We start from the raw sequence: 461,373 nt of genomic DNA, 5'->3' as shown, positions 1-461,373 counted from the left end.
AACGCCCTGACAAGCGTCCCGTCAGTGCTGCTGCTGTAGCCGGCGACCTAGATGTGATACTAGGTCAACTAACATCGGCCCAACAAGATACCACTGAACGCGAAATCACGATCACGACCGAAGATTTTCATGTACAGCGCCGACGTAAAAACAAAAGCCACAAATTCCTAGCCGGAATACTCTTGGCAGCCGGAACAATACTATTTGGCTTAGCCACCGCAGTTTTCCCACGGTTTTTCCAGCCGAGCAGCAAAGAGCCCCCGGCAAAATATATTGCGATTATTGAGCCAGACTTATCCAGTCTACATAACCGCGAGGAAAGGTTACTGGCCAGCAATCTCCTCAGCTCTATCAAGCAGGGGCTGTCCGATCAAGCAGCTTTACTGCTAGTCCCCTATTCGGAGTCACAACAGCTAAAAGACAAGCCCCTGCGTGAACAGGCGAAAGCGCTCAACGCACAACTACTACTGCAATTCGCCTTGAGCTGTGAAGCGACTCTGTGCGAAGCTTCATTCGCTTTAATAGAAACCGAAGATTTCGTCGAGACCTCCAACCGTAGCACCATGCTGGACCTAGATGCTCCCCTGGAGAGCCGTGCACGCATTTTTCAGCAAATGCAATACCTGCTACCCAACTATCCTATAGAAAACCAAGGAGCCCAGTTCACCTTAAGTCCAGCAGATTACCAACTTTATCTCGAGATATTTGAGCAGCGCAATAATGAAGCAGATGTTGCCAGTGCAATTACCAAGATAGAAAAGTTGCTAGAGAAGAACCCCTATTTCCCCCCTTACTATGAGTTGTTGGCAGATCTGCTAGTCACCCACCTCTATCACTCACGGAAAGTCAAAATACGGGGCAGGCTCAATGAGCTCCTCAAAAACATACCCGCAAAGATTTCCAACTCTCCATCTGTATTGGCTACCAAGATACGTATTGCCATTTATCTGGGAGATACTGAACGCACAGAGACCTTACTCGCAAAGTTAAAATTGCAATCGCCCGACCAAGCGCTCTACTACTTTCTGCGCGCGAAAGCTTACCAGCGGGGGGGGGATTACAAACGTGCTTTGGATGTCATTAACCATGCACTCGATATTCGTATCAGTCCCATTTATCTTCACCAAAAGGCATCAACCCTGATTTTAATGGGGCAAATGGAGAATGCCAAACTCCAACTTCTACACGCTATCCGCCTCAACAATCAATATAATGATGCTATTTCTCTACTCGCAACTATTGAGTTGGGCTCAGGCCACCCAAAGGAGTCTATCCGATTCCTTAGTGAGCTGGGCCTAAAACAGCTGGGAGATTGGGATACTTTCAATCTCTGCCTATCCTACTATATCGAAAAGCAGTTCGAGGACACCAAAAGCTGCCTCTATCATATCGCTGAACGCGTCCCAAACGCCCCTCATGTATATCTAATGCTCGCAGAAATTGCTCGCCTAGAAAATAGGCAAGCGAAATCATTGGAGCTTGCCCGACACGCTCTGAACCTGACACAGAATCAACAAGATTCGCTTGGCCTATTACTCCGGGCAAAGGCTTACTCAGAGCTGGGCCAGGCAGAACAAGCCATTGAAACACTATTGAAGATTGACGACACAGCCCCTAGCAATGGCTTGTTTGTAAATTACATCCATGCTCAGGTTTATATGGCAAGTGGTGAGATGCTCTCCGCCAAAGCCTACATACGAAAGACCTTGGAGCTAGGCGCAGCCCCAGTGTGGTTCACTACCGTTGGCTTTCAGTCTATTTGTACCATCGCCAGTTTTGATGATTTGCGTTCCAGTTATCCAGCGTTATGCACTGACAGAATTGGCACTTAAGTCACCAAAAGCAAATCAAACAGAATGGAATAACGTGAACCATTTCCCTTTACAAGGCGACAGATCCCTTCACGAAATTGTACTATCAGGTAAAATCCCCCATCCATCCGAGAAGAACTCAATACAATGGACGTAGTTGCGTTGGAAAAAACTGAGGAATATCAAGGCCGTTACAGGGTTGAGCGCACCCTGGGTGCTGGTGGTATGGGGGTTGTTTACTTAGCCGAAGATATCAAGCTTCGGCGAAAGGTAGCTATTAAGCGCCTCCGCTCTGACTTAAGTGGAAATTCTGCAGAGGCCCGTTTTCGCAGCGAAGCCGAACTTCTAGCCAGGTTGAACCATCCAAATATTGTGCGGCTTTATGACGTACTGGAGGAAACTAACGGGATCGCCCTTGTTATGGAGCTGGTTGAGGGTGTCACTCTTAAAGAATGGCTTCGCGAAAATAGCCCTACCCTGGCAGTAAAGCTCGACTTGTTGATGCAAATATGTCAGGGGCTAAGTAAAGCTCACTCCCTAGGTATTATTCATAGAGATCTTAAGCTCGAAAATATCCTTGTCACTAATGATGGCGTAGCAAAAATCACCGACTTTGGCATCGCCAAGGCGCTGGATTGTGACCAACAACTGACCAGAGAAGATCATATCGCTGGCAGCATACAGGCGATGTCCCCAGAGCAGGTTCAAGGTGCCCCTCTGGATGCTCGAAGTGACTTATTTAGCTTGGGCAGTATTGCCTACGAACTGCTTTGCAACAACAAGCCCTTTGAACGTGGAGACTTAAATGCGCTGGCATTTGCCCAACAAATTTGTAGCGCACCCCATATTCCTCCACAAACCTACTGGCCAGAAATACCTAAGCCACTTGTAGCACTACTCGATAGACTCTTAAGTAAGCGCCCCGAGCAACGCCCAGACTCTGCCCAGCAAGTTTTCGAAGCTCTTTCTTTAGTCCGCCATCATGGCATTGATGCTGACACCCAACAATACTCTGAAACAGTAACACAGTTGCTTATCAAACCGCGCAAGAAATATAACCGTCTGACTAAATGGTTAGCCGGCTTTGCTGTTCTAGCTACAGTTGTAACATGGGGCTGGAAAACTTACTCTAAGCTGCCCCCCAAATATATTGCAGTACTTCCTGTCGAATTTAGCGGAAAAACAACCGATCAAAACACGGACACTCTAGTCACCGCTATGGTACGCCAAGCTCTTATGAGCACCCCAAGCCACCTAAAGTCAAGCGCCTTAGTAAGCTATAACCCCCGAAAACAAGCCAGCCTAGATGACCAATTACAACGGCTGAAGGAAAAGGGGATTACTGATGCTTTAGCGGCACGTTTAGAGTGCATGCAATTGCGTTGCAACATTGAAATACAAGTTATTAACCCGTTAGACAAACAAGTCAAAAAGCAAATTTCTTTTATATTTCTTACAGGTCAACAGAGACAAGAGTCCCAATATTCAATACGGAATAGCGCCATAGATCTATTTCCAAGCAAATACCATAAAGAGTCGGTCGCCGATGTTAGAATGGCGCCTGAAGACTATACTCGGTATCTTTCTACAATTACGAAATTTGCGAGTACCGCTACCGAACCAGAAGATTTAGAAATAACAAAAGAGTTGATTGGCAAATATCCAAAAAACTCAAACCTATACTCCCTATATGCGAAAATAGCCACTAAACAATATTTGGCTAGCAACGATACCAGCCTACTTACATCGGCTCTTGGGATATTAGCCAGTGCAGAATCTACTGGGGCCGACAAAACTGCTCTTCTTGAAGCCCAACTTTATATTAAGTCCACAGGCATAGATAGAGCGGGATTTGAAGCGATATTAAATAAACTTCAGGCTAAAGGATACCCCTCTGCACACATACTTGCTCAATATGCCCGATTCTACTATTCCCAAGAAAATTATAAGCAAGGCCTCTATTATGCAGAGCAAGCCTCAACTCTAAACCCCTCCGCACTGAACTTATACTTGGTTGCAATAAACCAATTTCAAATCGCAAACTATGACGAAGCAAGAAAAACTTTAGGTATCCTTCTAGAAAAGCATCCAGATTTCTGGTCGGCTCATGCTGTTATTGGGGTAATTGAATTAGAACAAGGAAACCTGGAAATCGCCCAAAAGGCTTTCATTGCAATTCCAGAACAATTCCGAAGCTTAAGCGCCGAAGCCAATTTAGGGGTAGTTTATTTTCTGCAAGGGAAATATCAGGAAGCATTAGACAAATATAAAAAAGTGCTATCTATATCGCCGCAGAACTTAACTACGATATATCAAACTGCAGAAACCTATCAAATGCTGGGAAATAACCAGCTCGCAATAAATGAGTATGAAAAGATATTAAAGCTAACCTCAAATATTAAGGATGGAGATCAAAGCCTCAGAAAGTATCGAATCCGAGCAATAGCCCTGGCGAACCTTAACCAGCATGCTGAATCAATAGTAATACTTAACAAGCTGCTTAAAATGAACCAAGATGACACCGATATCACCTACAGTGCGGCCCTTATCTATGCCCTTTCCGAGGAATGGCGATCAGCAAGTTACTATATAGAAGAGCTAATTGAGCTAGGAATGGGGGCAGAGTGGTTTGCCTTACCGGCATTTAAAAAACTCTGCACCCAACCCCAAACCTCACAAAAAGTTATGTCGGCTATTTGCGACTAAAGCGGCTCATTAACCGGAAATGGGTCAACCTGCGCCTCTGGATCCCCAGAGACAAAGTGCGCACCGGTTTCCGCATCCACGCACATCCATAGGAAAGAGAAGTTATCGGGGATATCCTCTCTATCCCTAATTTTGATAATCAGTTTAGTGAATTCACCATCCACTTCTTTAGCGCGAGCACGGAACTGGTGACGAAAATCCGGGCTCAGGGCAATAAGACCATCTAACTTATGGTTCTGGCGATAGCGAACAAATTCCAACTCACGACCCGGTACTTGTGATAAATCCAGAGTCACCTCCAGAGTCAATACTGCACGCTTATGGATTTTGAAGTGCATATTGCCGAAGTGCTCTTCAGGGTTAACCGCATTAAACAGCGGCCAGTACTGAGGCTTACCATCTTCTTGCTCTTTAGGCTGAAGAACCAAATCCAGTTTTAACCCTTCTTTAGGCACCTTTACGTCAAGTACAGGTAGGTCAGCACAATTGACCATATTTCCATCCCTCTCTAAAAATTTGTTATATGGTATCACCAAAGGACATTTTATCTTGTTGTAAACTACGTCCTTGACCGCGTTATCATAACCGGTCTCAACTTTAAAAAAGCCAGTAGAACTGAAGTTACTGACCCGAAGCATCGACAGTTACAACAACACTATCATGAGCAAACTTCAGCATCCGTCCCCGGACAAGCATATCCAGTTGAATCGACCAAGGCTCTGCACCTGTCGATTCCAGCTTGACCGTTCAGCTTGCGCTGAATCCCTTTACTCTCTAACGCGCACAGGGCGATAGGAGAATTAAATCCATCCGAAATTTTATTGTGGGAGCTGCCCTTCCATGGCGAGGTAACTGTTCCCACAGCCACCTGTACTCCCTCAACTGGACGTCAATGTACAGACTTAAGGATTACAGGTCGATCACACCTCATTACAGGAACCACACACCAAATAATTAAAATAGACACACGGAGTCGTCGTACGCCAAAAATAACATTTGATAAACGCTTAATTTAAGCAGAACCAAGAGTGGAAGGATTATTCCTTTTCCACTATGGCGACACCGAGACCAGAATCAGGGCATATTTTTTAAAATAAATATTAAACTATTCTTGGAGCTTGTTGAAATCAATCGATGACCCCTTTCGCCAATTCAATCCAATTTGAATTGCGTCTCAGAACTTTATTGGGTGCTACACGGCAGGCTTGAAGACTGGAAAATATTGTATGGGTAATCGCTCTCAAAATGGAGTCCAAATTAAAAAAAAGCCGGCAGTAATAAAACTGCCGGCCCGAAATGATGGTCCCAACCATCGACGGTTACAACAACACTATCAAGAGCAAAATTTGGCATCCATGCCCGGACAAGCTCATCCAAGAGAATCGACTAAGACTCTACACCTGTCGATTCCAGCTTGACCGTTCAGCTTGCGCTGAATCCCTTTATTTCATCGCGCCACCTAAGGCTGCGAGGAAATTAAATCCTGTTTAAATGTTGTGGGGGCTGCCTTTCCATGGCCGGCAACCAATACCACAGCCACCTACCCCCTCAACTGGAAGCTACTGTACAGATTTCCAAATTACAGATCGATCACGCCAAAACACAGCAAATTACACACTAATTGCCCGCCAAGTGTTTTATGCGCCGCACAGGACTGTTAGAGTCGTCATATAACAAAAAGCATCACGTAGTGAGGACACAATGGAAGCGAACCTAGAAGATGTAAAAATTCTCTCTCCCCGCCGCAACAGCACCGAGGCAAAAAATATTGATGAACTGGCAAAAGAGCAATTGCAGCACTTTTGTATTGATAGTGAGTCAGCACATGGAAAACTGTTAGAACAGACCGCAACCCTGCTCTACCAGGCACAGGGCAATCTAAGCCAGCTGTGGAGCCAGGTAACGGACACACTCCAACGCTTAGACAAGTCTGACAAGATTGCCTATTTCAATGCCAAGCGATTTATGAGTTTCCAGCTGGCTAAATTATTGGACACCTTACAAAACCCATTGCGAGCTAGCTTTCAAAGCCTACAGGGGGACGACTTTAATATCACCACACGGGGTGGTTATCCCCTGTTCGATAATATTCCCGCTATTTTTTCTGCAACCCCGGTAATTGCCCGCACGGCAACTTACATTTATGCCTGCACCGAGTGGGTGGACGATGCTTTCCGTGGGCGCGAACCGAGCCACGATATTTATTCACGTTTACTCAACCCCACTTCCATTTCCCTGGCCAATGCTATTGTGGATTTGGAATGCGGACCTGAAGCCAGTGAGTATATGGCCTGGAATTTTAATTCCGGTATGGCTGCAATCGATGCACTCCTGTCAAATCAATTGCGCCACGGGGATATTTTAATTGTTTCCAGGAATATCTATGGCGGCACTCACCAGCTGTTACAGGATTTCTACGCCCGCAAAGATAAACTGTCTATCAATCTGGCCTGGTTTGATGGCACTACCGGTGAAGAGTTCGAAAAGCTACTGGCTGATACCCAGCATGCATACGCAGACGCAATCAGTGCCGGAGCAAAAATACACGTCTATATTGAGTCTCCATGCAATCCCCACGGGATCATGCTGGATGTACCGGCTATTTGTAAAACCGCTCACCGGGAAAATATCCTGGTAAGCCTGGATGCCACCCTGGCAACCCCTTTCCTATATCAGCCACTACGCCGCAAAGATAGGGAAGAGAGACCGGATTTTGTTGTTCACTCCTACACCAAGGATATCGGTGGCACCGGTGCCGCTACTGCCGGTGTGGTTATCGGCGAAAACCACCGCATGTTTATCCCAAAAGGCGACAGCGCAAAAGGCCTTAATTGGGATCAGTGCATGTTCTGGGATGTTTATTACATCAAGGGGGCTTTCCTGGATGCAGATAAGGCCTGGGAAGTGCATTGCGGTATGCGCACCCTGGAAATGCGCATGCTCACCAAGTGCATTAATACTTTGAGCCTCAGCCATTTCTTCGCCAGTCACAGCAAGATTCGTGTCAACAGCCATGCAGTGGAAACCCATCCCAATTCCGGGCTGCGAGAGTCACTGATGCGCTACCAGTTCCCCACACCATTATTCAGCATTGATATGGAAGCTGCGCAAATTCCCACCGAGGCCTTTAAAAGTTTCTTTGACGCGCTGGAGCCCGCTTTCGGGCAGATGGTGAGCTTGGGCCAGACAAATACCATGGTGCTCTGCCCTGCCCTGACATCTCACTCAGAGCTATCACCTGAAGCGATGGAAGCGGCGGGTATATTCCCAACCACCATCCGAATTTCTGTTGGGGATGAAAATATGGCGCAGATGGCCGCTCATGTGATCAACTGCGCGCGCCTGCATCTCGATCCAGTTAGCCCTGGTTTTAGCGAGGGCTTTATCGCTCCAGAAGAAGCCGACAAACTCTTCAGCCGCTTTTATCTCGAGTCGCACCAGAAAGTGATAGAGACACAGCCAAAAATTGTGGACTATCTCTAACCATCCAAAACAAATCCATCACCGGTAGATAGCGCCGGTGATGGGCGCTTGTTGCACTATCCTATATCCCGTAGTATCACGCTTCCTGTCCACAATTTAATCAATTCAAAATGCCGAAACTTTCCACGTGGCTCTTCGCCTGGATTCTGTGCTGCTTATCCACTGTTGCAATGGCGCAAGGCTATGAAAAGCTCTACAGTGATTATCGCGGCAGCCTCTATCAAATTCGACTTATCGAAAAATCCTCCAATTCAAAAGCCGGCCTGGGGTCAGGCTTTCAAATCTCCCCCGATGGATTGATCGCCACCAATTACCACGTAGTGGCTCAAGCGGTTAGCGAGCCGGACGAGTACTCCCTGGAATATCTTGCAGTTAATGGCACCCGGGGAAAATTAACTCTACTGGATATTGATGTGGTCAATGACCTGGCGCTGCTGCGCCAGGAGAAGCCCGGAGACGAATACCTGGAATTGGCGACAGACACCCCCAAAAAAGGGGAAACCATTGTCTCCCTGGGCAACCCATTGGACCTGGGCATGACCTTGATTCCCGGGACCTATAACGGTATTGCCGGCGGTAGCTTCTACGATCGTATTCACTTTGCCGGATCTATCAATCCGGGAATGAGCGGCGGGCCAGCGATCAATACCCAGGGGCAGGTAGTGGGCATTAATGTGGCAACTGCGGGCAACCAGGTTAGCTTCCTGGTGCCAGTGGATAAACTGTCGTCGCTTTTAAAGCATTATCGCGCCGAGGGCGGCACTCTCAACCTGAAGCAAGTAACTTATCAACAGCTTTTGGATAACCAGCAAAAAATTATCGACTCAATACTTAGGGCCGACTGGCAGCGTCGCGCCCTCGGTGAGGCCCAGGTTGTCGGTGAAATAATTCCAGCCATTAAATGCTGGGGAAACACCCAAGAGAGCGAAACCAATCCGATCAAGCGAATTGATAAAGGCTGCACCGGACAAGATGTTATTTTCCTGTCCGACGACTTCAACACCGGGCGGGTAGAGTACGAATTTTTCTGGCTGCAGGCCGAGGATCTTCTGCCCGCGCGCTTTTATGCCGAGTACGAAGGGCAGATGGACTCCTTTTACCCAGGCAATAGCGCTGGAGAAGAAGATGTAACCAATTTCCGCTGCCAGCAAGGATTTACCTCTCAGGAGCGCGGCAATGAAACCTCGGTATCGAAGCCGGATCGCAATCGCGAGCCCCTAATCGCGCGCACCAGCTACTGTGTCAGGCGCTACAAGGACTTCCCTGACCTCTACGATATTTTCTTCTTGAGCCTAAGTGTGGATCAGAAAAATCGCGCACTGGTCAGCCACTTTACCTTGTCCGGCTTTACCCAGGAGTCCGCCGACGCCTTTACCCAGAAGTTTACGAGCGAGATCCAATGGCCCTGATTATTGAAGAACTCAATCGCGCCCACCGGGTGCAGCTGCGCTACCGAATGGACGGGGATAAATTTACCCTGGGCCGCGCTTACGACAACGATGCAATTCTGGAGGACATCCATTCCGATGCCCACCATGCCGAAATCAAGCGGGGAGAGGACGGCCAGTACGTCTTACACGACCTCAATTCGATCAACGGCTGCCAGCTTTTGGGAAACCTGAAAGACAAGTTCGTTAAACCCGATACCATCGCTCAACACAGGATCTCCTCCGGTGACTTGCTGCAGTGTGGGAAGTCACGCTTCCGGGTTTTCCATACGGATGACCCGGTACCTGAAGCTACCCCTCTCCATTCACTAGAGAACCTGTTTTCCAGCTTGTCCCACCCCCTGGGAGCAATACTGCTGCTTTTGTGTTTTGGCTTCGCCAGCGTACTGATGAGCTACCTCGGTTACGCCCGAAACTATCAATGGACTATTGCCGTCAACATTCTTGCCACGGCCATAATTGGTATGGTGATTTACGCCGGAGTCTGGGCGTTTATCGGCAGGGTTGTCAGGCATGAAACGCACTTTTTCACCCATCTATCCATCGCCGCCATAGGTGCACTTACTTACACTTTTTGGGAATGGCTGAGGGGGCTAATAAATTTCAATTTTGCCATCGGCACTACTATTCAGGTCCTGGACTTCCTGGTACTCGCCATCATATTACCGGCAATGCTCTGGTCCGCCTGCTATTTGGCCACCAACCTCGCCAGAGGCTGGCGCTGGACAGTGGCACTGACACTGCCACTGGCATTCCTCGGCCTGGGCTTAGCTGAAAGCGTTAACAATATGGACGAATTCAGCGAGGTTCCGCCGATATCCACAGAGTTGAAATACGATAATATGCTGTTCCGCAACCCTGTTCCCATGCAGGAATTTATTGGAAATTCGGCCGACCTGTTTGATATCCCCATTAAGAAAAAAGAAACTAAAGAAGGCGCTGAAGGCTCCTCCAGCGACAATCAAAGTAGTACCGCAGAGGTAGAATCATGAGCAAGATTTATTGGAGCCCAGGGCTCGACCAGCTGGAACCCTATACCCCCGGGGAGCAGCCCAAGAGTGAAACCCTGATAAAGCTCAATACCAATGAGAACCCCTACCCTGCCTCTCCCGAAGCTTTAAAGCTCTTGGAGCAACACGACTTTGCCGATGCATTGCGCCGCTATCCCGACCCGGAGTCCTGTGAATTGCGCCGCGCTATTGCCGATAAGCACAATCTCTCTGCTGAGCAAGTATTTGTGGGCAATGGCTCCGATGAAGTGCTGGCTCTGAGTTTTTACAGTTTTTTCCGCCGCAGCGAGCCCCTGCTATTTCCGGATATCACCTACAGTTTCTACCCGGTTTATTGCCAGCTCTTCAATATCAAAAGCCGCACTGTTCCCCTGCACAGTGATTTCTCTATCCAGCTTGAGGACTATGCCGCTCCTGCAGCCGGTGTAATTATTCCCAACCCCAATGCACCCACGGGACGGTACCTGCCGCTAGAGCAGATTGAGCAGCTATTGCGCTCACAGCCTGAGAGAGTGGTGGTTATTGATGAGGCCTATATCGATTTTGGCGGCCAGAGCGCAGCAACACTCATCGATCGCTACCCCAACCTGTTGGTGATACACACACTGTCAAAGTCCTATGCCCTCGCAGGGCTTCGCCTCGGCTTTGCCATGGGGCAGAAGCACCTGATTGAAGGACTGCTAAGGGCCAAGAACTCCTTTAACTCCTACCCCATTGATGCCATTGCCCAGCGTGTGGCCACCGCAGCGATCCGCGATACCGCTTGGCACAGCGACAATTGCGGCAAGGTCATCGCCACCCGCGAGCGCTGTGAGCGGGCGCTTACAGACCTGGGGTTCGAAGTGATTCCCTCCCAAGCCAATTTCCTTCTGGCCAAACCACCGGAACCCGGCGCAGAAGCCCTGTATCTGGCACTGCGGGAGCGTAATATTCTCGTTCGTTACTTCAACAAGCCCCGGATCAGTGAGTACTTGCGTATCTCTATTGGCACCGATGAGGAAATGGAGCAGTTGATACGGAACTGCAAAGAGATACTTGCGTCACAGAGCTAGCACTCTGTCTGTCTATACTCGTCGGGCGCCACTTGAGGTGGCCCGACAACTGTGACTTATTGGTATCCAGGGACCTATGCACCCGAAAGCTCAAAATTCAGTATCCACTACCGAGGCCGTTAGCCCCTTTAAAGCGGGATTTTTACGGCAACTAACCCACACCCTGATTCTCGCCTCGGCCCTGGCGAGCGGCGCCGCAAGTGCCAACGACTGGGATAAGGTCGAAGGGCCCAGTGCACAGACACCATCGAGTATTGGCACCTACACCAATGGCTGCCTGAGTGGCGGGGAGACCCTGCCATTGAGGGGCGAGGGCTATCAGTTGGTGAGGACTGGCCGCGATCGACATTTTGCCCACCCCCAGACCATTAACTTCCTGAAGGAGTTTTCCCAGAGCGTAGCGCAGAAAGATCTGGGCAGAATCCAGATCGGTGACATGTCTATGGCCCGAGGGGGCCCTTTCGGCAGTGGTGGGCACAACAGCCACCAAACCGGCCTGGACGTAGACATCTGGTATTCCCAGGATCGGCGGGCGGCAGAGCGTCCCCTCACCCCGTGGGAGCGTGATAATATCTCTGCTGTTGCCTTGGCTGATGAGCGCAAACACCGCCTAATCCCTGAAAATTGGGACGACCGGGTTCCCAAAATCCTGCGCATGGCCGCAGAGGACCAGCGGGTCGAACGAATATTTGTACACCCGACCATCAAGCGCCACCTGTGTGAAATATCCGGCGAAGATAACGAGTGGCTGCGCAAAGTGCGTCCCTGGTGGGGGCACAATTACCATTTTCATGTGCGCCTGGCGTGCCCAGAGGGAAGCACCAACTGTAAGCCCCAGGCTCCGGTGACCACTGCAGCCTGTGGCAGTGACTTGGATTGGTGGTTTAGCGATGACTTCTATGCAATTCTCAATGGCACTAAACCCCAACCGAAACAGAAAAAGCCGAAACCAAAGACCTTGCCCCAACAGTGCGAACAGGTATTAACCGCACCTTCGGCAGGCACTACGACGGAATAATTTTATGATTAACACCTTGCTTATCTGCGGCGGTGGCGGCAGCGAGCACGACGTATCCCTCAGAACTGCTGATTTTATCGAGGACAAGTTGTCAGCAGCAGAGGACATCGCCCTATTGCGGGTGGAAATGGATAACAGTGGCTGCCTTACCGACAGCCAGGGCCGGGTTTACCATATCTTTTACGATCGTAAAATTCGCGATGAAGAGGGTAACTCCTGGGATGTGGACTACGTAATTCCTGCAATTCATGGCTACCCGGGAGAAACCGGCGATTTGCAGTCGCAACTGGATATGTTCGGCATCCCCTATTTTGGCTCTGCACCTGAGCCCAGCAAAATCTGCTTTAACAAAATTAAAACCAAGATGTGGCTCAGTGCCCTGGGTATTGAAAACACACCTTACGAGTTTTTGCACAGCACTGAAATCGAGGAATTACAAAAAGCTCACGATGCCCTGGAGAACTGGGGTGAGGTATTTGTAAAAGCCTCCAATCAGGGATCTTCCGTAGGTTGCTTTAAGGTCCATGACAAAGAGGAGTTAGAGGCCGCGATCGAGGACGCCTTTAAGCTCTCCCCTTATGTGCTGATAGAAAAAGCATTGAAAGCCAGAGAGCTGGAAGTTGCGGTTTACCACTACAACGATGATGTCGTCGCAACCCGCCCAGGGGAAGTACGCGCCCCAACAGATACTTTTTACACTTATAAGGAAAAGTATGCCGAAGGCAGTCGCGCGGTCACCTTTATCGAAGCTGCCGATCTTCACGAAGAACAGCTTCAATGGATAGCCGAAGTATCCCTGCGCACTTTTAAGGCCCTAAAGCTCAAGGATTTGTCCCGCATAGACTTTTTCCTGACAGAAACCGGCGAACTCTACCTCAATGAGGTCAATACCTTTCCCGGTATGACACCTAACTCCATGTTCCCAAAAATGATGGAAAACCACGGGCACAATTTCACCGAATACCTGGCCGGCCTGATCCGCTCTGCGGTATCTTCACCTAACGACAAGACATAATTAAAAGGGGCCTGTTGGCCCCTTTTCTTTTTTGCTCATTTCGATTCGACGGGCTAGTGCAACAACCACCCCTGTTGACGTCGCCGTGAAAACTGACCGCGCAGAAACTCCATCTGATCGCCGCGAATCCGCTCACTGTTAATCAAGGCTAGGTATTCGGCTGCATTGGGGCAGAAGGGCAAGGCCAACAACTCCATGTCGATATTTTCCAATAGTTGATTGCCCTTATGCTGGTTACAGCGCCTGCAGGCCGCGACCACATTTTCCCAGGAATCAACTCCGCCTTTGGAAACAGGAATAACATGGTCCCGTGTCAAATCCACACTTTTAAAGAAATTACCGCAATAAAGACAAGTATGGGAATCGCGAAAAAACAGTGCTCGATTTGTTAGAGGTGGGCGCCGGCGCGGACGGGCCATACGTGCACCGCCACAGGCGATAATAGCGGCCAGATCGAGGCTGGAACGATCGCCATTGCGATTAAAGCCTCCTCTTACCCGCTGGACAACACCTCCCAGCGACCATGTAACCAGCTCCCGCACGTACAGACAGGATGCCTCTTGCCAACTCAGCCATTCCAGCGGTTGTCCCGCCAGGTTTAAACGCAATATTCTCGCGTGCATAACCTCGCCTCCCCACAGTCGAATAGAACAAGGCAGCCCCGGAACTGTTTCCGTGTAGTCATAAAGATTATTATGAAAAATAAAAAAGAAGCTTTGGAGTGACAGCTCGAAGGGGCTGGATGACGATGACAGAGGCTGGCGCAATTCTCAGTGTAAGAAAACACTTCCACCTTCAACAGTAAAAACTTGCTCCCAGACCGTATGGAAAAGCCTGAAAGTTTTTTTACCAACGAAAATACAGATGCCCACAGGCGTAAATTTGCCTTGGGTGATACGGGCACTTCTGCTGGTAGATTACTGAATGCGCCACCCTCCGCCGGCTCATGGGTAATTTGGCCGGCCTATCAACATTAAAGCGGATAACTATTACAAATTCCAGACAGTGACATACCGCTGATGGAATAACAGCAAATTACAGAAGAAAGGTGTAAATTGTGGAAAGCGTTGCAGGCAGGTTAAAGCAGAATGTAAAACACCGCCCAGGCAATCCGGCCCGGGCGGTGCGTCTCACAGGATGGTGCCCATATCCCTAGGGCGAGCGGCGCAATCCATTTATCCATTGCCGCAGTAGTGCAGTCCCTTTCGCGTCCTTGCAAGTTAATTATGGACATCAAGGGAGAAAAAAGTAGGGGAAATCTGCTGAATTTTGTGTAAGAGATATCTCACAAACTGAGCTACCTGTTACAAAAGGGAGGGGAGACAGGAAATTAATCCCGTGTTAACTATAGGGGTAAATAGATAAGCGCGGCAACTATATACATCTTTATTTCAAGTTCAATCGATACCATGAAGAAAACGTTGAAATATACGCTAATATTTTTTATCGCCCTCGGCGCGGTGCTTTCTACCGCCTTAGCCACCTTTAAATCCAGCGTCAGTGTGCCTTGGCGCCAACTGGTCGGTGGTGTCAAAACAACAGAAAAAGAAGTGACAGGCCGGCTGACCGCAGCAGATGGATACTCGGTCCAGTTATTCGCAGGGGATGTTCCCGGCGCACGCTGGCTCACAGTGACCCGCAATGGAGACATCATCGTCTCCCAGCCCAAACATGGCAAAGTTTCACTTTTATTACAAGATAAAGACGGCGACGGCCGCAGTGACGGGCAAAAGACCCTTATTGATAATCTTCAACGGCCCCACGGATTATTGCTACACGACGGCTGGTTATATATTGCCGAAAGTGACGCAGTTGGACGGGTTCCCTTTGATCATTCCGATGGGCGACTCGCTGGGCGCTACCAGAGAATTATTGAAAATCTTGAGGACGATGGACACTGGACAAAAACTATTGATATGAGTCCCGAAGGATGGCTTTTTCTCAGCAGTGGTTCCAGCTGCAACGTTTGTATTGAAAAAGACCCTCGCCGCGCAACCATCATGAGAATGAAGCCAAATGGAGATGATTTTGAAATATACGCCACCGGCCTGCGTAATAGTGTGGGGTTCGATTGGTCTCCAAAAGATGGCGGACTTTACGCAACAGATAATGGCCGCGATTGGCTCGGCGACAACCTGCCGCCAGATGAGCTCAACCTGATTCGCAAAGACCAATTCTACGGATGGCCCTACGCCTACGGTGACCGGGTTCCCGATCCGGATCTTGGGGTGGATGCAAGCCCTGAAATCCAGCAAAAGATTGCTGACTCAATTCCTCCCGTGTACGAATTTCGCGCTCACAACGCGCCACTCGGGATTAAATTTTTGCGCAGTGTGGAACAGCCTAAGGAGTATCGCCATGCAGCGCTGGTCGCCCTGCACGGTTCGTGGAACCGCAGCGTGAAAGATGGCTATAAAGTTGTCTCCCTGCACTGGGGTGACGACGGGGAAATTCAACAGAGGGATTTCCTGTGGGGATTTCTCAGCAATGACCGCCAAACGGTTTACGGCCGCCCTGTCGCCATCGCCGAGGATAAACTGGGCAACATCTATATTTCCGATGACTACGCCGGTGCAGTTTATCGTGTGAGCCAAGGCCCCCCTCGCCAAGCTGTATTGACAACACAGCAGCCACAACTGCAAAAAACATCCACGGCCAACGCGCTTTCAATAGATGCCGAGGTGGTGCAACTGGGCGCGCAGCTCTATCAGTCTAACGATTGTGCCCACTGCCATCAGGCCCAGTTTCCCCTACGCAACCTGTCCGCTAAATACACAGCGCAGACCCTGGCTGACTACTTCGATGCCCCAACACCACCAATGCCTAACTACAACTTTACAGCGGTGCAGAAAAAAGCCCTGGCGCACTATCTTTTATCCCAGGAGTCGAGCCTCTAGGAATTGCACGCCTAAACGACACTGAGAAGAGGCTCCCGGATGAGGGGGCCATGGAATTGACCCCCGCAGCGCCAGCCGCTAAGGTTGCCCCGCAATTAAGAGGCGATGCTATGGCGGCAAAGAAAAAAACAGCAACTTTTGAAGAGAGTCTCGAGGCGTTGGAACAGCTGGTTGAGCGACTCGAAGGCGGAGATCTCCCATTGGAGGAGGCTCTCGCTGATTTCGAAAAGGGAGTGAAACTCACCCGGGAGTGCCAACAGAAGCTCGCCAAAGCCGAGCAGAAAGTGAAGCTGTTAATTGAAGAGAGTGGCAATATCCGCGAACTCCCCTTTGATGCCGACGACAACTCCGGGGACCCAGTTTAAGTGAGTTCCGCAAACCTGCCAGAGGAGCTGAAAGCCTTCCTACAGGCCTCCTCCACACGCGTTGAAAGCCGAATCCAGCAGGCGCTCAACACCCCGATCGACGGCTCAGAAAAGCTGTTCGAAGCAATGCGCTATGCCGCACTGGGCCCCGGCAAACGCCTGCGCCCCGCTCTCGTCTACGCTTGTGCCCAGGTTTTTCGGGGTGTCGATTTTGACCTGGCCTATTGCGATAGCACAGCGGCAGCCCTGGAGTGCATTCACGCCTACTCCCTGGTCCACGACGACCTGCCGGCAATGGATGACGACGACCTTCGTCGAGGTCGCCCCACCTGTCATATCGCCTATGACGAAGCCACAGCCATTCTCGCCGGCGACGCACTGCAAACCCAAGCTTTCGAGTTGCTCCTCGCTGAACCCCTCGCCCCTCAATTGCAGTTACAGCTTATGCGTGAGCTCGCCACTGCGGCGGGGGCCCGAGGTATGGTCGCCGGCCAGGCTATCGACCTGGACTCCGTTGACCAAACCCTGACCCTGGATCAGCTGGAGCCCATGCACCGCCTCAAGACCGGGGCTCTGATTTGTGCCAGCGCTCGTATGGGCGCACTGCTGGGCGGTGCCGGCGAGAGGGGGCTGGAGATTATTACCCGCTACGCCCAAGCTATTGGCTTGGCATTCCAGGTGCAGGACGATATTCTCGATATCACTGCTGAAACCGCAGTTCTGGGCAAAACCCAGGGCGCCGATGCCCTGCGCAACAAACCCACTTATGTCTCTCTGCTCGGCGTCGACGGCGCCCGGGACAAGCTGGCAAAACTGCACGCCCAGGCCTCCCAGGCACTGCAAAGTCTCGATGGCGATACCCTGCTACTGCAGCAGCTCGCAGACTATATCGTGCAGCGCGGACACTAAGTTACAGCCTTGCCTGTGGGGTTTGGGATGCAATATGCCCGCCACGGGCATACAATCCCCCTCAATATCACCATCTGTTGCAACTGATACATTTGATGCTCGAAGAAATTCCACGCACACGCCCGCAGACACCGCTTCTCGACTCGATCGACGACCCGGCGCAGCTGCGCGCCCTCGATGAACGCCAATTGCCGGAACTCGCCAGCCAATTGCGCGAGTACCTGCTGTATTGTGTCGGCCAGACCGGCGGGCACTTTGGTGCCGGTCTCGGTGTGGTGGAACTGACCATCGCCCTGCATTACATATTCAATACCCCGGAGGACCGGCTGGTTTGGGATGTGGGCCACCAGACCTACCCCCATAAAATCCTCACCGGTCGCCGCGAGCAGATGCTGTCCATGCGCCAGCAAGGGGGCCTGTCCGGCTTCCCCAAGCGCAGTGAGAGCCCCTACGATACCTTTGGAGTCGGCCACTCCAGCACTTCGATCAGCGCCGCCCTGGGTATGGCCCTGGGCTCCCCTGACGATCGCAAGGTAGTGGCGGTGATTGGCGATGGCGCCATGACGGCGGGAATGGCTTTCGAAGCCCTGAACCACGCCTCGCATACCGGCAAGGACATGTTGGTTGTTCTCAATGACAACAGTATGTCTATCTCAAAAAATGTCGGCGGCCTGGCTACCTATTTCGCCAAAATCCTAGCCAGCAAAACCTACCTGAATATGCGCGAGGGCAGCCGTAAGATACTGTCTGCCATCCCCAAAGCCTGGCAATTGGCGCGACGTACCGAAGAGCACGTCAAAGGCATGATCACGCCGGGCACCCTGTTCGAAGAACTGGGTTTTAACTACGTGGGTCCCCTGGATGGCCACAATATGCACGACCTGGTCCACACCCTGCGCAACTTGCGCAGCCAGCCGGGCCCGCAACTCCTGCATATTGCCACCACCAAGGGCAAAGGCTTCGGCCCTGCTGAAGAAGATCCGGTGGGCTACCACGCGCTGAACAAGCTGGAGCCGGAAGCCAAGGTGCAAGTAGCCGTACCCGGCAAGAAGAAACTGCCCAAGTACCAGGATATTTTTGGCCAGTGGCTGTGCGATGCCGCAGAACAGGACGAGCGCCTGGTCGCTATTACCCCGGCCATGTGTGAGGGCTCCGGTATGGTGGAGTTCTCCAAGCGCTTCCCAGACCGCTTCCACGACGTTGCCATTGCCGAACAGCACGCCGTCACTCTCGCTGCGGGCCTCGCCTGTGAAGAGCAAAAGCCGGTAGTTGCTATTTATTCGACATTTTTACAGCGCGGCTACGACCAAATGGTGCACGATGTGGCAATCCAAAACCTGGATGTCACTTTCGCCATCGACCGCGCCGGCCTGGTAGGGGAAGATGGCCCCACGCACGCGGGTAGTTTTGACCTCACATTTATGCGCTGCCTGCCCTACCTGGCTATCGCCGCGCCCAGTGACGAAAACGAATGCCGCCAGCTGCTCTATACCGCCTACAAACACAACGGCCCCACTGCTGTGCGCTATCCGCGCGGAACTGGTATGGGTACCGCCATCAACAAGGAAATGACAGAGCTGCCGATCGGCAAGGGGCGCCTGTTGCGCCAGGGCAGTGGTGTAGCCATCCTCAGCTTCGGAACCTTACTCGGCCCCGCTATGGCCGCTGCAGAGCAGCTGGGGGCCTCCGTAGCCGATATGCGCTGGGTAAAACCCCTGGACGAAGCACTGATCGATGAACTTGCCGAGAGTCACCAACTCTTAGTTACCATCGAAGAGAACACTATTGCTGGTGGTGCTGGCAGTGCCGTACTCGAATACCTCAATAGCACTGCGCGGTCGGTACCTGTGCTGCAACTGGGGCTACCCGATCAAATTATTGAGCACGGCAAGCACAAAGACCTGCTGGCGGCCATCGGCCTCAATGCTTCCGGTATTGAGGAACAGATTCGCAGGCGCTTGCAACTGATCAATCACCAGGAGTTTGGCAGTCGCACAGCGGCAGCCAACTGACCCAGCCCGCCTTTGGCAGCCAGCTAATGCGGCTGGCTGCTCTTCGAATGCCCGGCAATAAATTGCCGGCAGTGGTAACAAACCACCCATTGACTAAATCCGGCCACTATTTGGACCACACGCTTTCACTCGAGGGGACTATGTCGTTTATCAGAAAAGCCCTATTCACTTCCCTGGGACTTATTGCCAGCCTCAATACCTCGGCGATGGATCAGGATACCTTCCGCAAAGCATACAAGTCCCTTCCGGAGACCAGCGCCTCCGAGCGCCTCATCGCCTTACAGGATTTACGCTATCGCTGGATTATGGAGAGTTATCCCAGCCAGGCAACCTACGAGGGCTACCCCGGGCAAAATCATCGCTGGGTAGATAACTCCCTGAAATCTGTGGAACTCAGGCAGAAGCAGACCCGAATCCTATTGGGCGCTACACGCAATATCGACCAGAGCGACCTGCCAGCCGGGCAACAATTGGATTACCAGCTGCTTTACCAGGACTTATTGGGAGAAGTAAAAGGCTTCCAGTTTCCAGAGCACTTGCAACCAATTACCCATATGAGCGGTATTCAGCGCAATGTACCGGCTGTTATCAATAGCATGCCCAAGCGCACTGCAGCCGATTACGAAACAATAATCAGCCGTCTGGAAAGGTTGCCAATCCTGATTGAACAAACCCAGGGTCTGATGCGCCGGGGCCTGCGCAAAGGGGTCACACCACCACAAATTACCCTGCGCGACCTGCCGCGTCAGATACGCGCACTGGTACCTGCCGCGCCGGAGCACAGCCCATTGCTGACGGCATTTAATCAAATGCCTGAGGCCATCCCAGCAACTAAGCGGAAAAGCCTGCAGCAACGCGCCTATGCCATTTACAGCAAACAACTGGTACCGGCCTGGCAGGGTATGGCTGAATTTGTTGAGCGCAAATATATTCCCGAGGCCCAGGTGGATACCGCTTTAACCAGCCGCCCTGACGGTCTGCGCTGGTACGCCCATAAAGTGGAAGAGAGTACCACCACCGACCTCAGCCCCGAGGAGATCCACCGCATTGGGCTTGCGGAAGTGAAGCGAATTCGCGGGGAGATGGATGAAATTATCCAGAAGACGGGCTTCCAGGGAGACTTCAAAACATTCACCGAGTTTCTGCGTACCGACCCACGCTTTTACCACACCAGCCGGGAGGGGTTACTGAGGGATTATCGCGATATTGCCAAACGCATTGATGCAGAGCTGCCCGCCCTATTTGGCACCTTGCCACGCCTGCCCTATGGTGTGAAACCAATTCCCGGTTACTCAGAGCAGGCCCAAACTACTGCCTACTACCAACCGGGCTCCAATGAGGCTGGCCGTGCAGGTATTTTCTTTGCCAATACCTACAACTTGCCCAGCCGCCCGAAGTGGGAAATGGAGGCGCTCACAGTGCACGAGGCAATGCCAGGTCACCACCTGCAAATCGCCCTGGCACAAGAGCAAACTGATATTCACCCGCTGCGCCGTATGGCCCTCTACACCGCATTTGTGGAGGGTTGGGGCCTTTACTCAGAAAGTCTCGGTTACGACCTGGGCCTGTATAAAAACCCCTACAGCGAGTTCGGTGCACTCACTTACGATATGTGGCGTGCAGTGCGTTTGGTAGTGGATACCGGTATGCACCAGCTGGGCTGGAGTCGCGAGGAAGCAATCGAGTACTTTATGGAAAACAGCGCCAAGCCACTCCACGATGTGACCGTCGAGATCGACCGCTATCTGGTTTGGCCGGGCCAGGCCCTGGCCTACAAACTGGGGCAACTCAAAATTAAAGAGCTGCGTGCGGAAGCGGAGGAAACCCTGGACAGCAATTTTGATATTCGCAGTTTCCATGATGCTCTGTTGGGATCTGGAGCACTGCCACTGAATATTCTTGAAGAGCGTATGGACAACTGGCTGGAAAGCCAGGCCTCTGTATCTGTTCACATCGACATGCAGCAAGCTGAACAACCCGCCACCAGCTGACGATTTTTTGCGGCAGGAATTGCCTGCCCGCCTATTTATTCTCAGTTTTCACCTACCTTTTGCAATGGAACACTGATCCATTGCAAAAGGGTTTTCTACCGGTGAACAATCACTACGACCTCGCCGTAATTGGGGGTGGCAATGCCGCTCTGTGCGCAGCGATAACTGCTGCCGAACTTGGGGCCAAGGTGATTATCCTGGAAACTGCCCCCAAGCCCTATCGAGGCGGCAATTCCCGCCACACCAGGGATATACGCTGTATGCACCGAGGCCCCCTGGGTCCACTGGAAGGTGATTACAGTGAAGACGAGTACTATGAAGACCTGCTAAAGGTTACCGGGGGTAAAACCAATGAGCAGTTAGCTCGGCTGGTTATACGCTCATCAGAAAAAGCGCTTCCCTGGATGCAAAAGCACGGCGTTCATTTCCAGCCGCCTCTGTCCGGCACTCTATCCCTCACACGTACTAATGCCTTTTTCCTCGGCGGCGGTAAGTCCCTGGTTAACGCCTATTACCGAACTGCAGACAAATTAGGCATTGATGTGCTGTATCGGGCACACGTTAAGCACCTGCAGCTGAAAGGCAATCTTATTGCTCGTGTCGACTATGTTTACGAGGGACAGCAATACCAAATTGAACCCAGGTCAGTTGTAGCAGCCTCCGGCGGATTCGAAGCCAACCTTGAGTGGTTGGAAAAAGCCTGGGGCCCAGCTGCCGAAAATTTCCTGATACGCGGAACACCTTATAACCGGGGTGTGGTCTTGGAAGATTTACTGGAGCAAGGCGTGCAGTCCGTCGGAGATCCCACCCAGTGCCATGCAGTGGCAATTGACGGGCGAGCCCCGAAGTTTGATGGGGGCATAGTAACCCGCCTGGATTGTGTCCCCTTTTCCATCGTCGTTAACAAGGATGCCCAGCGCTTTTATGACGAGGGAGAAGATATTTGGCCCAAACGCTATGCCATCTGGGGCCGCCTTGTCGCACAACAGCCAGACCAGGTGGCTTTTGCAATTATCGACTCCAAGTCTTTAAAAATGTTTATGCCGTCAGCATTCCCTCCTACCGAGGCGAATACCTTGGAGGAACTCGCGGAAAAAACCGGTTTACCCTCTGAAAAACTGATCGATACCATAGCAACCTTCAATGCTGCTTGTGGCAGTAGTGACGCTTTTCACCCCACCGAGCTGGATAGTGTCGCCACTACCGGCCTGACACCAGAAAAAACTAATTGGGCCCGCCCCATCAGCGAGCCACCATTTTACTGCTATAGCTTACGCACCGGGGTTACCTTCACTTATCTGGCGCTTAAGATTGATGAGAATGCCCAGTGCAGCACTGCCACAGGGCCGGTAAAAAACTTGTGGGCTGCAGGGGAAACCATGGCCGGGTCAATCCTAAGTCAGGGATATCTGGCTGGGTTGGGTATGATGATCGGCACCGTTTTTGGGCGTATTGCTGGCAGGGAAGCCGCTAACTATGCAAATGGATAATTTGGAAGAGGCACGGCGGCAAGCAGAAATCTGTAATGCCTGTCGCTATTGCGAGGGCTACTGCGCCGTTTTTCCAGCACTTCAACTACACCGCTCTTTCTCAGAGGGAACCATCACCCAGTTGGCCAATCTCTGCCACAACTGCCGAGGTTGTTACTACGCCTGCCAGTATACCGATCCCCACGAATTCAATATCAATATTCCCCAAGTCATGGCCGAAGCGCGACAGAAAAGCTGGGAGACTTTTGCCTGGCCGGGAGGTATTGCCAGAATTTTCCAAAAACGCGGCAGTCTGATCGCCCTGGCTACTATCATCGGATTTGCCGTTATCTTTTATGTAATAAGAGCACTGAAACCCAGTGGTGGCGAGGGCTTCTACGCAGTTATTTCTCATGCCACTATGACCGCTATCTTTTTACCTGCTTTTCTGTATCCGCTGCTTAGCCTGGGGATAAGTTTGCGTCGCTACTGGAGAAAAGTCGGCGGGAAAAAAATTACCTGGGAGCACTTTAGGAGCGCATTAATTTCCGCAGGGAAATTAAAGAATTTATCCGGTGGCCACGGGGATGGATGTAACTTCGAAGAGGAAGACCGATTCAGCAACCAGCGAAGATACGCACACCAAGCTGTTCTATACGGCTTCTTATTGTGCTTTGCAGCTACCTGTTCGGGCACAGTAATGTACTACTTTTTAAATATGCCTGGTCCCTACCCGATTTTTTCTATACCCAAATTACTTGGCATCCCCGGTGGCTTACTCATATTAGTTGGGTGCAGCAAGCTCATCCGACTAAAACTCAAAGCTGATCCAGAACTGGGCTCGGCAAGGGTTTGGAGTGGGGAGATGGGGTTTGTTGGCCTGCTGTTATTTATCGCTCTCAGCGGTCTATTACTATTTGCCCTGGGGGGAACAGCTGCACTACCCCTACTATTGGATTTACACTTGGGTGCAGTTCTCGCTTTTTTTTTACTTACGCCCTACACCAAAATGGCTCATGGTTTTTATCGGATGGCAGCTTTGATTCGTGATGCTCAAATAAAACCTGAAAATTAAAAGCAAGCCCTTACTACATTACCAATCAAAATTAATTCCGAAGTAAATTGAGCGAGGCTCTCCGGGGAAATAGCGGCTACCACTAAAACTACTGTAATCCGCGCGCTCAGCGTAGGCTTTATCGGTAATATTCAGTATTCGAGTAGAAATTTCATATTGTTTCCACTGCCAGGCCAAATGGAGGTTCAGTAAGTCATGTCCTGGATACCGATGAGCATTTTGAGGATCTGTAAAATAGCTACCCTGATGTAACCATTCAAGCTCCGCTGATACCAAAGAATTCGGGGACCAGTGAAGTCGGTAGCTACCAAAGGTCTTTGGCGCAGAATCTACAAGCTTTCCATCCAGTTCTACACCTTGCAACTCCCTTTGATCTGCATAGCGATGTTCTGCATAGCTGGTACTCACCTCTAGCCGTAAGCTTTCAGTGAATTCATAATCGACAGCCAACTCAACTCCCCAGTGCCGCGTTTTGCCATTGGACTGGTTAAAATAGTCGGCATCACGAAATATTACATTCTCCTTTTTCATCGTATAAGCCACCCACTCATATGACAAAGAGTCACCTATTTTCCTCAGCCCTACTTCAAAGCTATTAATTTCCTCTGGATCCAGCTCTGCTACCATCTGCTCTCGCTGTAATCGATATAACTCTGTCGCTTGGGGCACACGATAACCCTGGGCAAGTTGGGTAAATAGTTGAAATTCACTATCTAACTGTAACAGAGCACCCAGTTTGGGGGAGATATTGCTAAATCCATCTTTTCGGTCACTCGGTCGGCTAAACCGGCAGCCGCCGAAGTCACAAGCCATTCCATTTTCATCGGTACGCCCGGAGAGCATGTTATTGTCGTAATTGTAACGTGCAGACTCAAACCTCACTCCGCCAGTAATTTCTAATTTATCACTAACCTGCCAGTTTACCGATGCGTAAGGAGCGAGATTCCAAGCCGTCACTTCGTAATCATAGTGCTTCCCCACAGGAATCGTCGCCTGAAGAAATTCAGATCCCTCGGTAGTACTCTCTTGCACCTCCAAGAGATATCCCTCGCTTAATTCAGTATCAATACCCGAAACCAGATTCAGTTTTTTATCCAGCTCAAGATAATAACCAGTTCTAATTCCAATACTTTCCTGACCATTTTCTTCCAAAGGCTGGCCCGGTAAATAATGTTGCAGAAAACGCATTTTGGTTTTTCGAAAATACGGCGACAACTGTATTTGGCTATCACGATTAATAGGTAAATCGATCAGGGAATACATCCTGATAGCATAGGCATCCCGAAATGCCTCTGGGTTGGGGTTTGTACGGCTCAATCGAGGATCTCGATAAGCGCTCTCTCCCTCAACGTAACCCGCAGTTTCCTGGTTCAGGTTTGTAGCTACCAAACGGGTTCGAACCCTGCTATCTCCGATGTGGCTAACATACTGAACACTGGCTTTTTGCTGATCCACACCGGAGTGATCTCTATAGCCACCATCGGTCGTCAGATACAAATCCGTACTTATTCCATCACCTTCAGTATTAAAACGATGATTCGCCGACACACCCACTCGGTAATAATCGTGAGGCCCCGTCTCAACATTGAGTAATCCACCCTCATCCTCAACAGGGTCACGGCTAATAATATTGATCAATCCATGCAGGGCATTTGATCCATATAGCGTACCAGCAGGCCCTCTTATGACTTCGATATGACGTGCTGTCTCACTAAAAGATTCAAATAACTCATTAATATTGCAAAAGCCATTTGCTCGCAGAGGAATACCATCCTCTGCTGTCAGAACTCCCCCACAAGCTCCCGCACCCGTCAGTACTGGGGAGCGCAGGGCAGGCAGATATTCCTGCCCATTTCCTCGAGCCAGATTTGCTCCGGGCACACTCGCCAAGCTTTGTTGGATATGGGTGTTACCCGCTTTCTTGAGCACATCATTATCGACAACAGAAATACTCTCTACCCGCTCCGCAATGCCCTGAGCATACCTGCCCGCTGTAACAACCAGGATCTCTATCTTTGTCTCATTACCATACGAAAAGTCAGAGAGGAAACATAACCAGACAGACACAAAAAATAATAAGGCTCCTTTTATTCCATGGATCATTTTCAACTTGGCCAAACTCCCTATAACTGATTTTATTTTTATCGTCGGATACTTCCCTTCAAACCTGATTATATCGGAAGTTGCAGCTGCTAAAGAAAAGTATGATCTGCCGCTTGGCCTGCCCCAAGCCTCATAAAAAGCGTTTCCTCCATTCTCAGCTATATCTTTTCTATTGACCCTCCAATATGTTTATCAACAAGCAAGCGTCACAAGCGGCGCTGAAGTTGAAATCCCCAAAGCTATTTTTAAAGGAATATCATGGCCTGGTTCTACTTAATACTCGCCGGACTATGCGAAATTGGTTGGGTGCTGGGACTGAAAATTTCACAGGGCAGTAACACCCGCCTTCTGGGTGTGGTTATGGCTGTGGTATTTATTGGGGTCAGTGGATTTCTTCTATGGCTGGCGCAGCGGGAGATACCTATTGGTACTTCCTATGCGGTCTGGACTGGAATTGGTGCCGCCGGAGCCTTTGCGGTAGGGGTGCTGTTCTTTGGAGACTCCACCAGCCTTGGACGCTACCTGGGAGTTTTGCTCATTATCTTAGGCGTTGTCACGTTAAAACTCTCTCATTAATTGAGAAGCACCCGGGAAAGTTCCCGGGCGCCAGTTCTATTAATCCTCTGAATATTTGTGTTTACGTGCCTGGTTTTGCACAGATCGATACATCTGGGATAGCGCTCTCTCCCCTGCCCGCTTCTGCGCGAGAGTTTGACCGTTACGGCTTAGTTCCTGTTGCAGTTTTTGCCAATTGCGCAAGCGCCGATCATCCAGCGAATCGCCCGTTATTGCCTCTTGTACCGCACAGCCTGGCTCTGACTGGTGCTGGCAGTCAGAAAAGCAACACTCTCTGGACAAGGCCTCGATATCAGAAAAAGTCTCCGCCACGCCATCTTCAACATGCACCAATCCTAGCTCCCGCATTCCAGGGCTATCGAGTAACAGCGCTCCCCAACTCAGGGAGTGAAGAGAGCGTTTCCGTGTAGTGTGACGTCCTTTACTATCGGCTTCGCGAATGGTCCCAGTCTCAGCCAGGGGTTCGCCATACAGCGCATTTAGCAAAGTGGATTTACCCACTCCAGAAGAACCTAACAGCGCGATAGTTTCCCCAGGTAAGCACCACTGGCGCAGCTGTGCCACGCTTTCTCGATCCAGGCTATTTACCATTGCAGCGGGTAATTCGCCGAATGGACGCAATGCCTGAAGAAAAGGGGCTGTATCTTCACACAGATCGGTCTTAGTCAGTATCAGGTGTGGGCTGCAACCAGACTCCCGAGCCAGAGCCAAATAGCGCTCAATACGTGAGAGGTTAAAGTCATCATTCAGAGACGAAACAATAAAAACACTATCGACATTGGCGGCGATCATCTGCACCTGATGCCCCCCAGGTGCCATGCGCTCAAACTGGCTGCTGCGGCTCAACAAACGCACGAAATATCCACTGCTCTTCTCTAACAACAGCCAATCCCCCACCGCGGGCAAATTAGCCACAAGACTCCCAGTTAGGGGAAGGGACACAGCCCCCTGCTCGCCGGCCAACTCCAGGCGACTGCGGTGTACAGCCATAACCCGCAGCGGCAAACACTGCTCGAGTTCTTCGAGCGTCAGCTGCTGTTGGAAAAAAGACTTCCAACCGAGTTTTTGCAGTGGAGAAGCTTCCCGCTCAATTTTGATAGATGGGGATTTAGTGCCGAATCTATTAACAGACCGGCGGGTAAAGTGAGATTTACTCAAGATTGAAACCCTCTGGGCGCAACAAAGCACCAAGCGACCGCACATACGCGGCCAACAGAGCTTTCTCAGGGAAAGCCCGACGTCTAGGAATCTATCGCCGGGCGTGGGCAGCTGGAGGCTGCTACTGGACCCGACGGAGGGTTGCAACAATCATCAATCATCCTCCGCAGTTATTGAGTTCTGGATTCCGCCATAGTACCTGGCGGGTTATGGGCAAATTAGCACTACCCGGGGATAGGAGCAAGGATAAAGCCGGGAAGCCTCTTAGTAATTGCCCCGCCACAAAAAGCAAAGCCGGCAAAAGCCGGCCTTCGAATCCGATTACAGCGAGTGCATCACCTTTCTCGACTCACCATAACCCGATCAGTTGAGTATAGATCCGGCTTTTTCTTTCGCCATCGCGTTTACTCGAAAAGCATCTTCTCCTGCGGGTGTTTCCACCAAGTGACGAATTTATAAAGGTTTTATGACACCCCCAACCACCTCCCCCAGACCTCCACCTCCTCGGGGTGGGAGGCCGTCAATGCGTGACTACGATTCAATACCAATTGAGAGAACCGCAACAAGTACAAAAAAAAAGGGAAGCGCTATGCCAACAACAAAATTTACAGGGCCCGGCACAAAGGCCGGGCTGATTCTGGGGGCAGTCTTCTGCTCCATCCAAATACCGGTGTGGGCATCTGACACACCAGACCCCACAGAGGTCAATATTCCCGGCAACCTACAAAGCCAACTGGGCTGCGATGGCGACTGGCAACCAGGTTGTGTCGCCACCCTGCTCAGCTATGACAGCGAAGACGACAAATGGCAAGGCAACTTTTGGATACCCGCCGGCAACTGGGAGTACAAAGCCGCTCTCAACAACAGCTGGGATGAAAATTATGGCTGGGGCGGCCAGCGGGACGGCGGTAATATTCCCCTTAGCCTGGATGAGGCCCGCGAAGTTAAATTTATCTACGACCACGAGAGTCACTGGATCACCGACAACCACAATAGCGTGGTCGCCACTGTAGCCGGCAACTTCCAATCCCTGCTGGGGTGCCCGGGAGACTGGCAACCCGGTTGCCTGCGCAGCTGGATGCAGGATGCCGATGGAGATGGCACCTACACCTTTATCACCTCAGCGCTTCCTGCCGGCTCCTATGAATTCAAGGTAGCCCTGCACGAAGGCTGGGAGGAGAGCTACGGCAACAATGGAGCCAACGTCAGCTTTACCGTGGCTGCCGATTACGATGAAATCTACTTTGCTTTTGACTCGAATAGTAAAGAAGTCACCGTCAGCAGTGATGGCTTCGCCAAGGGTGACCTGAGCAGCGATAAAGCTCACTGGGTGGATAGCAGCAGCTTTGCCTGGGATATCCAGGTGCAGGAAGGCACCAAGGTTAAATTGCACTACAGCAACACCGCCGAGCTAAAACTGGAGGACGGTGATATCCGTTCCGATGGCACCATCGATCTCACCCCTCTCGCCACCCTGCCCGACAGCGCCCAACAAAAATTCCCGCACCTGGCCAGTTTCAGTGCCTGGCAATTGCCGGGGCAGGCTTCCACTGGTGATCTGGTCACCCAGCAGCTGGCCCTCGCCGCTTACGATGCGGAGGGCACGTTACTGGATGCGACTGGTGTGCAGATGGCAGGCGCGCTCGATGATCGCTTCTACTACGACGGTGAACTCGGTGCCCGTGTCGGCGAGGAGAATATCCAGCTCGATCTTTGGGCTCCCACCGCACGGGCAGTAAAGCTGCACCTGTTTACAGACTCCAGCAGCGATAGCGCCGATCAGGTGGTATCCATGCTGCGCGATGAATCTACCGGGGTTTGGAGTGCCGATATCGACAAGCAGTGGGACCGCAGTTTTTATCTCTATGAGGTCGAGGTGTACTCCTACTTCAGCCGCCAGATTGAAACCAACCTGGTCACCGACCCCTATTCCCTGAGCCTCTCCATCAATAGTGGCAAAAGCCAGATCATTAACCTGAATGACCGGGACCTGAAGCCGCGCGGTTGGGATCGCCTGCGCAAGCCCAGGTTAACCCAGCCGGAAGATATCAGTGTCTACGAGCTGCACGTACGCGATTTCAGTATTGTGGATCAAACTGTCCCCGAAACAGAGCGCGGCACCTTCAAGGCTTTCACCCGCAAGCACAGCGACGGCATGCGCCACCTCAATAAATTGGCCCGCGCCGGCCTCACCCATATCCACCTGCTGCCGGCCTTTGACTTTGCCACAGTCAATGAGGATCGCACGCAGCAGCAGCAAACACCGGACCTCTCAGACTACGCGCCGGACAGCAGCGAGCAGCAGGCCCAGGTAGATGCGATTCGCGATACCGATGGCTTTAACTGGGGCTACGATCCATTGCACTACACGGTCCCCGAAGGCAGCTATAGCAGCGCTCCCGATGGACCTGCGCGCATTCGCGAATTCCGTCAAATGGTGCAAGGGTTATCTCACTCCGGCCTGCGACTGGTGATGGACGTGGTTTACAACCACACCAGCTCCTATGGCCAATACGACAACTCCGTACTCGATAAAATCGTCCCCGGCTATTACCACCGCCGCAATCTGGAGGGCGGAGTGGAGATGAGCAGCTGCTGCGCAAATACCGCCAGTGAGCACGCCATGATGGAAAAGCTGATGATCGATTCCCTGGTCACCTGGGCCCGGTCCTACAAGGTGGACAGCTTCCGTTTCGATCTGATGGGACATCACAGCCTCGACAATATCCTCAAGGCGCAAGCGGCACTGCAATCACTGACCCCGGCAGCCGATGGTGTCGATGGCAACGCTATCTATTTGTACGGTGAAGGCTGGAATTTTGGCGAGGTGGCTGACGATGCTCGCTTTGTACAGGCCCGCCAGGGCAATATGGCCGGCAGCGGTGTCGGCACCTTTAACGATCGCCTGCGCGATTCCGTGCGTGGCGGCAACCCCTTCGGAGGCTTTGAGGAGCAGGGCTTTGGTACCGGTCTGTTCACCGACAGCAACGGTAAGTTTGAGGGAGAAGATGAGCGTGCCACACTGCTAACCCTGGCAGATAAAGTCCGCGTTTCCCTCGCCGGCAACCTGGCGGATTATCCTTTTGAAGATGCCAACGGCAATATCATTACCGGCAGCGAGCTGGTCTATAACGGCCAGCCCACCGGCTATACCGCCGACCCGCAGGAATCCATTAATTATATTGCCGCCCACGACAACGAGACGCTGTTCGACGGAGTACAGATCAAAGCCAGCGACAGCGCCGACTTGGCTGAACGAGTGCGTATCCAGGCATTCAGTAATTCCCTGGTTCTGTTCGCCCAGGGAGTGCCGTTTATCCACGCAGGCCAGGATTTCCTGCGCTCAAAGTCGATGGATCGGGACAGTTACAACTCCGGTGACTGGTTTAATGCACTGGACTTCAGCCTCGCCACCGATAATTGGGGTGCGGGTTTACCTATCGCAGATAAAAACGAAGATAACTGGTCCCTGATGCAACCTTTACTGGCAAACCCGGAACTGGCTCCCGAGCGCCGACACCGCTTGTGGAGTTCTGCTCTATTCCGCGAGCAACTGGCGATTCGCAACAGCTCTCCCCTGTTCCGCTTGTCTGATGCAGAGTCCGTAGAGGCACACCTTAATTTCCTCAACACCGGACCCGACCAGATTCCTGGGCTGATTGTGATGGAGTTATCCGATTCCAGTGGCAGCATCGATCGCCGCTTTGAACGAATTGTGGTGCTGTTTAATGGCGATGACGAATCATTAGAATTTACCAGCGAAAACCTTATTGGTGAGTACCTATTCAAGCACCCACGTCAGCGCCGATCAGTAGACTCACGCCTGCACAAAGTAAAATTTGATAGGAGCAGCGGCACCTTTACTCTGCCCGGCCGAACTACCACAGTATTTGTGCAGCCACGCCGTAGATATTAATTCTTTATAAATTTTGAAAGGCCGGATTTTCCGGCCTTTTTTTCATTTTTTAGAAACTAATTTCCCGGCTCTCACCAAGTAATCAGCTCGCAATTGTCATATTCCGCAGATTGATTTAGCGTGTACCTAAATAATAAATAGGTGTACAAATCATGAAGCGTCTCCTTCTCTGCGGCATCGCAACTCTTCTCTCATCCGCGACACTGGCAAAAACTACTGTTATCCATGCAGGCACACTCCTCGCCGTTCCCGGTGAGAAACCTTTGCAAGAGCAAAGTGTAATTATCGAGGACGGCAAGATCAGTGCTGTCAGATCCGGTTATGTAAGCCCGGATAACGCTGAAGTCATTGATCTTAAGAATAGTTTCGTAATGCCGGGCTTAATGGATATGCACGTGCATTTACAAGGTGAGCTGGGCCCTAAAAATGATACCGAGGCTCTCAAGATGTCCATGCCGCTGACCCAGATGCGCTCGCAAATGTTTGCCATGCGAACCCTGGAGTCTGGTTTTACCACTGTGCGCGATGCTGGTAACAGTGGTGAAGAAATGTATGCGATGCGCGATGCGATCAATAAAGGTTGGGTAGATGGCCCGCGAATTGTTGCAGCCGGCAGGGTGGGAATAACTGGTGGCCACGCAGATATCAGCGGGGTCAGTCCAGAGCTAATGGAGCTGCATGATGACAAGACCAAAACTGTATGCGACGGCCCCTACGAGTGCCGACGCGCGACCCGCCATGCGATCAAATATGGTGCTGACTTTATCAAGATTACCTCTACCGGTGGTGTGCTCACCGATCGCGCTACCGGAACTGGTCAGCAGATGGAAATGGATGAGTTAAAAGAGGTGGTCCTTGCAGCCAAACGTATGGGCCGCAAGGTGGCCAGTCATGCGCATCAGGAAGAAGGCATTATCGCCGCACTGGAGGCTGGTGTAGACAGTATTGAGCACGGCACCTACGCAGGTCCCCGCGCCCATAAGTTATTTAAAGAAACCGGCGCTTATCTGGTTCCGACACTTCTCGCCGGCGATACTGTGGTACAGCTGGCAAAAAATACCGATGTCTTATCTGAGGCTCAGAAGGAAAAAGCCATTCGTGTTGGCACAGACATGCGCGGCAATTTCCGTAAAGCGGTCAATGCCGGAGTAAAAATTGCTTTCGGTACCGACTCAGGTGTATCCAAGCACGGCATCAATGCCCGCGAGGCGGTACTGATGAGTGAAGCCGGTATGGACAATATGGCCATCCTGCAATCCGCTACCGTTAACGCCGCCGACCTGATCGATATGAGCGATTCACTGGGCACCATTGAGTCCGGTAAGTACGCCGATATTATCGCCACCGATGGCTCGCCACTGGATAATATCGATGAACTTTTAGATGTGGATTTTGTGATGAAAGGGGGCAAGGTCTTTAAGAATTAAAAGCCTCTGAATAGTTTAATAGCGAAATTAAAATATTCGAACCCAGTTTTAATTAATTTCTACAAAATAAAAAAGGCCGGATAACTCCGGCCTTTTTTATTGGGGTGCTTAAAGAAAAGTGAAAGTTAGTTTTCCTCTTTTCCTTCTTCATCCTCATTTTCGATCAGGTGACCAAGTTTGCCTTTTTTAGTGGACAAATACTTGGCATTGTGGGGATTGCGCCCAGACTGGTGCGGCAGGCGCTCAGTCACATTGATGCCCAAGTCCTCCAGCGCTTTTACCTTACGCGGGTTATTGGTCATCAAGCGAATGGCATGAATACCCAGGTGTTCGATCATTGCTTTCAGAATTGAGTAATCCCGCATATCCGCGCCAAAGCCCAACTGCTCATTGGCTTCCACCGTATCCGCACCACAATCCTGCAAGTGGTAAGCGCGAATCTTATTTAACAGACCGATACCTCGGCCCTCCTGGCGGAGATAGAAAATAGCTCCACGCCCCTCCATCGCTATGCGATGCATCGCATGTTGTAGCTGGGCACCACAATCACAGCGCAGGGAGAAAAGTGCATCCCCGGTCAGGCACTCAGAATGAATACGGGCCAACAGAGGCTCTTCGGTATCGAAGTCACCCATGGTGAGTACCACGTGCTCTTTTCCGGTTTCCACTTCCTCGAAACCGTGCATCTCAAACATACCCCAAGAGGTGGGCAATTTTGAGGATTCCACAAAACGAATGGTCAACTTAATACCTCTTTAAATCAGTGTCGAGCGCGCAGTAGCAGCACGCCGCCCTGCTGTTCCATATCAACCCGACTGAGAAAACTATTGCCGAGAAGCACTACGCTGGGAAAATCATCGGAGTGTACAGTCGCATCAACATTGTGAAGCTTGATTCCGCCAATGGTTACACTGTTCAAGCTCACTTTGTAAGCCCTGGTAACCCCATTGGCAGTGGAAACCCGTATTTCTTGTGCAGTATCCAAATTCAAACCGAGACGGCGAGCGGTGGGATAATTGAAGGCAATGCTGGTAGCACCGGTATCCACCATCATCGGCACTCTCATACCATTAACCCAGGCATCCGTCATGTAATGACCCCGGCTATCAGCGGAAAGCCGTACTTCAGCTTTCGCCGCCTTGGCAAAACTTGTTGCTATAGGTGCATCCAAGGTCAGCTTTTGCTCCCGTCCAGACACACTAATCCGTGCATAACGAGTAGTCGCTTCCAACAGGGTGACACCCTCTGGGGATTTTTGTCCCGCCTTAAGAATTTTCTGGCGGCCATCAATTTCCAGCATGGCGCTATCGCCAAATAATCCCTTTAATTGAACCTGCTGTGCATTAGCACTCAGAGCAATCAAGAGACTTAAAAAAAATACAAAATAGCTGCGCATTGATCTTCCCTATCAATCTAAGCGCCCAGTACCCACGCCGTTAATTGCAGTACCAGGGACGCATAAACGGCGGCCAGTATATCGTCGAGCATAATCCCAACGCCACCTTGCACCTTGCGATCAGCCCAGCCAATGGGCGGGGGCTTGGCAATATCAAATATCCGGAAGAGGACAAAGCCGTATAGCGCCCAAGCCCAACCTGCAGGAGCCATAAACATGGTGAGCCAGTAGCCCACCATTTCATCCCAAACAATACCGCCGTGATCGTGAACTCCCATTTTCTTGGCAGCTGCACCACATAGATAGCAACCTACCACACCGGTGACAGACACAATGGCCAGATACCAGAATGGAGGCAAATCCTTCATCAACCACCAAAAAGGAATCGCTGCCAGGGTACCAAACGTACCCGGCGCTTTGGGTGCCAGCCCGGAGCCGAACCCAAATGCCAACAGTAAGGTGGGATCGCGCAACAGCTGGGAAAATGTCGGGTTGTTAATGCTCATATTATTGAATTCTCACAAAGGCACTATGGTCTACACAATGACTTAAAAGTGCCTATAGCCTGGCGATTGAGCAACCCAGGGATTGCCGTGATAGGAGCAACGTACCTGCGGCTCCCCCTCAACGAGTTTCCCTATGGGTGTAAAACCCAGTTGACGAACTTGCTCAACTGCGGCTGCCGGTGCGGTAAAACAAAGCTGGTAGTCATCCCCTCCACAGGCCGCCAGCTCTACGGCAGTATCAGCTGCCAATCGATTGGCTAGGGGGGCTATGGGCAGAGACTCCAGGTTTATTTCTGCTGCCACACCGCTCGCTTTGCAGATATGGCCCAGATCCCCCAGTAATCCGTCGGAAATATCCAACGCACTGGTAGCAATGCCTGCAATCGCGTTGGCAGTTTCTAATTGCGGCTCGGGAAAATAGAAAGCCTGCTCCGCTTCCCGCCGCACTGACTCAGTCACATTCCGCTCTGCCAAAACAACGGGCAGGGCTGCTGCGGCAGCGCCCAGTGGGCCGCTCACATAAATATTGTCGCCGACAGAAGCGCCATCCCGCCGGAGGGGCTTTTCGGTATGGCCGATCACCTGAATCGTAATGGACAAGGGGCCAGCGGTAGTGTCACCACCCACAAGGGAAACCCCAAACTTGCCAGCAGTTTCCAGCAGGCCACTGGCGAATTTCTCCAGCCAAACGGAGTCGCTATCGGGTAAGGTCAGGGCAAGGGTAAACCAGAGGGGGCGGGCATTCATTGCCGCCAGATCACTGATATTCACACGCAGTGCACGGCTCGCAACCATGAATGGGTCAGCACCTGCGGGGAAGTGACGGCCTGCTACCAGGGTGTCCATAGAAGTGGCCAGCTGCCCGCTGACAGGTGCTTGCAATAGCGCGCAGTCATCGCCAATCCCCAGGGCTACACCTTCGCCCTGGGGAGCGCGGGCGAAGTAATCGCGGATGATCTCAAACTCCCCCGGCGCTTTAGACATAATTGCTGGCTCAGCCCTTCTTGTCTGCGGCTACCTCTGCCGAGCGCAGGTCCGCAGCGGTCTTATCCAAAATGCCATTGATAAACTTGAAGGCATCGGTGGGACCAAATTTTTTCGCCAGGGCCACCGCCTCATTAATGACAACCTTGTAAGGCACATCGATACGGTTTTTCAGCTCGTAAGTGGCCATGCGCAACAGCGCGCGGGATACAGGGTCCAGGTCTTCCACTTTGCGATCCAGGTGCGACGTGTAAGCGCCCTCTACCTCATCGAGGTTTTTCGCTACGCCGTGGAAAATATCACGAAAATATTCCACGTCGGTTTTGCTCATATCATTATCGGCGTGAAACTCGGCCTCAATGGAATTAAGGCTGGCGCCGGCCATCTGCCACTGATAGAGCGCCTGCATGGCGTAGTGACGTGCCTTACGGCGGGCGGATGCAGTTACGGTCATTGTCTTTTCCGGTAGATACTTCACAGAATGGGCTGCACCGACACACCTTTTGTGCCGGCGCGCCGGCAATTAAATCTTGCCGAGTAGGGAAACCATTTCCAGGGCGGTTTCGGCAGCTTCACAACCTTTGTTGCCAGCCTTGGTGCCGGAGCGCTCGATAGCCTGCTCAATGGAGTCCACTGTCAGCACGCCAAAGGTGACGGGAATGCCAGTATTCATGGATACCTGAGCCAGGCCTTTGGTGCACTCGCCAGCCACATACTCAAAGTGCGGGGTGCCACCACGGATAACCGCACCCAGGGCAATAATGGCATCAAACTTTTTAGTCTCAGCCAGCTTCTGTGCCGCCAGGGGAAATTCGAATGCGCCCGGGGCGTAGTAGATAGTGATATCTTCATCCTTGATACCCTTGCGGCGCAGGGTGTCCAGTGCACCATCCTTTAGGCTTTCAACCACAAAGCTGTTCCAGCGGCTCACCAACAGTGCGTATTTGCCCGTACTGCCGACAAAGTCCCCTTCGATCACTTGAATATTGCTCATAATTTTCAATCCGTATTTCTTGTCCATCGCCGCCGCTATCAGGACAGTAGCGGCGCTTCAGTATTGTTACTCTTTTATTAGGGTTGCGGCGCCTCTACGTTCAGGTATTCCTCTACTTCGAGATCAAACCCGGAAATAGCACTGAACTTGAACGGTGCGCTCATCAGACGCATTTTGCGCACCTTGAGATCCCGCAGAATTTGCGAACCGGTACCTACCTGCTTGTACACCAGGTCCTGGCTAGGGCGCTGTTGCTTGCCGCTGATCAGCCAATCAATACTCTCTTCGATTTCTTCGGTGGTTTCGTTGTGGCAGATCAGTACCACAACACCCTTGCCCTCTTCTTCAATACGCTGCATCGCGCGACGGAAGGTCCACGGGGTGAATTTTTCATCGCCGCGCTGAATCGTAAGCACATCGCGCAGAGTATTTCCCACATGCACACGAACCAGGGTCGGCTCTTCTGGGGTGGGGTCGCCTTTAACAAAGGCAAAGTGGCGCTCGCGGCGGGCCTTATCGAGATAAGTGCGCAGCTTGAACTCACCGAACTCGGTGCGCACCTTGCGCTCATTAACGCACTCAACGGTTTTCTCATTCAGGGCGCGATAGGTAATCAGGTCGGCGATAGTGCCGATCTTCAGGTTGTGCTCTTTCGCGAACTTTTCCAGGTCCGGGCGGCGGGACATGGTGCCGTCTTCATTCATGATCTCAACAATCACCGCAGCCGCCTCAAAACCCGCCAGGCGGGCCAGGTCGCAACCGGCTTCGGTGTGGCCTGCGCGGCTTAATACACCGCCGGGCTGGGCCATAATGGGGAAGATATGGCCGGGCTGTACAATATCGCTGGGCTTGGCATTTCTGGCCACAGCGGCGCGAACCGTGCGCGCGCGATCGGCGGCGGAAATACCGGTGGTGACACCCTCTGCCGCCTCAATGGATACGGTGAAGTTGGTGCTGAACTGGGCTCCGTTGTCCCGCGACATCAGCGGCAGGTCCAACTGCTCACAGCGCTCTTTGGACATGGGCATACAAATCAGGCCACGGGCATGAGTGGCCATAAAGTTGATGTCTTCAGCGCGAATCTGCTCCGCAGCCATCACCAGGTCGCCCTCGTTCTCGCGATCTTCATCATCCATCAGGATTACCATTTTGCCCTGGCGGATATCGTCGATCAGTTCTTCAACCGTATTTAGTTCCATGGTTAACTCTGGATAAATTTATCAATTGCAAATAGAGCGGCTATCGCTGCTGTTTTCGCCGTGGTGCACGGCCCATCTTTAGCGCTTGTAAAACCCGTTCTGGGCCAAAAATTCGAGGGTCATGCCCCCACCACTAGGCTTGGCTGCCTCATCACCGAGGAGTAGCCGCTCCAAGTAGCGCGCAATCAGGTCCACTTCCAGGTTGACCCGAGTACCGGCGGTATAGCCGGCCATAATCGTTTCCTGCAACGTGTGTGGCACTATGGTGAGTTCAAACTCAGCCCCATCCACGGCATTGACCGTGAGGCTGGTGCCGTCGACGGTGATAGACCCTTTATGGGCAATATAGCGAGCCAGATTTTCCGGTGCGCGCAGGCGGAACCGCTCGGCGCGAGCCTCGGACTTGCGCCATACCACCTCGCCAATACCATCCACATGGCCGCTGACAATGTGTCCACCCAGGCGGGTCTGGGGTGTCAGTGCTTTTTCCAGATTGACCCGGTCGCCTTTTTTCCAGCGGCCCACCGTTGTCACATCCAGGGTTTCCGCAGAGACATCCGCCCAGTAACCATCACCGGGCAGGTCAACAACCGTGAGACAAACACCATTGGTGGCAATACTGTCCCCCAGTTGCACATCACCCAGATCCAGCTTACCGCTGCGCACACGCACACGCAGGTCGCCGCCCTGGGGTTTTAACTCTGCAATCTCGCCTAAGGCTTCAATAATTCCGGTAAACATCAGCGCTCGATATCGGTTGTTGCAGTAATGCGCCAGTCGTGACCAACTGCGCGCATATCGGTAATCGTAATCGGCAGCATCGAGCCCATACGCTCGATAGGCAGTTCAAACAGCGGTCGCCCGGTGCTACCCAGCAGTTTTGGCGCCATATAAACAATTATTTCGTCGACATGGCCCCGGTAGAGGAATTCACCAGAGAGGGTCGCACCGCTCTCTACCAAAACTTCATTGCACTGGCGTCGCGCCAACTCCTTGAGCAGGGCGAGCAGGTCTACGCGGCCCTCTTTGTCGTGGGGTAAAACCACGACTTCCGCACCCGTTTTCTCAATACGCTCGCGGCGCTCGGCCTCCGCGCGCTCTGTCGTGCACACCAATGTGGGGGCATCCCCCTGCAAAATAAAGGCTCTCGCTGGGGTGCGCAGCTGGCTGTCAACAATTACCCGCAGCGGCTGCACTTCGGCGGCTCGCTCTGCGGCCAGCATTTCCAGTGCCATTTCATCGGCGCGCACATTGAGATTGGGATTGTCGAAGCGCACCGTCTCAACCCCGGTAATCACTGCACAACTGCGAGCGCGCAGGCGCTGTACATCGGCGCGAGCCGCAGGGCCCGATACCCACTTTGATTCCCCACTGGCCATAGCGGTGCGCCCATCCAGGCTCATGGCGGATTTGCTTCGCACCAGGGGCAGTCCCAGGGTCATACGCTTGATAAAGCCGGGGTTTAGAGCGCGACACCTCTCTTCCAGGATGGGGCCTTCCACTTCGATCCCAGCATCGCGCAATATTTGCAATCCGGCACCGCTGACATTCGGATTCGGATCCTGCATTCCGTAAATAACCCGGGCCACGCCGGCCTTTACCAGCGCCTCGGCACAGGGACCTGTGCGGCCGGTATGGCTGCAGGGCTCAAGAGTGACATAAACCGTAGCCCCCTGAGCCAGGTCGCCGGCATCACTCAAGGCTTCGATCTCAGCGTGGGGTTCGCCGGCCCGCTTGTGCCAGCCTTCGCCGACAACATTGCCATCCCCGTCAGTAATCACACAGCCCACTCGCGGATTCGGCATAGTGGTGTAGAGACCGCGCTCTGCCAACTGAATAGCGCGGGCCATCAGTGCTTCCGCACTGTGTACAACAGTTTGACTCATTCTGTCTTCGATCCCTTACTGGTCAGTCGCTCAATCTCTTCTCTAAACTCGCTGACATCCTCAAAACGGCGATAGACAGAAGCAAAGCGCACATAGGCCACCTGGTCCAGCTCACGCAGCTGCTCCATCACCAATTCACCAATAGCACGCGCCGGCAACTCCCGTTCTCCGGTCGCCTGCAGGGCGTGTTTTATTTGAGATACCGCCGACTCCACCCGCTCAATACTCACCGGGCGCTTTTCCACAGCGCGCTGAATACCCGCGCGCAGCTTGTCTTCATTAAACGGCTCGCGCTGGCCGTTTTGCTTGATCACTCGCGGCAGCAGCAGCTCCGCAGTTTCAAATGTGGTAAACCTCTCGTGGCACTCCAGGCACTCGCGCCGGCGGCGTACTTGGTCGCCCTCAGCCACCAATCGGGAATCGACTACTTTTGTTTCTTCTGCGCTGCAGAACGGACAGTGCATGTGGGATTATCCCCGGAATGGAAAATGGGCCGCAGTTTACCACAGCCGTTGCACTGTGTGACCGCGGCACGCACAGCCACAGTGCATCGCAAATTCAACATGGACACATAAAAAAAGCGGCTCTATGAGCCGCTTTTTTGTCAGCAATGCTGATCAGCCTTTTTTATACACAGGAAACTCTGCGCAAATACCCAGAACCTTCTGCTTCACATCGGCGATAGTGGCTTCAACATCACCTTTCTCCAGTGCGTCCAGCACGTCGCAGATCCAGTGAGTGAGCTGTTGGGTTTCCTTTACACCAAAGCCGCGAGTGGTAATTGCCGGGGTACCAACACGCAGGCCGCTGGTAATGAAAGGAGAGCGCGGGTCGTTAGGTACCGCGTTCTTATTAACGGTGATGTTGGCATTACCCAGGGCTTCATCCGCATCTTTACCGGTGTACTCTTTACCAATCAGGTCAACCAGCATCAGGTGATCATCGGTCCCACCGGATACAATGTTGATACCGCGATCGAGGAAGGTCTCCGCCATTGCGCGGGCATTTTCCACAACCTTCTTCTGGTAGGCCTTGTATTCGGGGGTCATGGCCTCTTTGAAAGAAACCGCTTTCGCCGCGATCACATGCATCAGCGGGCCACCCTGGCCACCGGGGAATACGGCGGAGTTGAGCTTCTTCTCAATTTCTTCGTTGGCGCGCGCCAGGATGATACCGCCGCGCGGGCCGCGCAGGGTTTTGTGAGTAGTAGAAGTCACAACATCGGCGTGGGAGATTGGGGAGGGATACTCACCAGCGGCAACCAGACCTGCAATGTGAGCCATATCCACAAACAGGTAAGCACCCACTTTGTCAGCGATCTCGCGGAAACGCGCCCAATCCATCACTCGGCTATAGGCAGAGAAACCAGCCACGATCATCTTCGGCTTGTGCTCAAGCGCCAGGCGCTCAACTTCCTCGTAATCCACTTCGCCAGTTTCCGGGTTCAGACCGTACTGCACTGCATTGTAGATCTTGCCGGAAAAGTTAACGCGGGCACCGTGGGTAAGGTGGCCACCGTGGGCCAGACTCATGCCCAGTACAGTGTCACCTGGGGCGCAGAGCGCCTGGTAAACAGCCGCATTAGCCTGTGATCCTGAGTGCGGCTGCACATTGGCGTAGTCAGCACCAAACAGCTCCTTGGCGCGCTCAATGGCCAGGGTTTCCACTTTGTCCACGTACTCACAACCGCCGTAATAACGCTTGCCTGGATAGCCCTCGGCATACTTGTTAGTCAGGCTGCTGCCCTGAGCTTCCATTACCATTGGGCTGGTGTAGTTCTCAGAGGCGATTAACTCGATATGGTCTTCCTGACGAGAGTCTTCCTCCTGGATGGCTTCCCAAATTTCCGGGTCGTAAGAAGCTAAAGTGACAGATGAATCAAACATGGTGTTCCCTCGGTAAAGCGGGCTTGAGTAGAGGCTTGTAAAACTCGATACCACAGCGCCCAGACTTATGAGTAGGACCAAAGGCTCCCAGCGTGGGATGGCCCTACTGCTCAATGCATTCTGGGCATTTTAGAAAGGCGCGCATTGTACACCAAGGGCAGCATGAATGCGCAAATGCAGAGACGTGGCGGGACCAACCCGTCCACCTTGAAAAGACGGTCAGAATTTGTACACCACAGAGCCAGACCAGTAATTCACGTCGGACTCAATGATGGTGTAATCCAGTTCCAGGGTCGCCTCGTCGGTCAGTTTGAAACCAGCCCCGAGCCCGGCAGATGCCCCGTTATCCGAGTACTCTTTCTCCCAATTATCTATCTCCAACTCCTCATGGAGGTAGCCGATACGACCTTTCAGATAAATGTTGCCCGGGCTGCGGTAGGTGGCATAAACAGCTTGTGTTGCCAGGGAGTAGTTGTAATCGTACCAGTAGTAGTCGAACTCACCATCAATGACAGAGTCGGTGACTTCTGCCTCGAATCCCCAGCCAGAACCCCAGGTATAACCGGCTCGAATCCCCCCATTTAAAGGACTCTCCCCCCTGGCATCAACATCCAAAACACCGAAAACGCCACCGATATACGCACCCTGCCCATAAGCGGTAGCGGAACACAACAGAGCGGTAACTGCAGCCATTGCCTTGAGATTAAAGCCCACCATCTTCCCCTTAAATCTCGAAGTCTGATCAAAGGGCAGGGATTATAGGGGCACAATCAACTGGCACAAGTGTTCACTTAGACAGGTCAGTATGTAACCTGGGAGCTTTTAAAAAGAGGCGTCACCATTAGTCAAACTTAGGAAAGGGGCAATTAAAATCTCAAGCTAAACCCGCCTGACCAATAACTGACATCCTTCTCTAATACGGTGTACTCAAGCTCCAGATGATAAATTTCATTCAGGCTATAACCAATTCCAGCCCCTAAGCTGACACCCAAGTCATCACTACTTGCGCTGCCAACAGAAACGTCTTCATAGAGAAGGCCCAGGCGTCCTTTCAGGTACCAGTCCCCCTCTGTTCTGTAAGTCGCATAAGTAGCAAGAGTGCGTATGTCTACATCCACATTCCGACCATAAGCCTCAGTCTCACCACTTAATAGTGAACTGGTATATTCACCTTCCACCCCAAAACCCGAGGCCCGCACATAACCTGCTCGCAGTCCCAAATTCAGTGGATTATCGACCCCCTTGAAATCAAAATCTGTTATTCCGGCCACGCCCCCCCAGTAGGCGCCCTCGGCAATTGCGCCCGCTGAAACAACGAGTGCCAGCATACCTATACCAGCCTTAACTATTTTCATTAACACTCCCATCCTTTTGCATTAACTTTGTCGTGACACATAAATAGAGCGCTGCGGAATAATTCGATGACAACCTACGACTTCAGCACCAATAAATTTATTGAACAACGGGAAACATCGCAGCATGCTTAAATGTGCAACAACACGTCATTAGAAATTATTAAAATATGAAGGATCAGACACACCCTTATCTAGGTCCGACAGAAGAGCGTACTTGTGGAAAAAACTGAAGAAAGGGCTACTCGAAAATAGGTTTAATTTATCTTGTGGTCAAATACAACGAGGTACAGATAAGAGTTGACCCAAGGAATTCAGCGGCATGGTCAGCCTCATACCTATTGATAACCCCAGCCCTCCCCTGAGTAGGTAGCGGTAAATTCCACCTTGAGTCCCACTAAGTCCCCCTCACTTGATCCAAATCAACTTTGGATTGGTACATATGGCAACAATAGACCCATCGACAAATCGCGGAGGTCTGGGATGAATGCCATCTACCGACAACTGTGCTGTGACCATAAACATATGCAAGAGTTGCTCAACGCCTTTGAGCAATTACTCCTGGATCTTTTTGGCTGCGGCGACCGCGATCCAAACACCTTGTCATTGATCCTTGATGCTTTGGATTATTTATCGGCGTACCCGGATAGGTATCACCACCCAGTTGAGGACTTAATATTTTCCCGGCTGTTGACTAAGCCAGTACATGACAGGGAATCAATTTACGAAGCGCAAATGCAGCATGAAAATATAGCCGCAGCGACAAAACATATGTGCGCTTTATTTTACGCTATTGCCAATGATGCGACCGTTGAACGGAGAGTGCTGCAAGGAGCTTGCAACACCTACCTGAAGCTGCAACGCAAGCATATGGACTTAGAAAATAAATCTATTTTTCCACAGATCGAACAGTACCTAGGGACTACCGACTGGATTTATATTCAGAAACAGGTCAGTGAATTAAGCTGCAGATATTTCGACAGGGCAACCAGAAAAATTTACGAGTCCCTGCACGAAGATCTGACACAACATCAAATGCCCGCGCAGGCATTAGCTTAGGTCACCAAAACAGCAGGAGGAAATGTTAATGCAGTTTAAACGCCACGGCATATCCATTGGCATGGAACGCATAAATGATGAGTTTTTCCTTTACATAAAGGCAATTGGTGAGTTAACCCATGAGGATTATGAGCATATAACACCACTATTAGAATATGCTCTGGAAGGGGTAAAAAAACCTCAGGTTCAATTACTGATTGATCTCCGGGATTTCGAGGGCTGGGGGATGCACGCGATCTGGGATGAGTTCAAGCTGGCCTTAAAGCACGGCAATGAATTCTCGCATGTCGCTGTACTTGGGGATGAGGAGTGGCAGCAAATAGCCACAAAAGTCGGGAGCTGGTTTGTTAGCGGTGAAGTCCGCTATTTCAAACAGCAACAAGAGGCCATGGATTGGCTACAGGAAACAAGGAAGACGGGTATTGGTCACAAGGAATCTGAAAAGGAATTAGCTTTCTCCACACACTCCTGATAAGTAGTGGATTAAGGGGGCGTTTACGCCCCCCTTTTTTTGCCCGTAAATTACTCAGTTACTTATTTCTAAGTATTCACCTTCCTCTTTTTACTGTCCCAGGAAGGCGTTCCCAATATAAGATTACCTACGCTCAACTCGTTGCGGCAAAAAGAACAGTAAATATTCTCATAGTGTAAGTTGTTCCGATGCAGAATATTGAGCACATCAGCCAGGGTTGGACTCTTTTGATTGTGCCTATTTCGAATCGTCAAGAAGTTAGCTTCCATCTTTGTGGTGTACAAAGAAGCACCAACTTTTGCGTCATACAGAGACTTTTGAAAGGGATCATTTAAGTCATATTGCTGCAGTCTTGCCTGATTCCGAATAGCTTTCACATTGTGATTATGGGCTTCATCCACAACATTCTGAATCTGAGCGTAACTCTCACCATCATTAATAAATCGACGCGATAGGCGACCAAAAATCTGTCCGGCTGTACTGCCGTGGTACCCCTGAAATTTTTTTAACATATAGTTACGGCATATCTTACCCTTGCCAATATGCTCATGAACTTTTGCTTTCCCATCTACAACATCTTGTAGGCCAGGATCTTCCAACGTGTAACCGTGAGGTGCAAAGAAAAGCAGGTTGTCGCCACCGTGACCTTTATTATAAAAAACCTGCTTGGTTGCGGCACCGTGGGCAGAAATCACCAGGGACGGCGCATCCCCAACATTGGTACCTTCCGGTGCAAAAATTTTGACTAAATCCAATTCACGAACAGGCATATGACACCTATCTAACGTCGAGTACAGAAATAAGAGGGTCACCCCTCCAAACAAAACAACCGTACTAACAACCTACTATGACCAATCATCCATACTCAAGTTTTATTGCATGATTTTTGACATTAGTCACGAAGAGGAAAATTTTTTGGACTAAGTATTAGTCAAATGAGTGAGGTATGAAATAAATATGACAAAAATAAGGAGGAATTGAGGAAAAAAGTTTAGGCTCGGCAAGCTCAAAGAAGTGAGCCGTAACAAATTGGTAGATGGTGACCCATAATAAAAATGCATTCACATTTCTAGCTTAACGGACACCATCTTTTCTCTACTTAAGAATTGAATACGAAGTTAAAAGACACCGTTTAGGTGGTTGGTCGCTGCATTTTGCTGTCCCAGGATGGAGTTCCAATAAGGATATTGCTAAAACTCACTTCGCTTCGACAAAAAGAACAATAGATATTTTCATAGTGAAGATTATTTCTATGCAGAATGTTTAGAACATCCACTAAGGTGGGGTTATCCATTTTTACTCTATTGCGAATAGTCAATAAGTCCGCCGACATTACCGGCTTAACCCCTTTCTTAATATAAGGTTGATGCATGGGATTATTGGGATCCAGATTTCGCACCATCTCATTGTGCTCATGGGCATTATCTACAGCCTTTTGCACATCGGCATAGCTCTCACCTTTAATAAAATGGCGAGTAACGCGGCCTAGAATCTGACCGGTTGTTGACCCGTGATACCCCTGAAATTTGCTCAGGGTATAGTTATGACAAACCTTTCCCTTACCAACCCACTCATGATATTTGGCATTGCCACTCAAGACGCTACCAATACCCGGATCATTTAGAGAGTAACCATGGGGAGAAAAGAAAAAGAGGTTATCCCCTCCGTGTCCTTTGGGATAAAAAATTTGCTTGGTTGTTGCACCGTGAGCAGAAATTACCAGGTTGGGAGCATCTCCCACTTGTGTTCCTTCCGCTGCAAAAATCTTAACTAGATCAAATTCTCTGACAGGCATACTTCCCTTCCTCTCACTTCTTATTTTTTTGAGGCTTACTGACTAGCGCTCTGTGACAAAGGCTACTATGGCTTATTGGATATTTGCTAGAGGTGTGAAATACAAAAAATACCAGGCAAGAGAGCTACAAATATCCAGGCTATACAGCCAAACCCTCTTAAACAAAGGAGAAAAGAAAACACTTCCAAAATGGTGACACCAAATTAGAACCATCGTACCCTTTTAAGACGGCAGTATTCGCAGCTATTCTGGCTAAAATGACCCAGATACTGCCGAAATAGACAAGGAATAAAAATTAAAATTAGGAGGCTTTATGCGCCAGCGTGCTCAATAGCCGCTATAAAAAAGAAGCGTTAGGTTCCAGAAAATCAATTGGAAAAGTGAAAAACCTGTACGGCTATCAGTCGTAGCCACAATGGGTTCCAGCCAATTCACTCAACGCCAACAAGTCAAGGATTTCAACCATTCGACCACTAACATTCACCAGTCCATCTCGCTGAAAACGCGAAAATAAACGGCTCACCGTCTCCGCTGTTAACCCCAAGTAATTGGCGATGTCCGTTCTCGGCATAGAGAGTACAAATTCACGGGGGGAGTAACCACGACATGCATAGCGACTGGAAATATTAATCAACAATGCCGCTAAGCGAGCATCAGCAGCACGCTTTCCCAGCAACATTAAGATTTCATTTTCCTGCCGCAACTCTTCGGAAAAAATGCTATAGATTTGCTGCTGCAGTGCTGGAACTTCCTGAGCTAAGGTTTCCAGTTGGTCAAATGGCAACAAGCACACACTGCTATCTTCCAGTGCCTCCGCATAACTGGGGTGAACCCGACTACTATAAGCATCGAGCCCCAACAGCTCACCAGGAAGGGCGAAATGTGTTACCTGGATATTCCCATCTGCACCAATGACTACTGTTTTGACACTTCCAGAGCGAATCGCATAGAGATTTTGGAAAGGGTCACCTGCTCGATACAAGGTTTCACCCGCTTTAATTACCTTTTTCTTGCGGGTAACACGTTCAAGCCGGTCAATATCCGCCTGCACCAGCCCTGCAGGCAAGCACAAACGCCTGACTGAACAGTTACTACAACTTACGGCCTGCGCTGACTTGGTCATAGCTAGGCAACCAAATTCTTTTACTGACAGTAATACTATTGCCGGCCATGAATCAACTTTTTGACTCTTTCATAACCGGCTTGTCCTGGTAAATACACTCCATAATACTAAGCAACACACATGGTAGTTAGTAACTTGCCCTATGTGCTAAATTCGTAAAGTTAAAAGATTAAAACTCAGGTAAAAAGCTTTCGATTACCATTCGTTGCTGTTTTTTGCCATCCTGATCCAAGCCGCTCTTAAAATTGCAAAGTTTATTGGCCCACTTGGATGTTCTGACCCGAATAGGTGGCTCCTCAGCCTGTACCACTTGTAAAACCACGTCGGCTACTTGGTCAGATGTCTGGTATATCTCAGCTGTCTGCTCTGGGCTTCGCGACCTCATACCACCAATATACTGATTGAAGACCCCCTGGTATTCATCTTCGGGATACCCCTGGCTCCGCTCCAACTGCGAAAGCACATTATTGGCAAACTCTGAGTGGATACCACCGGGCTCGACAGCGGTAAAATTAATATTAAAGGCAGGGGTTATATAACTTGCCAGGGCCTCTGTATAACCCTCAACAGCAAACTTTGCCGCACAATACAGCTCATTGAACGGCTGCCCAACTAGCCCACCCACTGACGAAATATTGATAACGTGTCCACTACGAGCTTCGCGCATATGGGGTAAAACTGCTTTAGTGCAGCGAACTACACCGAGGTAGTTCACATCCGTCACCCAACGTATCTCTTCTTCGCTGGCGTGTTCAGTGGTCTTTACAAAACCAGCGCCAGCATTGTTGATCAATAAATCGATACGCCCAGCATCCCGGATAATGGTATCTACGCAGTTCTGAATACTGTCAGAATCTGTTACATCCAATTCCATCACTTCGAGAGCCGCCCCCTGAGGAGCCGCATTTATCAGCTGGTCGGCCTTGGAGAGATCTCTCATGGTGGCAAAGACCCTAAACCCCTGCTTGGCCATTTGCAGCGCCAGACTCTGCCCCAGCCCTGTGGAAGTCCCGGTAATCAAGGCAACCTTACTCATTGCTCTCTCCTCAGTATCCGTTAATCAATCTCAAGATGTAAACTACTCAGTGCAGTATACACATGAATAGCAGTAAGTAAACCGGTCGGTGTATTTTCTGGCAATGAATCTGGCTGCAGCTAAACAATAGGGCTGGCGAGTCAGAATAAGCCGCAAAATAAGCTCCGCCAGCTTTATTCTCAGAGGGTGTAACCTGATACCATTAGCGCCCTTTTATAGCCCAGACAGTTTCTGTGAGTCGGAATGTTGGATAGCCTCCGGCGCATTCACGTTCACAGGTAGTCCCGCAACAAGGTATTTCTATGTCCATTGCCGATTTGAACTTTTTGAAAGCACTGCCAAAAGCCGAGCTTCATCTCCATATCGAGGGTTCACTGGAACCGGAGCTAATGTTCGAGTTGAGCAAGCGCAACAATATTGAAATTCCCTTTTCCAGTATTGAGGAAATTAAAGCAGCCTATAAATTTCATAATTTACAGTCCTTCCTCGATATTTATTATCAAGGCGCTTCGGTCCTGATCCATGAGCAGGATTTTTATGATCTGACCATGGCTTATCTCAAGCGCTGTCGTGAAGACAATGTTGTCCACACAGAGATCTTCTTTGACCCCCAAACCCATACAGAGAGGGGCATTGATATCGGTGTGGTTATCAAGGGCATTAACAGCGCTCTTGATGATGCAAGAAATGAGTGGGGAATAAGTAGTCACCTTATTTTGTGCTTCTTACGCCACCTGAGTGAAGAGGAAGCAATTGCCACCTTGGAAGCGGCAAAACCATACCTCAACTTAATAAAAGGTGTTGGGCTGGACTCTTCTGAGCTGGGTCATCCACCCAGCAAATTTGAAAACGTTTTTGCTATGGCCAAAGAGCTAGGGCTTGAGAGAGTTGCCCACGCTGGTGAAGAGGGGCCTGCCGATTATATCGTAGAGGCTCTCGATCTTCTGGACGTGAGCCGTATCGACCATGGGGTTCGCTGCGTTGAGGACGAAGCACTAATTGAGCGCCTGAAAGCGGAAAATATCCCCCTGACCGTTTGCCCGCTCTCCAATACCGCACTCTGTGTCTACGACAATATGGACCAACACCCCATTTTGTCACTCCTCGAGCGCGGCCTGTGTGTCACTGTTAATGCAGATGATCCCGCTTACTTTGGCGGTTACGTTAATAAAAATTATCTGGCCCTTAGCGAAAGTCTGGGCATGACTAAAGAGCAGGCGAAAAAATTGGCCCTGAATAGTTTTAAAGCGAGCTACATTTCAGAGGCAGATAAAGAAAAGTGGGCGGAGGCAATATCAGCAATCGAAACGGTTGCTGAAGTTTAGTGGATTGGTTAGTGTCCTGACTGACCATAAAGCCAGGACACTATTTCAAAATTCAGTCTTCATCATATCCGCAGTGAGTACCCGCTAGCTCACTGAGCTCAATTAAATTAATAATCTCAACTGATCGGCCACTCACCTTAATTAATTTTTCTCGCTGAAAACGCGAGAAAAGCCGGCTGACAGTTTCCGCTGTCAAACCCAAATAATTGGCGATATCAGTGCGCGGCATCGATAAAACAAACGCACTGTGAGAGTATCCACGGCGAGCGTAGCGGCTGGAAATATTAATCAGAAGAGCCGCCAAACGAGTATCGGCAGAGCGCTTGCCCAACAACATTAAAATATCGTTTTCCTGGCGCAACTCTTCAGAAAAAATGCTGTAAATCTGCTGCTGCAGGGCTGTCACCTGCTGGGCCAAAATTTCCAGTTGAGTAAAAGGCAGCAGGCAAACACTGCTGTCTTCCAATGCTTCCGCATAACTCGGATGTACCCGAGTACTGTAGGCATCCAAACCGAGCAGTTCCCCAGGTAAAGCGAAGTGGGTGACCTGGGTGTCACCATCTGCAGCAATCACCACAGTTTTAAAACTGCCTGAGCGTATTGCATAGAGATTGGCAAATGGATCGCCAGCTCGGTAAAGGGTCTCCCCCGCTTTAATTATTTTCTTTCGACGCGTGATATGCTCTAGCCGATCAATATCAGACTGACACAAACCAGCTGGCAAGCACAAACGCCTGACTGAACAGTTGCCGCAACTAACAGCTGTAGAGGAATCCATCATACTAAACCGGTCGGTAAACTAATTTGCCGCAATTGTAACGGCTGTCGAGCCGTTAGTCTCCTGCCGGTAGCTATAGAACACGTGAATATTTCGCATCTGTTTCTTGACTGTGCAAATACATATCAAATGCAGCGGCAACATTTCTCACGAACCAGCGGCCTTCCTCGGTAACAATAATATTTTCGTTATTCTGATAAATTAGACCATCGTCAAACATAGGCTGTAAGCGCGCTAATTCCTCAGAGAAATACTCCTCAAAGGAAGCACCTATACGCTGTTCAACAAGGTTTTTATCCAGGCGCAAACGACACATTAATTCACTAATAATCCACTGGCGCAAACGATCTTCATCATCCATTAACCAGCCGCGGCAGGCTGCAGATTTCCCTTCTCCAATCGCCTGAGTATATTCTTTTAAGCGATGTAAATTTTGCCAGTAGCCATCGCGACTGTAGCTGATCGCCGATGCCCCCAGACCGACCAAAGCATCTGCCGGCATTAGGGTGTAACCCTGGAAATTGCGCTGCAGCATACCGGCATGGGCTGCCTTAGCCAGTTCATCCCCAGGACGGGCAAAGTGATCCATCCCCAAAAATTCATACCCCGCCTTACCCAGGTGCTCTACAGCCGCCAGCTGCATCGCCACTTTTTCTGCGGCAGAAGGGATTAAATCCGTATCAATCAGGCGCTGGGCCTTAAATCGGTGTGGCAGGTGTGCATAGTGATAAAGAGCGATGCGGTCCGGTTGCAGCTCCAGCACTTTATCCAAAGTGCGGTGCAGGCTGCTCAGCCCCTGCTTGGGTAGTCCGTAAATCAGGTCGTAGGAAATGGACTCAAACCCGCGCTCACGCGCCGCTACGGTCAACTCCGTGACTTGGTCGGCACTGCAGATACGATTGATTGAACGCTGAACTTCGATATCGAAATCCTGCACCCCCAGGCTCAAGCGGTTAAAGCCCAGTTCTCGCAGGGTATCCAGGGTCTCTAACTCAAGGGTACGTGGATCGGCCTCAATACTGTATTCAACCCCGTCGCCAGGGCGCAAATCAAAAACTTCAGCCAGCCCTCCCATTAAGCGACGCATATCACTATCACTCAAGAATGTCGGCGTACCACCGCCCAAGTGCAATTGGGTAACGGGGACATCAGCCACCTTATCCCGGTACCACTGGGCTTCCTGCAGCAAGTGATCCAGATAACTGGAAGCCAGTCCATACTGGTGAGTGATTACTTTATTACAAGCGCAGAAGTAACAGAGAGAACGGCAAAAAGGAATATGAACATAAAGGGACAAGCTGCGAATATCCTGCAGTGCTGCCCAGGGCTCAATTCCATTTAATGTGTGAAAACGATCGGCGGTAGGATACGAGGTGTAGCGCGGGCAGGGTCCGCTATAACGGGATAAGAGTTCTTCAGACAACCCTCCCACGGGGCTTTTAATCTCTTGCTTCATATTCATTCACACCTCGTTCGGTAGTTTGCTTGGAAATCCGACACAAACAAAAAAGCAGCCACCGGGTCTTCGACCAGAAAACCACAGTGACTGCTCTACCCCAGACCTATTTATTGCTACCTTTTAGAAGCGGTAGCCCAGACCAGCCATGTAAACCAGCGGATCAATATCCACATTGGCAGTCACTTCACCCAGGCCAGGTACTTTGACTTTGGCGTCGGTCTCGATGTCCATCCAGAACACAGACATATTGAACAGCCAGCGTTGATCGGCACCGAAGGTAAAATCGATACCGGCTTCTGCTGCCAGGCCAAATGAATTGTCCAGGGACAGTTCTGCATCACCGGTGGCGCCAAGGCCTTCGAAAGCGCTATCGGCGGTGCTGCTGATTTCTTCATCAAAGAAAGCGGTGTAGTTCACACCCAGGCCAACATACGGCTGAATGTTGGACTGTGGCTCCATCGGATACCATTGAACCAACAGAGTCGGCGGCAAGTGCTTGGTTTCCCCCAGGTTGAAACTGCCCAGGCCCTCGCCAACAACTTCGATATCGTGGCTGAACGGCGTTGCGGCAACCAGTTCCAAACCCCAATGATCGCGGAACATGTAGACGCCGGTCAGGCCCAGTGCGGAACCGTTATCCACATCAACACCAGTTTGGTCGATGCCGGTTCCATTCAAGGAAAGTACGCTGGAATTAGCATCGGGTGCTACAGTGGCCATGCCACCGCGCAGAATTAAACTGCCTTGTTCATAGGCCAGTGCGGGTGCAGAAAGTACGGCGGTCAAAGCGGCTGTCGCACAAGCAGTTATACGATTCATTAACTTCTCCATAAAGCGATTAGGCATTTTTCCCGACTCAGGAAGGGCCCCCCTCCAGGCACAATCACAAGTCGCGGACAGGTTACTCGCTGGCTGCCTGAGGCTGCTTGATCCAAATCAAGCTGCCGAATTACCTGGAAAAAAATCCATTGGAATGTGCAGCAGCAAGATAATTGCGCTGTTTAAGGGAGACCCGTTTCTGGGAAGGGGCGGGGAAGATAGCGGCTCAGAAAGTCCGAGGGAACCGAGTACTCAACTGTATTTGATACGATCTTGCCAAATTGAGAACTACCGCAAATTTTTTCTTTAGATGACAAAGTTAAGGGCAAACAAACCAGGCCAAAACTGCACCACTGCCGACATTGCCAGACTGTGGTGCAAGGCCTTTAAACAGGCGCTAAGTAAGGCTGCCCGCTGGGCGCCGGAACATATTCTGAATACTGGAGAAATCCAGTTGCTGGTTTTCCTCACTAGCGCCATGCAGTTGGAAAAGATTTTTCGCCAGGGCTCCCATCGGAGTAGAGGATGCACTGGTTGAGGCGGCATCCATAGCCAGTCCCAGGTCCTTGAGCATCAATGCCACACTGAAACCGCCGGCATAACCCTTTGCCGAAGGCACGCTCTCCATAGTGCCCGGGTAGGGATTGTAGTTAGCCAGGGACCAATTATTACCCGAACTTTCCCGCATAATATCGCTCAGTACCTTGGCATCCAGGCCCTTATCCACTCCCAACTGTAAAGCTTCTGCGGTACCGGTCATATGGATCGCGAGCAGCAGATTGTTGCAAATCTTTGCCACCTGCCCGGCACCGGCAGCACCGGCGAGGAATATCTTGCTGCCCATCACCTGCAGCGGGGCCCGCGCTGCATCGAATGCCGCTTCATCCCCGCCGCACATAAAGCAAAGCGTCCCCGCCTGTGCCGCAGCTGTACCACCGGATACCGGAGCATCTATCGCTCTCAACCCACGCTCCCCGGCAGCCTGGCTGACCAGGCAGGCATCCTCTGCGGAGATAGTCGAACAGTCGATAATCAGGGTATCGGCCGGGAGTTGCTGCAACAGCCCAGTCTCTCCCAGGTAGAGCCCTTTCACCGCGTCGCCACTGGGCAACATGGAAATTACGATATCCGCGCCCTCAACAGCCTGTTGGGCACTGTCACAGGGCAGGCAGCCGTCTCGCTGTGCCTGTTCCAGAGCAACAGGGCTCAAATCAAATGCCGCTACGGTATAGCCGGCCTTCGCCAAGTTGGCAGCCATGGGGCCACCCATGTTACCTAAACCAAAAAAGGCTATCTTTTCCATAAAAGCCACTCCCTATTTTGTTGTTGGTATCCCTGGCGACTAACAGCCCGGGACGCTCGGTAAATACGATATCTACAGGTCGGCCAGCGGGTGCTCACCGCCCCAGGGGTCCTCAAAGCAGCTTTCCACCTGCGCAAGTGTAATCTGTTCCAAGCTGTCAGGTTGCCACTGGGGTTCGCGGTCTTTATCAATCAACAGCGCGCGCACCCCTTCCTTAAAGTGGCCACTAGCACAGAGGTTTACCGCGAGTGCCAACTCCATGCGGTAGATATCCGCCAGGGACAGGTGTCGAGCCCGCTGTAATTGCTCCCACACAATCCAGGGTGTCAGCGGAGAGCCACCTGCCAAAGTGGCAGCTGCCCGCTGCAACCACTTATCCACACCCTGGTATGCACTGATGGCAGCACAAACCTCTGGCAAGGTGGCAAAATCGGTAAGTTGCTGGATTTGGTCATAATGCTCACGCAGAGCAGACTCAGGCCGCTCCAGAAGGGGCAGCTCCTGGGATTTAAGGCAATTGCTAATTAACTGGTGATTGGCTTCCAGGTTTTCACCGAAACTGAGCTCCGCTAACGCAGACAAGACTGATTCCCGCTGATCCTGGCCTATCATGCGGTCCGCCATACCGGTAAACAGGGCATCGGCACCATTAAACTGCGCACCGGTCAGCCCCAGGAAAAGCCCGAGGCGCCCGGGCATACGATTCAGGAACCAGCTGCCCCCCACATCGGGAAACAAACCAATCGTAATCTCCGGCATTGCCATGCGAGTGGTTTCGGTCACAATCCGGTGGCTGGCTCCCGCCATAATGCCGATACCGCCTCCCATCACGAAGCCACCGCCCCACACCACGACGGGCTTGGCGTAAGTGTGAATCTGGTAGTCCAGGCGATATTCGCGGGAGAAGAAGTCGGTGGTGAATCCGTAGTCCGGTGTCTCACCATAAGCGGCGGACTCCCGATACAGCGCCACCACATCGCCGCCGGCGCACAGCGCCTTGTCGCCACTGCCATCGATCCAGACTGCCGCGACTTCAGTGTCTTCAGCCCAGCGGTCCAACTGGGCCGACAACAGATCGATCATGGATGAATTTAAGGCATTGAGAGCCTTGGGGAGGTTTAGTGTCGCGATCGCCAGGGCGCCGCGCCGGGAAAACAACACCGGGGAATCCTGATCCATTTTTATTCGTCTTATTGCTCTTGTACTAGATAGTGTCGCAGTTAAACACAGATCACATTTGACGTCAGCCACACGCGAGTACAGCGGGCTACCTAAGAGATGCCCGGTTGCACTTTTTACGCAAACTGATAAGTTGCGCGCAAAATCTGACCGATTCCAACACCCATTACGGAACCCCAAATGGCCGAATACGTATACACCATGAACCGGGTGGGCAAAGTAGTGCCCCCCAAGCGCGAGATCCTCAAGGACATCTCCCTCTCCTTCTTCCCCGGCGCCAAGATCGGCGTACTCGGTCTAAACGGCGCAGGTAAATCCACCCTGCTGCGCATTATGGCTGGGGTCGACCAGGACTTTAACGGCGAAGCCCGCGCAATGCCCGGCATCAAGGTCGGCTACCTGCCCCAGGAACCGCAACTCGATGCCAGCAAGACCGTGCGCGGCAACGTAGAGGACGGTGTACGCGAAGCCATCGACGCCCTTGCCGGCCTGGAACAGGTCTACGCCGATTACGCCGAGCCCGACGCAGACTTCGATGCCCTGGCCAAGAAACAGCAACAGTTCGAAGACATTATCCAGGCCTGGGACGCCCACAACCTGGAGCACCGCCTGGAAGTTGCCGCAGACGCCCTGCGCCTGCCGCCCTGGGATGCGGACGTAAATAATCTGTCCGGCGGTGAAAAACGCCGTGTGGCCCTTTGCCGCCTGCTGCTGTCCCGCCCGGATATGCTGCTTCTCGACGAACCCACCAACCACCTGGATGCGGAATCCGTATTCTGGCTGGAGCGCTTCCTGCACGATTTCACCGGCACTGTGGTTGCCATCACCCACGATCGCTACTTCCTCGACAATGTTGCCGGCTGGATTCTGGAACTGGACCGCGGCCACGGCATCCCCTGGGAAGGCAACTACACCACCTGGCTGGAACAGAAAGAAAAACGCCTGGAGCAAGAGCAGCGCGGCGAACAGGCTCGCGCCAAAGCCATGCAAAAGGAACTCGAGTGGGCCCGCCAAAACCCCAAGGGCCGTCAGTCCAAGAACAAGGCCCGTTTGTCCCGCCTGGAAGAAATGCAGTCCCAGGACTTCCAGGCCCGCAATGAGACCAACGAAATCTACATTCCGCCCGGCGAGCGCCTCGGCGACAATGTGATTGAGTTTAAAGGTGTGAGCAAAGGCTTCGGCGAGCGCCTGCTGATCGACAACCTGTCTTTCCGCGTACCCAAGGGCGCAATTGTAGGTATCGTCGGCGGTAACGGTGCCGGTAAGTCCACCCTGTTCCGTATGATCAGCGGCACCGAGCAACCGGACTCTGGTGAAATCAAGATCGGTGAAACCGTCAAGGTCGCCTACGTTGAACAGGGCCGTGAGAACCTGGACGACAGCAAGACCGTCTGGGAGGCCATTTCAGACGGCCACGATATGCTCAAGATCAACAACTACGAAGTGGGCTCACGCAACTATGTAGGCCGCTTTAACTTCAAGGGCAGTGACCAGCAGAAGCGCGTAGGTGAGCCTCTCCGGCGGTGAACGCGGACGCCTGCACCTGGCCTATACCCTCAAGCAGGGCGCCAACGTACTGTTGCTGGACGAACCCTCCAACGACCTGGATATCGAAACCCTGCGCGCCCTGGAAGAAGCCCTGCTCAACTTCCCCGGCTGTGCCCTGGTAATCTCGCACGATCGCTGGTTCCTGGACCGCGTTGCCACCCATATCCTCGCCTATGAGGGTGAGAGTGAAGCGGTCTTCTTTGAAGGTAACTACACCGAGTACCACGAAGACTTTGTGCAGCGTAAAGGTGAGGATGCAACACCCCATCGCATGCATTATAAGAAGCTTAAGACTTGATTTTGATAATAAAAAAGCCCGCATTATGCGGGCTTTTTTATTAGATTCGAGGTACATAATACCTCTCCTTCCATAGGTTACTTAAGTAAAATCCCCAAAAATAAACTTAGCGCTCTAGGGGTGGGCAATCACCATCAGGGTATCTGCATTTTTCTGCGCACAGGCTACCGCCATCTGCAGGTTCTCCGGATCGAGTGCCGCAAAACTCTCATCCAACACCACTAACTCAGCATTTTGTAAAAGCGCACGGGCGATAAATAAACGGCTCATCTCGCCATGAGACAACCTCCACCCCATCTCGCCAACCGTTTGTAAAATCCCCGCCGGCATTTTTTTCAATAGCGGGGTCAGCCCCAGCTCATCACAAATTGCATAAGCCTTGCGCAGGCTCTCCTGGTGAGGTGGCCACTGGTCTCCCATTAATAAATTAAAAAGAAATGAATCTCCCAGCACATGATTTTCATGAAACTGGGGAGCTGATGCGACCATCCTGCGCCAAGGCTCAGCACCAATACTCGCCCGGTCGTAGCCATTAAGTAGTAATAAACCTTCATCCGGCCGCTGAATACCGGTGAGAATATTCGCTAAAGTAGATTTACCTGAACCAGAAGCGCCCTGTAGTAAAAGCCGATCGCCAGGATAAATACTGAGATTGCAACCCGCCAACACCGCTTGATCTTTTCCTTTGTAAGTAAAGCCAATATCGCGTAAATAACACAGTGGTTGCGAGGAACTTTGCTGGCCCGACGGCGTAACCATTGCCGACCCCACGCTTCCCTTTACAATGCACTCTTCCAAGAAAAATAATTCACGTACTTTTTCCCAGGAAATTGCTGCATTCAAAGCACTGGTAAAGCCACTCATACACTTCAAGACCGCGCGATACCCCAACAACATACCTCCAAAGGCAATCGCGAGCTGGGTACTACTAATACTGTTAGCGATAAATATTGGAGCCAACCCCACTACCCCAAGAAGTAACCAGAGGCGCGGCAAAAAAGCCTGCAAACGCGCCATGGTGTTATCCATGTGAGAGGAAATCTCCAGGTAGTTATTTAACTCACTGTCTTCGCCCCGGTGCCAGTCGCCAGGTGCCTGCTGCGCGAGGCGGGTGCGGTGGCCGATCATTTTCTCAATCAAACGGTGGGTCATTGAAAGGCGCTGTGACGTCCACTCTTTGCGGCCGTAGTACTGTGCCCGCCCCAGGAAAAACGCAACCGCTAAAAATAGGGGCAAAATTGCTGCGTAGATAAGGCCACCAGCTCCCATCAGTAAAATTGAGGCTGCAATTAACAGTTCTACAACGCCGAGCAATAATAAAAAGGCACCCTGTAACGCACTGGCTTCTATATTCTCCGCATCGTAAACCCTGCCCAATACCTGACCCGACCCCATATGGCGAATACGACTGGGAATAACGCGCAGCGCGCTGGCAAGCAATCGCTGCTTCAGGAGTGCACCGGTCTCAACGGAGACCACACCTCGCAGCCGGGCTGTGAGCAGGGATAGGGGAACCTGAGTCACCAATAACAATACCCAGGCAGATAGCCAGCCAGTATCAATATGGCCCTCGAGCACAGCCCTACCTATCACCCACCAGCTACACAGAAAAATAGCCATCTGGGCACTGTGACAGGCAAGCATGGCGGCAGAGCGCCAATACAACCCGCGCTGGCGAAGTTGTAGGCGGAAAGACCGGTGAGAGGATTGACGCAACAACCAGAAATCATCCAGGCGTACGCCGGCAAGGTTTTCCCGCAGCAGGGCGGTCATGGCTTTCTTGCGCCGACGCCCTTGAATGTGTGCACTATCCAGCAACTGTTCGATACGCTCGCGCTGGGGCCCTTCAAGCTCGCGAGCCAGCTGCTGAATAACCAGCTCTAGGCAAACTTTCTCCAGGTGCAGTGCCGGTGTGAGCAGCTGTAACTTATGCCCCCTGCCACCACACAGTGCGATAAAATATTCCCCCTCGGGAAAGCGAACCCGCAACAGCGCCGGGGCGGCTCCCAACAGCATGATTTCCAGCTCTGGGTAGCTACAACTCACCTGCTCCACTTGCAAGTCCAAAGCTTCAGCACCTGCCTGCAACCTGGCATTCAACTCCAGGGTGCTTCCAAGGGATTTGTGCTCCGCTACTTCAGGCTCCAAGCCGCTGTATTTTGCCAACGCTTGTAAGGCGGCCTCCAGCTGCGACACTGGCCAGCAATAGGGCATTAATTCTTTACTGCTCACTGGCAACCTCCGTAAACCGGGAGGCCGGTGTCGCCCCAGGAACTCCTTGTACTTCTGTCAATTGACCGCTGGCCATGCGCAAGTGACGCCAACTGCTACTCTGCCAACACTCTTGCCAGAGACTGCTTTCAGCTGCCAGTAGCTGCGCATAGCGCGTGTCGCCCTGGGCTTGAAGCTCACTGGGCTTACCATCTTCAATAATGCAACCCTCGTCCACGACCAAAACACGAGGAAAGTCCCGGGTTTCACTGATATCGTGGGTAATACAGATCAGGGTGACCCCCTGCCAAACCTCCCGCACCCGGTTCATCAGGCGCTGCCGCTGTTGGCGATCAAGCCCCCTGAACGGTTCATCCAGAATCACACAAGCAGTTTCCTCGCGGCCAAGTGCGCGCCCCAGACGTACGCGCTGCCCTTCACCACCACTGACCAGGGCACCACTTTCGCCTAGCGGGCTTTGCAGCCCCTCCGGTAGCGCTGCTACCAGCTTGAGCAAATCCGCTTGCTGTAAAATGGGGTAAAGGGGAGCTCCGGGCTTATTGCCGTAACTCAAGTTTTCCAGAAGGCTGCTATTCCACAGCTGAATTGCGGGATCAACCCAGGCACAGTGAAGGCGAAAACGATGCAGTAATTCTCCCTTCAACTCTCTACCATTGAGCATCACACGGCCACTGGCGGGTTTGTGCCACCCCAGCAATAATCCGGCAAGGCTCGACTTGCCAGCGCCGGATGCTCCGACCACAGCAATTTGCTCACCGGGGTTAATTTCCAGATTTACCCTGTCGAGAATAGTGCGACCGCTGGTATTAACGGTGACATTCTCAAACTTGATACCCACCGGTTTTGCCGGGGAAAATTCCACACTATCAGCGGAATTTTTATCTGTGTCTGTTTCAGTGACTGCTTGCAGCGGTTCGAGGGCTCTCAGTAAAAAATTCCGTTGCCGTGGATAACTTCGCATCAGTCCCGCAATTTCTTCACCCAGCGGCGGCAATGCCAATACCCAATAAATCAATAAAAGCAGATCGGGACTTGCCCCTCGTGCATTAACACAATAAATCACCAATACACTACTGAGGGTACAATTAATCAACAGCTGTACCGCCTGGCTATTGAGCTGAAAACTCAGTGATGAGTATCCAGCCCTTATCCATTCAGTGAGCAGGTTTTCATGCTCACGCCGTACAGACTCACCGGCGCCGTGCGTACGGATTGGAATAACTCCCAGCAGCGCATCCATATAGAAGCGAGCCAGGGCTCCCGCATGAGTTTGTACTCTCATACTGTAATCAGTGAGTACTGGATGGAACATCAAGGGTACAGCAACTTGCAATACCGACATGACTAGCACCAAAGGAGCGGCAGCTGGAGCAAGCCAGATTATTCCGAGTGCAGTAGCGAACAGGGAGAAAATTTTAAAAATGAGACTCGTTCCGAGAACAGGCAAACCTCTCAAGGCGGCAATGCGGTGTGAGCGTTCGGCTGTATCAGAGGTGGGACGGCTCTGAAAGAAATGATCAGGTATTTTGGGTAGGGCCGCTAAAAACCTTATGCGGAAACGATTTTCCAAACGGCGCCCGACCACCATTTGGACTTTTGCTGCGGGAAACTGCAATAGCATTAATGTGATCATAAAGATCAACAGCAATGCAATCGTGCCTGCTCGCTGTATCTCTGTGGCTAACTCGCTGTGGATATCAATCAGGCCACGGAAAAGCAAGGCTTCGAACATCAGCCCCAATACCGCTCCGAGCATAGCAATAAATATAGTGAGTGGCGCAATCAATCCATCTTCGCGCATCAACCCCCAGAGCTGCCTGAGAGGTTGAACCGGTGGCTCTCGCAAAGCCCTGGATAGCGCTTCCGATTTCGGTTTAACTTCACTGACATCGCGGACCCTTTTTACGCTCACGATCACCGCACCACTAAATGCCAGCTGCTCTGGCGACAGTTCAATTGTCTCTGCCGGCTCACTTCCACGGGGACGGGACGGCCTAGCGCACCAGTAACTCTCTGGCACTAGAGAAAATGCTTGGCTGGTATCTGTAGAAAACTCAACAAACAGCCGCTGCAACATACCACTGACTTCAGTTCCTCGCTTTATCGCCCCAGACGTAACTAATGAGGTGAGCATTCGAACGGATGCATCGAGAAATGCCAGCGACAGCCAACTCTTATCTTTTAGCCCTTTGTCACAGAGCGTGGTGGCCACAGTATCGCCAACCTTTAAGTGTGCAATACGCTCTTTAAGCGGGGCAATAAAGTCATCACCACCTGCCCAGGTTCTCCAGCCCTGAGGAGACACCCGTAGGATGTGGACATGCAACTCATCCAAAAAACGACGTGCGCTAGGCCAACGCCTACCACTGGCGGGATCCATCACCTGCACAATACCGCGATGATTTTTCCAGGCCACGACAAAATGAGTGTTACCGTTTGGTAGCCGTACCACAACCAATCCTGGCAAGTAGCCGGTGGAGTTCAATAAGAGATGATCCACGGGAACCACCATCTGGGCAGCTTCTAGCCCAAGCTCTACCGCAATCTTTTCCAGGGTATTTATCGAGGTTCCATCTACATCAGTCTGGCAGGCATCGCGCAAATGGCCGTAGTGTGTATTTACACCAAAACCTTCGAGCAAACACTTCAGGGAAGCCGGACCACAGTCCATATTAGAGGTCTGAACTACCTCTGGAACTAACCAGCGTCTTTTGCTTTCCACTGTTACGCTCCCTCTTCCACGGTCTCTGCGGGAGCTTTGGCCGAGAGTATCTCACCTGTCCTTTGTAGAAGCAGTTGGTATGGTGTTTTCTTGCCTGTGGCAATTTCTACCCTGGCCGGTAAATCATGCAGTAATGGGAGATGGGGCGGTGCTTCACCTTGTAGGGATAGCTGTACAAGAACTTTGCCTTGCTGGACGGCACTAGCGACCCGTTCTACTCGGGCCTCCAATTGCCCATAACGGGCCCAGGAAAATCCATCCAGCTTTACTTGGGCCTTCTGCCCAGGCTGAATATGCCCCAAAGCTAATGCGGGTGGGAAAAATGCCTGTATAGAAATAACACCTTCTGCTTGAATCGTTGCAACTTGCTGCCCGGCAACCAACACTTCGCCTTCCCGTATTTTTGCCAGCGAAGCCAACACCCCGGTAATTGGGGCACGCAGGTTCTGTTCGCTCACAGCAAGGTGGCTTTGCTGAATACGGGTATCAACTTCTGCAATCTTTCCATCAATACCTTGATGCCGCTGCTTTAAAGCGCTCACTTCAAGTTGATATTCACTTATTAGCTGTGCTCGACGATCCTCCAAAGCGCGAATATCCGCCTGCACTTTCAGGGTTGCCATCGCCATTTGTTGGTACGTCCGTTTTGCGGCAAGGTAATCCAACTCTGAACTCTGCTGTTTTTGTAACAGCCGTTCATAACGATCGGCAACATCCGCTTGAATTTTCTGATTACTGACTTGAAGGTGGTACTGTTGCTCCAACAGCTTCAATTGATCACTGAGAGCCTTCTCATCTTCACCAAATTTTTTATCCAGCAGCTCTCGTTCCCTTTGAACTGATTCAAGTTGATCGCGCAAGCTGCCAGATATCTTGCTGTCTCCCTGTAGGCTCAAATCAAGTACGGACGTATCAAGACGAATGAGTACATCGTCCTGCTCTAAACTATCACCAAGCTCTGCCTCAATTTGAACAACACGTCCAACGCGCTGGGTACTTACATGAACAGTATTGTGCTCCTGCTCCAACCTAGCGTCTTCACTCACGCTATATGTTGTAATTTCTACTGTAAAAAACCATATAGCCCAAACGGCCAGAAGCAGGACACCGAGAGTAGTAGCTACAACCAAGGCACGGATAGAATCTGAAATAATAGCGCGGGTAGTGTTAAAAAAAGGCGTTGACAATATGAGAAACCTATAAATGGTTATCGCATTGAACAGGAGTAAAATTTAACTCTATTCATTCGATTTTTTTGTATTTCTCTTCTGAAAATACAGGACATACAAATTTAGATTTCTCAGGTAATGGAGTCAATTAGAATCTACACCTACCTGACTCTAACATAGTGGTTCATAACTCCCACCTAAACTTAGGTTATGATTCATATGGTGATTTTTAACCCCAGCACCAGAGCAGTCCAGATGAAGTCTTTCGACCAAAAATCATTGACAAGTAAATAGCAATCTATACTTGAGGCGCGTCTTTACTTTATTAATTCATATCCACCCAACACTGTAAGTAAGCGCAAACTAACTATACGCGTAGTGATTAGCTCATTGATAGTTATTCCCGCCACTAAAACCTTGATACAAAGCGAAGTATTTGTCGGGATATAAGAATTTCACATTTTTTACATATTTAAGCTAAGCAGTCACCATACTATATAAACATGGGCTAACTTTTTGATAAAAAACCCCAAGAATGAAGCACAAGAGTTAAAATTAACAATGTAAATTCAGCTTACTATAAATACACACTCAAGACCTACTTAATACTTTATATTACTTCCAAAATGTCAAAAACAACACACATGATAGAGCTCAATCCCAAAAGGTGGCGCAAAAATCTTTACTAGAAATTTCTATAGAAGAGCAGCAAGTCGGGTCAATGTAAATCCACGGACGGCACTATCAAAAACCCGAAAGAAAAACCACTCATAACTTTTATTCTACAACAAAAACTTATCACCACCACCTTAAACTACACAATTAAAATGGATTAAGGGAGTTATCTGATTGAATAAATCTCCAACAAAACTACCACTTACGAGTTAAGTAATGCACCTATACTTCGGAGATTCTACTAGCAGCAAGCTTTTTTATCGAATTGAAACTTGGCTTCTCCGACCTATTTTTTAACAGGAACTATTATTGAGATTTATTCTCAATAAATTATTAGTGAAGTCAAAGTCGATAAAGGCAGGCTTCAATTATGAGTCAAACATCAACAATCATATTGAAATATAAGCTTTATCATCAAAAAATTATTACGACCTTTCACTGTCAGACAAAATCTGAAAAGTATAGGGGAGCAAGCTCAATTAGATTGATTCTAGTATTTAAAAAATTACCAAATAGAAATTTTTCTATAGCAAAAATAAAGAGGCACCAATCGACATCATTTTCCGACTGGCGCCTGCAACCCCAAACTATCCTATAGAAAGAAGTCCACGTGATAAGAGTCATGTAGGAATAATGGAAATTCATCAATGAACTCTTGCAAAAATAGATGCGTCAAACAAATAGAATGAGTAACAACTATCCAACTATAATGGAATAAAATCGACTGGTAGTCAGGGTTGCCCCCAAGGAAAGCAATGCCTAAAGTGCAAGCACAAAAACCTACAAGATTATTTGAAGTTTTTCAACAAAAAAATATTGAAATTATCCTCAAATCTATTGAGATCAATCTGCACAAAAAAACACTCTAAACAACCTAACTTTGGGGGTTAAGAAAAAGATTACTTAATCTTCATCCCATGGCAGCTCTACTTGTGCCTCAGGCCCAGCTTTAATATCAGTTTCAGTGTACATAGCGCACCTTCCTTTCAGTTAGTTCGTATAGTTTGCCAGATAGAAACCTCTATCCAGCAAACTAAAGCTTAACTCGATTATGCCCCAACATGCCAATATTGACTGGTAATTATGGGTGAGTGATCACAACAAAAATCTTTGTCTACCGCTAGAAACACCCACATACATGCATTAAACCTCTGAACTGAGCGAAAACTATCTTAGCCCAGTAGGCTCATCACTTCAGGACTATCTATCCTAACTACAGCCTACTAGTTCTCTTGTAATGTAATATTCATCCTACACCGATCGACATTTGTAAAATACTTATCGATATTTTTAACTGAATTGATGAAACCTCAACTAACTTAATGCTACTCATAAACTCTTAGTGCGATTTTCATTAAGCCAGCCCTTAATAAAATCAAGTTAGACTGAATTTTCACACCATTAACGAAACTATCGTACCAGTTCGTCCGGGGTAAACCGAGCCTAAATACCCTAAGAATATTCAGAGTTCTTACTAAGGAACCTCTGAATAATTCCAAGCCAATATTGGTAATATTCACCTACCCATCAAGACTACGATGAATTATGCACCAAGTCACCTTTGCCGAAGCAGAATATAAGCTAAAGCGCCGTATAACTCGCCGAGAGAAGTTTCTTTCTCAAATGGAAGCCCTCATCCCATGGCAGCGACTAGAAGCTCAGATCACTCCTTGCTATCCACAAGGCAAACGTGGCCGACAGCCATATCCATTGAGTGTCATGCTCCGTATTCATTGCATGCAGCTATTTTATAATCTCAGTGATCCCGCTATGGAGGATGCACTGTATGAAATTGAATCCATGCGTAGTTTTGCTGGATTGACTTTGAGCGGCCCAATTCCCGATGAAACAACGATTCTTAACTTTCGCCACTTACTGGAGCTCAATCAGCTAGGTGCAGCTCTTTTTGATGAAATCAACAAGCATCTTGCTGAGAATGGCATGGTACTGCGTGAAGGTACGATTGTAGATGCCACTATTATCTCTGCGCCAACTTCAACCAAGAATAAAAAGAAAAAACGTGATCCAGAAATGCATCAAACAAAGAAAGGCAATCAGTGGCATTTTGGAATGAAAATGCATATCGGGGTTGATGATGTGCTCGGAGTAATACATAGCATAGATACAACAGCAGCGAATTCGCATGATGTCACAACTACAGAGCGAGTTCTCCACGGGGAGGAGAAAAGAATCTGGGGAGACTCTGGGTACATTGGTGCGGAGAAACGTGAAGAGTTGAAAGAGCGGGAGGCGGATTGGTATATAGCAATGAAGCCGAGCAAGCTAAAAACTCTTCCAGGGCGTGATGCACTTCGTAAAGCGGAAAAGATCAAGGCGCAGATAAGAGCGAAGGTCGAGCACCCCTTCCGCTACATCAAACGGGTATTTGGTTATGACAAGGTCCGCTATCGGGGACTGGTAAAAAATACTGAGAGGCTGTGCTTACTGGCAGGCTTTACCAACTTAATAATAGGGAGAAAATACTTGGCTGCCTAGGGGTGGTTCGCCTGAAATCCACCTATTGAGGGTTTCAGATGAAAAATTAGTGGACTATTACGCGCAAATTACGCGTTTGTGCGTAATAAAGTGAATTTTTCAAGCAGCTCAGCTTAATTCTGGAAAAATGCTTCGTTGATCAGAGGGTCCCTAACGTGATTTAACTTCCACAGCCCCCTCGAAAAGACAAAATATTAGGATCAAAAATTAACAAGCTCAGCAAAAAAAAGTTAAAAACTCGGCCAGATTAAAACAATAAATATTGACACGACCTTAGTATAACCAAGCCCACTCTCAACATTGGATTAATGAGATATTGCCAATCTCACTGCAGGAAATTCAATCCATTCAAATTATGGCTATTTATAAACTTCTGTGCCTCTAGCCTCAACTACATGTGCTCGCCAACCCACCCTTAGTTGGTACCAATGTTTCATTATGTAAAATATACCCACGTGGACTTACCGCCCCTACAATCATCTATAAAGAAGTACTATTCAAATTTTATTGACTTATACCGCAAAGCTAAACCTCCAGAAAAATAATGCTTCCGATACTAAAGGTGAATATCTAGATAAATCAGTTGGCTTCCCACCGGAAGAGAACATTAGTAGCTTGACATCGTATTTAACTATATTCCCCCCCAATGAAGCCAACTCACTCGATAAAAATTTACATCCCCTATCATCGCCAAATAATCATTAGAATCAAAAAATTTACCCGCCAATTTTATTTTTCCTTTTTGTCTATCCAATATAAAGATCCAACTACTTGGACAATTCCCTTCCAACACATAAAGACAGTTAATCAGCTTGACCCAAACCTTCAAACTCAGAAAATAGGTACTATTAATTACAAAAAGTTATAATCACGCAGGACAACCTTAAAAAAAACACAATCTTCTGCTATTATCTTTGCACAGTTCAACATATGACAACCTAAGGGATATTTAAGACCCCTCTTACACACCAGCCCCTTTACAAAGTAATCTGAAGACTATTGATATAGCTATTAACGTTTCCAATAGGAATTTCCTTATGGTTAGTTGCAAGATTTTTTTGAGTTCACTAAAGCTAGCTCCGGATTCAGCCTCTAAGCTATTCCAAGATCTAATCATTAAGGAGTTAGATACAGAAGAAGACCCTAATGTAGAAATCATTAACACCCTCCAAATAACACCAGGCGAGTGCCATATTGAAGTATCCTGTTTAAAGAAACCAGATCGAACGCACCAAAAACTTCAAGCTTTGGCCATTCAACTTGACGAAAGCGCAAGACAATATTTTCAGATTGAAGACCCTATCCGGGTAAGAGTTATTCAGATCGAAGAAGATTCAGTATATGGGGTCAATTAGCCTTCCATTTAATAGGAATCGTTAGCTCAAGTTACCTCTACTGTTATATTTATTAAAGTTAAGGCCGCCACAATGGCGGCCCATTAAAGTTGAAATCAAAAACGTACGCTGGCGCCTAGCCTAAAATATCTGGGCGTTTGATAGTATTGGTTCAATCCCCAGTCAGGGTCAGATAACCCGGGGCTAATCTCTGCAAATTCGTCAACTTCTGTTTCAGCGTCTGCATTTAATAAATTAAAGACATCAGCCCTTAACTCGACATCAGCCAAACCAATTTCAGTATTATAAATTAACGATAAGTCAATCTGATTCACCCAGCTCGTCCGGCCACGACTACCGCGCTCAGTTCGCACTAAATTACCATCTGGATCAGTCAAATAGTAGGTATCGCCATAGTAGGGAGTGCCATCTGGGTGCCCTTTGCCAAAGGAGTTTATCGGTCTTCCTGATTGCAAAAGGAAATTGGCGCCTAATAGTAAGTTTTCCATTATCTGATAGCTTCCATATATCTTAAACTTATGGGTGCGATCATTAGGGAGAAAGCCATTGGCACCGTCCATAATTTCAGGGAAATCAAAGTCTTGAGTAATCCCCGCATCATCCTGACCATTATCAGATTTAACGTACCCCTCTGTATTACCTTTACTTTCAGACCACACGTAACTGGCTGTTAGACCCCAAACGCCGTCAAAGGCTTTATCAACGGAAAACTCTAGCTCTTTGTAGGTTCGTTTAGCTTCTGGATACCCGAGCAATTCAGCAGAGAAAGTTGTCATCTCCAACTCACCGGTACCATACCTATCATAAGGAATTGTTACATCACTTCCAGGGTTAGCGAGAACATAACCATGAGCATCCCCAGTATGAGCATAGCCTAATGCGTCAACCGCATGGTTAATACTGATATCGTCAATATGTGACTTTAGATCACGATAGGTAGCTTTAACACCCACACTCCAACTTTCATTGAGAACCTTTTCATAGCCCAGAATATATTCATCCTGATACATAGCCTTCAAATCCCGATCAGATAATTGTCGGCTATCGGGAACTTCTCCGCTAGAGTTAATCTGAACAGGACCTATTTCTTCAGTTGTAGGTATCCCTTCTGCATCAATATCTGTGGGGACATAAGTTACTGGATCATAGCTTCCATTAAAAATGAAGTAACGCTCCAAGCCCAATTCTCCTCCAGATAAACGCACGTTAGTATTAGCAGCAACAGGCATATGGTACCTACCCCAATTACCAAAAACGCGCGTCTCTCCATCGCCACTAGGGTCCCAAGAAAAACTGAGACGAGGAGCCCATTGATCATCAATTTCTATAAATACATCACCCTCACCGTTGTAATTGGAGAAAATCTCACTCCTAAGCCCAGCACTGACGGTTAAGTTATCAGTGATATCCCACGTATCCTCGATATAAAAAGCCTCAGACTCAACTTTAAAGGATCCTGAAACATCGCTTACTCGATACCGCACCAAGTGAACCGTGCTACCATCGCCATTCACATCGGGAACAATACCTCCATTAGAAAGCTTGGAGTCAGGAAGGGCAGATATATAGCGGTAATAGACCCCTTTTCCATCCCTTAATCCGGTGCCCGCATAGGTCTCAGCAGAAGAGGAAGAATTATCTTCACGATCATATCCGAAGCGGACAGTATGATCTCCAAGCACCCACTCAAAATCTATTCGACTTGCTTCGCGCTCATCACCACCGGTTTGAATTCTGGAGTTTGTATTACAGCCTGGATAATAAGACGAATTTCCTGATAGCGCCCCATCACTAGCATCAATAATAAAAGGGCATTCAACATCGGTGGTTCCAATTGTTGTTAACTCATATTCGTTTTGTCCATATAACAAAGACATACTGAAATTATCAGTTAGTTGACCATCGTAGCGCAACAACCAGTTCTCTCCTCCTCGATAATCACTGATCGTGCCTTTATAATCAAGCTTGTCCATGTTGTAGTAGTCATAGTTTGACTGTTTATTTTCTCGAGTCCGCTCATCGGAAAAATGAACATAACTTAAGATGTGATCATCGGTCACATTCCAAGTTAAGTTAACTCCCCAAAAGTCATCAGCCACTTCCCTATTATTAAAGGTATCTGGGGCCTGGAGAGTGTTAAACTCTTCAACAGTTTCCTGTTGTTCATAGAGCGCATAGAAAAATAATTTGTCCGGTACAATCGGACCACTTATATAGTAGTCCGTAGTATATCTAGACTGTTCATTCTCCGAATTGAGGTCATAGAGCGTTCCATCTGTGGATAATGTATCCGGGCTTGTTTCCCTTAATGATCCAGGCTCAAAGTAAGTAACTACACCATATTTAAAATCATTGGTTCCACGCTTTGTAACAGCATTTAAAACGCCACCTAAAGATCGCCCAAACTCTGCACTATATCCACCAGTTTTGATTTGAAACTGATCATAAAACTCAAAGGGTACAGAAGAACCACCTAAGCCATTGCGAAAATTGGTAACATTCAAGCCATCAATATAGTAAGCATTTTCACCGACAGAGGCTCCGCCAAATGATATAAGATCTTTATCCTCTCTGAATGTGTTATCCCCCAATACAGTTCCCGGAGCAAGCAAGGCAACAGATTCTATATTTCTTCCTACAGGCAACATCTCAATATCCTCTAAACTGATATTGAGAGCAGACTCAGCTGTTCCTGTACGTATTTGTGGTAAGGCCTCAGCTACAACCAGAACCTCTTCCATATCGCCTTGGCTCAAAGGGATACTTAATTTACCTGTGCTACCGATAGACACTAGTACTGATTCGATTACTGCCGGTTGGTACCCTGACTTCTGCGCGGTTATTTTATAAACTCCACTGGGTAACTTGACCTTGAAATCCCCATCGTCACCAGTTGAGATGGTCCTTTTGAAGCCATTTTCTTCATTTTCAATAAGAATGGTTACGTTAGGAATCTCACTACCATCTGCTCCAATAAGCCTTCCATCAATTCCCCCGTTTACATTTCCAGCCGCAAGCACATTAATGCTAGCTACTGACAAGCCAATGGCACTGGCCAATACTGCCCTTTTAAATAAACTCATAAACCTATCCTTTTGCTTATAGAAATATTTATAGATTTTTTTAGATTAAAAAACTGTGTTAATTATTAATCCATCCTCCCTGAGCGAGCTGCGAACACCCAAGACCTCCATTTAAATCAACTAGAATACATACACGCCCCCAGAAAAATGAAACTGGCACAAGCATGTTATTTAATTGAATACCCGCCCTAAACAAGAACCTTTAAATGAACAACCCCATATTAAACACCCACTACTTTTTAAAACAACCTTAAAAGTTCATATTATCGACATATAAATCTAGAGATAGTGACAAACATAAACATGAGCGCAAAAATAACTGCCAGTTACCGGAAAAAATTATATTTTGTCAGTTAAATCGTTATATTCAAATAAAATTAAAAAATACAACCTATAAGAAATTTATATGCCCTTTAAGACATATAGAACAAAGGTGAATAACGGTGCAATTTGATGCATGTATGAGAGTAAACCCCACTTATAAGTGGGGTTTCAAAAGGTCAGACACTGTTGGAATCAGAAATAGAAAATAGCTATATGGAGGTTTTCAATTTTCTTTAATGGGGAAAATTTACTGCCGTAAAAACTCCAACATCCATCTGGCAACTGCATTTTCATGGATATCGTTCTTAAGAGACTCCAGCCCTTTATCAACCACAGCTTCACCAAAAGCCTGCCTCCGAAGCTCCATTAAGCTATTTGAGTAGGGCTTAGTAAATTCCGGGTGCGCCTGGAAGCTAAGCATATGATCATCCACCTGCACCATTGCCATTGGGCAGAACTCACTGGAAGCCAGTACTCGCCCACCAAGCGGCAGCTGATCCACCTGATCCTGATGCGTTACTAAGAGACTAAAGTTGGGCGCGGGTTCAGACATCCAACTAGGCGTCTCCTGCATTTCGTAGGTGTGCACCCCCAGCCCCCAGCCCTTATCCGACTTACGGGCCCGGCCTCCCAGTGCCTGGGCAATTAACTGGTGACCAAAGCAAATACCAATGGTCGGCTTTTTCTCACCATGTAACTTGCGTACAAAATCCATTAAGGGCGCAATCCAGGGTTTGTCGTCATAAACGCCTGTCTTGCTACCGGTAATCAGATAAGCATCTACTTCATCTATATGATCGGGATACTGGCCGTGCTGGACTTCGTAGGTGTTAAACTCCAAATTGGAGTCCTGGTCGCGCAACAAGTCGGCAAACATCTCCGGGTACTCCCCAAATTCGCCGACAAGCTCTTTGCGCACATCATCGGTTTTTAAAATTCCAATCTTCATTATTTTCACCGCTGAATTGACTACGTAGTATTGGGATTATGGCATATCCAGTCATCAGAGACCGCAATCAGAAAGATTTGCCCCACTGTAACAAGCGCCATAACAGCACATCTTTCATCATAGATCTTTTACCTATCCGGGTCGCCTGATAGCTCTTTGGCCCGCCGCCTAGGAGCAACATTTCTCTCTGGGCATTCTTAGCTGAAGTAGTTTTGTGTATGATCTCGGCTTTAGCACATTTTTCAGCCAACCCTTCGGCTACAAGGCGGCCCAGAGGCAATTAGGGTCGCTTGCAGTAACGACTGAGGACCAACAATGACCACAACAACCTCCCCGAGTGATCGGCAGGATAGTCCCCCAGGGCGCAAGACAGCCTTTATCCGCTTCTTAGATGCAGTGGAATGGCTCGGCAACCTTCTCCCCCACCCAATCACACTGTTCGCGCTATTCGCCGTTAGCGTGATAGTCATTAGTGGTATCGCTTCTTACTTTGGCCTGTCTGTCCCCGACCCCCGCCCGGTTGGCGCTGCTGGCCGAGCGCCAGATGGTGTCATTGAGGTCTTCAACCTTATGAGTGGCGATGGACTCAGGATGATCGTTACCAGTCTGGTTAAGAATTTCACCGGATTTGCTCCGCTGGGGACAGTTTTGGTGGCCCTATTGGGGGTTGCGATTGCCGAGCACTCCGGCCTGTTAAGTGCCGCTGTTCGCGGTCTGGTACTCCAGGCCTCCAAACGCACAGTCACTGTCATAGTGGTTTTTGCCGGCATCATCTCTAATACCGCCTCTGAATTGGGCTACGTGGTACTGATCCCATTAGCCGCAATGATTTTCCACTCTCTCGGTCGACACCCTATCGCTGGCCTGGCCGCCGCGTTTGCCGGTGTCTCTGGCGGCTACAGTGCTAACTTGCTGCTGGGAACGGTGGACCCGCTGCTATCGGGGATCACAGAATCAGCAGCCCATATGATCGACCCGACCTACTCCGTGGGCCCGGAAGTAAACTGGTTCTTTATGATTGTCAGTACCTTCCTGATTACCGGAGTTGGTAGCTGGGTGACCATGAAGATCGTAGAACCCAAGCTGGGTAAATATGATCCCAGTGAAGCATCTGTCGACCTGACTCAAGACAAAGTTGGCACCCTGACCGACGCCGAGAAGCGCGGCCTTAAGTACGCAGGTTTGGCTGTTTTGGGCGTATCTGCAGTACTCGCTTTGACGGTGGTGCCTGAGTGGGGCGTTTTACGTAACCCCGAGACAGGCTTGGTCGCGGGCTCTCCGTTCCTTAAGGGTATCGTCTCACTGATCCTGGTGTTCTTCGCTATCCCGGGATTTGTTTACGGTAAGGTTGTCGGCACCATGAAGAATGACCGAGATGTCATTGATGCCATGGCCAAGAGCATGAACAGTATGGGGATGTACATTGTCCTGGTGTTCTTTGCTGCACAGTTTGTCGCCTTCTTTAAGATCACCAACCTGGGCACCATTTTTGCCGTTTTAGGTGCTGATGCGCTACAAAGCATCGGCCTCACTGGACCACTACTGTTCCTGTTCTTCATCATGATGTGTGGCTTTGTGAACTTGATGTTGGGCAGTGCCTCTGCTCAGTGGGCGGTGACAGCTCCCATCTTTGTACCCATGCTGATGCTGCTGGGCTACGCCCCCGAAGTAATCCAGGCGGCCTACCGTATCGGTGACTCTGTGACCAACGTTATCACGCCGATGATGAGTTACTTTGGCCTGATCATTACTTTTGCTGCGCGCTATAAGAAAGACTTGGGCATGGGTACATTGATCGCCACTATGATTCCCTATTCCATCTTCTTCTTTATCGGATGGACAGCCCTGTTCTTCATCTGGGTTTTTGCCCTGGGACTGCCCGTCGGCCCCGGTGCAGCTACTTACTATGGTGGCTAATCCACTGATTAATCAGTAATCCTAGAGCCCGCTTATGCGGGCTTTTTTGTCTCCCCAAAATGACCATACCTTTGAAATGGTCATTTATATCCGCTGGTAACTACCCAAAAAGTGTTAAAGCGTTCCTGAAATCACCAGTCATTCAAGATAGCTTTAGGCAAGGGTAAAAAAGTGGATAAATTAAGAAAAAATTATTATTCCCAGATATGGAGTCACCATAAAACAAAAAAATTTTTTTGCTGTCATAAGGGAATAAAGTTTCAATGTATTAACTTTAATTGGTATTTTTTTTCATTAGGTGACATTTTGATTGTAAGCAAAAGCCAAAAGCCCTTCGAATCCACAAAAAAAAACAAGTAATATAGGCCTTGAAATAATACTTAGCGGAGACTGATAGGCGGATTACGCCAGTTTCGGCTGCCTTGTTTTAATCTCATATATTATTTTCTCAGGATGAGTCGTGTGCACTTTGTGGTAGTTAGTGCAGTAACAGTTATCCATAGCGCACAATACATATCAGGAATTCGAAATAAAACAGGCATTCGCCAATATGACGGTTTTGCAAATCCGTCAGACAATGCCCAGGAATGTGTAATCCTGGAATTTGCATTTATTTGTAGATTCCTAAAATTATCGGGCGCGCCTATCAGTTGAATATTTTCGCTCAAATAGAAGTTGCGACCCGGCACGCCTAATAATTAAATCAGGCTGGGTTCTTGGAAGGATTTGGAAGAAATTGACCCAACAAATAAGAGCTAAGCTGTTAACCGGCTTTTATGACCAAGTATCCCAGCTAAACGGCTGCCCGGAAACACTGCTTAATAGCGCCGGTATTAACCCCGAGCAGGTTGAAAAACTCGAGGGGTATCTCCCGTTGAGTAAAGTGACTGACCTTGTTGAAAAGGCCGCACGACAACTCAATTGCGCGGATTTCGGATTGAGACTGGCAAAAAGCCAGGGGGCTGCCGCCCTCAGTTCTCTTGGAGCAGCAGTATTGCAGTCGTTGACCCTCGGGGAATTCCTCAATGCTGCCGTAAAGCAATTCGCCGCCCCTCCTTATAACCTGCGAGTTGAATTGGAAGTTAAAGGGCTCCAAACGTTTATAACTTTTCATTGTTTAAATGATTTAGAAAGTTATATACCTTCGGACTCTCCATTACCTCTCGAGCTATTCCGGGAATTTCTCCTTGGGGTTTCTGTTGTCGCACTACAAATATTATGTGGTGAAAAGTTCAATCTGGAGGCGGTTCATTTAAAGTCCAAACAGCCGCTCCACGACCAATATGAAAACTTTTTTGGTACAGATGTACAGTTTTCACAAAATAGCGACACCTTGATTCTAAGTAGCGGCCAGTTGGCCCAACCGACCGAGAAGTGCAACCCGGTTTTAAGGCCTCTATTAAAGTCTTATATCGACAAAGTACTGGAACAAGGTGAATCAAACCTGATTCACCAGGTAGAACAGCTGATCTATTGCCTGATGCCGCTAAAGCGCTGCAGTCTGCAGGAAGTCGCCAATCAGCTGGGCATGCACAAGCGCACACTGCAGCGCAGGTTGCGAGATCGGGAATTGGTGTTTGAGGATATTCTCGACCGTATTCGCCGCGAACGCGCAGAACATTACCTCAGTAGAAAGTTGCCACCTATGGCCCAGATTTCCAATATGCTGGGGTATCGGGAGCAGAGTTCATTTAACCGGGCCTGCGACCGCTGGTTTGGTACCACTCCAATGAAAGTTCGCCGCAGGTTGTTGAGTGAAGCTGCGGCGAAAGCTGCACTGGAAACTGAAAGTTAAAGTCCCTTCAGAAAAATACAGAATCAGTCGTGACACAAGCCAGATTTTAGCTTGTGTCACGACTGATTAAATACCCAGCCTTTCCTACTTACTCATCCCCCTAATTCCCACCTCCACCACTGATCAATTAGAGCCTGTCAGCTCTCTGGATCATTAGTCGCAAAGTGAGCTCTCCAGCCCCACACTTCTTTACAAGTTATCCACATTACTTACTCATTCCTCGACTATTTTCGATGGCAGTCCCAGGCCAATTCGAGAAGCCAGCCCTTCGCTGAGCGGTAATCGCCATTTCCCGAGTCTATAGTTTCGGGCGACAGCAATAACCTCTGTCAAAACCCAATGAGCAAAGTTGAGGCTCCAGGGACTCCCCTCAAAGTGCCTACGACAGGAGAACACGATGAAAAAAATATTTATCCCAGTAGCAGCCCTCTTACTGGCCACAAATGTATCTGCACAGCCGCGCCAGCCTCCGCAGGAAGCGATTGATGCCTGCAGCAGCTTGGCTGAAGGAGACGCCTGCACTGTCGAGACACCCAGAGGCACATTGGAGGGCACCTGCCGTATGCCCCCGCAGATTGAGCAGCTGGTCTGTGTACCTGCCGGCGGCAAGGGTAAAGGCGGCCCTCGCCCCATGGAAGATGAAGAACAGTAACTCCCAATAAATCGCAACCGGCCAGCGGTACTGTAAATCTTGAGATGTCATTATGAAGAAGTGGTTATTTGTGGGGCTTTGCAGTATTGCGCCTCTCTCGCTGGCTCACGTACCCGATAGCGCCCTGGAGGCTTGTCGAAACCTGTCCAGTGGCGCCAGCTGCTCAATGGAACTGCCCAATGGCCGAGTCAGTGGTCGCTGCCGCAACCACCCCCAATCACATGGCCTAGCTTGTGTTCCCGAGCGCAAACCGACTGCGCGCTCTACAGGAGGGGGCGCCACTGGTGGACGCCACACCGCTCGCAAACACACAGTGGTGCAATCCGATGGTCTGCAGCACACTGTTCCCGCTACCGAAGCGCCGATTACCTTTAGTGAAGTGAGTATCAGTATCCAGGGACCCTGGCGCGTTATTGAGGCCAACGGTATTTCCGAGCACAAGACTGGTACCTTCCCCAATCGCGGCAATCCCCATGAAATCGAGGTGCAGCGCTATCGTTTCCGAGTTCCGGCTATCCCCCAAGTTGCCGCTCAACCTACACCGGTTCCGTTGCAGAATTTTGGTATCGGACTGAACGGAGTGCCTTTCGACCCCAGTGCTGCGGAATGGTACCTGGGCAATCGTGGACGCTGGCGCTACGAAGCCCTATCCGGCGCGATTCAGCTGGGTGTAGACGATAACTACGCCCATGTTCAGCCCAATGGTGCCTATCACTATCACGGAATTCCCACCGGTTTATTACAGCGCCTGGGGGTATCTAAGGAAAGGCATTCGCCGCTGATTGGCTGGGCTGCCGATGGATTCCCCATTTATGCCCTGTACGGCTATGCCGATGGTTGGGAACCGAAATCCGGGATTGCGGCAATGACTTCAAGCTATCAGGTGAAACCCGGGAAACGCCCCAAGGGCAGTAGAGAACCCGGTGGTTACTACGATGGTACCTTTGTGGATGATTACCACTATGTGGCTGGCTCCGGCACATTGGATGAGTGCAACGGCAGAATGGTAAGCACCCCGGAATTCCCCAAGGGCACCTATGCCTATTTTCTAACAGAGGACTGGCCCATTATCCCACGCTGTTACAAGGGCACTCCGTCAGAGGATTTTCGTCGGGGCCCCGGTAACAACCAGCGCAAGGGAGCTACTAGGCGCCCCTAGCGCAGGAGGCTCTGAAAACTCACTTTCCCAGAGGAATACCACAAGGTATTCCTCTGTCAAAACAGCCGCCCCCGACTGGAGTGTCAGCTCATATCAATTACCGCCAGCGCTTCCGCCAGGGTTTTGACCGAGTGCATTTCCATTCCCTCGATATCGTTCTTAAGACGGTTGGCTGCAGGCACAATGGCTTTGCGGAAACCGTGTTTGGCCGCCTCGCGCAAACGCTCCTGGCCCGAAGGCACTGGGCGAATCTCGCCTGACAGCCCAACTTCCCCGAATACCACCAGATCCCGGGGCAGGACACGGTTGCGGAAACTGGAGACTACCGCCAATAACAGTGTCAGGTCGGCGCTGGTTTCCATCACCTTTACCCCGCCGACCACATTGATAAAGACATCCTGGTCCCCCACCAAGACACCACCGTGGCGATGCAACACAGCGAGCAGCATGTTCAAGCGGTTCTGGTCGAGGCCCACCGCTACCCGGCGGGGGTTGCCGAGACTGCTATCGTCCACCAGGGCTTGCAACTCCACTAACAGCGGCCGGGTGCCCTCCCACACCGAAGTCACCACAGAACCGGCTGCGATCTCCTCGGCCCTTTGCAGGAAAATGGCTGAGGGATTGGATACCTCTTTCAGGCCCTGCTCTGTCATGGCAAACACGCCGAGTTCATTAACGGCCCCAAAGCGATTTTTATGGGCCCGCAGTGTGCGGAAGCGGGAGTCGTGGGTGCCTTCGAGGAGAATGGAGCAGTCGATAATATGTTCCAGCACCTTGGGGCCCGCGAGACTGCCATCTTTGGTGACATGCCCCACCAGAATCAGCGCCGTGCCGGTCTGCTTGGCAAAGCGGGTCAGGTAGGCCGCACTCTCGCGCACCTGTGCCACAGAGCCGGGGGCCGATTGCACATCGCTCATGTGCATCACCTGGATCGAGTCCACTACCATAACCCGAGGATTCACTTCCTTGGCTGCCAGGCAAATACGCTCCACATCGGTTTCACTGAGCAGTTGTAGAGAATCCGTAGGCAGCCCCAAGCGCTTAGCGCGCATAGCAACCTGCTGGAGAGATTCCTCGCCGGTGATATAAAGCGCCGGCATTGAAGTGGCAAGATGGCACAGGGTCTGGAGTAAAACAGTGGATTTACCCGCACCGGGATGGCCACCGATCAATACAACGGAACCCGGAACCAGCCCGCCGCCCAATACCCGATCCAGTTCCGAGGCCGTAGTGGGAATACGCGGCAATTCACTGAGGTCGATTTCCGATAATTTTTGCACTTTGCCGGCACCAGCGGAGCCGGCGTAGCCACTTTGTGCATCGGTAAAATTCGCGGCGCGGCTGTCCTTGTGATCCGGTCCCAGGCGTACTTCCGATAGGCTATTCCAAGTGCCACAAGCACTACACTGCCCTGCCCATTTGGTGTAGTCAGCGCCGCATTCATTACACACGTAGGCAGTTTTACGTTTTGTGGCCAAAGCACTCTCCCGAAAAGTCACAGAATTGATCGGCGCACAGTTTACCCCTTATCCGGCCGAGGCGGGTGGTGCTCAGCGGTCAAAAATGACTCTCCTACACGGATCCCTTCTATTGGCATCTTCTCCTTCTAATTGGTCTATCTGCGCGATTGATCTAGATCAATTCACCCAGCCCCCTCCGAGATAACATCCGCCGCTGCCTCTACCCACTAATGGGGAGGCGCTGAACAACACTGACTAACCATCGAACAGGAAGTAAGTATGTCGTCTATTACTCTTCGCGGCGCGATTCTGGCGCTCGCCATGGCCTCGACCTCCGCCCTGGCTGCGGATCACGAAGTTAAGATGCTGAACCAGGGCAAGGACGGCATGATGACTTTTGAACCGGCATTTCTCGCGGTAGCGCCGGGCGATTCTGTCACCTTCCTGCCCACTGATGCGGCCCACAACACTCACTCAGTTTTGTCCCCTGCCGAGGGCGCTACCTGGAATGGCAGCATGGGAGAAAAGGTGACTGTCACTTTGAACCAGGAAGGTGTCTACGTATACCAGTGCGACCCACATCTGCCGCTGGGTATGGTTGGGGTAATTCAGGTAGGTAAGGCAACCAACTTGGAAGAAGCCAAGAAGCATGCCGAAGGCATGAATGCCGGTATTGCTATGAATAAGGAGAGGCTCACTCAATACCTCGGCCAAGTCCAATAAGAGGAGTCGCGGCGTGGACATCCTATTTGAAAAAGGTCACCACCTGGTTGCGCGGTTCGGCGATTTGGTTAAAGAGCAGAATGGCAGCGATGGGGTACAGGCCAATCAATTTGTTATTCGCCGCGGCACCAAAGGGGCGCTTATCGATCCCGGCGGCGATCTGACTTACACACACCTCACCATTGAGCTCAGCCGCCATTTGAACCTGAGCGAACTGGACCTGATCCTGGCCTCGCATCAGGATCCGGATATTATCGCCTCGCTGCCGCGCTGGATGCTGCATTCACGCTGTAAGGTAGCGGTGTCGAAACTGTGGTCGCGGTTTTTGCCACACCTGGTTTCCGGCTTTGTCGCCTCGCGTGCCGGTGCTGAGCGCTGGCAGGAACGCATCATGCCTCTGGACGATAAGGGAGAAATTATCCCCTTCAGCGACAGTGAGATCTGGGCGCTGCCAGCGCACTTTATGCACTCCTGTGGCAACTTCAGTTTTTATGATCCGGTCAGCCGCATATTATTTTCCGGCGATATCGGTGCCTCACTCGGTGGAGAAGAGGGCGAAGTCAAAGATTTCGATGAACATCTGCCGTCGATGGAAGGGTTCCACCGCCGCTATATGGGCGGGAACTGGACCTGTCGTCTCTGGGCTAAGATGATTCGGGAACTCAACCCCGCAATGATTGTGCCCCAGCACGGCGGTTACTTTGCCTCCGACGATATCAAAGAGCGTTTCCTGGGCTGGCTCGAGCGCCTCGAATGTGGACCGGACCTGTTGCGACACCAGGACTTCCGCCTACCCCTGGGCCGCTCTTAACCCGCCATCCCGCAATCGGGAAAGTTGCACCGGCAGAGGCCAGCCCATACACTGCGGGCTGGCTTGTTTTCTGAATACCGCCATGCACACCGGGATCTTTCGCCTATTTTTGCTCACACTGTTACTGGCCTTCGGCGGCCAAGCAGTTGCGTCATCCTGTGCGGAAACACACGAATCCCCAGCGGCACCCATCGCTGCAGAAGAAAAAGCCCACTGCGACGGGGCAACCCTTGAGAACTGCAGCGACAGCCATCCCTCCAGTTGCACTGCTGAATGCAGCTGCTGTGCAGGGCCAGGCACCAGTTCTGCGGTAAACACTCAATATAAAATCCTTGTATACAACCGCAATCTACTTGTAACTGCCTACCGGGAATTTAATTCCTCTCCAGATCCGGAAATGGCACTGCGCCCCCCCATATTCCGCACTTAACGGGCCCCGTATGCCTAGGCATACGCGCACTCCCCAGTTTTACTCCAAATATTTTTTATAAATACTCGCACGCCTGTGTGCGTCCTAAATCTCATCATCGGAGTTCATATGAACCGTTCAATTTTGATCGCTATTGCTGCGCTACTCACAACCCTGGCATTAAGTGCCTGTGCCGAATCTCCAGACCCCAAAAAGGAATCTGTGAGCCTGACCACTTACAAATCCGCCACCTGCGGCTGCTGCAAAATTTGGGTTGAGCATGCCCAACAAAGTGGCTTTGACGTCGTAGCAAAGGATGTCGAAGACCTTAACGGCGTGAAAAAGCAGCACCATATCTCTCCGCGCTACCAATCCTGCCACACCACAGTGTCAGAACAGGGCTATGTTTTTGAAGGGCATGTACCGGCAAAGCTGATACAGCATTTCTTGCAGAACCCACCGCAAAATGCCATTGGTCTCGCAGTGCCAGGTATGCCCCTGGGCAGCCCCGGTATGGAAGTGGGCGACCGTTTTACGCCCTATCAGGTAATGCTGCTTAACAAAGACGGCAGCAGCGAAATTTACGCCGAAATCAATACGGCACAGGAGCAGTTTTAAAAGGGACATCGATGACAGAGAGCTTCCGCACCGACGCCGTATCGAGGCGTACTTTCGTCACAGGTCTCGGAGCGGGAGCCCTGCTGCTGGGGTTACCCTACAGTTCGCACCCAAACTCGCCAACAGCTTCGACAGCAACCCTGCGCGGTAACCACTTTGATTTATCCATCGGGTACCGCCAGGTAAATCTTACCGGGCGCGAACGACAAGCCCTTACCATTAATGGCAGTCTACCGGGCCCCATTTTGCGCTGGCGGGAAGGGGAAACTGTTACCCTGAATGTCCATAACCAATTACCCGACAAATCCTCCCTACACTGGCACGGTGTTAGGGTACCCAGCGATATGGACGGCGAACCGGGGTTGAGCTTTAGCGGCATTCAACCTGGGCAAACATTTCGCTACCGATTCCCTGTGCGCCAAAGTGGTACTTATTGGTATCACAGCCAATCCGGGTTTCAACAACAGCGGGGGCTTTTGGGGGCAATAGTCATTGATCCGATATCTCCAGAACCATTTTCTTACGAGCGGGATTATGTTGTTGTCCTATCCGATTGGAGCGATGAATCTCCCCAAACTATTTATACCCATCTAAAAAAAGACCCGGACTACTACAACCGGCAACAGCGCACGGCTACAGATTTATGGCGTGAGGTGCGCACAAAAGGTGTCGCACAAACCTGGCGGGACCGGCATCAATGGAACTGGAAACAGCTTTCCGACCGCAGTATCTCCCAGGTCACAGGCGAGACTTACACCTACCTGATTAACGGGCATACACCCGATACCAATTGGACTGCATTATTTAAACCTGGTGAGAGGGTTCGCCTGCGATTAATTAACGCAGCTTCGATGACCTTATTCGACCTGCGTATCCCCGGCCTGAAAATGAAGGTGGTGGCGGCCGATGGACAAAATGTCGAGCCCGTTAGCGTCGATGAAATTCGTATTGGCAGCGGCGAAACCTATGACGTAATTGTCGAGCCAGAGAGTGAACAGGCCTACAGTATATTTGCGCAGTCCATGGACCGCAGTGGCTATGCGCGAGGCACACTGACAAGTGATATACGTCTGAGCGCAGAGATTCCCGCGATGGATCACCGCCCAGTGCTCACTCGGCAAGATCTGGGACTAGGGAGAAAAACCGAAGAGACAGACACACACTTTAAAACAACCCAGACTGCTCACACCGAAAAACATTCCGATTTGCCCGATGCAACTGAGGGGGGATGGTTTTACGGAAACCTCGCTGCAGCGGGGCTCGGTAGTAATAGCCCTATCATTCACCAGCCAAGTGAATCCGGATTCAGGGTGGATCACCGCGCGCTGACGCCAGCAAACGGCATCTCTGACCCCGGTGTAGGACTCAGAAACCATAAACATCGCTATAACCGCCGTGTACTGACTTACAGCGACTTGCGCAGCAATAAGCCTACCCAGGATCAGCGAGAGCCACAGCGGGAATTACAGTTACACCTGACCGGTAATTATGAGCGCAATCTCTGGTCAATAAATGGTGAAAAGTTTCGCGATGCCAGCCCATTATTATTTCGGCACCAGGAGCGCCTGCGCATTACCCTGGTCAATGACACCACGCTTCCCCAACCCATGCACTTACACGGTTTTTGGAGTGAGCTGGAAACCGGCGACGGAGAGTATTTACCTCGCAAGCACACGGTGATCGCACAACCCGGATCAAGCATCAGTTACTTGGTCAGCGTCGACACCTATGGCCGCTGGGCTCTACACAGCCAAATGCTTTACCAGAGGCCCGGTATGTATCGGGAGGTGCGCATTGTTTAAGAATGTTGCAGGGATAGCAGCAATACTATGGATACTTGCTGCCCAGGCCAGCTATGGGCAGGCAGAACCTCAGCATCAGCACCACAGCTACCAGTCCTCTGGCGAGGATAACAAAGAAGAACCCATGGCTGAAGTCAGCCTCGACTATGTGGAACTGCGAGGTGATAACGGCGGAGAAATCGAGGGAGACTTCAGTTATGGCGGAGAGCAAAATAAGTTTGTTGCCGAAGTTGACTACGAGCGAAGTAGTGGGGAAATCGAAAAAAATGAACTCTGGGCGCTCTATAGCCGGGCAATTTCGGCAAACTGGAATTTTCTAATTGGAATTCGCCACGATTTTAATCTGGAGACTACCAGCCGGAATTGGGCTGCTGTGGGTATTACAGGAGAGTCTCCCTACAAATTCGAAATGGATGCAGTATTTTTCTATGGAGAACATGGCAGTACTGCATTTCGCCTGGAAGGCGAGTATGAAATAAAGTTAGCGCAGGACTGGAACCTGGTCCCACGTATCGAGCTGAACTTTTTTGGGCAGAACGATGAGGCCCGAGGTAGCGGCTCCGGCTTATCGGAAGCGGAAGTCGGCTTTCGGCTCATGTATGAAGTAACCAGGAAATTCTCACCCTATATCGGCGTCCACTATGAACGGGAAGTGGGCAATGCCGCTGATTTCGCCCGTGAAGAAGGCGAGGATGTGGACTCAACCGTATGGGTACTGGGGTTTAGAGCTTGGTTTTGAAAAAATCCAACTTTTTATATCTATACAAGTTGTACCACTTCGCATCAGCTGTAACCAACTTTACCGCCTCCTCAATCTGTCATAGCATCTAATAGATCTTAATCGCCTTTTAAAAAATATTTAAATTCAGCAAGGATGCCGGTGATATGATTTTCCCCCGAATACTGTTAATCGCAGTTTCCCTACTGTGTGTGGGCCTATCAGCAAAAGCTGAAAGCCCACAGAGCCATTCTTCTGTTAACACGACCAAACACCTGAGTTATGGCGATGAAATTCTTTTCTCATCCAGAATCCTGAGTCGTGAGTCGTGAAATACCAATCAACATATATTTACCGCAATCGTTCCATCAAGCATCAGAGCAGCATAGATACCCGGTTATCTTTATTAATGGCACTCACGGCAAAGAATTTTTCCACGCCTTAACCGGGGTAGTAAAGCATCTAAGTAGCGTAGAACGTATGCCGGAAAGTATTGTAATCAGCCTTAATGATGGTGGTGATGAACCGGAAACCTACCTACATGGAATGTGGAAGCATACCACTGAGGAGAAGTTTAGCGCCCAGGGAAACCCTGAGACCTATAGTAAATTTCTAACTGAAGAACTATTCCCATATTTAGAAAGCAATTACCGCGCACTCAACAATAGAATGATTATTGGTGTCTCAACTAGCAGTATCTTTCCTCTCTACGCCCTAACTAACAAACCTGGATTGTTTCAGTCTTACTTCTTTTTATCTGCAGCTGACATATTTGGTATGGGGCCCACTTCAGAGAGTACTTTTATTAATGAAATAACCACAAGTATGCAGATCCCATCAAATAAGATCAGTGCTTTTTATTTCGCCATGGCCGACAGTGACATGCTTAAAGATAAGCGCTATGATAAAATCTTAAGTCAAATTAACACCAAACTTTCCCCTTACACAAAAGAGAATCTCAAACTAAAAATAGAAATTATTAACAATGAAAACCATTACGGTGCCTTTATAAAAGCGGCGTTATCGGCTATTGAACTTAATTATCCCCACGAAGAATGGTCCGCAAATTATCGAGAATTGATATCCCAGCCTGGTGACGCCTTACAAAATATCGATCATTTCTATCAATCACTCTCACAGAAAAATGGCTTTCCTATTTTACCCAGGGCTACACGTTGGAGAAATGTTAACAAATTAAGCCACATTACCAATTTGTTGCTAAAGGATGGTCGCATCCAAGAAGCCATCAATGTCGCAAGGCGATGGGTGGAATATCGGCCAAATTCTATTGACGCCCACCAAAGTTTGGCCCTGGCGTTACAACAGAATGGCGAAATCTCAGAGGCTTCTGATGTTTTGAAGAAAGCACTAGAAATTTCTCGAAACCAGGATAAAAGTAAAACGTCGGCGATAAATCGGCAATTAACTGAACTCAATCTCAATTAGCATACAGTTAAATTTTTATTCACTAAAAATTAAAAATATAGTTATCACACTAATTTTCTTTTCCCCGTTAGCATTCACCTCACAGGAAAATCCAAAATAGTGGGACAGGATAAGTTATTACAAAACTCTCCGAACAGAAATCGGGACTCTTAGACTTGATGTATATTTAAAACCTGAGTTTTCGAATACTACAAAAACCGTCAAAAACCTTGTTTTTGTCCTAAATAACACACCAATTGAAATACCAAAAGACGTTATAGACAACTTCAAAGGAATAGTTCCCGGAAGCTTCACTTTATCTACCAGCTATTATAGTGATGTAACTGGAACCCCTGACACAGTAGTCACTGCTGCTTTTAATTACGGATTTCCAAGCTGCGTTAGAGAAGGACGTATATCTGTTAAGAGTACAGGTTATCTTTTACATATGATCACAGAGGACGATAATTGCTCTTCAGAACCTTAGGCCAAGGGCGCTTAGTAAGGTGGAAAACTAAAAAACGAGCTGGCATTTACCTCCAGCTCGCCTACAGAAAATATACCAACACCTAAATCTGGCACACAGCTACTAATAACAATTTCACAGAACCGCTCTACTCACTCACCAGGCGTAATTACGTAGCCACCTCATCTTTCCACCAGGCCTTTGTTGTGGTGGGAGATTGCAAGCGAACAGCCTCTCCAATGATAGGCGTCACCAAAGTGACACCCTGATCTTTGGCTGCCGTCTGTGCGCGCTCCAGAGGTTCATACCAATCGTGTAGGGCAAGATCAAAAGTACTGTTGTGGATAGGTAACATTGCTCGCCCTCTGAGATCGAGATGTGCCTGTACACTCTCTTCGGGCATCATATGAACCGAACTCCAAAGCTTGTTGTAAGCACCCGTTTCCATCAGTGTCAGGTCGAACGGACCAAATCGCTCACCAATTTCACGAAAGCCACTAAAATAGCCACTGTCACCGCTAAAGAATATACGGCCCTCGCGCCCTTCAATTACCCAGCTGGCCCACAGTGTTGAGTCTTTATCCGTTAGTCCACGCCCGGAAAAATGTTGAGCCGGAGTCGCGGTAAAGTGCAAACTGCCCAGGGCAAACGATTCCCACCAGGCCAACTCCTCAATTTTTTCGGCCGGAATTCCCCAGTTACGCAAACGACTCCCCACCCCGGTAGGAACGATAAATTGCTCTACTTTATCCTTGAGTGCGCGAATACTATTTTTGTCTAAATGATCGTAGTGGTCATGGCTGATAACGACCGCTTTAATCGAAGGCAAGTCTCGAATCTCTATGGGCAAAGGATGAAAGCGCTTTGGACCCATCCACTGAACCGGGGATGCCCGCTTGCTAAATACCGGATCTGTCAAAACATACTGATCATCCATTCGAATCAGTACCGTGGAGTGCCCAAGACGATATACGGCACTCTCAGCAACTGGGGCTGCCAGCTCTGCGGCGGGAATCTGTCGCAATGGAATGGGATTGACCGGTACGGGGGCAGCGCGATCTGCCTTGATGTAGGCACCAATCATCTCAATCATACCGCCACTACTGACTTTGTAGTCCGTATCACTGTTGCGGAACTTCTCGGGTTGATTTGCACAGCTACCAAAGAGACCTACCGACATAACAATCACTCCTGCCAGAATCCACCAGCGCTTCTTCATTTCACTTACCATGTAAACTATACAGTGCAGTGTATAAACTAACTATATAAAAGTAAACTATATAGTGTAAAATTTGCGTAAGAAGTAACTCGCCGGCAATGGAATCCCCCGGCCCAGATTTCACAGAGATACCCATGACTGAAAAGAAACCAACCAGAAGTGAGCTGAAACGCCAAGCTATTATTGATGCCGCCAAGCAGGCTTTTCAGGAGCTGGGAGTGCAGGGCACGAGTATGGACGAGCTGGCAGCCCGAGCACAGGTATCAAAACGCACCGTGTACAACCACTTCTCCAGTAAAGAAGCCCTGGTTATGTATTTGATCGGTGAACTCTGGCAGCAGGCTACCCAGCCCTCCGGTTGTGACTACAACCCGGATAGTGATATGCAGTCACAACTCCGTACACTGTTAGAGCAGGAAATAAAAACGATCTGCAACCCGCAGTATATTGAGCTTAACCGCATGGCCTTCGACTACTTCTTCCATCAGCCGGAAGCACTACAGAAGGAAATGGAAAAATATAAGGCCCATGAAACCGGGGTGCAGCGCTGGATCAAATCTGCCGTAGCTGATGGGCGACTAAAGTCTCTCGACATAGAGGTCGCCAGTGGGCAGATTCATAACTTAATTAAAGGCGGTTGCTACTGGCCCCAGTTACTCCAACTTTCCGGTCCACCGAGCTCCGTTGAGCAAGAGGCGCTGGCTGAGCGCACTGCTGCGATGTTTTTAAGTTATTACCAGGCTTGAATCGCTGCCCTAAGAGGCCATTTTTCACCTACTAATTTACCAACAAAAAAGGCTCCAAAAGGGGCCTTTTTTATTTTATCGGGAATAAATTACAGTCTTTCCCAAAGTATCTCCCAGTTCCCACCAACACCTGGCTCGAACTGTATTGCACCTCTTTTTACTTCCTTACAGTAGTGGGAGTAAGCAGAGTCCTTACACTCGTAGACATTACCGTCACGACCCAGGACTTTGGTGCCCGCAGCATAGTTTCTATGACCTCTAGGGAAGACATAATCATAATCCTGATCACTTGAGGATTGATCATCATCATTGGAGCTATCATCATCTCCATTCGAAGTATCATCGTCTCCATTGGAGGTGTCGTCATCGCCGCTGGAGCTATCGTCGTCGCCGCTCGAGGAGTCATCATCACCATTGGAAGTATCGTCATCCCCATTCGAGGAGTCATCATCACCAGAGGTGTCTTCAACCAGGTAGAAGTTCAGAGTGTTTTGATCAACCATGTTGCCATCGCGGTCTTTTACCACCACTACAACCATATGGTGCCCTGCTACAGTCTCTGAGAGAGTCAAGCTAGTACTGGCAGTATCACCATCATCAATGTTATTGCTATAGCTTGCTAGAGTATCACCGCCATGATTTACCACTGTAACCTCAACGCTGACATCTCCCGTAGCACTGAGAGCCAAGTCTAGAGAAATAGCACCGCCTGTAATTGTGTATTCACTTTCAAGACCACTTACCGTTACTTCATAGTTGGGCTCTTCTTCGCTCAACTCGTAACCGATCTCGACATTTTCCAGGCCACTGCCATCTTTTAGATAAATGCGGTTGATACCGTACAGAGGCTCAAAGCTGTTATCACCATCGAAATCACCGGCGCGGATATCGGTCTGCTCTGCATTAATCAACTCAGCCAAATCGTGTGACCAGTTTTCAGCGATGCCCTGCTCTTCGGAGGCAATTTCCAAAACAGTGCTGTAAGATGAGTTTTCACCTGAGCCATCAAATACGCGGGTATATACTTTATCGCCAACGTTCAAGTCCTGCGTCGGGTTGATGGTACCCGCAGCGCTCCATTCGGTATTAGTGACATTATCGCCATCGAATTCTACATCGATAACATTGTAGAAAGCGTTAACCGTATCACCCACATCCCAAACAGCCAGAATTACATGATAGCCCTCGCGATCCGGCACCTGACACTCATGAGTTGTATTTACATCTGGCTGTTCATAATTGCCATCTATCTCACAGAATGGGTCGAGATCAAATTGATCGCGAGTCAAGACTGAATTCGGATTCCAATCTTCTTTAGTAATATAGTATTTCCAATCACGAGTTACATGATTTGCGGTGAAGTACCATTTGAAGGTTTGCCAACCGGAGCTAATATAATTTTTTACCCAGCGATCAGATGTCTGTTCATTAAGCTCAGACCAGGCACTGCTTCCTCCACTGGCAATTTGCCCATCGGCAGGGCCGCTATCGGGAAAGCCTTCAGGACCTTCAATACTCTGTGGTTCCCACTGAACTGCACCGCAATTCAAGTTCATTTCACCGGTATCTAATGCGTATTTACACAGGGTACCACGCGCAGAAGCTACACCACCGTCAGCGGCCTCAACATAACCATGACTGAAAGCATTAGAACTGGCACCGGCTAATACCACTGCCATTAATGTGCGATTGACTATCGGTTGTTTAAATACGGATGCTAATTTTTTCTTACGTAGAATCATATCTCTGCCCATTTATTACTTTGCGCTCAACTTCCTTCCCCAGCTGAACACAAGTTTTTACTTTTAGAGGATGTAAATCCTGCAACGCTAGCGACAGAGTTATGGACCACCACTAATTGGCACGGTTCCTGTTATTTTTATAATTTAAACAAACAACTTTTAGCGTGTCACCGAAAGATAAGTCTAATTTTTAATAAATACCACCCCATTAAAAGTTCCATATAAACACAAAAATAAAAACATAAATAATGACAAAATAATTTCTTACAAAATAGAAAAATGACGACCCAAAACAAAAAATAAGACCACAATTCCGGGCAATTACTGCAACATAAAATCAGCAAAAGCGAAATTTAGTGGTATTTTATTCCAGCAAGGGCAGCCAGGTATAAATCCGAATATACCGCTTATAAAAATATAAAAACAAAATATGGAAGAACTATGAATTTCACACTTAAATCCTCCCAGAAATCAATATGAAACCCTAACTAACTCCACCTATCGCTTACCGGCAAAAAACACGGTGCACCCACGACAAAATTGAAATAGAAAAAACCTAGAACACAACGGCCAATACTTCTTCTATAACTAATCGGGTAGAGGGTTTTCCAATGAAAATTAAAAATATTAGTTTTTTAAAGCTTTCACCTCACTGAATTCACGCCGGCCAGATATCCCTGAGCCCACAGAAAATGCCACCTTTCGATAGCTTACAAATAGTATCCCCAATGAATCAAAACCGATATTTTGGGGCCTCAGAACAACTCTTTGACCCCATCAGCTTTAAGATTTAATCATGGAGTTTCTAAAGCCCAAGATTAATATCAGATTTGCGATAAACCACAGGTCTTTAATAATAAAAATACCGCTGGAGCTAAGTTGCCAGGTAGCTACCCAACTGCCCGGGTAGGAGTAGAGGAAGGTCTGGGTTGTTATAAATACTGCGGCACAAAGCAATAGTCCCGGCCAAAACAGCTGCCGGATATAAATACCCAAGGCGAGGATAGCCAGCGCAATCAAGTCATATATACCGATAAGATTTGAGGCCACCTGCACGCTAAATACACTGTATAACCACGACATCAGTGGCGAAGTGCTTACCAGGCCTTCAATCCCCTCAGCCTCAAGCGCTGTGAATTTCATCCCACCAATCCAGAGTAATACCAAGCCGACAGGGAAATAATTGAGCCATATCAACTTTAGTGGACTCAACGAATCCCGATACAACCAGGTAATACCCAAGGTTAACAGGGCAAAGTACTTAATTATCCCCTGTCCTGAGCCAATTGCAGGAAAGCCGCCCAGGGAGTCGATCCAATGGCCGCTGCCAAGAAGACTCAGTAGGGGCACTAGCGATATTAAAATCAGAAGGATTGCCAGGGGCTTAACAACCCGCTCAAAGCGAAGGGCGAGTGCCCCCAAAATAGCGGCGACTGAAAAAATAATAGCGGTCAGTAAACGTATAGAGGAAAGCACCTCCTCATTAGTGACACCGTAGAATTCAAATACGCGCTTGATACCACCCCATTGGCCGGAAAAAAGCGCCACCGCAATAAGCGCAAAGGCGATGGCCACCAGGGCGAAGGGAAGTTTTCGAAGAAGGAATGACATTTGTTGACGACCTCTTAACAAATTAGAGCTTAGTCACCAGCCTGACCAGAGCCCCTCTCTCCATACAGGTGAAAGGCGGCTCTGGGGTATTGGTTAAATCTATGTCGTCTTGGCCCGGGGAATTATTACACCCCCATAGAGAATCACATTTACTGTTACTCCAGTATCAATGTGCCCCGATACATTTGCATCTGGCAGTTGAACGGGTATTCACCCGGCTCGGCTTTTGGTATTTCCACCAAGGTGTCCTGGTTCAGGGCAAGCTGAGCGCTGACTTCCAAGTCTGGAAACAATACCCACTCGGAGCAGGGACTTGGGTCCTCCCGGTGAAAATGCAAAGTCGCTGTGCGACCGGCGGGCAGGCGGATAAGATCCGGTTCGTAAACTCCATCCTTAACCAGAATCTGTAAATTATCCTTGCTCGGCGTCGCCTTACTGGCACTTCTTTTTGGCCCCAACCAAAACCACCAGATAACAGCCAGAATCATCAGCACACCGACGATATTTACGAGAACTTCAGCCATTTAGCGAGCCTCCGATGGTTTAAAGAAGCGCAGGCGGTTGGCATTACTGACCACCGTCAGGGAGGAAAGCGCCATAGCACCACCGGCAACAATGGGGCTCAGTAACATACCCGTAATCGGGTAGAGGACACCGGCGGCGATGGGAATACCCAGAGTGTTATAAATAAAAGCTCCAAACAAGTTTTGCTTGATGTTGTGCAAAGTGGCCCGGGACAACTCCACGGCATTGGCGACCCCGTGCAGGGAGGAACGCATCAGGGTGACATCGGCGCTCTCAATAGCAACATCGGTACCGGCACCTATCGCAAAGCCCACATCGGCCCGCGCCAGGGCCGGGGCATCGTTAATCCCGTCACCCACCATACCCACTCGCTCGCCTTTTTTTTGCAATTCAGCGACGATCCCCTCTTTATCTTCCGGCAATAGTTCTGCGTGAACTCGATCGATGCCCAGTTGCCGGGCAACCGCTTCAGCACTGCCGTGATTGTCCCCGGTAAGCATTTCAATGCGTAAACCCAGTTTGCTCAGTCGCTCGATTGCAGCTTGCGCATCAGCGCGAATCGGATCGGCTACGGCAATAATCCCCCGCAACTTGCCGTCCACGGCGGCGTACATCACCGTGCGCCCCGCCGCAGCCAACGTGGCTGCCCGCTCATTCCAGACATCCAGGGAAATGGCTTCCTTTTGCATTAACTTGGTATTCCCCAACAGCACGTGACTGCCACCGATATCACCACTCACACCGTGAGCTGTGATGGCTTCAAAGTTGGCTGGAGACTGCAATTCAAGGTTTTTATCGTGAGCTGCCGTCACTATGGCTTCAGCCAAGGGGTGCTCTGAGCCCTGCTCCAGGCTCGCCATTAAACGCAGCAGTTCATCACTGTCGCCATCACTATCGATATCTGTCAGACGCGGAGAACCCTCGGTGAGAGTCCCGGTTTTATCCACAACCAGGACATCCAGAGTGCAGGATTGTTGCAGGGCCTTGCCGTTGCGCACCAATACACCGTACTCGGCACCTTTGCCGACCCCCACCATAACCGACATGGGAGTAGCCAAACCCAAGGCACAAGGACAGGCGATAATCAGCACCGAAGTCAGTACTACTAACATATGGGCAACCCGAGGATCGGGGCCCAAGTTGAACCAAACCAGTGCGGCCACCAGGGAAATAATCATCACCACTGGCACAAAGATGCCGGAAATCTTGTCCGCCAAGCGCGCGATAGGTACCCGGGAGCTCTGGGCATTCTTTACCATCTCGATAATCTGCGCGAGGCGGGTGTCGGAACCCACTTTATCTGCGCGAAACAACAGGCTGCCATTTTTATTCAGGGTGCCGGCGGCGAGGCTGTCACCCTCCGCCTTTTTCACCGGCACTGGTTCCCCGGTGAGCATGGATTCATCTACCAGGCTGCGCCCTTCAAGCACAGTACCATCCACCGGAATTTTCTCGCCGGGGCGGACGCGCAGCTGGTCTCCCTGCTGCACCTGCTCGATAGGCAGATCCACCTCTCGGCCGTCTCTCAATACCCGCGCGGATGTATCCTGGAGCTCCAACAGCTTCTCCACTGCGGCACTGGTGCGCCCGCGAGCCCGAATTTCCAGTGCCTGGCCGAGGCTGATCAGGCCAATAATCATGGCACTGGCCTCAAAATACACATGTCGTGCCGCTTCCGGTAAGAGATGGGGGACCAATACTACAAGCATGGAGAAGAGCCAGGCCGTTCCCGTGCCCAGGGCCACCAGCGTATCCATAGTGGCATTGTGGTGGCGCAGTGCCTTCCAGGCACCGCTGAAGAAGTTACCGCCACAGAAGACCAGCACTGCCAGGGTAATCAGCCCCATAGCACCCCAGGCCAGCTGCTCCGCAGGGGTATTCACCGATACCTTGTCAGTGATCAGCCCCCAAGCCATCATTGGCACGCCCACGCCCAGAGCAAATGCCGAGCGCCACAACTGCTGGCGGTAGTGCCGCTGTGTCTGCTCCCGCTGTTCCGCGCGCTGCTCTCGTTCACTACTTCGCAGGAGTTCAGCGCCGTAGCCCGCGCCTCGGACGGCTTCGATACAGGATTCAGCCTCCGCCGGGCCGTATACCGACAGGATTTTATCGGACAGGTTTACCCGGGCATCAGTCACCCCGGCTACAGCCTTAACCGCAGTCTCAATTTTGTTGATACAACCGGCACAATTGACTCCACTCAAACGGAACACCGTTGGCGCAGATTGTTGCTCCTTCGTCATCTTGCTCTCCCGCAACACCAATTACAGCGACAAAGTTACAACCTTACCGCTAGGGGAAGGCAACAGTTGGCAGCGCACCGTCTGCCGAAATTTCGCAGTCAATTCATCCTTCAGCTTAGTGGTTGGCACCAGGGGCAGGAAAAGGCTGAGGATTCGCCAATGATCGCGCATGCGATGCGACGGAATGTTATTATCGCGCCATGACACATCCCCTGCTCCCCGAAAGACCCCTGAGTATCTCTCCTTCTCTAGCTGCCACTGTCGGCCTGGAGGAAGCTGTGCTGCTCACTGCACTTGGCGACCTGGCTCCATTCCTTCCCCTGGAGCCCTACGGAGGCCGGGATTGGTATACCGCCGAGGGGGAGCAGCTATATCTGCTGCTGCCCTTCTGGCAGGCAGCGGATATCCAACGGGTAGCCACCAGCTTGCGCAACCAGGGTGCCCTTCTGCTGGGGGCGGCACCATTCGGCAGTAGCGAGATTCTGAAGTTCGCCCTGCCCGGTGAATACAAGCGCCCGATGGCAACACCCCCTACCCCATCCAACCGCAATGCCAACACCATTGCCCCCAGTTGGCAGCCGGATAGTGAAACCATGGCGCGTATCGCCCAGCTGGGTATTCCCGAGCACTTTGTAAGGGAGCAACTGCCGGAGTTTGTCACTTACTGGCGCGAGCGCGCCGAGCCCCGCCACTCCTTTGGCTCCCTGTTCCTGCGCCAGGTTAAAAGCAAGTGGGAGGCTTTTCGCGCAACGGCTCAGCGCAAGCAGCCACTGCCCAACGGCTGGCAACCCAGCGATGAGACCCTGCGCAAGCTGGCGGACGAGGGAGTCCCCAGCACTTTTGTCAGCCGCGGCCTACAGCGCTTTCTCGATTACCACCGCTCCAGTGGCAAGCAGTCCATTTCCTGGGATTTGGAATTCAATGACTGGATCATGGAAGACTGGGAGAAGCAGGACACGCCATTTATCGAAAAACGCAAGCCCACTGCTATGTCCCGCGACTGGCAGCCCAGCGAGCACACCTGGGAGCAGTTGCAGCGCCTGGCCATCAATCCGCGCTTTGCCGCCGAATTGCTACCGGAATTTATTTATAAATGGACCGAGCGCGGTGGCCACAGTGCCCGCTGGGGTGAACTGTTTATCGAGTATGCGCGGGAAGAGTGGGCCTATTACTGCCAGGGTATTGAGAAAAACCCGGTGGCCAAACCTATCTCCCGCAACTGGCAGCCCAGTGGTGACTGCCTGAGTCATTTGATGAACCAATGCGAGATAGATCGCGACTTTGCTCTATCCCTGGTTCCGGAATTTATTATTTACTGGCGCGGTCAAAATGCCGCACGTAAAAGCTGGGACGCCGTATTTGTGCGTCACGCGCGCCACCAGTGGGCGGAGCGCAACAAACTGGCAATAGGAAACTCTTATGGCAATCCACAAGACTCCCACAACAACACCAACCAGCGCACCCGCGACCGGTCAATCGGCGACATACTCACAGACACAAACTGGTAGTGAACAGGGCCAGGAACTGCTGAACGAAAAGAAGCGCGCAATCAATGAAGTATTTGCGCTGTTTAAACTGAATTATCACAACCAGTTCAGCGCAGCGTTTCCAGACACTGAAACCCTTCACCACGCTAAGCGCCTCTGGCTGGAGGCCCTGCTTGCTTTCGCTCCCCAGGATATTATGCAGGGTGCCAAGCGAGCGATCCTGCAAAGCGAGTACCTGCCAACCGTACATAAAATGCTGCAGCTGTGCGCCGCTGGGGAGAATGGTTTACCGGAAGCTCGCGCCGCCTATCGCGAGGCCTGCAATGCCCCCAGCCCCAAAACCAATTACAACTGGAGCCACTTAGCGATCTACCACGCGGGGCGGGAATCCAACTGGTTTTTTCTTGCCAATAACCCCGAGTCTATCGCCTACCCGGTCTTTGCCGAGCACTATCGAAAAATATGTGAACGAGTCCTGGGGGGAGAAAAGCTAACCGCTCCAGAGCAATTAAAGCTGGAGGAAAACCCCGGCTCACCACTTTCCAAGGAAGAAAATTCGAAAAGACTCTCGGAGATGCGGGCAAAGCTTGGCATTTAGAAATTAACAGCCAACTGCTTACTCTGACTTTGAATACAGGGCCTGATACCTAAAGGCCCTCACGCCAATGACTTGTTAAGTAAAAGCCCTGATCTAGCTTTACTGTGCTTTAAATAAAAATAAACAAAGCACAGGACAGATCATGAATAATTTTAAGACCACCTTAAAAATAAGCTTTTTTTCCAGCCTTATATTCACTTTCGCTACAAATACCAGCGCTGACTTTGCCAACAGGAAATATATTGGGGCTACCCTCGGTGAAACCTCTTATCCTCAATTTTGCTCATCTGCAAACCCCCGGATAAAATCACAGATTCCTCAAGGATCCACAGACGGACGCTTTCATTGCAATAGTAGCGGCAGTACGATTAAGTTTTATGGCGGCTTGCGCTGGAACAGATACCTCGCCCTTGAAATCAGCTATCTAAAACCTTCAGCTGCGCAAAGCAGCTTTTATACCAATAATGAAAATGGAGAGTATGCAAAGGCTGCATACCAGGTTGAAACACATTTATTGACCGCCTTTTTATTGGGTTTTTATCCTGTTAACTCCAATATAAATATGTTTGCCAGAGTCGGGGCTGGAGCTTGGAGAGGGAAATTATCAGAGCAACAATCCGCTCAATTTTATCTCCCCCAGCAATTATCCAATGGACAATTCACGGCACAACTTCAGACGTTCGATAAAGACAAGTCCCAAAACCACAAAGGCCCTCACTGGGGAGTTGGGGTCGGTATGAATTATGTCTATAGGAATCACTGGATTTGGAGACTGGAGTGGGAGAAACTGGAGCCCACTGGAGTAGACTTCAATGCAGAAACACTATCACTGGGTTTAGGGCGGCTTTTTTGAACTTTGTTAATTGACACCTATAACTTTATACTAATTAGATAGAGTTCCCGCAAACTATTACTGGGAACTCTACCTTTAGGCGACAAATCCAGTTAATAGAGTAGGTCCTACCTTCGACCAATCTAAAAGACGTTATTATTTTGGTGGTTGCCTTAATAAAATTTCACTCTAAAATCAGCTTCAGCGGTCCCCCATATAAGCTAAACAAGGTCAAGCCATGAACCGCTTTAGCCCCCTATTCATTATTTTTCTACTTTCCTTACCAGCCCTTGCTTGCGCCGATTTCTACTCACACAAATATGCTGGTATTTCTTTCGGTAACCAGCATGCCAATAACTTGTGTAGCGAAGCAGAAAAGCGAGTTCAACAAATTAGCGCCAGCTTAGATCAAGTGGATCTCAGTCGGTGTGATGATAAAAATAACGCCTGGAAACTATTTGCAGGAATTCGATGGACACCTTACCTGGCAATTGAAGCCAGCTATCAAAATTTCAATAAGTACCAGCTGAATACCCATATCTCATATGGGGATGGTGAATATTTAAACTATTTCTCTGATTTTGATAGCCAGCTTTTCAATATATTTTCCCTGGCGTATCTTCCCCTGGGAGAGTCATTTAGCTTATTTGGGAAACTTGGCACCGGCATCTGGTACGCGGAAACCAATGAGATTCATAAGGGTGAAGTTTTTATCCTATACCAGCTTGAAGATGGAAGTTTAATAGAACAATTAACTCCAGTCAGAGGTGAATTAACCGATAGCAGCAATGGATTCCACTGGGCTTATGGTGCTGGTATTAACTATAGCTATAGGGGTAAGTGGAGCCTACGGATAGAGTGGGAACAGTTTTCAAAAATTGGGGGCGATACGTTTCTGGATGAAATAGATAGTGAAGCTATCACTATGGGGTGGAGTATGCATTTTTAATGATAAACCCCTGTTAAATACTGATAGAACTCCTCTCTATAAGCAGCCATTAACTAATACATTCTAAAATGAACAACAAAAAGAATAAAATACTGAATAAAAAAGATCTGGAGGAATACCAAGAAGACTATCGAGCGAAAATAGATTATGAAAACACGCTAAAAGAAACCAAAAAAACTCATTCAATTATATACATTACAATAGTTTCTATACTATTAATTTACTCAATCTTCGTTTCGAGAAGCTCTAGGCAGCCAGACAATTTTCAATGGACCATTCTTATAGTGTTTGTGCTGTTAATATTCGGAACAAAAAAACAACTAGAGCAAGAAAAACTTGAAAACCCACCTATTTGCACCGACTGTAAGAAAAATATGGAGCCCTATGAGTTTCGATCTAGAAGTAAATCACTAGATGTTAATGGTATCGCCTACCTATGTAGGGACTGTAAGTCGAAAATAATTGATACTGAGCCATCACATTCTGGATAATTCACATAGCCAAACGGCCTATCTTTCCGATCCAATCAGATATCTATAAAATCAATAGCCAAGCTTCACAAGATTAGACAAAACTGTATCAATAAGTATTATGTCAAGATTTCTCAAGGCATCAGCCTTACTATTTTTTCTCTTTATTCTTTGGATTATCTATCTAGCCAATACCGGATCGAATAGTATATTTTTTGACCTTGTCCGTGCTATGCCCTATGGCGATAAACTAGGCCATATCGCCTTGTTTGGTACTTTTGGCCTTATCCTGATACCTGCCACCCGCGCCACTTATTTTAAGCTCGGCTTTATTAGAATTTACTATGGTGCTATCGCAGTGCTTGGCTTTGCCCTGATTGAAGAGATAAGCCAGGCATTTGTTCGCTCAAGGACTTTTGACTTACTTGATCTGGCCGCCGATATCGTTGGAGTGATACTTGCAAGCTCTCTGGTTTACCTGGTTCAGAGAGCCCGCAATATTAACAATTTAAGCCAGCCGGAAAACCCCGATACCGCTAGTGAGACAACAGACGATTGATATCCCTCCAATCAACCAATTTAAAATTCTGGGCTGCGCTGGGCATTCGGTTGCGCCCATCCTGAACAACTAACAAACCTTGAGGATATTCCGCACCCAAAGCTGAACTGGTAACGGCCAAACCATCGGTCTCCGAACTGCCATCCACACCTAACTGGGGGTTCATACCAACCCGAAAATGGGTAATAAATTCATTCCCACTACGGCTGAATAGTGCATAGCTATCATTACCTTGACTGGATATCACTAGATAGCCCTTGTCGCCATCCTGATAAAGTGCCAATCCCTCTATATCTGCCACCAGCTTTTCACCATCCACTTCTGCCACCAACTCTGGAGAGGCCTCTGATAAGGACTTTAGGTCCAGCCGCCAAATCCCCCGGTCCTCCTCAGCAAAAAACAGGGTTCCGAACTGGTCATCCACAACACAGCCTTCAACCTGTCCATAGTCATCAAACTGGATACCCTGCTCAATCTCAAACTCATTGGAGGACTCAGAGACATTGATTTTGAGCTGATGCAAGCTGGCCTCCTTGTCAGAAACCCAGGCATAAAGCCCACTATCGTCCTGTTGCAGGCACAAGCCATAGGGATCATGAAGCCCTATACCCCGGTATCCAAGATACCCCACCTCGCCCGTTATACTGATAGAAAATAGATCCAAACCGGGATTAGTACGATTAGAGGCAACGGCAATCGCATCGATATCGGGGTGGGAAATTTTACGGATATCAACATTATTAACCCTGCCTACCGGAAAGTGCTGTTTTAAGCCGCCTGATAGATGATAGATATTGAGCCCCTTTTTTTTATCTGTAGCAAAAATCAGGCTGTTTGCCGGCGAATGAGGGTTCACCCAAATGGCGGGATCATCGGCAGCATCCCCATAAGAGTGAACGGGGTCAGTTTGTCCCCTGGCGGCAATAGTGGGAATAATCTCAAGCGGATTATCTGTAACTCTGGTCAGTTTGGTATTTATCGGGAAATAGGTTATTTCACTCTGCTTATCATTTAACACGGCCAACCTATCACCAAAAACTGCTATAGAGGCAGGACTTTCTGCAGGCAATGTCCAAGAGTGGTCGGGCATACCACTTCCTGACAAGTCGAAAGCCTGTACTCCCTGTTCCACAGCAATCCAGATTTGGTCCTGCTGATAACCCAATCGCAAGCTGCCGAAATCATCACCGAGCCGTTTCGCCGAGATTAAAAGCTCACGCTCCTCATCTCGCTCTGCATCGGCATTCAATGCCAATATCCCTACAGGCGGCTGTGATACCAGTAATCGCCCCCGACGGTTATCCACGCTACAACTATTAACCTCCTCCCCCAAATATATTGGGCGGATCTCGGTAAAGTCCCAGTGCCCACCGCTGGGAGAAAGCAGGTACTCAAACCCCAGTCCGTCCTCTCCAATGGCAAACAGGTGATCTCTTCCTGCTTGTAGTGAAAAACAGAGTGCGCTCACAGGCTTAGCATTCTCAAGCTTTCCTAAAAGTTGAAGCCGCAAATCATCGTTTAGATCAGTAAATAATTGATATAGATGTAATTGCGCTTCCTGCTCTTCGTAAGCCGCCACCAGGTAGCTACCATCTTCCTTTGGCTGAATTGCAAGTGCCTCTACTCTGGCATCATTTTGAACTTGTATTTTTGCGGACTCATCTACAAGCACCAGCCCCTTATATTTACTAGATAGCAACAAGTATTGCTGCTCAGGGAAACCGACCAACTGAATCTGTTCAGCTATCACACCCTTTAAAGAGATGATATTTTGCGAAGATAATCTTTGACTATCCTTTTCAAGATCACATCCGAGTAATATAAGGCAGGACAAAACACCCACTATTGAAAAACGCATAATAAAACCTGCTTACGATTTACCGGTAACTGACAGAAAATATTATTTTTATAAAAAACTAAGCCCCACAATATTGCAGGGGCTTTATCAGGATAAGAATTTACACTAATCCAAAAATTCCAGTGAAAATTCTAGAAAGTGCTATAGCTCAGCCCAATCGCATAAGTCGGACCGTATTCTTCGTACTGACCATTAAACCCAGACGTGTGAACATAGTAAGGCTCATCCGTGAGGTTAACCCCAGTAAAAGTAAGTTGAAGGCCATTATCAAAGCGGTAGCGGGCCGACAAATCCAATTGCAAATGGTCTTCTTCGTAGCGGTCATTGACCTCATTTTCAAGGTCTACTTCCAGCAGGCGTTCACTGCGGAAAGCTGCTGACAGGCGCATACTAAAGGCATCGCGTTCATAGCCTACAATAAAGTTGCCGACAAAATCCGCCTGGGAAGGCATAGATATTTTGTCACTGCGATCACTGCTATTGAGACCCAGATCAGCTTCTGAATCGGTTAATGTTGCATTAGCCCTGAGTAAGAACCCATTTTCAAAACCTTGGGTCCAGGCCAGTTCGGCACCGCTGATACGGGCGTTGTCTCCGTTAATCGGTTGCCATACTTCAGCATCATCAACCGCTAAATTCCCTACAAAACGGGTAAAATCGGTATTACTGGAAACCTCAGACATAACAATAAAGTTATCGATACTCTTATGGAAAAGTCCCACAGAGAACATACCCAGGTCGTCCGCATAGTATTCGGCAGATAGGTCGATATTGCGGGATTCATAGGGGTCTAATTCTGGATTTCCAGCTTCAACCTCCAGTTCCCCATCATCGTATTCAATTTTGGCCGGAGAGGGGTTCAAATAGCCAAATGATGGACGCGATAAGGACTCCGAATAAGCTGCACGGAGAACAACATTATCGTTGTAATCAAACTTGTAATTAATACTGGGGAAGAAATTGTCGTAGTCCCGCTCGTAGTTAACCTCAGTGGCATAAACCCCTTCTGAAATTAAATCGGCACCCGGCAGGGGCTCTTCCGACTCTGCCACATTCACACCTTCAGCAGTAAATTCGGTGCGCTCATAGCGAACCCCAAAAACCAGCTGGGAGCGGTCTAACTCAATAGAATTCATCACATACAAGGCCGTGATGTCTTCATTCATTGCGTAGTCACGGGCGGATGCCAAAGCGGTCTCTGTCTCATCTATAGTAAAATCAGACAGATTAGCATTGATAAAACTATTAAGGCTTCCAACATTAACCCCGGGTCCAAATGCATCCAGGCCGTAGTCGATACTATTGCGAGAAAAATCCGCCAGAGTGTAATCCCCATCAAACTCTTCATATACAGTCGCATTCAAGTCGCCAGTCTTTTCTCGCTGACGCTCATGTAATCCGAATTTAACTACTGAAGGATTGCCAGCCCAATCAATTTCTCTACTGATATCAATACGGAAGCTGATTTCTTCATCTTCAGTAAAGTTATCTTCAATGACCAACTCATCGAGTTGATAACTGGCCGGGTCCAATACTGCTTCAACATCCTCACTTCCCACCGCCATACGGGGAGTATCACCAGCTTCAACATACCCCAAACGCAGGGAGTCCAAGACAAAATCGGTATCTCGTCGATTGGGTTCAGATTCCTCTGCATGGGAATATCCCAAGGCATAGGACAATCCCCATTGCTCAAAACTATGCTCTCCGCCAAATACCGCAGAAATAATTTCCTGTTCTTCCAGGCGGTCCTTCAGGGACTTCTCTAGCGCTGCCTCTTCCCACTCTGCCGAGTTGGCCGAAATAGTCTCCGGCTCATCGCGTTCATCATCGAGCTTCCAGGAATTGCGCTGGCGGATTTCCTGATCAGAAAAATCGGAGTACAAGCTGTGGAGATAGATGCTTGAGTCACTGCCCAGGTCCAGGTCGAAGTTGGCAGCAAGACCTGTGCGCTCCCGGGTAATACTGTAATCGCGATGTTCTATTTCGGTCGCGCCCTTAGCTACAGAGCCATCTTCAGCGGTCAGTTCTTCCCAGCTACCGTCAGTCTCAATATTATCTGAGCCAAACTCCCGCTTTTGGTGACTTAGGGCCAATGCCACCCCGAGACGGCGCTCTCCATCAAGTTCAAAAATATTGGTCATGGTGGCAGCCACTTTGGGGCTGTACTCTTCCTGAAGCTCGCTGTAGCTATTCTCTACGCTGAACTTGTAGCGATTGCTGTCATAATCCAGGGCATTCAGACTTTTAATCTCAATGGCACCGCCAATAGAGTCTGCGCTCATATCCGGCGTAAGAGTTTTAAATACCTCCAAACTCGCCAGTAAGTCCGATGGAATAACATCCAGGGCTACCGCCCGGGTGTTTGTTTCCGGTGCTGGCAGGCTCACGCCGTTAATTGTCGCCGCATTCAAATTTGGGTCTATACCCCGCACCCCAACGAAACGCCCCTCCCCCTGATCTCTCGCAATAAATACACCGGGCATCCGCTGTAACGCTTCTGTGACATTGGCATCGGGGAGTTCACCAATCGCATCAGATGTTTGCACCGCTACGACTTTATTGGCATCGCGCTGCCGATCCAAATCGCTGCGCGCATTACTTGCCTGGGCGGTAACCGTCACCGTTTCCATTACCTGCTCATTTTCTGCCACAGCATTTGCACTAATGATGGCAGTCGCCAGAGCCGCCAATGGCATTCCCAGTAACCGCAAGCCTGAAGTTCTGTATTTCATTGCGTCCCACTCCCACATTACCGGTGGTTAATTGAATTGGACGCAGACTAGAAGGCCGCTATGAACTTTACGTGACATTTTTTTTAAGCTTGTCATCACATAGTCAATTAGTACTGCGACGATAGATGTAAGCCCTGCTATTTACACAGATATCCATCGCCTTAAAAAGAACCATCAAGGCAATTAACAGTAAAAAGCGTCATATACTGAAGCCAAATATGGAGCAGTCATGAACGAAAGTCCCAAAAACCCAGCACGCAGATCTCTATTTAAAGTCCTGGGTGGTGTAACCGCCTCTGGTGCTGTAAGCAGCTTACTACCCGGCTGTAGTGGGAGTGAAAATCCCACACGCAACTCCCTCACCTTTAAAGAAATCCCCCATAGACTGGATTACCAACACCATCTACCAGAGGGTTATAAATCCACGGTTCTATTGAGGTGGGGAGATCCCTTAAATAGAGAGGGAACACCTTTTCAGCCTGAAGAACTTAGCGCCAGCGGCCAGGAACAGCGATTCGGTTACAACAACGATTTTATTGCTTTTATGCCCTTGGCAGTGGGGACCAGTTCTACCCAGGGGTACCTGCATATACAAAGCAAAAATAGTGATCGCGGGCTTTTATGTGTCAACCACGAATACACCCAACCCCATCTAATGTTCCCCGGTTATAACGACGAATACAGTGCCACCAGAGGAGTGAGTGCCGAGCATGTGGCCATTGAACAGGCCGCCTGCGGACACTCCATCGTGGAAATTCGAAGAAGTAAACAGGGCTGGAAAGTAGTAGCTGACAGTCCCTATAACCGGCGGATAACTTCTACGACGCCAATGGAAATCACTGGCCCCGCCGCAGGCGACGAACGTTTAAAGACCCGCCAAGATCCCAGCGGAACCCAGGTCCTCGGCACCATAGGTAACTGTGCAGGAGGAAAAACTCCATGGGGAACCGTATTAATTGCCGAAGAGGGGTTTGGCGGCGCTTTTCAGGGAGACCCAAAAAAGCTCGAAGATTCCCGGGAGATCGAAAACCATCAACTTTTTGGTATAAAACCAGAAAATCGCAACTGGGGTGACCACGACCGTCGATTTGATATTCAGGTAGAACCCAAAGAGCCCAACCGATTCGGCTGGATGGTGGAGTTTGACCCCTATAACCCCCAATCAAAACCGCGCAAGCTGACCAGTTTGGGGCGTTTTGAGCACGAAGGCTTTACCCTGGTCTGTAAACCGGGACAACCGATCGTTGCTTACGGCGGCGATGATGATGAACATCAATTTGTCTATCGCTATGTATCCCAAGATAACTATCAGCCCGAAGATCCCGATACAAACCGAAAGCTACTCGTTAATGGCACGCTCTATGCCGCGCGCTTTGCCGACGATGGCGGTGGCGAATGGCTGCCGCTGATATATGGCCAGGGCCCACTGACCGCAGAGAATGGTTTTCGCAATCAAGCAGATGTAATGATTGATGCGCGCCGCGCAGCCGCGCTACTGGGAGCCACGCCAATGGATCGGCCGGAGGACGTGGAGACTAACCCCCACAATGATTGCACCTATGTAATGCTGACCAAAAACAAGAAGCGCAGCGATACCGATGCCGCCAACCCCCGCGCCCGCAATACTGCCGGCCATGTATTGGAAATAGCGCCCCCCGGGAAGAAGGGAAACCGCGACCACACAAGCGCACAATTTCAGTGGCAGCAATTTCTACTTGGCGGAAATCCCAATGCTGAAAACCCCGCTGAAAGGGGCGCCTATGGACAGCAGTCCCCTTACGATATCTCTGAGCACGGCTGGTTTGCCAATCCCGATAACGTCGCTTTCGACCCCAGGGGGAATATGTGGATTGCTACTGATGGCTGTGAGCGCTTTGGGTTCCACGATGGACTTTGGGCAATGGCTACTGAAGGGCCTTTGCGAGCGGCACCCAAGCATTTTTTTGGCTGCCCCCAAGGGGCTGAAGTATGCGGGCCGGAATTTACTCCCGATGGAAAAACCCTGTTTATTGCCGTGCAACATCCGGCCGATTCGCGCAACTCCACTTATGACCAACCCCTGCACCGTTGGCCAGATAATAATCCCCAGTTACCGCCTCGGCCATCAGTACTGGCCATTTACCGTGAGGACGACCAAATAGTCGGTAGCTAGGCAATTGATATGACAAACCAGGGACCCTGCTAAAATTTTAATCTAAAGCAGTTTTTGGCCTCTCACCCCGCCTATAGGCAGGCTGTCAGAGGCCTATAAGCCGAGGTCCCTATGATATCGAGGTGTGCAACCCTTATACGCCGCCTTACCGCTGTGCTGGCAATCGCCAGTTTTATCCTTGCGGCCACACCGGGAACTGCCCAGGTACCAGAAAATCCTGTAAATCTCCGGGGCAGCGGCGCCAGTTTCCCCTACCCAATCTATGTCGAGTGGTTTCGGCAGTTCACCCATCGGGAAAACAATATATTTATTTTCTACGAGATGAGCAGTAGCGGTGACGGCATCAGGGACTTCCTCGGTCATACAGTTGATTTTGCCGCCTCAGATGCCGCTATTGAGATCGATGAGTTACGCAACCTGAAAGGCGGTGGCGTGGTACTACCGGTTACTGCTGGGGAAGTCGTACTGGTGTTTAACCTTCCCGGGATCGACAAGCTAAAACTGTCCAGGGAAGCTTATGTGGGGATTTTCCTGGGAGAAATAACCCACTGGGATGACCCCAAGATCGCAGCCGCAAACCCCGATATCAAGTTGCCCAGAGATGAGATTACCGTTGTCACCCGCTCTGAAAGTTCGGGGACCTCGTATATCTTTTCTGGACATATGAGTAGCGTGAGCCAGGATTTCCGCGAAAAAATTGGTTTGGACAGAACACCCAGTTGGCCAAAGTTGCCCAGATTTAAAAGAGCACCGGGCAATCAAGGCGTAGCCGCTAAGGTTCGCAAGAAAGTCGGGGCCATTGGCTATGTCGAACACGGGTTTGCCCAACTGGTAAACCTGCCTGTGGCTTTACTGGAAAACCACGCGGGAAATTATATTGCCGCAGGCCCCAAGAGCGGAGCAGAGGCTCTTTCAGAGATTGAATTTCCAAAAGCATCATTACCAATTAGTGGAGCTCCCAACCTAATCGCCTGGATCTGGGACCCCAAAGGAGAAACCGCCTATCCCATTACCAGCTTTTCCTGGCTGTTACTCTACGCAGACCAGGATGACCAAAAAGCACAAGCACTGCGGCAAATGCTCGTCTTTATGTTGAGCAACGCATCCCAAAGCCAGGCCGGAAGCTTGGGCCTGGTGCCCCTTCCGGAGAATATACGTCAAAAAGTACTCAATGCAGTTACCTACGTACGCTAATTTACGTAGCTTCAGCGCACTCCACAATACGATTACGTCCAGCGCGTTTGGCCTGATACAACGCAGAGTCTGCTCGTCGCATTAGCTCCAGGATATCTTCTCGCCCCTGCAGACGGGCGATGCCAATACTTGCGGTAAACTGAGCTTGCCCAACTGCACTTTTAATCACGATTTTAGCGATATCCCGGTGTATACGATTGGCAACCTTCATAGCTCCTTCGACATTGGAGCTGAGTACTAGCGCGAATTCCTCCCCACCAATACGCCCGAAGATATCCACATCCCGTACGTGTTGGGAAATTACTCGGGCAGTCGCACAGAGTGCCTGATCGCCGATTAAGTGGCCATGAATATCATTAACAGATTTAAAATTGTCGATATCCAGCATTAATACACACAATGGCATTTGGTTATTAATTGCCACAACCACTAGATTACTGGCCTCTTCAAAAAAGCAGCGGCGATTAAAAATACCTGTTAGCGGGTCTGTGCGCGCCTCCTCTTCAGCCTTGGCTTTAGCGTACTCCAATTCCTGTGTGCGAAGTTTTACCTGTTGCTCCAGCTCGGTTCTCGAAGCTTCCAGGTGTAGTAGATACCTTTTTTCTGCAGTCTCTTTTTGTTGCCGTAAACGTTTTACCAGTAATCCAATAGCTATCATTATTGCCAACATCTCAACAAAAGAGGCAACCGGGGGCCAATAATAATTAATTGGATTGTGCACCACATAACCGAGATCCCTCATCGCCTGTACCAAAAGCCCCAACACCAAAACGCCCCAGGCTAAAGCAAAAACGGCCGCAGAAGTATCCCCTTGTCGCCAACGTACCAATGCGACAACAACAACGCCAGGATAGAAAAACAGAGCGAGCATCATGGAAATGTGCCCCAGAGCCTCCCACTGCAGTACAACGCAAATAACCAGGAATAACCCGTTGAATAGAATTAATTTTAAAAAGTAATCCAGTCTTGGGGTGTACTTTGCCGTTTCAAGAAAGTATCGGGCAAAAAGAATTCCGGTTAGGATCGCCACAGCACTACTAATCGATTGGTAGCGCCAATCAAATTGCTCTTGAAGCAAATATTGGTGGGTATATCCCAGTAAAGATCCCCACACCCAAATTTTCGTTACGGAATATAACGAGTATAGATACAGGATATTCTTACGCGCAGTAATAGCGCCAATCAGCGCAAGAATGGCCATCAAAAAATAACCACCAAAAAGAAATGACGTTAAAATGGCCTCAGCCTTACTCCTCTCTTCAAGTTGTTCAGGTCGCCAAATGCGCATACTGGGAAAGGCAACACCTAAAACTCCAACATCAAATTTAACCATCATTTCCTTTGATGCGAAGGGGGGGATTTCCAATGGGAAAGCAAAGCGATGATGCTTGATTTTTCGACTGGAAAAAGGCTGATTCGCAGACAGGCTTGCCAGCTCCGTATAAGGTTGACTGCCGCCCTGAACCCTAGAAAAGGCCGCCAGCCCATCGAGCTGGTTATCCACATATTCAATTGAGACATAAACTGTTTCACTACTGGAGTTTTTTAATATGAAGTGAGACCAGAAGGCTCCAGATTTAAGTCCGGTAGATCCGGCAGTTCCCAGGGGAAGAAAAAGCTTATTTTTGTAAGCTTTTTCAGCTTCAACAATGTTTCCAAATCCCGCTGGATCATGCCAAATTGCATTTAAGCCACTCGGTTTACTTCCTCCCTCCAACGAGGTGACATCCACAACCGTATGGGGGTAACTGGGCATAGAAAGAAGTATGACAAACATCAGCACTGCACAACAAACCAAACGGTAGTGCCATTTAGGGCCACCCTTTTGAGTCCACAGTTCAAATTCACCAATTGTTTTTTTCATTATTACTATGTAGATGCGCAACAATTTCCGTCTTCACAAAGACCAATTCAGTCATAATGGATACTGGCTTCCAAAGTGAATTGATGATGTTTGTTGTATTTCAGAGACATAGCTTCCATACAAGAAAGTCATCAATTCATACTTACATAAAATAGCTATGTATGAATTCTACAAGTCTGCACCTGTACAAAAAACACCCTAGCAAGGACTTTAAATTATCAGGTACAACTTTTTTCTACTCCCCCTATTTGGCAGTTTCACCCTTCATTTATCAAGCGCTTAAGTAATGTGTTTTATGCCTTTTAGCTTGAAATAAGGGTACACAGGCTGTTACGCCGTCTTACACCTTGGGGCTAAGCCTTAAAGTCTGGTATTAATTAGGAGAGACAAAGAATACAAAATCTTAAATACGCCAAAGAGAAAATTCCTGTTGACGATTACATTTGACTACCCACATCAAATTTAAATATTGTCCCTAGAACGCTAAATTTAGAAATTGTTGCTGATCCGGGGATCTCATCGTTGTTTACCATTCAGTACATACGGAAAATATGCCACTCTTAGATATTAAGGGGCCTCTAAAGAACAGCTGAATACAATTGGGCTTATCTCACAACACAAGCATTGAACCCTCCCTTAGACCAAACAATGAACCAATAGTCACTCCTGAAGCAGGTTTCTGATACAAGGAGCCCGGTGAAGTTCAGTGCAACTGGAGGGCTATCAAAAGCTAGCCTTACCAAACTAGACGCCACGATGTCGTCTACAATATCTAGGACCATCTCTTGATCTTCTTCCTGAGTAGAGCAGTTATTCCTCCTCAGGTATTTAGCGGCGGGTTGCTTATCAGTCAGCATGCTCCCAGGGTCTAAAAGTTGTTGCTCTACTACTTATGTCAAAGCCTGTTAAACCGTATTGGAGATACTTATGTTTAATAATGTTGGCTGGATTGTGGAGGCGAAAATAAAAAACGGACAGCAGCAGGCCTTTAAGTCAATTGTTGATGAAATGGTAGAGATTATCTCACAGCAAGAAATGGGGACACTGAATTATCAGTACTATATTTCTGATAGTGGAGAAATTATTGTCTACGAGCATTTCAAAGATGTAAGTGCCGCGCATAAACATGTGGATACCTGGGAGAATTATTCAGAGCGCTGGCTCAAGACGGCAGAACCCACTCGCGTCATCTATTTAGGCGATCTTCCCAAAGATCTTCAGGCACGCCATGCAGGCCTAACCCCCCAGCAGTATCACACCTATGCAGGATTCGAGCGCAGCCATTAATAAACTGAATATAAAAATTGTACTAAGGAGCCTCTGAATAACTCCGTAATGCCTCTGCGGGTCTTGAAGGCTGCAGGTGTTAGGCGCAACTCGCCGTGAATGGCCGTAAGCCCTTTGCAAGAGCGGCAACGCAGCAGCTGTGGCCTTCAAGGCCCGCCCTTCGGGGCTTGCAGAGCGATTCACACTCCGCGTTGCGACTTCTTGAAAGGTCTAGACATTCCTGCGAAGCCGCGCCTTGATTGAGAACCGCTCTGCATGCCAGAGGTATCACGGAGTTATTCAGAGGCTCCCTAATTCTTATGATGATAGTATTGTAATTAGGGGACCGAATTTTAATTCTTTGCTTTCCAAACGGTTAGTTTTAGCAATAAATTATAAATACTATCCCTATAAATCTAAGCCATGTCATAAAGCGCTTTTATCACTAGTACCAAGCCACACAAGAACATTACCAATAGAGTGTATTTCCTAAACTTTTTAAAGCTGACCTGATTCAATCTCCTTTTCGCGAGGGTTACACCAATAATCCCCCCAAGCCCAGCCGCCACACCATAGAATGCCAACTCTAGGGATACCGCCGAGAATGTAATATAAGTTCCCAGCTTTACAAGCTGCATTAACAGCCCATTAAAGGCCTTAGTGGCTATCAGGGATTCTTTCTCGAGGCCATAATTCAGCAAGAAAGGGTTCTTAAGCGGACCCATTGCCCCAATAAGACCGGAAGCAAAAGCGGTCACCAATCCCAAAGGTAAAAAATAGGGAAGTGACATGGGAAAAGATCTTTCCCTATGGCCAAAGCGATACTGAAGTATCGTGGACATTAAAAAAAGCCCAACCACTATTTGTATCCACTCTGGGGACATCTGTGTATAGGAATATGCACCTAGCAATGCCCCGACTAAGCTTCCCGGGGTAAGCCAGCGTACTACCCGCCAATCAATATAGGACCAAAAAATCAGGGCCCGGTAGGGCGAAGCCAGGCACTTGGCAATGGTTACCGTTGGTGCAACCAGGTGTGGGCCAACGATAAAGCTAATCACTGGAACAAGGAGCAGTGCCCCGCCCCCGGCCGCAAGCGTGCTGATATACCAAATCAAGACGCCAAAAATCAGCAGCAATAGCTCTATCATTTTACCGCTTCAGAAGTCACAAAAATCACAGTGAATAAAGTAGAAATTCAGGCTTGGGCGCAATTCCAACACTAACCGGCAATCCAATACTCTCTTCACTAGAAGAAACGCAGCCTTAGCTCAACCAGTACAAAACCAAATGCCAGTAGCTAAATTGAAAAGAACTGCTGAATCCCGACAAGTACATTGGTTGTTGCTACGGAGGCCAGGATCAGCCCCATAACGCGACTTACGATACTGGCCCCGGCATCACCAATAAATCGATATATCCAGTTGGCAGTTAGCAGCAGCAATATCACTATCGCCAACACCGCTATCATGGCAGATGCTGTACTCAGCTGATGAACCACATCAAATCGATGGTTATCTGTGAGTACCACAGCTGCGAGCATGGCTCCGGGTGAGGCAATGGAGGGCACCGCAAGAGGGAAAATCGCTGTCTCATGCCCCTCACGGATGATTTCTATCTCCTGCTCTGGCTTGCTCTCACCAAATATCATGGTTAAGGCAAACAGGAACAGGACGACGCCTCCAGCTACCTGAAACGCAGAAAGGGGCACGCCAATCGCCTCGAGGAAGAATTGCCCTGCGACCAAAAAGAACAACAAGATCCCGGTGGCAACGAGTACTGCCAGCCAAGCTATCCTGCGCTTTTGCCACTCTGCATGTCGTGAAGTGACTGCGATAAACACTGGCAGAGTACCCACCGGGTCAATCACAGCAAAGAAAAAGACAAAGCTACTGATCCAATCGTTCAATTGGGACTCCGACGTGCCATGCTACTATCCGCTTAATTAGAGCCCCAGGCAGTATGGGCAGGACCGGAGCGAGGTGTGCTTAGGGGGTCCAACGCCGTTATCTACGGTAACTGCTGGCGCAAGCGTAACTTGTAACTTAGAAAAAAAGTCTAGTGCATGACGAATCACTCACCGACCGCCCGACGCATCGCTAAAACCATCCTCAATGGTTTTGACGCCTATTTCGCAGACTATCAGAACATCACTTTGGGCGCCAAGGCCCGTTTTGAAACCGCCTCCTGGCAAGCGGCACATGAGGCCAATAAAGCCCGGATCGATCTTTACAAAACCAAGGTCACCCAAGTGGTGGACCTGGTCCATTCGGTAACCAGCAAGGACACCAGCCAGCTGGAGCTGTGGCGTGATGCCCGCGCCACTTATGCACAGCTGATTGCCAATCACAGCAATTATGAGATCGCCGAGACCTTTTTTAACTCGGTATTTTGCAGCCAGTTTCATCACACCAACATTCACGACAGCAATATCTTCGTCAAGCCGTCCCGAGCACCGGAAGACAAACCGCTACGGGATTACAGCATCTATATCAGTTACAGCGGCCGCCACGGCCTCGAGTGTATGGTCGAAGATATTCTCAAGGATTTCAGCTTCTCCACGCCCTGGGAAAATATGGAGCGCGACATTGCCCATATCTGCGAATCCCTGCGCAGTGCACCTCTGGCCAATGTGGACAACGAGAAACACTTGCGGGTGGACATGCTGGAGTCGGTTTTCTACCGTAACAAAGCGGCCTATCTGGTGGGGCGCATAATCCTGAACGGCGAAGTTATCCCCATGATCCTGCCCTGCCTAAACAACGGGCGCGGCGGTATTTTTGTGGACACCCTTATCTACAATAACGACTCCGCCAGTATTATTTTCAGTTTTACCCGTTCCTACTTTATGGTGGATGCGCCAATCCCCTCTCGCTTTGTGCGCTTCCTGTCCACTATTATGCCGCTCAAGGAGAAGTCTGAGCTTTACAACTCTATCGGCTTCCACAAACACGGTAAGACCGAGTTCTACCGCCATATCCTCGCCCATATGAAGGTCAGTAACGACAAGTTTGTTATTGCACCGGGCATTAAAGGGATGGTGATGAGTGTATTCACATTGCCCTCCTACCCTGTAGTATTTAAAGTCATTAAAGATGAGTTCGACCAGCCGAAAACTGTCACCGAGAAGATCGTAAAGGAAAAGTACAAGTTCGTATCCCGCTCTGACCGTGTCGGCCGTATGGCTGACACCCAGGAGTACTCTTACTTTATTTTCTATCGCAATCGCTTCAGTGAAGAATTGATCAAAGAACTGCAGGAAGTGGCGCCATCAAAACTGATCATTGATGAGAAGCGGGTCATCATCAAACACCTGTATGTAGAGCGGCGTATGGAACCGCTTAACCTCTACCTGCAACACGCCAATGAAGAGCAAACCAAGGAGGCCATGGAAGAGTATGGCAATGCCATCAAACAGCTGGCAGCCGCAAATATCTTCCCCGGTGACATGTTGCTGAAAAACTTTGGGGTTACCCGTCACGGGCGGGTAGTATTCTACGATTACGATGAACTCTGCCCATTGACGGAATGTAACTTCCGCAAGATTCCCGAAGCTCATACCTCTGAGCAGGAGCTGGCCGACAAGCCCTGGTATACCGTCGCAGAAGCCGACGTCTTCCCAGAAGAATTCCGCCTGTTCTTCTCTGGCAATCCCACCGCGCGCGCTGCATTCGAAAAGCTGCACGGCGATTTATACAACTATCGCTTCTGGAAACTCTTACAAGATCGTATTCGCGCCGGACATGTGGAGAGTGCTTTCCCCTATCGACGCAAGTGGCGTTTCCCGCGCCGCTCCCATAACCGTGCACAACAAAAGTAGACGACCAATCTATGACTATATTGGTAGGAGGACTTTTTCAAGGGAGCGGATAATCCGTGCATATTTTTCGCTGGGCTCTAGTTGCCGCAACTTATACCCTGCTGACGACCAGCGGTTGCGGCTATTTCCCCAGCGAGATGTCCATCCCCGGCAAGCTCCCTCCAGCAAAACGCCCACCACCTTACGCACGAATCACAGGAAAACCCCATGTGGTCAGCTGTGCAACCCCCGCCCGGGGGTTTCCAACCCTGTCCTTTGATGAGGTCTTTACTTTTACTGAAAACCCACGCCAACCCTTCGTAGAGTCATATGGCCTTCCCCAACAGTTCGATGTAATCGGCTATGTATGGGGCAGTGAGAGGTGTACACCAGCGGCCTTCTGTAACTATGGAGACTATTACCAGCTGCTGGGACGCGGACCCAGAGGCGACTTTGCAACTTGGATTTCCACCCCGCAATATCCCCGTATTACAATTCAATCCCCCTGCGGCCAGCGACTGAAGGTGGGCCAGGGGTATCGCTTTTCATTTAGTGATGGACAACTGGTGGGATTTAGCCCCAACTAAAGAAAAGAGTTGCCACTAGTGTGAGTAGACCGTATTTGAAACATAACGTGGATATACTCACTTAAGCCTGTAAAGCTTCTATGCTCCATACACTCTTGAGCCCCACACTGCTTTACTTCTGTCCTTTTTAGTACCTCTGGGAATGCTTCTTCAAGTAGCGATAAATAGCGTCCTGGGCCCGACAGCCCCTATTCCCCTCATTAGCCAATCTGGTATTGGTTTGACCGGCATCAATTAAGCGGGCCTTCTGATTATCATGCCACTGTAATTCCATGATCTTCTTAATGGTTCGGAGGTGTCGAGAATTGGTTACCGGATAAGTGACTTCGATCCGTTGATCCAGACAGCGGTTTTTCAGGTTCGCAGAGGACATCCACATCAGTTCATCACCACCATTATGAAACACATAAATCCTTGCGTGCTCCAGAAACTTATCCACCAAACTGATCACCTTAATGTTGTCGGATAATCCAGGGGTGTCGCATACCAAAGAGCACTCACCGCGAACGAGTAATCGAATCTCTACTCCCGCAGCGCTCGCCCGATAAAGGTGGGCAATCAGTTTACTGTCTATCAGGCTGTTGCACTTAAAGAATATGCCAGCTTTACGCCCAGCAAGGGCCGCCTCTATTTCCCGGTCTATGGCCTGCTCAAAGGAACTTCTCAATGAGAAAGGAGAAACGATTATATGCTTGAAAACCTGTTTTGTATTGGGGAATCGCATAAATTCAAACAAGTTATAGATGTCGCGCCCAACTCCCTGATCATTAGTTAATACACTGAAATCACAGTAGACACGGGCAGTACTCTCGTTAAAATTCCCTGTTCCCAACTGGGTATAAAAACAATTCTTTCCCTGCTCACGGCGAACTACAGAAATTAACTTCGCATGAACCTCCATTTCAGGAACGCCGTAAACAACCAATACTCCTGCTTCTATTAATTTACGGGACCAATAAATATTGGCTTTTTCATCAAAACTCGCCCGCAATTCAACAACCGCAATTACTTTTTTATTATTTCTAGCCGCATTAATTAACGCCGCGATTACCCTTGAGTTTTTCGCCATTCGATACAAGGTAATACGTATCTCTTTTACCAGCGGGTCAATAGAGGCCGAAGCAAGGAAATTTGTTATTGCCCAAAAATCATGGTACGGATAACAGAACAATCCATCATCGTCTTGCAATTGGTCAAAAATATTTTCACTGGTGGATAAAGCCAAGAGCGGTGCCGGCCTCCTATACCGACAACTTTTGGAGTCTGGAGCAAAGCCCATAAGATCTTTGGAGTTGTGATAACGCCCACCAGGGGTATAACTATCCCTGGACCCCATCTTCAGCTTTTTCTTAATCAGCTCCAACAGTGTATTAGGCATTTCCATGTCGTAAGCAAGACGTACCGGCTCTGCACGCTTACGCTGTTTGAGCGACCGTTCAACACGTTCGAGAATATCCCGGTTGACGTACTCCCCCAGTTCAATATCTGCATCCCGACTTATCTTGAACATATATGCCTTGGCAGAAAGAATAGGCAGGACATTGCGGAAGACTTCTTCCAGGCACACTCGAATAATATTATCCAGAACGATGTAAACTTTCTCTTTCCTGCCTTGGCGCGATGGGATTTCCAGGAAGCGGGGAAGAATAGCAGTGGGAATCTCCATAACTGCATATCTGTTTGGCTCCCCTTTTAAATTCAGAGTGATAGCGAAATAGATATTGTTGTCACTCAGCAATGGCATTGCTGATCTGCCATCGATAAAAAAAGGCTCTAACTCCGGTAAAACCAGGCTATGGAAATAATTTTTTACAAATCCCAACTGATGGCTATTTAAGCTATCTTCTCGAACAAGATAAATACTATGTTTTTTCAATCCCGATAACACTTTGACATAAGCTTCGGCATAGCGCTTTTCAAGTGTCAAAATACGATCGTTAATAGTTTTCAATAGCTGGGAAAAGTGCTCCCTCTGCCCCACACCAGAATCAATACTCGCCAACCTCCGTACACCAGCCACCTTAATGCGGAAAAACTCATCCATATTCTGGGAGAAAATTCCGAGAAAGTGTACCCGTTCGATAGCTGGGACTGTTTCATCCTCGGCTTCCTGTAGTACTCGCTCATTAAAAGATAGCCAGCTTAATTCGCTGGGAAATAGAGGAATATCATTCAGCATAGATAGAGCACTTCACCAACGCTTCTACTATTGGTCACCAAAATACAGATACCAGCCTCCCCAAATCCGCCCTACTGGTACAGAGCTTAAAATCTGGCTAACTATAAAATAATAGAACAAGGTGACAGCGTATTTTTGGATTAACTCCTTGTGATATCGGCTATAAAACCAACAGTAGAGTTTCTATCTTCGTAGCGGGATCAATAAGTAGAGGAAAGATGAACTCTATCAAGAGTGAAGCCTAAATTGGGTAGAATAATGATGTTAGCAGTGCAAATGGTATTTGTGACCCCACAGACAAACTGAAGGGTCACCTTTTAATCTAGGAAAGGTCTGCAGCCCATTACTGACGATCTATACTACTCCGCCTCGCGCTGCTTTAAAAAGCGATAGATGGCATCCTGGGATCGACAACCTTTTCGTCCCTCATTAGCTAACTTGGAATTTGTTTGCTTAGCATCAATCAGCCGCGCCTTCTGATTATCACTCCACTGCAATTCCATAATTTTGCGAACTGTAGCCTGGTGCTCCGGATTCATAAGCGGGAAAGTGACTTCAACTCGCTGATCTAGGTTTCGTTTCATCAGGTCCGCCGAAGACAACCACATCAGCTCATCACCACCATTGTGAAAAATATAGACTCTGGCATGCTCCAGGTACTTATCTACCAAACTGATAATACGAATATTGTCTGATACGCCCGTAGTTTCACAAACCAATGCACACATCCCACGAACGATAATACGAATTTTTACACCTGCGGCACTGGCACGATACAGCTGCTCAATAATCTGACTATCCACAAGGTTATTACACTTGAAAAATAGCGCCGCTTCCTTCCCTGCCTGGGCGGCATCAATTTCACGATCTATCGCCGCAGTAATCGCATCCCGATAGAAAAATGGTGAAGTGATAATACGTTTAAAAGAAGGACGCTTACGCGGTGCCTGCATAAACTCAAATACATTGTAAACATCCCTACCCAGTTCCTGGTTGTTGGTCAATAAGCTAAAATCACAATAGACCTTCGCTGTATTCTCATTAAAGTTGCCGGTGCCTAGATGGCTGTAGAAACGATCTTTGCCATCCTCGCGGCGAAGCACAGAAATTAACTTGCAATGTACTTTGAGATTGGGCATGCCATACACTACATTCACCCCGGCATCGCTCAACTCATGGGACCAATGGATATTGGCCTTTTCATCAAAGCGCGCCCGCAACTCCACCACCGCAGTCACTTTTTTGTTATTGCGAACCGCATTAACCAGAGCCGCAACTACACGGGAGTTCTTTGCTACCCGGTAGAGATTAATCCGAATTTCTTTAACTTGGGGGTCTAGTGCGGCAGAGGCCAGGAAATTGACAATCGCATGGAAGTCATAATAGGGATAATAATAAAGCCGATCCCCTGTGCACAGCTGTGAAAATACACTTTCATTTTTCGGTAAGGCTGGCAGTGGTGTGAGGCGCTTATAGCGAAGTCGGGCGGATTCTCCCGGGAATTTCATCAGATCTTTGGAGTTGTGATAACGCCCACCGGGGGTATAGGTATCATAACGACCCATTTTCAGTTTCTTCTTCACCAACTCCAGTAGAGCCTCAGGCATATCGCCATCGTAGGCCATACGCACCGGATCTGCGCGCTTTCTCTTTTTTAGTGAGCGCTCCATTCGATCGAGAATATTCTGGGTTACCTCTTCACTTAACTCCAACTCAGCATCGCGACTGATCTTAAAGGTATAGGCGCTGGCTTTAGCGATAGGCACCACATGGCGAAATATTTCTTTAAGGCATCCTCGGATAATATTATCGAGAACGATGTAGACTTTCTCCCGCTTCCCCTCCCGTGGAGGAATCTCCACAAAGCGGGGAAGTGTATCCGTAGGAATCTCCATTGCCACATACCGCTCGGTACCATCATCCAATTCAAGTGCTATCGCAAAATAGATACTGGTTTCATTAATCAATGGCATAGGCTTGCGCCCGTCGATAAAGAATGGCTCCAACTCCGGAAGCACTTCCCGGTGAAAGTAACTTTCTACAAACTGGCGCTGGTTATCGCTAAGCGAAGTCTCCCTAACCACATGGATATCATGCTTTGCCAGATCCTTTAAAGCTTTGTTATAGGCCTTTGCATACCGCAACTGTAACCTCAACACTCGATTATTAATCGATTGCAATAGATTACTGTAGTATTCCTTCTTTTCTCCGCCAACGGAAAAGGCTGCTAAACGACGTACCGCTGCAACATGCACACGGAAAAACTCATCCAGGTTATTAGAGAAGATTCCCAAAAAATGTACGCGCTCAATAACAGGCACACTTTCATCTTCCACCTCCTGTAAAACACGCTCGTTAAATGAAAGCCAGCTCAACTCTTTGGGAAATAGAGGCACATCGTTAGACATTGCAAAACCATAAAACGCACCCAGTATCTGACGGCAGTTTAAAAATCCAGATTATTCTGGAAGCAGCCTTAACACCGGGCTGAGGGTCAAGATTAAGTAAAGAAATATGCCACTGAAATGTGGCTGTGAGCAAGCGCCTATAGCAATATAACGATCTAGTATGGCTTCACAGTTTTCTGCCACACTGTTTCAGTCCATAAATTGGCACAAATAAATAAAAAATATCTTTTATTTATAAAAGATATTTAATAATTTTGTAACACTTTTATAGGTGGCGCCTTTTTGGTGCGCTGTAAATTGACTGCACCCACTATTGGACTGAAAAGTGGCAAAATGAATAATAGAGCGTCCGACTCCATACATTAGCGCTTTCAACGGGATATTGATGCAAGCTCCAAACGAACGCTATGCCGCCCTAGATTTGGGCTCAAACAGTTTCCATCTGCTCCTGGCGGAATTTCGTGATCAGCGCATGGTACGCCTGCACACAGACAGAGCAATGGTGCGCCTGGCCGAGGGGCTGGATATTAACCACCACTTGGACCCGGCGGTAACCGAACGGGCCCTGGCTGCTCTGCAACGCTTTCAACCAGTGATGGATAAACTGCCCCTCGACCATGTGCGTGTCGTGGGTACAAATACTCTGCGTATGGCTGCGGCCAATGCCGATGGCTTTTTGGAAGAAGTGGAATCAATACTCGGAGTGCCGGTGGAAATTATCAGCGGTATCGAGGAGGCCCGCCTGATCTTCACCGGGGTTCTCGCCGCCGCCAATGGCCCCCCTCGCTTGCGCTGCATTATTGATATTGGCGGTGGCTCTACGGAGCTGGTTCGCGGTGGTGATACTCCACAGCAACTGGAAAGCCTGGATATAGGCTGTGTTTCCTACAGTAAACGTTTCTTCGCCGATGGCCTGATCAGCCGCAACACCGTAAACCACTTCCAGCGCGCTCGGCGAGCAGCGCGGGCCGAATTGCAGGAGCTACAGCATATTGCCGAAGGCGCGGAAGTTACCGGTTGCTCCGGGACTATCAAAGCGGTTGCCAGGATTTGCAATGTTGGTGAAGTAAAGGCGATCAAGCGCGGGGATATCGATCAGCTTGCGCACCGGGTTTCCTCCGCCAAACATATCTCGGACCTGGATTTACCCTACCTGGATGAAGAGCGTCGGCCGGTATTCGCTGCCGGCTTAGCGATACTGCATGCAATATTCTGCGAACTCGACATTATGCGTATGGAAGTCTCACCCTATGCAATCCGCGAGGGCATAGTGCACGACTTGGCCGGGCGCTTGCACGGCGGGGATCGACGTGCAGATACGATTGCCGCTATGGTAGAGCGCTGGCAGGTAGATACCAACCAGGCTAAACGTGTCAGTTCCACCTCACTCAAGCTCCTGCAGCAGTTGCGCCCCCAATACCCACCAGAAGGCAAGGTGCGACTGCATTGGGCTATCCAGTTGCACGAAACCGGCCTGGCCCTAACTCACAGTAGCTTCCGCAAGCTGGGGGCCTATATGGTTAAACACGCCGATATGGCCGGATTTGCCAAAAGTGAACAGGAGCACCTGGCCTATCTGGTGCACAACCAACGGGGAAGAATCAAACCGCCACGAGAGCACTATGGCTTCCACCCCAGCCCAGACCTTCTGTTATGCCTGCGCCTCGGATGTATTATTCACAGGGACCGCACCGAACGCAGCCTGGATGGCTTAAAGCTATATGACCAGGGAGACGCCTATCACCTGGAAGCCGATCAACAGTGGCTGGAGGATAGCCCGGCAATTGCAGAATTGTTGGAGCAGGAAGAGCAACACTGGCGCTCGCAAAATCGGCCCCTACAGATAACGGCGATATAAGAGCCAGGGGCCCTTGTGAGCCACTCTGGACACTGGCGTTTTACTCGAATATTCACCCTACAATCAAAAGCTATGAAACTGAGCGAAGTCACTCTCGAACACCACTATGCGGATATGGGGGAAGCCTTTGGCACCCCCATAGCACCCACTCCTTTCCGCCACCCCAAGGTAATCGATACCAACCCTTCAGTGCTGCAACTATTGGGAATAGATCCCAACGAGAAATCTGACCCCGCCTGGGCCGAGCTGGGCTGTGGCGCCCGCCTGTTTAAGGGAAGCCGCCCATTTGCGATGAAATACACCGGTCACCAGTTCGGGGTCTACAACCCGGACCTGGGGGATGGGCGAGCACTGCTGTTGGGTGAAATCGAGAGTGAAGGCCGGCGCTGGGAACTGCATCTAAAGGGTGCAGGAAAAACGCCCTACTCCCGCTTTGGCGATGGCCGCGCAGTATTGCGCTCCACCATACGGGAGTACCTCGCCAGTGAGGCACTCTACGGCCTCGGTATTCCCAGCACCCGGGCACTGTGCATTGTTGGAAGCGACGAACCAGTCACCCGAGAGAAAATCGAAACCGGGGCCATGCTGATCCGAGTGGCGGAGAGCCACGTGCGTTTCGGTCACTTTGAATACCTGTTTTACACCAAGCAACTGGAGGCCCTGCAGGAGTTGATCGGGGTTATTTGCCGACGCTTTATACCGGGTACAGAGGGTATGGCAGTGGGAGACCAAGCTGAAGCACTGCTGCGCTTTACCACCCGGCGCAGTGCAGAGCTAGTGGCAGCCTGGCAGTCCGTAGGCTTTGCCCACGGCGTGCTCAACACCGACAACATGTCGATTATTGGCGACACCTTTGACTACGGGCCCTACGCCTTCCTGGACGACTACGACCACACTTTTATCTGCAATCACTCCGACCACACCGGCCGTTACGCCTTTGAGCAACAGCCTGGAGTCGTACTGTGGAACCTGAATGCTCTCGCCCATGCACTGTCGGCCTTTGTCGGTGTAGACGCCCTACGCGAATGCCTGGAGCAATTCCAGCCGGTGGTAAGCGAGGCCTATGCGCAACGTATGCGGGCCAAACTGGGCCTGGAAAAAGAAGAAGATGGCGACCAGGCCCTCTGCTCGGAACTGCTGAAGTTGCTACAACACGGCCAGGCCGACTACAGCCTGTTTTTCCGCGCCCTGGCCCACTACCGGGGGGAGCGTCCGGCTAGCGCTTTGCACGAGTTACTCAAACCCTCTCACCACAGCGCCCTGGATCAATGGCTGGAGCACTACGATCGCCGCCTCACCCGGGAGACAAATAACTCCCGGGAGCGCAATCTAGCCATGCTGTCGGTTAACCCGAAATACATTCTGCGCAACTATTTGGCACAGAAGGTCATCGAGGCTGCTGAAGATGGCGACTATCATCCTTTGCGGACTCTGCGCCAGTTACTGCAATCCCCTTTCGCCGAGCACCCGGAGCGAGAAGTCTGGGCCAGTGCACCGCCAGAATCCGGCATGCGTATCCCCTTGAGCTGTTCCTCTTAAAGGTGCCTTTGGGTAACTCACAAAGGTCCCGAAATTGGGACAAATAGAGAGAAAAGGCAGGGATATGTGGCCAAATGCTACTTTTTGACTGTTAGATTTTACCTGATGACGACTAGCCCACTGCCCTCGCAGGTGACTTGATGTAATATCTGGGTCACCCTACTTTACATAGGAAAATAAGTGATGATTAGAAACCTGCTTCTGGCCACCTTTGGCCTGCTGTTCGCCCTGCAGGCCAGTGCTGCAGATATCCTGGGCAACTGGCGCACTATCGATGACGAGACTGGAGAGACAAAGTCCATCGTCAACATCTATGAAAAGGATGGGAAGTATTACGGCAAGGTAGTGGATCTTCTGATGAAGCCTAACGACACCGTTTGCGACAAGTGCCCAGGCGACCTGAAAGGTAAGCCCATTGTCGGCATGGATGTCATTAGCGGGCTGGAAAAGAAAGGGAAAAAATACGAGGACGGGGAAATTCTCGACCCGGTAAAAGGCAAGGTTTACGACCTAAAAGTCTGGCTGGAGGATGACAACAGCCTTAAGCTGCGCGGCTACCTGGGCTTCCTCTACCGCACCCAAACTTGGCACCGAGTTCAATAAGCAACTAGGTGCAGTTCTCGGGCCCGAGTTCTATCGGGCCCAGAACCCTCTCTCTCAAACCCAGTTAAAGCACCACCCTGCCGCTTTCACCGCTCGTTGCACGAGCCGACACCACTTTATCGTCTTCACTGGTATCAATTCGTACCTTGGCGCTCATACCTGCGCGCAGAGGCGGAGAATCCTTGAGAGGGTATAGACGCAATCGCACCGGCACCCGCTGCACTACTTTCTCCCACTTGCCACTGGCATTCTGCGGCGGTGTGGAAGCAAACTCACTGCCACTGGCGGGACTCATACTGTCCACCTGAGCCTGCCACTCAAAATCCGGGTAGGCATCCAGGGTCACTTCCGCTTGCTGACCCGTGCGCACACGACCCAGCTCGGTCTCTTTCAGGTTGGCCTCCACCCAAAGGCCAGTGGAGCCAATCATTTGCAGCAGGTTAATGCCCAGAGTGGCCATCTCCCCCACCTTGGGTACGGTATTGGCGATAGTGCCATCCACGGGAGCAATAATGCGCGTGCGCGATAACTGGTAGCGGGCGGTATCCAGTTGCGCTTGAGCCACTTTTAAATCTGCCTGCTCTTCCAGGGCAATGCTCGGGTCGCCCCCCAATTCAGCGCGCAAGCTGGAGAGCTTCTCAGCATTAATGGTGATCTGGGCACGAGCGCGCTCCAGCTGCTGGCGGGCGCTGTCCAGCTCCGCCTCGGAAAACGCCACCTTGCTCAGTTTTTCATTGCGCTCCAATTGGCGGCGGTAAAAGTCCGCATCTTTCCGTGCCTGCTGCAACGCAGCATCTGCTTCAGCATATTCCGAACGACGAGCGAGCAATTCGTTGCGCACTTGGGCCAGGCGCGCTTCCGCCTCAGTCACCGCCAGTTCAAAGGCCGTGCGGTCGATCTGAATCAATAATTGCCCTTTCTCCACGACCTGGTTGGCACTCACCAGCACCTGGGTGACAACACCACTAACCTCGGGCGCCAGGGAGATCTTGTCCGCTTTCACGTAAGCGTTCTCTGTCTCGACAATATCGCTGCCGCGCAACAGGTTCCATCCCCCTATCAGGACGGCCAGTACCAGGAAAAAGGAGAGTGCGAACTCTCGTTGTCCGGCGCGGTCTAGCTTAATGGACAGCTTTTCAGTCACATTCAATCTCTTCACGTGTCAAATTCTTGCGCAACCGCAATAGCAGCGACTGCAATTGATCCACCTCTGTGGCGGAAAAGCCCGCAAGTGCCTCACTGCGGGTCTGCTGGGCTACACCGCCCAGTAACTCGAGGGCCGGCATTGCCTGCTCCGTCAGATAAATACGGAAACAGCGCCGGTCCTCGGGATCGGGCCTCCGCTCCACCAGTCCCTCCTGCTGGAGGTTATCCAGCTGGCGCGCCAGACTGATCGGCGCTAGGTCCAGGCGCTCGGCCAACTCTGCCTGCTTGAGGCCCTCCTCGCGCAATAGATGCCAAAGCACCTGCCAGCGGGATCCACTCAGCCCGTGGTCCTTGGCTCTGCGGTCGAAGTTTCGCCGCAGTAGCCGTGCTGCACTGTGTAGTTCAAAACTCATTTCAGTAACGGCATCTTCCCTGGACATATCTGCTCTCCCTGTCTAAGGCCGCTCATTATAAGCCTGCTTATTATTTCATCAATGTGTGAGTTATCAATATCCCAAAACCCCATTAAAAAAGGCGGTCACTAGGACCGCCCTTTCGACCTGCATCCGGGATGGGTCTATTTCTCCAGAACCTCGATCTTATCGACCTTCTGGAAGCCCCGGGGCAGCTTGTTGCCGCGCCGGCCACGCTCGCCGCGATAGTGATCCATCTCCGAGATCTTGATCTTGGTATGGCGCTTACCGGCGTGAACGACCAGTTGGTCCCTGCCCTTCAATACAGCAACACCGATGACCACCTCTTCGCGGGCCGCAGCGCGGGCTGAAGTGATATTGATAATTTTATTGCCCTTGCCTTTGGACAATTCCGGCAATTCAGTCACCGGGAACACCAACATGCGCCCCTCGGTGGTCACCGCTGCCAGCAGAACATCATCGAGGCTCTCCAGCAATTGAGGGGAAAGCACCTGGGATCCCTTGGGCAGGGTCAGCATGGCTTTACCTGCCTTATTGCGCGACTGCAAATCAGAGAGCTTGGCGATAAAGCCATAGCCCGCATCGGAAGCCAGTAACACTCGCTGCTCATCAGGGCCCATCAACAAGCCCTCAAAGGTGGCACCGGAGGGGGGGTTGATACGCCCGCTGAGGGGTTCGCCCTGCCCCCGTGCTGAAGGCAAAGTATGGGAGGCAATGGAGTAACTGCGACCGGTGCTATCGAGTAATAACGCGGGCTGGTTACTCTTGCCCCGCGCGGCAAAACCGAGACTGTCCCCCGCCTTATAACTGAGCGCTGCCGCATCAATTTCATGGCCCTTGGCCGCGCGAATCCAACCTTTTTCAGAAACGATAACGGTGATGGGATCTGAAGACAGCAGCTCAGATTCACTAAACGCCTTGGCCTCTTCACGAGCCACAATTGGGGAACGGCGATCGTCGCCAAACTCTTTGGCTGCGGCCAGAAGCTCTTTCTTGATCAAGGTCTTGAGGCGACGCTCGCTATTCAGGGTCTTGGTGAGGGTATCTCGCTCTTTTTCCAGCTCCGCCTGCTCGCCGCGAATCTTCATCTCTTCGAGGCGTGCCAACTGGCGCAGCTTGGTATCGAGAATGTAGTCCGCTTGGATATCCGTGAGCTCAAAGCGATCCATCAGCTCCTGCTTGGGCTCGTCACAGGTACGGATAATTTCGATCACTTCATCAATATTGAGGAAGGCAACCAGCAAACCTGCCAACAGGTGCAGGCGCTTCTCAACTTTATCCAGACGGAACTGCAGACGACGGCGGGTGGTAGTGGCGCGGAAAGTCAGCCACTCCCGCAGGATTTTATCGAGGGACTTCACCTGCGGGCGCCCGTCGATACCGATCATATTCATATTGACGCGGTAGTTGCGCTCAAGATCGGTAGTGGCAAACAGGTGATTCATCACCGATTCCATATCCACCCGATTGGACTTCGGCACAATTACCAGGCGGGTGGGGTTTTCGTGATCCGACTCATCGCGCAGGTCGCTCACCATGGGCAGCTTCTTCGCCTGCATCTGCTGGGCGATCTGCTCCAGTATCTTGGCACCGCTCACCTGATGGGGCAGCGCGGTAATGACAATATCACCGTCTTCCTTGCTCCACAGGGCGCGCATCTTGATAGAACCGCGACCGGAGGTGTAAATCTTACGGATATCATCCCGCGGCGTAATAATCTCTGCCTCAGTGGGCATATCCGGGCCAAGAATATGCTCACACAGCTCTTCTACCGTGGCCTTGGGATTTTCCAGCAGCTCTACAGTCGCGTTGACCACTTCGCGCAAGTTATGCGGGGGAATATCCGTAGCCATACCCACGGCAATACCGGTGGTACCGTTCAATAGAATATTGGGCACCCGCGCAGGCAGAACGCAGGGCTCATCCATGGTGCCGTCAAAGTTGGGCTGCCAGTCCACAGTGCCCTGACCCAGCTCCGACAGCAGCACTTCCGAATATTTCCCCATGCGCGACTCGGTGTAACGCATCGCGGCAAAGGACTTGGGATCATCCGGCGAGCCCCAGTTGCCCTGGCCATCAATCAGGGGGTAGCGATAACTAAACGGCTGCGCCATCAGTACCATCGCCTCGTACACCGCGCTATCGCCGTGGGGGTGGTACTTACCGATCACATCACCAACGGTGCGCGCGGACTTCTTATACTTGGCAGTATTCTTCAGGCCCAGCTCACTCATGGCGTACACGATACGCCGCTGTACAGGCTTAAGGCCGTCACCGATATTCGGCAGGGCGCGGTCCAGGATCACATACATGGAGTAATCCAGGTACGCCTTTTCGGTGTACTCCTTTAACGGCAGGCGCTCTGTGGCCTCATAAACAGAGGTGTCGGTCATACAGCACTCGTTATTTTGTTCGGAAGGGGCGGATTATGGCGGACTGAGGCGGGAGGTTCAAAGGGAGCTGACGGTAAAGGGCTATATCATTGGCTCGATTCGAAATTTGTCGCCTGTGTTTGGCCCATATGAGCCAGTTAGAGAGCATCATATAGAGCCAAAGGCTGCCATGCAGCCCAACGGGTATCTTTATCGCCAGGGACCATTTTGCAGAACATTAACATCAGACGATAAAACAGAACCACGATGATTTACTCAAGAAGAAGCTTTAAATAACGGATTACTTCCAGCGAAGCCCTGCTGTAAACCACTTGATTACAGTAAGAATTAGTTGACCCAACAGCTTAAGTGTCTCAATTTATATTAGCTATTACCTTTAATAATCATTTACATTCTGTTCAAAATATGTCTTGAAGAAATCTCTTTTCATAACCTCTTTGCCAAAATATTTTTCTGACTCAGCCAAGGCTCCATCCATAGGCATTCCATTTTCTACATGCATCAGGAAACTCCTCAAAAAAATCTGTGTATCAATACTTCTAAAAAAGATATCTTCATCTCTATCATTTACTATTTTTTTAAAATCTGAGTAAGATTCAATTTTAGAAAGTAAATCTTCAGCCAATGTATAAGCCAATTGTGCTACCTCACCATCAAATGAGCATCCAATACGATACTTTGCATCTATAAGCTCATCTGAATACAAGCCGACTTCAATTAGCTTTGGATAATCCGGGTTATATCGGCCCTGAGGAAAGCAAAGCCACTTATCATATATTGGGGAAATCACTTTATGATCTATACAAGCGTAATAACCCCAATTCCAACTCCTACTATTACGAATAATTCTTAAATATTTTGTAAGATGTAGAGTTGAACCTAAAGGAATTTCTTTATACTTAAACTGCTTCATTGCTGGCCGCCCCTACACAAAAAACTCAAACAATTAAAATTGGGAACTAAATTAAAAAAAGGGATTGCGGCAATTGCGCAATCCCCCTTTCATATTTACGTACCCTCAAAGAAATAGGACTTTTACAGAGGGGTCGTACAGGTAGAGTAATTGCGAGACCTGAGACGATGCGCAAAAATCAGCTCGATATCCTTGATTGCTTCAACATCTACCAGTGGACCGTAAATATCTTCTAATAAGAAGGATAAACGCCAGCCTGTTGCCGCAACACTGCGCTCTTTGAATAAATCCGTAACTGTATTGATAGAGCCTGCTCCAGATCCAAATACATCCAAAGCTGCACTCATAGATACACGATAGCTATTGTTAACAGCGGCCAGCTGGGAAAGCCCTGCAGTATCCCAGAATAATGCACTGTAAGTATTGAACTCTCCCTCAACACCAGCAGCGCCGTCATCCCTGGTTATTTCATAACCAGGGAACCGGTCCCGCACAACACTGGCACCGCCATAAGTGAGGTATGCAGGCGTTTGTGATTCACCACTGATGCTATACAGGGTGGGGATATTGAGGCCTATTGTTTCAATCTTATCCATATAGGACCCACCAACAAGTAAACAGCTCGATCCACCCTCCTCAAGGAACATCGGACCAGTAAAGAAGTTACTACCAACCGGTTCTTTCACTGTGCTGAACTCGATTGTTACCCAGGTGTCTGACCCGAAAGTGCGCGCCAGTAATTTCAGCTGCTCTTGGAAAGCCTCCCGGGCACTTAAGCGGGGACCACTTTGTTGATTTGGATCTGGGTGCAGGTAGGTTTGCGCAATACCATTAACATTATCGATGTAACCAAATACCTCTTCTTTTATCGAAAAGGTATCAGTTAATTGGTCCAAAGCGGCTGTACCAGGCCAATCAAAATCCATCATGATACCGTAAAGATCCCACATATCCTCAGCATTACGCAGATGGAATACAGACTCTTTACTAATATCTAAATTGCGAATAACAAATGGTCTTTGCCATTTGTACTCAAGGGCCTCAGCAGTATAAAGAAGCCATTTTTGTGCTTGATCGAAATCGTTGGCCGCTTTCAAGACCTCTTTTGGGACTCGACGTGAATGAATCAGGTCCGCAAAATAGCGCTGAGCTAATTCTGGAGCATCATTGATTATATCTGCAACCATGCGATTAGCTTGATTCAGAATCATAGGTAGACGCTTGGATTCCTGCACCAATGTCGCCTCACTTTGTGCAAGTTCCAGAACAATGGCATTTACTTCAAACCATAGGCTTTCCAATCTATAACGACTACCAGCTTCTAAAATTTTACCGCTGCTATCGTAGAGTTTTACACGGTGCTCAGCTGCCAGGGCAGTATTCGCATCCTCTAGCAAAATAAAATCACCCAAAGCATCAATGGTGCTGTTAAGCGTATTCACATGATCTGCGAAGTCACTAACAGCATCCCAGCTACCATCCATATAATCCTGGGCGGCTGTAGACAAAGATTCAAACAATACGGTACGAGATTCGAGCGCTTCTTGCTTCTCGCGAAGGCGGCTCATTTGAAGACCAAGCGAGTCCTGTTGCGAACGATAATCCAGAACTATTTGCTCAAAGCCATCTTCAACACCGGCATCCAGTGCTAAGCGCTCCACTTCCAATTGGATTGTTTCCAAACGGTTATTTAGTCGCTGAAGGCTTAGCTTCATTGAAGCTTGGATATTCGCTACATTTCGCGACCAAGAGGCTACTTCACTGCTTTTCCGGGTATCATCAGTTACATACACACAGCTCTTTTCATAGCAGTTATCGATAAATGTGGCACCCAACAGGCTATATATACGATTAGATAATAGTTGGTGGCGCCCTGAATAGGCCTCTGTTAATGCCTGGGCATTATGGAGGTAGTTATCATAATCCAACTTGGCAGTAGCAAGACTACTGTCCGCCTGCACAATAAAACCTGTGTCTTCCCCATCGAGGAACTCACTCAATATATTGAAAGAATCAAAATGTGTATCGCTGCTAAAGCCATGTGGCACAGCCAACTTCGACATACCGAGGAAGTTGGTATCACCGGTAAGCCAGGACATAGCATTTTTCAACTGATTAAGTTGAAAATGCCACTGCTCTACCGCCTGAGGTAAACCGGAATGCGGAGAGACTTCAGTAAAATCAGTGCCGGAGAATAGAGTGCGTAGCTCAGCTTCCTTGGCTACCAGAGTATTCTGCAGAGATAAAATCTCATCGATCATTTGAGTAGACAAGGAAGAGTTAAGTTGGTCTGACTCTATCAATAAACCTGCCTGCTGTACTTTTACAGCCGCGAGATTACCCATTAACTGGTACAGCAAGGTGATATCTTTGTACTCGCCGGGCAGAACACCGGCTGGGGCGACATCGTTTTGGGTATTTGTTACGGAATCATAATATCGAGGGCTGACTTGCCCCCGAGAACTGGTCAATTGCTGCAGATAAGTGGGCGTATTCTCTACAAGGGCCACATACTCAACGAAAGCACTATTGAGCAGGGTAAAGGCATTCCCGACATGCTCAATTTCAATAGCAGCCAGCTCTCCATTCAAACGACTGGACAGCGCCTTATCCAGAGCAATATTGGCGTGAACAATTTCTGCGACCGCTCGATCGTAATAAAGATCCAGCAACGACTGTTGCAGGTCTAAATTCGTGGGGTATAACTCTAACTGTTCATAAATCAGAGTTTCAGCAACAGAAATACGTGCACGCTCCGGATCGCCATATAAATCAGAAAACTCTTTGGGAGAAACACTACTAAGATAGCTATTAATAACCTCTTCAGATTTAGCATCCAAGCTATACATTAAATCTAAATAACGGAATGCTGCATTATCGCGAGAATAAACCCCACCTTGCGGATCCTCTGCCTCAGCACTTACTGAATCAGCTTCGTTATAATAAAGCTGCTTACGAATAGCATCTACTAGCAGCTGACTTTCTACTTGAGTACCAATTCCAGTCGAAAACTCCAGTGCATTAGCTCCATCTAGTTTTGATGCAACTATCAATTCACTGCCAGACAACTTATCTGTGACTCCAGATTCGCCTCTAGCAGGAGAGTGCAACGACAGCCCAGCAACTAGTGCCAGTCCCATAACTGCTGTCGATTTCGACGAGTATTTCATTTATTCCCTTCCTATATTCTTATAATTTATCCCTTTAACCTGCTACATCTATCCACATACGATCATCGCAATACAACAATACAACAATACAACAATACAACAATACAACAGGATAAAATTCGCACGCCTTCTAACATGGCAATTACTTTAATTCAACAACAAAAATTTTCCAACAACCCGCATTACCACCAAATTTATTAATTAAATAAATTCGCATATAGCAGGGGCAGATATACATGTTAAATATATTTACAGAAGGGCTCGCGTATAGCCCGAGAAACATCATTAAGAAAAATGCAAAATCTATAACTTATATCGCACAACCCACAAACTTAATTTAATGCTCAACAACTCACCACATAAGAATCTATATTATCCTGACTATAAACATGATTTTCATAAAGTCCATAATGGATAGTCTTAGAACATAAAATTTTCGATTCAGCTATGTTGAACAACTCAAAGTAGTGCCTATAAGAAATAATCATATTTTGGTCACAACTATATAGGAAAACATCAGAAAAATAATTAATTTTCTCAACATGGTTCCTTGTTAAGCAAGAAATACAATTTCTTATATTGATATTTTTTAAACGATAGAACCAAATGAAGGTTTCTTATCCACGCAAAAATTATAAACATTCAATAGAGCTATAAATACTTCACTCAGAGCACCAATGCGGAGATAATTATTGGTATCCAATATCTATAAGGCTATCCATGCCGGACCTTAAAATCAAAGATCTTTCTATCGGCACCTTACAGGGCGCAAGTTTTACCCTGGAACCCGGCCTAATTACCTGCATATCTGGACCATCTGGTTCAGGCAAAAGCCGATTGCTTAGAGCCATAGCAGATCTGGAATCTCACAAAGGTGATATATTCCTGGATGGTAAATCTCAAAATTCTTACCCAGCACACAAATGGAGAAGCCAAGTGATGTTGGTTCCCGCGCAGACTGCCTGGTGGGAAGAAACTGTCGGCGATCACTTCGCAACCCCCATGAATGATGCACTTAAACTTCTCGGCTTTCCTGAGGGCGCAGTAAAGTGGCAAGTCAATCGACTGTCTTCGGGAGAAAAACAGCGCTTGGCTCTTATTCGCGCAATATCCTACAAACCCCAAGCGCTTCTTCTAGATGAGCCTACGGCCAATCTAGACGCCAGATCTGCCCAGGAGGTAGAGCAATGGCTGACAGGGCTCATTGAGGAGCACAAGCTGCCTACGATTTGGGTAGCTCATAGCCAGGAGCAGATTCGAAGGGTAGCTCACCGCCACCTGGCCATTGTTGATAATCAACTGAAAGAACAGGAGATCCATCGATGAGTGTAATCAACCTATCCTGGTGGCAGTTGTCTTTGGCTGCGGGGTTGGTACTGGCTCTAGCTGTATGCACTCATGTAGCACGACTACAACTAAGTAGATCGTTAATTGTTGCCGCTCTACGCACGGCTATTCAGCTCACCCTGGTAGGACTGGTACTGGAAACCCTTTTTGCAGTTGGCACCCTACTTTGGGTGGGACTACTGGCCTTGGCAATGCTGCTATTTGCCGGGCAGCAAGTGGCAGCCCGACAAAAGTATCGTCTGCTCGGTGGCTGGAGCTTTGCCGTAGGCACCTTATCAATGCTGGTATCCGCTTTCAGTATCACCATATTAAGTTTGGCCGTACTGATTGGCCCTACTCCCTGGTACCAACCCCAGTATTCCATTCCACTTTTAGGTATGTTGCTGGGTAATACAATGACTGGTGTTGCCCTAAGCCTGGACCGTCTAACAGAAAGTATGCACCGCTCCAGGGATATTATTGAGAATCGCTTGATGCTGGGGCATACCTGGCAACAAGCCAGCTTGGAGTTTCGGCGGGATGCGATGCGTGCAGGATTGATGCCGACAATTAATTCCATGGCTGCCGCTGGGATAGTATTTTTGCCGGGAATGATGACAGGGCAGATTCTCTCAGGCACCTCCCCTACAATTGCCGTCAAATATCAAATCCTGATTCTTTTTGCGATTGCATCAGGCACCGGTTTCGGCACTTTTCTCGCCGTTGCCCTGGCCTCAAGGCAGCTCTTTGATAAGCGGGAGCGCCTGCGCACTGATCGCCTGATTAAAAATGTCTAAAGTCTGTGGAGAGATGATTCGATCGAAGGAGGGAGCGCTGGACACCTGAAAACCAGCGCTCTATTAACCTTTAACGGCCAAAGAATAAGATAGCCCCGGCGATAATCAGACCTACCAACAAGGCCCATACACCCCGCAGCATCAGCGATCGGGCATATTCCGCCTCTTTGTAACGCAATGCATAGGGAATGCCGGTAATCGGCCCGAGGACGATCGTTACAATCCCCCAAACCCAGCGCTTGTTACCCAAGGCCGTCAACGCAGCCATCAGGCCACCAAACCAGCATAAAGTTACGCCAATTACAATTACCACCAACGCCAGGATGGACCACCATTGGTTGGCCAGGAAAATTTCTACAATTTGGGTTTCAGTCATGGAATTTAGCCAGTCCGTATTACCTTCCGATTACATCTTAATGCTCTCGGCACCTTAAAAGATTAGGTGCTTCCAGAACGAGACATCCGGATACCAACGCAAAGATGCTAAAAGAGCCGCCGCAGTGAGCGAAACCCATACTGATGACCCTTTTGGTACCCATCTAAGCTGAAATCACCATTGAGGGAAGCGGCGATACAGCCCTAGGACGCTATAGTAACCCTAAAGTGAATCCCGGGCGTATATTCCGTCTTGACTAAAAGATACCCATAGAGATAGCAAGCACTCACTATCATGAGTACTCAGTAACTATCTCCAGCCCCGTGATCTTCTGGGTATCGTTGGCAAATTCGTAGTAATCCGGCTTTTCATCGATAAAGATTTGATGGGTCATTGTTGTCTCGGCCGGAAGATCAAAGATCCCCGCAGGTACTGAGTACTGGGAAGTTTCCTTTAAGCGATAAAAGAGGTGCGAACCGCACTTTGAACAAAAACCCCGTTCAGCCCAAATTGATGAATCAAATACACTGACATGTTCCTCACCGGTAATCTCAACACTGGTTTGACAATCCACCGCCAGCAGAGGACCACCGCCCCATTTTTTGCACATACCGCAGTGACAAACCCCCAAATTTGAAGAGGGTAAAGATGCGCTAATTGTCACTGAACCACAGAGGCAACTTCCGTGTACTTGAGTCATTTTTTTACCTAAGTATTTCTTACTTCAGAAAATCAATATCAAAATCGGGAGTGGAATCTACCATAGAAAACTAATCAGCCATTGATTAAAATCAGTAATATCGTAAGCTTCATATCGCAATGTGAAATAGTGCACAAACCTCCCAAGAAATAATCACTCCGCAATAAACAGCCAATAAACAATAAATCACTGCTTATTCAGCTCACCACACTAAACTCATCCTAACATTTAAAAAGTTAATGAAAGTCCTAAGATTTTTTCAAGCCAGCCAAATATGTGCACCTTATCAAGCAACATTAGCGCTTATTTACTGGGATTCAGGCCAACTTCTATATTCGCCGAGAGAACCCACTCAGTAACCAGACAATACTTGAATTATTTTAAATAAACTCTAATTCGAAAATTCCACCCTTGGATCACCAAAATCCTTACCAATATAGTCAGGTGCGCAAGGGATTAATTCTGAAGCTTCTATTCCCGCATCAATCAAATACTTTTCGACATTTCGGCTGCGCTCCATTGCCAAATTTTCAAGCTCCTCACGAAGTTCCAGAGACGGGTTTCGGTAAAAAGCAACCTGGGCTCTTCCGCTTCTACTCATACCTGCCATAGAATAGGGGTACAGAGCTTGCCAGTCCCGAGCATTAGAGATGCCGCATACTCCTGGCCGTGCGTCAGGGTTTTTATGTAAAACAATGACCATACGCTGTAGTTGTGTCAGTGCTAAATTAGTTAATTTTGCACTTCCAGGCTCAAAGTCAATAGACGCAAATGATTTCGCCCTGAAACGCCCCCAGGCATAACGTGCTAACAAATAAACGCCATAGGGAGTTAAATAGCTTATCAAGGCATCTATAATTGCCTTTTGTAGCAACTCACTAAATACAAAACTAAAGGAGAACTTGGGGTCGCGAATATTGCCGCTAACAGGCATGCCAAACTTGATATCCCCCCGCCCGTCTTTCAGTAACCATAGAGCAATATTCAAGGGAATCAGCGTGGACTTCACCGGTAGCTGATCATCTTTCCGCACCCGGCGAACTTTTAGTTTTTCCAGTCGTATATCGGCAAAGCCATCGAGTTCATTTTCAAATACCCGAATATTAACTACCGCATCTCCCTGCCCCTGAAGGATTTTGTAACCCAACAACTTGGCCATATAAGGCGTAGCAGGTATCAAATTTACGCTGGTGAGATACCCGGTAAGATCAGCATTCCACTTTTTATCTCCCAAGTAATCTACAGTTCCCCCTATCTGAACTTCACCAAATCCGCCAGGCCTTCCATTAACAACAATCACCGCAGGGGGGTGTTCGGCCAAGTTACTTAAATCACTGAGATTAAAGTTGATATCCCGGACCGGTAAGCGGGCCCTGAATTCATCTTGATAGTCTACCCAACTAAAAGTGCCGTGTTTTAGGTAGAGGTCACCGAGATGATAAAGTAGCGGCGGGCTGCCCTCCTCCCTGAAAGCAAACGTGTCAATGCCACCAAAGCCTCGCAACTCATTAATTTTTCGGGCCACCGGAAACTTCCCCGATAAATCCCTTAAGAGAATAAATCGAGGGCGCAAAAAGTCGATAAAACCAACAGTGAGTGTTTTCTTAGGGCGGTAGTAGCTCAAACCTTCAACCCACAGGGACTTAAAATCAGCCATCCATCTATGGCGATCAAAATCCAAACTATCCGGGTTTCTCTCAAAAAAATGAAAGTGAATTGCCTCACCACTGGCAAAGCGCCACTCGGTATCGGTAAAGAGCAAATGCGACAAGGTTATGCTTTCACCGTGCACTAACTCTTCCCCAGAAGGTGAAAGCAAAGTGATGCCATTGACCCTTACAACAGCAAGTTCTGCCCCCTGACCACGGCGGTAGTTTCCCTCCAGCATTAAACTCGAGAAGCTGAAGCAATGATCTCCCTGATCCAGATAACCACTGGGAAAACATCCTGCAATTTCCTTAAACTGTAAATCCTTGAAATCAACCCCCTGCCGACTGATATTTAAGTGCCCGGCCCCCATACCGGATACAGATAAAAGTTTAAGTGGCAATTCCTGTGGAAAATTTTGCTCATGCAACTGTACATTACTTATTTTTATCCCAGAAAGGATAAGCTGCCTTCCGCCAGTGCCATTAATACCTTCTGCCTTGCCAATACTAAAGGCCCCAAATTCATAACAGGGCGCTATCTTTTCGTCTTTTAATAGTCCCCCTGGCATACATCCCCTCGCACCAGAGGCTTTCGCCAAAGATTCCCCTTGCAAGGAGATATTATCAATTTCAAATTTTGGTATTTTCAGTGGCCCCAAATTTTTCCTGGGTATTGATAGCCCAACCAATTCTACAGAACCTTGAACTGACCAGGGGTGTGACAATTTGATTTTCTGTAATCCCGGCATTGATAATTTGTCAACCCCAAAACAATGGTGGGAGTCACCTGCCCTGGCCCGACTCAGCTTATCGTCAGTTACTGCAAGCCCCGAATCCCGCGTACACACCCGGATATTCTGCAAGCTTAGATTCGACACCGAGAACTCTGCACCGCTATCCCAGATAAATCGACTCCAACCCAAGCTCTGCACACCGGCTTCTAAATAGCCGCTACCCTTTTGCCAAAACGCGATAGGCTTACTCTTTAATGGTCCTAAATCCAAGCGGGGGGCGCCGGAATCTATACCCAATTTTACCCAGGAATCACCAAAGCTTATTTGTGGGGTCTCAATGCAATCGGCAAGCCCCATATCTTCATTATTTTCAGAAGAATAAGACCTCAACCCACAAAGCAGAACATCATCGACATTCAGCCCATAAAAATCGAGTGTATTGGAGGAAAAAGACGTTCTCTTCGTGAATACTCGCCCCAGTTGCAACATGGGTACAGTTTCGAAGTCCTCCTTAAATTCCACTTCTTCGATCGACCAACCGCTTTGCCCTAGCGAATGGATGTCTTGCCCAAATACACAGGTCGGTATCGATTTATACTTCTCCGCTAGCCAGGGGAGACACAAGGTTACTCTGTCAGCAGCAACATCCTTCAATGCAATTTTCGACTGGGTAGGTTTTTCCCGGGACCATAGCAACTCTAGCTTTGGTACAAGTACACCTCCAATGCCAAAAACATTCGCGCCAGACAGGTTTTTCAGCTGCACGGATTGAATTGCTGAGTCATCCATATTGGCAATTAGATTGCGTTGGCTAAAATAAACGAAGGAGTAATCTCCCAGTGAAAGGCGCTCAACATCTACACAGTGAATATTTAGTGAACTCACTTGCCTACCGTCGGGAAAGCAGCCACTCAACTGCTCAGCATTTGCACCGGGCAAAGCGATATAAGATTCAGAGTCTGGTGTACGTCTATGCCTTAGCCTGGCAAGGGGTAGCTCTATCTTTTTTAAGTCAAATAATTTCCTACCTCCCTTTGTCTTCGCTTCAGCACTAACCACGGAGATTTTTTTTACAGAGAGATCTATCCCCTGCTGCCAAGATATAAAGAGTGGCTCCCTTTGCTCTAAAGAGCGGATATCAAAGCAAACTGGCAGATTTTCGTGGTTTTTATTGGCGCGATAAAATAACCTTTTCCAACCTTCAGTGAGACAGCCAGCCAGTTTCTTCAAAACAAGGTTTTTTATTTCCAGGTTTGGGTTTTCTATGGTGGCCAGCCCTAAGTCGTCAGGATTTTTATCCGCATCAATATTTTGTTGATCCAGTCTTCCTTTTTCGGTGCCGTAATTATCATCACCAACTCCTTGAGGAATACCCGGTAACTGACTGGTCGCCACCCAAGGATTATTTGTAACCTCTCTTTTAAAGAAGCTATCGCCACTTTCAAACTGCTGTATCACTAAGCCATTTCCTGCACCAGCGGAATCATTTAGAAGTAATCGGTGAAGGCGCAGTTTTCCCAAAATGGCATAGCCATCTTCACCTCCCTGCCAGGCAAAATGTCCCTGCCCTGAAAAGCTGTTCAAACGTGCGCACAAAGGCTGCCAATCCGAAGGGAGAAAGTCCTGCGGCAAACACCCTGATAGTGACTGGATAAAAAAGTCCTGAGCAGATAGCGGGCCGTTACGACCTATTGTATCAATGGCCCGCCAGCGTAGGTCCTGTAGTTTAGCTCTGGGACGACCTCTGGCACCTATTGAAAATTGAGCCAATTGCAGAGGACCGCTGGAAAGCCCCCAATCAATATTGTGTTCAGCGGAACCGAACTGAAAGGCAAACTCCTCTGTACTTTTGAGACCAACCATAGAGACACAGTGATCGGGTTTCTGCCACAGACCACCCGGTACACACCCATTGGCTGTTTCAATCGCGAGGTGGGCAAAAGATAATATTCGCGTTTTGGCATAAAACTGAAGAGGACCAAATACGCCATTATTAGCCCTGATGGGATGGCTGGTAGATCGAGCCATATCCAAGAGGTAGCCCCGATTAATTGAACTGGCCCCTGTATTTATTTTTAAGCGATCGTTCCAGTCGAAAACCGTTTTTTCCGGCAGGTCTAAATTAGCCGCTCGCAGGCACAGGTGGGAATTGGCGTTACGCAGATGTCGTGGACACCAATCAAATGCCTGTGCAAAGCCTCGCCTCCATCCCAAGCGCTTTTTCGGGCGCTCAAAATTAAACTCACTAATGCTAATAACCCCGGCCCGCCAATCCTGCCAAAGGCGATCACTGTGCCTCAGTACAACACTCTCACCATTGAGCTGCCGCCACTGGGCACGAGCTTTGCGGCCAAACCCGAATTTCATATCACCTGCTGCGGCAAGCCGGCGGGCGGAGGCGCAATGTCCAATCAGGCTTTGCAGCCCTGCTATTGCATCGGCCCAACGCTGTGGCGGGCATCCTATAAAGTATTCCGCAGTAAACTTGTTAAGATCTGTATTGAGGCTCGGCCAGGAAAAATTGACCTGAGTTCCTTCCAAACTGCCTATCACCGTGTTGTATCGTGATTTACCTCCCTCCCAGGCCAATAAATCACCGACCTGTAAATCCCCAATAGCAATATCTACGTTCAGGGGAACATCACCTTTGCGCCATAATGCCAGCGTGAATTTATCGGTTTGGAGCTTGCCGATGGCTGCACAGGTAGCTTGGTTCCAAATAGGCTTGTGCAGGTAGCAAAGTTCACTATCCCGTATCTGGGCGCGACCGATAAGCAGCCTGAAATCGCGATCCTGCCGCGCTCCACCTCCAAGATTCCAACCACCCACCTCCCACTCCCGGTACAGTTCACCCGGGTAAGATTGCAAGTCCATATAGGCACCGCTCACCGATGCCTTGGGTAAATGAGCTCGCCCCCATAACAATTGCCACCAGCTGTAATCGAGCATTACCTCATGAGCGGAGAATCCCCGCCCTTCGCGATTCTCAGCTTTTACATCAATCGCTATAACACTTAGATTCAGCAGCGATACGCGCAAGTGATCCACATGGAATTCAAGGCCTCGCTCCTCCATCCAGTCGCCAGCTTTTACCCGCACCCAGTTTGCTGCCCACCAGTGAAGAACTTCCACCAGCAATAGCCCAGCTAGCAGCCACCAGATTAAGCGACGGAAAAAGGCACTCTGAGAAGCGGGCTCTGGGGGCATTAGAATTAAGCGCCAGAAAATGAATTTTGTGCAGATTACAACTGCAATTAGGCCCATACAGTAAAGACCAGCACCTGGGGATTTTTTTGCCTTGGCGCTGCTATTCGCGATAATAAGCAGCTGCGTCGTCCATTCGCTCGCAGTCAAATGCGAACTGTCTACTATTTATCCAGGGGTGTATTTGCGCGGCGCGGAAGTTTGGGAAGCCAGTATCCTTACCGCCTCTCATTTTTTCTGTTACCCAGCCAGTGAGTAGACATGCAGGAGCATCCAAACTACCAGGACATCCTTTTGGTCGGCGGCGGCCATAGCCATGCTATTGTGCTGCAAATGTGGGCCATGAACCCTCTGCCAGGCGCGCGTCTGACCCTGGTCTCTCCCCAAGTGCAAACCGCCTACTCCGGTATGTTGCCCGGAATGGTTGCAGGCCATTACTCCCTGGAAGACACTCATATAGATCTTGCCAGACTCTGCCGGGCCGCTGGTGCCCGCTTTATACAGGCCTGTGCACACGAAATTGACATCGATAATCGCACCGTATCCCTATTGGGTAGACCTCCCATAGAGTACGACCTGCTCTCTTTGGATGTCGGCGCGACTCCCGCCCGCGAGTTACCGGGCTCCGAATTGGCAATCCCGGTAAAACCTATCGGGCATTTCTACCGTTTCTGGCAAAAGCTGCAAAAACAGGTTGGTGAAAACACCTCACCTTTCCGCTTGGGAGTTGTCGGCGGCGGTGCCGGAGGTTGCGAGCTGTCGATGGCAATGGCGCACGCTCTACAAGATGCCGTTAAGAAAAAGCAGGTAGAGGTTCACCTGATTCATGGTGCCGCCGCAATTCCCCAGGGCTATCCAATCAGAGCGCGCAAATTAATCTCAAAGGAGATGCAAGAGCTAGGGGTTCAGTTACACCATAACTGGACCGTTAATGAAATTACCGAACAGGGTGTCGTTAATGGGAGTGGTGACTGCCTGCCCCTCGATCAGGTAATACTCACCACCAATGCCTGTGCTCCCCCCTGGCTGGCCAACTCGGGCCTGTCCCTCGATGACAAAGGCTTTGTGGTGGTGGATCAAACACTCCGCGCCCAGGGGCGGGAAGACGTTTTTGCAGCTGGTGATGTGGCCAGTTTCGCTCCAGAACCTCTACCCAAGGCTGGGGTTTACGCCGTTCGCCAGGGGCCTGTTCTATTTCACAATCTGCGCGCCTCCCTGACCGGACGCCGCTTAAAACAATACCGGCCACAAAAAGATTTTCTCAGCCTGCTCTCCTGTGGTGGCAAGCGGGCTGTGGCAGTTCGAAATGGCTTCGCCGCTGCAAGCGGTCTGATGTGGCGATGGAAAGACTCTATCGACCGCACATTTATGCGACGCTTCAGTGAGCTGCCAATGGACATGGCTGATCACACTGCCAAAACCAAAGACATCGTCGACCAGCGCTCAGGCTCGTCTCTATCTCCTATGCGCTGTAATGGCTGTGGCGCAAAAGTTGGAGCCGACATCCTGCGCCGCACGCTGGCGACCCTTCCGGATCAGCATTCGGAATACCTGTTAAAGGGCGTCGGTGATGATGCCGCAGTTATGGACCTGCCGGCTAATCATTTATTAGTGCAGAGCTCCGACCAACTGCGTGCACCTGTAGATGATCCGTGGATATTTGGTCGCCTGGCGGCTCTGCACGCCCTATCCGACCTATTTGCTATGAATGCTCGACCCGCCACTGCACAAATCCTTGCAACCCTGCCTACGGCTGCAGAGGAAATTACCCGGCGAGACCTACAGCAGTTGCTCGCGGGAGCCATCCACGAGCTGAACCGGCACCACTGTGCCCTATCTGGAGGGCATACCGCCGAAGGTTCTGAAATGCTAATGGGCCTAACCGTCAATGGATTTTCCGAGCGGGAGCAACTCCTGGAAAAAACGGGGGCCCGCGGGGGAGACTGCTTGATCCTGAGCAAGCCATTGGGAGTAGGTACTATCCTGGCAGCAGAGGGCGCGGGTGAGGCTAAAGGCCTATGGTTGCAGCAGGCGCTGGAAACCATGTTGCATAGCAATGCCGACGCCGCAGAGATATTTGCCCGCCACAACGCCAATGCGCTGACAGATGTCACCGGCTTTGGCCTGCTAGGCCACCTATTGGAAATGCTCGGCCCTGAAGGGTTAAGCGCGACACTGATCGCTGAGAATCTACCACTAATCTCCGGCGCCGCCACTTGTATCGAGCGCGGATGGCTATCCAGCCTGCAACCGCAAAATGCCAATGCCTACGCCTTTGTGGAAAACCCCCAGGAGTGGCAGCGGTTACCCCAGTGGTCGCTGATTACCGATCCACAGACTTGCGGGGGACTCCTCGCTGCTGTTCCTATTGAGCAAGCCGAAGCCTGCGTGGGCGCACTGCTAGAGCGCGGTTACACCCAGGCGTCAATTATCGGTGTAGTGACGGACTCACAGAATCCAGAAGTGAGCGTACACTTGCGCAAGTCAGCAGACTGGCGAGCGCTAATTTCACAGGACAACGAGACTGTACCAGGCCAGGTTTAAGGATTTTGCGAAACCGGAACAACAACCGGTTATGAGCTTTGTATGATTTCTATTGAGAGAGGCCTTCACCGACTCTGTTAACTTGTCATCTGTCTTTCAGCGCGACATACTGGCGCTAGAAAAAACATCGGTGACATATTTCCCGATACCAAAAAAGGTCTTCACAGATTGGGGAGTCGGCTTTTAGCAATCGACAGGAAGACCCCTATGAAAAAGATCGTCATTATTGGCGGCGGTGCCAGCGGCCTGCATTTGGCTACACGGCTCGGTCAATATTTTTCTTTTACCCCTTTCTTTAAGCGCCGCCGCAAGTCCCCCGCTGCACAAGTTACTCTGGTTGATCGAAATCGCACCCACCTGTGGAAACCACTGCTACACCAGGTTGCCTCCGGCGCATTGGATGCCAATATGGATGCACTGAATTATCAGGTGCATGCCCGCATTCACGGCTATGAATTTCAGTTGGGTAGCCTGCAGTCCCTGGATCGTGAACGACAAGTAGTCGGGCTCGGACCTGTTAATGATGAGGACGGTAGCGAGTTAGTACCCGCACGGGAATTGGAATACGATTATTTAGTACTGTGTATCGGCGGGCACAGTAACGACTTTCATATCCCCGGCGTCAGAGAAAACTGCTTTTTCCTGGATAGCAGCAACGAAGCACAAAAATTTCACCAAAACCTTCTCAATCGTTTCCTGCGGCTGGAGACACATGTTGATGATAAGTTAAAAGTGGCAATCGTTGGCGGCGGTGCAACCGGTGTAGAACTCTCTGCTGAATTGGTGGATGCCGTAAAACAAGTCGGCAACTATGGACGCATTCGTCCCAATGCGATGGAAATCACCTTGATAGAAGGGGGTGAGCACCTACTCCCAGCACTACCAAAACGAATTGGAAATAATGCTGAACGCGAACTGGCCAAGATGGGGGTTAATATCCTTACCGGCCACCATATTGCTTCAGCAAACGAACGTGGACTTACCACCTCCTGTGGCAGGGAACTCCCTGCCGCAATCCGAGTGTGGGCTGCCGGCGTCAAAGCTCCGGGATTCCTCACCCAGCTGGATGGTCTCAGTACCAACCGACTCAATCAAATCGAAGTGGAAACTACCTTACAGACCCAAACTGACGCAAAGATATTTGCCATGGGGGACTGCGCCAGTTGCATTGACGGCAATCACCAGCGAGTGCCTCCGCGCGCCCAGGCAGCACAGCAAATGGCTACCCTGGTTGGCGACAATATTATTGCCCTATTTGAAGATAGACCTTTGCACCATTTTTATTATCGCGATCGAGGCTCTCTGGTATCCCTCAGTCAATACACTGCCGTTGGCAACCTGATGGGGGCGCTGGTTAAAGGCAGTCTTACCGTAGAAGGGCGCCTTGCTGGCCTTGCCTATCGCTCACTCTACCGTATGCACTTGGCGGCAATCCACGGCTGGCCGAGAGCTATGCTGCTCTACCTAATCGGACAGGCGAACCGGTTTGTGAAGCCGAAGCTCAAGATGCACTAAAGGATCAATCCCATGAAGCTAAGGGAAAAATAGAAAGTTAGTGCAAAATTAACTAATAGTGCTACCAATAAACCCTGCACATGGAAGTGCCAGGGCGGTAACATTATGAGTCAGGCCAGCCCATCAATTAAGACCTCTGAGCTGAATGCGAGCTCCTCTGAAAATCCAAGCAAAGCCCTTGTGTGAAAATATAAAATGAAAAAACAGTATCAAAAAATCGTTGTACTTACCGGCGCAGGAATTTCAGCTGAATCTGGCATAGGTACTTTTCGCGGCGCCGATGGCCTGTGGGAAAACCATCGCCTGGAAGATGTCGCAACGCCAGAGGCATTTGATCGCAATCCGGCACTGGTACATAGATTTTACAATGAACGCCGCCAGCAACTGCTATCTGCAGATATCCATCCCAACCCTGCCCATCTCGCCCTGGCCGAACTGGAACAGAAATTCCAAGGGGATTACTTACTGGTTACTCAAAATATTGACAACCTGCATGAGCGCGCGGGCAGTGAGCAGCTAATTCATATGCACGGAGAGCTACTAAAAGCACGATGCCGTAGGAGCGGAAAACTATATCCGCTCAATTCGGATCTTTCGATAGCTGATACCTGTAGTTGCTGTCAGCAGGCGGGAAACCTTCGCCCCCATGTGGTCTGGTTTGGAGAAATGCCTCTGGAAATGGAAACTATCTATCAGGCGTTGTCCGATTGCGACCTATTTATCAGCATTGGCACATCTGGAAACGTCTACCCAGCAGCGGGATTTGTCGAATGTGCCAATCAGGCTGGAGCTCACACCATAGAGTTGAACCTGGAGCGCAGTAGTGTCGGCGATGCCTTCAAAGAACACCGCCACGGACTGGCGTCACAGGTAGTCGATAGTTTTATAAAAGAAATTATTAATTAAGGTGACTCTGAAACTGCATTTTCTGTCTGCGAGGATTTCATCGGGCCATAGCGCTGTATCAAAGTGGTTACTCCCTCATTATCACGCACAAGGATATAGAGTCGGTCAAACTCACTGGCCTCTCGAATGGGTCGCCCTTTTTCACCGCCGAGCAATTCCGCCAGTTTTGGAGTGGTATTGCTGTGCCCAACCACTAAAATTCGATTTCCCGCCTGCTGCAAAGAGTTAGCAAATTCTTTTAAATCTCTGGGGTTATAAATTTCCACTTCAAGCCCCAGCTCTTTTGACAGAGGCTCAACCGTTTCCCGGGTGCGGTTGTAGTCAGTGCTATAGATAGCATCTATACCCACTCCCCCAAGAATATAGGCGAGTTGCCGTGCACGCTGCTGGCCCGCCTCAGTCAAATGAGGGTCGCGACCCACCCCAGGCCCTTTCTCTTTTTCTGCATGGCGTATTAAGTAAATAACCTGAGACTCAGAAGAGTCGGCTAAAACCCAATTTGAAGCCCCAACCAGAACAAAAAGTGTACAGAAAATAAACAACTTAAGTCTTGAAAGCACAGTATAAACTCCCAGGTAAATAACGGGACAGACATATGCTGAATATAATAAGGTAAGTAAAGAGAGGATGCGGTGAAAATGCCAAATAATGCGATGAATTAAAATCGAACGATTTTTGAAAAAATATTTGATGCCGGATATCCGGCATCAAATTAGTGGTCATCCAGAATTAGATTTTCCACTCTTTTACGGTGTCCAGACCGTACTCATCAATCCACTGGCTCAGGGCCTTAGGATTACGCTTTTTCTTTTCAACAGTAGCGCCGGTATACGGGTTGCGATAGTGACCAGTTTCCAGCTTGGGCTCTGCTGCCTTTGCTGCCGGTGCTGCACGACGGCCGCGACGGGGGCTGTCACCTTCCTTCTTGAGGTGACGAGCAACGCGAGCCTTCAGGGTTTGTACGTAGTCTGCAGGATCTTCATCACCCAGCTGTGCTACCAGCCACTCAACGATTTGCTGGCCACGGGCAACGAAGAACTCCTCTTCATCCATGTGGTATTCAGCAGCAAGGTTTACCAGTGCTTTATCATAGGCAATTACGCCATCTTTCTTGCGTTCAGCCTGAGCCATTTGCTCTTGTAACTCTTCGATTCTTGCCTGATGTTCGGCGATTTGTTGTTCAAGTTGTTCGTATTCCTGAAACATTCAATAAACCTCAACGACGGTTATTAAAAAACACAGAGATATATCTGTGGCGCTGGGCGACACAGATTGTTATTTCGGATATACCGTGTAAAAAATCAACAAACACCGTGGCTGGCCAATGGCAAGCAATTTAGTGATGTTTAGTCCGGCATATTATGAATTGCCCGATATACATGAGTAGATACCACTACACATCGTGTAGTTCTGGTGTTAGGTATATTCGGCAAATACATTATTAAAAACTAGCCGATTTCAGCTCGGTTCGGCAAACACTCCGAATCACTGATTATATTTTTCGACTGAGGTCGCGAATAATAATCTTTCACCGGCAAATATCAACCATTTGTGTCCCTACCTTTGAATATAATAGGAATAATTCAAAATAAGGGCTAAAAAGTGTAACAAAGGCGGCCATATCTGCAATCTTAAAAGGATATCCCTAGGGAGCGCAATTAGCTATATTGTAGCTGCAGTCGTCAATTGCAAATTAGTCGCTGTGTAACGGTAATCGAGCATATTGCCAAATACAATTGGATACCCAGATCATACTATGTCCACTCACAATAATATCCACCATATACCGACTTTGGCCGCTCTGATGACGCCATTTCCCTACCATATCGATATCAATGCCACGGTAGAGGATGCTCTGGCAATGATGGAGGAGCACAAAGTACGCCACCTGCCGGTAACACGTGCGGGCGACTTGGAGACGGTCATTTCCCGAGGGGATATCGAAAGAGCCAATGCACCGGGACACCGTTTAGAAGAGCAGCAACTTTATGTACATGACCTATGTGCCAGACGTCCCTTTATTGCAGATATCCACGACCCGTTAGATAAAATTCTCTTAGCTATGGCAGATACCAGTATTGGTTCGGTACTGGTTATGCGGGAAGGCGAGCTGGTTGGAATTGTAACTGTGACTGATATTTTGCGCTTTTGTAGCAAGTTTATGGCGGAGTTGGCCCAGCCGGTAGACGATTCTATTGCTTGAACTCACTGCGATTACAGGGGCCAAACCCAAAGCAACATGGGGATACTCACAACGAGTACCAACAATTCTAGTGGCAGCCCCATTTTCCAGTAATCACCAAATTCAAACCCTCCCGGCCCCAGAATTAGGGTGTTATTTTGGTGCCCAACCGGTGTTAGAAATGCGCAAGAGGCTCCAATTGCGACAGCCATCAGGAAGCTATCTGGATTCACCGCCAGTTGTTCTGCAGTACTCATGGCAATTGAACACATCACTGCCGCAGTGGCGACATTATTCATAAAATCAGACAGCGTCATGGTAACCACCAGGATCAGCCCCAGGGCCAAAACAGCACTGCCCTGAGCCAGGACATCCAACAAAACCTGAGCGACCAAGTCTGCAGCTCCCGTTGACTCCATCACATCAGCAACAGCAATCAAAGTCCCCAATAGCACGACGACGGACCCGTCGATAGAGTCATAAACATTTCGCAACGGCACTATCTTCAACGCCATAAAAGCCAATACACAAGTGGCGAACGAGATTGCTGCCGGCAATAAGCCGAACGCTGCACCAGCGACACCAAGTACCATAGCCAATAGGGCAATGGCCGCCTTCTCCTTGTTGGGGATACTAATATCCCTTGAGGCCAAAGGCACACAGCCCTTTTCCCTAGCAAAGCTGTTTAGGTTTTCATCGGCCCCCATCATTAACAGAGCATCACCGGCCAGTAATGGTGTCGAACGCAACCGGCGCACCGAGCGGCGCCCCTGACGTGAGAGTGCTAGCAAGTGAATCTGGTATCTCGCTGCGAGGCGTGAAAACCTCATAGGGCGTCCCACTAAAGGGGAGTCTGGCATAACAACCAACTCCCGCAGCTGCATTTCGGTACGATCCGCCAGTGCTTTTATTGGGGGCTTATTCTGAGAATCACTCTCGATATTATTGCTGCCCGATTGTCGAGCCTTACCCGATGAATCTGCCCCAAGGGCTCCCACTGTTTTCAAACTGAGATTGGACAAGCAGGTGGCAAGGCTCTCCGGCTCCGCCTCAATGACCAAAATGTCACCACTATTTACTTTATGCCAGGGAGTCGCGGGAGAGACCCTGGCATCATTGTGTACGACACCCACAACTTGGGCATCTTCTGTTCCCAGCATCTTGGAAATTTCACGTAGATTCTTACCGGCAGCTACACTTTTTTCCTCAACAAGTGCTTCTGTTAAATATGTGCCAGTTTCAAAGGAGGAGGCCCCCGTTCGGTTGCGTGCAGGCACCAAGCGCCACCCAACAAATGCAATAAACAAAACACCGGCTATCGCAACTGCCAGACCCACCGGGGTGAAATCAAACATACCGTAGCTACCGGCGCCAGAATCCGCCCGAAAACCGGAAACGACCAAGTTTGGCGGTGTACCTATCAGTGTGGTCATTCCCCCCAGAATCGTTGCAAAAGACAGGGGCATTAAAACCCTCCCCAGTGCCACTTTCTGTTTCTCGGCCATATCCACAGCCACGGGCATTAATAAAGCCAACGCGCCGACATTATTCATAAAGCTAGATAAAAACGCGCCGAGCCCAATGAGTAACAATATGGATACTGAGATACTCCCGCTTTTGCGGACAACTCGTTGTGCAAGTGCATCCATTGCGCCGGTATTTTGTAAACCGCGACTCAGGATTAACACACAAGCTACAGTCACGACCGCTGGATGGCCAAAACCAATAAATGCATTTTCCGGGGGAATCAGACCGGTAAAGACACAAGTCAATAAGGCTGCTATAGCAACCATATCGTGGCGCCACCGCCCCCATATAAACAGGATTATAGTGACACTTAAAATAATCAGGATTAGTAACTGGTCAACAGTCATGGAGAAAGATATCCCTGAATATAAAAGCTGCTCAGATTTCTGTTCAGCTATCTATTCAGGGTATACCCGGGAAACTACATGGAGCGCACTTCTACGCCATAACCCCAGCTACATTAGGGGTACAAAATTCAGGAGAAAGTAACTGCCCGCTCTTCCAATGGATAAAACTGAGTACCTACTTTAATACAAACCCTGGCAGTACTGCAGGAGAACCAACCTCTATATCCAGTGACCTGAATATTTCTATAGGTGCCAACCATCGCCTGGCGCAAGCGTTGAGCCCAAGGTCTTAACTTTTCTCCATCGTAGCCGGAACCACAGGCACAAACATGTAAATTAACGAAATTAGCAGGAAGCCCCTCTTTAACCAAGGTATCTGCTAGCTGTCGAGGCGTGTAGGTTTTCCACTCTCCTCCTTGCCAGTTAGGCATGCCGTTTACATATACTTTTTTCTGCTTGTTGTTACTCGTGGAGCGCTCAGCACCAATAAATTGTCCATCCCCGGCACCCGTGCCATGGGTTACGATGTAAAGGGTATCGGCAGGGTTCAGCTTACTCAAACATTGGTTCACCCATCGATACATGGCTTTTCCAAAACCGGAGGTTACTTTATTGGCCAGGATTTGATTCACCGGTATGCCCCAGGCTTTCGCCAACCCCTCCGCATATTCCTGCATTTCATCACTATTTATCGGGATATAGATATATTTTTTAGCCACGTTTTTATCCTCTATACATGCAGGAGCAACCCGCCCATTATGTAATCCAAATGCTTCCAGGATTTTTAAATCAGCTGCAATAATTCAGGGAAGCTAAGATTTACCTTCTGTGACCTGGAATCGCATTAGGTTCAAAAAGTAAATGTAAACACTGAGCTATCGAGCAATAAATTAAAAAAGTATTCTCTCATACTGAGCATTAATTTCCGGTGTAAATATCAAACTGTCATCTAACGCTAAGCACATCATATATTGCATATACAAGTAGCTTCTTCAGTTGCCATAGGCCTGGAAAGAAAATGGAGATACAATCAAATACCACCTATTTTCTAAATAAGCAGGAGTGCTACCTTGCGGACCGATACTGCGAATTACACGGACATCTTCCTGAATGATATTCCGCTGATGGACGTACGCGCCCCAGTTGAGTTTGTTCGCGGCGCTTTCCCTTCCGCAAGAAACCACCCCCTGCTTGACAATCACCAACGTGAACTGATCGGGACTGAGTACAAGAACAAAGGCCAGCAAGCAGCAATTGACCTTGGCTGGCGTTTAGCAACAGATGAAGTGCGAAGCTTATGTCTTTCACAATGGAGCGCATTTGTACGTAAACACCCCCAAGGTTACCTCTACTGTTTCCGAGGCGGTTTGCGCTCCCGAATGACACAAAAACTGCTACGCTCGAATAATATTGAATACCCGATAGTAGAGGGTGGCTATAAAACCATGCGGCAGTTCCTGTTAAACAAGCTGGAAAAGCATTGTACCCAGCTGCCCTTTATCGTTGTTGCTGGTCACACCGGCAGTGGCAAAACAGAATTAATCCAGGCTGCGCGGCGGTATATCGACCTTGAGGGGATCGCAAAACATCGAGGTTCTAGCTTTGGACGCACCAGTAGTAGCCAACCTTCACAAATCGATTTTGAAAATCAGATCAGTATCGACCTGCTGAAGCTTTCTCAGCAGACAGGTGCTATTGCGATTGAAGATGAAAGCCGTCTAATTGGACGCTGCGCACTTCCTCCAGTATTGCAAACCGCCATGAAGGCCGCTCCCAGGGTTCTTATCGAGGAGCCACTGGAAACACGGGCACAGCGCATTGTGCAAGATTATGTTCATGAGGGCTTAGAGCGCTTTAAAAGCAGTGAAAAATCAGCAGCTGAATCTTTGGGGGAAGAATTACATCTCAATCTCAATAAAATCAGTAAACGCCTAGGAGGGCTGCGCTACAAGCAGCTCAACGAAGCCTTAGCTTCAGCTAACCAAGAATTACTGAGAACGAATAATAGTGATGTGTACATCCCTATCGTGGTGTCACTGTTGCGGGAATACTATGACGGCAGCTACGACCATCTTATGAAGAAATCGGAACAGAAAATTCTGTATCGAGGCAACTACAACGAAGTACAACAGTGGTTGAAGGAGTCCAACCACTCACTGCAAAAACCAGAATAACAATCCTCAGCTTTTGTGAGCGAGGCGATTTAATTTAAATCTCCGCATTAAAAACCAGTCCCTAAAACTGCGCGGCAGCCAGCGGGCCATCCAGGGCAACAGGCTGCTGCGATTGCCAATACGGACTAAGGGGCGCGCACGCTTGCGCAGCAGCTCACGCACCAGCTTTTTGGCCAGTGTGCTTGCCAATGTAGCATTCTGTTGGGACTCCTGGGCACGGGCCCTAACCGCCTCTTCCTGCCGTTTATACAGGGAGTCCGGCGGTAAAAGACCGCGCAGGGATGTCTCAGCGTGGCGACCAAATTCCGATGCGATCGCACCGGGTTGCACCGTCATTACCCGAATACCAAAGGGTTTTAGTTCAAGTCGCAAAACATCAGAAATAGAGTGTAGGGCCGCTTTAGAAGCACAATAGGCACCGGAGAAAGGTGTGGGCAATACCCCGGAAACCGAGCCAATATTACACACAATTCCGCCCTGCTCCGAACGCATTAAAGGTACACAGGCTCTAATCAAAGCTAGAGGGGCAAATACATTGGTTCGGAACTGCTTTTCGAGTGCTCGCGTGTCCAGTTCCAGCAACGGCCCCATCTGACCGTAACCGGCGTTATTGACCAAAATATCGAGCCGCCCGTATGCCGCTTTTACTGCGTGAACCACTCGATTGATATCCGCCTGGGAATTCACATCCAAGGCCTCTGTAGCAATTCCCAGGTCCGCCAGCTCTTGTAAACTTTCCGGGCGGCGCGCCGTGGCAATCACTATGGTTCCCCGGCGATGTAGCGCCAAAGCCAGTTCCCGCCCAATACCGCTTGAGCAGCCGGTAATTAAAGCCACTCGATCCGGAACTACATAACCCCGCCCAATTTGCGCAAGGCTTTCCGCAGCAAAACTTCGATTGGGGGAACGAAATCTGGAAATGGGCGGCTTATCCACAGGAACTGCTCCGTTTAATGGTCCTATCTCTCAATGGGCGTTTGCAGGTACTCAATCAATCCGAAAACATTGCCATAGGGGTCGAGAAAGCTCGCCATCAGCACACGTCCAGAAACTTCCTCTACATCCGTGTGCTGCCGCACCCCCATAGTACCGAGTCGCTCAATCTGCACGGCCAAATCCAAAACCTGCCAGTAAGCAACTACACCATCGGCCCGACTGATCGCGCTGCGCGCATCGGCATTTAATCCGAGCTCGCAATCACCAATACTAAATGCCGCATAGCTATCGCTTTCATAGCCGGGTTTCTGTTCGAGTACCTGCGTATACCAGGCCACAGCCTCGGTAATGTTGGCAACTCCGTAGACTGTTTTGCGCAAGCCAAGAATCTGCCCCATTTGAGACACCCCGTTGAGTAATTTTTATCCACTGGGTGGGGCACTATGGCGCAGTTTATTGCAGCTCTTGCTCCAACTGCTCCAGCAGGTCCAGGGGTTCCATCTCAACCCCTTCCAGTTCGGCATTCCAGTTTATCCCCACCAATAAGACATCTTCATGCATGCCGGTGAGCCAGTCATCCATAAATTCTTCCAGGTCAATTGCCACTGCCTCATAGTCAGCCCAGTCTCCTTCGCAGTGGTCTTGTGCAAATTCTCTTTGCGACCAAAAGGGCATAACCTCGGTATCGGCCCGCTTTTCAGACTCACAAAGTGCAAAGCCCTCCTCACCCTGCAGGGCCCAGACGCAGCCCTGGCCTACAGCTTCAGGCAAAAAGCGCGCGCAATTATCTTCAAAATTATCGGTTAGGGTTTCGCTTTGCATAACAACTTCGCTTAAACGGTTTTACCGCAGTTTACGTTAGTTTTCCCGGCCTCAATAGGCCCTAAATTCTGTCGAATACTGCCATCGACTCAACATGATCGGTATGGGGAAACATATCCATGACACCCGCCTTACTCAACCGGTACCCCAACTTCACCAATTCACCGGCATCCCGAGCCAGGGTGGCCGGGTTACAGGAGACGTAGACGATCCTACTGGCAGAAAATCGCGCCAACCCGCGCACAGCCTCCAAAGCGCCGTCTCTCGGTGGGTCCAACAGGATTTTATCGAAACCTGCTTCAGCCCAAGGCGCACCTGCCATTTTTTCGTTCAGGTCGGCAGAATAAAAGTGCACATTTTGTAATTGGTTCAAAGCGGCATTGTCCCCACCTCGTTGAGTTAAAGCGCCGACACCTTCGACTCCGATCACTTCCGCTGCACGACGCGCCAATGGCAGGGTAAAATTCCCCAATCCACAAAATAAATCCAATACACGCTCGGAGGGTTGCGGATCGAGTAACTCAACGGCTCGACTCACCATCTGCCGATTTATCGCAAAATTAACCTGCACAAAATCCTGCGGTTTAAACCTCAGCGTCAGGTCAAATTCCGGCAACTGATAACTGAGATAAGCAGCTCCTTCTGTCGGCCAGATTCTCTCCAGTGAAGCATCACCCTCACCTTGTATATACAGGTGTATACCAGTACTTTTAGCAAATGTTAACCAGAGCGCCAAGTCCTTATCTGACAGAGGCTTTAAATGGCGGAGCACCAGAGCTGTCACATCATCTCCAACCGCCACTTCCATATGAGAAAAGTTTGCCCGGCCTTCACTTTCGCCAACAAGTTTTTTTAGCGACCCTAAATGTTCGGCAATTTTTGTATGCAGTACCGGGCACTCATCAATATCTACCAAATCATTGCTGTGCTTTTTTCGAAAACCAAAAAGCAACTCACCACCCTGGGATTTTTTCAATTTGCGAATGCCGATACGGGCCTTGCGCCGATAACCATAGGGATCAGCGGTTAACGGCGGCAGTATTTCTTCAGGTTCAATTCCACCAAAGCGCGACAACTGATCCAAAAGAATTTTTTGCTTTTCAGTAATTTGTGCCGATGGCTCCAGGTGCTGAACCGAACAGCCTCCACATGAATCCACATAGGCGCACTGCGGCGCGCACCGATCCGCTGAAGCCGATAGGATTTCCTCAACAATTCCCTCATCAAAACGGCCGCGCCGTGCGGTATAGCGGAATTTAACCTGCTCTCCCGGTAAGGCACTATCAATAAACACCGTTTTGCCACCCACCCGGGCAATACCGCGCATATCGTGACTAAATTTTTCTATTGTCGCTTCAGCGCGGCTCGGCAAGTTTTTTTTAACCGGCTTGCGGCCAGTAATAAAACGGGGCTTCTTACTCATAATTAATTGGGAGAATTCAGTACAACTAAAGAATAGAAAAAAGTTACAGGGTCAGGCGGTGACCGTTATCGCGCAACCAGCGGCGCAACTCTTTAAATCTGGGGCACACACTTTGGACTAAATCCCAGAAAGCGCGGCTGTGGTTATGGTGTTGCAAATGGCAGACCTCGTGAGCCACCAAGTAATCCACCACCGGCTCAGGAGCGAGACAAACAAGCCAGTTAAACTGCAGCTCACCGCGGATACTACAGTGACCCCACTTGCTTTTGGTGCGACGAACTTTTACTGATGAAATACTTAACCCCAGCTGCTCGGCCAACACATGGGATTTTTGCGTTAACAATGCCAATGCTTCCCGCTGGTAAAGGCGTTGTAAAGCAGTTTGCAGTTGCGTGTCATCGGGCTGGCGATAGCGGGTATAAAGCCCGATAGCACCATCGCCAATACCGGCACTTTTACTGCTTGTCGCACGCTGTAAGGGAAGCTGCTGTCCCAGCCAGGGAAAACTCTCACCAAAAGCGTACTGATATTGCGGTACCTGCGCGGCGCGCCGGTCGGCTGCGAGTAACTGCGCTCTCACCCACTGGATATTTTCCTGCAGGAATTCATGCCCATAACGGGCTGCGCAACGCTGTGGAATTCGCACTTCCACACCACCGGAAGACAGTACCAGCCCCAGACGCTTGCGCCGGCTCGAACGCACCAAGCGATAGGGAATATCTTCAAAAATAAAATCCTGGGCCTGTTTCAAGCGGGATCTCCACACGCAACCCAAGAGATAATACTAGGCACCATGAGCTACAACAGCCATGGTAATGCGAGAAATACAGCTGAGTTTCCCATTGGGTGCATAGATCAGAATTTCCCACACCTGGCTGCTACGCCCAATATGCACGGGTTTTGCACGACCGCGAACCTCTCCCTCGGGGACAGGGCGTAGGTGATTGGCATTAACTTCCTGACCGACACAATAAAATTTATCGGTATCCACTAATAGGTTGGCACCTATGGAACCCAGCGTCTCCGACAATACGACATTTGCACCACCATGCAAAATACCGAAGGGCTGGCGAGTGCGGTGATCTACGGGCAAGGTCCCTTCCAGGTAATCATCGCCAATTTCCGTAATTTCCATTCCCAGGTAGCCGGGCATGCACTGGGATATTCCCTGGTTCAGTTCTTCCAGTGAAGGATCTAAATGCCAAATTGCCATTACAATAAATCTCTTGTGCGTGTAATACCGGGGCATTGACCCGGATTTCTTTACTTACATTCAGGACCAATAAATTTTTCTACTTACCAATAAAATAATCTGGCAGAAAAAAATCCGGGGGGATAATAGCCGGGCGTTAAATGAGTGGGGCCAAACAAGCCATAACGAAACAACTCCATATCCAACATCCGCAGCTCCCAGCGAAGGCGGCTCCGCTGCAAGTACAATGCCTGGGCCTGAGCTTCACTATCAGTGTTCCGATAGGCGTAATGCAGGGAGAGCAACTCGCGCTCTAAATTATCCCGACGCCACAAAAGGCGCTGGTAATGCTGCTCTATACGGTATTCGGCGAGACCGCGCTCGTAATTCTGTAAAAACAAATCAGCAGTAGGGCCAGTGCAAACCCCTTGGTAATTCCGTCCCCTACGCCCCTGGTGATAGCCATTTTCTGCAGTGCAGTAAGTCTCTACACCCTCTTCATGGCCCTGCAGCCATGCATCGCTATCCACATGCATGTCATAGCTATCACACTCTTGGGCAATATCGTACACCAGCGACTGTGAGCGACCGCGAGCGCCGTCTTGCAGGCCCCGCTCATACCAGAGCCCCGCGCGGCACTCCTCTTCGGAAATTACTGCGCAGCCGCTTAACCCCAGTACCAGCAAGGCGAGAAAAAGACGTATTTTTCCTGCAAACATAAAATGGGACTCCCGGCGCTGTACTTCCCGCCTGTTATTGGAATCCAGGTATCACTTAACCAAAGCGCTTGTCGGCGACAAAAGGATTGGTTTGGCGCTCCTGGCCAAAAGTGGACATGGGGCCATGCCCCGGTACAAATTGAACCTCATCACCCAGCGGCCATAGACGCTCTTTGATAGAGCGAATCAGGGTATCGTGGTCTCCCTGGGGGAAATCCGTACGCCCGATCGAACCGGCAAACAAAACATCTCCCACCAGAGCCAACTGGCTGGGGCGGTGGAAGAAAATCACATGGCCGGGAGTATGGCCCGGGCAGTGGTGCACCTCCAGTTCCTGATCCCCTACAGTAACCGTATCTCCCTGCTCCAACCAGCGGTCTGGAGTAAATACTTCGACAGCGGGGAAACCAAACATCTGCGCCTGCATGGGCAACTGCTGAATCCAGAAATCATCGCCTTTATGCGGCCCCTCTATCGGCAGCTGGAGCTGCTTGGACAACGCCGCAGTGCCCCCTACATGGTCCAGGTGGCCGTGGGTCAGCAGGATTTTCTCCAGCTTGAGACCGCGCTCCTCCACCGCCGCCAGAATCTTATCGAGATCGCCACCGGGGTCGACAACAGCCGCGCGCTTACTGTCTTCACACCACAGCAACGAGCAGTTTTGCTGGAAAGGAGTAACCGGAACCAGGTGATATTGCAGCGACATAAGAAAGCGGCCCTTCATCTTTTACAGGAGACTGTTGAGGTAATTGGGGATTATACCGCGAGAGCCTGCTGAGAGGGTTGTGGATGCCGATGAGCGGGCTTATTCACAGTCTTGAGCAGGGAGCGCACATCCTCTATCAGCTGCTCAACAACTATCGGGTTCCGCCAGTAATCCTCAGGGGGCGAGGGAAAAACCACTGGACTCAAGGCGCCGTGATCGCTGAGTGAACAAGTCTCATAGTCACGGCACACCGCCTGGTTATAGGAAGGGCTCAGGGGTTTAAGGGGCCAGCCAAACAGGTCATTGGGGTGATAAAAATTCTTCCAGCGAAAATTGTATCCCCGGGAATTGGAGGTGACCGCCTGAATTTGCTCCCGGGGTCGATCGGCGCACCAGAGGGGCATTGTCGGTCCCAGAGTGTACCAATGGCTCAGGGTCTTGAGGCGCAAAAACCTCTCACGCGCGGACCCTTTGTGAACGCCTGCGGGACCACCATCACGCCAAACACCGCAACTGACATTGGGGCGCTGGGCATCCCAGAGGTAATTAGATAGGTTGATACAACCCACCGAATGGCTGACCAATATCACCGGGGCCCGCTCATCAACCTGATCAGCGGCCTTGGCCAGCGCCGCATAGATCTCGCGCTGGGTCTTTTCGTAGTTGCTATCCCGGCGATCCACATTGCCGGACTGCGCCGCCGTCTGCGACATCCCCAGGAGTAAATATTTTCGTGCACGCAGGAAGTCCAGCTCGCGTTTCTGCATACTCTCAAAGGTGCGTTCGATGTTACTCTGGAAGTGCTCCAGGCCGGGTAATTCAGCGCAGTAGAGACGCGACCACTCCTCCCCAAGCTCGGTTTCCAATGCCGAAAACAGTGGCTTTGCAAACGTGTTATCCACAGCCCCCATACCCGCAGCAGCAAGGATTACGATATCCGCCATGGCTTCCTCTTCTTATTATTCTATCGGCGCCTTCGCAGCGCTCGGCTTTTTTAATTGAATGAACATTGATGAAAACCCGCACAAGGGGCATTCTCACTGCCAAAGAAAAATCGAAAAAATACTGAAAGTGGCGCGTGGGGAAGCTGCACAATAATGCATCCCTTTACGAGCCGGTGTGGATACATCACAGTAAATATTAACTAACGTACCCACTAGTGAGCCGCAGAAACTGCATTGCGACGGGTTGAGATGACCGATTTAACCCGAATAGTAATATACTGCCCAAAGCTAAACCGGCGCCACTCCAATTTGCCACCCAAGAGGCGGAATCACCAGAAAGCTGGCCTATTACAGTGCTGTAACAATACCCGGGTCCTGGTGCATAATAGTGGCTGTACAAAAATCAAACATTTATAACAATCCCTCCCGCAGCGATGCTTTTAACTTCCAAATACAGCCTGCCGGATTGCCCCGAGCACGCCCTATCGCGCCCGCGCCTGCTGTCGGTTCTGAACCAATGCCACAGCGATCAACTGCTGTTGGTGACGGCTCCTGCGGGATACGGCAAGACCACGCTGGTTACCTCCTGGGCCTCACAGCAAGACAACCCGGTGGCCTGGTATACGCTGGATGCCAGCGATAATGAACCGAGCCAATTCTGCCGCTACCTAGTGGAAAGTGTGCACAGGGCGACCGGCAATGGTGTCCCCCAGACTCACCAGTTATTGTCCGCGCCCCAGCGCCCGGACCCCTCAACCCTGGTAAGCCACCTGCTGTCGGAACTGCGAGGCCTGCCCAGCGAACTGCGCATCGTGCTGGATGACTACCACCAGATCGACAACCAGCAGGTGCACGACACTACCCGCTTTTTGTTGCGCCACGCCCCCGCCGGTGTCGGTATTGTTCTCACCAGTCGCAGCCAACCGCCTTTGGGCCTGGCCACCCTGCGGGTTCAAGGGCGATTACTGGAATTGGGCAGTAATGAGCTGGCCCTCAACATTGAGGAAATCGCCACCCTGCTCAAACAGCGCCTGCCGTTTAATCTCGACGGCGACCGCGCAGCCCAACTGCATCACCTCAGTGAGGGCTGGCCTCCCGCCGTACAGCTATTCACTTTATCGGTGCGCGACAGCAACGAAGTGGATCGCTATCTGGCAGAGCTGGAGCAGGGCCACAGTCATATTCTCGATTACCTGGCTGAGGAAGTGCTGGAACGGCTGGAACCCCAACTGCGCCAGCTCCTTTCCTGCACATCCATCCTCACCCGGGTGAATGCCCAACTGGCGGAGCGCCTTACCGGTCGGCAAGATGGTCAGCAGTTGCTGGAAGAGGCCGCGCGTCGCGGGTTATTCCTGCAGGCGCAAGATTCAAGCCGCCAGTGGTTCCGCTTCCACCCGGTCTTCGCCCGCTTCCTGCAGCGGCAAATTAATGACCGCGAACACTTACTGCAACTGCACAGCACTGCCTGTGATACCTGGCAAGAATTAGACCAGCCAGTGGAGGCCCTGCGCCACGCCCTGGCCGGCGGCGACCGCGAGCGGTTAAAACAACTTCTCAACGATCGAGGAGAACAGCTTCTGCGCGCGGGGCAGTCACGCCTGCTGCGGGACTGCCTCGACTGGCTCGGTGACGAAGCCCTGCAACACAGCGCCCGCTTTACTCTCCTGTCCGCCAAAATGGCACGGGAGAATTTTGAATACGACCTGTGCGAGAAAAACCTGGCGGCCTCCGAGAGCTGGCTGCAGCGGGAGGACCCCGCACAGTGGCGCGACTTTGAGGGCGCCTTTGCCACCATGCGCGCCCAGGTGGCCATTGCCCGTGGGCAGACTCTGCAAGCCAAGGAGTATGCCGAAGAAGCCCTGGCCCTACTCCGCGCAGACCAGCTGGGCGAGAGAATCTCCGCTCTGCTGGTCACCGGTGAAACCAGCTTCTGCCTGGGTGCCCTGCAAGAGGCCAATCGCTATATGCAGGAAGTTGAAGCCCTGGCGATCGCCGAGCGGGATATTCCCAGTGCCGCCTGGGCCATTTGCCAACAGACAGAGATCGCCTTTGCCCAGGGCCTGCTGAAGAAAGCGTCCACGCTGCAGGAAAAGGTGCAGACCCTGGTGCAGAAAAATCACCTGTCCACACTGCCCATCTCGGAATTTGTGTGCCGGCTGCGCGGCCAGCTGCAATGGGAGTCCGGCGATCTGGAAGGTGCCGAGCAATCCGCTCGCCGAGGTATGCAAATCAACCGCCGGGTCGGCGAGCACTGGCTGCTGCCGGAGTACACCCTGCTGTTAAAAATCGCCCAGGCCCGAGGAGAGAAAGAGGAGTCCCTGGAGTGGCTGGAGCGTATCGAGCGGCTGCTCACAGACGGGCGCTACCACCGGGACTGGATCGCCAACGCCGATGCCACCCGCATCCGCACCTGGCGCGCCCTGGGCAATCAGCAGGCCATCGCAAGCTGGTTGGAACAAGCAACGCCTGTCGCCGACAGGCCCAGCAATCACTTTGAGCAGTGCCACGGGCGCAACCATGTGCGTGCGATGATTGAGCTGCACCACTGGTCCGATGCCAATCGCCTATTGAGCCGCCTGAAACAAGTCGCCAACGAGTGCGGCCTGGAAACAGATCGCCTGCGTAACCGGGTGCTGGAATCTCACTTGCTGTGGCTACGCGAGCAATACCCCCAATCTGTGGAGGCTATTAGTGAAGCCCTGCTTCTCTCCCACGAACGGGATTTTCGCGCCAGTTTCCTGCAAATCGGCAAACCTTTAATCGTTATCCTGAAAGCCGCCCTGGAAAATGGCCTGGGAGATGCGGAATCCAGCAAAGCCCAACAACTGATCAAAGCGGCACAACAGCAGCCAGAGCTGGACGGTGGTATTCGCATCGAACTGGATGACACCATTATCCGCGAGATACTGGCCAGCGATGCCGTGCCGGACTTCCTTCGCCACTCCCCTCTCACCCCAAGGGAATGGCAGGTACTCAATGCGATTCATTCGGGGCTGTCGAACGAGAAAATCGCCCGTCACTTTAAGGTGGCACCGAGCACCATCAAGACCCATATTCGCAGCCTCTACCAAAAGCTGGACGTCAAGGATCGCCAGGAGGCCATCGCCCTGGCCGAGCAAATGCTTCGCTCGGTCCAGGACAAGCCCTAAACCGTCCTGCTCCAGCGGCACAGGGACGTGCCCACTATGCTCCTCATCCCCCGCCCGCCGATACCAAGCCACCCCAGGCCGGTCACCCTTTACCCCCCTCTCCCCCCTAGCCGGGGAGGAGGAAGCCCGCCAATGACTGCTCCATACTCACCCTATCCTTTAAAGGTGGACTATCTCCACATTTCAAATAATGAAACAAGGCAGTAATCCATGAGCGGCAACAGCTATGAGTGGTGGCGCAATAGCGTTATTTATCAGATTTACCCACGCAGCTTCTGCGACGCCAACGGAGATGGCATCGGTGATATTCCCGGAATTACGCAAAAACTGGATTATGTAAAATCCCTCGGCGTAGACGCCATCTGGATCTCACCCTTTTTTAAATCGCCGATGGTGGATTTTGGCTATGACGTTGCCGACTACCGCGATGTAGACCCTATTTTTGGCAACCTGGAAGATTTCAACCGGATGATCGAAGCGGCCCACGAGCGCGGCCTGAAAGTGATTATCGACCAAATCCTCAGCCACACCTCGGACCAGCACCCCTGGTTCCAGGAGAGCCGCGCCAACCGCGACAACCCCAAAGCGGACTGGTATGTCTGGGTTGACCCCCAAGAAGATGGCACCCCTCCCAACAATTGGGTCTCCGTATTCGGAGGAGGCTCCTGGCGCTGGTGTACCCGCCGCCGCCAGTACTATTTGGCCAACTTCCTCAAAGAACAGCCGGACCTGAATGTGCACAACCCGGAAGTCCAGGAGCAGTTGCTCGCCGATATGAAGTTCTGGCTCGATCGGGGTGTAGATGGTTTCCGACTGGATGCGGTCAACTTTATTTTCCATCAGCAGGCCCTGGCCAATAACCCGGCGCGCCCGCTCAAGCTCGACGAGAAAGGCCTGCCGCCAGTCAATCACTACGACTACCAGTGGCACCAGAATGATAAATCCCAGCCGGAAAACCTGGTGTTTCTCCAGCGGGTAAGACAGTTAATGGATCAATATCCCGGCACTGTGACCGTAGGTGAAGTTGGCGACGACAACACCCACAAGATCATGGCTGAGTACACCACGGAAAAACGCCTGCACATGGCTTATTCCTTCGATCTATTGACCGAGGATTGCAGTGCGGGCTTCCTGCGCGAAACCCTGGAAAAAAACCGCGACGTAATCGAGAAGGGCTGGCCCTGCTGGTCGATCAGCAATCACGATGTACCCCGCTCAATAACCCGCTGGAACAAAGGCTTTAACGACGATCAAGCCGATGCCAGAGCCCCGCTGTTCCTGCTGATGCAATTGGCACTGCGCGGCAGTGTCTGCCTCTATCAAGGGGAAGAACTGGGCCTGCCGGAAGCGGAAATTGCCTATGAAGATCTAGTGGACCCCTACGGCATTAATTTGTGGCCGGAATTCAAAGGCCGCGACGGCTGCCGTACACCGATGCCCTGGACCAATACCAGCGAAGACAACGCTGGCTTTTCTACAGCAAAACCTTGGCTACCCGTCTCTGGGGAACACCAGCAACGGGCGGTAGAGGTTCAGCAGGACGCCCAGAGCTCAATGCTCAACCGCTTCCGCGCACTGATCGAATGGCACCGGGAGCTACCCCAATCGTTGGCGGCAGCAGAGCAGGAAGTGATCGACACCGGCAATGATTTGTTTGCTTTTGTAAGGCGCAGCGACAGCGAAGAAATGCTGGTTGTTCTCAACCTTGGGCAAAGCAGTGGCACCCTGAAATTACCTGCCGAGTTCTCCGGTGCACACAATATTACCCCGGCACTGTTTGCTGGCAATGCGGAAGGAAATAGCTTAGAGCTAGCTGCCGCAGATGCCTGTGTGCTACTGCGTAAAAAAGCCTGATTGATTAGCAATATTTAAAAGATGCCCAGCTCATATTCGAGCCTGGGCATCGAGTAAGAATTACAGTCTCTCTGCAACGTCTCTTCCTTTCGACGTCTGCTTTCCCGCCGGCACAATGCCGGCTTTTTTCTGTTTAACTCCAGCACTTCATCATCTATAGCCTGCAATATAAAAAACCAGATAAAGATATCCGGTGTGAATCCCCTCTCAAGGTAAGTCTTCGCTATTGGAAATAACCAAATGCAAAGCCAAAATCATCAACTAATGAAAAATACCAACCCATCGAGTTAAGGATCCTTCAATCTCAATTTAAAGCACTACCATTGGAGGGTCACGTCATATGATTTTTCAAATAAAAAATTGAAAAATTCTGAACGTTTATATAAAACCGATAATAGGACTTGTATTTTAGCTATTTAGAAATGGGACAGTCCTTCCTTGAAGTACAAGGTGAGAGAGGCTTCTCGCAACCTTCCCACCCTATCAGTGAGGCTATTTTCCTTAACAAAATACATGAATTGCTTCTCCCAATGAGTATTAGTTTACCTCTCCTTCCTAAAACAACCGTACTTAATTTCAAATATGCTACCAGTAGACTCCCGTGAAGCATTCAGTCTTACTTGGTACTCAACCGCGAATATCTTCCATAACATTGCTCTTCAAACTGTCTTATATACAGCATTTCATATCTTGTTCTACTTTCATTATCAGAATTCAAGAGAAGCTTCTCCTATTTCTGGATAGAGCGAGCTAAGTCATTGACTTTAAAGGGGGTGACACTATTGTCACGAGCAAGAAAAGCAGGTAGATATATAGTCGCTGTTATATATCTACCTGTTGAGGATTTCGTCAGAGCCTCTAACCTACTGATATTGTTATATTTTTTGGTTAATCTTGGATGACTGCAACAGAAATATATAGAATGGTGATATAAAGACGCTTCTTTTGAATTAACTGTTAGGCGTCCAAGAGGATTGAGTCCCTAATGGAAATTAGCGATATTAGAAAAACGTTTGAAGAGTTCGTTGGTACAGAAAGATATTTGAACTTTTTGGCTACTATCTGTTGCTCCAACAAAGAAAATAGTCGCCTTAAATTCAAACAAGAACTTGAATGGGAAAAATTCGTTAGTGAGTATGGGCTAGGCTACAAAACATACCAAGAAATATGGTCGTTGTTTCAATACTGCCATTTGCATCAAGTAGAGCTTGAGCAGGATCATGCTGAAATCATCTATGGTACAAGAAGATCTCCTACAGAAGCTGAGCGAAGAACTATTAATGAAAACTACCCTTATGCTAATGTTGTGGCTTATGGGCCTTGCTGGGTTGAAGATGCAAAGACAAAAGAGGTTCTTTACTGCAGCAAGTGCAGAGAAATCTATGGTAGCTAAGATAGGTTGTTCGCCTAACAAGCGGCTGCATTTCGTTCCGGCCTTCGACCTCCACCGGACTCGCTGCGCTCGCCGATGAGCCGGGCGTTAGCACTCAATATGAAACGAGCATTACTTATTATTACTTCATTCCTTTGTTCCTGTGATTCAGGCGTGGAATGGAAAGATAGGCCGTATGAGGTTATATGGATTGATACGGGTGACAATCGAACGCTTAATCACGAGATAAGTGAAAATGCCTCAATCGGTCGAGTTGAAGCTGAAGTTATAGCTGTCGGAATTAACGAGAAGTATGTAGTAGCAAAACAAAAACCAATTGGCGGTGGCTCTATTTCATATTTCTACATAGACCGGGCAAAAGATGATAAATACTTAAATTGGGATGAAATTACTCAAGGGCCATTCTCGGAGGCTAGGTTTTTGCAACTGAAAACTGAATTGGGCCTTCCAGAGTTTAGCAAGGAGTTCTAGTGAAAAGTGCTAGCAAGGCAATTAAAAATCGCCCACAAAAAACGTGGACTGGACTCGCTAACGCTCGCCTTTTATTGCGGCGTTAGCAATACGCGTTGACGGGCGTTTCTTTGCAATAGGTAGCATGAAAAGAATTGATAAAATAAAAAGTTATTGTTGTATCGGCCTCTTCTATGCAGTGGAAGAGGCGGAAGGTGGTGACGAAGTTAAAGTTAAATACACTCGTTCATTTAGGGGGGAGTCCGTTTGGTATGTTGAAGTTCCGGATGGGTCAATTGGTGGAAATCTAATTTCGTATTGCCCATGGTGTGGTACTAAGCTCCCTAAAACACCATATCTAGTGCAAGGTTCCGAAGCTTGAGTGCTATCAAATTGCTAACAAGTGACTATGGTTACTCGTCAAGTTTTTAAGCCATACTTTCATCCCAGTAGGTGTTGTTTTTCACCATTGTATTCAGGATCGTAATCTGCTTTCTCATGCAGGCAACCAGAGCAACCTTTTTAGGTTTGCCAGCGTCGACTAATCGCTTATACATGGGCTTTAGTTTGGGATGATGTTGTATGGCCGACATGATGGAAACAAAAAGAACCGTGCGTACGCGATGCCTTCCACCTCGAATATATCGTTTGCCCTGGAAGTTGCCGCTATCACGGTTCATCGGGGCGATACCGACAAGTGCAGCGATTTCTTTACGGTTCAATTGTCCTAGCTCAGGAAGTTCACTCATTAACGTATAGGCCAATACATTTCCGACCCCTTTGGCACTCAACAATAGGTCACGCCTTTGCCGCCACTCGGACACACTGTTAACCAGTTTTTCCAGTTGCTTGTCGATACCTTGTAACTCTTTCTTGATGGTGTTTAGAATGGTCTGGATAGGTTTGTGTACTGATTTCGGCATCCTCTGAAGCCGATTCTTTTGCATTGTACTCATCTCTAAACACTGACTTCTTACAGCCAGTAAGTCACTGATCGCCCTAAGCTTTTCTGGTTTTAGCACCGACAGCCCTGGCTTCATGGCCTCACCAAAATGTGCAATATCCATTGCATCTAGCTTGTCAGTTTTGGCGAGGCGCCCTGCAGATTTAGCGAAGCTCCTTATCTGCGAAGGATTGCAAACAACAATAGGTAATCCGGCTTTGTCGGCGGCGCAAACAAACTCTAACTCGAGCCTTCCCGTAGACTCTATTAATACTCTTTGAGGTTTAAGAGGTTGTAGTTGTTTAATGGCATCTTTAATGCCATTTTTATCATTGGCAACACTAAAGAACTGGCCAGTAGGTCTCACATAAATATCGAGTTGTTTACTGCTGGTATCGATACCGACATTGATCTCTTGAGGTTCCATAAGATAAGCTATCTCCGCCTTGCTATTCGGGCTCGAGGCCCACATGACTATCCGAGTTATGCCTAGTGAGTGCTTATCACGTTCATACTTGTTATCGGTCTTTTACGAACCAGCCAAGCAGCGAACTGTGATAAACAAGGCCTTCGGTGGCCGCCGAAGGTGGGTCTCAATTTACCCGTTAACGAAAAGGATTTTCAACATCAGAATCGGGCAAGAACAACCATACAAAGCCAAGCACGGCCGCCAGCAAAGCTGGCTGGACCTACATTCCGCTGCTTCGCAGCTCCATTTCGGCCCGTGTTAGTGGCGTTATATTTCAAGGAGAGAAGTTTGGACCTTAAAGAATTTGTTTCAGAAACACTTGTTTCCATTGTTGATGGGGTAAGGGCTGCCCAAGAGCGATCTAGAGAGCTTGGTGCATCTGTGAATCCTGGCGGCCTCATGAGAAATAAAGACTCTGTGAGTGAAAACTCCATATGGGACAACCGAAATAATAACTACGCTCAATCAGTTGCCTTTGACATCGCAATAACCGCTGAAGACTCTGCAAAAGGTGGCGCTAAAGTAAAAGTTCTTTCGGGAATTTTCGGTGGTGATATTGGTGGAGAAAAAGGCTCGAAAAATATACTGGCAAGCAGAGTGCAATTTTCAGTACCAGTGCTTTTCCCTACTGAGGATGTTCTAGATGAGGGGGCTCGAACAGTTCAGAAACCTCAAGCCCAGATCCCAAATCCAATCAAGCCCATCAAATGAAATATAACAATCGCAGGCAGGATGCTACGGCCTAAGCTGCGCTTTGGCCGTAGCATCCTGCGGGCGTTATGAGTAATCATGGATAGAAAGTACAACCTAGATATTGCTGGCGAAATTAGATTTGGCCCACAGTATTTCGAGTTAGAAATTCAGGGAGTTAAAATCCCCAAATACTTCTATGGCTTTAATCGAGCCGAACTCGAAGGTGGCCGATATTTGGCAATCGAAGAGTGGCTTACAACGGATTATCAGAAAGGTCCAATTACTAGAGTTGCAATATTTGACTTGGAAAATGGTCTGGTCAGTAGGCTCAAAACCGTAGAAAAGGGTTTCGTTTCTAGCTTTAAATTAGCAAATGGAGTCTTCTCTTACCGAAAAGAGTTTCATGCCAAAGGTAACGTTGTTGAGTCCGTGCTTGATTGGTCCTCTATAAATAATTGGGAACTGACAAACTCATAACAAGCGGCTGCATCGGACAAATTCCGCTGTCATCTTTTGTGCAAAATACGCACAAAAGCCGCCAACAAAAATTTGCTCGGTGAGCCGGGCGTTATGAGTCAAAGGAACACTAGACCATGGAGCTAGGAAAAATATATAAGGGTGTCTCCGTTGATGAGCTCCACGTCGTACGTGACGGTGATTCTTTTCTAGTTTCATTCGATTTTGTTGCTTCTGGAGAAGCCATCAGTACCAAACTATCGGGTGTTCGCGATTCAGAGGATCTGTGTGAGATATTAAGAGCTGATAGATTGTGGGTGGAAAAAATGGAAGAAACCCAAGTTGAGTTTGGAGTATATAAACTGGGTGTATCTCATGAATATTACACAGAAATTTTCTTCGATGCTCTATCGTAGCCAAGCTCATAACAAACAGCAGCACGATAGCCCGGCAAAAAGCACCGGGCTGGACGGCCTACACGCCGCTTCGCTCTGTTTCGGCCGCCCGTGTGCTGGGCGTTATGTGTAAATCATGAATACTGAACTTCGAAAAATCATCTCCGACTTCAAAGAAAAAGTTGAAGAGGCCAATGAGCTACTAAAGAGGTATCTTGAGATTGATGAACCTCATAATTGGGGGCCGCCTATTGAGCAGGTTGGCATGCTTGGAGGGAAGCATAAGTACTTTTTTCACGGTATTGGCTGTAAAGTTCATATCAGTAAAAAAGACACTGTTGACTTCGACTATGGAGCCAATGGTCGTATTGATGGTTTCGATGAGTGGAGACTATGTGGCTTCGTTCGTACTCGTAGCAAGCAATATCCCAATGTAAAAGAAAGTGATATTAAACAATGGTTTCAAGAGGCTATTGAAGCCAAAGAAATAAAGAAAGCGGATCCGAGAGAATATGGCAATTTGTACTATCTCGTGCAAAACACATAACAAAGCAAGGCAAAATCGCCCTGCGGGCTGGACGCGCTAACGCGCGCCTTTGCTTGCGGCGTTATGACTAAGACTTACCCACGTTTAGTAGACACCCTGTATAGTTAGGTTTAGGCCTAACACGGAGGTGTATCATGGGTAAGAAAAGAACTCAGGCGTATACGGAGGAGTTCCGCAGAGAAGCAGTTAAGAGAGCGGAAAAGCCTGGAGCAACAACGGCTTCTGTGGCGCGAGAGCTAGGCGTCAGCGCACAGCAGATCTACAACTGGCGTCGTCAATTTAATCGACTGTCTGATAAGCAGTTCAATAGTTTAGACGGTGTCGACTATTCCAAACAGGAAAGCGCTGAAGTTCGCAAACTCAAGAAGGAGCTGCATGAAGCTCGTCAGGAGGTTGAGTTTCTAAAAAAGGCAGCTGCGTACTTTGCGAACCACCAAGAGTAAAGTACGCATTGATACAAGAGCATGTAGGGTCATTCCCGGTTAGCTTGATGTGTCGGTGTTTAGAAGTCTCAAGATCGGGTTATTATCGATGGCGGGGGCGATTGCCATCTGCTCGCACGATTAGAGAGATACGAACAATCGAGAAAATCCGAGAGACGTTTGCTGAGTTTAAAGGTCGTTATGGCGCGCCTAGAATTGCTTGCGAGCTTCAAGAGTTAGGTGAGCCATGCTCGCGGAACTACGTCGCTAAGCTTATGCAACAGGAACATATTAAAGCGAGAAACGGCAAAGGCTTTCGATATAGTCAGCCCGTGGAGGGGAGCATTAACGTCTCCGCCAACTTACTTAAGCGTTGCTTTGATGTGGATCGACCAAATTGCCGCTGGACCAGTGACATTACGTATATCTGGGTTCTGGATAGGTGGCTATACCTCGCGGTAGTTATGGATCTGTACTCTCGACGTATTGTAGGTTGGGCATTCGACTCGCAGATGACCGATGAATTGACACGTCGAGCATTGAAAATGGCCCTAGAGCGACGACCAATAAAGCCTGGACTGCTAGTTCACTCTGACAGGGGTGTGCAATATCGATCGCAGAAATACCAGGATCTCTTGTCCGAAAGCAAGTGCAAGCCGAGCATGAGTCGCCAGGCTAACTGTTGGGATAATGCGGCAATGGAATCATTCTTTAGCAGGCTAAAAGTCGAGCTGGTCTATGCCAGAACATTCGAAAGCGAAGAGCAAGCAAAATCTGAGGTGTTTGAATACATTGAGATTTTCTACAATAGGGTTCGTAGGCACTCTGCATTGGGCTATGTAAGTCCAGCAGAGTATGAGCGAAAATACGTATAGTTAGAGTGTCTACTTTTTGTGGGCAAGACCAGACTACAGGAAGCTTCGGTGATACCTAAAGAGCTAGATGATAAAACTGAAGGAACGATTGTCGAAAGGCAGAGTACGTTTGTACGTTTTGTTACAGCTGAATCCCACCAATATAAGATCAATTACATTCGAAAGAAGGAATTTCTATTCGACGAGCTTGTCTTTCGGGGAGTTTACGTAGTTTGTAGTCATCCTCTTCTAACGCATTATGAAGAAGACACTCTAGATATTTACGTGTCTTCAAGGGCAGAAAATGCTTCCGCATTAGCCAATGAGTTCTCGGATATGACAAGAAAAGAATATTATGGGTGGCTTACATTAGATGAATGTTTCAATTCACAATGTGATATCGTCTCTATATTAGATGACGGTTATGGTCTTCTGTATTCTGGGCCTAGTGGTCTTGGCAGAAAGGTAATTTCAAGGCTAAAAGAGTGTGGTATTTCCTTTTCCTCTCAATCACGAAAGCTAAAGTCCGCTGAAATTCCTAAAGTCTTGATTATGGGTGCCAATATTGTACTGGCGGAGGATTTTCGCGTTGAGAGAGAAAGGTCATAACAAAGGGTTGCAGTCGACGCCCAAAGCTCCGCACCTTTTTATGCAAGGTCGCTTCGCTCCCATTCTTGCACAAACGGCGCTGCGCTTCGGGCGAGCCTGCACCAAGCGTTATAAATCCGAATGAATAAAATTTCTGCAGCCGAGTTAGAAAGAATTGATAGTAAAGAGTGCCACAATGGCGCTCCGTTTACTGGTATTGCAGAAGCATTTTATGAAGATGGCACTCGATACTATAGGTATCAGTATGAAAATGGAGTGCAGCATGGCGAAACGATTAAATGGCATTCGGATGGCTCTTTTAGCCATATGTTAATAATGGCAAATGGAGAAACAGTAAAAATAGTTTTTCCTCATGAGCTAACTAAAGAAGAAATTGATAATTTATAACAAACCAAGGCAAAATCGCCCTTCGGGCTGGACGCGCTAAAGCGCGCCTTTGCTTGGGGCGTTATGTTTAAGACTTGCCCACGTTTAGTAGACACCCTGTATAGTTAGGTTTAGGCCTAACACGGAGGTGTATCATGGGTAAGAAAAGAACTCAGGCGTATACGGAGGAGTTCCGTAGAGAAGCGGTTAAGAGAGCGGAAAAGCCTGGAGCAACAACGGCTTCTGTGGCGCGAGTGCTAGGCGTCAGCGCACAGCAGATCTATAACTGGCGTCGTCAATTTAATCGACTGTCTGACAAGCAGTTCAATAGTTCAGACGGCGTCGACTATTCCAAACAAGAAAGCGCTGAAGTTCGCAAGCTCAAGAAGGAGCTGCATGAAGCTCGTCAGGAGGTTGAGTTTCTAATAAAGGCAGCTGTAGGTTCAACCTGTCAAGGCAACACCCTGTTTAATAACCTGCTTTGGTGTCGCAAAGTTCAGAGTTTTTCTTGGCCTGCTATTAAGCTCGTTAGCAACTTGATTGAGTTTCCTCTGAGTATGCTGTGCCAAGCATGTCCTTTTTGGGAAGTACTGACGGATTAAGCTGTTGGTATTTTCATTCGTTCCCCTTTGCCAGGGGCTCTGAGGATCGCAGAAGAAGACAGGAACACCCGTCTTTTCTGTAAATTCAGCGTGCTTCGCCAGTTCCATTCCTCGGTCCCACGTCAGTGATTGGCAAAGCTCTTTTGGAAGTTTTTTAAACTTAGCAACAAGCGCCTGGTTCACAGAAGCTGCATCTTTCCCTTTCAACTTAAGAATGATCGTATACCGCGATTTTCGATCAACAAGCGTGGCAATATGAGTGTTGTTTGAACCTGACACCAAGTCACCCTCCCAATGACCTAAAACACATCGTTCTTGTATCTCCTGAGGACGCTCCCTTATCGATGTACCGTTGACGATGTTGATAGTACCGCGCTCGCCTTTACGTGAATGTTGTTTGCTGTGACGAAGACTGTGAGACCGTCGCAAATGCTTTACTAGCTTATGATGAAGCGCTGAACGCACACGGAAGTAAAGTGTTTTATAGATAGTCTCTGCTGATATCTTCATTGATTCATCAGCCTGATATGTCTTCCGTAACCAACCCGATATTTGCTCTGGTGACCAGTTCAACTCCAATTTTTCCAAAACAAGCTTCTTTAGCCTCGGGTTTTGCTCTAGCAAATACGGCTTGGGGCGCCTTGCCATCCGCTTTGCACGGTTGTTTGCGTCTACTGCTTTATAGTATCGTCGCCCCCGATTTCTCTGAATCTCGCGCGAGATTGTGGATGGGTTCCGTTTCAAGGAGCGAGCGATTGCTCGAATACTTTGTTTTGCAGAAAGACCTGCACGTATTTCCTCGCGTTCGGCTAATGTGAGGTGTTGAGGAGATGGCTTTCTGGGTATTGGTTTAATTCCGCCAGTATCTCTCAAAACAGTAAAAATGGTTCCAGGCTTAGAATCTATGGCATTGGCAATTTCACTAAAGCCAATGCCCTTTTTCCAAGCATCGAAAATCCACTCTTTTTCTTCTGCTGTAAATATACGCTTCATTCAATGATCCCCCGATAGGCCATATTCCTACAGGGGTGTTGCACTGATCAATTAAATCTACAGCTGCGTACTTTGCGAACCATCAAGAGTAAAGTACGCGCTGATACAAGAGCATGTAGGGTCATTCCCGGTTAGCTTGATGTGTCGGTATTTAGAAGTCTCAAGATTGGGTTATTATCGATGGCGGGGGCGATTGCCATCTGCTCGCACGATTAGAAAGATACGAACAATCGAGAAAATCCGAGAGACGTTTGTTGAGTTTAAAGGTCGTTATGGCGCGCCTAGAATTGCTTGCGAGCTTCAAGAGTTAGGTGAGCCATGCTCGCGGAATTACGTCGCTAAGCTTATGTAACAGGAGCATATTAAAGCGAGAAACGGCAAAGGCTTTCGATATAGTCAGCCCGTAGAGGGGAGCATTAACGTCTCCGCCAACTTACTTAAGCGTTGCTTTGATATGGATCAACCAAATTGCCGCTGGACCAGTGACATTACGTATATCTGGGTTCTGGAGAGGTGGATATACCTCGCGGTAGTTATGGATTTGTACTATCGACGTATTGTAGGTTGGGCATTTGACTCGCAGATGACCGATGAATTGACACGTCGAGCGCTGAAAATGGCCCTAGAGCAACGACCAATAAAGCCTGGACTGCTAGTTCACTCTGACAGAGGTGTGCAATATCGATCGCAGAAATACCAGGATCTCTTGTCCGACAGCAAGTGCAAGCCGAGTATGAGTCGCCAGGCTAACTGTTGGGATAATGCGGCAATGGAATCATTCTTTAGCAGGCTAAAAGTCGAGCTGGTCTATGCCGGAACATTCGAAAGCGAAGAGCAAGCAAAATCTGAGGTGTTTGAATACATTGAGATTTTCTACAATAGGGTTCGTAGGCACTCTGCATTGGGCTATGAAAGTCCAGCAGAGTATGAGCGAAAATACGTATAGTTAGAGTGTCTGCTTTTTGTGGGCAAGACCAGTTTCACCGAAATTTAGATAATGCCAGTAATATTTGATTTAAAGGAATCTAAGTCACCATGGGCATCTTCAGTTAACGAAGTTCTTGAGGCGGATTGGCCAGAGTATATTGAATCCAATGGGGTTGTAGGTTCTCGTCAGTGGTGGCAGAGCTATGAAGCTGGTACTATACCCCATAAAAAAAAGAGCAGTGTTGTCACTTTTGTCGGCGAGAGAATCGACCAGTTTAACGAACAATACGATGCTGTAGAAATTGATCTTGATGGTTCGCTAATAGAGTATGATCGCTGCGGCTACTGGGATAGTGAAGCCGTCGCTGTAGGTACTAGGCTGGCGATTGAAACATTCGAGATTTGCGTAAAACAAAAATACGGTCCAACTACTTTTATATTTGAGCGGTTAGTTGAAACAATCAAAATATAATAAGGCGCTGTTGTCGCAGCCTTCGGCTGCTGGGACGGCCGAAACCTTCGCCCACTGCGTGGTCCGCCCCAAAGCTTGGCGTTAAGTGTCCTATGAAATGTAAGCACTGCGAATCAGAAATAGAATTACAATCTGCCATAGATAGTGCGGAGTTTTCCTGGCCTCTCCGCCAAATGGTTTGGTGCTTGTGTAGTAAATGTGGCAACGGCAATCATGTTCGCTTTGAAAGAGGCATTGCACAAGTAGTTAGCTTGTCAGGCTCCCCTGGTTACGAGTATGAAGTGCTTTCATCAACTAATGAGCCAACTATTGAGGTTCGTGCTGACCAAGAATATTTGCACGTGTGGCTGCAAGGTAAGCACCATGAGGTGCAAGCACGTGCGTAAAACACTTAACAAGGGCCGGCACCTCACCGCCTCTGGCGGCTGGACTCGCCACTGCGTGGCTCGCCTGTGCGGCCAGCGTTAAGGCTCCCTATGAGATTGCGAGGAAATTGGGATATTGATCGTGTTCCAACTAAAAAGGAGCGTATATTTACAATCGTAGTTTCCCTCATTATCTGCACATTTACTGGAACAGTATCTTACTTCGGGATGCTTATGTTCCTTAATGGAGAAGCTTCATTTTTAAGCTACTCGTTTTTCTATGTAACTTTCCTTCTATCCCTTTGGGCGTTGATTCGTGCATGTGTAAGTCGCGCGTCGAAACCTAGTGGGGTTGCAATTATGACTATTGGCTCATTCCTATTCTTAATTGGTGTAGCACTTCTATTTATCCCTTATGGCAATGCTTTTCAAGCATATTTTGTTTTTGTAGGGCTCTTCGGCGGTACCACCACCTTCCTTCAAGGGTTGCGTAAGCTAAATGTGCCTTAACAAAGTTATCAAGCATCGCCCGCGAGCGAGCTGGACCTCCACTCCGTTGCTTCGTTTATGGTTTAACGCTACGCTACCGCAAACAAACCAACGGCGTTATGGTGCAAGGAGCATGAAGTGAAGGAAGTCTTCCCAATCATTTTTGGAGTGTTATTTTGTTCGGTATTTGTTTGGTTCTTCCTCTGCTACCGACTATTTAAAATATTAGAAACCAGGCACCCTGATAAATATGCCTCGATGGGAAAGCCAAGCCTCATCATGAACAATTCTATTTCTAGCAATATTTCGTTTATGAAGTTTCTCTTCAAAAGAGAGTGGCGAGACCTTGGAGATTCGGGTTTGGCTACGCTAGGAAAGTCTATGTTGGTTTTCTTTGCTGTTTACATGATGGGTTTTCTAACCTTATTTTTTGTGGTGCCTCTAGGTTATGCACCATAACAAGGCGCTCAAGCGGGACAAAGTGCTGCGCACTTCGCCCCTTAGCTGAGCGTTAACTATTGTAAGAGACAAATGTGATATCTGATAAATTCGATAGAATTGAAAATCCAGACTGGGAGCCTGATGCTCTTGTGCAGGTATGTCTTTCCGGTAAAGATATTATCGTAAAGAATGGATACCAACCTCATTACAGGGTTAAAGTCGACTACCTCACGACTACAATTCATTGGTTTATTGATGCGGGGATTGCGGAACCTAACAGGCACACTCTAGCATTTGTTAAATTTATCACGCCAGAGGCATACCCAAATTGCCTAGAGACTGGTGCTAATCTGGAGGTTCTAGAAGGCTCAAGAGCAGTTGGCCATGCTGAGATACAGGAAATATATAATGAGCAATTACGTAAAGGCAGCTAACAATCACAGGCACGTTGCTACGGCCCTTCGGTCCTACGCGGGACGGCCTACGCTGCGCTCCAGCCGCCCGTGCTGTGGTCGTTACATGTCTATGAAGTTATTACTATTTATTATTTTTCTAGCTTTTACGCAGATAGCACTTGGTTCTGTAAGGTGTTCAGATCCCATTCATGGAAGTAAAGAAACTCTACACTCATGGGAGTTATATGGAGGCCTTGGCCATAAGTTCTATGCCGTAAGCCAATACAAGGGCTTTAAAATAAAGGAAGTGGTTATTTTCCTTGATGCAGGCAATAAAAATCCTGGTGCTTCGATCCCGATGAAATTCACTCTTCAAGGAGGGAAGGCTGAAGGAGAGTCTGATATCTCTGGAAACTGGAAAAGTGTTGAAATTGTTGCTTATTATGGGGAAGGAATCTGTGATCCCAAAATTGCAGTCAGTATCAGTATGTAACAAGTGACTATGGTTACTCGTCAAGTTTTTAAGCCATACTTTCATCCCAATAGGTGTTATTTTTCACCATCGCATTCAGGATGCGTAATCTGCTTTCTCATGCAGACAATCAGAGCAACCTTTTTAGGTTTACCAGCGTCGACTAATCGCTTATACATCGGCTTTAATTTGGGATGATGCTGAATGAATGCCATGATGACGACAAACAAAACCGTTCGTACACGATGCCTTCCTCCTCGAATATATCTCTTTCCCTGGAAGCTGCCGCTATCACGGTTCATCGGAGCGATACCGGAAAGTGCAGCGATTTCTTTACGGTTCAATTTTCCTAGTTCGGGAAGTTCACTCATCAGCGTATAAGCCAATACATTTCCAACTCCTTTAGCACTCAACAATAGGTCGCGCCTTTGCCGCCACTCAGACACACTGTTAACCAGTTTATCCAGTTGCTTGTCGATACCTTGTAACTCTTTCTTGATGGTGTTTAGAATGGCCTGTATAGGTTTGTGCACTGATTTCGGCATTCTCTGAAGCCGATTCTTTTGCTTTGCACTCATTTCTAAACACTGACTTCTTGCCGCCAGTAAGTCACTGATATCCCAGAGTTTTTCTGGCTTTAGCGCCGATAGTCTTGGCTTCATTGTCTCACCAAAATGTGCAATATCCATGCACCTAGCCTGTCAGTTTTGGCGAGGCGCCCTGCGGATTTAGCGAAGCTTCTTATCTGTGAAGGGTTGCAAACAACAACAGGTAATCCTGCTTTGTCAGCGGCGCAAACAAACTCTAATTCGAGTCTTCCTATAGACTCTATTAATACTCTTTGAGGTTTAAGAGGTTGTAGTTGTTTAATGGCATCTTTAATGCCATTTTTATCATTGGCAACACTAAAGAACTGGCCAGTAGGTCTCACATAAATATCGAGTTGTTTACTGCTGGTATCGATACCGACATTGATCTCTTGAGGTTCCATAAGATAAGCTATCTCCGCCTTGCTATTCGGGCTCGAGGCCCACATGACTATCCGAGTTATGCCTAGTGAGTGCTTATCACGTTCATACTTGTTATCGGTCTTTTACGAACCAGCCAAGCAGCGAACTGTGATAAACAAGGCCTTCGGTGGCCGCCGAAGGTGGGTCTCAATTTACCCGTTAACGAAAAGGATTTTCAACATCAGAATCGGGCAAGAACAACCATACAAGCACAAGCAGTTTGCTACAGACCTTCGGGCCTCCGCGGGACGCCCAACGCCATGCACGTTTTGCGCAGGTCGCTGCGCTCGCAGTTTCGCACAAAGCGTGCATAGCATTGGTCGCCCCTATTGCGGGCGTTATGCATCAGTAATAAGTAAATTTCTACTCTGGTTTATTTTAGTTTTATGCTCGGCGACAGCTGCTGCTCAAGAGCCGGCCGAAGAAATAGAGCCTATCTATCCTATGTCGCCAGTTTGTAGAGATCTTTCAGGGGTTGTGAAAGTAGCCTTTGAAATTGATGAGCATGGAGTACCTCATAAAATAAATGTGATAGAGGCAGAAACGGAAATATTCAATCGTGCTGCCATAAAAACATTAATGAAATATAGGTTCAAAGAGGGTACTTTCGTGGTAGGTAGCACTTACAATAAGATCCTTGAGTTCAAGCCAAAACAAACGTGCCACCGCAATGCATAACAAACGCAAGCAAGATGCTACGGCCCTTAGGGCCTCCACGGGACGCCCAATGAGAACAATCGTACTTTTTATGGTTTTATTTTCGCCATTAGCAGTGGGTACTGACTTGGAGCACCCCAAATGGTATCCGCATAAGAACTATTATGCATCGGATAAAGTCATCAAGGCCTTCGATATCGCTCAGGAGTATTTTGTAGAAAATGTAACTAGCGTCAGCCAACCTATCGATTATGAGTTTCATGCTTATGAAACAGATGGTGGCTATGTAGTTTCAATCATCATGCTTTATCGTGAAAAAAGTGGTGGGCATAGTGTGGCGATGGATGGCGAGCACTGTATTTATCTAAATAAACAATACACAATAAAAAGGTCAAGGCAATGCATAGCAGCGGGTCCAAATCCACTCGCTCAGTAATGCCTAACAAGGCGGTCAATGGCGCCTGCGGCTGGACCTCCTTACGCTACGCTCCAGTCGGCCCATTACCTTGACGTTAGGCACATAATGAGTATACGTTTAAAAAGTGGCCGTTATTGGGATCCTAGTGTTGATCCATTTTCTTATCAGGGTGCTACTGACAATAATAGAGAGCAGATAGTAGGAAGTGATATTTTAGGTTGTATTGGCTGTGGTGAAATATATCCACCATCTGAAATTACCAGATGGTGGGATGATGGAGCTACTGCCTGTTGTCCGCGCTGCGGAATGACAGGCGTTGTAGTTGGTTCGGAATCTGGTCTGGCTATCGATATTGAGATGCTAGAAATAGCTGGGGCACACCTTGTTCACTAGCTTGTACCAAATGCCTAACAAGCGCATGTTACTGGACTGGTTTTACATGTCTATGAAGTTATTGCTATTTATTATTTTTCTAACTTTTACGCAGATAGCGCTTGGTTCTGTAAGGTGTCCAGATCCCATTCATGGAAGTAAAGAAACTCTACATTCATGGAAGTTATATGGAGGCCTTGGCCATAAGTTCTATGCCGTAAGCCAATACAAGGGCTTTAAAATAAAGGAAGTGATTATTTTCCTTGATGCAGGCAATAAAAATCCTGGTGCTTCGATCCCGATGAAATTCACTGTTCAAGGAGGCAAGGCTGAAGGGGAGTTTGATATCTCTGGAAACTGGGAAAGTGTTGAAATTGTTGCTTATTATGGGGAAGGAATCTGTGATCCCAAAATTGCAGTCAGTATCAGTATGTAACAAGCCTCAACAATCGCTCCCGTTGGTTGCTGGGACTACGCTTATTTGTCTGCCCCTGTACGGGGCGTTATGCACAGTCAGGCGATTAGAATGAACCCTGAAATGAGTTTCGATGAGGCCGCAAGTAAAACCATAAATAGCGGCTTACTATCCGAGGAAGAGATTAAGACCCTGCAATCATCTCTAGCAGAAATGAGAAATCTCGCAGATAAAAAGCCTTTCACAAAGACCGATGAGCGGAAGCTATCAGAGCTTAGGTATACCTTTGACGATCTAGCAGTTAAGGGGATGCCAGAATTTGAATACCTAAGACCTCAACCTAAATCGGTATTCACTAAGGTTTACCCGGTCATTTTTGGCGTTTTAGTTGTCATTATTTACATCTATTTTACAGGACAAAGTGCATAATAAACGCATTAAAGCCGACCCATTACACGCTTGCTGAGGCGGCACAAGGCCGAAAAAGACTAGCAAGCGTCTAATGGGCGCCTTATGTGGGCGTTCAAAGGAGATGAACATGCAATCTGTAACTAGAGGAATATTTTTCATATTGGTATTTATTCTCTTTATCTTTGGAGTAATAGACGTTGCAGAGCAAATCAAAGCAGGAGAAGAAGTCAGGTGGCGAGTACCTATAATTTTCTTAGGATTTGGTGCCGGTATACCACTCGTTCTATTCTCGTTTCCTGAAATGTTTAGTACCGAAAATGATGCTTATGCAGGCAAAGAGTCCGGTGAGTGTTCATCAGACGATTGTGGCGGCGATGGCGGTAGTGACTAAACAATGCGCTAAATACTTAACAAGTGTTGGTACACCGACAAAATTGGCGCTGCGCCTCAATTTTGCTTATGCTACGGGCGTTATCTTTCTAGGAGGTTCTGTGGCTTAGAAATGCCAAAACTGTAGTACAGAGATCGAAGAATCCAGCTTTGAAGTTTGCTGGAACTGCGGCTGTGAGAGAGGGCAAGCAAAGCCACCTAAATCGAAGACCCAGGCCCTTAAATGCCTTCGCTGTGATTCGGCGATGCTAGAGCTAGGTTCCAAAGAGTTTCACGAGGGCACTCGATGGGGCGCAATTGGAAATCTCGGGGAGTTGTTTGTAGATAAACAAGTGCTCGATATGTTTGCTTGTGAATCCTGCGGCAAAGTTGAGTTCTTCTTACCCAGCGCAGGAGAAAGATAACAAGGCACTGTAGGCGGATTTCAGCCAGCCCGGCTCTGCTCGTGCCTCGCAATTTTAGCCGGGCAGTCTGCTCCCGCTAAGTGGAGCGTTATATTTTTTATTCAGTCTTTATTTTTTATCAACAAAGGGAAATTGTTCATGAAAGAAGGAGTTGAAAAAATTAAAAGTGAGATCAGTTCAAAAATTTTATTCTGGAATAATATAAAAAGCCGTAGATTTAAAGCCGGTTTAATCGTAATATTTATTGGCATAATTTGCTTAAAATTTTATACAACCATTTTCACCTTTGACTGGCTCGCCAACTTAATCAAATCGTTATAGACTAGCTTGTAAATATAACAAGTAAATCAATATGACACCTACGGCATACATTGTTTTGGCGTTAGCTGTACGAAACTATGAGACTATTTATAACCCTATCTACATCTACATTGCTTGTTGCAGGCTGTATTCCCGGAATACACACTGCAATGTGTATTGACTCAAAGATTCCACGTCCGATCTATCAGGATGAAGGGGTTCATTCAATCGAATTTAAATACTCCGATCAGCCCAAAATTGAAAGAAATATTCAATGCGAGTCATACTTTGATGCGCAGTGTAGTACAAGGGGAAATTATAGAACTTGGAGAGAGGTAGGAAGGGATAGCCAATACCAGGAGCATACTATTCAGGTTCAAGACTCGAAATTGGGCAAGGTTGAAATTCCACTTCCCCTTTGTAACGAGCTTGTAAAGCGAGAGAAAGTCAAACCTCCGCAGAACATTAGAATCAATGGTGAAACATATTTTCACCTATCTTCAGCTAATGGTCTTCATACATATAAACCATCAGGCTTTGGTGTCACTGAGTCGCAACATGTTATGTTATCGTACACATTAGCCATAAAGTATGTGCCATCAACCAAATAGCTAACAAAGCGGTCAACGAACGCCAGCAAGCTGCCCGTTATCTTGGCGTTACTTACGGAGGAACTCTTGAAAAAACAATCTTATTTTTATTCATTATATTTGTCACAAGCAATACCATCGCCCAGGAAGACGATTATTACTTAAGAATATCTTATGGCAGCGTTGACACTGATATTGAAGCCCAAGAAGTTATAGATAGTTATAATTTTTCACTATCAGATTCAGAAGGCTGGAGCTTTTCTGCCGGTTACCGGATCAATAGATACCTCGCTTTGGAAGGTGGATTTAGCGATTTAGCGATTTAGCGATTTAGGGGAATCTAGTGGAATGTACCACTTTCCAAGCACAGATACTAACTTTAGCATTACAGAAAACCTCAGCTCAGAGATTAAGTTAAAAACACTAGGCTTATCTATTTCTACTGATACGAAAAAGGCATTATATACAGGGCTTCGATTTGGATATCAGCGCTGGGATGTTAAATATAAATTCAAAGGGGAGTATTTGGAGTACCTTGCGGCCCCAACTGTTATTGGTGCTCCAGGTAGTGGGGGACCTGTTGAATACTCAGAATCAAGTAAATGGCGTAACGATGGTTACGATTGGTACTATGGGATATCAGCAGGTTGGAATTATCAGAGTTGGGCAATAAGCCTGGAACACACAATCTATAAGATGGATAACGAAACCCCTTCTTTCGCTGCATTAGCCCTTAGCTACAATTTCTGAATCATCGGTTTGCAGATTCAAAGGCGGCCTCATGGAGGGCCGCGCCGTTATTAAAATAGTATCAGACCCTTGATACATCTCTATCTAGATCAATTCTCACGGATAGACCAAGTGGTATGATAACAACTCTAGAAAAATTAGGCGCTACGTGACAATCTAAGTGTTCACCGTCATCGCTATGAGTCCTCACTTAACGTCCAGTAGCTCAAGCAGCAGAGATTGGTGCATGGTATCATTGGTTTAATGTTTCTCTTAAGAGGTAGGTATTTAGCAAATTAATGCTATTCATCTCAGCACTAGGGTTTCATCGGGCCGTCACTACTTCGCAGATCCGGTCATAAAAAATATTATTAATCATGAAAATCGGTAAATTCAAAGACTTTCATTCCCAACTTATATTCTCTATAGGGGTCGGATTTATTTACCCAGCGGTTCTTTCATTACTTCTTGGACTCTCTTCCTACATCGACTTATTTAATTCGTTAATAATCGATGGAAAGTTGTATGATCCACGTGTTCCCAGGCACCTAGAGATCTTAATGAATCATCAATTCCCTATGGGTTTAAATTTCTCAGAATGGAGCAAGATTCTTGACTTAACTGCCTTTTTAAGTTGCGTTTTAATTGCTTCATTGTTGACATATACACTTAACTGCAAAATGAATATGAGGAACTGGTGTCTATCTCTTATTTATTCGCTCGCTATTGTCTTCGTAGTAACTTTTTATTATCTACCTATCGTGACGGTTTGGATTCTTGCGCTAAATCAAATATCTACCATGATAGCTATACTTGTTGTCCCATTTCTGGTTTCAGTCATATCTCGATGGATCTTTTTAACAAACGCAGGTACGCAGGACTAAATGTCCGTTGCGCTTCAATTTAGTCCATACCGCGGGCGTTATACCCAAGACCTATTCACGTTTAGTAGGTACCCTATATAGTTATAAAATCCACTATAAGCTAACGAGAACTAAGGAATATCCGGAAAGCACCCTCATGTAGTCTATACCTTAGGCCTGTTGGCCAAGGGCTACAGCACGGATTGCTATTCGAAACCCCGTAGAAAAATCGCGACGTTATCAATATAGGCTGCCCCTGCAGCTTAATCAGTTGTCACGGATATATCCCTTTCAATAGCCCGCAGGAATAATGGTTTTTCACGCCAGCTTAATGCCGGCTATTTTACCTTTAACTCTACACCTTCAAATTTCTCTTACCACCGTCACCAATGTCCACATAGCGAATGGCGCAAACTGCTAGATTGAGTTATCTAGTGCTGGAACAGACTCCACAGGTAAACCTTTGTCATTGGGAAACCCAAAGTGCAAGGTCAAGAATCATCGCCAAATAATCAAAACAACAGCGACCAGCAATCGCTGGATTTGCAGAACGCTGATATTGATGCAGTTTACACTGAACTAAACACATCACCCGCCGGCCTCACCAAAAATGAAGCCAGCGCCCGCCTGCAAAAATATGGTCCCAATGCCATTCAGGAGAAGGAGCAAAGCGCACTCACTAAGTTTTTGCGATTTTTCTGGGGCCCCATTCCCTGGATGATTGAAGCGGCCGCATTGCTCTCTGCATTAATTGGCCACTGGCCCGATTTCGCCATCATTATGGCCCTGCTGTTGTACAACGCGATTGCCGGGTTTTGGCAGGAACACAAAGCTGCCAATGCGCTGGCAGCACTGAAGGCCAGTATGGCGCCCAAAGCCAATGTGTTAAGGGATGGGGAGTATCAATCCATCGATGCCGCGATGGTGGTCCCAGGGGATATAGTGCGAATCAAGCTAGGGCAAGTCGTGCCCGCTGACGTGCGCTTTACTGAAGGGAAGTCCATCAGTATTGATCAAGCCGCCCTTACCGGAGAATCTCTACCCGTCAGTAAGAGCATCGGTGATATTGGCTATTCCAGCAGTATCGCCAAACGGGGGGAGATGACCGCTGTTGTCATCGGTACCGGGCACAATACATTCTTTGGGCGCACCGCCCAACTTGTTGCCGGCGCAGGGCAAAATGCCTCACATTCGCAGAAAGCCGTCACCCATATCGGTGACTTCCTCATCGTGCTGTGTTTGGTGTTGGCCGTTATTCTGGTAGGCACAGAGCTATACCGCGATATCGTGGTCGCCGAAACATGGCACTGGTCAGATATCATCAATATTCTTCGCACTGTACTGGTGTTGCTGATCGCATCGATTCCCGTTGCCATGCCTTCGGTCATCACTGTGACCAATGCTCTCGGTGCCCTGGCGCTATCCCGAAAAAAAGCGATCGTCTCGCGGCTGGAGTCCATCGAAGAGTTGGCTGGTGTTGATATCCTCTGCTCAGATAAAACTGGCACCCTCACCAAGAACCAATTGTGCCTCGAAGAACCTACCTTATTCAGTGCGGAAAACAACGGCCAGTTGATCCTTGCCGCCGCTATCGCATCTGAAGCAGGCGCCAGTGATCCAATTGATCAAGCAATTTTTACCGGCCTGAAAAATAAGGAAGAACTGAAGAAATATAAGGTTGATGAATTCACTCCCTTTGATCCGGTGAGCAAACGCACTGAAGTCAAGGTACAGAATCAGGATGGGCAAACCCTATATTTCAGCAAAGGGGCCCCCCAGGCTATTGTCGACTTATGTAGCTTGAGTGGTGCCGAGGCCGACAAAGCCACTGCTTGTGTGCAACAACAGGCCTCCAGGGGGCTACGCTCCCTGGGTGTTGCGCAGAAGGCAAACGGCTCACCGTGGCAATTCCTGGGTATTCTGTCTCTTGAAGACCCACCTCGGGATGACTCCAAAGACACTATTCAGCGCGCACGGGAACACGGGCTTCAAGTAAAAATGATTACGGGCGACGATGTGGCTATCGGCAAGGAAATCGCCACTCAAGTCGGTATTGGAACAAATATTTTCGCTGCCAGTAGTGTGTTTACAAAGTCCCAGGATATGGACCACCTGCCATCTACTATCGTCGATACCGTTGAGCGTGCAGATGGATTTGGGCGAGTGTTTCCCGAACATAAATATGCCATTGTGAAAGCATTGCAGGGCAGGGGTCACCAGGTTGCCATGACTGGTGATGGTGTGAACGATGCGCCGGCCCTTAAGCAAGCTGACTGTGGTATCGCCGTTAGCGGAGCTACCGACGCCGCACGCGCGGCTGCAGCCATTATCCTGACCTCTCCCGGACTATCTACCATCGTCGATGCCATCGATGAAGCCCGAAAAATATTTGAACGCATTATTAACTACGTACTTTTCCGGGTATCCATGACTCTAGATATTATGGTGGTGGTTGTCTTTGCTACCATAATGTTCGGCTTCTCGCCCCTAACCCCGGTTATGATCGTACTAGTGGCTCTTCTTGATGACATCCCCATTATGACCATTGCCTACGATAATACTCTGCTTCCCAAGGAACCTGTGCATTGGCAAATGCGAGACCTATTACTGGGCTCCAGCATTATCGGCCTTTTTTCTATTGCTCAAACAATGGGTATTCTCTTTATTGGAATGGAATGGCTCAATAACACCAACTGGCAATCCTGGATCGCATTAAATAAAGAGCAAATTCAAACTATCGTATTTTTACAGATCGTAGCGGGTGGACATCTACTGTTATTCGTTGTGCGCTCTCGTACAGCTTTCTTTTCCAAACCACTACCCGCATTCCCTCTGTTTATCGCAATTGTTGGTACCCAAGCATTTACCGTACTGATGTGCGGATTCGGCTGGCTGGTACCGGCAATACCCTGGACCATAATCGGTCTGGTATGGCTATACATGATTATCTGGATGTTTTTCCTGGACCTGGTCAAGAAACTTCTTTATCGAAGATTAAGTGATATCTGAGCCATCTACAAAAGCCTAAAAAAGGTAGGCAGTCGAACTATGAATTGTTTCGAAGATTTCAGGGTAAAGCCTGACAGCAAGATAAAGCTCTCCGAAATAGATCCGGGCTTCAAACATTGTTACGAAAGTCGTGAAGAGGCACTCCCAGATACCCAGCGTATAGATGAGCAGATACGTTCATTCACTTACAAGCTTTACGCTGAGCGTAAAACATCTCTACTTATCTGCTTGCAGGGAATAGATGCCTCGGGGAAAGATGGCACCATCAAGCATGTATTAGGCGCAACAAATCCACAAATGTGTAGAGCGATTTCCTTTAAGGAACCTTCAAAAGAAGAGAGCGAGCATGATTTCTTATGGCGATATCACAAAGTAACCCCTGCGCGAGGGCATATATCAATCTTTAACCGCTCTCAGTATGAGGGCGTACTGATTGAACGAGTGCATAGCCTGGTTCCAATGGAGATTTGGAGTGAACGCTATGAACAAATTAACAACTTTGAAAAATTACTCTCTGAAAGCAACACAATAATACTGAAATTTTTCCTTTATATCAGCCAGGATGAGCAGTTAGAGAGATTCAAGCAGCGTATTGACGATCCCGCCAAACAGTGGAAAATCAGCGAAAGTGATTATACTGAGGCAAAATATTGGGATGAGTATATCTGTGCTTTTGAAGATATGCTAAATCAATGCAGCACCAAATCCGCACCCTGGTTTGTTATCCCCGCAAACCACAAATGGTTCCGGGACTTGGCTGTAGCTTCAATTATTTCTGAAGCATTAAAGAAATTAAACCCCCAGTTTCCTGCCCCCACTGTTAACCTGGAAGAGATAAAAACCAAGTATCATCAACTTAAGAATTCGCAATAAACTAAAACCCTAAAAAGCAAGGGAGATGATAAATTTATTTACCATCTCCCTTAGCTATAGTTTCAATCTAGTCAAGTCAATCTAGAAAGCACTAGTGCGACTTAAATACCAACACCCTATTGTTCCTTGAGTCAGTAATAAACAGATTATCTTTATAACCAAAGATTCCTGTTGGAGAACCTAAAGTAGACGCACTGGGTAGTTCATCGGTATCATTAACTCCATTTTGGTTAGAATCATTATAAGCAGATTTCACAAAATCACTTTGCCCCAAGACAGAATCCGCAGCAGCATAATTTTCTTCAGGCCACTGATTCCAAATTAACACTCGGTTATTCTCCGTATCAGTTACGAATAGCTGAATTCCATTTGACCAAATTCCAAACCATGGATAACGTAAATCTTTCTCCGTTGCATCATCCGGCCATTCCTCAGCACCAAAATTTTCCTGCCCGAGTACAACATCTGCCGCAACATAGTTTTCTGTGGGGAATTCATTCCAGAGCAAAATTCGATTGTTTTCAGAGTCTAAAATTGCAAGCTTATCTCCATCACTCCAAACTGCACTAGGGTAAGCAAGAGTTTGAGCTGTTGGCCCCCCACTATTACCATCCAAACTGGTATTAGCAGAGCAGCTCTCCATTGTAGGCTGACCAATAACTAAGCTTGCAATTGTATTATCTTCTGTAGGAATACTATTCCAAACCAACGCGCGAGAGTTAACTTCATCTACCGCTATAATTTTCCCGTCAACTAAAATGGCAGATACTGGTGTATTAAAGCTATTACACCCATCGTCTCCCTCGCCCCATGGTCCTAAAACCACTTCAGGGGCTGCCGCCCCCTCCATAGGGATTTGATTATAAAGCGAAATCCGTCTTTCCCCCTTTATCTGAGAAACAACTAACTTACCGTCATTAATACTAGCTTGAACTGGCCATTGAAGCGTCTTTCTATCATTAGATGAATCGGAGCTATCCAGGCTATCGACACCTAGAGCAAAATCAGCAGAAGCCCCGTTCGAGGAAGGTATTTCATTAAAGACCAAGACACGATTGTTTTCTCGATCCGTTATAAATAGTTTTCCATCAGAACTAACGGCAGGACTACCAATAGGAAAGTCTCCAATATTTTTAGCACTTAGCCCTGCGTCTATATCTGAAAAATTATCCTGGCCAATCACCACTGACGCCGGAGCAAAGTTCTCGAAATACATCGGCACAGTAAAACTACTATTTACTGTAGGAATGGGATTTCCTACTAAATCCATTACATCTACATTGATTGTGCGTTTCTGCCCGGCGATCCAGTATTCTTTTGGAGTAATAGTTAGCGTATCATTTTCAACGGCGGTAGCAGACCAAACAACCTTATAGTCATCTTCAAGTAAGATCCCACCTAATTGAAGACTATCTATATCCATAGTCTCAGAAAATTGCACTTCGAAAGAATCATTCTTTTCCAAGCGAATATTCTGCGGAAGTATACTATTTACAGTAGGGGCAATGCTCTCAACTTGATACTTGACAGCAATCTCCGTCATTTGATTACCAGCGCCGTCCTGGGCATTGATTACTAGGGATAGCTCTTCCCCTTCCCCCCAAACATCGTTCGGCCTCAATTCAAGTGAATCTTCACTAACTTGGTATAGTTCCCCAAATTCCTGCATAGAACCAGACAGTGAGATATCACCTAGCTCTACAGGTTCATCAAAATTCAGTAACACCCTGTCACCTTCTTCGATAGTACTGCCACCTGCAGGAATAAGGGTTAAAGTTGGTGCAGTAATATCACCTGTCTCTTCAGGAGATTTGCCTCCACTTGATCCTCCGTTACAACCGTATAGTGATGAGACAATAGCAAGGCAGAGAGTTGCTTTTAAAAACTGAACTTTCATTTCTTCCCCAAGAAAATATTTACTTATCAACACAGGAACATGCTAATTTATTTCTCACGAAGAAATGACACGTGAACAAGCAATTTATATCGATTGTCAGAAGTAACGCGTTTTATGGCGGAAATTGGCGCAAAACCTTAAGTAAATATTTCTAATTAGTACCAGTGCCTCACAACCATATTTGGCTTTTGGTGAAAGGATTTCTCCCAGAGTGAAAAGGAATTAATTTCAGCTCACTGATGTCAATCTAAGCGTGATCAACTCAAGACAATTGTTAGCGCTTGATTTCGCCACTATTAAAATGAGAGCAGCATTATCTACTACAGATCTATCACTTCAAATAACAGATCTAGAGTTTGCCTTACCGACAGAGAAGATATTTTAAATTACATTTATCACTGCCAAGCAAGAAAGGAAGCTATTTTTCATACACAACGTGTCTCTTACACACTGACTTTTCCCGAAACCTGAGCTATAAAAGAAAGATCTGTAGAATAGAAGTATATGGGGGATAACCACTTAATAACCTAGTCTCTGATCTGGCTATAGAAATCTGGAAGTTCTATATGATTTTTTCGGTCAGTGTTAATTGAGATAATACTAAAAGAAAAAACCAGGCAGCATACACTACCTGGCAGAGAAGGATTTGACTTGGTATCAAACGATCAGACCAAATTAAAGCTGTGCAATTTAAGCAAAGCATCGAAAATTTTAACAGGCCTCTACGGTATATGGAGATAAGCACAGGCTGACCTGCCAGTCAGAAAACTATCTACCCTTATAATTAAATCCACTAAGTAGTCTGTGGACTTTAGATCCGACTTACATTTATAGATAAAGAACCCTCGATAGGAGTTCACAACTCAATGTTTAAAGATTTATATCTTAAAAAATAACTGCCTCACAGAAAGAAAACTGCCAACCATATAGTGGCTTCATCTTTAGCTGTCTCCACCACCCGATGCCTCTGATTTGCCCTAATCAACAAGTTATCCCCCTTCCCCAGGTGGTGCCTCTCACCATTTTCCATTTCTATAACACCATAACCGGAAAGTACTAACACCCACTCATGCTCATCTTGATCATACCACCCTGTTTCAGGCGAGGACTGCCCGTAAGATATAATCCGCTCAACCCTGCAGCTTTTCCCCTCCAGCAAACTCTCAAAATGCTCCCTAGAGTGATCACCTGGTAGTTGAGTGAAAAAATTACCCATAAGTCTCCCCTAACATTAAATCGGTATGAAGAAATTCATAAAAATACAACTATACTAGGACTAACGGGCTCCACAATTGGGATTAATATAGAAAAAATACGCCAAATGAAATCAAAATGAGCCCGAGACCAGAAAATAGAATATTTTTTGCTAAACCATCAACATTGGCTCTTTGACGCCCCAAAAACACAAATCTCACATGAAATACAAAATAAATCATTCGAAACAAATATGAGCACCTATTAAACAATAATAGATACCAGATCACGATCTATAAAATACAAAGAACATATAATGACTATATATTTACATTCAGGGCTACATAAAACCGGCACTACAGCAATACAATGTTACGCCTATAAATATAGAAAGCTATTAAGAAGTAAAGGTATTTTATATCCCATTATTCATCGAAATTTAATTAGCATAGATAAGGGTCACCATCTTTTTGCACACTCATTTTCCGATCACCCTGAGAGCCCGCCTATATCAAGAGGAAAATTGCTAGCATATGATTGGAAGTCAAAGTCGAAGAAAAATAACCTTGATCTATTAATTAGCGCAGAGCCTATTTGTCGACATACTTACAAAACAAAAGATTGCTCCTGGATTGAGGCTCGGCACCATTATTTAGAACTACTCTCCAATACAATACCCCCAGAGCAAACCAAAATCATCTTAACCTTGCGCAGACAAGATAATTTTGCCCAGTCTCTCTACAAAGAACATATTATGAAAGGAGTATCTCCACTAGCGAAACTGTCATTCAAAGAGTTCCTATCAAAGATAGAGGGTAGAAACCTGAATTTTTATAAAAATATAGCAGCATTCAAAAATTTTTTTCCCGATATCAAAATAATTATTTACGAACAGTTATGTAATGGAGATCTACCAGTTAATTTTTTTCGCACTTTAGGAATCTCTGGCCTACCAAACTCAAACAAAATTATAAGGGAGAGCCTTTCAAATGAAGAGGCCGCTTTAAAGCAGATATTAAACCAGCAAATACACTCAAAATCTGAAAACGCAAAACTATTAAAATGGATAAAATCTAGCAATACACAAAACATAATCAAGCGAACACTACCAAGATCACCACACCTATGGAACTCTGATGAAGATAGAGCTAATTTTTTAGATCGATATTCACAGGAAAATAAAAAAATAAATGATGAGTTCCTCGAAGGAGGTGAAGAACTTTTTCCATCAAATCATACACTTCCCCCAAAAAAGCCTAACATTATCACGCTAAAACCATATTTAATTAAAACACTTCAAGCCCTTTCTAGTGATATTCAACAGTTACTGGGGGAATACCGCTTTAGAAAAATAATCAATGCTATAGAGCACTGATTGCCAAATCTGCTTAGAAGCCCTTTAATGAAAATCGCCAGCAACAAAGTATGCTACTGGCGCCTAACTATTTAGAGGATCTAAAGTGATGAATCACTTACCACTGATATGTCATTCCAAGAAAAACGCTCAGCACGATATACACTCGTATCATTGACTTTCATCTCCCAAACCGTCTCTGCAGTCTGATCGCCGACGACTTCAACAATATATGCATCTCTATTGTTGCCGGTACTAGCACTGGATGGACCGCCCGCGCAAAGTAGAATATTCCCACCAGGAAGTTCATCTACATCCCCTAAAGAATTGGTGTACTTTGGTGCAACGTACTCCCAAGTTTGCACTGCCACCATTTCCTCTGTGTTCAAAGAGAATTTCACTGCGCGGCTATTATAGATCTCACCACTGTATTCGGACTCATTCCTATTATCGTAAATCAGAATGTCTCCGTCTGACGCAAGCATAGCTGCATGCTGAGAAGCCATCCAGGTGCCAGCTTGCAATGAAAATAATTTCTCAAGAAATCCCTCGGAAGCATCCAAATCCCTACCCATAATCCAGTTTACTTCGCCACTATTATGATCAATATTGACCACCCAGCTTTGAGAGCGACTTGACAGTAAAATCGAATTATCATAAGAAATATAGTGTAATGAGTTAGAGTGAGTCCAATCCAGCGCACCATTGCTCGCTTCTCGACTGGCTAACTCACCGGGGAAACGCTGAGTATCGAGATGATCGAATGCAGACCATTCCCATACAGTATTGCCCTGCCCATCCACTTCAAGAATCGCATCTCCTTTTATCAATTGACCATCAATTGTTTCATAGGCGTTTGTTAATACCAGTAGGTTTCCATTTTCAAGAAGAATTGCATCGTGGTGATAGGCTGGCAGCTCAAATGATTGCAGCGTTTCACCAGCAAAGGAGATAATCCTTGCTTCCTGATCCAACAGCAACATTAAATTACCATCCTGTAAATTGCGCACTACCGGTGCTCCGGTGAGAGGAATGTCTCCGTGGAGGTACCAAACAACCTCACCCTCTTCATCGAATCCCCAAAAGGTATTATCCCTGTCACCTGAAGGTGCAAAAATAGTTACACCTCCTTCGCTTTGCTCTGTAAATGTAGTTACCTCAACTGGGGGAGCGCCTTCAGGTAACGAACCAGTCTTGAAAGAAATAGTCGAGCTCTGCACAACGTCTCCACTTTCCAGCATTGCCAGTGCAGTAAAACGGTAAGTGGTATCGGACCTTAAACCTACTAGGGTCATATCATGCTCTGTGCCCCAATCGGTATAATTTGTTCGCCGACGGTCAGTTACTGCCGAATTGATCCTGATCGCCACTCGCGATTCACTGCTAGTCGATACTTGTGCATTAACCATTAAACTATTTAGTGGATGCATCGAAAGGGTTAATTCTACTTCGTCATCCAAAGCAAGCAGAGCTTCATTCGCTTGCTCTACCTCAACACTCACGCCCGGATTGCTGTAAAGCATTACAAAAAATACTAGAAAAGATATGGGTAACGTCGATCTTCCAGTCATAGCCAAATCCTATTTAATAAATAATAAAAATAATCATCTCTACCCTGGTATTTCATTTTCAGGGGAGCTTCCAATAATCAGCTATCACATAACGCAAAAAGAGTGGATTCGTTTACTTGGTTTTCAAACCAGAAAGAAATATTTTGAGCGATCCCGAAAAGAAAATTTCTTTATTAAATTTTCTAATGCGCAAAGGCCTGCACAACAAATATGAGAAATGGGATAAATGTGGATAACGGTATAGTTGCGACACTTACTAAGATGAAATAAATAACAATAACTTTTGAAAGCTATTTCTATTATTCTGGTGTGATTCAAGAACGCTGGAAATTGACTTGCAAGTTACGGTAGATAACTCATAAAACCTTAGCAACTAAGACAAAATTCCTCAAAATCACTAACAACTAGAAGAGCATCCTCTAAGAGAACCTCAGTATATTCCTTTTTGTTGTCACCAGCCCTTAAGACCCACCTTACCATCCCTTGGACTTGTAGTGGTTCATACCGCCGCAGTACCAACCCGCAGCCGAGGCCGAGTATACGGTTATCTGCTTTGGGGAAATCACCAGCTATGGACTTGTCCCTGTAGAAGGGCAGAAATACTTGCCCTAAGACAAACTGTAGCTGGATTCAAAATCCACGGTTGTTTACACGGCCCACTGGTAGTAGAGAGGTGTGTAATGCATAGCCGATCTTCGCTGCAAAATCATCAATCCATTTCCACGAAACAGAAGGGATCTCTACGCAAAAAATCATCATTCGCCGCTGCCGTAGTGATTGTGGGATCAGCAATTCTTGCCCCACTAACCTATGCCGTGGATTATTCCAATTCCCGCTATAACTCACGATACAGCGCTCAACATGGACATGGAAACTACGGAGCACACTCCAGGTATAGCAGGGACTACCGAGCAAATTCACGGCATAGCAGGAATTACAGATCGCACTCAAGGCACAACCGGGACTACAGAGCACACCCCCGATACAACAGAAATTACAGGGCGCATTCCCGTTACAATAGGAATTATCGGGCTCACTCCAGATACGGAACACATTCCAGATACGCGGCGAATCCACGGCATAGCCGCCATATGTGGTTTAAATCCAATATTCAGGGAACACCGCGTATTGTGATCGACCTCAGTGATCAAATGGCATACTTCTATAAGGGCGGGCGCCTGGCCGGTATGTCCCCGGTATCTACCGGCAAACCCGGACACCGCACACCTACCGGTAACTTCCGTATTTCACAGAAGAAATACAGCCATCGATCAAATCTGTACGGTCACTACATCAGCCCACGGGGCTATGTAATGCGCAGCAATGTGGATGTGCGCCGCCACCGCAAACCTGCAGGTTCTCGATTCCGCGGGGCATCTATGGATTACATGATGCGTATCAATGGCCCCGTTACCATGCATGCTGGTCACGTCCCGGGATATCCCGCCTCTCATGGCTGTATTCGTATCCCCTGGCATATGGCTAAGATTTTTTATGCCCACGCCAAGGTTGGTACCAAAGTGTCCGTGGTGCCTTGAATTGGAAGTAACAGGTAAATTTTTACCAACCATAAAAAAGGCGGACTATTTAGTCCGCCTTTTTTAATTAGGAAGCCTCGGCCTCTTTTCTCTTTGTTAAATCCATACGGGTAAAATAATCGTGAGCCGCTCGATTAACATGCCTCGCCAGTAATAAAGTAGACACCATTGTTGGAATCGCCATTACTGCATACATCCCGATGATGATGCTGTTTACGGCACTTAAAGAAGCCACCGCACCCAATATAATCAGGACCATGTAGAGTCCGGTATAAAGACCCTGCCAGCGGCCACCGAAAAGAAAAACATAGCATTTCATGCCGTAATACCAGCAGGTAACGATAGTGCTGAAAGCCAGCGGAAGGACCATTAGCAGTAGCAAAATTGAGCCGAACTGCCCAAACACCTGAGAAAATGCCTGTGCAGTCAGGGTAACGCCAGCAATATCCCCTTCCTGCTGCCAAGCGCCAGTCAGTAGTATCACCAGGGCAGTACAAGTGCAGATAACCAGTGTGTCTACAATGGGGCCCAGCATGGCAACCACGCCTTCTCGAACTGGCTCACGGGTTTTAGCTGCACCATGGGCCAAAGACTCTGTGCCTATACCCGCCTCATTAGAAAATGCGCCCCGGCTCACCCCTACTGTGATGACCGAACCCAGAGTACCTCCAGCAATAGCTTGACCGCTGAAAGCATCCGAGAAAATTAGCGCAAATGCTGCCGGTACCTGCTCCCAGAAGCTGGCAATTACCACAAGGGTCATGCCCAGATAAAATAGCACCATGCCCGGCACTACTCTTGCGGAGAATTTACCGATACGCTGGATACGACCGGCTATAACATAGGCCGATGCAACAGCAATTAATAAGCCAATAACAAAATCAAAAGTGAATGAACCTCCGGGCGCTACCCAACCCAAGGGCTCAGCAAAAGACTCGCGCAATAGCTGCGTGGTTTGATTGGACTGAAACACCGGCAACATACCGCAGAGTCCCGCCACGGCAAACAGTACTGCGAGCGGCATCCAGCGTCGGCCCAACCCCTCGCGAATAACATACATGGGACCACCTTGCAGTTCCCCGGAGGCATCGCGACCGCGAAACATCACCGCCAGCGTTGCTGTATAGAACTTGGTAGCCACCCCCACCAGGGCGGTTACCCACATCCAGAAAATCGCCCCAGGTCCACCAATCGTAATTGCGATGGCAACCCCGGAAATATTGCCCAACCCTAGGGTTCCCGACAGCGCTGTGGAGAGTGCTTGGCTGTGATTCACTTGGCCAGGGTCATTGGGGTCATCGTATCGACCACTTAAAAGCCCAATACTGTGCCCAAGATGGCGATAGGGACGGCCACGAGAATAGATTAATAGCGCGAGGCCTCCACCAACGAGTAGCACTAATAAGGGGGGACCCCAGACAAAACTGGCAAAAGCCTCTAATGCCTGATCAATAGCAGGGAATATCGACATAATTTAATTCATTTCCGGTGAGATCCGCCCAGTCTAGGTACGCTCACACCAGACTGTCAAAATGCCTCCATAAAACTACGCAGCCCCAGAAATGCGAAAAATTTGGGAAAACCTGGAATCCCGGCAATAAAAAAGCCCCAAAGAGGGGCTTTTCTAACGATCTTTTACAACTTCTTATCAAGCTGTAGTAGTTGCCTTTAATGCGGGCTCGGGTTCTGAACTCTCCCTCACAAGCGCCACCGATATAGCGCCAAGCAACATACACACCCCCGCCAATACAATGATGTAAATTGCCTGGTTTTCGAAAACTGTTTTCAATATCAAGCCAGCTACCAGGGCGGAAACAATCTGTGGTGCGGCGATAGTGAAATTAAAAATCCCCATATAAACACCGGTCTTATCCGCCGGCAGCGAGTCGGAGAGGATCGCATAGGGCATCGCCAGAATAGCGGCCCAGGCAATGCCCACACCCACCATCGGTAGCAATAATCCCAGGGCGCCACTGGGTACGGAAACTTCTGTAATCAACAGATTCACCTGTGTGGGATCACCCCCCTGGAAGAACAGGAAGCTGATGTATCCCAAACCGCCCAGTGCCAGCGATAGGGAGTAAGTGAGCTTACGCCCCAGCACCTGAGACAAACGGGCCAGGACAATGGAGAAGATCGCTGCGAACAGGGAGTAAGCAGCAAAAATAATTCCTACCCAGTCACCGGCAGCACCCTTGGCAGCAGCGATATGTGCGGGAATTTCTTGGACACTTTCCAGATAGGCGGGATCAAACCACTTGGCTTCCACTCCCCAAACGTGCTGAGTGATCGCAGGCGTGGTGTAAACCCACATAATAAACAGGGCAAACCAGGAGAAGAATTGCACCAGGGCCAGCTGGCGCATGGTGCGCGGCATTTTAATTAGCAGCTGGAAAAAACCGATCAAGCGCTTTGCCAGTGGGGCTTTTTGCTGTCTCTCCCGCTCAAGTTGCGCGGAGTCGAGACCTTTATAGGCGTTGTACTGCTCCGGCGGATACTCCTTGGTGCGCAGCACAGTCCACAACACACTACCCAGCAGCACTGTGGCTCCGATATAGAAAGCCCATATAACGGAGGGCGCCACCTCTCCCGCACGGGCAGTATTTTCCAGACCAATCACATTAGTCAGGATGAATGGCAACATGGAGCCGAAGATGGCGCCAATGTTAATCAGCAAAGACTGTATCGAGTAACCCAGGGTGCGCTGCTCTGATGGCACCATGTCGGATACCAGAGCGCGGAAAGGCTGCATGGTCACGTTAAAGGCCGCGTCCATCAGGGCCAACATAACGCCGCCAAAGATAATGGGGGCCACTATCGCCACCACAATCCCGGCATTGGGCATAAACGCCATCCCCAGGGCTGCGGCGATGGCTCCAAAAAGAATAAAGGGGTTGCGGCGACCAAAGCGACTCCAGGTCCGGTCCGAAGCTGAACCCACGATCGGCTGTACAATAAGCCCCATGAGCGGCGCCACTATCCAGAACAGGGACAGGGAGTGAAGGTCCGCCCCCAGATCAGACAAGATTCTACTGGCATTGGCATTTTGCAGGGAAAAGCCAAATTGCACCCCGAGAAAACCGAGACTGACATTCCACACCTGCCAAAAGGGCAAGCGCGGTTGCTGGGCTTGCGGCGCAACGGCGCTGCTTGCTGATTGGGTCATAGAGGTCACCGCATCACTAGTTATGCTTATTCTGCCATTCTCACACGCACTCCCGGAGCATCCATCCTCCCCCATAGGGGGGGATGCGGGCCAGATCCTTCGCTTTAGGATAAACTCAGGCCCATGCGTATACGCCGGGCCAACACGAAACTGTGAATCCTAATCAAGCAACTGAAGTCCCGCGCGATGATCCTAAAATTCCCACTCCTGCGCTTGGTGTGCCTCGCAGCTACACTCTGCCTGAGCGCTCAATCCCTGGCCGCTGAACAGCGCAACTACCGCGATCACACCATGAGCGAAGACTCACTAACTGTACAGACGAGTGAGGGCGAGGTCACCCTCTCCCCGGTTGGTCCGTCAGCGCTATCGGTGCACTATCGCCGCGAAGGCCTGAAGCAGTTGCCCTCATTCGCGTTAGCCACCAATTCTGCCGGCCGATCCGAGACGACGCTGGAGCAACAAGGGGACAAGCTCGTTTACCGCACTGGCTCGCTTACTGCGGTCATCCACAAGTCTCCCTTCCGAATCGAGTACTTGCGCGGTAGCGAACAAATCCTGAGTGAAGAGAGTGGTTTCTTTGCCACCGAGACGATACGCGGATTCCGTTTCGCACTGTCGCCAGAGGAAAAACTGCTGGGCGGCGGAGAGCGGGTTATGGGGATGGACCGTCGCGGTCAACGCCTGCCTCTGTATAACCGTGCCCATTACGGATACACCACCGAATCCAACCAGATGTATTTTTCCCTGCCAGCAGTACTGTCCAGCAACAAATACATTCTGCTGTTCGACAACTCTGCCACCGGCACCCTGGATCTGGGCGCAAACGAAGAAGATATCCTGCAATTTGAAGCCGTCGCCGGGCGCACCGCTTACATCGTGGTAGCCGGTGAGACTTATCCACACTTGCTGGAAAATTATGTATCTACCACTGGCAAACAGCCCCTGCCACCCCGTTGGGCCCTGGGTAACTTCGCCTCCCGCTTTGGCTATCACAGCGAAGCTGAAGTCCGCGCAACCGTGGATAAGTTTGCCGAAGAAGATTTCCCCCTGGACGCCCTGGTGTTAGACCTCTACTGGTTTGGCCCAGATATCAAAGGTCATATGGGCAATCTTGCCTGGGACAAGGAAGCCTTTCCCGAACCAGAAAAGATGATGGCCGACCTTAAAAAACGCGGCATCAATACCATCCTGGTGACCGAGCCTTTTGTCCTCTCCACCTCCGAACGCTGGCAGGAAGCCGTGGCAAATAATGCCCTGGCCAAAAACCTGGCCGGAGAACCCAAACGTTTTGATTTCTACTTCGGCAATACCGGCCTGATCGACGTCTTCTCCGAAGATGGCCGCGACTGGTTCTGGAATATTTACGACGGATTATTGGAACAGGGCGTAGCCGGCTGGTGGGGCGACTTGGGTGAACCGGAAGTTCACCCCTCCGATACCGTTCACGCAATCGGTATGGCCGATGAAATCCACAACGCCTTCGGCCACGCCTGGGCGCAATTACTGCACGAACGCCAAACGGCAAAGCACCCTGAACGCCGCCCCTTTATTATGATGCGCGCCGGTTTTGCCGGCTCTCAACGCTACGGCATGATCCCCTGGACCGGCGACGTCGCTCGGGAATGGGGTGGCTTACAGCCCCAGGTGGAATTGGCTTTGAGTATGGGCTTACTGGGCTTTGGCTACACCCATTCAGACCTGGGTGGCTTTGCCGGCGGTGAGAAATTTGACCGCGAACTCTACATCCGCTGGTTACAGTACGGCGTATTCCAACCAGTTTATCGCCCGCACGCCCAGGAGCATATTGCTTCTGAACCGGTTTTCCACGATCGCCGCACCCGCGATATCCTGCGCGAGTATGTAAAACTGCGCTATCGCCTGCTGCCCTACAACTACACCCTCGCCTTCGAAAACAGCCAGACCGGTATGCCACTGATGCGCCCACTGTTTTTCGAAAACGAAAGTGATCTGTCCCTACTGGACTACAAGGATGCCTACCTGTGGGGTCAGGATTTCCTCGTTGCCCCAGTCGTGGAAGAAGATGTGGATGAGGTCGCGGTAAAACTGCCCGGCGGCACCTGGTTCGATTACTGGACTGATGAACAATATTCTGGCGATCAGGCCCAGGTAGAAGTAGACCTAAAAACTATTCCTGTGCTGGTGCGGGCCGGCGCCATTATTCCCACCATTGACGATGTCCACAGCAGTCGTGATTACTCCAGTAAAAACCTGACCCTGGACTACTACGCGCACCCATCAGCAGCAGAGTCCGAGCGCTATGTTTATGAAGATGATGGCGCTACTGCGCAGGCTTTTGAAAAAGGCAAATACGAGAAGCTGCATTTCTCAGCTGAAAACAAACAGCAGGGTTTAACCTTCGCCTTTAATCGAGAAGGAGACGGTTATACCGGTATGCCGGAATCCCGCAAGGTCAATTTAAAGATCCACAACTGGCAACAAGTGCCTGCGCAGCTCGATATTAGCGGCGAATCCCTGCCTATTTTCGACAGTGAAAAAGACTTTTCTCAGGCATCCCGTGGGACCTGGTACAACAAGCGCAAGCAGCAACTGCTGGTTAAATTTGACTGGCACAAAGAACCGCTGGATTTAGTGCTCAAAAATCAATAATTCAGCAAACCGCTGTTCACTGACAAAAAAATTTAAAGTCATCAGGAAACAATGAAGAAGTTACATTCCCTGTTTATTGCCAAACTCCTTTCGGCTTCCCTACTGGGCGCTGCTCTATTTGGCACTGCCGGCTGCAGCCAGGAGAGCAGCCCGGAAGAAATACAGCCCGCTGAAAAAGTTGCGGAGAAAAAAGCCGTTATCTACCAAGTGCTACCGCGCTTATTTGGCAACACTAACAGTACCAACAAACCCTGGGGCACACTCGAAGAGAATGGTGTGGGCAAGTTCTCCGACTTTACCCCAAAAGCACTGAATGAAATCCACGCGCTGGGTGCCACCCATATCTGGTACACCGGCGCCCTGCACCACGCGCTCGTTGGCGACTATACGGAATACGGTATCAGTAACGATGATCCAGATGTGGTCAAAGGCCGCGCCGGCTCTCCCTATGCCATCAAGGATTACTACAGCGTAAACCCAGACCTGGCCAATAACCCAGCAGAGCGATTACAGGAATTCCGCGCACTGGTGGAACGCAGCCACGCGGCCGGCCTGAAAGTAATTATCGATATAGTGCCTAACCATGTAGCCCGCGCCTATCATTCTCTCGATAAACCCCAAGGCGTGCAGGATTTTGGAGCTGGCGACAACACCCAGGTCACCTACGCCCGCAACAACAATTTCTACTATGTGGTGGGCGAAGACTTCCGCGTGCCCGTTGCAGAAGACAGTTATCAGCCACTCAATGGCGAAGCCAATGATCTTGTCGATGGGCAGTTTGTAGAGAGTCCAGCTAAATGGACCGGTAATGGCGCGCGCAGTGCACAACCTGCCATGCACGACTGGTATGAAACCGTCAAAATTAATTTTGGCGTTCGCCCCGATAACAGCAAGAACTTTTCTGAGCTACCCCAGGAATATGCCGAGCGTGACTACCGGGCCCACGCCCAGTTTTGGGCAGACAAGAAAGTCCCAGACACCTGGGAAAAATTCCGCGATATCGCCCACTACTGGCTGGACTTTGGCGTGGACGGATTCCGCTATGATATGGCCGGTATGGTGCCGGTAGAATTCTGGAGCTACCTGAATTCCTCCATCAAAATGCGCAACCCCAACACACTGTTACTTGCCGAAATCTATACTCCAGAGCGCTATCGGGATTATCTGCATCTGGGCAAAATGGATTATCTCTACGATAAAGTCGGTACTTACGACGCTATTCGTGCGGTCATGGAGAACAAGGGCAGCGCAGATAAAATCGCAGAGGTACAGGCAAGCCTGGTAGATATTTCCTCTCATATGTTGCGCTTTATGGAGAACCACGACGAGCAGCGTATTGCCAGCGCACAATTTTCTGGCAACCCAGAGGCAGGCAAACCTGCAATGCTGGTGTCTGCCACGCTCTCTCCAGCCCCTACCTTGGTTTACTTTGGCCAGGAGTTAGGAGAACCCGCCAACAAAGATACCGGCTTCGGCAAAGCCAGCCGCACCACCATTTTCGACTACTGGTCAGTACCCAGTGTGCGCCGCTGGAACAATGAGGGCGCTTTTGACACTGCACTGCTGACAAAAGAAGAAAAAGAGCTGCGCAGCTTCTACCAGCGCCTGCTTAATTTCTCCAAACAGAGCCCGGCCTTACTTGGCGATTACCTGGACTTGCACAGCTACAACCGCAAGCAAAACTCTGGCTATGGGGAAAAACAATTTTCCTTTGCCCGCTGGAGCGAACATGAAAAATTGTTGGTAATCGCCAACTTCGATAACAGGGCAGTGGAGTTTAATTTTCAGTTGCCTACAGCACTTCTAGAGGCCTGGAAACTACAACCGGGCAGCTACCTGGCTGAAAGCCAGATATCCAATAAGGTGGCAAACCTTATCTTGGAAAAAGACCAAGCCTCCACAAAGATCCAGTTGGCACCCTACGAAAGCCATATCTTTGCAATATCCACTGTTCCCCAGAAATAGCCACTCAGCCCTGGAGGGGACTACTCCCCTCCAAGAACGCTTAAGCACAGCAATTTATACCCACCCTACCCCCTTTCTCACAACATAATCCCGACAATCCCTAACCATACTCATCAGGTAACTCGCTTGACATAAACACTACTCCATGTATATTGTTCACAATTATATTGTGCACAACTTAAATAAAAGCCGAAATTGATATGCAAGGGGACATTATGAACCGACAACATAGCCGCTATTTTTCACCACTAAACCTAATTTTGGCTGCACTTTTAGCATCAGTAGCACTTCCTACAATGGCTGAAACTAACAAGGCTGAACAGAGCGAAGCACCTATCCAGGTAACAGACGAGACTTTTAACTGCATCCGAGATATGACCAAGGTGCGGGGGTTTTATGTGGATAATTTACTGGGAGATCTGGATGGGACTCTAAAGGTCGCAAACTCCAGCACTGGAGGTGTTTATCCTCCCGGATCAGTGGTCCAGTTAGTCCCCGGGGAAGTGATGGTCAAACACCAAAAAGGCTTTAACCCCGCCACTAAAGATTGGGAGTTTTTTGAACTGGATGTTTCTGAAGAAGGTAGCAAAATCCGTAAGCGAGGTTTTGTTGATGTAGTTAACCGTTTTGGAGGTAACTGCTTTGCCTGCCATATCCAGGCCAAACCGCAATGGGATTTAATTTGCGAGACCGGACACGGCTGTGAACCCATACCATTAACAAAAGAAATACTGGCCTTGCTGCAAAAAACCGATCCTCGTTGTGAATCGAACCCAAAGTTAAATCAAGAAGAGATTGCAAAATTGCAGGCGCTACAACAAGCTCTGCTGGCTAAGGATAAAGTGAGCAAGTAATTTATCCATAAAATTCATTTAGTAAAACTTAAAATTTAAACAAGAAAAGAGTAAGCAACCTAAGGTCACAACTTGCTTATTCAATATTATTGAAAAATAATTCAAACCATTAACGTGAATTAGAAAGAACTCTTACCAACAAAGCTACCCAACCAACTGGTTAGTAGCTTTTTAAAAATTATACACTTAAAGACCATACTATTAATCCTATCGGCCAATATCCCTCCGTAGATTTAAACGACACAGCCTTATCAGAATACTCACAAAGCGATCGTACCAACATTTACAAATAAGTAAAAATTATTAAAAAATGTGATAAACCCCGCAAATACCTAGTTGCCTTCCATATGATTTATATTTTTACCTATCCATAATAGAGAGAATTAACACCAAAAAAATTGGTACCCATTTACCACCTATTAATAGGTGAAAAAATCTAAAATTGGCACCTACATATGGAGAGTGATGTGTCTATTTCTTACTATAAGAGTATAGTGAATAACCTTTGCATTATACTAATTTCATTGATACTAGTTGCCTGCGGAGGCGGGGGCTCCTCCAGCGATGACTCAAGCACCGAAACTCCTTCTAGTGGCGATCCAGGTCAAGGGGGCACTAACAATAATACTCTCCCAGTTATTAATAATTTATCCATCACACCAGACCAAGCCTATAATGACAGCACTTTATCTGTTCTACTGGATGTCTCAGACGAAGACGGAGATCTGCTAGAAGTTACATATACCTGGAAAAACAATGATCAAGTGATCAATGAAGTAACAGAACCTTATCTAGCCCCATCCTATTTTAATCATGGCGATTCAATCAGTGTAGAAGTAGCCATCACAGACGGTGAAGACTCTGTATCACAAAGCACATCTATTACAATTCAAAATAGAGCCCCCATTATTGAGAGCCTAAGCTTTCTAAACTTACCTATATTTACCACTACCGATATCGAAGCCACTATCGATATTTCAAACGTAGATAATGACCCCCTAACAATTGAGTATCATTGGACTGTAAATCAAGAGTTAGTTTCCGATGTCATAACTAATATTTTGCCCTCCAATCATTTTTTGAAAGGAGATGAAGTGGCTGTAAAAGCAGTCGTTTCAGATGGAGATTTAACCGTTGAGGTAACGACTAGCACTCATATCCAGGATACACTACCAGTAATGTCTGTCATTAACATGCCAGACACTGTTCAGTATGGTGAACCTGTAGGATTCCAGGTAGTAGTAGAAGATCCAGATAACGATCCCTATCACCTAGAGTTTCTAGCCCGCCCAAATGGTATGAAGATTGATGAAGATGATAATATCAGTTGGACACCGACTGGACCAATGTTCGAAAAAGAGATGGATATCCAATGGGAGCTTTCACTGTTACAAGAGGACTACTCACATAGCGAAGGTAGGATGATAAAAGTTTTGGATGAAGAGCGAAAAGTGCCTTTATCAAATGGATATATTGAAACTACGTTTGACTCTCCAGATTTAGCTGTTGGAGACATTGATGGAGACGGAATCAAGGAGATTGTGGCTACCAATGGTCGACGTAGATTATTTGCACTAGGCTCTGACGGTGATGAATATGCTATTAAGTGGGAGCACCCCTATGCATTAGTTGAGGGCGAAGGCCCCACCTATCATGATTACAACGATTTATATTACTCCTGCCTAACCCTCATAGATCTCAACGATGATGGAAGGGAAGAGATCCTAGCAGGATTGCAAGGACACGCTATATGGTCGCATGATACGACAGGTATATTTTTATTCGATGATAACTTAAGACCCAAAAGAGTAGCTACTCTCACAGGCAACGAAGTTCAACAAATTTATGTGACAGATCTAGATAACGACCAGACTCTAGAAATTATTGCCCTTGTTGATTTATACAATTCTTTTCGAGGGGAAGAGCCAGATGACTTTAAAGATCAAATGCAACTGGTTATCTTAAGTACTGATGACTACTCAGTGGAATGGCAATCCGAAATTCTTCAATTAGGTGCAACATTTACTGTCGGAAATCTCGATAGCGATAGTGAACTAGAGATTGTACTTGGCGGAGGTTACGTATTTGACTATATCAATGGTAGTTATACTTTAAGCTGGCATTATGAAGAAGGATTTACATCAAATAATGATAGTGCAAGTCTTGATATCGCAGATATCGACATGGATGGAATCGGTGAAATCATCGGCACTCATCCAACTTCCAAAGTTTTGACTTTTTACAATGCAAACACTCAAGAAATTAAACTTGAGAATGAAATTAAACATAGTAATTTTGTAACTTTTCTTTCTCCTGAGGACGCAACACCAAGAATCCTCGTAAGAGAGACCTCTCCTATAAAGCTACAACTCTACTCATTTGACATAGACTCACAAAAATTGATCCCTAAGTGGATTTCATCACCTTCGGTCTTTAGTGAGAATATGAGAGTAGGCAATCTGGATGATGATCCAGAACTGGAATTTTACTTTACCAATAGAAACGACGTTATAATTTACTCAAACTCTTCAGATGATGGTGAGCTAGAAATAGAGTGGCAACCTAAACAACATACAACAAATTTGAAAGACACACTTGTTGATGTGAAATCTACACTTACAAACACTTCCAGCTTGTACGCCTTAGGTCTAGCAACAATTTCCTCGGGCAACTCGCATTTAATGGCCTTTAATCCTGTTACGAATAGCTTTTCTTTTAGCCCCACAATACCGGGGATTAAAAATGAGACAACAGCTGCTGTTTTATTAGACCTTCAAAAAGATAACACTAATGAAATTGCTTTTGTAACCGGAAAAACCCCAGGCCTTTACGATATTTTTTCAGAGTCTATTATTTGGTCTGGCAACCCTATAAATGAAGAAATAGTTTCCCTCACCACTGGCCAACTCGGCAATGATAGAAAAACCAGCATGATTGCAACTACTAAAGATAATGGCATATATGCTTATGACATTGATAACTACGAATTACTCTGGAGCCATAATACTGGTGGCGGTGTCGATATAAAACTAATTGACACAAAAAACACAGAACAATTCAATGTAGTCGCGGCTGACAATGAAAACATCAGGCTGCTAACCAGCGATGATAATTACCAATCATTTTCAACAAAGTTCAACATTTTCAATGATATCCCTGAAGGTCAAGAAACACCCATTTATGAATTCTCAAAGAATTCCCAAATAAACATAGCTGATTTAGATGGAGATTCTGTGGATGAAATTATTGTTTTAATAAAAAGAGTTTACAAGTCATGGCTTATGGTGCTAGACGGCAACCTAAAGTTCGAGAATCTAATTTATCTAGGAGAGCATGATGTTCGCTCTTTTGTAGTGCAAAATTACGGCACCCAACATCGAAATATACTATTCAGTTCTGAAAATGATGGCCGGCGCTATATTATAGAAATTGATCCATGGACCGGAAAAGTAATTTCGACCTCACCTGAGCTAGGCCCCAGAATGGTTCATGATAGTTTACGCTTTATCGACAGCAACAATGATGGACAATATGAATTAGGCTGGTTGACGGAAGAAGGATCGGTAACTATAACGCGGTAGAATGCAATTGCTAAACTAATAAAATTCTATACATTTCAAAAGCCAAGCAGATCATAATTCAGGTCTGCTTGATTTCAGAACGAGCTACATAATTAATAGATGGTTGAATCATTTACCCACACTTTGCAATTCATGCTTATAGAAGCGCAGATATCAAGCCCTAGTTTAAGTCAGCGTCGGTGTCCTTATCACAATAGTTTAATCTCAGTCATAACCCACTTCAGATTTAAACTTATACTGATATTAACCGCTAACCTCAATCCATCAATCCTTAGTGCTGCCGTCACAAACTCAAGAATATCATTCCGCCAACTATACTTCCGGGCAGCTTCAATATTTATAGAATTACACATCTAAATGAGACAGCTAATAATAAATAAGACTGATGAATTTAACGATTTAGAAAAGCACAGAACAATTATTAAAAAGCAACACTTAGGTAAAAATCAGTCACTTAACTTATCCAGATTACGCTCAGATTAGTTTAATTCACTACGCAAATATATAAGGCAAACGTACCAATAAACATCACCCAAAATTAAACTCATTAATAAAGTGTGATAAGTCCCACAATTATCCAATCAACACGCATATAAATTAAATTGTTATCTGTTCATAATGTGTACTTCCAAGCCCATCAGAACCGGAACTAAAATACCAATTCTTTATCAGCTCAAAGAACTAAACTTGACACTTACATATGGAGAGTGATGTGTGTATTTTTCATGATAAACTTATTACTAACACCGTAGGCATCATGCTAATTTCTTCCATACTTACCGCATGTGGAGGCGGAGGATCATCCAGTAGTGATTCAAATAGTGGAGGATCGGGACAAGGCGGTGGAGCTAGTAATGCACCTCCGGTTATAAACAGTTTATCTATCACTCCAAACCCAGCCTATAACGATAGTGTTCTGTCTGTTCAACTTGACGCCTCAGACGAAGACGGAGATCAACTGGAAGTTACATATACCTGGAAAAATAACAATCAAACTATCAGTGAAGTAACAGAATCTAAACTAGCTGCATCCCATTTTAATCACGGGGATACAATTAGTATAGAAGCTTATATCACTGACGGTGAAGATTCTGTTTCGCAAACTACTTCCATCATTATTCAAAATAGAGCCCCCATAATTGAAAGTTTAAGTTTCTCAGACTTACCTGCTTTCACGAATACTGATATTGAAGCCATAATCAGTATTTCAGATATAGATAACGACCCCTTAAATATTGAATATTATTGGACTGTCAACAATGAGGAAGTTTCTGATATCACAACTAATCTTTTATCCTCTACTCATTTCTTGAAGAATGATGAAGTAGCAGTAAAAGTGATTGTTTCGGATGGAGAGCTTACAAGTGAAGCAACGACTAGTACGGAGATTCAAGATACACTACCTGTAATGTCTATTGTCAATATGCCGGACGTTGTCCAGTATGGAATTCCAACAGCCTTTCAGGTGATAGTAGAGGACCTCGATAACGATCCCTATAACTTAGAGTTTCTAGCTCGTCCAAATGGCATGGAAATTGATGAAGAGGGTAATGTTGATTGGACGCCTACTGGGCCGATGTTTGATACAGAAATGGACGTTCATTGGGAAATTTCATTGTCACAAAATGATTACATTCACAATGAAAGTAGAACATTAAAAGTCGTAGATGAAGAACGAAAAATACCTTTATCAAATGGTTATATTATAACTACGGCCAGACCACAGCATGTGGCAATTGGAGACATTGATGGCGATGGAGTCAAGGAAATTGTAGCTACTAATAGTAAACGTAGATTGTTTGCCTTTGGCTATAATGGGAGCGAATATTCCATTAAGTGGGAGCACCCCTATGTTTTAATTAATGGTGAAAGCACTAACTCAGAAGAAGATGATAATAATTTATATATATCTAGCCTAACCCTTGCAGACATGAATAACGACGGGAAAGATGATCTTTTTGCTGGCCTTATTGGAGACAATTATACCGCCCATGATACGACAGGGCTATTTCTATTTGATGATAACTTAAAACCAAAAAGAGTAGCTACTCTCACAGGTAATGGAGTAGAACAAATATTCGTTACAGATATAGATAACGATCAGGATCTAGAAGTTATTGTCCTAATCAGAATGTACAATGTAATGAAAGATAAAATGCAACTGGTTATTCTTAACACTGATAACTATTCGGTAGAATGGAAATCTGAAATTCTCGAGTTAGGCCAAATATTTGCTGTTGGTAATCTAGATAGTGACAGCGAGTTAGAAATTGTACTTGGCGGCGGTTATGTGTTTGACTACATCGATGGCAATTATGCTTTAAGCTGGCGCTATGAAGATGGATTTACAGATGCTGATAAGGACAATCCAAATCTTGATATTGTAGATATCAACATGGATGGGATCGGTGAAATAATCAGCGTCCACCCAACCTCAGGTTTCTTAACTCTTTTCGACGCCAATACTCAGACAATTAAAATTGAAAATGAAGTCAATTCTTATTACTTCACGACTTTTTTATCTCCAGATGATGCAACTCCAAGGATTCTTGCAACGGAGAATAGTGCTAGTAGACCGCAACTCTATTCTTTTGATATGGATTCCAATAAACTTATCCCTAACTGGACTTCATCGCCCTCAGTTTGGGGGGACAATATGAGAGTGGCCAATCTGGACAATGATCCGGAACTAGAATATTTCTTTAACAATCGCCATGAATTAAAAATCTATTCAAATCTATCTGGTGACGATAATTTAGAACTAGAGTGGGAAATTGGAATTAATCCCAGATTCCTCGAAGATGAACTTGTTGATATACAATCAATATCCGCAGATAACCCTGAAATATCTTCTTTAAGTTTAGGGATGATCCCTTGGGAAAACTCTCACATAATGTCTTTAAACCCCAAAACAAATATTATCACTTTTAGCGCTGCAATACCGGAGATTGAAAATGAAACAACAGCAGGTATTACGCTAGACCTTCAAAAGGACAACACTAAAGAAATTGCTTTTGTTAATGAGAAAACCCCCGGGCTTTATGACATTTTTTCGGAATCTATTATTTGGTCCGGCAGCCCCATGAGTGAAAAAATAGTTGCTCTCACAGCAGGCAAGCTTGGTAGCAATGAAAATACCAGTATGATAGCAACCACTAAAGACGCTCATATCTACGCTTACGATATGGAAAACTACGAATTACTCTGGAATCATGAGTCTGGTGGTGGTGTCGATATAAAGCTATTTGATGCTAGCAACAATGGGTATTTAGACATTGTAGTGGCTGATGAGGAAATTCTCAGCCTCCTCACTAGCGATGATGATTACCAATCAATTTCTGCACAGTTCAATATTTTTACTGACATTCCTGAAAATCAAACTCCCTCCCTTAGTGAATATGCAGGTATTACTAAAATAAGCACAGGGGATTTAGATGGAGATTTCATCGATGAAATTTTTGCCGTAATATCATATAGATCCGAGACATGGATTATGTTACTCAATAATAAACTGGAGTTTATGAGACTAACTTATCTAGACGGATATGAAGTTCGTTCTATTGCCGTACAAAATTACGGTGTTTCACACCGAAATATAATTCTGAATATCGAAAAAAACGAGAGGCATCATATTGTCGAAATGGACCCATGGACCGGAAAAATCATTTCCACATCACCGGAACTAGGCCCTATGATGATCGAAAATAGCTTAAGATTTGTCGATAGCAACAATGATGGTATTTATGAGTTAGGCTGGCTCACTGAAGAGGGCTCGATAAATATCACACGATAGAATTCTACTTCTTAATTAACCAGCCTCCACACTTTAAATACTACAAGCCAAGCAGGTCGTAATTCCAACTTGCTTGGCTCCAGAAGCTATAAAGTGATCAGTGTGTACATCATAGTTTGATCATTCACCTGCACCTTGTAGCTTCCGCTTACAGAAGTGTAGATATCAGATCCACCCTGCTCCAAGTCGCCATCGGAGTCGTTATTGCCATAGTTTTCACTCCAGTCAGCATTAACATCAAACTTGAAACGCTGCTGAGATTGACCATCAAAATTTACCTGGATTTCCCAGGTATTGTCGGCAACTAATTCCATAGCCTCAGCACCCCAACTATTTGGTGTGCCACGGAAATAAAGTGAGGAAAAGTTGGATGCGTAACTACCGCAGTCTGCACAGGTCAGGCTGTAGCTCAGGGTTTCATCATTTACCTCAACAATATAGGTACCTGATACATCGGTGTAGATATCATCCCCACCCTCCTCCAGAGAGCCGTCCGCATTGTTATCCCCGTAGTTTTCAGCCCAGTCACTGCTGACATCAAACTTAAAGCGCTGGTTACTGCTGCCATCAAACACTACAGTGGCACGCCAGGTATTGTCTGCAACCAGGGTCATCGCCTGGGTGCTCCAGCTATTGGGCGTACCGCGGAAATTTAATGCCGTAAAGTTTTGAGCATAACCAGCATTGGGATCAGTCACGGTAATGGTTGCCGTAACACTATCGGTCAGGCCATCATTGTCAGTAACAGTGACTGTCTCGGTATAAGTGCCCGCACTGGCGAAGCTCAAAGTCGTCGAGGAAGAACTACCACCACTGCTCCAGCTATAGGAAATCACACTACCGTCGCTATCAGTAGAGCTGCTGGCATCCAGGGTGACACTCTGATTGACTTCTACTGTGCTGGATACTGGAGTCACAGTTGCAGTGGGTGCCTGCTGGGAAGAGACCTCGGTGATCGAATAGGCCAGAGTCTCATCATTTACTTCAATGAGGTAGTTACCGGTTACAGAGGTATAAATATCTTCTCCGGTTTGATCCAACGTGCCATCAGCACCATCGTCACCGTAATTTTCGGCCCAGTCACCATAGATATCCAACTTAAAGCGTTGGTCTGCCTGGCCATCAAAATTAACCACCAATTGCCAGGTATTATCTGCTACCAATTCAAAAGCTGTTGCTTCCCAATTATTAGCTGTGCCACGGAAATAAAGGCTGGGGAAACCCGTCCCAGAACATTCTTCACCACAGGAACCAGATAGCTGCCCACCGTGAATGGCAGCAGCGGAATAAGCTGCAACATTGAAGGTGGCATAGCCATTGCTGCCTACGGAAATAACATCGCCACTGCACTCATCATCTCCCGCCAGGACATTGCAGTAGTCCCCTGCAGGAAGGCCTGTATACAGTGTCTGGCTGAAAGAATTACCCTCATTATTGATAACGACATAGCCTTTATCACCGCGTCCAAAGGCAATCTGGTTATCTCCGTTATCCCACCAATTTTCCATACTGGTGCCATCGGTATAGTTACGGAAACCCACCATATTGGCAATATTGCCCCATCGGTGTTGGCAGACCCACTCATCATTTTCACAACTATCGGGACCATTACTCGGTGGCCCGGCATTTTCATCGGTAAATTCGTAACCAGACATCACTTTGGGATAGCCGTAAGGGTGTGCCAACATAAATACATTAGCCAAATTGTATTTCGCCCCGTCCTTATAAGTAAGGTTGCCCCCACCACCATGACCGCGCTCACGATCATGATTATCAATAAAAGTAACGGCCTCGCCAGAGTTAAGCAGCCCCCAACTTTCACCGAGACTGGAGAGATTCTTTATCTGTCCATTAAAATTACTGGCCACATCAGTGCCATACTTAAATTCAGTCACATGGCCCAGGAAAGTGTAATTGTACGGCTGGATCTCAGAAGCTTCGCCAGCTGCGCCGATTACCTCAGAAAAAATCCACGGATTGCCGGCCTTGCTCATTATTCCGTACATGTCGCTGGGGGACATATGTTTAACACCATCCACACGGAAGCCATCAACACCCATACCCTGCAATTTATTCAGATAATCCGCTATTGTTTGCTGAACATAGTCATTGCCTGTGTTTAGGTCTGGCATGCCTTCCAATCTGCAATTCCAAACAGTATTAGCATCACCATAGCCGTCAATTGTACAGTTATCATGATAATCCCATGAGGAAAATTCCGGATGGTTAGCCTCGGACCAATCAGTTCCTCCCCAACCTGTGCCACTCCCGTCCCAGACTGCAGTATGGTTGATCACTGCATCCGCATAAACTTTAACCCCTGCCGCATGACAGCGATTAATCATATCCTGCAACTCTCCCTCAGTACCACTACGGCTAGTGAGGTTGGTATAGGTTACCGGTTGGTAGCGCGCCCACCAGGTATGGTAAGAAATGTGCTCTTGGGGAGGAGAGATCTGTACTGCGTCAAAACCTTTTGGACCCAGGAAATTCTCACACTCATTGGCAATATCATTCCAGCTCCATTCGAACATATGCACAAAGGCTGTGCCTGCACTGGCATGGGTGCTGGATATGGCTCCGAGTACGATACTCGCACCTCCCAGAAGTCCTTTTAACGGAAATTGTTTTTTCATTTTAGCTTTCCTTTTTCTCTCATCTGTAGCCGTTATTTTTTTGTATAAGGAGAACCCCAGGGGCAGTTGCCCACCAATGATTAATGGCTCTCCATTTCTACATAAGTAGGGTCAACCTATAAGCACGCCTTTTCCCAGGCGCTTGCAAATACTTGGATTGCATTCGCCCCACAGTAGGAGCTAGAAATATTCTCCTCAGGCGACACAACCAATAGACATTCGCTCAAGAAAAGAATTTGTAAGAAGCACCGCAAGCGGCGAAGAAAAGTTTAGGCTTATCATCACAGGTGACCATTTATTATTTTTTGCAATTCAAGCCGGACATTTAGGAACCAAACTAACAGTATCTAAACTTTTGGATTGCTATACCCGACCAATTGATCACTCATCCTGAGATATCCACAGACCACCAAAGGCATCAATAAACCGGTAATATGTGAACAAATACCGAACAACAGCGGTAATATGCACCTCCTGTGCTACTGCAACCCCAAAATCACAACTTTCGGGCTTTTGGAAGGCTAATAATCAGTGCTTGAGAGCACATCCTCCCTGTAGGGGGCGTAGTAGAAATTTGTGCTTGAAATATTGATCTTCGGCATGACTTAGTTTGAAAGGCTAAAAATTAAGCAATGTAGAACTGCTTAAATAAGAGGAAGTGCTTAGTGGCCATTAAATTTCATCACTAAGTCCGACAAACTAATTTATAAAATTACTAGTAAGAATAGTAGACGAGCCAACTCCCTCAGACACTGTAGATAAGCCTATAGACGCTATACACCCAGCAACAAAATACACAAGGTAAAACTATAGTAGCTTTGTGAAAAGCTATTTATTAAACCAACGAAGAAGTTATCCCTTACTACTTTATTAGTAACAATATCTACCTTGTGTAAAATGAAGTTTATAAAAATTTGGAATAATTTAAAGAATGGGACAATTTTATTGTTAGCGCAGGGGCACTCTTGTAATAACCTCAACGGATAGGAGAGATTTACGTCAGTAACTACTGCCATAACTGTACGGAACCATTATATAGATGAGTAGTATGGTACCGACTAAAGAATCAGAGAAAATCAAGTTAATCCCAAAATCCTGCGATGTATACAAAAGATGTAATACAGATTCTAACGCTTCAAAAATGTATGGGGCCCTTTAGGTGGAGAAAAGGTTTGAGCTAAATAAAAAACCAATCTTGGGTATCATCGTTTATAAGTAGAGTCTAGGCAAGGCCTGACAAGAAACTGAAATATCTACTCAACGTTTATATTTCCTAAAAAGTAACATGGCCTCAGTACCATCGGTAAAGCTAGTAACGAGAATATACCTCGCTACCCAGTCATCTTCACTTCTATAACAGCAAGCTCAGACATACATCTGAGAATCTTGATCTACCTCAATACCCCCACCCCCAACTTCGCCATTATGCGCAACAAAATTATTCGATGAGATAGGCGCCAAATTCGACAAATGGGACAGTCAGGTACTCGGGCTGACCACCCCATCATGGTAGATTAGACCTCTTGGTCAACTGCAGGTCGCACTGGCCAGTAACACGCTTAGTTGAGGAGAAAAAATGGAGCAGCAAAGCACCGTATTCGTTGTAGTGGACCCTAACGATGAGAAGCATGTAGCTCTGGAGCGAGCCCTGATCACTTCACGTGGACGCAATCCTCAGCCGCGACTGGCTGTATTCGTCGCAGTTGATGGTGAAGCGGTGGATACCCGTGCAGTTAACGACCACCTATTTCGCGATGAATCGTGGTTCCGTGAACAAATTCGTGAACCCATCTCAGAAGCTGGTCTTTCCTGTGAGATCACTGTTTGCTGGTCCAGCGATTGGCAGGCGGCCATCGTACAGGAATCAAAGCGTTGCAACGCAGAAATGATCTACCTACCAGTACACGCGAAGAACAGCCGTCGCTTTACCTTCGCCGAGTCCAAGTGGCGAGTCCTGAAAACAGCGCGCTGCCCAGTGGTATTGATTCGCCCCGGCGCCAAGGACGAGCGCAAAGTAGTGTTGGCTACCGTTAACTACCAGGCAAAAACCCTCGAGCAGCGCGAGCTCAATCGCCAGATCAGCGAACGCGCGACCTATATCGCAGGTCATTACGGAGCAGAGCTACACCTCGTAAATGCTTTCCTGGATTCCATGCTCTACCCAGATCGCGGTGCTTTGGCCAAGCTTGCCGATAAAACCGGTGTCCCCACCCATCGTATTCACGTAAAGCGCGGCTATACCAGTGATGTTGTTGAGGAAGTGGCCCGTGAGATCGATGCAGACCTGGTCGTGATGGGAACCATGAATCAGTACGGCGAGACCGGTTCATTCCTGCGTGGCAATACTGCCGAGCGTGTAATTGGCCAGTTAGACGTTGATGTGATGGTATGTAACCAATTCACCACAACAACAATGAACAACGATTAAGTCATCCCATTTTCAAGGATGCTGAAAGCCCCAGCAGTGCTATCTGCAGGGGCTTTCTTTTTTGGATTTACTGCAATTTAGCCGATAGCAGTAGCAAAGTTCCCTCAGTATCAAAAGTCACCCGACCATCCTCAACTTTGGCTCGCTTGCCCGAGTAGTAATCGGTCAGTTCGATACCATCGGCAAACACACCTTCAACTGATACGCTCTTTTCACCCGCAGGCAGTTCCATCGCCACAACTACTGGCTGCTCACCAGATAAGGTACGGGAGAATGTATAAGGCTTATCCGCCAGCTTCTGGTGTACACCAGCGCCAACTGCCGGGTGCGATCGACGAAACTGCCCAAGCTTCTGCCAATGAGCCAGCAATGCACGGGTTTCCGGCTTTTCCAAGTCATCCCAGTTCATATTGGTGCGCATAGAGGCGTCGCCGAATGCGCGATCATCAATCATGGGGCGCGCCAGTTCATCACCGTAATATATCTGCACTGCACCGGGCGCCAACATCAGTTTACTTGCGGCACTCAGTGTGTGCTGACGCTCGCGGTCAAATGAGTGATGGTCATCGTGGGAACCTAGATAATTTAGGACACCGAACCCTTTTAGTTCACCACTATTCAAGGCGGAAGAATAGCTGGAGAAAATATCGTCCGCTGGCTTGCCCGCAACCTGGGCAAAATCGAAGTTAATCAGACTGTCAAAACCATACTGATAAAAGTCCACTTTCCGGTCGCTATAATCGTAAGAGCGACCAACACTGGGACCAAAGTTGTTAACGCCGAAATGGTAAACCTCACCCACCATAAAGAAATTGCGATCGTCCAATTTCTTCTTCGGGTTCTCAGCCTTCCACTCCGCCAGGGCTATATCCGCTTCGTTTTTCAGTATTGCCCAGGCTTGTGGCTCTACGTGTTTGACGGTGTCCACACGAAAACCATCGACACCGTATTCACGCACCCAGTCGGTTAACCACTTGATCAGGTAATATTTGGGGGCGCGGGGATAGCCAGTGCGCTCGAAAAAGGCATCCAGTTCACGCTGCTCTTGCTGCAGGCGGCCTTCTTTTTTCCACTTTGCCACCAGTTGCGGCGGCAACTCGACATCTTTCTCGCTCTCCGTGAGGATATCCGTCAGGTTCGCGTGAATTGCACACTCAACATTGCCGGCATAGTCAGACCAGTCGCATTGCTGGCTATTGCGCAGCCAACTCGAGGGCCATCTGGAATCCTGTTCAGTGACTGGCCCGGTGTGATTGAGAATTACATCCAGCAATACGCGAATCCCCTGGCTGTGAGCTACCTCAATCAATTCTGCCAGTTCTGCTTCGGTGCCAAAGTTAGCATCTACGGCAGTCCAGTCCTTAGGCCAGTAGCCATGGAAAGCGTAGGTGCGTTTATCGGACTCATTGTAGCCATGGATGTTCTCAATCACCGGGGCCATCCAGATAGCATCGACTCCGAGATCATTAAAATACCCCGCTTCAATTTTCTCGATAACGCCGCGCAGATCCCCTCCCTCAAAGCCACGCAGGTATGCCGCATCGTCTTTGCGGCCGTAGGGGAAGTCATTGCTGCTATCGCCGTTATTAAAACGGTCCGGCAACATAAAATAGACCGTCGCATTGCGCCAAAAAGGATCTACCGGCTCTGCAGCCACGGCAGCTTGTACACCACCCAGCATCAGGCCAATCAATAAGCTGGTGAATTTTCCCATTGTTCTCTCTTTTATTCGCCGCCCAGAATTATTCAGAAGCTCCCCAGGCCACTCTAATAGGCCCAGTAAATCAAACATCCTCCCGCGCGGGGGCGTAGGCACTGCGCAGGGTTCAAGACCGGCAATAAGGTTGTGCAATTACCCCATAGTAAAACTATTTTGCGAGCGGCGCTTTTGCAGAGTAATGTAAAACCAGCAGATCGCGAGAAACCGCAGCGCTTTGTCGTGGTCCAAGCGTCACATTCTGTTAGCAGTCAAAGGAGGCAGGGAATGTCGGAACAACAATCTAGGCAAGGGTGGATCATCGGCATTATTGTGGTGGTCGTTGTCGCTGCAGCAGCCTATTGGCTCTGGACCGGCGAGGAAAAGAAAAAAGAAATTCCCACCATCGGTGTTGTCGAAGAACCCCAAACTGCTCCCGAGCCAGAAGCCCTGGCACAACCTGAGAGCCAGGAACCAGCCCAACCGCCCGAGGAGCCGGTCATCGAAGAGGAGCCCGGCAGAGAGCCACCTCCCCCCCTGAACGAGAGCGATAAGGCCGCATATGACGAATTAATGTCCTTGGCACCCGACGGCGCCTTGTCCCGCTGGCTGGTACCTGATGAAGTAATACGTAAATGGGTAGCCGCTGCCAACGCAGCATCCCGTGGTGAGTTGATTCACAAGCATCGCCCGCTGAAAACCATTCGCGGCCCCATCACCGTTACCGGGTCATCCGCTGAAGGCTACCAGCTGTCCCCGGAGAACTATCGCCGTTACGACCAACCAGTACGATTGTTCGCACTGGCTAACACTGATGCAATCATCACCTTGTATCAATACTGGTACCCCCGTTTAGCTCAGGCCTACGGCGAGCTGGGGATTCGCAACAAGTCATTCCACCAGGTGGTGATTGGAGCAATCGACAATGTACTGGCAGCGCCAGATGTTGAAGGCCCTATTCAATTGATACGCCCGTCGGTGTATTACAAATTTGCCGATCCAAAACTGGAAAAACTCCCTGGAATACAAAAGCTGATGATCCGCATGGGCCCCGACAATGCAGCCCGAGTTAAGGAAAAGCTGAAAGAGATAAAGGCTAAGCTCGAAGAAATGCCCGTTCAGGAGCAAACCCAATAAGCAGATCTCAGGTCACTCAGCTTACAAGCTGGGTGGCCTCCCACCTTCAAGATTCGGTTGTTTTTTAACCATTTCATCGCCTGGACACAACAAACCCTGCCTTCATCAATTTGAACCTCCGAAAAACTTATTCAAAACGCCAGCGGTCATAGCCATTCGATACTCAGCCCATAGCCATTGGGGTATATTACCGGCTGTTCACTTAACGATCCCAACACCAAGCGGTAACGGAGCGCCGCTGCCAAACGGCAACAGGCACTGCCCTATAGGGAAAGATCCAGGGTTCAACAGAAGCGAATCAATCGTAGGGTGCCCCGCGTGCCTCTTCTGCTTACTCCCCACCCAAGATCTATTCTGTCTCCGCCGGTATAGGCTGTAGATAACAATCGAGGCTCATTTTGAAATATCGTTCCTTCGGCCAAATTCTGGCTGTGACTCTCTTATTTGCTGTGTCGCTGGCCCAGGCTACCCCTGAAATTAACATAGCCCCAACACCCACTTGGGTGGATGCCGTCGATCTCTCGAGTAGTGTCACTGCACCCGAAGGCAGTGTTAGGTATCACCTGAGCAACTCCCAGATATCCCATACGAACGAACAACACCAATACTATTTTCAGTTGGTGATGGAGCCCCTCAATCAGCAGGGGGTTAAACAGGTATCGGAACTGAACATTAGTTTTTACCCCGCGTTCCAGCAGCTGGTCGTTCACGAAATTACCGTCACCCGCAATGATCAAGTGATTGATCGCCTGGACAAACAGGACTTCAAGTTATTCCAGTCTGAGCAGGAGCTGTCCAGCAAACTCTACTCTGAAATGTGGAATGCGCTTTACATTCTTGAGGATATCCGACCCGGTGACAAAATCTCCTACGCTTATACACTCGAGGGAAGCAATCCTATTTTTGAACGCGGGGATTTTGGTACTTTCTACCTGTCATGGCCGGATGCCATCGACAGGCGCCATGTAAAAATTACCAGTGACAACAAGCTCAACTACCGTTTTAACAATGAAAAAGTACCGGTGAACGTTACCCGCAATAACGGCACTTACCAGTACACGCTGGACCTGAAGCAGGTGTCTCCGATACTTCAGGAGGGGGAATACCCTCACTGGCATGACCCATTCAACTACATCCAATATTCAGGCTATAACAGCTGGGCTGAAGTGAACGACTGGGCAATGACACTCTACGATATTGACCTTTCCCTGCCAAAGGAACTCACCCGGCAATTGGATCAATGGCGTGTAGAGGAAGGCCTTGAGGGAGCGGTCAGCAAGGCTATTACCTACGTTCAGGAGGATATTCGCTACTTTGGGATCGAGTTTGGAATCAACTCACACCAACCGCGAACGCCGAGAGAGACTTTGGATAAGCGCTATGGCGACTGTAAAGACAAGGCCATATTAATAACCGCCATGTTGTCTCACCTGGGGGTTAACTCTTACCCCGCTTTGGTGTCTTCAGGACGCGGGCGTGACCTTGCCAATGATATCCCCTCTCCCAGTTCGTTTGATCATGTAATCAGCGTCATTGAACTCAATGGACAAGATTATTGGGTTGACGGCACCGCTTCCGGACAGGGCTCTAATATCAAGAGTAAAGGCTTCTTTGATTATGAATTGGCACTCCCCATTCGAAAGGGAACCCGAGCATTAAAACAAGTAACCACGATTTATCCCGCCAATGGCACTCTGCAACTGGATGTCACCGAAAATTTTGAAATCAATGCCAGTGCCAATACCGCAGGGCTAACTGTTGAGTCCACCTACAGCGCTCTCAAAGCGGAGCAGATGCGTCAATTTTTCCAGTCAGCGGACTCTGAATACATAAAGAGTAATTACGCAAACTTTATGGCAACTTACTACCCCGGTATTGAAATCACATCCAATATCAAGCACCAGGACAATCGGGGTGAAAATATACTTCAGGTATCGGAGCTATATGAGATCAGTGATTTTGCCGAGTTGAACTCTGCCCGGAAGATTTTCTCACTGTATGGCTCCAGTATCGCCTCTTATATTACCAGCCCCCAGAAGCGTATTCGCCAGAGCCCATTAGCGCTGGCACATCCTGTGGATATCAACCACAAAGCAGTAGCCAAAATTACTGGAGAGGTTTTGTGGAGAGAGGAATCCCAGGATCTACAGATAGACAATCCCTGGTTCACCTTCTCCAGAACCTCCGATCATATTGGCAATAACATCTCGGTGAACTACGCCTTTAAATCCAAAGCGGACCATGTCCGCAATACGGATATTGCCGAGTATATGGAGCAACTCGATAAACTGGATGAAGCACTTCAATATCAGTTCTGGGCCAAGGGCGATAATTCGAATACTCAGGAAACCAGCAAGGCAATGAAAAACCTGGTTAAGTCACTGATCAGGAAGTAAATAATGAAAAAATTCCTTTTTGCCCCCGTTATTTACTTACTGGCCTCTTGTGCGGCCCACACTTCCATCGAACCCGGCGATAGTGAAATAAGGCTGCTAACCGAACAAATTGCTAGCGCTCCAGATACAGTTGCTTATGAGGATTTCTGGGTTGCCTATCTTGAATCTCAGCAACCCCTGAATAATATCGCGGCCAGAGAGCGCTACCAGGCGGAGCTATCCGCGATTGAATCTGGGGATAAGTCTTGTGAAGCCGTGGACTGGAAGGCCGTAACAAACAACAACATCCTGTCACTGACGCCCCATCTCAGCGCTGCAGAATGCTATGAGTCTGTGGGACAGTTAGAAGCCGCCAACTACCATAAAAACCTGTTTGAATTTATTGCTACTGGTATCCTCTCCGGACGCAGTGGTGAGTATAGCTACAGTGCCTTTGAGGTCGGGAGCTGGGCAGATGCAGAAGACCTGCTCACCATATCCGGCTATGAAATTATTGATAGCTATTTTGAATTTGCAAATAGTCGCAATGCTATATACCGCGTATATAACGTAAAGGAAGTAGGCGGCTATCAGGTATCGAAAATCTACTTCGATAATGCCCGCTTTCTACACCGACTGCTCGCGATCAGGTATCCATTTGCCGGCACATCAGATCAGCTCTATACAGATGTGATCCAGGTACTAACCTCTACAGATTATGCCGCTCGACACGCCGAAGGCATTGTATTTCATGCGGAGGGGCAGTATCCACAGGCTGAACAGGCTTATCTAGACGCTATTATTATGGGATCCATTTCCGCCAATATCAGTTTAGGGCGGCTGTGTCTCAGTGGCAAAACTGAAAAATTCGCAGTTAACGAGTGCGCACAATTATTTGTTGCTGCTGCGGACTTGGGGCTCGAAGAGGCAAAGGTTTACCTAGCCTATATAGCCTTTATGGGCCTGGGAATTGATCCGGACAAAGAATTAGCAACTTCACTACTCTCCAGTGCCGAACAACACTTGAAGAAAGGCCAGGCGGAGTATGAACTCTACTCCCTTTTTGCGTCAGAGGAATTTAACTCAGCTAATGAATCCGGTGCTACACAATTCTTGCAAGCCAGCGCTAATAAAGGTTACCCCGTAGCCCACTTTACCCAGGCTATTGGTTACCTTGAACAGAATGATTACTATCAATTTGAACAGCTTATTCAAAAAGCTTCCGGTAACGGCTTTTCCCCAGCCCAGTTTTTTTATGCCAGCTACCTGCTGGAGAAGAAAAAAGAAACTAGTAAAGGCATGGCGCTTCTCAATGAGGCTGCAATTGCAGGAAACCCCGCCGCACTCTTTGAGAGAGGGCGTATCACACAACTAGGCGCCCATGGCCAACCGGTTAATATCAATCAATCTATCAGGGACTATCAAGCTGCGGCATATCGCAATCATCTTCCTGCACAATTAAAAATGGGGATCCTGCATTCCAAGAATATTATTGCAAATGCCAACGCCGATATTGCCTATGCCTGGTATTTATTGTGTGGACGGGCCGGCCACCTGGAGTGTATTACCAATATGGGTTACTCCGCGGAATATGGCTATGGAGTAGAAAAAAATTCGGCTCATGCAGCAGAGCTCTACAAGCTTGCTGCAGCGGAAGGGTCAGTCAATGCCACAGCCAGACTGGGTGAACTCTACTTAACTGGTAACGGGGTAGAAGAAAACTTAAGGCAAGCAATCTACTATTACACTCAAGCAGCGGAGGGTGGACTGGCTACCGCCATGAATAAGCTGGGACTTATATATCTGAGTTCTGATAATGGCGCTATCAAAGATTATTCTAAAGCTCTGTATTGGTTCGAACAGGCATCGAGCAAAAATTCAAAGTATGGATACTATAACCAAGCCCGTATGTATGAACAGGGACTCGGTGTGGAGGCCAATCTGGATGAAGCGCTATCCCTCTACGAGAAGGCATCCCAAAGAGGTCATGGTTTGGCCTCACTTAAAATAGCTGAAGCTTACAGCCTAGGAGAGTCCGTCGATAAAAACCTTGACCAAGTACTTCACTATTTGAAATTAGCTACCGAACAAAGTGATGATCGGCAATTAAAGCAGATGCTGAAACGCTGTAGCGACACAAAAGATTGCAATATCTCACACCTAAAACAATTTCTAAGTGAGCTATCTACAGAATAAAAACAGTTAAGTGGTCAACTATCTACACCGAATAGTTGACCACCTTCAACTTGCCACGTATTTAAAAGAAGATAATTCGTCTCATGAGAGACATATCGTGAGCCCTCGTTATTAGCTCGAATATCGACATCCATATCCCATTTGACCCTAAGTATATTATATTTTTTCTTCCCATTTTTTGTGCTTTTTGCCAACAAGTTCCTGGATTTCAATTTCGCAATCTGAGAAATCTCAAATTCCTCATAAAATTTAACTCTACTATTTATTTTAAAAATACAGGCTTCCTCTAGGGACGATCCATAGCGTCATTTCTTGTTTAAAGAAAAGTCCTACTTCAAAAGCAAGTCAGCCATCACAGAATATGACTGACAGCTCTTTATACTCCGCGCCAATTATATTTGGTTTAACCGATCTATCGAGGCGATATGACCTATTCACTGAAGTTACTCTCAGCTATCAGTTTATCTGTATTTCTTACTGCTTGCGGTGGGGGCGGAAGCTCCGATGACAACGAACCTGACGGCACTCCAGTAAGCAGCGATAGCGATTCAGGGGCAAACTCTGACGGCGATGATGATGGCAATACTAGCTCTGATGATGACAGCTCCAGCTCTGATGATGATGACAGTTCAGATTCGGATGACGACGACGGCGATAACTCCCCTAGCATAAGCGGTGACAGCGGCAGCGTCAGTGAAGATGTCGAGACAACGGTTTCAGGGCAACTAGTCGATAACTCAAACAGCAATCAAACCTTTGAATCCGGAAATTTTCAAGGGACTTACGGAGAGCTTGAAATATCCAGCGATGGCAGCTGGACCTATACCTTGGACAGTGAACTATCCGATCCAATTACTGGCTCAGAATTAGTGACCGACGCATTTAATATTGGTATCGGCTCCAGTGATTCAGAAGCCACTATATCCATTTCCATAACCGGTTACGACGATGCCTACACGTTCAACCCCGCCAGCCCACTGGCCACTTTGATTGTTGAAGGTAAGGAATTTTCTTCGGGAACATTCCTTTTGGAGGATGTCGATGGCAATACTCCGGAGTTTGTCGAGGAAACTCTTAACGGATCCTACGGCGATTTCAAGTTATACAGCAACGGAGATTGGGAATACAGCCTGAATGATTTTGCAGACAGTTTAAAAAATGGTGAAACGACAGAAGATACCATTTCATTCCAACTTAGCGATGGCACTACTCAATCGATTACCTTCTCTGTCGTCACTTTAGAGCCTGATGAAAGCAGTATCGTATTCATTTTCATGAACTTCTCTGATGCTGTACCTACAGATACCACTGATATCTCTGATATTGCAGATATGGTCTTTAACGATGAAGACTCTCTCGATAATACCTACCTAAAGAATTCATTGGGACAACTAAAATTCCTGCGCCATCGCATCAGCGACAGCTCCCTGGAGCATTACTGCTATGGAGAAAGTAGCAATGAAGACAGCTCCATTGACTGTATCATTTACAACATCCCAGATAACCAAGACGGTGGCACTTTAAGTGTCGACGATGCGGCAGCCCGCTCCAGCCAGGGAGGAGAATATACAGACGGAGGATACACTTGGCGTGACAGTGCAACAGAATGGGCGGAAACCAATTTAGTTGATAACAATAACAACCCTATCAACCTAAGCGACTGGCGCCACCGTGTTTACATCTACCCACCAAAGGCCAAGAGTGCTGAGCTGGTTGGGGCTGGTGTCGCCTCTGTTGGTGGTAAGTGGAGCATCGTTACCGCTTATACAGACCAGATAATAATGGGCCATGAACTTGGCCACAATATTGGACTCAGCCACGCAGGCAATGACGACAACAATGATGGCGATACCATTGATAGTGGCGAAAGCGAGTATGGAACAGATGGAAGCTTCATGGGGAACGCCTGGACTTCGCGCTTATTTGGCAGTGGTCACCGAGAGTACATGGGCTGGTATGATTTATTCCCCGAATATACCCAAACGGTAGCTCAGACCGCCGGCAGCGCAGAAGAGGTGGAGATTGAGGCTATTGAGCTGACTGCGGGAGAGCTCTCAGGAAATCTGCCCCAGCAGTTGAAAGTTGAAAGTGCGGGTAGTCAGAATGGAAAAGACTACTACTACGTGAACTACCATGTAGGCCATGACATACTGAACCCATCGTCTCATATGGAAAATTCAGTATCTGTTCATTATCTCGATAATAGACTATTTAACCATGTAGCAGAACTCAAGGAGCCAGGAGACAGCTTTACCGACTCAAATATTGGCTTAACCATTGAGTTTCAATCTATGGCCTCAGACAAACAGTCGGCCACTATCTTAGTCAGTTACAGTGATTAGACTATAAATCCGTTACCGTAGGATAAATACTATGAAAAAGTTCATTCTAATAGCGTTTGCATTGAGCTTCTCCCTGTTTGTACAAGCAGAGGAGATTGTAACTGGCACCTTGGAAGAAATTATCTCTGAAGATTTTGAAACAGGAAAATCCGAGCGTAAGTTTTCCCTGAAAGATGAGCAGACTGGCCGCTACTTTTTCCTGGATGCCGATGAGGCCAAGCTCAAAGGTATGAAATCTGGAGATCGAGTTAAAATTCGTGGTGAGCGTGGAGAAAAGCACATACTACGTATAAAAGAGTCAGAGAAAATAGAAGTAAAGGATAGCGAATAGTCATTTATTAATTAAAAACGATTCACCTCCCTATCTGATTGAAGTGGAATAGTGCTCAGAGATAACCCGAGCACTATTCCAGATTTTCTTCTACCCCACCCTTAATTGATTTAACTGATCCATGTGCGGCATAAAGTTCAGAGCACAGCGGCGGTTAAAATCCTTGATTTCTTCCAGTTTATATTTATGTGCAAACTCATTACCTGGACGCAACTGTTCCTGCCCCGGGTAAATCCCCTTGCCAGTCAACAGGCAATTCCAGGATACATTCGGGAAATAGACATCCAGCTTTTGATCCAGTAGTTCATCAGTAATATTCTTGCCTGCCATCCAGGACATCAAGATTGAACGCAGGGAGGGAGATATCTTTTCATTAGTGCCATTGGCAGCCCAATAATCCGTATCTGTTCTCGAACTAATACGGTAGTGACAGACGATATAGTCCCGCACTGCATCAAAACGAGCGCTGATACGATTATTAAAATCATCCCTATACTTATCTGTATGATCACCTTTGTTATAGGCCTCTATAAAGCGCACAACAGTCTCCTGAACCATATCAAGCGCCGTTGCCTCCAAAGGCTCAATAAAGCCTTGGGAGAGCCCCACCGCCAGGCAGTTCTTGGCCCAGTGTTGGGCAACCCGCCCCACCTTGAACTTTAATCTACGCGCCTCGACATCACTGTCCAACAACCCCAAGTAAGCGCGAAATTCCGTTTCTGCTTTGTCATCGTCGACAAAGCTAGAGCTATAAACATAGCCGTTGCCATTGCGATTAGTCAGTGGGATTTTCCAGGCCCAGCCATATTTCATCGCAGTAGAAATAGTATGCGGTGCATACTCTTTCTCCTGATCTGTAGCAAATACAACCGCAGAATCGTTAAACAGACTCTCAGCGCTACTAATAAAAGGAACCTTCAGGGATTGTTGTATAAGACTTCCACGAAAGCCGGAACTATCCACATACAGATCCGCTTTAAGAACCTCACCATCAGTAGTTTTCAGGTGATCAATATTCCCCTGTGCATCGAGCATGGCGCCAGCCACTGTCGCCACCTTATAGCGAACGCCTTTCTGTTCTGCAACACGACGCAGGAACTGGCCCAATAAACCAGAATCAAAATGGTAGCCATAGGCAATTTCAAAAGGGAAGTTTTCCGGCGCGACTGGAGATAATTTTTGCCGAATCATCTCAGTGGCCAGAAAGAAGTGGTCCGGGTGCCCCTCCAAGTCAACGCCTTTCCTGCGCAGGTAACTATTATGAAAAAATGCCGGAATAGTAAATTGGTCCGGCTGGCCGACAAAGGGATGAACATACTCGGTAAAGCCCGGTTTGACCGACCAATCCTTAAAGGTAATACCGACCTTGTAAGTAGCGTTACAAGCAGGCATCCACTCCGATTCGCTAACTCCTATAGTCTCCATAAAACCCTTTAGTGGCGGAGTTGATCCCTCCCCCACACCGATAATCCCAATATCCGGTGATTCCACTAGGGTGATTTCAAACCCTTTATTCTGCCAATGGGTCGCCATCAGATTGGCGGTTATCCAGCCAGCGGTACCCCCGCCAAGAATAATTATTTTTTTGCGTTGATTGCTCATGGCGACCCTCAAAAATTCGGCACCGCACTTATTGTCGGGCCCTTTAATATTTAAAAAAAACCGCCCGGCAAGCGTAGCTCAGCGGGCGGTCTTTTATCACATCTTCGGTTTACACCGAAAGAACCAGTGATACTTAGTAGCTATAGTTCAAGCCGAGGTAAAACTGACGCCCAAACTCAGTGTATTCACCGAGGATGCCATCTACGCCATAAGATTTCACATCAGCTTCATTCGTCAAGTTATTACCGGATAAAACAACATCAATACCATTATCAAAGGCATAGGATATTTGTGCATCCACAGTTGTATATTCACGAGCCGGAACTACTGTAGAGCTACCAGGGATTGGCATTACTTCTGTAAATTCGTCTCTATAGCGCACATTTACATGACTGCTGAAGTTCCCAACATCCCAAAATACTGTAGTACTCCAGACGTTCTCAGACAGGCCTGGCAAAGGCATTGTCTCGCCAGCGAGATTACCACCGGTAACCTCAGTCTCACTTTCTGTGTAAGAATAACTAGCGGTCATACCTAGCCCAGATAGAATTCCTGGGAGCTGATCAAAGGTTTTGGTACCAGCCAGCTCAATGCCGCGAATATATCCCCCCTTATCATTATTCACGTAGGTTTCAAATGCACCAGCTTCAAAGCCTTCCGGAACATCGATACCTAAAGATTCAAACAAGGCTGTACGCTCAGACTGGCTGTCGAGGTAAATATACTGCTTCTCGATCAGGCTCTCGATATCTTTCCAGAAGATTGCTGCAGTAACCGCGCCACCATCTTCAAAGTAGTGTTCATAAGCTAAGTCAAATTGATTCGCACGGAAGGGATCGAGGTAGGGAGATCCTTTGGTCCAAACATTATAATCATTCTCTCCCGCTGAGTTCCAAGAACCTGCACCGCCCTTTAGCTGACCAACCGGTGGGCGCCCCATAACTTTTGCAGCAGCGAAGCGAATGTAATCTTGTTCTGATAACTCAAAGTTTAAATTTAATGAAGGCAAGGTATCAGTATATTCAGGGCCATACTCGACATGGCCATAGTCGGTGCTAGTCACACCCAGATCATCAGTAATCGCGGTACCAAGGCCATCACCAATTTTTTGGATACCCTTTGATTTAACGTCTGTTTCGACAACACGCACTCCAAAGTTACCGGTTACGGGTATACTTCCCAATTGGGTATCAATATTCGCCATCGCATAGTAGGCGAACACTTCTTCAGTTACTGCACCGGACTCAATGTAAGTCCAATCCTTACCATTACTGAAAGTTTTTACACCGTGGTAGTTACCAGCACCAAAAATGCTTGACGCAAGACCATCCATGTCAGTGATAACGAAATGATCGGGAGCACCGTCAACGGATTGAACTTTTACGAAACCATCCAGCTCCTGTGGCATACATTCAATTTCTGAAAGGTTGTCTTCACAGTAACCGTTATACTGCCCATCGCGGCTACCATACAGGAAGGTTCCACGGTCAGAATCAAAAGTTCTCTCAGAGTAACGAAGACCAGCTTCAATAGAGGCGATCGCTCCCCATTCCAAGTCAAATTGGTAGTCCAGTTTGAAGGCTTCAACCTCGTCAGTGTACTCGTGAGGATACTCCTCATATCGAGAAAGACGCATAGTATCCAGGTCAGTAAAATCTACCCCGGCAAAAGCAGCTGAAGGTATACCATCACCTTTCATTGAGTAAGCAAAGCTTTGATTTGCCGCTTCCTGCCAAGTCTCCAGTTCACCGCTACCGTCATACCCCAAGTCATACGCATGCATGGACACAATCTGGTCCTTGCGAGTCTTGGTGCCTTCGCTGTATGAATAATCGAAAGTTAAAGTATGCTGATCAGCAAAACTCCACTCCAAATTTAAGCCAATACTGTCACTGTCTGCCTGGGTGGATTGATCTTCAGAGCGCGCTTCAAACCAAGGACCAACAGTTGTATCGGTGACAGTTGCCGTGCCTGAGGTTGCAACTCCCCCATCTACCATTCCATTAAGGGTGTAGCCATCGGTCTTTTCTAAGTTGCCAACAGTAATACCGTGGCGAGTATCAATCCGCTCAAATTCAGACTTGAAATAGTCAAGCTGAGCCTTGAAGTTATCTGTAGGCTGGAATACAACACTCGCCAGATAGCCATCGCGAGTATCTGTACCTGTTCCAGCCTGCCATTGGTAGGCTCGAGGAACATTTACTTCCTCTTCATCTTCCGTAGTTCCAGTGAAATATCCGAGCTGATCGTCAGCACCTGCACGAGCTTTGGTAAAGTTGTTCGGCTGCTCAAGGTGGGAATAACCCAGGGCGACGCCCACCTTGTCATCCATAAATTTACCCATGTACGACAGCGTGACACGCTCACCGAACTCGTCGGCACCGACGTCGTCTGCTGCGTCGTTAAACGACATGCGTACATTGGCATTAAAGTTGTGTTCTTTCTCGGCGTCGAGAGGATTGGCTGTTTTCAGCTCTACAGAACCCGCTACACCACCTTCAATATGAGAGGCTTTCGGAGTCTTGTAGACCGCCGCCTGATTAATCAGCTCAGCTGGGTACTGGTCAAAAGATATCCAGCGAGTACTTTCGGTATAACCACTGGTAGAGGCCTGCTCACGACCATTCAGAGTGGTCTGCAGGAAGTCGCCGTTCATACCGCGGATATTTAGCTGTGAGGACTGACCGTTGGATCGCACGGTGGTTACGCCGGGCAGACGGCCCAGGGCATCGGCGATTGATTGGTCGGGAAGAGATGACAGCGCGCCCGCATCTATCACATCGGCCACAACATCGGCGGCGCGCTTGGCTTCAACGGAGTCCAAAACGCTGGTGCGAATACCGGTAACTGTTACTTCTTCCAGTGTTTCCTGCTCCTGAGCATAGGCCCCAACCGAGGTGGACACGGAGGCCGCGATGGCAGCAGATAGCAAAGTGGGTCTGAGCGCCCCTTTACCTTTATTGGATAGACTCATCATCTTCTCCCTGGACTTATCGTTATGTTGAGACCCTGCATCCTAGGGCGGCCCCTAATCCATAACATCCTCCCCCGAGGGGGGAGGAGACGGGAAAAAGTGTGAGATCAATCACAGGTGTAATTTAATACACGTTTGTCAGGCCATAACCCAACAAAAGTAGCGGGCAATTACCCCTCAAGCTGTACTGCAGCGCCAATCAGAGCCTGATAACCCGCATTCAACGCGTATACCGGAACGGCCTCCATCCATTGAGCGACACGCCCTTTCGTCAGGAAACGCTGCTCAAACTCGCTCTCAGGTAGCAGTTCAGCGATCCTGGGCAGTATACCACCCCCCAAAAATACCCCGCCACGGGCGCCCATATACAAGGCCGCATCCCCGGCCGCACTGCCGAGGAAATTGAGGAAATCTATCAGAGCTTCACGGCACAGCGGATCTGAACCTTCAAGGCCTCGGGCACTGATATCGGGGGGCGTCAGGTCCTCAGCGATCTCTCCGTTCAGCTCGCAAACTGCGCGATAGAGATTAACCAACCCATTGCCCGACAAAACCCATTCGTTGAAAACGGGTAACTGGGTTTTCATCAGGATTTGCAGCAACTGCAATTCACGCTCAGTGGAGACTGTCAGGTTGGCATGCCCGCCCTCTCCCGCCAGCACATGGTATCGGCCATCGGCTTCAGCCAGTCCGGCAACACCGAGGCCGGTTCCGGGACCGAGCACCGCCATAGGGGCACCTGCCTGCCGGGGAGTATCGCGCAGTACCTGGTAATCTGATTCGGCCAGACGGGGCAGAGACTGAGCCAAGGCGGCAAAATCATTAATCAGCTCTAGGTGGGGAAAGCTAAACTCTTGCGCCAGCTCCCCGGCGTCAATAGTCCAGCCCAGATTGGTCATATAAACCTTTCCACCTGTTGGAGTCATCTCCAGCGGACCGGCTGCTGCAATACACGCCTTTTCCGGGCGCGGCTGGTTTAACCCATCAAGCCAGTGCTGTAGTGCTGCATCAAATCCCTCGAAGCGTTGGCAATCAACGACTTTGAGTTCTTCCAGCTGGTAACCCTCTGCTACAGGCTTGGCGATGGCAAATCGGGCGTTGGTCCCACCGATATCCGCTACGATACTCGTCATAGTTATCCTTCTAACTTCCCCCTAAAAAAGGCGATATAACTTAAGGCGTCAGACAAAATATTGCCAGCCCCAAAGCTTACTACAGAGGACAACTCACCCTATAAAGAAACCGCATGACCCCATGCATGACCCAGATAAGCTCGGTAAACCTCGCAACAGAAAACCAAACTGCAACTTTCAGTCACTTTATTTTAGCGATCAGCGGGGGGGATATTTTTCACGCTATCGGTAAACGAGCAGATTTCATCTTTACTAAATCGAGTATTGACTCGCTTCTGTGAGGCCGGTTGATAGCTAATACCCACACCGCTACGCCGTGCAACCTGGGGCCGAATGGGGCGGGGGCAAAAATTACCGCCACAGTTAGGGCAGACGTTACTGAGAAATGTCTCGACGCAGGGCTGGCAGAAAGTACATTCGTAAGTACATATCATCGCCTCTTCCGAGTTTGGCGGTAGATCTTTATCGCAATTCTCACAGTTCGGCCTTAACTCCAGCATCCCAGTTCCCTCCTTGTTCGCTAAATAATTTTTTGAAGTTTATTAGTCTTAATTTCTCGCTCAACCTCCCTACACAAAGGAAGTTATCCCAACAGAAAATAACTACATAAAACCTGTATAAGCTTTATATATGGAAGATTAAATAGCTTTTTATATTAACGACTTACTCTATCCAATAGTGGTATTAAAATGACAGTAAATCGACAAATTCCGACATGCTCAACTGTTACAAAATCAACATTGCAAAATGCTTATCCAAGCCATCAAATTGATGACTATCTCTTGATAAGATAACCACATTAATTAATTTCTAAGAAAGGAAAACCAACTTAGACACTTCCCTCAGATTCCACAACCAGAATGCGAGCCTCACCAACAGGATGAGCTACATGTTCCGTGCCCTCAGAAGCGTGGAATATATCACCAGGTTCAAGAAGTTCCGATTCGGTTCTACCTGCCACTTTGTAAAACATTTCTACATGACCATCGAGAACAGCGAAGACTTCCTGGCCATCATTGATATGCCAAATATAAGGTTTATTAGTCCAATGCAGTTTAGTGGTAATCCCGTTCATATTTGCGATAAGTTGCGATTCCCAGGGCTTACTACCGGTAAAATCTCTGCTACGCACTATTTTCATAATGTTTATTCCAATATCGCTTTATAAAATTTCCGGAACCATCATTTAGAGAGTCGGTAACTATAAGGCGGATTCTTCAGGCGCAGGTGAAGTCATGACACCATTTTCATCAGCCTTTTTTTCTGCCAGCTCATCAACTCGCCTCACCCCAAAAGTCACCGTTGGTGGAATTCCCATCCCCAGATCGATGTCCGCAACACGATAATTGCATCCCCTGGCTTTGAGAATGGCATTCACCTTCTCCTGCTTCTCAACCGCTTTGATAACGGTATTGGCTATTACTTCATCACTGCTAAAAGCGGTTACGGACTCATTGACCCTTTCACCGAGTTCCTTGGCTTTATCAAAAATACCCATAATTTCCTATTCCTTCTTTATTCATTCGCGGCCGAAATCATAAGTTAAATATCTATTTTTAGGAACCACAAGCAGGTAGCCCTGACTCCACCTCGGGGCAACAACAATCAAAGGTTAAGACGAGCTGGTCACTTACAGCAGAGGCTTTGAGTAACCAGTTAAAAGGGGCCCATTAGTCAGCACCAGGCCTTTGTACAAAATAAGCTGACCACCTATTCATGAAGCGGCAAATCCGCTGGATTATTCATGCCAAAACCTATTTACCCCTATAATTTCGAGACTCTCCCCCTCTCGTCTTGCCCACCCCAGATTGATGTGTCACTATCATTTTTTTGAGGTTTGGTAACGATAAATGAGTGGGCGCAAGCAGTTCGATGAGTCACAAGTACTAGACAAGGCCATGCGCGTTTTCTGGGAAAAAGGCTACAAAGCAACTTCCTTGTCGGATCTTGAATCGGCCATGGGACTGAATAAATCCAGTATCTACAACACCTTCCAAAGCAAGGAAGGGTTGTATGGCCGCTGTCTGGAACATTTCCACACCCAATACGCCTGCGATGCTATGGATACCTTGAATCACCCGGACTTCCGCACAGCCATGGGCGGCTTCCTGGAAATGCTTCAGTCTGGTATGGAGAGCTCTGAAACTCCTGAAGGCTGTATCGCTACTATGGCAGCAATGGAGGTGGGTGCCAGTGAAGGATTTCTCGCTGATCTGGTAGCAAAGGGTACCAATGATATGCTGAACCGGATCGAAACCCGTATGCAGAAGGCTATTGACGATGGCCAATTGCAAGCCGGTGTCGATTGTGCCGCCCTCGCCGCGATGGTTATGGCGGTAAGCCGAGGCGTAGTGGCCCTGAATAAAGGCACGGGCAGTACCATAGCAGGCAAAAACAGTTACCAACAGCTATCCACAATTCTGGACCAGTATACACTTCCCTAAAAAAAGCCCACCCCAAAACTTCTTGCCTCTTTGGGGTGGGAATGGGGGTATTCCTGTGAGAATTAACTTTTAAAAATAGCGACGTAATTCCAACTGAAAATAGTCGTCGTTGCGCAAATTGTAGGTAGGGTCTTCTTCATCGGCATTACCGAAAAAACGCGCCTCTGCTTCTATTAACCAGCGGTCATTTAGTCGGTGGGTCAGTTCCAGATTGGAAAAACGACTACCGTTATCCAAATCGGTACTTACGGCAAATAAAAGCTCCGTATCCTGGGTATTATTTAGGGCGTATCGCGCACCTATCGCAATGTCATTTTGACTGGCCGTAGACCAAGGTCCGGTACGATCATCAAATTGATACTCCATTAATACCCCAAGATCTGAGACCGTTTCGCCAATACCATAAAATGTATATTCGAAACCGCCGACAGCTGCTGTCTGTCGATCTTCACCGCGAGGTTTAAATGAAATAGCTTCAAACTTCCACAACCAATCTCCACGGGTAGTTTGGATGTCCACACCCGTCTGATCGATCTGTGCATAGTAAGGCGCAAGCAAGCCATCTTCCGTAAGCAATAATAATGGATCCCGATTAGTGCCGGAAAAATGGCTGAGGCCCAGGTCCCAATCTCCAAGCACATGGCTGTAACGCAAGGCCCAATCTATGTGCTTCTCCTCCCGGTCAGATTGATAGACCGCAGCATCCTCATCCACCGGCAGCGGAGTACGCAATCGCCCTTCCCGGCCAGCAAACTGACGCTCGCGAAAACCCAGTAAACCGTACACCTCCAGTGTTCCCCAATCACGCTCCATCAGGAGGTTAATCATGGGTTGGCCAAGCTTGTCTTCACCATCGATATTTTCCAGTGCATCATCCTGGTTAATCACATCCACCAAGTGCACGGTTTCAGTAACTCCCCAAAATACTTTGCGCACCCCGGCGTAAAGCTCGAAACTATCGTAAGCTTTCCACCAGTAAAGCTCACCGAGATCCGCGTGATTGCGATCGCTATCCTCACTGTCCCAGCGCCCAAAGACACTGGCCACAACACGCTGGTTTCCATCGTCAAAATCCCGGTAGTACTCGAGATTTAAAGACGCAGAAAGACCAGCATCACTTTGTGCTGAATCCAAAGGGTCTGCGGTGAATGCGCGGGCCTCCAGGCCCGCATAACCGCTCAACTCATTTGCTCCAGCCATATGACTCAACGCCGCCAGTAGTGGCAACAAAGTGAGTATTTTTCGGTTAGCCATGGGCGCAATCCCTATTTCGCCCTGGAGAGACTATTTTTGGTGAAGTCGCGATCGGTAAAACCATTGCCAAATACCCAGTCGCCGTACAACAACTCCGTGGATTTACCAGTCTGGTGATTAACCATTTCCATTTTATTGGCTCGCCAGTATTGATCGCCGTACTGGTTGTAGTCGGAAATCGTGAGGGTCTTCATCAGGTCCCCTTTTCGGTCATAATAGTCGGTTCTCCATGCGCGGTACTCCTCTGTATCAACCCAAAGGTGTTGAATGGAATAACCGGATTTAGGATCAACCGGGTCCAACTCCAGAACAAAGTGATCGCGGCCATCGAAAGACTCGTTGCGCAAATATTTATAGGTGTATTTCTCCACCTCCTGTGAGGCGATATCTTCATAGGAGAATTCACTACCCATAAATGGTCCAGACTTGTTACTGGAGGAAATACGCTTTACTCGCTTTAAAGCAGGCAAATAGAGCCACTGGTCATCGGAGCCCACTTTATGAGTAAAGGACAAAAATGCTGTGCCCTTTACATCCCGAGGGTTGTCAAAAATCACCAGGGATTTATCTCCGTCATTTTCCTGCTCCAGAGTTTTGGTGCGCATAGCCCGCACACTCTCCTCACCATATTTATTGCGCAGGGTCATTGTAAGGCTGTTGCTGAGATCGCCGAATCCCAAGTCGCGGCGGTCCGCCTCCTTGGCAATTTCCAGACCTTTTTCTGCGGCCAGATCCAGTTCACTGGCAGAAACAGAGAAAGCTGCCAGAGCCAGGGCACCTGCTAGGGCCCGTGTCAAAAACTGTTTTTTAGAGCGGCTGGGTTGCATAGTTTTGCTCCTTATTTTCAATAGGGGTAATAGCGGGGTCGTACGCCTTGGCATCGAGCTTCATCAAGAGAATCGGAAGAAGTAGGAAATCCGCCAGCAAGGCCATCAAAATGCAAATTGCAGTCAGAAGTGCCATGGAAGAATTCATACCGAAGGAGGACTGGGCCAACACCATAAATCCGGCAATCAGAATGACTGAGGTCACAACTATCGCTACACCCACTGAAGAGAAGGCGTAACGCAGTCCGTCCTCCACGTTATAGCCTGCACGGCGCTGGCGCAGGTATTTACTGAGGAAGTGCACTGTGTCATCTACCACAATACCCAGTGCCATACCGGTCACCATAGTGACAGCCACATTGACTTCAGCTACCAGTGCACCCCAGAGGCCAAATGCCAGGCCGGCCGGCAACAAGTTGGGAATTAAGCTTAAGAAACCGAGTTTGACACTGCGCAGGGCAATACCAATCAGTGCAGAAATTAACACCAACGCAACCAGAGTGCCCACCAACATGCCCTCCATATTGCGCTCGGCAATATTGGCAAACATGATCGCCGGACCTACACCATAGGCAGTTACACCAATGTTTTTCTCCAGCCAATTACTGCCGGCATCAGCTACCGCTTTGAGTTCTTTCGACTTGAGATTATCGAGAGTTACAATAATCTGCGTTGACGACTTAGCCACATTCAGCTGATTATTTAAATCCAAGCCATAGGGGAGAGACAGCTCGTACAGTAATAAATACTGGGCTGCCAATTCCTGGTCTTCGGGCAACCTGTAGTAGGACGAATCGTCAGCATGCAGATTTTTGTTCAAGCGCTTGAAAGTATCGCCAATGGTATTGACATGGCGCACCCCGGGCTGGGCCTGCATCCACTCAGTGAAACGCTCCAGATTGGCAAGAAATTCCGGATTGCTGACACCATTGTTGTCACCGGATTCGATCGAGTAAATCAGCTGGTAAATACCAGAGAGGTTATCATTGATATAATCTGAATCGGTTCGGAACTCCACAGATTCATCAAAGTAACCAACAAAGTCATCATTAATCTCATTGTTTGGAATCATTGCCAGTAATCCCAACGAGACAATGACTCCCACGAGTAATATCGGGCGCTGACGGCGAATCACAAAATCTCCCAGAGTATCCATGGAGCGTCCAATTTTGGACTCACTGGCGCGACTCTTGGCTGGAAGTATCGCCATCAATGCAGGCAGTAAGGTAACCGATAAGAAGAAAGCCACCATCACACCCATCGCGGTAATATTACCCAGATCGTGGAAAGGAGGCGCATCGGAAAAGTTCATCGACAGGAAGCCAATGGCGGTAGTGATCGAAGTTAAGAACACAGGCCCCATGTTGAGCTGCAAGCTCTCTTTAATTGCATCGTGCTTGCTGAGTCCACGGCGCATTGCAGCAAACAGGCTCACCAATATATGTATCGAATCCGCCACTGCGAGAGTCATAATAATGGTGGGCGCAGAAGCGGAGGGCGGTGTCAATTTAACACCTATAAAACCGGCCAAACCCATTCCTGCGGCCATGGAGAAGACGATAACCAACAGCGCTGCAAAAGTCGCACTGAAGCTCCGCACCAACAAAAATACAACTGCAATAATCACAAGGTACATGAGCGGAACTAAGGTGCTCATATCTGACTGAGAGGCTTCAAAAAATGCATTACTCAGTAAAATAATACCGGTCGCATAAACCTCTACATCGTATTTTGCCTCAATCTCTTCCATCAATGCCTGTGCAGCTTCAGCCGCTTCAGGGGTTTCATGCATGGATTTTTGTGGAAGCTGGAAGGTGATATTTATCCCTGTAACGGAGCCATCACTATTTACCAGGCGCTCCTTCAAAGTGGGATCTGCCAGCGCTACAGCCTTGATAGAAGCCAAGGTTTCTGCATCTAAACTGCTGGCATTTTCCACCAAGTCCTGTACCAGGAGGTCATCTTCCTCGGCAATGGTGTGCTGGAAGTTAGTAATTGAATCCACCCGCAGCGCATAGGGTAACAACCAGGATTTCTCGGTCATCTCCTCTACGGCTGCCAGGGCATCATTGGAAAAGGCATTGCCATCTTTTGGCACTACCGCAAACAGAATATTGTCATTCTTGGTGTAAGTGCGCTGAATTTGCTCATAAGCTTGTAGTTGAGGATTAGCTTCACTAAAGAATGCCCGGTAATCATTGTTGAAACCCAGGAATCTTGCTCCGCTTACCGCAAAGAAGGCTAACAGTAGTGCGCCAATGGCTACCAGCCATCGATATCGAATAAGCCAATCCGCATAACGGCTGACCCAATTCGAAGGTAATTGGGGGGATGACATGAAATCAGCTCCTTCAAACAACTTGATAGAAAAATAATTAATCAACAACCTAAGCAAATGGGTATTTACTTACGGTCACAGCATCTCGTAATAGCCAATATAAGATCAGCTACAAAATTTGATAAAAAGGCACACTAATGCCATCAGCCAAACCGTAAATATGGCCGAGACATCAATAAAAAGTTATCGCTTTTGGCGCTATAAGAACCACTTCTTTGTAATTAATGGTAGCGAACTATCAGGCAAAGCTTACCTTTCCCCAACACAGGGGCGACCACGAGAGAGCCACCGAGTAAAGAGAATACCTAATTTACAGTGTTGTAAATCTAACAATAAATATAATAATTATTTATATATGCCTGAGACATACAGATATATTAGTAACCTGCCTATTATTGTCACTATAAATTAACCCGTTAATTATCCTCTAAGAAATAATTAGAGGGCTCGACAAGTTAAACATCTCTAATTGTTTCCAATCATTACTTTAATCACGTATTAAGGCCCAAAGTGATTGGTCAGCAATACCAATAGCCTTGGACCCCGTAGCTACTTCTGGGCATTCTATTGTGCCCACTAAAACAGCAGTAAAACAGCTTGCCCAACCTATGACCAATTAGTATCACTTTCTATGTCACCCAGTCTCGTGAAAACCTTGAGAGCTTCCTGCAGCCCTCCTTGTTCTGTGGTTATAGCTCTTTCCACAATCTATACAGAACATCTTGAACCGTTCGGTTCATCATGTCAACAACGGAAACTGAAAATATATAAAGGCAAGCCAGCTCGAGGGAGTCGGTTACGCAAAATCTGGGGTAGAATCGGTCGACGATAATGAGAATGAAGGAATTGTGCTGTGAAAAAACTGCTCCTGCCCATCGCAATCGGTGCATCGTTGCTGGCTACTCATGCCTTTGCAAGCGATCCTAAGCCTCAGCAATTGCTGGAAAACACTGAGTCCAAAGTGATTGAGTGGCGCCGCCACCTGCACCAGAACCCAGAACTGGGCAATCGCGAATTTGAAACAGCCAAATATATTGAAAAACACTTACGTGCACTGGGCCTTGAAGTTGAAACAGGTATCGCCCATACCGGCCTTGTGGGCTTTTTGAGAGGCGGCAAACCGGGACCAACTGTGGCCTTGCGCGCGGACATGGACGCTCTGCCAGTCACCGAGAGAACCGATGTGCCCTTCGCTTCCAAAGCGAGAACCACTTACCAAGGTAAAGATGTTGGCGTTATGCATGCCTGTGGCCACGATACCCATGTGGCCATGCTGATGGGCACTGCCGAGGTCCTGGCAGGCCTTCGCGATGAGCTGGCTGGAAACGTCTTGTTTATATTCCAGCCCGCAGAAGAAGGCGCACCGGACAATGAAGAAGGTGGCGCAGAGTTGATGCTCAAAGAAGGGATCTTCAAGAAGTACAAGCCGGATGTGGCCTTTGGCCAGCATGTCACTTCATCACTACCCACCGGCGTCATCGGCTATCGCTCGGGCCCGCTTATGGCCGCTGCCGATGAATTCCGTATTACCATCAATGGCCGCCAAACCCATGGCTCACGCCCCTGGGGTGGAGTGGACCCTATTGTCGCCGCCGCACAAGTCGTAATGGGCACCCAAGCCATTGTCAGCCGCCAGATCGACATCACCAAAGAGCCCGCAGTCGTTTCTTTCGGACGTATTGACGGTGGTGTCCGCAACAATATCATTCCCGATAGTGTCTATCTGAATGGCACCATCCGTAATTTTGATATGGATAACCGTGCAGAAATTTTCAAACGCTTAAAAACCACTGCGGAGTTAATTGCTGAAAGCTCCGGTGCCAGCGCAGATGTGGAGATTCTGGAAGGCTATCCGGTAACGATAAATAATGCAGAGCTGACAGAAATGGCCCTGCCTATTCTGAGATCTGCTGTCGGCGACAAGAATGTTGTAGAAGTACCCAAAATCACGGGGGCAGAAGATTTCTCCTACTACGCCAATGAGGTCCCTGGCTTTTTCTACTTCCTGGGGGTAACTCCTAGAGATCAGGATGCCAGCCAAGCTCCAAGCAATCACTCACCGCTTTTCTATGTGGATGAGGGCGCTTTGCGCAAGGGTACTGAAGCGCTGACCCTGTTAACTTTGGATTATATGGCGAACTATAAAAAACAGTAATTGTAAAAAGAGCCTCATTTTGAGGCTCTTTTTTAGATGCTTGTTACTCTTAAAACTCGATATTAAAGATTACAACACCTTCGCAGGTGAATACCTTATTATCGGCATTAAGAGTCCAGCAAAATACTAGGCACTTTCAGATTGCCCTCTAGTAGTAGGACGCCGTCTCGGAGCTCGTTGTGGCTTCTGTCCATCACTGCGACCAGCCTCAGCACCGCGCCCTTTACCTTTACCGTTATCGCCCGCGCGCTTGGCTGGAGCACCTTTACCCGCAGAGGCGTTACCACTGCGGCCGCTAGAATTTCCACGCCCCTCAGGCTTACCGCGTCCATTGCCGCGGTTGCCCCGACGCTCCTCGCTATTGCCGCGCGCTTCACGCCGCCCTTCACTCTTCTGTGAGTTACCCGCTGGGCGCTTGCTGGAGCCGGGCTTTTGCAACCCACCCCGCTTTGGATTTCCAGATGCGGGCACCTGGTGGTCTGGCTCAAACTCTTCGATTTCCTCGCGCGGAATTGGCTTGCCGATCAAGCGCTCAATATCGCGAAGCTGCTTAATCTCATCAGCGCTAACAAGAGATACCGCTTGTCCCTGAGCGCCCGCACGCCCTGTGCGGCCAATACGGTGGACATAGTCCTCAGGTACATTGGGCAAATCAAAATTTACTACCTGGGGCAGTTGGTCAATGTCGATGCCTCGGGCCGCGATATCAGTCGCCACAAGAATCTGAACCTTGCCAGCCTTAAAGTCCGCCAGGGCACGAGTTCGTGCATTTTGACTTTTATTACCATGAATGGCTGCTGCCAGGATGCCGTCACCTTCGAGCTGCTTCACCAGCCTGTTGGCACCATGTTTAGTTCGACTAAAGACCAAGGCTTGGTGCCAGTTATTCTCCCTAATCAAATGACTAAGCAGTTTCGTTTTTCGAGCCTTATCCACAGGATGGAGTTTCTGTCGCACCGATTTAGTAGTGGAGTTGCGTGGACTGACATCAATTTCCAGCGGGTCTTTTACCAAGCCTTTCGCCAGCTGACGAATATCTGGTGAAAAAGTTGCGGAGAATAGAAGGTTCTGACGCTTAGCCGGTAAAATCCTCAATACTCGTTTGATATCGTGAATGAAGCCCATATCCAGCATGCGGTCTGCTTCATCAAGTACCAGGGCTTCTAAGCGATCGAAGCGAATTGCCCCTTGATTGTGCAGATCCAGCAAGCGCCCAGGGGTAGCTACCAAAATATCCGCTCCGCCTCGCAGACGAGAAATCTGGGGGTTGATCTTCACACCACCAAACACCACCGCATGGCGCATAGGCAGGTACTGGCTGTACCCCTGCACATTATCGAAAACCTGAGCCGCCAATTCACGGGTTGGAGTGAGCACCAGTGCGCGTACTTGCCCTTTTCTAGCGCGCTCCCCCTGGCTAAGACGATGCAACAGCGGCAAAGTGAAGCCAGCCGTCTTACCGGTACCAGTTTGGGCTGCGGCCATAATATCGCTGCCCTTCATTACCGCTGGAATAGCTTGTGCCTGGATTGGCGTAGGCGCAGTGTATCCCTGCTCTGCAACGGCACGGGCAATCTCCTGGGCAAGGCCCAGATCTTCAAACAACATAAAAAAACCTCGAACTGCGCCGCAGGCGCAATCAAACACACTCACTCCCCCTGAGGGAATGAAGAGAGAAATCGGAGTCGACATCGGGAGCCTGTATTGCTCCCAGCGTGTACAGCCGTCTAATCGCCAGTCCTCGTAACCGGCGCGCGGCATTCAGTAGAAATTTCCTGGAAGAATTTTTGAAAAGTTCCGGAGGGGCTACCGGCGGATCACCGGCCTACAAATGACGCAGCTGAGAAAAATCAGCGGCGGTACTATACCACACAAAGGCTGACTGTATAGTTTCACCCAGCCAAACTCCTTTCCTTTATAGGTTTATACAGAGCAGTTGTTGGGGAGGTCGTCTTCAGGACCGTAACATAGTTTCACGTTCGCAGCGCGAGCGTCTATCTTTGAGGTACCCCATCCCGTTGCGAACTTGTAAAACAAAGCTGCTCAAAGCAGCCAGGATAGGAACCGTTATGTCACCCAACAACAGTGTGAATACTGAACACCAAGTTGAGCTGATCACCCTCGGCAATGGACGCAAAGTCTCAATACGCCCCATCTGTCGCAGTGATGGCCAGCTTGAGAAAGAACTAATTGAACAGTTGTCTCCAGAAACTCGCCGCGATCGCTTTATTGGCGGAAGCTGTAAAGCCAGCCAAAAGCTATTGGAGTTACTCACAGATAACGACCACCATGTACATGAAGCTTTTATTGCACTCTGCAGTAGTGACAGAGCACAAAGAGCTGTTGCTATAGCACACTACGCACTTGACGTTGACGGACGCGCTTGTGAGTGTGCCGTTGTGGTGAGCGATGACTGGCAGGGGTTAGGTTTGGGACGCTTAATGTTAAAGCGACTCATCAACTGCGCTCAGGATCAGGGGCTTGAACGAATCTATTCGATTGAGTCAGCACAAAATAGACGAGTGGACAGTTTCGCAAAATCCATGGGCTTTACCTGTAAAGCCGATGCCAAAGACTATACCCTGCTCACCTATACACTAGAATTGAAAACTAATCTTGAGACTAATGGCTTTAGTCACAAAGAGGAAGTTTCCCGAATAAATTTGGAGTAAGTGAGTAATTTAGGAATTTAAGTCCATATTTATATTTATTTATCTATATGAAGCAGGTGCCCTTGGTACTTGCTTCACCTATTTTCTACTTAACTGTACATCGTTTTCCTAATACAGCCTTGGCGACCTCAAATTTCTTACAGTTATTGGTCTTTTATAATACGACCTCAAGAAAAGTTGGATCACCACCGTCCGCCAAATTTCCATATACTTATTTTGTATTTATACGCTCCACAGCAGGGAATCGCTCACTTGCCCATTCATGGCAGATATCTGCCAAGTATTGGGCTAAATCTTTCTCACTAATTCCCGAAGGTATTGATATCCCGGCACTGCGACGCTTACCTTCATTGCCCTGATAGAATGTGGCCCAGCTATTCGACTGCCTTTCGATCAAGACTTCTCTACCAAAAACATTGAATTTAAGCTTTTTCATAAAGAACTATGTACAACTAAAATGCCTCAAAGCTTTGCAATTGCTCACACAAATTTCAAAAACCTATTTTCTTTGCATGGATACAATACGCTCTCCATCAGATACAATAAAGTATTTGCAGGTGTTAATTTAACTCCTGCAAATCCAATAAGTTCTTCTTTTATACCACTCTTCTTTAGTCAAAAAAATCATCACACGCCAATGGCCCACTAAATTCGAGTAAGGCCTGAGGCATTTGAACTTGCTCCTTCAACTGTCCAAATTGATACAGATAGAAGTTGACATCTGCCTGCATGGATTTCATATAACTCTGCTCACCACCAAAAATAATTACAGAGGGAAACTCCAGTGGATAAAAGCTGGCAATTTCTGCCTTTGCTTCGACAACTAACTTGTATGAAATTTTGTTAAGTTCAACTTGTAGATAACCAGAACAAGCATCTGCTTCCCGCTTAACAGAGAAACCATTAAAAGCCGGTAAAAAAATCAGGTCATACTCTTCAGAAACATATCGCCCCGCCCACATTTCAATCTCTGAGTCACCCAGTTTAGCTCCGGTAATCATATAGTAGAGGTCATCTGTTAGCCCCATTGAATAGATCATACCGGCACTGGATTCTTTGTCATACCAGCCCTTATCCAATTGCGCATAGCCAGCACCGGCTAGAGACATAGAACCATCAAAATAACTGTAATTGACTGGGGTACCGACCGTATATAGGAACCACTTTCCTCCTACCCCAGGTATCTCAGGAATAAATCCAAAAGGGGTTTGACCGGGGTTTAACCCATGCCAGTAATGGTGGTGTTCACCAGCCCACTCCATATTAAACAGGAAATCTGGGTGTAAGATCTGTACACCCTGCTCATCGGCCACAACTACTCCCGGGACTTCATAATAGAACTCATCAATACCTTCAGGGTGCTTCAAAATCACTTCATCAAAAAAGAGATCATACTTCGTGGTAGCTCCGGTCTCTGAAGAAAAAGCTAAATGGATATAGGCTTTAGGCTTGGCAACTGCAAAGTCAGGTGCAATATAGGTTTGTAAGCTAACTTTGAAATATCCCACATCGGGAATTGCAATGTTATAGAACCATTGCTCAGCCCAGGTTTCATCAGAGCTAGGCTCATGTGCACTTAAGTCACTTAGAGTGGTAGCACCAACAAATATGGGAGATATCATTAATCCGATTACAATCAGTATTCTTTTTATCATAAAATACATTGAATAATCCTCTTTTATTCTTCACTAGTTACATTACGACAACAACGTTTAAGCTGGACATTAATCCAAAGCCGAATTGCCAGCCACAAGATACTAGCCGTACAGTGCAAAATTATTTTTTCATTTCTTATGGATATTAATTATTTGCGATCTATTCTACAAAGATAATCAAATACATTTATTTTAATTTTTTGGTCAATCAACCTTCCACTCAATAAAAGTGGATAGTCATAAAAGCAGCGTGATATTCCTCTTTAATCGCGAATAAACACCTAAACTGTTGGATAAAATTCCCTCCTCTCGGCGCTTTAATTAACATGAATAAGAATATTCCTTCCAAGTTGCCAATATTGATTGGTGGTGAGTGGATTCAGTCCAAAAGTACTGAGCGGCTGGATGTAACCAACCCCGCTACCGGCGATGTTATTACACAGGCACCATTGTCTACCCCGACTGAACTGGAAAATGCAGTAATTTCCGCCAAAGAAACATTTGACCAATGGCGAAATACGCCGGTTACCGCAAGGGCACGGATTATGTTGAGGTATCAGGCGCTTCTGAAAGAAAATCAGGAGCTGCTGGCTGAAATCCTCAGCGAGGAAACAGGTAAAACTTTTGAGGATGCCAAAGGGGACGTCTGGCGCGGTATTGAGGTTGTTGAGCATGCAGCCAATATCGCTTCACTAATGATGGGTGAAACCGTAGAGAATGTTGCCAACACCATCGACTGTTACTCCTATCTACAACCTATTGGAGTTTGTGCGGGGATCACACCATTTAATTTCCCCGCAATGATTCCACTGTGGATGTTTCCAATGGCGATTGCCTGTGGGAATACTTTTATTCTGAAACCTTCTGAACAGGACCCTGTCACGCCTTGCAAACTGGCCGAATTATTTGCTGAAGCTGGGGCTCCTGCAGGTGTTTTACAGGTAGTACATGGCGGCAGGGAACAGGTGGATTTTCTTCTAACGCATCCCGGCATTCAGGCCATTTCATTCGTTGGTTCAGTCCCCGTGGGGCGGCATATTTACCAGACGGGTACCCAGCACCTAAAACGAGTTCAAGCTTTTGCCGGTGCCAAAAACCATATGGTCGTGATGCCCGATGCCAATAAGGCTGCGGCTATTAATAATATTGTTGGATCATCCATCGGAGCTGCCGGGCAACGCTGCATGGCGATTTCCGTCGCTGTACTTGTTGGGGAGACACAACAATGGGTAGACGACATTAAAGACGCTATGTCAGCTATCAAGCCCGGTCATTGGAAGGATACGCAAGCGGGCTTCGGTCCACTAATATCACCCGCTGCTCGTGCGAGGGTGCTTGGGTATATTGCCCAGGGCAAAAAGGAAGGCGCCCGCTGTGTATTAGATGGCTCTGAAATTACTGTCGAAGGGTTTCCCAATGGGAACTGGGTTGGTCCCACCCTATTTGCCGATGTTACCTCGGACATGTCGATCTATACCGACGAGATTTTTGGTCCCGTGCTTTGCCTGGTAAATGTCGACTCCCTGGAAGAAGCAATCCAATTAATCAATAACTGCCCCTATGGCAATGGCACCTCAATATTTACCGCTAGTGGCGCCGCCGCACGTAAGTTCCAACACGAAATATTAGTGGGGCAAGTCGGTATTAATGTGCCTATTCCAGTGCCATTACCTTTCTTTAGCTTTACCGGCTGGCGAGCGTCTTTTTATGGCGATCAACACGCTTATGGAAAACAAGCTGTACGGTTTTATACCGAAACCAAAACTGTTACGGCACGCTGGTTTGACAGTGATATAGAGCATGCAGAGCACACCAACTTAACCATACAGCTCAAATAATGTTAACCGGAGAGCAGCATGACTAAAACAGTCGCATTTTTAGGGTTGGGCCATATGGGACTTCCTATGGCCACCAACCTGGTCAAGGCGGGCTTTGAAGTTAAAGGGTTTGACCCGGTCACTGAAATACTGGATACCGCTGTAGAAAGCGGTATCAAAAAGTGTTCCTCTCCCCAAGAGTCCGTCGAGGAAGCAGATTTTGTGGTAAGCATGCTGCCTAATAGCGCGGCGGTTGAGTGCCTGTATATTGATACCGACAAACTACTCGACAGTATTTCTCGCGACTGTTTGATTATCGATTGCTCCACTATTTCTTCCAACAGTTCTAAGCGCCTTATTCGTGAAGCCAGAATCAAAGGCCTGCAAGCCATTGAAGCCCCAGTATCCGGGGGAGTGGCGGGTGCTAGCAAAGGAACTCTAAGTTTTATGTGTGGGGGAGAGGCCGGTGATGTCGACAGGGCCCGGGAAGTTCTAGAGCCAATGGGTAGCAATATTTTCTATGCCGGAGCAGCGGGATCTGGCCAAACAGCAAAGATTTGTAACAATATGCTGCTGGCTATTCATATGATTGGTACCGCTGAAGCCCTACAAATGGGGGTAGATAATGGACTCGACCCCAATGTGCTCTCCGACATTATGTTAAAGAGTTCAGGAGCCAACTGGTCCCTACAAAATTACAATCCCTATCCCGGAGTAATGCCCGAAGTTCCAGCGAGTAAAAACTATAGCGGTGGTTTTATGGTAAGACTTATGTGTAAGGACCTGGGATTGGCTCAGGAAGCCGCCACTCAGAGTAAGAGCTATACGCCTCTCGGCTCAATGGCGCGCAATCTCTATGGAATTCTCAATTTGCGCGGAGGTAGTGATTTGGACTTCTCATCTATTCAAAAGCTATTTCAAGAAGTGGATTAGCCGCGTAGCAGGCTGGGTATCCACAACCCCAGCCGCAGCTCCACTTCTCTCCAGCACCAGTTACTGGCTATGGTTGCATGACTTTACCGAGAATTCGGATTTCACGCACTTGATCCCACTCTATAGCAAAGTAGAACTTTTGTTTGCGTCCAGCATTACTGGGAATCGTGAGTTCTTCAGGGTTTCCTTTGCCCCTAAACAAGTTGGTTGCATAGCCATCCTGGTCAATAAGGATCACTGCCTCGGAGCTATCCAGGTCGATTAACCGCACGGGGAAGTCATTTTGATTTTTAAAACCAACTTCAACATAGCAACCACTCTCTGCATGGGCGGTCACTGCGATGACGTCGGTTTCCAGATACTTATTGAGATCTTCCAGCGTATTGATAAGTACAGCACCATCAGTACTCTGCCCTGTTTTACGTCCATCAACCACACCTTCACTGGCACCATCCATCAGGTTTTTACCAAAGCTGACGATGTTAGACATCACTGATTTTGCCGTTTCCGCTACGCCACTCTCTTGCTCATCTGTATTTTGCTGTGCAAACGCAGAGGAACATAAAATCAGGCCGGCAATTAAAATCGTTCTTCGCACTGATATCTCCATATCCTTTACTATCCATTCCAGCCTAAGCCAGCTCCAGTTAGCTGGCTTAAGTTGGGAATATTAGCAAAAGAAATATTGCTTGGAAAAACGATTAGTGTTTGCGCGGTACAAAATCAGAATTACTGTCCCTGCCCTGTTGCTGCAATTTGAACCTCTCGAATATTTACATGCTGGGGCTGGGAGTACATGAACATTGCTGTGCGAGCAATATCCTCTGCATTAATTGCACCACCAATGGATTCTTTCCATTGTTGATAGGCCTCAATAATTTCTGCTGAGGTAGTGTGGCTTAGCAGCTCTGTTTCCACCGCGCCGGGGCATATGGTCATTACACGTACCCCGGTAGGCGCCACTTCCTCGCGCACGGTTTCACCAATAGCAGAGACAGCATATTTGGTACCACAGTACGCAGCATGATTGATAAATGTTTTTACTCCAGCAATAGAACTGATATTGATAATGGTCCCGGAATGGCGAGTTTTCATATCCTCCAAAACTGCCTGCATACCGTTAAGCAAGGCCAATACATTCACATCGAACATTTTCCGCCACTCATCGGGGTTCTGGGTTTCAATATTGCCCAGTAACATTTTGCCGGCATTGTTAATCAGACAGTCAACCGGACCAAACTGAGTCTCAGCCTCACGAATTGCCTCGCGCAAGGCTGCCATATCAGTCACATCCACTTTCCTGCAAAGAGTATTTGGCAGATTTAAAGCTTCCAGTTTGTCCACACGCCTTGCCAACAATAATAGAGGATGCCCGGCAGCAGACATATGTTGGGCAATGGCAGCACCAATACCTGAACTGGCTCCAGTAATAACAACGAGTGGTTTGGACATGGGCTCTCTCTCCTTCAATGAGTTATCCCGGCGGATAGTTTTGTTTAAGTAGACCCAGTATAGGAATTCCGACTAATATGATTAGCCCAACCAATCGGAAAACATTGTTTGGTTTTTATGAACAATATCTCATGGCGCGCTATTCGTGCATTTATTCAGGTCGCCGATGCCGGAAGCTTCACCGCTGCAGCGCGGGACAGCGGCTTTTCCAAGGCCAATTTGAGCCAACTGGTCACAGAGCTGGAAACAACCCTGGATATACAGCTTCTCTACCGCACGACAAGACAACTGCGTCTTACCGAGATTGGTGAGGGTTACTATTTGCGTTGCAAGCAAGCGATGCAGCAGTTGGATTCAGCCGCCGAGTGGGCCAGTGAATCAAAGGGAGGACTGGAGGGAAACATCCGCATCAACGCTGTTGGTGGCGTTATCGGGGAGAGCTTGATTGCTCCACTGGTGATCAAGTTTCAGCAGGCCAATCCAGGAGTTAGAGTTCATCTGGACTTTTCCAGCACCCGAGTAGACTTGATTCAAGACCAGTACGATTTGGTTATTCGTATGGGTAGTTTGCCGGACTCCTCACTGATCGTGCGTAAACTTCACACTATCAAAACCCGATACGTTGCCAGCCCAAAGTTCCTTCAAGAATATGGGCCAATAGAAAAACCTGCTGACTTAGTATCTGTACCGCTAATTTCTGGCAGTGTGGATCAATGGCTGCTGACACGAGGTAAGAACCAACAGGTTTTGCAAGTTGAAAATAGCACTAAATTGATTAGCGGAAGGGTAATGCACCGCGCTGCAATTGAGGGACTTGGAATTACTCGGCTGGCAGATATCTATGTCCAGGCAGATATTTCCAGTGGACGCCTGGTTGAAATTCTGCCCGGCTGGTCTGAGTCTACCGAGCTCTCCATGGTATGCCCGCCCCTACGCCACCAATTATTAAGGGTGCGCAATTTGATGCAGTGGCTAAAGGAGGGTTTTGCGGATATTTATTTACAGGCTTTAGCCGTTAGCCCTATTGAATAATAGTATCTCAAATAGACATGAACAATTTGTCTATGTGACTAGCTTTTTCTGATTACAGTCAAAGTTCACCTTCTGATTTTTTTATTGCCTGTAATTCCACCGGTGACAAGGCCTTGTAGCCACGCAAATAGGGCCAGCCATACCCCCAGCGAAATGGGGTGGGTAAAAAAGGCGTACCGCCAACCCGAACTCCAAGTAACATCATTAGTGCAACTTCTTCTTCCCCGGTTCCAGCTACACAGACTTCCAGATCTTTATCCGCCTGCTCCCGTTCATCGTATGTGCCCCCTTTCCAGTAGGCATAATCATGGGCAATACAGCAGTCGAGCCACAACTCCTGTTGATCAAAAGTTCCATCGGGAAATGCGCTACAACCATCAGTAGTAAATGGTTCTATTTCCTGCGCAAAGGCTTCCAAACTCAATAAGGAAATGAACAATAACCAGCGGCACATCAGTTCTACTCACACACTCGAAAAAAGTAAATCGGCTCGAACACTGGAATATAACCCCACCTCTTCGATAAACCACTAAAAATTGAGTTTGAGCCCACTTGCCATTAGTGTCTATTGGACACATAATATTTCAAGACCTATTATTCAAGCCCTGGAGAGACCGGGGTTTATTCACAGCAAGGAGCTTGCTGCTATGGCCCAGCACTACGATTTTGCCGTTTTCATCGGTCGATTCCAGCCATTCCATTCCGGACATCTAAAAGTAGTCCAGTGCGGATTAGCTCAGGCCCAGCACCTGATTATCCTGATTGGCTCCGCCAACCAGCCCCGCAATCCTCGCAACCCCTGGACTCATCGCGAGCGGGAACAATTTATCAGGAAAAGCTTAAGCCAGAGTGACAACAAGCGCCTGACCTGCCTACCTTTAATGGATGTGCCTTACAATGATGAACTGTGGGTACGCAATGTACAAAACTCAGTTAACGGCATAGTGACTGCTCATCACAGCATTCCCCACAAGCCACCCCAAATTGCATTAATCGGGCACCAGAAAGACCAGAGCGGTTTTTACCTCAACCTCTTCCCCCAGTGGGAATCCCTTGGGGTGGAGAATCACAACGAAATCAGTGCAACCCCCTTTAGGGAGGCACTATTTACCGACAGCGCCGATAGCTTGTTGAATTCACTCGGCCAGGAAATGCAATTGCCAGAGGGCACTGTTGGCGCTTTAAGAGAGTTTGTGGAGACCAACCCAGCCTACGGCGAGATGCGCGAAGAAATGGCATTTATCCAGCGCTACAGATCCTCCTGGGCCACCGCTCCCTATCCGCCAACTCACGTTACTGTCGATGCTGTAGTGGTCCAATCTGGCCATATCCTGCTGATAGAGCGACGAGCTTTTCCCGGGCGGGGTTTATGGGCGCTGCCCGGTGGTTTTGTCGACCCTGGTGAGCGACTGATCGATGCTTGCCTGCGAGAATTGCGAGAGGAAACACGCCTTAAAGTCCCGACACCAGTGTTGAAAGGATCTATACGCCGGCAGGATGTATTCGATGAACCCTATCGCTCGGCTCGTGGAAGGACCATCACGCACGCCTATTACATAGAACTGGCTCCCAGCCAACAGCTTCCCAAGGTAAAGGGCGGTGACGACGCTCGCCATGCCCGCTGGGTTCCCCTCGCTGATCTGGACCCTCAGCAGCTATTTGAAGACCACTATTTCATCATTCAATCCCTGATTGGCGGCGCCTAAAGCTGGTAGGAGGTGGCCAATTGCCACCTCTTGCACATTCAACAACTCGCATTACCCCACCAATACCCAAAAAAAAACACGCCGACACTTGACAGTTTAGTATCCAAAAGACACTATTAGCTCCATTAGTGTCCTTTAGACAATAATTAGCAAGACCCGCACTGGAGAGACCGGTGCTAACAACTACTCACGGAGGATTTCCGCGATGAACCAGTACAACCCAATCCTGAATGTCGACAGCTATAAAACCAGCCACTACCTTCAGTACCCAGAGGGAACCCAGTATGTCAGCAGCTATATCGAGAGCCGGGGCGGCCAGTTCAAAGAGGCTGTTTTCTTTGGCCTACAGGCATTTATCAAGCAGTACCTGACTACGCCGATCAACGCAGAGCACATCGAAGAGGCAGAGGAGCTCTGTCTGGCCCATGGCCTGCCATTTAATCGCAAGGGATGGGAATACGTTCTCCAGGAGCATCAGGGTTACCTGCCCATTGAGATTCAAGCAGTTCCCGAGGGCAGCGTTATCCCGACTAGGAATGTCTTAGCCCAAGTAGTCAATACAGACCCTAAGTGCTTCTGGCTAACCAGCTATATCGAAACCGCCCTGCTGCGCGCAATTTGGTACCCCACCACAGTTGCCACCCAAAGCCGGGAAGCCAAAAAGGTCATTCAACGATATTTACTGGAAACTGCTGAGGGTCTCGACTCACTGCCCTTCAAGCTACATGACTTTGGCGCACGCGGCGCTAGCAGCGAAGAGACTGCTGCGATTGGGGGCCTGGCCCATCTGGTAAATTTCCAAGGCACAGATACCATTGCCGCCGTACTCGCCGGCCGCCGCTACTACGCAGCCCCAATGGCCGGATTTTCAATACCCGCCGCAGAGCACAGCACCATGACCAGTTGGGGGCGCGAGCAGGAAGCTAAAGCCTATGAAAATATGCTGACGCAATTCAGCGGTGACAATCGTCTGGTCGCCGTAGTGAGTGACAGCTACGATCTTTGGAGTGCTATCGAGAATATTTGGGGCGGTGAATTAAAAGAGAGGGTAGAAAATAATGGCGGCACCCTGGTAATTCGCCCGGATAGTGGCGATCCCGTTGATATAGTCACTCAGACTATTGAGCGCTTGATGAGAATATTCGGAGCGACCATTAATAGTAAAGGTTTCCGAGTACTTCCTGACTTTATTCGGGTGATCCAGGGTGACGGGATTTCTCTACACACCATTGAGGGTATCCTCAGCGCAATGAAGGCCAGAAAACAGAGCGCTGAAAATATTAGCTTCGGTATGGGAGGTGAGCTTTTACAAAAAGTTAACCGAGATACCATGAGATTCGCCATGAAAGCCAGTGCGGTTCGAGTCGATGGCCTATGGCGGGATGTTTACAAAGACCCCGCCACCGATAGCGGTAAGCGCTCCAAGAGAGGGCGCTTGGCATTAATAAATCATCCCGGCGGAACGCCCTACACTATTCATGAGCAAGATATTGGTAGCCGTAATAATCTGCTGGAAACCGTCTACCGCAACGGGAAATTACTTATAGAACAAGACCTGGAAACTATTCGGAAACGGGCAGTTATTGTTGAGGGTAGAGATATATTGGCTGTTGCCAGTTAATATTAACTAATCAGTAATCTTTTAGGGAGCGTTGATGTTATTGGAAATTGCAGTTGGAGATGCCTACGGAGCCGGATTTGAGTTTTGTAGCCGTGAGATTATTAACAATAACAATCATGCTAACGGGTATATCTCTCATCCCCTTGGCATCAAACCCGGTTGTTATACCGACGATACTCAGATGAGCTTGGCTATTGCTGAGCTCCTTCTTGAGAATTCGAATCCCCAAGAGTCGGACTTTGCACAAGCTTTTATCCACGCTTATAAGCGTGATCCTCGCCTTGGATATGCATCAGGCTTTCAAAGCCTTCTCGATAGCTGTGAAACTGGAAAGGATCTAACTCGCAAGATAAGGCCTCACAGCAAACGTAACGGTGCAGCAATGCGCTCAGTACCCCTTGGGCTTATTCCCGATATTGATCAACTACTAACAGTGGCTAAATGCCAAGCTAGCGTTACGCACAATACCGAAGAGGGGATCTTATCTGCTCAAGCAGTTGCCCTAATGGCACATCTATTAATCTACCAAAAATCAACTCTAATTGAGTTGCCCAAGCTTATTGAGAAAAAGCTCAACCTAAAATTAATAGGAAGCTGGTCTGGCAAGGTCAACTGTGATGCCTTAGAAACCTTGGCTGCGGTAAATATAGCACTACAAAGTAATCGAGACTTCCTTGGACTATTGAAGACCTGTATAGATTTTGGTGGTGATACTGATAGTGTCGCCGCAATTGCCTGCGGGCTTGCAGCACTTACCAGAGAGTACGATTTGGAACTTCCTTTCAGTTTACTCTCTGGCCTGGAAAATAGTACTTATGGATACCAATACTTGATTGAGCTAGATAAAAAATTAGTTAACAATTTTTTATCTTAAGAAGCGAAACTATTTTTCAGTTAAAGCTCTAAATTTCTTATAAATTTATGATCAGCGGAGCTTTCACTCAAACGATAGAGCGCTGCAGGCCGACCTTTTTCAGAACGTTTTTCACCAGTATCTACTAACAAATTTGCCTGCTCAATTCGCCTGCGAAATGATTTTTTCTGTATTGGTTTACCAATTATTGCCTCATGTACATGCTGCAACTCTGGCAAGGTAAAAGTTTCCGGTAATGCAAATGCAGGCACAATAGTATAGAGCGCTTTTTGAACCAAACGCTCATGGGCACGACTAATAATTTCCTGATGATCAAAAGCCAGAGATAATTGAGATATCTGAGAGTAAGGCAACCAGTCCACACTCGATACGGTATCGATTGCACTTGCACAGCGCTGGTGGGCAATCAAGGCAGTATAGGCAACCGATATCGACCATCCGCGCTTGTCTCGGCTAGATCCACCAAAGGTATAAAGCTGCTCTAAATAGGGCGGTATAACTGATGTCTTTTCTTTTAGCTTTCGGTTAACCGCCGCCTCCAGACTATTATCTTCGGTTTCAGAGACAAATCCTCCAGGCAAAGCCCACTTTCCTTTCTCTGGGTGAGCCGAGCGCTTAACCAATAACACCTTGAGAAAGCCTTCGTGATAGGTAAATAGAACTGCATCCACAGTAACTAAAGGAGCGTCAAAGTTACGCTTCTCATAGCGAGCTATATAGTCTTTTTCATTCATAGGGAGAGACAAGTATCATTTAGACACTTAGTGTAACTCGAAGGTATTGGTGGGATAAAGTTATTTACTTTCAGATAATTCTGAGCCGTCAATTTCCTCTTGTAGCTTTTCCAAGTCGTCCAGAATTCTCAGGAATTTCTGTCCAAATTCTGTAACGTTATATTCCACACGGGGAGGAATCTCTGCATAGCTGATCCGCTCCAGTATCCCGAACTCCATATTTCTACGTAAACATTCATTCAGGACCTTGGTAGTCAAACCCTCAACGCTGCGAACCATTTCCCCCGGTCGATTTACCCCTCTAGCCAGAAGCTGATAGACAGTAAGGGACCATTTACAGCCATAGATAGTCTCAACCATTCTGGCACTTCTCTTGGGCGGGCGCTTTCGCGTGAGCATATTTTTCTCTGATTTCATCAATACTTACCAAAAAGTAACTAGTACACCATTTTGTGCTTACTTTTCAACCTGTCCGGTTATTTTCTAAACTCCACTCACGTAATGAGCATATCTCAGTGAGGAAATAATATGAGTGACTCCACTAAAAGACCAGATTCTGCTGAACAAAAAGAAGTTGCCTTAATCGTTGGTGGTTCCAGTGGTATGGGGCTCGCCATTGCAAACCTGCTGGTGAAACAGGGAATTCACACAGTTATTATTGGCAATAATCTCAACAAACTTGAAAGAGCCCACAACGAATTAACTCAGATGGGCTCTGCAGAAGCACTTCAGGCAGACCTCTATCAACAGGCTGATATCAGCAATATTATCGAATATATAAAATCCAGCAATCATCATTTTAAATACCTGGTAAACGCCGCTGGATATTTTAATCCTACTGCATTTCTTGAACATACTCGGGAAGACTACGACACTTATCTCGACCTCAACCGTGCCACCTTCTTTATTAGCCAGGCCGTAACAAGAAACATGGTAGACAACGGCGGAGGGAGTGTAGTGAATATTGGCTCCATGTGGGCCAAGCAATCCGTAAAGGCGACACCCTCCTCTGCCTATTCAATGGCCAAAGCCGGTTTACATTCGCTCACCCAACATATGGCGATGGAGCTGGCCGATCACAATATTCGGGTTAATGCAGTATCCCCTGCGGTGGTTAAGACGCCTATTTATGAATCCTTTATCGATCCAGGGGAAATAGACCAAGTACTTGCCTCCTTCGATAGCTTTCACCCTATTGGCAGAGTTGGTACCCCCAAGGACATCGCTGATGTCGTAGACTTTCTTTTAAGCGACAAAGCAAGTTGGGTAACTGGAGCCATTTGGGACGCTGATGGCGGGGTAATTGCTGGGAGAAACTAGAATACCAAAAAGCCCGGATAGAAGTATTTTATTCGGGCTCAATTTCGAGAAATTCCTGCACTGCAACTCCTGCTAAAGAAATTTTATTTTAATATCCAGAGTAAACCATCAAAACCGCCTAGAGTTGACAATTAACTTCTAGCACATCACCAATCGTTTATGTATTAATATACTACTAACGGTAAGAAATTTAATAGCATCAACGACATTCTGGTCTGCCTGCGAGTGCCCCTCATCTTTTTCAAAAAATCTAATGAGCTTTTTTTGATCTAGAAATGGCATATCTAGAGTCTCACGGCTATGGACAATATCCTTCATATACTCATGAAGTTTCTTGTTTTTCTTATCTGTAAGAGGCGGAGTCCATAGCGGTTGTTTTTGCTTCTTGTAGGCCCTGTCTGTTAACACCGACTTCATAGCCTCTCGCAATACATATTTCTCAGTTAATCCTCGAATTTTATATTTTTCTGGCAATACTGATAGATAGTCTACTAAGTGGTGGTCAAGAAATGGTTGGCGACCTTCAATCGAGTGAGCCATTTCTGTTCTATCACCCATCATTGTTAAGACAAAATGAGGAAACATAGACTTAGTAAAGGTATACAAGCTTTTAGATAAAACAGGTCTATTTTTTAATACAGACATGCCACCTAAATTTTCCATGAGAGTATCTGCAATCTGATTATTCTTTATATAATCAGCATAATCTTTACAAAATAATGGAAATATTTTTATACCCATATCCATAAAACTCTGCATCCAATTTGGAAAGAAGTCAAGGGCAGACTTCACTACCCTTGACTGATGCAGTCTCGCAGAGGACATAAAAACTCCATCAGAAACAGGGTCACCAATCTCCAAATCCTGTAGAATTAATTCTTTTTCTTCCTGGGGAAGATCTTCTAAGTAATTCTCGATAAAGTCTTGCCTAAACCAACCGTAACCAGCAAAAACCTCATCAGCCCCATCCCCAGTTATTACGACTTTATACCCTCGATCTCGGACAGCCCGACTAAGCACATATTTAGTAATAGCGTTCCCATTGAAGAACATTTTTTCACCGATGTAGGCCGTTTCTTCAAAACAGGAAACCAATATATCGCCATTAATTTCAACTGGATGATAATTACTCCCCGCATATTCGGTCATGGACCTGGCATCGGATGATTCATCATAAGTCGGGTGGTCAAAAGACAAGGTGAATGCATCTATCGGCTTGTCAAGCATGCTCTGAGCAATTCCTAAAACAGAGGATGCATCTAATCCTCCACTCAAGTAGCAAGCAACTGGTACATCAGCTTTGAGTCTTAACCTAATCGCCTCAGTAAACCTTTGTCGCACTTCGCTTATAACTTCTTCTTCTCTAAACTGAGTCTTTCTTTGCTCAACAATAGTAGGGAAATAGAGATCCCAATAAAGATGGGTCGAAAATTGTAAGTCATCCAAATAGGCAATACCGTAATGACCAGGAGGCAATTCAAAAATATTACTAAATGAGCTAGATGCAGGAGCATGCAAGAAACTAATTTCCTGCCAGTAAGTATGCGGGTTCCACTCTACCGGCAAGCCAAGGGCTTTTAAGGCCTTAACCTCTGATGAAAAACTCAAACATCCATCTGCCCAGTAATAAAAAAGAGGTTTTATTCCAAACCTGTCTCGAGCAGAAAATATTAGTTTCTTCCCTCTATCGTAAAGTACGAAAGAAAACTCTCCTCGAAGATAGTCCAGGCAATAAACACCATACTCTTGATATAGAGCAATCAGAATTTCACTATCCGACTGCATGAGAAAACTATATCCTCGTCGAATAAGATCATTTTTTATTTTCACATAATAATAAAACTCACCATTAACAATACAAATTATTTCCCCGTCACTGCTCAACAGAGGCTGCTGACCACCCTCTAAGTCAATAATACTGAGCCTTTTATGCGCCAGCCAGGCTCGGCCATCTCCTGATGACCAGAATCCCTCACCGTCTGGTCCTCGATGGGAAAGGGTCTGTAGTGCACGAGAGATCTGTTCCCGGTTATACTTAACAGCGTTAGAGAATACCCCTAGCAGCCCACACATTTGACTGCCTCCCCAGTATCGATAAAAGGATTGTCTCAGGTTAGCAAAAAGGAACTTCGCGCCATTCTCACGAAAAAGAGGACAAATGACTCTGCATTAAGGAATTGTATTAAATAAAGATATGAGGTTGATATTCAGGGCCGAATTTACACTTCACTAGACGAGCTTGACCAGCTGAACTAACAAGTTCATTTGGATTTACATAGCCATAAAACACTGGAGCCATATATTCAGATCGAAGCTCCCATACCCTTTCAAAATGGGTCGCCGATAAATATACAGTGCATTCTTGAGTTCCAGATTGTTAAATTCAGAATTTTCACTTTACATAGAAACCGGACCTTTAAACACTCTAGAAACAAATTTAAACATTTTCGCGGGAATATTCATAGAATATTCCTCACATCCGAACTCCAACATTTAACTTAATGTACCCCATCAAACTTATGGCATATATATTACAGCGAGCAAGTGTATTTTTACTTTCCTTGCTTTTCGGTTTATCTGGCATCAAACCAAAAATAAGCTTCTATGGAAACTTTTAAAAACTCGCAAAACTATTGAGCAGAGTAGCTCTCTTGTAGATACCCTACTACCAGAACTTGGTTACAAGCTCAGACTTCAAGAGAGCTATAAATTTAAAAAATCGTATTTTCTTTCACTATCCAGCTAAGCTTTAGCTAGAACTCTAGATATATTGCTGCTCTAGGAAAATCTTTTGATTTACCTGAGCAGCCTAAAATCTATGCTTAGAATAAAGATCTCTCAAATTTACATTGTACGTATTCCGCTCGATTTAGATTGACGATAAAAATACCATTTAAACTCAAGCAACTAAATTTATACGTAAATACAAATTATACAGCCCAATTAATAAATATAGACCGCCCCTGAATTTTCAGCTTCATTGCTCTCAGGGTTTGCGAACAAACCGCTATCCGCTCCATCTTCAGTGTTCGCCCCTACTGCTAAACTAGCTCCATCTCCACTTAGCGCAACAGAGCCACCAAAATGGTCTCTCGAGTCTGTGTTGCTCGCTTTAATATAAGCTTCACTAGACCAGTCTACGCCATTAAATATATAGGTATAAACTGCTCCTGCTCTAGTTGAAGATTCGTCTGTACTATCTCCGAACAATCCTTGGCTATAGCTTTTCTCTCCCCATGCTCCCACGGCGATAGAACTGCCATCATCACTCAGGTTTACCGCCTCTCCAAAATAAGCCGATACATGAGGATTGGAAGCTTTCAAATTGGCAGTTTGCTCCCAAGCGTTTTCTTTTCGAGAAAAAATGTAGACAGCGCCACTGTTAGATTCACTTTGTAATGGGGCGCCAACTGCTAGTGTTTGCCCATTACCACTTAAATTGAGCGCAAGTCCAAACCAATCATCAGCGACAGGATTACTAGCCGATATCTTGCTATCTTCCACCCAGAATTCACCATCCAACTGGTATAGATAAACGGAACCTGCCCCTGCATTGTCAGCATAAGCCCCAACTGCGAATGAAGCCCCGGCATCATCAAGGCTTATCGAAGAACCAAAACCTAACCCCTCAGAACTATCAGCAGCCTTAATGTAGGCATACTGTGACCAACTTCCCTCCTCATTACGGAACACATATACCGCTCCAGAATCTTCAATAGAATCGCCATCAAGACCACCGTCTTCACTGGGTGCGGTTACTGCTAAAGTAGAACCATTCCCACTAAGGCTAAGGGCATAGCCAAATAGGTCATTATTTCCTTGATTGTCTGCTTGAAGTCGGGCGCTATGGACCCAACCTTCATTACTTCGGGAAAAAATATGAACAGCGCCCGCAGAAAAATTATCATTTTCCCCGTTCTCCTTGAATGCCCCTACTGCAAGCGTATAACCATCATCGCTAAGACTCAATGCAGTTCCAAACTCTGCAGCTTCTTGAGGATCTGGAGACTTAAGATAGGCTTGCTGTGTCCATTCGCCATCTTCCCGACTAAAAATATAAACTGCACCTGAATCAGGTGTCAGGTTATCCTCTTGGTCACCACCGCTATCTTCGCGAGGAGCACCTACTGCAAGCAGGTTGCCATCATCGCTAATTGCTAGATCCCAACCAAACTGATCGTCAGCATCCGTATTACTGGGTTTAAAATAACCGATACTGCCTATCACATCCTGATCAATTGCTATTGCATCAGAATCGATACATCTCTGATCATCGCAGGTTTGCAATAAGTATTGGGCATTAAGCTTTTTGAATAAAGGCACCACTAATTCAATGCGCTCTTCTTTTGGCGCAATGGGATTTCCAATAGGTTCAAACCCAGAGTGCCCATCAGCATTTTCGAATAACTGATAATAAGTTGCCCCAGAAACATCGCTCCAGCGAAAGGTTAGCGTTTTAGGTTTTTCATAATGGACCGCCATCGTAGCAGCTGTAAGCTCGCCACCTGTGTCTGGATCATCTCCCCCGCTCGAAGATCCACTACAACCTGAAAGATATGCACTGAACATCAAGATTGCTAGGTTAATATTAAATTTCACTATATGCTTTCCTTATAGGTCATCGTATCATTTTTCAAAACTCTCTTATCATTAGCTCTTAATTAGATATAATTTTTATTGCCAACACGAAAATACAGACTATTCTCGCATCGTCTTAGCACTAAAATATCTCCAACAAGAACCACTGCGAGAAGTAAAATTAGAATAAACTTCGAATATACTCGTAAATAAACAACCCCTTTTATAGATTTAGGTTTGATTCTCTTTTAGAGCCTTGACAGGATTAAAGGCTCAGACTGTTTTATTAATTTTCCAGTTAATACTTAGAAATTCACTTCTTGAACTCACAATAGCTAATATGAAATTTAAGGCTGAAATAACCAGTATGAAAAAACATATAAAGCAAACACTCAGGCGAGCAGACATTATTATATATTTTTTATATATTCAGCAGCCGGCAGTAATAACCACTAAACAAGGTGCAAAAAACTTATCAACGTCTACACAATTTATCTTTTATCATTAGGTTTGCGCCAATTATCCTGCACACCAAATGGGGCAACCGACCAATACAAAATCAATAGCAACACCTATAAACATAAGTTATTAATTTAACCTATAAACTATCACCCTTCACATTACAGCCGAGACTTTATAAGGCACTCATAATGAAACTGCTATCTAAACATTCTGATACTTTTAAGCAGCCTACAAGATTCAACTGACAGAGTGAACTTTTTTTAATAAATATATTTTTACCCTCCAAATTAGAACAATAGGCCCAACTAAAAGTCTTTAATGGCTAGACATCTGTCCGAACTTGAGGGTACGTTTTCATAAAGAAATGTGACTAAAAATTTCTTAGCAAACAAAAATACGAATAGCTTTTAGAAATTTCAAACCAGATATCCCACATGATTACACAAAATAAATCGATGAAGAGATGACAGCTTAACAATTTTCGGGCGTCAAAATTAAGAAGTGTGAGTTTCTGTCCATTTAGATAATAGAGTAATACTTTTATCGTATCTCATAATTTTTATACATGAAAGCAGTTTAAAAATGTGTGGCAGTCATTTCTTGCAAAAAAAATCTGTGAGTATTCCAATATTTATTTGGAGCTCAAGCTATTAGATACTCAACTACTCTTCCAGCTCGCTCTGCACGTATTTTTCGAATCCACAGCCTCATCCTGGGTTTACTAACTCCCATGGCCTCGCAATATTCATTCATTATATATTTTTGGTTGACTATCGGTTGTACAAGCTCCTGTTGGCACTTGGAGAGAGAAAACACCTCTTTCACAACTTGATCTTATTGAGTGTAATGCTACCAGCAGCCAAATTTAATATGACTACTCCTATTACAACAGCTAGATAAATTACTGCCCTATTAAGGCATGATTTAATATTAACCTTTGGAATCACTCCTATTACTAATTGAATTTGGTAAAACCAAATCTACTGGCTTTCTTGAATTAACATAATCACGGAATTCAGGAGCCACATATTCAGAACGCAACTCCCATATCCTTTTAAAAGGTGCCATTGATAAGTATGCTGTATATTGACGAGTCATTGAGTCCCAAATAGTAAAATCCAACCTGTTTGCCTTATATTGGAAATAGGCCTCTTCCCAGATTTTAAAAAAACGATATACAAAACCAATGATCCTCAAAGTATCGGCACTCGACAAAGAATCAAAATCCTTCATCGCCTTCGCAAAGATGTCTGCCATTGGTCCGTCACAAATTGCTGCCACAGCTTCTCGATGAGCAATGGATATCTCATGCATAGACGCAATCTTCGATTCTTTATTCTGAACTCTTATTAAAGCGGCAAGATAGACTAAAGATGCGACAACCGCAAAGGCACCAACAAGCTCACCAACGGCACTTAATGTATCCCACAACATACTCAAAATTTAATCTCGTCAAGCAGGAATTAATTATATAACTTTTGATGCTGTCGCTTTAGACTTTCAAAATACCCAACACTGCTAGCCTTACTGTTGAGACATTATATAGGCACTTGTCACATAGTGCTTATTTCATCTTTAAAAAATTTAGACTATAGGTAATTAGAAAATGACAAAATAGTAAACCCAATAGAATGGATTGATTTGTGCACTTCTTTTTTATCGAAAATATCACATAGATGCTAAGGCTATATATTTTCGTATCAATGAAATTGTCTGTTTTAAATAAGTATAATGCTAAAACAAGAAATTTAAACTAAAGGAATTAAATAATATCCAGCTGAATTAGCATCCATTAAGTTGAATAACTGATACAATTTCTGAAAGAGAGATAGAGGCCCTCAAAAAGAAGAGCGCTCCATATTAATCATATGCACTGATCTGTTGCCTTAGTACACTAAGGCAACACCAGTATCTATGTTAGAAAGCTAAGAGCTTAACCCACTTCGGCCAGATTTCCTTTACTTTCCAGCCATTGCTTGCGGTCGCCAGCGCGCTTCTTAGCCAGGAGCATATCCAAAAGCTGATTGCTATCATCGCCTGAATCGATATAAAGCTGTACCAGACGACGAGTATTGGGGTCCATCGTAGTTTCACGCAATTGCATAGGATTCATTTCTCCCAATCCCTTAAATCGGGTTACCTGAATCTTGCCCTTTTTCTTTTCCGCACTGATACGATCGAGAATGCCCTGTTTCTCAGATTCATCCAGTGCATAGTAAACGTCTTTACCGATATCAATTCGGAACAGTGGTGGCATTGCCACATAGACATGACCGTTAGTGACCAACGGCCGGAAATGACGCAAGAAAAGCGCGCATAACAGCGTGGCAATGTGCAGGCCGTCCGAGTCGGCATCGGCGAGGATACAGATTTTGTTGTAACGCAAGCCTTCCAGGTTATCGCTGCCCGGGTCCACGCCGAGGGCTACAGCAATATCATGTACCTCCTGGCTAGCGAGAATTTCCCCTGAGTCAACTTCCCACGTATTCAGGATTTTACCGCGCAAGGGCATGATAGCCTGGAACTCCCGGTCTCGCGCCTGCTTGGCGGAGCCACCGGCTGAATCTCCCTCCACCAGAAAGAGTTCGGAGCGCGTGGTATCTCCACTGGAGCAGTCTGCCAGTTTGCCTGGCAAGGCCGGTCCCTGAGTAACTTTTTTACGTGCAACTTTTTTCGCGGAGCGCATGCGCTTCTGTGCATTGCCAATACACAGTTCCGCCAGTTTATCGCCCTCTTCCGTATGCTGATTCAGCCACAAACTAAATGCATCTTTAGCGACACCGGAAATAAATGCGGTCGCTTCACGGGAGGAAAGTCTTTCTTTTGTCTGGCCCGAGAATTGGGGATCAGCCAGTTTGGCAGAGAGAACGTAAGAACACTGGCTCCAAATATCTTCTGGTCCCAATTTAATTCCGCGCGGTAGCAGATTGCGGATTTCACAGTATTCGCGCATTGCTTCCAGCAGGCCAGCCCGCAAACCATTGACATGGGTACCGCCCTGGGCGGTGGGAATCAAGTTTACGTAGGACTCAGCGGTGACCTCTCCGCCCTCTGGCAACCATTGAACCGCCCAGTCTGCCGCCTCAGTAGTAGCTGCAAAACTGCCTACAAATGGCTCTGCTGGCAGTACTTCCCAACCCTGATTTGCAGCGGCCAAATAGTCCTTGAGGCCATCTTCGTAATACCACTCATCGGACTCGCCATCCTGCTCATTGATAAACGTAACCGTGAGACCCGGGCAGAGCACCGCCTTGGCACGCAGAAGGTGTCGCAGGCGCACCACTGAAAATTTGGCGGAATCAAAATATTGGGGATCTGGTAAGAAGCGAACACTGGTGCCTGTTGTGCGCTTGCCGCACTCACCTACTACTTCCAGGTCGGAGGCCTTTTCACCATCCTTAAAGCCAATGCGATGAACCTTGCCATCTCGCTGGATAGTAACCTCCAGCACTTTTGAGAGGGCGTTAACCACCGAAACACCGACGCCGTGAAGGCCACCGGAGAATTGGTAATTATCATTGGAAAACTTACCGCCGGCATGCAGAGTGGAGAGGATAACCTCTACACCGGGCCGTCCCTGCTCGGGGTGGATATCGACAGGCATACCACGGCCGTTGTCGCTGACAGAAAGCGAGTGGTCCTTGTGTAACACCACTTCAATTTTCTTGGCATGTCCGGCGAGAGCTTCGTCGACACTGTTGTCGATTACCTCCTGAGCCAGGTGATTTGGGCGTGTGGTATCGGTATACATCCCGGGGCGCTTACGCACCGGATCTAGTCCCGTGAGTACCTCAATATCTTCGGCGGAATAATTAGCCATAATTCTTATTGATTACTGCTCGTTAAATAGAAATTCGGTGATAGGGTCGCAATAGCGTGCGAACTCCTGAAAACTATGATCGCCACCGTCTTCAATGGTCTGGCGTTGCCCTTGGTAGAAATCCTGCGCATCGCGATAATCCAGAACTTCATCCCCGCGCTGGGCGAGTAACCAGTAGCGACTCTGCAACGGCTTCTCCAATTCAGCCTGTACCCGCTGCATGGCATCTACATCAACCAGGGTAAGACGGAATTCCTCTTCTTCACCGCTATAGGGTTTTAAAACCTTCCCCACATAGGCTGGAATAAAGCGCGCGGGGCGCACTGCGGGATTTATCAGTACAGCGGGCAATCGGAAGCGCTCACCAAGGTAAGTGCACCAAAAGCCCCCCATAGAACTCCCCACCAATCCAATGGGTCCCCTATCGGGCTGCCTAAGGAGATCCTCCACAAGAGCCACCAACGATTTCTGCGCCTCCTCTGTATAGGGAGGCATCTGCGGTGCACAGAAGGTAACATGCGGGCATTGGGCCTGGAGCCGTTCCCGCATCAACTGGCATTTGAAGGACTGTGGTGATGAAAGGAAGCCGTGCAGATATATCAGCACCGGCCTTCCCTGAAGATCATTAGTTTGCATAGGCGGTGATTATAGCGCCCATATCGTCAATCGGGGGCGCTATGTAACCAGAAGCCTTAAACCGTATGGGAATCACAGCAATGTGCGATTCAAACTGGCAAAGGCCCGCCTCATATCTACACGCATATCAGACCAGAAAGTAACACTGGTAAAACGCTCCATGCGCCCACCCGGGCCATAGGCACCAAAGTTCTCACCGATATCGCGGCGATCCCGGAAGCGCATCACAGCATTGCCCTCCCGATCATAAAGGGTTCCAACCAGTACGCCATAGGCACTCTGCTCGGTGTAGACTCGCCAGGTCCAGGGAGAGGGGTCCAGCGGCGCAGCTACCGAAAATTTCTCCAGGGATAGGGACAATGTGTAATCTGCCTCTTCCTGCTCCTCTGCTACCACGCTGTTACGGGGTTCGAGAAACTTCTCTGCAAACGTTTTGACCAGCAGTGCATTCATCTGCTGCAGGTCCCTATCATCCAGCTCGTAATCTTTCTCTCTGTAGCGGGTACGCGGCAACGAAGAAAAGCGCTTGGTGTAATCAATTTGCACAGGGGCAATAAACACTTTGGAGCCGCTCATATCAAAAGCAAAAGCCGCGGCAACTTCATCCAGCGAGCTGGATCTGGGAACCAAACCTTGGCTATCCTCCTGTTCAGCTAACTTTGAGTCCCCCACCTTACTGGGATTATGAGCACAGGCACCGACTAATAACGCCAAGCCAATGAGCGGTAAAACAAATATTCTGTTCATTATTATTCCTCACTTCCCGATGTTATCCACTTAGCGGACGGAGTAGCTGCAAAATACGCATGAAATGAGGGGCAGTAGCGCAAATAAAACCCCAGTACCTATTAGCGTATTTTATCAACTGTCAAATACTACTATTGATTCTGGTATGCCCCATTAAACAAATATCATCAATGATCATAAGTCTGGGGAAATTTCATTGTACGGTCAGAAGACAAAAAAGATAATGGTAAGTTCGTAAAGGGAGGCTTTACAAATAAAGGCGAGCTAGAAACTCTTAAATAACACGATAGAAATCCCATAAAGTGGGACTTCAAAAAAGCAGGCACTTCTCAAGGAGAAGTGACTCAGTAGCCGGAAGATGCAAAATCAACAGAGTATTTTGAAACCTCAACCCGTTCGACCCCGGTTTTATAGCTACCGTCATCATATAAATCAAACCAACGATATCCCGGCATCTCGTCGTCTACAGCAAAAGGCCCACTACCCGGAGTAAATTGTACAGATGTGGAAGGTGTCGCATGTAAGCCGACCCGACCCTCATGATTATCAAACTGCTGATGTACATGGCCCCACACGAGCGCTTTGACTTGGGGCGCTTTGGATACCATTTGCAAGAGTTGCTCACGTCCATCGCGCAGCATATGGCCATCAATCCACTTACTACCCACCTGTACCGGCTGGTGGTGCATCATGATCATTACCGGGTGTTCCCGGGTTTCCCAAAGCAGCAGCTGCAAACGCTCAAGCTGAGCTTCGCTGAGACCGCCGCATATCTGGTTTTCAACACTGGTATCGAGAAGCAAGAGGCGCCAATTTCCTAGGGCAACCACTTCTGTACAGCGTTGTGGGGCCAGCTGTTTCATACGAGAGCTTAAGTCGTGATTCCCCGGTAGCCAATACCAAGGCTTCTGCACCCTGCGCATTTTCTGAAGAAACCGGCGGTAAGAGGCCTCGGCCCCATTCGCGCTAATATCTCCTGTCGCCACCAGCAGTTGCGCTGCCTGCTGCCTGGAAACGATTGCGGACAGTACCTCATCCAAAGTATGACCGGTATCCAAACCCAGTAATTGATAATCCGGCCGGCTGCCGATGTGTGGGTCTGTTATTTGGATCAGACGATATGAATTGGTCTTATCGGACCTGCTAGGCTCATTGTGCTCGCGAATCACTTGCTCACCTTGTAATCACATCCATGTGTTCTACCGCAGAATTAAATTTTTCGGCCATCCAGCACTAATTGAAATTCTGCGCGACCATTTGCAAGACAGTACTCAAGCCACTCACCGAGAAAACGGTTGGCCTGAGGCCTCTCATCTGCGCGCTGCATACGGGAATTTGGGTAAGCGATATCCACTCCTTTACCACCTACCGGTCCACAGCCATTAACTGCTATCACCTCTGCCATCCGCGCATCGTGATAGAGACGAGCGGTCAGGTTGGGAGATGCCAGCCAGTGGCTTTCACTGAGATTTACCTCTGCGTCCAGTGACACTTCTGTGGTGTACCTGGATCTCGCTACCACTCTCAGCTTTAAGCTGCCACCAGGGATTTGATAGCACCATTGCTCTCTCTCTGAAAGCTCAGGCAGCAGCCTCAGTAGACGTAGGTAGTTAGCGTCGCAGTCGGCATGATAAGACGGTAAATCGACGCGATATACTGCTTTACCGTTGCCATTTGGCGACATTTTCATCTGCCTGCGCTGGCGCGCACCTACCTCACGTACTAGAGCCATTATCAACACTCCAATTCATTTGCCGCCGTGACTTACATCTCAGTTTACCTTTTATGCGGGTAAAGTAGCGCAAAGAGCTGTGACCGCTCAGGCGGGTGGCGTCATATGAGTAAACTGCTTCCGATTTAACTCTAGCCACTGCACCGAAATCAGTGTGGTGGCATTGTCTATCGGGTTTTCTCCCGGGCCGTAATTCCCCCGCATCGCATCTACGACGTTCTGCCTCGGGAATACCCGCAAACGGATATCCTCATTTTCCTCAGCCAAGCCGAATACGCCCTCGGCCTGCTCCAAATCTACCAGGGCACAATACAGATGTATCCGCTCCGAGCTGCCCCCTGGGCTGGGGATATAACTGTGGATAAAATGCAGGGCGTCCACAGTACATCCAGACTCTTCCAACACCTCTCTGCGCGCTACATCCTCCAGACTCTCCCCTTTCTCCACCATACCGGCTACCACTTCAAGACACCAAGGCCCTGCTGGGCGCCCCAGGGCACCAGTGCGGAATTGCTCGGTAAGTGCCAACAGGTCCCTGACAGGATCGTAAAGTAAGACTCCAACGGCCTCTCCGCGCTGAAACAGTTCCCGCTCTATTTCATTGCTCCAACCCCCGCGAAACAAGCGGTGGCGCAATCGCAGGCGCACCATAGTGAAAAATCCCTTAAACACGGTTTCCCTGGAAATTATGTCTACCGAATCAGCGGTGAACTCCGGGTTTAAATCAGTTCGACTGTTATCTTGTGGCATGGTTCGTCTTTCCCTAGGTTTCGGTTTTGCCGCGCTGCTTCCGCGACAAGACCGGGGTACCAGCTGTTATACTCTGCGCCCACCGTACCAGCCGCTGACTGCAGAGGCTATCCGGGTTTCCGTGTTGAATTTCGAGAGTACACAACATGAGAGTGCTGAATATCGCCTATCAGCAGCTACGGCGCTATGGCAAGACAAGGGTTAGCTGGGCACAAAAGCTCACCTTCGGCCTGATTAAAAATGACCACTACACCCAAGTGTTCAGCGACCGCGATATCGCCGCATTTGAGGCACCCTTTGGTATTCGCGACCTGGGTGTAAAAAAGGCGAACCGACGCTTGATGGAAACTGTCGAGGCCTTTGAGCCAGACCTGATCATCGCAGGCCACTGCGATATGATCACTAACGACACCCTGAAGGCCATTAAGCAACGCCTGCCCAATTGCTTTATCGCTCACTGCAATAATGATCCCCTCTTTGTTCCCAGCAATGTCGAGCGAATCAAATACCGCGCAGAAGTCGCCGATGCAGTTTTTGTATCCACCGGGCGAAGAGAACTGAAAATATTTGAGGGCTTTGGTGCTCGTGTTTATCACATGCCGAACCCAGTTGAACCCTCGATTGAAAACCTCAATAACGCTGAACGCACAGATTTAGCCATCGACCTGCTTTTCTGCAGTAACAGCAATAATTTCACCAAGCGTCTGCAAATGGTTAAAAACCTGAAAGATGCCTTGGGGGATTCGCTGAACTTTAAAACCTATGGCAGCTTCGGCGAGGCTCCCGTTTGGGGCCGCGACTACGACCACGCTCTATCTCAAACCAAAATGGGACTGAATTTCAATCGCCAAGATACCCATTACTGGTACTCCTCAGCACGCATGGCGCAGTTGGCGGGCAACGGTATTTTGCAGTTCACCAGTGATAAATTACATTTTGACGACTTGTTGCCTGCTGAGAGCGTCGTTTATTTCTCCGATGAGCAGGACCTATTAGAAAAAATCCGCGAATTTAACGGTGACGATGCCAAGCGACGCGCCTGGGCCGCACGGGCCAGGGAGTTTTTCCACAATGAAATGAACTCGAAGCTCTACGCTCAGTACATTGTCGAAGCCACAAGCTTACAGCCTTTTAGCCACGACTATGCTTGGGCTCAAGATATCAATCTGGATGGCACACTCAGGTAGTGTTACGCCCACTCTATTCGATCAGATGCAATAGATTATGAGTAATAACCCAATTCGAGTCGCACAGATACTCGCCGGTGCTGAGCACGGTGGTGCTGAGAATTTCTTTGTGCGTCTCGTCAGTGGATTAAATCCCCGCAGCGAAATTACAGAAAAAGCGTTTATTCGCAACCACGATCACCGGGTACAGGCACTGCGTAGCAACAGTGTTGAAACTGAAGGTTTTAAATTTGGTGGCAAGCTGGATTTTCTCGGCCGAAAAAAATACCGAGATGCCCTGAACCAATGGCAACCGGATATCGTGATGACTTGGATGGGACGTGCCACTTCAATCACCCCCAACTCTGAAAAATACCGATTGGTAAGCCGCCTAGGGCACTATTACAACCTGAAGTATTACCGTCACGCAGATTATTGGATCGGCATCAGCAAAGGTATCTGCCAGCATTTAAGGGACGGAGGCATCCCCAAGGATAAGATTTTCCATATCCCCAATTTTGCCGATGAGACACCAGTTAATCCGCTGCCTAGAAATAGCTTCAATACTTCGGAAGACCGGCCCCTGATACTGGCTGCAGGCCGCCTACATATCAATAAAGGGTTCGACACCCTCCTGCATTCACTCACCCAGGTACCCAACGCCACTCTGTGGCTTGCAGGTAGTGGCCCTGAGGAGAGCAAGTTGAAATCCCTGTGCCACCGACTCGGCCTGGAAGAGCGGGTTCGCTTCCTCGGTTGGCGCAATGATGTCACCACCCTGATGCGCACTGCGGATATGTTCGTGTGCCCTTCTCGACATGAGGGCCTGGGCTCTATTGTGATGGAGTCCTGGGCCCATCGCTGCCCTATAGTAGCGACAGACTCTCAGGGCCCTGGAGAAGTGATTACCAATGGCAAAACCGGTCTGATTACCCCTATCGATAATGCCGATGAACTGGCCAAAGCCATGAAGTCCGTTATCGAGTCGCCGGAATTGCGCCAAAGCCTGATCGAAAATGCGGCCGAGGAGTACGCAACGACTTATGCGAAACAGGTTATCGTCGACTCCTATATCGATCTATACGAAAACCTGATGAAGAAAGGGCGCTAGCGGTGAATGGCAGCCACCGAATACCCGGTGGCTGCTAAATCGTATTTTTCGTTTCGTGCCAAATCGTACTTATTGATAGGCCGGGGGCAAATCCCGCAAAAGAGCGCTAACCCCATTGGCGATCAGTCGTTGACGCTGCTCAATACTATCGGGGCGTGTTAACAATTCGCTGGCTCTCCCCCCCCAAATCACAGCCCCGCCCGGGCGCCCAATACCCACACTCATAATCACCAAGGGGGCATCTGTCAGGGGCGGTAGTTCCACCACATCCTGTGGCGCATTGCTATCAAACTGTTTGTCCCAGCTGGGATCCCGGGTATCACCGGAGAAAAACTCATCGACTACCGCAACCTGGTAATCCACCACCATATCCGCATCCTGGTCCTGGGAGACTTGGCGATATCCTCGTTGCTGTAACTCTGCGGCAACGGTATCCCGCATTTCTTCATCCAACTCCACCAGCTGGGCAGAGGCATCTTCTGAGCCACTCAACGGCGCTACCCCCCATTTATACGTGGCAAAGGCAACCGGTGGCTCCCCGGTAGCGGCTTTTTCAACCTGTATCTCCTGGCAACCCGCCAATGCCAAGATACTCAGCAAGCCTGTTAATAAATAGCGCATAAAAACTCCTACATTTCCGTACTTATTTTACTGGTTCGACCGTGCCGTACAGTTCTATCTTAGGACTCCAGGTATACCACTTGGGTTCAGCTTTCGGGTAAAGAGGGAAATGGCTGCCCGACTCCACTTCAAATCCCATAAAAGGGGCTTCTGGCGTGGCAAATGCGATCCCCCCCTGCAACAGGGCCTGAGCCGATTCCGTGTTGATATTAAGCCCACTTTTCAGACCGAAATTCACATCGACGCCACTGGCATTCCAAAACACCGTATGCTCTCGCACCAGGGGCTGGTATTGGGGTTCGATATGAACATAGATATACACTCGATCAGCATACTCCCCCAAGGAAAAACCTGTAACCTCTCCCACTTTTACCTGGCGATAATAAACCGGACTCCCTGCTACCAGAGATCCTCGCCTCGCAGCATCCAGGATAATTCCCAGCCCGGGGCGGGTAAAAGTTTCTGCAAGATCCTCTTCCGGTGCCTGTTCCAAAGCGTAAAACTTTGTCTGAGGATCACCTAAGCCGGGCTCAAGCGCCAGGTATCGCCCTGTAATCAGGGTATCCAAATGGGCGATCTTATCGATGCTAATTTGCGGGGAAACCACCCATATACGAGTACCCTCCCGAGCAAACTGCTCTCCACGGTGATAAAGCTTGGCCCTGGCCCACACCTCGCCCAAAGAGCGATCGAGTCTCAGGCGAGTAATCTCTCCAACTTGTACCCCGCGGTAGCGCAACGGTGCTCCAACTCTCAGCCCCTCGGCACTGACAAGGCTGACTTGAATTTGTATTCCCCCCTCCATAGCCGCTTCCCGACTGCTGAAAAGAGGGAACTGGTCTCCATTTTTTGCCTGCCCGCCTTTTCCAAGGTCTTCTCGGCGTATGCCAAAGGCGATACCGCCGCGCAGAAGTGACATCAGCGAATCTGCCTCCACTTCCACCCCCTCGGTCAAGCTTGCTGTAGCCCGCAATCCGCTCACATTCCAGAACCGAACGCCTTCCTGCACAAAGTGGGCATAGCGGGGCTCTATCACCACATAAACTTCTACCCCCTCGCCATCCCTACGCAATTCCATTCCCTGAACTTTTCCTACCTCTATACGGCGAAAGTAAACCGGCGCGCCCCGCTGCAAAGACCCGGGATTGCGTGAAGTGAGGCGTAAATGCAGCCCCGGCACACGGGGATCCATCGGTGGCGCAGAGGTTCGCGCAGTGAAATTGCGCTGGGAGCGCTGTCCTTTGCGCAAGTCTACTTCTATACGATTACCTTGGATTAAATCGTTTAACCCGCCAGTAAAATCGAAGGTTGGGGGGGCTAGCCAAAAACGGGTATTTTCGGTGAGCAATTCATCCGTTGTAGGATCCATCAGAACTTTGACTTCCATACCATTCAAACGGCGGTTTGCCTTGGTCCCACTGACTTCCCCTACCTGGATGCCCTGATAGTAAACCTTCGTAGAATCCGGAGTAACATTCACCCCCTGATCGAAATTTAATGTCACTGGAATTCCCGCATCTGCTGCGGCAAAATTTTTATATAACTCAAACTCACTACCATTTACAGCGAGTGGAGACTGACGTTGATTTTCCGGGGTATAAAAACTTACGCCCCCGGCAAAAAGTGCTGCCAGGGATTCTAAATTGACACTGATACCGCTAATACCGCCTTCAATAGAGATCCCTGAACTATTCCAAAAGCGGCTGCCCCGATGAACCAGATAGGCATATTCCCGACGAATAAATAATTCGATACTGACTTCAGTTCCGTTTCGATCCAAACGGTAATCCGCTACCTGACCAACTCGCAGCTGACGATAATATACTGGCGATCCACGACTTAAAGAGCCCAAACGACGGGACTGCAAAACAACACGCAAGCCATCCCCACGGATAAATGCAGGAGGCTGATCCAGCGCAACAAAGTTGCGTTTGCGCTTACCACTACCTGATTCAACGGCAATATAATTGCCAGAAAGTAGTGTTTCCAAGCCGCTAATACCGGTAATAGATAACTCGGGTTTTACTACCCAAAACTCAGTGCCCTCTACCAATAAATATTCTGCACTGCGATTTAAACTAACTTCGGCCAGAACGCCATCGGCTCCATTCAGCTCTTTCGCATTAGGTACAAGGCGCACATCCTGGACCATACCAATATCGACCCCGGAATATTTGACCACCGTTTTTCCTTTTACCAGGCCATCGCCAGAATGAAATAAAATAGTGGCTTTAACGTCTCCCTCTGACAAATCCTGATAGAGCAACCAGAGAGCAATCAGCCCCGCGATCAAAGGTAAAATCCACACTAGGGGTAACCCCCTGCTTGCGCGCACTACTCCCCGCTGAGCGCCTCCATCCAAGCGAGACGCATCACTCGTATCCTGCGGGGGCAGCTCATCAGCCATTTTCTGCGGCGCTCCTATGAGCCGTTTCTGACTCTACTGCAGACTCATATAAATCTCCGTCATAGGCATCCCAAATTAAACGGGAATCGAAAGTTCGTGCCGCCAACATGGTTACCACTACCACAGAGGCAAAAGCTGTCGCACCAGCTCCAGCAGTTACCTGGGAAATAAATCCCATATCCACTAGCGACACCAAAATTGAAATCATAAATAAGTCTAAGAGTGACCAGCGCCCGATGCCGGAAACTACTCGATATATTTTCATGGACTGAATGGGGTCGAAGGACAGGCGCAACTGAATTTGGATCAGGAGCAATCCCAATCCCAGTAGCTTCATCACAGGAACTGCAATACTGGCAACAAAGACAATTAAAGCTATTCCCCACATTCCCGAGTTATAGAGTTGCATGACCCCGCTAATGATGGTGCTGGGGTCACCGGCACCTAAATAAACTACTGTCATTATCGGTAACACATTGGCAGGTAAAAGCAATAAAGTGCCAGTAATCGTCAGAGCCCAAGTTAACATCAAGCTTCCTTCGATTCTGCTGTGTACTCTCGCTCCACAGCGCGGACATCGGCAACGACCATTTTGGGGAAGAATAATTAATTGATGACAGCACAGGCAGCTGGTTAAGCCTTTTTTTAAACCTTTATTTGGTACGCTATTCACAAGCTTGTCCCTTAAGCGCACGACGCTGTGCTAAGCGGTGCCAAATTGCTGTTTGGTCAAAACTCAGGGAAGAGAGATTTGCCAGTAGCATCATGGCACCAAAACAGTACAGCCCCGGTTCTACCTCCATCTTGCCCAAATCCCGTAATTTAATCAGGGCCACCAAAATTCCGAGCATATAGACATCGAGCATGCCCCACTCTTTTAAGTGCTGGTAAAAACGAACAGCATTGGATACCGGCCGGTCAAGCCAGGCCCAAGCACTGCCCCAACAAATAAATAACAACAGGGCAAATTTACCTACCGGAGCCAGAACGCTACAGAAAAGCACCAGCGCCGAGAGCCAAATAAACCCCGCCTTGAAAAGAGAGTAAACGCCATTAAGCAAGGTACTTTCTGCACCAAATGAGAACAGGGAAAAGTCGAGCAATGGCAAGCTGACAGAGGGAATAAACAGTAATAGGCCGGTTAGACTGAGAGCCAGTGTGTAGTAAATACTATGATTGCCATTGCGATGCAAAGTACAGCGACATCGTGGGCAAATTAACTTTTGTCCCGGAGGCGCCAAGCCGCCGGTTAAAAGTAGATCGCATTCGTGACAGACCCTCTGCCAATCGGCCAGCGCCGCGCTGCGCTCCTCATTCATGGACAGTCAGTCCTTGCCTTATTCTGCACAATTTTTGCCGCATCCAAATGCTTATGAGGCGCGTCTATTGAAATATAGGCCCTCAACCTTATTCAATGGGCCAGTGTTATTGCCAAAAAGTTACCAATAAACGCACATAGGTGTCGGTTTAACGAAGATATAGCAAAAAGCCGAAAGCCGTCTCGACGGTCGGTTTGACCCCGGGTAAACTCTCGCGACTGCTATTGGGGAGACTGGCAATATTAGTAATAATCGCAAGCTGGAGCCCTCCATATCCCCACTACATGACACCAGCTCCAAATAACTTGCAAAAGCTTGAAGACCGTACCCTCCACAGGAAGTCGAAACAGATGAAAAGAAGTAACCGCACAGAGCCGCAAGGCCGCAAGTTGCGTCCGCTGAAAAAACTAATCGCCGCTACGCTGCTGGGCCTGGGCGCCATGCAGGCGCAAGCCGACACCCTGTGGGATATCTATACACAGGCCCTGGAGAATGATCCTCAATTAGCAGCTGATCGCGCTGCTTACCACGCGGATATCGAGGCTAAGTACCAGTTTCGTGCATTCCTGCTTCCTCAGGTAAATGCTACCTTCGAAGCCGCTAGGACTCACTCTGATAGGAGCCAAAATTCTGCTCAGTTACTGGATTTGACTGATAATGACGACGACAGTGATGTCGAACTAGTGGACTTTAGAAGCCAAACTAGCAATTCCTTACAGGAAAGAACCTATAGTGCCAACCTGACCCAGGCTATTTTTGACGCACCAGCCTGGTTCGATTATCAACAGGGCAAGAGATTAACAGAGCAGGCGACAGCAGAATTCAGTGCTAACCAGCAAGAAATGATGATTCGTGTCGCCACCGCCTACTTTGACGTATTACGTGCTTACGACGTGCTAGAGGCAGCTGCTGCCGAAGAACAAGCCCTAGCTAAACAGCTGGAACAGACGCAACAACGCTTTGAAGTCGGTCTAACAGCAATTACTGATGTCTACGACTCCCAGGCTGCCTATGACAGTTCCGTTGCCCGGCGTTTAACAGCTCAAGACAACCTCCTCAGTAACTTTGATGCCCTATCAGTATTGACCGGAGGCTACCATGATCAAGTAGCTCCTCTGGTAGATGATTTCCAGGTAGCTCCGCCAGTGCCTTCAGATCGCGCCGATTGGGTTGAGTTTGCCCTCGCCAACAATTTTGTCCTTAAAGCTGCACGACTTGGCGCCGATGCCGCCCGCTATAACGCGCGAGCGGAAGCCAGTGAACACCTACCCACCGTCACTGGCTCGCTTTCTTATAATAAACTCACTCAAGATGGTAACGAGAAAAATAGATTCAGCGACATAACGGGCAGCCAATTTGTACGTTACCCGCAAGATATTGACCAATGGGGAACAAGTGCAGGGGTAACTGTAAACGTGCCCATTTTTACTGGTGGCCTTCTCAGTGCCAACCGTCGCCAGGCTAGAAACCAAGCCTTCCAGGCCCAGGACCTTAGTGTTCTTGCAGAGAGAGATACTATACAAACCACGCGCACCCTGCACCGCGCTGTTGTCACCGATGTATCGAGAGTAGCAGCACGTGAGCAAGCCGTCGTTTCTGCCAAGAGTGCATTGGATGCGACTCAGGCGGGATACGAAGTAGGCACCCGAAATATTGTAGATGTGCTCCTGGCTCAGCGGACCCTGTTCGATTCACAAACTGACTACGCCAACTCACTGTACGACTACATTCTAAATTCACTGAGCTTGAAGCAAGCTGCAGGACTCTTATCCCCTAAAGATCTTCAGGATCTGGATATGATGCTGAATCCTGCAAATAATGTCTCTCGGGTAGAGGAAACTGGCGGTACCAGCCTTCCAGCACCTTCGAAGTAACTGCGTATACGCATCTACCAGAGAGCAGGATTTTTATTCTCTCTCTGGTCTTCATTCTGTGTAGCCAGCCGCTCCACCTCGCCCAGTAAGCGCTGCAAAGCACCACTATTTTCTGAAGCTACTTTTTTCCCTCTCTGACCGGCGGCTTTTCTTTGCCCCACATCTTCCAGCCAAGCCTGAACTTGTGAAGCCATCGATTCACTGTCTTCGACTACAACCATGGCTCCAGCCTCCTGCAACAAACTGGATACAGTGGCGAAGTTATGCAGGTGGGGACCGGAAATAACTGGCACACCCCAGGCAGCGGGTTCAATCATGTTGTGGCCACCAACAGAAACCAAGCTACCTCCCACAAAAGCAATATCACTGGCTCCATAGAAACGCAGTAACTCCCCCATGGTGTCTCCCAGGATAACCTCATCACTAGCTTTAATGGCTGTGCCTTCACTCCTTCGAACCAGGGCAAAGCCACGCTCCCGACACAGGCGGGCAACACCATCAAAACGCTGTGGATGCCTGGGCACCAACACGAGTAAAAGATCTTTAATCTCTCTCTTCAAAATAGAGAAGGCATCCAAGATCACCTCATCCTCACCCACATGGGTACTAGCCGCCAGCCATATAGGCCTGGAAGACTCCCCCCGCCACTGGTGCGCCAGCGCCTGGGCTTCACTGGCCAGTCCCATATCAATACTGAGGTCAAACTTGATATTGCCGTTGGCTACTGCTCTCTCCGCTGGTAATCCCAGATCGATAAACCGCTGCATATCCGCAGGGTATTGCGCAACAACACGATCCAGGTTGTTTAACATTGTTCGACTCAAAGAGGGAAAACGCCCGTAACCTCGTGCAGATTTTTCACTGAGCCGTGCATTGGCCAATAAAATTGGGATCTTCCTGCTCGAGCAGAGCTTGAGTAGGTTGGGCCAAAGCTCAGTCTCTATAATCACCAATGCACTCGGGCTAAGCGCATTGAGAAATGGCACCAGGCATTCAGGGAGGTCATAGGGAAGGTAGTAGTGAAGTAAGCGGCCACCAAGAATTGGCTGCAAGGCTTCTTGTACGCGCTCGGATCCGGTTGGAGTTGTAGTCGTTACCAACCACTGCCAGTCTGTATGTAGCGCAGCCAATTTAGAGATCACTGGTACGGCGGCTAGGGTCTCTCCTACAGATACAGAATGGACCCAGATTAACGGTGCCCGGCTGTGCCTTTTTGGAACCTGACCCAGACGCTCTCTTAAACGCAACCGATAGGCCGGCTGGCTACGCCCTCTCCACCAGAGACGCAAAAGGACAACAGGTAAAAACAGGCGGAAGAGCCAGGAATAAAATATTTGCATGAAGCAGGGATCACCTAAAGATCAATATTGCCACCAAAGAAAGTGCAATAATGACGGTTATCTCTTCCAGGTAAAACACCCCCGTAAGGAAGGCCTCAGGCCATTAGTGATCGACCACCCGGTAAAACTCAGAGCGCACCCCAAAAACACCACAAGCCATGCCGGCTGAACGGCAAGCGCGGAGCCAAGGCCCAGAACCCAAGCGCTTTCCACCGAAAATCAACCCTAAAATACAGCCTATGCTGGAGATCAACAGCTGTCCCAGAGCTGATACAAAGATGCTGGTATGACCGCGACCTTTGGCAAGTTTATGCTTTGCCAGAGTGATACCAGCGGAGAATTTTCTACGCGACAACCAACGCATATTGGCGCGACTCTCTGGTACAGCCTCGTAAACCCTCGCCTCCAGGCAGTAAACAATCTTTCCGCCCTTGGCCTTAAACTCTGTGAAAAAAATCACATCTGTACCGGCACCTAGAGGGTCCTGCTCATTAAACCTCAGGCCTAGCGAGCGGATACTGCTCATCGGTATTAATACATTGCTGGTCGCACAGTAGTTGAGCTGTTCTCCAGTCTTTCGTTTCTGCCGATAAAAAATACGTGAGTAATAGGCAGGCACAGAATCCGGCCAACGCCGAACAACACTGCCACAAACCACGCTACTGCCCCCCAGCTTTTGTGAGTAATCATATAGCTGGATTAACCAATCGGGCTCTACCCACTCATCATCATCAATGAAAACTAGGTAGTCAGCTCCCATATTATCCAGTTCATCGATACAGCGATTACGTGCACAAGGGATTCCCCGCCGCTCTTCAACAGCACAGTTGAGAGGAAAGGGAAAACTTCCCGACAACTCCCCCACAACTTCCCTACCAGCCTGAGTGTCCGAATCGTTATCGACGACCAGTGCAGCCACATTTAAGCCCGTGGGTAGCTGTAGCTTGGCCAGGCTTTGCAGAGAACTGCGAAGCCGCTCCGGTCGCTGATAAGTACAAATACAGATCACTAACAAGGGGTGCAATGTAAACTCCAGATTACGGCCAAGGACAAATCGGATATAAGCTATCTGAGCTGGGTTAAAAAAGAATCAGCCTATACCCTTAAGAATGACCTGTCTATAATACCACTTTTGCCAAACGCTTTATCAGGGCATCTATGCTCCATATTATATGCTTGTGCCCGACCTTCCTTGCTAAAACGCAACCCATTAGTCAAGTTAATTCAAAAAACTATTCTTATAAGCCCTGGTATATCTCCCCATGAAAATTATGCAGCTTTTGCCCGCCCTGAACTCTGGGGGGGTTGAGAGGGGGACCGTTGATCTTGCCCGCTACCTGGTAGCAGGTGGTCATCAGTCAATCGTTGTTTCCAGTGGGGGGAGCATGGTCGAGCAACTAAAAGCTGAAGGCTCTGCCCATATTGAACTTCCAATCCATAAGAAGTCTCTCTTTAGCCTGTTACAGGTCAGACCACTTCGAAAGGTTATCTCTCGTGAGAAACCTGACATCATCCATGTGCGTTCCAGGGTTCCGGCTTGGCTAGCCTATCTTGCCTGGCGAAATCTTGACCCAACTGAGCGCCCCCGCCTTGTAAGCACTGCTCATGGCCTTTACTCCATAAATCGATATAGTGCGATTATGGCGAAAACCGAACAGGTAATCGCAATATCAGAGTGTGTGAATAGCTACTTACTGGAGAATTATGCAAACGATCTAAAGCGTCCCCCACAAATCGTTTACCGGGGTGTAGATACAGATGAGTTCAATCTCGATGTCCAGCCATCGGAGTCCTGGTACCAAAAAGTACACCAGGATTTCCCCCAGCTTGCCGGCAAGCGCTGGCTCCTCTTACCCGGCCGGCTGACCCGCTGGAAGGGACAAGAAGACTTTATCGATCTAATCCATCAACTAGTCGAAAACCGTTCTGATGTTCACGGCATCATTCTCGGCGGAGCGGAGAAGAACAAGCAGCACTACGCCGATGAATTGGAACAAAAAATTTGCTCAATGAAGCTTGAGAACCACCTTACTCTAGTTGGTCATCGTAGTGATATACGCCACTGGTATAGTGCGTCCAGTTTGGTGTATAACCTATCACGTCGACCCGAGCCATTTGGCAGAACCGTTATAGAGTCCGCTGCGATTGGCACACCTATTATTGGTTATAACATTGGGGGACCGGCAGAGTCGCTTAATGCCTGTTTTCCTCAAGGGCTAGTTGATATCAATGATCCAGAAGCCTTATTCACGCGTACTCAGGAATTGCTCGACAGCCCTGGGCAAAAGCCTCATTTATCTACCGATTTCACATTGGGAAGGCAGGCCGAACACACTATTGAAATCTACAAGAGCCTACTCACAGAGCGTACCGGAGCGAACCCGCGTGATTAATTTGAGCCAGAGCGAGCCGTTTGCCAGCGGAGGCAATCGCTTTTGCTACCGACACCCGGAGCGGTCTGAACTCTGTGTCAAGGTGATGCGACCCGGCCGAACAGCGGAGCTATTGGGGCGAGCTCCCCTGGTACAAAACCTGGCGAGGGGAATCATATTTTGATGACAATCTTCGCGAACAGGAAGGTTATAGCCAGCGGGCCATTGCAACTAATCGAGATGGGCTTTGGCAACATCTGCCTCGATGGTTTGGGATACAGGAGACCAGCTTAGGCCCCGCTGCCGTCACTGATATGATTCTTGACGCTGATGGCAATCCGGCACCTACTCTTCGCCAATACCTAAACAAATATGGACTCAATACCGAGGTGCGCGAATCTTTACAGCACTTTTCTGAGTGGCTGCTTGAGTATGAAGTACTCACCAAAAATCTGATTGCCCACAATCTGGTCCTGCGAAAAGAGCAGGGGAAACTACAAACTTACCTGATTGATGGGCTGGGTTGTTCCTCTTTCCTGCCTCTGCCAAAAATTTCTAGCTACTTTGCGAAACGCTATATCCATCGCCGTATCGAGCGCATGTGGCTGAGAGTCGAGTGGGAAATTTCCGATAAGGAAACCCCCTGGCGAAAATATGAAGCTGAGGGACTCAAGCGCTAACGGCTTGGCAACCCTGATCGACGCAACAATGCTTGAGCACACAATAGGTATTGATCCAGGGGGTCACGCTGGCCTCCTGCCTTCACCTCAAGCTTTTCACTAACCAAACCTTGATCCAAAAGTCGTAATACCGCTGAACGCACCTTATTAGACTTGCTGCGACTCGGAACCCGAATTACACCGACCTGGGCCCGACTTTGTAACGACTCGAATAGCATAGAGATACTGTCCTCAGTGACCCAGATTGTCTCCGCTTCCGACAACTGCTTCTGAAGCCAGCCCGCCGGACAAGAGCGCCAGTCAACCAACTCAACACTGCTTTTCTCCAGCTGCTCCATGGTACCCGCCGGTGTTCTCCGACTGTCAGAGATACACCAACTCAAGGGTTGGGCCAATAATTTCTCAACTTGCTCCCGGATTGAGAGGGTATCCCAACTGTAATGCTTGCTGGGTCCACCCAATAAAATAAGCCCCCTTCCAGGCTGCAGTACATCGCTCTCAAGCGGTTCAGTCAATGCGCCCTGGCTCACAATCACATTAGGTAGAGGGGGCGGACGGTCGTGTTCGGGTACGACCGCAAAATCAAACCAGCTGTAGGGTAACAAAGGGCGGTTAATTGCCACCGCGCGACCACCAAACCGGCAACGGGCAGACAGCATGGGAAGTCGGCTGCGGCGACCTGTGCCGATCAAAAAGTCGGGGGCTGGCAACTCTTCCAGCTCCTCTCCCGTTTTCAGGAGAATACGGCTGGCTGTATATTCTGGTGATATATCAAAAACCTGCACCTCCCCGATATAACTCCTGCGCACCCCTTCAATCAGAGCTACACTCTGCTTTTCATGAGCCCGGTTGCCATCTAAAAAACGCCAAATAATAAGTTGCAAGATAGGACCCTAAACTACTGAAACACCGGAATACAAGGCAGTGTACCTAGCGCATTCCAGTGGAGCTACTGTAACAAGGCTATGGGAGCCCCAAAACATCCAGTATACTCCTTCCAGGGAGCTCCAAAGGGTGCCCCCGGTGAATCCATGCCTCTCAGGAGACCCCGTTAAAGCGCTCAGCCAAACAGGCATCCGCTACTACTTTGTGTAAAGCCCCACAATTATCACTAAAAAGCAAAATTAGAGCGTTCATGGACAACAGACTTTTATATAGTACTCACCTATACAGCCTATTTCCGCGCATCTAAATACAAAATTTTCTGAATGGCCGACAGTTGCACCTATGCCTGAACTTGGAAGTACTCTAAACAAGCTTTCCCAGCCCGTTTATCGCCAGCAAAGCTCACTGTGGATTTCAGGTCTGCTCAAATGGGCCTTTCTTGGGTTATATATACTGGTATGTGGCTACTATGTTTCCCCCAAAGTATCGGGAGTACAAACCAGCTTCTACCTAACTTTAGTGCCCACAGCCCTTCTACTGCTGGCGTGGCGAAAGAGCTATCACTTCCTGATTTCCTGGCAGTTCCTAACCTTTTGCAGCCTGCCTATCATTCTAGCGCTTTCAACACTGTGGGCCTCTCCGGATACCGCAGATGTTTATAGGCAATCTGATTACTACTGGAAATTGGTATTATACCTAGCTCTATTTTACTGCGCTGTTTTCTTCCTGTTGGAGCAGTACGGCGACAACATCCTCCATAAGCTATTACTCTCGCTTATTGTGATTGGACTGCTATCCGGTATTGCCTCGCTAATTGCTTATTCCCTTGATGGCGGTCTCCAGGATCTCCGCCGGATTGGCGGTATATCTCTTGAGGGCAATATTGATAAAACAGGAATGCTATTTGGTTTCCACGCTCTTTTTTGTTGCTATGGTCTCTACCAAAAGCCCCGTATTTGGCGCTGGTTATCAGGAGCAGGCTTACTCACCTCCTGTATCTACATAGTTTTGTCACAAACCAAAGTCCCAATTGTTATGGCGGGCTTTTCAATTTTCTTGGTTGTATTCGGCAACCTTTCGCGCCTGCTGAAAATTTTAGTTGTTGTGGCTATCGTCTGTGTTTTGCCATTGACCTATTTTGCCTTGTATGGTGACTTGCCCCTCCTACACCGGGGTAGCGCTTACTCTATACGTCTGACACTCTGGCAAAAAGCCTTTGAGGAGTTCCTGCAAGCCCCACTATTTGGCCAGGGATTAGTGCATAAGAAATTTATTGCACTAAACAGGATGGTGCCCCATCCACACAATTTTCTTCTGGATATCGCGCGTTTTAGCGGGCTATTGGGGCTGGCAGCCTGTGTCTGGCAAGGGCTTGCAACTCTGTGGACCGTGAGATCCAAAGAAAGACTTTTGAGTTGGATTCCTGGTTTGTATTTCACTTGGTTCCTGTTCGGTGTACTGGCAATGCTGATATACGCCCAGCAACCTTTGGCTAAGCCCAATTATATTTGGTTCTTTTACTGGATCCCCCTGGCTATCCTGCTGGCGCGAAGCAGCATTGAAGACCGGGGTTTGAGTCAATATAAAACTATCCGGGAAAGTAACCCTCAAAAACAGTAACCGCTGAGAGATAGAGTCACACTGATGAATGTAACCGTATTTGGCACCGGCTATGTGGGCCTGGTGCAAGCAGCAGTCTTAGCTGAAGCTGGCAATAAAGTAGTTTGTATCGATATAGACGCGGACAAGATCAACCGCCTCAAGCAGGGTATTATCCCTATTTATGAGCCAGGCCTGGAGCCTATGGTGAAGAACAGTATCACCACTGGCAATCTATCTTTTTCAACTGATGCGGCCTTTGGTGTAGAACACGGTGAGCTGATTTTTATCGCCGTGGGCACTCCTCCAGATGAGGACGGCTCAGCAGACCTTCGACATGTGTTGACTGTTGCAAGAACCATTGCCAAGCACATGGAGTGCAAGAAATACATCATCAACAAATCCACAGTACCTGTGGGTACGGCCGACAAAGTACGAGCTGCTGTTGAGGAAGAATTGACCGAGCGGGATAAGTCCGACATGCCATTCGATGTTATTTCCAACCCTGAATTCCTCAAGGAAGGTTCGGCACTGAATGACTGTATGCGGCCAGACCGAATTATTATCGGCACCTCCGAAGCAGAATCAGAACAGAAGCTTCGCCACCTCTATGCGCCATTCAACCGCAATCACGAAAAGATCCTCGTGATGGACGTTAAAAGTGCGGAACTCACCAAGTATGCCGCCAACTGTATGCTGGCAACCAAGATCAGCTTTATGAATGAAATGGCAAATATTGCCGATAAAGTGGGCGCTGATATTGAGGCAGTTCGGGCAGGCATAGGTTCAGATCCGCGAGTTGGTTACCAGTTTATCTACGCAGGTATCGGCTACGGTGGCTCCTGTTTTCCTAAAGATGTGAAAGCCCTGATTTCCTCGGCACAACAGCTGGGCATTGCTGCAGATATTCTCGCCGCAGTGGAATCCCGCAACGAGCGCCAGAAACACTATCTCGCCGAAAAAATACAACGTCATTTTAACGGAGATATTCAGGGCAAAACTTTTGCGCTCTGGGGCCTGTCATTCAAACCGAATACAGATGATATGCGCGAAGCCCCAAGCCGTGTGCTGTTAGCTCGATTGTGGGAGCAGGGTGCGAAGGTGCGGGCATTTGACCCTGAGGCCATGGAGGAGTGTCAGCGAATTTTTGGCGATCGCGAAGACCTGACCCTTTGCGACTCCAAGACAGAGGCTTTACAGGGTGCCGACGCCCTGATTGTCGCGACCGAATGGCAACAGTTCAAATCTCTTGATATCGATGAAGTAAGCAGCGCTCTCAGTGCCCCGGTTGTGTTTGACGGACGCAACCAGTACGAACCAGAGGAAATGCGCGAGGCAGGCTTTGATTATTACTGCGTAGGGCGCCCGGACACCACCAGCTCTTACTAAGTAAACCTTACTTAAAATAAAAACCCGGCATCTGCCGGGTTTTTATTTTCCGTCATGCTATTCGCATTTTTACTTCCGCCTGGCCCGCCACATCACTGAGCCAGCCCCGATGCGCGGCACTACGCCCATGTACCACATCAAAATAAAGGTTTTGCAAACGCCCTGTGATAGGGCCGCGACGACCACTGCCGATAGAACGCCCATCCAATTCACTAATGGGCAATACTTCCGCCGCTGTGCCAGTAAAAAACGCTTCGTCAGCGATATAGACTTCATCCCGAGTGATACGCTTCTCTAGCACCCTATAGCCGCACTCCCGTGCCAGTTCAATAACTGTATCTCGGGTAATTCCATCCAGGCACGACGTCAGCTCCGGGGTATAAATAGTCCCATCGCGAACAATGAAGACATTTTCTCCACTACCCTCAGCAACATAACCCTCGGGGTCCAGTAATAGCGCCTCCTCGCAACCATTGCGCACTGCCTCCTGTAACGCCAGCATCGAGTTTATATAGTTACCATTGGCTTTCGCCTTACACATGCTGATATTCACATGGTGTCGGGTATATGAGGAGGTATTCACCTTAATCCCCTGTTCCAGTGCCTCGGGGCTCATGTAGCTGGGCCACTCCCAGGAAGCGACAATCACATGGGTTGAAAGATTTTCTGCGCGCAACCCCATTCCCTCTGACCCGTAAAATACCATTGGTCTCAAGTAAGCTTGGCGCAAGTTATTTTCGCGCACCACAAGCCGCTGAGCTTCATTCAGCTCATCAGTGCTATAGGGCATTGGGATATTCATTATTTTTGCAGAGCGAAACAACCGACGGGTGTGCTCTTGCAAACGAAAGATACTGGTGCCGTTACCGGTTTCATAAGCCCGTACGCCTTCAAACACCCCCATTCCATAGTGCAGGGTATGAGTGAGGACATGCACCCGGGCATCGCGCCAGGGAACCAATTCACCATCAAACCAGATAACGCCGTCGCGGTCGGCAAAAGACATGGGTAACTCCTACAAATCCTGAAAAACAGTTTAATCGGGCAACAGGAAGAAACCCGGTATTAACCGAGTAATTGCTGCCAGTTTGTTTGAACGGTCTTTCTTTCCGCTGTGAATTGGTCATCGCTCACAATCCCTGGCAGTTGTTGTAGTGCCAGGCGATGACCTTCAGATCGGTAGGCTTTGTAGGCGTCGATCAGATGTCCGGCTTGTTGGGCCGGCATCAGGCCTGCGTCAATTAGACTTTCGAGAATGCGAATATTATCGGTATACCGCACGATCGGGGGCGAAGTTTCTGCCCAGGCCAGAGCAGCATATTGAACCATAAATTCAATATCGACAATACCGCCCTCACCGTGCTTTAGATCAAACTTTTTATCGTTGCTCTTATCGAGGTGCGCACGCATTTTATTGCGCATTTCCACCACCTCATTACGCAATTTATCGCTCTTTCGCGACTGGCAAAGCAATTTCGTACGCAACTGTTGAAACGACTCACTCAGGCGGACACTACCGGCGACAGATCGAGCTCTCACCAGCGCCTGATGCTCCCAAGTCCAGGCACTCTCCCTCTGGTATTTTTCAAAGGCAGCCAATGACGTCACCAAGAGTCCTGAATTACCCGAAGGGCGCAGTCTTGTGTCTACCTCATAAAGAGGCCCGCTCAATGTACGGGTTTGCAATATGTGGATAAGTCGCTGTGCCAATCGGGTAAAAAAGCTCAGGTTATCAATACTGGTTTTACCGTCAGTAACCTGCATCGCATCAGCATCGTGCACAAAAACAATATCCAAGTCAGAACCGTGGCCAAGCTCCAATCCCCCCAGTTTTCCATAGGCGATAATGGCAAAGTGCATATCCTCTGCCGAGGCCCCCGCAGGCATGCCGTATTTATCAACCATCTGTGCCCAGGCGAGTTGCAATGACTGCTGCAATATCGCCTCTGCCAACCAGGTAAGGGAATCACTGACTTTCATCAAAGGCAGGGCACCATTCACCTCTTGTGCCGCAATGCGCAGGCTTTGACTCTGCTTAAAATATCGCAGCGCCTCCATTTGCAATTCCAGATCTTCAGGATCAATCCGCAACAACTCGAGACGCAGCTCATTAGCAATATCTGCCGCAGTAGAGGGTGCCAGTAACCTGCGGGAATCCAGCAACTCATCCAGCAGAATTGGGTGGCGCGCAAGTTGCTCAGCAATCCATGGACTGGCACTACAGAGGCGCACCAGCTGATTGAGCACGGGGGGATTTTCATTAATCAGGACGAGATAGGCACTACGACGCAGTACTGAGCGCACTAAAGGTAAAACACGGGTTAGCACTAACAAGGGATCAGCCTGTAACCCTGCTGCGGCCAGTAGTGTAGGCATAAATTGGTCCAGGCGCGCACGGGAAGAAGCAGGTAGTGCCGCAACCATTGTTGACTGGCACAGCTCCTTTAAGTGCTCGAGTGCCTGCGGTGGAGGAAGAAACCCTGCACTTTCCAAAATCTGCAAATTCTCTTCATTCGCAGTTTCATCGGCGCAACTTGCCCAGAGTCCCTGCCACTCTTCAGCCACACTGGGGGCAGCCATTTCCTCTGGTGGAGCGATTACAGTATCGAACTCCCGCTCAACTAAGGAACGAACATCGACCAGCTCACTCTCCAATTGCTCCCAATTATCGCGGCCCAGGGCAAATGCCAATTTTTCCCTTTCTTCCTCCTCAGCTGGGAGCGCCTGTGTCTGCTGATCCCGGTAAGCTTGCAGTGCGTGTTCGACTCTCCGCAGCAGCAAATAACAACTGGTCAGTTCACTGGCCACTCCTGGTTCAACATGGCCATCACTTTCCAAAAGGGGCAGTAGCTTGAGCAAGCTGCGCTCGCGCAGCGCGGGTTCGCGCCCTCCGCGAATTAACTGGAATGCCTGGGCAATAAATTCCAACTCGCGTATGCCGCCCCGTCCAAGTTTGATATTGTCCGTTAAACCACGAGCGCGCACTTGCCGCTGTATCAGGGCTTTCATTTCACGCAAAGCATCAATAGCACTGAAATCGATATAGCGGCGATAAGTAAATGGGCGCAACAACTCCATCAGCTCTTCAGCAAACTCCTCCCTGCCAGCAACAGGGCGAGCTTTGACCATGGCGTAGCGCTCCCATTCACGCCCTTGAGTTTGGTAATAGTCCTCCAGAGCAGCGAAATGGCTTACCAGGGGACCACTGTCACCGTAGGGACGCAAACGCATATCTACACGAAAAACAAAACCATCCGCATTGATTCCATCCAACGATTTAATCAAGCGCTGGCCGAGTTTTTGGAAAAACTGCTGATTTTCTATACTCTTTTCGCCATCGGTATAACCGGGCTCAGGGTAGGCAAAAATCAGGTCAATATCCGATGAGAGATTGAGTTCCCGGGCTCCCAATTTGCCCATCCCCAACACCACCATCGACTGACTATCGCCAGCTCTACTACGAGGCTGCCCATAGCGATCCATTAACTTTTCATGGTGCCATTGCATCGCCGTGCGAATGGATAGCTCTGCCAATTCACTGAGGCGCAGACATGCCTGGGGAATATCCCACTGTCCGGCAAAATCGCGAAATATGACCTCAGTCGTTACCCTGTTGCGCAATAAGCGCAATTGAAGGTCTAACTCCTCATCACTTTCTATGGTCGGCAGGGAGAGTCCAAGATCTTGTTTAAGCAACAAATCCCGTAAAAGCTCTGGGCGGCGACAGCACTGTTGATAAAAAAATTCTGAACCAATTAAGCTCCGAGCCACTCCTTGCGCAAGCAATGGCTCTGCCAGCAAGCTCTCCACCTCAACAACAAGCGCGGCCTCCGCCAGTTCACACCAGTCATGCCAAAGTGACTGAAGTTGAGCGCGGATGGGTTTTGGGCACTGAATGTTGTCAAACATGAGGGTCGATCCTTGGTGCGAATATCAGCGGGCAATTCTGCCTAGCTATCGGCATTCCGATAGCTAGCGATGGTATCGGATAATGATGAGTGGCCGAGCAAGCCCGCCCCTCGCGTCACTTCACTGGCCTCTACATCTTCAAACAGTTATCTCAGAGAGGCCACCCAAGCTAGAAAGCGATATCCGGCGGTGGGGCCACCCTCAATACCTCTGCCACAGTGGTCAAACCCGCCGCTACTTTTTTCGCGCCGGAAAGCCTCAGGCTATTCATACCTTCGCGCATCGCCTGGCGCCGCAGTTGCTGTAGATCACAATCGGAGGTGACAATAGCTTGTACCGACTCGCTAAATGGCAGGATTTCATAAATTCCCTGACGCCCACGATAGCCCGTATTACGACACTCCAGGCAACCTTCCGGCCGGTAGACTTTCTCCGGCAGCGGCGCTCTCCAGGGTTTCACCAGAGACTGCCAATCGGCCTCTTCAATTTTGTCCTCCTGCTTGCAACTGGGACACAGTGTTCGTACCAAACGCTGGGCCATCACCCCGAGAATGGTGGACTTCAATAAATAATGCGGCAAGCCCAAGTCCAATAAGCGGGTAACCGCTGTTGGAGCGTCATTGGTATGCAGGGTTGAGATAACCAGGTGGCCTGTCAGTGCCGCTTGAACCGCCATCTGAGCGGTTTCCAGGTCACGAATCTCACCAACCATGATGATATCGGGGTCCTGACGCATCAGGGTTCTGATACCTGCAGCAAAATCAAAGCCAATAGCATGGTGAACCTGGGTTTGGTTAAAGCTCTCTTCCACCATTTCGATAGGATCTTCAACCGTGGAAACATTCACTGCACTGGTGGCCAACTGCTTAAGGCCAGTATACAAAGTGGTGGTTTTACCCGAACCGGTAGGGCCGGTGACCAGTACGATACCATTGGGTCGTGACAGCATCGCCTGCCAGCGAGCCAAGTCATCACCACCCAGTCCCAGATCGGAATAAGATCGCGCGAGAACCTCTGGATCGAAGATCCGCATTACCAGTTTCTCGCCAAAGGCTGTGGGAAGAGTGGAGAGGCGCAACTCCACTTCGCTGCCATCAGGCCTTTTTGTCTTGATGCGGCCATCCTGAGGCTTGCGTTTCTCCGCCACATTCATGCGTCCGAGGATTTTCAGGCGGCTGGTAACCGCAGCATTTACCTGGTCTGGAAGCTCGTGAATCGGGTGCAATACGCCATCGATACGAAAGCGAATACGTCCCACTTCCCGGCGCGGTTCAATATGGATATCACTGGCACGCTGATCAAAGGCGTGCTGCAACAACCAATCGACGATATTGACGATGTGTTGATCGTTAGCTTCAGGGTCCTTTAAGGCGCCCAACTCCAGCAACTGTTCAAAATTATTTGCCGCTGAGGTTCCCTGAAGGCCGCTTGCACCAGAGATTGAATTGGAAAGGGAGTAAAACTCGACGCAGTGTCGTTTGATATCGGCCGGATCAGCCACCACACGGCGTACTCTGCGGCCAGTGGTATGTTCCAGCTGCTCCTCCCAACCATGGTTAAACGGTTGAGCTGTCGCCACCAGAAGTTCTTCGGTACTCGCCTCAACACAGAGAATTTGGTGTCGCTTGGCAAATTGGAAGCTCATCACCTCGGTGACAGCGCTCACATTAACCTTCAGAGGATCAATATGATACAAGGGGTGGGAGGAGCTCTCCGCTAACCAGGCGCTAAGGATTTCACTATTGAGCAGACTACCCGGTTGCTTGCGGTTGGCCAGGTCACAACTGGCGATATAGCTGAGCGGGTGCATCTGGGCCTGCTCTGCTGTCCGCGGGGTCCCGACAATACGGTTGGCATCCTCTCGGCTAACAAAGCCCTGCCCCACCAAATCTTCCAGTAATCCGCGCAGTTCCAGTATGCGGTCTGCAACTCTGCTCTCTGCCATTGGTAACCCCTTTATTCTCATATGGCGACGTTGCATTGTAGCCCTATCATCAAGCTGTGAAAGTGCGCTGTTAACGCACTGTTACGAAGTTGCCCCGATTGGGGTACCATGCCGCCGTTTTCGCATTCTGAGCAATGGAGCTAACCATGGCCCTGTCGAATATTGCCAACTTATTTGGCCGCTCTCCGATTAAGCCAATCGAGAAGCATATGGCTACGGCCCACGAGGCATCGGCTGACCTGATCCCCTTCTTTGAAGCACTGATCAAAGGTGACCTCAAAGAGGCAGAACAGATCCAACTGCGCATCTCCGCCTCGGAGAACCGCGCTGACGATATCAAGAGAGACCTGCGCCTGCATCTGCCGGACAGCCTGTTTATGCCAGTGTCCAGGACCGACTTGCTGGAATTGCTGCATGCCCAGGATGAGGTAGCCAACACTGCCCAGGATATCGCTGGTCTGGCTGTAGGCAGGAAGATGCAGATTCCCGCACCTCTCCAATCCTTGATGACCACCTTTGTGGAGAGCGCTGTCGCCACCTCTGCACAAGCACTGCGCGCGATCAACGAACTGGACGAGTTGCTGGAAAGCGGCTTTGCCGGGCGCGAGGTGGATATCGCCAAACGCATGACCGAAGAGCTGGATGAACTGGAGCGCAAGTCAGACAAGCTTGAAGTCGAAATTCGCGCGTCGCTGTTTGCTATTGAGAAAGACTTACCTCCGGTGGACGTTATGTTCCTCTACCGGGTTATTGAATGGATCGGTGAACTCGCCGATCGCGCCCACAGCGTGGGCAACCGATTGCAGTTGTTGTTAGCACGTTAGGGGGTTTGGCGTGGAAATTATTAGTCAATACGGCCATATATTATTGATTTTGGCCTGTGTGGCAGGCTTCTTTATGGCCTGGGGCGTCGGTGCCAACGACGTAGCCAACGCCATGGGTACCTCCGTAGGTTCCCGTGCACTGACTATCAAGCAGGCGATTGTTATCGCCATGATCTTTGAATTTGCCGGCGCCTATTTGGCAGGCGGAGAGGTTACCGCAACCATCCGCAAAGGCATTATCGATTCTGAAGTCTTCGCCGCCCAACCGCAGCTGTTGGTATACGGTATGCTTTCGGCACTGCTGGCGGCGGGCACCTGGCTGCTGGTAGCCAGTATTCTCGGCTGGCCAGTATCCACCACCCACTCTATTGTCGGCGCAATAGTCGGCTTCTCTGCGGTAGGTATATCCCCAGATGCAGTGGCCTGGGGTAAAGTGGGCAGCATCGTGGCTAGCTGGGTGGTCTCCCCGGTTCTCGCGGGCACCCTGTCTTTCCTGTTATTCCGCAGTGTCCAGCGCCTGATCCTAGACACGGAAGACCCCTTCAACAATGCCAAGCGCTACATCCCCTTCTACATGTTTGCAGTGGGCTGGATGATTGCCATGGTGACCCTTACCAAGGGCCTCAAGCACGTTCTTAAAGATGCCAATATCCAGCTCAGCTTTATCCAGGATGCCGGTATCGCCGCCCTGGTGGGGCTTGCTGTCGCCGGTATCGGGGTCACCATGCTCAAGCGCGTCCAGCGCGACCCAGCAGCTGAAGCTGAAAACCGTTTCGCCAACGTCGAGCGCGTATTTGCGATCCTGATGGTCTTCACCGCCTGTGCCATGGCCTTCGCTCACGGCTCCAACGATGTCGCCAACGCCGTTGGTCCTCTGGCTGCCGTAGTTAACACCATCCAGAGCGGTGCTATCACCGTTAAATCCACTATGCCTTCCTGGATATTGCTGCTCGGCGGTATCGGTATCGTGGTGGGCCTGGCGACATACGGCTTTAAGGTAATGGCCACTATCGGTAAGAAAATCACCGAGCTGACACCGAGCCGTGGCTTCGCTGCCGAGCTGGGTGCGGCCTCCACCGTCGTACTGGCTTCTGGTACCGGCCTGCCAATCTCCACGACTCACACTCTGGTGGGCGCGGTATTGGGTGTTGGCCTGGCGCGGGGTATTGGCGCCCTGAACCTGCGTATGATCACCACTATCGCCGCATCTTGGGTGGTCACCCTCCCAGCGGGTGCAGGTATTGCGATCCTGTTCTTCTACTTCTTCAAGGGCCTGTTCGGCTAAAGCTGCAGTAGCATTGAGCAATAAAAAGGGGGCCTAGGCCCCCTTTTTTGTTCCTCTCACTCATACCAATCTCAACTAAGCTGTGCCAATAGCTGAACAGACATCTGGCGCACACCAACTTCGCCTTCCCCTCACTTCATTCGTGTAAATCACATGACTACTTGCAACTGGACAGTGGGAACCTACCTGGCACAGAGATTAAAAGACGCCGGTATAAAGCACTACTTCGCCTTACCTGGCGATTACAACTTAGTGCTACTGGATCAATTGCTACTCCACCCAGACCTAAAAATGATCAGTTGTTGTAACGAGCTGAACGCAGGCTACGCCGCCGACGGCTATGCACGAGCTACAGGTGGGCCCTCAGCGGCTGTGGTCACTTTTTCTGTAGGCGGCCTGAGCATGATCAATGCGGTAGCTGGTGCCTTTGCGGAAGATCTCCCTTTGATCGCTATCTCAGGAGGGCCAAATACTAACTCTGAGGCTGAGTGGGAATATTTACACCACACTTTAGGCAAGGTCGATTACAGCTATCAGAGCGAAATTTATTCACGGGTCACAGCCGAGACTGTAATTATCCACCACCCATCCCTCGCTCCTGCGGCAATAGACAGAGCAATTGATACTGCGATGCTACGGCGTAAGCCGGTCTATATCGAAATTGCAGCCAATATTGCCAGCGCTCCTACGTCAGCTCCTATCCCCCGGGGATTTGCTCGGAGTGCCACGAGCGACCCGGACTCACTCGCTGCTGCGGTAGATCATATTGCCGCATTCCTCAATACTGCCGAGCGGCCAGTGTTGATTGCCGGGGGAAAAGTACGTGCAGCCTCTGCTGAGGAATCCCTGCGGGAACTAGCTGCGAGCAGCCGCTACGGTGTAGCCTGTATGGCCGATGCCAAGGGACTGCTTTCAGAGACTCACGACAATTTTATGGGTATGTACTGGGGACCAGTCAGTACACCGGGGTGCAGTGAAATTGTTGATACCGCCGATGCACTGCTCTTTGCCGGCCCAATATTTACCGATTACACCACTACCGGGCACCAACTATGCTTCGACAAAAGCAAGACCGTTATTGCATTACCAGCATCTGTACAACTGGGAGATACTTGTTACAGCAATGTCCATATGAATGACTTATTGGAAGCCCTGGTCAATAAGCTCAATCCTAATAACGGTGCAGTAAAAGCCTACCGCCGGGTCAGTAGTCCAAAGCATATCCCACAACCAGGCAAGCGAGGCGATGCTTTAACGATTCGACAACTGTTTGCCCGAATTCAAAAAGTGCTTGAAAGCGATACCGCCCTGCTAGTGGAAACCGGGGACTCCTGGTTTAACGGTATGGAACTATCGCTACCAGATGGAGCCCGCTTCGAAATACAAATGCAATATGGGAGTATCGGCTGGTCTGTAGGAGCAACTCTCGGTTATAGCTTGGGTATGGGAAAAGGGCGCATGATAGCCTGTATTGGGGATGGGTCTTTCCAACTGACCGCCCAGGAAATCTCCACAATGATCCGCTACAACGTTAATCCAATTATTTTTTTGATAAATAACGGTGGCTACACCATTGAAGTAGAAATTCACGATGGACCCTACAACAATATTAAAAACTGGGAGTACGCGCAGTTAGTCGAGGTTTTCAGTGCAGGAGAGGGTCCCGCCTGGGGTTGTAAAGTCACCACTGAGGGGGGGCTGGATAAAGCAATAAAAGATGCCCTAAAGCACGATGGACTTTGCCTGATAGAAGTAATTATCGATCGCAATGATTGCAACGTAAATTTGCTTAGATGGGGAAACCAGGTAGCTAGGAACAATAGCCGCCCAAGCCGCAGTGTTTAATTATTCCCTCACCTTGCTTGAAAAACCAAGCTAACTCTAAAAATAGATTTGGAACTCCAAATCCATATCTATTTATTACAAGCAACAGTAGTATTCGGAGTCATAACTTGGGCCTGCCCCACCAATTTACTGCTGCCTGCGAATTTATCCAGATGCCATTACTGTTGTTTGTCACTCTTCTGTGGGCCTTTTCCTTCAGTTTGATAGGCGCCTACCTGGCCGGACAGGTGGATAGCTATTTTTCCGCAATGACACGGGTGCTCCTTGCCACAGCGGTATTTCTACCCATGCTAAAATGGAAGGGTTGCCCTCCCCGTACCGCAATACGTTTAATTGTGATCGGTGCGGTACAATTGGGACTGATGTACTTGTTTTACTACCAGTCATTTTTACTGCTCAGTGTCCCCGAAGTATTGTTATTTACTATTTTCACTCCCCTGTATATCACCGCCCTTGAGGACTTCCTTAACAGGCACTTTTCTGTCTGGAACCTCACTATCGCAGCCATAGCCGTATTGGGAGCCGCCACTATTCGCTGGGGCTCTCCCAGTAACGACTTTTGGATTGGGTTTGCAGTCGTCCAGGGTGCCAACCTATGTTTTGCCGTGGGGCAGGTGGCATACAAGCGCCTGATGTCCAGAGAGCAAGGCCTCCTCCCGAGACAAACCTTCGCTTGGTTTTTTGTCGGCGCCAGCTTGATCACTGTTATTGCCTGGCTCCTATTCGGAGAACCGCAGTACCCACAGGGCTCACAGCAATGGGGTGTTCTACTCTGGTTGGGATTGGTGGCATCAGGTCTGGGATACTTTTTGTGGAACAAGGGTGCTACGCAGGTCTCTACTGGTACCCTGGCCGCAATGAATAATGCACTGATTCCCGTTGGCTTGTTGGTAAATCTGTTAATCTGGAATCGGGATGCCGATCTAACCCGTCTCGCCCTTGGGGGAGGACTGATCGGAGCCGCTGTTATCTTGAATGAATGGCGCAACAAGAGTAGGGAAAGTCACCATGGCGAGTATCGCAGTACCTGACCTGAAGACCCAATTACATCAACTGATTGCCTGCCCCAGTGTCAGTGCAACCGATCCTTCCCTGGATATGGGTAACCGCCCGGTGGTTGAGCTACTGGGTGAATGGTTGGAAGGACTTGGTTTCAATGTAGAGATAATGCCTTTAAAGGGCTCTCCCAATAAAGCCAATATGATTGCTACTCTCGGCGGTAAAAGTGGTGATAAAGGCGGGCTCGTTCTATCCGGACATACTGATACAGTCCCCTTTGACGCGGGGCGCTGGCAATCGGACCCCTTTAAGGTTTTAGAGCGCGACAACCGCTTATACGGTCTCGGCACCAGTGATATGAAGGGTTTTTTCCCTCTGGTTATCGAGGCTGTGCAGACTTTTCTCGACAAGCCTTTACAAAAACCATTGATTGTTTTGGCAACAGCCGATGAAGAAACAAGTATGAGTGGTGCCCGCGCCCTGGTGCAGGCTGGCAAACCCCAAGCGCGCTACGCGGTAATTGGTGAGCCCAGCGGGCTTCGCCCGATACGTATGCACAAGGGGGTTATGATGGAAGCAGTGCGTATTACCGGGCAATCCGGCCACTCATCGGATCCAAGCTTGGGAGCCAACGCTCTTGAGGCCATGCATAAAGTTATCGGTGAACTATTAACACTGCGAAAAGAGTGGCAGCAAAAATACAACAACCCCGGATTCGCCGTTCCAGTACCCACGATGAACTTAGGATGTATCCATGGGGGTGACAATCCCAATCGGATCTGCGGCCATACAGAACTCCAGTTTGATATTCGTCCGTTGCCAGGAATGCAACTTACTGACCTACGGGAAGAACTAAACAAACGTATCCTTACCATTCCACAAGACAATAAAATTCAGGTGGAAGTGGCCTCTTTATTCCCCGGCACTGCGCCCTTTGAACAGGATGCCCATTCAGAGTTAGTAAAAGTTGCAGAACAACTTTGTGGCCATCCCGCTGAAAGTGTTGCCTTTGGTACTGAAGCGCCCTACTTGAAGAGTTTGAATATTGACACTATCGTGCTCGGCCCCGGCGATATTGACCAAGCTCATCAGCCGGATGAATTTCTCGCCCTGGATCGTATCAACCCTATGGTCAATATTCTGCGCGACTTGATTGGCCGCTTTTGCCTTTAATCTACCTGCGACAGCCTCCGGGGTTAAAACACCACAAGACTTGCACACGGTAAGAATTAGTGAGCGACGATAACGCCTCCCTGAACTGGTTTCGCCACGCGGCACCTTACATCAACGACCTGCGCGGTCGCACTTTAGTAATTGGTATCCCCGGCGACGCTTTAGAGCACGCCAATTTCCGCAATCTAGTACACGATATGGCGCTGCTTGCCAGCCTTGGGGTTCGCTTGGTTGTTGTGCACGGCGCGCGGGAACAAATTAATCGAGCCCTGGATGAGCGCGGCATAGAAAATCGGTTTCACGAGAACCAGCGTATTACCAATCGAGAGACATTGGAGATTGTTAAGTCCGTCGTGGGTAAACTGCGCTTCGATATTGAAGCTGCTTTTTCCCAAGGACTGCCAGACTCACCGATGGCGCGTTCGGCCCTCAAGGTGGTCTCAGGCAATTTTGTTACCGCCCGCCCCAGTGGCGTGCTCGATGGCGTGGACCTGGGCTGGACCGGCACCGTGCGACGTATGGACACCAGCACTCTGGAGCAAAACCTGGATCAGGGTTCCCTGGTACTCCTTTCTCCCCTGGGCACATCCCTGACCGGGGAGCTTTTCAATATCAATTACCTGGATCTGGCCGCTGAGGCTTCCAGGGTATTGCGCGCCGAGAAACTAGTGCTATTCCGCGAACCTGAGCAACTCCAAGTGGACGGAAATTCGGTACACGAATTGAGTATTTTGCAGGCAGAGCAAGTTTTACCCAAGGTGCAAAGCGCAACCCTGCGCTGCGCCATTCGAGCCTGTAATGCAGGGATCGCCCGTACGCATCTACTTAGCTTTTGTAAAAACGGCGCCTTAATTCAGGAGCTGTTCCGCCGTGAAGGGGCCGGTACCATGATTTACCGAGACAGCTACGAAGTTGTGCGCAGAGCGCGAATTACCGATGTGGGCGGCATTCTTGGGCTGATCCGCCCGTTAGAGAAAGATGGCGTTTTGGTACGGCGCTCCCGTGAGAAGCTCGAGGCGGAAATTGAACACTTCACGCTTGTTGAAGTGGATGGTACTCCAGTCGCCTGCGCTGCTCTGTATCCCATTAAGGATGACAAGGGCACTACCACAGCAGCCGAAGTCGCTTGCCTTGCCAGCCACCCGGAATTTCGCGGTGGCGGGCGTGGTGCCAAGCTCATGCGCCACCTTGAGAGACAGGCGCAAACAGTCCAGGTTGATGAACTCTACGTCCTCACCACCCAGACAGAGCACTGGTTTATCGAACAGGGCTTTGAGCAAGTCGGTATCAGTGAGCTGCCTACCGCGCGAAAGTCCCTGTACAACATTCAGCGCAATTCGAGAATCCTGCGTAAACGCCTGGGGAAAAGTCAGTCCACTTAGTCATAGAAATTTGAAACATCTATCCTTATTACTCCTTTGATGGGTAGTTTGGGCGCAAAAACATCCCAGGAAAGTCCGTTTTTTGCTAAGCTGGCGCATTCATTGTTGCCAGCTGGAATCTGTGACTATGCCCCAATACCGCTCCCGCACCTCTACCGCCGGTCGCAATATGGCCGGAGCCCGCGCCTTGTGGCGTGCCACCGGTATGACGGACGAGGACTTCCATAAGCCAATCATTGCCATCGCAAACTCCTTTACCCAGTTTGTCCCCGGACACGTACACCTAAAGGATATGGGTCAGCTTGTCGCAAGGGAGATTGAACGCGCCGGCGGCGTGGCCAAGGAGTTCAATACGATCGCTGTGGATGACGGTATCGCAATGGGTCACGACGGCATGCTCTATAGCCTGCCCAGCCGCGAAATTATCGCTGACTCAGTGGAGTACATGGTCAATGCCCACTGTGCCGACGCCCTCGTTTGTATCTCCAACTGTGACAAGATCACACCGGGAATGATGATGGCAGCCATGCGCCTGAACATTCCAGTTATCTTTGTCTCCGGTGGCCCGATGGAGGCCGGCAAAACCAAACTGGCTGACCGCAAGCTCGACTTAGTAGATGCTATGGTGATCGCCGCTACAGATACGGCCTCCGACGAGGAAGTTGCTGAGTATGAGCGCTCTGCCTGCCCGACCTGTGGCTCCTGCTCAGGTATGTTTACAGCGAACTCCATGAACTGCCTGACCGAGGCCCTGGGGCTTTCACTCCCGGGTAACGGCACCATGCTAGCGACTCACGCCGACCGCAAGGAGCTATTCCTCCGCGCTGGCCGCGAGATCGTAACCCTGACCAAACGCTACTATGAGCAGGATGACGAAACTGCCCTGCCGCGCAACATCGCCAACCGTACAGCCTTCCGCAATGCCATGGCACTCGATATCGCCATGGGAGGCTCCACTAATACCATCCTGCACCTGCTGGCAACCGCTCAGGAAGGTGAGATTGACTTCACCCTGGAAGATATCGACAGCCTCTCCCGTGAGGTTCCACAGCTGTGCAAAGTTGCCCCCAATACCGAGAAATACCATATAGAAGATGTACACCGCGCTGGTGGTGTAATGGCTATCCTTGGGGAGTTGGAGGCCGCAGGTCTTATCGACTCCTCGCTGCCAACCGCCTACGGTGGTTCGCTCGCCGATGCCCTTGCGCGCTGGGATATTTGCCGCACGGACGACCAATCTGTACTGGAATTCTATCGCGCGGGCCCCGCAGGCATTCCCACCCAAACAGCTTTCAGCCAGGAATGCCGCTGGTCCACTTTAGATGCAGACCGCCAGCGTGGCTGTATCCGTTCTCCTGAGTACGCCTACTCCTCTGAGGGAGGGCTCGCCGTTCTCTTTGGCAACCTGGCCCCCAATGGCTGTGTAGTGAAGACTTCCGGCGTCGATGAGTCGCTGTGGAAGTTCGAAGGCCCCGCCCATGTAGTAGAAAGCCAGGAAGAGGCGGTTTCCAATATCCTCGAAGGGAAGGTCAGTAAAGGGGAGGCTGTTATCGTTCGCTATGAGGGTCCTAAAGGTGGACCTGGAATGCAAGAGATGCTTTACCCCACCAGTTATTTAAAGTCCAAAGGACTCGGTGAGCACTGCGCATTGATTACCGATGGCCGCTTCTCAGGAGGAACTTCAGGCCTCTCAATTGGACATGTTTCACCGGAGGCGGCGTCTGGAGGTAACATCGCTCTCGTGCGCAATGGCGATCTAATACGTATTAATATTCCAGCGAGGAAAATTGAAATCGCTATTGAGGAAAGTGAACTCGATAAGCGGCGCCAAGAAATGGAAGAAAACCCCAATGGATGGAAGCCCATCGAAAAGCGCCCTCGTAAAGTCAGCAAAGCACTGAAAGCCTATGCCATGCTTGCCACAAGTGCAGATCGCGGGGCGGTGAGGGAAATTGACTGATTAAAACTGTTCTAAACAAAACGGCCCCAAAGGGCCGTTTTTTTATTCCGCTATTTTGTAACTGATTCGATTGCGTACCCCGTAGCGTTCCACTGGTTGGCCAGCTTCCATTTGAGGCCGATACTTAAATCTTTCTGCCGCAGCTATCGCAGAACGATCGAATACACGGGTTGGGTTACCATTAGAGTCATAACCACCAACAACACGGGCATCTCGCACTGCCCCTGTTTTTGTCACTGTAAACTCTACAACAACATATCCTTCAATTCCCCTGCGCAAAGCGGCACTAGGATATCGTGGTGCAGCTTTGTACACAGGCAAAGGATCTTGCGATACCTTCATCCCAGTTTCAGAGACTGGTGTTGGAGAGCCTATTTGAATATTCAGCTTAACCGGCAAGACCTCAGTCTGCTCAACTCGCATATTCGGCTGTTCAATGACTGTTTGTGGTGGTGTAGGTGCCTCATAATTTTCGGTAACAATCACCTTTTTCGGCATATGTACCGATTTAATCTGTGGCAACAACTCAACTGCTGGCTCTTCAATATCAGTTGCCACCAGCTGACTCATCAAAAAGAGCAGCCCCACTGTTGTCACGGCAGCATATCCCAGGCCCTTCACGTAGCCTGCAAGTAAATGCTGGGGGAAAAACACGGGGTTGGGAATTGACTGACAAGCTCTATCCATAACACCTCTCCTATTATTTTTAGGGTGCAATAAGCGGCATTCTTGTGCCGAAAATGGAAAAGCTGATCAGCTGACTTAATCATTAGTCAATTTACAAAAAAATGCAAATAGTCTGTTAATACAGGTTATCTCAAAATTTTGCATTGCCGTGAGAAGAGAAAGAAGCATAAAAAAAGCCGCACATTACTGCGCGGCTTTTTTGAAACTTAAAAAGTTAATTAGCTTTAAATTGCCAACTGCTTCTCACGTTTCTGTTCACCTTCGATAAAGGTAATCCACTGCCTAGCCATTTTCTCAGATCTCTCACTTTTCAGTGCAAGCTTGAAGCTCTTCAAAGCTGAGTCATAGCGCTTCAGGTTGGCATTGGCCATACCCATAACAATTTGCAGTTGATCAATACGCTTAACACCGCCTTTGGCCATGGCTTTTTTGCCCATAGCGATGGCTTTTTCGTTCTGATCCAAATCTAAGTAGATACCAGCCAGGCGCGAGTAAATCTCACCTTTATCAGAAAGCTGGGCTGCTGCTTCCAGCTGCGGGATAGCTTTCTGAAGTTCTTGTGCCATCTGGTAGGCCTGAGCTAGGGTTTCCAGGTTTTTAGCTGTACGTGGGATCTTCTTCTCTTGAATACCCTTAGCTATCACCTTGGCCCCTTTATAAGGCATTTCATGCCCCATAAAGAGATAACCCATATTCAAAAGGTCTCTATCCTTTTCCAAAGCACCGGCAAGGTAAGCTGCTTCCATCATATGCAGCTGGTCCTTGTCACGCTTCAACTCGCCATACATCGCCGCCAGTGTTTTGTAGTACACAGGCTTTGGATAGTACTGCACCAGTTTTTCCAAGACACCGGCTACATTTTTGTAGTCGCTTCGCTCGAAATAAACATATTGCTGCAATCCATACCATGCTTCTTTAGGTGTCTTACCCTCTTTTTCATACATGGATACCGCTATATTGATATCCGAGAGAGCCTTAGCCTGGTTGCCAACCTGGTTATAAGCCTGGGCACGTAAAGCGTAGGAATCAGCAGTAATACGATCGGAGACCTTAAACCATTGGTTCAGGTAGTTAATCGCCTGCTTGTAATCCTCAGTGACAAAATAGAGCTGAGCCAGTGTAAATAAAGTTCCTACTTCCAAGGCAACCGGCAGGTTTTTTTCACCCTGGTCTAGCACCTTTTTAAAATAGGGAATCGCCTCTTTGTAACGCTCAGTGCTGTAGTAAACAACACCGAAGAAGTTATACATCTGGGCAACTTCATAACCGTTGAAGCGCTTCTTAGCCTCATCCATTTCTTTCAGCGCTACAAGTGCAGCCGGCCAATCCTCCGCATCAGCAGCTTCCTGGGCTTTCTCCAGCTTCTTATACGCAGCTTCACGCATTGCCGGAACTTTACGAGTCTTTTGCTTGCTCGGCTTTTTCTGTTCCTGCGCTTGTACAGAAGCGAAAGGAGCAGACACTCCTACCGCGTCGAGCACGGTAACGCTGACCGTCGGTGCCAGAACCAAGGGTAGCGCTACTGACGTGCGCAGAGCGAACTTGGACAAACCTTTAGTGATGGTCGTCAACTTCATAGTGCTTCCCCCTTTTAGTCCTTAGCCATGTTAAAGCTGATCTTAGTTCTAACATTAGGAACTTCGGTCGGCTTGCCATCGACTACCCGCGGCTTGTACTTGTACTTCAACGCGGACTTCAAAGCTGCGCGATTGAAAACAGTTGTGGGTTTACCCTTCAGCGTAAACGCCTCAATCACTATCGGATCACGTACAGAGCCATTAGTCGTTACGGTGTATTCAACGATTACATAGCCTTCTATACCACGCTGCTGAGCGCGACGAGGATATTGCGGTTGTACTTTAACGATCGGCAGGTAATCACCCTCGCCAAAACTGAAGCCAGACAGCTTAACATCACCACCCGCTTTGGGAGCAGCAATACTGATGTTGCCATCAATATTCGGTTCCTCGAAGTCAGGCTCCGGCATCTCCGGCGGCGGAGTGTCTGGCTCGTCTGGTTTTACCGGCTTGGCGGTGTCGTACTGTGTTTCAATCTTTGTATCAGGCATCACCACATCGGCAACTTTGAAAGTTTCCTTTTCCTCAGGAGCTTTCATGTTTGCTGCAATCAGCTGATGCATGGTGAAGATGAGGCCAAAGGTCGTGGCTACCGCCAATGTACCTGCCCCAAGAAGTCTTACCGGATTCATAGCTGTTAACTCTTCTCTGTAGCGACGGAAACTTTCTTGATACCAATCTTCCTGGCTGCTTCTGCAATCAGGGCAATCTTCTCAATGCTTGCTCCCTTATCGGGCTGAATTACCAACCACCCTTTCGGGTTTTCCGAGTAGAGACGCTCCAGGACAATTCTTACCTGGCGCTCATCAACCTTCTCTTTAGCAATCCAAACCTCGTCACTGTCGTTGATCGCTACCAGGATAGAGGCGGCCTTGAGTTCAGCGGTTGTCGCTTCCGGCTTCTCAACATCAGCACCTGGCTCCTTAATAAAGGTCGCGGTGACGATAAAGAAGATCAGCATGATAAACACCACGTCCAGCATAGGCGTGAGGTCAATTGCGCCGGCTTCTTCTTCTGCCGTATTTTGTCTTTTGCTCATAGCAACTCTCTTAGCGAACTTTTCCAGCGGGGACTCAGGGAGCCCCCGGCAAAAGTATCTGGCTTGGCTAAACCTTCACAGCAAATAAACGAAGTTATTCGCTGGTGTATGCTTAGTGATCCATTGTCAGATGATCTTCCAGCAGCTGGGTTTCACGCTCAGCTTTACGGGCTAGATAAGTGTTGGCAAATACGCCTGACAGGGCCGCAACCATACCCGCCATTGTTGGGATAGTTGCCATGGATACACCACTGGCCATCTGCTTGGCGTCACCACCACCTGTAATCGCGAGAACATCGAACACGTTGATCATGCCCCAAACCGTACCCAACAGCCCAAACAAAGGGGCCAGGGCGACACAAGCTTGGATCATGTCCATATTGTCCTGAATTTTCTCGGATACCCGGGAAATCATTGCATAACGGATCTGGTGCGAAGCCCAGGATTTGCGCTCACCGCGCCCCTCCCATTGATCTACCGCACCTTGAACGTCACTTTTCAACCCTTTGTTAAAGTAGAAAACACGTTCAAAAATCAGCGTCCACATAAAGAAGGTCAGGCCGGCGATCAGGAACAGTACTGGCCCGCCCGACGCCATAAAGGCGTTGACGGCGGCCCATGCGTCGATTAATGCGTGCATGTTGCCGCCTCCTCTTATTTGCGCTCGGCGTTTTCTGCCACGATACCGGCGCTCTGCTCTTCAAGAATATGCAGAACACGCTTGGCACGGGCATTTACAATGGTGTGCATCAATACTGTCGGAATAGCAACACACAGGCCGAGAACGGTGGTGATCAGGGCTGAGGAAATACCGCCGGCCATTGCCTTGGGATCGCCCGCACCAAAGATAGTGATCGCCTGGAAGGTTACGATCATACCGGTAACAGTACCCAGCAGACCTAGCAGAGGAGCAACCATCGCGATGATCTTCAGCAGGTTGAGGCCGGATTCGATTGCCGGACGCTCTTTCAGTACTGCTTCTTCCATCTTCAGCTCGAGAGTTTCGCCGTCTACACCTTTGTTCTCTTCCGCAACAGCCAGTACACGACCCAGTGGGTTATTGGTGTTCGGAGTAGAGGAACGCAGCTGAGCATTTACTTTAGCACCGACGCCAGTCAGAACGATCAGACGGAAGATAGCCAGCAGCATCGCGAAAACACCAACAGCAGTGATGATGTAACCCACGATGTCACCCTGGTGCCAACGCTCTACGATGTCCGGGCTGTTGATCATAGCTTTCAGGTAGGAGCCACCGGTAGGACCAGTCGGGTCTACACCGAAGGCACTGAAACCACCGGTAGAGGTTTGCAGAGCTTCAGCCATGCCCTGGAACTTGGCGTCCGGCTGACGGATCAGCTCAGCCATTTTGTAGGCATTGTTCATTTCCAGGTATTTACCATTGGAAACCAGGTTGAAGTTACCTACGCGAACCACTTCCTGATCAACCTGTTCACCATTTGGCTTGATCACGGTTGCGTTAAACTTAACGATTTTGCCGGATTCAACAGTTTCACGCTGAATTTCAAACCACAGACGCTCGATTTCCTCGATAGTCGGCAGTTTGGTAGCAGTATTCATCTTGGCCAGAAGACCGTCGATGAACTCTGTACGACCGGGGTATTGGGCAGAAACCAGAGAGGAGCCAATGTTGGCGCGCAGGTCAGCTGCGGTAGAAGACATATGACCGAACAGCTCTTTCAGCGAGCCCATACGCTCATCCAGCTGTTGACGTTTCTGGTCTACAGCCACTTCCTGCTCCTGGTATTTCTTTTCCAGTTCAGCAGAGCGCTTTTCTTCAGCGGTACGAGTGTTTTTAGCTTGATTCAGCAGAGCATTCTGGTTGGCCTTCTGGCGGCGGAACTCAGCTTCACGCTGCTTGTGTTCTTTGGACTCGGCAACTTTGGATTGCTGAACCATTTTCAGCAGGTCATCCAGAGAAGAGGCCTTCTCCTGTGCAACTGCGGAGAAACTGATCAGGCCAGCTGCTGCCGCCACTAAAATGCGTTTGGCGAAAGAGGTTTTCATTGCGCTGCCTCCGGAGCCGGGATCGGCATGGTCATGATGTCGATGGTGGCCTGCTTTTTGGCAATTTTCAGACCGTTCATGAGAGCGCGGCGGTATTCACCAGCATCGATCTCAACCCACGCTTTTTGCGCTTTGTCGTAAGCGAGGGAAATTTCAGCATCTGTAGTTTGAGCCAACAGGGCGATACGGCCGATTTGCAGAACGCTCACTTCACGCTCCTGGCCGGCAACAGTCAGGGTATCGCGGTAAGAGTCGATCTTACGAGCATATTCCGCTTCAAAGTTGTACAGCTCCAGTACCTGACGGAATTTTTCCGCAACACTGACATCGGAACGATCCATGGTGCTCTTAACACCGTTGAGGTTCGCGATACGCTCTTCGAGCTTGAACGGAGCGTCCAGCTCAATAAACTGTTCCAGGCCATCCAGCATACGCAGGATCAGCGGCTGAATCTGACGCTCGATAACAGTAACGTTGGCAATAGACTCGTCCAGATCGTTGATAACTTCGAGCTGGTTGGCCAGCTGCTTTTCCAGCTGACGGTTGTATACGCGCAGACCATCGATTTCTTTATTAACCACCTTGAAGTCCTGCAGCAGGCTGCTAGTTTCGTCGGCAATCTTGTCGATGCGCTTTTGCGATGCCTGGGCCGCAGTGGTTTTCTGCTGGCCGACGGCGAGTACGTTATCGAGAGTATCCGCAGTGGCTACGCTGCCGTAGAGCGCGCCAGCAGACAGCGCAGTGGTCAGCGCCACAGCCATGAATCGCTTGGTTTTCATTAGACCCCCCAGTGGGTTCAATATTTCACAACATGGTCGCGATGAGATAGCTGCCACAACGCGGTGTCCTTTTGTTTTAAAAACATTGGTTAGAAGACAGCTAAGAGCCGCACATTGTAAACAGCCGATTTGATTATTCAAATGCCGATTGCCAGCATCGGCCCGCTTGGGTAGCAAAGTAACACTTGGGTAACATTCCCGGGTTACTTGCACACATTAGCGGCGACTTTCCTTGTGTAGGCTGTTGGAGAATTTAACAGATCGATCAACTTTTGATCAAATTGTTTTTATTTAAATCTGTCATATTGGACTAATGAGTAGTTGTACTCATTCCTGTCCGAGGCCGGGTAACACTCTCGTGCCGATTCGACCCAAGAGTCATCCATGTCGGGAAAGTATGCATCCCCGTCGATATTTGCGTCAACTTCGGTGACATATAAGCGGGCAGCCAGTGGCAGTGCCTGGCGGTAAATTTGTGCTCCACCAATGACCATCACCTCGCTTGCCCCACTGTCTTTAGCGCTTTCTTGAGCCAGACTCAAGGCTTTATCCAGAGACTGGACCACCTCAACGCCATCTGCAACCCAGTCAGCATTACGCGTAATGACAATATTTACGCGCCCCGGAAGTGGGCGACCAATAGACTCAAAGGTCTTTCGTCCCATTACTACTGGCTTTCCCATAGTCGTCCGCTTAAAAAACTGCAGATCGCCGGAGATACGCCAGGGGAGCTCATTGTCCTTGCCGATAGCACCATTGCGGGCAACCGCCGCAATCAAAGCAATTGAAACCGTCATTACCGCTCCTTAAACCGCTACAGGTGCCGGAATATGTGGATAGGCCTCGTAACCTTTGAGTTCAAAGTCCTCGAAACGGAAAGAAAACAGATCTTTCACATCTGGATTCAAGTGCATTTGTGGCAGAGGCAGAGGGTCGCGCTGCAATTGCAGTTCGACCTGCTCCATATGGTTGGAGTAGAGGTGAGCATCACCAAAGGTGTGGATAAAATCGCCGGGCTTCAAACCGCATACCTGTGCCAGCATAAGGGTCAACAGGCTGTATGAGGCGATATTAAAAGGCACCCCCAGGAAAATATCTGCGCTTCGCTGGTACAGCTGACAGGACAACTTGCCGTCAGCGACATAAAACTGGAACAGGGCGTGGCAGGGAGCCAGGGCCATGCGCCCTTCACGGGCATTATCAACAGGTGAAACACCTTCATCTGGCAGATCCGCAGGGTTCCAGGCGCTAACCATCAGGCGCCGGGAGTCCGGGCGGGTTTTCAACTGATGTACCAACTGCTCAATCTGGTCGATCTGGCGGCCATCCGAAGTGGGCCAGGAGCGCCATTGATGGCCATATACAGGGCCCAGATCACCGTCCTCTGTCGCCCACTCATCCCAAATCCGCACCTTATTGTCCTGGAGGTAGCGGATATTGGTATCCCCCTGCAAAAACCACAGAAGTTCGTGAATAATCGAGCGCAAATGGCACTTTTTAGTGGTGATCAGCGGAAAACCCTCCGCCAAATTAAAGCGCATTTGATAGCCAAACACACTGAGAGTACCAGTGCCGGTGCGGTCACCTTTAACGGTGCCGTTATCGCGCACATGGCGCATTAGATCGAGATACTGCTTCATCTACTGCTATGCTCCGCCTTTAACTCGGGAAGACCCTGCTTTCTTACCTTTCTGCTCAGTTCTCCCCTCGGGAAGCGGCTGAGTTTTATAACTCCACACCAGCAATGCGATGCCGGCAATAATCATCGGCAGGCTCAAAAGCTGCCCACGTGTCATCCATCCAAATAAATCAAAACCAATATGCCCATCGGGCTCCCGGACAAATTCCACCAGGAAGCGGAATACACCGTAGAGCGTCACGAACATACCACCCACCGCGAGTCGAGGGCGCGGCTTACTGGAGAACCACCAGAGCAGCGCAAAGAGAACCAGCCCCTCAAGGAAGGCTTGATACAGCTGGGATGGGTGCCGGACCAGAAGGTCCGGGTCCTTTGGAAAGACCATGCCCCAAGGGCCTTCAGTTTCACGCCCCCAAAGCTCCTGGCCAATAAAATTACCGATCCGCCCAAGCCCAAGACCTATGGGCACCAGGGGAGCAACGAAATCAATTAGAGCCGGGAAGGTTGTACCAATTTTGCGTGCGTAGAGTGCCGTGGCCAACATTACCCCTATCAGCCCGCCGTGGAAGCTCATCCCTCCTTCCCACAGCCGGATCAGTGATATCGGGTCTTCGAGCAACTGGGGGAAGTTATAAAAGAACATGTACCCCAAGCGGCCACCGATAACGACACCAATGGCACAGTAGAGAATCAAGTCCTCAACTTCGGATTTAATAACCGGTGACCAGGGTTTGGCACTTCGGCGCAATGCCAACCACCAGGCCGCGACAAAGCCAGCCAAGTACATCAGCCCATACCAGTGCACTTTTAAGGGGCCTATTGCAAAGGCTACCGGGTCAATTTCGGGATAGGTCAGCATGGGGGAATCGCGATTGCTAATAAAGGGCGTATTATGGTCGTAAAGCCCCCCGCTGTGGAAGGGCAGCTTGCCCCTAGGGAAGATCCCCATGTGTCTACTACTATTCGCCTATCAATGCCACCCGAAATACCCTCTGCTGTTGATCGCCAATCGGGATGAGTTCTATCAAAGGCCAACCGCAGCAGCGGAGCACTGGCCCGGGACCGGGCTAATTGCGGGTAGAGACCTTGAAGCTCAGGGAACCTGGGCCGGCGTATCCCCCGGCCGGGTCGCGGCTGTAACCAATATCCGGGAGCCTGGAACACCGGAACCTGTAGGAGCGCTTTCCCGCGGAGAAATACCGCAGAAATTCCTCAGCCAACAAATTAGCCCTAAGCATTTCATACACTACCTGGAATCCCAGCAATATCGAGGCTTTAACGCCCTGCTGTTTGATATTCAGAATCAAAACACTCTCTTCTGTGCCGGGAACCGGCACAAGCCATTTACTTTTGAACCGGGCATTCACGGTATCTCCAACGGAGCGCCGGACGAGCCCTGGCCAAAGGTGGAAAGGGGCAAAGCGGGGCTGGCAGAAATAATACCTGCGGCCGACCAACTGGTAACAATCGAGAGCTTTGTGGAGCCAGCACTGGCACTACTCAAAGATCGCACCCCCGCGCCGGACCAACAACTCCCTCATACCGGGCTACCACTGAAGATTGAGCGGGCACTCTCTCCGATATTCATTCAAATTGATGCCGATAGCTCGGCGACAGAACCAATGCTTCGCAATGGAGGCTACGGTACCCGCGCGAGTACCGTGATCACCATCGACCAGAGGGGGTGTGGCCAACTTTGGGAGCAGACTTTTATACAGGGCAATGAAAATGGACCCCTGCGCTACTTCACTACCCAGTCGCCCAATTAAGCAGGCTCAATACTAATGGCAGAGAAATTGTGCATAATTTTTTGTGCAAGCCTCTGCACCATATTCAAATAAGCCCCAGTAAACACGCCCCTTTTTCACCCACGAGCGAAAAATTTGACGCAAAACTCATCATTCGCAAATCCTTACTCTAAAAAGAATGAAGCGCCAAGCAAATTTTGCATTTATTGCCATACTTACTTTCACAGACTGAAGTTGGTTGAGTTTCGCGCAAGCAGGACACCGACATCAGTCTTAATAAAAGGAAGTCGCGCGGGACGCATGACACGTGCGAGTCACCGATAATATCCCTGAGTATCTGGATGGGCTCGCCACAGGTTGGGAAGGTATGAACGATCTGGCGCCCGGCATTTTCCAAAATATCGCACCGGGCCCCCGCAGAATCGCTGAGGTACCATGTCGTATTTCAACCCCGAGCATCGTAGACGCAAATCTGTACTTCCACTGCTGACACTGGGTAGCCTCTGTGTCTTCATTCTTTATTATGCTTTCGCAGCAAACCAGAAAACCGTACCCGTTTTACCGGAGAACGCTGTTCGCCCTCATTTAGTGCACTGGCTGGAGGAAAACCCCGATGCCTGGCCAGCCCAGGACCCCATTTTTAACCCCGCCGCTGTGCGCAAGATCTACCAGCGCACGGATTACCGCTTGCTTTGGTTCGATAACTACAGCCTAAGTGATAGTGCCAATGACCTGCTGAAACAACTCACAGCTGCCAGCTCCGGCAATCCGAGCAGCATGGTCGACTACCGCTACCACCTGGGATACTTCGATCGCACCTTGCGCGATACGCCTCAACGTCTGCAGATGGCTGCAGTATTGGATATCTTACTGACCGATGCCTTTGTGTCCTACGCGCAAGATACCCAGCTGGACAGGCTAAAGCCCAAAACCCGCCCGCGTCGGGGTGTCACACCGGTTCTGCGGGATAGTGAAGGTTTCCGCTTGGTTGCTACCAGCACCGCTCAACAGCAGGCTTCCAGTGAACCCAGCGGGCGCAAGTACTTCCGCGGATATGATCGCGCAGCCAATCTCGGCAGCAATGTACGCAGCCGCTATTACTCGCGGGAATACAATGCGGATACTTCCGGCAATTACTCAGGACGCAATTATTCCGGTAGCGCTCGCACCTATGAGCGCAGTCGAAACCGTTCCTACCGGGACAACAATAGTGGCGCGGGTTCTGGCAGTCGCGTTTATTACAACCAGGGGCGGTCAAATACTGCCGCCCCGCCGGTGAGGTCTGAAAACAGTGAGGGGCCTTACTACGAGGAAAACCGGCCCTATGGCAACGATGTAAGAGCGCTGCGCGGTGAGCTGCAACGGCTGCGCAAGATTTCTTCCAGCGGTCGCTGGCGTCCGATCCCGGCAGGTCCCGCCATGACCATGGGTGCACGCCATCCACATGTAGGCCTCCTGCGCAACCTGCTCTCCCTATACGGTGATTACCAGTCTTACTACAGCTACGGCGGCACTGATCGCAATCGCTTCGATCGGGGCCTTCACCAAGCGGTGGTGCGCTTCCAGAAGCGTCACGGCCTGAGGGCAGATGGTATTGTCGGTCGCTCAACTCGCAAGCGCCTGAACTTATCCCCTGCTGCACGCGCCCGCATTGTGGAAATGAATATCAAGCGCCGCGAAGAGTTGCCGGAACAATTGGGTAGCCGCTTTATCCAGGTCAATATTCCTGCGTACCGTCTCAAGTACGTGGAAAACGACCAGGTCAAACTGGCGATGAATGTGGTCGTCGGTAAGAAAAAACACGCAACGCCTGAAATAACCACCCGCGTCAGCAAGGTAGTCTTTAACCCCACTTGGACAGTACCGCGCAGTATCCTGGTAAATGAGATACTCCCCAAAGCTCGTAAAAACCCTGCGGGTATGGAAAAAATGGGATACCGGGTGATTAGCGGTAGGGGTGAAAAACTGCCCCTGACTCCGCAAAACCTATCTGCTGCAGGTGCGGGTTCCTACCTTATGCGCCAAATGGGCGGTGAGGAAAACATATTGGGACGTGTCAAATTTGAAATCCCCAATATTCACGACGTGTACCTGCACGATACGCGCGCGCGCAAACTTTTTTCCCTGACCTCACGGGGCTATAGCCATGGCTGCATCCGCCTGGAAAAACCCCGCCACTTGGCCGAAGCGCTGCTTCGTCCCCAAGGGGATTGGGATCAATGGCGTATCGATCAATTGACCACAGGAGAGGAAACCACGGAAGTGGATATGTCCCAACTGGTAAAGGTTTATATCACCTACTGGACTGCCTGGGTCGATGGCCAGGGCAACCTGAACTTCCGCCCGGATATTTATGGCAAAGATGGACTGACCGATAATCAATTTTAAAAGAAACCGGGGCGGCTATACGTCGCCCCGGTTATAACCAGGGAATTATTGAGCGTGTTATTCCATTAATTATCCTTTCTTAAGCAGCACCATTGCTGAAAATTATTTAAAGACTATCAGTCACAAGTTATCAATGTGAGCACAGTGATAAATCTCACTGATTTCTCAGTGCTTGCAGGGGTGACTTATGGGTGCTGCCAACAATTCACTTTGCGCTTTTTTGCCACGCAACCAACTAACCTCCCTCAGGGCGAGTGCCGCTGCGATTGCCGTAGCAATATCGCTGGGCATTCACTCACCACAAATACTCGCCGAAGCTAAAGATACCGTCGAACCTGACTTGATCGGCAGTCGCGATCCTTTTTTACCTCAGGGCAGGCAATTTTCCCTACTCAGCGAAGCGTTAGCACGCTATCAAACCCTGGCACAAGGTAACTACTGGAAACCGCTCAGTGCTGGACAACCTATCGCACCGGGCAGTCGCAGTCCCCGGGTTGCGCAATTGAGAAGCCTGCTAATGCTCTATGGTGATCACCACCCCGAAGAGTACGGAGCAGATACTTCTAAAGCAGATGTCTACGACAAAAAACTGCAGCAGGCCGTTAAACGGTTTCAGAAACGTCACGGATTAAAGCAAACGGCACTTGTTGATGAGGGAACCCGGAGTCGACTCAATACCCCGCCAGCTAAAGTTGCCAAAATTCTGGCAGCAAATATTGAACGCTGGAAACAACTCCCCAAGGATTTAGGGCCTCGCTATATCATCGTGAATGTCCCGGAATTTAATTTGCGCCTAATTGAAGGCGATAAAGAGCAGTTCCGTATGCGTGTGGTTGTGGGAAAACCAAAACACAAAACACCACAAATCGCTACCCGTATGACGCGACTGGAATTTAATCCTGTATGGCGTGTCCCGCCCAGTATTGCGCTGCGGGAACTTTTACCCAAGGGCAGTTCCGCCCTTAGGGCAAAAGGTTATCGCCTGATGAATCATCGGGGCAGATCGGTGCCTTTTACTCGTGGAAATGTAGCCGCAGTGCGTCGAGGACAAGTTTCACTGCAACAAAAAGGCGGGCCGGGAAATGCTTTGGGAAGAGTGAAATTTGTTATCCCCAATCGGCAGGCCATTTTTCTACACGACACAAATAGCAAGCATTTATTTAAAAAATCACAAAGAGCCTTTAGCCACGGTTGTATTCGTCTGGAAAAACCATTGCAGTTTGCTCGCATGATGTTAGCTCAGCAAAACAAGTGGAGTGATGCTCGCATCAATCGCGCGCTGGGAAGTGGTCGCACCCATGGCGTTGCCCTTAAAAATCCCCTACCGGTTTATATCGCTTACTGGACTGCCTGGATCGATGAAAATGGGCAGCTTCAGTTTCGGCCGGATATCTATAACCGGGATCAGTAATAGGAGGTAACAGAGTGAAGCGGATTGAGAGCTACAGGGACTACTGAGTTATCAGTATGGCAAATGGCCCATTCCAGCTCGGCATCGCCGCACTGATAAGCCTCGTAATTGCCTCGGCCAGCCCTTTGAATGCTTCATTCACTGGGCGGACCGATATCATTATTGAGCCAATCAGTTCGACCCAGCAATTACGCGATACCGCTCAGGCCTACCGAGTGTTAGCGAAAAACTGGCGACCGATTACCCAGGGAAAAACTTTACAGCCCGGAGACAAAGGCCCTCGTGTCCTACAACTACGTAATTTACTGGCAATGTATAAGGATTATCACGGTCAGCCCGGGCCGCTTTCCGCTCCGCAAAAAGACCCCCGAAGATTTGACAGTGCGCTCCAAGCTGCAGTGGAGCGCTTTCAGGAACGCCACGGATTGAAAGTTACCGGTATCGCCGATGAAGACACACTTGCAGCCTTGGCTATATCGCCAATGGAACGCGCTAAGCAAATGGAATTGAATGCATCCCGATGGGAGAAACTAAAGCTCCCGGAGGATGATCGCTACGTAATCGTTAATGTGCCCGATTATCGCTTACAGCTTATCGAAGATGGTTCAGTTGCTCTCGATATGAAAACCGTCGTAGGAAAAAGCAGCACGCGCACACCGGATATGCGCACGCGAATAACCAATATTGTTTTCAGCCCAACCTGGACTGTCCCCCGAAGTATTCTTGTCACCGAGCTTTTGCCCAAGGCACGACACAACCCAACAGCCATGCACAAGCGAGGTTATCGAGTAGTGCAATATCGCAGCGGTAAATCGTCCCCTATTACAGAGGAGACTATTGCCAAGGCAGCCGGTGGGCACGCTACTTTGAGGCAATTAAGTGGCCCTGAGAATACTCTGGGAAAAGTGAAATTTGTTATCCCCAATAAGCAGGCTATTTTTCTCCATGACACCCAAGCTCAAAGCCTGTTTAAACTTCGCCACCGGGCATTAAGTCACGGATGCGTAAGGCTACAAGCACCAGAAGAATTAGCGTACTTTCTTCTCCGTGACCAGGGTTGGGATAGAACTCGGGTAGCACAGGCAGCGAATGGGCATGATGCTCTGAATGTAAAGGTTAAGGGGTCACCCCGTATTTACATTGTTTATATGACAGCATGGATAGATAGGGATGGGCGCCCCCAATTCCGCCCTGATATTTATCATCGTGACAAAGAGCTGCCTTATCCAAATTAGGGAGCTTATCGGCAAGTGAAAAATACTAAGTATCGATAAAGGACTTTGCCTGTTCTCATTTTCGCTGGCAGCGCTCTATAACGCTAAAGTTCTCCAAACAATAGAACTTGAAAGACACCGGTCAAAATAACCACCTAAGCAAGTTTGATTTAATTTTCAAAGCACTACTCACACTTCTATTTAAACCCTGGCTTTGGTTTGGAAACTACATCCTTGTCATCACAAAATTAGAGCTTTGCCATATTCACAACCGTGGTAGCAATACTGGCCGGATCTAATTTTTCCAGGTTTCTTTTTATCGACCGCTGCTAATGGCAGGCTCCAGGAAGTCGAGATCAATACGCCCCCCAAATATAGGGCGGTCCAGAGTCTGCCAGATAACCTAAACAGCTGTATGTCCGGAGAAATACTACGCTGGCAGCACTCAATCTACATGTATATACATGTACATACAAATTTTGTCTTCTATATATCTAGGTTGTCCTCTGTATATAGATGGGTAAACCAGCCACTAATAAAGAAGGCTATCGAGCTCATGACCGAAGAGGTGATCGGATATCTCCCAAGTACACTGACGAAACCGCCCGATAAAACTTATAAGTCGCAGAAAAATAATTTTTTAGTGATTAGCGTGCAATGACAACGCTGTCTCCAACCTATTCAGCACTATCGACTGATCAGCAATAAAAATTCCGGTTTCGAATAGCAGAAAAGAAAAAATATACCACCCAGGCCATCTAATTATTTCTGAATTAGCAGCTTCAGGTTTGTAACAACTGGTTATTTTTTGTACATTTTCCGCCGTACCCGGTTGCGCCAACTAAGGCAAACCGACGAGAGATTTAACGACGAGGCGGAATTATGAAGAATCCATCCAGACGTCGATTCCTGGCAGTGACCTGCGCAACTGCGGCGGCCGTCAGCGCCGGACCGACTTTCGCAAAAGTAGGTAGCTCCCGCACCCTGAAAATGCGCAACCTGCACACCGGGGAGAAGCTGGAGGCCGCCTACTGGACTAACGGAGATTACAGCAGCGGAGGCCTGAAGCAGTTCAACAAATTGCTTCGTGACCACCGCGCCAACGAAGTGACCCGAATGGACCCCAAGCTTCTAGATATCGTCTACAAGCTGAAGGAGAAGTTCAATTACAACGGCACCATTGAGATTATCTCTGGATACCGTTCACCTAAAACCAATGCCAAGCTGCGTGCAGCTGGCCGAGGCGTAGCGAAACGCAGTTACCACACACGTGGTATGGCCTTGGATATCCGTATGCCGGGTGTGTCCCTGTCGAAGTTGCGCCAGGCAGCACTCAACCTGAAAGCGGGCGGTGTCGGATACTACCCGAAGAGTAACTTCGTACACGTGGATACTGGCCCTGTACGTCGCTGGTAATCCCCACCCAACAGATACAAAAAACCCGGCAGTCGCCGGGTTTTTTGTTATGCCTGTGAGAGCAAGATTTATTCACCATCAACCGGCAAGCTAACCGGCATCACATCCTGATCGGATACTGGCACTTGGGTAGTACCTGCCATCAACCCGGCGATACGTTCCAGAAGTTTGCGTGCCTGCGCCAATTGGGTCAGCTCCGCCAGCTCAATCGGGTCTTCCATTTGCAACAACAAGCTCTCGAAATCCACAAAAGCCTGCTCTAAAGCCGTCACCTGATGTCGATCCAGCAACAGCTCCGCTAAGCCGCCCCCACCAGTGGGAATCCAGTTTGACTGGAGAGTTGCCATAATTGCCAATATCGCCTGCTTTGAATCGGCAGCGCGGCTACTTTCCACATCGCTCTCGGAACTCTCCGGCAACCTGCGCAACAGCTGCTCATCAATCACCCGGGTGTGCGATGCACGGATTTGCTGCAATCGGGCAACCGGTCCAAGGGATAAATAGGGCCGTGACAGGCTGTTGGCTGCCGTCGGCCAACGGCGGGCCAAGCCTGCCATATCTTCTTCCACACCTTTAACGATCAAGCGGGTTAGTTCACGGCGCCGATTGACGGCCAGGGCCTCGGGTTTTTCCCCATCGGACTTAGCCAAAAACTGCTCCGCAACCCGCTCGCTGGTGGGTCCCCAGAGCATGATTTCCAGGGCGTGAAAACCGGTGCTGGCCTCTTCATGTGCCGTCAGGCGGTGCTGCTTGCGCAGGTTCGTTAAAGTCAGATCAATGGCGGTATCGTTAACGATACCGCTCTCAGAATAACCCGGCACTGTATCCAGGTAGCCCGCCTGGGCCGGCCAACTATCTACTGATAACAGTAATTTTCTACCCTGGCTGCGCAACTCTCCCGAAGAAAAAGCCAACTGGATATAAGGCAGTGCAGCAGCAAATTCCCTGTGGGCATCCAGCCAGGCAAGCCTGGCATTTTCCAGCTTATTTTCATTCGGCTGAGCCAGGAGACCATCCACTTCACGCTGCAACGTTTCAACAGCGGCATGGGCGTGGATAACCTGGGCCTCACCCGCCTGCCAAATTGCCAGGGATAATTCGGTCGCAGCCTTTTCATTCACAGGTTGCGGCGCAATACTTTGTTGCGATACCTGCTGCGGTTTTTCTACCGCTTTTTGTTCACAGGCAGAAAGTCCGGCCAGGGCCCCGATTAAAACAGCCAGGGCCCGGTACTGGATAATAGATCCGTTCACTCAATTCCCCATCTTGTGCATTTCACAAATACTGGCAAGCACCTACTCACTCTCTTCCCGCAAACTGATCACCGGCCAGCCGCGAGCCTCAGCTTCTGCGCGCAGGCGATCATCCGGGTCCACCGCAATTGGGTGCTCAACTTCGCCCAGTAAGGGCAGATCATTGATGGAGTCACTGTAGAACCACTTTTCACTGTTGGCGTATTCCGGGTTGTGGGCCAGCCATTGGCGCAACCGGACAACTTTTCCCCCCTGGTAACAGGGTTCACCAACGACCTTTCCGGTGAACCGCCCCTCATCCTCCTCTGGCTCAGTGGCCAGCAGGGTATCGACACCGAGGCGCGAGGCAATAGGCTCAACCACAAAGCGATTGGTCGCAGTGATAATCATGATGTGGTGGCCTTTGCGGCGGTGCTCGCCGATCAGCTCCTGGGCCCGAGGCAGCCACAATTCACTGATAACTTCCTGCATAAACTCGCTTTGCAAGTTATCCAATTGACCACGGGAAAGCTGAGCCAGGGGCTCCAAGGCAAATTCCAGGTAGGCAAAAATATCCAATTCACCGCGCTGGTAATCTTGATAAAAGCGATCGTTAGCCGAGCGGTAACGGGTCCCGTCGACATGTTCACGCTCCACCAGAAATTCGCCCCAGGCATGATCGCTATCACCACCTATCAGCGTGTTATCCAGATCAAAGATTGCCAAGTGCACCGTCGACTCTCCCATAACTATAGGTTCCCCATAAGCATTTGACCGCCAGGAAGCCGGAAACGTCCCCTGCGCGGCCGCTAATTTTACCTTGCGCCGCACGACAGCACACGGACTGCGTCACTGAATTGCTGTAAACCCCCCGCTGTGGAACAATGCAGAACAAGTAAGTGCAGCGCACGGCCGCACACAACAGTATTGAGGATGGTATTTTGGGCGACGGCAAGCCGGCACAGGCCGGACGAAAGAACCGCCGTAAGCCCGCCAAGCATTCGAATCGCAATGATAAAGCCCCGGCCGGTAACAAGAACCGGGGCACGAGTGGCGAGAGCAGCAGCAATATCGATGCCGAGGGGTTCCGCCCCAATGTCGGTATTATCGTGCTCAACGCCCGCGGTCAGGCACTGTGGGCGCGGCGGGTAGGTGGCAAGGACGCCTGGCAATTTCCCCAGGGTGGTATTAATCCGGGCGAAACCCCTGAACAGGCGCTATATAGGGAACTGTACGAGGAAGTAGGCCTTACTCGCGATCAAGTCAGTATGATTGCCTGTACCCGAGGCTGGCTGCGCTATCGCCTGCCTCAAAGGCTGATTCGACGTCGCTCCGAACCACTGTGCATCGGGCAAAAGCAAAAGTGGTACCTGCTGAGGCTCGAGGCAGAAGAGGCCTCTATCAGCTTCGACAATGGTTACAAACCCGAATTCGACCACTGGCGCTGGGTAAGCTACTGGCACCCACTGAGTAAAGTGGTGACCTTTAAGCGTGAAGTATACCGGCGTGCACTGACCGAGCTGGCCCCACAACAAATACAGCTGGAGAGACGCTGGCTGCGCGGACAGGACAGCTGACCGCACAGGGTAGTTAGCAGCGTATCTTCACAAAATGGCCCCGATCAGCATCGAAATTCTACTTTCCGGGGCCATCGAATTTCTCCGTTGATTGGCGAGGACAGGCCATTGCTCGGATCTCTGCGCAGTATCGTTCAGGAAGTAAATGCCGCCCGGAACCTCACCGCGGTGCTGGAAATCATTGTGCATCGCGTGCGGGAAATCATGCACACCCGCGTCTGCTCCGTATATCTGCGCGACAAGCAACACGGCAACTATGTCCTGATGGCCACCGATGGCCTCAACCCCAAAGCGGTTGGCCAGGTCCACCTGGCCCCCGGCGAGGGACTGGTGGGCAATGTAGTTACCCGTGAAGAACCGATTAACCTGGAAAGAGCCGAAGCCCACCCCGCCTTCCAATATTTCCCCTCTACTGGAGAAGAGCGCTTCAGCGCCTTTCTCGGCACACCGATTATTCACCACCGCGCCGTACTGGGTGTCCTGGTTGTGCAGCAAGAGGAGAAACGCCGATTCGACGAATGGGAAGAAGCTTTCCTGGTTACACTCTCGGCGCAGCTCGCCGGCGTTATCGCCCACGCCGAGGCTACCGGTCTTCTGGCCTGTATTGGCAAGCAACAACGGGAAACTCACTTCTCTGGCATTGCCGCGTCCCCCGGTGTGGCTATCGGGCGGGTACATATTGTCACCCCGCATGCGAATCTCGGCACAGTGCCCTACTCCGAATGCGAGGATGTGGACACTGAACTGGCCCTGTTTCAACAGGCCCTGACTGCCGCCCAAGAGGAAATTCGCGAAGTCGGTGAGCGCCTGAAGAGCGACCTCAGCCCCGAGGAACGGGCGCTATTCGATGCCTACATCAGCATGTTGGATGACAGCTCCCTCGCCGTCGAAGTGTGCGATCGCATCCAACAGCAGCTCAGTGCCCAGCGGGCCTGGGCCGAAGTTATGTTGGAACATGTGCGGCGCTTTGAAGCCATGTCCGACTCCTACTTTCGCGATAGGGCCGCCGATGTTCGCGACCTGGGCGCCCGAGTGCTGATGCACCTGCGACAACAGCAACAGAGCGACCGGGACTTCCCCGATAACACCATCCTGATCGGCGAAGAGCTAACCGCAGCAGTATTGGCAGAAGTGCCCAGGGAAAAGCTGATCGGAGCCGTATCCGTTAAAGGCTCCTCCAACAGCCATGTAGCTATTATTGCCCGAGCCATGGGCCTGCCCGCTGTAATGGGAGTCCAGGACCTACCTTACGAAACCATCGACGGTGTCGATATGGTGGTGGATGGCTACCGGGGCGATTTGCATATCCACCCCGGCGCAGAACTCAAGCGCCGCTACGACGATATTGTTGCAGAAGAGCAGCAACTGGCCCGCAACCTGGACCACCTGGCTCAACTCCCGGCAATCACCTCCGATGGCCATCGCATCCGCCTGATGGTAAATACCGGGCTGATGGCCGATGTTGTTCGCTCCCTGGAGCGCGGCGCTGAAGGAGTAGGACTTTTCCGCACCGAAGTGCCTTTCCTATTGCGAGACCGCTTCCCCTCCGAGGAAGAGCAGCGGGAAATTTACCGGGAGCAACTGGAAGCCTTTGCCCCCCTACCCGTCACCATGCGCACCTTGGATATCGGCGGCGATAAAGCACTGGCCTATTTCCCGATCGAGGAAACCAATCCCTTTCTGGGGTGGCGCGGTATTCGCGTAACTCTTGACCACCCGGAAATATTCCTGGCGCAAGTACGCGCCATGATGAAAGCCAGCCTGGGGCTAAATAACCTGCGGATTATGCTCCCCATGATCAGCGGCCTGAACGAGCTCGAAGCCGCGCGCAAACTGGTGGAAAGAGCCTACCGGGAGCTGCTTGAGGAAGGTTACGAAATCGTTATGCCCCCACTCGGGGTAATGGTAGAGGTGCCCTCTGCCGTCTACCAAGTGCGAGAACTCGCCGTGCATGCAGACTTTATATCAGTGGGCAGTAATGACCTCACCCAATATCTCCTGGCGGTGGATCGCAATAACAGCCGCGTAGCCAATATTTACCACGCCCTGCACCCAGCGGTACTGCGCGCTTTGCAGGAAATCGTAACGGCAGCCCATGCCGTTGGCACCAAGGTGGGGATTTGCGGAGAACTAGCAGGAGAACCTAGCGGTGCATTGTTATTAGTAGCCATGGGCTACGATATGCTATCGATGAACGCCACTAACTTACCGCGAATAAAAGCTACACTGCGCGCCGTTAGCCGAGCTGATATTGAGCAGCTCCTACAACAGGTTTTGCAGATGAATAGCCCTGAGCAAATTGAAAGTACCGTGAAGGGGTTTCTTAATGAGGCAGGGTTGAAGGTCTCTTTGCAGCCGTAAATGATGAGGTATTTAAATCAAAATTTAACCGATTTTATAAAGCTTGAGTTCAATATCTAACAACCAAACCGTTAGTCCCTCGCAACAGCAAGATATTTGCCCAAGCGACTAATGAAGAGCTATGGACCCTCTGATCAACGAAGCATTTTTCTAAAATTAAGCTGAACTGCTTGAAAAATTCACTTTATTACGCTCAAGCGCGTAATTTTCGCGTAATAGTCCGCTAATTTTTCATCTGAAACCCTAAATAGGCGGGTTTCAGGCGAACCACCCCTAGGTGGCCAAATATTTTCTCCCTATTAGTAAGTTGGTAAAGCCTGCTATCAAGCACAGCCGCTCAGTATTTTTTAACAGTCCCCGATAGCGGACCTTGTCATAACCAAATACCCGTTTAATGTAGCGAAAGGGGTGTTCAACCTTCGCTCTTATCTGTGCCTTGATCTTTTCCGCCTTACGGAGTGCATCACGCCCTGGAAGAGTTTTTAGCTTGCTCGGCTTCATTGCTATGTACCAATCCACCTCCCGCTCCTTCAACTCTTCACGCTTCTCCGCACCAATGTACCCAGAGTCACCCCAGACTCTTCCTTCCTCCCCATGGAGGACTCGCTCTGTGGCTGTGACATCATGCGAATTGGCTGCTGTTGTATCTACGCTATGTATTACTCCGAGCACATCATCAACCCCGATATGCATCTTCATTCCAAAGTGCCACTGATTGCCTTTCTTTGTTTGATGCATTTATGGATCACGTTCTTTCTTTTTATTCTTAGTTGAAGTTGGCGCAGAGATAATAGTGGCATCTACAATCGTGCCTTCACGCAGTACCATGCCATTCTCAGCAAGATGCTTGTTGATTTCATCAAAAAGAGCTGCACCTAGCTGATTGAGCTCCAGTAAGTGGCGAAAGTTAAGAATCGTTGTTTCATCGGGAATTGGGCTACTCAAAGTCAATCCAGCAAAACTACGCATGGATTCAATTTCATACAGTGCATCCTCCATAGCGGGATCACTGAGATTGTAAAATAGCTGCATGCAATGAATACGGAGCATGACACTCAATGGATATGGCTGTCGGCCACGTTTGCCTTGTGGATAGCAAGGAGTGATCTGAGCTTCTAGTCGCTGCCATGGGATAAGGGCTTCCATTTGAGAAAGAAACTTCTCTCGGCGAGTTATACGGCGCTTTAGCTTATATTCTGCTTCGGCAAAGGTGACTTGGTGCATGATTCATCGTAGTCTTGATGGGTAGGTGAATATTACCAAATTGGCTCAGAATTATTCAGAGGTTCCCTATATCACTCAACATTATTCTGCCCCACTAAATAGCTTCTCAATGTTTCCTAATCCTTAAGCTGCTTTTCAGAAATGGCGATCTCACTTTATTTTTAAGTGTGTCAATGGAATAGCAGAATATCCCCCACCAAAAGAAAAAAACAAATAACTACTAAATACGCGTTATACTCAATTAGTACACTCAAACCAAAAAAATACCTAACCCTTCACAACACTCAATCCTGAAGCCTTGGCCTCATCACACTTCTAAATTTCCGATAACCCTGGCAAGTTAGTGAGTGCCAGCTCAGGTAATTATGATCATTTTGACCGTTATTTTTGAGCTTCACACAGAATGTGTAAAAATACTATACAAATCAGTCAGTTATAAGTTGAGTTAAAAACCGGGATAGTAGTCAAAGTGATCATTTTTGTAGTTTGCACTTTAGTAGCAATTACATCTAACCCTATGATTTTAATTTAAAATTTCCATTACAGCGGGAAAATTGATTCCGAAATAGTAATCATGATAAAAGTGGTCGGAATGATTACTATATAAATGTTGTACAAACCCGCTGCGCGGGAGTGGTGCCACTTTTAAATTATAAGAGGCATTTTAGAAAATGCATAACCGGGTATTGCAAAATATATTTTCTGCGTACAGTGGTTATTTATCTAAAACTGCGCAACCACTAAAAAATTTAAAGGCTATCTCCTCGATACAAGAATGCCGTACAAAATCGATGGGAAGCAGTTATTATCGTTGTAAGCACAACCATGTCACTGAACAGCATCATTCTTGTAGGCATAGAAGTTGCCCCCTCTGCTCAGGCAGAAAACAGCTCCAGTGGGTTGATCAGCAGCGTCGTAAATTATTTGATACAGATCATTTTCATGTGGTCTTTACTATACCTCATGAGTATCTGCCGATATGGCAATACAACGAGGAGAAGCTTACAGATATACTCTTTTTGTCGAGTAAAGAAACGCTATTTGAATTGATGGCAAGTAAGGACTATCACGGCGTAACCCCCGGGATGCTTATGGCTCTGCATACTTGGGGAAGACAGTTAACTTTACATCCACATATACACTGCCTGATCACCGCTGGCGGTTTGACTTTAAGAGAAAACTGGAAAGAAACAGGTGAGTATTTATTACCTGTGCGAGTGGTTAAGAGTTTTTATAGGGGAAAGTTTCAAGCGCTGTTACTAGAGCAGTATCGTGCTGGGCTAATCAAGCTGCCTCCCAGTTGGCCCATTGGCCAGTTTGATATTCTCTTTAAAGCTTGCTATCGCAAAGAATGGTCAGTTCGTATTCAGGATCGATATGAGCATGGACAAGGCGTTCTGCTGTATTTTTCACGATATATCAAAGGTGGCCCGCTGAAGCCAAAGCAGATATTAAACGTGGATCATAAGGGGCTGGAATTTCGTTATTTTGATCACCGTGACCAGCGACGCAAGCGACTAAGATTAAAGCCTGAAGAGTTCTTAAGACGTGTCTTGCAGCACATACCTCCAATAGGAAAACACATGGTACGGAGTTATGGATTATATGCTGGGTGCAATAAGAAAAAGCACGATCTATGTAGTAATCAAGTGGGTTTAATGAAAGATCAACGACTCCCAGCTGGATTGCAAATCCAAGATCTGGTGGTAGAGTGTGGGCAGTGCCATGAATCTACAAAGTTGACTGGCAGAGTGTGGTCTAAGGCGAAAAAAGGAATTTCCTTTATAAAGGGGGCGGCTCGGCAAGATAGTGCCGGCGGGAATGTACAACATGGCGATGAACCAGACACTGCAGGAATGGGCCTCTTTAGTTCGGCCTAAATTCAATGCCAGATCATTTTTTTTACCGCCTGCAGTGCAGGTTATCTAAGCGTTAAATACCATGAGAAATCCATATGTTAATCCAATACCTATGAATCCGATCACTCCAGAAGAGTGTAAGATTGTTGAGGTTATGCGAGAGCAAACTCTAGATACTGTTATGAGTATCTGGACTAAAGAGAGTTACCCGTTCGATGAAGAGGATGAAAAATTTGAGTGCACAGCAGACTTTGTGGTGCACACGAGTGAACTCATAAATGGCCTGTGCGTCGGTACAAAAATATACATTGTGTGGTATACCTCCAAAAAAGTTAAAATAGAGCTTTATGGCAGCAGCATTTAACCATTACAAGCAGGCTGCTACGGGCCTTTGGCCCTTCGCGGGACGGCCTACGCTATACTCCGGCCGCCCCTGTTGTAGTCGTTAAGCCTCTATGAATATTGAACACTATAAAGAGTTCAGAGAATTCGAAGAAAAGGGATTGAAGAAGCAAGCTTCAAAATCAGTTCGTGCTTTTATTTCTTCATTTCAAAGCAGCAAAGAGATTGAAGAGTGGGTGTGGGAGTATTTGCCAAAGTTAGAGACAAACAGGCACTCAAGAATACGGCACGAAATATTCCATGAGCTGGTGTTTCCAATCCTTAGTGACGGCTATGCAAAAGGAGATTTAGCGAGCACACTCTGGCTAGGCAAGCTCTCACAAAATATATATCAATCAAAAACTGCTCATGAGGCACTTGATTGGGTAACTGAATTAGACCTTTACAATAAGTGCCATGAAATTGACCCAGAAAATGATGAGGCTAGGTTATTGCTGCTTCAATCGATCGTGTCATGGCTTGAATATGCTGAGCACGAATGGCCAAGCGGCATACTTTATGGCAATGACGGTGCCACAATCGAACAGTGTGACGAAATCAGCTCAGAAGTTCAGAGGGTTCTTTCCCTTGATAAAGAGTTTAAATGTAGTGAGTTCCTCAAACAATTTAACAAGAAACTTAGCCAGTACCGGGCAAGGCTTAACAAGTAAAGGCACGGGACGCCAAAACCGCCGCTTCGCTATGGTTTTGCCGCCCGTGCTTTAGGCGTTAAGAGGCAAATTTGAGACTGATTAAATATAGTGCAACCTGGTACTTAATTGGAGCATTTGGTTGGTATTTATCTGGTGTTGCTATTAGTCTTTTCCAGCATTCAGAAAGCCACTTTGAAAGTATGGCCTTATTTTTTAGCCCCATTGCAGTGCCATTCACTTTGTATGATTATTTAGGTCGTTCACAAAGTAAGTTGGAGGGAAGTGTAGTTGTTATGGGGTTATCTTATACACTAATTCTAATATTGTTATTTTTGTTGTGGCATCGCAATAAAAATGCCTCTTAACCAGGCCAAGCAGGATTGCCCAGCTGACAGCTGGGCTGGACGGCCTACACTTTGCTTCGGCCGCCCCTGTTGGCAACGTTAGTGTTCCAAGCTCTCCAAAGGAATGTGATATGCAAAAAGTCCCATATGGAAACTCAAATCTTGTAGTTACGCTTTATTTTGTAATGAAGATGCTTCCCATGATTATCTCCGGAATGTGCATATATCTGGGCTACAAACTGTTTGTCTTAGGTGTCACCGGTGAAGCGAGTCTCAGCGTGCAAAGCGATACTATAAGTGGACAGCTGATAAATGCCGCACCAGGCCTGTTTTTTGCAGTCGGAGGAATCGTTGCACTAATAGTCAGCATTGTAAGAGGCGTACAAATAAGCTTCGACAATAATGGCGGCCATGTTGTCCGGGTTAGCAATATCGCCCACGGGTAAAACACTAACAATCGCAAGCAGTATGCTACGGCCCTTCGGGCCTCCGCGGGACGTTATGAGTATCAGGGATATGAAAAGAGTAACGTGGATTGATCCTAGGGATAAACCGGGCCTGCTCCATGCAGTTATGGAGCAATGCGCAGGAGCCTCCCTTATTTCATTTGAGGGCTCATTGGAGCATTTGTCATTTTATAAATGGCCGAATGCTTCCTATCAAGAAACGCCAGTGCTTAAACGACAAACTATATCCCCAAAACTAGATTTCGTGATTCTCCCCTTAGATGAAGAAAGTTCCAAAGGCATGTGGAAAGAACTAGCAGAAAAGGATCATCTGGTTAGAGAAGGCATCATTCATGTGCAGATAGCTATAGAGGGTGAGCTAGTATTTGGTGGTTATGATAATTTCGATAAAGAGTGCACTGTTGCATATAAAGGCTTGAGCGAAGGTTTTCTCCAAGACCTTAAAGAGCGAGGCATAATTCGTGGCTATGAACACAAAGACTCATAACAAGTGACTATGGTTACTCGTCAAGTTTTTAAGCCATACTTTCATCCCAGTAGGTGTTGTTTTTCACCATTGTATTCAGGATCGTAATCTGCTTTCTCATGCAGGCAACCAGAGCAACCTTTTTAGGTTTGCCAGCGTCGACTAATCGCTTATACATGGGCTTTAGTTTGGGATGATGTTGTATGGCCGACATGATGGAAACAAAAAGAACCGTGCGTACGCGATGCCTTCCACCTCGAATATATCGTTTGCCCTGGAAGTTGCCGCTATCACGGTTCATCGGGGCGATACCGACAAGTGCAGCGATTTCTTTACGGTTCAATTGTCCTAGCTCAGGAAGTTCACTCATTAACGTATAGGCCAATACATTTCCGACCCCTTTGGCACTCAACAATAGGTCACGCCTTTGCCGCCACTCGGACACACTGTTAACCAGTTTTTCCAGTTGCTTGTCGATACCTTGTAACTCTTTCTTGATGGTGTTTAGAATGGTCTGGATAGGTTTGTGTACTGATTTCGGCATCCTCTGAAGCCGATTCTTTTGCATTGTACTCATCTCTAAACACTGACTTCTTACAGCCAGTAAGTCACTGATCGCCCTAAGCTTTTCTGGTTTTAGCACCGACAGCCCTGGCTTCATGGCCTCACCAAAATGTGCAATATCCATTGCATCTAGCTTGTCAGTTTTGGCGAGGCGCCCTGCAGATTTAGCGAAGCTCCTTATCTGCGAAGGATTGCAAACAACAATAGGTAATCCGGCTTTGTCGGCGGCGCAAACAAACTCTAACTCGAGCCTTCCCGTAGACTCTATTAATACTCTTTGAGGTTTAAGAGGTTGTAGTTGTTTAATGGCATCTTTAATGCCATTTTTATCATTGGCAACACTAAAGAACTGGCCAGTAGGTCTCACATAAATATCGAGTTGTTTACTGCTGGTATCGATACCGACATTGATCTCTTGAGGTTCCATAAGATAAGCTATCTCCGCCTTGCTATTCGGGCTCGAGGCCCACATGACTATCCGAGTTATGCCTAGTGAGTGCTTATCACGTTCATACTTGTTATCGGTCTTTTACGAACCAGCCAAGCAGCGAACTGTGATAAACAAGGCCTTCGGTGGCCGCCGAAGGTGGGTCTCAATTTACCCGTTAACGAAAAGGATTTTCAACATCAGAATCGGGCAAGAACAACCATACAAGTACAAGCAGGTTGCTGCGGGCCTTTGGCCCTTCACGGGACAGCCTACGCTACGCTCCGGCCGCCCCTGTTGTAGTCGTTATAACGCACACTCACTATGAGAGATAAATTCGGCGGCGCAACCCTAGCTTTAGCAGGCTTCTTGCTAAGCATGCTAACTATTATCGATTCAATTGATGGTAGCTTTACTTACGCAAGTAAGATGAATGGTATCATCGAAATTACACTCGCCCATGGTGCTATGGATTTCTTTTTTAGCCTTTTTGTCCAGGTATTCATTGGTTTGGCTGTGGCCACACTCGGCTTAGGTATCTACTTTAAGCCCAAATTTTAGCCTCATAACAAAGCCATCAACCACCGCCCGCACACGGGCTTGACGCTCACTGCGTTGCTTCAGTTGTGCTTTATCGCTACGCTAGCACAACTAAACCAACTCCGTTCCCGCCGGTTATGGCGGCGCTAAGTTTTATACACAAGTTTTTTAAGTTTTATTATGTAAATCAATAAGTTACAGTTTAGCCCAGTAAGAACTACAGATTTGGCTGGATAATTATGCAGGACTGGGTCATGGACGAAGTAAAAAATCAGGTTATGGGTGATACACGCTTGAATAAGCGCTTGTCTAATATTCTCAGTAATTTAAGTTCAGACCCAAACAATAGCATTCCTTGTGCAAACAAAACTTGGGCAGAAACGTTTGCAGCTTATCGCTTTATAGAAAATGATAAAGTCAACTTTGACTCTATTATGAGCGGTCATAAATCGGCAACTCTTGAGAGAATCAAAGTGCAGCCTGTTGTTCTTATCCCACAAGATACTACCTTTCTAAATTTTGCCACTGACCTAGAAAGTAAAGAGATGGGAACACTTAGGCGTAAAGAGACCAACCAACAACTCTTGCACACCTCCATCGCGATAACACCATCCAGAGTTAATTTGGGTGTTGTTGAAGGTAGTATGTGGCAGAGAGATAAGGAATCAAGTTCTAATTCCCGCTATACCAAGTCGATAAAGGATAAGGAGAGTCGACGCTGGCTAGACCATTACGAAACGGCTTGTCAGATACAAGAGCACTGCCCTGAAAGCACAATTGTGAGTATTGCTGATAGAGAGGGTGATATTCATGAGTGGTTTCAGCTGGCTGAAGAGCAAAGTGAACAGCGGCGGGCGAGCTATATCGTTCGAGCTAAGGCCAATCGCACTTTAGAGCTCGATGGAGAAGAAACGGTTTTGCTTTGGGATCATATGAATGAGCAGAAATCTGTCGGTCTATACACGGTAGATATTCCCAAACGGAATGGAGAGCCTGGAAGAAAAGCCAAGGTCAACGTATCCACTACTGAGATACGGTTGCTAGGAAAAGGAAGATCTAAACGACCACTTTCTCTCTATGCTGTATTGGCTAAAGAATTAACCCCACCAGAGGGTGAAAAAGGCATTGAGTGGATGCTGTTAACTGATCTTCCAGTTGAAGACTTTAAGCAGGCGAGAGTTATCATTGAGTGGTATCGAAGCCGGTGGGAAATTGAAACCTATTTTCGGGTGGTAAAAGGCGGATGCCAGATAGAAAGTAATCGTTTTAGAACAGAGCAGCGAATGTTGAACTGTATTGCGATCTATATGATTATTGGATGGCGACTACATTCGATAACTACACAAGCAAGAAGTCTTCCTGATGAACCATGTACGAGTGCTTACTCTGAAAAAGAATGGCGCATGGTATGGATGATGCGAGATAAAAGTTCCCCACCGAATATACCTCCAAGCATGAGAGATATAACGCGTATGTTGGCAGGCCTAGGGGGATTTCTAGGACGTAAAGGTGATGGCGAACCAGGGGTTAAAACTGTTTGGCAGGGATATACCAAACTGCTCCATTATATTGAAGCAGCAGAGGCTTTAAATGGGCTTAAATGATGTGTATAAAACACAGTGGCGGCGTTATGCATCATCGTGAGATATCCACATGAAAGAAGTTGCTGACTATTTGGTTTCAAATCTTGGGTTTTCTAGAACTAGATTTGATAAATTGAAGGGGAGTACCTACCAAAAGGACGGCTACACTCTTTCGGTTACTTCTGGTTGGGCGGGACGCTGGGAGGAATTTTTGTGCTTCAAACTTGAAAAAGATGGAGATGAAGTGTTCTCGATTAATTATCAAGTTGATACTGAAGGCTATAAAAGCAAGCCAAAGATTTACTCTGCTAAAGAGATTAACCATGACCTCAAAAGAAAGCTAGAAGAGGTTGAAGTTTGAGCAGTTTCAAATATTGTCCAGTCTGTAGCCACAAACTTGAAGAACGATTAGTAGAGTCAGGTTATAAACTATGCTGCAGCACTAATGCTTGCGAGTTTATCTTCTGGGAAAACCCTACTCCTGTTGCAATCGTTCTGGTGGAACATGATGGAAAATACATTGTAACTCATAACGTTGAGTGGCCAGATTGGAAGTATTCTTTAGTCTCTGGCTTTATTGATACTAACGAAGATCCACAAAAAGCCGCAATGCGTGAAATTCGCGAAGAACTAAATTTAGAAACTACCTATATTGAACTTATCACGACCTCAATATATGAAAACCTTAACCAAGTAATGATCGGGTACTATGCTAGAGCAGAGGGTGAAATCATCCTCAACGAAGAGAATGATTCATACAAGTTGCTATCTCGCAAAGAGTTAGAGTCTTGGAGCTTTGGGAAGGGTTCAATACCACTGATCAAAAAATGGCTAGCGAAAGAAAATGCATAACAAGGGCCAGCACAATCGCCAAATGCAAAAACCAGCATTTGGCTGGACTCGCTACACTTCGTTTCGCTCGCCTGTGTGGCCGGCGTTATGTTTTCCGAGATGCTTATGGATTTTAACCCATACGATAACTTCATGTTTTATGATTCCTGTGCATTTGACGGCGGCGATATAGCCGAGCAAGAAGCCTCTGAGAAAGCCCGCAATATCTTGGATGCTCAAAAGAAGAGAATCATGTTAATGCACTCAGTGGTAGATGAGATTAGAAACCCTTCTACGCCAAAGTGGTTACAAGAACGTGAGCCTCGTTCTCGCCAAACTGTTAAGTTAAATCTTACAGAGGAAGAGAAGCGCACATTACAAGATATTGAAAATATTATTGTCGGTAATGGAAAGTTTGAAAAACGTAAAGCAGACTGCTTTCACGTATTTGAGGCTCAAAAGTATGGAGGTTGTTTTGTGACAACAGATAGTGGTATCTATAAGCACGCTGAAGAAATCTTTAATAAGTATGGCCTGTATATAATTAAACCTTCGAAATTCTTAGAGTTAATTTTAAAGTACAGTGATAAAACATAACAAAACAATCAACGCCCGCCAGCAAGCTGGCTCGAACCTCTGTTTCGGCACTTCGCGCCTACACTACGGCCCGTTATTGTAGGCGTTATATTGTATTTTAGGTGGTGCTCTATTTGGTTATATTGATATCTATAGCTTTTTTAGTGATTCCATTTCTCAGTATTTTTTTATGGCTTGTTCTAGAAATTAATAACTCCAGAAGAATCTATAGGGTTGCACTTGGAGCTTTATCAATTATCTCTGTTGCGTATTTTTCAGTCAGTGTAAAGAAAAAAGAGATTGTTGCGCTTCAAAAGCAGCAAGAAATGCTGGTCGAGAAACGAAAGCGGGCTGATGAGAAGTAGCTGATTTTTGAAATTGAATCGGTGTGATTATGATCTCTGTACAATACTTGAGCTTTATACTGAAAATTCGCTGCACTTTTGTGGAGTGCTATTAAGCAGGTTATTCGGTTGGGAAAGTATGATATTTTCCATGTAGATTTATCGGGCAGTGGCCAGCCAAAGGTGGCTGGCAAAGAGCAAGTAGGTTGTTCAGAGCGCACCAGCTATAACCAGGCCAGGCAAGATCGCCCAGCCGGAGGCTGTCCTTGCTGGCAACGTTATTGTAGCGGTCATTTTTTAGATGATTTGTAGTTGCTGCAAGTATCAATCTCTATCTGAGCATACGTTCCCTGAGAGTTTTCCTATGAACTGGTACCGCAGTTTCGTTCTAGAGTCTTCGTTTTAAGCCAGTAAATCCTGCAAGCCAGCTGCACCATCGTGGAGTGCAAATCAGATAGTTAATTGGTGAGGAAACTATGGTATTTTCCTCTGTAAATTTATCGGGAATTGGACAGCCTAGGGGTGGCTGGCAGAGAGCATGTAGGTCGTTCAGTGTACGCCAGCTATAACCAGGCCAGGCAAGATCGCCCAACCCCTTCGGGGTTGGGGCTGGACAGCCTACGCTCCGCTTTGGCTGCCTTTGCTGGCAACGTTAGCTCATCAAAAATTCACAACAAATGGCCATGTATGGTCTCAATAAAAGGAAAGTGCTATGAAGGCAGTAAAATTGTTTGGAGTCATAATTTTGGCAGTGATCGCTGCAGGGTGCGCTCAAGCACCAATCACTTTAAATTATGCTCCAAGCAGCACTATGAGCGTTGATGGAGAGCTTAAAGTTGGGAAGTTCAAGTATCTTCCCGCAGAAAATAATAACCGGGTAAAGCCGAATCAAATAAGAAATACTGCAATGGGCAGTATTCTTCTTGAGAAAAATATCAATGAATACTTCGAGACTGCAATGTTTACCGAGTCAAGATTTGTCGGCATAAAGGTTAAAGATTCGAATAATGTTGTATCTGGTGAAATAATTGAATTCCTAATTGATGACCTAGGATATAGCATTGATTGGACATTAGAGGTTAAGTATTTAGTAAGTGCTGATGAAAGCTCAGAATGTTACAGTAAAGCCCACAAGATTGAGAAAAATACCGCTAAGTTTGCCAATCCATTTGGAACTTTAAATGAAGTTATGAAGCTTAACATTGAAAAAGTGTTTAGTGATTCAGAGTTTGTTTCATGCGTCTCACAAAAGAGCTAACAAATTTAGGCATGGGACGCGCAAACTGCGCGTGCCCATGCTAAAAGCGTTATATTTCAAGGAGAGATGGTGCGTAGGCCACTAATATTTATACTTTTGCTTCTGCCAACTGCTGCTTACGCAAATGTTGTTTGGCCAGCACTTTATTTAGAAACACGTCTTTTTTCATGGTGGGCAATTAGCATTGGTCTGCTAGTTGAATTTTTCTTTATAAAATGGCTTTTTACTCTTCCTGCCAAAAAGGCTTCAATCGCTACCGTATCTGCAAACGCCGTTTCAGCTGTTGCAGGTATAATTTTAGTTCCGTTGGCTGGCATAGCATGGGAGCTATTTCCAGGCTCGGTCATTAACAGGGCTTTTGGCTGGGGCACGTTTAATCCAATTACATGGGGTGTTACCTTTGCTCTAGGCTGCTTGGTTAATGGTCTACTTGAGGGCGCAGTCTATAAAAAGTGGTTTTATCCAAAGTTCAGATTTAAAAGTAAAGCATTTCTCTGGCTGCTGGTGGCTAATTCCCTCAGCGTAGGCGCCGCATTTACTAGCCTTTGGTTAAAGCCGGTGCAGCTATGAAATATAACAAGTCAATCAACTACGCGCCTTCGGCGCCGGACGCAGTAAAGCTGCGCCGGTTAGCAAGGCGTTAACCTCTAAAAATGAACATCGATAAAATTACAAATAAAAATAAGCCGATCGCATCATTAGTAAAGTCATTATCCAAAGGATACAAGCTAACTACTGACAAAGATCAGAATAAGTTTTTGCGGCTTTCAATATACTTGTATGCATTAGGCCAGGATGACTTAGCTTTAGAGATAGCCAACTTCATTACTAGCTCATGCGAATACAATGGAAATGAAAATGTCTGGAATAGTGTAGGCTTTCAAATCGTATTATTGACTAGAATCTATCGATTAAAAGGTATTGAATCGATTCAAATAGCTCGCCTTAAAGAAGAAGATATTATTTCTAGCCGATATACGGTGGAGATGTACACTGACGAATTATTAGAAGAGGCGTTGGAAACGGAAAAACTAGTCGAATCTTCTAGTCAAAAGTATAAGTGTGAAGGGTATGGACAAATGGCACTAGAGTTTATGTATTGCCAAGAAAGAGCAAAAATGGAAAATTCTAAAGAGTGCCAATTAATACAATCAAAAACAGAACCATTAGTTCAAAAATACTTAGCTAATTTAGCACAGGCGCTAGAATGAAAAGGTTAACAAGGCTGGGCACACCGGCCACTACGTGGCCTGGACGACTTCGCCGCCTGTGCCAGCGGCGTTATGTGTAGTCATAAATTCAACAATCGGATCTAGTCTTGAAGTCACTATCTGAAAAAATTGCATGGTATTGTCAGAAAGAGAAAAGGCATTGGAAGCGTATTTATCACTGTGCTGAAATCGCTTTCATTTCAGTATCCGCACTAATTTTAACTGTACTTATTCAGATATATGGCAACGGTACTAAGCTTCAAATTGGGGTTGTCGCACTCACTTCGGCTTTAACTATCACATCAGCCTCATTAGTCCCTCTCGTATTCAAATCCAATACTCTCAATCGCTGGCAAACTCAAATGGTTACTATCGGACTTGGTTGCGGAGTCGGAATCTCTGCGATATGCACGCTGTTTCTATTTGAGTTGCAGCTTGCTAGCACATAACAAGTCGATGAATTTCGCACCGTCCTTACAGGGCTCCACCGGACATGCTACGCTGCGCTTCGCATGCCGATTATCGAAGCGTTATACCTTAGATGATTTACCTACTTAGTCGTTATTTTTGTGCTCATTAAGGAAGAATATGAATAAAAGATTTGAAGCTCTAGATGCTTTTCGAGGGATTGCAGCCCTTTGTGTAGTCATTTTCCACATGCGTCTAATAGGAAGTATAACTGAGCTCGATTTTTTTAGAGGAAGTTCAATATTTGTAGAGTTCTTCTTTGTATTGAGTGGCTTTGTTTTAGCTCATGGCTATGGGGCTAGAAAAAATCTGGTTTTAGGGGAGTTTATGAAATCAAGGTTTTTTCGCTTATACCCGCTCCACCTTTTTATGTTTTTTGTCTTCCTATTGCTGGAGGTCGGCAAACTAGCAGCGTATAAATATGGTGGTTTTACTTTTAATACTCTCCCCTTCACCGGGAGGACAGCTATTTCTGAAATTATACCAAATCTACTGTTAATTCAGTCCTTGTCACCAACATTTGAAGCTTTAAGCTTTAATTATCCATCCTGGAGTATTAGCATTGAATTCTATCTATATTTATTACTATTCATATCTATAGTTGTTTTTAAAAATTTCAAAAGCATAATTTGGTGCTCTACGGCTGTTGTCGCGCTTTATTTAATAGCATCCGAATCTGAGATATTAACTAGCCAAATACTGAGGGGGTTGTCGTGCTTTTTCGGAGGGGCATTAATATACCTTTTCTATATGCGAGTAGCTAATATTCGAATCACGAAACCACTTGGCACTATAGCTGAGGTTTTTGTTGTGGCATGTATTGTTGTGATTGTTCAGTATGAAATCAAGCATCAGAACATTGTTGCCACCATACTTTTCTATTTTGCAATATTAGTTTTTTCTTTCGAGTCTGGAGTTGTTTCTAGCCTATTAAAGCAGAAGCCATTCCAAGAACTAGGTAAGCTATCATACTCTATATACATGACTCATGCTGCCATTTTATTTTGCTTTACTTCTACACTATTAATCTTACAAAAAATCTCAGGTATGGAATTAGCCCCAATGTTAAATGGAGATAGATATTTAACATTGGGGAATGGGTTTGTTAATAGTTTGATTGTCCTGGTGATTTTAGGTTTGGTGATATTTATATCGAGCCTTACTCACAGATATATAGAGGTTAAGTGGCAGAGAAAGGGTAAGGCGCGTCATCCAAATTCAAGTGAAGAATGGCATAACAAAGCGTTGTACCGGACGGGCCGGTGAACGCGACGTTATAAGGCATTAACCTCAGAGGAATCATCTAATGACAGAGGACGAACGTACTCTCGAGTCATTAAAACTACTTCGCGAGTCAAGCGCCTGGATGGTTGGTGTTCAAACTGCAATTTTTGGATTTCTGATTACGCTTCTTAATTCGGGGCAATTGAAACTTGGTAGCTTTCTTATTAAAGTCGCGATTACTGCATTTGGGCTTTCAATAGTATGTGCTGGGATTGTACTTGGTGCAGTGCCATGGGTCCTTAGTCGAAAATCAATGCCTTCTTCAGTTCAACAGGCCCCCATAGCCGATTGGCCCCTAGTAAATAAAATCTCTATAGGCTGGGTAAGTGGGTTTCAATATCTTGCATTCGTAATTGGACTAGTCAGTCTTGGATCTGCAGTAATTTGGAAGCAGATAGGATAAAAATGCCTTATAACACATGCATGCAGAGCGACCTCCAAAAGGCTGCGCCTGATGCGAGGCGTCAACTGTCTCTATGAAATTAGATCGTACAAAAGAATTAATACACGGCACAATCAATGAGACAGAGCCTTATGAAGCTTTAGTTCATGTACTGGAATCTGCGATAGAGCTGGTACAGATTCCAGATAATGACTTTTGTTGGTCTTCATGGAATGACTCTGAAGAGGCAACTAAAGAAATCCAGAAACTACTTAATATGGTAAAGTCGTATGCTTTACCAGAAAAAGTTGAAGCTTCTGTTCTATTTGCACCAACTGGACCATTGCAAGAAGTTAGCTTAAGTAGCGGCTGGGCCGAGCCATTTCTTAAAGTAGCTGAGAAATATGATCAAGTAGAGAAGTTATTATGGCCAAACAGTTAACAAGGGTAGGCAATATCGCCAGCGCAAAAAGGAAACCTTCCCCCGTTGAGTAGACGCCTACCATTTTGAGTGGAGTAAGAGAAAATAAGGAAAAAATTTGATGAGGACAGAGCTTAGAAAAAAGATCATTGATGTTTGTAATCAAAAGATAGAAAAGAAAGGCAGCAACGTAGGTGTATCTTTCTATGCATTTTTTAAAAACAAGAATGATCAACCAGAAATTCTAATGGAGGCTGCGAGATGGTGGATAGAAACACACCAACTTGATCACTTTGAAAAGGCAGAAAAAATCAAGTCTATGATCAAGGCTGGTGTTTAACATGGTGATTTCCGTACAAAGTCACCAAAACCATAACAATACTGTCAACGACTCCCTACGAGCTTAACTCCGGTGTTGACGAACTTCCAGTCTTCACAGTGGGCTTTTAATCACGTTTAGTAGACACCCTGTAAAGTTAGATTTAGCCCTGACACAGAGGTGTATCTAAATTACGTAAGGTAAGCAAAACTTAGGAATCAAAACTCACGATATGTTGATTACCATGTCTTACGGTGTTTAACATGTCGATGAAATTTAACTAAATGCAAAAGGATTAGCTTTGAGTATTTTTAAAATTCTACTTCCATTAATATTCATACTCATCAGCTCCACTGCTTCATCAAGCATAGTTAAGGTGAAAATATCTGAACAACTATATATCTTAAGTGGAAAGGAATATGGTACTAATATCGGTTTAATAGCTGTAGAAAATGGCTTGATATTAATTGACCCTATGCCGGGAAATAATCATCTGAGTGAATTAGACCAAGTGATTCAGTCGATCTACGACAAGCCTGTTATTTTTATCTTAAATACACATGCTCACTCTGATCACACTGGAGGCAATAAGTATTTTGAGAGTAAAGGTGGAAAGCTTCTAGAAGGTGACATTCCTCCAGAAGGGTTTACTCACATTAGAGTTAAGTCTCATTCACCGGTTGACAATATATTTTATCACAAGGGGAGTAATGCAATATTTGTTGGTGATATTTTCGATACTAGCTGGCACCCCACATTTTATGCCGGTGGAATTAAAAGCTTCGGCAACGCAGTTGATACTATTTTAAACATGGGTGATGATCAAAGCTTAATCATACCCGGGCATGGTGTTACTGCCAATAAATCATCTCTAATTGAATTTAGAGAGAATACTTTTGCATGGATAGATAGAGTTCGAGAACTTTATCATAAAGAATCAGATTTAGAGAAAATAATAGCGGATACACAATTAAAGAGCATTTTACAGAAATTCAACGCGAGCGATAAAACCACATTTATACCTGAAAAGGCTTACAAAAGATTCATAGAGAGAACAATCTCTGTGATAGATAATGAAGAGAGTTTGCAACAAGCTCATTGATAGGGTGAGCTTTAGCACCCATCTTTTGTTATTATTCTTCTGAAGAAGAACCCTTCACTGTAAAACTTGTTAACTACAGGAGCCTACGCTCTATTGAAAGTCTTGGTATTTGATTTGAAGAAACTATTTATTTTTACCATTACACTCCTACTTGCACTTGCTGCATATTACCTTACTTTTACAGTTTTCTATGAGTCATGGTTCCCTTATTATTATGAGGAATATCTTTCATACTTCTTCTTAGCTGGACTAGCAATAGTTGTATTATTACCATTCGCCATTGCATCCACTTCAGGCCAAAAGAATGGCCTGGACTATCTTTCTAAGTACGCCAATTCAGCAACGAAGGTTCATTTAGCAGTAGTTATCTTATCTGTGTTAGTTTTTGTTTATATGATGTCCAATGGCGTTTTTTTAGATGAGGCCGGTATTTATCAAGTGGTACCATCAGGTGAATAGACGTAACTAGCAACGGTACCTGGCACCAAGACCGAAGCTCTGCTAAGGTTTTGATGCCGATGCTTTGGATGTTCCATAATTAGGGCCAAGTTCTCAACAGTTTCTATTTCCCTGCACCCTTCCCTTCTGGACACGTATGTAAATTTCTTCACGGTGAACTGGAAGTGATCTGGGAGCTTGTATTCCTATCTTTACCTGATTTCCCTTAACTTCCAATACTGTGATTGAGACATTGGCTCCGATCCTTAGGTTTTCACCAGTTCTACGCTTTAAGATCAACATATTTCTATTCTCTGATATTCAAGCCATGGGTAGACTTTTATTGATGGACGGCTGAGAAACTAATCTGTTGAAGAATGCAGGGGGAGCGCGAGAACGGTAGGCATGGAAGAAGAAAAGGCGGACGCAACGCTCCCAGAGCTTGAGGAGTCTCTCCAAGCCGCTGGATGTACTCCAATTTATTGGAGACGAGCGGGTTTCTAGCGTATGATCCATACAGCCATTTTGATAGTTAAGGTATCAATTTGGTTAGCTGGCCCCTGGTGTTCCCGCACCTTGGGTCAGCGCCTTTTACTTACTCTTACGTCACGCTATCGTTCTCCTTTGAGAGAGTGGTTCTTTTAGAGAAATCTTGTTCTATTGAATCTCTTTGGTCATCGGCCTTCAAAAAGTGCCTCATTTACGACCAAAATACCAATAAATATCTATCGATTTTACGCAGATTTGACACTGAAACAAACTTAATAAATTTCAATAAGATCATTTTTGTGCCTATTTTTTGTAAGTTATCGCCTTGGAAAATATCGGAGCATGTAGAAAATTGGCAATCTTTAATAGCCTTTACGTTAGAACCTCAAGGCACAAGACAATCAAAAATAACTAAGTAAACGTACTCCTCATTTCAAAAGAGAAAGGCTAAGTATCTTCTAAGTATTGGATATATTGCCGTGGGTTTTATGCGACTTACCCATTGGCATTCGCACTCTGATTTTCAGCCAGCAATTTAGGAGAGATATCCTGCATGATCGTACCTATTTAAAAGTTCAATGTCCCTGAAAACTCATTAATTACTCTTCTCAAGCCGTATATTTTGGCTGGGTGCTACTTATCATACATTCTGATATTAAAAATATTGCAGCAAGCACCCTAACCTATTGATTTATAACAATTTTTTCTAAAAGAGGGCTCAATGCGAATATACTGTACGCGAGATATGGCCACTGGAATATTCTTCAATCGATACTGGTTAGTATACTAGTGGGTATCTTTCCCTGATTTGAGTCATTTTTCATTCTCTGTGCATGCTGATAAGTGATATGATTTTGTCCACTTTCGAATATACGAATAGACCAGCCAAGGAGAGTAAATGGTCAGTCAGAGAATTAACTATTTGCAGGTAGCAGGGATACTCACAGTGTTGGCTGCTTTAGTTCATATCGGGTGTATAGTATTTGGCGGTGATTGGTATCGGTTTCTTGGTGCCGGTGAGCATATGGCTCAACTAGCTGAAAGTGGCCACCTCTACCCAACTATTGTAACTAGCGTAATTTCAGCCGTTCTACTGCTTTGGGCTAGCTATGCTTTTTCTGGAGCGGGTTTAATTGTTAGGTTACCGCTAGTTCGGCTCGGCCTAATACTAATCTCAACGATATTTTTAGCTCGTGCGCTGGGTTTTTATTTCATAATGCCAGCCTTCCCAGATAATTCGCTAACTTTTTGGCTAACCAGCTCTGGCATATGTTTAATTCTCGGCTTAACCTATTCGCTTGGTTTAATACAGAGGTGGAACCTAATTAGCGGAAAGGCCTAACAATGGGTGTGTTGCTAGAAAATTTTATTCATGTAGAACTCTCCGAATTCTTTATTGGGCGTATTGAGGCCACTGCTGAAGAAGCTACGCTTAACCCATCAATAGCTTTTAGAGAGTTTAATGGAAATATTTATGACCTTGTATTTAATTTTGAAAAATCAGAAGTAAGTGTAAATAGTGTCTTAGGTACTAGTTCAACCGGCACTGAGAATTTGTCAATAGATGTATTTTTATTAGCTATAGGGTCCAAACTTAATTGTTACGTAAATTTGTAAAACTCACGTTTCTAGCTATTGTGGTATGTACCTATTTAATAATAGGTTATGGTGAAGTGCGTGAACGGTGCAATCTGAAAATGTAACCATAGTGAAAAATTGACTAATTAACTGTATTTTATTATTCGGCGCCAGACTCTATATTACCAAAACAATTGGCACACGCCTGTCCACTAGAAATCCTAGTGTGCTCAAGTAGTTTAAAAATTCCTTTTACCAATTATTAATTCGAAATACTGTATCATCAATTCGAATTTTAGTATCTTCCAATTTCCATGTCTTTAGGGAAAGCCTCAGTCGGAAATTAGTGTTTTCGTTTAACTCGAACCTCCAATACCAAAGGTTATTGTCTTAGATACTGCCTGATTCGGCTTCAGTAGCTACTAAATCGTACCATTTACTGTCTTCTTACTCTTATTTGGCAATCCCGAGCAAGCAATAACTTAGAAACCCAAACAACTAATGCAACAAGATAGCTACCTTGACCACAAACTGTATCTCCCTTCCTCTTGCCAAGTTTGGTGTTTTCATCGACAATCTTCATTCCTTCTATAATTTCATTGCCCTCTGGAATTAGATTACCTTCTACTAAGAAAGCCTGAACGGTTTCGATCAGCTTTGCCTTCCTTGGTAGCCGCAATCTCCTATTGAGCTTACCTATCCAGCGATAAATTTTCAGAAATTACTATTTTTTAACATCTGCCATGCTTCATTTAACCCGCAATTGGTACGGGTTTTACGTTTTAAGCCAATAGTCGCATTATATCTTCATAGTGAATTCGAACTTAGATTAATTACAAAGCCCATGCTGTCTTCGTAATGCTTTGCTGTGATAATTCTCTATACAGTAAAGATAAATCTATTGAGGTCTACAAAGCTGGTTTTGCTGGAAAATTAAGTAGTAACTCAATGGCTCAAGCTGAATATTTCTGTTCATTGAAGGCTTCGATCTGGTATCGTTCTTTCGTGGTCAGCTGGTTGGTATGCGATCCCATGGGATTACTGGCTTGTTGTTTGGAGGCTAACCAACCACTTAGCAGCTTGCCTCATTCTTTATCGTCAAGCATGTTGGTTATTGTGAAAATCTAGAGGTAAAAAAATGAAGAAAAACATAAAACTAACTACATTATCACTGCTTCTATTTGGATGCACGGAGAACCCAGAGAATCGGGAAATTATTCTTGGTAATGAAGAAGTGAATTGTCTCCAAATAAATTACGGGATGTCTGATCAAGAACTTATCAAGAGAATTTCCGCCAAAGATCGAAAACCAGATTTTACTTTATTGAAAAAAGTACACTTACCCGCGAATGCTTCTCTTTGCCAAAAACAAGATTTCATTGAAACAATACTCTATCTATCAAGCAACCAGCGTAGCTACACAGAAACCGACCCGCAAGTCAGTATGATTTCTCGTGCATTAAAAGGTAATGAAGAAGACTTCTTACCAATGGCAAAATCTAACTGGCATTCACCGAACTCTTATATATCCGATGCTTACATTTCCATGATATCCGATAGGGGCATGAAAGACTTTGTGAAAAAACACTTTTCTAAATATCCTTGGCTTATCGAAGCCATAACTAGAAATGGCTGGAGCAAAGATTTCAAAGAAGAAATAATACAGTTTGTTGAAAACAAGAATGGTCATGTTAACTATCACTTCGCGACAGCATTTTCCCAGATAAATGATCCAGCCACAGAGGATCTAATACTGAAATCGTTCTTTAATAGTGGCGCAAATCGCCATATATTTTATTCAAGAATAGAAAAATTAGAATGGCTGACTCTAACCCCCTCATTAGAAAAGCTATGGCAGTCACCTGATGTCAATAAACTAGAACTCGCGTATTTGGCATACCCATTGGGCATCACAGGATTTATACCTGTTTTAGATTATCTTGCAAATAACGAAAATGGAAGCACATACGACAACCCTTACAGAAGTAATATAGATTTTTTCAATTATCTTACAGATCAAAATTTACAGCCCGGTGAGCTTAAAGAATGGCTGAAATTAAATCGTTCATCATTGGTTTTTGATAATGAAAGTAGGAAATTTAATTTAAATTGAAGAAATAAATGCACAGGAATTAAAAAGATATTCATTTTGACATTGCATTTTTCTAAACCTTTAATTAGGGATTTATCTCATACTCTAGGTATACAAGTTCAGAAGATAGCAAACTTTAAAAAGCTCATGACAAATAAAAAAGGCTGTGGGGATTACCCACAGCCTTTTTTTAATATGCTTTTCAGCACATTCGCTCTATTAGTCTTCGGACTCTGAGCGATATGTGTCTGCATCCAGCATATTGTCCAGCTCACTCACGTCGGAGGGCTTAATGCGGAAGAACCAGCCATCGTCGTAAGGAGAGGAGTTTACAGTTTCCGGAGCGTCTTCCAGAGCTTCATTGACAGCAACTACTTCACCGGAAACCGGGGAGTAGATATCGCTGGCAGCTTTAACGGATTCAACTACTCCTGCCTCGTCACCAGCAGCCAGGTTGGTGCCCACTTCTGGAGTCTCAACGTAAACCACATCACCCAGGGCATCTTGAGCGTGATCGCTGATGCCGATGGTTACGGTGCCGTCCTCTTCCAGGCGTGCCCACTCGTGGCTGGAGAGGTATTTTAATTCATTGCGGATTTCGCTCATGCTGTTATCCCTTGATTAAGCATCTAAGTTTATTGTCTTAGTGACGCGTACACCTCTGGGCGACGCTTAAATAACTGACTTGCCGTTGCGTACGAAGCAGGGCTTAACCACCTTGACTGGCTGCAGTTTCTTGCGGATTTCCACCTGTGCGGTATCACCAACACTCACCGGAACTCGCGCCAAGGCGATAGAGTAACCCAGTGTGGGGGAGAAAGTGCCGCTGGTAATGATACCCCGGTCATCACTATCGTCTACCACTACCGGTTGACCTGCGCGCAATACACCGCGCTCTTCAAGCACCAGGCCTACAAGCTTGTGCTTAACGCCATCGGCTTTTTCCTGCTCCAGAACACCACGGCCGATAAAGTTGCGGCTCTCCGGTGCCCAGGCAACCGTCCAGGCCATGTTGGCAACCAACGGAGAGGTCTCATCGTCCATCTCATGCCCGTACAGGTTCATACCCGCTTCCAGGCGCAGGGTGTCGCGTGCACCCAGTCCACAAGGGGAAACGCCCGCTTCGGCCAAGGCGCGCCAGAAACCACTGGCGTCTTCACCCGGCAACATAATTTCCAGGCCATCTTCACCGGTGTAACCGGTGCGCGCTACGAACCAGCCACCCCGGGCAACGCTTTGGAAAACTTTTAGTGCATCAATCGCGGAAGTCCAATCAATGCCCAAAACCTCTTTGGTTTTCTCGGTGGCATTGGGGCCCTGGATAGCGACCATCGCTACATCCGGGCACTCTGTCAGGGTCACATCGAAGGACTCTGCCTGCTTGCGCATCCACGCCAGATCTTTCTCGCGAGTTGCACAGTTAACAACCACTCGGTAGCCGGGATCGCGCAGGTAGACGATCAGGTCGTCAATCACACCGCCTTTGTCATTGAGCATGCCGGTGTAAAGGGCCTTACCCGGGTTGCCATCCAGCTTGGCCACATCATTGGCCAGCAGGTAGCGCAGGTAGTCGCGGGCCTGGGCGCCATCTACGTCAACCACGGTCATATGGGAGACATCGAACATCCCCGCATCGGTGCGCACCTTGTTGTGCTCATCCAGCTGCGAACCGTAGTGCAGCGGCATGTCCCATCCACCGAAATCCACCATTTTGCCGCCCATAGCGACATGCGTGTCATACAGAGGAGTTCTATTTCCCATTTTTAAAATCTCAGTCCGTCAGGTTCCGAAGCGGCGTATTCTAGCGGCTTGGGTACCGGCCTTGCCAGCGGGGCAGGCGCGGCAATATATATGCTCTGCAAGCCTAGCAGGCATTGGTAGTAAAACCTGTCCAGGTTCACAGAGGCCGTCAAAGATTCCGCTGGCGCTCTATCCTGCATTCGCCCGCGTTTGGGAATCGGGCAATACCCAACACCCGCTGTATTGGGCTAGTGCAGAAATGATCATTTTTTGATCAGATAAATTCTTAATCAGTCGCTGCCCCGGTCGCGCCCTTGACCAGCCTCTTCCGCGTTCTCTTCTGTGTTTGCAGATTCGTCGACTTTGAGGCCGTACTTCTTCGATCTCCAGCGCCACAAACGCTTAGCCAGCTCCTGGCGGTCGGGTGTTTTATCTGCCTCGTCGACAATTTCTTCGCCGAGCAGGGTCTCCAGCAGATCCTCCAGGGTCACCAAGCCCTCGAGACTGCCATATTCGTCCATAACAGCACTAATCTGCACGCGGCGGGACAGCATTTTCTGGAACGCTTGGTAGATGGTGGCTGTTTCCGGCAGGATCAACATTTCACGGCGATAATCCGCCAGAGTTTTCTGGTGCTCGCCTTTGGCGTAGGCCAGCAATAGCTCCTGTCGCAATACAAAACCCACTACACAATCCTGATCGCGATTTTCATAGATCGGAATACGGGAGAAGCGCCCTTTCTCAGCGTCCTCGTAGGCCTCTTCCACAGTAATGTCCTGCGGCAGGGAGAAGACCACCGTGCGGGGAGTCATCACTTCGCGCACGGAGTGGTCCCGCAGGGTAAAGAACAGGTTGCGCAGGATGCTGGACTCCCGCTGCTCCAACTGCCCTTCGGCCTCGCCAATCTCCGCCATAATGGCAAATTCATCGCGACTAAAGCCTGTCAGGGTTGGGCCGTGGGACATGCCTTTGGTCAGCCATTCGGACATTTTTACAAATGGGTACAGTAACCACACCAGGCCGCGCAACATATAAGCGGTCGAGGGGGCCAGCTGGCGCCAGTACACAGCTCCCAGGGTTTTAGGGATAATTTCAGAAAAGACCAGGATCAACAGGGTCAGGATCGCAGAAGCTAACCCCAGATATTCATTGCCAAAAACCGCTGCCGCCTGAGCGCCCGCACCCGCAGCACCCGCAGTGTGAGCAATGGTATTCAGGGTGAGAATTGCGGCCAGGGGGGCATTAATATCCGACTTCAATTTGCGCAGCAAAGGCCCCGCTTTATGCCCCTCCCGCTCCATCAGGCGCACGTATGGGGTAGTTACGCTGAGAATAACTGACTCTGCTATCGAGCACAGAAAAGAAAAGCCAAGGGCAATAAAAACGTAGGTTATCAGTAAAATCATATAATTCAGGTTGAAGCGGGATAAGAGTTAAATTTTCGCGCACCACCAGCAACGCAGTAAACCAGCGCAATCAAAAAACCGGCAAAAAAGCCTCCTAAATGCGCAGCATTGGCGATACCGATCCCAGTAAAATAGGTAATCACTCCAAGAACGCACAATATCATCCACACAATCGCCAGGGTAATAATACCCGGGGGTATATCTCTCCATGCCGGTTGCCAACGCTGCATCACCACAGCAAATCCGACCAGCGTGTATACAGCACCCGACATTCCAGCGAATATCACCTCGGGCTTCCAGGCATATTGGGATAAATTAGCTGCAATCCCGCCGAGCAACACTAGAAGGCTATAAATAAATGGCCCTCCGCGTGCTTCCAGTGGACGCCCAAGTATCCAGATAGCCAGAGCATTGAACAGGGCATGCTGAAAAGACAAGTTGATGATTGCAGGGGTCCACAATCGCCAAAACTCCCCTCTCTCCAAGTGCCACATTAAAGACGACTGTGAGAAAAGTGGGCCACCACTGGTATCTGGATATATTAAAAGCGGTGCAGACAGATTATTGGAATGTAAAAACCAACCAAAAAAACACAGGCCGATAAGCAGTAAACTAATCGGTGTTTTATCCATTGGGAAAGTCGGTAAAAATGAGGGGCTTACAGGTGCTTTCTCCTTTGGTGCTTGTCCCTCTTCACCCGGTAAATGGTCGCCGGCCGCTGGTTCTGCCTTTGTTAGCTGAACTCTGTCCAGATCAACTAATCCCCGCTCCCAATCTTGCAAAAGCGGCTTCAGCAATTCAGCTATACCTGAATCTGTCGTCAATAACGCCTGCTGATTTTCTTCCTCAGCAATTCTCAATGGCAATTGGTAACGCTGTATTAAGCGAAAAAGCGCGCTGAGATCCTTTGATATAGGAAATGAGTAAACAGTAATCCAGTGACTCAATTGAAATTAACCTTTTTTATCGACGGCAAGGCTTTTAATTCTCCTCTGCCTCAGGGAAAAGCCACTTAGTAGATAGGTAAACACCAGCAACTTCTCTGACACCCCCACCGAGCACTTTCTCCCGATCCGTTTTTGCGGGAATAGCAAATTTAAACCGCCATAGCCCGCATAATAATCCGCTTCTTTAACATGGGGCTGGCATCTACCATGCTCAACCCAGTGTTACGCAGCCAGCGCCAGTGCACATCGCCAGCACCGAACAAAGACTTAAAGGCGCTCATCGCTTTCATAGTGGCGGCGTTGTCGCCGCGACGGCGGCGTTCGTAGCGGGCCAACACTGAAGAGTGAGAGGGCTCCAGGCCGCGCGCCATAGCGCGGTCAATTTCATCTGCCAGCACCCGCACATCCTGCAGCCCAAGATTTACACCCTGGCCCGCGAGGGGGTGGATACTGTGGGCGGCGTCTCCCACCAATACAGCACCAGGGCCACGATAACGTTCCGCATGGCGCGCGCGCAGGGGGAAGGAAAAGCGCTCACTGACGGATTCCACTTTGCCCAAACGGCTCTCAAAGGCTTTTTCCAAGTTCAGGGCAAAGGCCTGGTCATCCAGCATCAATAGCTCTTGCGCCAGCTCTTCATCCGCAGACCAAACCACGGCGCAGTGATTGTCATCCCCCAACCCCGCGAGAGGTAAAAATGCCAGTGGACCCGTTTGTAAAAAACGCTGCCAAGCGGTGTGACGGTGAGATTTCTCACTGCGCGCGACACACACCAATGCAGTTTGATGGTAATCGGTATCCTGGGAGCGGATATGCAGTAAGTCCCGCACTTTAGAGCGGGCGCCATCGGCACCGATTAACAGGCGGGTGCGCACTATCTCAGGTTGCTCACGGAGGCCATCCTCTTCATTTAAGCGATCTTCACCGCGAGGCTGTAAATGCCAGAGTCCGCAGTCGCGCCACCAGCTCTCCAGGCGAAAACCATTGACCAACTCCACGTTGGGTAGGGTTTCCAGCCGTGCTCTTAACGCGGCGACAATGACATTATTCTCGACGATATGACCGAGATTCGGCAGCTGCACATCGCGGCTGTTAAAGCTTACTGAGCCGGTTCCATCTGCATCCCAAACCCGCATTTCCACATAGGGGCAGGCGCGGCGGCTGGCAATATCATCCCAGGCTCCCACCTCTTCGAGCAGCTCGCGGGAGGCCTGTGTCAGGGCCACCACGCGGGGTTCATACTGCGGAGACAATTGCGGCGTTGTCTCCGGGGATGCCTCCAGCAAGGCCAGACGCATGCCCGGGTGCCGAACTGCCAGCAGCGCTGCCTGGGCCATGCCCACCATGCCCGCACCCACAATGGCAAAATCCAAACGATGTCTGTTCATAAAAGCCAATTCCGCTGAAGTGGCAGTAGCCGTCTCCGACCCTGCACCTTTTAAAGCCCAAATCCCGCCGCCTGACTGACAAATTCCCGGCGCAGCGGCGGGACCATTGTAAGGCCGAGCATTCCCAACTGACGAATTCCCTGTTGCAGCCAACCGGAAGAGGAAAACAGTGTGGGAATACGGTCACTGAATCCAATCGTCAATTGCTGGTCCAGCTGGCGCATCTCTCCGTATTTCTGCAGGAAATCGAGCCGCCCTAGCAATGTATCCGACGTCACTGTCGACAGGGCTTGTGCCAATCCATAACAGTCCCGCAGAGTCAGGTTAAAACCCTGCCCTGCTACTGGGTGCAGAAAGTGGGCGCAATTGCCCATCAACACCACATTCCGGCGCCACTGTTCCTGGGCGATCGATAAACTCAGTGGATACCCCTGAACAGCTCCAACTTTAATAAAACGTCCGGCACGCCAGCCAAATACCTGCTGCAGTTTTTTCAGGCGTTCAGCCTCAGGCATTACACCAACACGCTCAGCTTCTGCTTCCTCGCAAGCCCACACTAGTGCCGCGCGGTGCTGCCCTTCTCTATCTGGCAGCGGTAAAAGTGCCATGGGGCCCATTCGGGTGAAGCGCTCGTAAGCCACACCTTGGTGAGGCTGTTGCAGAGCGACCGTAGCGACTAGTGCTCTCTGAGGGTACTTAACCGAGCTGATCTCTATTCCCAGCTGGCGGCAAAGGGGGGAGTTCACCCCATCGGCAACGACCACCAATCCGCAGGACAGTGCCTGATCGGGGGAATTCTCCTCGGGTCGCCACAACAGGTTTGCGCCCACAGAGGTCATGGTAATGTCAGTAACCTGCGCCGGCGCTAATAATTGGGTGGAAGTGCTAGTCAGTGCACTGTGGAGAATCGGGCCCAGCGCTGCATTTTCTATTACTGCGCCCAGAATGCCCTCAAAGTTGACTCCCTGTCCCTCACGGGTCGAGAGGGCGGCGCCAAATGCATGCCCCCGATCACTCACATGAATACGATCAATCGGGGCGCTATAGGCTTGCAGAGCAGGCCAGAGCCCAAGCTCCGCAAATAACTGCAAGCTGCCTGCGGCAATGGCCGTGGCTCGCGTGTCGAAACTCGGCAACTGAATACTGGCAGCGGCATCCGGCAGTGCTCTCTGCTCCAGGAGCGCCACACTGAGTTGAGGACAAAAATGTGACAACATTAATGCCAGGCTGGCTCCCGCCATACCGCCACCGACAATGGCCACATCTACTTTACGCGCCGACTCACCCATCCCAATTCCCCCTTTGATTATTCGGCATTGAAATATTATTGGCCGAACAATCCAACAATCACTTCTAACGGGTCAGTAAGTCCCGTCCATGAAGCATGGTGTATTCAATATCTTCAATCGCTTTTGGAGCCGCTGCTGAGAGGATCTGAGGCCCTCTATTGGTAAGTGCGACATCATCTTCGATTCGAATCCCGATCCCGCGAAATTCTGCGGGAATACTCTCATCGTCCTCCGGGACATAAATTCCGGGTTCGACCGTCATTACCATTCCGGCTTCCAGCTGGCGCCAGGCTCCATGAATGCGATAATCACCCACATCGTGCACATCCATGCCCAGCCAATGGCCAACCCGGTGCATATAAAACTGCCGATAAGCGCCAGACTCTATCAACCCCTGGGTGTCGCCTCGCAACAGTCCTAAATCGACCAACCCCTGAGTGATTATCTCAACACTGGCAGCGTGGGGATGGTCCCAGTGATTGCCCACTGAAACCTGTTCAATCGCCGCTTGCTGTGCCGCCAAAACGATCTCATAAAGTGCGCGCTGCGGTCCGCTAAATGAACCATTAACCGGATAGGTGCGAGTAATATCGGCCACATAACCACGGTACTCACAGCCCGCATCCACCAGCACCAAGTCCCCATCGCGCAACTGGGCATTATTACTGCAATAGTGCATCACCAACGCATTGCCGCCACCCCCAACGATAGTGGGATAGGCTGTTTCCCGAGCTCCGGAGTCGACAAAGGTATGCAGGAGAGCAGCCTCCAGCTGGTATTCGTAAAGGCCCGGCTGGCATCGGGTCATAGCCCGGCTGTGTGCCTCGGCACTAATTTTCGCCGCCTGCTCCATTAAGCGAATTTCCTGGGCCGACTTAATCAGCCGCATTTCCCGCAACTGGTAATCGAGGTCGACCATTTCCGGTGCACCCCCGGTATTCGGCGCTGCGGTAATACGCTCAAGGTAATTGCGGATTCGCTTATCCAAATGGGCGTAGCGGCCCATGGGGAAATAGAGCAGCTCGCGCCCTTCTAGCAGCCCCGGCAAAATATCATCGAGATCACCGATGGGAAATGCATCGTTCAAGCCGCACTGCTGCATCGCGCGCTCCGGCCCCAGGCGCGGGCCATCCCACTTTTCTTTTTCCGTATCGCGCTCGCGACAGAACAGCAGGGTTTCTCCCTGTGTTCGTCCCGGCACCAAAACCAGCAGCGCTTCCGGTTCATCAAACCCAGTGAGATACAAAAAATCACTGTCCTGGCGAAACGGAAAATAAGTATCCCGGGAACGCAGTTGCTCCCCAGCAGATGACACGATTGCCAAACTACCTGCGGGCAATTCTGCCATCAGGCGGTTGCGTCGACGGGCGTACTCAGATCGACTGATTCCCGCTGTGGTTTTCGGGGTCTTAGACATCAGTGAATGGTGGGCTCGCTATTGGAGTCCTTACCCTTTACCTCAGTAAATATATTGAGTACGGCTACGCGCACGTATTCCTGCAGTTCCACCAGTTGCAGCTCAGTCTCCTCACCCTCTTCAACATGTTCGGCATCCAATTGGGCGATGGCACTAATATCTTTTAAAGCTTCGTCACTGGTGGGCATCAATTTTTCCCGGGCCCCGCCGACACCAAAGCCGTGCAGGAACCCATCGCACCAATGACCCAGCGCCAGAGCGCGGGAGACAACATCTTCGTCATCGCACAGCACCAACTGAAAATCGAAGTTAGAGCCGTCGAGCTGCTTGTGGCTTTCCTCAGTCAGCTGGAAAAAATCCCGATTGAGATCTGCCGGCACCGCCTCCACATCGAGCAATCCGGCCAGCTCATTCTGCCAACGCTGTTTGTCCGGTCGCTCGCCCGCCGCCAAAATGCCACAGATAAAACCGTGTAATTCACTGGGATCAGCCTGCCCCCCAGCTGAGAGAATGGCGTTGGCGAGGAGTTCAAATCGGCTAGCTTCAGAAGTCATGGTTACCGTACAGCTTTTTGTAAATTAGGCTTTTCAATCCGGCCGTCACACTGGTGCCAAACCGGGAATTTGAGGCATTAAGAGACAATTTTGTGATTGTCCGCGCAGGTGCAGCGATTGACCCACCAATACGCCGGCAATATAGTAGCGGAATCCCTCGCAGTCTGTCGTGTTGCGAACTCAGACGTCGACCTCAAATGCAGGAAATATGGATAAGCTGCAAGCGCTAGAAAGCACCGTGGATTCACTCATTGCCCGCTGTCAACAATTGGCGGATGACAATCGTGAATTACGCCGGCAGGAAGCCGACTGGCTGCGTGAACGCCAGCGCCTGATAAAAAATAACGAGGCCGCCCGCTCGCGGGTAGAAGCTATGATTAACCGTCTTAAGGGGCTAACGCAAGATACCTGATGTCTGAAACCGCATCACCCTCCGAAACTGTAACTGTTTCTATTCTCGATAAAGAGTACCGTGTCGCCTGCGCGGAAAGCGAGCGCGCCGGACTACAGGCTTCGGCACACCTGCTACACGAACGCATGTCCCGCATCCGCGCAACAGGTACTGTCATCGGCTTAGAGCGTATCGCCGTAATGGCAGCGCTTAATATTGCCCACGAGCTTATCCAGGCGAAAGCTGAGCTCAGCTCCATTCCCCTGCAAGAGGAAATGTTGGAGCGACTTACTGATAAGGTGCAAAGTGCACTGGGCGAAATAGACTCGGAAGAAAAACTTCAGGAGTAAGGTGACAAGAAGCCACTTTCTGCTACCGGTCACTTCATTTAAATTTCTGGTTAACAGCCCCCCGCTCTACAAGTTATAATTGGTTCATACCCTGGGGTGTTGGCCAGCAGACTATGTCCTTGAGCCGATAATCTTACCCCGGTGGTTTCCAGCGGGTGCTGGTGAGCAAGTCCGCCTTGTAGCGGAAAGCCTTATGTACTCCGGATCCCACCACCTTGAACCTTACGGTTCAAGGCTCCGTCTACAGCCGCACACTCGGGGTACCCTATTTCTTCACGCTCTTCTCTTCCCACAATGACTGAAACCAAAACGCAACTGCGCCGCCGTATGCGCGCGGGGCGACGGGAACTCAGCGCCTATCAACAGCGTTTGCATGGCCGTGCAGCCATCACTCTCCTGAGCCGTATCCCACAAATGAATCGAGCAGTGCATGTCGGTATCTATTGGCCGACTGATGGCGAGCTGGATGTCCGCTACCTGCTGCAACGTTTTCCACAAAAACATTTTTATTTGCCACAGCTGCCGGCAGAACCACACCCCCACCTCCGGTTCAGGCGTTGGCAAGGCGAACCCCTGGCTTTTCGCAATCGCTATCGCATTCCGGAGCCTGTGCGCACAGCTCACCGCGCTCCCAAGCTCCTGGATCTTGTTTTGGTTCCTCTGGTCGCCTTCGATCCCAGCGGAGCGCGCTTGGGTATGGGGGCCGGTTTCTACGATCGGACTTTTGAGCGCAAACAGTTATTACCAGGCACTGGACCACAACTTATCGGCGCGGCGCACCATCTACAATGTGTGGATAACCTGCCCACAGACAATTGGGATATTCCACTGGATATGGTGGTTACAGAGCAAAGGATTTACCGCTGCCGCTAAAAAGTGGATAGTGGAGCACAAAAAAAGCCGGACACCTAAGTGTCCGGCTTTTTTTGTGTTTGCTCGTGGGCAGAGCGCCCCCCCGGCATCAGCCTAACGGGTAACCACTCCCTGTTGCAGAGCAGCCGGCGGTTCAGCTTCGGAAGAAAATACCTCAGATAAACCACTGGTACTCAACAGAACGCCCGCGACAAAGACAACCACAGCGATTGTCAGCGCATCGGCTTTCATTGGGACCATCCTGTACGATAATTTTGTTTTTATATGCGTTTCGCCCCGCTTATGACCAGAGCCACAGCAAAAGTTCCACGCGAATAGACAATACTCAAGAAGCGGCGTAATAGTAACCGTTTATTGGATATTTTATGAGTTTTTTGTCTCAAAATTAGACAAGCAAGTTCGACAAAACAGGATTTGCAGTCTATACACGTTTCGATAAATGAGACGTCTTTCTCAGGTATCGGGAAGCGATGGTTTAAGCGCCCAAAAATAACCGATAAGCCGGATTCTGTGTTTCATCCCAAAAACGAAATTGAAGCTGGTGTAATAGTGTCTGTAGTTCGTCCCTCGCTGCCGGCTCCACCTGCAATCCCACAAGGACACGCCCATAAGCTGCCCCGTGATTGCGGTAATGAAACAGCGTTATATTCCAACGCCCGGCGAGATGCTCGAGGAACTTGCGCAAGGCCCCCGGGCGCTCGGGAAATTCAAAGCGGTAAATAACTTCGTCGGGCAAGCCCGGCACTCTACCTCCCACTAAATGGCGAATATGCAGTTTCGCCATTTCGTTATCGGTAAGATCGGTAACCTGATAATCTTTGGACTCAAGCTGACTGACCAATTGGCTGCGGTCTTCCTCAGATACCACCTGCAGGCCCACAAAGATATGCGCTTCATTATCACTGGCAAAACGATAGTTAAACTCAGTGATTGAGCGGTCCCCTAAATCCCGGCAGAACTGCAGGTAACTGCCCGGTTGCTCAGCAATTTTTACCGCGAGGACCGCCTCGCGCTTTTCACCGATCTCAGTGCGCTCGCTAATGTAGCGCAGGCGATCAAAATTAATATTGGCTCCACTGCACACTGTGGCGAAGGTGCCATTGCGATTGTCGTTTTGCTCCAGATATTTCTTCAGCCCCGCCAAACCGACGGCTCCGGCCGGCTCAGCGATAGAGCGTGTATCCTCGAATATATCCTTAATGGCCGCACAGATTTCATCGGTACTAACAGTGATAACCCCATCCACGGTTTCGCGCAGAACCCGGAAGGTCTCCTCACCGATTTGTGCAACGGCAACACCATCGGCAAACAAGCCCACCTCCGCTAGCCGAGCGCGCTCGCCGGCTTTCAGCGCGGCCTCCAGACAGGCAGCATCCTGCGGCTCTACACCGTACACTTTGGTTTCCGGACGTACATATTTGATATAGGCGGCCATACCCGCAGCTAAACCACCCCCTCCGACCGGAATAAACACCGCGTCCAGGTTACCCGAGTGCTGTCGCAGTATCTCCATAGCCACGGTGCCCTGGCCGGCGATTACATCGGGGTCATCGTAGGGGTGGATAAATACCAACCCCCGCTCTTCAACCAGCTCTCGAGCCCTCGCCGCCGCTTCATCAAAAGTATCTCCATGTAGCACGACTTCGGCACCGCGCATGCGCACAGCACTCACCTTAATTTGCGGGGTGGTTTTGGGCATCACTATAGTGGCGCGCACTCCCATTTGGGCAGCGCTCAGGGCAAGCCCCTGGGCATGGTTACCCGCCGATGCAGCAATCACTCCCCGGGCCCGCTCCTCGGCGGGCAACTGCAGGAGCTTGTTGTATGCCCCTCGAATCTTGAAGGAAAACACCGGCTGCAGATCTTCGCGCTTCAACAGAATCCGGTTGTTAAAGCGATGGGAGAGTTGGCGCATTTGCTCCAATGGCGTCTCGGTAGCGACATCGTAAATACGTGCGTCTAAAATGCGCTTGATATAGGACTTGGGCATGACGTGTTTGACGGCCGTAGCGGTTAATTACTGTGCGCGACTCAGCGTAGACTAATAGCAGGGTTACAAAGGCCCTGTGTGAAGCGCAGCACCGGCATGACAGTCTAAGCCTTGAGAAGCATATTTGCCACAAAAAACAACCAGACGCGCTTTTTTTTATCGTCAGATACAAATTAAGGCGAAATAATTGCAAAGGAAACTATCCAGAGTATGACCCAGGATGAATTGAAACAGGCGACAGCTCGCGCCGCTATCGACTATATCGCCCCGCGCCTGGAGGACAATTCCATTGTCGGCGTAGGTACCGGTTCCACCGCTAACTTCTTTATCGATTACCTGGCGGAGATCAAAGGTACCTTTGACGGCACTGTGGCCAGTTCTGAAGCCTCCGCACAGCGACTCAAATCCCACGGCATTCCCGTTTATGAACTTAATGCCGTCGACGGCATCCAGTTCTATGTGGATGGTGCCGATGAAGTGAACCCGGCCCTTGAAATGATCAAAGGTGGTGGTGCTGCATTGACTAGAGAAAAAATCGTGGCGGCCTGCTCTGAAGAATTTATCTGCATTGCCGATGAGAGCAAGTGGGTAAAAGTCCTGGGAGAGTTTCCCCTACCGGTTGAAGTTATCCCCATGGCACGCTCGCTGGTTGCCCGGGAGCTGGTTAAACTGGGCGGTGATCCGGTTTATCGGCAAGGTGTGATCACAGATAATGGCAATGCCATTCTCGATGTATACAATCTGCGTATCGAACACCCCACTGTCCTTGAAGAAACCATCAATAACATTACCGGTGTGGTGACCAACGGTATCTTTGCCAAGCGCTCCGCCGATATTTTACTGCTTGGCACCAGTGCCGGAGTGAAGACCATTACCGTTTAAACATGTCGTAAATAGTTATGCACAAAAAAAATAAAAAATGCGGACTGCTGGTTTTGCTCAGTGCTGTTGCACTGAGCAGCGGCTGTGCAACCGCGCCTCCAAGTAATCTCAACAACGTCTGCTCTATTTTCCAGGAAAAAAAGAAGTGGTACGGCGAGGCAAAAGATGCGGAGGAAAAATGGGGCTCTCCAATTGCAGTGATGATGGCAATCATGCACCAGGAATCCCGTTTTGTGCATGATGCCAAGCCCCCGCGCACCAAGATCCTGGGCTTTATCCCCGGCCCGAGGCCGTCCGATGCCTACGGTTATCCCCAGGCTCTGGGGACCACTTGGCGCCACTACCAAAGGTCTTCCTTTAACTACGGTGCCGATCGGGATGATTTTGGCGACGCCATCGATTTTATCGGCTGGTATAACAACACCAGTGCACGCCAGTGCCAGATACGCGCCAATGACACCTACAGCCTTTACCTCGCCTACCACGAGGGGCACGGTGGTTTTAATCGGCGCACATTCCAGAATAAAGCCTGGCTAAAGAATGTATCCCACAAGGTATCTGCCAGGGCGCAAAAATATCAGCAACAACTCAATAGCTGCGAACAGTCGCTGAAAAAACGCAAGAAATTTCTCTGGATTTTCTAGCTGATCACAGCGACCGTTAGTCGCAAGGCCCACCTCGGTTTAAATCCGGTGCAGTTTTCCTGCATTATGAGCGGCGGCAGTCGCTCACTAAATTTTATGACCTCACAACCACTCCAGGAAAAATTCTCCTTGCTGGCGGAAAAAGGCGCTACAAGGCGCCAGAAACTGACTACGCTGAAGACTAATAGCTACCCGCTTTAGACTTGGTACAGGTCACTAAAGCTCCGCCACAAGCATAAATTTACAGCCCCAACGTGACGCTGGGTGCTCCCTCTGAGAAGCAAAAGCGTCCTTATACTTTTTGGAGTGCCCGATGAAGCTCTTTTTGAAATACCTGGCTGTATTGGCAATATCACTCAGCGTGCCGATGACCTTCGCACAACCTGCTACCAGCCAAACAACCGCCCCCAAAGCTTCGTTTAGCGAACCGCAGCTCAAGCAATTTGCCAACGCCTATCGCTCTATCGTGATGCTGAGTCGAGAATACGCTCCCAAACTGAAAGCGGCTGCCGATATCAAGGAAGCGGAAGCGATCAACAAAGAAGCACAGGGAAAAATGATCGCCGCAATTGAAAAAGCCGGCCTTTCCAAAACCAAATACCAGGAAATTGCCAACAGCATTAAATCGAATCCCGCCCTACTGGAGAAAGTGAATAAAATTCTTCAGCAAAGCCACGCGCCACAGCAGTAATCCAACTTTGTGAGTGGCGCTCTGATCAGCTCATTGCGTCACTCAAATCCAGCTTTACATCTAACACCTGGCAAATAATCGGCAAATTGGTTTTTACCCAATTCTTGTCAAAAGACCCCCAATCACGCAGCAGGTAGTAGCCGTCATTGTGGCGCACGCCTTCCTGAATGAACTCTACAACTGTTCCATGCCCCGGCAATCCTTTCGCAATAATGTCCTGCACCGTACGGCGAGGCCATCCAGTTGCCTCCTCCAAAGTAGGATTATTGGGACGCGGAATATGCTCGATCAGGTAAGCAATCAACATTCGCCGGCAGATGGTCGGGTTTAACAGACTTGCAACAGACGTCGGTGACATTTGACCAGTCCTTCACTAACGGAATTTTTCCTATTGTTGACGAATATGACTTACAGGTCGAGGAAATAGTGATTCACTATCGCTATCAAACTTTAAAAGAACTGTCAGTCCACAGAGGATCAAGCATAGAAAATTGTTGAGAGCAAAACTGGGATTTTCAGTCGTTAACGCAAAAAATACACATTAAAAGACAGAAATAGACAACTTTTATTCCATAAGCCCATCAAGTTCGAAACTGTCACCACTAATAAAAGCACAGGCAGTTGCATATAAATTAAGCAGAAGCCTGACTTTCTCTCTCTGTTTGCGCATAATCCATACCGTAATACAGCAGCAGACAGAAAATAATTGTGAGGCTGAAAGAGTGGACAATGAAAACCCCAAACTCCGCGAAGCGGGGCTAGGTATTCCCGCCGCTGCGGTAAAGGCCCATCTGGTTGGCGCACAAGCGACCGGACTGGACTGCCAACAACTACTCATCGATAGCGGAATCGCCCCCTCCCAGCTAGATGATCCCGATAGCCGCGTTGGCCGGGAGCAGATGGCCAACTTGTTACGCCTTGAGTGGGATTTTCTGAACGATGAGTCAGGAGGATTCCTGGCGCGCCCTTGGCTGCCGGGCACTTTTGCCATGATGGGGCACGCTTGTATCACCTGCCCCAACCTGCGCCGAGCCCTGCTTCGCTCCAGCCGCTTTATCAGCATGGTGAGTGACGACTTGCACATCAAGCTGGTCGAAGATGGTGAAGAAGCTCGACTGATCATTCACCACACCAATGAAAAAAAATTGCCCAACCAAATTTTCGTCGAATCTATCGCGGTAATCTGGTTGCGCTTTTTTAGCTGGCTGATCGACCGTACCATTTTATTAGAGCGCGTTCTTCTGGCGTTTCCCCCGCCCGACTACAACGAAGACTACAGCGATATGTTCCCTTGCAGGCACTACTTTAACCAAGGTGAAACCTGCCTGGTATTTAACACTCGCTATTTGCAAATGCCCCTGGTACGCGATGAGCAACAGCTGGCAGACTTCCTGTCCCGCGCCCCCGAGTGCCTGTTGACCCAATACAAATCCGACCACAGTTTCACCGGTCGTATTCGCCGTATGCTGCAACAGCAAAACAGTATCGAAAATCTGTCACTGGATGATGTCGCCGCACGTTTATACACATCTCCACAGACGCTGCGCCGCCGCCTCAAAGAGGAGGGCAACAGCTGGCAGGATATTAAAGACTCTGTTCGGCGGGATATGGCGGTTTACCAGTTAAAACAACAGGAAACTGCTGTAGCTGAAATTGCCGAGCGCCTGGGCTTTTCCGAACCCAGCGCTTTTAATCGCGCATTTAAAAAGTGGACAGGGCTAGCTCCCGGAGCTTACAGGGATAAATTCCGTAGTTAAGGCGACACTAAAAATCCCGGTCAAAAGACCGGGATTTTTTATAAATGAAATCTACCTTGGAAAATATCCTTTAAAGGGATTCCCGTATCCCGGCTACTCCTGAGAATTTGTCACTACCCGGATACTAACTCGCTCAACATTAAGGGCTTTTTGGTCCCTCTTCTCTGACATATCTTCCGCTACAGGCTTAGTTGAGCCCATTCCTGTTGCAGTGATACGGTTTGCCGCTATCCCCTTCTTCAGTAGAAGTTCTTTCACTACATCCGCACGTTCTTGGGACATTTCCTGCTCTGCAATTTCATTACCCTCACCTTTTACATGCCCTTCAATCGCAATGGTTAGGTTGGGGTTGTCTTGCATGATTTTTGCCAGAGCATCGATATCCTCAGCTGCAGGGTTAGTGATTTTTGCGGTTCCCTTTTCAAAGTTCACCCGCATGGGGAATTCCCGGTCGGGATTGTCTGAAAAACTCTTGAGATAATCACGTAAATTACTGGAAAAGTTATCGGGGCCCAGTTGCGCTTCCTCTTCCGCTTTTTCAAGGGGGGAATCCCCTACCGGCTGTGAAGCGGACTCCATAAAGCTCGCTTCCTGGGAGGTCATGGAAGGATTACTTTCTGAATTTTCCTTTTTTCCTTTCAACATACACATATTCAATGCGTAGAGAACCACAAGTACCAACAGCAAAGGAAAAAACCAGCTACTGAAACTAACCGGTTTACGTTTTTCTTCGGGCCCTTGAATTGCTGTAGCCCGAGGTTCCTGGGGTTTGGCGTGGCCATGGGTAACCAGAGCATCTCCCAACCTCCCAAAATCTGGAACGTCGATTGCTTGAAGAAGGTTATCCGGTATATACCCCTGTAAATGCTCCCGCTGCCCAATCAGGAATGAAGCCAAGTCGGAAACATCCATTTTTTGAGCTTTGGCCTGGTTTTGCATCAACGAAGTAACTATCGGTGCGGATACACTCAATAGATCTCCGCCCTCGTTCCCCAAATTATTCGCTGCAACTTCCAGGACCTCTTTTTTACGACTGCTGAAAATTTTTTCCAGCATTTTCTCACCGATGTCTGTAATTGACTTCAACTTTTCTGGTGAGGAAATAGCGGTGGCGAATTTAGACAAATCCAGCGCTTCACTTTCAGAAATTAAATTAAATAAATAACCCATTCCTGTTTTACTACTGGCCCTGTTCAACATACCAGCCAGTATGTAAGCAACGCCTGAGCAGAGTGCAGCTTCACCTTGCCCTGCCGGCAAATTCAAAGCCTTTGTCAGCGCATCAATACCCCCGGAGCCCAATTGGCCGGTAGCCATATCCAAAACATTATCCGCCATAGCCAAACCTCGCTCACCACCTCAGGGACCGTCAAAGTACATTTATTTGTCCGGGGTCACCCGTGTGTTACCCATTCAAATTTTTCTCAGATGCCCTGAATCACCCATTACCCTGCCTGACATGGAATTCCTCCAGCCGCAAAGATAATTTAAGTGCCAATTTACCGTGCCAAAATTTCAATAGATTTAGGCGCCTTACTTGAGTGTACGGCAGTACCTCCACATGGTTAGGTTAATTTGGAATAAATAAAAAGATATTTGACTAGGAATTTTTCGGTAGTACCTGGAAGCTGAGTCATCTTCCGTGGCAATTTTTATCATTGAACCCAAGCTGCACCGCACTATGGTAATAAGCGAAACCATAAAATAAAAAGAGGCTAAAACCGTGCCAACCGAAGCCTACATCTACGATGCTATCCGCACCCCGCGGGGCAGAGGCAAATCCAGCGGTGCCCTTCACGAAGTCAAACCTATCACCCTGCTTTCAGATCTCCTGAAAGAATTACAGACCCGCAATAGATTCGACACTGCCAAAGTGGACGACATCGTTATGGGCTGTGTTACACCGATCGGAGATCAGGGTGCCGATATCGCAAAAGTTGCAGCTTTAGCTGCCAATTGGGACTGGGATATCGGTGGCGTAACTCTAAATCGCTTCTGTGCCTCCGGTGCCGAAGCGGTCAATCTCGCCGCTACCAAAGTTCGCTCCGGGTGGGAGCATCTGGTAGTGGCCGGAGGCGTAGAGTCCATGTCGCGGGTGCCCATGGGCAGCGACGGCGGCGCCTGGGCAATGGACCCACGCACAGCAATAGATACTGGATTTGCACCCCAGGGCATTGGCGCGGACTTGATCGCTACACTCGGAGGATTTTCCCGCGAGGATGTGGATAACTTTGCGCTGGACTCTCAGCACAAAGCGGCAGCCGCCTGGAAACGCGGTGCTTTCGAAAAATCTGTGATTCCCGTACGTGACCAAAATGGCCTGACCATTCTCGATCACGACCAGCTGGTGCGCCCAGATGCGTCCATAGAGGCCCTGGCACAACTCAAGCCATCCTTTGCCGGGATGGGTGACCTGTGCTTCGACAGCATTGCCATATCCCGTTACCCACAGGTCGAATCAATCAACCATGTTCACACTGCGGGAAATTCCTCAGGAATCGTCGATGGCGCAGCCGCCCTACTGATCGGCAGTGAACAGGCCGGGCGAGATCTGGGGCTCAGCCCCCGCGCCCGTATTGTCTCCGCTGCGGTAGTGGGTACCGAACCCACTATCATGCTCACAGGCCCCGCGCCCGCCACTCGCAAAGCCCTGAAGGCCGCAGGCCTGACGGTGCAGGATATTGACCTCTTTGAGGTGAATGAAGCCTTCGCGGCAGTGGTGATGCGTTTCCAACACGAGTTGGACGTGGACCCACAAAAACTCAACGTTAACGGCGGCTCAATCGCTATGGGCCACCCCCTCGGCGCGACTGGTGCAATGCTGATCGGCACAGTACTGGATGAGCTGGAACAACGGCAACTTCGCTACGGCCTGGTCACACTATGTGTGGGTGGCGGTATGGGTGTAGCAACCATTATCGAAAGAGTTTAGGGGGCAGACTATGAAATCCATTCGCCTGGAAAAAGACGATCACAATATTGTCCACCTGATCATGGACAACCCCAATGCCTCAGCCAATGTGATGGACCGGGATTTTACCGAGTCACTGAGCGCAGCGGTTGAGCAACTCAAGCAGCAAGAATTTTCTGGAATTATTGTTCGCTCCACAAAAAATACCTTTTTTGCCGGAGGCGACCTCAAATCTTTATTTGCGGCAAAAATTGAAGAAGCTAAACCTTTCTTCGAATCCTGCGAATCAATGAAAGCCAACCTGCGCTGGCTGGAAACCCAGGGTAAACCCGTCGTTGCTGCAATTAATGGCACAGCTTTGGGCGGTGGCTGGGAAATTGCCCTCAGCTGCCATCAGCGTATTGTTATCGATAGCACCGCAATAAAACTGGGATTGCCTGAAGTCACATTAGGCTTACTACCTGGTGGTGGCGGCTGTGTACGTATGCCCCGCCTTTTAGGCATCCAGGAGTCTCTACCCTACCTACTGGAAGGAAAACAGGTGAGGCCGCAACAGGCTCTCAAAGCCGGTCTGGTACATCAGCTCGTTACCAGTGAAAGTGAATTACTAGAGAAGGCTGTCTCTTATATTCGAGAGAATAGTGAGCAACCTGTTGCTCAGCCCTGGGATCAACCGGATTACCGGATGCCGGGAGGGGACGCAAAGAATCCTAAAAATGCGCAGTTACTGATGATCGCCCCAGCAATGCTGGAGAAAAAAACCAAGGGATGTCTGCCGGCCCCAGAGTCGATAATGGCAACCGTCGTCGAAGGGTCCCGGGTCGACTTCGAAACTGCTACGCGAATTGAATCCCGACATTTTGTAGGCCTCGCTTGCGGGCAGGTTGCCAAAAACATGATCGGTACTTTCTGGTTTGCACTCAATGAGGTCAAAGCCGGAGCATCACTGCCCGCCGCCGCCCGCGATCATAAAACGTCGCCCATGCAAAAAATTGGCATACTCGGCGCCGGCATGATGGGCTCAGCCATTGCCTACGCCTGTGCCAGTAAAGGTGTTGATGTCGTATTAAAAGATGTATCCATGGAAGGTGCCTTAGCCGGCAAACAATATGCAGAGAAATCCCTGCAAAAACGCTTACAGCGGGGTCGCATTACCGAGGACAAGGTCAATCAGATCCTCTCCCGTATCACGCCCACAGACAGCAATACCGACCTGGCTGATTGTGAGTTGGTGATAGAAGCAGTTTTCGAAGACCGGGAACTCAAGTGTAAAGTTACCCAGGAAGCCGAAGCACAGCTGCCGAAAAATGCAGTATTTGCCTCCAACACTTCGACACTGCCGATCACTGGGCTCGCTCAAGCTTCCGACCGTCCCCAGCAATTTATCGGTCTACATTTCTTCTCCCCTGCCGACAAGATGCCACTGGTGGAAATTATCTGTGGGGAGCAAACCAGTGATGAGACTCTCGCCCAAGCCTTCGCCTTTGTATTGCAGATTGGCAAGACTCCTATCGTTGTTAACGACAGCCGTGGCTTCTTCACCTCAAGGGTATTCGGCTGCTTTACCAATGAAGGTATCGGCATGCTCAGCGAAGGGGTTAATCCCGCCACCATTGAAAATGCCGCAGCCCTAGCTGGCTTCCCAGTCGGCCCTCTAGCTGTTAGTGACGAGGTCTCCTTAACGCTGATGAGCCGGATACGCCAGCAGACCATCAATGACCTGCAAAAAGAGGGTAAACCCGCCCCCACGCATCCCGCCGACGGAGTGATCGACCGAATGCTTGAAGTGGGTCGCGCTGGTAAGGCGGCAGGTGGCGGCTTCTATACTTACCCTGAGGGCGGGAAAAAGCACTTATGGAGTGGCCTTGAGAAGGAGTTTCCCGCCAAAGAGGCACTGCCGATAGAAGATGTGAAGGAACGGCTGCTGTTTATTATGGCTCTGGAGACACTTCGCTGTTATCAAGAGGATGTGCTACGCAGCGTACGCGATGCCAATATTGGCTCTATCTTCGGTATCGGCTTCCCACCCTGGACCGGTGGTGCATTGCAATACATCAGCCAGTTTGGCCTGAAAGCGTTTACCCAACGCGCCCAGCAACTGGCTGATGCCTATGGGGATCGATTTGCCCCGCCAGCAATTTTGCTGGATCTGGCAGAGTCAGGAAAAGCTCTGGCAGACAACCCTTAACCCAGGGGTTTGAGCGATGTAAACAGGCTTTTAAAATCTCGCTGTTTACATCGCCAATCAAAACACTGGTTCAATTTTTCAGTAATAAAATGCGGTGGTGTAAGGATGGTACCAAGAACTGTTTACAACGAAGATCACGAACAGTTTCGAGAAACTTTACGTAAATTTTTAGAAAATGAAGCTGTACCCTACCACCATCAGTGGGAAAAAGATGGTCAGGTAGATCGTAAACTGTGGAATAAAGCTGGAGAAATGGGCTTTCTGTGTCCGCAAGTTGACGAAAAGTATGGTGGCTTGGGGCTGGACTATGGCTACAACTCCATTATTGATGAAGAGGTAGCCCGAGCGGGACTTTCCGGTATTGGCTGGGGCCTGCACTCTAATATTGCAGTGCCCTACATTATTAATTACGGTACGGAAGAACAGAAGAAAAAGTACCTACCCAAATGCATTAGTGGTGAGATGATCACCGCTATCGCCATGTCCGAACCTGGTGCCGGATCGGATCTCCAAGGCGTGAGAACCACAGCTGTGCGCAAAGGGGATCACTATCTGCTCAATGGTTCCAAGATTTTTATTACCAATGGACAGCAAGCAGACCTGGTTATTGTCGTGGCCAAAACCGACCCTCACGAGGGGGCCTCTGGAGTCAGTTTGCTGCTTGTGGAAGCAGATAGCCCTGGATTCAAGAGAGGCAGTAACCTAGAAAAAATAGGCATGAAGGCCCAGGATACTTCAGAGCTGTTCTTTGATGATGTCAAAGTCCCTGCGGAAAACCTTCTCGGTGGAGAGGGACAGGGATTTATTTATTTAATGCAGGAATTGCCTCAAGAGCGTTTAAGTGTGGCAATTTATGCAATAGCTAATGCAGAAGCAGCCCTGCAATGGACGATTGATTACGTACGGGATCGCAAGGCTTTCGGCAAACCCATCTCTGCCTTCCAAAATACACAATTCAAGCTGGCTGAGCTGGATAGTGAGTTAACCGCTCTTCGGGTATTTATCGATCGCTGCTTGGAGCTTCACTATAAAAAGGAACTCGACGTTGCAACTGCAGCGAAAGCCAAGTTATTGAGTACAGATTTCCAATGCAAACTTTTGGATGAATGTGTTCAGTTACATGGCGGCTATGGCTATATGTGGGAATACCCCATCGCCCGGTCTTGGGCCGATGCTCGTGTAGCACGTATTTATGCCGGAACCAATGAAATTATGAAATTAATTATTTCCCGAGACCTCCTGCGCGATGACTAAATTAAAGTGCTAGATTGAAATTTCTGTTCTCAATTAAAATAATGAAATAAAAAGTGAAACAGCAAACGAAGAATCACTGCGCCCCTCTTGAGGGGCTAAAAGTACTCGACTTTTCTACCCTACTTCCCGGTCCCTATGCCACTATGTTATTGGCAGACTTGGGCGCAGAAGTACTAAGAATCGAGTCTCCCACACGGCCAGACTTACTACGGGGCTTTCCCCCTTTAGTCGATGACACGGCTTCCCTATCCGCCGCCCACGCAACCATTAACCGCAACAAACGCTCCCTGGCGATCGATCTAAAAAATCCAAAGGCGCAAGCGGTGATTCACCGACTGCTTCAGCAATACGATATTGTGATCGAGCAATTCCGCCCCGGAGTGATGGATAGGCTGGGCCTTGGCCACCAAAGCTTAAGCCAACAGCGCGCAGACATTATTTACTGCTCGATTACCGGATATGGCCAAACTGGACCATTAAAGCAACGTGCTGGGCACGATATCAATTATCTCGCACTATCTGGCCTGGCCAGCTATTCCGGCAACCGTGACCATGGCCCCTGCCTGAGCGGCACACAGATAGCAGACATCGCCGGCGGTTCACACCATGCGGTTATGTCGATACTGGCTGCGGTATATCATCGCCAGAGAACCGGTGAAGGCAGTTATATCGATATCAGTATGACGGACTGTAGTTTCGCGTTAAACGCAATTAGTGGGGCCAATGCACTGGCTTTAAATACCGATCCCAAGCTGGAATCCGAACTGCTAAACGGTGGAAGTTATTATGATTACTATCGCACGGCAGATAACCGCTATCTTTCTGTGGGAAGTTTAGAGCTACAATTTGCCGAGCAATTTTTTACAAAAATAGGTCGAAAGGAGTGGCTGACTCGCATTGTCCAAGACGGGCAACAAGAAACACTTAAGAAAGATATTGCAGCAATTATCGCCACAAAAAGCCAAAAGGAATGGATTGATATATTTCAGGATATTGATGCGTGCATTGAACCCGTACTTAATTTTACAGAAGCTGCTGATAGCGATCTTATCCAATCCAGAGAGATGATCTGTTCTGTGAATGGAGACATTAAACAGATCAACACACCCTTTAGATTTAACGGCCAAAAGCCCCACTTATTTAACCGAGGGGCAGCTCTGGGAGAGCACAATCACGCTGTGCTGGGTGAGCTCGGCTTTAGCGCTGAAGAAATTGAAGAGCTTTGCGAAGTTCAGGGTGTCACTCATTAATCACCTTGAACAGGGTTGCTAGAGCAGTGATAGCTGCCTCTAGCTGCCACCCCCGCCACAGCCCCCACCACAACTGCTTCCAGAATCTGAAGAGGAGCCGCCACCCCAAATTCCAGAGAAGGCACTGCCGGAAGTTCCGCCTTGACAGCTCGCGGCACAACCAATATGACTGGCACAGTGATCCGCAGCGGGACTATTTCTCGATCGACAGTTTAGCGAATAATGAAATCCATCTTTAATCCCCAACTTTTTATCAATTGAGAAAATCAGAGGTAACGATTTTGGCTTGGAAGGACTTATACCACTACGAACACAAGCAATTCGCCACACTCTCTTAATCCCCTCACTAGCTGTATCCTTATCTGGCATAACTTCATTGGGTGTGTGGTGCAGAAAGTGTCCAAAAGATTTATTACAAAAATTGCGATACATCTGTGTGCTTAATATAAATTCATGCCAAGCGACATCAATCACTTGAGATGGCATAGCGACCATTTGTCTACCAGCCGTTTGGCAGATAATAAAATATTCCCTTAACCCATCGAGTACCATACCCAGCTGCTTGTTGCTGAGATGAGGGTATTTGTTCTTCACTCTTTGTTTGAGAGACGGATGGAATTGATAGTCTCTTAAAAATCGTTCCCGTTGTGATTTTCGGTAAAAGAAAAAAAGCATAGCACTTACGATCAATAGACAAATTGCTATAAAACCTTCAGATACCATAGTAACCCCCGCTTATAATCACTTATTACTCTAAATCAAATCGTAAAAATGCATCATCTCAATGTAATATCAATAATACTCTTATACCACTCTATTTTAAGAGTTGAGAGTACCAAGTGAGCGCTTTTAGGTTGGGGCTTGAAGTATTTTTGAATCTTTATTAAGCTAACACTTAACAACTTTTCTTTTTGGAGCTATCTACGCCAATGAATTAAGCCTTGCACACACTGGAGATAAACCGGTTTCTTAAGAGGCCATCAATTCCCGTGCAAGTGGCGTACTCCATTCTCTACAACTTTCTCTCAAGATCATGGTATTGCGCCACCCATTCCGACTACCGGAGGGTGACATGCAGAGTATTTGTTCTATAAAAAATCTTTACTTAAACGTCCCTAAGAAATCTCTATTTAAAGGGATCCATCTTGACTTCCCTCCGGGATTTACTGGCTTAGTGGGAAATAATGGCAGTGGAAAATCGACTTTTTTAGGGGCTTTGATTGGGAAACTAAAGCCTGAACAGGGAAGTATTACTTGGTATACGGACTACCTTAAAGTGGATCAAGTGAGCAGCAATTCCAACAAGAGAATTGTAGATATATTCGACCCTACGGGCCTCTATGACTGTTTTTCACGTATTGAATCTGGCAATCAGAGTGAGGAAGATCTGATACGTGTCTCAGATTCATGGGAGCTACCTACAATTTGGCAACAGCATTTATACAGCGCCGGAATAAATCTCACGTTAGACACCCCTATCGGCAATCTTAGCGGCGGTGAAAGAGTCCGACTGGCTCTAATCAATGCTTTCTCTTATAAAAACTACTATCTGCTACTGGATGAGCCGAGTAATCACCTAGATTCAGACGGTAGAAAATGGTTACAGCAGAAAATTAAAAACCATTCTGCCGGAATCCTAATGGTCAGTCATGATCGAAGTTTACTCCAACTAGCTGACACGATAGTGGAACTAGATTCAGGAAAACTACGCACATATGGCGGTAACTATTCACACTATCAGAAAGAAAAAGAGATACAGAGACAGTCTGTAGAAAAGAAAATTGAAAGTACCAAAAAGAATATAAAAAGCCTAAACAAACTAAAGCAAAACTCTGCTGAAAAAACTACAACTAGAAAAAACCAGGGTAAGAAATTAAAAGGCTCCCAATGTAAATCGCTACTAGATGCGAAAAAAGATCGTGCAGGGCAAAGTTTAGGCAAGCTGACTAGAAACCTGGATCGTCAGCACCATAAGTTAAAGCTAGATTTAGAAAGTTGCCAAAAGGACTATAAGAGTCATAAGCTCCCAAATATGCAACTTAGCAAAACAGGGCTAACGGGTGGTATTCGTCTGCATGTTGAGGATCTCAAACTGCCCTACGGAATTCAGAGTGATCCCATATCACTTACCATGCACAGTGGCGATCGCTGGCATATTTGTGGCGCCAATGGTAGCGGAAAGACAACGCTACTAAAGATCATTGCTGGTCGAGTTAAACCTCGCAGCGGTTTGTGTAAAACTTTTGGCAGCTGTTTTTATCTGGATCAGAACCTAAGTCAACTAAATGGAAATCTATCTGCCTTGGAAACTTTATCCCGCCTACACCCTGATAAAGATACCAACTTCTGGCGCACAGCCCTGGCCACAATGAATATTCGAGGTGATTCTGCACTTCGCTCTACCAATACTTTAAGTGGAGGGGAGCGACTAAAGGTTGCTTTACTTGCCGCTACTCGTGGCACTGAGGCACCAGACCTGCTACTACTGGACGAACCGGACAATCACTTGGATCTGGAGTCGCGTATAGCGCTGGAAACTGCGCTGGTAGAATACCCCGGAACATTTTTATTGATCTCCCATGACTCTACTTTTGTAGAAAATGTGGGAGTGAATAGAAGGATCTATCTATAGGCATATTAAGACCTAGTATGACCTAAATAAAGGAAGTGAGATGTGAAAACGCTGCGCTTGCTATTAGGGGATCAATTGAACCAAAAACACTCCTGGTTTAGAGGTAACCAGGAAGATAAGATCTACTTTATGGCTGAAATGCGCCAAGAGACCGATTACGTTGTTCACCACATCCAAAAAATCGTTGCCTTTTTTGAAGCTATGCAGATTTTCTCAGAGTGGCTTAAAAATAGGGGCTGTAATGTCATCTACTATCGAATAGACAATAAAAACAACAAACAAAACCTTACAAAAAATATCGAAGATATTATTAGAAAACACAAAATTGAAAAATTTGAGTACCAACTTCCCGATGAGTACCGACTAGATCAGCAACTATTAAAACTAGAAAAGAGACTACCAATAGAATTTCAAGCCTACGACACTGAGCACTTTTTAACCACTCGAGAAGAGCTGGCAGATTTCTTCCAAGGGAAAAAATCGCTACTTATGGAGAGCTTCTACCACTATATGCGGAAGAAGTATGACATTCTGATGAACAATGGAAAACCTGAAGGGGGAAAGTGGAATTTCGACCAAAGCAATAGAAAGAAATGGAATGGAAAGCTGGGCAAACCCAAGCAGGAAAAAATAACAAGTAATGTCACTTCAACTTTATCCCGTATAAAAAAGTCTGGAGTTAAGAGTATTGGAGAGATTGATCCAGAGAATTTTATATGGCCAACCAGCAGGGAGGAATCTATAAAACTACTTCGTCATTTTTGTAAACATCTACTTGCTCATTTTGGCGATTTTCAGGACGCAATGGATCCAGATGAAGCCTTTCTTTATCACAGCCGAATTAGCTTCTCCCTAAATAGTAAACTCATATCTCCAAAAGAGGTTATCGATACAGCGATAAAATCTTGGGAAGATGGCAAAATTTCAATAGGACTTAACCAAATTGAAGGTTTTGTACGCCAAATATTGGGCTGGCGAGAATATATGCGCGGTGTCTACTGGATGTCTATGCCCAGTTATGAGCTTCAGAATAAGTTGAAGAATAAAAATAATTTGCCAGATTTTTTCTGGGATGCCAAAACGTCCATGAACTGCCTTCACAACACCATCAGGAATAGTTTGGAAAATGCCTATGCTCACCATATCCAAAGGCTTATGATTACCGGTAATTTTGCGCTATTAACACAAACTGACCCTGACCAGGTGGAAAGTTGGTATCTCGGTATTTACATAGATGCTATTCAGTGGGTTGAAATGCCTAATACCCGGGGAATGAGCCAGTTCGCCGATGGTGGATTGGTTGCAACAAAGCCCTATATTAGTAGTGGCTCCTATATCAACAAAATGAGTAACTATTGCAGCGACTGTATTTATGACGTCAAACAACGAACTGGAGAGAAGGCCTGCCCATTTAACAGTCTCTACTGGAATTTCTTAATTGAAAAAAGAAAAATGCTAGAGGGCAATCATAGAATGACAATGATGTTCAGCCTTTTGGATAAGCTTGAGAAGAGTGAAGTGACAGCAATAAAAAAAAGGGCAAAGCAATTTATGACAAAGAAATCGTAATCTCTATATAGATCTTAAAATCCTTTATCGAAGGCTTCCTTAATCATTACTAAACTAAGCCAATACTCGCCTCAATAGACTCTGGTCATGAAGACTGCAATCATTACCCTCGATTTTATCAACGATATTTGTCATCCAAAGGGACAAATATCAGCAGCGGCCCCAAGAGTCTATAAGAATAGAGTTATTGAGAACACCAATAAACTCCTTACGTGGGGAAGAGCACGACGTCATCTTATTTGCCATATCAGGGTCGCTTTTTCCACAGACTACAGGGAATCTTCCTCTAACTCTCCCCTCTTCAGCTATATCAAAGATATAGGCGCCCTCCGTCAGAAAAGCTGGGGCACTGCTTTTGTTGATGATCTCAATATCACTGATAGCGATATATCTATTTATAAGAGGCGTGTCAGTGGCTTCTATGGGACCGAACTCCCAGTACTTATTGCTAGCCACAATATAGAAAGGATTGTTCTCTGTGGGGTATCAACACAGAATACAGTCGAACTGACGGCCAGGGAAGCTCACGATAGAGACTTTTCAGTACTCATTGCCTCAGATGCCTGTGAGTCTGACACGGAAAACAATAAACAGAATAGCCTGAATTTCCTCACGAAGATAGCCAGTGTAAAAACAGTCGATGAGATTATTGCTAGTGAGGGTGCTGGTAAACCATGAGTACCCGCATTTCCAATAGAGAATTTGCCCTCAGTGTCATTACCGCAATTCTGGCGGCCAGCTGTATGTCGCTAACCGGGCTATTTGGTAAAGAACTAACTACCTTTAGCTCCTTATCGTTGGTGGTCTTTATTCGTTTCTTTGCCCCATTTTTAATCCTAACCTGGATTTGCCTCGTTGTTTTCGATGAAAACCCTGTGACTCATCGAATAGACAGGATTGATGGTGCAAGGGCGTTATTCACTTGTCTCGCTCAGTATTGCTTGTTTTATTATTTGTCCAAAGGCTCTCTACTTGTCGCCGCCCTTCTATTTTCAACGTCAGGTTTATTTCTCCCTTTTATTACCCGGTTTGCCAAAAAGGATCCGATAAAAAAGAAGACATTAGCGGCCTGTTTAGTCAGCTTTATCGGCGTTGCTTTTATATTGAAGCCAACTGCTGGCTTTGATAGCTATATGATAGTGGGCCTGCTATCGGGCTTCTTTGGAGCTTGTTCACAGTTTGTAATGCACCACTCTTCAAAGAAGCAAAATACAATATCTTCAACCACCAAGATGTTCGGCCTATCCAGCCTCTATATGCTTGCCATTTTATTGATTGAAGGAAATCTTGGGGAGCTTGCGAAAGTCGCGGTATCTCTATCGGACTCGGTAAGTTTTGTGATTGTGATTATTGCTTTTAGCCTGGCGACAATCAGCAATCAATCCTTACGCACTAAAGCCTATCGTCGGGTAAACAGACCTGCCAGCTTATCTCCCTATTTATATACAAGCCTGATTTTCTCCGGCATATTGGATTGGTTGGTCTATAACACACTCCCAACCTGGAATACTTATGCCGGCAGCTTACTGATAGTAATAGGAGGTATTATTCAGGCAATCAGAACTCAACCCCAGATTAAGGCATCGCATTCTTAGCAAGGATAAGGGAGGGCTAGGAATAGCCGGAGAAACCCAGCCCCACAGATTCAACTATCTGCAGGGCCCAGACGATTACTTGAACATCAGTTCAGGATTAACCATCGTTTTCATTTCCAGAACGTTGCCATTTGGATCTTCGATAAAAAAGGTTTCCTGTTCATATTCATTGCCGACAAAGCGACGGTAGGGCTTGTCCAGGTATTCCAGCCCGGCAGCTTCGATACGGCCTTTCAGTGCCTGAAACTCATCTTCCGGCAGGTGAATGCCAAAATGAGGAACAGCCACTTCTCCCATATCCACCTTGTGGCGAACATTGGGGAGCTTCTCCTCACTCTGGTGCAGGGTGAGTTCGTTACCCCAAAAGTCGATATCTACCCAGCGACCTTCTTCACTGTTGCCGGTCTTGCAGCCTAAGACATCGCAATAGAATTTCTTGGCGGTTTCCAGGTCCCCTGCCGGAATCGCAAGGTGCAAACAATTCGATTTCATATAGCCTCCAACCTTTGCTAGCTCCTCATAGAGATCAAAAATTGATTGACTGACATCTGCTAGTCATTAGCCCTTCAACCCTTTCCCCCTGACAGCATTAACATTTACTTTGCCGTCGGAGCCACCCAAAGGATACAAATAAGATCAAGTGATCCCGTTAATTATTTAAATAAAAGTGGCCGCTTTACGCGCTGGCAACTTATACCGGGAATATTCCTAATATTAGGACCCATAGCTTTTGCTAAAGAGCCCGAACTCAGGGAGTATACAGATGCATATCATCGCACCCCACCCCAAAATAGAATATCCTCCTAGCCTAGGAGTATACTTTAACATATATATTTCAATCTCTAATATCGCACCCGCAGAGAAACTGCTTAGTTATTGAACGTACTCCTCGACACTTTAGCGCCAAATCCTTATAGTGCGGCCCCCACATCACGCCTCCTATTTTGGCGAAACTGGCTTACCAGAGCCCATTTGTAATCCTCAGGAATACGCTCTTGATCTCCACCGCGAATATCACCATGCAGTTTGGTGCCCAACCACTGTTTGAAAACATTTCTGTAAAGTTCGGCAATGGCAACCGATATGGCCTTATCGGGGCCAATGGATGTGGAAAGTCAACCTTTATGAAGATCCTGAGTGGTGCCTTGGCGCCCTCGGCCGGCAACGTATCTATTGAGCCTGGATGCACCTTGGGTACTTTGAGCCAGGACCAGTTTGCATTTGAAGAGTACACCGTCGTCGATGCGGTCATCATGGGAGATGTCCGCCTGTGGGAAATTAAACAGGAACGTGACCGTATATACTCGCTACCGGAAATGAGCGAAGAAGACGGCATGCGCGTAGCCGAGCTTGAAGTCCAATTTGCTGAGCTGGATGGCTATAGCGCAGAGAGCCGTGCGGGAGAAATCCTGCTTGAAGCTGGCATCGACGAATCCCTGCATTTTGGCCTGATGAAACAGGTAGCTCCCGGCTGGAAATTGCGTGTATTACTCGCCCAAGCGCTATTTGCCGACCCGGATATTTTATTGTTGGATGAGCCGACCAATAACCTGGACATCCACACCATCAAGTGGTTGGCAGATGTACTGAATCAACGCAAAAGCACAATGGTCATCATTTCCCACGATCGCCACTTCCTGAACTCTGTCTGCACCCATATGGCCGACATAGATTATGGTGAATTGCGGGTTTTCCCCGGCAATTATGAGGACTTTGTTGCGGCCTCCACGCTAATACAAGAACAACTTCACGCAGAGAATGCCAAGAAAAGTGCCGAACTGGACGAGCTACAGAGCTTTGTGAACCGCTTTTCTGCCAATGCATCCAAAGCCAAGCAAGCCAGCTCCCGCGCGAAGAAGATGGAAAAAATCAAGCTGGACGAAATCAAACCCTCCAGTCGGGTCAGCCCTTATATTACGTTTAACCAGTGTAAAAAATTGCACCGTCAGGCGCTGACTCTTGAGGGGCTTACCCATGGTTTTGACAGTGAAACGCTATTTCAAGGTGGCGAAATGCTGCTGGAAGCCGGTGCGCGCCTGGCAATTATCGGTGAGAACGGCGTTGGTAAAACAACCTTCCTGCGCTGTCTTGTCAATGAGATCCAAGCAAACAGCGGAGTCGTCAAGTGGTCAGAAAATGCCGCTATCGGCTACTGCCCGCAAGACAGCAGTACAGATTTTGATGGTGACTTGACAATATTTGAGTGGATGTCCCAGTGGCGCACCCCCAAGCACGATGATCTGGCCGTGCGGGGTATTCTGGGCCGACTATTATTTACCGCAGATGATGCCAATAAAAAGGCAAAGGTCTGCTCTGGCGGCGAGAAAAATCGCCTGCTGTTTGGCAAGCTAATGATGATGGACACCAATGTGCTCATCATGGATGAGCCAACCAACCACTTGGACATGGAAGCCATCGAAGCCCTGAACAAGGCACTGGAGAAATATGAGGGCACACTTATTTTTGTGAGTCACGATCGTCAGTTTGTCTCATCCCTGGCAACCCGAGTTATTGAAATCAAAGATCAAGCACTGATCGATTTTCAAGGCACTTACGAGGAATACCTGGCGCACCAGTCAGGTACAGAACAGCAAGTAGCCTGATTCCAAACTCGAATCGGAAAAGGCATATTGGGGCGATAACAATACTCGCCCCAGGACTCAAAAGCTGCAAATTGTAACCAATCACCACCAGATAATACGGGGCTCGGTAGGCATCACCTGAGCCCCCTAAAGTCGCCCCCCCGCTACTGCAATCCCATCCAGACTCCTTCCAGGGCCAATTTCCTACGAACTAGCAAAAAAACCAAACAGCCAAATAATTTTTATACAGGTTAAAAGTCGATTTACTTTTCCCAACTATAACTATCGACCTCAGGCCGATGCCTGCCTATATAAGGAAAGCGCTCAGAAGATACATTTCAACCATCCTTATTCTGCTACCAAGCGGATGACTTCCTGTGTCATCAAAGTTAAACAACATCTATTATCGCGAACCCTAAAAGCACCAAAAGTATTCATGTTGCCTGTGCAAGCACCACTGGGGAGCAGATGCCGACTTTCTGGACTATTTACCTAATTTGCCCCTGCAATGTAGCGATTCCCTACTATCAAACCAATTAAACAATACTTTTTTGCTACACCGACCCATCGCTAACCAATAAATGAGTATCTCGTTTTCCCCAAGCGTGATTTTTTGGTGCAGAGTTACTTAAAAAGCTCGGAAAAAAGCGTAAATGCCGAGAAAAAACACTGGAAAACAGGGGTTAAGTTCTGGTACATTCCGCGACTATTTTTTAACCAACTGCCGATTTTCTCATCGGCCGCCAGTGCGAAATTCGCCTGTCGCTGTAACAGAGGTAATAGAATGAAACCAACCAAGCCCCTGCTACTGCTGGCCTCTAGCCTGTTGTCCGTAGCTGCCCAAGCTGAGATGACCTGGAGTGACAACAGCCTGAGCCTTCTTTACGGCCACGATTACAAAGTCGACTACAGCAAGAACACGGATGACTCTGAGAGATCCGTAGTAACTTTTGAGCACGCCAGTGGCCACAGCTGGGGTGACCTCTTTATTTTTGCCGACTACCTGGACTCGGAAGATGGCTCCAAAGAACTGTATAGTGAGATTTCTCCCCGCCTGAGCTTAGGCAAGCTCAGCGGCAGTGAACTGGCTTTCGGACCGGTTACCGATGTACTGATCGCCACAGCAGTTGAGCTGGGCAATATGGATGATCCGGACCACTTGGCAGCAACCGGCCCCCACTTTACCAATTACCTGACGGGTGTGGGCTTTGATCTCGCGGTACCCGGTTTCTCCTTTGTACAGGCGAATGTTTACCACCGCGATAACGATGACAAGGCCAGCAACGAGCAGCTGACCCTGGTTTGGGCCATGCCTTTTACCCTGGGTGATGCCAGCTTTGTCTACGACGGATTTATCGATTGGACCAGTGCTTCTGAAGATTCACATCCGAGCACTAACTTTACCTCCCAGCTGAAATGGGATGCCGGCGCCACCTGGGGTGAACCCAAGACCCTGTACGCGGGTATTGAGTACGTACACTGGAACGACAAGTTCGGAATCAAAGATGGCACTTATGGTGTCGATTCCAACGAGCGCAACGTTAACCTGCTAGTAAAGTACCACTTCTGATATGAAACCCACTGATATCCAAACATCGGCGACCCCTGGGTCCGACATCCCACAGGTGGGAGGCAATGCCTCATTCTTGGAGAAGTTGTTCAAGCTCTCAGAGCGCCAGACGAATGTTCGCCGGGAAGTGATTGCCGGCGTTACCACATTCCTGACGATGGCCTACATCATCTTTGTGAACCCCAATATCCTGGCTGCAGCGGGTATGGATAAGGGCGCTGTGTTTATGGCGACCTGCCTTGCAGCCGCTATTGGCTGCCTGATTATGGGGCTCTACGCCAACTACCCCATCGCATTGGCGCCAGGTATGGGCCTCAATGCCTTCTTCGCCTACGTTGTCGTCGGTGAAATGGGCTACAGCTGGCAAGTAGCCCTGGGTGCGGTGTTTATATCAGGGGTAATCTTCCTGCTGCTCAGTATCTTCAAGCTGCGAGAGTGGATTATCGATAGTATTCCTCTCTCCCTGCGACAATCCCTAGCAGCGGGTATTGGCCTGTTCCTGGCGATCATTGCCCTGAAGAGTGCCGGTATCGTTGTGGCCAGCCCCGCAACGCTGGTAACCCTGGGCGACCTCAAGTCAATTGAGGCGATCCTGGCAGCACTGGGCTTCTTTATTATTGTGGCCCTGTCCTATCGCCGTATGCTGGGCTCAGTGATGATCGGTATCCTTGCGGTAACCGTCATCGCCCTGGCAATTGGTAAGGTAGAGTTCACCGGTCTGATATCCGCGCCTCCCAGCTTGGCACCGACTTACCTGGAGCTGGATATCGCTGGCGCCTTCGAAGTAGGCATGATCAGCGTGATCTTTGCATTCCTGTTTGTCGACCTGTTCGACACCGCAGGCACCCTGTTAAGCGTTTCTGATCGCGCCAAACTGCTGGATAAAGATGGCAAGTTGCCTGGAATGGGCAAGGCCCTGATGGCCGACAGCTCCGCATCTGTCGTTGGTTCTGTGCTGGGCTCCTCCACTACTACCTGTTATGTAGAGAGTACTGCAGGTATAACCGCCGGTGGTCGCACAGGCCTGACCGCTGTGGTTTGCGCCGGGCTATTCCTGTTGGCGACCTTCTTCTCGCCCCTAATCGGTATGATTCCGGCCTATGCAACCGCAGGTGCTCTGCTGTATGTTGGCGTCCTGATGACTTCCGGTATGTCATCTATTGATTGGGATGACATTACCGAGGCCGCACCGGCAGTAATCGCCGCAGTGATGATGCCTTTGTCGTTCTCGATCGCGCACGGAATCGCCCTGGGCTTTATTTCCTACGCAGTTATTAAAACGCTGAGCGGACGTAGCAAAGACGTCAGCATCAGTGTCTACGTGTTAGCGGCACTCTTTGTTGCCAAGTTTGCCTTTTTCTGAGGGGTACATTGATGAAAAAGCACTTTATTAGCGCACAGCAGCTCCTGATAGACTCTTATGCTCTCGCCGAGCAAATCTATAAGGACGGCTTTCGCCCAAACTATATTGTCGGTGTTTGGCGCGGTGGCGCTCCTGTGGGCATCGCTGTACAAGAGCTGCTGCACGTGATGGGAGTGGATGCAGACCATATCGCTATCCGCACTTCCTCCTATCTCGGTATCGGTGAGCGCGATAAGAAAGTGCGCGTGCATGGCCTGAACTACCTGATCAAGCGCCTGGAGTCCCACGACTCCCTGTTGATCGTGGACGATGTGCACGACTCTGGCCTGAGTATTGAGCAAACTATCGAAGACCTGCGCGCTGCCTGTAAGAAGAACACGCCGGAGATTCGTATCGCGACCCCTTACTACAAGCCGAAGAACAACAAGGCCAAGCGCGAGCCGGATTACTTTATCCACAAGACCGAAGAGTGGTTGGTATTCCCCCACGAGATCGACGGTCTGTCCCGGCAGGAGATTCTGGAGAACAAACCAGAACTCGCCCCCTATGTGGACAGAATCGCCACTGCTGTTTAATCAGCAATATTACCGGGGGCTAATGCCCCCGGTTCTCTTTCTCCTCTCATCTCCCTTAGGCCATTCCGGCAAACCCTCCCCCGGCACTCAACTCCTGCCATAGGCAATACTTCAATACTCTATTAATAAATCCCACTTATGAAACTAAAGTTAGTGAGAATCAATTTATAAAGTAGAAAAGTTGGTCCAAAATTAATGCGATAAGGCCAAATGTCGGAAAATAAAAATGAACGACAAATCAGCGGGACTTAATAAATCGCAGCTCGATGCTTACTGGATGCCTTTTACCGGGAATCGCCAATTCAAAAGAGATCCCCGTATTATTACCTCAGCCAGCGGCTGCTATTACCGTAGTGCTGATGGCCGCCCCATTTTCGATGGTCTCTCTGGCTTGTGGACCTGTGGTGCCGGACACAACCGTCCGGAGATTATTGACTCCATTACCCGGCAAGCAGCCCTTCTGGATTACGCCCCCGCTTTCCAATATGGCCACCCGGGAGCCTTCCAACTAGCGGAGCGTGTCAGCCAGATGATGCCCGTGGGGCTCAATCGTATTTTCTTTACAAACTCCGGCTCTGAATCCGCAGAAACCTCTCTAAAAATAGCTAGAGCCTACTGGCAGAAGATGGGCGCTCCAGGGAAAACAAAATTCATCGGACGCGTGAAAGGCTATCACGGAGTTAATTTTGGCGGTCTTAGTGTGGGCGGTATTAGCGCTAATCGAGCAATCTTTGGCTCATCTTTAGATTCTGACCACCTTCGCCACACCCTTTTACCCCACAACCGCTTTGCTAAAGGACAGCCTGAACAGGGAAGTTTCCTGGCAGACGAGTTGCTGGAACTTATCAAACTGCACGGTTCTGAAAACATTGCCGCTGTTATTGTCGAGCCCGTAGCGGGGTCTGCGGGAGTATTGCCCCCACCAAAAGGCTATCTCCATCGCCTTAGGGAAATATGTACTCAATACGACATATTGTTGATATTTGATGAAGTCATTACCGCTTTCGGACGCATGGGGAAAGCCACCGGAGCAGAGTTTTTTGGAGTGACCCCGGATATGCTCAATACAGCCAAACAGCTTACAAATGGCGCTGTTCCCATGGGCGCTGTGGCTGTGCGTCAAGATATCTACGAGATATTCATGGAAAATGGAGGACCTCAATACCAACTGGAGCTTCCCCACGGCTATACCTACTCTGGGCACCCACTAGCCTGCGCAGCGGCATTGGCGACACTGGATATTTTAAAGAAAGAAAATTTATTTGAGAGATCTGCGGAGCTTGCCCATATCCTGGAAGACCATATCCATCAACTCAATGGATTACCGTTAATAGAAGATATTCGTAATTGTGGACTTGCCGCAGGCCTGACAATCGAACCAGCTCCGGATGAGCCATTACTCAGGCCTTACTTAATTGCTATGAAGATGTGGGAAAAAGGCTTTTATATTCGCTACGGCGGCGACACATTGCAAATCGGCGTCCCATTTATAGCACAGGCAGAGGAAATTGACGGAGTTATCAACGCATTAGCGGAATCAATTACTGAGGTCGCAAACGGCCAGTAGCCAGAACCTATTCCTTCTCACTCTGTATAAAAGATTTCCCCTCCTGATACGGAAAATTTATATCGCCGCCTAGCTATCTTTAATGATACAAAGTAAATCGCAAATAGTAATTCAATAACTCTATATTAAAAATAGCGCCATGAACAAATATATTCGCCTTACAAATGTATTACTAAAGTACAAAGTGGTTATAGCGATTCTATGTGGTATTTTATTAAGTTCCTGTGAGCAAAGAACTACTAAGCAAGAAATAAGCTCACCAGCAAAGAAAATTTCATCTCCTATTAGAACCACAGCCCCAGGACTTTCAGAATCTTATGCTGACATTCGTCGTCAGCAAATTGCTGAAGTGGACTATCGGCTGAGCATCAATCTGGATAGTCAAGCTAAGAACTTCTCCGGAATTGTGCACGCAGATATCAATTTTAGAAAAATACTTGAACAGCCGCTCACTATCGATTTTTCCGGTGGTGCGGTTGATTCAATCCAGGTCGATGGAAGATCTGTTCCATTTGAGTACAACAACTACTTTATTTCTATTGATTATCAAAATCTACCAGAAAAATCCCACACGATTACGGTGAATTATCAACACCCGTACTCTAACAATGGCTCAGGATTACATCGCTTTAAAGACCCCAAAGACGAAAAGGTCTATTTATATACGGACTTTGAACCTTATGATGCCAATCGCCTATTCCCACATTTTGACCAACCCAATTTGAAAGCACGCTACACCCTGGATGTAAAGGCTCCAAAAGACTGGGTAGTAGTTAGCGCGGAAAGAGAGGAGAGAGTAGAAGAGAAAAGAAAATCAAACCACTGGTTTTTTCCTCAAACCAAGAAATTCTCATCTTACATATTCTCTTTACATGCAGGTCCTTACCACATCTGGGAAGACAAAGCAGGAGATATTCCCCTTCGCTTAATGGCAAGACAGAGCCTGGCAAATTACGTAAAAACAGAAGACTGGTTTACCTTCACCAAGCAATCCTTTGAGTTCTTTCAGCCCTACTTTGAAATTGATTATCCATTTAAAAAATATGATCAAATACTAGTACCTGATTTTAACGCCGGCGCTATGGAAAATGTTGGGGCTGTAACATTTAACGATTCTTACATATCCCGAGGAAAAAAGACCCAGGCCCAGCGGATGCGCCTCACCAATGTTATTGCCCATGAGCTGGCCCATCAATGGTTTGGTAATTTGGTCACCATGAATTGGTGGGATGACCTTTGGCTCAATGAGAGCTTTGCCACTTACATGGCCAATCTGGCTCTAGCCGAAAATAGCGAATTCACTACCGCTTGGGAGAACTATTACTTAGGCGCCAAGCAATGGGCCTACCACACTGATCAACGCCCCACTACCCACGCTATTCAACTACCAGTCAACAATACTGACGAAGCCTTTGCCAATTTTGATGGAATTACTTATGGCAAAGGCGGCTCAGTACTCAAGCAATTGCCCTACTATTTGGGCAAAGAAGAATTTCGTAAAGGCGTCAGTAATTACTTAAAGGCCTTATCTTATGACAATTCGACCCTCAATGACTTTATCAACCACCTGGGCAAAGCTGCGGATAAAGATCTTAATTCCTGGCAGCAACAGTGGCTTTACCAGGCCGGCCTCAACACAATTGAAGCCAGCTTCCAGTGCGATGATGACCAAATCAATCATCTGGTAATTCAGCAAACAGCACCAGAGGAATACCCGATATTAAGGGAACAGCGCACACAGCTGGGGTTTTACCAAATGAAAGCTGGAAGTATGAAACGGGTTGCAACCCTTCCAGTGCTTTATAGTGGCGCCAGAACTGAAGTAAAAGAAGCCGTGGGGCTGCCCTGCCCAGAGGGGCTATACCCCAATGAAGAAGATTGGGCCTATGTGAAGGTAAATCTGGATGAAGTTACCATCAAGAATATGGCTCAGCATATCAATGATATTGAAGAGCCGTTTGCACGACTAATGTTCTGGCAAAGCCTATTTGATAGCACCTATGACGCAAAACTGCCTCTGGATGATTATATTAGTTTTATAGTGAATAATGGCGTCGACGAAAGAGACATCAACATTATTCGTTTGAATGCCAGATATATTGAGTTCACATACGATTTCCTGACTCAAATCCCCCTAAGCACAAAGCGTCGTAACGAACTTACTCAGACTGTTGAGAGCTTTGTCTGGGGGCAACTACTAGAGGCGGCTGAAGGTAGTGATCAACAAAAAGTCTGGTTTGGTATTTTTACCAATATCGCCCACTCCACTCCAGCATTAAGTCATGCTAGAGACCTGTTAATGGGAGAGTTTGCCATTAAAGGACTGGAACTCGATCCTGATATGCGCTGGAAACTTATCAAGTTGCAGAATCGTTATCTATTCTCAGATTATGAGCAGGCAATCACAAGAGAATTGGCAAAAGATAACTCCGACAGATCTAAACTCAACGCACTATCTGCTGAAGTTATTCGCCCCCAGTCCGAAAACAAATCAAAGTGGGTAGATAACCTTATATCTAGTCGAGACAAATTCAAGTTAAGCGAAATTCGAAAAATTACAGAGTCCCTTTTTGCACCAGAGCAAATAGAGCTATTTAACATCCACGGTCAACCGATTTTTGATTCACTGGCTCAAGTCAATGAAGATGAATCTCAGGAATTGCTTACTGCTTATGCTTACGCCCTACCGCTAATGTGTTCTAGAGAAAATGTAAATGAGATTACTAAGTCACTAAAAGAAAAACCACAACTTAAGCCCATATTGGTAAAAGCACTAAAAAATCATCGCTACTCCGGTGAACGCTGTATCAATATCGGGAAGCGATTACTCTAAATCTTCTTTAAACTAGCTATTAATGTTGAACTAAGGGCAATATCCAGCCCTTAGTTTCCCTTACCAGGCTTTTGGCTGGGTATTACGCGTAATAAAACGGTGCAAAAAATATATATTTTATCTCTATGCCCCCTAATAAAGCATATCTATTGCACCAGCCAAATTATACTTATCCTTCTCTAAAAATCTTGCTACAGTGACATTTAAAAGCCTAAAAGTTTAACGGGCGTTCCTATTTAAACCATTGTTTTAAAAAGAAAGACAATCAAATAAAGATGTATATATCAGTACAATTAGACGACCTGTCCGACGGTTCCATTAACAATCTTCTTGAAGCTCATCTACGGGAAATGTACCGACATTCCCCATCTGGAAGCGTTCACGCACTAAATCCTGATGAGTTAAATGACCCCATGATTACCTTTTGGGGAGCGAGAATTGATGGAGTTTTGGCCGGCTGTGGTGCCCTAAAAGAGATCACCCCTGATTTGGGCGAAATAAAATCCATGAAAACTCATTCTCTATTCCTGCGCAAAGGTGTTGCCCGCGCTTTGATAGAAAGAATATTGGAGGAGGCAAAGCAACGTAAATATAAACAGATAAAGCTGGAGACAGGTCGCGCTGAAGCTTTTGCTCCCGCAATCGCCCTCTATCGCCGTTATGGATTTGAAGATTGCGACCCTTTCAGTCACTATAAAAATGACCCTTTTAGCCTATTTTTAGGTAAAAAATTATAATCAATAGGTATTCCTTATCAGTCAGTGTGAGAGTTTTTATTACCATGGCGCTATCCAGAAGATCATTTATTAAATATTCCAGCTTAGCTTCCCTAACTTTCGGTGGAGTCAATCTAACCGCTAAAGAGGCTAATTCCAGCCTATCTATATCAAGCCTTCCCAGCCTGGAAATACCTTTACAGGAGATATACCCCACAGTTTTTTCTGGCGAGATCTATGTAGCAGGGGGATTTATCCCATCGGATACAGCGGTTTTCTTCGGTCTCTCTCCAACTAAACAAACACATATCTTTTCTCCAAGGGAACAAAACTGGAGACCAGGACCCAATTTACCTGAGTCAAGACATCACCTCGGTATGGCCAGTAACTCCAACAGCCTATATGGCATCGGTGGATTTTTTGGCGATTCTGATAGCGCCTGGCAAGCCCGAAATACCGTCTATAAACTTTCCAGCGAATATAAGCATTGGATAGAAACCAGCCCTCTCCCCCGGCCCTTGGCTGAATCTATTTACATCAACATTGGGGAGAACATCCATGTCATTGGCGGTAAGGCCCCCAATGAACAGTCTAAAAATAGAGATACAAATTTTCATTATGTGCTTACAAGAGGGGATCATTGGGAGCAAGTAGCGCCAGCCAGTATCAAGCGAAACTCCGCAGGTGGGGCAACTTTAAATAACAGAATTTATGTAGTTGGTGGCCGCCAGGTTAGCGACAATGGTCGCAAGGCCAGGAATCTAACTTATGCCGAAGTTTATGACCCCAGCCTGGATAAATGGGAAAAGATCCGCCCCCTCCCCCAGGCTGCTGCCGGGCTCACAGCAACCCCATTAAATAATAAATTAATAGTTACCGGCGGTGAGGCATTTGGCCCCAATGGCAACTGGAAGACCGGTACTGCATTTAACAATATTTGGATTTACGATCCAGTCACAGATAATTGGAACAATCAGGGTCATTTGCCCCAGGCACGGCACGGTCACGGAGCAGTAGCCCTAGGAGAAAGCCTTTACTTGATTGGTGGAGCCTCTAAAGTTGGGCCGCAAGAAACTCTCGCCTCCGCAATACAGCTGCGCTGGAGCTAAAGGGCAATCAATAAAGTACCCTTGAGCAAACCCACAATGCCTCTGGCTTGCAGAGGCCCACTGATGGGATGCATTAATTAATCGGGAGCAATGCTGCCATCAATATCTGTATAGTTCTGATGGCGCTCAACTCCTAAATATCCAATATATCTATCCCGTATCTCACGCACATAATTAACTGGCTCCCTGCCGCGCACGTAACCAAAACGACTATCGCGATAGTATTCAGGCTGGGACAACAGCAACATGGCCTCTTCAACATGGCCAAACCACTGGTTAGGGTCCCACTTCAGTCGTCGGGCTAACGTCCTGGCATCCCTGACATGGCCGTGACCCGCATTATATGCAGCCAGGGTAAAATAGATCTTCTGCTCTAGGGGTATATTGTCGGGAAAACGTTTATCCAGCCACCCCAGATAAGATACACCTGCGCGGATACCGTTTTCAGGATCATACAAATTGTTAACTCCCATTTGCCGTGCAGTCCGCGGTAATACCTGCATCAAGCCCTGAGCTCCGGCAAAAGAGCGCGCTTGGGGGTTAAATTGACTCTCCTGGTACATCTGCGCAACCACCATACGCCAATCCCGATCGGTAGCCTCAGTATATTTCTTTACTATGGGATCAAAGGGCGATAGTTCATCAGTGCTGCGCAGGCGCTGCCCTTGATGTCGGAGGATACGCTTTTGCTCCTTGAAATATTTATTGTAAGTAACGTTAAAGAACAGGTCCCGATTGTGCTTGTTCAGAAAGTTATTCAGTTGTTCCAGTAATACCGGCTGGCCAGTTCGAACGGCCCAGGTGATATCTCGCTCCCCTGGCAACTCCCCCACTACAGTAAAGTCATCCCGGTAAGTGCTCTCAATGGCGGCCAAGTGTGAGTCAACTACGGTATAGGGAAAAATACCCCTGGCTACTGCATCAATAAGAAACTCACTGGTAGCGCCTTTTAAACGATGGATCTGTAGCGGCACCATATCTTGCCCGTGCTGCTTTTCCATTATTTTGACCAGACTCTCGTGATAGCTCGTGGTGGGATTAACCACTACTGTTTGCCCTGAAAGCAGGATCTCGGGAAGGGGTAGCTCTTTATCAAGCACATTTGATTTTGCGGCTACTACCTGTTCCGTAACTGTCATATAAGGCTTGGAAAATGCCAATCCCTGCTGGCGGCGGGCCTCGGTAACGGTAAGGGATGCAGCAATCATGTCCCCCATTCCATCATTCAATGCTTCGACCAAATCCTGATCTTTATCGGGCACAACCATGCTCAGGCGTAATTTATGGTCACGGGCAAACTTCCTTAGCAGATCGTAATCAAACCCCATCAACTCACCGCGCCAGATAAAGTAGGAAGCGGGGTGATTGCGAGTGAGCACCCTTAAAGTTCCGCTCTCCTTTATTGCCTGCCAATCTCTCAGTGGCTGCTCTCGGTTCTGACTGGCCAATACCAATTCTGCGGTAAAGAACTCATTCAACTCACGCCTCAAAGCGATAGCATTTTTGCGTACAGCCCAGGCGATAGGCCTGCGGGAATCGAGTTCTGTGGTGGCTGTGAGTTGAGGGTAATCAGTTAGAAGTACATCGGCCAAATTACTATCAATAATTGTTGCGGGGTATTCACCCGCTGCTACAGCCGCGATAAGCTCGCTGGTTGCAACCGGCTTATCGAGGTAAGTGATTCTGTAATTTTCCGTATCGGCTCGCTGCTCCAGGGTTTCAGCAAATGCACTGCCCCGCCGCAGCACGACTTGTAAGGGCACAGCCTCTTCCACCTCGAACTCTTTATGAGTAATTAGCAACTCATCAACATATTGTAATGGGCGGGTAAAACCCAGTAATAACTTGCGTTCTTCGGTGCGGGAAAAATTGGTGGCAATTACATCCCCACGTCCATCAACAACCGCTGGAATTAAATCGGAAAAGTTATCTACGTAAACCCACTGAGGCTTTAATCCGCGGCTACGAGCAAAACTTTCCGCAAGTTTTCGCCACTCTGTTGCAGGTAGTCCTTCTCGTGGTAAGGCGCTCTCCTGGGGGCCCCTTGGGGCCAACAGGCGCAATACACCTCGCTCTAACAGGGCTGGCAAATCTCCTTGCTCTACATAATTTTCAAACTGCGGCTTTGCGGGCTGTTTATTCTGCGGCGTTGGTATCGGTTGTTGGGGAGATTCCGTTAAAACCTGTGAGTTTTCTACAACAGGATCTCTATTACTCTCGCATGCGGCAAGCAGCAATATTAAGACAAATAGCGGAAATATAACGAAAAACCGTTTTCTGCTCACAGTGCACCCTTTCTTATTCTATGAGAAGCATTACCCTTAACGCGCACGCTATGCTTCACAATATGGAATTGCCGCTGTTACAGAAATCGTACCAGTTTGCTGGGAAATTATCCCCTAAAAAAAAGCCCGGCAAAATCAATTGCCGGGCAAATATACGTTGGCGAATGTCGGATGTCTCTTACACAGAGTGACAAGCCTTTTTTATTCAGTGAGCGCTCTTATGGTTGCTATGATGACTTGGGTTTTCCCTTCAGCTCTGCCAACCTCATTTTTATTTCTTTGTTCTGCTCCTCGTCTGGAAGCTCGAACATCAGCGGCTTCGCCACTCGGGCAAAATACTCCGCATCTTTCTTTTGGTAGAGCTCTTCTGCCAGCCACTGGGCAATATGCAGCTCACGGGGGGCACGCTTGTAAGCCTGCTCCAGCTTTTCCAGATATTCCTCTCGGGGGTAATCCAGCATCTCCATAGCCATCGCCAGGCCAAACCAGTGAGATGCATTTTTCGGTTCTTCCTTCACCAGGAAGTCGAACTCCTCCCGCGCCATTTTCAAGCTGCGAAGATCCCGCTTACTACCGGGCGCCACCGCCTGCTGATTAACCGTTAACCAGGCATGGGCACTCAAGTACCAGAGCTGGCCTCGGTCCTTAGTGGGGACACTGGCCAAAAGGTGGCTGGCCTGGGGGAAATTACCCAATCGCAGATCGGCACTCGCTTTAATCGCAGCCAGCTCAGTACTGTAAATACCCGTGCTGTAGGCATACTCAATCAACTCATCCAAAGCCAGCAGGTTGTAACCGGACTGGGCGATAAATCCAGCCAGGATGCTCACCGACTCTCTTTTGCTGAGGCGTTTAACCCTAGGGCTGGCCTCTTTAAAGTCCGCGGGGATAGCGCCACTAAAATGTTCAAAGCTATCCGCCTTATAAGTGGCGACATAGGCCTTTTCAATGTCTTTCACCGACATCCCCAGCGCTTCTTCCAGGGCAAGTACTGGGTCGGCACCATCGTTATAGGCTTTGACGAAATTATCGAAATTATCCTGCTTGCCGCTTTTCATCATCAACCAGTGAGACAGAATCCAACCTCCGGCATAGACATCCGCCTTTTCGTCCGCATCGGTGTTGTACACTGTCGCACGCAACAGGTCTTCCAGCGGCATAAGCCCGGTATACATCAGGGTCATAGCCCGCTCGCTGGGAATGGAGCCAATTTCGTAGGTACCTTTTTCCGGGAATGACATGGTTGCCATAAATTCAGCAAACCCCTCGCTATACCAATAGGGGTAGTGGGTAGTGTTGCCGTTATAGCTCAGAAAATGGGTGTATTCGTGGAACAGGAATTCGCGTGCTTTGAGCTGCCTCTCAACGCTGCGGCCATCCAGGTTTACCAGGGCATAGTTACCCTCCGCAGAGGTATCGAACAAACCGTTGGTCATATCCGCCAGCTCAACACCCACCAGGTTTGCATAGGTGTCCCGGTCTGCGGCCGCATAAATAGTTAATCGCTCACTTTTTGGATCTGCATCGAGTAACTCCAGGGCCACTGCGCGATAGCGCTCCAGGTCTGCTACCAGACTTTTGACTGCGTTGGGATCACCGTCGGTAATCACGCGAAAATTATCACTGTCGACTTCATACCAGGTCACCTCCCCCAAACCACGCGGCGCGGCGTAGGCTGAAGCGATAAATCCGAAACAAAGTACTAATAGAACAACTGAACGAGAAACCATAGTTCGGGCCACCGAGTCATTGTTGCTGAAGCCCTCCCTAGCTGATTAGCGAAGACGACACAGTACCGGTTTTCACTGATCAAAAAAAGATCAATTTGATCGCAAAACAGCTTTTCGCCTGTTTTTGTGTGACCGGAAAGACACAAAATAGATAGCTGTTCACAAACAGTTTTCTGCAGCAGATTGCGACATGAAGCGAGACAAACGTCTCAAATTTAGCCCTATTTACGTACAAAACTAGGATGAACTCCTATAGTACGGGGTCGACCAAGGAGGGAATCCTGGTCAAAAAAATAATAATGATTTCATCAGATGAGAGAAAACTAATGAATACCAAGCCACTACTGGCGCTGCTTGGCGGCGCCCTAATGTCTGCTCATGCCTGGTCGGCACCGGAATATATCGCCGACGTGGATATTACTTCTTTTGACGGTACGGTCCTGGATGCGAACTTATTTATCCCGGAGACTCCCGCACCAGCAGACGGTTACCCCACCGTTATTTTTACCAACAGCTGGGGGCTGGAGAAGCACCAGTACCACTTCCAGGCCAAAGAGCTGGCAGAAAACGGCTACCTGGTGCTCAGCTACTCCACCCGGGGATTTGGGCACTCGGGAGGACTTGTTGACGTCGCAGGGGATAACAGCCTTAACGATGTGGGAGTCCTGATCGACTGGCTGGAAACCAATTACCCGGTGGGCAAGCTGGGTATGGCCGGAATTTCCTACGGCGGTGGAATTTCACTACTGAGTGCCGCCAAGCACCCACGCGTCGATGCAGTAGCTGCGCTATCCGGTTGGGCAGATGTAGTGGAAGCTTTGTACCCCAATGAAACCGTCAACCTGGTATGGGGCACGCTGCTTGTTACTACGGCCTTCCAGAAAGAGGCCGAACTCGAGCAGGTATGGAGCAACCTGCGCGACGGCGAAAATATGGAACAGGTAATTAATTTCGGTGCTGAGCGCTCCGCAATGAGTTACGTGGACGAAATCAATCAAAACGGCACAGCGGTGTTGCTCTCAAACAATTTCGCCGACTACCTGTTTAAGCCGAATAGCATGACCGATTTCTACTCCCTGCTCGAAGGGCCCAAGAAACTCATGCTAAACCCCGGCACCCACGCGATTACCGAGACTCTTACCGGTAACAACGGCCATATCTGGTCCACCAGTTTCCGCTGGTTCGACCACCACCTTAAAGGCGAGGACAACGGGATCGACACCGAACCCAAGGTGGATATGACTGTGCGCATCAGCAATGAGCTGGAGCAATTCGAGGACTACCCAGTAACGGACGAAAGCACCACCTGGTACCTGCAGCCACGCTTTACCATGTTTAACAATGCAAAAATGGAGAGCGACAAGTACGACGGTTGGAGCTGGAGTAACGAATTCCACGGCGGCTCAGATACCTTTGCAGGCACCGGTATCCCGCTGGTTTCCGATGCACTGGAAGGCTTCGGTATCCCCGTTTACGCGCCCATGATCGCTATCAACGGCTACTACGCCATCGAGTACAAATCACCGATTCAGTGGGAAACCCTGAAGATTCGCGGCGAACCCAAACTCGAAATGTGGGTGGAACCCAGCAAAAAAGAAGTGCAACTCAACGTGCACCTCTACGATGTGGGTCCGCTGGGATTGGGACGCCTGATAACTCACGCCCCCATTACCCTGCATTCAGACAAGTCTGGGCAAAAACAAAAGTTCGAAGTGGACTTTTTCACCACCAGCTACGATGTCCCGGTTGGCCACCGTGTAGTATTGGCCATCGATACTCAGGGGTACATCTACCAGAAGCCGGAAAATACCAATTACACCATCACAGTGCCCTACAGCAGCAGCAAGGTCTCTAGCCTGACCGTACCGCACCTGTAGGTCTCCCCACAGAAACCCGGCATCCACTGCCGGGTTTCCTCCCACCGTCCCCTCAACCCAACTATTTGCATCGCGTAATTTTTCTCCAAAGCGGTACAATCAGCCTTTTGGCTGAGTGCTCCCCCTACCATGAAAAAGAACATCCCGCTCGCCCTGCTAACTGCGGCCCTGCTCTCAGTAGCAGGTTGTAACCCCGCAGAAAAAGCATCGGAACCAGCAAAAACCAGTACCGCCCAGGAAGTCGAGGCTAAAGGCCTCGATTTTGATAAGGCTCCCGAAGGGCGCCTGCCCGAGGGCACTACCCCCTTGGATTACCAACTGGAACTGGTGCTGGACCCTCGCAAAGACACCTTCACCGGCAAGGTGGATATCGATATCCAGCTGGCGGAGGGTGCCCGACATATTTGGCTGCATGGCAAAAACCTGGATGTGCGCGAAGTCTACGCACAGCTCGATGACGGCCGCCAGATTCCGGCCGAATACCGGGAAGTACTGGACAGTGGTGTTGCCGCAGTAGAGTTTGCGGAGAAGATCGATGCGGGCACTTTCAAACTGCACATCGACTACAGTGCTGCATTTGATCGCAACCTGGCCGGGCTTTTTAAGGTCGAGGAGCAGGGCGATGCCTATGCCCTGGCAAAATCTGAATCGATCCAGGCCCGCAAGTATTTACCCGGTTTCGACGAGCCAGGCCTGAAAGCGCCCTTTACTGTCAGCCTGACAATACCCGAAGGCTACGCAGCGATTAGCAATGGGCCCGAGCTGAAGCGCGAAGCGGCAGGTGACGGCATGGAGAAAGTCACTTTCGCCACCACACCACCGATGTCCACCTATTTGCTGTCCCTGTCTGTCGGCCCCTTTGACCAGGTTGAGCGCCCAGCCATTCCGCCGAGTAAATACCGCAAAGACCCCATTCCCCTGCGCGGCTTCGCCCGTAAAGGTCGCGGTGAGGATATGAACTACATCCTCGATATCACCCCCAAAATGGTGGAGACCTTCGAGACCCAGCTGCAACGCCCCTACCCATTCAAGAAGCTGGACATTATTGCCGCCCCCCAGTGGCCCAGTGGCGCTACTGAATTGTCCGCGGCAATTACCTATCGCGAACAGCGTATCCTGGTGGGCGACAACCCGGCTCCCGGCACCCGCCTGGCTCTCGTAGAAGTTCATGCGCACGAAATTGCCCATATGTGGTTTGGCAATCAGGTCACCCCTCCCTGGTGGGACGACCTATGGCTGAAGGAAGGTTTTGCTACCTGGGGGGAGGCGCTGGCCCTCACCATTATGGAACCTGAAGAGGGGCACGACCTCAACGCAGCGACTTATGCGATCGGCGCCATGCAGCTAGACTCCCTGGCCAGCACCCGCGCCATTCGTGAGCCCATCGCGGACAACAACAATATTCGCAACGCCTACGATTCGATCACTTACTCGAAGAGCCTGGGCGTTATCCACATGGTGGACACCTATTTCGGAGCGGAAAACTTCCGCCCGGCACTGGGACGTTACCTGGAAACCTTCTCCGACAGCGTGGCCGACTCACCACCCTTCTACAAAGTGATCGGCCAGGAAACCAACACCCCGGAACTGACCGAGACTTTCCGCAGTTTTGTCGAGCAAAAAGGGGTTCCACAACTGGATATCTCCATGGACTGCAATAGCGACGGCAAGGCCTCGCTAGTGGTTCAGCAGAGCCGTTACAAGCCACTCGGCTCCCCTATCGCCGACGCCAGCGATAAATGGAGCATCCCCTTCTGCTTCAGCACCAATAGCGGCGTGCAGCAGTGCCAGATCCTGACCGAGCCAAGGGAGACCCTGGAGATTACCGGCAGTGTCTGCCCAAATTGGGTAATGCCCAATGCCCAGGGCAGCGGCTACTACCGCTGGAATCTTCCCAAGGCGCAGTGGCAGGCACTGATTAAACAATTTGCCCAGTTCTCTGCCACTGAGCAGCTGTCCATTATTGACAGCGCCTTCTCAGCTTTCGAGGCCGGCAATCTCACCGCAGTACCACTCCTCGAAGTAGTGCGCAAATCCGCAGTGGCGGACAAGCGCCAGGTGATCACCATGCCACTGCGCTACCTGCAGAAGTACCGGGATAACTACCTGGGTGAATCCCAGCGCTCTGCATTCCTGAACTTTGCCCAGAACTTGTATCTGCCGATACTAAATCGCAGCGCCAATAGCAGTGATAGCGACCAGCAGATGCTGCACAGCGACCTGCTAACCTTTATGGCGCAAGTTGCAGAAGATCCTGACTCACGCAAGCAGTTACAGGAAATGGCAACCGCCTTTACCGGCTTTAAACAGGAACGGGATGCGAAGGCGTTAAGCTCTGACCTATACCAGGCAGCCCTGAGTGTGGCAGTACAGGATGCGGGGGAGGATTTCCTCGCACACCTGATCAAAGTCCGCGCCGAGCTGGATGATCCCCGCTTTGAAAATGCCAGTGCCAATGCCATCGGTACCAGCAACAATCCCAAGCAAGTGGAAACCATTCAAGCATTAGCGCTCAGCGATGAAATGGGGCCGAGAGAATCATTTGGCCTGATCCATTACGCCCTGGCCCAGCCCAGGGTTCAGGAACAGCACTGGGAGTGGCTGCAACAGAACTTTGACAAGGTAGTAGATAAGATTCCGGCCCAGATCCGCCGCCGCACCCCATCACTTGCCGCTGCCTTCTGCGATAAACAGCACCTGGGCGAACTGCAACAACTCTTTGCCCAGCAAGGTGATTTAGCCCCCGGATACCAGCGCAGCCTCGCGCAAGCCGAGGAGCGAATCCAGCTGTGTATGGCACTGGAGAAAAAAGGCAAAGCGTTAATGGGGGCATTGCCGAAGGCAGTCAATCTCGCCGCTAAGCAATAAAAAACAGAAGTTGTTATTTAAATAGCAATTCGAAAAGGCCGGTATTACTAAGCAATACCGGCCTTTTTTATTACTGAGCGTATTTGAGTTAAACGGTTATGAAGAAGCGGATTTATTGTGCTTGCGCAGTCGGAAAGATAACCAGATCAATGGCAGTCCCAAAATAATCGCATAGGCACCGATTACCCAGAGTAACGCCAGAGCACCAGCCCCGGGGCTGACTAAAATCGCAACTCCGAAAATCACCGAGAGAACACCAATAGCGATCAAAAGCCACTCGTTATCAATTTCCTTGCGCAGGCGAACAGCACCGACAATCTCAAAGATACCCCTCACCAGGGCCCAGGCACCGATAAAAACGACCAACACTAAAGCGGTAACCTGCGGAAAAATAAAAGTCACAATTCCCGCAGCTAAACTTATCAGCCCCGAGATAATCAACCACCACAGTGGAGTGGACTTATGCCGCCCCATCACCGCTGCAACCAGGGAAAAAATACCATCCAGGAAAGCGTAAACCCCAAAAAGCAGCACCAGGGTCAACAGGGACAATCCCGGCCAGACAAAAGTCAGCACGCCGAAAATCACCGCGACAATACCGCGTAGCAGGAGTAGCCACCAGTTTGCAGACAACACCTGCAAAATAGGTCCGGTCGCCAGGGGAGGAGTGTCAGCGGGCATAGAAAAGTCCCCAGGTTGAGTAACTTTCCATATTGAAGAGTCCCTTACCATCAGGGAATTGAATTTTTCCCCGGCGGTTTTTAAGGAGCATCTGAATAACTCCTTAAGGCAGCCTACGAGCGCGGCCAGGCAGTCGACTCTGCAAAGACTGTGACCGCGCCGCAGACCACTATTTTCAGTGTAGCTCTAAACGACAATAGGGAAGTTACGCAAACTGCCCTGCGGGTCATGAAAGGAGAATGGGGAAGAATACGTTCGAGAGAACGGCAGCCCGAACGGGCTGCCGCAGTAGCATAATCAGGCCAGAGCGCCGATCACACCACGCAGTTTATCCACAACGGCATCGATCTCATGCTTCTCGATAATCAGCGGTGGGGACATACACAGGGCATCGCCAATACCACGAGCCATCACTCCAGCTTCCCAGGCCATACCAGAGACTTTAGCTCCGTATTTCCCTTTCAGGTCCTGCGGCGCACGCAACTCAATAGCGCCCACTAAACCGTAATTGCGCACATCGATCACATTGTCCAGGTCAGCCAGGCTGTGTAAGGCATTTTCCCAGTGCTGGCCAATTTCACCGGCAGCGCGGGTCAACAGGCCTTCGCGCTCGTAAATATCCAGAGTCGCCATACCCGCAGCACAGGCAACCGGATGTGCTGAGTAGGTATAACCGTGGAAGAATTCCACCGCACCATCGGGAGCCGCATTCATCACGGTTTTATAAATTTCGTCGCTGACAAATACCGCACTCAGGGGCACTGTGGCATTGGTAATCCCCTTCGCAGAGGTGATCATATCCGGGGTCACACCGAACTCCGTGGAGGCAAATGCAGAACCGGTACGGCCCCAGCCGGAGATAACTTCATCAAAAATCAGCAGCAGGTCGTGCTTATCACAAATTTCCCTCAGGCGTTGCAGGTAGCCTTTGGGAGGCAGAACCACACCGCCGGCACCGGCAAACGGCTCAACAATCACAGCGGCAATCTGGTCGGCACCGTGGAAAGCTACCAGTCTCTCCAGGTCTTCGGCCAACTCAATACCGTGCTCCGGCAGGCCACGACTGAATGCATTGCGTTCGATATCCAGGGTGTGACGCATATGGTTGGCTTTCACCGGCTGGCCAAAACCCTGGTAGTTGGGAGGAATACCGCCCACAGAAATACCGCCGAAGTTTACTCCGTGATAACCCTTCTCACGGCCGATAAACATAGTGCGAGTGCCCTTGCCGCGTACACGCTGGTATTGCAGGGCAATTTTCAGGGCGCTCTCAACTGCCTCGGAACCGGAATTACCGAAGAACACATGGTCCAGGCCATCGGGAGTGTGCTTTACCAGACGCTCGGAATACTCAAAACCCAACTCGTGACCAAAATTAAAAATAGAGCTGTAGTCGAGTGTTTTTGCCTGTTGGTAAATTGCCTCTGCAATTTCAGAACGGCAGTGACCCGCATTGCTGCACCACAAACCCGCAGTCGCATCAATAACCTGGCGACCGCCTTTCTCCGTGAGATAAATCCCCTCGGCGTGCTCTACAATTCTCGGTGCAGACTTAAAGGTGCGGTTGGGGGTAAACGGCATCCAGAAAGCATCGGTTTGCATCTCAGACATAGTATTAATCTCCGCAAGTTCCCTGAAGTTTCAAACTCTTAAGTAGGGGAGCCACAGGCTCCCGAAAATCTGTTCGGGCGCTTGTCACCTAGGACAAGCACAGGCCAGTTGTGTTCAGACCGGGGCTCAGGCCCCGAAACAGCAATATTTGGTCTCGTAAAATTCGGCCATACCCTCGACGCCGCCCTCGCGGCCAATGCCGGATTCTTTAACACCACCGAAAGGTGCCACAGTGGTGGAGAAAACCCCGGTGTTACAGGCAATCATGCCGTAGTCGAGCACCTCTACCACACGATTGGCACGGCGAATGTTTTCACTCATCACGTAAGCTGCCAAGCCGTAGGGCGTTTCATTGGCACGGCGAACCACATCTTCCTCATCGGAAAACTTCTGTATCGCCGCCAGAGGGCCAAAAATTTCCTCCTGGGCGATACGCATGGTATCGGTAACTCCAGTGAGGATGGTTGGCGCAAAAAAGTTATCGCCATTGGCCAGCTGCTCACCGCCAATTTCAATTTTTGCTCCGGCCTCAACCGCGTCCTGTACCAGTCCCTGAACCCGGTCCACAGCCCTGCGGAAGATCATCGGACCCATATTGACCCCTTCCTCGGTAGCGTGGCCGATCTTCAGGGCGGCAACCTGCTCGCGCAGCTTTTCCACAAACTCATCGTGCACGGATTCGTGCACGTAAATACGGTTGGTGGCCACGCACACCTGGCCCGCATTGCGGAATTTGGTCGCCATACAGGCGCTGACTGCGGTATCCATATCCGCATCGTCAAATACGATAAACGGCGCGTTGCCGCCGAGTTCCATGGACATTTTTTTCACGGTGCTGGCGCACTGGGACATCAACAGCTTGCCCACAGCAGTGGAGCCGGTAAAGGTGAATTTGGCCACACGGGGATCTTGGGTCAGAACCTTGCCAATTCCCGGAGAATCACTGCCGGTAACTACATTGATAGTCCCCTTGGGCAGGCCCGCTTCTTCCGCTAACTGGCACAGTGCCAACGCAGATAGTGGCGTCTCCAGGGCCGGTTTGATCACCACAGTACAGCCCGCCGCCAGTGCCGGACCCGCCTTGCGGGTAATCATGGCGTTGGGGAAGTTCCAAGGAGTAATACAGGACACCACACCCACCGGCTGGCGGATGGTATTCAGGCGCATGGCCGGGTTGTGAGTCGGGATTGTCTGGCCGTAAGCCCGGCGGCACTCTTCCGCGAACCACTCAATAAAGGAAGCCCCGTAGATAATTTCACCTTTCGCTTCCGCTACCGGCTTGCCCTGCTCCAGGCTAAGGATCATTGCCAGGTCATCGCTGTTATCCACGATCAGCTGGTACCAGCGCTTGAGAACCGCAGCTCTCTCACCGGCTGTACGGCGGCTCCAAGCGGGGAAGGCTTCACTGGCAGCCGCCACCGCCGCCTCGGCATCCTCTGCGGTACCGTCGGCCACACGGCCCAGCAACTCGCCATTTGCCGGGTCACATACATCTACAGTGGCGGCAGCGTCACGCCATTCGCCCGCTATATAGTTCTGAAATTTCAACAGGTCCGAATTTGCAAGTTTCACAGGGAAATTCCTAGTAAATAGATGTTATTAGTAGTATGCGGCGATTCTGGCCGCAGCTGACTGAGGAGAATAGTAGTATTTTTCCAACTAAAGTTTATATTTATCAAACTTTAATCGAATCCGCAGCCCGCAGCGCCGGAAACAACCTGGAAGTGCAGCTATGAGCAAAACCAAAAGCGCCCTGGGAGGCCGCCTCAGCGATATGGATTTGCGCCTGCTGCGCGTCTTCCGCGAAGTAGTGCACGCCGGGGGCATCACCCCTGCCGAAGTCACCCTGAATATCAGCCGCTCCACGATCAGTGTGCATATCTCCGACCTGGAGACACGGCTGGGTATGCAGTTGTGCTTACGCTCTCGAGGCAGAGCCGACTTCAAACTGACCCCGGAGGGGGAGGCCTTGTATAGGGCTATTTTGGAGCTCGATGGGCACCTGGATACCTTCAAAAGCCAGGTCAATGCAATCCAATCCCAACTCACCGGTACCCTGCGCCTGGTAATGCCCGACGATGTATTGGAAATACCGCAACTGAACTTGCCCGGAACTATCACCCAACTGCGTGAGAAGGCCCCGCAGCTCCACCTGGAAGTACAACTGGCCGCCCCTCAGGAACTCGAGTTGGAAATCCTCGCAGGCCGCGCCGATATCGGTATCAACCCCCTGCACTCACGCCGACCGGGGCTGGAGTACCAACCCCTGTTTTATCACCAATCGATTCTCTATTGCAGTAACAGCCACCCCTGTGCCCAGGTGTCAGCTATTGATGAGGAGCTACTCACCCAGCAGGAGTTAGCTGCGCCCAGTCATACTGTTCTCTCTGGTGCGGCGCACCTGTATCGATTGTTTCCCAAGCGATCCACAGCCAACCATATGGCGGCCAGGTTGGCGATGATACTTTCTGGGTGCTTTGTGGGTTTCCTACCGGAATACCTGGCCCGCAGATATGTCGGAGAAGGAACCCTGCTCCCCCTGCTACCGGAAAAGTTTCACTACCAAATACAAAATGCTGCCACCTTCAAAAAAAGTGCAACAACTCATCCCGCTGTGCAGCTTTTTTTGGAAGCCTTGCAAATCAATAGACAGATATAGCCACGGCTGTTTATCGCTAGTGATACTGAAATAATCGAGTCAAGAATCCAGTAAATAGAGAGATAAGCATTTCAAAAATTACCAACTACTTATGATCGATCCTCTATTGTGGAAATTATCATAATAATTAAATAAATTTAAACATAAAAACACAACCAAAAAACAAATCATCTGTAACTTAATGCGCCACAGTGGTAACCTCCTCCTCCAATAGAATTACAGGGATAACCCGTGATAGATTTTAAAAACTCACCAGTATTTAAACTGAAGCCTATAGATATCTCTGAATCCAGGGATGACTTTAATAAGTTCCTGATCGAGGGAGAGTTTATTTTTGCAGGTTTTAAAACTATTCGTGATCAGGTAGTTTTCACCAACAAACGCATTATTGCCGCCAATGTTCAGGGTATCACCGGCTCAAAAGTAGACTACACCTCTTTGCCTTTCAGCAAGATCCAGGCATTCTCTGTTGAGACCGCTGGCACTTTTGATCTGGACTGTGAAATAGAAATTTATTTAAGCGAGATCGGTAAGGTAAGGTTCGAAATAAGAGGTTCTTTCGATCTTATTCAGTTCAACAAATATATCAGCCAATACATATTGGACTGATATCAATTCTTAGTAAACACACAAAATAACTGGGGCTCAGCAGCTCCCACAACTTTATCAATCAACCCGATAGTAGAGAGGGATGTCCATGTCGCAAATCTGGTTAGAAAGCCTAATTACTGAAAATGCACAACAAGGCTTTGAACTTGCAATGAAACTATCCAGGATGGGAGTTAAATACACCCAGCCTTCAGATGAAGTACGGGGTAAGCTGAGGTCCGCCTATGAGGAAAATGCAGACAGCCTAATCGCCTCCTCTCAGGTTGTTGCCATTAACTTCCAAACCGTTGCAGCAGCCAATAATTACTGGCGCGGCTAAAGGGTTAAGAATGCGTTATCTTTGTAGAACGGGTAACGCATTCGAGGGAGCCTCTGAATAACTCCGTAATGCCTCTGCGGGCCTTGAAGGCTGCAGATGTTAGGCGCAGCTCGCCGCGAATGGCCGTAGCCCTTGGCAAGAGCTGCAACGCAGCAGCTGTAGCCTTCAAGGCCCGCCCTTCGGGGCTCGCAGAGCGATTCACACTCCGCGTTGCGACTTCTTGAAAGGTCTAGACATTCCTGCTAAGCCGCGCCTTGATTGTGAACCGCTTTGCAAGCCAGAGGTATCACGCAGTTATTCAGAGGCTCCCTAGATCTGCAAACATTCAAACAAATTCCCTTCATCTCCTCCTCAATAATTTATGGTCTTTTAGTACTACAAACACTCTGATTCTGTACTAAAAGTTAGCCATCACTATAGGTAGCTGCAAGATCGTCATATTCACTGTTGACGCTCTCGACCTTATTGATATTTATAAACATTGCGATACTGTCTTTGGCACAAGATAGATTAACTCAACGATCAGTAATGTTGCGCCTCAGATGGGAAGGTGAATGAGATGGAATACAATGACGATGAAAAGTACTTAATTCAACTTTGGGAAACCCATACCGAGGCCGAATTCGATCTAAAAGATGCCGACGCCGCAGTTGCTACCATGACAGAAAATCCCGTATTAATTCATGTACCGGTTAATACCGGCGCAACGGGAAAAGAACCCTTACGAAAATTTTATAGGGATATATTTATTCCTCAAATGCCAGCGGATATAAACTTACAGCTTCTTTCCCGCACCGTGGGCAAAGACAGCTTAGTGGATGAGTTTATTCTTCACTTTACCCATTCTATTCGTATGGATTGGTTCGCACCTGGTATCGAAGCAACAGGGAAGAAGCTATCAGTCCCCCATGTGGGAATTATTAGCTTCTCCAATAGAAAAATCAGCTCTGAGCATATTTACTGGGACCAAGCGACTGTATTGGATCAATTGGGTATATTGCAGTCAGGTCTACCAGTAACAGGAAGTAGTCAATGTCATCGCTTGCTAAATAGTAATGCTCCGGCAAATGAGCTGATACCGTAAACTTTATACCCAACGGGTAAAATCCAAGCCAACGCCCAGACTGACCAGCTGGTCATGTATAGACCGAGGAAAGTATCCATAACTGAATCTAAAACGTGAGGACTTGCGTCTAACTACTGTAATTTAAATAAATGATATAGCGATTAGGATTTGCGGTAACATCAGTAGATTACCGTTTTCACTAATAAATTTTACCGAATTGGTAGGGGTAGTTATGCGAACACTTGGAAATTTCCTCTGGTTTATCCTTGGCGGTGTCTTTATGGGACTCTGCTGGTGGTTTTGCTCGCTGATTGCCTTTATCAGTATTATTGGTATTCCCTGGGGAAGAGCCTGCTTTGTAATCGGCAAATTTTCCTTTTTCCCTTTCGGCAAGGAGGCAATTTCCCGAGAAGAACTCACCCTGCGCGGTGATATTGGGACAAGCGGCTTTGGTTTAGTCGGAAATATTATCTGGTTCCTATTGGCTGGTATCTGGCTTGCTATTGGCCACCTTCTGCATGCTATTGCCTGTTTTATTACCATTATTGGTATACCTTTTGGTTTACAGCACCTTAAGCTTGCGGCAATTTCACTCTCTCCGATAGGAAAGACTATTGTCAGCAAGGAAGTAGCCCATTCCGCTAAAATGCGTAATGCAGATGTTGAAGTGACCAGATTAAGAAGTGCTACTTAAGTAAACATACATTAACAATGATACCGTACCAACTTGGGGTTATTACTAAAATAGCCCTGAGTTCTCAAGTCCCACCGCAATAAATTAATAAAAAATTTTTCAGATCAGAAAAATCACTTTATTTATCTTGTTATAAGCAGGCATTACCAATTTAAAGCATTCAATTTTGAGCTGTTTTATCGCTGTCAAATTCAAACTTATTCATTTCGTGTAGTACTTAGCCAAACTATAGAAGCTAAATAATAAAATAAGGATATTAAATGAAAAACCTAACACGACAAATCACTGGCTCAATTATGCTTTCTTTGGGACTTATTGGTCTAAGTGCCTATGCAGAGCCAGTAGAAACTACAGAACCCGCACAAGTTATGCTTTTTGGTAGCTTTCACTTTAGCCACTTCAGCAAACCCAGTAAAGATATGGTGAAAACACAAGTTATTGATATTTATACCGAAGAAAATCAAAGGTATTTGGAGGACCTATCCTCACGGATTGCCGCCGACTCGCCAACACATGTTCTTCTGGAATGTCACACCAATGACGAAAGTAAAATGAATCAGCGCTTTGCCAAATATGTTAAGGGTGAACACAAGCTAAATAGAGGAGAAAGCGAACAGCTGGGATTCAGGGTAGCAAAGAAGGCCGGCCTGCCTAAAGTCATCTGCTATGATACTAGCCAAGATCTCCCCTATGGCGAACTTTTATCCTATCTAGAAAGTAATTCGCCCGAGCGAAAAAAAATAACTGATGAATTTTTGAAGGCTTGGGGCATTCGATTTAATGAGATGCATGCCTCACTGTCATTGGAGGAAATTCTGGACAAGCACAATGACCCCGCTGAAGATAAAATAAACGTAGGCTCCTATATAATGCTCAATGACGTTGGCCAAGGTGATAACTTTATAGGGGCCGATCTATCCTCCAAATGGTGGTCCAGAAACTTCCGTATGTATGCCAATATCCAATCCGTCGCCCAACCGGGTACCAAAGTTTTCGTTCTAGGTGGACAGGGGCATAGCTCTATAATGAGACCGATGCTCGAATTGGATGATAAACGTGAAACCTGGGATGTCCGCAGTTATTTCTAAAGAAGGCTCAACACCAAAGTCAGCCCCTTAGGGGGAGGAGCCCTGCCACTGGTTTTATAGATAGAGTAGAACTTTATCTACACCCCAAAGGCAGGGCGCTATGGATATCTATAAGACCTTATTATTCGGTATTCTTTTCAGTCTAATACCACCGTGTACAGCTGAAGAACCCCCTAAAGAAGTACAGGTATCGGCAGGAAAGCTTGAAACACTGTCCTCCCTGACACAGGAAGGACTTGCTGAGCGCCCAATTCATGTATGGCTGCCTGATCAATATCCTACACAGAAACCCTATGCCGTCCTTTATATGCACGATGGACAGATGCTGTTCGACAGTAAAACCACCTGGAATGGTCAGGAGTGGGGCATGGATGAAGTCGCCTCTCGGTTAATAGCAGAAAAGAAGGTACGTCCCTTCATAGTTGTCGCTATCGATAACATTGAGACACTTCGCCACGGTGACTACTTCCCCCAGAAAGCTCGGAGTTTTTTGCCTAAAGAAGCTTCACAGGTCCAACATCCATTTAACCAAGCCGAATTGCGCGGGGATCTTTACTTACAATTTTTGGTGACCAAGGTTAAACCCTATATTGATAGTCATTACGCTGTGAGTGGTGATCCCAGCGACACCTTTATTGCCGGCGCGAGTATGGGGGGATTAATATCACTCTATGCGGTCACAGAGTACCCCGAAGTGTTCTCTACGGCTGCAGCTATATCCACCCATTGGCCAGGGATTAACCCCGACGACAAACTACCGATAGCTAAGGCTATTCGCGACTATCTAGAGGCAAATTTACCTAAGCCTGGAAGTCACCGATTTTATTTTGACCATGGTACAGAAACCCTGGATGCTTATTACCCACCTCTGCAACGGACTGTGGATAAAATTATGCGCCAGAAAGGATATTCCTCTTCAAATTGGCAAACCCAAGTATTTGAGGGTCATGCCCATGATGAGAAATCATGGAATTCTAGACTCGATGAAATATTAATATTTCTATTTGGAAACCCTCAAACAGACGCTTAAATTATTTTTCTATTTTAGATACCGGCATCTATATAAATAAAAGACATAGTTGCCGGCATTCCAACTTATCCCTTAAGACTACTTTGCTACTTTGTGGCATCCAACAATAGTTCTGCAACTATACTTCTCTATCAAGCTCCCAATAGTTTTTGGCAGACAAATAACTATTGCGATTGAAGCTTTTCCTAACGCATCACTTCTCCTGCGACAAGAATGAAACGTAAAAGCCGAACTGTTCTTTTAATACCTGGAATTTTTGATCGAGGAACCTCCTTACTTAGAATGCAGCACGAATTAGCTGCCGAAAATTATGACGTACACTATATCCACCTACGCTATAACTCCGGCTGGCATGGTATGGAACACCTTTCATCCCAGCTTCTCGCAAAATTGGAGCATATCGTAGATAAAGAAACTACCTGTACCCTGGTGGGATTCAGCATGGGAGGGATAATCGCTCGGTATTATTTACAAGCCCTTAATGGTTTGGAGCGGGTGCATAAATTTATATCAATTTCCTCTCCCCACCATGGTAGTTACTGGGCAAACTTTCTTCCTTACAAAGGTGGGAAACAATTGCGGATTGGCAGTGATTTTTTACGCGCGTTGAACTTAGGCGTTCAAAAATTGGAGGTTACCAAGCCGGCTTCAATCTGGACACCCTATGACATAACCATTATGCCCCATAGTAGTGCTATCCTGGGCTTGGGAACATCCTACGAAGTTCCAGTGATACTACATCGAATGATGCCGCTAAGTAGCAAGGTAATTTCATTACTAAAACAGGAAATTAAATCAGGATTGGATTAAGAAGCTCACTGACAGAAACCAGCTTTAATTTTATGAGTTTAACGAGAAGTAAGGCATGGACAGCCCAGAAGAAAAAACTTCGATTACAGATAAGGCAATTCACAACTACTATCGAAAATTTGAAAGCCTGATTGCCTTAATTTTGACTTTTATTATTGTTGTAATCGTAATAGTCGCGATCAGTCGATTGGGATATTCTGTATACAATATGTTACTGGTGGGCATGCAAGACCCTCTGGACCACAAAGTATTTCAAACAATATTTGGCGAGATTATTACTTTACTGATTGCACTGGAATTTAGCCATACACTTCAATATGTAGTTACACGTCAACAGAGTATTATTCAAACCAAAGTTGTCGTACTTATTGCTATTTTAGCTTTATCCCGAAAATTTATTATTTTAGATCTTGATAAGGTCAATGCTGGCGAACTTTTGGGATTATCTACTGCCACTCTCGCGCTGGGCCTTACTTACTTAATATTGAAGCTTAAAAATAGTAACTAAGGGCACTATTGCAAACCAGACAGTAATCCGGGGTGGAGGAACACCTCCACCCTCTCACTATATTAACTATCTTCACGTAGAGCGTGATGTAACCTTACCGGTGGGGTCTTACGGACTTTCTTACTGCGCATACGCAAATTGAGGAACTCCACAGCCATTGAAAACGCCATGGCAAAGTAGATATATCCCTTAGGTACATGGACATCAAACCCTTCAACCACCAGAGTTAAGCCCACCATAATTAAGAAGGATAGTGCCAGCATTTTCACGGTAGGATGACGATCAACAAAATCCCCGATTGGTTTAGCCGCTACCAACATAACGATTATCGCCAGAATAATCGCTATTGCCATGATTGAGATCTCGTCGACCAATCCGACAGCGGTAATTACAGAATCCAAGGAAAAGACAATATCCAATAGTGCAATTTGTAGTAGCACCATCCAAAATCCCGCACTGCCGAGCGAGGATGCACTCTCCTCTTCACCCTCGAGACTATTGTGAATTTCATGGGTAGCTTTAGCGATTAGGAACAGTCCTCCGCCAACCAAAATAATATCACGCCCTGAAATTTCCATGCCATAGATGCTAAATAGTGGCTCGACTAAGCCCATAATCCACACAATAGAGAAAAGCAGAGCCAACCGGGTCACCATTGCCAGGGTAAGACCAATAAAGCGCGCGGGCTCTCTCTGTTTTGGAGGCAACCGTCCAACCAAAATGGAGATAAAGATAATATTATCGATGCCCAGCACTATCTCCAGCGCCGCCAATGTGGCCAATGCTATCCAGGCCTCAGGGCTGGCTATCCACTCAAACATACGGTCTAATCCTTATATAATTTATTATTTAATAAGCCTTTAATGGACAAATACTTTATTTTTCTACTCTGGCTTTATCACTTCAAAATCTAGGTATCTTCCTCCAGCCAAGCTTTCGCCTCAGTTTCTGATTCAAATGTTCGATATTCACCACCAATAAACCAGCTACCTACTTTTCCGGCGACTTTTAGCCAGCGTTTATCTGAAAGTACGGCAACCCGGTTAAACTCCCGGCCGTATTCAATACCCAACTTAAAATCATCCCAAGCCGCCCGAGGCTCCCACCCCTCCAATTCTCGAGCATCCATAAATACGTTTATCTTTGGGTGCTCAACTTTTTCTATTGCTGCGGTCAACATTGGTACCATGGTTTCGTAATCATCATGGGTCAACTTACCACGGGCCTTCACAGTAAGGAAAATATAATCGGATTTCTGTTCCAAACCGATAGACACACCATGGGACGTAACAGTCATAAGACACCTGTAAATCTTTTACGAATTATCACTACATAATCCATACTTTAATCATCGAAAAAGCCATGAATTCATGAGTTAAGATAAAAAGATCATATTAATTGAAAGGTGATAGGTTTAAGTATTTGAGTAGCTACTCACTTACAAGCTGATAGTATCAGAGCCACTGCCATCAAACTGTACCAGACAGAACTCATTTCCAAAGGGGTCAGTTAATGAAGACTTAACTCCCCATTCTGTTTGCTGGATTTCACCCTGTATCTGTCCACCAGCATCGACCACCTGCTCTATTGCCAGAAGCAAATCCTCTACAACAATATCCATATTTACCGGCGTCCAGTGCCGATCATAGCTACCTATATTTTTTTTACTGTTTATCGGCCAGATCCCCGAATCCCTTTGCTGTAGAAATATAGGCACAGTGCCACCGAGCATCTCTATCATATCCGTTCCCAGGCGGCGACCTTCGTAGAGGCCAAATGCATCTCGATAAAAATTGATCGCCCGGTTTAAGTCATCGACATCAATGTTGAGAAGTACTTGCATTGTGACATGCGACCCACAAAACTCCGCTTTAGTCAGCTCCTGCTGGCTTGGGTTCTCCACATTGCCAGCAGTAATCAAAAGCTGCACCGTTATCTTCCCCACATGCCTGGCAGAACCAGCTATTCGAATCCACCTCAGCCTCAGCCAGGACCTGTCGGGCTCGCTCCAAATCGCGGTCACGCTCTAACCATAATTCTGGCCAAACTTGGTTGGGGGCTAATTCACCAGTAGCCCCCTGGGCATATTCATTTTTTAATCGTGTTTTTATTCCCGCAACTTCAAGTCGACTCTTTGCCAACTCAACCAACAAGCGGTTTTCATGGGTATAAATAAGTTTCATAATTGGGCCGCACAAATATCAGGAATCCCCAGATTACACAGCTATTAATCTGCAAACAAACCCGGTTTCTGCCAAGCCGGCAATCCCTGAAAATTCTCAGCGCACACCGATCAAACCACAATTTTCATATTCACAGTATTTCTCTTCTCCAACCGTAATGATCTCCAGAATAGACTCTACGGAGTCAACTGCTGAACGGCTGGTCAATAGAATTCTGCCTGAGCGATTGGCAATATATTCAAGGACAACTTTCCCTTTTCTATTGCGATGCTCAGCAATTTTCTGCCCTTTTCTGACTTGATCACCACGATTGACAAATAGCCTGATCCACTCTCTTTGCCTCTGCTTGAGATTGTTATTGTGAGACATACTCGTATAAATTTTTTCTGCGCTAACAAGCCCTGCTATTTCGCCAAAAACTGGCGCTTTTTCAGCATGGGCATAGGTCGCACCAGTGGCGCTTAAAGCCACAAATAGAACGGTAGTTTTGTTCAAATCAGCACCCCTACACGCTATAAAACTCGTGAACTGGAATACTCATATCCTGAAAATGTCGCCCAAACTTTTCTCAGGGCAATAAGTTAGGTATAGCTGACTAGATAATTCACGCCAGAAAATCCACTGCGCGTCGATCCGGCAGCTGGTATTAAGGTAGGGGGAGATAAACACTGACTACACCGGAGCCCTGTATGTCTAGTGGCAATTCCGGGGTGAGAGGGAAAAATGCATGAGGACCGGGAATCCGGCCCTCAAAGCTGAGAAGCTAACTCAAATCAATCCAGGTGGACTTGAGTTCACAGTACTTATCCAGCGCGTGTAGCGACTTATCGCGGCCATTTCCAGACTGCTTAAAACCGCCAAATGGTACGGTGATATCACCGCCAAAATAGTTATTTACCCAAACAGAGCCGGCGTATATATCCCGGGCCATACGGTGGGCACGCCCCAGGTTATTGGTCCAGATACCCGCCGCCAGGCCGTAGATTGAGTCGTTGGCAATGGCGAGTGCTTCTTCCTCTGTCTCGAACTCGATAACAGACAGTACCGGGCCAAAGATTTCTTCACGGGCGATCGTCATGTCACCGGTGACACCGCGAAATACCGTTGGCTCATAGTAGTAACCGCCTGCTACTTCATCTACCGGTTTGCCGCCGCAAACCAATTGGGCACCCTGCTCCAGGCCCTTGGCCACGTAAAATTCAACCGTATCAAACTGGCTGCGATCGATCAGGGCACCCATACGGGTACTTGGGTTTTGCGGATGCCCGGGCTTAAAGCACTCTGCCGCTTTAGCCACCTTTTGAATAAATTCATCGGCAATAGATTTTTCAACCAGCAGACGCGATCCGGCGGTGCAGGTCTCCCCCTGGTTGTAGAAAATGGCCAAGGCCGCCGCTTCGGCCGCCTTATCCAGATCTGCATCGGCAAATACAATATTCGGGCTTTTACCGCCGAGCTCAAGGAAAGTACGCTTGAGGTTGGACTGACCTGAGTATTCGGTCAGGGTTTTGCCTACTTCGGTGGAACCCGTAAAGGTCAGGCAATCGATATCCATATGCAGGCCCAAGGCCTTGCCCAAGCTACTTCCCGGCCCCGGTAGCACATTTAACACACCATCTGGCAGGCCCGCTTCCTTAGCCAGGCCCGCCAGCTTAATCGCGGTCAGCGGTGTGTTAGACGCGGGCTTCAGGATAACGCTGTTGCCGGTGGCCAGGGCCGGCCCCAGTTTCCAAGCGGTAGTGGATAAAGGGAAGTTCCAGGGCACAATGGCGGCCACCACCCCCAGGGGCATACGGGTAACCAAGCCCAGCTCACCGGGGCCGGTCGGGGCCACTTCATCGTAAATCTTGTCGATTGCTTCACCGCTCCAGCGAATCGTAGTGGCCGCTCCAGGGACATCCACGGCCATGGTATCGCCAATCGGCTTACCCGCATCGAGGCTCTCGAGCAGGGCAATTTCCACCAGATTCTCTTCAATCAGCTCTGCAAAGCGCACCATAATTTTTTTGCGCTGCATTGGCGGCATTTTCGACCAAACGCCAGACTCGAAGGTTTCCCGAGCTACCTTTACCACCAAGTCCGCGTCATTTGGACCGCAACTGGCAATTTGCGCCAGCTCTTCACCATTTGCGGGATTAAAAGTGGCGCGAGTTTCACCGGAGAGGGCATCGACATAGCTGCCATTGATAAAGGCACGGCCCTCGATTTTCAGTGAGGCCGCCAGAGCCTGCCATTCCTGCAGGTTTTGGGGGACATTATTTTTCGCTGACATGACACACCTCATTTAATTTGGAGATAGTTTTCCCGGTTATATCGAAAATGTGATCACAAATCAAAGAGTCATATCATAGTTGCGAATTAAGCAACCTGCGTTTCCACACGCAGCCAATCATCTTCCAACTGCATCGCCAGATTATCGCCGTGGTGTAATTCGCCCACTCCCGCCGGTGTGCCCGTCAAAACCACATCACCGGGTTCGAGCGTAAAATAACTGCTGACATAGGCCACCAGATCGAGAATTGGTGTCAGCATATTTTCGGTTTTACCCTGCTGGCGCAGTTCACCATTCAGCCATAGGGAATAGCTGAGCTTGTCCCAGTCCGGCAACCAATCGAGTTTCACAAAGGGAGAAAGAGGGCATGACTTATCGAACCCCTTGGCCTTTTCCCAAGGATGTCCCGCTTTTTTCAGCTTCGTTTGGAGGTCGCGCAAAGTTAAATCCAGGGAGAGGCCCAAGCCAGCAATGGCCCCAGGGACTTCTGCCACGTTGGCATTACTCAAGCGCTTACCAATCAACAGGGCAAGCTCCCCTTCAAAGTGACAACTGCCGCGCCCCGCTGGTAAATGGATGGTGTCTGCCATAGGTACCGCTGCTGTTGCCGGCTTGATAAATAGCAGGGGTTCTTCTGGCACCGGATTATTTAACTCCGCCGCGTGGTCTGCGTAATTGCGCCCCACACAGACAACCTTCCCCAAACCAAACGGTACTTCACTGCCACAGGTAAATTGATGTTGGTACATAGATAAACAAGATAGTTAGGATAGAAATTTCGAATAAAGCCTTGGAGGCTGCATGTGCTATGATCGCGCCTTCGCCAAAATTGCGGCACCCCCGAAGAAGTGATCTAAGCACTTTGCACCTGTTATTTGCACTCAGTGAAGAGATAGTTTATGGCTCCGCACAGTTCCGATCAAAAGAAGTCCCTGCAAAAAGATAAAATCCGCATCCTGTTGCTGGAAGGCGTACACCAGTCCGCCGTCGACTTACTCAGCTCCCGAGGCTACACCAATGTGGAGTACCTCAAGACCTCCCTGCCTGAAGATCAATTGATCGAGAAAATTGCCGATGCGCACTTTATCGGTATTCGCTCGCGTACCCAGTTAACCCGCAAAGTGTTGGAACATGCATCCAAACTGGTAGCTGTAGGCTGTTTTTGCATCGGCACCAATCAGGTGGATTTACAGGCGGCGACGGAACTGGGTATCGCGGTATTTAATGCGCCCTACTCCAACACTCGCAGCGTTGCCGAGCTGATTATTGCCGAAACTATTTTTATGCTGCGCGGTATTCCAGAGAAAAATGCTGTGTGTCATCGCGGCGGCTGGCAGAAGTCAGCGGTGGGCTCATACGAGGCCCGTGGCAAAACCCTGGGCATTATCGGCTACGGCGCTATCGGCTCCCAGGTTTCTGTTATGGCCGAAGCTATCGGGATGCGAGTCAGGTTCTACGATGTGATTACCAAGTTGCCGCTGGGCAATGCCACCCAAGTAAACTCACTACCGGAATTGTTGGCGGAATCCGATGTGGTCTCCCTGCATGTACCAGAGTTGCCTTCCACCAAAATGATGATGGGCGCCGAGCAGATCGCGCAGATGAAGCCCGGCAGTATTCTCCTCAATGCCTCTCGCGGCACTGTGGTAGATATTGATGCCTTGGCAGAAGCACTGAAGAGCAATCACCTGGCCGGTGCGGCAATCGATGTCTTCCCGGTTGAGCCCCGTGGCAACAGCGACGAATTCGTCTCTCCCCTACGCGGAATCGATAAGGCGCTGCTGACCCCTCACGTAGGTGGCTCCACTGTGGAGGCCCAGGAGAATATCGGTACAGAAGTATCGGAGAAACTCGCTCACTACTCCGACAACGGCACCACCACCAGCTCTGTGAACTTCCCGGAAGTAGCACTGCCCGGTCACCTGGATACCCACCGCCTGCTGCATATTCACAAGAATGTGCCCGGTGTACTGAGCGCTATCAACCAGGTGTTCTCAGAAAATGCCATCAATATCTCCGCACAGTTCCTGCAAACCAATGAAACAGTGGGCTATGTAGTGATCGATGTGGACGCAGAGTATTCTGATCTGGCACTGGAAAAATTGAAGAGTATCCCCGGCACCCTGCGCTGCCGTGTGCTTTTCTAAGCCTTTAGGTCGTTGGCGGGTACCCACAAATACCCGCCAATGACACGCCAATCGGAGCCTTCCTCGCGGTAAAAAAGATTGATCCCCCCCGGCCACCGCTTCTACAATGGCCAGACCTATTCTTTTGCTTCAGGCCCAGGTGACCACATCCACGTGCCACCCCTGAACCAAAGCCAGAGTTATCCACAGCAGGTGCTCCCTTGCGTAGTAATGATTCCGCCTCAACCGGCCTTCTCGCCGGGATTTCCGCCTTCCTCATTTGGGGGCTGGCGCCACTGTACTTCAATAAATTACAGGATATTCCCGCTGCGGAAATCCTTGCCCACCGCAGTATCTGGTCGCTGGTACTCGCTATTGGTATTCTGCTGATTGTACGCAAAATGCCGGACTTTCTGGCGACCCTGCGCGATGGCAAGAAGATGCGGATGCTGGCCCTGACCACGGTATTGATCGGCGGTAACTGGCTGGTGTTTATCTGGGCGATCAATAACGGCCATTTGCTCGAGGGCAGCCTGGGTTACTACATCAATCCACTGATCAATATTTTGCTGGGGGTCCTGTTCCTGGGTGAGAAACTGCGGCGACTGCAATGGATCGCTGTAGCGCTGGCCGCTACCGGCATTGCCTATGAGCTTTGGCAGTTTGGTCGCATACCGATGATTGCCCTGTTCCTGGCCTGCTCCTTTGCGCTATACGGTTTGGCCCGCAAGCAGGCCCCTGTGGAAAGCCTTACCGGCCTCGCGGTAGAAACTCTCTTTATATTGCCAGTGGCCGTGATCTACCTGTTTTGGAGCGACAGCCCCACCAGCAACTTGCTGAACAACAGCCTGGAGTTAAACAGCTTACTGCTCTTTGCCGGCCCCATTACCCTGGTTCCCCTGCTGCTGTTTACGATCGCCGCGCGCAGGCTCAACTTATCCACATTGGGTTTCCTGCAATACATCGGCCCCACACTGATGCTGGTGGTCGCCACCCAGGTATTGGGTGAGTCTTTCAGCGAAGAAAAGCTCACCACCTTTATGTTTGTTTGGCTGGGTCTAGCGCTCTACTCAGTCGACGCATTGGCACAGCGGAGAAAGCTGCATCTACAAGGTAAGGCAGCGCTTTAACGGTAAAACCTGTGTAAGAATGGCCGCCTAAATTAACCAAAGGCGGCCATCATGAATTACTCGCCGACAGCCAACCCAGCTCAAGTGCGACTGCTACCCAGCAGGCAGCGGTCGCTGACTGTTTTGCTCGCTACTCTGCTTTGGACCCTGCTACTCAGCTTCGGCTGGAAAGGTACTTATACAGAGCTCCTACTTCAAACCAGCACAGCTGCCATATCAGCACTGATTACTTTTTGCCTGTTCGAGCAGTGGCCGCGCAACTTGCCTCAACGATTACCTCGCTGGGTAATACAGGTGGTGGGTGTGGCAATCTCTATTCCACTATCGCTGCTAATCCTGTCCCCTGCCTTGACAGAACCGGGGGCACTTCCACTTTGGCAGGACCACAGCCGACACTGGAGTTTTCTCCTGATAGCGGTGACCGGCATGTTATTCGGGCCCTGGCTCGCTATGTCTGCGCTGTTGCGCCAGCGGGATATTGCTGTACGAGAGCAGGCGCAACTTTTTGAGCGGCAGCGGGGAGCCCTGGAGCACCAGGCGCTTAATGCGCGGCTGCGTTTATTGCAATCCCAGGTGGCCCCACACTTCTTATTTAATACACTCGCCAATGTACAAGAGCTGGTAGAGTCTTCATCCCCTCAGGCACCCGCACTACTGAACAACCTGATTGCCTACCTGCGCGCCGCAGTACCGAAACTTGAGTCGGAGCAAAGTACCCTCGAGCAAGAGCTAACTCTGGTGCAGGCTTACCTGGGCCTGATGCAAATGCGTATGCCGGATCGCCTGGAATTTTCTATCAACGCTGATGACGAGGTGCGAAGTCAGTCTTGCCTGCCCATGTCTCTGATGTCACTGGTTGAAAATGCCGTCCGCCATGGCATAGACCCCAGTGAGGAAGGGGGACGTATTGATATTGAAATAAAGCTGGAACAGGGCCTCTGTATTGCCACCGTCACCGATAGCGGTATCGGCATCCAGGACAATTCCAACAGTCTCGGGACAGGGTTGGCAACTTTGAGAGAGCGACTGCAACTCACCTATGGCGATAGTGCAGGCTTGCGTTTGATCGACCAACAGCCCACAGGTCTTTGTGCCGAATTGCTATTCCCCGCCAAGGAGCAAATATGAGTGCCACGCCCACCACCGCCTTAGTAGCTGACGATGAACCACTGCTGCGCCAGTCTTTGGTCCGCAAACTCAAAAGTGTCTGGCCGGAGCTGAAGGTTGTTGCGGAGGCCCGCAATGGTCGTGAAGCCGTAAAACTATTTGAAGAAAAGCAGCCCGATATCTGTTTTCTGGATATCCATATGCCGGGTAAGTCCGGTATTGAGGCAGCCCAGAGTATCGGGCGTCGGGCCCATTTAGTTTTCGTTACCGCATACGACAACTACGCCGTGGAAGCTTTTAGCCAGGGTGCACTGGACTACCTGGTAAAACCGGTAGAGATTGAGCGGCTCGCCGATACCACCGAGCGGCTTAGGGAAAGGCTCAGTAGTTGCAAACCCATCAATCATCAACAGGAGTTACTCGAGCAATTAGCGAGACAGCTTCAATCCAAGGAAGACAAACCATACCTGCGCTGGATTCGCGCTTCCATAGGCCAGCAATTGCGGATGATACCGGTAGAAGATGTGCACTATTTACGTTCAGATGAGAAGTATACCCTGGTCGCCTGGAGCGAATCCGGCAATAACAATCTCGAAGCCTGTATTCGCACGCCATTAAAGGATCTAACCCACCAACTTGACCCCGAACTCTTTGCCCAGGTTCATCGCTCTGTTGTCGTCAATTTAAAGGCCGTTCGCCATGTAATAAGGGACGGAGATACCGCTCAAATTACCCTGCTAAATAGGGAAGAAATACTCCCCGTAAGCCGGCGTTACTTGCATCTATTCCGCCAAATGTAATCAGTTTTTTAGTAGGGGGCATTTAAAAGCCAATTTTTTCTCCGACGTAGGTCCGTAGAGATTATCCCGAATTTATTGGACAGCATTAATTCTTGATCGAGAATTACATAAATCTCCATAAGATTGCCGGAAAGTTCAATGAGCCGCCACCTGCTTTTCCTTGCCATTCTGACACTTGCATTTATCTCGGAAAATATATTTGGCCAGGACAAAACCAACGACGTAAAGTTTGAAACTCTAGTTTCCTCTACAAAGGACTGGGAAGGACATTCCCTACCAAAAATGAAACCGGGGCAACCGGAATTAACGATTGTTAGCGTTACTATCCCGGTGGGCGAACAGATGCCCGTACACAAGCATCCAGTGCTAAATGGTGTCTATGTAGCAGAGGGCACTTTAACCATTGTACTTCCAGGACAGAAGGAAACGCTTACTCTGGGGGCAGGTAAGGCATTTATCGAAGTTACCGACAAATGGCATTATGGGCGTAATGATGGTGATACTCCGGTAACTATTATTCTCTTTTACTCCGGCCTGGAAGGACAGCCAACCACCATCTATAAAAATCCTGATGACAAACTAAGTTAATAGCAGCCTAAATCCTGATCCTTTACAAGGCATGAGTCCACGTCATCTACATACTTGACCAAAATTGTTAATCATTTTTTTGTACGTTTAAAAATGTCTGCATATCCTTGGTATGTATTTTCCGCACCGACTGGAATCTATAAAACCATGCGACTGATCGTTGATATATTTGCCACTCTTGCCCTCGGGGTGTTTTTCGCGATTTCAAGCCTGGCCGAGCAGCCTGAATCTCTGAAGCGTTACCCACCTTATGTGGAAGATGATGGCAAAATGCACATCTACTTTTGTGGAACTGGCACGCCAGATCCGGGCTATCAATACTTGCGCCATCCCGCCTGCGTTGCTATTCGCAGCAGTGGGAAACTATTCCTCGTCGATGCGGGCGAAGGAGCTACAGCAAGAATTGGCCAGCTCGGCCTTAATCTCGCCCAGCTGGACCCCATTTTTATTACCCACTGGCACTCGGATCACTTTGGTGGTTTGGCCATGGTGATCAACGAGTCCTGGTTTGTTGGTGCCGACTCGCCTATTAATGTCTACGGACCCTACGGCATCCATCGCATTTTGGATGGAATTAACAAGAGTTTTGGGCCGGACATCCTTTTTCGATCGGCAAATAGGCAGGGAATTCTCGATCCAGTCCTAGCGGTCGCCACTCCCCACCTAGTGAATATTGCCGGGGATCAAAGCGAGGTCGTACAAGATGTGTGGCACCACAGGGATACTTATGTCTCTGTGTTTGCCGTACATCACGAACCGGTTTTTCCCGCATTTGGTTACGAGATACGTTTTGGCCCCTGTAAAGTCATCATTACTGGTGATACCCATGTTTTCGATGCGCTAGAGCCAATTGAACGGGATGCCGATCTACTGATTTCTGAGGCTCTCAGCTATGCCCAATACATCAGCAAGCTGAAGCAAACCGGGGATAACCGTCGCGCTCGTTTGCGATATGAGAAGGCAAATCAAATTATCCACTACCATTCCAATACTCTGGACATTGCCAAGATGGCAACCAAAGCGGGAGTAAAATCGGTTGCCTTAACACACCTAATACCACCCCCCGTTACTGAAGCTGACAAGATCGGCTTTATTAAGGGAATGCGTAAATTCTATTCGGGCCCAATTCGGGTAATGGATGACCTGGATGAAATTGTGCTATCGGACAATGGACAGGGTACCTGTAAGGTTGAATACCCTACTAACAAAGTTCCCACAAGTGCAAAACAGACTTCGGAGAAAAGTGATAAACCCCGCAAGAAGCCAGCCTCCACACCGAGTCCCTCCGAATCCAAGAAAGCCAGTCAACAACCCGATTAACAGCAGGCTAAACAGTGTGAGCCGCATACGGTTGGCGACTCACAAAGCTTCTGGATGGCCATACCATCCCAAATCACTTATCTCACTATTCCGCACTTCAAACCACGCTTTCCGCAGCCTATGCCTAGCTGGGTAGCGCACAACTCAATATTCCAATAGGTTTCTTTGCATACAGTGACTCTAAAGAGACCACCATGGCGTCAATAGCTAGTACCGCACACCCAATAGTCTCAGTACCGTTAGCGATACAGAATCTTTACCTCTATTCACAACGGAACAACACCATAAGTACGTCTTTGCTGACCATATTCTTCTTATGAAATTCCAGCTGATTACCGTGGTTGGAATTTCATCGCAGTCCCCTTTATATGGGTACCGCGACTAGGACCTAACCGACTATTGGCTCTCTATCTGTCAATTTGATTTTACAAGGATATAAAATGACTCAAAAAGAATATGCCAGACTTTCTGGGCTTATTTATTTACTTACTATATTGTTGGGAATATTTTCTTTAGTATATGTGCCTTCTAAAATTCCCACAGCGTGGGAAAATGCATCATTAACAGCGCAAAACATCCTGGAATATGAATTTCTATATAGATTAGGAATTTTAGGCGGGATACTTCTCTATATACTATTTTCAATACTGCCACTAGCTTTATATCGCACACTTGCACCTGTAAATAGAGGATGTGCGTTGTTAATGGTTATTTTTTCTCTCACCAGTATTCCATTTACTCTACTCAATATAGTTAACAAAGTTGATGCTCTCACACTTCTTAGCGGAGCAGAATATCTCCTAACTTTTGAAAAAGAACAAATTTATACCCAGGTATTATTGTTATTAAAATCGTATAGTAACGGAATCCAAATAATCCATGCTCTCTGGGGATTATGGTTACTTCCTTTCGGATACCTGGTCTACAAATCAAACTTACTACCAAAAATACTGGGCATACTGTTAATGGCAGGATGCCTTAGCTATTTAGTAAGGTTCTGCGCAAATTTACTTTTCCCTGAATATCAAATCCCCGCTTTTATTAGAGTACCCGCCTCTCTAGGGGAGATCGGAACCTGTCTATGGTTACTAATTATGGGCATTAGAACTCCACCAACTATTACCGAATCAAATCAAAAGTTATCTACCAGTAAGATCGAGGGAATGTCATGAACGATAAAGACAACTTAAAGAGCACATCGACCAAGCTCACTGGCAGTCATATAGATGTTAAGATTAAAATAGCCGGGCTATGGGCTTCAGTAGTACTACTTTACATCTATGGGGATTTCTTTGGGCTATTTAGGACAGGAAAAATAGATAGAATAATTGAGGGGTTCGGGCCATTTGGAGCGGTCACACAAGAGTCACTACTTACTGTATCAATCATTGTGTCACTCCCCTGTATTATGGTTGCCCTTACTTTATTACTTAAACCATCTATCTCTCGCTGGATAAATATTATTACATCCTCAGCTTTCATTATTTTCTTATTTGTAACATTTTTAATGTCCACCTGGTATTTTTACTTCTATCTGGGATTTATCGAGATTATTCTCAAATTAGCTATTATTTGGCTGGCTTGGCGCTGGCCTCATGAGGAGTATTAATAGAGTTTTTGACCAAAGGAGAAGGAAAGAACATATTGTACTTGGGCACCGCCGCATAAGGCATGGATGGCGTCTTCGACCTTATCGGGGAAATTTACAGAGCGTTCATTTCTTCTAACTAAGTAGATTCGCTAAGGCTTTCCGAGTGAAAAGTGCAGGTCAAAACTCTGCGAGTTGAGCGATACAAGTTATCGCTCACAGCCTATTTGGTTAACCACTCATCCATCGCCGCTAATATTTGATGGCGATAAGGTTGGGTTTCGTTAATCATCTGGTGCCGGGCACCGCGTATCAATACCCGGTGGCAATTGGGAAAACGATTCCGAACAGCATGAAGACCATAACGCCAATCAACGGTTTTATCATCCGTTCCCTGAACCAAAAGGATCGGGCGCGGGTTACGTGCCGTGCGGGGAAATGTCTGCAACCAATCCACCATCGCCCTGAGCCAGCTCATAGAGATTGATTGAGATTGAAGGGGGTCCCTAAGTGCCTGACGTCGAGAAAACTCCACATCGTGGGTATTAATCGTAAAGGCCCGGCCGGGTTCGCGGATAAACAAGCGGCCCACATAATATTTCCAGCGATTTAGCCAGGCCCAGTTTGACGGCCTTACCAAGGGAGCCAACAAAAAGACCTTATCCAGAGGCTGCCAGCGGCTGTATTGCAGATGGGCCAGTAGTGCAGCGCCACCGGTGCTCTGGCCCATTGCATGCCAGGGCCCGGGCAACTTATTTCGCGCAATTTCCAACAGTCCATCAAACGCCTGGCGGTATTGCAGGAAAGTATGGATAGCTACACGCTCACCACTGGATAAACCATGTCCGGGGAAATCAAAAATCACTACATTGAGATCCCGCTCCAGGCCAAAGCGGATTGCCGGACCATAAATACCCGTATGATCAAAATAGCCATGGCAAATAAACAAGGTGCCCTTGGGATTCTCGACCATCCAATACTGTGAAACCAATTCAAATCCGGCAACTTTAAAAGTGCCGACTCCGGTCTTATGGGCTCGGGGAAAATGCAAATCGTAAAAATTACGATAATCCCGCAGCTCTTTGCACAGAGGGGTTTCGTCAGCGCCGAAATCCAGTTCAGGCAACTTCTGACGCAATGCCGAGTAGTCCGGGCGCTTTATTACCGGGCTATTATCGTAGGTGCTGAGGTCTTGCAAAGTATCCATTAGTGCAATGGTACTGCATTTTGGCGGTAGGGGTAGTGATATCGTAGCGGGAAAGACAACCTGAAAAGAAAAAGGTGGGCATAGAGCCCACCTCTTCGCAACAGTGGAAGACTGTTACTTGATTTGCGGCTCCAGCTCACCGGCAGCGTAGCGTTCGCTCATAACATCGAGGCTAACAGGGCGAATCTTGCTGGCATTACCAGCAGTGCCAAACGCCTCATAACGAGCGATACAGATTTCCTTCATCGCTTGCATAGCGGCTTTGTAGAATTTGCGCGGGTCAAACTCAGATGGGTTCTGAGCCAGGAAGCGACGTGTGGCACCAGTCGAGGCCAAGCGCAGGTCGGTATCGATATTGACCTTGCGCACACCGTACTTGATACCTTCACAGATCTGCTCAACAGGAACGCCGTAGGTTTCCGGGATCTCACCACCAAACTCATTGATTACAGCCAGCCACTCCTGGGGTACAGAAGAGGAACCGTGCATTACCAGGTGGGTGCCTGGAATACGAGCGTGAATCTCTTTGATACGGTCGATGGCCAAGATGTCCCCTGTGGGCGGACGAGTAAACTTGTAAGCACCGTGGCTGGTACCACAGGCAATTGCCAGGGCATCCACCTTGGTCTTCTGTACGAAGTCAGCGGCCTCTTCCGGATCGGTCAGCAGCTGGTCGTGGGACAGCTTGCCCTCAGCGCCAACACCGTCTTCCTCTCCAGCCATACCGGTTTCCAGGGAACCCAGGCAGCCCAGCTCACCTTCAACAGAAACACCACAGGCGTGGGCCATATCCACCGCGCGCTTGGTGACATCTACGTTGTACTCGTAAGAAGCCGGGGTCTTGCCGTCTTCCTCAAGGGAGCCGTCCATCATCACTGAACTAAAGCCCAGTTGGATAGAGCGCTGGCAAACGGCGGGGCTGGTGCCGTGATCTTGGTGCATAACTACCGGGATCTCAGGGAACTCCTCAATAGCGGCAAGAATAAGGTGGCGCAGGAAGGGAGCGCCGGCGTACTTGCGGGCGCCCGCAGAGGCTTGAACGATTACTGGAGAATCGGTCTCTTTGGCCGCTTCCATAATCGCACGCATCTGCTCTAGATTGTTTACATTAAATGCAGGTACACCGTAGCCATGCTCTGCGGCATGGTCCAACATTTGGCGCAGGCTGATAAGAGCCATAATTAATTCCTTTCTCGTCTACTCGTAGTATTTGTATTTTTGCTTTTATGACCTGCCTGCAAATTGCAACAGGCCTTATTTTTCGTTATTTAGTCTTGTGCGCGGCTTTCCAGTATAGCGACCGCCGGGAGCTTCTTACCTTCAACATATTCAAGGAAGGCACCGCCACCCGTGGAGATATAGGAAACCTTGTCGGCAATGCCATACTTATCCACAGCTGCCAGGGTGTCGCCGCCACCAGCTATAGAAAACGCTGCGCTCTCGGCAATGGCTTTAGAGAGGTGCTCGGTACCGTTGCCAAACTGGTCAAATTCAAACACACCTACAGGACCATTCCAGATAATGGTTTTCGCACTGCTGAGAATTTCTTCCAGTTGCTCGGAGGATTTCGGACCGATATCAAAAATCATATCGTCTTCAACCACAGCATCGGCACTTTTGGTTTCCGCTGCGGCGGATTCACTGAATTCTTTACCTGTGACTACATCAGTTGGCACAGGGATATCACACTTCTGCATCAGGGCCTTGGCGGTATCTACCAGATCGTGCTCGCAAAGGGACTTGCCCACTGGCTTGCCGCTGGCTGCCAGGAAGGTATTGGCAATACCACCACCAACAATCAGTTGATCGACTTTGTCAGCCAGGCTTTCGAGTACCGTCAATTTTGTAGAAACTTTGGAACCACCAACAATAGCAACCAGCGGGCGCGCCGGTTCAGCCAGGGCTTTCTCCAATGCGTCCAGCTCAGCAGCCAACAGAGGGCCGGCGCAAGCAACCGGTGCAAATTTAGCCACACCATGGGTGGAAGCCTGGGCCCGGTGGGCAGTACCAAAGGCATCCATCACGAAGATGTCGCACAATTGCGCATAGGCCTTTGCTAGAGACTCATCGTCCTTTTTTTCACCGCTGTTGAAACGTACATTTTCCAGCAGGGCAACTTCCCCATCGGCCAGTTCAACGCCATCGCGCCATTCTTTGACCAGCGCCACATCACGGCCCAACAGCTCACCCAGGTGTGCAGCAACAGGGGCCAGGGAGAATTCTTCCGCGTATTCCCCCTCTGTGGGGCGCCCCAGATGGGACATCAACAACACTTTAGCCCCGGCTTCGATGGCGGCTTTTATCGTCGGTAGTGCCGCGCGAATACGTACATCGGAAGTTACACGACCGTCCTTAACCGGTACATTCAGGTCCTCACGGATAAGTAAGCGCTTACCAGCGAGATCGAGATCTGCCATCAGTTTGACCGCCATTAGCCAATCCTCTTCTACTTCGATTAACTGAAAAATGTGGGCGGCGATTATATCAACTGGAACCTATCGATGCCGATATTAAAAACAGGGGAATACGTTGTTATAACAGCCAATCTACGCATTATTAGCGCAGTTGTTACTGTCTTCTGGGTCATATAATCAGTTGTAGTCGATGCTTATCGCCCTTGACTTGCGCTATAAGCGAGCAATCACTCCCATTTAAGATGACACCTGGAGCCAATTTTCAAACAGCTTTATCGCAACGTTAGATTTCCTCACGAGCCTGCCGCAATCGCTCCGCTATTTAAGTAGCTATAAGGGTCCATACATATGCTCTGGGGCTCACGATCGGCATCTAGCGATAAGGAGAAAGCTGATTGGAACCCAAAGTGACAATGGCGATTTAGTAATTCGCCGGTTGAGAACTACTTTTTAATTACGCCAGATAACACGCATTTACAGTCAAATTACTCTTCCCGCACCCAAGTTCGATCGATAGAATCGCCGCCCCCCTTCCAAATGCATATTAGTCACAGAGGCCACTTAAAAGTAAAACTGAGAGTGGCCAACATAAGAGGTAACCAAAACGATGCAACCAACGGACAGTGATATCGTTTTTCAAAGCTATGGGCGCTGTTGCAATAAAGAACAGTTTTTTGTGGATTTTTATGATCGCTTTATGGGAAGTTCTACAGACATCCGCCAGCTCTTTGCCAATACAGATATGAAGGCCCAGCGCCATCTTTTGCGTAACGGCATTATGCAGCTGGTGCTTTATTCACGCGGCATGCCAGACACCAAACTGCGCGCTCTGGGTAAAAGCCACGATCGCAATGGCTATAATATCCGCCCAGAATGGTATCGCCTATGGCTCGACGCCCTGCTCGCTACTATTAGGCAGCACGACGAGGAATACTCACCAGAAGTTGACGCTGCTTGGAATCGAGCGATTCTTCCGGGTATTGAAATCATACGCCAAGCCTACTGAGTCGTACGCCCAAAAAATTACAACTTAAATTTGCTAAGCCCCAAACCAGCCATTTATTATCAGGCTTTCTGGCAGCTTTCTCTGCTTATACCAATGCAGGGTTTTCCAATGCTGGTTTGGTGCTCCAAATCTAATTTAATGGAAGCACAAAGAAAATCACCTAATGCCAGTTTAGAACTATAAAAAAAGCCATGGAACGATAACTCTCTCCTATAGGAAAAATGGACAAGGAAACCATTATGAAAACGGTACGGAAGTACAGTACTCCATTAGTGCTCGCTATTGCGCTCTCAGCTTGCAGTGACGCTCCCCAAAATAATAAAAATCCCGAGATCAAAAAAGACCCGTTTATCTCCGAGAAGTTAGAAAATAAGTTTGAGTCCCTGAAAATAGATTATGAGAAATTTACTCTGCCCAATGGCCTGCGTGTAATCGTCCACGAGGATCGCAAGGCTCCTATTGTTTCCGTGGGTGTCTGGTATCACGTTGGTTCAAAAGATGAAAAGCCTGGGAGAACAGGGTTTGCGCACTTGTTTGAGCACCTGATGTTCAATGGTTCAGAAAACTACGATGACGAGTTTTTTAAACCGTTTGAACTGGCTGGTGCAACGGGCATGAATGGCACCACCTGGCTGGATCGCACAAATTACTTCGAGACAGTACCCTCCAATGCCTTAGACATGGCTCTATGGATGGAGTCTGACCGAATGGGTCATCTATTGGGCGCAATTACTCAGGAAAAACTCGATGAGCAACGTGGCGTTGTGCAGAATGAGAAGCGCCAGGGCCAGAACCAGCCCTATGGGAAAGTATGGGAGCGGATGCAGAAAGCAATTTATCCAGCTGGGCATCCCTACTCCTGGACCACCATCGGCTCAATGGAAGACCTGAATGCAGCTTCTCTTGAAGATGTTCACGAGTGGTTTAAACAGTATTACGGCGCAGCTAATACCGTACTAGTACTTGCCGGTGATATTGATGTAGAAACAGCAAAAGAAAAAGCAGCCCATTTTTTTGGCGACATTCCCTCCGGCCCTCCTCTTATCAAGAAAAAAGCGTGGATTGCCAAGCGAGATCAGTCCAGCCGTGAGCAGATGTTTGATCAAGTTGCTCAATCGCGTCTTTATAAAGTCTGGAATACCCCTAATCTAGCTCACGACGATGCTGGAGCTATTGCTCTGGCAGCAGCAGTTTTGGGGGATGGAAAAAACTCCCGGCTCTACCAGCGCCTCGTATACGAAGATCAAATCGCTACCAAAGTTAATATTGGGCTGCATGAATTTGAATTGTCTTCCATCTTCCCTATTGTTGCCGATGTAAAGCCCGGGGTTGAACTCGCAACAGTAGAGGCCGCCATTGAGGAAGAACTACAACGTTTTCTCAAGGAAGGGCCAAGCAAAGAGGAACTTGCAAGGGTTAATATGAGCCACTATGCATCCCAAGCACGCAACCTCGAGCAGGTAGGTGGCTGGGGCGGTAAGGGCGTAATTTTGGCTCGGGGTGAACTCTACCTCGACAATCCCAACGCTTACCTGGAAGCGTTAACCAAAATGCAAAACACCAGCCCTCAAAAGGTAAAAGAAGCCGCAGTAAAATGGCTTTCCAGTGGTGATTATAATCTGGAAGTACACCCTTTCCCCAAATACACTACTTCCGAGACTGGTGCAGATAGGTCTAAATTACCCGATACCGGTGAATTCCCCAGCATCCCATTTCCAGAATTACAGACCACGGAACTCTCTAACGGTCTAAAAGTGATACTTGCCCAACGCGACTCTGCGCCAGTAGTCGATATTCGCCTTATGTTTAATGCCGGTTACGCTGCAGACCAGGGTGCTAAATTGGGAACCTCTAGCTATGCCATGTCCATGCTAAAGGAAGGGACTAAAAAATTAAGCGCCTTAGAGATTGATGCCAAAGCAGAAATGTTAGGGGCCAGAATCTCGGCTGGTTCGAACATTGATACTTCTTCTGTACGGCTCAACGCATTAAAAAACAATCTCGATAGCTCCATATCCTTGTTTGCCGATATCGTAATGCATCCAGCCTATTCCGATGAAGAGATTGAGCGGAAACGTGCTCGGTGGATAGCAGGAATCCAGCAGGAAAAAACCCAGCCGGTAAACATGGCGTTGCGGAATTTGCCACCTCTTTTATATGGTGAAGGACATGCTTATGCAGTTCCTCTCACCGGTTCGGGAACAGAAAGCTCTATCAGCTCCCTGAACCGTGAAGATCTGGTAAATTACCACAAAACCTGGATGCGCCCCGATAATGCCACTCTGGTTGCAGTCGGAGATATCAGCATGGGTGATCTGACAAAAAAATTAGAGCAGCACTTTGCAGATTGGAAAGCACCCGAAGAGCCGTTACCTACAAAGAATCTACAACAGGTTGCGCACCCAGAAAGAACCAGAATTTATCTAATTGATAAACCGGGAGCTGAACAGAGCATAATTATTGGCGGCCTCCTGGCTCCGTCGGAAACGATGCCACAGCGAGAAGCCTTACATATGATGAATGATATCTTTGGAGGCACTTTTACCGCGCGAATTAATATGAATTTGCGGGAGGATAAGCACTGGGCTTATGGAGCCTATTCATTTATGACTGGGGCCAAAGGACAGCAACCGCTCTTAGTCTATGCACCAGTTCAAACGGACAAGACCAGTGAATCTTTAAAAGAGCTTTATAAAGAACTCCAAGCCTATGTCGGCGATTCTCCAGCAAAAGAAGACGAGCTGCAGAAAATTAAAGACAAGCGAATCAATGAATTGCCCGGCCGTTTTGAAACAGTTCGAGCTGTATCAGGAGCTATTTCTGGAATGGTTACCTACGATCGACCTTTGAATTATATGGAAGGTTATGCAAATGAAGTTCGCAATGTCGATCTACCTTCGATCCATTCACTTGCTCGAGACACTTTAAAGGTTGATCAATTTACCTGGATTATCGTTGGAGACAAAACCAAGATAAAAGATAAAATTGGTAAACTTGGTATGGGGTCAGTTACCGAGCTCAAAGTAGATAAGGATTTATCTGGCGCAACTTCGACTGAAGAGGGATAAAAGCTAGCGATAGCGGCCAGCCTGTACTCTCATGTATGACTGGCCGCCTTATATCGTTCCAAACGGATGAATACCGATGAAAAATAGAAACACACCTTAATGCTACTCATCTAGTCAACAATAATTGACATGCTGCATTCAAACTAGAATTCTTTGCTCCAACTCACAATTTCCATTATTAGGTATCAAGATGACTCTCGGAGCTTCAACTTTAAAACCCCAATAACTCCCCACAGAAATAGAAACAACCTAAAAATCTAGCAAACAAAAAATAAAAGCTACGACCACACTTAAAAAAAATTAAAAACATCCTTAAAAAGATAAAAATAAAACAAAATATAAATTCAATAAGAAAACAAAAACAACAGCAGTCAAAAATAATTATTCATACGACAAGAAAAGCCTGATAAATTCCCCTCTTCGACGCTCAAGTAAATATCAACAACTAAAAAACTTGAAATTAGAACGTCGACAAAAGCAACAATAAACATAGAAATCTTCAGGAGCATCCAATGAATAAATCCTTGTCTGTATTTGCAGCCAGCATTTTAGCGCTCGCCGTGACCGGCAACGCCACTGCTGAGGACAAGCGTTATATCGTGACTTTCAAGCAGGGAAAAGGCGAATCCGTTAAGTCTTTTATGAAGAAGAGAGGCGGAAGACAGGCTCTTGAAATACGCCGCCAGAATGCGATGGCAGCACATATGTCTGCAACAACCCTAAAAGAAATGCGCTCGAACCCGGATGTTGCTTTTATTGAAGAAGACGTTAAGCGGTATCCGATGTCCCAGGAAACCCCCTACGGGATCACCATGGTGCAGGCAGATCAACTAGGTGATACTCAGGCCGGCAACCGCACAGTCTGTATTATTGATTCCGGCTACGACCTGGTTCACGAAGATTTATCCGGAAACGCCGTCACTGGTACCAGTGACCCAAGCGGCGCAGGTAACTGGTATGAAGATCAAAGCGGTCACGGTACCCATGTGGCCGGCACTATCGCTGCGATGAATAATGGTACTGGTGTCGTTGGCGTGATGCCCAGCAGTAATATTAACCTGCATATTGTAAAAGTGTTTGATGGCGACGGCTGGGCCTACTCCTCCTCCCTGATGGCAGCCGCAGAGGTTTGTGCCGACAATGGTGCCAACATCATCAATATGAGTCTGGGCGGTGAAAGTGCCAACTTCCTCGAAAGACGAACCTTTAACAACCTAAATCGTCAGGGAATCCTGTCCATCGCGGCAGCCGGAAACGACGGTAACACTGCGCACTCCTACCCAGCCTCATACTCCTCTGTTGTATCCGTCGGTGCTATCGATAGCGATAAAGCTATCTGGTCCTCCTCTCAGCAGACTGACCAGGTAGAACTTTCCGCCCCCGGAGTACAGGTTCTATCTTCTGTTCCCACTGATACTGGCAGAATCTCTAGCTTAACCGTCGGCAGTGTTGACATCGAATCAGCCCCAATATCAGGCACCCCAGCTGGTGCAATCACCGGTTCAATGGAAGACTGTGGTACGGCTGAATCCGCTTGCACCAGTGCGGCAGGTAAGATTTGCCTGATTGCGCGAGGCAATATCAGCTTTGCGGAGAAAGTTTTAAATTGTGAGTCCGGTGGTGGTATCGGAGCGATTATTTACAACAATGAAGAGGGATTACTCTCCAGCGCAACCCTGAGCGATACTGTAACCACTATTCCCTCGGTTGGTATTTCTGACACTGATGGTGCAACTCTACTCACGCAGCTGAGTGCCAGCGTAGATTTGGAAAATGAGGCTACAAGCTACGAATATTTCAATGGCACTTCCATGGCTACCCCACACGTTGCCGGTGTTGCCGCATTGGTATGGAGCCACTTCCCCAACTGTAGCAATACAGAGATCCGCAACGCCCTTACAGCCACAGCGGAAGATCTCGGTGATGCGGGAAGAGATAATGCTTACGGCTACGGCCTCGTCCAGGCAAAAGCAGCCTATGACTACCTGGATACCTACGGCTGCTCCGGCTCCTGATCCCATTCGGATTAACTAGGGCTTAAACAAGAAAGGGGAGCAAAGCTCCCCTTTCCTTTGCCAGAACCGAGAAAAACCTGTTGAGAGTTTTTATAGATAGCCACAGGGTTAAGAAACTATTTGGGACTCAAGATATATCCACCCCCGTACTGAAATCGCTCTCAGAGAGTAATCCCTCAGCGAGCAGCTGCTTTAAAACGCCCGAACACCGTTCTCTCAAAGTGTCGCGCACTAATCGTACCGTCGGTGTTATTGACTGCCTCCCCGGAGATACCAACCATAGCTCCGTCGCCTTGGGTTTATAGTCTCGCATAGTGGCCACTACCTGACCGGAAAGTAAATCCGCAGACATATCCAGACATGACTTAATGGCAAGTCCATAGCCAGAGGTACACCAACGTCGCACCAGGTCACCGTCATTTGACGACCTGTTCCCAGACATACGTATCTTGTATATCTCTTCGCCCCGAAAAAATTCCCAATTATTGTGCACAATCTCGTGAAGCTGATAAAAAAGGCCATTATGTGCGGAGAGATCCTCCGGTGTTTTCGGGGAACCCTTTTCCTGTAAGTAGGCCGGGGTTGCACACAATAAACGGGGCACGTCACAAATCTTAAAACCATACAGGTTGGCATCCGCTGGGGGGCCGTAGCGCAACGCGATATCCACAGGATCCCGGTAAAAGTCCACTTGGCTATCACTGATATTCACTCTTAGACTCAGCCCCGGGTGCTCCTGCAACAATTGATCTAACCAAGGAGTTACGAGGTTCCTTCCCAGGTCCGAGGATGCACCTATGCGAAGCTCGCCATCTATCTGACCGCTGTCTTCCTTGAGATTTTGCCGGGCGAGGTCCAAAGTCAGGAGGGCCTCCTCACATTTGGGAATAAACCTTTCCCCAGCACTGGATAGCCGCAATTGCCGCGTCGTGCGAATAAACAAGTCCGCTCCCAGCGCGCTCTCCACACGCTTGATCGCTGCGCTAGCAGTTGCAGTGCGTAAGTCGAGACTGGCGGCGGCCGCAGTGATACTGCGAAACTCAGCCACTTTAAGAATGACCCTCAAGTCTTCAAGCTGCATATTTTCAATATATTTTTGATAAAGATTCAAAGATTATAGTGTTTCTAGCGATGCAATCTAGATCTAGAATGACTTCATCAGCTCGACATCCCAGTCCTTACCCAGGAGACAGCTAAGCTGTTCACTAGGTCTCCTCTGAAAGGATCAAGGAAAAGAGTACAAACCTTAATCCAACACATATTGAAACAAAGAGGCGTTCACATGAGCAGGCTCACTATCGTTGCCAACATTAAAGCCAAGGCCGACAAAATTGACCTGGTGAAATCTGAATTGTTAAAACTCATTAATACAACACGAGCAGAAGCTGGTTGCATTAATTACAACCTTCATCAAGACAATGACAATCCTGCACACTTCCTGTTTTATGAAAATTGGGAAACTCGCGATCTGTGGCAAACCCACATGAACAATAAGCACCTGGAAGACTATATGAAAGCAACCGAGGGCGCCGTTGAAGAGTTTGTATTGAATGAAATGACCGAGATTGATAACTAATCAAACTCGGTGTGTTATCCAGGTTCCCGCCTGGATAACACCGAGCTAATAAATACACTTCTTCAAACGGCTTTCCCGGTAGCTTAAGCGTAAAAGCCCTTCGACGGAGCAACTCTTCGTCTAGAGCTATTCCCCAATTGCAACCCAGCCAAATAAAATACTAATCAACAAGTCCGGATTACCAATTAAGGGTGATAATCACCTGTAAATTCATCTGCCGGTTTATCTGGGTCGGTCATCCTTTGCACTCAATCAGGCCCTATGCTTAAATTATTCCATTAACAGTCACTAATAAACATAATTAGCCTGAAGGATTTATGGAACTGGAATTTTTAACGGCAACCCTGTTTAACCTGGGCATTAACCTAATTTATACGCTGCTAGCGTTATTTATTGGTATCACCGCACTGATTACCATTGATAAGAAACTGCTTCGCTCTGTAGATATCGAAGGCGAGCTAAAAAATGGCAATATCGCCGTATCTATATTTGCATCAACTATATTGATATTTGTTGCCATCATTATTTCGTTTGGCCTCAAGGGATAGCACTATGCGCAAGTGGCTGGCTATCACACTGATACTTTCCCTCGCACTGATCACCCCTGAACTTGTACGGCGAGCTAATACACAGGAGCCGCCAACTAAAAGCACACCGGAAATCCCCCTTTCCGATAATTTACGGAGCTTTGGTAGCAGCGGCAGTCAGTTAGCCAGTATTGTGGACTCACAACAAGGTGTAGTGCGAGTGGTGGGTACCCGCTATCCTCTGGAAGAAAAAACCATCCAGAAAGTAGTCGACAAACGCTCACTGGAAGAGAGCGCTCATGTCTCAGTGTGGAACTGGCAGGGAATTGAGGCGGCGACAGCGTCCGCCCGGGGACTGGACCAGCAACACCACTTTGCCAACAGCTACCTGGTGGGGTTCAAGCCCTTTAAGACTCAACAGCTTTGGGTGCCTCTTTATACACTGGCTATGAATAAAGAGTACCAATACGATCACCTGCAATACGCCGGTTTGTCAGACATTTGGCAAACATCCCGGCAGGCCTATTACCAAAAGCGGGGTGACTGTGAAGACCACGCTATTTTACTGGCAGATTGGCTGATCGAATTGGGAGTGGATGCGCGGGTGGCACTCGGAACCCATAAAGGTCAGGGTCACGCCTGGGTAGTGGCCATCTTGAACGATCAAGAGTACCTGCTGGAGGCAACCAGCAAACGCCGCCAGACCAGCTGGCAAGCCATGCCCCTGGCAGCGCTGGCGGAGGGTTACGATGCGGAATTTCAGTTTAACCGCCACTTTTTCTGGGCGAAGAAAAACCCAACCCCCACTCGACAATACCGAGGAAATCACTGGGTAAAGAAGTCCCAGTTTATTCGCGGTTAATGCCCAAAGGGGGTGAGCGTTTACAGCCCACCCCTTTTATCCGTTTCAGATCAGATCGGAGATCCTGGCGGCAACGCTTTAACCGCACCAGGTTTTACTTCCAGCTTGCCCTGCTTAAAGGCATCGATGCGCTGTGCCTCATAGTAATAGTGCGCACTATAGCCCTCAGGATCATCGCCAAACAGCCGCATAGAACCAATTTCCTGTAGAAGTTTTGCCAGCTCCAAATGCGCTTTGGCCCGCACTGATTCGTCTGCCTTTGCATTACTGGCCAGTAACATCAACTGCTCGATATAGGCGTGATTAACCCGCTGGTGCACACTCGCCTGCAGGCCGGTATAACCCTCACCCTGCAGAGCCAGCGCGCTCAAGCGCTGCAATAGGCTAGCAAACCCCGGTACCTCACTGCTGCGGGCACTCTGTTGATTCATTCGCGCCGCGCGCTGCGGGTCCATCAGGATTGATAGCGTATGCCCAGCAGCCGCTTCCGCCAGAGCCACCCCATCAAAAGCTACCCCCGTATATGAGGGGAAGCTCTCGATAGTACGTTCGTAGCCATAGGACTTGGGCGGAATCAGCTGCAAGACCTGCTCCGGCAAGGTGAGAAACTGCGGCGAAAGTGTATCCAGCAGTGCATCAATTGCCCGCTGTTGTCGCTCTGCGGGCACCAGGGTATAGCTATTTTGATCGGTACCGTTGTAGACATAGTCATAGTCCAAGCCACCAATCAATTTGCCCACAGCCTCCGCCTGGTAGCGATGACCGTAGTACACAGGCACCAGGGTCTCTTCCAGGTCAGAGCGGGGCGCGGATAACGGCGCTGCCGCCGCAGAGAAGTTATCCAGGGCATGACGCCTCAAGTCGACCATCCGCTGGAATTCCGTCAATGGGTCGGTGCCGTTGTCCCAAAGGTGTGAGACTGCGTGAGCATTATTGATGGTGCGGGAGTCCGGGTCTGAAATAAAGCGCAGCCCTTGTTCCCCGGCCTCAGCGATAACACTGTCGAGATAACTTTTTTCATCATCGCTCTCGCCATAGCCATAGCGAACCGCCAACTTATCCCAACTGCCGATGCCAGTGGCGTAGGCATCTGTCAGGTCCAACTTACCTCCCAGCAGAGAGACCAGCGGAGCCGGGTAATCCATTACTGAAGCGCGCTCTTCGCTACTGGCAGCAAAGTTGTGCGCCAGCCCCAGGGTGTGGCCTACTTCGTGAGCGGACAGCTGACGGATACGGGCCAGGGCCATATTCTTTAGCTGCTCAGTACTGACGGTGTCGCCGCGGTAGGGCTGTACAAGCCCTTGAGCAATCAGAAAGTCCTGGCGAACACGCAGGGACCCCAAGGTAACATTGCCTTTTAGAATTTCGCCGGTGCGGGGATCGTAAACCGAATAACCGTAGGACCAACCGCGAGTGGAGCGGTGTACCCAATTGATCACGTTATAGCGAACATCCAAAGGATCGACGCCCTCCGGCAGAATCTCTACGCGAAACGCATTTTTAAATCCTGCTGCAGCGAATGCCTGGTCCCACCAGCTCGCCCCTTCGATCAGGGCGCTGCGCACCGGCTCAGGCACTCCGGAATCTACGTAGTAAACAATCGGCTCCACAACCTCATCGCTACCCGACTTCTTCTCCAGTCGATGACGGTAGATATAACGCTGGTCCAGAGGCTCTTCAATCGCCGTAGCGTAATCTCGATAAGCGAACGGGAAGTAGCCACTGCGGCTGTGAAAACGGCGGGGCTCATAGTCGTTATCTGGCAATTCAATCAGGGAGATATGCTGGCGCAGGGACACCAATGTAGGGGTCGGAACCACTTCGCGCAGATAGTTTCCCGGAGCTGATCCAGCAAAAGTTAGCTGGGCCTCAAACTCACTATTCTTGGGAAAGTTTTTTGTGCGGGGCAGATAAACTGCCGACTTGCTCTTATCCACACTGTAACTGCCCTGCTCTGCGCCCTTGAGACGTGTAGCAATGCCGTGCTGATCGCTCAACAGGAAGGGCGTAAAGTCCACCAGTACCGCCTTATCGCTCTGGGCAAGCACCTTGAAGCCCCAGAGTACGGACGAAGCGAAAGCTTCCTCAACCGCGCGGCGCTCAGCCGCATTTGCTGATTGGGCACGGTATTTCAGGTTCACCTGATGCAGTAATACCTTGTTACCCGACTGCTGGAACTTCACCAAGCGGCTCTCACCCACCTGGTTGCGATCCAGGCCCACCGGGTTTGAACCCAGTCCCTGGGCCAGCCCGGTGAGCAAGAGCAGCTCGCGCTCAAACTCATCGATCTCCAACAACACCCGGCCGTTAGCCTCGTCCCAGTAAAAGTCGTGGAAGCCGCTGTGCCTATGCATGCCTGCGGTGTACTCCGCGATGCTCCCGGCCTGTGCCATTGTGCTGACTATCAAGAAGCACAGTGCGGCAATGTGCCTGCTTATGAACATTGAATACCCTCAATTTATTAAGTGTTATGGGCTAAAAATACAGAATACCCGCTGGAACATCCACGCCTGGCCATCACTCCCCGGGCCTGCGTCAGGAAAAAATGAAGAATATTTCTAGCTGCCTGCATCTGTTCGGCTACTCAGGCGCGTCACATTGAAAAGACACACAATAGGAAACCGGCATATGTGGAAGCCAATCGCACTTTCAACCTTGATAGGCCTCGGTATCAGTACCCAGGCAATGGCCCACGATTCTTTTCATGTCGATACCAGCACCTGCACAGTGTCTACGAATTACGCTATTGAAGTAGGCCCGGACTTCTTTACCGTCGATGGGGAAGACGGAAAACTGGTGACATTTCAGCTACCCAACCAGCTATCAGTGGATGGTGAGTTGCTGTCCCTCAATTCTCAGCAGGAGCAACTACTTCAGGAATACCGCCAACAGCTACACATCGCCGGTCGCGACACACTGGTACTCACCCTTGAGGCGGTCGATATTGCAATGGATGGCCTATCCATTGCCATCAGCACCCTCGCCGGGCCGGACCACCCGGATATCCTCGAACTCCAACAGTTTTCCGCCGACCTGATCCAGCGCACTGAGGACCGCCTCAATCGAGAGGGCGAGATCTACCAGCTGGGAAACGAGGAAATGGGTAACTATATAGAGAAAACCATCTCTGAAGAGTTTGAACCCCGTATCGAACGCCTCGCTATGGAGTCCGCGGGAACTATTGCCTGGCATGCCTTCAAAGCTGCCTTTACCGGCGGAGAAAGCATTGAAGAACAGGCCACTGAAGAGGCGGAGCGCTTACTGGAACAGCGCGGTAAGAGTATTGAGCAGTCTGCAAACCGCTTGTGTACACAACTGGAATCCATCGATCGACTGGAAAGCGACCTACATCAGCAGGTACCAGAACTCAGTCACTACGACATAGTGAAAGCCGGCCTGGTTGTCATCAATTAGGCGCTCTTGATTTTCATCCCCCCAAACTCGGCCGCACTGCGGCCTCTTTTTTAAATTTTCCACAGTATTGTCACAGCCCCTGACGCTGCAAAAACTCCATTGCGTCGGTGACACTTTGTTCAGCATTTTCGACATGGGACATATGCCCCATCTTCTGATACACAATTAACTCTCCATTAGGCAACTTGTCAGAGAAATACTTTCCTACGGACAAGGGAATAATTTGATCTTCTGCCCCCCAGATAAATAAAACTGGAATTTTAATAGTCTCCAAGTCCGGCAACGGCTGGAAATTGATTGTGGCATTAGCAACCAAATTGATCGCTGTACCGCGATTCTTCTCATAGCGGGAAAGCAAATAGATTCGTTCCAACATTTCCCCTGGCAGAGCCTGCGGATTGTAGAAAAATTTGGAAGCCAGCATTTTTCTCAATAATCCACGACTACCAATGTGCGCAACCATTTTTCGCCCCGAATGGCTGGTGGCAAATCGAGCAATACCGGCAGGCATTTCCAGTCCCTTGCCACATTTATAACCACCGGGAGAGACAAGAATAGCGGCCTTGGGTATATTCGGATGTCCTGTTAAATAGCGTAAGACCCCATTTCCACCAAATGAATGGCCAGCGATCACAAAGTCCCTAAGTTTCAGGGTTGCGACAAATTCTGCAATAAAATCGGCAAAATGCTTAGGTGTATAAGTGCCTCCTGGTAACGGGTCGGTCAATCCATGCCCAGGTAAGTCCACCAAAATAACATGATATTTTTCTGCCAATTTTGTCGCCCAGGCATTCCAGGCGCTCAGTGAATCACCACCACCGTGAAGGCAAAGTATATTAACGCCATCAACTGGCCCCATCTCGCGATAATTAACGGATAAACCACCGGCTAGCGTAAGTTGATTAAAAGAGAATTTCAGTAGCTCATTGCGACTTAAACTGGGACTACAAAACGCCATCCACAGAAGCCAGAGTAGAATTAAAAAAAGAATTAAAACCAGCCAAAAAGTCATCGTTCTACCCGAGCCCCTCACCTTTATGTGCTGAAAAAGTGGCTGAGTTGGCGGAAATAGTAATACCGCAAGCAAAAGCTTGAAAATAATGGCCCAGATCCGCGCCCATTCAACAAGGATAGACGGCGCTCGCAACTGAAACTGGCTGCTACCGCCAAAGGTGGAAACAAGAGGGCCTCCAAATAATTCACCAACTACCCCAGCCTGACCTAAAAGACGTAAACATTAAGTGCTATTTACTTTAGAAGGCCCCTAGTACTTCAAGTCACACAAAGGGTTATCTGGACATCTGAGCCTCCGTCGCCCGGCAAATAGCATCCAGGGTGAGGGCAATATCATTATCGGTAGTCGCCCAGGAAGAGACGCTAATACGCAGGGCCGCTTTTCCTCTCCAGGTAGTCGTTCCAAACCAGCAAACGCCCTCCTCCTGTATGGTCCTGACTATCTCTTGAATGTCTTCCGCAGTGCCAATAGTTGCCACCACCTGGTTTAACACTACATCGTTAAGGATCTCATAGCCCATTTCTGCCAAGCCTTCGCACAGATGCTGGGCATGGATACAGCAGCGATCAATCATCGCCGCTACTCCCTTCGGGCCCATCTCCTGAATCGCCGCCCACACTTCCACCCCTCTGGCCCGACGTGAGAATTCTGGCACCATATCCTTGGGGGGCACCAGCGATCCCACTTGTAAGTATGGCGCCTGGGTTGTCATCACATTGTGTACAGCCCTCGGCTTTCGACAAATTGCCAAACCGCAGTCATAAGGCGTATTTAGCCATTTATGAGCATCTACAGCCCAGGAATCTGCTTGTTCTACTCCAGTAGTCAACACTGATTTCGCTGGAGATGCCGCTGCCCACAAACCAAAGGCACCGTCGACATGTACCCAGGCACCTTTGGATTTAGCTTCGGGAATTATGTCTGCAAACGGATCAAAACTGCCGGAGTTTACGTTGCCCGCCTGAAGGCAAATAATGGTGGTTTCATCAACCTCGGGAAAAGTATCTGCTCGTACCCTCCCCTGTTCATCACAGGGCGCTTTAATCACCTGATCCATACCAAATCCAAGAATAGAGAGCGCTTTGTGAACTGTGACATGGGACTGTTCAGAAACAACAATACGCAGTGGCGGCGCACCGGTTAGCCCGCTTTTTGCCAGGTCGATATTTAATTTTTGATAAAGTGTATTTCGCGCAGCAGCCAAGCACACCATATTGGCCATAGATGACCCTGTGGTGAAACCCACACTACTTTCCATCGGCAAGGTTAACAATTCCAATATCCAGTTTGCCGCAATACGCTCCAGATAAATTGCAGAAGGCGCCGACGCCTCCAGAACCGCCACTTGGTCCCAAACGGCGTTCATTACCGCCGCGCCCATAGAAGCTGGCGTAGCCCCACCTACCACCAATCCGAAAAATCGCCCACCGGTACTGGCAACTGTTGCCGGAGAACCATAACGATGCAGGCTCTCGACAACAGCCTCTGCCGGTTCCCCAGCCCGGGCCAAGTCACTGTTAAAAAATTGCATTTGATCAATATCAAAAGCGGACGGACTTACGCGACGATCGCGAATATCGGAAACATATTCCTCAGCATACCGCGCTGCGAGGGATAGTACTTCTATGGCATTAGAAAAATTATTGCTGTCATTATTATCCATTTTCGACCCCTCAACTCCTTTTCCAGTACCTGATCTAGTATAAAAAATTAATTACTCTATTAGACTTAAACTAATAAAAAAATAATTAAAACGATACGAACAATAAGGACAAAAACACCTATCTTTATGGCAAGAATCGCTTTTAGATAAAGTTGAAATAGCAATAAACCTGGCACGATCGAAGACAAGGATTAACTTGAAAGGACTTTTTATCTGGTGCTATCTTCTACCCCAACATAACCAGTCGGGGCATATACAGTGTTTGCTTACTTGGGGTTTATCTCGCTGGTATGGATGGTTGTAGGTGTTACATTGGCAGGAGCAAAATACTCTGGCTATAGCCATTCAAGACAATTCTGTAGCGAACTAGGAGCCGTTGGAAGCCCAACCCAGAAGCTCTCCCCCCTCATTAACAACTACCCACTTGGCATATTATTCTTCTTATTTGGCCTGCATATAATTCAAATTGAACAGGCCCCAGTTGTACTTACCATTATTGGAGTTTTAATTATCATCCACGGTATTGGAACCTGGATTGCGGGTTACTTTCCTATGGATGCAGATCCCTATACAAAAACCCCTAGTCTTGAATGCCAGATACACTCTTGGGCGGGGATGCTTATGTTGTTGTCTTTACTCATTGCGCCATTGCTAAGTACTTTCAGTAGTTACTTCTCAATAGAATTCAGGCTATTTAGTACAGCCTGCTTGCTCGCTTCTATCTATTTTACTGTTACCTTAAAAAAAGCCTACGAAGAAAAAACCAACCCCGGTCTGCACCAACGTCTCAGCTATGGAGCACAGTTGATATGGTTAACGGGGCTTTCCTTTAATCTGATAACGAGCTGACAAATAATTTATAGCAACTTGGAGTGATCAATCTGATAACGCTTCGAGAACAGTAAAAGCCCCTTCTGGGAGAAAGTAATCGCCCTGGAATCCGCTCTTCTTACCGCCCACTGCTTTGCCAAGGCATCTTCGAGTATCCATTGACCCAAGCTGCCTGCAAGGTGGCTTTTTCGTTCGCTCCAGTCTAAGCATGACTTGCAAACCGGGCGCTTACGCTGCTTAAAACTAGCTACGGCTACTCCTCGTTCCTGAAAAAATATTTCACCCTCTTTGGTCAAGGAAACTTGCTGTGATTGCTCAGAGAGCAACTCACTAGCCAATAGGGCCTCGTACAATAGTACACCAGCCATTCCTGCTAAATGGTCATAGCAGATGCGGGACTTCCTTAAATCTGGATCTGTGGGCCCAGTGGTAACTTTTTGAGGTACCAGGGTGCTACTCAGATTGAGCAGTGCCTCTAGCGCTTCGGCAACTTGATGACTCGCCAGCTGAAAGTACTTGTGCCTACCCTGCTTGCGAACTATCAGCAGCTTGCTATCTACCAGCTTGAAAAGATGGTTACTTGCAGTCTGTGCAGTCACATCAGCCTCACAGGCTAACTCTGTTGCTGTCAGTGCTTTTCCACTCATAAGCGCCATCAATATTTTTGAGCGCGCCCGATCCCCAATCAAACTGGATATTACCGAAATGTCAGGTTCCATGGTTATCCTCGCAACAGTTCGCTGAACACCGAAGTATAGAAAATTAAACCATCTAGAATGCCAGCAAATTATGAATAGAGGCAACTTAGATGACTGTAACCTGTTTTATTGAATACAAGATCGATCCGTTTAAGCTTGATGCTTTCCGGCAGTATGCTGAGAACTGGGGCAAGATCATTCCCAATTGTGGCGGACGACTATTAGGATATTTTCTACCTTCTGAGGGCACCAACTTTCAGGCCTTTGGTATTATTAATTTCGATAGCTTGGCTCATTATGAACAATATCGAAAACTGCTTAAGCAGTCTCCTCAGGGCAGTGAAAATTTTCAGTTTGCGACGAGAGAGAAGTTTATTCTTGAAGAGAAGCGAAGCTTTTTAAATGCTGTGCCAGAAACCTACCTGAAGTTCCCACAGGAAAGTCACTGATGATCGCCGTCATATTTGAAGTTACACCAAAACCTTCAGGAAAAGACAAATATCTGGCCGTTGCAGCCGACCTAAAAGAACACCTAATCAGCTTCGATGGATTTATCTCAGTCGAGAGATTTCAAAGCCTCAATCAGCCAGAAAAAATTTTGTCACTCTCTATTTGGCGGGATGAAGAATCTGTAGTGAGTTGGAAAAATCACAAGGCTCATTTTGATGCACAACACCTAGGCAAAAAACAACTATTTGACAACTATCGTATAAGGATTGGAAAAATTCTGCGGGATTACTCTATGCAATAAATCAACAGTCAAATTTGACTCAAACTATAAAGCCTCTGCATCTTGTTCTTTTACTGAAAAATAGAACGCAGAGGCCCCCATTCCTAAAAACGGACCGACCAAAATAATCGAATTACATTGGCAGAGAAACTATAAGCGGGTTCGTCACCAGGACTGATAGATGTAGCTGAACCGTGTACTGTGACATCGAGAAAGTCATCATAGTCAAATAGAATATGATCCCAGTAAAGATTAATTGTATTCCTGCGATTTAATAGAGACCAGCGCCGTGGCAACTCATAGGACACTCCCAGGCCAAGGGCCAAGGTTGTGAAATTACTCAACTCCTTATCACGAGCACGAAAGTTGGTAGCGTTGAGATAGGGAAAAAGGTCGCTGTAAAAATCTGCACTACTCTGCTGATAGTAACGGATCTTTCCTTCAAAAACCCACTCGTCTTGTTCTTTCCAAGGATGGGTATAGCGAAACTCTACATTGTCTGCAACGATTCCCCAACTATCCGCATAGTGTCGATACTCCCCTTTAATCGCTGCGCGATAGGGCAATCTATATTTGGCCCTTAGGGCAACCGCATCACTGTTACGAGTTCTGGGGTAAACCTCGGCCTGATAGCTAAATCCTGTTCCAGATGCTTCATCGAGATACCTAACACTGCGATAAGGGTTGTTGAGATACCCTTCATCCGACACAGTTTCGACACTCACCTCTGCAATCAGCTTTTGCGTGAGAATCTGATTCCAACTAAATGCGTAGCGACGGTGTTGCGCTTCCTCGGCAAAATTATCGTCGCCATTGCGGAACACATCATCACTTCCGTAACTAACCCGCAGGTCGATAGTACTTAGGTCGCCAAAGAAACCCTGACTGATGCCGAAAGCAACGGTTTGTGCCTCGTAGTCATTCTCAGAACTGTTGGTGTACCCCACGCTGATAGTAGTTTTATCCACCAGGTAGTCAGCACCCAAGGAGTACTCATCCCGCTGCTCCGAATACTCACTGGCCGTGGCCTCCACATCAATAGAGGCCCCGGAAATCATGTCCACATAGTAATTGGCAGACAGGGAAATATTGTTGCCAACATTCTGGCGAATCAATACTGAAGGCCCATCAATGGTCACTCCACCACCGCTATAGGCGTGATACATATTGTCTGCCCGCTCTTCGGGAAGCACTGCGGCCACGGCAGCGAGCGGTGCCAAAAATGCCAACCCGCCCCAGCGAGATAGAAGCTTAGTTACAACCACATCCACCTCCACTGCCTCCTTCAGCTCCACGCGCAGCTTCGCGAGCTTCATACACGTGATTCATATAGCGAGCAGCTACCGGATCCTGCTCAAACCCCATAATAGGATCCGCAAGAAATTGTCGTTCGTAGGGTGCAATCCACGGGTTAACAGTGCAACCTGTACTCATCAAGAAAGTGCAAACTAGCAATAGTGCACGCATGACACTACTCCCGAATCAATTCCTTAATCATTTTTTTATAGGCAGCTTCATCCCCATCACGATAACCTTTATGGATATAGCGAACGTTGCCATCACGATCAATAAATACGGTGCTGGGCATAGCGGCAACACCATACATTTTGCTCACTTCCCCTTTGCTATCAAAAAGAATCGGAAAATCCACTGGAATTTTCGCTAATAGCGAGTCCGCATCCTTGCGCTGTGCATCCACATTGACTCCCCAAACCTGGAAGCCAGCAGCTTCATAGCGAGCATGTAGCTGATCCAACAGCGGCATTTCCTGACGACAAGGGCCACACCAGGAAGCCCAGAAATTCAGCATAATGACATCGCCGCGCTGCTCTGCAAGCCTCAAATTTCCGCCTTGGTTGGAACTCAAGGTAAAATCCTTAGAGGGCTCTGCGGCGGAAGCCTGTGACATCGATAAAAGCAGCGTCAGGAAAGCAGCCAGGTATTTCATGGAAGAGTCCTTGTTATTTTTTGATGATCAATTAAAAAAAGATGGTAAGTCCCAATTGGGCAGACAGATTATTGGTGACTTGGGCCTCGCCAAATAATTCATGCTCAAAAACATGGTCGCGAACATCCAGGCGCACTGCGAGCCAATCGTTGGCAAGCATTCTCACTCCTGCACCAAAGTTGTAAGTGAAGTGCTCCTCGTCAGCAAACGAGGTATTTCCCACACCTCCCGCAACATAAAAATTGGCATTAAAAGCCCAGTCATCAAATACAAAGTACTCACCCTGGAAAATATTCCAGCCCACAGAGGTATTGTAATAACTGAGTTCACGCTGCTCATCAGTCAACAGCGGTGCTGCACCGCTCAATCTTTCAAAGCTGGATTCTCCCAACTCAGTCTGGGCATAGGTGGCCTCAATAAAAAAATCTTCGCTGATATGGTAGGCCGCTGAAGTACCGTACAGGGAATTTGAGCCAAAATCCTCGACATTGATAACACCAGCAAACAGACCAATTTCTATATTTTCACTATCTATCAGGGCGTCACGTATCTCTCGCCGCTCCAGTTCAGGTGCGACAATATCCGCAAGTACTTCATCATCCTGCTGAGCACTGCATACCTGGGTCCCCACCAGTGCGGAAAGCGCCGCAGAGCCTACAGATATACGTCGAAACCAAGTTTCCACTCGACTATCTCCTGATTATTTTCCTGCGTAGTAAGCAAGTAGTGATTTGTGTATTCAGCCCTGATGGCAAAACGGCGCGATAAGTAAGTACGCAACCCTACGCCCGCCAACATCGTTGTATCTTGCCGATCTTCGGTGGCAACGATAGTGGCGTTTGGAGAGGTAACATTTATCCCGGCTCCCAAAACAAAATAAGGGGATATTTTCCAACGTGGAAATGGCTGGTGGACCATTGCCACCTGATAGACTTGGCTGTCTGAATAGGAACCTACCGCCTGGGTTGCACGTATTTCAGTAGCCAGATTGGCAGTAAATTGGTAGCCCAGGCTAACTCCCAGGGATTCCGCTCCAGCAAAATCACCGTAATTCAAACCTAGGTAAAAGTAACCGTCGTCAACATCGGAAAAATCCGGTAGAGGAACTCGAACAATTTCTCCATTTTCTCCGTAGATTTCACGTAAGTCGTCAACTTTTACCCAGCCACTTTTATTGCGTGAAGTAAGCACTTTTACCCAGTCGGTGCGGCGTTTAAGCAGCCAAATTTGTTCACCATACTCAGCGACATAGAATATCGGGTAACCGCGCCCCGGGCCTCGGTAAATATTAATAAATGCATTACCGACTGTAACCAGCTCTGCATCCTCAAGGCCTTTATATTTTTTCTCAGTCTCAGTCTCCGTCTCAACCAATTCTTCTTGTGGGGTTTCATCTGAAGAATCAGATTCCATCAAAGTTCGTTCAGAAGAAGCCTGTCCAGAAAAAAGTAGCAGCAATACAAATACCGCGAAACTGCCAATAGAATTTTGGTGTAACTTCAACATGGTTTAATCTGCCGGCGCCGCAAAAGGATCGTTATAGTATTGAGCGCCAATATCAAACCACTCGGCAATCAAGCGCAACTCGGCATCTTCTAAGTACCCTTGGTGTGCGCCACCATTTTCAAAGATAGAAAAAAACGAGCTCTCAAGAGCAGAGCTCGTCAAGGGAGAGGAAATATTGACGGTAACCATTACCGGGATCGGATCACCGTTACTGTCGAGAACTAATTCGCCATCCTCATCAACCTCGTAAACAGGATTTCCATCATCATCAAATTCCTGTACGAGCCGCGGTGTTAGCACCCCACTGGATAACTCCAATTCAGCGCGATCGGCCACCAGCTCGGAATAGGAAACAAACCAAGCATCATTAACAGAGGAAGCCGAGGTTGTGAGATCTAATTGCCCATCGGGTATTTGGGTTGCTCCGGCAGCATCAACAGGAGAGTGACAGCCTGTACAGGTATAATCAGCTATTACTGCTCCTGTACTATCCAATACTTCACGGGGGAAATCCCAGAGCGGCTGAATATGTTGTTCATAGTGAATGACGATTCGACAATTACTTTCCCACTCTGTTAAACAGGTGGATTCCACCGGTGCATCCGTACTCAAATCACCGTATGAAAGCAATAACTCATCATCCTTAGTCCGTACCGCAGGATCAGTCCATAAATCGGTAAAGTGCAGATCTCCTTCAAGTTCAGCCTCACCAATATACCGGGCCAATAATTGAGCCATAGTCTCGCCCATTTCCGCCAGTAGTGCGGGCTCAGTATTGGCAAATGGTGCTGCCGAGGTCGGCGCTCCAACCCAAGCTGCTTCCAGCTGCATATCCGTGCGGCCATGAAGAGCTTCGCTATCGCTAGTATGACAACCGTTACAACTTCGCACTTCACCCGCTTGTAGCTGTAACCAGTTGTTATGACTATCGAAAATGCGTTTTCCATCTGCATCGACAACGGAAATTACCAGGGGCATATCTGCGGGAACTTTTACCCTGACGGAGCCGTCGGGCTGGATTGGGGTATAACCCAATATTTCACGCATGCCCTGATTACCATTGCGGCCAAATGCTGCCCCATCAAAGTCCAGAACATCATCATCGGGAATGCCCACGGCCTTGGAAATTTTCAGGAATCGTGCAGGCCGCAAATCTGCTGTGGTTTGGGCGGGATCCGCCAAGGTTTCGATTCCGGCAATATCTTCACCATCAAAATCATAAACACTGCGAATATCCAGGATTCCGACAGATTCCTCCACCAGATCCGCATCGACATCGACTCCCGGGACGGGGTCTGGAATATAGGTGGGCTCAGTGCGAGGCTCCAGAGTAACCCCTTCGGATATCATTTCTCCCTCTTCCACAACCACAATAGGAAGCTGGGTGCCGGCGATATAATCGTAAATCCACAGGCCGTAGAGTGGGTCTGCCAATTGAACTTCTTCGTCTTCGGCAAGAGTATCCGGGCAGGTCTCCAGCAGCTCGGTTTCTTCATTGATAACCCGGCATTCACTCCAGGTTACCAACAAACGACTTGTCCCATCGTAGAATGGCCATGCGGAAGCAAAAGTACCATGGGGAGAAATAGTATCGTCGGTAGTGACTTCTCCAACAGTGATAGAAGCCTGCCCGACCATTTCACCACTTTGCTCCGGCTCACTGTAGGCTTCGCTATAAACAATTCCATCGATAGTCACGAGATCGCCACCATAAGTGAGCCCAGAGGGAGCGCGCAACGTTACCAAAAGGCGGCCATCCGGCATTTCGTGCGGTCGATTGAAGGCGGCCTCAGTCTCTTCTGTACCCGTATTTTGACTGTGATAACCGTAATAAACCGCCAGGTCAGAACCATCTGGATTTACTGTATATAAGCTTAATTTATCGATACCTGCCGCATTGTCCCAGCGGTTAAACAGGACCCGTCCATCGCTCAGTACAACTGGATTTAAATCATGGCTCTGATTAAACGATATCTGAGTGATATCGGTTCCGTCCGCTTCCATTACATGGAGTACAAATGCCGGCTCCTCTCGATTTTCAGTCAGGGCCGAGAATTGCGGTTTACCGTCATCCAGTAAAAGAGCTCTGGAGCGCCGCTGGCGGGTAGAAGAAAAAATAATGCGTCCATCGGGTAAAAAAGCGGGAGCGATATCCTGGCCTTCTTCAGCAGTTAAATCTGACTCAATTACCCGATTGAGTTCTTCTGTTTCGGTGTTGTATACCCAAATATTCCAGGTAGGCTGCTCATCGTCATCAGCGTCTTCTATTTCCGGTGCCCGCATAGCAAATATAAGCTGGCTACCATCTGCTGAAGTATTCAGATCTTTTACATCGTAATCACCGTCAAATATATTTGCAGTAATGACAGTTTCTGCAGCACTGGCGGTTGCACGGTCTTTTAAAATCAGTTGAGCTCCGGCAAAAAATTCCCCGGGCTCATAAATATTATCCTGAAGGAGGCTGCCATCATCGTCACTACTTAATTGACGAAGTACAAAAGCAACAGGATAGTCCTCCACCACGGGATCTTCGGCTTGGTCTTCACCACCACTGGAACTGCCACCGCCACTACAGGCCGTCACCAATAGCAAAAGCGGTAGCGCACGCAAACATTTCATTTTTGTTATCCACCCGGGTTTGGCACGAGCAGCACACGCCTTTTTTGTGCTCTTAGCCTAAGAACTTTTTTATACGGCTTTGACCGCTGAGGCTAATTCTCGCAAGTTGCGCACAAAAAGTTTGCCAACTGGGACGCAAATATTGAAAGTCATTCTGACATTGTTGAAATCTGCTTTTAGACTGCTTTGCCACATCCCAGTGATCTCACCGACAAAAATAGTCCAATGAAAAATAATTCGTCTCGAGCGCGTGTACTCCGGCTCACCACGGTAACCGCACTGCTCGGAGTAGGTTTGTGGAGCAATTCTGCCCTATCAGCATCGCAGGACCAGGCTCTCCAAATTCACAGCCGCATCACCGGAACCATTCCCAGCGAGAGTGTATTGCTGGATATGGCAGAGGATATAGAAAACGGTGATCCCACCGCTGCGGCGTATACGGCAATGGAGAATGACGCCTTCTATAATGTCACCCTAAAAAATCTGGCCACCCCCTGGACTAATGAGGAGCAGGACGTATTTGAACCATTAAATGATTACACTGCGACGGTAATCGGCATGGTTCGGGACGATATGGACTTCCGCCAACTGCTCTCGGCAAATATTCTCTACACCGGTGATATTTCTGGCCTGCCCTCCTACAACACGGGAAATAACGACCACTACGAGACACTGGAAGCCGGGGGTTATTCCCTGCAGGACAATCTGGTGCAGGAAGCTCAATCCTCTCTCAATGGTCTCCCCGCAGATGCCACCGCCGGCGTTCTTACCAGCCGCGCAGCTGCCAAGGCTTTTTTTAGTGCGGGAACCAATCGCGCCATGTTTCGCTTTACCATGCTCAATCACCTGTGTAACGACATGGAGCAGGTGCAGGATACTTCCCGCTCACCGGATCGTATTCGCCAGGACGTAAGCCGCAGCCCTGGGGGCGACAGTCGGGTATTCCAAAATAACTGTATCGGTTGCCACAGCGGCATGGACCCCATGGCACAGGCATTCGCTTACTACGACTATGTATACGATGCAGACAATGATCCCGATGGAGAAGAGGGAGCCCTGGATTACAACGCAGCCGGTGATATAGATCCAGAAACCGGCAGCCGTGTTAAGGCCAAAAACCTGATCAACAGCGGCAATTTTCCCCACGGTTTTATCATTCCCGACGACAGCTGGGTTAACTACTGGCGCGAGGGCATAAATATGCATCTTGGCTGGAGCGACACCTTGTCCGGCAACGGCAACGGCATCAAATCCCTGGGAGAGGAGTTGTCTAACAGCCGAGCTTTCGCCAAATGCCAAGTAACTAAGGTGTTTCGCCAAGTTTGTCTGCGCGAGCCGGAAGATTCTACCGACCGCAACCGAATCGAAACAATTACCGATGATTTCAGCAATACCGGCTACAAACTTAAGCAGGTATACGCAGACACTGCGGTTTACTGCGCGGGAGATTAAAAAATGAAAACCTATAAAAGTCTCCCAGTGATAGAAAATACACTGATAGTTCGCACGCTTCGTATCGCTTCACTATTTTGTGCTGCCCTGGCAATCAGTGCCTGTAGTGGTGGCAGTGGAGAGGGCACCGAAAGCCAACCGGATACCAGCGACAACGATGGCACCGCTGCCTATTCCGGACCGGACCCTGAAACTGATGATGTCAATCAATATAAACAGTACATCTGGGATAACCTGGCAGCGACAAATCGATGCGGCAGCTGTCATATTGAAAATAACCAGAGCCCACATTTTGTCCGCGGCGATGATATTAATGCTGCCTACGATGCCGGGCGTGAGTTAATTAACTTATCAGTTCCCGATGAATCCCGTTTGGTAACCAAGGTTGGTGGTGGGCACAATTGTTGGCTTTCCAGCGATGATGCCTGTGCGGAAATTATTACCAACTACATCGAGGAATGGGCTCGGGCTAGCGGCGGCCTAAGCAATACAATCACCCTTGTCGCACCTGTCGAGCGTGAGGTGGGTGCCAGTAAAAGTTTCCCCGAATCCAGCGGCAGCTTTAGCACTACAGTTTACCCTCTGTTGCGCAGCTACTGTGCCAACTGTCACAGTGAAGATGCGACAACGGCACAAACCCCCTACTTTGCCAGCTCTGATGTCGATCTCGCCTACGCATCTGCGGTCAGCAAAATTAACCTGGATTCTCCAGCCGACTCCCGTTTCTCTGTGCGCCTGGGCAGTGAATTTCACAACTGCTGGGATGACTGCTCAGATAACGAAGCGGAAATGACCGATGCGATCCAAGCCTTCGCCGACACTATCAATGTCACCGAGGTAGACCCCGACTGGGTTATCAGTAAGGCACTGCGCCTCACAGACGGTATTGTTGCGAGTAGTGGCGGCCGTATAGAGAGCAATGCAATTGCTCTCTATGAATTTAAAACCGGCAGCGGCACCACTGCCTACGATACCTCCGGAGTTAACCCCGCAATTGATCTCGCCCTATCTGGCGATGTGGAGTGGATCGACTCCTGGGGGCTGCAATTGAAGGGGGGTAAAGCACAGGGGGCTACTGCAACCAGCAGCAAACTTTACGATACACTCACAGCCACCGGTGAATACTCAATTGAAATCTGGGCGGCACCCGCCAACGTCTCACAGGATGGGCCTGCGCGTATCGTCACCTATTCCGGTGGCGATGATATTCGCAACTTCACTCTCGGCCAGGATCAATACAGTTACACCGTGCAAAACCGCAATGACAACACCGATGCGGACGGTATGCCTGCCCTGGCAACCGATGATGCCGACCAGGTTGTACAAGCCAGTCTCCAGCATGTGGTGGCCACTTACGATCCAATTAACGGACGCAAGCTTTACGTTAACGGTGCAAATACCGGGGAGCCGGACCCAAGTGAATCCGGTTTACTCTCTACCTGGGACGATACCTTTGCTCTCGCAGTAGGCAGCGAAGTCAGTAACGGCAACAGTTGGGAAGGCTCCATTCGCCTTTTGGCAATTCACTCCCGCGCCCTATCGGAAGAGGATATCGCTACCAACTACGAAGTCGGCGTCGGTGAAAAATACCTGCTGTTATTCAAAGTTGAAGAGCACACAGGCATTGCCGAAAGCTATGTAATGTTTACTGTGCAGCAATTTGATAATTATGCCTACCTGTTCAGTGAACCCACCTTTGTCAGCCTCGACGACAGTGTCGATCCATCTGGAATCGCCATTGAGGGAATGCGTATCGGTATTAATGGCCGCGAAGCGGAGGTGGGCCAGGCCTGGTCCAAGTTATCCACTGCAGTCGACAATAGCTACGTAGCAGGTGAAGGCCAGCAGCTTTCCAGGCTCGGGACCATTATCACTCTGGATAAAGGCCCCCTCGATGATGAATTTTTCCTGACCTTCGAAAAAATCGGCAGCGAAACCTATAACCGGGTTGAGGTTACTCCAGCTGAACCTGCGGATGCCGCTGATCTGGAAGCGCAATCGCGCATAGGTCTGCGCCGATTTGAACAAATCCATGCAAGCTTGTCCCAGGCGACCGGAGTCTCCATGTCCCACCCGGAGATTTATGAAACCTGGGAAACTGTGAAACGCCAGCTTCCGGTTGAAAGTGACATTGAAGGATTCCTCGCTGCACAGCAAATGGGTATCACCCAGCTGGCAGTGAAGTATTGCAGCACCCTGGTGGACTCCAGTGAGCGCAGCAGCTACTTCAGTGGGTTTGACTTCAGCGCTTCCGCAGACACCGCCTTCGACAGCGCCAGCAAGCGCGCGCAGATTATCGATCCGCTCATGGAAGGTTTGCTTGGCCACGAGATGAACTGGCACGACGGCAGCGTCTCGCAACTTGCCAGCGCCCCGGACCTGGCCTCTGTAGAGACAGAACTGGACACGCTTATCGACACCATGACCGCCTGTGGCAGCAGCTGCGATTCAGGTCGCACAGAAACTACGGTGAAAGCCGTATGTGCTGCCGCCATGGGCAGTGCCATGATCCTGATTCACTGATCGCATAAAAAAGACTAGCGGCTTTGTCGGCAAAACTTTCGCCGGTAGAGCCCCTCCACAATAAAGAGCCGGCACACCGAAAACTATATCCGGGAATATTATGAGCAAGAAAAAACACTTTGATCTGGACCAGCCCCTACGGCACCCGGACCACCACCGCCCGGTAACACGCCGCGACTTTCTCGCTCAAGGCTTCCGAGCGGGTATGGGAACAGTGCTGGGCGGCTCTGTCTTCAGCTTGTTTGCCAATCCCCGTAGTGCCCATGCAGCCCTTTCCTCGGACCTGGAAGCACTGCGAAAAACCAATGGCGGGCCCTGTGACGTCAGTGCATTCGGTGCCGGTAAAATTCCTTTTATTTGTTTCGATCTCGCCGGCGGTGCAAATATCGCAGGCTCCAATGTGCTGGTAGGTAAAGAGGGCGGACAAATGGATTTTCTCGGCACAGCCGGCTACAACAAGCAAGGCCTCCCCGGGGATATGGTTCCCTCCCTCGGTGATGAATTTATCAATACTGACCTGGGTCTCGCCTTCCATAGTGACAGCGGTATGTTGCGAGGCATTCTGGAAAAAATCGCTGCTGGCACAGCATCGGCGACCAACGGTGCAGTTATTCCCGCTCGCTCGGAAAATGACACCGGCAACAACCCACACAATCCCATGTACGGTATTAACCAAGCGGGAGCCAACGGTTCCCTGCTGGCCCTGATCGGCTCCAGCTCCAGTGATTCCGGTGGCAACTCCATGGCTCCTTCCGCCATGATCAACCCCGAAGTTCGCCCCACCAAAGTGGATCGCTCTTCCGACGTTACTGGCCTTGTAGATGTAGGAGACCTGGTGGGGCTGCTCAGTCAGGAGGACACTGTCGCAGTGATGGAGTCCATGTACCGCATCTCCGAAGCGAAACTCAGCAACGTAAATACTAAAGTCAGCACCGATGCAGTCATTAAAGACCTGGTGCGTTGTGGCTATATGAAAAGTGCTGACCTGGCTGATCGCTTTGGCAACCCGGCCGATTTAAATCCCGAATCCGATCCAGATATCGTCGGGCCATCCGGTGTTTTTACCAGTTCAGAATTGAGTGGAGACAGAGAGTTCCAAAAGACTGCCTCAGTGATGAAGCTGGTCGTCAATGGATATGCCGGTGCAGGCACTATTACCATGGGTGGCTATGACTACCATACCGGCGACCGCGCCACAGGAGAGATTCGCGATTTGCGCGCTGGGCGCTGTATTGGCGCTTGCCTGGAGTATGCCGCCCGCCGCAACCAGCCCCTGATGATTTACGTTTTTAGTGATGGTTCCGTTTTCTCTAATGGAATGCTGGACGACTCTGTAGAGGGCCGCGGCAAAGGTGTCTGGACTGGTGATGACCAACAGACAGCCGCCTCATTTTTCCTGGTATACAACCCGGCGGGCCGACCACAATTACTCGGTGGCACGGCGGACGAACAGGCGATCCACCAGCAACTCGGCTATATGCGCAGCTCCGGTGACGTAGAAACAACATCCACCCCCGCCGCTAACAACGTCAATTTATTGGTGGAAACTGTAGTGCTCAATTATATGGCCCTGCACGGAGAGCAAGGTAATTTCTCCACCTTATTTCCCAACCATGGCCTCGGCGATAGTAACTTACAAGACAGCATGACTGCCTTCGCCCCCATTATTTAAGTTGGATAAGTGATGTTCCGCTTTTTTAAATCACTATTACTGTGCGGTGCCACACTTTGCGCGATTCCTTCTGTGGCCGAGTGGCACTACGCTGAACGTGCAATTATGGGGACTCAGGTTCGCCTGCAACTTTGGCACGAGGACGGCAATGAAGCCGAGCACCTTATTGAAGAGGTCATGACAGAGTTCCATCGCCTTGACGATCAGCTCTCACCCTATAAGGAAAACAGTGAACTATCTCTCGTCAACCGCACAGCTGGCCGGGGGAACGTCAATATATCCAAAGAACTCACCAACCTGATTGATAAATCCCTTTGGTTTAGTCAGCTCACTGATGGTGCGTTCGATATCAGCTATGCCACCCTCGGCAAGCACTATGATTTTCGCCAGCAAAGACAGGCAGACGCCCAGCTGACGGACTCGTTGTTAGAAGCGTTGAATTACCGCCACTTAAAACTGAATAAAAAGGCCAATACACTCCGTTTTGGCCACAAAAGCACAAAAATAGATTTGGGGGGAATTGCCAAAGGCTATGCGGTTGATCGGGCAATTGAGATCCTCAAGCAGGCAGACATTTGCTGCGCCAGCGTCAGTGCCGGTGGCGATGCACGCATGCTGGGAGATAAACAGGGGCAACCCTGGTTAGTGGGTATTCGCCACCCCCGTGAAAAAAGTAAAAATGCTGCGGTTATCCCCCTGCGTGATATTGCTATCTCTACCTCAGGTGATTACGAGCGTTATTTTATTGATGAGCAGCAGGATAGAGTGCACCATATTTTTAACCCATCCACAGGAAAACCCTCGGAAACTTCTGCAAAAGACACTGATAAGTTGATTAGTGTCAGCATTATTGGCCCCCGCGGCTTTGATACCGACCCCCTTTCTACCAGTGTGTTTGTTCTGGGAAAAGAGAAAGGCTTGGCACTTATTAATCGATTGCCCCAATTTGAAGCAGTAGTTATAGATAGTAACCGGAAGTTGTTTTTCAGTCGCGGTTTGGAGAATCTTTGAGTAATCCGTTTTATCTTCATAGAAAATTTGCCAACAAGATCACATCAGATCGTTGATCCCCTGACATAATTTGCGCCGACCAAAGAATAATGCCAATTCCTATCAAAAGGTCTGCCATGAGACGCCCCTTTCAGTGCTTTATTTTATTTATCGGCCTTTTAGGCTCTGCGTTTGTGCAGGCTCAGGAAAGCGATTTCTCTGCGGAGAAATTGGAAGAATTAAAGCGCGATGTACTTAAATTAAACAGGGATTTATTGATTCTTGAAGAAGATTTGCTCTATCCCGCACAGAGCCAAATCGCCTTTTATGTGTCTATGGATGTAGGCCACTATTTTACTTTGGATGCAGTAAAGCTACACATCGATAACAAGTTAAGTGCAAGTCATCTGTATACGGAACATCAGCGGGAAGCGTTGATTCGCGGTGGTATTCAACCGCTTTACAAAAGCAACCTAAAATCCGGTGATTACACTATTTCTGCTTTTATAACTGGCCTTGGGCCCGAAGGGCGCGAATACAAGCGGGCAGCCAAGTTGGAATTGAATAAAAGTGATGAGCCCGCCGTTATTGAACTGGTTATCTCAGACAACTCCGGAAAACAACAGCCGGAGTTTGAGTTGGTGCAGTGGCCAACGCCCTGATTAGCCATGTACTACCCATCTTTTACCCGCACCCTATCCCTGGCGCTCATCCTTGCCGCAAGTAACCTTTGCGCTCAGGAAGCTGATACTGTGGCCGAAACAAACGGTCCCAGCAATGAGCAGCGAGCCCCACAAAAATACCAAAGGGCTCAAGACCTGGCTTATGGCGCTACGCTTTACGAGTATTTTGAAGGGGATTACTTTGATGCCCTGAGCACACTGCTGGTTGCTCAACAGCGGGATTCAATTCAAATTCACAGGGATAACGCCGCATTGATAGAGGGCGGGATCAGCCTAGGGTTTGGTTTACATAGACGAGCAGCTGAACTTTTTGAACAGCAGAGTAATGTCGAGGCTGCGCCAAAATATCGCCGCACTGCCTGGTTAAAGCTGGCCGAATTAAATTACCTGAACGGTGATTTTGTCAGCGCAGCAGCACACTTGGAAAAGTCAGGGGTTGCCGAGGAGTCCTCTCTACCTCTCAACTTAGCGCTGCGCAATAAAGACCTCACCACGGCTCAAAAATTACTGGAAACCAGCGATTTATACCCTGCGGAAAAGTTATTGGGACATATCAACTTAGGCGCTGCCTTTGCCAGGTCCGGCCAATTGCCTGCAGCAATTCACGAATATCAAGTCGCTGTTGATTTTGCAGAAACAATTGATATTCCTTCATCTGAAATTCCCATACTCATTGATAAAGCCCATATTGGTATGGGGTACGCCCTGGCTCTTGCAGAGCAACACAGCGCAGCTAAAGAAGCCTTTTCCAGGGTTCGCCTCAACACGCCCTGGGCAACTCGCGCACTCCTGGGAATGGCTTGGTCCTCTATCAATGGTGAGGACTACCAAGCGGGCATAGACGCACTGCAATTTTTACTGGATAAACACCGCTACAGTCCCGCCGCACGGGAAGCGATGGTAGCCCTGCCTTATGGTTACGAAAAACTGGAAAATCGCTCTGTAGCCCTCAGAGCATATCAAAGCGCTGAAGCTTATTACCTGGAAACGCTCACTGAGTTACACCAGTTACAGCAAGACCTGGCGACGGAACCGCTGGCCTATGATCCTGTTCAGCGCGAGGCTTGGCGCTATGGCTGGTTACAACTAGCCCAGGCTTCTCCCCTATTGCGTGACAACCAGCACTTCCTGCGGCCAATCCTGCAAAGTGACCGCTTCCAATTGCGGCTCACCGAGTTGCGCGATCTACAGCAGCTCACCCAGGTCCTACAGACCTGGCAAGATAAACTACCTCAATTTGCTGACCTTATCGAAGAGCGTCACCTGCGCCGTACAACGATTATTGATAACTACAATAGCGCCCAGTTTGACCAGCAGTTGCAGATGGCAACACAGCAATATGATCATTTGAGGGCAGCTCTCGAGCATATTGAACAGGAGCGCGACGCACTCACTTTATTGGCGACCACCGCCACTCCAAATGAACAAAGTGAAACCCTCGAATTACTGGAAATTCTCACCGGCGCTCAAGAACGTCTTAAAAAAATCCAGGACAGCGGCAAAGCCAGCCAACAACAAGCAGAAACCCTGGCGAAAGCCCGGGGGATTTTGCTTTGGCAAGCCAGTGAACAGTATCACGAGAAGTTGTGGCAGCAGCAAAAATCCCTACAACTGCTCGAAGATCAGTTACGCAGGGGGCGGGAACAACGCAAGAAAACAGATACCGAAGCACAGCGAGGGCCACAACTGCGCCAACTAGCCTATCGGGTGGTCACCGCCGGTGACGAAATTCCAGCTCAGCAAGCGGCGATTGGTCGAGCCAGCGAATTGATTGAAGCCGACCTACGCCGAGAAGTTATCGCCCAGCTGGGTAGGGAGCAGCAGCAAATTCACAATTATATGGCCCACACACGCCTGGCTATCGCACGTCTGCAAGACGCTGAAATCCAGGCAATTCCCGCAGCCTCTCAGGCTGACAGTGACACGGATAATACCGGGGCCGCAGACAATGAATAACGCCCCGCATCCGGCAGCTGTGTTTACCCTGCGCTCCCTAGCTATTGGTATTTGCTGTGCCCTGACAGCCTGCGGCAATCAACCGGTACAAACCCTGGCTGACCTGCCCCGCGCCAACCCACCCAGCCCCCAGGAAGAGGCACCGCAAAGTCCGCCCGTGCAAACCGTTATCGCGTTGGAAAACCTGGTGCAAAGTTACCGCATGGCACTGGAGAGCCACACCGATCCCAAGGTTCGGCAACAAATCCATCTGCGCCTGGCTGACTTGGAAATGGAACGACTGGAGCAAAAACAGTCCGACAATCCGGATACTATTGTCGACTACTCCAGCGCGGTCGATTATTACCAAAGCCTCTCTGCACAGCGCCCAAAAGATGATTACATTCTCTATCGCTTAGCCCGCGCCCGAGCACTGGACGGGGAAATGCCTGCGGCCTTACAGGCATTGGAAAAGATTGCCGGTAGCGCACCGGACTCACCGTTTATCGGCGAAGTCTTATTCCGCCGTGGCGAGGCGGCATTCAACCGCAAAGACTACCCCAGTGCCGCCCGAGATTTCCGTGCATTGCTCAAGCAGGGGCCGAGTCCATTTACGGATAATGCTCGCTATATGCTGGCTTGGTCAGAATTTAAATCGAGCAATTACCGCGCATCCACAGAAATTTTTCTCCAGTCGCTGGATATTTTGCACAGTGAGGAACAGGGGGAGGAACTCCCTGTTGGGCGGCAACGCCTGCGTGAAGACAGCCTGCGCGGGCTCGCATTAAACTTCAGCTACCTGGGAGGTGCTGAAGCCATTGAGCCTTTTAACCTCAATGGAGAGCCACGTCCCTATCAGCACCAGCTATACAGTGCACTCGGTACCTGGTATCGGGAAAAAGAGTTGTTCCGCAATAGTGCCGATACCTTTTTACAATTCGTCAATCACTACCCACAAACCCAGCAAGCCCCACAGCTTCATCTTCTCGCCGTTGAAACCTTGCAAGCGGGGAGACTACATAAGGAAGTTCTGCCCACGAAGCGGGACTTTGTGCGTCGCTATGGTGTGAACAGTGATTACTGGCAAGCAGCAGGTGAAACTCAACAACAGGAGTTGGCCAAAACCCTGCAACCATGGCTGTATGAATTGGCCCAGTTTGACCACGCCCGCGCTCAGGAATTGGCTCAGCAGGTCACAAAACTACCCGCGAATAAGGTGAAAGAACGTCGCCTTGTCAGCGCACAATCACTGGGTGCCTATCGCAGCGCCGCCGCGTTATATCAGGAATACGCGCAGACTTTTCCACAAGATCCACGCACGCCATCCATGGTTTTCCTGATGGCAGAGTGTCTTGAGCAGGCTGCAGATCACCCCGCCGCCTGGCGCGCTTACAGCCAGGTCGCCTGGGAATACCAAGATCCCAAGTATGCTGCCGAAGCCGGCTACGGAGCCATCCTCAGTGCAGCCAGAGTGCATGAACAAACTCCGGATCAAGAGTCGGAACAGAAAATCCTGTGGCTCGATCGCAATATCGAAGCGAGCCTGAAATTTGCACAGAGCTGGCCCCAAGACCCGAGAGCTCTGCCAGTACAGCTGGCCGCTGCCGATAAGTTGTTACAACAATCGCGCTTTGCCGAAGCCATCGCCGCTGCCGAGCACGCCGATCAATGGCAACCGCCAGCCAATAGGCAACAGCAAATAAGTATTGCAATAATACTGGCCCACAGCCATTTTTCCCTGAAGCAATATCCCCAGGCAGAGGCTGCCTATACCCGCGCGCTCGGCTACCAGCCAGACGATAAGCTGCACAAAGACGCATTGCGCCAATTGCAGTTATCCATCTATCGCCAGGCAGAAATCATTTTGGCCCAGCGCGAGAGTGAGGATGCCGCTCCCAGTGAGGAAGCCCTCAATCACCTGCTGCGTATCCGCGATAGCGGGCGCACAGAGGTTGCGGCCACCGCCCAATATGATGCGATTAATTTTCTTATTCAATTAGGGCAGTGGCAGCGCGCCAGCACAGAACTCGCTGATTTCCGCCAGTTTTATCCCGCGCACACCTTGACGCCGACACTGGCTGCCAAAGCCATCGTTATCTTTGAAGCTCTGGAAATGCCGGCGGCTGCCGCCACAGAATTACTGCAATTAGCCGCTACAGATCCGGATCGGGAAGTTCGCCGTCAATCCCTGTTTATGGCAGCAGAAAACCTGCAAAAAGCCGGTGAATACAACAGGGCTATTGAAAGCTATCGCAACTACAGCAAATTGTGGCCAGAACCCGCCGAGCAACGTCTGGAAGCGCAATTTCAGCTGGTCGAAATCTACGCTCAGACCAAAAAGCCCACTAAGCGGAATTACTGGCTACAACAACTTGCACAGAACTCGCTGCAGTCACCCCGCGGGCGTTACCTGGCCGCTTATTCTCAAAGTGAACTGGCGGAACAAAGTTATGCGAAATTTGCTGAACTGGCACTGCGCTTGCCGTTAAAGACCAGTCTCGCTAATAAAAAGCGGGCCATGCAAACCACCGTGGCGGATTACCGTAAAGTCCTGGAGTTTGGCATCGCAGAATTCACCCCTCAAGCAAACTATCGCCTCGCGGAAGTTTACCGACAGCTCAGCCGTGACCTGATGGACTCACAGCGCCCTAAAAGCCTGAACGAGCTGGAATTGGAACAATACGAAATTCTGCTGGAGGAACAGGCCTATCCCTTCGAGGAGAAGTCCATAGAACTTCACGAGGCCAATATCCAGCGCACAGTTGAGGGTATTTACGACGACTGGGTTAAACGCAGCTTCCATTCACTGGGAGAGCTGTTACCCGCACGCTACAAAAAAGAAGAAAAAACCCTGGAGTGGAGTGATGCACTGCATTGAATCTAGCACCCAGAAATTAACTTCAATCGCACGGTTATTCACTGCTGCGCTATTGGTTTTTTTACTCTCCGCATGTAGCGGTCTGCAAAAGACGATATCGCCCACGGATAGCGACACCGCGCAACAACTGACAGAAAACCCCTACTTGCGAGATGTTAAAAGGGTACCGCAACAGGCCCGTGCGGCGATGGAACTGGCTCGGCAGAATTTTCAGACAAATGATTTACCTGCAGCTGAATCGCAACTGCTCCAAATTACTGAAAAGTGGCCGGAGCTATCTGGAGCCTGGCTTAACCTGGCAATCGTGCAGCATTCCGGCGAGAAATACGAGGAGTCCGAGAGCAGCTTTCGCCAGGCTATTGCTGTAAACGATAACAATGTATTTGCCTGGAATCGTCTTGCCGCCCTGATGCGTGACCGGGGGCGGTTCGAAGATGCAGAGCAATACTACAACGCGGCCATAGAGCGTTGGCCACACTATGCCGATGCACACCGCAACCTGGGAATCCTCTACGACCTTTACCTGCAACAACCCGAGCGCGCCCTTCAGCACTATATAGCAGCGCAAGATTCCGGTACTGAACAGGATAAATTGCTCAGTGCATGGATACTCGAGCTGGAGCGGAGACTTTAACAATGAAATTATTTTCTAGCCTCATACTGAGCCTGTCTATCTTTGCACACGGTGCAACAGCAGAGGAAATAACAACGCTGGAGTCCACCGTAATTGGCAGCCAGGAACAACCTAAGGTTTTATATATCATCCCCTGGAAGCAAGCCAACAGTTTACAAAGGCTCGACAGCGTTCTGCCGCAAACTTTCTCCTCTGTATTTGAACATCAGGAATATTCGGAATTTCGGCGGGAAATAAAGCTGTTACAAGCTGAACAGGAAAAAACCGATTAGGCCGACCCACCAAAATTAAAAATATTCTTTTTGCGGCGCATGGAAGCGGCGCTGCTGAATTTATACAGCGAAGACATGGAACAGCCGCAGCAGGCTTCAACGTCCCGCGGCCCTCTTTATACACCAAGGGTGGGAACTCAATCGCTCTCCCTTTGCACTACAAATTTATAACTTTATCTGTGGAGAATTAAATCATGGAATTCACTCAAGCGATGCTGCGTTTTTTCCAAAATGGCGGACCCTTCATGTACCCAATTGCAGTGGTCCTGGTTATCGGACTGGCAATGGTAGTAGAGCGCTGGATATTTTTATCACGCGCGCGGAATGCCAATAAAAAGGCGTATCAACAAGTATTGCCCATGTTGCAAAAACGCAGCTATCAAAGTGTCTTGCAGCTGGCCCGAGACAACGATGCAGCAATGGGCCGTATCGCCGCAGCGGGCATCAACACTTTGCAATTTGCCAAGCGCGAGGAAAATATTGCCCTGGCTATTGAGGAAGGGATTCTCGAAGCTGTTCCCCGTCTGGAAAAACGCACCAGTTACTTGGCCACTCTCGCTAATATTGCCACTCTGCTGGGCCTACTCGGCACTATTATGGGTCTGATTGCTGCATTTACTGCAGTAGCCAGTGCCGACCCATCTGAAAAAGCGACCATGCTCTCCACCAGTATTTCCGTAGCGATGAACACTACAGCATTCGGTTTGATTTCTGCCATTCCCCTGCTGTTGTTTAACTCAATGCTACAAAATAAAACCAATGAGATTGTCGATAGTTTGCAAATGGCCGGGGTTAAATTCCTTAATCTGCTGACCATGGGACGCCCACAGAAAGCGGAACAACGCACCGCTAACAGCTAAGGGGTACCGCCATGCTGAACATAAATATTCGCCGGCGTGGATATGAGGAAGCGGAACTCGATATCACCTCGTTTATGAGTTTGATGACCATTTTGGTTCCTGTGCTACTGCTAAATATGGTGTTTTCCCATATCTCCGTGCTCAAGCTGAACCTGCCGGGTATCGGCGATGGAAGTTCCAGCAGTGTGGAGGAAAATCACCAGCTCGAACTCGTTTTGCGCACGCAGTATGTCGATATCAATTATCCCGCTGGGCAGCGGGTTAAACGCATCCCACACGAAGAAAACTCACCGGATTTCGCCACGATATCTATCGTTTTACAGCAGATAAAACGGCAGTTGCGAGAAAAATCTATCGACAAAGATGATCTGGTGATCCTGTCAGAAAAGGGAACGCCTTACAAAACTCTGGTCGCCGCCATGGATACTGCACGCAGCTACCGGGCTGTAGTGGCCGCATCTGTTGTTGATGCAGAACTGTTCCCCCAGATATCTCTCGGCGATGCACCGGAGCAGACAAAATAGCGGGGCCAAACTATGAAGATAAATGCAGCCGCAAAACTGCAAGAGCGCAGGCAAAGGCAAAAAAAGCAGCAGTCAAAACTGAACCTGGTATCACTGATGGATATCTTCACCATCCTGGTATTTTTCCTTCTGGTGAACTCAACCAGTGATGTTCAGGTTCTGCAGACTGATAAAACCATAAAACTGCCCAAGTCCACCTCACAACAGAAACCCGAGGTGACTACTGTAGTGCGGGTCAACAATAAACAGCTGTTTGTCGGGGACCGATTTATCGCCAGCATCGATGACATCGATCCCAGCGCAGAGAATATTGAAGCCCTGGTAACAGAGCTTAAATACCGTGCTGAACGAGCGGGAGAGCTGAGCGAAGCCCAGAAAACTCTGGGCCGAGCAGTGACTATTTTAGGTGATGAACAAGTTCCCTATGAGTTGCTGAAGCAGATCATGCACACCTGCGCAGCCTCAGACTTCCGCGATATGTCTTTCGCCGTAGAACAAACAGCGCCGGAAGATCCCTCGGGGGTGGAATCCTGATATGAGTACAGCAACCATTAGTTACGCCCCCTGGCAACTACAGGAAACAGTGCTTCCCTGGTCCGCCTCAAGAGAGGAGGATCAGCGCTTTATCAAATTGCTGCGCGGTGGCCTGATAGCCCTGGCCATCAGTGGCATTGCCGTTGCACTGGCGCCAGTACCCGAACTCACCCGGGAGCAGGCCGAAAGGGTGCCACCACAGCTGGCCAAAGTGATTCTGGAAAAAAAGGAATTGCCAAAACCCAAGCCAAAGCCGAAACCCAAAGAGCAAAAGAAGCCCGAGGAAAAGAAAAAGCCCGAAGAGAAACCCAAAAAGAAAGCGGAAACACCCGACAAGCCCAAGCCTGTGGAGAAGCCGCGCAAGGTTGAAAATCCCCCGGTTGCCAAAGTACAGCAGGCCCGGGAGAAAGCGGCCAATAGCGGCCTGAATGCACTCGCCGATGATCTGTTGGATATGCGCGAGAGTTTTAATACATCGGATATTAGCCGGGGCCAGCTCAGCTCGGGGAATGCTACTGCCACTAGAATAGAACGCAGTATGATCGCGGATAAGTCAAAAGCCTCCAGCGGCGGCGTTGCCGCCGGTAGAGTAAGTCGGGATACCGGTGGTGTCTCACTGGCCGGACGTGAGAACACCCGAGTACAAAGTACCCAGGCAACGGGTTCAGCCAAAGAAGCGGTGGCCAAGGCCCGAGGGCAAAAATCCATACGTACCGACGATTCCATTCGCAGTGTTATGGAAGCCAATAAAGAGGCCATTATTGGAATCTATAATCGCGCGCTGCGCAGGGACCCAACTCTGCAGGGAAGACTCACCGTACAGTTGGTGATCGCACCGAATGGTGCTATCGCGTCGATCAAACTGGTAGAGAGCGAGCTCAATAACCCGACACTTGAACGCAAGTTGCTGGCGAGAATCCGCATGATCAATTTTGGTTCTGCCAACGTTGAGAGTACTACCAAGAACTACTCAATCGACTTCCTGCCTTCTTAAGTTCCGATAGCTATCTTGTTTGTAGCGTGGCGACACAGGGACGTGCCGCCATTTGAAGGGCGTTAATAGGTGGGCAAGAAGCTGATCCACCCAATCAACTAAAGCAAATCCAGCG

The 461,373-nt window shown here is 48.5% G+C and carries 384 protein-coding genes, 1 other RNA gene and 4 pseudogenes (2 of these 389 cut by a window edge); 221 read left to right on the top strand and 168 right to left on the bottom strand.

Annotated features, from left to right (window positions below; translation table 11 throughout):
- Both ACJJIN_RS21035 and ACJJIN_RS21030 read left to right on the top strand, forming a co-directional pair.
- Positions 1-1,832 carry the 3' portion of a protein kinase domain-containing protein gene (locus tag ACJJIN_RS21035; protein WP_444896070.1) on the top strand. It extends 754 nt beyond the left edge of the window, so only the last 1,832 of its 2,586 coding nucleotides appear in the window; its start codon lies beyond the left edge, outside the window; its stop codon occupies positions 1,830-1,832.
- Positions 1,833-1,958: 126 nt separating this feature from the next.
- On the top strand, positions 1,959-4,517 hold the full coding sequence (locus ACJJIN_RS21030; RefSeq protein WP_444896069.1) for a protein kinase domain-containing protein: 2,559 nt from the start codon (positions 1,959-1,961) through the stop codon (positions 4,515-4,517).
- Here the strand turns inward: ACJJIN_RS21030 and ACJJIN_RS21025 are convergent.
- Positions 4,514-5,011 (bottom strand): hypothetical protein, encoded by a 498-nt coding sequence (locus tag ACJJIN_RS21025; RefSeq protein WP_444896068.1) that lies wholly within the window; start codon positions 5,009-5,011, stop codon positions 4,514-4,516. The two genes, ACJJIN_RS21030 and ACJJIN_RS21025, sit on opposite strands and share 4 nt — an antisense overlap.
- A 1,207-nt stretch (positions 5,012-6,218) precedes the next feature.
- Here ACJJIN_RS21025 and ACJJIN_RS21020 point away from each other — a divergent pair.
- The 6 genes from ACJJIN_RS21020 to ACJJIN_RS20995 all read left to right on the top strand — a co-directional run bounded on the left by ACJJIN_RS21020 (position 6,219) and on the right by ACJJIN_RS20995 (position 13,543).
- Positions 6,219-8,000: a trans-sulfuration enzyme family protein gene (locus ACJJIN_RS21020; protein WP_444896067.1), complete on the top strand. Its 1,782-nt coding sequence runs from the start codon at positions 6,219-6,221 to the stop codon at positions 7,998-8,000.
- Between the two features lie 110 nt (positions 8,001-8,110).
- Complete coding sequence (locus ACJJIN_RS21015) at positions 8,111-9,409, top strand: S1C family serine protease (protein WP_413663356.1); 1,299 nt, start codon at positions 8,111-8,113, stop codon at positions 9,407-9,409.
- On the top strand, positions 9,400-10,440 hold the full coding sequence (locus ACJJIN_RS21010) for an FHA domain-containing protein (protein ID WP_444896065.1): 1,041 nt from the start codon (positions 9,400-9,402) through the stop codon (positions 10,438-10,440). The genes ACJJIN_RS21015 and ACJJIN_RS21010 overlap by 10 nt, the downstream gene beginning before the upstream one ends.
- On the top strand, positions 10,437-11,510 hold the full coding sequence (hisC, locus tag ACJJIN_RS21005; protein WP_444896064.1) for a histidinol-phosphate transaminase: 1,074 nt from the start codon (positions 10,437-10,439) through the stop codon (positions 11,508-11,510). The genes ACJJIN_RS21010 and hisC overlap by 4 nt, the downstream gene beginning before the upstream one ends.
- Before the next feature lie 76 nt (positions 11,511-11,586).
- Positions 11,587-12,528 carry a penicillin-insensitive murein endopeptidase gene (gene mepA / locus ACJJIN_RS21000; protein WP_444892054.1) on the top strand — a complete coding sequence of 314 codons (942 nt, stop codon included), beginning with the start codon at positions 11,587-11,589 and terminating at the stop codon, positions 12,526-12,528.
- A gap of 4 nt (positions 12,529-12,532) precedes the next feature.
- Positions 12,533-13,543 carry a D-alanine--D-alanine ligase gene (locus tag ACJJIN_RS20995; protein WP_444896063.1) on the top strand — a complete coding sequence of 337 codons (1,011 nt, stop codon included), beginning with the start codon at positions 12,533-12,535 and terminating at the stop codon, positions 13,541-13,543.
- A gap of 53 nt (positions 13,544-13,596) precedes the next feature.
- Here the strand turns inward: ACJJIN_RS20995 and ACJJIN_RS20990 are convergent, their stop codons facing one another.
- Positions 13,597-14,166 (bottom strand): HNH endonuclease, encoded by a 570-nt coding sequence (locus tag ACJJIN_RS20990; RefSeq protein ID WP_282931208.1) that lies wholly within the window; start codon positions 14,164-14,166, stop codon positions 13,597-13,599.
- A gap of 786 nt (positions 14,167-14,952) precedes the next feature.
- On the opposite strand from ACJJIN_RS20990, the gene ACJJIN_RS20985 reads away from it, so the two are divergent.
- The 7 genes from ACJJIN_RS20985 to tcuB all read left to right on the top strand — a co-directional run bounded on the left by ACJJIN_RS20985 (position 14,953) and on the right by tcuB (position 24,261).
- A complete protein-coding gene (locus tag ACJJIN_RS20985) occupies positions 14,953-16,440 on the top strand; it encodes a PQQ-dependent sugar dehydrogenase (RefSeq protein WP_444896062.1) in 1,488 nt (495 codons plus the stop codon).
- 50 nt (positions 16,441-16,490) lie between these two features.
- Positions 16,491-16,805 carry an exodeoxyribonuclease VII small subunit gene (locus tag ACJJIN_RS20980; protein WP_413663362.1) on the top strand — a complete coding sequence of 105 codons (315 nt, stop codon included), beginning with the start codon at positions 16,491-16,493 and terminating at the stop codon, positions 16,803-16,805.
- A 15-nt stretch (positions 16,806-16,820) separates the two neighbouring features.
- Complete coding sequence (locus tag ACJJIN_RS20975; RefSeq protein WP_444898280.1) at positions 16,821-17,714, top strand: polyprenyl synthetase family protein; 894 nt, start codon at positions 16,821-16,823, stop codon at positions 17,712-17,714.
- Positions 17,715-17,809: 95 nt separating this feature from the next.
- A complete protein-coding gene (dxs, locus tag ACJJIN_RS20970; protein ID WP_444896061.1) occupies positions 17,810-19,726 on the top strand; it encodes a 1-deoxy-D-xylulose-5-phosphate synthase in 1,917 nt (638 codons plus the stop codon).
- 140 nt (positions 19,727-19,866) lie between these two features.
- The gene (locus tag ACJJIN_RS20965; RefSeq protein ID WP_444896060.1) at positions 19,867-21,717 is read left to right on the top strand and encodes a DUF885 domain-containing protein; all 1,851 of its coding nucleotides are present in this window, start codon (positions 19,867-19,869) and stop codon (positions 21,715-21,717) included.
- 80 nt (positions 21,718-21,797) lie between these two features.
- Complete coding sequence (gene tcuA, locus ACJJIN_RS20960; protein ID WP_444896059.1) at positions 21,798-23,207, top strand: FAD-dependent tricarballylate dehydrogenase TcuA; 1,410 nt, start codon at positions 21,798-21,800, stop codon at positions 23,205-23,207.
- The gene (gene tcuB, locus ACJJIN_RS20955) at positions 23,194-24,261 is read left to right on the top strand and encodes a tricarballylate utilization 4Fe-4S protein TcuB (protein WP_444896058.1); all 1,068 of its coding nucleotides are present in this window, start codon (positions 23,194-23,196) and stop codon (positions 24,259-24,261) included. Before tcuA ends, tcuB begins: the two co-directional genes overlap by 14 nt.
- Positions 24,262-24,279: 18 nt before the next feature.
- Here the strand turns inward: tcuB and ACJJIN_RS20950 are convergent, their stop codons facing one another.
- On the bottom strand, positions 24,280-26,328 hold the full coding sequence (locus ACJJIN_RS20950; protein WP_444896057.1) for a TonB-dependent receptor: 2,049 nt from the start codon (positions 26,326-26,328) through the stop codon (positions 24,280-24,282).
- A 294-nt stretch (positions 26,329-26,622) separates the two neighbouring features.
- Here ACJJIN_RS20950 and ACJJIN_RS20945 point away from each other — a divergent pair, with 294 nt between their 5' ends.
- Complete coding sequence (locus ACJJIN_RS20945) at positions 26,623-26,940, top strand: DMT family transporter (RefSeq protein ID WP_108734565.1); 318 nt, start codon at positions 26,623-26,625, stop codon at positions 26,938-26,940.
- A 39-nt stretch (positions 26,941-26,979) separates the two neighbouring features.
- Here ACJJIN_RS20945 and rsgA read toward each other — a convergent pair whose 3' ends face one another.
- Positions 26,980-28,098: a ribosome small subunit-dependent GTPase A gene (gene rsgA, locus ACJJIN_RS20940; protein WP_444896056.1), complete on the bottom strand. Its 1,119-nt coding sequence runs from the start codon at positions 28,096-28,098 to the stop codon at positions 26,980-26,982.
- Between the two features lie 589 nt (positions 28,099-28,687).
- On the opposite strand from rsgA, the gene pulA reads away from it, so the two are divergent.
- Both pulA and ACJJIN_RS20930 read left to right on the top strand, forming a co-directional pair.
- Positions 28,688-32,014, top strand: a complete 3,327-nt coding sequence (gene pulA, locus ACJJIN_RS20935; RefSeq protein WP_444896055.1) for a pullulanase-type alpha-1,6-glucosidase — start codon at positions 28,688-28,690, stop codon at positions 32,012-32,014.
- A gap of 152 nt (positions 32,015-32,166) precedes the next feature.
- The gene (locus ACJJIN_RS20930; protein WP_413663381.1) at positions 32,167-33,441 is read left to right on the top strand and encodes an amidohydrolase family protein; all 1,275 of its coding nucleotides are present in this window, start codon (positions 32,167-32,169) and stop codon (positions 33,439-33,441) included.
- 125 nt (positions 33,442-33,566) lie between these two features.
- Here the strand turns inward: ACJJIN_RS20930 and ribA are convergent, their stop codons facing one another.
- The 13 genes from ribA to ACJJIN_RS20865 all read right to left on the bottom strand — a co-directional run bounded on the left by ribA (position 33,567) and on the right by ACJJIN_RS20865 (position 43,647).
- Entirely contained in the window at positions 33,567-34,184 is a 618-nt protein-coding gene (gene ribA, locus ACJJIN_RS20925) for a GTP cyclohydrolase II (RefSeq protein ID WP_108734569.1), read from the bottom strand.
- A 17-nt stretch (positions 34,185-34,201) separates the two neighbouring features.
- A complete protein-coding gene (locus ACJJIN_RS20920) occupies positions 34,202-34,837 on the bottom strand; it encodes a retropepsin-like aspartic protease family protein (protein WP_444896054.1) in 636 nt (211 codons plus the stop codon).
- A 17-nt stretch (positions 34,838-34,854) separates the two neighbouring features.
- Positions 34,855-35,343 carry a phosphatidylglycerophosphatase A family protein gene (locus tag ACJJIN_RS20915; protein ID WP_444896053.1) on the bottom strand — a complete coding sequence of 163 codons (489 nt, stop codon included), beginning with the start codon at positions 35,341-35,343 and terminating at the stop codon, positions 34,855-34,857.
- A 42-nt stretch (positions 35,344-35,385) separates the two neighbouring features.
- The gene (gene thiL / locus ACJJIN_RS20910; protein WP_444896052.1) at positions 35,386-36,327 is read right to left on the bottom strand and encodes a thiamine-phosphate kinase; all 942 of its coding nucleotides are present in this window, start codon (positions 36,325-36,327) and stop codon (positions 35,386-35,388) included.
- Between the two features lie 10 nt (positions 36,328-36,337).
- Positions 36,338-36,781, bottom strand: coding sequence for a transcription antitermination factor NusB (nusB, locus tag ACJJIN_RS20905; RefSeq protein ID WP_282931196.1), 444 nt, complete (start codon positions 36,779-36,781; stop codon positions 36,338-36,340).
- A gap of 69 nt (positions 36,782-36,850) precedes the next feature.
- Positions 36,851-37,321, bottom strand: a complete 471-nt coding sequence (gene ribH / locus ACJJIN_RS20900) for a 6,7-dimethyl-8-ribityllumazine synthase (RefSeq protein ID WP_108735355.1) — start codon at positions 37,319-37,321, stop codon at positions 36,851-36,853.
- Between the two features lie 77 nt (positions 37,322-37,398).
- Positions 37,399-38,520 carry a bifunctional 3,4-dihydroxy-2-butanone-4-phosphate synthase/GTP cyclohydrolase II gene (ribBA, locus tag ACJJIN_RS20895; RefSeq protein ID WP_413663385.1) on the bottom strand — a complete coding sequence of 374 codons (1,122 nt, stop codon included), beginning with the start codon at positions 38,518-38,520 and terminating at the stop codon, positions 37,399-37,401.
- Positions 38,521-38,598: 78 nt separating this feature from the next.
- Positions 38,599-39,261 (bottom strand): riboflavin synthase, encoded by a 663-nt coding sequence (locus ACJJIN_RS20890; protein ID WP_108734575.1) that lies wholly within the window; start codon positions 39,259-39,261, stop codon positions 38,599-38,601.
- Positions 39,261-40,406, bottom strand: a complete 1,146-nt coding sequence (gene ribD / locus ACJJIN_RS20885) for a bifunctional diaminohydroxyphosphoribosylaminopyrimidine deaminase/5-amino-6-(5-phosphoribosylamino)uracil reductase RibD (RefSeq protein WP_444892065.1) — start codon at positions 40,404-40,406, stop codon at positions 39,261-39,263. The genes ACJJIN_RS20890 and ribD overlap by 1 nt, the downstream gene beginning before the upstream one ends.
- Positions 40,403-40,870, bottom strand: coding sequence for a transcriptional regulator NrdR (gene nrdR, locus ACJJIN_RS20880; protein ID WP_108734577.1), 468 nt, complete (start codon positions 40,868-40,870; stop codon positions 40,403-40,405). Before nrdR ends, ribD begins: the two co-directional genes overlap by 4 nt.
- Positions 40,871-41,023: 153 nt before the next feature.
- Positions 41,024-42,292 (bottom strand): serine hydroxymethyltransferase, encoded by a 1,269-nt coding sequence (gene glyA / locus ACJJIN_RS20875; protein WP_108734578.1) that lies wholly within the window; start codon positions 42,290-42,292, stop codon positions 41,024-41,026.
- A 219-nt stretch (positions 42,293-42,511) separates the two neighbouring features.
- Entirely contained in the window at positions 42,512-43,009 is a 498-nt protein-coding gene (locus ACJJIN_RS20870) for a porin family protein (RefSeq protein WP_444896051.1), read from the bottom strand.
- Between the two features lie 149 nt (positions 43,010-43,158).
- Positions 43,159-43,647: an outer membrane beta-barrel protein gene (locus ACJJIN_RS20865; RefSeq protein WP_444896050.1), complete on the bottom strand. Its 489-nt coding sequence runs from the start codon at positions 43,645-43,647 to the stop codon at positions 43,159-43,161.
- Positions 43,648-44,127: 480 nt separating this feature from the next.
- Here ACJJIN_RS20865 and ACJJIN_RS20860 point away from each other — a divergent pair, with 480 nt between their 5' ends.
- Both ACJJIN_RS20860 and ACJJIN_RS20855 read left to right on the top strand, forming a co-directional pair.
- On the top strand, positions 44,128-44,703 hold the full coding sequence (locus ACJJIN_RS20860) for a hemerythrin domain-containing protein (RefSeq protein ID WP_444896049.1): 576 nt from the start codon (positions 44,128-44,130) through the stop codon (positions 44,701-44,703).
- A 28-nt stretch (positions 44,704-44,731) separates the two neighbouring features.
- Complete coding sequence (locus tag ACJJIN_RS20855; protein WP_282931190.1) at positions 44,732-45,175, top strand: SpoIIAA family protein; 444 nt, start codon at positions 44,732-44,734, stop codon at positions 45,173-45,175.
- Between the two features lie 68 nt (positions 45,176-45,243).
- Here ACJJIN_RS20855 and ACJJIN_RS20850 read toward each other — a convergent pair whose 3' ends face one another.
- The 4 genes from ACJJIN_RS20850 to ACJJIN_RS20835 all read right to left on the bottom strand — a co-directional run bounded on the left by ACJJIN_RS20850 (position 45,244) and on the right by ACJJIN_RS20835 (position 49,129).
- Positions 45,244-45,945, bottom strand: coding sequence for a putative adhesin (locus ACJJIN_RS20850; protein WP_444896048.1), 702 nt, complete (start codon positions 45,943-45,945; stop codon positions 45,244-45,246).
- Between the two features lie 362 nt (positions 45,946-46,307).
- Positions 46,308-46,970 (bottom strand): putative adhesin, encoded by a 663-nt coding sequence (locus ACJJIN_RS20845; RefSeq protein ID WP_444896047.1) that lies wholly within the window; start codon positions 46,968-46,970, stop codon positions 46,308-46,310.
- Positions 46,971-47,370: 400 nt separating this feature from the next.
- Positions 47,371-48,093, bottom strand: coding sequence for a fumarate/nitrate reduction transcriptional regulator Fnr (fnr, locus tag ACJJIN_RS20840; protein WP_444896046.1), 723 nt, complete (start codon positions 48,091-48,093; stop codon positions 47,371-47,373).
- Between the two features lie 169 nt (positions 48,094-48,262).
- Positions 48,263-49,129 (bottom strand): SDR family oxidoreductase, encoded by an 867-nt coding sequence (locus ACJJIN_RS20835; RefSeq protein ID WP_444896045.1) that lies wholly within the window; start codon positions 49,127-49,129, stop codon positions 48,263-48,265.
- A 302-nt stretch (positions 49,130-49,431) separates the two neighbouring features.
- On the opposite strand from ACJJIN_RS20835, the gene ACJJIN_RS20830 reads away from it, so the two are divergent.
- Complete coding sequence (locus ACJJIN_RS20830; protein ID WP_444896044.1) at positions 49,432-50,454, top strand: adenosine deaminase; 1,023 nt, start codon at positions 49,432-49,434, stop codon at positions 50,452-50,454.
- A gap of 52 nt (positions 50,455-50,506) precedes the next feature.
- Here ACJJIN_RS20830 and fnr (ACJJIN_RS20825) read toward each other — a convergent pair whose 3' ends face one another.
- The 5 genes from fnr (ACJJIN_RS20825) to ACJJIN_RS20805 all read right to left on the bottom strand — a co-directional run bounded on the left by fnr (ACJJIN_RS20825) (position 50,507) and on the right by ACJJIN_RS20805 (position 55,992).
- Positions 50,507-51,232, bottom strand: a complete 726-nt coding sequence (fnr, locus tag ACJJIN_RS20825; RefSeq protein ID WP_444898279.1) for a fumarate/nitrate reduction transcriptional regulator Fnr — start codon at positions 51,230-51,232, stop codon at positions 50,507-50,509.
- Positions 51,233-51,305: 73 nt separating this feature from the next.
- Positions 51,306-52,688 carry an oxygen-independent coproporphyrinogen III oxidase gene (hemN, locus tag ACJJIN_RS20820; protein WP_444896043.1) on the bottom strand — a complete coding sequence of 461 codons (1,383 nt, stop codon included), beginning with the start codon at positions 52,686-52,688 and terminating at the stop codon, positions 51,306-51,308.
- A 123-nt stretch (positions 52,689-52,811) separates the two neighbouring features.
- Positions 52,812-53,510: an OmpW/AlkL family protein gene (locus tag ACJJIN_RS20815; protein ID WP_444896042.1), complete on the bottom strand. Its 699-nt coding sequence runs from the start codon at positions 53,508-53,510 to the stop codon at positions 52,812-52,814.
- Between the two features lie 397 nt (positions 53,511-53,907).
- Positions 53,908-54,813 (bottom strand): 3-hydroxyisobutyrate dehydrogenase, encoded by a 906-nt coding sequence (gene mmsB, locus ACJJIN_RS20810; protein ID WP_444896041.1) that lies wholly within the window; start codon positions 54,811-54,813, stop codon positions 53,908-53,910.
- 72 nt (positions 54,814-54,885) lie between these two features.
- Positions 54,886-55,992, bottom strand: coding sequence for an enoyl-CoA hydratase/isomerase family protein (locus tag ACJJIN_RS20805; protein WP_444896040.1), 1,107 nt, complete (start codon positions 55,990-55,992; stop codon positions 54,886-54,888).
- A 180-nt stretch (positions 55,993-56,172) separates the two neighbouring features.
- On the opposite strand from ACJJIN_RS20805, the pseudogene ettA reads away from it, so the two are divergent.
- A pseudogene (ettA, locus tag ACJJIN_RS20800) lies at positions 56,173-57,838 on the top strand (energy-dependent translational throttle protein EttA).
- Between the two features lie 114 nt (positions 57,839-57,952).
- On the opposite strand, the gene ACJJIN_RS20795 reads toward ettA, so the two are convergent.
- The 3 genes from ACJJIN_RS20795 to ACJJIN_RS20785 are packed head-to-tail and all read right to left on the bottom strand — an operon-like array spanning position 57,953 to position 63,979.
- A complete protein-coding gene (locus ACJJIN_RS20795; protein WP_444896039.1) occupies positions 57,953-60,070 on the bottom strand; it encodes an ATP-binding cassette domain-containing protein in 2,118 nt (705 codons plus the stop codon).
- The gene (locus ACJJIN_RS20790) at positions 60,060-62,792 is read right to left on the bottom strand and encodes an ATP-binding cassette domain-containing protein (RefSeq protein ID WP_444896038.1); all 2,733 of its coding nucleotides are present in this window, start codon (positions 62,790-62,792) and stop codon (positions 60,060-60,062) included. The genes ACJJIN_RS20795 and ACJJIN_RS20790 overlap by 11 nt, the downstream gene beginning before the upstream one ends.
- A gap of 2 nt (positions 62,793-62,794) precedes the next feature.
- The gene (locus ACJJIN_RS20785; protein WP_444896037.1) at positions 62,795-63,979 is read right to left on the bottom strand and encodes an HlyD family secretion protein; all 1,185 of its coding nucleotides are present in this window, start codon (positions 63,977-63,979) and stop codon (positions 62,795-62,797) included.
- A 2,202-nt stretch (positions 63,980-66,181) separates the two neighbouring features.
- Between ACJJIN_RS20785 and ACJJIN_RS20780 the strand changes: the two genes are divergently transcribed.
- Positions 66,182-67,132, top strand: coding sequence for an IS5 family transposase (locus tag ACJJIN_RS20780; RefSeq protein WP_444895065.1), 951 nt, complete (start codon positions 66,182-66,184; stop codon positions 67,130-67,132).
- A 1,037-nt stretch (positions 67,133-68,169) separates the two neighbouring features.
- Positions 68,170-68,487: a hypothetical protein gene (locus ACJJIN_RS20775; RefSeq protein ID WP_444896036.1), complete on the top strand. Its 318-nt coding sequence runs from the start codon at positions 68,170-68,172 to the stop codon at positions 68,485-68,487.
- Positions 68,488-68,582: 95 nt separating this feature from the next.
- Here ACJJIN_RS20775 and ACJJIN_RS20770 read toward each other — a convergent pair whose 3' ends face one another.
- Positions 68,583-71,570: a TonB-dependent receptor gene (locus ACJJIN_RS20770; protein ID WP_444896035.1), complete on the bottom strand. Its 2,988-nt coding sequence runs from the start codon at positions 71,568-71,570 to the stop codon at positions 68,583-68,585.
- A 571-nt stretch (positions 71,571-72,141) separates the two neighbouring features.
- A complete protein-coding gene (locus tag ACJJIN_RS20765) occupies positions 72,142-72,843 on the bottom strand; it encodes a glutamine amidotransferase-related protein (protein ID WP_444896034.1) in 702 nt (233 codons plus the stop codon).
- 315 nt (positions 72,844-73,158) lie between these two features.
- Between ACJJIN_RS20765 and ACJJIN_RS20760 the strand changes: the two genes are divergently transcribed.
- The 4 genes from ACJJIN_RS20760 to ACJJIN_RS20745 all read left to right on the top strand — a co-directional run bounded on the left by ACJJIN_RS20760 (position 73,159) and on the right by ACJJIN_RS20745 (position 78,366).
- Positions 73,159-74,760 (top strand): AbgT family transporter, encoded by a 1,602-nt coding sequence (locus ACJJIN_RS20760; RefSeq protein ID WP_444896033.1) that lies wholly within the window; start codon positions 73,159-73,161, stop codon positions 74,758-74,760.
- A gap of 736 nt (positions 74,761-75,496) precedes the next feature.
- Complete coding sequence (locus ACJJIN_RS20755) at positions 75,497-76,555, top strand: AraC family transcriptional regulator (RefSeq protein WP_444896032.1); 1,059 nt, start codon at positions 75,497-75,499, stop codon at positions 76,553-76,555.
- A gap of 397 nt (positions 76,556-76,952) precedes the next feature.
- Positions 76,953-77,207: a hypothetical protein gene (locus ACJJIN_RS20750; RefSeq protein ID WP_413663408.1), complete on the top strand. Its 255-nt coding sequence runs from the start codon at positions 76,953-76,955 to the stop codon at positions 77,205-77,207.
- A gap of 52 nt (positions 77,208-77,259) precedes the next feature.
- Positions 77,260-78,366, top strand: a complete 1,107-nt coding sequence (locus tag ACJJIN_RS20745) for a YHYH protein (protein WP_444896031.1) — start codon at positions 77,260-77,262, stop codon at positions 78,364-78,366.
- 83 nt (positions 78,367-78,449) lie between these two features.
- Here the strand turns inward: ACJJIN_RS20745 and radA are convergent, their stop codons facing one another.
- Entirely contained in the window at positions 78,450-79,844 is a 1,395-nt protein-coding gene (gene radA / locus ACJJIN_RS20740; RefSeq protein WP_444896030.1) for a DNA repair protein RadA, read from the bottom strand.
- A gap of 261 nt (positions 79,845-80,105) precedes the next feature.
- On the opposite strand from radA, the gene ACJJIN_RS20735 reads away from it, so the two are divergent.
- From ACJJIN_RS20735 to ACJJIN_RS20705, 7 genes are all read left to right on the top strand, one after another.
- A complete protein-coding gene (locus tag ACJJIN_RS20735) occupies positions 80,106-80,549 on the top strand; it encodes a pseudoazurin (RefSeq protein WP_413663411.1) in 444 nt (147 codons plus the stop codon).
- A 64-nt stretch (positions 80,550-80,613) separates the two neighbouring features.
- Positions 80,614-81,360 (top strand): oxygen-binding di-iron domain-containing protein, encoded by a 747-nt coding sequence (locus tag ACJJIN_RS20730; protein WP_444896029.1) that lies wholly within the window; start codon positions 80,614-80,616, stop codon positions 81,358-81,360.
- A gap of 82 nt (positions 81,361-81,442) precedes the next feature.
- Complete coding sequence (locus tag ACJJIN_RS20725; RefSeq protein WP_444896028.1) at positions 81,443-81,790, top strand: hypothetical protein; 348 nt, start codon at positions 81,443-81,445, stop codon at positions 81,788-81,790.
- 108 nt (positions 81,791-81,898) lie between these two features.
- Positions 81,899-82,387, top strand: coding sequence for a DUF411 domain-containing protein (locus ACJJIN_RS20720; protein WP_444896027.1), 489 nt, complete (start codon positions 81,899-81,901; stop codon positions 82,385-82,387).
- An 11-nt stretch (positions 82,388-82,398) separates the two neighbouring features.
- Positions 82,399-84,189, top strand: a complete 1,791-nt coding sequence (locus ACJJIN_RS20715) for a copper resistance system multicopper oxidase (protein WP_444896026.1) — start codon at positions 82,399-82,401, stop codon at positions 84,187-84,189.
- On the top strand, positions 84,182-84,928 hold the full coding sequence (locus ACJJIN_RS20710; RefSeq protein WP_444896025.1) for a copper resistance protein B: 747 nt from the start codon (positions 84,182-84,184) through the stop codon (positions 84,926-84,928). The genes ACJJIN_RS20715 and ACJJIN_RS20710 overlap by 8 nt, the downstream gene beginning before the upstream one ends.
- 300 nt (positions 84,929-85,228) lie before the next feature.
- Positions 85,229-86,353: an alpha/beta hydrolase gene (locus ACJJIN_RS20705; RefSeq protein WP_444896024.1), complete on the top strand. Its 1,125-nt coding sequence runs from the start codon at positions 85,229-85,231 to the stop codon at positions 86,351-86,353.
- Between the two features lie 614 nt (positions 86,354-86,967).
- Here ACJJIN_RS20705 and ACJJIN_RS20700 read toward each other — a convergent pair.
- Positions 86,968-88,017 (bottom strand): MBL fold metallo-hydrolase, encoded by a 1,050-nt coding sequence (locus ACJJIN_RS20700; RefSeq protein ID WP_444896023.1) that lies wholly within the window; start codon positions 88,015-88,017, stop codon positions 86,968-86,970.
- Between the two features lie 134 nt (positions 88,018-88,151).
- On the opposite strand from ACJJIN_RS20700, the gene ACJJIN_RS20695 reads away from it, so the two are divergent.
- A complete protein-coding gene (locus ACJJIN_RS20695) occupies positions 88,152-88,763 on the top strand; it encodes a TetR/AcrR family transcriptional regulator (RefSeq protein ID WP_444896022.1) in 612 nt (203 codons plus the stop codon).
- 89 nt (positions 88,764-88,852) lie between these two features.
- Here the strand turns inward: ACJJIN_RS20695 and gbpA are convergent, their stop codons facing one another.
- The 4 genes from gbpA to ACJJIN_RS20675 all read right to left on the bottom strand — a co-directional run bounded on the left by gbpA (position 88,853) and on the right by ACJJIN_RS20675 (position 94,884).
- Positions 88,853-90,505 carry an N-acetylglucosamine-binding protein GbpA gene (gene gbpA / locus ACJJIN_RS20690; RefSeq protein WP_444896021.1) on the bottom strand — a complete coding sequence of 551 codons (1,653 nt, stop codon included), beginning with the start codon at positions 90,503-90,505 and terminating at the stop codon, positions 88,853-88,855.
- Positions 90,506-91,288: 783 nt separating this feature from the next.
- Positions 91,289-92,116, bottom strand: coding sequence for a DUF417 family protein (locus ACJJIN_RS20685; RefSeq protein ID WP_444896020.1), 828 nt, complete (start codon positions 92,114-92,116; stop codon positions 91,289-91,291).
- A gap of 155 nt (positions 92,117-92,271) precedes the next feature.
- On the bottom strand, positions 92,272-92,640 hold the full coding sequence (locus ACJJIN_RS20680) for a cupredoxin domain-containing protein (protein ID WP_444896019.1): 369 nt from the start codon (positions 92,638-92,640) through the stop codon (positions 92,272-92,274).
- Positions 92,641-94,884: a heavy metal translocating P-type ATPase gene (locus ACJJIN_RS20675; protein ID WP_444896018.1), complete on the bottom strand. Its 2,244-nt coding sequence runs from the start codon at positions 94,882-94,884 to the stop codon at positions 92,641-92,643.
- Positions 94,885-95,084: 200 nt separating this feature from the next.
- On the opposite strand from ACJJIN_RS20675, the gene ACJJIN_RS20670 reads away from it, so the two are divergent.
- The 5 genes from ACJJIN_RS20670 to ACJJIN_RS20650 all read left to right on the top strand — a co-directional run bounded on the left by ACJJIN_RS20670 (position 95,085) and on the right by ACJJIN_RS20650 (position 99,779).
- A complete protein-coding gene (locus ACJJIN_RS20670) occupies positions 95,085-96,392 on the top strand; it encodes a DnaT-like ssDNA-binding domain-containing protein (protein WP_444896017.1) in 1,308 nt (435 codons plus the stop codon).
- Positions 96,304-96,969 carry a replication protein P gene (locus ACJJIN_RS20665; protein WP_108734620.1) on the top strand — a complete coding sequence of 222 codons (666 nt, stop codon included), beginning with the start codon at positions 96,304-96,306 and terminating at the stop codon, positions 96,967-96,969. Before ACJJIN_RS20670 ends, ACJJIN_RS20665 begins: the two co-directional genes overlap by 89 nt.
- 142 nt (positions 96,970-97,111) lie before the next feature.
- On the top strand, positions 97,112-97,822 hold the full coding sequence (locus ACJJIN_RS20660) for an outer membrane beta-barrel protein (RefSeq protein WP_444896016.1): 711 nt from the start codon (positions 97,112-97,114) through the stop codon (positions 97,820-97,822).
- Positions 97,823-98,039: 217 nt separating this feature from the next.
- The gene (locus ACJJIN_RS20655; RefSeq protein ID WP_444896015.1) at positions 98,040-98,750 is read left to right on the top strand and encodes an outer membrane beta-barrel protein; all 711 of its coding nucleotides are present in this window, start codon (positions 98,040-98,042) and stop codon (positions 98,748-98,750) included.
- A gap of 591 nt (positions 98,751-99,341) precedes the next feature.
- Entirely contained in the window at positions 99,342-99,779 is a 438-nt protein-coding gene (locus ACJJIN_RS20650; protein ID WP_444896014.1) for a VanZ family protein, read from the top strand.
- Here the strand turns inward: ACJJIN_RS20650 and ACJJIN_RS20645 are convergent.
- Both ACJJIN_RS20645 and ACJJIN_RS20640 read right to left on the bottom strand, forming a co-directional pair.
- Complete coding sequence (locus tag ACJJIN_RS20645; RefSeq protein WP_444896013.1) at positions 99,757-101,637, bottom strand: phytase; 1,881 nt, start codon at positions 101,635-101,637, stop codon at positions 99,757-99,759. The two genes, ACJJIN_RS20650 and ACJJIN_RS20645, sit on opposite strands and share 23 nt — an antisense overlap.
- 131 nt (positions 101,638-101,768) lie before the next feature.
- Positions 101,769-104,372 carry a TonB-dependent receptor gene (locus ACJJIN_RS20640; protein WP_444896012.1) on the bottom strand — a complete coding sequence of 868 codons (2,604 nt, stop codon included), beginning with the start codon at positions 104,370-104,372 and terminating at the stop codon, positions 101,769-101,771.
- A 229-nt stretch (positions 104,373-104,601) separates the two neighbouring features.
- Here ACJJIN_RS20640 and ACJJIN_RS20635 point away from each other — a divergent pair, with 229 nt between their 5' ends.
- Complete coding sequence (locus ACJJIN_RS20635) at positions 104,602-106,524, top strand: PhoX family protein (RefSeq protein WP_444896011.1); 1,923 nt, start codon at positions 104,602-104,604, stop codon at positions 106,522-106,524.
- Positions 106,525-106,635: 111 nt separating this feature from the next.
- Positions 106,636-107,718: a phosphate ABC transporter substrate-binding protein PstS gene (gene pstS / locus ACJJIN_RS20630; protein WP_444896010.1), complete on the top strand. Its 1,083-nt coding sequence runs from the start codon at positions 106,636-106,638 to the stop codon at positions 107,716-107,718.
- Between the two features lies 1 nt (position 107,719).
- On the opposite strand, the gene ACJJIN_RS20625 is transcribed toward pstS, so the two are convergent.
- Positions 107,720-109,582, bottom strand: coding sequence for a sensor domain-containing diguanylate cyclase (locus ACJJIN_RS20625; protein ID WP_444896009.1), 1,863 nt, complete (start codon positions 109,580-109,582; stop codon positions 107,720-107,722).
- A gap of 927 nt (positions 109,583-110,509) precedes the next feature.
- Between ACJJIN_RS20625 and ACJJIN_RS20620 the strand changes: the two genes are divergently transcribed.
- Entirely contained in the window at positions 110,510-110,869 is a 360-nt protein-coding gene (locus ACJJIN_RS20620; RefSeq protein ID WP_444896008.1) for a putative quinol monooxygenase, read from the top strand.
- 395 nt (positions 110,870-111,264) lie between these two features.
- Here ACJJIN_RS20620 and ACJJIN_RS20615 read toward each other — a convergent pair whose 3' ends face one another.
- Positions 111,265-111,999 (bottom strand): sulfite exporter TauE/SafE family protein, encoded by a 735-nt coding sequence (locus tag ACJJIN_RS20615; RefSeq protein WP_444892098.1) that lies wholly within the window; start codon positions 111,997-111,999, stop codon positions 111,265-111,267.
- A 149-nt stretch (positions 112,000-112,148) separates the two neighbouring features.
- Positions 112,149-112,757 (bottom strand): MarC family protein, encoded by a 609-nt coding sequence (locus tag ACJJIN_RS20610; protein WP_282931144.1) that lies wholly within the window; start codon positions 112,755-112,757, stop codon positions 112,149-112,151.
- Between the two features lie 156 nt (positions 112,758-112,913).
- Here ACJJIN_RS20610 and aceK point away from each other — a divergent pair, with 156 nt between their 5' ends.
- Both aceK and ACJJIN_RS20600 read left to right on the top strand, forming a co-directional pair.
- On the top strand, positions 112,914-114,668 hold the full coding sequence (gene aceK / locus ACJJIN_RS20605) for a bifunctional isocitrate dehydrogenase kinase/phosphatase (RefSeq protein ID WP_282931143.1): 1,755 nt from the start codon (positions 112,914-112,916) through the stop codon (positions 114,666-114,668).
- A gap of 56 nt (positions 114,669-114,724) precedes the next feature.
- Positions 114,725-115,234 (top strand): hypothetical protein, encoded by a 510-nt coding sequence (locus tag ACJJIN_RS20600; RefSeq protein ID WP_282931142.1) that lies wholly within the window; start codon positions 114,725-114,727, stop codon positions 115,232-115,234.
- Positions 115,235-115,361: 127 nt separating this feature from the next.
- Here ACJJIN_RS20600 and ppk1 (ACJJIN_RS20595) read toward each other — a convergent pair whose 3' ends face one another.
- Both ppk1 (ACJJIN_RS20595) and ppk1 (ACJJIN_RS20590) read right to left on the bottom strand, forming a co-directional pair.
- Positions 115,362-117,413, bottom strand: a complete 2,052-nt coding sequence (ppk1, locus tag ACJJIN_RS20595; protein WP_444896007.1) for a polyphosphate kinase 1 — start codon at positions 117,411-117,413, stop codon at positions 115,362-115,364.
- Positions 117,414-117,772: 359 nt separating this feature from the next.
- A complete protein-coding gene (ppk1, locus tag ACJJIN_RS20590) occupies positions 117,773-119,821 on the bottom strand; it encodes a polyphosphate kinase 1 (protein WP_444896006.1) in 2,049 nt (682 codons plus the stop codon).
- 385 nt (positions 119,822-120,206) lie between these two features.
- Here ppk1 (ACJJIN_RS20590) and ACJJIN_RS20585 point away from each other — a divergent pair, with 385 nt between their 5' ends.
- From ACJJIN_RS20585 to ACJJIN_RS20575, 3 genes are all read left to right on the top strand, one after another.
- On the top strand, positions 120,207-121,679 hold the full coding sequence (locus tag ACJJIN_RS20585; RefSeq protein ID WP_444896005.1) for a Ppx/GppA phosphatase family protein: 1,473 nt from the start codon (positions 120,207-120,209) through the stop codon (positions 121,677-121,679).
- A 15-nt stretch (positions 121,680-121,694) separates the two neighbouring features.
- A complete protein-coding gene (locus ACJJIN_RS20580; protein ID WP_444896004.1) occupies positions 121,695-123,218 on the top strand; it encodes a protein adenylyltransferase SelO in 1,524 nt (507 codons plus the stop codon).
- Between the two features lie 183 nt (positions 123,219-123,401).
- On the top strand, positions 123,402-123,821 hold the full coding sequence (locus ACJJIN_RS20575) for a DUF2147 domain-containing protein (RefSeq protein ID WP_444898278.1): 420 nt from the start codon (positions 123,402-123,404) through the stop codon (positions 123,819-123,821).
- Between the two features lie 64 nt (positions 123,822-123,885).
- On the opposite strand, the gene ACJJIN_RS20570 is transcribed toward ACJJIN_RS20575, so the two are convergent.
- The 5 genes from ACJJIN_RS20570 to ACJJIN_RS20550 all read right to left on the bottom strand — a co-directional run bounded on the left by ACJJIN_RS20570 (position 123,886) and on the right by ACJJIN_RS20550 (position 131,877).
- Positions 123,886-124,965: an HlyD family secretion protein gene (locus tag ACJJIN_RS20570; protein WP_282931136.1), complete on the bottom strand. Its 1,080-nt coding sequence runs from the start codon at positions 124,963-124,965 to the stop codon at positions 123,886-123,888.
- Positions 124,958-125,407 carry a MarR family winged helix-turn-helix transcriptional regulator gene (locus ACJJIN_RS20565; protein WP_444896003.1) on the bottom strand — a complete coding sequence of 150 codons (450 nt, stop codon included), beginning with the start codon at positions 125,405-125,407 and terminating at the stop codon, positions 124,958-124,960. Before ACJJIN_RS20565 ends, ACJJIN_RS20570 begins: the two co-directional genes overlap by 8 nt.
- Positions 125,408-125,544: 137 nt before the next feature.
- Positions 125,545-127,794, bottom strand: a complete 2,250-nt coding sequence (gene parC / locus ACJJIN_RS20560) for a DNA topoisomerase IV subunit A (protein WP_444896002.1) — start codon at positions 127,792-127,794, stop codon at positions 125,545-125,547.
- Between the two features lie 376 nt (positions 127,795-128,170).
- A complete protein-coding gene (locus ACJJIN_RS20555; protein ID WP_444896001.1) occupies positions 128,171-128,707 on the bottom strand; it encodes a hypothetical protein in 537 nt (178 codons plus the stop codon).
- Positions 128,708-128,829: 122 nt separating this feature from the next.
- Positions 128,830-131,877: a hypothetical protein gene (locus ACJJIN_RS20550; RefSeq protein WP_444896000.1), complete on the bottom strand. Its 3,048-nt coding sequence runs from the start codon at positions 131,875-131,877 to the stop codon at positions 128,830-128,832.
- Positions 131,878-132,597: 720 nt separating this feature from the next.
- On the opposite strand from ACJJIN_RS20550, the gene ACJJIN_RS20545 reads away from it, so the two are divergent.
- Both ACJJIN_RS20545 and ACJJIN_RS20540 read left to right on the top strand, forming a co-directional pair.
- Positions 132,598-133,203 (top strand): ABC transporter ATP-binding protein, encoded by a 606-nt coding sequence (locus ACJJIN_RS20545; protein WP_444895999.1) that lies wholly within the window; start codon positions 132,598-132,600, stop codon positions 133,201-133,203.
- Positions 133,200-134,000: an ABC transporter permease gene (locus ACJJIN_RS20540; protein ID WP_444895998.1), complete on the top strand. Its 801-nt coding sequence runs from the start codon at positions 133,200-133,202 to the stop codon at positions 133,998-134,000. Before ACJJIN_RS20545 ends, ACJJIN_RS20540 begins: the two co-directional genes overlap by 4 nt.
- A gap of 70 nt (positions 134,001-134,070) precedes the next feature.
- On the opposite strand, the gene ACJJIN_RS20535 is transcribed toward ACJJIN_RS20540, so the two are convergent.
- The 3 genes from ACJJIN_RS20535 to ACJJIN_RS20525 form a co-directional block, all read right to left on the bottom strand.
- The gene (locus ACJJIN_RS20535; protein WP_282931129.1) at positions 134,071-134,376 is read right to left on the bottom strand and encodes a hypothetical protein; all 306 of its coding nucleotides are present in this window, start codon (positions 134,374-134,376) and stop codon (positions 134,071-134,073) included.
- A gap of 292 nt (positions 134,377-134,668) precedes the next feature.
- Positions 134,669-135,076 carry a GFA family protein gene (locus ACJJIN_RS20530; protein ID WP_413663447.1) on the bottom strand — a complete coding sequence of 136 codons (408 nt, stop codon included), beginning with the start codon at positions 135,074-135,076 and terminating at the stop codon, positions 134,669-134,671.
- A 391-nt stretch (positions 135,077-135,467) separates the two neighbouring features.
- Positions 135,468-140,666, bottom strand: coding sequence for a DUF748 domain-containing protein (locus ACJJIN_RS20525; protein WP_444895997.1), 5,199 nt, complete (start codon positions 140,664-140,666; stop codon positions 135,468-135,470).
- Positions 140,667-140,924: 258 nt separating this feature from the next.
- Here ACJJIN_RS20525 and ACJJIN_RS20520 point away from each other — a divergent pair, with 258 nt between their 5' ends.
- The 3 genes from ACJJIN_RS20520 (at position 140,925) to cobB (ending at position 145,628) form a co-directional block, all read left to right on the top strand.
- On the top strand, positions 140,925-143,207 hold the full coding sequence (locus ACJJIN_RS20520) for a slr1591 family oxidoreductase (RefSeq protein WP_444895996.1): 2,283 nt from the start codon (positions 140,925-140,927) through the stop codon (positions 143,205-143,207).
- Between the two features lie 207 nt (positions 143,208-143,414).
- Positions 143,415-144,722 (top strand): NAD(P)/FAD-dependent oxidoreductase, encoded by a 1,308-nt coding sequence (locus tag ACJJIN_RS20515; RefSeq protein ID WP_444892108.1) that lies wholly within the window; start codon positions 143,415-143,417, stop codon positions 144,720-144,722.
- Between the two features lie 195 nt (positions 144,723-144,917).
- Positions 144,918-145,628, top strand: coding sequence for a Sir2 family NAD+-dependent deacetylase (gene cobB / locus ACJJIN_RS20510; protein WP_444895995.1), 711 nt, complete (start codon positions 144,918-144,920; stop codon positions 145,626-145,628).
- Here cobB and ACJJIN_RS20505 read toward each other — a convergent pair.
- A complete protein-coding gene (locus ACJJIN_RS20505) occupies positions 145,625-146,188 on the bottom strand; it encodes a SixA phosphatase family protein (RefSeq protein ID WP_444895994.1) in 564 nt (187 codons plus the stop codon). The genes cobB and ACJJIN_RS20505 overlap by 4 nt on opposite strands.
- Before the next feature lie 169 nt (positions 146,189-146,357).
- On the bottom strand, positions 146,358-146,834 hold the full coding sequence (locus ACJJIN_RS20500) for a DNA binding protein (RefSeq protein ID WP_282931121.1): 477 nt from the start codon (positions 146,832-146,834) through the stop codon (positions 146,358-146,360).
- A gap of 550 nt (positions 146,835-147,384) precedes the next feature.
- Between ACJJIN_RS20500 and ACJJIN_RS20495 the strand changes: the two genes are divergently transcribed.
- Positions 147,385-147,831 (top strand): CBS domain-containing protein, encoded by a 447-nt coding sequence (locus ACJJIN_RS20495; protein WP_282931120.1) that lies wholly within the window; start codon positions 147,385-147,387, stop codon positions 147,829-147,831.
- An 11-nt stretch (positions 147,832-147,842) separates the two neighbouring features.
- Here ACJJIN_RS20495 and ACJJIN_RS20490 read toward each other — a convergent pair whose 3' ends face one another.
- Entirely contained in the window at positions 147,843-149,684 is a 1,842-nt protein-coding gene (locus tag ACJJIN_RS20490; RefSeq protein ID WP_444895993.1) for an SLC13 family permease, read from the bottom strand.
- Positions 149,685-149,812: 128 nt separating this feature from the next.
- Positions 149,813-150,403 carry a hypothetical protein gene (locus ACJJIN_RS20485; protein WP_413663455.1) on the bottom strand — a complete coding sequence of 197 codons (591 nt, stop codon included), beginning with the start codon at positions 150,401-150,403 and terminating at the stop codon, positions 149,813-149,815.
- A gap of 351 nt (positions 150,404-150,754) precedes the next feature.
- Between ACJJIN_RS20485 and mnmH the strand changes: the two genes are divergently transcribed.
- Complete coding sequence (gene mnmH, locus ACJJIN_RS20480) at positions 150,755-151,858, top strand: tRNA 2-selenouridine(34) synthase MnmH (RefSeq protein ID WP_444895992.1); 1,104 nt, start codon at positions 150,755-150,757, stop codon at positions 151,856-151,858.
- Between the two features lie 6 nt (positions 151,859-151,864).
- On the opposite strand, the gene ACJJIN_RS20475 is transcribed toward mnmH, so the two are convergent.
- From ACJJIN_RS20475 to ACJJIN_RS20435, 9 genes are all read right to left on the bottom strand, one after another.
- Complete coding sequence (locus ACJJIN_RS20475; protein ID WP_444895991.1) at positions 151,865-152,794, bottom strand: SDR family oxidoreductase; 930 nt, start codon at positions 152,792-152,794, stop codon at positions 151,865-151,867.
- A 23-nt stretch (positions 152,795-152,817) separates the two neighbouring features.
- Complete coding sequence (locus tag ACJJIN_RS20470) at positions 152,818-153,192, bottom strand: VOC family protein (RefSeq protein ID WP_444895990.1); 375 nt, start codon at positions 153,190-153,192, stop codon at positions 152,818-152,820.
- A 55-nt stretch (positions 153,193-153,247) separates the two neighbouring features.
- Positions 153,248-153,616 carry a DUF2750 domain-containing protein gene (locus ACJJIN_RS20465; protein ID WP_444895989.1) on the bottom strand — a complete coding sequence of 123 codons (369 nt, stop codon included), beginning with the start codon at positions 153,614-153,616 and terminating at the stop codon, positions 153,248-153,250.
- Between the two features lie 61 nt (positions 153,617-153,677).
- Complete coding sequence (gene rlmD / locus ACJJIN_RS20460; protein WP_444895988.1) at positions 153,678-155,039, bottom strand: 23S rRNA (uracil(1939)-C(5))-methyltransferase RlmD; 1,362 nt, start codon at positions 155,037-155,039, stop codon at positions 153,678-153,680.
- Positions 155,040-155,082: 43 nt separating this feature from the next.
- Positions 155,083-155,790, bottom strand: a complete 708-nt coding sequence (locus ACJJIN_RS20455) for a M48 family metallopeptidase (RefSeq protein WP_444895987.1) — start codon at positions 155,788-155,790, stop codon at positions 155,083-155,085.
- Between the two features lie 33 nt (positions 155,791-155,823).
- The gene (locus tag ACJJIN_RS20450) at positions 155,824-156,252 is read right to left on the bottom strand and encodes a hotdog fold thioesterase (protein WP_444892114.1); all 429 of its coding nucleotides are present in this window, start codon (positions 156,250-156,252) and stop codon (positions 155,824-155,826) included.
- Between the two features lie 83 nt (positions 156,253-156,335).
- Positions 156,336-156,950: a DUF2799 domain-containing protein gene (locus ACJJIN_RS20445; RefSeq protein WP_444895986.1), complete on the bottom strand. Its 615-nt coding sequence runs from the start codon at positions 156,948-156,950 to the stop codon at positions 156,336-156,338.
- A 55-nt stretch (positions 156,951-157,005) separates the two neighbouring features.
- A complete protein-coding gene (locus ACJJIN_RS20440; RefSeq protein WP_108734664.1) occupies positions 157,006-157,656 on the bottom strand; it encodes an MBL fold metallo-hydrolase in 651 nt (216 codons plus the stop codon).
- A gap of 50 nt (positions 157,657-157,706) precedes the next feature.
- On the bottom strand, positions 157,707-158,600 hold the full coding sequence (locus ACJJIN_RS20435; protein ID WP_444895985.1) for a hypothetical protein: 894 nt from the start codon (positions 158,598-158,600) through the stop codon (positions 157,707-157,709).
- A gap of 434 nt (positions 158,601-159,034) precedes the next feature.
- Here ACJJIN_RS20435 and malT point away from each other — a divergent pair, with 434 nt between their 5' ends.
- From malT to ACJJIN_RS20410, 5 genes are all read left to right on the top strand, one after another.
- The gene (malT, locus tag ACJJIN_RS20430; RefSeq protein ID WP_444895984.1) at positions 159,035-161,749 is read left to right on the top strand and encodes an HTH-type transcriptional regulator MalT; all 2,715 of its coding nucleotides are present in this window, start codon (positions 159,035-159,037) and stop codon (positions 161,747-161,749) included.
- Positions 161,750-161,959: 210 nt separating this feature from the next.
- On the top strand, positions 161,960-163,603 hold the full coding sequence (locus ACJJIN_RS20425; RefSeq protein ID WP_444895983.1) for an alpha-amylase family glycosyl hydrolase: 1,644 nt from the start codon (positions 161,960-161,962) through the stop codon (positions 163,601-163,603).
- A 985-nt stretch (positions 163,604-164,588) separates the two neighbouring features.
- Positions 164,589-164,996 carry a hypothetical protein gene (locus ACJJIN_RS20420; protein ID WP_444895982.1) on the top strand — a complete coding sequence of 136 codons (408 nt, stop codon included), beginning with the start codon at positions 164,589-164,591 and terminating at the stop codon, positions 164,994-164,996.
- Between the two features lie 99 nt (positions 164,997-165,095).
- Positions 165,096-165,467: a hypothetical protein gene (locus ACJJIN_RS20415; RefSeq protein WP_444895981.1), complete on the top strand. Its 372-nt coding sequence runs from the start codon at positions 165,096-165,098 to the stop codon at positions 165,465-165,467.
- A 124-nt stretch (positions 165,468-165,591) separates the two neighbouring features.
- The gene (locus ACJJIN_RS20410) at positions 165,592-165,828 is read left to right on the top strand and encodes a hypothetical protein (protein ID WP_444895980.1); all 237 of its coding nucleotides are present in this window, start codon (positions 165,592-165,594) and stop codon (positions 165,826-165,828) included.
- Positions 165,829-165,874: 46 nt separating this feature from the next.
- Here ACJJIN_RS20410 and ACJJIN_RS20405 read toward each other — a convergent pair whose 3' ends face one another.
- Entirely contained in the window at positions 165,875-166,816 is a 942-nt protein-coding gene (locus tag ACJJIN_RS20405) for an IS110 family RNA-guided transposase (protein ID WP_444894991.1), read from the bottom strand.
- Between the two features lie 330 nt (positions 166,817-167,146).
- Here ACJJIN_RS20405 and ACJJIN_RS20400 point away from each other — a divergent pair, with 330 nt between their 5' ends.
- The 9 genes and pseudogenes from ACJJIN_RS20400 to ACJJIN_RS20360 form a co-directional block, all read left to right on the top strand.
- Positions 167,147-167,569 carry a hypothetical protein gene (locus ACJJIN_RS20400; RefSeq protein WP_444895979.1) on the top strand — a complete coding sequence of 141 codons (423 nt, stop codon included), beginning with the start codon at positions 167,147-167,149 and terminating at the stop codon, positions 167,567-167,569.
- Positions 167,570-167,647: 78 nt separating this feature from the next.
- Entirely contained in the window at positions 167,648-168,028 is a 381-nt protein-coding gene (locus tag ACJJIN_RS20395) for a hypothetical protein (protein WP_444895978.1), read from the top strand.
- A 116-nt stretch (positions 168,029-168,144) separates the two neighbouring features.
- Positions 168,145-168,423, top strand: coding sequence for a hypothetical protein (locus ACJJIN_RS20390; RefSeq protein WP_444895977.1), 279 nt, complete (start codon positions 168,145-168,147; stop codon positions 168,421-168,423).
- Positions 168,424-168,538: 115 nt separating this feature from the next.
- Positions 168,539-168,949 carry a DUF6896 domain-containing protein gene (locus ACJJIN_RS20385; RefSeq protein WP_444895976.1) on the top strand — a complete coding sequence of 137 codons (411 nt, stop codon included), beginning with the start codon at positions 168,539-168,541 and terminating at the stop codon, positions 168,947-168,949.
- 134 nt (positions 168,950-169,083) lie between these two features.
- Positions 169,084-169,392 (top strand): transposase, encoded by a 309-nt coding sequence (locus ACJJIN_RS20380; protein WP_444895975.1) that lies wholly within the window; start codon positions 169,084-169,086, stop codon positions 169,390-169,392.
- Between the two features lie 8 nt (positions 169,393-169,400).
- Positions 169,401-170,246, top strand: coding sequence for an IS3 family transposase (locus ACJJIN_RS20375; protein ID WP_444895974.1), 846 nt, complete (start codon positions 169,401-169,403; stop codon positions 170,244-170,246).
- Positions 170,247-170,294: 48 nt separating this feature from the next.
- Positions 170,295-170,834 carry a hypothetical protein gene (locus ACJJIN_RS20370; RefSeq protein WP_444895973.1) on the top strand — a complete coding sequence of 180 codons (540 nt, stop codon included), beginning with the start codon at positions 170,295-170,297 and terminating at the stop codon, positions 170,832-170,834.
- Positions 170,835-170,954: 120 nt separating this feature from the next.
- Complete coding sequence (locus ACJJIN_RS20365; RefSeq protein WP_444895972.1) at positions 170,955-171,221, top strand: toxin-antitoxin system YwqK family antitoxin; 267 nt, start codon at positions 170,955-170,957, stop codon at positions 171,219-171,221.
- Positions 171,222-171,355: 134 nt separating this feature from the next.
- A pseudogene (locus ACJJIN_RS20360) lies at positions 171,356-171,583 on the top strand (transposase); the annotation flags it as partial.
- A 60-nt stretch (positions 171,584-171,643) separates the two neighbouring features.
- Here the strand turns inward: ACJJIN_RS20360 and ACJJIN_RS20355 are convergent.
- A complete protein-coding gene (locus ACJJIN_RS20355; protein WP_444895971.1) occupies positions 171,644-172,795 on the bottom strand; it encodes an IS30 family transposase in 1,152 nt (383 codons plus the stop codon).
- 139 nt (positions 172,796-172,934) lie between these two features.
- Here ACJJIN_RS20355 and ACJJIN_RS20350 point away from each other — a divergent pair, with 139 nt between their 5' ends.
- The 7 genes from ACJJIN_RS20350 (at position 172,935) to ACJJIN_RS20320 (ending at position 176,377) form a co-directional block, all read left to right on the top strand.
- Positions 172,935-173,147 (top strand): IS3 family transposase, encoded by a 213-nt coding sequence (locus tag ACJJIN_RS20350; RefSeq protein ID WP_444895970.1) that lies wholly within the window; start codon positions 172,935-172,937, stop codon positions 173,145-173,147.
- A gap of 9 nt (positions 173,148-173,156) precedes the next feature.
- Positions 173,157-173,741, top strand: a complete 585-nt coding sequence (locus tag ACJJIN_RS20345; RefSeq protein ID WP_444898277.1) for an IS3 family transposase — start codon at positions 173,157-173,159, stop codon at positions 173,739-173,741.
- A gap of 51 nt (positions 173,742-173,792) precedes the next feature.
- The gene (locus tag ACJJIN_RS20340; RefSeq protein ID WP_444895969.1) at positions 173,793-174,194 is read left to right on the top strand and encodes a hypothetical protein; all 402 of its coding nucleotides are present in this window, start codon (positions 173,793-173,795) and stop codon (positions 174,192-174,194) included.
- A gap of 476 nt (positions 174,195-174,670) precedes the next feature.
- Positions 174,671-175,069, top strand: a complete 399-nt coding sequence (locus tag ACJJIN_RS20335; protein ID WP_444895968.1) for a hypothetical protein — start codon at positions 174,671-174,673, stop codon at positions 175,067-175,069.
- A gap of 117 nt (positions 175,070-175,186) precedes the next feature.
- On the top strand, positions 175,187-175,507 hold the full coding sequence (locus ACJJIN_RS20330; protein ID WP_444895967.1) for a hypothetical protein: 321 nt from the start codon (positions 175,187-175,189) through the stop codon (positions 175,505-175,507).
- A gap of 74 nt (positions 175,508-175,581) precedes the next feature.
- Positions 175,582-175,923, top strand: a complete 342-nt coding sequence (locus tag ACJJIN_RS20325) for a hypothetical protein (protein WP_444895966.1) — start codon at positions 175,582-175,584, stop codon at positions 175,921-175,923.
- Positions 175,924-176,008: 85 nt separating this feature from the next.
- Positions 176,009-176,377, top strand: a complete 369-nt coding sequence (locus ACJJIN_RS20320) for a hypothetical protein (RefSeq protein WP_444895965.1) — start codon at positions 176,009-176,011, stop codon at positions 176,375-176,377.
- 56 nt (positions 176,378-176,433) lie between these two features.
- Here the strand turns inward: ACJJIN_RS20320 and ACJJIN_RS20315 are convergent, their stop codons facing one another.
- Together ACJJIN_RS20315 and ACJJIN_RS20310 are read right to left on the bottom strand one after the other, a co-directional pair.
- Complete coding sequence (locus ACJJIN_RS20315) at positions 176,434-177,045, bottom strand: transposase (protein WP_444895964.1); 612 nt, start codon at positions 177,043-177,045, stop codon at positions 176,434-176,436.
- On the bottom strand, positions 177,015-177,347 hold the full coding sequence (locus ACJJIN_RS20310; RefSeq protein ID WP_444895963.1) for an IS110 family transposase: 333 nt from the start codon (positions 177,345-177,347) through the stop codon (positions 177,015-177,017). The genes ACJJIN_RS20315 and ACJJIN_RS20310 overlap by 31 nt, the downstream gene beginning before the upstream one ends.
- Positions 177,348-177,672: 325 nt before the next feature.
- Here ACJJIN_RS20310 and ACJJIN_RS20305 point away from each other — a divergent pair, with 325 nt between their 5' ends.
- The 9 genes from ACJJIN_RS20305 to ACJJIN_RS20265 all read left to right on the top strand — a co-directional run bounded on the left by ACJJIN_RS20305 (position 177,673) and on the right by ACJJIN_RS20265 (position 186,797).
- Complete coding sequence (locus ACJJIN_RS20305; protein WP_444895962.1) at positions 177,673-178,044, top strand: TonB family protein; 372 nt, start codon at positions 177,673-177,675, stop codon at positions 178,042-178,044.
- A gap of 49 nt (positions 178,045-178,093) precedes the next feature.
- The gene (locus ACJJIN_RS20300; RefSeq protein WP_444895961.1) at positions 178,094-178,459 is read left to right on the top strand and encodes a hypothetical protein; all 366 of its coding nucleotides are present in this window, start codon (positions 178,094-178,096) and stop codon (positions 178,457-178,459) included.
- A gap of 87 nt (positions 178,460-178,546) precedes the next feature.
- Entirely contained in the window at positions 178,547-178,834 is a 288-nt protein-coding gene (locus tag ACJJIN_RS20295; RefSeq protein ID WP_444895960.1) for a hypothetical protein, read from the top strand.
- Positions 178,835-178,880: 46 nt separating this feature from the next.
- The gene (locus tag ACJJIN_RS20290; protein WP_444895959.1) at positions 178,881-179,249 is read left to right on the top strand and encodes a hypothetical protein; all 369 of its coding nucleotides are present in this window, start codon (positions 178,881-178,883) and stop codon (positions 179,247-179,249) included.
- A gap of 90 nt (positions 179,250-179,339) precedes the next feature.
- The gene (locus ACJJIN_RS20285; protein ID WP_444895958.1) at positions 179,340-179,657 is read left to right on the top strand and encodes a hypothetical protein; all 318 of its coding nucleotides are present in this window, start codon (positions 179,340-179,342) and stop codon (positions 179,655-179,657) included.
- Between the two features lie 109 nt (positions 179,658-179,766).
- Positions 179,767-180,030, top strand: a complete 264-nt coding sequence (locus tag ACJJIN_RS20280) for a hypothetical protein (protein WP_444895957.1) — start codon at positions 179,767-179,769, stop codon at positions 180,028-180,030.
- Positions 180,031-181,671: 1,641 nt separating this feature from the next.
- Entirely contained in the window at positions 181,672-182,073 is a 402-nt protein-coding gene (locus tag ACJJIN_RS20275) for a hypothetical protein (protein WP_444895956.1), read from the top strand.
- A 1,325-nt stretch (positions 182,074-183,398) separates the two neighbouring features.
- Positions 183,399-185,924, top strand: a complete 2,526-nt coding sequence (locus ACJJIN_RS20270; RefSeq protein WP_444895955.1) for a plasma-membrane proton-efflux P-type ATPase — start codon at positions 183,399-183,401, stop codon at positions 185,922-185,924.
- Between the two features lie 39 nt (positions 185,925-185,963).
- Complete coding sequence (locus ACJJIN_RS20265) at positions 185,964-186,797, top strand: polyphosphate kinase 2 family protein (protein WP_444895954.1); 834 nt, start codon at positions 185,964-185,966, stop codon at positions 186,795-186,797.
- 91 nt (positions 186,798-186,888) lie between these two features.
- On the opposite strand, the gene ACJJIN_RS20260 is transcribed toward ACJJIN_RS20265, so the two are convergent.
- Positions 186,889-188,694, bottom strand: coding sequence for an Ig-like domain-containing protein (locus ACJJIN_RS20260; protein ID WP_444895953.1), 1,806 nt, complete (start codon positions 188,692-188,694; stop codon positions 186,889-186,891).
- A gap of 901 nt (positions 188,695-189,595) precedes the next feature.
- Positions 189,596-189,910, bottom strand: coding sequence for a cupin domain-containing protein (locus ACJJIN_RS20255; RefSeq protein ID WP_444895952.1), 315 nt, complete (start codon positions 189,908-189,910; stop codon positions 189,596-189,598).
- 294 nt (positions 189,911-190,204) lie between these two features.
- Here ACJJIN_RS20255 and ACJJIN_RS20250 point away from each other — a divergent pair, with 294 nt between their 5' ends.
- Complete coding sequence (locus tag ACJJIN_RS20250; protein WP_444895951.1) at positions 190,205-191,263, top strand: hypothetical protein; 1,059 nt, start codon at positions 190,205-190,207, stop codon at positions 191,261-191,263.
- 80 nt (positions 191,264-191,343) lie between these two features.
- Here the strand turns inward: ACJJIN_RS20250 and ACJJIN_RS20245 are convergent, their stop codons facing one another.
- Positions 191,344-192,765, bottom strand: coding sequence for an aryl-sulfate sulfotransferase (locus ACJJIN_RS20245; RefSeq protein WP_444895950.1), 1,422 nt, complete (start codon positions 192,763-192,765; stop codon positions 191,344-191,346).
- A 22-nt stretch (positions 192,766-192,787) separates the two neighbouring features.
- On the opposite strand from ACJJIN_RS20245, the gene ACJJIN_RS20240 reads away from it, so the two are divergent.
- The 3 genes from ACJJIN_RS20240 (at position 192,788) to ACJJIN_RS20230 (ending at position 194,351) form a co-directional block, all read left to right on the top strand.
- Positions 192,788-193,027, top strand: a complete 240-nt coding sequence (locus tag ACJJIN_RS20240) for a hypothetical protein (protein ID WP_444895949.1) — start codon at positions 192,788-192,790, stop codon at positions 193,025-193,027.
- Between the two features lie 596 nt (positions 193,028-193,623).
- On the top strand, positions 193,624-193,947 hold the full coding sequence (locus ACJJIN_RS20235) for a hypothetical protein (RefSeq protein WP_444895948.1): 324 nt from the start codon (positions 193,624-193,626) through the stop codon (positions 193,945-193,947).
- Positions 193,905-194,351, top strand: a complete 447-nt coding sequence (locus ACJJIN_RS20230; RefSeq protein ID WP_238152069.1) for a L,D-transpeptidase family protein — start codon at positions 193,905-193,907, stop codon at positions 194,349-194,351. The genes ACJJIN_RS20235 and ACJJIN_RS20230 overlap by 43 nt, the downstream gene beginning before the upstream one ends.
- 67 nt (positions 194,352-194,418) lie before the next feature.
- Here ACJJIN_RS20230 and ACJJIN_RS20225 read toward each other — a convergent pair whose 3' ends face one another.
- Positions 194,419-195,822 carry an alanine/glycine:cation symporter family protein gene (locus ACJJIN_RS20225; RefSeq protein ID WP_444895947.1) on the bottom strand — a complete coding sequence of 468 codons (1,404 nt, stop codon included), beginning with the start codon at positions 195,820-195,822 and terminating at the stop codon, positions 194,419-194,421.
- A 177-nt stretch (positions 195,823-195,999) separates the two neighbouring features.
- Entirely contained in the window at positions 196,000-197,517 is a 1,518-nt protein-coding gene (locus ACJJIN_RS20220; protein ID WP_444895946.1) for an MFS transporter, read from the bottom strand.
- A 186-nt stretch (positions 197,518-197,703) separates the two neighbouring features.
- Here ACJJIN_RS20220 and ACJJIN_RS20215 point away from each other — a divergent pair, with 186 nt between their 5' ends.
- The 5 genes from ACJJIN_RS20215 to ACJJIN_RS20195 all read left to right on the top strand — a co-directional run bounded on the left by ACJJIN_RS20215 (position 197,704) and on the right by ACJJIN_RS20195 (position 210,338).
- Positions 197,704-200,145: a TIM-barrel domain-containing protein gene (locus ACJJIN_RS20215; protein ID WP_444895945.1), complete on the top strand. Its 2,442-nt coding sequence runs from the start codon at positions 197,704-197,706 to the stop codon at positions 200,143-200,145.
- A 51-nt stretch (positions 200,146-200,196) separates the two neighbouring features.
- On the top strand, positions 200,197-202,110 hold the full coding sequence (locus ACJJIN_RS20210; protein WP_444895944.1) for an alpha-amylase family glycosyl hydrolase: 1,914 nt from the start codon (positions 200,197-200,199) through the stop codon (positions 202,108-202,110).
- Positions 202,111-202,325: 215 nt separating this feature from the next.
- Positions 202,326-202,964 carry a hypothetical protein gene (locus tag ACJJIN_RS20205; RefSeq protein ID WP_444895943.1) on the top strand — a complete coding sequence of 213 codons (639 nt, stop codon included), beginning with the start codon at positions 202,326-202,328 and terminating at the stop codon, positions 202,962-202,964.
- Positions 202,965-203,431: 467 nt separating this feature from the next.
- Entirely contained in the window at positions 203,432-206,545 is a 3,114-nt protein-coding gene (locus ACJJIN_RS20200; RefSeq protein WP_444895942.1) for a PQQ-binding-like beta-propeller repeat protein, read from the top strand.
- Positions 206,546-207,257: 712 nt separating this feature from the next.
- The gene (locus ACJJIN_RS20195; protein ID WP_444895941.1) at positions 207,258-210,338 is read left to right on the top strand and encodes an FG-GAP repeat domain-containing protein; all 3,081 of its coding nucleotides are present in this window, start codon (positions 207,258-207,260) and stop codon (positions 210,336-210,338) included.
- 86 nt (positions 210,339-210,424) lie between these two features.
- Here the strand turns inward: ACJJIN_RS20195 and ACJJIN_RS20190 are convergent, their stop codons facing one another.
- The gene (locus ACJJIN_RS20190; RefSeq protein ID WP_444895940.1) at positions 210,425-212,974 is read right to left on the bottom strand and encodes an alpha amylase C-terminal domain-containing protein; all 2,550 of its coding nucleotides are present in this window, start codon (positions 212,972-212,974) and stop codon (positions 210,425-210,427) included.
- A 1,576-nt stretch (positions 212,975-214,550) separates the two neighbouring features.
- Here ACJJIN_RS20190 and ACJJIN_RS20185 point away from each other — a divergent pair.
- Positions 214,551-215,402, top strand: a complete 852-nt coding sequence (locus tag ACJJIN_RS20185) for a universal stress protein (protein WP_108734685.1) — start codon at positions 214,551-214,553, stop codon at positions 215,400-215,402.
- A 67-nt stretch (positions 215,403-215,469) separates the two neighbouring features.
- On the opposite strand, the gene ACJJIN_RS20180 is transcribed toward ACJJIN_RS20185, so the two are convergent.
- On the bottom strand, positions 215,470-217,116 hold the full coding sequence (locus tag ACJJIN_RS20180) for an alpha-amylase family glycosyl hydrolase (RefSeq protein ID WP_444895939.1): 1,647 nt from the start codon (positions 217,114-217,116) through the stop codon (positions 215,470-215,472).
- 270 nt (positions 217,117-217,386) lie between these two features.
- Between ACJJIN_RS20180 and ACJJIN_RS20175 the strand changes: the two genes are divergently transcribed.
- From ACJJIN_RS20175 to ACJJIN_RS20155, 5 genes are all read left to right on the top strand, one after another.
- Positions 217,387-218,235, top strand: a complete 849-nt coding sequence (locus ACJJIN_RS20175; protein ID WP_413663508.1) for a DUF3014 domain-containing protein — start codon at positions 217,387-217,389, stop codon at positions 218,233-218,235.
- 398 nt (positions 218,236-218,633) lie between these two features.
- Complete coding sequence (locus tag ACJJIN_RS20170) at positions 218,634-220,631, top strand: DUF3857 domain-containing transglutaminase family protein (protein WP_444895938.1); 1,998 nt, start codon at positions 218,634-218,636, stop codon at positions 220,629-220,631.
- Between the two features lie 3 nt (positions 220,632-220,634).
- Positions 220,635-222,806, top strand: coding sequence for a tetratricopeptide repeat protein (locus ACJJIN_RS20165; RefSeq protein WP_444895937.1), 2,172 nt, complete (start codon positions 220,635-220,637; stop codon positions 222,804-222,806).
- 425 nt (positions 222,807-223,231) lie between these two features.
- Positions 223,232-225,148 (top strand): VCBS domain-containing protein, encoded by a 1,917-nt coding sequence (locus ACJJIN_RS20160; RefSeq protein ID WP_444895936.1) that lies wholly within the window; start codon positions 223,232-223,234, stop codon positions 225,146-225,148.
- Positions 225,149-225,179: 31 nt separating this feature from the next.
- Entirely contained in the window at positions 225,180-225,479 is a 300-nt protein-coding gene (locus ACJJIN_RS20155; RefSeq protein ID WP_444895935.1) for a hypothetical protein, read from the top strand.
- A 90-nt stretch (positions 225,480-225,569) separates the two neighbouring features.
- On the opposite strand, the gene ACJJIN_RS20150 is transcribed toward ACJJIN_RS20155, so the two are convergent.
- The 6 genes from ACJJIN_RS20150 to ACJJIN_RS20125 all read right to left on the bottom strand — a co-directional run bounded on the left by ACJJIN_RS20150 (position 225,570) and on the right by ACJJIN_RS20125 (position 232,686).
- Positions 225,570-227,081, bottom strand: a complete 1,512-nt coding sequence (locus tag ACJJIN_RS20150) for a tryptophan halogenase family protein (RefSeq protein WP_444895934.1) — start codon at positions 227,079-227,081, stop codon at positions 225,570-225,572.
- 133 nt (positions 227,082-227,214) lie between these two features.
- Positions 227,215-230,055 (bottom strand): TonB-dependent receptor, encoded by a 2,841-nt coding sequence (locus tag ACJJIN_RS20145; protein ID WP_444895933.1) that lies wholly within the window; start codon positions 230,053-230,055, stop codon positions 227,215-227,217.
- A gap of 170 nt (positions 230,056-230,225) precedes the next feature.
- Complete coding sequence (gene glk, locus ACJJIN_RS20140) at positions 230,226-231,188, bottom strand: glucokinase (RefSeq protein WP_282931051.1); 963 nt, start codon at positions 231,186-231,188, stop codon at positions 230,226-230,228.
- A gap of 191 nt (positions 231,189-231,379) precedes the next feature.
- On the bottom strand, positions 231,380-231,688 hold the full coding sequence (locus tag ACJJIN_RS20135) for a DUF1272 domain-containing protein (protein ID WP_413663516.1): 309 nt from the start codon (positions 231,686-231,688) through the stop codon (positions 231,380-231,382).
- A 329-nt stretch (positions 231,689-232,017) separates the two neighbouring features.
- Positions 232,018-232,329, bottom strand: a complete 312-nt coding sequence (locus ACJJIN_RS20130) for a cupin domain-containing protein (protein ID WP_413663517.1) — start codon at positions 232,327-232,329, stop codon at positions 232,018-232,020.
- A 60-nt stretch (positions 232,330-232,389) separates the two neighbouring features.
- Complete coding sequence (locus ACJJIN_RS20125) at positions 232,390-232,686, bottom strand: hypothetical protein (RefSeq protein ID WP_413663518.1); 297 nt, start codon at positions 232,684-232,686, stop codon at positions 232,390-232,392.
- 352 nt (positions 232,687-233,038) lie between these two features.
- Between ACJJIN_RS20125 and ACJJIN_RS20120 the strand changes: the two genes are divergently transcribed.
- Positions 233,039-233,632: a TetR/AcrR family transcriptional regulator gene (locus ACJJIN_RS20120; protein ID WP_444895932.1), complete on the top strand. Its 594-nt coding sequence runs from the start codon at positions 233,039-233,041 to the stop codon at positions 233,630-233,632.
- Between the two features lie 69 nt (positions 233,633-233,701).
- Here the strand turns inward: ACJJIN_RS20120 and ACJJIN_RS20115 are convergent, their stop codons facing one another.
- From ACJJIN_RS20115 to ACJJIN_RS20105, 3 genes are read right to left on the bottom strand one after another with little or no spacing between them, the layout of a single operon-like run.
- Positions 233,702-234,886, bottom strand: coding sequence for a hypothetical protein (locus ACJJIN_RS20115; RefSeq protein ID WP_444895931.1), 1,185 nt, complete (start codon positions 234,884-234,886; stop codon positions 233,702-233,704).
- Positions 234,887-234,897: 11 nt separating this feature from the next.
- The gene (locus ACJJIN_RS20110) at positions 234,898-235,713 is read right to left on the bottom strand and encodes an outer membrane lipoprotein-sorting protein (protein WP_108734700.1); all 816 of its coding nucleotides are present in this window, start codon (positions 235,711-235,713) and stop codon (positions 234,898-234,900) included.
- On the bottom strand, positions 235,694-238,051 hold the full coding sequence (locus tag ACJJIN_RS20105; protein WP_444895930.1) for an efflux RND transporter permease subunit: 2,358 nt from the start codon (positions 238,049-238,051) through the stop codon (positions 235,694-235,696). Before ACJJIN_RS20105 ends, ACJJIN_RS20110 begins: the two co-directional genes overlap by 20 nt.
- Positions 238,052-238,904: 853 nt before the next feature.
- Between ACJJIN_RS20105 and ACJJIN_RS20100 the strand changes: the two genes are divergently transcribed.
- On the top strand, positions 238,905-240,206 hold the full coding sequence (locus ACJJIN_RS20100) for a M20 family metallopeptidase (protein ID WP_444895929.1): 1,302 nt from the start codon (positions 238,905-238,907) through the stop codon (positions 240,204-240,206).
- Positions 240,207-240,332: 126 nt separating this feature from the next.
- Here the strand turns inward: ACJJIN_RS20100 and ACJJIN_RS20095 are convergent, their stop codons facing one another.
- Complete coding sequence (locus ACJJIN_RS20095) at positions 240,333-241,814, bottom strand: DEAD/DEAH box helicase (RefSeq protein WP_444895928.1); 1,482 nt, start codon at positions 241,812-241,814, stop codon at positions 240,333-240,335.
- A 461-nt stretch (positions 241,815-242,275) separates the two neighbouring features.
- Between ACJJIN_RS20095 and ACJJIN_RS20090 the strand changes: the two genes are divergently transcribed.
- Positions 242,276-242,878 carry a GNAT family N-acetyltransferase gene (locus tag ACJJIN_RS20090; protein WP_282931039.1) on the top strand — a complete coding sequence of 201 codons (603 nt, stop codon included), beginning with the start codon at positions 242,276-242,278 and terminating at the stop codon, positions 242,876-242,878.
- A gap of 211 nt (positions 242,879-243,089) precedes the next feature.
- Here the strand turns inward: ACJJIN_RS20090 and ACJJIN_RS20085 are convergent, their stop codons facing one another.
- Both ACJJIN_RS20085 and ACJJIN_RS20080 read right to left on the bottom strand, forming a co-directional pair.
- Positions 243,090-243,314, bottom strand: a complete 225-nt coding sequence (locus tag ACJJIN_RS20085) for a DUF7661 family protein (RefSeq protein ID WP_444895927.1) — start codon at positions 243,312-243,314, stop codon at positions 243,090-243,092.
- A gap of 175 nt (positions 243,315-243,489) precedes the next feature.
- The gene (locus ACJJIN_RS20080; protein WP_444895926.1) at positions 243,490-244,542 is read right to left on the bottom strand and encodes a hypothetical protein; all 1,053 of its coding nucleotides are present in this window, start codon (positions 244,540-244,542) and stop codon (positions 243,490-243,492) included.
- Between the two features lie 317 nt (positions 244,543-244,859).
- On the opposite strand from ACJJIN_RS20080, the gene ACJJIN_RS20075 reads away from it, so the two are divergent.
- Together ACJJIN_RS20075 and mmsB (ACJJIN_RS20070) are read left to right on the top strand one after the other, a co-directional pair.
- A complete protein-coding gene (locus ACJJIN_RS20075; RefSeq protein ID WP_444895925.1) occupies positions 244,860-246,371 on the top strand; it encodes a CoA-acylating methylmalonate-semialdehyde dehydrogenase in 1,512 nt (503 codons plus the stop codon).
- 18 nt (positions 246,372-246,389) lie between these two features.
- A complete protein-coding gene (gene mmsB / locus ACJJIN_RS20070; RefSeq protein ID WP_444895924.1) occupies positions 246,390-247,283 on the top strand; it encodes a 3-hydroxyisobutyrate dehydrogenase in 894 nt (297 codons plus the stop codon).
- Between the two features lie 67 nt (positions 247,284-247,350).
- Here mmsB (ACJJIN_RS20070) and ACJJIN_RS20065 read toward each other — a convergent pair whose 3' ends face one another.
- Positions 247,351-247,881: a hypothetical protein gene (locus tag ACJJIN_RS20065; protein WP_444895923.1), complete on the bottom strand. Its 531-nt coding sequence runs from the start codon at positions 247,879-247,881 to the stop codon at positions 247,351-247,353.
- Between the two features lie 131 nt (positions 247,882-248,012).
- Entirely contained in the window at positions 248,013-248,735 is a 723-nt protein-coding gene (locus ACJJIN_RS20060) for an SDR family oxidoreductase (RefSeq protein WP_444895922.1), read from the bottom strand.
- A 117-nt stretch (positions 248,736-248,852) separates the two neighbouring features.
- Here ACJJIN_RS20060 and ACJJIN_RS20055 point away from each other — a divergent pair, with 117 nt between their 5' ends.
- Positions 248,853-249,767, top strand: coding sequence for a LysR family transcriptional regulator (locus ACJJIN_RS20055; RefSeq protein ID WP_444895921.1), 915 nt, complete (start codon positions 248,853-248,855; stop codon positions 249,765-249,767).
- A gap of 58 nt (positions 249,768-249,825) precedes the next feature.
- Here ACJJIN_RS20055 and ACJJIN_RS20050 read toward each other — a convergent pair whose 3' ends face one another.
- Positions 249,826-250,221 (bottom strand): hypothetical protein, encoded by a 396-nt coding sequence (locus ACJJIN_RS20050; protein WP_108734714.1) that lies wholly within the window; start codon positions 250,219-250,221, stop codon positions 249,826-249,828.
- A gap of 82 nt (positions 250,222-250,303) precedes the next feature.
- Here ACJJIN_RS20050 and ACJJIN_RS20045 point away from each other — a divergent pair, with 82 nt between their 5' ends.
- The 3 genes from ACJJIN_RS20045 to ACJJIN_RS20035 all read left to right on the top strand — a co-directional run bounded on the left by ACJJIN_RS20045 (position 250,304) and on the right by ACJJIN_RS20035 (position 253,968).
- Positions 250,304-251,473 (top strand): bifunctional nicotinamide-nucleotide adenylyltransferase/Nudix hydroxylase, encoded by a 1,170-nt coding sequence (locus ACJJIN_RS20045; protein ID WP_444895920.1) that lies wholly within the window; start codon positions 250,304-250,306, stop codon positions 251,471-251,473.
- A gap of 205 nt (positions 251,474-251,678) precedes the next feature.
- Positions 251,679-253,094: a nicotinate phosphoribosyltransferase gene (locus tag ACJJIN_RS20040; RefSeq protein WP_444895919.1), complete on the top strand. Its 1,416-nt coding sequence runs from the start codon at positions 251,679-251,681 to the stop codon at positions 253,092-253,094.
- Positions 253,095-253,128: 34 nt separating this feature from the next.
- Positions 253,129-253,968, top strand: coding sequence for an ADP-ribosylglycohydrolase family protein (locus tag ACJJIN_RS20035; protein WP_413663533.1), 840 nt, complete (start codon positions 253,129-253,131; stop codon positions 253,966-253,968).
- A 20-nt stretch (positions 253,969-253,988) separates the two neighbouring features.
- Here the strand turns inward: ACJJIN_RS20035 and ACJJIN_RS20030 are convergent, their stop codons facing one another.
- Both ACJJIN_RS20030 and ACJJIN_RS20025 read right to left on the bottom strand, forming a co-directional pair.
- Positions 253,989-254,702 (bottom strand): NUDIX hydrolase, encoded by a 714-nt coding sequence (locus ACJJIN_RS20030; protein WP_413663534.1) that lies wholly within the window; start codon positions 254,700-254,702, stop codon positions 253,989-253,991.
- Between the two features lie 60 nt (positions 254,703-254,762).
- Positions 254,763-255,119, bottom strand: a complete 357-nt coding sequence (locus ACJJIN_RS20025; RefSeq protein ID WP_282931026.1) for a winged helix-turn-helix transcriptional regulator — start codon at positions 255,117-255,119, stop codon at positions 254,763-254,765.
- Between the two features lie 111 nt (positions 255,120-255,230).
- On the opposite strand from ACJJIN_RS20025, the gene ACJJIN_RS20020 reads away from it, so the two are divergent.
- Positions 255,231-256,022, top strand: coding sequence for an SDR family NAD(P)-dependent oxidoreductase (locus ACJJIN_RS20020; protein ID WP_444895918.1), 792 nt, complete (start codon positions 255,231-255,233; stop codon positions 256,020-256,022).
- A 138-nt stretch (positions 256,023-256,160) separates the two neighbouring features.
- Here the strand turns inward: ACJJIN_RS20020 and asnB are convergent, their stop codons facing one another.
- The 9 genes from asnB to ACJJIN_RS19975 form a co-directional block, all read right to left on the bottom strand.
- Positions 256,161-258,095 (bottom strand): asparagine synthase (glutamine-hydrolyzing), encoded by a 1,935-nt coding sequence (gene asnB / locus ACJJIN_RS20015; protein ID WP_444895917.1) that lies wholly within the window; start codon positions 258,093-258,095, stop codon positions 256,161-256,163.
- Positions 258,096-258,965: 870 nt separating this feature from the next.
- Positions 258,966-260,621, bottom strand: a complete 1,656-nt coding sequence (locus ACJJIN_RS20010) for a histidine kinase (RefSeq protein ID WP_444895916.1) — start codon at positions 260,619-260,621, stop codon at positions 258,966-258,968.
- A 1,371-nt stretch (positions 260,622-261,992) separates the two neighbouring features.
- Positions 261,993-262,502: a hypothetical protein gene (locus ACJJIN_RS20005; protein WP_444895915.1), complete on the bottom strand. Its 510-nt coding sequence runs from the start codon at positions 262,500-262,502 to the stop codon at positions 261,993-261,995.
- Between the two features lie 493 nt (positions 262,503-262,995).
- On the bottom strand, positions 262,996-264,882 hold the full coding sequence (gene parE / locus ACJJIN_RS20000) for a DNA topoisomerase IV subunit B (RefSeq protein ID WP_444895914.1): 1,887 nt from the start codon (positions 264,880-264,882) through the stop codon (positions 262,996-262,998).
- A 12-nt stretch (positions 264,883-264,894) separates the two neighbouring features.
- A complete protein-coding gene (locus ACJJIN_RS19995; RefSeq protein WP_444895913.1) occupies positions 264,895-265,488 on the bottom strand; it encodes a YqiA/YcfP family alpha/beta fold hydrolase in 594 nt (197 codons plus the stop codon).
- Positions 265,489-265,590: 102 nt separating this feature from the next.
- Positions 265,591-266,265, bottom strand: a complete 675-nt coding sequence (locus ACJJIN_RS19990; protein ID WP_444895912.1) for a hypothetical protein — start codon at positions 266,263-266,265, stop codon at positions 265,591-265,593.
- Between the two features lie 344 nt (positions 266,266-266,609).
- Positions 266,610-267,434 (bottom strand): 3',5'-cyclic-AMP phosphodiesterase, encoded by an 825-nt coding sequence (gene cpdA / locus ACJJIN_RS19985; RefSeq protein WP_444892187.1) that lies wholly within the window; start codon positions 267,432-267,434, stop codon positions 266,610-266,612.
- A gap of 41 nt (positions 267,435-267,475) precedes the next feature.
- Positions 267,476-267,997 carry a DUF1249 domain-containing protein gene (locus ACJJIN_RS19980; RefSeq protein WP_413663544.1) on the bottom strand — a complete coding sequence of 174 codons (522 nt, stop codon included), beginning with the start codon at positions 267,995-267,997 and terminating at the stop codon, positions 267,476-267,478.
- Between the two features lie 87 nt (positions 267,998-268,084).
- The gene (locus ACJJIN_RS19975) at positions 268,085-268,747 is read right to left on the bottom strand and encodes an NUDIX domain-containing protein (RefSeq protein ID WP_444895911.1); all 663 of its coding nucleotides are present in this window, start codon (positions 268,745-268,747) and stop codon (positions 268,085-268,087) included.
- A gap of 146 nt (positions 268,748-268,893) precedes the next feature.
- On the opposite strand from ACJJIN_RS19975, the gene ACJJIN_RS19970 reads away from it, so the two are divergent.
- Complete coding sequence (locus tag ACJJIN_RS19970) at positions 268,894-269,934, top strand: glycosyltransferase family protein (RefSeq protein ID WP_444892190.1); 1,041 nt, start codon at positions 268,894-268,896, stop codon at positions 269,932-269,934.
- A 37-nt stretch (positions 269,935-269,971) separates the two neighbouring features.
- Complete coding sequence (locus tag ACJJIN_RS19965) at positions 269,972-271,024, top strand: glycosyltransferase (RefSeq protein WP_444895910.1); 1,053 nt, start codon at positions 269,972-269,974, stop codon at positions 271,022-271,024.
- 69 nt (positions 271,025-271,093) lie between these two features.
- Here the strand turns inward: ACJJIN_RS19965 and ACJJIN_RS19960 are convergent, their stop codons facing one another.
- From ACJJIN_RS19960 to ACJJIN_RS19945, 4 genes are all read right to left on the bottom strand, one after another.
- Positions 271,094-271,645 (bottom strand): DUF4136 domain-containing protein, encoded by a 552-nt coding sequence (locus ACJJIN_RS19960; RefSeq protein ID WP_444895909.1) that lies wholly within the window; start codon positions 271,643-271,645, stop codon positions 271,094-271,096.
- 22 nt (positions 271,646-271,667) lie between these two features.
- Positions 271,668-274,052: a PqiB family protein gene (locus tag ACJJIN_RS19955; protein WP_444895908.1), complete on the bottom strand. Its 2,385-nt coding sequence runs from the start codon at positions 274,050-274,052 to the stop codon at positions 271,668-271,670.
- Positions 274,045-274,581 (bottom strand): paraquat-inducible protein A, encoded by a 537-nt coding sequence (locus tag ACJJIN_RS19950; RefSeq protein WP_444895907.1) that lies wholly within the window; start codon positions 274,579-274,581, stop codon positions 274,045-274,047. Before ACJJIN_RS19950 ends, ACJJIN_RS19955 begins: the two co-directional genes overlap by 8 nt.
- Positions 274,582-274,717: 136 nt before the next feature.
- Entirely contained in the window at positions 274,718-275,371 is a 654-nt protein-coding gene (locus ACJJIN_RS19945) for a paraquat-inducible protein A (protein WP_444895906.1), read from the bottom strand.
- Positions 275,372-275,721: 350 nt separating this feature from the next.
- Here ACJJIN_RS19945 and ACJJIN_RS19940 point away from each other — a divergent pair, with 350 nt between their 5' ends.
- Complete coding sequence (locus ACJJIN_RS19940; protein ID WP_444895905.1) at positions 275,722-277,245, top strand: TolC family outer membrane protein; 1,524 nt, start codon at positions 275,722-275,724, stop codon at positions 277,243-277,245.
- Positions 277,246-277,259: 14 nt separating this feature from the next.
- Here the strand turns inward: ACJJIN_RS19940 and waaA are convergent, their stop codons facing one another.
- A complete protein-coding gene (gene waaA / locus ACJJIN_RS19935; protein WP_444895904.1) occupies positions 277,260-278,585 on the bottom strand; it encodes a lipid IV(A) 3-deoxy-D-manno-octulosonic acid transferase in 1,326 nt (441 codons plus the stop codon).
- A 103-nt stretch (positions 278,586-278,688) separates the two neighbouring features.
- Complete coding sequence (locus ACJJIN_RS19930; RefSeq protein WP_413663554.1) at positions 278,689-279,609, bottom strand: glycosyltransferase family 2 protein; 921 nt, start codon at positions 279,607-279,609, stop codon at positions 278,689-278,691.
- 238 nt (positions 279,610-279,847) lie between these two features.
- Here ACJJIN_RS19930 and ACJJIN_RS19925 point away from each other — a divergent pair, with 238 nt between their 5' ends.
- Both ACJJIN_RS19925 and ACJJIN_RS19920 read left to right on the top strand, forming a co-directional pair.
- Entirely contained in the window at positions 279,848-280,978 is a 1,131-nt protein-coding gene (locus tag ACJJIN_RS19925) for a glycosyltransferase family 4 protein (RefSeq protein WP_444895903.1), read from the top strand.
- Positions 280,979-281,181: 203 nt separating this feature from the next.
- Positions 281,182-281,637 carry a YrbL family protein gene (locus ACJJIN_RS19920; protein ID WP_444898276.1) on the top strand — a complete coding sequence of 152 codons (456 nt, stop codon included), beginning with the start codon at positions 281,182-281,184 and terminating at the stop codon, positions 281,635-281,637.
- Here the strand turns inward: ACJJIN_RS19920 and ACJJIN_RS19915 are convergent.
- On the bottom strand, positions 281,634-282,521 hold the full coding sequence (locus ACJJIN_RS19915; protein ID WP_444895902.1) for an ELM1/GtrOC1 family putative glycosyltransferase: 888 nt from the start codon (positions 282,519-282,521) through the stop codon (positions 281,634-281,636). The genes ACJJIN_RS19920 and ACJJIN_RS19915 overlap by 4 nt on opposite strands.
- 343 nt (positions 282,522-282,864) lie before the next feature.
- On the opposite strand from ACJJIN_RS19915, the gene ACJJIN_RS19910 reads away from it, so the two are divergent.
- Complete coding sequence (locus ACJJIN_RS19910) at positions 282,865-284,142, top strand: O-antigen ligase family protein (RefSeq protein WP_444895901.1); 1,278 nt, start codon at positions 282,865-282,867, stop codon at positions 284,140-284,142.
- A 24-nt stretch (positions 284,143-284,166) separates the two neighbouring features.
- Positions 284,167-285,510, top strand: a complete 1,344-nt coding sequence (locus ACJJIN_RS19905) for a UDP-glucose dehydrogenase family protein (protein WP_444895900.1) — start codon at positions 284,167-284,169, stop codon at positions 285,508-285,510.
- Positions 285,511-285,562: 52 nt separating this feature from the next.
- Here the strand turns inward: ACJJIN_RS19905 and ACJJIN_RS19900 are convergent, their stop codons facing one another.
- From ACJJIN_RS19900 to tfpB, 3 genes are all read right to left on the bottom strand, one after another.
- Positions 285,563-286,516, bottom strand: coding sequence for a branched-chain amino acid transaminase (locus tag ACJJIN_RS19900; RefSeq protein ID WP_444895899.1), 954 nt, complete (start codon positions 286,514-286,516; stop codon positions 285,563-285,565).
- A gap of 59 nt (positions 286,517-286,575) precedes the next feature.
- Entirely contained in the window at positions 286,576-289,419 is a 2,844-nt protein-coding gene (gene glnE / locus ACJJIN_RS19895; RefSeq protein ID WP_444895898.1) for a bifunctional [glutamate--ammonia ligase]-adenylyl-L-tyrosine phosphorylase/[glutamate--ammonia-ligase] adenylyltransferase, read from the bottom strand.
- Positions 289,420-289,588: 169 nt separating this feature from the next.
- Complete coding sequence (tfpB, locus tag ACJJIN_RS19890; protein WP_444895897.1) at positions 289,589-291,364, bottom strand: type IV pilus assembly ATPase TfpB; 1,776 nt, start codon at positions 291,362-291,364, stop codon at positions 289,589-289,591.
- Positions 291,365-291,510: 146 nt separating this feature from the next.
- Here tfpB and ACJJIN_RS19885 point away from each other — a divergent pair, with 146 nt between their 5' ends.
- From ACJJIN_RS19885 to ilvD, 7 genes are all read left to right on the top strand, one after another.
- Positions 291,511-292,188, top strand: coding sequence for a TIGR00153 family protein (locus tag ACJJIN_RS19885; protein WP_413663563.1), 678 nt, complete (start codon positions 291,511-291,513; stop codon positions 292,186-292,188).
- Positions 292,189-292,198: 10 nt separating this feature from the next.
- A complete protein-coding gene (locus ACJJIN_RS19880; protein WP_282930993.1) occupies positions 292,199-293,473 on the top strand; it encodes an inorganic phosphate transporter in 1,275 nt (424 codons plus the stop codon).
- Between the two features lie 153 nt (positions 293,474-293,626).
- Positions 293,627-295,318, top strand: a complete 1,692-nt coding sequence (locus ACJJIN_RS19875) for a thiamine pyrophosphate-binding protein (protein ID WP_444895896.1) — start codon at positions 293,627-293,629, stop codon at positions 295,316-295,318.
- Positions 295,319-295,425: 107 nt separating this feature from the next.
- Entirely contained in the window at positions 295,426-296,349 is a 924-nt protein-coding gene (locus ACJJIN_RS19870; protein WP_444895895.1) for a carboxylate/amino acid/amine transporter, read from the top strand.
- Complete coding sequence (argE, locus tag ACJJIN_RS19865; protein ID WP_444895894.1) at positions 296,327-297,490, top strand: acetylornithine deacetylase; 1,164 nt, start codon at positions 296,327-296,329, stop codon at positions 297,488-297,490. The genes ACJJIN_RS19870 and argE overlap by 23 nt, the downstream gene beginning before the upstream one ends.
- 59 nt (positions 297,491-297,549) lie before the next feature.
- Positions 297,550-298,872 carry an amino-acid N-acetyltransferase gene (gene argA / locus ACJJIN_RS19860; RefSeq protein WP_444895893.1) on the top strand — a complete coding sequence of 441 codons (1,323 nt, stop codon included), beginning with the start codon at positions 297,550-297,552 and terminating at the stop codon, positions 298,870-298,872.
- A gap of 127 nt (positions 298,873-298,999) precedes the next feature.
- The gene (gene ilvD, locus ACJJIN_RS19855; protein ID WP_444895892.1) at positions 299,000-300,832 is read left to right on the top strand and encodes a dihydroxy-acid dehydratase; all 1,833 of its coding nucleotides are present in this window, start codon (positions 299,000-299,002) and stop codon (positions 300,830-300,832) included.
- 42 nt (positions 300,833-300,874) lie between these two features.
- Here ilvD and ACJJIN_RS19850 read toward each other — a convergent pair whose 3' ends face one another.
- From ACJJIN_RS19850 to lgt, 10 genes are all read right to left on the bottom strand, one after another.
- A complete protein-coding gene (locus tag ACJJIN_RS19850; RefSeq protein WP_444895891.1) occupies positions 300,875-301,519 on the bottom strand; it encodes a TonB family protein in 645 nt (214 codons plus the stop codon).
- Positions 301,520-301,743: 224 nt separating this feature from the next.
- Positions 301,744-303,096: a tetratricopeptide repeat protein gene (locus ACJJIN_RS19845; RefSeq protein WP_444895890.1), complete on the bottom strand. Its 1,353-nt coding sequence runs from the start codon at positions 303,094-303,096 to the stop codon at positions 301,744-301,746.
- A gap of 14 nt (positions 303,097-303,110) precedes the next feature.
- Positions 303,111-303,728: an energy transducer TonB gene (locus ACJJIN_RS19840; protein WP_444895889.1), complete on the bottom strand. Its 618-nt coding sequence runs from the start codon at positions 303,726-303,728 to the stop codon at positions 303,111-303,113.
- A 5-nt stretch (positions 303,729-303,733) separates the two neighbouring features.
- Positions 303,734-304,135: an ExbD/TolR family protein gene (locus tag ACJJIN_RS19835; RefSeq protein ID WP_108734754.1), complete on the bottom strand. Its 402-nt coding sequence runs from the start codon at positions 304,133-304,135 to the stop codon at positions 303,734-303,736.
- Positions 304,136-304,247: 112 nt separating this feature from the next.
- Positions 304,248-304,775 carry a MotA/TolQ/ExbB proton channel family protein gene (locus ACJJIN_RS19830; protein WP_108734755.1) on the bottom strand — a complete coding sequence of 176 codons (528 nt, stop codon included), beginning with the start codon at positions 304,773-304,775 and terminating at the stop codon, positions 304,248-304,250.
- Positions 304,776-304,789: 14 nt separating this feature from the next.
- A complete protein-coding gene (locus ACJJIN_RS19825) occupies positions 304,790-306,160 on the bottom strand; it encodes a MotA/TolQ/ExbB proton channel family protein (protein ID WP_444895888.1) in 1,371 nt (456 codons plus the stop codon).
- Positions 306,157-306,939 carry a DUF3450 domain-containing protein gene (locus ACJJIN_RS19820; RefSeq protein ID WP_444895887.1) on the bottom strand — a complete coding sequence of 261 codons (783 nt, stop codon included), beginning with the start codon at positions 306,937-306,939 and terminating at the stop codon, positions 306,157-306,159. Before ACJJIN_RS19820 ends, ACJJIN_RS19825 begins: the two co-directional genes overlap by 4 nt.
- 287 nt (positions 306,940-307,226) lie before the next feature.
- Positions 307,227-307,736, bottom strand: coding sequence for a dihydrofolate reductase (locus ACJJIN_RS19815; RefSeq protein WP_444895886.1), 510 nt, complete (start codon positions 307,734-307,736; stop codon positions 307,227-307,229).
- A 9-nt stretch (positions 307,737-307,745) separates the two neighbouring features.
- On the bottom strand, positions 307,746-308,579 hold the full coding sequence (locus tag ACJJIN_RS19810; RefSeq protein ID WP_444895885.1) for a thymidylate synthase: 834 nt from the start codon (positions 308,577-308,579) through the stop codon (positions 307,746-307,748).
- 6 nt (positions 308,580-308,585) lie between these two features.
- Entirely contained in the window at positions 308,586-309,437 is an 852-nt protein-coding gene (gene lgt / locus ACJJIN_RS19805; protein WP_413665894.1) for a prolipoprotein diacylglyceryl transferase, read from the bottom strand.
- Between the two features lie 88 nt (positions 309,438-309,525).
- Here lgt and ACJJIN_RS19800 point away from each other — a divergent pair, with 88 nt between their 5' ends.
- The 5 genes from ACJJIN_RS19800 (at position 309,526) to mepK (ending at position 316,755) form a co-directional block, all read left to right on the top strand.
- Positions 309,526-310,347 (top strand): NRDE family protein, encoded by an 822-nt coding sequence (locus tag ACJJIN_RS19800; protein ID WP_444895884.1) that lies wholly within the window; start codon positions 309,526-309,528, stop codon positions 310,345-310,347.
- A 414-nt stretch (positions 310,348-310,761) separates the two neighbouring features.
- Positions 310,762-312,714: a L,D-transpeptidase family protein gene (locus ACJJIN_RS19795; protein WP_444895883.1), complete on the top strand. Its 1,953-nt coding sequence runs from the start codon at positions 310,762-310,764 to the stop codon at positions 312,712-312,714.
- 187 nt (positions 312,715-312,901) lie between these two features.
- Entirely contained in the window at positions 312,902-314,125 is a 1,224-nt protein-coding gene (locus ACJJIN_RS19790; RefSeq protein WP_413663578.1) for a L,D-transpeptidase family protein, read from the top strand.
- A gap of 56 nt (positions 314,126-314,181) precedes the next feature.
- Entirely contained in the window at positions 314,182-315,360 is a 1,179-nt protein-coding gene (locus ACJJIN_RS19785; RefSeq protein WP_444895882.1) for a L,D-transpeptidase family protein, read from the top strand.
- Between the two features lie 861 nt (positions 315,361-316,221).
- A complete protein-coding gene (gene mepK / locus ACJJIN_RS19780; protein WP_282930973.1) occupies positions 316,222-316,755 on the top strand; it encodes a peptidoglycan L,D-endopeptidase MepK in 534 nt (177 codons plus the stop codon).
- 68 nt (positions 316,756-316,823) lie between these two features.
- On the opposite strand, the gene ACJJIN_RS19775 is transcribed toward mepK, so the two are convergent.
- Together ACJJIN_RS19775 and ACJJIN_RS19770 are read right to left on the bottom strand one after the other, a co-directional pair.
- Positions 316,824-318,008: an imelysin family protein gene (locus ACJJIN_RS19775; protein ID WP_413663580.1), complete on the bottom strand. Its 1,185-nt coding sequence runs from the start codon at positions 318,006-318,008 to the stop codon at positions 316,824-316,826.
- Positions 318,009-318,050: 42 nt separating this feature from the next.
- Positions 318,051-318,719 (bottom strand): histidinol-phosphatase, encoded by a 669-nt coding sequence (locus tag ACJJIN_RS19770; protein WP_413665895.1) that lies wholly within the window; start codon positions 318,717-318,719, stop codon positions 318,051-318,053.
- A gap of 338 nt (positions 318,720-319,057) precedes the next feature.
- Here ACJJIN_RS19770 and ACJJIN_RS19765 point away from each other — a divergent pair, with 338 nt between their 5' ends.
- Entirely contained in the window at positions 319,058-319,564 is a 507-nt protein-coding gene (locus ACJJIN_RS19765) for an RNA pyrophosphohydrolase (protein WP_282934628.1), read from the top strand.
- A 108-nt stretch (positions 319,565-319,672) separates the two neighbouring features.
- Positions 319,673-321,925: a phosphoenolpyruvate--protein phosphotransferase gene (ptsP, locus tag ACJJIN_RS19760; protein WP_282930971.1), complete on the top strand. Its 2,253-nt coding sequence runs from the start codon at positions 319,673-319,675 to the stop codon at positions 321,923-321,925.
- A 273-nt stretch (positions 321,926-322,198) separates the two neighbouring features.
- Here the strand turns inward: ptsP and ACJJIN_RS19755 are convergent.
- Positions 322,199-323,149 (bottom strand): annotated as a pseudogene (locus tag ACJJIN_RS19755) (IS5 family transposase).
- 686 nt (positions 323,150-323,835) lie between these two features.
- Here ACJJIN_RS19755 and ACJJIN_RS19750 point away from each other — a divergent pair.
- The 6 genes from ACJJIN_RS19750 (at position 323,836) to ACJJIN_RS19725 (ending at position 327,340) form a co-directional block, all read left to right on the top strand.
- Entirely contained in the window at positions 323,836-325,029 is a 1,194-nt protein-coding gene (locus ACJJIN_RS19750; RefSeq protein ID WP_444895881.1) for an IS91 family transposase, read from the top strand.
- A gap of 160 nt (positions 325,030-325,189) precedes the next feature.
- Positions 325,190-325,372 (top strand): hypothetical protein, encoded by a 183-nt coding sequence (locus tag ACJJIN_RS19745; RefSeq protein WP_444895880.1) that lies wholly within the window; start codon positions 325,190-325,192, stop codon positions 325,370-325,372.
- A 91-nt stretch (positions 325,373-325,463) separates the two neighbouring features.
- The gene (locus ACJJIN_RS19740) at positions 325,464-326,060 is read left to right on the top strand and encodes a hypothetical protein (RefSeq protein ID WP_413665352.1); all 597 of its coding nucleotides are present in this window, start codon (positions 325,464-325,466) and stop codon (positions 326,058-326,060) included.
- 71 nt (positions 326,061-326,131) lie between these two features.
- On the top strand, positions 326,132-326,407 hold the full coding sequence (locus ACJJIN_RS19735; protein WP_444895879.1) for a hypothetical protein: 276 nt from the start codon (positions 326,132-326,134) through the stop codon (positions 326,405-326,407).
- A 110-nt stretch (positions 326,408-326,517) separates the two neighbouring features.
- A complete protein-coding gene (locus ACJJIN_RS19730) occupies positions 326,518-326,832 on the top strand; it encodes a hypothetical protein (RefSeq protein ID WP_444895878.1) in 315 nt (104 codons plus the stop codon).
- Between the two features lie 70 nt (positions 326,833-326,902).
- Positions 326,903-327,340, top strand: a complete 438-nt coding sequence (locus ACJJIN_RS19725) for a hypothetical protein (RefSeq protein WP_444895877.1) — start codon at positions 326,903-326,905, stop codon at positions 327,338-327,340.
- Positions 327,341-327,368: 28 nt separating this feature from the next.
- Here the strand turns inward: ACJJIN_RS19725 and ACJJIN_RS19720 are convergent, their stop codons facing one another.
- Positions 327,369-328,310: an IS110 family RNA-guided transposase gene (locus ACJJIN_RS19720; RefSeq protein ID WP_444894991.1), complete on the bottom strand. Its 942-nt coding sequence runs from the start codon at positions 328,308-328,310 to the stop codon at positions 327,369-327,371.
- 324 nt (positions 328,311-328,634) lie between these two features.
- Between ACJJIN_RS19720 and ACJJIN_RS19715 the strand changes: the two genes are divergently transcribed.
- The 15 genes from ACJJIN_RS19715 to ACJJIN_RS19645 all read left to right on the top strand — a co-directional run bounded on the left by ACJJIN_RS19715 (position 328,635) and on the right by ACJJIN_RS19645 (position 339,088).
- Positions 328,635-328,871 (top strand): hypothetical protein, encoded by a 237-nt coding sequence (locus ACJJIN_RS19715; protein WP_444895876.1) that lies wholly within the window; start codon positions 328,635-328,637, stop codon positions 328,869-328,871.
- Positions 328,872-329,089: 218 nt separating this feature from the next.
- On the top strand, positions 329,090-330,454 hold the full coding sequence (locus ACJJIN_RS19710) for an IS4 family transposase (RefSeq protein ID WP_444895875.1): 1,365 nt from the start codon (positions 329,090-329,092) through the stop codon (positions 330,452-330,454).
- 49 nt (positions 330,455-330,503) lie between these two features.
- Entirely contained in the window at positions 330,504-330,794 is a 291-nt protein-coding gene (locus ACJJIN_RS19705) for a hypothetical protein (RefSeq protein ID WP_444895874.1), read from the top strand.
- Positions 330,791-331,285 (top strand): NUDIX domain-containing protein, encoded by a 495-nt coding sequence (locus ACJJIN_RS19700; RefSeq protein ID WP_444895873.1) that lies wholly within the window; start codon positions 330,791-330,793, stop codon positions 331,283-331,285. Before ACJJIN_RS19705 ends, ACJJIN_RS19700 begins: the two co-directional genes overlap by 4 nt.
- A 105-nt stretch (positions 331,286-331,390) precedes the next feature.
- Positions 331,391-331,861, top strand: a complete 471-nt coding sequence (locus tag ACJJIN_RS19695; RefSeq protein WP_444895872.1) for a hypothetical protein — start codon at positions 331,391-331,393, stop codon at positions 331,859-331,861.
- Positions 331,862-331,974: 113 nt separating this feature from the next.
- Positions 331,975-332,205, top strand: a complete 231-nt coding sequence (locus tag ACJJIN_RS19690) for a hypothetical protein (RefSeq protein ID WP_444895871.1) — start codon at positions 331,975-331,977, stop codon at positions 332,203-332,205.
- A gap of 691 nt (positions 332,206-332,896) precedes the next feature.
- Entirely contained in the window at positions 332,897-333,442 is a 546-nt protein-coding gene (locus tag ACJJIN_RS19685) for a hypothetical protein (protein WP_444895870.1), read from the top strand.
- Positions 333,443-333,511: 69 nt separating this feature from the next.
- Entirely contained in the window at positions 333,512-334,012 is a 501-nt protein-coding gene (locus ACJJIN_RS19680) for a hypothetical protein (protein WP_444895869.1), read from the top strand.
- Positions 334,013-334,095: 83 nt separating this feature from the next.
- Entirely contained in the window at positions 334,096-334,653 is a 558-nt protein-coding gene (locus ACJJIN_RS19675) for a DUF6707 family protein (RefSeq protein ID WP_444895868.1), read from the top strand.
- A 588-nt stretch (positions 334,654-335,241) separates the two neighbouring features.
- On the top strand, positions 335,242-336,387 hold the full coding sequence (locus ACJJIN_RS19670) for an acyltransferase family protein (RefSeq protein WP_444895867.1): 1,146 nt from the start codon (positions 335,242-335,244) through the stop codon (positions 336,385-336,387).
- Between the two features lie 40 nt (positions 336,388-336,427).
- Entirely contained in the window at positions 336,428-336,808 is a 381-nt protein-coding gene (locus ACJJIN_RS19665) for a hypothetical protein (protein WP_444895866.1), read from the top strand.
- A gap of 73 nt (positions 336,809-336,881) precedes the next feature.
- Positions 336,882-337,229: a hypothetical protein gene (locus tag ACJJIN_RS19660; RefSeq protein ID WP_444895865.1), complete on the top strand. Its 348-nt coding sequence runs from the start codon at positions 336,882-336,884 to the stop codon at positions 337,227-337,229.
- Positions 337,230-337,329: 100 nt separating this feature from the next.
- Positions 337,330-337,548: a DUF6500 family protein gene (locus tag ACJJIN_RS19655; RefSeq protein WP_444895864.1), complete on the top strand. Its 219-nt coding sequence runs from the start codon at positions 337,330-337,332 to the stop codon at positions 337,546-337,548.
- A gap of 280 nt (positions 337,549-337,828) precedes the next feature.
- Positions 337,829-338,629, top strand: a complete 801-nt coding sequence (locus ACJJIN_RS19650; RefSeq protein WP_444895863.1) for an MBL fold metallo-hydrolase — start codon at positions 337,829-337,831, stop codon at positions 338,627-338,629.
- A gap of 93 nt (positions 338,630-338,722) precedes the next feature.
- Positions 338,723-339,088, top strand: coding sequence for a hypothetical protein (locus ACJJIN_RS19645; protein WP_444895862.1), 366 nt, complete (start codon positions 338,723-338,725; stop codon positions 339,086-339,088).
- A gap of 93 nt (positions 339,089-339,181) precedes the next feature.
- Here the strand turns inward: ACJJIN_RS19645 and csrA are convergent, their stop codons facing one another.
- Positions 339,182-339,370 carry a carbon storage regulator CsrA gene (gene csrA, locus ACJJIN_RS19640; protein WP_444895861.1) on the bottom strand — a complete coding sequence of 63 codons (189 nt, stop codon included), beginning with the start codon at positions 339,368-339,370 and terminating at the stop codon, positions 339,182-339,184.
- 1,530 nt (positions 339,371-340,900) lie between these two features.
- On the opposite strand from csrA, the gene ACJJIN_RS19635 reads away from it, so the two are divergent.
- Together ACJJIN_RS19635 and ACJJIN_RS19630 are read left to right on the top strand one after the other, a co-directional pair.
- On the top strand, positions 340,901-341,173 hold the full coding sequence (locus tag ACJJIN_RS19635; RefSeq protein ID WP_444895860.1) for a hypothetical protein: 273 nt from the start codon (positions 340,901-340,903) through the stop codon (positions 341,171-341,173).
- A 1,099-nt stretch (positions 341,174-342,272) separates the two neighbouring features.
- Positions 342,273-343,247, top strand: coding sequence for a hypothetical protein (locus ACJJIN_RS19630; protein WP_444895859.1), 975 nt, complete (start codon positions 342,273-342,275; stop codon positions 343,245-343,247).
- Positions 343,248-343,445: 198 nt separating this feature from the next.
- Here ACJJIN_RS19630 and gcvH read toward each other — a convergent pair whose 3' ends face one another.
- The 8 genes from gcvH to ACJJIN_RS19590 all read right to left on the bottom strand — a co-directional run bounded on the left by gcvH (position 343,446) and on the right by ACJJIN_RS19590 (position 351,967).
- Positions 343,446-343,832, bottom strand: coding sequence for a glycine cleavage system protein GcvH (gcvH, locus tag ACJJIN_RS19625; RefSeq protein ID WP_444895858.1), 387 nt, complete (start codon positions 343,830-343,832; stop codon positions 343,446-343,448).
- 66 nt (positions 343,833-343,898) lie between these two features.
- The gene (gene gcvT / locus ACJJIN_RS19620; RefSeq protein ID WP_444895857.1) at positions 343,899-344,987 is read right to left on the bottom strand and encodes a glycine cleavage system aminomethyltransferase GcvT; all 1,089 of its coding nucleotides are present in this window, start codon (positions 344,985-344,987) and stop codon (positions 343,899-343,901) included.
- Between the two features lie 269 nt (positions 344,988-345,256).
- Positions 345,257-346,372 (bottom strand): CNNM domain-containing protein, encoded by a 1,116-nt coding sequence (locus ACJJIN_RS19615; RefSeq protein WP_444895856.1) that lies wholly within the window; start codon positions 346,370-346,372, stop codon positions 345,257-345,259.
- Between the two features lie 5 nt (positions 346,373-346,377).
- A complete protein-coding gene (locus tag ACJJIN_RS19610) occupies positions 346,378-347,319 on the bottom strand; it encodes a rhomboid family intramembrane serine protease (protein ID WP_444895855.1) in 942 nt (313 codons plus the stop codon).
- A gap of 149 nt (positions 347,320-347,468) precedes the next feature.
- Complete coding sequence (locus tag ACJJIN_RS19605) at positions 347,469-348,707, bottom strand: UbiH/UbiF/VisC/COQ6 family ubiquinone biosynthesis hydroxylase (protein WP_282930941.1); 1,239 nt, start codon at positions 348,705-348,707, stop codon at positions 347,469-347,471.
- Positions 348,708-348,757: 50 nt separating this feature from the next.
- Complete coding sequence (locus ACJJIN_RS19600) at positions 348,758-349,996, bottom strand: FAD-dependent monooxygenase (protein WP_444895854.1); 1,239 nt, start codon at positions 349,994-349,996, stop codon at positions 348,758-348,760.
- A 64-nt stretch (positions 349,997-350,060) separates the two neighbouring features.
- Positions 350,061-351,413 carry a Xaa-Pro aminopeptidase gene (gene pepP / locus ACJJIN_RS19595; RefSeq protein WP_444895853.1) on the bottom strand — a complete coding sequence of 451 codons (1,353 nt, stop codon included), beginning with the start codon at positions 351,411-351,413 and terminating at the stop codon, positions 350,061-350,063.
- Positions 351,413-351,967, bottom strand: coding sequence for a UPF0149 family protein (locus tag ACJJIN_RS19590; RefSeq protein WP_413663604.1), 555 nt, complete (start codon positions 351,965-351,967; stop codon positions 351,413-351,415). Before ACJJIN_RS19590 ends, pepP begins: the two co-directional genes overlap by 1 nt.
- 208 nt (positions 351,968-352,175) lie before the next feature.
- On the opposite strand from ACJJIN_RS19590, the gene ACJJIN_RS19585 reads away from it, so the two are divergent.
- From ACJJIN_RS19585 to ACJJIN_RS19570, 4 genes are all read left to right on the top strand, one after another.
- The gene (locus ACJJIN_RS19585; protein WP_108734784.1) at positions 352,176-352,379 is read left to right on the top strand and encodes a TIGR02449 family protein; all 204 of its coding nucleotides are present in this window, start codon (positions 352,176-352,178) and stop codon (positions 352,377-352,379) included.
- The gene (locus ACJJIN_RS19580; RefSeq protein WP_413663605.1) at positions 352,379-352,708 is read left to right on the top strand and encodes a cell division protein ZapA; all 330 of its coding nucleotides are present in this window, start codon (positions 352,379-352,381) and stop codon (positions 352,706-352,708) included. Before ACJJIN_RS19585 ends, ACJJIN_RS19580 begins: the two co-directional genes overlap by 1 nt.
- A gap of 85 nt (positions 352,709-352,793) precedes the next feature.
- Positions 352,794-352,974, top strand: a non-coding RNA gene (gene ssrS / locus ACJJIN_RS19575) — 6S RNA.
- A 28-nt stretch (positions 352,975-353,002) separates the two neighbouring features.
- A complete protein-coding gene (locus ACJJIN_RS19570) occupies positions 353,003-353,581 on the top strand; it encodes a 5-formyltetrahydrofolate cyclo-ligase (protein ID WP_413663606.1) in 579 nt (192 codons plus the stop codon).
- 93 nt (positions 353,582-353,674) lie between these two features.
- On the opposite strand, the gene ACJJIN_RS19565 is transcribed toward ACJJIN_RS19570, so the two are convergent.
- Complete coding sequence (locus tag ACJJIN_RS19565; protein WP_192879435.1) at positions 353,675-353,812, bottom strand: hypothetical protein; 138 nt, start codon at positions 353,810-353,812, stop codon at positions 353,675-353,677.
- A gap of 244 nt (positions 353,813-354,056) precedes the next feature.
- Positions 354,057-355,574 (bottom strand): annotated as a pseudogene (gene ilvA, locus ACJJIN_RS19560) (threonine ammonia-lyase, biosynthetic); the annotation flags it as partial.
- Positions 355,575-355,781: 207 nt separating this feature from the next.
- Here ilvA and rpiA point away from each other — a divergent pair.
- The 3 genes from rpiA to ACJJIN_RS19545 all read left to right on the top strand — a co-directional run bounded on the left by rpiA (position 355,782) and on the right by ACJJIN_RS19545 (position 357,788).
- A complete protein-coding gene (rpiA, locus tag ACJJIN_RS19555) occupies positions 355,782-356,453 on the top strand; it encodes a ribose-5-phosphate isomerase RpiA (protein ID WP_444892233.1) in 672 nt (223 codons plus the stop codon).
- Positions 356,454-356,470: 17 nt separating this feature from the next.
- Positions 356,471-357,097, top strand: coding sequence for a transglycosylase SLT domain-containing protein (locus tag ACJJIN_RS19550; protein WP_444895852.1), 627 nt, complete (start codon positions 356,471-356,473; stop codon positions 357,095-357,097).
- Between the two features lie 313 nt (positions 357,098-357,410).
- Positions 357,411-357,788, top strand: a complete 378-nt coding sequence (locus ACJJIN_RS19545; RefSeq protein WP_282930932.1) for a DUF4168 domain-containing protein — start codon at positions 357,411-357,413, stop codon at positions 357,786-357,788.
- A 25-nt stretch (positions 357,789-357,813) separates the two neighbouring features.
- On the opposite strand, the gene ACJJIN_RS19540 is transcribed toward ACJJIN_RS19545, so the two are convergent.
- Positions 357,814-358,146 (bottom strand): helix-turn-helix domain-containing protein, encoded by a 333-nt coding sequence (locus ACJJIN_RS19540; protein WP_413663608.1) that lies wholly within the window; start codon positions 358,144-358,146, stop codon positions 357,814-357,816.
- 364 nt (positions 358,147-358,510) lie between these two features.
- Here ACJJIN_RS19540 and ACJJIN_RS19535 point away from each other — a divergent pair, with 364 nt between their 5' ends.
- Positions 358,511-359,545 (top strand): AraC family transcriptional regulator, encoded by a 1,035-nt coding sequence (locus ACJJIN_RS19535; protein ID WP_444895851.1) that lies wholly within the window; start codon positions 358,511-358,513, stop codon positions 359,543-359,545.
- A 93-nt stretch (positions 359,546-359,638) separates the two neighbouring features.
- Here ACJJIN_RS19535 and ACJJIN_RS19530 read toward each other — a convergent pair whose 3' ends face one another.
- Positions 359,639-360,883 carry an OmpA family protein gene (locus ACJJIN_RS19530; protein WP_444895850.1) on the bottom strand — a complete coding sequence of 415 codons (1,245 nt, stop codon included), beginning with the start codon at positions 360,881-360,883 and terminating at the stop codon, positions 359,639-359,641.
- 385 nt (positions 360,884-361,268) lie between these two features.
- On the opposite strand from ACJJIN_RS19530, the gene ACJJIN_RS19525 reads away from it, so the two are divergent.
- From ACJJIN_RS19525 to ACJJIN_RS19510, 4 genes are all read left to right on the top strand, one after another.
- Entirely contained in the window at positions 361,269-362,477 is a 1,209-nt protein-coding gene (locus ACJJIN_RS19525) for an acetyl-CoA C-acetyltransferase (protein WP_413663610.1), read from the top strand.
- A gap of 10 nt (positions 362,478-362,487) precedes the next feature.
- Positions 362,488-364,644 (top strand): 3-hydroxyacyl-CoA dehydrogenase NAD-binding domain-containing protein, encoded by a 2,157-nt coding sequence (locus ACJJIN_RS19520; RefSeq protein ID WP_444895849.1) that lies wholly within the window; start codon positions 362,488-362,490, stop codon positions 364,642-364,644.
- Between the two features lie 105 nt (positions 364,645-364,749).
- Positions 364,750-365,898 carry an acyl-CoA dehydrogenase family protein gene (locus ACJJIN_RS19515; RefSeq protein WP_413663612.1) on the top strand — a complete coding sequence of 383 codons (1,149 nt, stop codon included), beginning with the start codon at positions 364,750-364,752 and terminating at the stop codon, positions 365,896-365,898.
- 53 nt (positions 365,899-365,951) lie between these two features.
- The gene (locus tag ACJJIN_RS19510; RefSeq protein WP_444895848.1) at positions 365,952-367,148 is read left to right on the top strand and encodes a CaiB/BaiF CoA transferase family protein; all 1,197 of its coding nucleotides are present in this window, start codon (positions 365,952-365,954) and stop codon (positions 367,146-367,148) included.
- 39 nt (positions 367,149-367,187) lie between these two features.
- On the opposite strand, the gene ACJJIN_RS19505 is transcribed toward ACJJIN_RS19510, so the two are convergent.
- Complete coding sequence (locus tag ACJJIN_RS19505) at positions 367,188-367,823, bottom strand: glycine-rich domain-containing protein (protein ID WP_507019905.1); 636 nt, start codon at positions 367,821-367,823, stop codon at positions 367,188-367,190.
- Between the two features lie 358 nt (positions 367,824-368,181).
- Here ACJJIN_RS19505 and ACJJIN_RS19500 point away from each other — a divergent pair, with 358 nt between their 5' ends.
- The 4 genes from ACJJIN_RS19500 (at position 368,182) to ACJJIN_RS19485 (ending at position 372,944) form a co-directional block, all read left to right on the top strand.
- Positions 368,182-369,780, top strand: coding sequence for an ABC-F family ATP-binding cassette domain-containing protein (locus ACJJIN_RS19500; RefSeq protein ID WP_444895846.1), 1,599 nt, complete (start codon positions 368,182-368,184; stop codon positions 369,778-369,780).
- A 42-nt stretch (positions 369,781-369,822) separates the two neighbouring features.
- Positions 369,823-371,349: a cryptochrome/photolyase family protein gene (locus tag ACJJIN_RS19495; RefSeq protein ID WP_444895845.1), complete on the top strand. Its 1,527-nt coding sequence runs from the start codon at positions 369,823-369,825 to the stop codon at positions 371,347-371,349.
- A gap of 87 nt (positions 371,350-371,436) precedes the next feature.
- The gene (locus ACJJIN_RS19490; protein WP_444895844.1) at positions 371,437-372,027 is read left to right on the top strand and encodes a cysteine hydrolase family protein; all 591 of its coding nucleotides are present in this window, start codon (positions 371,437-371,439) and stop codon (positions 372,025-372,027) included.
- Positions 372,024-372,944, top strand: coding sequence for a DMT family transporter (locus tag ACJJIN_RS19485; RefSeq protein WP_444895843.1), 921 nt, complete (start codon positions 372,024-372,026; stop codon positions 372,942-372,944). The genes ACJJIN_RS19490 and ACJJIN_RS19485 overlap by 4 nt, the downstream gene beginning before the upstream one ends.
- Positions 372,945-373,019: 75 nt before the next feature.
- On the opposite strand, the gene ACJJIN_RS19480 is transcribed toward ACJJIN_RS19485, so the two are convergent.
- Positions 373,020-373,436, bottom strand: coding sequence for a VOC family protein (locus tag ACJJIN_RS19480; protein WP_282930918.1), 417 nt, complete (start codon positions 373,434-373,436; stop codon positions 373,020-373,022).
- Positions 373,437-373,939: 503 nt separating this feature from the next.
- Between ACJJIN_RS19480 and ACJJIN_RS19475 the strand changes: the two genes are divergently transcribed.
- The 8 genes from ACJJIN_RS19475 to ACJJIN_RS19440 all read left to right on the top strand — a co-directional run bounded on the left by ACJJIN_RS19475 (position 373,940) and on the right by ACJJIN_RS19440 (position 385,259).
- The gene (locus tag ACJJIN_RS19475) at positions 373,940-375,547 is read left to right on the top strand and encodes an ABC-F family ATPase (protein WP_444895842.1); all 1,608 of its coding nucleotides are present in this window, start codon (positions 373,940-373,942) and stop codon (positions 375,545-375,547) included.
- Positions 375,548-376,310: 763 nt separating this feature from the next.
- Positions 376,311-377,096 carry an outer membrane protein OmpK gene (locus tag ACJJIN_RS19470; RefSeq protein WP_444895841.1) on the top strand — a complete coding sequence of 262 codons (786 nt, stop codon included), beginning with the start codon at positions 376,311-376,313 and terminating at the stop codon, positions 377,094-377,096.
- A gap of 1 nt (position 377,097) precedes the next feature.
- Positions 377,098-378,459: an NCS2 family permease gene (locus tag ACJJIN_RS19465; RefSeq protein ID WP_444895840.1), complete on the top strand. Its 1,362-nt coding sequence runs from the start codon at positions 377,098-377,100 to the stop codon at positions 378,457-378,459.
- Positions 378,460-378,470: 11 nt separating this feature from the next.
- A complete protein-coding gene (locus tag ACJJIN_RS19460) occupies positions 378,471-379,034 on the top strand; it encodes a phosphoribosyltransferase (protein ID WP_413663623.1) in 564 nt (187 codons plus the stop codon).
- A gap of 226 nt (positions 379,035-379,260) precedes the next feature.
- Complete coding sequence (aptA, locus tag ACJJIN_RS19455) at positions 379,261-380,601, top strand: omega-aminotransferase AptA (RefSeq protein ID WP_444895839.1); 1,341 nt, start codon at positions 379,261-379,263, stop codon at positions 380,599-380,601.
- Between the two features lie 139 nt (positions 380,602-380,740).
- Positions 380,741-383,434: an aminopeptidase N gene (gene pepN, locus ACJJIN_RS19450; RefSeq protein ID WP_444895838.1), complete on the top strand. Its 2,694-nt coding sequence runs from the start codon at positions 380,741-380,743 to the stop codon at positions 383,432-383,434.
- Between the two features lie 275 nt (positions 383,435-383,709).
- Positions 383,710-384,171, top strand: coding sequence for a GNAT family N-acetyltransferase (locus tag ACJJIN_RS19445; protein ID WP_444895837.1), 462 nt, complete (start codon positions 383,710-383,712; stop codon positions 384,169-384,171).
- A 44-nt stretch (positions 384,172-384,215) separates the two neighbouring features.
- Positions 384,216-385,259, top strand: a complete 1,044-nt coding sequence (locus ACJJIN_RS19440; protein ID WP_444895836.1) for a Kelch repeat-containing protein — start codon at positions 384,216-384,218, stop codon at positions 385,257-385,259.
- Between the two features lie 77 nt (positions 385,260-385,336).
- On the opposite strand, the gene ACJJIN_RS19435 is transcribed toward ACJJIN_RS19440, so the two are convergent.
- Both ACJJIN_RS19435 and ACJJIN_RS19430 read right to left on the bottom strand, forming a co-directional pair.
- Complete coding sequence (locus ACJJIN_RS19435) at positions 385,337-387,544, bottom strand: transporter substrate-binding domain-containing protein (RefSeq protein ID WP_444895835.1); 2,208 nt, start codon at positions 387,542-387,544, stop codon at positions 385,337-385,339.
- Between the two features lie 227 nt (positions 387,545-387,771).
- On the bottom strand, positions 387,772-389,274 hold the full coding sequence (locus tag ACJJIN_RS19430; RefSeq protein ID WP_282930908.1) for a hypothetical protein: 1,503 nt from the start codon (positions 389,272-389,274) through the stop codon (positions 387,772-387,774).
- A 326-nt stretch (positions 389,275-389,600) separates the two neighbouring features.
- Here ACJJIN_RS19430 and ACJJIN_RS19425 point away from each other — a divergent pair, with 326 nt between their 5' ends.
- Positions 389,601-391,151 (top strand): CocE/NonD family hydrolase, encoded by a 1,551-nt coding sequence (locus tag ACJJIN_RS19425; protein WP_282930907.1) that lies wholly within the window; start codon positions 389,601-389,603, stop codon positions 391,149-391,151.
- A 129-nt stretch (positions 391,152-391,280) separates the two neighbouring features.
- Positions 391,281-394,019, top strand: a complete 2,739-nt coding sequence (locus ACJJIN_RS19420) for a M1 family metallopeptidase (protein WP_444895834.1) — start codon at positions 391,281-391,283, stop codon at positions 394,017-394,019.
- 96 nt (positions 394,020-394,115) lie between these two features.
- Here ACJJIN_RS19420 and ACJJIN_RS19415 read toward each other — a convergent pair whose 3' ends face one another.
- The 3 genes from ACJJIN_RS19415 to ACJJIN_RS19405 form a co-directional block, all read right to left on the bottom strand.
- Positions 394,116-394,700 carry an HdeD family acid-resistance protein gene (locus tag ACJJIN_RS19415; RefSeq protein ID WP_444892251.1) on the bottom strand — a complete coding sequence of 195 codons (585 nt, stop codon included), beginning with the start codon at positions 394,698-394,700 and terminating at the stop codon, positions 394,116-394,118.
- Between the two features lie 297 nt (positions 394,701-394,997).
- A complete protein-coding gene (gene aptA, locus ACJJIN_RS19410; protein ID WP_282930904.1) occupies positions 394,998-396,311 on the bottom strand; it encodes an omega-aminotransferase AptA in 1,314 nt (437 codons plus the stop codon).
- A gap of 126 nt (positions 396,312-396,437) precedes the next feature.
- Complete coding sequence (locus ACJJIN_RS19405) at positions 396,438-397,883, bottom strand: NAD-dependent succinate-semialdehyde dehydrogenase (protein ID WP_444895833.1); 1,446 nt, start codon at positions 397,881-397,883, stop codon at positions 396,438-396,440.
- Between the two features lie 160 nt (positions 397,884-398,043).
- On the opposite strand from ACJJIN_RS19405, the gene ACJJIN_RS19400 reads away from it, so the two are divergent.
- The 9 genes from ACJJIN_RS19400 to ACJJIN_RS19360 all read left to right on the top strand — a co-directional run bounded on the left by ACJJIN_RS19400 (position 398,044) and on the right by ACJJIN_RS19360 (position 405,094).
- Entirely contained in the window at positions 398,044-398,970 is a 927-nt protein-coding gene (locus tag ACJJIN_RS19400) for a LysR family transcriptional regulator (RefSeq protein WP_444895832.1), read from the top strand.
- A gap of 231 nt (positions 398,971-399,201) precedes the next feature.
- A complete protein-coding gene (locus ACJJIN_RS19395) occupies positions 399,202-399,579 on the top strand; it encodes a PH domain-containing protein (protein WP_444895831.1) in 378 nt (125 codons plus the stop codon).
- A gap of 88 nt (positions 399,580-399,667) precedes the next feature.
- Complete coding sequence (locus ACJJIN_RS19390; RefSeq protein ID WP_108734816.1) at positions 399,668-399,898, top strand: hexameric tyrosine-coordinated heme protein; 231 nt, start codon at positions 399,668-399,670, stop codon at positions 399,896-399,898.
- Positions 399,899-400,457: 559 nt separating this feature from the next.
- On the top strand, positions 400,458-400,982 hold the full coding sequence (locus ACJJIN_RS19385) for a nuclear transport factor 2 family protein (protein WP_444895830.1): 525 nt from the start codon (positions 400,458-400,460) through the stop codon (positions 400,980-400,982).
- Positions 400,983-401,196: 214 nt separating this feature from the next.
- A complete protein-coding gene (locus tag ACJJIN_RS19380; protein WP_444895829.1) occupies positions 401,197-401,658 on the top strand; it encodes a YccF domain-containing protein in 462 nt (153 codons plus the stop codon).
- Positions 401,659-401,918: 260 nt separating this feature from the next.
- Complete coding sequence (locus tag ACJJIN_RS19375) at positions 401,919-402,746, top strand: DUF5694 domain-containing protein (RefSeq protein WP_444895828.1); 828 nt, start codon at positions 401,919-401,921, stop codon at positions 402,744-402,746.
- 100 nt (positions 402,747-402,846) lie between these two features.
- Positions 402,847-403,776, top strand: a complete 930-nt coding sequence (locus tag ACJJIN_RS19370; RefSeq protein WP_444895827.1) for an alpha/beta hydrolase — start codon at positions 402,847-402,849, stop codon at positions 403,774-403,776.
- A 213-nt stretch (positions 403,777-403,989) separates the two neighbouring features.
- On the top strand, positions 403,990-404,586 hold the full coding sequence (locus ACJJIN_RS19365) for a lipase family alpha/beta hydrolase (RefSeq protein WP_444895826.1): 597 nt from the start codon (positions 403,990-403,992) through the stop codon (positions 404,584-404,586).
- Between the two features lie 55 nt (positions 404,587-404,641).
- Positions 404,642-405,094 (top strand): phosphate-starvation-inducible PsiE family protein, encoded by a 453-nt coding sequence (locus tag ACJJIN_RS19360; RefSeq protein WP_282930894.1) that lies wholly within the window; start codon positions 404,642-404,644, stop codon positions 405,092-405,094.
- Positions 405,095-405,156: 62 nt separating this feature from the next.
- On the opposite strand, the gene ACJJIN_RS19355 is transcribed toward ACJJIN_RS19360, so the two are convergent.
- The 7 genes from ACJJIN_RS19355 to ACJJIN_RS19325 all read right to left on the bottom strand — a co-directional run bounded on the left by ACJJIN_RS19355 (position 405,157) and on the right by ACJJIN_RS19325 (position 410,298).
- Positions 405,157-405,915, bottom strand: a complete 759-nt coding sequence (locus tag ACJJIN_RS19355; protein ID WP_444895825.1) for a TerC family protein — start codon at positions 405,913-405,915, stop codon at positions 405,157-405,159.
- Between the two features lie 89 nt (positions 405,916-406,004).
- The gene (locus ACJJIN_RS19350; protein ID WP_413663643.1) at positions 406,005-406,391 is read right to left on the bottom strand and encodes a SpoIIAA family protein; all 387 of its coding nucleotides are present in this window, start codon (positions 406,389-406,391) and stop codon (positions 406,005-406,007) included.
- Between the two features lie 141 nt (positions 406,392-406,532).
- Positions 406,533-407,024, bottom strand: coding sequence for a VOC family protein (locus ACJJIN_RS19345; protein WP_444895824.1), 492 nt, complete (start codon positions 407,022-407,024; stop codon positions 406,533-406,535).
- Positions 406,966-407,277 carry a putative signal transducing protein gene (locus ACJJIN_RS19340; protein ID WP_444895823.1) on the bottom strand — a complete coding sequence of 104 codons (312 nt, stop codon included), beginning with the start codon at positions 407,275-407,277 and terminating at the stop codon, positions 406,966-406,968. The genes ACJJIN_RS19345 and ACJJIN_RS19340 overlap by 59 nt, the downstream gene beginning before the upstream one ends.
- Before the next feature lie 96 nt (positions 407,278-407,373).
- Positions 407,374-407,772 (bottom strand): hypothetical protein, encoded by a 399-nt coding sequence (locus tag ACJJIN_RS19335; protein ID WP_444895822.1) that lies wholly within the window; start codon positions 407,770-407,772, stop codon positions 407,374-407,376.
- A gap of 268 nt (positions 407,773-408,040) precedes the next feature.
- Entirely contained in the window at positions 408,041-409,549 is a 1,509-nt protein-coding gene (locus ACJJIN_RS19330; protein ID WP_444895821.1) for an aldehyde dehydrogenase, read from the bottom strand.
- Between the two features lie 86 nt (positions 409,550-409,635).
- Complete coding sequence (locus ACJJIN_RS19325; RefSeq protein WP_282930887.1) at positions 409,636-410,298, bottom strand: fumarylacetoacetate hydrolase family protein; 663 nt, start codon at positions 410,296-410,298, stop codon at positions 409,636-409,638.
- A 150-nt stretch (positions 410,299-410,448) separates the two neighbouring features.
- Between ACJJIN_RS19325 and serA the strand changes: the two genes are divergently transcribed.
- The 8 genes from serA (at position 410,449) to ACJJIN_RS19285 (ending at position 418,229) form a co-directional block, all read left to right on the top strand.
- Entirely contained in the window at positions 410,449-411,696 is a 1,248-nt protein-coding gene (gene serA / locus ACJJIN_RS19320) for a phosphoglycerate dehydrogenase (protein ID WP_413663649.1), read from the top strand.
- Between the two features lie 200 nt (positions 411,697-411,896).
- Positions 411,897-412,805 (top strand): EamA family transporter RarD, encoded by a 909-nt coding sequence (gene rarD / locus ACJJIN_RS19315; RefSeq protein WP_444895820.1) that lies wholly within the window; start codon positions 411,897-411,899, stop codon positions 412,803-412,805.
- Positions 412,806-412,856: 51 nt separating this feature from the next.
- Positions 412,857-413,933 (top strand): sensor histidine kinase, encoded by a 1,077-nt coding sequence (locus ACJJIN_RS19310; RefSeq protein ID WP_444895819.1) that lies wholly within the window; start codon positions 412,857-412,859, stop codon positions 413,931-413,933.
- On the top strand, positions 413,930-414,712 hold the full coding sequence (locus tag ACJJIN_RS19305) for a LytR/AlgR family response regulator transcription factor (protein WP_444895818.1): 783 nt from the start codon (positions 413,930-413,932) through the stop codon (positions 414,710-414,712). The genes ACJJIN_RS19310 and ACJJIN_RS19305 overlap by 4 nt, the downstream gene beginning before the upstream one ends.
- A 138-nt stretch (positions 414,713-414,850) precedes the next feature.
- Positions 414,851-415,300 (top strand): cupin domain-containing protein, encoded by a 450-nt coding sequence (locus tag ACJJIN_RS19300; protein WP_444895817.1) that lies wholly within the window; start codon positions 414,851-414,853, stop codon positions 415,298-415,300.
- Positions 415,301-415,393: 93 nt separating this feature from the next.
- Positions 415,394-416,620, top strand: coding sequence for an MBL fold metallo-hydrolase (locus tag ACJJIN_RS19295; RefSeq protein ID WP_444895816.1), 1,227 nt, complete (start codon positions 415,394-415,396; stop codon positions 416,618-416,620).
- Between the two features lie 440 nt (positions 416,621-417,060).
- Positions 417,061-417,792: a DUF4386 domain-containing protein gene (locus ACJJIN_RS19290; protein WP_444895815.1), complete on the top strand. Its 732-nt coding sequence runs from the start codon at positions 417,061-417,063 to the stop codon at positions 417,790-417,792.
- Positions 417,789-418,229, top strand: a complete 441-nt coding sequence (locus ACJJIN_RS19285) for a DUF6326 family protein (RefSeq protein ID WP_444895814.1) — start codon at positions 417,789-417,791, stop codon at positions 418,227-418,229. Before ACJJIN_RS19290 ends, ACJJIN_RS19285 begins: the two co-directional genes overlap by 4 nt.
- Positions 418,230-418,431: 202 nt before the next feature.
- On the opposite strand, the gene ACJJIN_RS19280 is transcribed toward ACJJIN_RS19285, so the two are convergent.
- The 3 genes from ACJJIN_RS19280 to ACJJIN_RS19270 all read right to left on the bottom strand — a co-directional run bounded on the left by ACJJIN_RS19280 (position 418,432) and on the right by ACJJIN_RS19270 (position 421,847).
- On the bottom strand, positions 418,432-419,415 hold the full coding sequence (locus ACJJIN_RS19280) for an alpha/beta hydrolase (RefSeq protein WP_282930879.1): 984 nt from the start codon (positions 419,413-419,415) through the stop codon (positions 418,432-418,434).
- Between the two features lie 114 nt (positions 419,416-419,529).
- The gene (gene fba / locus ACJJIN_RS19275) at positions 419,530-420,594 is read right to left on the bottom strand and encodes a class II fructose-bisphosphate aldolase (RefSeq protein ID WP_282930878.1); all 1,065 of its coding nucleotides are present in this window, start codon (positions 420,592-420,594) and stop codon (positions 419,530-419,532) included.
- A gap of 89 nt (positions 420,595-420,683) precedes the next feature.
- Positions 420,684-421,847: a phosphoglycerate kinase gene (locus ACJJIN_RS19270; RefSeq protein ID WP_444895813.1), complete on the bottom strand. Its 1,164-nt coding sequence runs from the start codon at positions 421,845-421,847 to the stop codon at positions 420,684-420,686.
- Between the two features lie 589 nt (positions 421,848-422,436).
- Here ACJJIN_RS19270 and ACJJIN_RS19265 point away from each other — a divergent pair.
- The 3 genes from ACJJIN_RS19265 (at position 422,437) to ACJJIN_RS19255 (ending at position 427,918) form a co-directional block, all read left to right on the top strand.
- Positions 422,437-422,835 carry a globin gene (locus tag ACJJIN_RS19265; protein WP_413663658.1) on the top strand — a complete coding sequence of 133 codons (399 nt, stop codon included), beginning with the start codon at positions 422,437-422,439 and terminating at the stop codon, positions 422,833-422,835.
- Between the two features lie 239 nt (positions 422,836-423,074).
- Entirely contained in the window at positions 423,075-425,903 is a 2,829-nt protein-coding gene (locus ACJJIN_RS19260; RefSeq protein WP_444895812.1) for a M16 family metallopeptidase, read from the top strand.
- A gap of 512 nt (positions 425,904-426,415) precedes the next feature.
- Positions 426,416-427,918 (top strand): S8 family serine peptidase, encoded by a 1,503-nt coding sequence (locus ACJJIN_RS19255; protein ID WP_444895811.1) that lies wholly within the window; start codon positions 426,416-426,418, stop codon positions 427,916-427,918.
- A 127-nt stretch (positions 427,919-428,045) separates the two neighbouring features.
- Here ACJJIN_RS19255 and ACJJIN_RS19250 read toward each other — a convergent pair whose 3' ends face one another.
- Positions 428,046-428,999 carry a LysR family transcriptional regulator gene (locus ACJJIN_RS19250; RefSeq protein WP_413663661.1) on the bottom strand — a complete coding sequence of 318 codons (954 nt, stop codon included), beginning with the start codon at positions 428,997-428,999 and terminating at the stop codon, positions 428,046-428,048.
- Between the two features lie 201 nt (positions 429,000-429,200).
- On the opposite strand from ACJJIN_RS19250, the gene ACJJIN_RS19245 reads away from it, so the two are divergent.
- The 3 genes from ACJJIN_RS19245 (at position 429,201) to ACJJIN_RS19235 (ending at position 430,883) form a co-directional block, all read left to right on the top strand.
- Positions 429,201-429,494 carry a putative quinol monooxygenase gene (locus ACJJIN_RS19245; RefSeq protein WP_282930872.1) on the top strand — a complete coding sequence of 98 codons (294 nt, stop codon included), beginning with the start codon at positions 429,201-429,203 and terminating at the stop codon, positions 429,492-429,494.
- A gap of 317 nt (positions 429,495-429,811) precedes the next feature.
- A complete protein-coding gene (locus ACJJIN_RS19240) occupies positions 429,812-430,042 on the top strand; it encodes a DUF350 domain-containing protein (RefSeq protein ID WP_108734840.1) in 231 nt (76 codons plus the stop codon).
- Between the two features lie 4 nt (positions 430,043-430,046).
- Positions 430,047-430,883 carry a transglutaminase domain-containing protein gene (locus tag ACJJIN_RS19235; RefSeq protein WP_282930871.1) on the top strand — a complete coding sequence of 279 codons (837 nt, stop codon included), beginning with the start codon at positions 430,047-430,049 and terminating at the stop codon, positions 430,881-430,883.
- 50 nt (positions 430,884-430,933) lie between these two features.
- On the opposite strand, the gene ACJJIN_RS19230 is transcribed toward ACJJIN_RS19235, so the two are convergent.
- On the bottom strand, positions 430,934-433,327 hold the full coding sequence (locus ACJJIN_RS19230) for a zinc-dependent metalloprotease (protein ID WP_444895810.1): 2,394 nt from the start codon (positions 433,325-433,327) through the stop codon (positions 430,934-430,936).
- Positions 433,328-433,511: 184 nt separating this feature from the next.
- On the opposite strand from ACJJIN_RS19230, the gene ACJJIN_RS19225 reads away from it, so the two are divergent.
- Entirely contained in the window at positions 433,512-434,297 is a 786-nt protein-coding gene (locus ACJJIN_RS19225; RefSeq protein WP_413663664.1) for a DUF2884 family protein, read from the top strand.
- Positions 434,298-434,367: 70 nt separating this feature from the next.
- Here the strand turns inward: ACJJIN_RS19225 and ACJJIN_RS19220 are convergent, their stop codons facing one another.
- Together ACJJIN_RS19220 and ACJJIN_RS19215 are read right to left on the bottom strand one after the other, a co-directional pair.
- The gene (locus ACJJIN_RS19220) at positions 434,368-435,255 is read right to left on the bottom strand and encodes an alpha/beta fold hydrolase (protein WP_444895809.1); all 888 of its coding nucleotides are present in this window, start codon (positions 435,253-435,255) and stop codon (positions 434,368-434,370) included.
- Between the two features lie 331 nt (positions 435,256-435,586).
- Entirely contained in the window at positions 435,587-436,975 is a 1,389-nt protein-coding gene (locus ACJJIN_RS19215; RefSeq protein ID WP_444895808.1) for a pyridoxal phosphate-dependent decarboxylase family protein, read from the bottom strand.
- A gap of 258 nt (positions 436,976-437,233) precedes the next feature.
- Here ACJJIN_RS19215 and ACJJIN_RS19210 point away from each other — a divergent pair, with 258 nt between their 5' ends.
- Positions 437,234-437,824, top strand: a complete 591-nt coding sequence (locus tag ACJJIN_RS19210) for a DUF998 domain-containing protein (protein WP_444895807.1) — start codon at positions 437,234-437,236, stop codon at positions 437,822-437,824.
- A gap of 8 nt (positions 437,825-437,832) precedes the next feature.
- Here ACJJIN_RS19210 and ACJJIN_RS19205 read toward each other — a convergent pair whose 3' ends face one another.
- The gene (locus tag ACJJIN_RS19205; protein ID WP_444895806.1) at positions 437,833-438,525 is read right to left on the bottom strand and encodes an ArsR/SmtB family transcription factor; all 693 of its coding nucleotides are present in this window, start codon (positions 438,523-438,525) and stop codon (positions 437,833-437,835) included.
- Positions 438,526-438,614: 89 nt separating this feature from the next.
- On the opposite strand from ACJJIN_RS19205, the gene ACJJIN_RS19200 reads away from it, so the two are divergent.
- Both ACJJIN_RS19200 and ACJJIN_RS19195 read left to right on the top strand, forming a co-directional pair.
- The gene (locus tag ACJJIN_RS19200; protein WP_444895805.1) at positions 438,615-438,953 is read left to right on the top strand and encodes an NIPSNAP family protein; all 339 of its coding nucleotides are present in this window, start codon (positions 438,615-438,617) and stop codon (positions 438,951-438,953) included.
- Positions 438,953-439,255: an antibiotic biosynthesis monooxygenase family protein gene (locus tag ACJJIN_RS19195; RefSeq protein WP_444895804.1), complete on the top strand. Its 303-nt coding sequence runs from the start codon at positions 438,953-438,955 to the stop codon at positions 439,253-439,255. Before ACJJIN_RS19200 ends, ACJJIN_RS19195 begins: the two co-directional genes overlap by 1 nt.
- An 83-nt stretch (positions 439,256-439,338) precedes the next feature.
- On the opposite strand, the gene ACJJIN_RS19190 is transcribed toward ACJJIN_RS19195, so the two are convergent.
- From ACJJIN_RS19190 to ACJJIN_RS19165, 6 genes are read right to left on the bottom strand one after another with little or no spacing between them, the layout of a single operon-like run.
- Positions 439,339-440,550, bottom strand: coding sequence for a DUF3570 domain-containing protein (locus tag ACJJIN_RS19190; protein WP_444895803.1), 1,212 nt, complete (start codon positions 440,548-440,550; stop codon positions 439,339-439,341).
- Entirely contained in the window at positions 440,486-440,701 is a 216-nt protein-coding gene (locus ACJJIN_RS19185; RefSeq protein ID WP_413663671.1) for a DUF4266 domain-containing protein, read from the bottom strand. The genes ACJJIN_RS19190 and ACJJIN_RS19185 overlap by 65 nt, the downstream gene beginning before the upstream one ends.
- Before the next feature lie 4 nt (positions 440,702-440,705).
- A complete protein-coding gene (locus ACJJIN_RS19180; RefSeq protein ID WP_413663672.1) occupies positions 440,706-441,182 on the bottom strand; it encodes a TlpA disulfide reductase family protein in 477 nt (158 codons plus the stop codon).
- Between the two features lie 31 nt (positions 441,183-441,213).
- On the bottom strand, positions 441,214-441,867 hold the full coding sequence (locus ACJJIN_RS19175) for an outer membrane beta-barrel domain-containing protein (RefSeq protein WP_413663673.1): 654 nt from the start codon (positions 441,865-441,867) through the stop codon (positions 441,214-441,216).
- On the bottom strand, positions 441,837-442,688 hold the full coding sequence (locus ACJJIN_RS19170) for an outer membrane beta-barrel protein (RefSeq protein ID WP_444895802.1): 852 nt from the start codon (positions 442,686-442,688) through the stop codon (positions 441,837-441,839). Before ACJJIN_RS19170 ends, ACJJIN_RS19175 begins: the two co-directional genes overlap by 31 nt.
- 3 nt (positions 442,689-442,691) lie before the next feature.
- Positions 442,692-445,307 carry an HzsA-related protein gene (locus ACJJIN_RS19165; RefSeq protein ID WP_444895801.1) on the bottom strand — a complete coding sequence of 872 codons (2,616 nt, stop codon included), beginning with the start codon at positions 445,305-445,307 and terminating at the stop codon, positions 442,692-442,694.
- A 225-nt stretch (positions 445,308-445,532) separates the two neighbouring features.
- On the opposite strand from ACJJIN_RS19165, the gene ACJJIN_RS19160 reads away from it, so the two are divergent.
- From ACJJIN_RS19160 to ACJJIN_RS19100, 13 genes are all read left to right on the top strand, one after another.
- Positions 445,533-446,759: a hypothetical protein gene (locus ACJJIN_RS19160; RefSeq protein ID WP_413663676.1), complete on the top strand. Its 1,227-nt coding sequence runs from the start codon at positions 445,533-445,535 to the stop codon at positions 446,757-446,759.
- Between the two features lie 3 nt (positions 446,760-446,762).
- Complete coding sequence (locus tag ACJJIN_RS19155) at positions 446,763-449,282, top strand: LamG domain-containing protein (protein ID WP_444895800.1); 2,520 nt, start codon at positions 446,763-446,765, stop codon at positions 449,280-449,282.
- A gap of 100 nt (positions 449,283-449,382) precedes the next feature.
- Positions 449,383-450,954, top strand: a complete 1,572-nt coding sequence (locus ACJJIN_RS19150) for a hypothetical protein (RefSeq protein ID WP_413663678.1) — start codon at positions 449,383-449,385, stop codon at positions 450,952-450,954.
- Between the two features lie 12 nt (positions 450,955-450,966).
- Complete coding sequence (locus ACJJIN_RS19145; protein WP_444895799.1) at positions 450,967-451,965, top strand: FAD:protein FMN transferase; 999 nt, start codon at positions 450,967-450,969, stop codon at positions 451,963-451,965.
- Between the two features lie 116 nt (positions 451,966-452,081).
- Positions 452,082-452,606, top strand: coding sequence for an AraC family transcriptional regulator (locus tag ACJJIN_RS19140; protein ID WP_444895798.1), 525 nt, complete (start codon positions 452,082-452,084; stop codon positions 452,604-452,606).
- 6 nt (positions 452,607-452,612) lie between these two features.
- A complete protein-coding gene (locus ACJJIN_RS19135) occupies positions 452,613-454,583 on the top strand; it encodes a hypothetical protein (protein WP_444895797.1) in 1,971 nt (656 codons plus the stop codon).
- A complete protein-coding gene (locus ACJJIN_RS19130; RefSeq protein ID WP_444895796.1) occupies positions 454,576-457,440 on the top strand; it encodes a tetratricopeptide repeat protein in 2,865 nt (954 codons plus the stop codon). The genes ACJJIN_RS19135 and ACJJIN_RS19130 overlap by 8 nt, the downstream gene beginning before the upstream one ends.
- Positions 457,427-458,074, top strand: a complete 648-nt coding sequence (locus ACJJIN_RS19125; RefSeq protein WP_444895795.1) for a tetratricopeptide repeat protein — start codon at positions 457,427-457,429, stop codon at positions 458,072-458,074. Before ACJJIN_RS19130 ends, ACJJIN_RS19125 begins: the two co-directional genes overlap by 14 nt.
- A 2-nt stretch (positions 458,075-458,076) precedes the next feature.
- Positions 458,077-458,346, top strand: a complete 270-nt coding sequence (locus ACJJIN_RS19120; protein ID WP_444895794.1) for a hypothetical protein — start codon at positions 458,077-458,079, stop codon at positions 458,344-458,346.
- 194 nt (positions 458,347-458,540) lie between these two features.
- Positions 458,541-459,206, top strand: coding sequence for a MotA/TolQ/ExbB proton channel family protein (locus tag ACJJIN_RS19115; protein ID WP_108734861.1), 666 nt, complete (start codon positions 458,541-458,543; stop codon positions 459,204-459,206).
- A gap of 11 nt (positions 459,207-459,217) precedes the next feature.
- On the top strand, positions 459,218-459,730 hold the full coding sequence (locus ACJJIN_RS19110; RefSeq protein ID WP_444895793.1) for a biopolymer transporter ExbD: 513 nt from the start codon (positions 459,218-459,220) through the stop codon (positions 459,728-459,730).
- Between the two features lie 12 nt (positions 459,731-459,742).
- Positions 459,743-460,264: an ExbD/TolR family protein gene (locus tag ACJJIN_RS19105; RefSeq protein WP_444895792.1), complete on the top strand. Its 522-nt coding sequence runs from the start codon at positions 459,743-459,745 to the stop codon at positions 460,262-460,264.
- Position 460,265: 1 nt separating this feature from the next.
- Positions 460,266-461,258, top strand: coding sequence for an AgmX/PglI C-terminal domain-containing protein (locus ACJJIN_RS19100; protein WP_444895791.1), 993 nt, complete (start codon positions 460,266-460,268; stop codon positions 461,256-461,258).
- A gap of 98 nt (positions 461,259-461,356) precedes the next feature.
- Here the strand turns inward: ACJJIN_RS19100 and ACJJIN_RS19095 are convergent, their stop codons facing one another.
- Positions 461,357-461,373, bottom strand: the 3' portion of a protein-coding gene (locus ACJJIN_RS19095) for a DUF2237 family protein (protein WP_413663688.1). It continues 361 nt past the right edge of the window; only the last 17 of its 378 coding nucleotides appear in the window; the start codon falls outside the window, past its right edge — the gene reads right to left on this strand; its stop codon occupies positions 461,357-461,359.

It is taken from the genome of Microbulbifer maximicatervae (SeqCode), assembly GCF_052467505.1.
The sequence above is the reverse complement of the archived record's forward strand: the minus strand, read 5'-3'. Positions and strand labels throughout refer to the sequence as shown.

Bases quoted from the DNA above. Each gene is read 5' to 3' on its own strand.
- ACJJIN_RS20300 (WP_444895961.1), top strand. From the start codon at position 178,094: ATGAGAACAATCGTACTTTTTATGGTTTTATTTTCGCCATTAGCAGTG.
- ACJJIN_RS20035 (WP_413663533.1), top strand. From the start codon at position 253,129: ATGTTATTGGAAATTGCAGTTGGAGATGCCTACGGAGCCGGATTTGAG.
- ACJJIN_RS19800 (WP_444895884.1), top strand. From the start codon at position 309,526: ATGTGTCTACTACTATTCGCCTATCAATGCCACCCGAAATACCCTCTG.
- ACJJIN_RS19115 (WP_108734861.1), top strand. From the start codon at position 458,541: ATGGAATTCACTCAAGCGATGCTGCGTTTTTTCCAAAATGGCGGACCC.
- ACJJIN_RS20575 (WP_444898278.1), top strand. From the start codon at position 123,402: ATGATTAGAAACCTGCTTCTGGCCACCTTTGGCCTGCTGTTCGCCCTG.
- mepK (WP_282930973.1), top strand. From the start codon at position 316,222: ATGAAGAATCCATCCAGACGTCGATTCCTGGCAGTGACCTGCGCAACT.
- rpiA (WP_444892233.1), top strand. From the start codon at position 355,782: ATGACCCAGGATGAATTGAAACAGGCGACAGCTCGCGCCGCTATCGAC.
- asnB (WP_444895917.1), bottom strand. From the start codon at position 258,095: ATGTGTGGGCTGCTAGGGGTATTCTCTAACGCTGTTAAGTATAACCGG.
- ACJJIN_RS20405 (WP_444894991.1), bottom strand. From the start codon at position 166,816: ATGGAACCTCAAGAGATCAATGTCGGTATCGATACCAGCAGTAAACAA.
- ACJJIN_RS20145 (WP_444895933.1), bottom strand. From the start codon at position 230,055: ATGAGTCTATCCAATAAAGGTAAAGGGGCGCTCAGACCCACTTTGCTA.
- ACJJIN_RS20395 (WP_444895978.1), top strand. From the start codon at position 167,648: ATGGATAGAAAGTACAACCTAGATATTGCTGGCGAAATTAGATTTGGC.
- ACJJIN_RS20990 (WP_282931208.1), bottom strand. From the start codon at position 14,166: ATGCACGCGAGAATATTGCGTTTAAACCTGGCGGGACAACCGCTGGAA.
- ACJJIN_RS20085 (WP_444895927.1), bottom strand. From the start codon at position 243,314: ATGAAAAAGCTTAAATTCAATGTTTTTGGTAGAGAAGTCTTGATCGAA.
- ACJJIN_RS21025 (WP_444896068.1), bottom strand. From the start codon at position 5,011: ATGGTCAATTGTGCTGACCTACCTGTACTTGACGTAAAGGTGCCTAAA.
- ACJJIN_RS19530 (WP_444895850.1), bottom strand. From the start codon at position 360,883: ATGGCGGATAATGTTTTGGATATGGCTACCGGCCAATTGGGCTCCGGG.
- ACJJIN_RS20210 (WP_444895944.1), top strand. From the start codon at position 200,197: ATGAAGAAGTTACATTCCCTGTTTATTGCCAAACTCCTTTCGGCTTCC.
- ACJJIN_RS19135 (WP_444895797.1), top strand. From the start codon at position 452,613: ATGTACTACCCATCTTTTACCCGCACCCTATCCCTGGCGCTCATCCTT.
- ACJJIN_RS20765 (WP_444896034.1), bottom strand. From the start codon at position 72,843: ATGAAGATTGGAATTTTAAAAACCGATGATGTGCGCAAAGAGCTTGTC.
- ACJJIN_RS20750 (WP_413663408.1), top strand. From the start codon at position 76,953: ATGAAAAAAATATTTATCCCAGTAGCAGCCCTCTTACTGGCCACAAAT.
- ACJJIN_RS19125 (WP_444895795.1), top strand. From the start codon at position 457,427: ATGCACTGCATTGAATCTAGCACCCAGAAATTAACTTCAATCGCACGG.
- ACJJIN_RS20670 (WP_444896017.1), top strand. From the start codon at position 95,085: ATGACACATCCCCTGCTCCCCGAAAGACCCCTGAGTATCTCTCCTTCT.
- ACJJIN_RS19325 (WP_282930887.1), bottom strand. From the start codon at position 410,298: ATGTACCAACATCAATTTACCTGTGGCAGTGAAGTACCGTTTGGTTTG.
- ACJJIN_RS19280 (WP_282930879.1), bottom strand. From the start codon at position 419,415: ATGGATACTTTGCAAGACCTCAGCACCTACGATAATAGCCCGGTAATA.
- ACJJIN_RS19725 (WP_444895877.1), top strand. From the start codon at position 326,903: ATGAAAAGAGTAACGTGGATTGATCCTAGGGATAAACCGGGCCTGCTC.
- ACJJIN_RS19825 (WP_444895888.1), bottom strand. From the start codon at position 306,160: ATGAAAACCTCTTTCGCCAAACGCATTTTAGTGGCGGCAGCAGCTGGC.
- ACJJIN_RS20620 (WP_444896008.1), top strand. From the start codon at position 110,510: ATGTTTAATAATGTTGGCTGGATTGTGGAGGCGAAAATAAAAAACGGA.
- gbpA (WP_444896021.1), bottom strand. From the start codon at position 90,505: ATGATTCTACGTAAGAAAAAATTAGCATCCGTATTTAAACAACCGATA.
- ACJJIN_RS20675 (WP_444896018.1), bottom strand. From the start codon at position 94,884: ATGACGAAGGAGCAACAATCTGCGCCAACGGTGTTCCGTTTGAGTGGA.
- ACJJIN_RS20985 (WP_444896062.1), top strand. From the start codon at position 14,953: ATGAAGAAAACGTTGAAATATACGCTAATATTTTTTATCGCCCTCGGC.
- ACJJIN_RS19150 (WP_413663678.1), top strand. From the start codon at position 449,383: ATGAGCAAGAAAAAACACTTTGATCTGGACCAGCCCCTACGGCACCCG.
- ACJJIN_RS19550 (WP_444895852.1), top strand. From the start codon at position 356,471: ATGCACAAAAAAAATAAAAAATGCGGACTGCTGGTTTTGCTCAGTGCT.
- ACJJIN_RS19940 (WP_444895905.1), top strand. From the start codon at position 275,722: ATGAAAAGAAGTAACCGCACAGAGCCGCAAGGCCGCAAGTTGCGTCCG.
- ACJJIN_RS20495 (WP_282931120.1), top strand. From the start codon at position 147,385: ATGTCCACTCACAATAATATCCACCATATACCGACTTTGGCCGCTCTG.
- ACJJIN_RS20385 (WP_444895976.1), top strand. From the start codon at position 168,539: ATGAATACTGAACTTCGAAAAATCATCTCCGACTTCAAAGAAAAAGTT.
- ACJJIN_RS21010 (WP_444896065.1), top strand. From the start codon at position 9,400: ATGGCCCTGATTATTGAAGAACTCAATCGCGCCCACCGGGTGCAGCTG.
- ACJJIN_RS19905 (WP_444895900.1), top strand. From the start codon at position 284,167: ATGAATGTAACCGTATTTGGCACCGGCTATGTGGGCCTGGTGCAAGCA.
- ACJJIN_RS20845 (WP_444896047.1), bottom strand. From the start codon at position 46,970: ATGCCTGTCAGAGAATTTGATCTAGTTAAGATTTTTGCAGCGGAAGGA.
- ACJJIN_RS20150 (WP_444895934.1), bottom strand. From the start codon at position 227,081: ATGAGCAATCAACGCAAAAAAATAATTATTCTTGGCGGGGGTACCGCT.
- ACJJIN_RS19490 (WP_444895844.1), top strand. From the start codon at position 371,437: ATGAAGACTGCAATCATTACCCTCGATTTTATCAACGATATTTGTCAT.
- ACJJIN_RS20050 (WP_108734714.1), bottom strand. From the start codon at position 250,221: ATGTGCCGCTGGTTATTGTTCATTTCCTTATTGAGTTTGGAAGCCTTT.
- ACJJIN_RS19900 (WP_444895899.1), bottom strand. From the start codon at position 286,516: ATGTCTTTTGCCGACCGCGACGGCGTTATCTGGTTTGATGGTGAATTG.
- ACJJIN_RS19400 (WP_444895832.1), top strand. From the start codon at position 398,044: ATGAGCAAAACCAAAAGCGCCCTGGGAGGCCGCCTCAGCGATATGGAT.
- mmsB (WP_444895924.1), top strand. From the start codon at position 246,390: ATGACTAAAACAGTCGCATTTTTAGGGTTGGGCCATATGGGACTTCCT.
- csrA (WP_444895861.1), bottom strand. From the start codon at position 339,370: ATGTTGATCTTAAAGCGTAGAACTGGTGAAAACCTAAGGATCGGAGCC.
- ACJJIN_RS20920 (WP_444896054.1), bottom strand. From the start codon at position 34,837: ATGCGCAGCTATTTTGTATTTTTTTTAAGTCTCTTGATTGCTCTGAGT.
- ACJJIN_RS20225 (WP_444895947.1), bottom strand. From the start codon at position 195,822: ATGTCGATATTCCCTGCTATTGATCAGGCATTAGAGGCTTTTGCCAGT.
- ACJJIN_RS20775 (WP_444896036.1), top strand. From the start codon at position 68,170: ATGGTTAGTTGCAAGATTTTTTTGAGTTCACTAAAGCTAGCTCCGGAT.
- ACJJIN_RS20220 (WP_444895946.1), bottom strand. From the start codon at position 197,517: ATGACCCAATCAGCAAGCAGCGCCGTTGCGCCGCAAGCCCAGCAACCG.
- ACJJIN_RS19665 (WP_444895866.1), top strand. From the start codon at position 336,428: ATGACAGAGGACGAACGTACTCTCGAGTCATTAAAACTACTTCGCGAG.
- ACJJIN_RS19250 (WP_413663661.1), bottom strand. From the start codon at position 428,999: ATGCAGCTTGAAGACTTGAGGGTCATTCTTAAAGTGGCTGAGTTTCGC.
- ACJJIN_RS19180 (WP_413663672.1), bottom strand. From the start codon at position 441,182: ATGAAATACCTGGCTGCTTTCCTGACGCTGCTTTTATCGATGTCACAG.
- ACJJIN_RS19840 (WP_444895889.1), bottom strand. From the start codon at position 303,728: ATGAATCCGGTAAGACTTCTTGGGGCAGGTACATTGGCGGTAGCCACG.
- ACJJIN_RS19420 (WP_444895834.1), top strand. From the start codon at position 391,281: ATGAAAAAGAACATCCCGCTCGCCCTGCTAACTGCGGCCCTGCTCTCA.
- ACJJIN_RS20420 (WP_444895982.1), top strand. From the start codon at position 164,589: ATGGAAATTAGCGATATTAGAAAAACGTTTGAAGAGTTCGTTGGTACA.
- ACJJIN_RS19285 (WP_444895814.1), top strand. From the start codon at position 417,789: ATGAACGATAAAGACAACTTAAAGAGCACATCGACCAAGCTCACTGGC.
- aptA (WP_444895839.1), top strand. From the start codon at position 379,261: ATGAACGACAAATCAGCGGGACTTAATAAATCGCAGCTCGATGCTTAC.
- ACJJIN_RS19790 (WP_413663578.1), top strand. From the start codon at position 312,902: ATGGGTGCTGCCAACAATTCACTTTGCGCTTTTTTGCCACGCAACCAA.
- ACJJIN_RS19290 (WP_444895815.1), top strand. From the start codon at position 417,061: ATGACTCAAAAAGAATATGCCAGACTTTCTGGGCTTATTTATTTACTT.
- ACJJIN_RS19605 (WP_282930941.1), bottom strand. From the start codon at position 348,707: ATGAACAGACATCGTTTGGATTTTGCCATTGTGGGTGCGGGCATGGTG.
- ACJJIN_RS20805 (WP_444896040.1), bottom strand. From the start codon at position 55,992: ATGGATCAGGATTCCCCGGTGTTGTTTTCCCGGCGCGGCGCCCTGGCG.
- ACJJIN_RS19910 (WP_444895901.1), top strand. From the start codon at position 282,865: ATGCCTGAACTTGGAAGTACTCTAAACAAGCTTTCCCAGCCCGTTTAT.
- ACJJIN_RS20525 (WP_444895997.1), bottom strand. From the start codon at position 140,666: ATGCCCCCAGAGCCCGCTTCTCAGAGTGCCTTTTTCCGTCGCTTAATC.
- ACJJIN_RS20930 (WP_413663381.1), top strand. From the start codon at position 32,167: ATGAAGCGTCTCCTTCTCTGCGGCATCGCAACTCTTCTCTCATCCGCG.
- ACJJIN_RS19975 (WP_444895911.1), bottom strand. From the start codon at position 268,747: ATGCCACAAGATAACAGTCGAACTGATTTAAACCCGGAGTTCACCGCT.
- ACJJIN_RS20645 (WP_444896013.1), bottom strand. From the start codon at position 101,637: ATGCGTTTTTCAATAGTGGGTGTTTTGTCCTGCCTTATATTACTCGGA.
- ACJJIN_RS19480 (WP_282930918.1), bottom strand. From the start codon at position 373,436: ATGAAATCGAATTGTTTGCACCTTGCGATTCCGGCAGGGGACCTGGAA.
- ACJJIN_RS19810 (WP_444895885.1), bottom strand. From the start codon at position 308,579: ATGAAGCAGTATCTCGATCTAATGCGCCATGTGCGCGATAACGGCACC.
- ribH (WP_108735355.1), bottom strand. From the start codon at position 37,321: ATGAGCAATATTCAAGTGATCGAAGGGGACTTTGTCGGCAGTACGGGC.
- ACJJIN_RS20530 (WP_413663447.1), bottom strand. From the start codon at position 135,076: ATGACTCAAGTACACGGAAGTTGCCTCTGTGGTTCAGTGACAATTAGC.
- ACJJIN_RS19500 (WP_444895846.1), top strand. From the start codon at position 368,182: ATGGTATTGCGCCACCCATTCCGACTACCGGAGGGTGACATGCAGAGT.
- ACJJIN_RS19710 (WP_444895875.1), top strand. From the start codon at position 329,090: ATGCAGGACTGGGTCATGGACGAAGTAAAAAATCAGGTTATGGGTGAT.
- ACJJIN_RS19415 (WP_444892251.1), bottom strand. From the start codon at position 394,700: ATGCCCGCTGACACTCCTCCCCTGGCGACCGGACCTATTTTGCAGGTG.
- ACJJIN_RS20695 (WP_444896022.1), top strand. From the start codon at position 88,152: ATGACTGAAAAGAAACCAACCAGAAGTGAGCTGAAACGCCAAGCTATT.
- ACJJIN_RS20665 (WP_108734620.1), top strand. From the start codon at position 96,304: ATGGCAATCCACAAGACTCCCACAACAACACCAACCAGCGCACCCGCG.
- ACJJIN_RS19390 (WP_108734816.1), top strand. From the start codon at position 399,668: ATGTCGCAAATCTGGTTAGAAAGCCTAATTACTGAAAATGCACAACAA.
- ACJJIN_RS20215 (WP_444895945.1), top strand. From the start codon at position 197,704: ATGATCCTAAAATTCCCACTCCTGCGCTTGGTGTGCCTCGCAGCTACA.
- ACJJIN_RS19165 (WP_444895801.1), bottom strand. From the start codon at position 445,307: ATGAAATGTTTGCGTGCGCTACCGCTTTTGCTATTGGTGACGGCCTGT.
- ACJJIN_RS19980 (WP_413663544.1), bottom strand. From the start codon at position 267,997: ATGGCTCTAGTACGTGAGGTAGGTGCGCGCCAGCGCAGGCAGATGAAA.
- ACJJIN_RS19965 (WP_444895910.1), top strand. From the start codon at position 269,972: ATGAGTAATAACCCAATTCGAGTCGCACAGATACTCGCCGGTGCTGAG.
- ACJJIN_RS19220 (WP_444895809.1), bottom strand. From the start codon at position 435,255: ATGGCGTTTTGTAGTCCCAGTTTAAGTCGCAATGAGCTACTGAAATTC.
- ACJJIN_RS20540 (WP_444895998.1), top strand. From the start codon at position 133,200: ATGAGTGTAATCAACCTATCCTGGTGGCAGTTGTCTTTGGCTGCGGGG.
- ACJJIN_RS19515 (WP_413663612.1), top strand. From the start codon at position 364,750: ATGGTACCAAGAACTGTTTACAACGAAGATCACGAACAGTTTCGAGAA.
- ACJJIN_RS20450 (WP_444892114.1), bottom strand. From the start codon at position 156,252: ATGGCAATTTGGCATTTAGATCCTTCACTGGAAGAACTGAACCAGGGA.
- ACJJIN_RS20585 (WP_444896005.1), top strand. From the start codon at position 120,207: ATGCAAGCTCCAAACGAACGCTATGCCGCCCTAGATTTGGGCTCAAAC.
- ACJJIN_RS19820 (WP_444895887.1), bottom strand. From the start codon at position 306,939: ATGAAAACCAAGCGATTCATGGCTGTGGCGCTGACCACTGCGCTGTCT.
- ACJJIN_RS20890 (WP_108734575.1), bottom strand. From the start codon at position 39,261: ATGTTTACCGGAATTATTGAAGCCTTAGGCGAGATTGCAGAGTTAAAA.
- ACJJIN_RS19740 (WP_413665352.1), top strand. From the start codon at position 325,464: ATGAATATTGAACACTATAAAGAGTTCAGAGAATTCGAAGAAAAGGGA.
- ACJJIN_RS19120 (WP_444895794.1), top strand. From the start codon at position 458,077: ATGAAATTATTTTCTAGCCTCATACTGAGCCTGTCTATCTTTGCACAC.
- ACJJIN_RS19655 (WP_444895864.1), top strand. From the start codon at position 337,330: ATGAGGACAGAGCTTAGAAAAAAGATCATTGATGTTTGTAATCAAAAG.
- rlmD (WP_444895988.1), bottom strand. From the start codon at position 155,039: ATGAGTAAGAAGCCCCGTTTTATTACTGGCCGCAAGCCGGTTAAAAAA.
- cobB (WP_444895995.1), top strand. From the start codon at position 144,918: ATGAAAAAACAGTATCAAAAAATCGTTGTACTTACCGGCGCAGGAATT.
- ACJJIN_RS19260 (WP_444895812.1), top strand. From the start codon at position 423,075: ATGAAAACGGTACGGAAGTACAGTACTCCATTAGTGCTCGCTATTGCG.
- fnr (WP_444896046.1), bottom strand. From the start codon at position 48,093: ATGACCAAGTCAGCGCAGGCCGTAAGTTGTAGTAACTGTTCAGTCAGG.
- ACJJIN_RS19365 (WP_444895826.1), top strand. From the start codon at position 403,990: ATGAAACGTAAAAGCCGAACTGTTCTTTTAATACCTGGAATTTTTGAT.
- ACJJIN_RS19745 (WP_444895880.1), top strand. From the start codon at position 325,190: ATGAGTATCTGGACTAAAGAGAGTTACCCGTTCGATGAAGAGGATGAA.
- ACJJIN_RS19875 (WP_444895896.1), top strand. From the start codon at position 293,627: ATGACTACTTGCAACTGGACAGTGGGAACCTACCTGGCACAGAGATTA.
- ACJJIN_RS19505 (WP_507019905.1), bottom strand. From the start codon at position 367,823: ATGCTTTTTTTCTTTTACCGAAAATCACAACGGGAACGATTTTTAAGA.
- parC (WP_444896002.1), bottom strand. From the start codon at position 127,794: ATGACCGACACCTCTGTTTATGAGGCCACAGAGCGCCTGCCGTTAAAG.
- ACJJIN_RS19375 (WP_444895828.1), top strand. From the start codon at position 401,919: ATGAAAAACCTAACACGACAAATCACTGGCTCAATTATGCTTTCTTTG.
- ACJJIN_RS20965 (WP_444896060.1), top strand. From the start codon at position 19,867: ATGTCGTTTATCAGAAAAGCCCTATTCACTTCCCTGGGACTTATTGCC.
- ACJJIN_RS19425 (WP_282930907.1), top strand. From the start codon at position 389,601: ATGAATACCAAGCCACTACTGGCGCTGCTTGGCGGCGCCCTAATGTCT.
- ACJJIN_RS19580 (WP_413663605.1), top strand. From the start codon at position 352,379: ATGTCTGAAACCGCATCACCCTCCGAAACTGTAACTGTTTCTATTCTC.
- parE (WP_444895914.1), bottom strand. From the start codon at position 264,882: ATGGCTAATTATTCCGCCGAAGATATTGAGGTACTCACGGGACTAGAT.
- ACJJIN_RS19705 (WP_444895874.1), top strand. From the start codon at position 330,504: ATGAAAGAAGTTGCTGACTATTTGGTTTCAAATCTTGGGTTTTCTAGA.
- pulA (WP_444896055.1), top strand. From the start codon at position 28,688: ATGCCAACAACAAAATTTACAGGGCCCGGCACAAAGGCCGGGCTGATT.
- ACJJIN_RS20160 (WP_444895936.1), top strand. From the start codon at position 223,232: ATGACCTATTCACTGAAGTTACTCTCAGCTATCAGTTTATCTGTATTT.
- glk (WP_282931051.1), bottom strand. From the start codon at position 231,188: ATGACGAGTATCGTAGCGGATATCGGTGGGACCAACGCCCGATTTGCC.
- ACJJIN_RS19845 (WP_444895890.1), bottom strand. From the start codon at position 303,096: ATGAAGTTGACGACCATCACTAAAGGTTTGTCCAAGTTCGCTCTGCGC.
- ACJJIN_RS20290 (WP_444895959.1), top strand. From the start codon at position 178,881: ATGTCTATGAAGTTATTGCTATTTATTATTTTTCTAACTTTTACGCAG.
- ACJJIN_RS20250 (WP_444895951.1), top strand. From the start codon at position 190,205: ATGACTATATATTTACATTCAGGGCTACATAAAACCGGCACTACAGCA.
- ACJJIN_RS20075 (WP_444895925.1), top strand. From the start codon at position 244,860: ATGAATAAGAATATTCCTTCCAAGTTGCCAATATTGATTGGTGGTGAG.
- ACJJIN_RS20120 (WP_444895932.1), top strand. From the start codon at position 233,039: ATGAGTGGGCGCAAGCAGTTCGATGAGTCACAAGTACTAGACAAGGCC.
- gcvH (WP_444895858.1), bottom strand. From the start codon at position 343,832: ATGAGCGAAATCCGCAATGAATTAAAATACCTCTCCAGCCACGAGTGG.
- ACJJIN_RS19615 (WP_444895856.1), bottom strand. From the start codon at position 346,372: ATGATTTTACTGATAACCTACGTTTTTATTGCCCTTGGCTTTTCTTTT.
- ACJJIN_RS20465 (WP_444895989.1), bottom strand. From the start codon at position 153,616: ATGCAAAGCGAAACCCTAACCGATAATTTTGAAGATAATTGCGCGCGC.
- ACJJIN_RS19240 (WP_108734840.1), top strand. From the start codon at position 429,812: ATGGAACTGGAATTTTTAACGGCAACCCTGTTTAACCTGGGCATTAAC.
- ppk1 (WP_444896006.1), bottom strand. From the start codon at position 119,821: ATGTCTAACGATGTGCCTCTATTTCCCAAAGAGTTGAGCTGGCTTTCA.
- ACJJIN_RS20185 (WP_108734685.1), top strand. From the start codon at position 214,551: ATGGAGCAGCAAAGCACCGTATTCGTTGTAGTGGACCCTAACGATGAG.
- ACJJIN_RS20865 (WP_444896050.1), bottom strand. From the start codon at position 43,647: ATGAAAATAGTTAAGGCTGGTATAGGTATGCTGGCACTCGTTGTTTCA.
- lgt (WP_413665894.1), bottom strand. From the start codon at position 309,437: ATGCTGACCTATCCCGAAATTGACCCGGTAGCCTTTGCAATAGGCCCC.
- ACJJIN_RS20770 (WP_444896035.1), bottom strand. From the start codon at position 71,570: ATGAGTTTATTTAAAAGGGCAGTATTGGCCAGTGCCATTGGCTTGTCA.
- ACJJIN_RS19570 (WP_413663606.1), top strand. From the start codon at position 353,003: ATGACTGAAACCAAAACGCAACTGCGCCGCCGTATGCGCGCGGGGCGA.
- hisC (WP_444896064.1), top strand. From the start codon at position 10,437: ATGAGCAAGATTTATTGGAGCCCAGGGCTCGACCAGCTGGAACCCTAT.
- ACJJIN_RS20255 (WP_444895952.1), bottom strand. From the start codon at position 189,910: ATGGGTAATTTTTTCACTCAACTACCAGGTGATCACTCTAGGGAGCAT.
- ACJJIN_RS20230 (WP_238152069.1), top strand. From the start codon at position 193,905: ATGTGGTTTAAATCCAATATTCAGGGAACACCGCGTATTGTGATCGAC.
- ACJJIN_RS19630 (WP_444895859.1), top strand. From the start codon at position 342,273: ATGAAGAAAAACATAAAACTAACTACATTATCACTGCTTCTATTTGGA.
- ACJJIN_RS21020 (WP_444896067.1), top strand. From the start codon at position 6,219: ATGGAAGCGAACCTAGAAGATGTAAAAATTCTCTCTCCCCGCCGCAAC.
- ACJJIN_RS20055 (WP_444895921.1), top strand. From the start codon at position 248,853: ATGAACAATATCTCATGGCGCGCTATTCGTGCATTTATTCAGGTCGCC.
- ACJJIN_RS20415 (WP_444895981.1), top strand. From the start codon at position 165,096: ATGAAACGAGCATTACTTATTATTACTTCATTCCTTTGTTCCTGTGAT.
- ACJJIN_RS20515 (WP_444892108.1), top strand. From the start codon at position 143,415: ATGAAAAAGATCGTCATTATTGGCGGCGGTGCCAGCGGCCTGCATTTG.
- ACJJIN_RS20105 (WP_444895930.1), bottom strand. From the start codon at position 238,051: ATGTCATCCCCCCAATTACCTTCGAATTGGGTCAGCCGTTATGCGGAT.
- ACJJIN_RS19350 (WP_413663643.1), bottom strand. From the start codon at position 406,391: ATGACTGTTACGTCCCATGGTGTGTCTATCGGTTTGGAACAGAAATCC.
- ACJJIN_RS20435 (WP_444895985.1), bottom strand. From the start codon at position 158,600: ATGGCGGATATCGTAATCCTTGCTGCTGCGGGTATGGGGGCTGTGGAT.
- ACJJIN_RS20860 (WP_444896049.1), top strand. From the start codon at position 44,128: ATGAATGCCATCTACCGACAACTGTGCTGTGACCATAAACATATGCAA.
- ACJJIN_RS20500 (WP_282931121.1), bottom strand. From the start codon at position 146,834: ATGTTTCAGGAATACGAACAACTTGAACAACAAATCGCCGAACATCAG.
- ACJJIN_RS20205 (WP_444895943.1), top strand. From the start codon at position 202,326: ATGAACCGACAACATAGCCGCTATTTTTCACCACTAAACCTAATTTTG.
- ACJJIN_RS20615 (WP_444892098.1), bottom strand. From the start codon at position 111,999: ATGATAGAGCTATTGCTGCTGATTTTTGGCGTCTTGATTTGGTATATC.
- argE (WP_444895894.1), top strand. From the start codon at position 296,327: ATGGCGAGTATCGCAGTACCTGACCTGAAGACCCAATTACATCAACTG.
- ACJJIN_RS19465 (WP_444895840.1), top strand. From the start codon at position 377,098: ATGAAACCCACTGATATCCAAACATCGGCGACCCCTGGGTCCGACATC.
- ACJJIN_RS21030 (WP_444896069.1), top strand. From the start codon at position 1,959: ATGGACGTAGTTGCGTTGGAAAAAACTGAGGAATATCAAGGCCGTTAC.
- ACJJIN_RS20245 (WP_444895950.1), bottom strand. From the start codon at position 192,765: ATGCTTTACAGCAATCCGGGCGTGAGTGTTGAGGTAGAGCAAGCGAAT.
- ACJJIN_RS19470 (WP_444895841.1), top strand. From the start codon at position 376,311: ATGAAACCAACCAAGCCCCTGCTACTGCTGGCCTCTAGCCTGTTGTCC.
- serA (WP_413663649.1), top strand. From the start codon at position 410,449: ATGGCTCCGCACAGTTCCGATCAAAAGAAGTCCCTGCAAAAAGATAAA.
- tfpB (WP_444895897.1), bottom strand. From the start codon at position 291,364: ATGGCAGAGAGCAGAGTTGCAGACCGCATACTGGAACTGCGCGGATTA.
- ACJJIN_RS20545 (WP_444895999.1), top strand. From the start codon at position 132,598: ATGCCGGACCTTAAAATCAAAGATCTTTCTATCGGCACCTTACAGGGC.
- ACJJIN_RS19340 (WP_444895823.1), bottom strand. From the start codon at position 407,277: ATGAAACTTATTTATACCCATGAAAACCGCTTGTTGGTTGAGTTGGCA.
- ACJJIN_RS20350 (WP_444895970.1), top strand. From the start codon at position 172,935: ATGTGTCGGTATTTAGAAGTCTCAAGATTGGGTTATTATCGATGGCGG.
- ACJJIN_RS20660 (WP_444896016.1), top strand. From the start codon at position 97,112: ATGAATAATTTTAAGACCACCTTAAAAATAAGCTTTTTTTCCAGCCTT.
- ACJJIN_RS20720 (WP_444896027.1), top strand. From the start codon at position 81,899: ATGAACCGTTCAATTTTGATCGCTATTGCTGCGCTACTCACAACCCTG.
- ACJJIN_RS19720 (WP_444894991.1), bottom strand. From the start codon at position 328,310: ATGGAACCTCAAGAGATCAATGTCGGTATCGATACCAGCAGTAAACAA.
- ACJJIN_RS20165 (WP_444895937.1), top strand. From the start codon at position 220,635: ATGAAAAAATTCCTTTTTGCCCCCGTTATTTACTTACTGGCCTCTTGT.
- ribBA (WP_413663385.1), bottom strand. From the start codon at position 38,520: ATGGAACTAAATACGGTTGAAGAACTGATCGACGATATCCGCCAGGGC.
- ACJJIN_RS20335 (WP_444895968.1), top strand. From the start codon at position 174,671: ATGAGATTGCGAGGAAATTGGGATATTGATCGTGTTCCAACTAAAAAG.
- ACJJIN_RS20725 (WP_444896028.1), top strand. From the start codon at position 81,443: ATGCACACCGGGATCTTTCGCCTATTTTTGCTCACACTGTTACTGGCC.
- ACJJIN_RS19360 (WP_282930894.1), top strand. From the start codon at position 404,642: ATGGACAGCCCAGAAGAAAAAACTTCGATTACAGATAAGGCAATTCAC.
- ribD (WP_444892065.1), bottom strand. From the start codon at position 40,406: ATGAGTCAAACTGTTGTACACAGTGCGGAAGCACTGATGGCCCGCGCT.
- ACJJIN_RS19160 (WP_413663676.1), top strand. From the start codon at position 445,533: ATGAAAAATAATTCGTCTCGAGCGCGTGTACTCCGGCTCACCACGGTA.
- ACJJIN_RS19140 (WP_444895798.1), top strand. From the start codon at position 452,082: ATGAGACGCCCCTTTCAGTGCTTTATTTTATTTATCGGCCTTTTAGGC.
- ACJJIN_RS19145 (WP_444895799.1), top strand. From the start codon at position 450,967: ATGTTCCGCTTTTTTAAATCACTATTACTGTGCGGTGCCACACTTTGC.
- mmsB (WP_444896041.1), bottom strand. From the start codon at position 54,813: ATGGAAAAGATAGCCTTTTTTGGTTTAGGTAACATGGGTGGCCCCATG.
- ACJJIN_RS20640 (WP_444896012.1), bottom strand. From the start codon at position 104,372: ATGAAATACAGAACTTCAGGCTTGCGGTTACTGGGAATGCCATTGGCG.
- ACJJIN_RS19155 (WP_444895800.1), top strand. From the start codon at position 446,763: ATGAAAACCTATAAAAGTCTCCCAGTGATAGAAAATACACTGATAGTT.
- ACJJIN_RS19885 (WP_413663563.1), top strand. From the start codon at position 291,511: ATGGCCCTGTCGAATATTGCCAACTTATTTGGCCGCTCTCCGATTAAG.
- ACJJIN_RS19440 (WP_444895836.1), top strand. From the start codon at position 384,216: ATGGCGCTATCCAGAAGATCATTTATTAAATATTCCAGCTTAGCTTCC.
- ACJJIN_RS20190 (WP_444895940.1), bottom strand. From the start codon at position 212,974: ATGAAAAAACAATTTCCGTTAAAAGGACTTCTGGGAGGTGCGAGTATC.
- ACJJIN_RS19430 (WP_282930908.1), bottom strand. From the start codon at position 389,274: ATGGTTTCTCGTTCAGTTGTTCTATTAGTACTTTGTTTCGGATTTATC.
- ACJJIN_RS20945 (WP_108734565.1), top strand. From the start codon at position 26,623: ATGGCCTGGTTCTACTTAATACTCGCCGGACTATGCGAAATTGGTTGG.
- ACJJIN_RS20340 (WP_444895969.1), top strand. From the start codon at position 173,793: ATGCCAGTAATATTTGATTTAAAGGAATCTAAGTCACCATGGGCATCT.
- ACJJIN_RS19190 (WP_444895803.1), bottom strand. From the start codon at position 440,550: ATGAAGCTCGCGAAGCTGCGCGTGGAGCTGAAGGAGGCAGTGGAGGTG.
- ACJJIN_RS20060 (WP_444895922.1), bottom strand. From the start codon at position 248,735: ATGTCCAAACCACTCGTTGTTATTACTGGAGCCAGTTCAGGTATTGGT.
- waaA (WP_444895904.1), bottom strand. From the start codon at position 278,585: ATGCAAATATTTTATTCCTGGCTCTTCCGCCTGTTTTTACCTGTTGTC.
- ACJJIN_RS19245 (WP_282930872.1), top strand. From the start codon at position 429,201: ATGAGCAGGCTCACTATCGTTGCCAACATTAAAGCCAAGGCCGACAAA.
- ACJJIN_RS19635 (WP_444895860.1), top strand. From the start codon at position 340,901: ATGGGTGTGTTGCTAGAAAATTTTATTCATGTAGAACTCTCCGAATTC.
- ACJJIN_RS19585 (WP_108734784.1), top strand. From the start codon at position 352,176: ATGGATAAGCTGCAAGCGCTAGAAAGCACCGTGGATTCACTCATTGCC.
- ACJJIN_RS20180 (WP_444895939.1), bottom strand. From the start codon at position 217,116: ATGGGAAAATTCACCAGCTTATTGATTGGCCTGATGCTGGGTGGTGTA.
- ACJJIN_RS20265 (WP_444895954.1), top strand. From the start codon at position 185,964: ATGAATTGTTTCGAAGATTTCAGGGTAAAGCCTGACAGCAAGATAAAG.
- ACJJIN_RS20155 (WP_444895935.1), top strand. From the start codon at position 225,180: ATGAAAAAGTTCATTCTAATAGCGTTTGCATTGAGCTTCTCCCTGTTT.
- ACJJIN_RS19830 (WP_108734755.1), bottom strand. From the start codon at position 304,775: ATGCACGCATTAATCGACGCATGGGCCGCCGTCAACGCCTTTATGGCG.
- ACJJIN_RS19235 (WP_282930871.1), top strand. From the start codon at position 430,047: ATGCGCAAGTGGCTGGCTATCACACTGATACTTTCCCTCGCACTGATC.
- ACJJIN_RS19330 (WP_444895821.1), bottom strand. From the start codon at position 409,549: ATGTCAGCGAAAAATAATGTCCCCCAAAACCTGCAGGAATGGCAGGCT.
- ACJJIN_RS19565 (WP_192879435.1), bottom strand. From the start codon at position 353,812: ATGAAAGCCGATGCGCTGACAATCGCTGTGGTTGTCTTTGTCGCGGGC.
- ACJJIN_RS20125 (WP_413663518.1), bottom strand. From the start codon at position 232,686: ATGGGTATTTTTGATAAAGCCAAGGAACTCGGTGAAAGGGTCAATGAG.
- thiL (WP_444896052.1), bottom strand. From the start codon at position 36,327: ATGTCTAAAGCGCCGGGGGAGTTTGAGATCATCCGCGATTACTTCGCC.
- ACJJIN_RS19270 (WP_444895813.1), bottom strand. From the start codon at position 421,847: ATGGCGGTCAAACTGATGGCAGATCTCGATCTCGCTGGTAAGCGCTTA.
- ACJJIN_RS20095 (WP_444895928.1), bottom strand. From the start codon at position 241,814: ATGTTGTTTGAAGATCTGGGCCTTGCCCAGGAGATTGCCCGTGCCGTT.
- ACJJIN_RS19970 (WP_444892190.1), top strand. From the start codon at position 268,894: ATGAGAGTGCTGAATATCGCCTATCAGCAGCTACGGCGCTATGGCAAG.
- fnr (WP_444898279.1), bottom strand. From the start codon at position 51,232: ATGGATTCCTCTACAGCTGTTAGTTGCGGCAACTGTTCAGTCAGGCGT.
- hemN (WP_444896043.1), bottom strand. From the start codon at position 52,688: ATGAAGCAAGAGATTAAAAGCCCCGTGGGAGGGTTGTCTGAAGAACTC.
- ACJJIN_RS19540 (WP_413663608.1), bottom strand. From the start codon at position 358,146: ATGTCACCGACGTCTGTTGCAAGTCTGTTAAACCCGACCATCTGCCGG.
- ACJJIN_RS19310 (WP_444895819.1), top strand. From the start codon at position 412,857: ATGAATTACTCGCCGACAGCCAACCCAGCTCAAGTGCGACTGCTACCC.
- glnE (WP_444895898.1), bottom strand. From the start codon at position 289,419: ATGTTTGACAACATTCAGTGCCCAAAACCCATCCGCGCTCAACTTCAG.
- ACJJIN_RS20110 (WP_108734700.1), bottom strand. From the start codon at position 235,713: ATGCAACCCAGCCGCTCTAAAAAACAGTTTTTGACACGGGCCCTAGCA.
- ACJJIN_RS19100 (WP_444895791.1), top strand. From the start codon at position 460,266: ATGAGTACAGCAACCATTAGTTACGCCCCCTGGCAACTACAGGAAACA.
- ACJJIN_RS20280 (WP_444895957.1), top strand. From the start codon at position 179,767: ATGCAATCTGTAACTAGAGGAATATTTTTCATATTGGTATTTATTCTC.
- ACJJIN_RS20715 (WP_444896026.1), top strand. From the start codon at position 82,399: ATGACAGAGAGCTTCCGCACCGACGCCGTATCGAGGCGTACTTTCGTC.
- ACJJIN_RS20625 (WP_444896009.1), bottom strand. From the start codon at position 109,582: ATGAAAAAAACAATTGGTGAATTTGAACTGTGGACTCAAAAGGGTGGC.
- mepA (WP_444892054.1), top strand. From the start codon at position 11,587: ATGCACCCGAAAGCTCAAAATTCAGTATCCACTACCGAGGCCGTTAGC.
- ACJJIN_RS21015 (WP_413663356.1), top strand. From the start codon at position 8,111: ATGCCGAAACTTTCCACGTGGCTCTTCGCCTGGATTCTGTGCTGCTTA.
- ACJJIN_RS20365 (WP_444895972.1), top strand. From the start codon at position 170,955: ATGAATAAAATTTCTGCAGCCGAGTTAGAAAGAATTGATAGTAAAGAG.
- ACJJIN_RS19835 (WP_108734754.1), bottom strand. From the start codon at position 304,135: ATGAGCAAAAGACAAAATACGGCAGAAGAAGAAGCCGGCGCAATTGAC.
- ACJJIN_RS20870 (WP_444896051.1), bottom strand. From the start codon at position 43,009: ATGGTGGGCTTTAATCTCAAGGCAATGGCTGCAGTTACCGCTCTGTTG.
- tcuB (WP_444896058.1), top strand. From the start codon at position 23,194: ATGCAAATGGATAATTTGGAAGAGGCACGGCGGCAAGCAGAAATCTGT.
- ACJJIN_RS19730 (WP_444895878.1), top strand. From the start codon at position 326,518: ATGCAAAAAGTCCCATATGGAAACTCAAATCTTGTAGTTACGCTTTAT.
- ACJJIN_RS20815 (WP_444896042.1), bottom strand. From the start codon at position 53,510: ATGAATCGTATAACTGCTTGTGCGACAGCCGCTTTGACCGCCGTACTT.
- ACJJIN_RS20555 (WP_444896001.1), bottom strand. From the start codon at position 128,707: ATGAAGCAGTTTAAGTATAAAGAAATTCCTTTAGGTTCAACTCTACAT.
- ACJJIN_RS19305 (WP_444895818.1), top strand. From the start codon at position 413,930: ATGAGTGCCACGCCCACCACCGCCTTAGTAGCTGACGATGAACCACTG.
- ACJJIN_RS20030 (WP_413663534.1), bottom strand. From the start codon at position 254,702: ATGAATGAAAAAGACTATATAGCTCGCTATGAGAAGCGTAACTTTGAC.
- ACJJIN_RS19265 (WP_413663658.1), top strand. From the start codon at position 422,437: ATGCAACCAACGGACAGTGATATCGTTTTTCAAAGCTATGGGCGCTGT.
- dxs (WP_444896061.1), top strand. From the start codon at position 17,810: ATGCTCGAAGAAATTCCACGCACACGCCCGCAGACACCGCTTCTCGAC.
- ACJJIN_RS19945 (WP_444895906.1), bottom strand. From the start codon at position 275,371: ATGAATGAGGAGCGCAGCGCGGCGCTGGCCGATTGGCAGAGGGTCTGT.
- ACJJIN_RS20915 (WP_444896053.1), bottom strand. From the start codon at position 35,343: ATGAGCATTAACAACCCGACATTTTCCCAGCTGTTGCGCGATCCCACC.
- ACJJIN_RS19300 (WP_444895817.1), top strand. From the start codon at position 414,851: ATGAGCCGCCACCTGCTTTTCCTTGCCATTCTGACACTTGCATTTATC.
- ACJJIN_RS20235 (WP_444895948.1), top strand. From the start codon at position 193,624: ATGCCGTGGATTATTCCAATTCCCGCTATAACTCACGATACAGCGCTC.
- ACJJIN_RS20310 (WP_444895963.1), bottom strand. From the start codon at position 177,347: ATGGAACCTCAAGAGATCAATGTCGGTATCGATACCAGCAGTAAACAA.
- ACJJIN_RS19815 (WP_444895886.1), bottom strand. From the start codon at position 307,736: ATGACGGTTTCAATTGCTTTGATTGCGGCGGTTGCCCGCAATGGTGCT.
- ACJJIN_RS20295 (WP_444895960.1), top strand. From the start codon at position 178,547: ATGAGTATACGTTTAAAAAGTGGCCGTTATTGGGATCCTAGTGTTGAT.
- ACJJIN_RS19795 (WP_444895883.1), top strand. From the start codon at position 310,762: ATGTCGTATTTCAACCCCGAGCATCGTAGACGCAAATCTGTACTTCCA.
- ACJJIN_RS20130 (WP_413663517.1), bottom strand. From the start codon at position 232,329: ATGAAAATAGTGCGTAGCAGAGATTTTACCGGTAGTAAGCCCTGGGAA.
- ppk1 (WP_444896007.1), bottom strand. From the start codon at position 117,413: ATGCTGAATGATATTCCTCTATTTCCCAGCGAATTAAGCTGGCTATCT.
- ACJJIN_RS19695 (WP_444895872.1), top strand. From the start codon at position 331,391: ATGGATTTTAACCCATACGATAACTTCATGTTTTATGATTCCTGTGCA.
- ACJJIN_RS20090 (WP_282931039.1), top strand. From the start codon at position 242,276: ATGTCACCCAACAACAGTGTGAATACTGAACACCAAGTTGAGCTGATC.
- ACJJIN_RS19225 (WP_413663664.1), top strand. From the start codon at position 433,512: ATGTGGAAGCCAATCGCACTTTCAACCTTGATAGGCCTCGGTATCAGT.
- ACJJIN_RS19170 (WP_444895802.1), bottom strand. From the start codon at position 442,688: ATGTTGAAGTTACACCAAAATTCTATTGGCAGTTTCGCGGTATTTGTA.
- aptA (WP_282930904.1), bottom strand. From the start codon at position 396,311: ATGTCTGAGATGCAAACCGATGCTTTCTGGATGCCGTTTACCCCCAAC.
- nusB (WP_282931196.1), bottom strand. From the start codon at position 36,781: ATGACCGTAACTGCATCCGCCCGCCGTAAGGCACGTCACTACGCCATG.
- ACJJIN_RS19385 (WP_444895830.1), top strand. From the start codon at position 400,458: ATGGAATACAATGACGATGAAAAGTACTTAATTCAACTTTGGGAAACC.
- ACJJIN_RS20760 (WP_444896033.1), top strand. From the start codon at position 73,159: ATGACCACAACAACCTCCCCGAGTGATCGGCAGGATAGTCCCCCAGGG.
- ACJJIN_RS20490 (WP_444895993.1), bottom strand. From the start codon at position 149,684: ATGACTGTTGACCAGTTACTAATCCTGATTATTTTAAGTGTCACTATA.
- ACJJIN_RS19785 (WP_444895882.1), top strand. From the start codon at position 314,182: ATGGCAAATGGCCCATTCCAGCTCGGCATCGCCGCACTGATAAGCCTC.
- ACJJIN_RS20635 (WP_444896011.1), top strand. From the start codon at position 104,602: ATGAACGAAAGTCCCAAAAACCCAGCACGCAGATCTCTATTTAAAGTC.
- ACJJIN_RS19545 (WP_282930932.1), top strand. From the start codon at position 357,411: ATGAAGCTCTTTTTGAAATACCTGGCTGTATTGGCAATATCACTCAGC.
- ACJJIN_RS20080 (WP_444895926.1), bottom strand. From the start codon at position 244,542: ATGTATTTTATGATAAAAAGAATACTGATTGTAATCGGATTAATGATA.
- ACJJIN_RS19105 (WP_444895792.1), top strand. From the start codon at position 459,743: ATGAAGATAAATGCAGCCGCAAAACTGCAAGAGCGCAGGCAAAGGCAA.
- ACJJIN_RS20855 (WP_282931190.1), top strand. From the start codon at position 44,732: ATGCAGTTTAAACGCCACGGCATATCCATTGGCATGGAACGCATAAAT.
- ACJJIN_RS19445 (WP_444895837.1), top strand. From the start codon at position 383,710: ATGTATATATCAGTACAATTAGACGACCTGTCCGACGGTTCCATTAAC.
- ACJJIN_RS20275 (WP_444895956.1), top strand. From the start codon at position 181,672: ATGTACCACTTTCCAAGCACAGATACTAACTTTAGCATTACAGAAAAC.
- pepN (WP_444895838.1), top strand. From the start codon at position 380,741: ATGAACAAATATATTCGCCTTACAAATGTATTACTAAAGTACAAAGTG.
- ACJJIN_RS20040 (WP_444895919.1), top strand. From the start codon at position 251,679: ATGAACCAGTACAACCCAATCCTGAATGTCGACAGCTATAAAACCAGC.
- pepP (WP_444895853.1), bottom strand. From the start codon at position 351,413: ATGTCTAAGACCCCGAAAACCACAGCGGGAATCAGTCGATCTGAGTAC.
- aceK (WP_282931143.1), top strand. From the start codon at position 112,914: ATGACGAATCACTCACCGACCGCCCGACGCATCGCTAAAACCATCCTC.
- fba (WP_282930878.1), bottom strand. From the start codon at position 420,594: ATGGCTCTTATCAGCCTGCGCCAAATGTTGGACCATGCCGCAGAGCAT.
- ACJJIN_RS19660 (WP_444895865.1), top strand. From the start codon at position 336,882: ATGAAATTAGATCGTACAAAAGAATTAATACACGGCACAATCAATGAG.
- ACJJIN_RS20550 (WP_444896000.1), bottom strand. From the start codon at position 131,877: ATGAAATACTCGTCGAAATCGACAGCAGTTATGGGACTGGCACTAGTT.
- ACJJIN_RS20425 (WP_444895983.1), top strand. From the start codon at position 161,960: ATGAGCGGCAACAGCTATGAGTGGTGGCGCAATAGCGTTATTTATCAG.
- ACJJIN_RS19215 (WP_444895808.1), bottom strand. From the start codon at position 436,975: ATGGATAATAATGACAGCAATAATTTTTCTAATGCCATAGAAGTACTA.
- ACJJIN_RS19110 (WP_444895793.1), top strand. From the start codon at position 459,218: ATGCTGAACATAAATATTCGCCGGCGTGGATATGAGGAAGCGGAACTC.
- ACJJIN_RS19205 (WP_444895806.1), bottom strand. From the start codon at position 438,525: ATGGAACCTGACATTTCGGTAATATCCAGTTTGATTGGGGATCGGGCG.
- ACJJIN_RS20685 (WP_444896020.1), bottom strand. From the start codon at position 92,116: ATGTCATTCCTTCTTCGAAAACTTCCCTTCGCCCTGGTGGCCATCGCC.
- ACJJIN_RS20565 (WP_444896003.1), bottom strand. From the start codon at position 125,407: ATGTCCAGGGAAGATGCCGTTACTGAAATGAGTTTTGAACTACACAGT.
- ACJJIN_RS20320 (WP_444895965.1), top strand. From the start codon at position 176,009: ATGTCTATGAAGTTATTACTATTTATTATTTTTCTAGCTTTTACGCAG.
- ACJJIN_RS20850 (WP_444896048.1), bottom strand. From the start codon at position 45,945: ATGCCTGTTCGTGAATTGGATTTAGTCAAAATTTTTGCACCGGAAGGT.
- ACJJIN_RS20655 (WP_444896015.1), top strand. From the start codon at position 98,040: ATGAACCGCTTTAGCCCCCTATTCATTATTTTTCTACTTTCCTTACCA.
- ACJJIN_RS20745 (WP_444896031.1), top strand. From the start codon at position 77,260: ATGAAGAAGTGGTTATTTGTGGGGCTTTGCAGTATTGCGCCTCTCTCG.
- ACJJIN_RS20135 (WP_413663516.1), bottom strand. From the start codon at position 231,688: ATGCTGGAGTTAAGGCCGAACTGTGAGAATTGCGATAAAGATCTACCG.
- ACJJIN_RS19255 (WP_444895811.1), top strand. From the start codon at position 426,416: ATGAATAAATCCTTGTCTGTATTTGCAGCCAGCATTTTAGCGCTCGCC.
- ACJJIN_RS19230 (WP_444895810.1), bottom strand. From the start codon at position 433,327: ATGTTCATAAGCAGGCACATTGCCGCACTGTGCTTCTTGATAGTCAGC.
- pstS (WP_444896010.1), top strand. From the start codon at position 106,636: ATGATATCGAGGTGTGCAACCCTTATACGCCGCCTTACCGCTGTGCTG.
- ACJJIN_RS19685 (WP_444895870.1), top strand. From the start codon at position 332,897: ATGAAGGCAGTAAAATTGTTTGGAGTCATAATTTTGGCAGTGATCGCT.
- ACJJIN_RS19185 (WP_413663671.1), bottom strand. From the start codon at position 440,701: ATGCGTGCACTATTGCTAGTTTGCACTTTCTTGATGAGTACAGGTTGC.
- ACJJIN_RS20020 (WP_444895918.1), top strand. From the start codon at position 255,231: ATGAGTGACTCCACTAAAAGACCAGATTCTGCTGAACAAAAAGAAGTT.
- ACJJIN_RS19355 (WP_444895825.1), bottom strand. From the start codon at position 405,915: ATGTTTGAGTGGATAGCCAGCCCTGAGGCCTGGATAGCATTGGCCACA.
- ACJJIN_RS19380 (WP_444895829.1), top strand. From the start codon at position 401,197: ATGCGAACACTTGGAAATTTCCTCTGGTTTATCCTTGGCGGTGTCTTT.
- ACJJIN_RS20445 (WP_444895986.1), bottom strand. From the start codon at position 156,950: ATGTTTGCAGGAAAAATACGTCTTTTTCTCGCCTTGCTGGTACTGGGG.
- ACJJIN_RS19850 (WP_444895891.1), bottom strand. From the start codon at position 301,519: ATGGATAGAGCTTGTCAGTCAATTCCCAACCCCGTGTTTTTCCCCCAG.
- ACJJIN_RS20025 (WP_282931026.1), bottom strand. From the start codon at position 255,119: ATGAAATCAGAGAAAAATATGCTCACGCGAAAGCGCCCGCCCAAGAGA.
- ACJJIN_RS20780 (WP_444895065.1), top strand. From the start codon at position 66,182: ATGCACCAAGTCACCTTTGCCGAAGCAGAATATAAGCTAAAGCGCCGT.
- ACJJIN_RS19460 (WP_413663623.1), top strand. From the start codon at position 378,471: ATGAAAAAGCACTTTATTAGCGCACAGCAGCTCCTGATAGACTCTTAT.
- ACJJIN_RS20680 (WP_444896019.1), bottom strand. From the start codon at position 92,640: ATGGCTGAAGTTCTCGTAAATATCGTCGGTGTGCTGATGATTCTGGCT.
- ACJJIN_RS19295 (WP_444895816.1), top strand. From the start codon at position 415,394: ATGTCTGCATATCCTTGGTATGTATTTTCCGCACCGACTGGAATCTAT.
- ACJJIN_RS20700 (WP_444896023.1), bottom strand. From the start codon at position 88,017: ATGAAGAAGCGCTGGTGGATTCTGGCAGGAGTGATTGTTATGTCGGTA.
- ACJJIN_RS19520 (WP_444895849.1), top strand. From the start codon at position 362,488: ATGAAATCCATTCGCCTGGAAAAAGACGATCACAATATTGTCCACCTG.
- ACJJIN_RS19990 (WP_444895912.1), bottom strand. From the start codon at position 266,265: ATGAACAGAATATTTGTTTTACCGCTCATTGGCTTGGCGTTATTAGTC.
- ACJJIN_RS19675 (WP_444895868.1), top strand. From the start codon at position 334,096: ATGAACATCGATAAAATTACAAATAAAAATAAGCCGATCGCATCATTA.
- nrdR (WP_108734577.1), bottom strand. From the start codon at position 40,870: ATGCACTGTCCGTTCTGCAGCGCAGAAGAAACAAAAGTAGTCGATTCC.
- ACJJIN_RS19925 (WP_444895903.1), top strand. From the start codon at position 279,848: ATGAAAATTATGCAGCTTTTGCCCGCCCTGAACTCTGGGGGGGTTGAG.
- ACJJIN_RS20315 (WP_444895964.1), bottom strand. From the start codon at position 177,045: ATGGATATTGCACATTTTGGTGAGACAATGAAGCCAAGACTATCGGCG.
- ACJJIN_RS19600 (WP_444895854.1), bottom strand. From the start codon at position 349,996: ATGGGTGAGTCGGCGCGTAAAGTAGATGTGGCCATTGTCGGTGGCGGT.
- ACJJIN_RS20410 (WP_444895980.1), top strand. From the start codon at position 165,592: ATGAAAAGAATTGATAAAATAAAAAGTTATTGTTGTATCGGCCTCTTC.
- ACJJIN_RS20440 (WP_108734664.1), bottom strand. From the start codon at position 157,656: ATGTCGCTGCAATATCACCTGGTTCCGGTTACTCCTTTCCAGCAAAAC.
- ACJJIN_RS20470 (WP_444895990.1), bottom strand. From the start codon at position 153,192: ATGGGGCAGATTCTTGGCTTGCGCAAAACAGTCTACGGAGTTGCCAAC.
- ACJJIN_RS20535 (WP_282931129.1), bottom strand. From the start codon at position 134,376: ATGACTGAAACCCAAATTGTAGAAATTTTCCTGGCCAACCAATGGTGG.
- ACJJIN_RS20650 (WP_444896014.1), top strand. From the start codon at position 99,342: ATGTCAAGATTTCTCAAGGCATCAGCCTTACTATTTTTTCTCTTTATT.
- ACJJIN_RS20520 (WP_444895996.1), top strand. From the start codon at position 140,925: ATGCAGGAGCATCCAAACTACCAGGACATCCTTTTGGTCGGCGGCGGC.
- ACJJIN_RS20980 (WP_413663362.1), top strand. From the start codon at position 16,491: ATGGAATTGACCCCCGCAGCGCCAGCCGCTAAGGTTGCCCCGCAATTA.
- ACJJIN_RS19715 (WP_444895876.1), top strand. From the start codon at position 328,635: ATGAGAGATAAATTCGGCGGCGCAACCCTAGCTTTAGCAGGCTTCTTG.
- ACJJIN_RS20115 (WP_444895931.1), bottom strand. From the start codon at position 234,886: ATGGCTAACCGAAAAATACTCACTTTGTTGCCACTACTGGCGGCGTTG.
- ACJJIN_RS20240 (WP_444895949.1), top strand. From the start codon at position 192,788: ATGGGTAACGTCGATCTTCCAGTCATAGCCAAATCCTATTTAATAAAT.
- ACJJIN_RS20355 (WP_444895971.1), bottom strand. From the start codon at position 172,795: ATGAAGCGTATATTTACAGCAGAAGAAAAAGAGTGGATTTTCGATGCT.
- ACJJIN_RS19130 (WP_444895796.1), top strand. From the start codon at position 454,576: ATGAATAACGCCCCGCATCCGGCAGCTGTGTTTACCCTGCGCTCCCTA.
- ACJJIN_RS19955 (WP_444895908.1), bottom strand. From the start codon at position 274,052: ATGGCTGATGAGCTGCCCCCGCAGGATACGAGTGATGCGTCTCGCTTG.
- ACJJIN_RS19960 (WP_444895909.1), bottom strand. From the start codon at position 271,645: ATGCGCTATTTATTAACAGGCTTGCTGAGTATCTTGGCATTGGCGGGT.
- ACJJIN_RS20380 (WP_444895975.1), top strand. From the start codon at position 169,084: ATGGGTAAGAAAAGAACTCAGGCGTATACGGAGGAGTTCCGCAGAGAA.
- ACJJIN_RS19670 (WP_444895867.1), top strand. From the start codon at position 335,242: ATGAATAAAAGATTTGAAGCTCTAGATGCTTTTCGAGGGATTGCAGCC.
- ACJJIN_RS20995 (WP_444896063.1), top strand. From the start codon at position 12,533: ATGATTAACACCTTGCTTATCTGCGGCGGTGGCGGCAGCGAGCACGAC.
- ACJJIN_RS20830 (WP_444896044.1), top strand. From the start codon at position 49,432: ATGTCCATTGCCGATTTGAACTTTTTGAAAGCACTGCCAAAAGCCGAG.
- ACJJIN_RS19200 (WP_444895805.1), top strand. From the start codon at position 438,615: ATGACTGTAACCTGTTTTATTGAATACAAGATCGATCCGTTTAAGCTT.
- ACJJIN_RS20260 (WP_444895953.1), bottom strand. From the start codon at position 188,694: ATGAAAGTTCAGTTTTTAAAAGCAACTCTCTGCCTTGCTATTGTCTCA.
- ACJJIN_RS20835 (WP_444896045.1), bottom strand. From the start codon at position 49,129: ATGAGTAAGGTTGCCTTGATTACCGGGACTTCCACAGGGCTGGGGCAG.
- ACJJIN_RS19485 (WP_444895843.1), top strand. From the start codon at position 372,024: ATGAGTACCCGCATTTCCAATAGAGAATTTGCCCTCAGTGTCATTACC.
- gcvT (WP_444895857.1), bottom strand. From the start codon at position 344,987: ATGGGAAATAGAACTCCTCTGTATGACACGCATGTCGCTATGGGCGGC.
- glyA (WP_108734578.1), bottom strand. From the start codon at position 42,292: ATGTTTGATTCATCTGTCACTTTAGCTTCTTACGACCCGGAAATTTGG.
- ACJJIN_RS19950 (WP_444895907.1), bottom strand. From the start codon at position 274,581: ATGTTAACTTGGGCTCTGACGATTACTGGCACTTTATTGCTTTTACCT.
- malT (WP_444895984.1), top strand. From the start codon at position 159,035: ATGCTTTTAACTTCCAAATACAGCCTGCCGGATTGCCCCGAGCACGCC.
- ACJJIN_RS19590 (WP_413663604.1), bottom strand. From the start codon at position 351,967: ATGACTTCTGAAGCTAGCCGATTTGAACTCCTCGCCAACGCCATTCTC.
- ACJJIN_RS20285 (WP_444895958.1), top strand. From the start codon at position 179,340: ATGAACCCTGAAATGAGTTTCGATGAGGCCGCAAGTAAAACCATAAAT.
- ilvD (WP_444895892.1), top strand. From the start codon at position 299,000: ATGCCCCAATACCGCTCCCGCACCTCTACCGCCGGTCGCAATATGGCC.
- ACJJIN_RS20390 (WP_444895977.1), top strand. From the start codon at position 168,145: ATGGAGCTAGGAAAAATATATAAGGGTGTCTCCGTTGATGAGCTCCAC.
- ACJJIN_RS19195 (WP_444895804.1), top strand. From the start codon at position 438,953: ATGATCGCCGTCATATTTGAAGTTACACCAAAACCTTCAGGAAAAGAC.
- ACJJIN_RS19370 (WP_444895827.1), top strand. From the start codon at position 402,847: ATGGATATCTATAAGACCTTATTATTCGGTATTCTTTTCAGTCTAATA.
- ACJJIN_RS20175 (WP_413663508.1), top strand. From the start codon at position 217,387: ATGTCGGAACAACAATCTAGGCAAGGGTGGATCATCGGCATTATTGTG.
- ACJJIN_RS20735 (WP_413663411.1), top strand. From the start codon at position 80,106: ATGTCGTCTATTACTCTTCGCGGCGCGATTCTGGCGCTCGCCATGGCC.